We start from the raw sequence: 461,373 nt of genomic DNA, 5'->3' as shown, positions 1-461,373 counted from the left end.
GCGCGGGCTGCTCGCCCCGCTGGGCGTGGGCACGATCGACCAGGCGCTGAGTGCTGTGCTGCCTCTGCGGTACAACGCGTTGCGGCTGTTCGGTTTGTCGGACAAGGTGTTCGTGGTCGATGAGGCGCACGCGTACGGCCCGTGGATGCATCAGCTCCTCGTGCGGCTCCTGGAGTGGCTGGGTGCTGTGGGCGCCCCGGTCGTGCTGCTGTCGGCCACGCTGACGGGCCGTTCGGCCGGTTCGCTGGTGGACGCGTACCGGCGTGGTGCTGGGTTCTCGGAGCCGTCCCGTGTGGTTCCGCGGTATCCGGGCTGGCTGTTCGCGAGCGGGGTCTCGGGGGAGGTTTCGGCTGCACGGAGTACCGCGAGCAACCGTGCCCGGACGTTGAAGGTGTCGCGTCGGCCGGTGGTGTGGGACACCGCGGAGTCGGGTGGTGCTCCGGTCCGGGAAGGCGGTCGGCGTGCGGCGTTGCGGGACGTACTGGCTCCTGTCGCCGCGGAGGGCGGTACGGCACTGGTGTGCTGCACGACGGTGGCCGAGGCCCAGCAGACGTACCGGGATGTGCGGGCGGCGTTTCCCGACCTCGCGGCACGTCCCGGCGGGTTGCGGTTGCTGCACTCCCGGTTCCCCGCGGATGTGCGGGCTTCCATCACGGCCCACTGTGAGAGTGCGTACGGAAAGCCCCGGCCCTCCGTGGGAATGGTTGCCGCACGTCCGGCGTCGGTGCTCGTGGCGACGCAGGTGGTGGAGCAGTCCCTGGACTTCGATTTCGACTTGGTGGTGAGCGACCTCGCCCCGCTGGCACAGCTGTTGCAGCGTGCCGGACGTGGGCGACGGCACGAACGCGGTCTTCTCGGCCGGCCTCGGTGGGCGGCGGCGGAGGACGAGCCGGAGCTGGTGGTACTCGATCCCCTGGCCGCACCCGACGGCTCCGTCCCCCGCTCGTGGGGAACGGTCTATGACGCGGGGCTGCTCAGGCGCACCTCGCTGATCCTGGCGGAGTGCGCGCGGGACTGCATCGCGGTTCCCAGAGATGTGCAGCGGCTGGTGGACAAGGTGTACGAGGACGGCTTCGTCGACCACCTGGAAGGCGCTGCCCTTGAGGAGCTGGTCCGGCTGGACGAGGCGCGTGCGGCGGGCGAGGCGGCCGAGAGGCATCTGGCGGCCTGGACCGGCATCTGCGCACCTGCGGACGTGAAGGGCGATCTCAGCAAGCTGTCCCTGCGGGAGGCGGGGGTGACCGAGGAGTTGCTGACGACCCGTCTCGGTGCCGACACCGGCCGGGTGCTCTGCCTGTACGAACAGGCAGACGGGGCGGTGACACTCGACCCGGAAGGCAAGACCCCGGTCCCTGCCGGGGGCCGTCACGGCCTCGAAGCGGCGGAGCTGGCCGATGTCGCGCGGCGGGTGGCACCGGTGCCGGGGCGATGGCTACGGGGCGGCGGGCCCGCCGGCACTGTCCCGGAGAAGTGGGGGACACATCCTTCGCTTCGTGACCTCGTTCTGCTGCGCATGGTCCCCGTCGGGAGCGGAACCTGGAAGTGCCGGCATGGGCGCTACACGGTCTCCATATCCGAGGTCGGCCTCGAAGCCGAGTAACGTCTTCACGTTTCGGTCACACGACTCACGCATTTCCACTACTTTCCAAGTGGGGCCCTCCGTAGCCGAGTTGTCACCACCCGCCACCCTGCCCGGAAGGCTGCCCGGCGTGGAAGGCAGGGACGCCGACGACATGCACGGCAGGGGACGACGACAACATGCGCGGCGGGGGACGGCGGCCTCCGATCCAGCCCAGCACCTTCGCGATGAGGACAGGACGCATCCATGCCGACTGGCACATACAACCTGATCGACCGGCCGTGCGTCCCCGTGCGCTGGAAACCCGGCAGCGCCGCCTCTGCCGCGGGCGGGTTCCCGGACCGGGTGGGGCTGCGCGAACTCTTGCTGCGCAGCCACGACATCGAGTCCCTCACCGTGGCCGACGCGCCCGCGCACGCGGCTTTGCTCCGCATCCTCTACGCACTCACTTCCCGGGTGGCCGGCCTGACCGAGCAAGGCCCTGAAGGCGACTGGGACGAACGTCGGCTGGACGTTCTCGACGCCGGCCGGCTTCCGCCCAAAGAGGTCGACGCGTACTTCAGAGAGTTCGAGGACCGGTTCTTCCTGTTCGCCCCTGGTGGTCGCCCGTGGATGCAGGATCCCCGGCTGGCAGACCAGTGCGACGCCACGAACACCGCCGGCGTCAACAAGCTCATCGTCACCCGGCCTTCGGGCAACAACCACTCCTGGTTCCGGCACGACTCGGACACCGCAGCCGAGCCGCCCACCGCGTCCGAAGCCTTCCTCAGTCTCCTGGTGTGGCACTACTACGGCCCGTCCGGCCGCTGTTCGTCGCGCGAAGTGAACGGAGTGAAGAGCGCGAGCGCCACCGCCGGTCCGCTGCGGACCGCTTTGTCCTACCACCCCGAAGGCACGTCCCTCTTCGAGACGCTGCTCGCCGGTCTGGTGCCGCCGGAGACCGGCGTGGTCGGGGAAGAGGACCTGTGCCCGTGGGAGCAGGACGAACTGCCCGATCCGGACAGTCCGCCGCGGACATCCCGCGGGCCGCGTTCCCGGCACACCGGCCGCTCCCAGCACGCGCTGCTCCTGGTTCCGGACGAGGACGGCGCCCATGTGCGGGACGCGTTCATCACCTGGGCCTATCGGGGTGAACGGATGCCGCGGGAGGACGACTACCTGATCTGGCAGGTCAGCCAGCAGGGCAACCGCTACCCGCGCCCCGCCGACGCCGGCCGGGCGCTGTGGCGTGACCTGGACGCCCTGCTGCTGCAGCATCCGCCCGCAGGCAGCGCACACCCGCAGCAGCCTCGGGTGTTCCACAGTGCGGTGGAGGTGTCCGGGGACCTGCGGGTCCGGGCACTCGGCTTCGACCAGGAGGGGCAGGCCAAGGACACACAGTTCATCGACGCCGGCACCCCGGCCGTCCTCGGATTCGCCGAGCGCAACGACGCCCGCACTGTCCCCGCGGTGGGTCGTCTGCGGCAGTTCGGCGAACTGTACGGGCGCCGCCTGGACCGGGCGGTCAAACGCGCCTGGGCCGCCTATGTCAGGGACGCCAAGGCGGATGGCGCGGCCTGGGCCGCGGAGGCCGGCGCCCGGTACTGGCCTCGCGCCGAGGCCGAGTTCTGGGCACGGTTTCGCCTCCTGGACCGCACCGGCGACGTCGCCGACGGCGGTTTCGACCCGACAGCCACCCGTCGGGCGTTCCTGCGCCTGGCCGAGGAGGCGTACGACGCGGTGACCGAACCCGTCACCCGCACCCTGCGCGGCGCGAAAGCCGTCTCGCAAGCCCGCATCGACCTCTACGGCGGAACCCCGAAGAACCGGGCGACCGCGCCCGGCCCCCGCGCGAAGACCAAGGAGCCCACCGGATGACGACTACTCCCCCACCGTCCACCAGCGACGTCACCGGCCCACCGGATACGGCGACCGGGAAAATCCCACAGCAGAACGGCACACCGCGGGCCGGCCGCTCGCGCGCGTACACCAACTGGGTCGAGCGGGTCTGCCGCGAAGACGCCGGCGCCCGCAGTGCGTTACGCAGCGGGCTGCGGAAGGATCTCGACTCGGTAGGGCGCATGCACCGCCTGGTCGCCCCGTGGCTGCCCGAACAGCGCTCCGTGGACGTGGAGCGGGCGTACTACGCGGTCGCCGCGATGATCGCGGCCCAGCCTCGCAGCGCGCCCGCGGCACCGGATCACACGGCCGCAGGCCCCGTACAGCCCGACGAACACGAGCCCTCCCGCAGCGCAGTGCGGCGACGCACCAGTCTCGGCACGGCGTTCGCCACCGCCGTCACCGAGGGGCCGGGAAGGGAGAAGGAAATGCGGGCAGGCACCGCGGAGAGCCGTCTCAACCTCCTCACCCGCCAGAGCGTCACCGGCCTGCACCGACACCTTCCCGCCTCCGTCGGGTACCTGCGCTCGCTGGGCGTGGACGTCGACTGGGCGCAACTGCTCGACGACATCGGCAACTGGCGCCGGCGCTCCGGGCGGATCTCCCGCACCTGGCTCCAGGACTTCTACCGGCTGAGGGACAAGGACGCCGCGCAGCAGGCCGACGAAGCCGATGAGGAAGACCTTTCGGCAGATTCGACGGCGGCCTCCGTCTCCCCCTGACCGCACCCCCACCGACCACGTGATGACGCAACACACCCATCACACGCATCCGTACGAGGGAGTAGCAGCATGCCCATGGCCGCCCGTTTCATCGACATCCACATCATCCAGAGCGTCCCGTTCGCCAACCTGAACCGGGACGACACGAACTCCGTCAAAACGGTGCAGTTCGGCAATGTATTGCGCACCCGGGTCAGCAGCCAGTCCTGGAAGCGCGCTGTCCGCGGCGTGTTCGAGGACCGCATCGGCCAGGCTGCCCTGCGTACCCGCCGCATCGGCGAGCGCGTCACCCGCCTCCTCGCCGAGGATAGGGAGTGGCCGCTGGATCTCGCCGAGAAGGCGGGGGCGCATACGGCTGCGGCCAGCAGCATCAAGTTCGAACTCGCGAAGAACCCGGCAGACCCCAAACAGAGCGTCCCCAACAAGGTCCTCACCAACGCCATGGTCTACGTCCCCGAGAGCGCCGTCGCCGAACTCGCCGGTCTGGCCGAGGAGTACCGCGAGGCACTGCAGGCGGCGAAGGACATCAAGAAGCCCGCGGACAAGAGCGTCCTGCCCGCGGACCGGGTCGAGGCGGTCCTCCGCTCCCGCAACGGCGTCATCAACGTTTTCGGCCGCATGCTCGCCGAGGTCGACAGTGCCGGTGTCGACGGCGCCGTCCAGGTCGCCCATGCCCTCACCACCCACGAAACCGACGTCGAACTCGACTACTTCTCCGCCGTGGACGACGTCACCGCCCACTGGGGCGACCAGACCGGCAGCGGCCATATGGGCCACACCGAATTCAGCGCCGGCACCTTCTACCGGTACGCCACCATCGACCTCCGCGACCTCGCCGCCAACATCGGCGAGAACCCCGCCGAACTCCGCGAACTCTCTGCCGCCTTCCTCAGCGCGTTCATCCTGTCCCTGCCCCAGGCGAAGAAGAACTCCACGGCTCCCCACACCATTCCCGACCTCGCCCACATCTCCGTACGCGCCGACCGGCCCCTCTCGTACGCCGCGGCGTTCGAAAGCCCGGTCGCCGCGTCCGGGCAGGGCGGCTTCGCAGGCGCCTCCCGCACCGCCCTCTCCGAGTACGCCGAGGCCGCCAACCGCCTCCTCGGCACCGGCGGCATCCTCGAATCCGGCTGGGCCGGAGTCGACACCAAGGGCCTCGACGGGCTCGGCACCCGCCGCACCAGCTTCGACACTCTCATCGATGCCGCCCTCGACAGCGCTCTGACCGCGTACCCCGCCGGAGGCGCAGCATGAGCGCCCTCCTCCCCGACCCCGAACCGGGACTTCTCCTCCGCCTGACCGGCCCTCTCCAGTCCTGGGGCTTGCACAGCCACTTCAACGAACGCGACACCGCCGCCTTCCCCACCCGCTCCGGCATCATCGGCCTCCTCGCCTCAGCCCTCGGACGACGCCGCGACCAGCCCATCAACGACCTCACATCACTGCACATGACGGTGCGCACCGACCGACCCGGCGTGATGCTGCGCGACCTGCACACCGTCGGCGGCGGACTCCCCGCCAAAGCCACCGTGACCACGGCCGAAGGCAAGAAGCGCACCGGCGACACCGGCACCCTTCTCACCCACCGCTACTACCTCGCCGACGCCGCCTTCACCCTCGCCCTCACCACACCCCGGCCCAATGCCGAGGACCGCGCACTCCTCGGCCGCTGCGCCGACGCCCTGCGCAGCCCCCGGTGGCCCCTACACCTCGGGCGACGCTCCTGCCCACCCGAAGGCCCCGTACTACTCGGGCAGAGCGACGACGCACTGCACCACCTCATCCACCTGCCCCTCGCCGCCCGCCCGACCACCGGCCCCGGGCCGGGAGGCAGGCCGGTGGATTTCCTGGCGGACCGCCCGCTGAACCAGCTGCCCGCCCCGGCCCACACGACCAGCGACACGGACGAGGACGGTTCCCACCCCTCCGGCGAACTCAACGACCAACCCGTCAGCTACCACCCCCGCCAACGCGCCTACCGTGCCCGGCCGCTGTACCGGCGCACCCTGCTCCTCCCGCCCTCCCAGTTCGCCGGACTCGGAAGGGAGCAGCTCACCGCACTGGGCCACTACCTCGACACCCGGCTGCACACCACCGAAGGGAGCCGACGATGACCCTCTGGCTCACCCGGATCGTCCCTGACACCCGCTCCCGGGACGCCCGCCGCGACCTCAGCGGCCCCATCGGCATGCACCGCCGCATCATGGGCCTCTTCCCGTCCGACGCCGGCCCCGACCCCCGCGCCCGCTTCGGAGTCCTCTTCCGCGCCGAAGACACCCCCACCGGGTCGCATCTGCTCGTCCAGTCCACGCACGAACCTGACACCAGCCGCCTCCCCGACGGCTACGGATCCGCCCTCACCCGCCCCCTCGACGCCCTTATTGACGCCATCCGCCCCGGCCTCACCATCCGCTACCGCTGCGTCGCCAGCCCCGTCCGTAAACCCGGCGCCACCACCCGCGCCCTCTACAACCTCCCACCCGTCGTCGCACTCACCGGCACGGCAGCCGACGAATGGTGGCTCCGCCAAGCCGACCTCAGCGGCCTCAAACCCCTCACCCATCACTCCCACCCCCTGGACGCCGTACGAGGAGAGCGCCACTCCGACGGCGCCCCGCCCCAGCGCATCCGCCACGCCCGCGTCCAGTTCGACGGCACCGCGGCCATCATCGACACCGACCTGCTCCGGACGAAGATCCTCAACGGCATCGGACGTGGCAAGGCTTACGGCTGCGGCCTCCTCAGCATCGCCCCCGCGAGGCAGCCCCAGTGACCCCACGCCCGACGACCAGGCCCCTCACCACCAGCAACGCCCGGCGCAAACTCGCCGCGCCCACCGTCGCCATGCTCCCCCGCATCGCCGACTCCCTCTCCTTCCTCTACCTCGACATCGTCCGCATCCACCAGGACGACACCGGAGTCTGCGCGGAAGTCACCAGCGAACAACGAGGCACAGAGACCGTCTATCTCCCCACCGCAGCCCTCAGCTGCGTCCTCCTCGGCCCCGGTACCTCCATCACCGCGCGCGCCCTCGCCACCTTCGCCAGAAACGGCACCACCGTCGTCACGGCCGGATCAGGAGGCGTCCGCTGCTACTCCGCGGCCGTCCCCGAATCCCTCACCACCCTCTGGCTCGAACGCCAGACCCGCGCCTGGGCCAACGACTCCCACCGCCTCGCCCTCGCTCAAGCCATGTACGAACTCCGCTTCGGAGACGGCACCGCGACCGGTGGGACCAGCCTCGAAAAGCTCCGCGGCATGGAAGGCCAACGCGTCAAAGCCCACTACCAACTCCTCGCCCGCCAATACAAGATCGGCCGCTTCCGCCGGGCCTACGACCCCGCCTCCTGGGACAGCCAGGACCCCGTCAACCTCGCTCTGTCCTCGGCCAACACCTGCCTCTACGGCATCGTGCACGCCGCAATCGTCGCGCTCGGCTGCTCACCGGCCCTCGGCTTCGTCCACAGCGGCAACCAACAAGCCTTCGTGTACGACATTGCGGACCTCTACAAAGCCGAACTCACCATCCCGCTCGCCTTCTCCCTGCACGCGTCATCCAGCCCCGAAGGCGAAGCACGCCGCTCGTTCCGCCACGAACTCCGCCTCTTCCAGCTGCTCCCCCGCATCGTCACCGACATCCAGCAGCTCCTCGACCCGAACCACACCTACGAATGCCCTGACCCCGAAGAACAACTGGTCGACCTGTGGGATCCGATCGCCGGCTCCGTACCCGCCGGCATCAACCACGGGAAACCACTGTGACCCGCACACCGGAAAGCCATGGCCCATGTCCTCGATGATCGTCATCTCGGCCACCGCCGTCCCCGACCACCTACGCGGCGCCCTCACCCGCTGGCTCCTCGAAGTCACACCCGAGCTGTACGTCGGCACCGTCTCGGCCAAGGTCCGCGACGAACTCTGGTCAGCCGTCGCCGCCTGCACCGACGACGGAATGGCAGTCCTCACCCACCCAGCCGACAACGAACAAGGCTTCCAAATACGAACAGCAGGCACCCGCCGCCGCAAAGCCCTCGACTTCGACGGCCTCACCCTGATCGCCTTCCAACGAGAAAGTCAAGAAGTGGCAAACCCTCTCTAACGTGCCAGGTCAGGAAGGGTGCTCTCCGCGCGAGCGGAGGTGAGCCGTCCTCGAACGCTGCGTCCGGGCGCAGCGCCTCGGTGCTCTCCGCGCGAGCGGAGGTGAGCCGCATCAGCGCGCTGAATGATTCGCACCGCCAGGGTGCTCTCCGCGCGAGCGGAGGTGAGCCGTGCGGCAACACCGTGTGCGTGAACCCCGAACAGTGCTCTCCGCGCGAGCGGAGGTGAGCCGCCGATGCTGGCCATCATCGTGTGCACGGGTTTGTGCTCTCCGCGCGAGCGGAGGTGAGCCGGCGTCTTCGCAGCGGCCCGGCATGTTGCGACCGTGCTCTCCGCGCGAGCGGAGGTGAGCCGGTGAGCGCGGTCATGGTGAAGATCGCGCCGCCGTGCTCTCCGCGCGAGCGGAGGTGAGCCGTCGAAGCGGAGTTCCACGCAAGGTTCGCGCCAGTGCTCTCCGCGCGAGCGGAGGTGAGCCGCCGGCGTGTCCGCCTCGTGCACCTGGCACGGGGTGCTCTCCGCGCGAGCGGAGGTGAGCCGTAGACCAGTCCGTCACGGGCGGGCGCGGCGTCGTGCTCTCCGCGCGAGCGGAGGTGAGCCGCCGCTCATCGTCAGCACTGCCACCCAGGCCGAGTGCTCTCCGCGCGAGCGGAGGTGAGCCGTACGCCGGCACCCGCCTGGAAAAGCAGGAGTTGTGCTCTCCGCGCGAGCGGAGGTGAGCCGCTGGTTGCTCTCGCCAATCGTGAGGCGAGAGTGTGCTATCCGCGCGAGCGGAGGTGAGCCGCTGTCGCGCTTGTAGCCGGTGCGGTTCTCGTCGTGCTCTCCGCGCGAGCGGAGGTGAGCCGGTCGCCGAGGACTCCTGTGCCACCATCACGGCGTGCTCTCCGCGCGAGCGGAGGTGAGCCGATCAACCCGCCGGGAGCGGAGCTCCTCGCCCTGTGCTCTCCGCGCGAGCGGAGGTGAGCCGCTTGAGTCTCTGACCATTGACGAGATTGACGCGTGCTCTCCGCGCGAGCGGAGGTGAGCCGCCTGGCCCGTCCGGTCATGCGGGGCTTCGTCAGTGCTCTCCGCGCGAGCGGAGGTGAGCCGCCCCGGACCATGGGCGGCACGACGAACACAGGGTGCTCTCCGCGCGAGCGGAGGTGAGCCGTCCTATGTTCGGTGATCTCTTCGTCGCTCTCTGTGCTCTCCGCGCGAGCGGAGGTGAGCCGGCCGTTGGTCTGCTGTCGGAGGATGGTGCGTCGTGCTCTCCGCGCGAGCGGAGGTGAGCCGCCCGCACGCAAGACGTTCACGATCGGGGACGAGTGCTCTCCGCGCGAGCGGAGGTGAGCCGCCGGAACGCCGGGCCCCCTACGACGCGCTCGTGTGCTCTCCGCGCGAGCGGAGGTGAGCCGCAGGTCGTGCCGCGCCACCCGTACGGGCAGATGTGCTCTCCGCGCGAGCGGAGGTGAGCCGTCCTGCGTCTTCTTGACCGCCTGCTGAAGGCCGTGCTGTCCGCGCGAGCGGAGGTGAGCCGTTGCCCTAGTGGCTCTTGAGTTCCTGGACGTCGTGCTCTCCGCGCGAGTGGAGGGAGCCGGACGCATCCACCGATTGCTCCGTCTCACCTCCGTACTCGCGAAGTGACTCGATGGGAGCTTCCCCGTGGACGAACCGAGCCCAAATCCCTTCAGTTCGCGGGGGGAAGCATGGAGAAGGCGCCACGTGGCGGCCTGCCATACCCGAGCTACCGCGTCAGTCGTGGGATCGGGCCGTCAGGAGGCTCGGGCTGCCCGCATGCGATCCGCGCGACGTGCGACACCACATGGGCCACCGTGACCTCGACGAGCGGCGTGTCCATCCGCGAGGTGTCTCGCCGGCTCAGGCATCGCTCGATCGAGGTCATGGTGGACAAAGTACGGCCACCTCACCCGGAACGGCCGGGAACGCTGCCGTCAGGTGGTCGCGGCGGCCAGGGCGTCGCACATGCTCACAGCAAGCCGAGCGACTTCAGAACCCGGCGCTGACGCGGTGCCGGGTCAGCGGGCCAGTAGAGGTAGCAGACCCCGCCCGTACCGCTTCCACTGGAGTCCGTTCCGGTCCGTTCGGGTGCGGCGTGCTGGTTTCGTGCTGACCGGCCCACCGCACCTGGGACTTGTCCCTCCTCCCATCGGGGGGACTGCCGCCGTTCCTCACTACCATCCACCTATCCATCCATACATCCGCAAGCAGCCGAAGCAAGAGAACGCGAGTTCCCTATGCACGCGTCGATGTGGGACGTGAGGACGCCGGCCGCCTTTCTCGGCAAGCCGAATTCCTGGGTCTACGACAACCACGTAAAGGAAGGAATGCCGAGCTTCCGCGTGGGTCGGCAAATGCGCTTCTCCCCTGAAGAAGTTCAGCGATGGCTGGAAGCGCGACGCCGAGTGGCCGGATGAACGCCACCCAGCAGGTGACCGTACACGACGGCCTCAAGGCCACCATCGACGTGCAGAGCGAGCAGAAAGCGCCTTCCCCCGCGTGGGCTGCACCTTGGCTTGGTCAATCACCATGCCGGTACAGCGCGTTCTCGATACCACTCACTCGGGCAGTCGGACCGACCCATCGGAAATCTCCGGGTTCGATGCGGGCCCGGGCTACCAGCGGCGGCGTGGCGGCGCCGGGTTGAGCTTGGCGGTGAGCGCCGAGAGGAAGGTCGGGAGCTTGTCGACCATGGCTTTGGGGACCGCGGTGGTCTGGACGGTGCCTCTCCTCACGTCCTGGACGACGAGGGCGTAGGTGCCGTTCTCCTCAACGAGTTCGGCGGCAAAGAGCAGTGTCTGAGTGGAGGTTTCCATCAGAGCTCCTGGGTTCGTGTGTCGTTGAGCCAGGCGGTCCACGCCTTGGTGGCCTGCTGCTCGTCGGTGTGCTCGGCGAACAGGTGGTGGCCGAGCCAGATCGGCACGTTCCAGGTGCTGCCGTTGAAGAACCGGTACAGGGCATCCGGGCCTCGCAGGCCGACGAAGTCGGTGCTGAGCCAGTCGACGACCACCTCCACGGGGTCGTGGTCCGGGCCGGGGGCGAGGAGCGTGAACCGGTCGCCGACGGCCGCGTCGTCGGCGAGGCCGAGGCGCCGGCGCAGGGCGGCGAAGTCGGCTGGGTCGGCGGTGGGTTCGGGGTGCTGGGACCTGACGTAGACGGCGAGGCGGCCGGCGAAGTGCCGGAGGTACTCTGCGAGGGCGTGCTGGTGGAAGTCGATGTACTTCTCGGCCACGTCCGTCTTGGCGTCCCAGTTCCAGGCGTCGTCGACGATGCCCGTGTGCACCCAGTGGATTCCCATCCGCAGGTGGCTCGTGACTCCGTCGGCCGGCTCGATGCGGTAGCTGAGCGTGTTGGAGAACCCGCCGTCCTGGGTCGCCCGCACGGCGAAGTGGTGCGGCGGCTCCCACGCCACGACGGTGGCATCTCCCCGGGTGACCTTCCCGCCGACGCGCGGCTCGATCTCCATCGGATAGAGCCAGCCGAGGTTGCCGGGGCCGGTGGCGACCGCGTCCCAGACCTGGTCGGGTGGGGCGGGCAGGTACTGCTCCCGGCGGACCTCGAACTCTCGGGCCATGGTCGGTTCTCCTTCGTCGTCGTTCACGTGTCAGTAGGCGAGCGGGAGGGCGGTCAGCCGCCGCTGCAGCGGGTTGTTCCGCCAGTCCGGCACCGCCCCGTCGGCCAGCCGCAACTCGGGGAGCCTGCGCACCAGCGTGCCGACGGCCACCTCCGCCTGGAGCTTGGCCAGCGGGCCGCCGAGGCAGAAGTGCGGGCCGTGGCCGAAGCTCAGGTGCCGGTTGCCGGGGCGGGACAGGTCGAGCCGGTCGGGGCCCTCGAAGCGCTCGGGATCGCGGTTGGTCGCGCCGAGGAACAGGTACACCAGCTCGCCCTCCCCCAGCTCCCGTCCGCCGATCTCCAGGTCCTCCGCGACGACCCGGACGATCGCCTGGGTCACCGTGTCGTAGCGGGCCAGCTCCTCGACGGCGCCGCGGATCAGGCCCGGGTCCGCACGCAGCCGGGCCAGCTGGTCCGGGTGGCGCAGCAGGGCCAGCACTCCGTTGCCGATCAGGTGGGTGGTGGTCTCGTCGCCGGCGGTGATCAGGACGAAGCAGGTGGACAGCAGTTCGGAGTCGGTGAGCCGGTCGTCCTGCGTCTGGGTGGCGACCAGGGCGCTGATCAGGTCGTCGCCCGGTTCACGTCGGCGCTGCCGGATGAGCCCGGACAGGTACTCCTCGTACTGGTCGATCGCCGCCTCGGACTTGTCGATGTCCTCGCTGAGCCGGCCGAAGCGGCGAAACCAGCTCTTGACCTGCGGTCGGTCCTCGACCGGAATGCCGAAGAGCTCGCAGACGACGGACATCGGCAGCGGGGAGGCGACCGCCTCGATCAGGTCCATGGTCGGCCCGGCCGCGACCGCCTCGTCGATGAGCCGGTCGACGATCCGCTGGACGCCGTCGCGCAGGGCCTCGACGCGCCGGGCGGTGAAGGCCCTGTTGGCCAGTTTGCGCAGCCGGGCGTGGTCCGGCGGGTCGGTGTTGGTCATCACCCGGCCGAGTCGCTCGGTGAGTCGGCTGAGGGCTTTGAGGTCGCCGCCGAGCGCGCAGTAGGCGCGGGTCATCCGGTCCCGGTCGTTGGACAGCCGCAGGTCGCTCAGCGCCGCCTCGACGTCGGCGTACCGGGTGAGGTACCAGGCGCCCTGGGCGCTGCGGTGGACCGGGTCCTCGCGCCGCATGCGGGCGTAGAAGGGGTACGGATCCCGCCGGGCCTCGGGAGTGAACAGGGCCGCGGCGAGGTCGTCGGGCCGGGCGGTGCCCGCGGCGTCGCGGGCACCGTCCAGTGTTTCGGTGGAGGTCACGTCGGCCCGCTACTGCTGGGCGTCCATGGCGACCGCGAGGCTCTTGGGCCGCATGTCGGTCCAGGCCTGCTCGACGTGCTCCAGGCAGGCGGCGTGGGTGTCGGGGCCGTGGGCGACGGTCCAGCCGGCCGGGACGTCCGCGAACTGCGGCCAGAGCGAGTGCTGGTTCTCGTCGTTGACGAGGACGAGGAAGGTGCCGTCCTGATCGTCGAAGGGGTTGGTCATGGGTCAGTCCTCCTGTTGGAAAAGGGTGGTGTCACCGGTGGCCTCGGCGATCCTGGCGGCCAGGATCGGTCCGATCTGGGCCAGCGATCCCACTTGGGTCATCTGGTCGTGCCGGGTGGTGATCTCGTGGGATTCGATCCGGCCCGCGATGTACGGGTGCCAGACCTGCGGACCGGCGTCGTCGTGGCCCCGGTCGATGGTGGAGTTGAACAGCAGCAGGTCTCCGTCGTACCTGCCAGGAACGAAGTCGACCGCCAGCTTCGCGTTGTTGATCATGATCTGGACGATCACCTCGACCTGTCGCTCGTTCAGGCCGGCCAGCGCGCTGCCCCGCCGGTTCAGCACCTCGGCGACCTCGGCGTAGGTGATGTCCCGGTCGTCCAGCTCGTCCGGGTCGACGTCGAGCACTCCGACGAGCACGTCCCGCACGGTGGGGACCGGTGCCTCCTCGAACTGCACGTCCTTCACCGGGTAGGCGTCGAGGATCGCCAGCAGTGCGGTCCGCTCGCCGCGCGCCTGCAGTTCACAGGCCAGCGCGTGGGCGATCAGCCCGCCCGCGGACCAGCCGAGCAGCAGGTACGGGCCCTCCGGCTGGATCTTCTGGACGTGGTCGGCGTAGTCGGCCGCCATCTCTTCGTAGGACGTCGGCAGCGGCTCGGGCCGGCCGAGGCCGCGTGCCTGGATCGCATAGACCGGGTGCTGCGGGCCGAGGTGGTTCAGCAGCCCGCTGTACGACCAGCTGATGCCGCCGCCGGGGTGGACACAGAACAGCGGCGTGTCCGTCCCCGTCGAACGCAGTGGCAGCAGCACGTCCAGCGCGTCGTCCGGATCGTTCATGGCCAGGCGTTCGGTGAGCCCGGCCACGGTCGGCGCCTCGAACAGCAGGCGCAGTCCCAGCTCCAGGCCGAGGGTCTCACGGACCCGGGAGGCCAGCCGGGCGGCCAGCAGCGAGTGCCCGCCCAGGTCGAAGAAGCCGTCGTCGATGCTCACCTGCTCCCGGCCGAGGACCTCGGCGAACAGGCCGCACAGCAGTTGCTCCTGCGGCGTCCGGGGGCCCCGCCCGGCGTCCGACGCCCCGTAGTCGGGGGCGGGCAGGGCGGCCCGGTCGAGCTTTCCGTTGGCGGTCAGCGGCAGCGCGTCCACGGTGACGAACGCCGCCGGCACCATGTAGTCGGGCAGTTCGCGGCGCAGTCGGCCGGACAGCTCGGTTGTCTCGGGTGCGCCCTCGGGCGCGGGCACCAGGTAGGCGACCAGCCGTTTGTCTCCCGGCCGGTCCTCACGGGCGACCACGGCAGCCTGGGCGACGCCCGGGCAACCCGCCAGGACGGCCTCGACCTCTCCGGGCTCGATCCGCTGACCGCGCAGCTTGACCTGGTGGTCGACGCGTCCGGCGAACTCCAGCGTGCCGTCGGGGAGCCACCAGGCAAGGTCGCCGGTGCGGTACATCCGGCTCCCGGGCGGCCCGTACGGGTCGGCGGTGAACCGCTCCGCTGTCAGGCCGGGCCGGCCGAAGTAGCCGCGGGCCACGCCCGTCCCCGCGAGGTACAGCTCACCGACCATGCCCGTCGGCACCGGCCGCAACCGGTCGTCGAGCACGTAGGCGCGCATGTTCGCCATCGGCCCGCCGATCGGCACGGTCGCGGCGTTCTCGGGGAGGCCGTGCACCGGGTGACAGGTGGCCAGGGTCGTGGCCTCGGTGGGCCCGTAGCCGTTGACCACCTCGATGCCGGGGCAGGCCGCGAGCACCCGGGCGGCGGCGGCCGGGGAGACCACGTCGCCGCCGGTCCACACCTCGCGCACCCCGGCGAGCAGGCCCGGGCGCTCCTCGGCGACCAGCCGGAACAGTCCGGCGGTCAGCCACAGTCCGGTCACCCCGTGCGTGGTGATCGTGTGGTGCAGCAGATCGAGGTCGAGCTGCTCGGGCGGTGCGACCACGACCCGGCCACCGTTGAGCAGCGGAACCCACAACTCGTAGGTCGAGAGGTCGAAGGACGTCGGGGAGTGCATCAGCACCCGCTCGTGTCCGCCGCCACGCCATTCGGGGGTCAGCGCGAGGCCCACCACGTCCCGGTGGGTGACAGCTACACCCTTCGGCCGTCCGGTCGAGCCGGAGGTATACATGATGTAAGCCAACTGCCCTGCCTCGCACGGGACTTCCACCGAGATCGGATCGGCGTCCTCGGACTGAACCAGCGCGGTGAGCACTTCCGGGGTGAGCACCAGGGCGGCTCCGCTCTCCTGCAGGATCAGGTCGATCCGGGAGGAGGGGAAGCGCGAGTCCAGGGGTACGTAGGCGCCGCCCGCCTTGATGATCGCCAGGATCGCCACGACCAGTTCCGCCGAGCGGTCCAGCATGACCGCGACCGGTGTCTCCGGCCGTACGCCCTGGCGGATCAACGCCCTCGCCAGGCGACTGGCTCGCAGGTCGAGCTCCGCGTAGGTCAGCTCGGTGCCGCCCGCCACGACCGCGACCGCGTCCGGGGTGGCCCGCACCTGGAGGGCGAACAGCGTCGGCACCGCGGCCGACGGCAGCTCTGCGGCCGTGTCGTTGACCCCGTACAGCAGCTGGTGGCGTTCCGCATCGGACATGAGGTCGATCCGGCTGATCGGCCGGCCCGGGTCGGCGACCGCCGCGCGCAGCAGGCGGGCCCAGCGCTCGAACAGCAGCTCCACGGTGGGCGCGTCGAACAGGTCGGTGGCGTACTCCACCGCGCCGACCAGACCGTCGGCGCTGCCGTCCGGGCGGAACTGCTCGGCCAGGCTGAACGTCAGGTCGACCCGTGAGGTCCCGGTCGACGCCTCCAGGTGGCCCGTCTCCAGCCCCGGCAGTGCGAACTCGCCGAGCGGCGCGTTCTGCAGGGCCAGCATGATCTGGAACAGCGGGTGGTGGGCCAGCGACCGCGCCGGGTTGGCCACCTCGACCAGGTACTCGAACGGCACGTCCTGGTGGTCGTACGCGGTGAGCGCCTTGTGCCGCACCCGGCCGAGCAGTTCGGCGAAGCCGGGGTCGCCGCTGGTGTCGGTGCGCAACACCAGGGTGTTGACGAAGAAGCCGACGAGCTCGTCCAGCGCCTGGTCGGTACGGCCGGCGATCGGGCTGCCGATCGGAATGTCCGTACCGGCACCGAGCCGGGTGAGCAGAGCGGCGAGACCGGCCTGCAGCACCATGAACATGCTGGCGCCGCGCGCGGTGGCCAGGTCGCGCAGTGCCTGATGCAGCTCGGGGTCCAGTCGGACCCCGATCCGGTCGCCCTGCTGGGAGGCCACCGGCGGCCGGGGTCGGTCGGCAGGCAGCTGCACCTGCTGCACGATCCCCGTCAGCTCGTCCTTCCAGTAGGCCAGTTGCCGGGCGAACAGGCTGTCCGGATCGGCGGCGTCGCCGAGCAGGTCGCGCTGCCAACGGGTGTAGTCGACGTACTGCACCGGCAACGGGGACCACTGCGGTTCCTCGCCCCGGCAGCGCGCCGCGTAGGCCGTCGCGAGGTCACCGGAGAGCGGCCCCATCGACCAGCCGTCGGCGGCGATGTGGTGCACCACGATCAGCAGCACGTGCCGGTCGGGGGCGAGCGCGTACAGCTCGGCCCGGATCGGCGGCTCCGCTGCCAGGTCGAAGCCACGCCGGGCCGCGTCCGCCAGCCGCTCGGCCAGTCGGCTCTCGTCGAGCTCGACCACCGGCAGCGCCGGGTGTGCCTGCGCAGTACTCAGCACTACCTGGTACGGGACGCCGTCGGTCTCGCGGAAGACCGTCCGCAGGCTCTCGTGCCGGGCGATCACGTCCGCGAGCGCGGCGTGCAGGGCCGACCGGTCGAGGCCGCCGGTCAGGCTCAGTGCGAGCGGCATGTTGTAGGTGGCGCCCGGTCCGTCCATCCGGTGCAGGAACCACAGGCGGCGCTGGGCGAAGGACAGCTCCACCCGCTTCGGGCGGGGCCGGGCGGTCAGCGCGGGCCGCGCCGCTCCGGAACCGTCCAGACGGGCCGCCAGACCGGCCACGGTCGGGGTCTCGAACAGGGTGCGGACCTCCAGCTCCGCGCCGAGGGTGGTCCGGACCCTGGAGGCCAGGCGGGTCGCCAGCAGCGAGTGCCCGCCGAGGTCGAAGAAGCTGTCCTCGACCCCGACCTGTGCCAGCCCGAGCACCTCGGCGAACAGCTCGGCGAGGAGCTGCTCCTGCGGGGTGCGCGGCGCCCGCCCCGCCACGGCCGAGGCGAGGTCGGGGAGGGGCAGTGCGCGGCGGTCGAGCTTGCCGCTGGCCGTCAGCGGCAGCGCGTCCAGCGCCATGAACACCGACGGGACCAGGTAGTCGGGCAGCCGCCCTTGCAGCCAGTCGCGGAGTTCGCCGAGGAGGGCGCCGGTGTCGCGGCTGCCGGTCGGACGGTTGGTCAGCGACGACAGCGCCGTGTCGGTGTCCCCGGCCGGCCGGTACGACTCGACCGGGGAGCCGTGGAGCGTTCGCGGGTCGGCGAAGACGACGTCCACGGCGTCGGCCGCGGTGGCCGACCAGGTGACGGCCACCGCGCGGCCGTACTCCCGTCCGAGGGCGTGGAAGTCCTCCGGGTCGGGGAGGTCGCTCTCTTCCGGGGCGTGCAACCGTTCCAGCAGCTCCGCGAGCGGCCCGTCCCCGTCCTGCACGGCCCGGGCCAGGGCGGCCTCCCGCACCACACGGCGGTTCGGCACCCCGGTGATCCGCAGCACCTCGGCGGGCGGCTGGGCAAGCAACTCGCGCAGACCTGCCGGCCCGGCGATCTGCCGCGCCCACGCCAGTTCGACGCACCGGCTCGGGGTCTCCGGGGCGACCGGCGGCTTGTGCAGCGTCACGTCGTAGCGGTAACGGGTCAGTTCGTTGTGGTGGCGGCCGCGCTTGACCTCCACGGCCACCGCGCCGATGTCCGTGCCGTGCTTCCGCAGGACGGTGAAGAAGTCCGGGTCGACCAGGAGTTCCTTCTCCACCCTGACGGCCTGCTCCACCGCGCGGCGCACGGCCGCACGGTCGGCACCGTCGTCGGCCCGGTGCAGCTGGACGGCGGCGGCGAGCGGGTGCAGCAGCCGCAGGTTACGGACGTCGCCGATGAAGAGTGTGCCGCCGGGGGCGAGCAGCCGCATCAGCTTCCCGATCACGTCTGCCAGGTAGTCGGCGGACGGGAAGTACTGCACCACCGAGTTGATCACGACGGTGTCGAACTCCCCGGCCGGCAGCCCGTCGGTGTCGTGCGCCGGACGGGTCTGCAGTACCACGCGTCCGGTCAGCCGCTCCTCCCCCGCCACCTGAGCGGTCAGGGCGTCGATCGCGGTGGCGGAGAAGTCGGTCGCCCAGTAGGTCTCGCAGTGGGGTGCGATCTGTGAGAGCAGCAGACCGGTGCCGACGCCGACTTCCAGCACCCGGCGCGGGCGCAGGGCCAGGATGCGGGCCACGGTGGCGTCCCGCCACTCCCGCATCTGCTCGACGGGAATCGGGCCGGCATCGTAACTACTGTTCCAGCCGACGAAGTTGTGGCCGAAGGCCGCTTCGTCGGGGGCGATGGGCAGGGCGTCGTAGATGTCCTGCCACTCGCTGACGTGGTCCGATTCCAGCCCGCTGTGCCGGGCCGCGTCCTGGTACGGGACGACGTAGCCGACGAGCCGGTCGTCCCGGGCGAGGACGGCGGCCCGGGCGACCGCGGGGTGTTCGGCCAGCGCGGCCTCGACCTCGCCGGGCTCGACCCGGAAGCCGCGCACCTTCACCTGGTCGTCGGCGCGGCCGACGTACTCCAACTGGCCGTCACCCAGGCGCCGCACCAGGTCGCCGGTGCGGTACATGCGCTCACCGGTCCCGAACGGGCAGGCGACGAACCTCCCCGCCGTCAGGCCCGGCCGGTTCAGGTACCCCCGCGCGAGACCCGCGCCCGCGACGTACAGCTCCCCCGTCACGCCCGGCGGCACCGGCCGCAGCCGGTCGTCCAGCACGTACACCCGGGCGTTGGCGATCGGCCGGCCGATCGGCGGCACACCCGTCCCCGGCGACAGCGGGTCGCTCATGGTCGCGCACACCGTGGTCTCGGTCGGGCCGTACGCGTTGATCATCCGGCGCCCGGGCGCCCAACGCTCCACCAGCTCCGGCGGGCACGCCTCACCCGCCACCACCAGCGTCGACGCGGTCACCGCACCGTCCGGCACGGCGGCGAGGACGGACGGGGGCACCGTCACATGGGTGACGTCGAGGCCCGGATCGGTCAGCGCGGCAAGCGACTCGGCCGCGGGAGGCAGCACCAGGGCCGCGCCGCGCAGCAGGGCGGTGCAGATCTCCGACACCGAGGCGTCGAAGCTGGGCGAGGCGAACTGGAGCACCCGGCTGTCGGGTTCGATCGCGAAGCGCTCGATCTGTCCGGCGATCAGGCTCGCCACACCGCCGTGGCCGACCACGACGCCCTTGGGGCGGCCGGTCGAGCCCGAGGTGTAGATCACGTACGCCGGATGGCGGAGATCGAGCGCGACCTCCGGGTCGGTGTCCGGCCAGTCGCCCTCGGTCACCATGGCGGGGTCGTCGACCACCACCGCCGGACGGGCGTCCGCCAGCATGAACGCGATCCGCGTCCGCGGGTACGCCGGGTCCACCGGCAGGTACGCCGCCCCGGCCTTCAGCACGCCCAGGACCGCCACCACCGACTCCACCGACCGCGGCAGGGCCACCGCCACGACCTGCTCCGGACCGACTCCCCGGGCCGTCAACGCATGCGCGAACCGGTTCGCCCGAGCATCGAGCTGCCCGTACGTCAGCTCGGTCCCACCACAGACCAGCGCGACCGCCTCCGGCGTCGCCGCCACCTGCGCCGCAAAAGCCTGCGGCAGCGGGACGGCAGCCACGTCCCGGGCGGTCGCGTTGTCCCGTTCCAACAGCCGGTGGCGCTCGTCGGCGTCGAGGAGGTCGATCGCTCCGATCGGCTGCTCCGGGTCGGCGGTGGCGGCCTCCAGCAGGAGCGTCCAGCGCCGGACCAGGGCGGCGACCGTCGAGTGGTCGAACAGGTCGGTGGCGTACTCGACCGCGCCGACGATTCCTGCCGGGTTCCCGTCCGGATGGAACTGTTCGACCATGCTCACTCCGAGGTCGAACTTGGCGGTTCCGGTCGCGACCGCGTAGGTGGCGACGTCCAGACCCGGCAGCGAGAACCGGCCCGTCGGCGCGTTCTGCACGGCCAGGATGGTCTGGAACAGCGGGTGGTGGGACAGCGAGCGGGACGGGTTCAGCGCCTCCACCAGGTGCTCGAACGGCACATCCTGGTGCGCGTACGCCGACAACGCCGTCTCCCGCACCCGGCCCAGCAGCTCGACGAAACTCGGATCACCACTCGTGTCGGTCCGCAGCACCAACGTGTTGACGAAGAACCCGACCAGATCGTCCAGCGCCTCGTCCGTGCGCCCCGCGATCGGACTCCCGATCGCGATGTCCGTGCCCGCACCCAACCGCGTGTACAACGCCGCCAACGCCGCCTGCAGCACCATGAACAGACTCGTCCCGGTGCCCCGTGCCAACTCCACCAGAGCACCGTGCAGTTCGGCGTCGAGCTCCAGGCCGATGTGGTCCCCGTGCCGGCCGGCGACGGCCGGGCGAGACCGGTCGGCGGGCAGTTGGAGCAACTCCGGCAGGTCGGACAGCTGCCGCTTCCAGTAGTCGAGCTGCTCGGCGAACCGGCTCTGCGGGTCGGCGACGTCACCGAGCAGCTCGCGCTGCCACAGCGTGTAGTCGGCGTACTGCACCGGCAGGGCCGGTCGGCTCGCCGTCCGGCCCTCGCAACGGGCCGCGTACGCCTGGGCCAGGTCACGGGCCAGTGGGCCGGTGGACCAGCCGTCAGCGGCGATGTGGTGCATGACCAGCAGCAGCACGTGCTCGTCCGGCGCGACCACGAACAGCTCGGCCCGCAGCGGCGGCTCCGTCGCCAGATCGAAGGGCTGCCGGGCGGACTCGGCGAGCCGCTGCGGCAGTTCGACCTGTGTCACCTCGGTCGGCCGGACCCGGAGGCGGACCGCGGCCGGTTCCAGCACGCGCTGGCACGGTACGCCGTCGACCTCCGGGAACACCGTCCGCAGGCTCTCGTGCCGGGCCATCACGTCGGCCAGCGCCTGGTCCAGCGCGGGCCGGTCGAGTGTTCCGGTCAGCTGCAGCGCCAGCGGGATGTGGTACGTCGCGGCGGCGACGTCCATGCGGTGCAGGAACCAGAGCCGGCGCTGGGCGAAGGACAGCGGCACCGCCTCGGGCCGCTCGTACGCGGTCAGCGCCGGGCGGGCACGGCCGGCCTCGGCCAGTGCCTCGGCCAGACCCGCCACGGTGGGCGCTTGGAAGAGTGCGCGCAGCCCGAGCTCCACGCCGAGCACCGAGCGCACCCTGGCGACCAGTCTGGTGGCGAGCAGGGAGTGCCCGCCCAGATCGAAGAAGTCCTCGTCGACCGAGACCCGCGGCACGTCGAGCACCTCGGCGAACAGCTCGGCGAGGATCTGCTCCTGCGGCGTGCGCGGCGCCCGCCCGCTCCCCGCAGGAGCGGCTTCGGGCACGGGCAGCGCCGCCCGGTCCAGCTTCCCGTTCGGCGTCAACGGCAACGTGTCCATCACCACGAAGACCGTCGGCACCAGGTAGTCCGGCAGACGCTCGCGCAGGTGCGCCGCCAGCTCCACGGGACGGACGGCGAGGCCGGAACGGGTGGCCACGTAGCCGACGAGCCGGTCGTCCCGGGCCACGACGGCGGCCTGGGCGACAGCGGAGTGCTCGGCCAGCGCGGCCTCGACCTCGCCGGGCTCGACCCGGAAGCCGCGCACCTTCACCTGGTCGTCGGCGCGGCCGACGTACTCCAGCTCGCCGTCCGTCCGACGCCGCACCAGGTCGCCGGTGCGGTACATGCGCTCACCGGTCCCGAACGGGCAGGCCGTGAACCGTCCCGCCGTCAGGCCCGGCCGGTTCAGGTAGCCGCGTGCCAGACCCGGGCCGACGACGTACAACTCCCCTGCCACGCCCGGCGGTACGATGCGCAGCCGCTCGTCCAGTACGTACGCCCGGAAGCCCGCGACCGGTCGCCCGATCGGCGGGACGCCGGACCCCGGCGGCAGCGGCTCGCTCATGGTCGCGCACACCGTGGTCTCGGTCGGGCCGTACGCGTTGATCATCCGGCGCCCGGGCGCCCAACGCTCCACCAGCTCCGGCGGGCACGCCTCACCCGCCACCACCAGGGTGGTGGCCGTGAGTTCGGTGCCGTCCAGCGCGGCCAGGGCCGAGGGCGGCAGCGTCACGTGGGTGACGGAGAGCCCGGGGTCCGTCAGGGCTTCCAGCGGGGCCTCGGCGGGGGCCAGGACGAGGGCGGCGCCGGTGAGCAGTGCGCTGCAGAGGTCCCAGAAGGACGCGTCGAAGCTGGGCGAGGCGAACTGGAGCACCCGGCTGCCCGGCGCCATGCCGAGCCGGTCGACCTGCGCCGCCACCAGGCCCGACACGCCGGCGTGGCTCACGATGACGCCCTTGGGGCGGCCCGTCGAACCCGAGGTGTAGATCACGTACGCCGGGTGCCGGGTGTCCACCACGACCTCCGGATCGGTCTCCGGCCGGCTGGACGCCTCGGTCACCATGGCGGGGTCGTCGACCACCACCGCCGGACGGGCGTCCGCCAGCATGAACGCGATCCGCGTCCGCGGGTACGCCGGGTCCACCGGCAGGTACGCCGCCCCGGCCTTCAGCACGCCCAGGACCGCCACCACCGACTCCACCGACCGCGGCAGGGCCACCGCCACGACCTGCTCCGGACCGACTCCCCGGGCCATCAACGCATGCGCGAACCGGTTCGCCCGAGCATCGAGCTGCCCGTACGTCAGCTCGGTCCCACCACAGACCAGCGCGACCGCCTCCGGCGTCGCCGCCACCTGCGCCGCGAAAGCCTGCGGCAGGCTCGCCCCGGCCACCCCGTCCTCGACGGCGGGCAGCAGCTCGCTGCGTTCCTCGGCGGACAGCAGGTCGATGCCACCGATCGGCCGGTCGGGTGCGGCGGCGACCGCGGCCAGCAGCCTGGTCCACCTGGCGGCCAGGGCCTCGACCGTCGAACGGTCGAACAGGTCGGTGCTGTACTCGACCGCACCGCTGAGCCCGGCCGGCGCACCGTCGGGCCCGTGCTCCTCCGCGAACCCGAAGGTCAGGTCGAGCCGCGCGGTCCCGGTGAGCACGGCCATCCCGGAGACCTGGAGGCCCTGCAGTTCGAAGTCGCCACCCGGCGCGTTCTGCACGACCAGCCCGGTCTGGAACAGCGGGTGGTGGGACAGCGAGCGGGACGGGTTCAGCGCCTCCACCAGGTGCTCGAACGGCACATCCTGGTGCGCGTACGCCGACAACGCCGTCTCCCGCACCCGGCCCAGCAGCTCGACGAAACTCGGATCACCACTCGTGTCGGTCCGCAGCACCAACGTGTTGACGAAGAACCCGACCAGATCGTCCAGCGCCTCGTCCGTGCGCCCCGCGATCGGACTCCCGATCGCGATGTCCGTGCCCGCACCCAACCGCGTGTACAACGCCGCCAACGCCGCCTGCAGCACCATGAACAGGGTCGCCCCCGATCGTCGTGCCAACTCCACCAGGGCGCTGTGCAGTTCGGCGTCGATCCGGAGTTCCAGCAGGTCTCCCCCGTACGACATGGCGGCCGGGCGCGGCCGGTCAGCCGGCAGGTGCAGCTGCTCGGGCAACCCGGCCAGCGTCTGCGTCCAGTAGCCGACCTGGCGGGCGAACACGCTGTCGGCGTCGTCCTCGTCGCCCAGGATCTCGTGCTGCCACAGGGTGTAGTCGCCGTACGTCACCGGCAGCGATGGCCATGCCGGTGCCGCGCCACCCTGCCGGGTGGTGTAGGCGGCGGCCAGGTCACGGGCCAGCGGGCCCATGGACCAGCCGTCCCCGACGATGTGGTGCATCACCAGCAGCAGCACGTGCTCGTCCGGCGCGACCGCGAACAGCTCCGCCCGCAGCGGTACTTCCGAGGTCAGGTCGAAGTCGCGCACCGCCACCTCGCGCATCAGGTCGGGCACCTCCGTCTCGACGGCCGTGCGCACGGTCAGCGGGACAGCGACCTCGGCGGCGTCGAGCACCCGCTGGTACGGAATTCCGCCGGTGTGCGGGAAGACCGTGCGCAGGGTCTCGTGCCGGGCCATCACGTCCACGAGCGCGGCGCTCAGCGCGGCCCGGTCGAGGTCTCCGGACAGCCGCAGGGCCAGCGGCATGTGGTAGGTGGCACCCGGCGCCCCGAACTGCTGGAGGAACCAGAGCCTGCGCTGGGCGAACGACAGCGGCATCAGCTCGCGGCGGGGCCGGGGCACGAGAGCCTGGCGCGCGGTCCGGGCGTCGTGCAGCCCGGCCGCCAGTCCGGCGGGGGTCGGCGTCCGGAACAGGGCGCGCAGCTCCAGTTCGACCCCGAGGGTCGCCCGGACCCGCGAGACCAGCCGGGTGGCGAGCAGGGAGTGCCCGCCCAGGTCGAAGAAGTCCTCGTCGACACCGGCCCTCGCGATGCCCAGCACCTCGGCGAACAGCTCGCAGAGGATCTGCTCCTGGGGCGTGCGCGGCGCCCGGCCGCCGACGGTCGTGCCCGGCTCCGGCGCGGGCAGCGCCGCCCGGTCCAGTTTCCCGTTCGGCGTCAGCGGCAGCGCGTCGAGCAGCACGAACGCGGACGGCACCAGGTACTCCGGCACCCGGTCGCGCAGGTACGCCGCCAGCACCGCCGCAGTCGCCCCGGCCCCGTCCGAGGGGACGACGTACGCGACGATCCGGTCCTCCCCGGCGAGCACCGCGACCTGGGCGACGCCCGGGTGAGCGGTCAGCTCGGCCTCGATCTCGCCCGGCTCGATCCGGAACCCGCGCACCTTGACCTGGTGGTCGACCCGGCCGGCGAATTCCAGCTCGCCGTCGGCGTGCCAGCGCACCAGGTCGCCGGTGCGGTACATCCGCGCGCCCGCCGGACCGTACGGGTTGGCGACGAAACGCCCGGCGCTCAGCCCGGGCCGGTTCAGGTAGCCGCGGGCGATCCCCGCCCCGGCCAGGTACAGCTCGCCCAGCACGCCCGGGGCCACCGGTCGCAGTGCCGAATCCAGCACGTACACCTGGCAGTTCGCGATCGGACGGCCGATCGGCACCGGTAGCGGGCAGTCGGCGGGGTCGGCCGGAAGTGCGTAGGCGGTGATCACATGGGTTTCGGCGGGCCCGTAGTGGTTGTGCAGCGTCCGGCCCGGCCGGCGTGTCTGGAAGCGGCGCACGGCGCCGCCCAGCCGCATCGCCTCGCCGGCCTGCGCGACCAGCCGCAGGTGCGGCAGGTCCAGTCCTGCCTCCTCGGCCGCCTCCGCCAGCGCCTCGACCACCAGGTTGGGTGCGAACAGCTCCTCGACCCCGTGCCGGTCCAGCCAGTGGGCGAACAGTTCGGCGCTGCGGCGCTGCTCCTCGGTCGGCACCACCAGGGTCTTGCCGTACAGCAGCGCGGACAGCATCTCCTGCACCGAGACGTCGAAGCTGATCGCGGTGAACTGCGCGGTGCGCGTGCCGGGTTCGCCACCGACGGCCCGGTGGTGCCACGCCAGCAGGTTCAGCAGTCCGGCGGCGGGCATCACCACGGCCTTGGGTCGGCCGGTGGAACCGGAGGTGTAGATGACGTACGCGGGGTGCCGGGTGTCCACGGGGCCGGCCGGATCGTGCTCCGGCTGCCGGCCGGACGGTGTGACGGCCGCGAGGTCGTCGAGCACCACGGCCGGGCGGGCGTCCTCCAGCATGTACGCGATGCGGGCGGCCGGGTAGTCCGGGTCGATCGGCAGGTACGCCGCGCCCGTCTTGAGCACCGCGAGGACGGCGACGACCAGCTCCGCCGAACGCGGGAGCCGCAGGGCGACGACCTGCTCCGGACCCACGCCGCGCGCGATCAGTGCGTGGGCCAGGCGGTTGGCCCGGCGGTTCAGCTCACGGTAGGTGAGCACGGTGTCCTCGAACACCACCGCCGGGGCCTCCGGATCCGCCCGGACCTGCGCCTCGAAGAGCGCGGGCAGGGTGGCGTCAGGGGCCGGACACGCGGTGTCGTTGCGGGCGACCAGTAGCTCGTGCCGTTCCTCGGCGGTGAGGACGTCGATCCGGCTCAGCGGACGCTCCGGCTCGGCGACCACCGCCGCCAACAGCCGCAGCCACCGGGCGACCAGTGCCTCCACCGTGTCGGGGTCGAACAGGTCGGTGCTGTACTCGACCCGCCCGATGATGCCCTCGGCCTGCCCGCCTGTGCCGCCGCGCTCCAGCAGGTGGAAGCCGAGGTCGAACATCGCCGTCGGCGTCCGCACCAGGACGATCTCAGCGGCCAGACCGCTCAGCGCGAAGTCGGTGCGGGGTACGTTCTGCAGCGCGAGCAGTACCTGGAACAGCGGCTGGCGGGTGAGCGACCGGGACGGGTTGAGGGCCTCGACGACGTGCTCGAACGGCAGGTCCTGGTGCGCGTATGCGCCGAGCGCGCCCTCCCGGACCCGGATCAGCAGCTCGGCGAAGGACGGGTCACCACTGGTGTCCGTGCGGAGCACCAGGGTGTTGACGAAGAATCCGATGAGGTCGTCCAGCACCTGGTCGGTCCGGCCGGCGATTAGGCTGCCGACCGGGATGTCCGTGCCCGCGCCGAGCTTCTCCAGCAGCGATGCCAGGGCGGCCTGCAGCACCATGTACACGCTGGCGCCGTGCTCCCGGCCCAGCCGGACCAGCCCGGCGTGGAGTTCGGCGTCCAGTTCGATCGCCAGGTGGCCGCCGGAGCAGGAAGGGGTCGCGGGGTGGTGACGGTCGGCGGGGAGCCGGATCTGCTCCGGCAGGTCCGCGAGCGTCCGGGTCCAGTAGGCCGCCTGCTGGGCGAACAGGCTGTCCTGGTCGGCCGCGTCGCCGAGCAGCCGGTGCTGCCACAGGGTGTAGTCGGCGTATTGCACGGGCAGTGGTGCCCACTGCGGCTCCTCGCCCTGGCGGCGTGCCGCGTACGCGGTGGCCAGGTCGGCGGCCAGCGGGCCCAGAGACCAGCCGTCGCCGGCGATGTGGTGCATCACCAGGAGCAGCACGTGCTCGTTCGCCGAAACCTCGAACACCTCGGCCCGCAGCGGCGGTTCGGTAGCGAGGTCGAATCCGCGCGCTGCGGCCCCCGTCAGCAGTTCCGGCAGGGCCGGCTCGTCGGCCGGGGTGACCGACAGGCTCGGGCGCGCCTCGCCCGCGGGCAGCACCCGCTGGTAGGGCACGCCGTCCGCGGCCGGGAAGACCGTGCGCAGGGTTTCGTGCCGGTCGGCGAGGTCGCTCAGCGCCGCCTCAAGAGCCGCCAGGTCCAGCGGTCCCGAGAGCCGCCACGCGAGCGGCATGTTGTAGACCGAGTCGGCGCCCTCCAACTGGCGCAGGAACCACAGCCTCCGCTGAGCGGACGACAACGGCACCGCCTCGGGCCGCTCCGACCGCCGCAGGGCGAGGCGGGCCCGGTCGGCGCCGCCCAGCCCGGCGGCCAGCCCGGCCACGGTCGGGGTGCTGAACAGGGTGGGCAGGGCCAGCTCCACGCCCAAGGTCGCACGGACCCGGGCCACCAGCCGGGTAGCGAGCAGGGAGTGCCCGCCGAGATCGAAGAAGTTGTCGTCGACACCGACCTGAGGCAGGCCCAGCACCTCGGCGAACAGCCCGGCCAGCACGTGTTCCTGAGGAGTGTGCGGTTCCCGGCCGGCCGGGGTCACGGTGGACTCGGGCTCGGGCAGGGCGCGCCGGTCCAGCTTGCCGCTGGCGGTCAGCGGCAGAGCATCGAGGGAGACGAACGCGGCCGGCACCATGTATTCCGGCAGCCGCTCGCGCAGGTGCGCCCGCAGGCCCTCCTGCCGAATCTCCGCCCCGGTGGCGGGCTGCAGGTAGGCGACCAGACGGGGGCCCTGTGCCCGGTCCTGCCGGACGATCACGGTGGCCCGTGCGATCCCCGGGTGCTCGGCGAGGACCGCCTCGATCTCGCCGAGTTCCACCCGGAAGCCGCGGACCTTGACCTGGTCGTCGGTGCGGCCGAGGAACTCCAGGAGCCCATCCGGGTTCCACCGCACCAGGTCACCCGTGCGGTACATCCTCGACCCGCCCGGACCGAACGGGTCCGCCACGAACCGCCCCGCGGTCAGACCCGGCCGGTCCAGATAGCCCCGTGCCAGCCCCGCCCCCGCGATGTACAGCTCACCCACCACACCCGCGGGCAACGGCTGCAAAGCGGCATCGAGCACATACAGCCGGACACCGCCGAGCGGTCGGCCGATCACTTGGTGCGGACTCGACTCCAGCGGCGCGATGACCGAGTCCACCGTGCACTCGGACGGCCCGTAGTAGTTCAGGGAGAGCACCCCGTCGGCGGCCCGCAGCCGCTCCCACAGCGGCTCCGGAACGGCCTCCCCGCCCAACGCGACCACCGAAGGACGCCACCGCGGGTCGTCCAGCAGACCATGTTCGACAAGGACTTGCAGGTAGGACGGGGTGCCGCCGACAGTGTCCAGCCCGGCCCGCACGGCGTACTCAAGGTATGCCTCCGGGTCGGACCAGGTCGCCTCGTCCAGGACGTGCAGCTCATGGCCCGCGAACAGGGCGAACAGTTGGTCGCAGGAGCCGTCGAACGACACGGACGTGGTCAGCCCCACCCGCATCCGCTCCCCCGTACGGAAGACCAGCGGACACTGGTTGGCGAACAGGTTGGCCACGCCGCCGTGTGTGGCCACCACGCCCTTGGGCTTGCCGGTGGAGCCGGAGGTGTAGATGACATAGACCGGGTGGCTCGGATCGACGGCCACCATCGGGTCGACCGCCGGGCAGCTCCCCACCAGGGCGGCCGTCCCCGGGTCGTCGAGCACCAGCCGCTCGACAGCACCGTCCGGCAGCCGACCCAGAGTGCGGGTGTCGGTCACCGTCAGGACCGGCCGGGCATCGTCGAGCAGATACGCGATCCGGGCAGCCGGATACTCGGGATCGACCGGAACATACGCCGCACCGGACTTCAGCACCGCGAGAATCGCCACCACCAACTCGACCGACCTCGGCAGCGCCACCGCCACCAGCCGCTCCGGCCCCGCACCCCGCGCCATCAGCGCATGCGCCAACCGGTTCGCCCGCCCGTCCAACTCCCCATACGTCAGCGAGACATCGCCACACACCAACGCGACACGGTCCGGAGCCACCCGGACATGCTCGCGGAACAACTCCGGCAGACTCGCGGTGAAGACCTGGGCTGCCGGGCCGGTACCCAGCACCGTCAGCTCATCGCGCTCCTCCGCCGTGAGCAGATCGAGCCGACTGAGCCGCCGCCGCGGGTCGGCGACCGCGACGCGGAGCAGCCGCTTCCACCGCCCGATCATCGTCTCGACGGTGGCCGGGTCGTACAGGTCGTCGGCGTACTCGACAGACCCGTCGATCCCCTCCGGGGAGCCGTCCTCCGCGTGCCGCTCGGACATGGTGAAGATCAGGTCGAGCTTGGCAGTGGTCGATGTCAACGGCATCTCGCCCACGCGCACCCCGGGCGGCGCGAAGTCGGCCCGGGGTGCGTTCTGCAGCACCAGCATGACCTGGAACAGCGGGTGGTGTGCCAGCGACCGCGACGGGTTCAGGACCTCGACCAGGTACTCGAACGGCAGGTCCTGGTGGGCGTATCCGGCCAGCGCGGTGTCCCGGACCCGTCCCAGCAGCTCGGCGAACGTCGGATCGCCCGAGGTATCGGTGCGGAACACCAGGGAGTTGACGAAGTAGCCGACCAGGTCGTCCTGCGCCTGGTCGGTCCGGCCGGCGACCGGGCTGCCGACCGGAATGTCGTCGCCCGCGCCGAGCTTGCTCAGCAACGCCGCCAGCCCTGCCTGGAGCACCATGAACAGACTGGTCCCGTGCGCGCGGGCGAGCTCGCGAAGGCCGCGGTGCAGCTCGGCGTCCAGCCCGGCAAGCACAGAACCGCCCCGGTGCGAGGCGACCGCCGGGCGGGACCGGTCGGTGGGCAGCTGGATCCGCTCCGGCAGACCGGCCAGCTGCCGGGTCCAGTAGTCCGTCTGGCCGGCGAACAGGCTGTCCCGATCGGCGGAGTCGCCGAGCAGTTCATGCTGCCACAGGGTGTAGTCGGCGTACTGGGCGGGCAGTGGCGCCCACTGCGGCTCCTCGCCGCGACGGCGCGCGGTGTAGGCGGTGGTCAGTCCCCGCACGAGCGGGCCCAGCGACCAGCCGTCACCCGCGATGTGGTGGAGCACCACGTGGAAGACGTGCTCGTCCGGCGCCAGCTCGAACAGCTCGACCCGCAGCGGGACATCGACCGCCAAGTCGAACCGTCGGTCCTTCGCCGCTGCCATCAGAGCGGACAGCTCGGCCTCGGTGGTTGGGCTCACGAGCAGCCGCGGGCGGGCTGCCACCACGTCCAGCACCTGCTGGCGCGGCGCGCCGTCCACCGCCGGGAAGACGGTGCGCAGGCTCTCGTGCCGGGCCACCACGTCCGCCACGGCGGCCTCCAGGGCCCGCCGGTCCAGATCCCCGGACAGCCGCCAGGCCAGGGAGATGTGGTAGTTCGCGCCGGCACCCTCCAACTGGTGCAGGAACCACAGCCTCCGCTGCGCGAACGACAGCGGGATCACCTCGGGGCGCTCACGCCGTGCCAGGGCGGCCTGCGCCGGCCTGGCCGCTACCAGGGCGGCGGCCAGACCTGCCGGGGTCGGCGCCTCGAACAGGGTGCGCAGCGGCATTTCCACGCCGAGCGTCACGCGGATCCGGGCCGCCAGGCGGGTGGCCAGCAGCGAGTGCCCGCCCAAGTCGAAGAATCCGTCGTCGACGCCGGCCGACGCCACACCCAGGATCTCTGCGAACAGCTCGCAGAGGATCTGCTCCTGCGGGGTACGCGGCGCGCGGTGGGTGGCCGCCGGGGCGAGGTCGGGGGCGGGCAGGGCCCGATGGTCCAGCTTGCCGTTGACGGTCAGCGGCAGCGCGTCCAGCAGGACGAACGCCGACGGCACCATGTGATCCGGCAACCGCTCACGCAGGTGCTCCCGCAGGTCGGCGGAGCGCGGTGCGGCTCCCGCGGCCGGCACCAGGTAGGCGGCCAGTCGGGTGTCGTCAGCCCGGTCCTGCCGGGCCAGGACGGCGGCCTGGGCGATGCCGGGGTACGCGGCCAGCGCCGCCTCGATCTCGCCGAGCTCGATCCGGAAGCCGCGCACCTTCACCTGTTGGTCGGCCCGGCCGACGTAGCGCAGGCTGCCGTCCGCCGCCCGGCGCACCACGTCGCCGCTGCGGTACATCCGCGATCCCGGCGGTCCGAACGGGTCCGCCACGAACCGCCCGGCGGTCAGGCCGGGCCGGTTCAGGTAGCCGCGCGCCAGGCCCGCGCCCGCGACGTACAGCTCGCCGGGCACGCCCGGGGCCACCGGCCGCAGGCCGTCGTCGAGCACGTACGCCCGCAGGTCCGGGAGGGCCGCACCGATCTGGCCGGCCGCGGTGCCGAACCGGTCGAGCGCCGCGTACGTGACGTGCACCGTGGTCTCGGTGATGCCGTACATGTTGACCAGCCGCGGTGCGTCCTCCGGGTGCCTCTGGAACCAGCTCGCCAGCCTGGTGTGGTCCAACGCCTCGCCGCCGAACACCACCGTGCGCAGGGCGAGTCGGCGGCCGGTCTCCGGGTCCTCCTCATCCGCCTGCATCAATGGGTAGAAGGCGGACGGTGTCTGGTTGAGTACCGTCACCCGCTCGCGGGCGAGCAGTTCCAGGAACCGGCCGGGCGAGCGGCTGGTCTCGTGGTCCACGACCACCAGGCGGCCGCCGTGCAGCAGCGGGCCCCACAGCTCCCACACCGAGAAGTCGAAGGCGTAGGAGTGGAAAAGGGTCCACACGTCGTCGGCGGAGAAGCCGAACAGCTCCCGAGTGGTGCCGAACAGGCGCACCACGTTGCGGTGCGGGACCACCACGCCCTTGGGGTTGCCGGTGGAACCGGAGGTGTGGATGACATAGGCGGCGTGGCCCGGGTCGATGGCGACCCCCGGGTCCGTGTCCGGCAGCCCGTCCAGGTCGGCGGTGTCCAGCAGCAGCCGGTCCACGTGGTCCGTCCCCGGCTGCTCTCCGGTGCGGCTCGTCGTCACGAGCAGTGCGGGCCGGGCGTCCTGGAGCAGGTAGGCGATCCGGGCCGGCGGGTACTCCGGGTCCACCGGTACGTACGCGGCACCGGCCTTGAGTACCGCGAGCACCGCCACGACCAGCTCCGTCGAGCGCGGCAGGGACAGCGCCACCAACTGCTCCGGCCCCACCCCCCGGTCGATCAGGGCGTGCGCCAGCCGGTTGGCGTGGGCGTTCAACTGGCCGTACGTCAGGGTGGCTTCGCCGTCCGTGAGAGCGATCGCCGCCGGGTTCGCCCGCGCCTGGCGCTCGAACAGCGCGGGCAGGCTGCCTTCCGGCAGCTCCCCGCCCTGGTCGGTGTCGGCCGGCAGCAGTGCCCGGAGCTCGTCGGCGGACAGCACGTCCACCTGGCCGATCCGTCGGCCGGGGTCGGCGACGACGGCGCGCAGCAGCCGCAGCCACCGCCCGACGATCCCGGTGACGGTGGCCGCGTCAAACAGATCGGTGCTGTACTCCACCACGCCCGACAATCCGTCCTCGCCGGGCTGTTCGGTCAGGACGAAGGTCAGATCGCACTTGGCCGTTCCGGTGGGGACCAGGTCGGTCGCCACCCGCAGCCGCGGCAGGTCGAAGGTGTCGAGTGGCGCGTTCTGCAGGGTGAGCATGGTCTGGAACAGCGGGTGGTGCGCGAGCGTCCGGGTCGGGTTCAGCGCCTCCACGAGGTGCTCGAACGGCACCTCCTGATGCGCGTACGCGGCCAGCGCGTCGGAGCGCACCCGGCCCAGCAGTTCGGTGAACGACGGGTCGCCGGACAAATCCGTGCGCAGCACCAGGGTGTTGACGAAGAAGCCGACCAAGTCGTCCAGGGCCTCGTCGGTGCGACCCGCGATCGGCGTGCCGATCGGGACGTCGGTACCGGCGCCGAGCTTGCCCAGCAGAGCGGCCAGACCGGCCTGGAGCACGATGAAGAGGCTGGCTCCGCCATCGCGGGCGAGTGCGCGCAGGCCCCGATGCAACTCGGCGTCGATCCGCACCGGCAGGTGGGCGCCCCGGTAGGACATCGCCATCGGCCGGGGCCGGTCGAAGGGCAGCTCGACCTGCTCGGGCAGGTCCGCCAGGCGCTCCCGCCAGTAGGCGAGTTGTCCGTTGAGCAGGCTGTCCGGGTCAGCGCCGTCACCCAGCAGATCCTGCTGCCAGAGGGCGTAGTCGGCGTACTGGACCGGCAGGGGCGACCGCTCCGGCTTCGCCCCCTCCCTACGGGCCGCATAGGCAGTCGTCAGGTCCCGCAGGAGCGGCCCCGTCGACCAGCCGTCGCCGGCGATGTGGTGCACCATCAGCAGCAGCACATGCTCCTCGGCGCCGAGCCGGAACAGTTCGGCACGCAACGGCGACTCCTCGGAGAGCTCGAAGCCGTACCGCGCCGCCTGTGCCAACCGGTCCGGCAGCTCGCGCTCGCCGATCTCGGCCATCCGCAGCCGCGGCCGTGCCGCGTCGCTGTCGAGCACTCGCTGGCACGGCACGCCGTCGACCACCGGGAAGACGGTACGCAGGCTCTCGTGCCGCTCGACCACGTCCGCCAGGGCGGCTTCCAGGGCGCGCTGGTCCAGGCTTCCGGACAGCCGCAGTGCCAGCGGGATGTTGTAGGTGGCACTCGGGCCCTCCATCCTGTGCAGGAACCAGAGCCTCCGCTGCGCGAAGGACAGCGGCACCAGCTCGGGCCGCTCACGCCGCCTCAACGCCGGGCGCGCCCGGCCGGCGACGTCCACCCTGGCTGCCAGTTCCGTCACCGTCGGCGCGTCGAACAGGTCGCGCAGCCTCAGCTCCACGCCCAGCACCGACCGGGCCCGGGAGACCAGTCGGGTGGCCAGCAGGGAGTGCCCGCCGAGGTCGAAGAAGCTGTCGTCCAGCCCGGCCTCGGCGACCCCCAGTACCTCGGCGAACAGCCCGGAGAGCAGGTGCTCGACCGCGGTGCGCGGAGCGCGGCCCGGTGCGGCGGGCTGCCGCTCGGGGGCCGGGAGGGCGCGGCGGTCGAGCTTGCCGTTCGGGGTCATCGGCAGCGCGTCCAGCACCACGAGCGCCGACGGCACCATGTACTCGGGCAGCCGTTCCCGCAGCCAGGCCCGCAGCGTGTCCGTTCGGACGATCTGCCCCGTGGCAGGGACGACGTGGGCGACCAGCCGGGATTCCTCGTCGGTGCGCACGGTGACGGCGGCCCGTGCGATCCCCGGGTGCTCGGCGAGGACCGCCTCGATCTCGCCGAGTTCCACCCGGAAGCCGCGGACCTTGACCTGGTCGTCGGTGCGGCCGAGGAATTCCAGGAGCCCATCCGGGTTCCACCGCACCAGGTCACCCGTGCGGTACATCCTCGACCCGCCCGGACCGAACGGGTCCGCCACGAACCGCCCCGCGGTCAGACCCGGCCGGTCCAGATAGCCCCGTGCCAGCCCCGCCCCCGCGATGTACAGCTCACCCGCCACACCCGCGGGCAACGGCTGCAATGCGGCATCGAGCACATACAGCCGGGCGTTGGTGACGGGACGGCCGATGACCGGGCGCGGGCTCGATCCCACGGGCGCGGCAACCGAGTTGACGGTGCACTCGGAGGGCCCGTAGAGGTTGAGGCAGGAGGTCCCGTCGGCGGCCCGCAGCCGCTCCCACAGTTGCTCGGGGACGGCTTCGCCGCCGACCCCGACCAGCGCGGGACGGCCCCGCGGATCGTCCAACAACCCGTGGACAACGAGGACGTGGAGGTAGGAAGGGGTGACCTCGATGTAGTCCAGCCCGCGGCTCACGGCGTAATCGACGAAGGCCTGCGGGTCGGTCCAGGTCGCATGGTCCAGGACGTGCAGCTCATGGCCCGCGAACGGGGCCATGAGCTGGTTCCAGGAGGCGTCGAACGACACCGAGGTGGTCAGCGCCACGCGCAGCCGCTGCCGGTTCTTCAGCAGCGGCGCGAACTGCACCAGTCGGTGGTCGGTGAGCAGATCGAGCAGGCCGCCGTGTGTGGCCACCACGCCCTTGGGCTTGCCGGTGGAGCCGGAGGTGTAGATGACGTAGACCGGGTGGCTCGGATCGACGGCCACCATCGGGTCGACCGCCGGGCAGTTCCCCACCAGGGCGGCCGTCCCCGGGTCGTCGAGCACCAGCCGCTCGACAGCACCGTTCGGCAGCCGACCCAGAGTGCGGGTGTCGGTCACCGTCAGGACCGGCCGGGCATCGTCGAGCAGATACGCGATCCGGGCAGCCGGATACTCGGGATCGACCGGAACATACGCCGCACCGGACTTCAGCACCGCGAGAATCGCCACCACCAACTCGACCGACCTCGGCAGCGCCACCGCCACCAGCCGCTCCGGCCCCGCACCCCGCGCCATCAGCGCATGCGCCAACCGGTTCGCCCGCCCGTCCAACTCCCCATACGTCAGCGAGACATCGCCACACACCAACGCGACACGGTCCGGAGCCACCCGGACATGCTCGCGGAACAACTCCGGCAGACTCGCGGCCGAGGGCGTCACCGGGCCGGTACCGAGGGCCGCCACCTCGCGGTGCTCCTCGGCCGTGAGCAGATCGATCCGGCCCACCGCCTCGTCCGGGTCGCAGTCCGCGACGGCGTCGAGCAGGGCGAGCAGCCTCTGCTGGTGCGCGGCGAGGTCGTCGTCACCGTATGCCTCCGGCGCGCCGTGCAGCCTGAGGAGCGGGGGGTTACCGTCCCGGTAGTCGAACACCCAGACGGCCAGGTCGGTGGTCGACCCCGACACGAAGTGGTGCACCGAGGCGGGGTGCCCGGCGAAGCTCGGCCTGGCGTTGAAGGCCATGATGTTGACGATCAGCGGGAACGCCGTTCCGATGCTGCCGGGCGCGCCGAGGTCGCGCAGCAGGTCCTCGCTGCGGTAGCGCTCGTGCGCGACGGCCGACTCGACCTCCCGCGCCACCTGGGCGACGAGATCGCCCCACGGCATGTCCGGTCGCACGGTCAGCCGCAGGGGCACCACGTTGGACATCGTGCCGGGCACTGACATCAGGTCGCGGTCCGAGCCCCGACGGGCGGGAACGGGAAGGGCGAGCACCACGTCCTGGGCGCCGCTCAGGCGGTGGGCGTAGAGCGCCGTCGCCGCGACCACCACCCGGGACCACCTGACACCGGCCCGGCCCGCCGCCGCCCGCAATGCCTCGGGGCTCCGCAGTTCCAGCTCCCCGGCCAGGCGCAGGGCTCGGTGCGGGTCGCTCGCGGAGGCATCGGTGAGCCGTGTCGGGGCGGGCAGATCGGTGAAGCGCTCGGTCCAGTAGGAGCGGTCAGCGGTGAAGTCGGCGGACGCGCGATAGGCGGCGTCGCTGTCGACCAGATCCCGAAGCGAGCCGAACGGAGAGGGCGGAACGGCACCGCCCTCGGCCAGTGCCGAGTACACGTCGCCGACCCGCTGCCGGACCATGGAGCTGCTGATCGCGTCCAGCACCACGTGGTGGTAGTTCAGGTACCAGAGGAACTCCGTCGGCGACAGCCGGATCAGCGCATGGCCGAACAGCGGATCACGGGCGAGGTCCAACGGACGCGCCAGGTCCCGCTCCATCCATTCCATGGCCGCCGCCCGGGGATCCGGCTCCGCACCGAGGTCGAGGTGCGCGGGCGCCCAGTCCCAGGTCTCGCGGAGGATCTGGCGCGGGCCCTCACCGTCGTCGACGAAGGTCACATGCAGGGCGTCGACCTCGTCGACCACCCGGCGCAGCGCGGCTTCGAACAGCTCCGGATCGACCGGACCGTGGATCTCCAGGCACTCACCGACGCGGTAACCCGGGATCGGCGTCCGGGAGCGCTGCTCGGCGAGCCAGATCTCCCGCTGGGCCGCGGTCAGGGGAAGGACGTCGCCGTCACGACGGGACATGGGGGTACCTCCAGAAGTATGGGCGGGCATGCGCGCAGGACGTACCGGCCGCGCGGACCGCGGTGGCGTCACACGGTCGGCGGCCGGGGCGGTTTTCTGCGGTCAGGCGGCGAGTTCGCCGGCCTGGAGCTGCCAGAGGGATGCGTAGAGTCCGTGCTGGGCGAGGAGTTCGTCGTGGGTGCCCTGTTCGGCGACGATGCCGCCCTTGTCCATGACGTAGATCCGGTCGGCGTGGCGCACCGTGGAGAGGCGGTGGGCGATGACGACCATCGTCCGGTCGGCCGCGAAGCTTCGCAGCGTGCGCTGGATGGCGGCCTCGGTCTCGTTGTCCACGGCGGAGGTGGCCTCGTCGAGGATGACGACCGGCGAGTCCTTGAGGATCGCGCGCGCCAGGGCGATCCGCTGCCGCTGGCCGCCGGAGAGCGCGGCTCCGCGTTCACCGATCAGGGTGTCGTAGCCGTCCGGCAGCGTCGCGATGAAGGGGTGCGCCTCGGCCATGGCGGCGGCCTGGGCCACGGCCTCGTCCGAGGCCCCGAAGCTGCCGTAGCGGATGTTGTCGGCGATGCTGCCGTCGAAGAGGAACGGGTCCTGGGCGACGAAGCCGATGGCGTGGCGCAGGACGTGCCGCCGCAGGTCCCGGACGTCCCGTCCGTCGAGCAGCACCCTGCCGGACTCCGCGTCCTGGAAACGCATCAGCAGTTTGGCGATCGTCGTCTTGCCGGATCCGGTGGCGCCCACCAGGGCGGTCACCTGCCCGGCCGCGACGGTCAGCGAGAGGTCCTCCAGTGTCGCCGGCCGACCGGGGTAGGCGAAGGTGACCCCGTCGAGGACGATCTCACCCCGCACATCGGCGAGGTCGAGCGTTCCGTCGCCGCCGTCGGCCTCGACGGGCAGGTCGCGCAGCCGCTGGATCCGGTCGTAGGAGGCGAGGGTGCGCTGGTACTGGTCGGCGATGCCGCCGAGCCGGCTCATCCGCATCAGCAGCATCTGGGGCAGCCCGATCAGCGGGCTGAACACCTCGAAGCGCAGGGTGCCGTTGAGTACCGAACGGCCGCCGATCAGCAGGGTTCCGGCCATTGATGCGGTGGTGCAGGCCCGGATGGTCTCGGCGTGGCGGATCGTGCTCCGGTCGGTGTGCCGGCTGCTCTCCTGGACCGCCTCGCTCAGCTCGTCGATGCGTTCGGCCTCGTAGTCCTCGGTGCAGAAGCTCTTGACGGTCGCACCGGCTTCGAGCGAGTTGATCACCTGGCTGCCCAGCCCGGCCCGGCGCTCGCCGGCGACGGCGTAATCCGCCGCGGCCTTGTCCTGGTGGTGCAGCGACAGCCAGGCGATGACCGGGACCGGCAGGAACGCGATCCAGGCGATCTGCGGTGCCAGCAGGAGGAACGCCGGCACCAGGAGGGCCAGGCTGGTGCCGAGTTGCAGCACGTCGTTGGCCGGGCCGGCGAAGAAGGCCCCCAGCTGGTGGACGTCGTCGGTGAGCGCGCCGGCCACCCGGCTGGTCCGCTCACCCTCCAGGTGCCCCAGTTCGAGGTGCTGGACGTGTCGGTACGTGCGGCCCCGCCAGTCGTGTTCGATGTCCTGGCCGAGTCGGCGCCACTGGAGGTTCGAGGCGTACGAGAGGCCTGCCACCGCAGCACAGGCGGCGGCCACCAGCCCGGCCAGACCCCAGAGTTGTGCGGAGGCCGTGGTCAGGCCGAGGCTGACCAGGGGAGCTGCCTCGCCCTTGATGAGGACCAGGCCGGTCCATCCGAGGAAGGTGCCGAGCGCCATCTCCGCGGCCTGGCAGGCGACGGACAGAGCGGCGGCCCGGTAGAGGCGGTGTCGGTGCGGACCGACGATCTCCAGCAAGGGATGGCTTTCGGTACCGGGCCCGGCCACGTCCTGGGACGCGTCGACCGTTCCGTGCCATGCCTTCCGGAGGACGACCGCAGTCGCTGCGGCAACCCCGCCCGCAGCCACCAACTGCCTGCTCAGCGCCGACCCCTTGATCAGTGCGACACCGGCCGCGACCCCGCCGCCGACGGCGAGCACCGGGCGCACGACCAGGCCGCGGTCCGCCCGCGGGGCCGGCGCAGGGGCGGGCCGGGCCGGTGCCGGACATCCCACTCCGGCCGGATGCTCCGCGACCCGGGTGACAGCTCTGCGAATGATCCGGCCGACGTCCGTGGCGCGCAGCCGCGCATCATGCCGGACGAGCACCCCACCGGTGACCGAGCTGGCCTGGGCCTCGGTGATCCCGGGGATGTGGCGCAGCACAGCGGCGAGGATCTCGGCCGTCCGGGGTCGTCCGAGGACCAGCTCGACGTCCCAGCGCTGGCGGCCCGGTGTGACCGAGCGCGGGCTCGCAACCAATTCCACGGAGCGGAATCCGGCTGCGGCACCCAGTACCGATGGCATGTGTACGATCACCTGTTTGCGGAGGTCGCGGAAAACCGCCACGGACACGACGGATTACGGCGACGGATCGGGAAATCTGGACGGTGGATCTCTGCGGCCGAACGGCCTGCGAACGGCCGCCGCCCGGGCACATTCCGCCGAAATCGATCGGCATACGCGCCTGGCGGCGGCCGTGGGTCCTTACGGACCGTCAGTGCGCCTTTGCGGTGGCGCTACCGGCGGTCGCACGGATCTTCGGGGTCCTCGTGCCCCCCTTGGCGTCGTTCCCGGCGGGGTGCTGGCCGTCACTGGAGTTGCCTTCGATGTCACCGGCGGCGATCTGGGCGGCCACCACATCGGCGGCCACTTCGGCCGCGAGGTCATGGATGTTCTCCCCGGCCTCCTGAGCCGCCTTCTTCACCTCCATCGCAATGCCGACGGACGCTTTGACAACTCCACTCACCAGTGGCTTGAGCAGGCGCTTGGCCAGCGGTGCGACGATGAGGCCGACCAGGAAAGGCGGTACTACAGGCGGCATGATGCTCCATCCTCTCTACGCATACGTATGACAGGGAACCCGGGCACGGCGAACACCGAAGCAGCGCACAGCCGGGCGGATGTGAAGCATTCCACTCGAAATCCGGTACTCACCCAATGAATCGGAATTCCCGGTCACCAGAACGCGCCGTCCGATCCCGTGATCACGGTAGTCGAACCACGCCCGCCTGAGCCAAATGGCTTCCTCCAGGTTCACCCATGTGAGTGTTCGTGGCCTTTTCGCGTGACCTCTATTGCAGCGCACCCGAACACCAATTGACATGGTTACCCGATTATCTTTCTGCATACGTGTCGAGTTCCCGCACCACCCGCGGCAGCCCCGACCCCGGTCCGGCCCGCCCTTCGTTCGCCATGCGACCTTCCGGGCGACTCGTAAGGGTGAATCAGGATCTCCCGCCCCCGTCACCCCTGACGGCTCCCGGCCAAGCCGCCAGGCGGTTCGGGACGTTCAAACACGCTTGCCGCACAGGCCAGTTGGATCACCACGGCACAGTCCCGATGGCACCATGACGCCATGCTCCGACGCACCCCGCCGGTCGCCCTGGCGGCAGCCCTCACTGCCTCGGCTGTCGTGCTGGGCGGCTGCGGCGGCGTCGCCACCTCCTCGACGACCACCCCCCTGGTGGATCACGGCACCGTCCGGATCGCCGAATCCAGCGAAACGCCGAGCTTCGACCCGTACTCCGCCTTCGGTGCCTCCCAGGCCCGCTACGCCTACGACTCCCTGGTCAACCTCGCCCCCGACGGCACCCTGGTCACCGGCCTGGCCTCCTCCTGGCAGGCCACGGCCACCAAGGCCGACTTCACCCTCCGCCCGGGCATCACCTGCTCCGACGGCACTCCCCTCACCGCCTCGGCGGTGGCCCGGGCACTCACCTACGCGGGCGACCCGGCCAACCAGCTCGCCGGCGCCCGGACTGTCCTCCCGAACGTCCCGTTCACCGCGAGCGCCGACGACCGGACCGGCACGGTGTCGGCGTCCTCCGCCGCCCCCTTCCCGTTCCTCACTCGCACCATCGGCCTGCTGCCGATCGTCTGTCCCGCCGGCCTCGACCGGCCCCATGCGCTGGACCGCGCCACCCAGGGCACCGGCCCCTACGTCCTGACCCGCTACACCCCCGGCGGACCGTACGAGTTCACCGTCCGCGACGACTACTCCTGGGGACCCGCCGGGGCTACGACCAGGGAACCCGGTCACCCCGCGCACATCGTCATCTCGGTGGTGCCCCAGACCTCCACGGCGGCGAACCTGCTGCTCACCGGGGGCATCGACATCGCGCACGTGAGCGGGCCGGACCGCGCCCGGCTCACCGGCCGCGGCCTGGCCACCGCCGACGTGGCGACCGTGGTCGGGCTGACCTTCTTCAACCAGCGCCCCGGCCGGGCACTCGCCGACCGGGCACTGCGCCGTGCTCTGGTCTCCGCCCTCGACCGCCCGGGACTCGCCAACGTCGCCGTCGGCGGCACCGGCAGACCCGCCACCGACTTCGGAGCCGAGGGCGCCGTCTGCCACGCCGACCTCGCGGACGCCAACCTGCCCGTGCAGAACGCCGCCGAGGCCCTGCGGGCCGCCGGCTGGACCCGCTCCGCCGACGGCCCGCTGGCCAAGGACGGCCGGCCGCTCCGGCTCCGCCTGATCACCAGCCCCGACCTCGGCCCGACCCTGGCCTCCGTCGCCGAGCTGATGGCCCGGGAGTGGACGGCTCTCGGCGCCGAGGTCGAACTCGTCGCCGAGAGCCTGCCTGCCCTCGTCAACGCCATGTACCGGAGCGCCGACTTCGACGTGGTGGTCGGCAGTACCCCGGGCTTCGCCCTACCGGTCGGCTTCATCCCCTTCTTCTCCGGTTCCACCCCTGCGCAGGGCCTCAACTTCGCGGGGGTCACCAATCCCGAGTACGACGCTCTGGTCACCCAGGCCCTCCGGGAGACCGACACAACGGGATGCAATACGTGGAACCGGGCCGCCGCCGCGCTCTTCCGCTCGGCCGACGCGCTGCCGATCGCCGAAGGCCGGAGCAGCGTGTACGGCTACCGCACCACCTTCGCCACCACCTTCGGCGGCCAGCTCGTTCCCACCAGCATCCGCCTCCATCAGTGACCTGGGGCCCACCATGTCCGTACCGCAGCTGCTGCGGCACCCCTGGACCGTGTTCCTCGGCCGCCGCAGCCTCCGGCTCCTCCTCTCCCTCGGGGTCGTGCTCACCGCGTCGTTCGCGATGATCCGCCTCATCCCCGGCGATCCGGTCCGGGCCGCGCTCGGCGTCGACGCCGCCCCCGACCTGGTGGCCGCTCGCAGGCACGCCCTCGGGCTCGACACACCCTTCCTGTCCCAGTACCGGCACTACCTCGGCGGCCTCCTCCACGGCGACCTCGGTACCTCGCTGGTCACCGGGGCACCGGTCGCGGAGCTGATCCGTACCCGGTTGCCGGCCACCCTGGAGATCGCCGGCCTCGCCTTCCTGGTCACCCTCGTCGTCGCCCTGCCCGGCGGCCTGCTGGCCGCCGTCCGCACCCGCGACGGCCGCCGCCCGCGCACCGAGCTGGTGTTCGCCGCGGTCACCGCCGGTCTGACCGGAGTGCCGGACTTCGTCCTGGCCGCCGGACTCACCGCGTCGCTGGCCGTCGGTCTCCAACTGCTCCCGGTGGCCGGTGCGGTGGGCGTCGAGTCCTTTGTCCTGCCCGTCCTCGCGCTCTCCCTCGCCCCCACCGCCGTCCTGCTGCGCATCGTCCGGGTGGAGGCGCTGAAGGTACTGAACGAGGACTACCTGCGCACCGCCCGGAGCAAACGGCTGTCTTCCGCACGCCGCTACCTTCGGCACGCGGCACCGAACACGGCCGCCGCCGCACTCACCGTCGCCGGGAGCCTGCTGCCTGCCCTGATCGCCGGCACCGTGCTGGTCGAGAAAGTCTTCGCCTGGCCCGGCATCGGCTCCGCCATGGCCCAGTCCGTGGTCGCACAGGACTACCCGGTGGTGCAGGCCATGGTGCTGGTGCTGGGCACCACCGTGCTGCTCGCCGGCCTCCTGGTCGACGTGCTGCTCGCCGTACTCGACCCCCGTTCGGCGATCCGGGAGATGTGATCATGAGCCTTCCCTCCGGCCTCCGGCGCTCGCCCATGGCCTGGGCCACCGCGGTCATGCTGGCGTCGCTCGTCGCGCTCGCACTGGTCGGCCCGCTGGTCTGGGGTGCGGCAGCCGACCACCCGGACCCCTCGGCCGTACTCCAGGGCCCCTCTGCGGAACACCCGATCGGCACTGACAGCCTCGGCCGGGACCTGCTCGCCCGAGTCCTGACGGCCACCCGGTCCTCCCTGCTGCTCGCGCTGGCGGCAGTCCTGCTCGGTGCGACCGCGGGAGTCCCCCTCGGGGCGTGCACCGCCGTACTCGGCCGACGCGGCCGTCGGCTGACCGCCGGGCTGATCAACCTCCTGCTCGCCTTCCCGGCCCTCCTCGTCGCGATGTTCCTCGCGGTCGTGTTCGGCGCGGGCGCCGCCGGGGCGGTGCTGGCCCTCGCAGCCGCGGGCGTCCCCGGATTCGCCCGGCTCGCCCAGACCCTCGCCGCAGGCGTCGCCGGCACCGATCACCTGGCCGCGGCCAGGGTCCTCGGCCTGCGCCGCCACCGGCTGCTGTGGCGGCACGTCCTGCCCAACATCGCCGAACCGCTGCTCCTGAGCACCACCACGGCGGCAGGCACCGCCCTGGTCGCGCTCTCCGGGCTCAGCTTCCTCGGGCTGGGCGTCCAACCGCCGGGCTACGACTGGGGGCAGCTGCTCGGCCAGGGGCTCGAACGGATCTACTCCGAACCGCTGCCCGCGCTCGGCCCGGGGCTGGCCGTCCTCTACGCAGCCCTGACCTTCCAGCTGCTGGGCGAGGTCCTGGCCGGGAACATCGCCCGGCGCGGCCCGGCGCCGCGTACCCCCGCAGCGACGCCCGCCCCGAGCGGCCCCGCGGAGGACGGGCTGGTCCTCCAGGTCGAAGACCTCTCCGTCGAACTCACCACCCCGGACGGCACGATCCGGCCGGTGCGCGGTGTGTGGCTCTCGCTGCGGCCGGGCGAGATCGTCGGGCTGGTCGGCGAGTCGGGGTCGGGCAAGTCGCTCACCGCGCTCGCCATCGCCGACCTGCTCCCGTACGGCGCCCGGGTGTCCCGGCGCACTCTGCGCCTGCTCGGAGCCGACCTCGCCACCCTGACGCCGAAGGAGCGGGACCGGCACCTCGCGACGGGCCTGTCGGTGATCTTCCAGAATCCGGCCTCGGCGCTCAACCCGTCCCTGCGGATCGGCGCCCAGCTCACCGAGGCCGTCCGGGCCCACCGCGGTGCGAGCCGTGCCCAGGCCGCGGCGGAGGCTGCCGACGCCCTGCGCCGGGTCGCCCTGCCCCCGGCGCTGCTGCGCTCACGTTCTCACCAGCTCTCCGGCGGCCAGCGCCAGCGCGTGATGATCGCCTCCGGGCTGATGGTGCGGCCGGGACTGGTCATCGCCGACGAACCGACCACCGCGCTCGACGTCACCGTGCAGCGGCAGATCACCCGGCTGCTCACCGACCTCCGACGGGACACCTCCGCCGCGATCCTGTTCATCAGCCACGACGTCGCGCTCGTGGGCGAGTTCTGCGAACGGGTCCTGGTGATGTACGCGGGCACCATCGTCGAGACCCTGCCCGCCGGCCGCCTCGCCGACGGTGCCCGGCACCCCTACACCCGGGCCCTGGTCGCATCGGTACCGGACCTCACCGCCGACCGCGGCCGACCGCTGCCGACGGTCGGGGGTGCACCGCCCGATCCGCTCGCACCCTCACCGGGATGCCCGTTCGAGCCCCGCTGCTCACGCCGCCGGGACCACTGCGCCGAGCAGGCTCCACCGCTGGAAGACCTCGGTGCCGACCACCGGGTCGCCTGCTGGTATCCGGTACCGGTGGCAGCGGCCCCGAAGACGGTGACCGCGTCATGACCACCCTTCAGGTGACCGACCTCACCGTCCACCACCCCGGCCCCCGCGGCTCCCTCGCCGCCGTCGACAGTGTCTCGCTGGAGATCCCGTCCGGCACCACGCTCGGTCTCGTGGGGGAGTCCGGCTCCGGGAAATCCAGCCTGGCCCGCGCGATCGTCGGCCTCGTCCCCGTGCACGGTGGCCGGGTCCTGATCGACGGCCAGGATGTCCGCACCCGCACCATCCGCGACCGGCGTCGGCTCGGCCGTCTTGTCCAGGTCGTCCTCCAGGACCCGGACACCGCACTCGACCCCCGGATGACGGCCCGTCAGGCGCTCGTCGAGGCTGCCACGGTCTACCGCCGACTCGACCGGGCCACCCGCGCCGAGCGCGTCACCGAACTACTCGGCCTCGTCGGCCTGGACCCCCGGCTCGCCGATCGCCTGCCGCGGCAGCTGTCCGGCGGCCAGCGCCAGCGAGTCGCCCTTGCCCGCTCCCTGTCCGTCGAGCCCGGGCTGCTGATCGCCGACGAGATCACCTCGGCGCTCGACGTCTCGGTGCAGGCCTCCGTCCTCAACACCCTCCGCGAACTCCAGCGACGGCTCGGATTCTCCATGCTGTTCATCGGCCACAACCTGCCGGCGGTCTGCCATGTTTCCGACGTCGTGGCGGTCATGCGGCACGGCCGGATCGTCGAGACCGCCCCCACCGAGACGATCCTGTGCACGCCGAAGCACCCCTACACCCGGACGCTGCTCGCCTCCGTGCCGTGCCTGCGCTCATCCCCGTCCGAGGAGAGGACGTCATGACCGTCGGGCATCCGGACGCGGTGACCTGGCCGAGGCCGACCACGGCAGCGGCCCGGTCCGGTACCGCCGCGAACTCGCCGGCGACGTCGTGGACCCGGGCTCCCTCTCCCACCGACACCCGGCCCGGGCCGACTCCGCGCGGACGGTCAGGGGCTCGTCACACCCAGCTCCTGCACCAGGCCCCCGACCACGCCGACCACGAACGCGGGCACCTGGTGCGGGAAGCCGTGGCCCGTTCCCTTCGGCGTATGCACCAGCCGTGACGATGTCGACGTCGCCAGGTACCGGACCCTGCTTCGAAGATAGAAGCGGCTGATCCGCTCGGCCTCGGCGGCGTCCCTGGCGCCCGCCAGCACCGCCTCACCGCCGATGAGATCTCGGGGTATCACGAGCACCAGCGGCAGGTCCCCGAGATCCCCGTCGTACACCACGGTCTCCCAGCCGACTCTCGCCAGCCCGGATGGCGACAGCTCGGCGAAAGCCGAAGCGGCGGCGCAGCTCTGCCCGGTCCGGCTCGCCGGGCCTCGGTGGGCGCCGAACAGCTGCCGCACCGCCGTCAGCAGGAGCCCGCGACGCGTTCCCGCGAGCTGCCGTTTGAGCGGCGCGAAGGCGACGATCTCCAGGGGGGTCGGATCAAGCAGCACGAGCCCGGCCACCAGATCCGGCCGACGCCTGGCCGCGTTCGCGACCAGCAACCCTCCGAAGGAATGACCGACGAGCACGAAGGGTGCCCGCTCCCCCGCTCCCTCCAGCGCAGCCAGTAGCTCCTCCGCCTCACCCGCCGTCGTTCTCGGGAAGGGCCCGACATCACTCCAGCCCGAACCGAACCGGTCGACCAGCACCGACCGGGATCGGGCCGACAGCATCGTGTGCAGTTCCCGAAAGTCCTCACCGGGGGCGTGCCCGCCAGGCATCCAGACCACCGTCGGCCCGCCCCCGGCCTCTCCCTCTGCGAGGACGTGCATCCGGTGACCGCCCACACCGACCAGCCGCCCCGGTGGAGGGTTCTCCCGCCGCTCGCGGGCCAGCAGCACCAGGTGGCGGACGGACCCCGCCGCCAGCAGCACACCGGCAGTCATGGCGAGGCCACCGAGCGCCGTCGCCCATGCCGTCCCGACCCCGGTCAACCCTCCACCCGCCCCCGCCACCAGCACGGCGACCGGCACCCCGAGCCAGTCCCGGCTCAACAGCGCGAGCAAGGAGTCCACGACTCGTCCGTCCCGCAACATCGGCCCTCCGTAAAGGTATTCGAAAACCAATCACTGCCAGTATCCGTCCCCTGTCCACCTGCCCCCACTCGGATTGCCGTGGAACGCGCGACCGCCTCATCGGCAAGGTCCTGATCAAGCCGGGACGGTCTGTGGCGCAGTGTCATGGTCGGCGGTGGATTCGTCGCACATGCCCTCTCGGAGCACGACGAAGAATGTTCAGCACCGCAATGTCAAGCAGCCGAATATTTCATCACGCTCACGGATTACGGCGCGATCTCCCTTCCCTTTTTCCATGAGACGATGCGGCGGCTTTGGAATTCGACGGGTCCGGCGGCGCCGGCCATTCACGAACCGACAAGGAGAGGAACGGAATATGGGAGTTCTTCGAGGCGCACCGATCGCACCCGAGCGGAGCGCCGTGGCATGACCGTCGCCCTGGACCAGACCCTGTTCCACCAGACCGGCGTCGGCCTGTCCGTGCCGTTCGCCATCACCGGAACCGGGATGCACCTGCCACCGGCGGTCGTCACCAACCAGGAGCTCACCCGCACCCTGGACACCAGCGACGAATGGATCACCAGCCGCACCGGTATCCGAGAACGCCGCCGCCTGGCCCCGCACCTGGCGACCTCCGACATGTGCGTCGCCGCCGCCCACCCGGCCCTGGACGCCGCCGGTATCCAGCCCGCCCAGCTGGACGCGGTCATCGTCGCCACCTACACCTGGGACCAGCCACTCCTGTCGACCGCACTGATCGTCAAAGACGCCCTCGGCGCCCACCGCGCTCTGTCCCTGGACGTCACCCAAGCCGCCTGCGCCTCGGGCATCCAGGCCATGCTGATCGCCGCCCACCTCCTGCAGAACCCCTCCATCACCACCATCCTGCTCCTCGCGGCCGACTGCGCCTCCAGGGTCGCCGATCCCACCGACCGCACCACCGGTGTCTTCTTCGGAGACGCCGCAGCAGCCGTCGTCCTCTCCCGTACCGACACCCCAGGAGCGGGGCTGCTCTCCTACAACCTGGGCTCCCAGCTGTCCTACGACGTCCAGATCCCCGCCGGAGGCTCCCGGCTGCCTGCCAGCACCGCCACCGTCGCCGCCGGAGAGCACTACCTGCACATGGACGGTCGTGCCGTCTGGAACGCCGCGACCACACACCTGCCCGAGAGCATCACCAGCGCCGCCCACCGCGCCGGCGTGCCGATCAACCAGGTCCGGCACTTCTTCCTGCACCAGGCCAACCTGAACATCCTCACCGAGACCATGGCCGCCCTGGGCGTGCCCCGTGAGCGCGCTACCGTCACCATCGACCGACTGGGCAACACCGGATCAGCCGGCGTGTTCACCGCACTCCACACCACCGTCACCGGAGGCTCCCTGCTTCCGGGAGACACCTACGTGCTGTCCGGGATCGGCGCAGGCTTCCAATGGGGAACCCTCTGCCTCCGACACGCCTGATCGATCCGCAGGACCGAGAGGGTGCCCTGTTTCACGGGTCGTAGGTCCCGCAGCAGTGGGGCTCACCGGCGCCGAAGTCACCTCCCGGCTCCGGGAGTTCACGGACGAGTGAACTCCCAGCCGTCCCCTGGCGCACCGGCTGCCGCGAACGCCAGCATGAGCGTCATGATCACCACGCACTCCCGGGCCGAACGGGCCGCCCAGGCCCGGGCGGCCGAAGCCCAGCTCGCTGCCGACGGAATCGACGGGGTGGTGTTCGGCTGGGTCGACAACGCCGGGCTCACCCGGGTGAAGGCCGTCCCGCTCACCCAACTCGAACACGCCGCCGCGTACGGTGTGGGCGCCGTACCCTGCTTCGACGTCGCCCTGGTGGACGACTCCCTCACCACCGCGCCTTCGAGTACCGGCCCGATGGGCGACCTGCGGCTCGTCCCCGACCTCGACCGGCTCACCCGGCTCGCCGCCCAGCCCGGCTGGGCCTGGGCTCCGGCCGACCGCTACGCGCAGGACGGCACCCCGCATCCCGGCTGCCAGCGCGGCTTCGCCCGCCGGGCCACCGAGGCCGTCGAGCGGCGCGGGCTTTCGGTGCGAGCCGGGATCGAGATCGAGTGGGTGGTGGCCGACGCCGCCGGAGACCCCGCAACGGTCGGGCCCGGGTTCGGGATGACCCGCTTCATCGAGCACTCCGACTACCTTCGGGAGGTGCTGCGCGCCCTCACCGAGCAGGGGCTGGCCGTGCTGCAGATCCACCCCGAGTACGCCGCCGGGCAGTTCGAGGTCTCGGTCGCCGCCGAGGGGCCGGTCGAGGCGGCCGACACCACGATGCTGGTACGCCACACCATCCGGGCCGTCTCCGCCCGGCACGGCCTGCGGGTCTCGTACGCGCCCGTCTTCACCGAGGGCTCGCTCGGCAACGGCGGCCACCTGCACCTCAGCCTCTGGCAACAGGGTCGGAACCTCGGACACGGTGGCCCCGGCCGTCACGGGCTGCACCCCGACGCCGAGCAGTTCCTCGCGGGCGTACTGGCCGAGCTGCCCGCTCTGCTCGCCCTTGGCGCGCCCAGCATCGCCTCCTACCTGCGCCTGGTCCCCTCCCGCTTTGCCGGGGCCTACCGCTGCTGGGGCCTGGAGAACCGTGAGGCGGCGCTGCGCCTGATCACCGGCTCCACCGCCGGGCAGGCCAACGCCGAGTTCAAGTGCTTCGACGCCGCCGCCAACCCGTACCTGGCGATCGGCGGCGTTCTGGCCGCCGGACTCGCCGGTCTCGACGTCGGCCTCCCCCTCCCTCCCGAGACCCGGAGCGACCCTGCCGCCCTCGGCTCGGCCGAGCGCCTCCCGGCCGGCTTGTCGGAGGCGACCGACGCGTTCGAGAAGTCCGCACTGCTGCGGCATGCACTCGGCCCCGAGCTGTACGAGGCGGTGCTGGCCGTCCGGCGGGCGGAGGCGGAGCTGTTCGCGAGGCACACGAATGCGGAGGTCATCGAGGCCGTCCGCTGGAAGTATTGACAGGGCATCAGCACCACCTCTCCAGCTCACGGGCGATGAGCCGGTCGAGAGCCTGCTGGCCGCTGTCGAGTTTCACGGAGCTCAACGGGATGCAGTCCCGGAAGGCAAGGATCAGTTCCTCGTCCGTACCTGTGGCCGAAGCGGTGCGGGCGTAGCCTCGTCCGAGGTGAGAGAGGCGGGCCGAACGCCACGTCTGTCGGCACAGGGGGCACCCCAGCCCTCCGGTGCCGAACGCTTCGGCAAGGCGGGTGTCCTTGCCCGGCAAGGGGCCGGAGCAGACTTCGCGGGGGCTGTATGAGCCGCCGCGAAGCAGCACGCGGACGCCGGGGTCGGCAGCTCCGTGTCACCTCGGGAGCGAAGAGCCGCGATCATGCACGCGGGTCACGCAACGGTCGGAGCTCGAAGGCTCGTCAGGTGATCGCCCGCGGGAAGTCGGGGGAGCCGGGATCGGTGCCGGCGGGTTCCAGCGGCTTCGCCATGTAGACCGCCTCGGCACCGTAGCTCGCGGGCAGCCCGATCTCGGGCCGGGCGCGGTAGCCCAGCGCAGTCCACAGCACCTGCGAGCCGTGCACGGCGACCAGAGAGAGCGACTGATATCCGGCCGCACGCCCCGTCTCCTCCAGGTGCTGTTGCATCCGGTGAGCCAGGCCCCGGCCACGTGCCCGCTCGGCGATCACCAGGTCGTGGAGGTGCAGGTTGCTCCCTTGTACCGTGCCCTCCTCGGCCAGGCTCAGGTCCGGACAGCGGGAACGCGGGTACGGCAACGCGAGCAGGTAGCCGCCGAAGCCGCCCGCGCGCTCCAGCACGAAGCAGGTCGAGGGCGAGGCGCGGTGCCGGGAGCGTAGTACCTCCCGTCCCTCGGACAGGCCGCTCCCCGCATAGGCGCGTTCCTCCAGCGCGACCACCTCGTCCCAGTCCTCCTCCCGGAGCAGCCGGATCCGGGTGTCGGTCATGCGCCTCCTCCATCCAGAGCCGGGCCGCCGATGCAGGTGTACGGCAGTGGCGCGAAGCCGTTGAACCCCTGGGTGGCGTAGGCGGCTGCGTACGCACCGCAGGAGTGGACCCAGACCGGATCCCCGGAGGCAATCGTGCGCGGAACCCGTACCAAGCCGCCGTCCTGGGCGTACGCGTCGTCGCTGTCACAGGTCGGACCGGCCACCACAGCGTTGACGAACTGCCCGCCGGGGTGGGTCGGGAACTCCAGCCGGTACTGCAACTGATCCATCTCGTAGAGCCCGTTGAACTTTCCGCAGCTGAGATAGAGCCAGTCCTCACGGGAGCCGTCGAGCCGATGACGGGAGGTGAGCCGGGCGACGTGGGCACGGATCGCGCCGTGGTCGGCGACCAGGTGACGGCCGGGCTCCAGCAGGAAGGCCGGCGGGGCGGCGTTGACGGCGCGCAGCCGTTCCATGCCCTCTCGGATCACCGTGAACATCTTGTCCAGCGGCGGTTCCAGCGGTCGGCCGCACCGGTCAAGGACGCCGAGCGCGGGCAGCCCACCACCGAGGTTGATCCGGTCCGGAACGATGCCGTGCCAGTTGAGCTCCTCCAGTGAAGCGGCCAGTGTCTCGATCGCCTCGCCCCATGCTTCGGCTGTCATCTGCTGGGAGCCGACGTGCACCGACAGACCGGAGGGCACCAGCCCGGCGGCCCGGGCGGCACCGAGCACCCGCAGGGCATCCTGGGGCGAGCAGCCGAACTTGTGGCTCAGGCCCCAGAGGGCGCCATCGCCGGTGGTCGCGATCCGACAGAACACCCGTGAGCCGGGGGCGTGTTCGGCGATCGCGGCGACGTCCTCCAGGCTGTCGGTGGCAAAGTCGCGCACGCCCAGCCGGTAGGCCTCGGCGATGTTGCGGTCGGACTTGACGGTGTTGCCGTAGTGGATCAGTTCGGGCGTCACCCCGGTGCGCAGCGCCTGGGCGATCTCCTGTGGGCCGGCCGCGTCGAAGCCGGAACCGAGCCGGGCAAGGTGGTCGAGCACCTCGTCCACCGGGCAGGCCTTCATCGCGAACCGGACGGCGACACCGGGCAGTTCGGCGCACAAGGCCGCGTATTGGCGACCGATGCCGTCCAGGTCGTAGATGATGGCGTCGTCGTCAGCGGCGGCGAGCGCAGCGCACAGGGCGGGGTGGTCGGGCCGGCCGAAGAAGGGGGCGGTGGACGCGTGCACGGTGGCCGACGCGGTCAGGGTGCGGCGGCCGGTTCTGCCACGGTCGGCTGTCCGGCGCTGTTCGGTGATCTGACGCATGTCGGCGGCCTGAGGCCTCACGTGTGAACTCCCAATCCGACTGGGTGATCGATGCCCAGGACTTTCTGGCACCCATGAGAGGAAACGACGGAGTCCAAAGGTCGGTTATGACATTTGATCAAGGTTCCTTCCCCGCAGCAGCGCCCTGCCCCATCGATCCGAACCAGCTCAGAGGGCTCGCCCGCCCCTCCGCCTCAGGGACTTTTCAGGGACTTTCAGCGCTGCCTGAGCGACTTCCGAGGGACTTTTCGCTGCCTGACACAGCAAGCTCCTGAAAGATCGGAAAGGGCCTCCGACACAGGTCAGAGGCCCTTTCCAAGCAAATCCGTCAGTAGCGTCAGGACGGGCAGGAACGCTGCCGTCAGGTGGTCGAGGCGGCCGTCGCGCCGCACGTGCTCACAGCAGGCCGAGCGACTTCAGGACCCGGCGCTGGCGCGGTGTCGGGTCAGCGGGCCAGTAGAGGTAGCAGACCCCGCCCGTACCGCTTCTGACATTGCCGCTCGCGTCGTAGCGCTTGGTCCGGAGCCAGATCGTCTCCCACTCCTGGCGCTTGTAGACCCGGCGCACGGCCTCGTTGTTCGGTGAGGCGGGGTCGTTGGCGATCACGTCGCCGTCGGCCGTGAACCCGATCACTGTCATCAGGTGGCCCGAGGTCCCGTACCCGGCGCCGGTCAGTTCCTCCTTGAGGAAGGACTGCGACGTTATGGCCGGGATGCCGGCGCGGATCAGCGTCTCCAGGTCCGTCAGCGAGCTCAGCCGGGTCACCACCGCGCTCATGTCGTCGTACGTCGCGGCGTACGCGGCGTTGAACGGCCAGTTGCCGCAGCCCTCGTACTGGTAGTCGTAGGTGAACCGGGCGGCGTGGCAGACCTGCGGGTCGGGCAGACCCGGCTCGACCCAGGCGAGTTCCTCGGCGGTGGGCTTGCGCCCCCAGTACTCGATGATCATCTGTGACGAGGTGGGGCTGCACCATGCCTCGCCGCCGTTGTCGTACTCCGGGTACTGGCCCGCGTGCACGTTCTGCGAGTAGCGCGGCACCAGCAGCTCCCGGGCGAGGCCGGGGGTGCTGGCGGGCACGGTGAAGCGGTCCGGGATGTCGGAAGCCATCGCTCCCAGCCGCCGGACGGTGGGCGTGAGCCGGGTGCCCGGGGTGCGGTGGAGCGTGAGCCGCACCTGGTAGGAGACCAGCCGCAGCCCGCTCGCCGCGTCGTCCACCGAGAAGGTGTCGGTCCAGATGGAGCTCTTGCCGTCGGTCTGGTCGTCGACGGACGTCCGGCGGATGTCTCCGTCGCCCGCGGCCCAGCGGCCCATCACGTACCAGGGTGTGGAGGTGGCGTCCGAGTAGCGGCCCTGGAGCTCGATCTGGATCCAGGTGCCCGCCGGGGCGTCGGCGTTCCAGGAGGCGATCACCTCCGTCGCCGGGACGGTGGACCGGTGGACCGGGGAGGTCCAGGTCGCGTACTCCCAGGTGGTGGTCCTGCCGGTGTGCGGGTCGGTGTAGTCGGTGAGCCCCTCGGCCCGGCCGATCACCAGACCGGACCTACGGCCCGCGACGGCCCGCGTCCCGGCGGCGGACCCGCAGCGCCAGTCGGTGTACGTGTGCCAGGAATGGTTGTCCACCAGGGAAGCCGCAGCCGGATGGGCGGCAGCGGAGGAGGCGGCGCCCGGGGAAGCCGCGTCCGGCGCGGTGGAGGGCGGAGTGGCGGAGGGGACGGCGGCGGTCGCGGAGCCGGCGGACGACACCGTGCCGGCGGTGGCCGCTGCCGCGAGCGCGGCGGTCAGCACGGTTCTGCGCGAGGTCGGTCTGTTCATGGGCGAGACCTCCGGTCGTATGCGGAAGGGGGCTGCCGGTGCACGACAGTGCGCCAACTATCGCGGGTCGCGGCCTGATTCGGCCAGGGATTCGGGTCGCGCGGCTCAACCAATATTGGTCTGGTCCACTGGCGTGACCTGCGATTGCTTCGGATCTGCTCGTAGGCTGGGCGCATGAACGACCTCTCGCCCATCGCCGCGCGGCTGCGCGCCCTGGCGCCGTCCTGCGGACCGGTGCGGCTGATCGCCGTCGACGGCCACGCGGGGTCGGGGAAGAGCACCTTCGCGTCCCGTCTCGCGGCCGCGCTCGATGACGCCCCCGTGCTGCACCTGGACGACCTGGCCACCCACGACTCCTTCTTCGGCTGGGTGGACCTCCTGCGGGAGCAGGTGATCGGGCCGCTGTCGCGCGGTGAGCCCGCGCGCTACGCGCCGTACGACTGGAGTGCGAGGACGCTCGCGGCGCCGCGCGGCCTGGAGCCCGCACCGGTCGTCGTGATCGAGGGGGTCGGGGCGGGCCGGCGCGCACTGCGGCCCTATCTGGCACGGCTGTTGTGGATGGATCTCGCCGCCGCGGAGTCCTGGGAGCGGGGACGCCGCCGGGACGGCCCGACGCTTTCGGCCTTCTGGGACGGGTGGACGGAGGCCGAGGCGGAACATTTCGCGGCCGATCCGTCGCGCCCCCACGCGGATGCTCTGGTACGGCAGTTGCCTGTGGGATACGAGTGGCTGGAGGGGCCCGGCACGACAGCGGCAGCGAACCATTCCGTCACGGAACGTGATCAGATGGGCCGTCGTGATGAGTGGTGAGAAAACGGCCCGGAAGTACCTCAACTCCGCTTGACCCGAGGGCGGTACAGGTCTTACGTTCTCATTGTGCGGCTTTTCGGAGCCCCCACAGACACGAAGCCCCCGGTTGTTCCCCCGTGATCGGGGGCTTCGTTCTGTCCTCATCCCCCTCTCTCCCACAGCTGTTCGACGGACTCCGCTTACCCTCGGTCACAGCCCTCTTCGGCCTGCGGCGCTCTTAGTCGGATACTCCCTGCGCAGGTACGATGCCTCTCGGTGCGGTCAATTCCCGTCCGTGGCACAGTGATTCAGCGCGCCTCGGCGGGCAGGTCGTGCGGCGGGACATCCTGGGGGCACGGTTGTGGGGGACCAGATGGATATCGGCACGCAGGGCGCACAGGCCCCGGCCGACCTCGCCTGGCTGCGCGGTGTGGACGCCTACACCATGGGTGCCTACCCGCAGGCCGAGGAGGAGTTCCGGGCGGCGGTGCGGCTCGATCCCGGCATGGCGGACGGCTGGCTCGGCCTTCACGCGCTGAGGGTCGACACCACGACGGCGCTGCTGCGCATGCATCGCCATCGTGAGCGCTTCGGCGAACAGCGCGCCCGTCATCGGCGCCCGCTCAACTCCTGGTACTGGCTGGGCTGGTGGGTGCAACCGGTGCTGGAGAGCCCACGCGATCTCCTTCTCGCGCACGCCTCGCACTGGCTGGACGGCCGCCATGTCCCCGAGCTGGACCGCGCACTGGCCGGCCTGCCGCCGGTGGACACGGACCCGCACGTGCGCTTCCTGCACGCCTGCCGCTCCTACCTGGTCAAGGACTGGGAGCAGCTCGTACGCAACACCGACCAGCTCATCGACGATCCGATGCTCGGAATCGAGGCGGGACTGTTCGGCGGGATGGCGCGGGTCCGGATGGAGATGTACGGGCAGGCGGAGCCGCTGCTCTCCGCCGCGCTGATGCGCTGCCGCAGCGAGCAGCCGCAGCGCAAGGAGCTGCGCTACTGGCTGGCGCGCGCGCACGAGGGCACCGGCCGCAGCGCGGCCGCACTGCCCCTCTACCGCGCGGTCCACCGGATCGACCCGGCGTTCATGGACACCTCGGCACGGCTCGCCGCGATCGCGGACTACGACGGTCTCGAAGGAACCGACGAGGCCGCCGGTCTGACCGCGGTGTCCCTGGCCGGCTCCGGCACGGACGCGTTCGCGGAGACGCTGCCGGACGGGGACGCGGTGCTCGGCACCGATCTGGTGGACGGCCGGGAGCTGCGGCCGGGCGGCGAGACACCGGGGCTTCTGGGCACCGGGATGCCTCCGCCGTCCGGCGGGGCCCGGCGGAAGACCGCGGTGCCCGGCCAGCCGATGGCGTCCTTCCCGGCCGGGCCCAGCGATCCGGTGCTGCTGGCCGAGGCGCTGGCGGAGCTGGAGCGGATGGTCGGCCTGGAGCCCGTCAAACGCCAGGTCAAGGCGTTGTCCGCGCAACTGGAGATGGCGCGGCTGCGGGCCGGTCAGGGGCTTCCGGTGCAGCCCCCGAAACGCCATTTCGTCTTCTCGGGCCCCTCCGGCACGGGCAAGACCACGGTGGCCCGCATCCTCGGCCGGATCTTCTACGCGCTCGGCCTGCTCGGTGGCGACCATCTGATCGAGGCCCAACGGGCGGACATGGTCGGAGAGTTCCTCGGACAGACCGCCGTCAAGGCCAATGAGCTGATCGACTCGGCGCTCGGCGGAGTGCTCTTCGTCGACGAGGCGTACAGCCTCTCCAACACCGGCTACAGCAAGGGCGACGCGTACGGCGACGAGGCCCTCCAGGTCCTCCTCAAGCGCGCGGAGGACAACCGGGACCATCTCGTCGTCATCCTGGCGGGGTACCCGGAGGGCATGAACCGGCTGCTGGCCACCAATCCGGGGCTCTCCTCACGCTTCACCACCCGGGTGGACTTCCCGAGCTACCGGCCGTCGGAGCTGACCTCCATCGGCGAGGTGCTGGCCGCGGAGAACGGTGACGCGTGGGACGAGGAGTCCCTGGAGGAACTGCGCTCCATCAGTGGTCATGTCGTCGACCAGGGCTGGATCGACGAGCTGGGCAACGGCCGGTTCCTGCGCACCCTGTACGAGAAGAGCTGCGCCTATCGCGATCTCCGGCTCTCCGGCTACGCGACCGTGCCGGGCCGGGACGATCTGGCCACGCTGCGGCTGCCGGATCTGATGCAGGCGTACGGCGAGGTGCTTTCCGGCCGGGGACCGACGGACCGGGGGCCGCAGGAGCCGCCGGGGCTGTGAGAGCGGCCCCGGTGGTGACGCCGGAGCCGTCGGAGGGCCGGGACCGCACCCTCCGACGGCCGGTAGCCGGCAGCCGCTGACCGGAGCCGTGGCTGTGGCCACTGATCGGAGCTGTCGCTGTGGCCACCGGCCGGCAGCCGCTGACCTGAGCCGTGGCGTCTGGCCGGTAGCCGCCGGCCGGAGCCGTGGCCGTGGCCGGAAGGGTCACCAACTCACCGTTCCGGCCCCAGCGCTACCGGACCGAGGCCGTGAGTTCGCCGTAGCCGGTCGTGGTCTCCGCCGTCCGGCGCGGGACCGCGACCCGGTGGGCCGGATCGCGTACCTCACCGACCAGCATCTCCAGGACGTCCTCCATCGCGACCAGGCCGAGGACCCGGCCCGAGGCGTCGGCGACCTGGGCCAGATGCGTGGCCGCGCGGCGCATCACGGTCAAGGCGTCGTCCAGGGGCAGCTCGGCCCGTACGGTCGCCATCGGGCGCCACACGTGCTGGGGGACGGCCCGCTCGTCGTCCTCCAGATCGAGGACGTCCTTGACGTGCAGATAGCCCATGAACGGGCCGCCGCCCTCCGCGCACACGGGAAAGCGTGAGTAGCCGGTCCGTACGGTCAGCTCCTCGATCCGGCGCGGGGTGACGGAGGGGTCGACGGTCACCAGGGAGGCCCGGCTGAGCAGCACGTCGGTGACGGGTCTGCTGCCGAGCTCCAGTGCGTCCTCCAGCCGTTCCTGCGCCTCCGGCTCCAGCAGCCCGGCCTGGCCGGAGTCCTCGACGAGCCGGTTGAGCTGCTCGCTGGTGAAGACGGCCTCCACCTCGTCCTTCGGTTCGACACCGAACAGCCGCAGCACCAGTCGCGCGCAGGCGCCCAGTGCGGAGGTGACCGGGCGGCAGACGCGGGCGAAGCCGACGAGGCCGGGACTCAGCCACAGCGCGGTCTTCTCCGGTGCCGCCATCGCGAGGTTCTTCGGAACCATCTCGCCGATGACGAGGTGGAGGAAGACGACGAAGACGAGCGCCAGGACGTAGCCGAGCGGATGGATGAGACCCTCGGGCAGATGGACCGCGTGGAAGACCGGCTCCAGCAGACGGGCGACGGTCGGTTCGGCGACGGCGCCGAGGGTCAGTGAGCAGACGGTGATGCCGAACTGGGCCGCGGCCATCATCTGCGGCAGGTTCTCCAGGCCGTACAGCGTCTGACGGGCCCGGCCCGACCCGGTCGCCGCGAGGGGTTCGATCTGGCTGCGCCGCACGGAGACGAGGGCGAATTCGGCACCGACGAAGAAGCCGTTCGCGAGCACGAGGAGTGCGGCGAAAAGCAGCTGGAGCAGGCTCATCGCACGGCCTCCAGGGCTTTCCTCGTCATCGGTGCCCCGGTGACGAGGCCGGTGATCTCGGCCGTGCGTACGAAGCGGAGCTTCTCGGCGCGGTAGTGACCGACCTGGCGGACGGAGATGCGCCAACCGGGCAGTTCGGCCCGGTCGCCGGGGGCGGGGATGCGCCCCAGCAGGTCAGCGACGAGTCCGGCCACCGTCTCGTACGGTCCGTCGGGTACGTCGAGCCCTATCCGGCGCAGGGTCAGGACCCGGCAGCTGCCGTCGACGTCCCAGGCCGGGCGGCCGTCCTCGGGAGCGGCCGGGGCCAGTTCGGGCCGGTCGGCGCCCTCGGCGTCGTGCTCGTCCCTGACCTCGCCGACGAGTTCCTCGATGATGTCCTCCAGGGTGACGACTCCGGCGGTGCCGCCGTACTCGTCGACGACCACGGCGATCGGCTGCTCGTTGCGCAGCCGCTGGAGCAGTTGCTCGACCGGCAGGGTCTCGGGCACCAGCAGCGGTGGAACGGCGATCCGGCCCGCCGGGGTGCGCAGCCGGTCCGGTGCGGGCACGGCGAGCGCGTCCTTGAGGTGGATCATGCCGACGACCTCGTCGATGCGCTCCCGGTAGACGGGGAAGCGCGAGAGACCGGTGGCGCGGGTGAGGTTGAGGACGTCCTGCGCGGTCGCCGAGGACTGGAGCGCGCTGACCTTCACGCGGGGGGTCATGACGTGCTGTGCCGTGAGCCCGGCGAGCGACAGGGTCCGTACGAAGAGATCCGCGGTGTCCTGCTCCAGGGTGCCTGCCTCGGCCGAGTGCCGGGCCAGGGAGACCAGTTCGCCGGGGGTGCGTGCGGAGGCCAGCTCGTCGGTGGGTTCGACGCCCAGCAGACGTACCAGCCGGTTGGCGGCGGTGTTCAGCAGGCTGATCACCGGTCTGAAGGCGGCGGAGAACCGCTGCTGGGGACCGGCGACGAACCGGGCGACCTGAAGCGGCCGGGAGACCGCCCAGTTCTTCGGGACGAGTTCGCCGATCACCATCTGGACGGCGGCGGCCACCATCATCCCGGTCACCACGCTGATGCCGGATACGGCACCGTCGGGCAGACCGGTCGCGGTGAGCGGGCCGTCCAGCAACTGGGCGAGCGCCGGTTCGGCGAGCATGCCGACGACCAGTGAGGTGATGGTGATGCCCAGCTGGGTGCCGGAGAGCTGGAAGGAGAGTTCGCGCAGGGCTCCGACGACGGTGCGGGCCCGCCGGTCGCCCTCGGCGGCGGCGCGCTCGGCGTCCGGACGCTCCACCGTGACGAGACCGAACTCGGCCGCCACGAAGAATCCGTTGGCGAGGATGAGAAGGAACGCTGCGCTGAGAAGCAGCAGGGGGGTGGTCATGCCGCCGCCTCCGGGGAAGGGGCGGCGCAGGTACTACCGGACGATCCGTCCATTGCTGGAAGGAGTCACTCCTCGGGTCGCAGGAAAGCCCCGCCGGCCTCAGGGCCTCTCGTGCGGGGCGGGGCGCACAGGGCGCCGCCGCTCTCCAGAGTAATCAAGAAGAGGCCGTACGGGGCAGGGGGGCTCAGCCATTGTCTCTGCCGGTGCCGTGGTTCTCGGCGAGGGCGCGGAGCACATGGGCGTCGCGGATGGCCTGCTGCTTGGCGATTCCCGGCTGGATACCGAGGGCGGGCATGCTGGTTCCGTCGCTCAGGTCGAGAAACACCCAGGGGTCGCCGACGCGCAGGTTGACCCGGAGGATCTCCGCCCACGACAACCGACGCGTCCGAGTGAGATTCACCACCGTCACCCCGTCCTCGGTCGCCACGACCTTGGGGCGGCTGAGCAGCGCGAGCACGCCGAAGAACAGCAGCGCGGTGAAGACGAAGCTGGACCGCTCCCCCGCGCTCAGCTGCTCCAGGGTCAGCGCGATGACGGTGATGACGACGAACATCACCGCCCCCACGGTCAGCAGAACCACCCGGGTACGGGTCGGCCGGAACGTGACCGGAAGTGCGGGGAGTTCGGACCGGGGGGCGGGGGCGGACATGGTGTTCTTCTGTCTTTTGGTGGTCGCCCGGCCGTCAGAGGCGGCAGGCGTGGATGGCGGTGGTGAGGATGGCGCGGGCGCCGAGATCGTACAGATCGTCCATGATCCGCTGGGCCTCCCGGGCGGCGACCATGGAACGGACGGCGACCCAGCCCTCGTGGTGCAGCGGAGAGATGGTCGGCGACTCCAGGCCCGGGGTGAGGGCGACCGCGCGCTCCACGTGCTCGACGCGGCAGTCGTAGTCCATCATCACGTAGCTGCGGGCGACCAGGACGCCCTGGAGGCGGCGGAGGAACTGCTGCACCTTGGGGTCGTCGGCCGATGCGCCGGTGCGGCGGATGACCACGGCCTCGGACTTCATGATCGGCTCGCCGATGACTTCGAGTCCGGCGTTGCGCAGGCTGGTGCCGGTCTCCACGACGTCGGCGATGATCTGGGCGACACCGAGCTCGATGGCGGTCTCGACCGCGCCGTCGAGGTGGACGACGGAGGCGTTGACGCCGACGTCGGCGAGGTGCTTGGCGACGATGCCCTCGTAGGAGGTCGCGATCGTCTTGCCGTCGAAGTCCTGCGGGCCCTGGGCCGTGCCGGGCTTGGTGGCGTAGCGGAAGGTGGAGCGGGCGAAGCCGAGCTGGAGGATCTCCTCGGCGTCGGCCCCGGAGTCCAGCAGCAGGTCACGGCCGGTGATGCCGATGTCGAGACGGCCGGAGCTGACGTAGATCGCGATGTCGCGCGGCCGCAGGTAGAAGAACTCGACCTCGTTCTCGGGGTCGACGAGGACGAGTTCCTTGGACTCCTTGCGCTGCTGGTAGCCGGCCTCATGGAGCATCGCCATCGCAGGCCCGGAGAGTGAACCCTTGTTGGGGACGGCGATGCGCAGCATGAGGTCAGGTTTCCTTTGCGAGGAGGGAGTCTTGTGCGGGTGTGCGGACGGGGGCGTACGGCGTGGTGCTCGGGTCGTGCTCAGAGGTGGGCGTAGACGTCCTCCAGGGAGATCCCGCGGGCGACCATCATCACCTGGACGTGGTACAGCAGCTGGGAGATCTCCTCGGCGGCGGCGTCCTTGCTCTCGTGCTCGGCGGCCATCCAGACTTCGGCGGCCTCCTCGACGACCTTCTTGCCGATGGCATGGACCCCTTTGTCCACCAGCTCGGCGGTGCGGGAGGTGGAGGGGTCGCCGTTGGCGGCCTTGAGCTGCAGCTCGGCGAAGAGCTCTTCGAAGGTTTTGTTCGCCATGATGGTCCTTAGCGTACGGGGTCCGAGCCCCCCGCTCGGCGCCAGGGCTCGCTGACCGTACGCAGCGTGGCGGCGGTGGCGACGGCCGCGGTGACCGCTTCGTGCCCCTTGTCCTCGTTGGACCCTTCCAGTCCGGCCCGGTCGAGCGCCTGCTCCTCGGTGTCGCAGGTGAGAACGCCGAAGCCGACCGGGACGCCGGTGTCGACGGCGACCTGGGTCAGGCCGTTGGTGACGCCGTGCGAGACGTACTCGAAGTGCGGCGTGCCGCCGCGGATGATCACGCCGAGGGCGACGATCGCGTCGTAGCCGCGTCCGGCGAGCACCTTGGCGACCACGGGGAGCTCGAAGCTGCCGGGCACCCGGAGCAGGGTCGGCTCGTCGATGCCCAGCTCGTGCAGGGCGCGCAGCGCGCCGTCGACGAGTCCGTTCATGACCTTGTCGTGCCACTGGGCGGCGACGACCGCGACGCGCAGATCACCGCAGTTGCGTACGGACAGTTCGGGTGCGCCTTTGCCGCTCATGGTTCTCCTACCGCTCGTTTCCGTGATCGTTCACTGGTTGCCGCAGGTCGACGCCGTGGCGGCGTCGAGCCAGGGCAGGTCGTGCCCCATGCGGTCGCGCTTGGTGCGCAGGTAGCGCAGATTGTGTTCGCCGGCCTGGACGGGCATGGGCTCGCGGCCGGTGACGGCCAGACCGTGCCGCAGGACCGCGGCCGTCTTGTCGGGGTTGTTGGTCATCAGCCGGAGGCTGTGGACGCCGAGGTCCTTGAGGATCTGGGCGCCGGCCGCGTAGTCCCGGGCGTCGGCGGGCAGGCCGAGTTCCAGGTTGGCGTCCAGCGTGTCGACGCCGCGCTCCTGGAGCTCGTAGGCGCGCAGCTTCGACAGCAGGCCGATGCCCCGGCCCTCGTGGCCCCGCAGGTAGACGACGACTCCGCGGCCCTCCTCGGTGATCCGGTGCATGGAGGCCTGCAGCTGGGGCCCGCAGTCGCAGCGCTGCGACTGGAAGATGTCGCCGGTCAGGCACTCGGAGTGGACCCGGACCAGGACGTCGTCGCCCGTCCCGATGTCGCCGTGGACGAGCGCGACATGCTCGACGCCGTCGGTCGTGGAGCGGTAGCCGTAGGCGGTGAACGGGCCGAAGCTCGTCGGCAGCCGCACCTCGGCCTCGCGGCGGACGGTCGGCTCCGAGGTGCGGCGGTAGGCGATCAGGTCCTCGATGGAGATGATCGTGAGGCCGTGCTTGCGGGCGAACGGGACCAGTTGGGGCAGCCGGAGCATCACCCCGTCCTCGCCGGCGATCTCGACGATCGCTCCGGCGGGGCGCAGTCCGGCGAGCCGGGCGAGGTCGACGGCGGCCTCGGTGTGGCCGTTGCGGACGAGCACACCGCCGGTGCGGGCGCGGAGCGGGAAGATGTGACCGGGCCGTACGAAGTCGCCGGGACCGGCCTCGCCGCCCGCCAGCAGCCGGAGCGTGGTGGCCCGGTCCGCGGCGGAGATGCCGGTGGTCACGCCGTGCTCCGCCGACGCGTCGACGGAGACGGTGAACGCCGTGCGCATCGACTCCGTGTTGTGCTCGACCATCTGCGGCAGTTCGAGCCGTTCCAGCTCGTCGTTGTCCATGGGCGCGCAGATCAGCCCGCGGCACTCGCTCATCATGAAGGCGACGATCTCGGGGGTGGCCTTCTCGGCCGCGAGGACGAGGTCGCCCTCGTTCTCCCGGTCCTCGTCGTCGACGACCACCACGGGCCGTCCGGCGGCGATGTCGCGGATCGCCTGCTCGACGGGGTCGAGTCTCAGGTCCTCGACGGCGTCCTCGTGTTCCGGGTGCAGCCAGGTGGGCTGGGCAGTCATGCCGTGGCTCCTTCCAGAGCGGGTGTCCGCGAACGCAGCCACCAGTCGCGCATGCCCCACAGGACGAGGGCGCCGTACACGACGTAGATGAGACCGGAGAAGGCGAGACCGCTGTGGAAGTTCAGCGGTACGCCGACCAGGTCGACGAGCAGCCAGGCGAACCAGAACTCGACCATGCCGCGGGCCTGCGCGAGCATCGCGACGAGCGTTCCGGCGAATATGTACGCGTCCGCCCACGGGCTCCAGGACAGTGACGGGAACACGGTGAACAGGCAGCCGACCGCGAGGGTGCCGAGCGCGGCGCCGCCCAGCAGGAACCCGCGCTCGCGCCAGGTGGCGAAGCGCACGGCGATGGAGCCGTCCTGGGCCTGCTGCCTGCCCCGGGTCCACTGCTGCCAGCCCCAGACGGCCACGGCGATGACCACGAGCTGCTTGCCGACGCTGCCCGCCTGGTGGACGGAGACGTTGGCGGCGACCAGGACGACGCCGGAGAGGAGTTGGGCGGGCCAGGTCCAGACCGAGCGGAGCCATCCCAGGGTCAACGCGATCAGGCCGACCGTGTTGCCGATCATGTCGGACCAGATGATGTGCTGCCCGAGGACGGTGAACGCCTCCGAGTTCAGCCAGTTCAGCGCGCTCACTTCGCGGGCTCCTCGGGCTTCTGCGCGGTGTCGCCGAGCAGCCGCTCGACATACTTCGCGATGACGTCCACCTCCAGGTTGACCAGGTCGCCGGGCTTCTTGATGCCGAGCGTGGTCAGGGCGAGGGTGGTGGGGATGAGGCTGATGGTGAAGTAGTCGGGTCCGGCGTCCACGACGGTCAGGCTGACGCCGTCGACGGTGATCGAGCCCTTCTCCACCACGTAGCGGGTCAGTTCCGCGGGAAGGGAGATCTTCACGATCTCCCAGTTCTCGGAGACCGTGCGCTCGACGACGCGGCCGGTGCCGTCGACATGGCCCTGGACGATGTGGCCGCCGAGCCTGCCGCCGACCGCCATGGGGCGCTCCAGGTTGACCCGGGAGCCGGTCTCCAGGGCGCCGAGGCTGGACCGGTTCAGGGTCTCGGCCATCACATCGGCGGTGAACTCGTGCTCGCCGAGGTCGACGACGGTGAGGCAGACGCCGTTGACGGCGATGGAGTCGCCGTGCTTGGCGCCTTCGGTGACGACGGGACCGCGCAGGCGGAAGCGGGAGGCGTCGCCGAGCTGCTCGACAGCGGTGACTTCGCCCAGTTCTTCGACAATTCCGGTGAACACTCAGATTCCCTTCCGGGCAGGGCCGGGGACGGCGGTGATACGCAGATCGGGGCCGATGCGGACGGTCTCGGTGACATCGAGGCGCAACGCTTCGGCGAGGGTGGAGATTCCGGCGTCGGCAAGGGCGGCGGGGCCCGCGCCGAGGAGCACGGGGGCGAGATAGCCGACGACCTTGTCGACCTGTCCCGCCGCGACGAAGGCAGCGGCCAGGGTCGGGCCGCCTTCGAGGAGTACGGAGCGGATGCCCCGCGCGTACAGGGCGGTGAGCAGGGCGGGGATGTCCAGGCCGGGGCCGGTGCCTGCGCGGGGCAGCCGCAGGACGGCCTCTTCGGGGAGATGGCGGGTGTCCGCGTCGTCGGCGACGGCGACCAGGGTGGGCGCGGTGCCGTCGAGGACCCGGGCGCCGGGGCGCACAGCGGTGGCGCCGGTGTCGACGACCACCCGCAGGGGCTGGACGGCGCCTTCGACGCCGCGGACGCCGAGCTGCGGATCGTCGGTACGGGCGGTGCCGGAGCCGACCACGACGGCGTCGGCCTCGGCGCGCAGCCGGTGGACGTCGGCGCGGGACTCGGGAGAGGTGATCCAGCGGCTGGTGGCGTCGGCGGCGGCGATCCGGCCGTCGAGGGTCGCCGCGTACTTCCACAGGACGTACGGGCGGCCGAGGCGCACCGCGGTCAGCCAGGGTGCGTTGCCCGCCTCGGCCTCGTCCGCGAGGAGCCCCTGGCGGACCTCGACCCCGGCCGCACGCAGGGTGTCCGCACCGCCTGTGGCCTGCGGGTTCGGGTCGCCGACCGCGTAGACGACGCGGGTGACGCCGGCCGCGACGAGCGCCTGTGCGCAGGGGCCGGTGCGGCCGGTGTGATTACAGGGTTCGAGGGTGACGTAGGCGGTGCCGCCCCGGGCCCTGTCGCCCGCGGCACGCAGGGCGTGGATCTCGGCGTGGGGCCCACCGGCACGCTGGTGGAATCCTTCGCCGGCCGGCCGGCCCGCGGCGTCGAGGATGACGCAGCCGACGACCGGGTTGGGGCTGGTGGAGCCGAGACCGCGCGCTGCGAGGGTGATCGCTCGGCGCATGGCGGTCGTGTCGGCTGCGGTGTCCACCGGGTCCTCCTGCCTCTTCGGGCACGGACTCCGGGGCCTGTCGATGACGACAGATGAAGCGGAACGCAACGGGGGGACGCCGAATGTCGGACATACGGACGGATCGGTTGCCCGATGACCATCCGCCGACGGCGGCGTACCCGCGAAACGGCCCGCCGCGCACTGCCTCCCATCCGGACTTTAACCGTCGGTCCAGGAATCTCACCTGGTCAACCGGCCGCTGGATGCGGACGGGTCGCGGACTATAACCGCCGGTTCGGAATTGCACCGACCCCGGAGTGCGCTGCTGCTGGTACAGGATCAGTCTGCCACGCCCGCTCATGGGCCATGCGGGTGAGCGCCTGTGGGGTGGCTCACAGGAGAGCCGGACCGTTGCGGAACCCGCACGCACTGCCGCTCGACGACTTCGCCGCCGAGTCGTGCCGTTGCTCGCACGGAACCCCACCCCTGACGAGATCCTGGTCGAGCGGGTTCTCACGCACCGCTGGGCCGAGCGCGACGGCACCCATGACGGCCTCGTCGCGCCGCGCTCCCCGGCCCCGGCCCTGCTCCCCGGCCGCCAGGGCTGACGCCTCCCTCACCTCATGGACCGCCGTTCGCGCCGGCTGACCGCCTTCGCCCCGTGGGGAAGGCGGCCATCGAGGATCTTCTCGCCGTGCGACTCAGCCGGCCGGAGCGAACAGATCGTCCTGGGCCGCGTCCCGGGCGGCCAGCAGCGCGCCGCGGAGCACCGCGGTGCCGCCCAGCAGCCCGGCCCGGACCTCGGTGCGCAGCGGGGACATCCCGGTCAGTCGCTCCTCCACGCGTGCCGCGAGCGCGTCACCGCCCGCGTGGCCCACCTCGCCGGCGAGCAGCACACAGCCGGGGTCGAGGACCGCTGCGACGGCGGCGGCGCCGAGGGCGAGCCGTTCGGCCAGGGCGTCCAGGAACGCCTCACTCTCCCCCTCTCCCGCCAGCGCGGCCCGGACGGCGAACGCGGCTCCCGGCTCCTTGTCCCCCTCGGCCGACCCCGGGGGCACGGCGATGCCGTGGCCTGCGGCGAGTTCACAGACCGGGGCGGAGCCCACCAGCGAGTGGAACCCGCCGTCGCAGTTGACGGCCGACGGGATCCCGGCCGTGCCGGGCACCGGCAGGAAACCGACCTCGCCCGCACCGCCCGAGGCTCCGCGGCGGAGCTTCCCGTCCAGCATGACGGCGGCGCCGACGCCGTGGCCGAGCCAGAAGAGCACGAAGGTGTCGTGGTCGCGGGCCGCGCCGCTGCGGTGCTCGGCGACGGCGGCGAGATTGGTCTCGTTCTCGACCAGCACCGTCGCGGGCAGTCGCTGCTGGAGCACGCGCACCAGTCTCCGGTGCCAGGCGGGCAGGCCGCTGGTGTCGCGCAGTTCGCCGGTGATCGGGTCGATCAGACCGGGCGCGCCGATGCCGACGCTGTGCAGCGCGGCGGCGCCCGCCTCGCGCGCGGTGCGTTCCAGCAGGGCGGCGGCCTGTTCGGCGGCGGCCTCGGTGCCGGTGTCGCCGGCGATGGGCAGGGTGGCCTCGGCGAGCGTGGCGCCGAGGAGATCGGCGACGACCACGGCGACACTGCCGGTGCGTACGTCGAGCGCGGCGAGGTGGGCGCGGTCGGCGGCGATCCCGTACAGCCGGGCGTTGGGGCCGCGGCGCCGGGCGCCGGCCTCACCGACCACCCGGATCAGCCCGGCGCCCTGCAGTCGTTCGACGAGGTCGGCGACGGTGGGCCGGGAGAGGCCGGTCAGGGTCTTCAGCTGTGTGGCCGTCAGTGGGCCGTCCTGCTGGAGCAGTCGCAGGGCGAGCCGGTCGTTGATGGCCCGAGCGGTGCTCGGTGATGCGGGCATGCCGGGATCCTTCCAGATCACTGCCGCACGGGATGAACGGGTGGACTATTTATCAGGCAGGGTTCCTGATAGTTTACGGCCGCACCGTGAGGACGGGCACCGGACCCGCCGGTGCCGGAGGATTCCCAGGGGAGGGCACGGCGGTATGACAACGAATTCCACGGAGACGGTCTTCGGCATGGAGCAGGTGAGGCGGGCCCGGATCGCCGTCGCCACGGTCTTCACCGTGCACGGCGCGGTGACCGGCAGTTTCGCCACCCGCGTGCCCTGGATCCAGGACCACGCCGGGGTCAGCGCGGGACAGCTCGGCCTCGCCCTGGCCTTCCCGGCGATCGGCGCCTCGCTCGCGATGCCGCTGGCCGGCGCGGTCAGCCACCGCTTCGGCTCCAAGACCGCCCTGCGCGCACTGCTCGCCCTGTGGACCCTGGCACTGCTCCTGCCGTCACTGGCGCCCAACCTGCTGACGCTGTGCGCCGCGCTCTTCGTGTACGGGGCGTCGGCCGGCATGTCGGACGTGGCGATGAACGCCCTAGGCGTCGAGGTCGAGAACCGCCTGGACAAATCCATCATGTCCGGGCTGCACGGCATGTGGAGCGTGGGCGCCCTGATCGGTTCGGCGGCGGGCACGGTGGCCGCGCACCTGGGCTCCGACGCCCGGCTGCACCACCTGATCGCCGCCCTCACCCTCACCGTGCTCGGCCTGATCGCCTGCCACGGCGTACTGGATCTGCGCAGCGAGCCGGACGAGGAGCCGCCGCCGCGCTTCGCGCTGCCGCCGAAGTCGGCGCTCATCATCGGCGCGGTCGGCTTCTGCGCCGTGTTCGCGGAGGGCGCCAGCCTGGACTGGTCGGCCGTCTACCTCCGGGACATCATGGACTCCTCCGCCGGGCTCGCCGCGGCGTCCACGACGGCGTTCACGCTCATGATGGCGGTGGCCCGGATCGCCGGCGACAAGGTCGTCGACCGCTTCGGGGCGGTCAGGACCGTACGGACCGGCGGCGTCCTCGCCACGGTCGGCGGACTGCTCGTGGTCGCGTCACCGAACGCGGTCCTGGCGATGTGCGGCTTCGGATTCCTCGGCCTCGGTATCGCCGTGGTCGTCCCGCTCGCCTTCGCGGCGGCCGGACGCAGCGGCCCGAACCCGAGCCAGGCGATCGCGGGCGTCGCGACCATCACGTACACCTCCGGGCTCATCGCCCCGTCCGCGATCGGCTCGCTGGCCGAGGCGACCTCGCTGGTCTTCTCGTTCGGCCTGGTGACGGTGCTGGCGTTCGGCCTGGTGCTGGGGGCCGGGGTGCTGCGGGCGGGCGACCGCAAGGCCGCGTCGCCCTCGGAGGCCGTCGCTCCGAGCAAGGCAGCGGCCGAGCCGCGCCCCTGAGCCGACGGACGGCACGGCAGGGCAGGGCACGGTGGGGCACGGCGGACGGTTCGACCGCCGGAGCCGGCCACGCGTTGGCCATACAGCTGAACACAGTTCACAGGTACGACCGCACCGGCGCGGTCGTACCTGTTCGGGGTGATGACGCCTCACACCTGATTCACGCAGGGGATTCCGGGTGGTGCGCCCACGGCCCGCCACCCGGCCATCGGCGCACCACGCTGCGGCATTACGATGGCGCTGATCATTTCTGCGGCATGCGCCGGGCCGGGCGAGGCACTGGACTCCGCACCGACACACAGGGAGCGACCATGGGCCTCGGCGTGCGCTGGACCTTGCACGGCGACGGGAAGACCCCCGCACCGGGGGCCGTGGTCCGGCCGGACGAACGGCTCTCCTGGCCCCGCACGTTCGGACTCGGCGCCCAGCATGTGGTCGCGATGTTCGGCGCCTCGTTCGTCGCCCCGGTGCTCATGGGCCTGGACCCGAACCTGGCGATCATGATGTCGGGTGTCGCGACGGCCATCTTCCTGCTGGCCACGCGCGGCCGGGTGCCCAGCTACCTGGGCTGTTCGCTCTCCTTCGTCGGGGTGGCCGCGACGATCCGGGCGAGCGGCGGCAGCAGTGCCGTGGTGACCGGGGCGGTCTTCGTCGTCGGGGTGGCGCTCTTCCTCGTCGGTCTCGCGGTGCAGCGGTTCGGCGCGCGGATCATCCATGCGGCGATGCCGCCGGTGGTCACCGGCGCCGTCGTCATGCTGATCGGTTTCAACCTGGCCCCGGTGACCGCGTCGACGTACTGGCCGCAGGACCAGTGGACGGCCCTGCTGGTGATGCTGTTCACCGGACTGGCCGTCGTGTGCCTGCGCGGATTCTTCTCACGTATCGCGATCTTCCTCGGCCTCGTGTTCGGCTACGTGCTGTCCTGGGTCCTCGACCGGGTCTTCGGCAAGATCCACTCCCCGGCCGGCGGCGCCGAGGCCGTCGACCACTGGCGGCTCGACCTGTCGGGCGTCGGCAAGGCCGACTGGATCGGTCTCCCGTCCTTCCACGCGCCGAGCTTCGAGTGGTCGGCGATCCTGGTCGCCCTGCCGGTGGTCATCGCGCTCATCGCCGAGAACGCCGGACACGTGAAGGCCGTCGGCGAGATGACCGGCGCCTCGCTGGACGACAAGCTGGGCACCGCGATCGCCGCCGACGGTGCCGCGTCGATGCTGTCGACCGCGGTGGGCGGCCCGCCGAACACCACCTACTCGGAGAACATCGGCGTCATGGCCGCGACCCGCGTCTACTCCACCGCCGCGTACTGGGCCGCAGCGTGCTTCGCCCTGCTCTTCGGCCTCTGCCCCAAGTTCGGTGCGGTCGTGGCCGCCATTCCCGGCGGTGTGCTCGGCGGCATCACCGTCATCCTGTACGGCATGATCGGCCTGCTCGGCGCCCAGATCTGGCTGCACGGCAACGTCGACCTGCGCAACCCGCTGAACCTGGTCCCGGCCGCGGCGGGCATCATCATCGGCGTCGGCGGGGTCAGCCTGAAGATCAGCGACAACTTCGAGCTGAGCGGCATCGCGCTGGGCACGATCGTGGTGATCACCGGCTATCACGTCCTGCGGGCCTTCGCTCCGGCGCATCTCAAGACCCAGGAGCCCCTGCTGGACTCGGGGACATCGGCATACGACGCACCGGGACCGACGGACAAGCCGTAGCCGAGCGGCGGGCGCCACCGGCCGCCGGCACACCCGGCCCGGTGCGCGTCGCGGACGTTCGCCCGCACACCCGGCCTCGGCGCGTCGCGGACGTTCGCCCATTCCGATGAACCCCCGGCCGGTCGGCGCCGTCGAGCGCCCCCGGCTGGGACGCTGCCCCCATGGCGCAGTCCGAACAGGTGCAGAAGTCCGCGGCGGACACCGAGGAGACTTCCCGCGCGGCCCCCGACCTCACCTCCGTGATCGAGCGGATGCGCGCGCTGGGCTCCGCCTGGCCGCGGGAGGACGGGGTGGAGGTCTTCAACCGGGTCTATCTGGCGGTCACCGAGACCATCGGCGGGCGGATCGACGACGGTGCGTTCCGCGACCGGCGGGCCACGGCCACGCTGGACGTGCGGTTCGCCGAGCGCTACCTCTTCGCTGTCGACGCCGCCACGGCGGGGCACCGGACGCCCGACTGCTGGCGTCCGCTGTTCCAGTACCGGCGCCATCCCGGCGTACGGCCGCTGCAGTTCGCGCTGGCCGGCATCAACGCGCACATCGGCCACGATCTCGCCCTCGCCGTCGTGGACACCTGCCACACGCTCGGCTGCGCCCCACCCGACCTCGAAGAGGATTTCGACCGGGTGGGCGACCTCCTCGTGGCCCTGGAGGAACAGATCCGCGAAGATCTGATGCCGGGCCCCGATCTGCTGGAACTCGCGGACCCGCTCACGCATCTGCTCGGCTCGTGGAGTCTGGAACGGGCCCGCGAGGCGGCCTGGTCCGCGTCCCTGGTGCTGTGGCGGTTGCGTGACGTGCCGCTGCTCGCCGAGGAGTTCAGAAAGCGGATGGACTCGGGAGCGGGGCTGGTGGGGCGCTGTCTGCTCACTCCCTGTCGCTGACGCCGCCCCGATCCGCCCGTCAGAAGCAGTCGCCGTACCAGTGGACGGCGCCGGGCGCCGTGACCGCGGCACGGACCGCGTCCGCGGCGGCGTGCAGCGGACGCGCCATGCCCACCTGCTCCCGCACCGTCCGGTGGTCGGCCAGCAGGGCCGGAAGGGCCGCCCGGACCTCGGGGCCGTCGGGAATCCGGACCCGGGCCCGGCTCAGCCCCGCGGCCCGGCCCCGTTCGGCGACGGCGGCGAACAGCTCGCCCAGTCCGCCGGGCGCGCCCGCGTATTCGCGTACCTCCACGCACTCCCCCTCGTACTGGGCGACGATCCAGCCGACGAGCGCCCCCGACCCGGGGTCCTGTGCCACGAGCGACCGGTCGAGCGGCCCGTACCAGGCGGGAACGCGCACCGTCCAGTCCTCCGGGGCCCGCAACGAGCTGAGCGGCCTGTCCGCGTTGTACGCGTGGTGCAGGGCGGCCACCTCCGCGGCGTCCTGGGCGGTGGCCGGGCGGACCGGGAACTCCCCGGGGGCAGGGCCGGCCGCGAGCGTCCCCTCGGTGTACGTACTGCTGAATTCCTGCCATCCCGAACTCCGGTAGACGCCGGGCGTCCCGGTGAACAGCAGTGACCAGGCGCACTGTTCGGCCGTCATGGTGCGCTCCGCCTCCACCAGCAGCCGCCGCACCAGTCCCTGCCCCCGGGCCTCGGGACGGGTGGCGACGCTGCCGATGCCGCCGACCCGCCGCGCGGTGCCGTGCGCGTCGCGGATCAGCCTCGGCACGTAGACGACGACGGCGTCGATCCCGTCCCCCGGATCGTTCTGCGCGACGAACGTGTGGCGGTGGCGGTCCGGGTCGAGCGCGTGCAGCCGGGCGATGTGCGGGGCGTCGAAGCACTGCCGCCACAGTGCGGCCAGGGCCGGATCGTCCGCCGCCGTCGCGGTCCTGAGGACGGTGGTCACAGGATCAGGTTCCCGTCCGTGCGGACCGATTCGCTCTGCGCGGGCATCGCGCCGCGCTTCGTCCCGTCCTCCACACACGCGGTGTGCAGGACCGACTCCAGGGCGTCCGGGGCGAGGTGGAGCGTGCCGCCGGTGAAGCGGCTGCCGGTCGCCGCGTAGTGGTTCGTGCCGTCGGCGATGCGCACATGGGCGGTGTCCGCTCCCGAGGCGGTGCTGCTCAGCGCGGTGATGTCCCAGGTCACCGCTCCGGGCCCGGCCGCTCGCCCGAGCAGCGCCTTGGCCTTGTTGCCGCCGGTGAGGCGGGTGCCGCCGGTGACGGTGATCCGCTGGTCGCGCACGGCGCTGAGTTCGATGCCGGTGTTGTCGTAACTGCCGCCGTAGATCCGCAGATCCGCCGATCCGACCGAGAGCGGGGCCGCGTCCTCGGCGCCGGTGACGGTGCAGTCGGTGAAGTGGACGGGCCCCGCGCCGCGCAGGATCGCGCCGTCGACGCCCTTGAAGGTGCAGCGTACGAAGTGGACGGGCGCGGTGACCGGGGTCTGGACGAGGACGGCGCCGGCCGGCGGCTCGAAGGAGCAGTCGCTGATGGTGGTCGGCCGGGTGGAGCGCGCGGAACGCTGGGCGACGGCGAAGGTCTTGGCGGTGCAGCCGCGCACCTGGGCTCCGTCGGCGTTGACGGTGAGTGTGCCGGCCTGGTCGAAGGTGGGGCGCGCGATCACCGTGATGTCTTCGAGGGTCAGATCGGTGATCTTCGTGTTGGCGGTGAACCAGGAGCAGACGTGTCTGCGTACGGTGATCCGCTTGGCGGAGATCCCCCACTGCGCACCGGAGTTGGCTATGTCCATCAGCCCGGAGTTGCCGTCGAAGAGCAGATCGTGCTCGTACTGGCCGTGTGTCGTGAAGGGGTTGCCGCCGGCGTCGTCTCCGTCGCCGTGGCAGTTCACGACGGTGCAGTACGCCGAGGCGGTGAGGTCGTTGAGATGGCGGACATTGCTGGTGGTGCAGTCCGCGACCCGTCCGTACAGGCAGTAGATCTGCTGGGTGAGATAGCCCGCACCGCCGTACTCGACGGTGGGCGGGTTCTTCAACGAGCAGTCCTCGGTGCGGAACCGGGTGCACCAGCGGCGCATGATGACCGGCCAGAAGGCGCCGGTGGCGTGGATGCCGGTGACGTCGCAGCCGACGGCGTACTCGAAGCTGACGGGGTGCGAGCCGGTGTACTCGTCGGGGCCCGCGCCCTCGAAGACGAGGTTGCGGACGTGGGTGTTGCGGACGGGTTCGACGCGGGTCCAGGTGAGAGTGCGGCCCTCGGCGAGTTCCCAGCCGTTGAGGTAGCCGATCCGGATGTGCTCCGGGTCGATGATCTCGGTGATCTCGACCAGTTTCTGCAACTCGCGCTCGTCACCGCCGCCGCCCGCGACCGGGTCGACCCGCACGGCCCACCACTGGCCGACGTCGAACGCCTTGGCGTCGGGGACCGGGAAGGTGTCGGTGAGTTCGATGACCTTGCCGGAGAGCGTGTGTGTGACGGTGGTGTCGGTGACGGTGCCGCGGAAGGAGAGGACGGCGCCGAAGGGGTTGTCGTGGGTGTTCTTCTCGATGCCTTCGGTGAGCATGCGGTGGCCGCCGAAGTCGAGTTCGATGTCGGAGCGGTTCCAGAGGTGGCGCTTGGTGAGGAGGAGGTCGGTGTGGGCCTCGATGCGGTGGACGCTGTGGTCGGCGATCATCGCGTCGAGGGCGGCGTCGGCCGGTTCCTCGGCGTCGAAGTGGCCGAAGGTGCGGAAGTCGAGGGTGCCGGTGTGGAGCTGGTGCCAGCGTCCGGTGCTCGTGCCGGTGGGGGCGATGACGGTGCCGCCGTTGTGTGCGGCGTCGGACTTCTTGTTCCAGCGCACGGCCATCGCGCCGCCGTCGCCGGGGGTGTGGTAGCCGGCGATCAGGATCTGGGTGCCGTCGTCGAACGGATTGGTGTTCAGCGCGCGCAGGGCGGCGACGGTGTCGACCCGCAGCACGTCGCCGGTGTGCGAGGGTGCGGCCTGCGCCGGGCCTGCGGCCACGGCCGAACCGGCCACGACCAGACCGGCCAGCCCCGAAGCCCGCAGCAGGCTACGACGGGACGAAGCGGAAGCGGAGGGCGAAGCGGAGGACGGTGCATTGACGGACATGGCGGAGGGGCTCCTCGCGGTGTCGATGCGTGCTCGATGGAGTCAGAGGGTGTTTCTGTACGGCGGCATGAAACGCATGCGCGGCATCTGGTCGGCGAGGACGCCCCCGTCGACGACGATGCGTGCCCCGGTGAGGTAGGCCCCGGCGTCCGAGGCGAGCAGCAGCAGCGCGCCCACGCACTCGTCGGGCTGTGCGTACCTGCCGAGCGGGATCCGCTCGCGGTACGCGGATTCGAAACCCTCCCGGTCGAAGGGGAACTCGCCGTCGATGGGGGTCTCCACCATGCCGGGGGCGAGCGTGTTGGCGGTGATGCCGTGCGGGGCGAGCTCCACCGCCAGGGTCTCGGTGAGGAGCTGGGCGGCGGCCTTGGAGGCGTTGTAGTGGGCCAGGCCCGCTTCCGCCACCAGGGCGTTCTTCGACGTGATGGTGATGATCCGGCCGGCGACGGAGTCCGCCGTCATGTGTTCGGCGACGCGCTGGCTGAGGAAGAAGACGGCGTCGACGTTGACCCGCATGATGTGCGACCAGCTCGCGGGGGTGATCTCGTTGAAGCGTTCCAGTGCCGCTGTTCCCGCGTTGTTGACCAGGATGTGCAGCGGTCCCGCCTCGGCGCGCACGGCGTCGACGAAGCCGGGCAGCGCGTCGATGTCGGCGAGGTCCTGTCCGTGGACACGGGCGCGCCGGCCGAGCGCCTCGACGGCCGCCGCGGTCTCGGCGATGCCCTCGGCCCCGGGCAGGTCGACGAGGACCAGATCGGCGCCCGCCTCGGCGAGGGCGACGGCGAAGGACCGGCCGAGGCCCCGGGCGGCTCCCGTCACGATCGCGGTGCGGCCGGTCAGATCGAAGCGGTCGGCGGAGCGGGGCGGGACGGCTGCGGTCATGGCGGGGGTTCCTCCAGGCGGAGACGTACGAAAGAAGGGTGGGCCGCCGCGCAAGGGACACAGGGGGGAGCGCGGCGGCCCCACTGCCGGTACGGGGTTCGAGCACGGGGGTGGCCCGTCCGCCGTACCGGCAGATCCGTGGGGAACGGCCGGTCAGCCGTTCAGGCCCAGCAGGTCCAGCGAGGGCCGGTGGATGATCCTCTCCACCGCGTCCACGTCCAGCGGCGGCAGTCCGGGGATGCCGGGGATGCGGGCGATCTCCCGGAGCCCCTTCACCGAGTCGTCGACCGTGGTGAACGGGTAGTCGCTGCCGAACATCAGCTTGTCGAACACCCCGTAGTCCTGGACCAGCCGCAGGCTGTGCCAGAGCTGGAAGGGCCGGTAGTGCAGGGCGCTGATGTCCGCGTACACGTGCGGGTGCTTGCGGATGACCGCGATGCACTCGCCCTCGAAGGGGTGGCCGAGGTGGGCGAGCACCATTCGCAGTTCGGGGTGGCGGATGGCGACGGCGTCCAGGTGGCGGGGCATCGCCCATTCCAGCGGGGCGTTCGAGACGAACGTGGTGCCGGTGTGGACGAGGAGCGGAAGCCCGTGCCGTTCGGCGTAGCCGTACAGCTCGTCGTACTCCTCGGCGGCCGGGTCGAAGCCCGCGTACATCGGCATCAGTTTGATGCCGCGCAGGCCCAGTTCCTGGTGGCCGTAGCGGAGTTCGTCCTGCCAGCCGGGCTGGGTGGGGTCGAGGGCGAGATAGCCGATCAGCCGGTCGGGGTGCTGTCCGACGTACGAGGCGACGGCGGCGTCGTCGACCCAGAGCCCGCTGCGCCGCGCCTTGCCGCCGACGACGATCGTGCGGGTGCCTTCGGGCGCCGTCGCCGCGTACTCCTCCCACTTCACCGTGAGGTCGACCTCGCCGGCGTGGGCGCGGGCGGAGTCGGACCTGAACGGGTCGGTGAAGTCGTGGCTGTGCCGGAAGAGGTGGGAGTGGACGTCGACGATCATGTCCGGTTCCGCTTCTCCCAGCCGTCCGCGAACATGTTCCAGAAGCGGTGGCTGGGCGGGTGTTCCTCGAAGACCTCGTCGACCAGCTCGACGCCGAGTCCCGGCGCGGTCGGCAGTCCGATGTGGCCGTCGACGATCGGGAGGGTGCCCTTGAGTGCGTCGAAGACGTAGTCCTCAAGGAGTCCGTCGAAGGTTTCGAGGATCTTGAAGTTGGGGATTCCGAGCGTCGCGTGCACCGAGACGGTGGTGCAGAGCGGCGAGTTGGAGTTGTGCGGGGCCACGAGCATGCCATGGGTATCGGCGATCGCGGCGAGCTTCCTGACCTCGGTGAAGCCGCCGGCCATCGAGAGGTCGGGCTGGATGATGTCGACCGCGTTCGTGGCGAAGAGCTGCTTGTACTCGTAGCGGTTGTGGAAGTGCTCGCCGCCGGAGATCGGGAACGCGGCGCGCTGCCGCAGCTCCGCGTAGCGCTCGATGTGCGTCCAGGGCATCGGCTCCTCGAACCAGCCGATGTCGAAGGGCTCCAGTTCCCGGACGAGCCGGGCGGCGGTCGGCATGGCGAACCGGGCGTGGCCCTCGATGAACAGGTCGACGTCCGGGCCGATGGCTTCGCGGACGGCGGCCACGAGGTCGACGGAGCGGCGCAGTTCGGCGCGCTCCAGCTCGTGCAGACCGGGGCCGAACGGGTCGAACTTGAGAGCGGTGAAGCCCTTCGCAACGGTCTCCTTGGCCTTGGCCGCGAAGACCTCGGGGTCGCGCTCGCCGGTGTACCAGCCGTTGGCGTACACGCGTACCTCGTCCCGGCAGGCGCCGCCGGTCAGCCGGTACGCGGGCACGCCGAGCGCCTTGCCCATCAGGTCGTACATCGCCTGGTCGAGGCCGGACAGGGCGACGCCGCCCATGTCGCCGCCGCGCAGGAAGTCGCCCTGGTAGACGCGGAGCCAGACTTCCTCGATGTCGAAGGGGTCGGCGCCGATGAGGTGGCGCCGGGCGAGGGACTCGGTGAGTGCGCAGACCTCGCGGACCCGGTAGGGGTGGGTGATCTCCCCGATGCCGGACAGGCCCTCGTCGGTGTGGACCCGGACGTAGCCGAAGTCGCGCCAGGAGGTGCCGAGCATCAGGGTCTCGACGCGGGTGATCCGTCCGGCGGGGCCGGCGGGGCGGGTGCGGTTGACGGTGAGCATCAGCGGGTCGCTCCTCCCATGGTGGACGTGTTCTCCAGGTCGCGGGCGCCGCCGTCGGCGAGGACGGCCTTGACCGCGGCCTCGGTGCCCTCGATGAGGCGGTCCACGTCGGCGTCGGTGTGGGCGTAGCTGATGTGGCTGCGCTTGAGGTTGAGCGGCAGCTCGAACAGGCCGTGGTCGAGGAGCCTGCGGCGGTAGCCGACGAACAGCGAGGCGTCGTTGTGCAGCAGGTCGGCGTAGGTGCGGGGGGTCTCGCCCGGCATGAAGTAGCTGACGAAGACGGAGCCGTAGCCGGTGACGACGGCGGGGACGCCGAGGCGCTCGTACAGTCCGGTCAGTTCGTTGCGGACGCGGTCGCCGAGCCGGAAGACGTGCTCGTGGACCGGCTCCTCGCGCAGCTTGCGCAGGGTGGCGAGGGCGGCGGCGACGACGGAGGGGTGTCCGTTGTACGTGCCGGCGAAGAAGGCGGGGGCGCCGGGACGGGTGGAGAAGAGGTCCATCAGGTCGGCACGGCCGCCGATGGCGCCGACGGGGGCGCCGTTGGCGATGGCCTTGCCGAGGGTGGTGAGGTCGGGGGTGACGCCGGAGATCTTCTGCCAGCCGCCGATGTCGTGGCGGAAGCCGGTGATGACCTCGTCGAAGATCAGGACGCTGCCGGCCCTGGTGGTCTCCTCACGCAGCGTGGTGAGGAACTCCTGGTACGGCAGGAGCGCGCCGACGTTGTGCGGGACGGGTTCGACGATGACGGCGGCGATGTCGGAGCCGTGCTCGGCGAAGGTGCGGCGGACGGCCTCGCTGTCGTTGAACGGCAGGACGAGGGTGGCTTCGAGGACCTCGGGCAGGATGCCGGTCGAGATCGGGTCGTGGCCGCCGACCTTCTCGGGGGCGGAGATGACGTTGAGGCTGACCGCGTCGTGCCAGCCGTGGTAGCAGCCTTGGAACTTGACGACCAGGCGGCGGCCGGTGGCGGCGCGGGAGACGCGCAGCGCGTGGAACGTGGCCTCGCTGCCGGTGCTGGTGAGCAGCACCTTCTCGATCGACGGGATCAGCTCGGTGAGCTGTTCGGCGAGGAGGACCTCGCCCTCGGTGACGCCGACTCCCATGTGGCCGAGAGTGGCGCCGGCCTCGGCGGTGGCGCGGGCCACGTCCGGGTCGTTGTGACCGAGCAGCGGGGGGCCGAACGCCGAGTGGAAGTCGATGTACTCGCGTCCGTCGGCGGTACGGAACCGTGCGCCGTCGGTCCCGGTGACGACCAGGTCGGTCAGTCCGGGAACGCTGCGCTGACCGCTGTTCACGCCGCCGGGTACGACCTGGCGGGCGCGCTCGGCGAGTCGGGCTCCGGATTCCTTGCCTACCGGGCCTGAACTCATGGTGCTTGCTCCTTGCGTCGAGAGTCGTCGGTTTTCACAGGCCCTGCCCGGCCTGTGAGTCCCTGGCGCCATCCGCCCGGCAGTCGCCGCAGGAAGAGGTGATCCGTGGTGCGTGGGTGATGCGTCTCGCTTTTTCCGAACACTGTTCTGTAGAGCAGAACAGTGCTCGGATACTACGTGCGACATCAGGGCCGGTCAACCCCTTTCCGGACACCGAATGGCCCGATTCCGCAGCCTTGTTCACAGAGAAAACGCAATCCATCCGTCCCGGAGGCACTAAACTGTTCTGCTATGACGAACAGTGCTGCCCCAGAAGAACCGAAGTACTGGGTCAAGAGCGTGGCCAGGGCAGCGGACATCCTTGAGGCGCTCGCCACCCCCTCGCAGGGGAACGGCCTCAGCGTCACGGAGGTCGGCCAGGCCTGTTCCATCTCCAAGAGCGCCGCCTTCGGCATGCTCCAGACCCTGCGCGCCTACGGCCTCGTCTCCGACGACGGCGAGGGCATGAACCGCCGCTACCGGCTCGGCATGAGCCTGGCCCGGCTCGGCGACCGGGCCCGTTCCCAGGTGTCCCTGCGGGAGGTCGCCCGCCCCGTCCTGCGCGAACTCACCCGGACCACCGGCATGGCCTCCAGGCTGGCCGTTCCCGAGGACGGCCACGCGGTCGTGGTGGACCAGGTCGAGCTCGACCAGCGCGTCCGGCTCGACCTGCGGATGGGCCAGCGCGAGCTGCCGCACTGCACGGGACTGGGCAAGGCGCTGCTCTCCGCCGTGCCGCAGAGCGAGGCCGCCGCGGTCGTCGAGCGGTTCGGACTCCCCCGGCGTACGTCCCGCACGATCACGGACCCGGCGACCTTCCTGTCGCATCTGCGCGACATCGCCAGGGTCGGCTACGCACTGGACGACGAGGAGGACGCCGAGGGCATCATCTGCATCGGCGCGCCGGTCTTCGACGACCGTTCGGTGTGTGCCGGGGCCGTCTCCATCACCGGACTCAAGCTCGGCCTGCCGGCCTGGCGCTACCAGGAACTGGGCGGCCAGGTCCGGGACGCGGCCCGGCGGATCAGCGTCCTGCTGGGCTGGGTCGACGAGACGGAGGACGACACGACCGAGGCCGACCCGTCGCATTCCGGCGAATTCAAGTCTTGACCAATCGGCGCAACCCGCCGTATGTTCCCTGCCAACCCCGGTGACACTCACACGCCACCGGCGATTTACCCCTTCCGGTCCGCTTCCGGCGCCTGCCCACCGCGCCGTGAACATCTGACGGCCGGACCCTTTTCAGCCATCCGCCTCGTGGCAGTCCACCGCAGGAACGCTTCCTCATTCTCGGCACTTCTCGGAAGGCGAAGTCCGCATGAGCGTTCCGCACCAACACACCAACGCTTCGTCCCGTCGTAGCCTGCTGCGGGCTTCGGGGCTGGCCGGTCTGGTCGTGGCCGGTTCGGCCGTGGCCGCAGGCCCGGCGCAGGCCGCACCCTCGCACACCGGCGACGTGCTGCGGGTCGACACCGTCGCCGCCCTGCGCGCGCTGAACACCAATCCGTTCGACGACGGCACCCAGATCCTGATCGCCGGCTACCACGCCCCCGGCGACGGCGGCGCGATGGCCGTGCGCTGGAACAAGAAGTCCGACGCCGCACACAACGGCGGCACCGTCATCGCCCCCACCGGCACGAGCACCGGACGCTGGCACCAGCTCCACACCGGCACCCTCGACTTCCGCACCTTCGGCCACTTCGACGCCGAGGAACCGGCCGACGCCGCCCTCGACGCGATGATCGCCGACCACAGCATCCACCGCATCGAGGCCCACACCGACCTCCTCCTCACCAAGCGCCACCTCTGGAACCGCTCCGACATCGAACTCGACTTCGGCGGCCACCGCATGCTCACCGAAGGCATCGAGAAGAACACCCACGACAACCCCTTCGGCGCCGTCCTCTCCTTCCGCGGCACCGTCACCGACACCACCGTCACACACACGCTGAGCACGGCGATGCCGGACCTCTCCGATCTCTTCGAGGTCGGCGACGCGTCGACGTTCTCCGTCGGCCAGTGGTGGGCCGTGGAGATCAACGCCCTGTCGGGGCAGTACGAGAAGGAGATCCAGCGTCTCGTCCAGGTCACCGATGTCGTCGACGGGACGCACATCCGGGTCAACTACCAGATCGGCTGGGACCTGGCCGCCGGCCGCACCCTCACCTGGACCCGCATCGAGCCCGTCGAGCGCGCCCATGTCCGCAACCTCGTCTTCGAGGGCTGGGGCGAGGACGAGATGACCGGCTCGCACCCGGTGTCGTACGAGTACGCGGTGCGCTGCGACGTCTCCGGCATCGAGGCCATAGGCACCTTCTGGCCGGTCATCATGCGCCGCTGGTGCACGTACTACCGCACCGAGCAGTGCTCGCTGACCAACCCCAAGTCCGTCACGTACGGCGGCGCGGGCTATCTCACCCAGCAGATCTACTGTCTCTACGGGCACGTCGAGGACTGTCACACCTCCAACGCCCGTCACCTCAACGACTTCACGGCTTCCGCCTACTGCTACGTCACCAACTGCCACGGCGACGGTGACGACGAGGGCCCGTTCGTGACGCACGGGCAGTTCGAGCACGATCTCGTCTACACCGGCAACTCCGGGCTGATGACCTTCGCCAACTCCGGTGCGGCGTGGGGCGGCAGGGCCAAGCGGATCACGGTGCGCAGGCACGCCTGTTCCTGGTTCGTGGCCCGCGTCAAGATCACCGATCTGACGCTGGAGGACGTCCTGGTCATCGGCAAGAAGTCGCTGGCCGGTTCCGGAATGCTCTGGGTCAACGCCGACGGGGTGCAGATGCGCGGCTGCACGGCCACCGGTCCGCTGATCGTCTCCCGGGCCTCCGACCTGTCCGCCCGCCCCAATGTGATCGCCGACTCCTCGTTCGCCTTCGAGGCGGGCGCGGAGATCACCCAGGCCAATGTCACCGCCCCGCTCACCCTGCAGCGCAACACGCTGAAGGGCGTCGACGGAGCCGTCTTCAACGGCACCGGTCCGCTGGTCCTGGACAGTTGCGTCCTGACGGGTTCCGAGAACACCGCCCCCGTCTCGCTCGCGCACACCGACGTCACCGTCCTCGGCGGCGAACTCCGCAACAGCGGCCTGAAGCTGACCTCGTCGAAGGACCAGCGGCTGCGCGTCGACGGCACGCGACTGACCGGCACCAACAAGGACGGCGCCCTGCTGGCCCGTACCGGCTCCGGACGCACCGTCGACTGGCAGCTCAGCGGCCTCGACTCGACCGCACCCGAGGGCACCGCCCATGTGCTGGTCACCGAGGGCACCAACCGCTACCGGGCCACCGGCTCCACCTTCACCGGTGGCCGTCTCGAACTGCGGCCCGCGGCGTTCGGCGGCTCCAGCCATCTACTGCACACCGGCTGCGTCGAGGACGGCACCGTGCGCACCGCGCTGCCGGACGAGGGCGAGCGCGTCGCCCACACCGTGGCCACGCTGCGCTTCTGACCACTCCGCCCATCGAGCACCAGGGATTCCCGTGTCCACGCATACCCCGATCACCGGCCGGCCCGTACGGGTCGCGCTCGTCGGCGCCGGCAACCGCGGTCTGACGTACGTCGAGTGGATCAAGGCGCACCCCGAGCGCGCCGAGCTCGTCGCCGTCGCCGATCCGCGCCCCGCGGCGCGGGCCGCCGCCGGCGCACCCGTCGAGTTCGACGACTGGCGGCCGCTCGTCGACCACCGCATCGCCGACGCCGTCATCGTCGCCACCCAGGACCGTTTCCATGTGGAGCCGGTCCTGGCCCTGGCCGAGGCCGGATACGCGATCCTCGCCGAGAAGCCCCTCGCCCCGACCGAGGACGAGACCCGGCGGATCGTCGAGGGTGTGGAGCGGGCCGGGGTCCTGTTCGCGGTGTGCCATGTCATGCGGTACACCCCCTACACCGACCTGGTGAAGGAGGTCGTGGACTCCGGCGTGCTCGGGCAGCTGGTCTCCCTCGACCATCTGGAGCCGGTCGGGTGGTGGCACTACGCGCACAGTTATGTGCGCGGGCCCTGGCGCAGCGAGAAGGGCTCCTCCCCGATGCTGCTCGCCAAGTCCTGCCACGACCTGGACTGGATCACGTATGTCATGGGCGGCCGGATCGAACAGGTCACGAGCTTCGGCGGACTGAAGCACTTCCGGCCCGAGAACGCTCCGGCCGGGTCCGCCGACCGTTGTCTCGACTGTGCGGTCGAGTCCGGCTGCCCGTACAGCGCGTTGAAGCTGTACATGCCGACGCTGCGCGACAAGGGCGCGGTCTGGCCGGTCACCCACGTCACCGAGGCCACCGACGAGGCGGGTCTCGTGCGGGCTCTGCGCGAGGGGCCGTACGGCGTCTGCGCGTACCGCAGCGACAACGACGTGGTCGACCACCAGGTGCTGGCGATGCAGCTGACGGACGGGGTGACCGCGACCTTCCAGATGGTGGCGTTCACCGAGCAGACGCATCGGCAGACCCGGATCTTCGGCTCGCACGGCTGGCTGATCGGTGACGGTGAGCGGGTCACCGTGCAGGACTTCCGGACCGGGGAGTCCACCGTCCATGAACTCGGCGCGTCCGGTTCGAACGCGGCCGACGGGCACGGCGGCGGGGACGCCGCGCTCGTCGAGGCGTTCGTCACCGCCGTCGCCACCGGTGACGCCGGGGCCGTCCGCTCCGGTCCCGCCACCTCGCTCGGCAGCCATCTCGCGGCGTTCGCCGCAGAACGTGCCCGGCACACCGGCACCGTCCAGTCGGTGCCGGTCCAGTGACACCCCCTCACCCCCGCCCGACCCTCACGTCCTCGGAGGACCACCTCATGTCCCGTCTTCTCACCCGGCGTTCCAGAGTCCGTGCCCTCGCCGCCCCCGTCCTGGCCACCGCGCTGGCCGCCGGTGTGCTGGCCGGCTGCTCCAGCAGCGACAGCGACGGCAACACCGTCACCATGTGGACCTACCCGGTCATCTTCGACGAGGCCAAGAACAAGGCCTACTGGGACGGTCTGATCAAGGCGTTCGAGAAGGAGCACTCCGGCGTCAAGGTGAAGGTGGAGACCTTCCCGTGGGCCAACCGCGACACCGCGCTGGCCACCGCGATCGCCTCCGGCAAGGGCCCCGACGCGGTCTACCTGATCCCGGACCAGCTGCCGAAGTACGCCAAGAGCATCGTCCCGGCAGACGAGTACATGCCGGCCGACGCCAAGTCGGACTACACGGACTTCGCGCTGAAGTCCGTCACGGTCGACGGCAAGGCGCTCGCCACCCCGATCCTGACCAGCGCCAACCCGCTGATCTGCGACAAGCGGGTGTTCGCCGCGATCGGCGAGAAGAACTACCCGACGAGCTGGGCGGACCTGGAGGCGCTGGCCCCGAAGCTCAAGGAGAAGGGCTACTACGCCACCAGCTACAGCGGTGACACCCAGCAGACGCTGAACATGACCTTCTACCCGCTGCTGTGGCAGGCCGGCGGCGACGTCTTCTCCGAGGACGGCAAGAACGTCACCTTCAACGACGCGGCCGGCGTCAAGGCGCTCACGTACCTGAAGAAGCTCGTCGAGGGCGGCTACACCGACAAGGACCTGGTCACGACCACGCCCAAGCTGGAGCAGACCCCGATCGCCAAGGGCAAGGTGGCCTGCACCTGGCAGAACACCCCGGCGGACGTGGAGCCGTTCTGGGGCAAGGAGAACATCGTCGTCCAGCCGCCGCTGAAGGACGCCGAGTCGATCGGCTACGGCACCGTGGGCGCGCTGTCGATGCTGAAGGGCGCCGACAAGAAGAACACCGGCGACTGGTTGAACTTCGTCGCCGAGTCGAAGAACGCGGCCGGTCTGCAGAAGGCCGCCGGCTACTTCCCGGCCCGCACGTCCGGCGGCGACCTGTACCCGGACGACGCGCTCCAGACGGCCGTCGGCGCCACCCTGTCGAGCATGACCGTGGGCCCGCTCCACGACAAGGCCCGTGAGGTCCAGGGCGTGCTCGCGCCGGAGATCCAGGCGGCGCTGCTGGGCAAGAAGAGCCCGCAGGAGGCGCTTGACGCCGCGCAGAAGGCCGCGCAGGCGATGCTCGGCCGCTGATCGACCGCGGGGCCGGGGTCCGGCCGCACCCGGACCCCGGCCCCGCTCCCCCTCCCGCAATTCCCCCGTACCGCAAGGAGATCCCCGTGGCAGTCGTCGCGGAACCCACCCGCCGGGGCCGTCGCAGCGGGCCGCAGGCGCGCCGCGAGGCCCGGATCGGCCTGCTCTTCGTCCTCCCGTGCTTCCTGCTCTTCCTCGCCTTCCGCTTCGGTCCGGGCGTCGCCGGTGTGCTCATGAGCTTCACCGACTACTCCCTGACCGGTGGCGGCAGCTTCGTCGGGCTGGACAACTTCACCCGCCTGTGGAACGACCCGCTGTTCTGGCAGGCGCTGAAGGTCACGGTCCTCTACACCGTGCTCGCCGTGCCGGGCACCCTCATCGCGTCGGTGTCCCTGGCGCTGATCACCCGCCGCGCCTTCCGCGGCGCCAAGATCTTCCGTTCGGTGTTCTTCCTGCCGGTCGTCACCTCGCTGGTGCTGGCCGCCACCGTCTTCGTCTGGATCTTCTCGACCGGCGGCCCGTGGTCCACGCTGATGGGCTGGTTCGGGATGTCCGAGGGGTCCTGGCTCTCCGACGACGTGCTGGTGCTGCCCGCGCTCGCGATCGTCGGTGTCTGGTCCCGCTTCGGGTACGGGATGCTCATCCTGCTGGCCCGGATGCAGGACATCCCGCGGGAGCTGGAGGAGGCGGCGCTGACCGACGGCGCGGGCCCCTGGCAGCGGTTCCGGTACATCGTGCTGCCGCAGCTCAAGCCCGCCCTCTTCTTCCTCGCCGTGATCGAGACGACGGCCTCGTTCCAGGTCTTCGACGCCGTCTACACGATGACCGGGGGCGGTCCCGCGAACGCCAGTTACACGCTCGTCTTCCAGCTCTACGACGCGGGCTTCAAGTACTTCGACCTGGGCTACGCCTCAGCCATCGGCGTCGCGCTGTTCGCGCTGACCGTGGTGGTCGCGGTGCTCCAGCGGCTCGTGATCGGGAAGGACCAGTGACCATGACCTCAGCACCCGTCAAGACCGAGGCGCCTCCCGTGGACGAGGCGCCCGCGACCCCGGACCGGGCCGCCCGCCGCGCCGAACGCAGGCTGCGCAAGCTCTCGGAGCAGGACACCGTCCCGTACGGCATGCGGCCCACCCGGGCCGGCCGGATCGGCCGCGCCGTGCTGCTGACGGTGGCCGCGATCGCGACGATCTTCCCGTTCTACGCGATGGTCGTGCTGTCGCTGAAGCCGTCCGCGGCGGTCGATTTCCCCGGCAGTCTGCTGCCGTGGCCGCTGACCGGCGAGGCGTACGACACCGTCATGAACGCCCAGGACGTGCCGCGCTGGCTGGTCAACACCCTGGTCTACTCGGTCGTCTCGGTCGTCGGCGTGCTGCTGCTCGCCTCGCTCGCCGGGTACGCCTTCGCCAAGAAGCGCTTCCCGGGCCGGGAGCCGATGTTCTGGTCGTTCCTGTCGATGGTGATGGTCCCGTACCACGTCACGATGATCCCGACCTTCGCGATGATCGCGAAGCTGGGCGGTGTGGACACGTACTGGGGTCTCATCGTGCCGACCCTGGCCAACGCCCAGGCGGTGTTCCTGATGCGGCAGTTCATCCAGGGCCTGCCCGACGAACTCTTCGAGGCGGCCCGGCTCGACGGCTGCAACGAGTGGCAGATCTTCTACCGGATCGTGCTGCCGCTGCTGAAGCCGATCCTCGCGACGCTCGGCGTCTTCGTCTTCCTGTGGCACTGGAACGACTTCCTGTGGCCCCTGGTCATCGGCCAGTCCACCGACATGCGCACCCTCACCGTCGGCATCGCCTCGCTCCAGCAGCAGAACGTGCCGCTCAATGTGGTGCTCTCCGGCTCCGTCATCGCGTTCGTCCCCATCTTCGCCGCGTACATGGTGGGCCAGCGCTACTTCACCGAGGGCGTCACCGCGTCCGGAATCAAGGGATAGCCACACATGTTCACCGATGAGGCCGCTCTGGAAGAGCGGCTCGCCACCCCCTCCCCCGCGCTCGTCGCCGACCTCGGCCGCCTCGAAGGCGATCTGCTGGTGCTCGGCGCCGGCGGCAAGATGGGCCCCAGCCTGTGCCGGCTGGCCCGTCGGGCGCTGGACTCCGCGGGCCGTACGGATGTGACCGTGTACGCGGTCTCCCGCTGGTCCGACAGGTCCGCCGCCGACGAGCTGGAGGCGGCCGGGGTGTCCACCGTCGCCTTCGACCTGATGGACCCGGCCGCCGATCTGGCCGAACTGCCGGACGCCGGGAACGTCGTCTTCATGGTCGGCGCCAAGTTCGGCTCCGCCGGGGCACCGTCACACGCGTGGGCCGTCAACGCCGCCATGCCGGACCGGGTGGCGCGCCGCTGGTCCGGCGCGAGGATCGCCGCCTTCTCCACCGGCAACGTGTATCCGCTGGTCCCGGTCTCCTCCGGCGGCTGCACCGAGTCCGACCCGGTCGGCCCGGTCGGCGAGTACGCCATGTCGTGCCTGGGCCGTGAGCGGATCTTCGGCCACGCCGCGCTGACCCGGGGCACCAAGGTCGCCAACATCCGCCTCAACTACGCGGTCGACCTGCGCTACGGCGTCCTCGCCGATGTCGCGTACCGCGTCCAGGCCGGCGAGCCCGTCGACGTGACGACCGGTCACGCCAATGTGGTGTGGCAGGGGTACGCCAACGAGGTCGCGCTGCGTTCCCTGCTGCACGCCACCGACGGCGAGGCGTTCACTCTCAATCTCACCGGCCCGGAGACCGCTTCGGTGCGCCGCATCGCGCAGTGGTTCGGTACGGAGTTCGACCGGGAGCCGGTCTTCGCCGGTGAGGAGGCGCCGACCGCCCTGCTCTCCGACGCGAGCCGCTGCCACGCCCTCTTCGGCTACCCGGACGTCGCCCTGCGCACCCTCGTCGAGTGGCAGGCCGACTGGCTGCGCCGCGGACTGCCGCTGTCCGGCAAGCCCACCAAGTTCCAGGTCCGTGACGGAAGGTTCTGATCCACTCCATGTCCACTCCCTCCCTCCGGTCCGCCCCCGCCCTGGACGCGCTCGCCCGCGGCGCCGTGATCCCCGCCCATCCCCTCGCCCTGCACGCCGACGGCTCCTTCGACGAGCGCCGCCAGCGTGCGCTGACCCGCTACTACCTCGCCTCCGGCGCGGGCGGCGTCGCCGTCGCCGTGCACACCACCCAGTTCGAGATCCGCGAGCCGGAGGTCGGCCTGTTCCGGCCGGTCCTGGAGCTCGCCGCCGAGACGATCGACGCCGAGGCCGGCAGGCCGTTCATCAAGGTCGCGGGTGCCTGCGGATACGTGGCGCAGGCCGTCGCCGAGGCCGAGACCGCCGCCGAGCTGGGCTATGACGCGGTGCTGCTCAGCCCGGCCGTGCCCGGTGCGGACGAGAAGGGTCTGCTGGAGCGGGCACGCGCGGTCGGCGAGGTGCTGCCGGTCATCGGCTTCTACCTCCAGGAAGCCGTCGGCGGGCGCTACCTGTCGCCGGGCTTCTGGTCCGCGTTCACCGATCTGCCGAACACGGTCGCGGTGAAGATAGCCCCGTTCGACCGGTACCGCACCGCCGATGTCGTGCGCGCCGTGGCCGCCGCGGACCGCGCCGACGAGGTGGCGCTGTACACGGGCAACGACGACGACATCATCGGCGATCTGCTCACCCCGTACGAGACGGCGGCCGGCACCCGACGCTGGTTCGCGGGCGGTCTCCTCGGCCAGTGGGCCGTGTGGACCAGCTCGGCCGTGACGCTCCTCGACGACGTCCGCAAGGCGCGAGGCGGGGACCACGAGGCGATGGTCCGCTGCCTGGCCCGCCGCACCGAGCTGACCGATGCCAACAGCGCGGTCTTCGACGTACGCGGCGCGTTCCGCGGCTGCATCGCCGGGATGCACGAAGTGCTGCACCGTCAGGGCCTGCTGGCGAACATCCGGTGCCTGGACCCGGCCGAGACGCTCTCCCCCGGACAGGCCGAGGAGATCAGCCGGGTGGCCGCGGCCTACCCTTGGCTGACCGATGACGCCTTCGTTGCGGAGCATCTCGATGCCTGGCTCTCCTGATCCTGCCGACCGTTCCCGCGTGGTCGTGGCCGTACCGCCGGGCCTGCGGGCCCAGTTCTTCACCGCCGACGTCTGGCAGGAGCTGGAGCGCGCGGCGGAGCTGACGGTCCTGGACGACCACTCCGACCGGGCGGCGGTGGCCGCGGCGCTGCCCGGCGCCCGGGCCCTAATCACCTCGTGGCGGGCGCCCAGGGTCGACACCGGACTCCTCGCGTCGGCCGACCGGCTGGAGCTGGTGGCGCACACCGGTTCGGCGGTCGCCCCCTACGTCACCGAGGAGGTGTTCCGGCGGGGCATCCTGGTCACCCAGGCAGGGGACGAGATGGCCCGCCCGGTCGCCGAGGTGGCCCTCGCGTTCACCCTCGGCCTGCTCCACCGCATCCACCGCTTCGACCACGCGCTGCGCGGCGGCGCGGACTGGGCGGCGGCGAGCGAGGCCCCGCCGCGCCACGAGATCCACGGCAGCAACATCGGCGTGATCGGCGCCTCGCGCACCGGGCGTGCCTACATCGCCCTGGTACGGGCGATGGGGGCGCGGGTGAGCGTCACCGACCCGTACCTGTCCGAGGCGGACGCCGAGGCGCTCGGCGTCCGGTCCGTGCCTCTGGAGACGCTGCTGTCGCGGAGCAGGATCGTGGCCGTGCACGCGCCCGTCACCGAGGAGACGCACCGGATGATCGGCGCCGGGCAGTTGGCGCTCATGCCGGACGGAGCGGGTCTGGTGAACACCGCCAGGTCGTGGCTGGTCGACGAGGACGCGCTTCTCGCCGAGCTGTCGTCGGGCCGGCTGGACGCGGCGATCGACGTCTTCGACGCCGAGCCGCTGCCCGTCGGCCACCCCTTCCGGTCCCTGCCGAACGTACTGCTCACCCCGCACCAGGCCGCGGGCAGTGTCGAATGCCGGGAGCGGCTCGGCCGGAGTGCCGTCAACGAGGTGCTGCGGCTGCTCGCCGGGCGCCCTCCGGTGAACGCCGTCACCGCCGCCGCGCTCACCCGTCTGCATTAAGGGCTGTCCGGCGGATCAGAGCCGCCCCTTCCCCAACCCCTTTACCTGTCAGGAGATTTCACCGTCATGCGACTGATGCGCATCGGCGAGCCGGGCCACGAGCGCCCGGTCCTCGTCGGCCCCGAGGGCCGTCACTACGACCTGTCCGGCATCACCGACGACATCGACGGCGCGTTCCTCACCGCGCTCGCCGACGATCCGCGCCGGGTTCCGGCCGAGTCGGCGCTCCCGGAGATCGACATCACCGGGCAGCGGATCGGCGCCCCGGTGGCCCGTCCCTCCGCGCTTCTCTGCATCGGCCAGAACTACGCGGCCCACGCGGCGGAGTCGGGCAGCGAGCCGCCCGAGCAGCCGATCCTCTTCTACAAGTCGCCGAACACGATCGTCGGACCGTACGACGACGTGTTGATCCCGCGCGGCTCGAAGAAGACCGACTGGGAGGTGGAGCTGGCCGTCGTCATCGGCCGCCGCGCCTCCTACCTGGACTCCCCCGCCGACGCCGCCGCACACATCGCGGGCTACGCCGTCAGCAACGACGTCTCCGAGCGCGCCTTCCAGCTGGAGCAGTCGGGGGGCCAGTGGTCCAAGGGCAAGAGCTGCGCCACCTTCAACCCGCTGGGCCCGGTGCTGGTGACGGCCGACGAGGTCGGTGACCCGCAGCGGCTGCGGCTGCGCAGCTTTGTGAACGGGGAGCCGCGGCAGGACTCCGGCACCGCGGACATGATCTTCAGCGTGGCGCAGCTGGTGCACGACCTGTCGCAGTATCTGGTGCTGGAGCCCGGCGACATCGTCAACACCGGTACGCCGCAGGGGGTGGCGCTGTCCGGCCGCTTCCCGTACCTGGCTCCGGACGACGTGATGGAGGTCGAGATCTCGGGTCTGGGCGGGCAGCGCAGCGTCTGCCGGCCCGCGTAGCGCGGATCACCCGACAGGCTCTCAGTCCTCCGGGAGTTCGACCGGGGCGATGTCGTCGAAGACGTCGCCGGGGCCGGGGTTCGTCGCATCGGTCGCGCCGCCGAACTGGGTCATCACGCCCCACACGGCATTGAGCGCGGTCTGCACGGCGCCCTCGGCCCATCCGGCCGTCCAGGAGATGTCGTCGCCCGCGAGGAACAGACCCCGCCGGTCGGCGGGCAGCCGGTCCTGCATGAAATGGGTGAACAGCCGTCGCTGGTAGCGGTAGTGGCCGGGCAGATTGGCCTTGAAGGCGCCCATGAACCACGGCTCGTTCTCCCAGGAGACCGTCACCGGGTCGCCGATGATGTGCTTCCGGATGTCGACGTCCGGGTAGATCTCGCCGAGCGACTTGAGCATGACCTCCATGCGCTCGTCCGGTGTGAGCGGCAGCCACTTCAGGCTGTCGTCGCACCAGGTGTACGAGAGGCAGATGACGGCGGGTCGGTCGGGGCCGTCGTCCAGGAGGTACGTCCCGCGGGTCATCCGGTCGGTGAGCGTCATCGACATGGTGTCCCGCCCGGTCGGCACCCCCTGGCCGTCGACGGCCCCGTCCCGCCAGAACGGCCGGTCGACGGGGACGAAGAGCTTGGACGACTCCATGTAATGGGTGCGCTCCATCGCCGTCCAGTGGTCGATGGGGAAGAGCGCGTCGTCGCAGTCGATCTTCGAGAGCAGCAGCCAGGACTGCCCGGTGAAGATCGCGGCGGGGTAGGTGCGGATGTCACCGGTGGCGTCCGTGACGGTGATGCGGTTTCCGGCGGTGCGCTGCAGCCGGGTCACGGCGGGGCGCGGTGCGCCGTCGTGCAGCGAGGACAGCGACGTGCCGAGCGGCCAGTGGACGGTCTTCTGCGGTTCGTGGTCCCAGAGCCGCAGCGGGAGTTGCTGGCTGCCGCCGACGATGCCCCGGTGGTGGTCGTCCGCCTCGGTGTAGACGACGCGCAGGATCTCCAGGATGGAGTTGGGGAAGTCGGTGTCCCAGCCGCCGGTGCCGAAGCCGACCTGGCCGAAGATCTCGCGGTGCCGGAACGACCGGAAGGCGTCGGAGTCGCAGAGGAAGCCGTAGAAGGTCTGGTTGTCGAGCTTTCGGACGAGCTCCGACCAGATCTGCCGGATGCGCGGCACGTCGCGTTCGCGCATCGCGCGGTTCATGTCGGAGAAGTCCGCGCCGTCCTCCAGGCACCGGTTCCAGGCGTCCATCACCTCGCGGTAGACCTGCGGCAGGTCGGCGATGGTGCGCGCGTAGTGCGTCTCCCCCTTGAGGTCGACGACGGTCGACGGGGTGGCGGGCGAGAGGGGGTTGGGGAACGGCTTCGTCTCCAGACCGACCAGATCGATGTAGTGCTGGAGCGCGGTCGAGGACGGCGGGAAGCGCATGGCGCCCATCTCCGCGGTGAGCTGCGGGTCGCAGCCGTCGAATCCGACGGTACGCAGCCGGCCGCCGATCTCGTCCGCTTCATGGACGACGGGCTTGAACCCCATCTTCATGAGTTCGTACGCGGCGACGATGCCGGAGAGCCCGCCGCCGATGACGGCGACCTCGGTGCCGTGCCCGGTCGCGGGTATCTGCCCGAGGCCCGCGGGGTGCGCCAGGAAGTCGTCGTACGCGTACGGGAAGTCCGGCCCGAACATGGTGATCGGCTCGGCGGCGTCGGTGTGCTGTACGGCGTTGGGCACCGTGGACGTCATGGGGTACGGACTCCTTGCGCGGAAAAGCGGAAAAGGGGTGGAGCGGGCGGCGGACTCAGACGAGGGAGCCGTACAGACCGGGGCGGCGGTCGTGCAGGTAGGGGTTGGCGGCACGCGACGCGGTCAGGAGGCGGGGGTCGACGTCACCGGTGACCAGTTCCTCGCCGCGTCCGGCGCGGGCCCGGACGGCACCGTCCGGGCCGGCCAGGCAACTCAGCCCGACGAACTCGAACTCGCCTTCCGGACCGGTTCTGTTGACGTACGCCACGTACATCTGGTTCTCGAACGCGCGGACCGGTACGACGGACTCGGCGACGAACTGGAAGGGGTGCATCTGAGCGGTGGGCACCAGCAGCAGATCGGTGCCGGCGAGGGCGTGCGCGCGGACGTTCTCCGGGAACTCGACGTCGTAGCAGATCATGATCCCGATGCGTACGCCGTCCAGTTCGGCCTGGACGACGGGTTCCTCGCCCGGCGTGAACCACTCCTGCTCGAAGCAGCCGAAGAGATGGGTCTTGCGGTAGTTCGCGAGGCCGGTCCCGTCCGGACCGATGAGCTGCGCGGCGTTGAAGATCCGCCGGCCCGCGCGCTCCGGGTAGCCGTAGAGGACCGCGAGCCCGTGCCGTGCGGCGATCTCGGCGACCGCCCCGGCCGAGGGTCCGTCGGCCGGCTCGGCCAGCAGGGGCACATCGGCCCCGATCGCGTATCCGGTCAGGAACAGTTCGGGGCAGACCAGCAGCCGGGCTCCGGCATCCGCCGCGCGACCCGCGGCCCCGTCGAGCACCGTGAGGTTCTCGTCCGCACGGCCGGGCCGTCCGGAGCTCTGGAGCAGGGCGGTGCGCAACGGCGGCATGGCTGACCTCGGGCGGGACGGGCGGGGCGGGACGTATTGACGGTACGGTCCGCCGCTCGCACCGGACAAGGCGCGACCGTTGCGCGTGCACCGTCGATCCGTTGCGCGCCGACGGCCGGTGGCGGCGATTCGTTGCGCGGTGCGTCTACGCAGGTCACAGGGGTGACCCAGGTCTCAGCCGACCCTGCCCGCAGGCTCGGGCCCGCCGCCGTCCCGCCGCTGCTCCGGCGCCCCGGAGGAGTACCGCCGCAGCAGCGGCGACAGCACCAGCACGGACTTCGTCCGCTCCACGTACGGCTCGCCCGCGATCCGTTCGAGCACCTGCTCGAAGTGGCGCATGTCCGCCGCGAAGACCTGCACGAGCGCGTCGGCCTCCCCGGTCACCGTGGAGGCCGAAGTGATCTCGGGATACCGCGCGAGCCCCTGCTTGATCGCCTCCGGCGACGTGTTGCGGCTGCAGTAGATCTCGATGAACCCCTCGGTCTCCCACCCCAGCGCCGCCGGGTCCACCCGCACCGTGAATCCGGTGATCGCGCCCTCGGCGCGCAGCCGGTCCACGCGGCGCTTCACGGCGGGTGCGGACAGGCCGATGATCGCTCCGATGTCCGCGTAGGAGCGCCGGGCGTCTTCGGCGAGGGCGTGGACGATGCGTTCGTCGAGGTCGTTCAGGCGCACTTCGGGCGGTTCACTTCTCTGCGATGGCCGGTTTCGGGGGCGGCACGGGCCGCCCCCGAAGTAGACCACGGCGCCGCCCCGCAGGGCGCCTCACCGCATCCGGTGCCCGGTCAGAACGGGAACTGCGAGCGGCCGTACTGCACCGAGATCCACTTCTGCGTGGTGAAGGCCTCGACCATCGAGTCGCCGTTCAGCCGGCCGAGACCGGAGCTCTTCTCGCCGCCGAACGGCACGATGGGCTCGTCGTGGACCGTGCCGTCGTTGATGTGGATCATGCCCGTGTGGATGCGCTGCCCGATCCGTACGCCGCGCTCGATGTCGCCGGTGTGCACCGCGCCGCTCAGACCGTACGGGGTGTCGTTGGCGATGCGGACCGCCTCGTCCTCGCCGTCGAACGGCACGAGGAGCGCCACCGGTCCGAAGATCTCCTGGGAGAGCACGGGGGAATCGGCGGCAAGACCGGTCAGCACGGACGGGCTCACCAGATTGCCCTCGGCCCGGCCGTGCAGCAGCGCCGTCGCACCCGCCTCGACGGCCTGGTCGACGAGCGAGGAAATGGCCTCGGCCTGCGAGGAGTTGATCAGCGGGCCGATCACGGTACCCGGGGCGGCCGGGTCGCCGACCGGCAGCGAGGCGACCTTGGCGACGAACTTCTCGGTGAACTCCTTCTCCACCGCCCGGTCGACCAGGATCCGGTTCGCGGCCATGCAGACCTGGCCCTGGTGCACGTAGCGGCTGAAGACCGCGGCGTCCACGGCGTAGTCCAGATCGGCGTCGTCGAGAACGATGAGCGCGCTGTTGCCGCCGAGTTCCAGCACGGCACGCTTGAGGTTCGCCGCGCACACCGTGGCGACGTGCCGTCCCACCTTGTCCGAGCCGGTGAAGGAGATGACCTGCGGAATGGGGTGTTCCAGCAGCGCGTCGCCGATCTCGGCGATGTCGGTGACGACGACGTTCAGGAGGCCGGCGGGCAGCCCCGCCTCCTCGAACACCTTCGCCACCAGCGTGCCGCCGCAGACCGGGGTGTTCTGGTGCGGCTTGAGCACCACCGCGTTGCCCAGCGCGAGGGCGGGGGCGACCGACTTCAGCGACAGCAGGAACGGGAAGTTGAAGGGGCTGATGACACCGACGACACCGACGGGAACCCGGTAGACGCGGTTCTCCTTGCCCTCGACCGGTGAGGGCAGAATCTGCCCCGAGGGCCGCAGCGCGAGCTGGATCGACTCGCGCAGGAACTCCTTGGCGAGATGCAGCTCGAAGGCCGCCTTCAGCCGGGTGCCGCCCAGTTCCGCGACGATCGCGTCGCTGATCTCGCTCTCGCGCTCCTCGACGACGTGCAGCGCCCGCTCCAGCACCAGTCTGCGCGCGTACGGGTTGGTGTCGCCCCACGCCCGCTGGGCGGTCTCGGCGGACCGGTACGCCTGGTCCACCTCGTCGGCCGTGGCGACCGTGATCGAGGCGAGCTTCTCCCCGTTGTACGGATTGAAGTCGATGATGTCCCAGGATCCCTTGCCCGGCCTCCACTCTCCGTCGATGTACTGATGGGCCAGGTCGGTGAAGAAGGACATGAGATCCCTTACCGCAGAGGGGCGGGCAGCTGAATGCACTTCATATTACTTAGATTTCAATGGGGTTGAAGGGGATCATCAGCGTGTCCGGGCCGGATCCGGACACACCGTCAGGGATGACGGGACAGCCCCGGGGCCCGCGAGGTCATCAGGAAATGCCGTCGCCCCCGTGGCACGGACGACCACGGGGGCAACGGTGACGGCAGGGCTGCGGAATCAGTTCCAGCTGGCGTGCAGCGGCTTGCCCTCGGCGTAACCGGCGGCGCTCTGCACCCCGACGACGGCCTTCTCGGCGAACTCCTCCAGGGAGGCCGCGCCGGCGTAGGTGCAGGAGGAACGGACGCCCGCGATGATCGAGTCGATCAGGTCCTCGACGCCGGGCCGGACCGGGTCCAGGAACATCCGCGAGGTGGAGATGCCCTCCTCGAAGAGCGCCTTGCGGGCCCGGTCGTACGCCGACTCGTCCGACGTGCGGTTCTTCACGGCGCGCGCGGACGCCATGCCGAAGGATTCCTTGTAGAAGCGGCCGTCGGCGGACTGCTGGAGGTCACCGGGCGACTCGTGCGTACCGGCGAACCAGGAACCGATCATCACGTTGGACGCGCCCGCGGCGAGCGCCATGGCCACGTCGCGCGGGTGGCGGACACCGCCGTCGGCCCAGACGTGCTTGCCGTACTTCTTCGCCTCGGCGGCGCACTCCAGGACCGCCGAGAACTGCGGCCGGCCGACGCCGGTCATCATCCGGGTGGTGCACATGGCGCCGGGGCCGACACCGACCTTGATGATGTCCGCGCCTGCCTCGACGAGGTCGCGCACCCCCTCGGCGGCGACGATGTTGCCCGCGACGACGGGCACCCGCGGGTCGAGCGCCCGGACGGCCCGGACCGCGTTGATCATGGACTCCTGGTGGCCGTGGGCGGTGTCCACGACCAGGGCGTCGACGCCCGCGTCGAGCAGTTGCTCGGCCTTGCCCGCGACATCGCCGTTGATCCCGACGGCGGCGGCGATCCGCAGCCTGCCCGCGGCGTCGGTGGCGGGCGTGTAGAGAGTGGCGCGCAGTGCGGCCTTCCGGGTGAGGATGCCGACGAGGCGGCCTTCCGCGTCGACCGCGGGGGCGAGCTTGCGGTGGGCCCCGTCGAGCTTGTTGAACGCGTCGCGCGGGTCGATGTCCGCGTCGAGCAGCACCAGCTCCCTGGACATGACCTCGGAGAGCTGCGTGAAGCGGTCGACGCCGGTCAGGTCGTGGTCGGTGACGACGCCGACGGGCCGGCGCTCCTCGTCCACGACGACGCCGGCGCCGTGCGCGCGCTTCGGCAGCAGGGACAGGGCGTCGGCGACCGTCTGGCCCGGGGTCAGCACGATCGGCGTGTCGAGCACGAGGTGGCGCGCTTTCACCCAGGAGACGACATCGGCGACGACTTCGATCGGAATGTCCTGGGGTATGACGACGAGCCCGCCGCGACGGGCGACCGTTTCGGCCATCCGACGGCCGGCGACGGCCGTCATGTTCGCGACGACGAGCGGGATGGTGGTGCCGGTGCCGTCGGGGGAGGCGAGATCGACTCCTTGGCGGGATCCGACCGCTGAGCGGCCCGGAACCATGAAGACGTCGTCGTACGTGAGGTCGTACGGGACCGAGGGGGAGTCTGTGTAGCGACCGGTACCGGGCTCAAGAAAACGCATAACGCTCATTTTTTCATACGAAACAGCGCAGGTCGCGTCCCCGAAGGCACAGCGAACCGTCCCCGCGTTCGTGTGTTCCTCCAAAGGGGTGGAGCGGGAACCCCGGGCACGCGGAGCCTGCCGTGTACAGGGACCGTACCCGCCCGGCCTCCACATCATTCGCGATCATCTTCCCTGGACCTGGTGCGAAGCGGTCAGGTAGCTTCAAACCGCAGGTCCCGCGGGTCACGACTACGCCCTGAAGGACAGGCGGTTGGTCACAACTTCCGTCACCCGTACGACCGGAGAGGATCACGACCCGCCCGTGGAGAGCGAACTGCCGGACATCTACTGCCCGTTCCCCCAGCGAACGAATCCGCACGTCGCGAGCACCCGTGTCCACCTCGACGCTTGGATTCGCAACACCGGCCTGGTACACCGCGATTCGGCCAGGGAACGCTTCGAGCAAGCGGACTTCGGGGCCTTCGTCGGCATGGTGTACCCGACCGCGGACGCACAGAACCTCGACCTCGTCGCCGACTGGTTCGTGTGGCTGTTTCTCGTCGACGACCAGCTCGACGACGGCCATCTGGGCCGCAGCCCGGAGCGGGTGCGGGACGTGGTCGCGGTGATGCGGTCCGTGATCGAGGGCTCCGGTACGGGCGCCGGGCCGGACGAGGAGCTCCCCGCCGCCGTGGTCGCCCTGGTCGACCTGTGGGAACGGACGACGCCGACCGCGCCCGCGCACTGGCGCACCCGGTTCGGCCTGCACCTCACGACGTACCTGACGACGACCACCACCTGGGAGGCCGGGAACCGGGCCGCGGCGACGGTGCCGTCCGAGGAGACGTACATCGCCAAGCGCCGTCACACCGGTGCCATACACGTCTGCATGGACCTGATAGAGATCGTGGCCGGGATCGAGGCTCCCGAGTCGATCCACAACGATTCCCGGTTCATCACCGCGCTGGAAGCGTCGTGCAACGTCGTGTGCTGGGCCAATGACGTGTACTCGTACGAGAAGGAGCAGGTCCTCGGCGAGATCCACAATCTCGTCCACCTGGTCCGGCACCACCGCGGGTACGGCAAGCAGCAGGCGCTGGAGCACGTCTGCGCGCGGATCACCACGGAGACGGAGCGGTTCCTCACCGCCGAGGCCGCGCTGCTGTCCGAGTACCCCCAGCTGTCCTGGATGCTCACGCCGTACCTGGACGGGATGCGGAGCTGGATGCGTGGCAACCTCGACTGGTCGCGGCAGACCCCTCGCTACAACCCGGCCGACGTGAGCCAGTACGAGGAGCCGGAGGAGTACCTGGAGGCGACGGTCCTGGGCGTGGCCCAGGACTGAACCACCGGGCGGGCCGGGGAAGGAAGCGGGACGGCGCGGTCGCCGGGCGGCCCGGTGAGGTCAGCCGCCCGGCCCCGGCACCCGCTCAGATCCCGTCCGGATCCGCCCGCTCCAGCGCCGGCCGCCGAGGCGCCGCCGACGCGGTCAGCAGATAGTCGGCCGCCGCCGTGTCCGTCACCAGGCTGGTGACGAGCCCGGACCGCAGCACCGCTCCGATCGCGGCGGCCTTCCGCTGGCCGCCCGCGATCGCCACCACCTCGGGGATCCGGCGCAGCCGGTCGGCCTCGACCGTGATGCACCGCTCCCCCAGGTCCCGGCCGACCCGCCGCCCCTCCGTGTCGAAGAGATGCGCCGACATCTCGGCGGCGACGCCGAGCGACGCGTAGTGCGCCCGCTCCTCGTCCGAGAGCATGTCGTGGACGGTGGAGATGCCCGGTTCCCAGGAGCCGATGGAGACCGCGGCGACCGTCACCTTGTCGAAGTACTCGAAGGCGCGGGCGATGCCCGTCTGGTGGCGCAGCGCCGCGGCCGTCGCCGGATCGGGCAGCAGCATCGGGGCGTAGATCGGGTGGGCCTCGCCGCCGGCCACCTGGGCGGCCCGCCGGACCGCCTCGACCGAGCCGCGCTCGGCCGTGCCCGCGTCGTACACCCCGGTGAGCTGCACGACCGTGCAGGGTGGCAGCCGGTCGAGAGCCGCCGCCATGTGGATCGTCGACCGGCCCCAGGCCAGGCCGAGGACATCGCCCTCGTTCACCAGCTCCCCGAGGAGATCGGCCGCGACCTCGCCCAGGTTCTCCGGGTCGGCGGCGTCGTCCTGCTCCTCCGCCGGGGACTCGACGACGACCGCGTGACGCAGCCCGTAGCGCGCCCTGAGCGCGTCGGAACGCTCCGCGTCCAGCTCGGCGGGAACGCGGATCTCGATCCGTACGAGGTCGCGCTCAAGAGCCGTCTCCAGGACCCGGGCCACCTTGAAGCGGCTGACGCCGAACTCCTCGGCGATCTGGATCTTCGACTTTCCTTCGAGGTAGAAGCGGCGGGCCATGGCCGCCGCCTGCACCAGCTCCGCGGGCCCCATCCGCAGGGCGGACCGTCCCGCCGACATAGCAGACACCGCGATCTCCTCACTGCTGTTCACACTCTCGATACGCCGTTCATCCTGTCAGATCCGGCGATCCCTGCTCGGTCCCGTCGGACCACGTTCATCTGCCCTTGGCCGGGCCGACCGGCAAGCGCGGCCGAAGCCGGGCCCGGCGCCGGTTGCCGCGTCAGTGCCGGCACGCCCAGGCCGCCGAGGCGATGGCCCCGTCGGCCTTGGCCCGCAGGGCGCGCACCGCCTCGGCCGGGTCCTTCGCCCCGTACACCGCCGAACCCGCGACGAACACATCCGCGCCGGCGTCGGCACACCGCTCGATGGTGGACTCGGAGACGCCGCCGTCGACCTGGAGCCAGAGTTCGAGGCCGTGCTTGGAGATCAGCTCACGGGTGCGGCGGATCTTCGGCAGCATGATGTCCAGGAACGCCTGGCCGCCGAAGCCGGGCTCCACCGTCATGATCAGCAGCATGTCGAGCTCGGGAAGCAGGTCCTCGTACGGCTCGATGGGCGTCGCGGGCTTGAGCGCCATGGAGGCACGGGCGCCCTTGGCGCGGATCTCCCGGGCCAGCCGTACGGGGGCCGCCGCGGCCTCCACGTGGAAGGTGACGGAACCGGCTCCCGCCTCGACGTACTGCGGCGCCCAGCGATCCGCGTCCTCGATCATCAGATGGCAGTCCAGCGGCGTGTCCGTGGCCCGGCTGAGCGATTCCACGATCGGCACGCCGAGGGTCAGATTGGGCACGAAGTGGTTGTCCATCACGTCGACGTGGAGCCAGTCGGCGCCTTCGACCGCCTTCGCCTCCTCGGCGAGGCGGGCGAAGTCTGCGGACAGGATGCTGGGGTTGATCTGGGCCATGTGCCAAGCCTGCCATGTTCCGCGCCGCTTCCCCGCCCTGGTGCGGGCCAAAGCCTCACGGGATCATTACAGTTCGCCGAATCCGGGGCTCCCGGCCGCACGATACGGGCGTTTCAGCCCGCGTCGGGCCCTTGGGCGGCGGTACGGGCCGGGCCGGTCGCGGGACGGCCGGCGACGCGCGGCTGTGGGCGCGGCGAGCACCGGCGACGCGCGGCTGTGGGCGCGGCCGGGTGCCGGCAGCCGGAAGTGCGCGCCTCGGGTTCCGGCCGCCGCGCCGTCCGCGTGCGCGCCGGCCCGTCTCAGGCGGTGCGCCGCAGCAGCGCCAGGTACATCGCGTCCGTGCCGTGCAGATGCGGCCACAGCTGGACGTCGGGACCGTCGCCCAGGGCGGGCACGCCCGGCATCAGCGGGCGGGCGTCGACCCACTCCGCGTCGACCGGCGGACCGCCACGCCCCTTGAGCACGTCCTCGACGACGACCCGGGTCTCCGCGAGATGCGGCGAGCAGGTCGCGTATCCGACGACTCCACCCACCCGTACGGCCTTCAATGCCTCACGCAGCAGACCGCGTTGCAGCGGCGCGAAGCTCTCCAGGTCCTCCGGGCGGCGCCGCCAGCGCGCTTCGGGGCGTCGACGCAGCGCGCCGAGGCCCGTGCACGGCACGTCCATCAGGACCCGGTCGAAGGTGCCGGGCCGCCACGGCGGGCGGGTGCCGTCGGCGGTGATCACCTGGTACGGGCCGGGGTTTCCGGCCAGCGCGCGCTCGACGAGGCGGGCCCGGTGCGGCTGCCTCTCGGCGGCGAGCAGGGCGGCGCCGCGTTCGGCGGCGAGCGCGCCGAGCAGGGCGGCCTTGCCGCCGGGCCCCGCGCAGCCGTCGAGCCACCGGGTGTCGCCGCCCTCCAGCGGTGCGTGGGCGAGGGCGGCGGCCACCAGCTGGCTGCCCTCGTCCTGGACCCCGGCGCGGCCCTCCTGCACGGCGGTGAGCGCGCCGGGCTCGCCGCCCTCGGCCATGCGTACCGCATAGGGCGACCAGCGGCCGGGCAGGCCGTTCTCGTCGCCCAGGGCGGTCAGCAGCTCACCCGTGGTGGAGCGGCCGGGGCGTGCGACCAGCGTGACCTCGGGCCGTTCGTTGTCCGCTTCGAGCAGGTCCTCGATCCCGGCACGAGGGCCGCCCAGCGCGTCCCAGAGAGCGGACACGACCCACCGCGGATGCGAGTGCACCACCGCGAGATGGTCCTCGGCGTCCTCCTCGTACGACGGGGCGACCCTCCCCACCCAGCCGTCGAGGTCGTCCGCCGAGACCTTCCGCAGGACGGCGTTGACGAACTTCGCCCGGCCCTCGCCGAGCACCACCCGGGCCAGTTCCACGCTGGCGGAAACCGCCGCATGCGTCGGGATACGGGTACCGAGCAACTGGTGCACGCCCATGGTGAGCACGTCCAGGACCGGCGGATCGACCTCGCGCAGCGGGCGGTCGATGCACGCCGCGACGATCGCGTCGTACGTCCCCTGGCGGCGCAGCGTCCCGTAGACCAGCTCGGTCGCCAGCGCCGCGTCCCGCTGGTCGAAGTCGCCCTTGGCGCGGGCCTTCTTCAGGAGCGGAGGAAGGACGAGGTTGGCGTACGCATCGCGTTCGTCGACGGCCCTGAGCGCCTCGAAGGCGAGGAAACGGACGGGATCCTTCTTGGGGCGGCGATGCGGCTTGGCGGGACGGCGACGCTGCTGGTCGTTCACGTGAAAGGTGCTCCGCTGATGGTGAGAGGGCGAACCCTCCCAGCCTACGTCGCCACCCCGGCCCCGGATTCCGCCGGACGGGAGCAGTGGCCTTCCTCCGGACCGGGCCGGACCGGTGCGGGAGCCCACGCGCCGCGTCGGCGACGGGCGTGACGCGACGCGGTGCGGCCAAGGGGTACCGCGGGCCCGGCCCGGTCCCGGACGGGAGGCGCGCTACAGGCCCAGCAGCTCGCCGTGGACGATGCGTACCCCGCGGGCCCAGTCCGCCGCCCGCATCGGCTTCTTGCCCTGCGGCTGCACCCACAGAAGCTCGACGGCGTGCGATCCGGTGCCCACGTACACATGGTTCTTGGCCGCCGACAGCTCGCCCGGGGCCAGATCGGCGCGGGCCGGCACGGGTGTCGCCTGGACCAGCTTCAGCCGCTCGCCGCGGAACAGCGTCCACGCCCCGGGGGCGGGGGTGCAGCCGCGGACCACCCGGTCGACCCGCAGGGCAGGTGCGGACCACCGCACCTGGGCGTCCTCGACGGTGATCTTCGGTGCGAGGGTGACGCCCTCGGAGGGCTGCGGCACTGCGTGCAGCGTGCCGTCCTCGATGCCGTCCATGGTCGCGACGAGCAGCCCCGCACCGGCGAACGCCAGCCGGGTGAGGAGGTCGCCGCTGGTGTCGGTGGGCCGTACCTCTTCGGTGAGGACGCCGTACACCGGGCCCGAGTCGAGTCCCTCCTCGATCAGGAAGGTCGACGCACCGGTCACCTCGTCCCCGGCCATGACGGCGTGCTGCACGGGGGCGGCGCCGCGCCAGGCGGGCAGCAGCGAGAAGTGCAGGTTGACCCAGCCGCGGGCGGGCACGTCGAGCGCGGTCCTCGGCAGCAGCGCCCCGTAGGCGACGACCGGGCAGCAGTCCGGCCCGATCTCCCGCAGCCGCGCCAGGAAGTCCTCGTCGCGCGGCCGGGCGGGCTTGAGCACCTCGATCCCGGCCTCCTCGGCACGCTCGGCGACAGGACTGGCGACCAGGCGGCGCCCACGCCCGGCGGGCGCGTCGGGCCGGGTGACGACGGCGGCCACCTCATGCCGGCCCGAGGCGATCAGGGCGTCCAGGGCGGGTACGGCTACCTCGGGGGTGCCTGCGAAGACGAGCTTCATGGGTGGCTGACTGCCTCTCGGGCCGAAACGTGCGGTGACGAGCAACGCACAATTCTATGGGCCGCGCGACCAGGGGGCGTACGTACGACCGCGCGCCCCTTCGGCATACGCACGCGCCCCCGCAGCGTGACCAGATCCACGGCTGACGCGTTGGTCAAGAGAGATTGACCGAAGCGGGCCGGCACGGTGCGGCCCGATCCCTTTTCATCGCCGGTTCGAGAGGCTTCTTCATGGCCGACCACGCAACCCACGACGCCCAAGCGAGGGCCAGTCTGCATCTGTTGGTGCGGGACATCGAGCGGGTCCGGCGGCAAGTGGACGCACTGCGCACGCTCACCGCCCAACTCGGCAACGTCTACCGTCCGCGCCGCTCCGGCCCGTCCACGGGCTTCGTCGTCTACGGCAGGGCCCCGGCCCCGACCGTCAGGCTGGCCCAGGAGCTGCGGGACAGCGTCGAGACCCTGGTCACCGCCGCGGTGGACTTCGACCGCTCGTTGGGCTTCTCCTGGGACGCGGTGGGCTCCGCCCTCGGGGTCACCAAGCAGGCGGTGCACCGCCGATACGGCGCCCGCCGCAACGCCCGGCAGCCGGAAACGACCGAGGCCGGTGCGGAGACCGCGGCGTCACTCCCGCTGCCCGTGGCGCCGGGCCCGTCCAACGCGCAGGCGCTGCCCGCCGTACCCGCCGCACGGACCATGCCGCCGCAGCCGTCGGCGGACCGCCCGGCACTCCGCGAGGACCTGCGACCGGGCGTCTTCCCCGGACCGCGCAACGGCTGACCGCTCCCCTGCCCCGCCGGCTCGACGCACGGCGGGGCAGCCGCGTCTTTGCCACCGCTCCCCGCTCCGCATCCCTGCCGGTCCGGCGCGATCGAGCCCGTCCGAACCCGCGCGGAGGGCGTCGCCGGAACGGCGGGCGCGGACGGCGCGGCTCCGGGCCGGCCCCGGCCGCCGCTCGTCCGGCTCCGCCCCACCGCACCGTCAGCCGATGTCCGGTGGATCCATCCTGATCCGGACCCGCTCACCGCTCCCCCGGGACATCCGCGCCGCCTGCGCGGCCTTCAGCGCGGCCGCGAGCGCCGCCCCTCTTCCCGGAGGCACCCTGAGCAGCGCCCGCTCCCAGGACTCCCCGGGCGGGGCGTCCGACGGCCTGCGGGGCCTGCCGTGTTCCGCGCCGGGCACGGGGACCGGGCCGAGCACCTCCGCCTCCGGCGGCAGGTCAGCAGCCGCGAGAAACGCGGTGAGCGCGTCCGGCGAGCCGGTCACCGAAGCCATCCGGGACACCGGAGGGAAGCCCAGCTCGGCCCGCTCCGCCAGCTCACGGCGGGCGTGCCCGACCGGATCCCAGCGCACCAGGGCCTGCACGGGCCGCAGGGTCGGCTCGGCGACGATCACCACCGTGCCGCCCTCCGGCTGACCCCTCACCAACGAGGCCGCCGCCGTCCAGCGACGCAGCGCCTCCTCGCCGGCCCGCAGGTCGGGGCGCCCGACCATGGCCCAGCCGTCCAGCAGCAGCGCGGCCGCGTAGCCGCCTTCCGCGACGGGTTCGGCGCCGGGGGTGCTGACGACGAGCGCCGGGGCGTCCGGTACGGAGTCCAGGATGTGATCGCGGCCCGACGTCCGGACCGGCACGGCGGGGAAGGCCCGGCCGAGCTCCTCCGCGGTGCGGCGGGCGCCGACCACCTGGGCCCGCAGCCGATTGCCGCCGCAGGCGACGCAGTGCCAGGCGGTCTCGGCCCGGCCGCACCAGGCGCAGTCGAGAGCGCGCTGGTCCGGTGCCTGGAGCGGCCCGGCGCACTGCCGGCACCGCGCGGGCTCACGGCAGCGTTCGCAGGCCAGCCGCGGCGCGTAGCCACGGCGCGGCACCTGGACCAGGACGGGGCCGCTGCGCAGCCCGTCCCGTACCGTCTGCCAGGCCAGACTGGGCAGCCGGGCCGCCCTCGCGGCGCCGTCCCGCGCCAGCTCCCCGTCGCCGACCGTGCGCACCAGCGGCGCCGCGATCCGCACCTGCTCCCGGTCCGCGCGCAGCGGCAGCGCCCAGCCGCTCTCCACCAGTTGGGCGGCTTCCACCGTGCAGTTCGTACCGCCGAGGAGGAATGCGCACCGGCCGTGCGCGGCCCGGAGTTCCAGCACCTCGCGGACATGCGGGAACGGCGCGTTGTCGTCGCTGTGGCTGGAGTCGCCGTCGTCCCAGACGGCGACCAGGCCGAGATCGGCGACGGGTGCGAACATCGCGGCCCTCGTCCCGACGGCCGCCCGCACGGAGCCGCGCCGCACGGCAAGCCACTCCCGGTACCGCTTCTCCGGTCCGGACTCGGCGGTCAGCAACGCGTGGCGCCCCCGGCCGAGCAGGTCGGTCAGCGCCGCGTCCACCCGTCCCGCGGTCCGGCCGTCCGGCACGACGACGAGTGCGCCGCGCCCGGAGGCAAGGGTCGCGGCCATGGCCCGGGCGATCTCCTCGGGCCAGTGCGGCCCGGGCAACGCGGTCCATACGGCGCGGGGCGTACCGCCCTCGGACAGCGCCCGCAGGAACGCGGGCCCCTGGGTGTACCTCTCCCAGCTCCCCGCCGACGGCACGGGCGGCGGCGGCAGGGGCTCGGGCGACGGCCTGGACTCGGCCCGGCCGTTCCGCGGCGGGACGGCGAGCTGCAGCACATCCGCGAGGCTGCCCGCGTAACGGTCGGCGACGGCACGGGAGAGGGCGAGCAGTTCCGGTCCCAGCACCGGTTCGGGCGACACCACATAGGCGAGCGCGGCGAGGGCGCCGGTGTAGTCCGATGTCGCGAGCCGTTCGACGAGGAAGCCGTCGATCAGACCGCCCCCCTCGCGCCGGCCGCCGCGGACATGGCGCGCCCCGGCCCCGAATCGCACCCGCACCCGCACGCCGGGCTGTGCGTCCGCGTCGAGTTCCTCGGGCACGGCGTAGTCGAAGTACTGGTCGAGATGGAGCGCGCCCTTGTTGACGAGCACCCGGGCGACGGGCAGTTCCCCGGCGAGTACGGCGCCGCGCCAGGTCCGCGGCTTGGCCCGCGGCACCTTGGCCTTCCGTACCGTCTCCCGAATGAGCGCAAGCTGCTCCGCGGTCTCGCCCGCGGGCTCCTCGGATCGCTCGTTCTCGCTGCTCACAGCCACATTCCACATTCCTACCAGACAGCACTGACAGCGGCCCCGGCGAGACGGCGGCGGCGGTCGCACGCACCGGGGCCCGGACACCTTGTGCGGTGTCCGGGCCCCGGCGTTACGGACGGAGGGCGTGTGCCCCGGGTCGCTACAGCAGCCCGGCCGCCGTGCGCAGCGCGTCCACGCGGTCCGTGCGCTCCCACGTGAAGTCGGGAAGCTCACGGCCGAAGTGTCCGTAGGCCGAGGTCTGGGCGTAGATCGGGCGGAGCAGGTCGAGGTCACGGATGATCGCGGCCGGGCGGAGGTCGAAGACCTCGCCGATGGCGTGCTCGATCTTCTCGGTCTCGACAGCGGCGGTGCCGAACGTCTCGACGAACAGGCCGACGGGCTCGGCCTTGCCGATCGCGTAGGCGACCTGCACCTCGCAGCGAGCGGCGAGGCCCGCGGCGACGACGTTCTTGGCGACCCAGCGCATGGCGTACGCGGCCGAGCGGTCGACCTTCGACGGGTCCTTGCCCGAGAAGGCGCCGCCGCCGTGGCGGGCCATGCCGCCGTAGGTGTCGATGATGATCTTGCGACCGGTCAGGCCGGCGTCCCCCATCGGGCCGCCGATCTCGAAACGCCCGGTCGGGTTGACCAGCAGCCGGTAGCCGTCGGTGTCCAGCTTGATGCCGTCCTCGATCAGCTGCGCCAGCACGTGCTCGACGACGAACTCGCGGATGTCGGGTGCGAGCAGCGAGTCGAGGTCGATGTCGCTGGCGTGCTGCGAGGAGACGACGACCGTGTCGAGACGGACGGCCTTGTCTCCGTCGTACTCGATCGTGACCTGGGTCTTGCCGTCGGGGCGCAGGTACGGGATGGTCCCGTTCTTGCGGACCTCGGAGAGCCGGCGCGAGAGCCGGTGCGCGAGGTAGATCGGAAGCGGCATGAGCTCGGGCGTCTCGTCGCAGGCGTAGCCGAACATCAGGCCCTGGTCGCCGGCACCCTGCTTGTCGAGGTCGTCCTCCCCCTCACCTGCGTCGGAGCCCTCGACCCGCTTCTCGTACGCGGTGTCGACGCCCTGCGCGATGTCGGGCGACTGCGCGCCGATGGACACCGAGACGCCACAGGAGGCGCCGTCGAAGCCCTTCTTGGAGGAGTCGTAGCCGATCTCAAGGATCTTGTTGCGCACGAGGTTCGGAATGTCGGCGTAGGCCTTGGTCGTGACCTCACCCGCAACATGCACCAGACCGGTGGTGATCAGGGTCTCGACGGCGACGCGGGACCGGGGGTCCTCACGGAGAAGTGCGTCGAGAATGGTGTCGCTGATCTGGTCAGCGATCTTGTCGGGGTGACCCTCGGTGACGGACTCCGAGGTGAAGAGACGGCGGGACACATCGCTCCCTGGGGTTGCAGCGGCTGCTGGCTGATCATTGGGTGGACCACCGAGAGCTGCGCTCGGCACAGTCCGGGGTCAGTTTATCGGGAGCCGGGGCCCCAGGGACAACGTGTCTCGCCCTTTGGGAGTTCTGTGACCTCCGGCACGGCCCTTCACGGTACGGAAATCACGTCCGGGAAAGGCCGCACACGTCCGTGTTTCAGGGCTTTTCGCCCGGGTGGCGCGGCGTGGCACGAGAAGGTCGTCCGAGCCGCGACGACACGAGATCCCAGACCGTGTCGGCAAGCGCCTCCTTGGGGCCGAACGGCACCACGGTCTCCCCGCCGTCGGCCGCGAGGACCACCGCTTCGTTCTCCTCGGAGCCGAAGGTCCGGTGCTCCCCCACCTCGTTGACGACGAGCAGATCGCAGCCCTTGCGGCGCAGTTTCTCGCGGCCGTTGGCGAGGACGTCGTCGGTCTCGGCGGCGAATCCGACGACGATCCGGTCCGGCCGGTCGCGTTCACCGGCGACCTCGGCCAGGATGTCGGGATTGCGGACGAGCCGGATGGGCGCCGGCTCCTGGCCGTCCTTCTTCTTGATCTTCCCCGTCGCGTACTCGGCGGGCCGGAAGTCGGCGACCGCCGCCGCCATCACGACCACATCGGCGTCCGCGGCGGCCTTGAGCACGGACTCGCGCAGCTGTACGGCGGTCCCCGCGTGCACGACGTCGGCACCCGCCGGGTCGGGCAGGCCCGTGTTGGCCTCGACGAGGGTGACCCGGGCGCCGCGGGCGACCGCGGTGCGGGCCAGGGCGTATCCCTGCTTGCCGGAGGAGCGGTTGCCGAGGTAGCGGACCGGATCGAGCGGCTCCCGCGTACCTCCCGCGCTGATCACGACGTGCCGGCCGGCCAGGTCGGCCTCGACGGGCCCGCGGGCCAGCACGCGCCGGCAGACCTCGAAGATCTCCCCGGGATCGGGCAGCCGGCCCTTGCCCGTGTCGACGCCGGTCAGCCGGCCGACGGCGGGCTCGATGACGACGGTGCCGCGGCGGCGCAGCGTGGCGACGTTCTCCCGGGTGGCGGGGTGCTCCCACATCTCGGTGTGCATGGCGGGCGCGAGGACGACGGGACAGCGGGCGGTCAGGAGCGTGTTGGTGAGCAGGTCGTCGGCGAGTCCGTGCGCGGCCTTGGCGAGCAGGTCGGCGGTGGCCGGGGCGACGACGACCAGGTCGGCGCCCTGCCCGATCCTGACGTGCGGCACCTCGTGGACGTCGTTCCAGACCTCCGTGGACACCGGGTGGCCCGAGAGCGCCGACCAGGTGGCCGCCCCCACGAAGTGCAGCGCCGACTCGGTCGGGACGACGCGCACATCGTGACCGGACTCGGTCAGGCGGCGCAGCAGTTCGCAGGCCTTGTACGCGGCGATGCCTCCGCTGACCCCAAGAACGACCTTCGGCTTGTCCACTGCGTCTCCCCGCACTCGGTTACGGACACCCCCATGCTGCCTCACGGTGTCCGGTCCGACGCCGTCGCCCCGGGCACACCACAGGCCCGGCGGGCGGGGCCGCCGGGCCTGTGGTGAAGGTGCCGTTCCTGCCTACTGCGCGGGGCCCTCGATGGCCTCGGAGGTGAGCAGGCCCGCGTTGATCTCGCGGAGCGCGATCGAGAGGGGCTTCTCGTGCACGTGGGTGTCGACGAGCGGACCGACGTACTCCAGGAGACCCTCGCCGAGCTGCGAGTAGTACGCGTTGATCTGACGGGCGCGCTTGGCGGCGTAGATCACGAGGCTGTACTTCGAGTCGGTGGCCTCAAGGAGCTCATCAATCGGCGGGTTGATGATGCCCTCGGGCGTGGTGATGGAAGAGGACACTCTCTGCCTTCCGAAGGGGGTACAGATCAAAGAAGTCTTTGACCGTGCGGAATTCATGCGGGTTCTGTGCGGGCTACCTGCGAGTGACGTGCTGCCGAGGGGGTCGGCTGCTCAGTCGCTGTCGGCACCGTGGCCGGAGAACTCCAGCATCAAGGCTAGCAGCTCACGCGCCACGTCCTCGACGGAGGTGTTGACCAGCGTCGTATCGAACTCGGACTCGGCAGCCAGTTCGATCCTGGCGGCGGCGAGACGGCGCTCGATCACCTCGGCGGACTCGGTTCCGCGCCCGGTGAGCCGGCGCACCAGCTCCTCCCAGCTCGGCGGGGCCAGGAAGACGAGCTGGGCGTCCGGCATCGACTGCCGGACCAGCCGGGCACCCTGGAGATCGATCTCCAGCAGCACCGGCTCGCCCGCCTCCAGGCGTTCGAGCACGGCGCGGCGCGGCGTGCCGTACCGGTTGCCGGCGAACTCGGCCCACTCCAGCAGCTCGCCGTTGGCGATCAGCTTGTCGAACTCGTCGTTGTCCACGAAGAAGTAGTGGACACCGTTGCGCTCGCCGGGGCGCGGCCTGCGGGTCGTCGCCGACACCGAGAGCCATACCTCGGGGTGAGCCTTGCGCATATGGGCGACGACCGTGCTCTTGCCGACCCCTGAGGGGCCGGAGAGCACGGTCAGCCGCGGACGTACGTCCGGGGGTACGGGGGACGTCCCCCGGGATGTTGCAGCCATGGAGCGATTATCCAGGTTCTCAGGGGTGCCTGAGAACGTCAGGCGGGACTGCCGCCGAACTCACGCTCCAGGGATGCGATCTGATTCGAGCCGAGACCCCGGACCCGGCGGCTCTCGGAGATGCCGAGCCGCTCCATGATCTGCTTGGCGCGGACCTTGCCCACGCCCGGCAGGGACTCCAGGAGGGCGGAGACCTTCATCTTCCCGATGACGTCGTTCTCCTGGCCCTGCTTGATGACCTCGTGGAGCGAGGCGCCGGAGTGCTTGAGTCGATTCTTGACCTCGGCCCGCTCCCGGCGAGCCGCGGCGGCCTTTTCGAGCGCGGCTGCGCGCTGTTCAGGGGTAAGGGGCGGAAGAGCCACGCCTACGTCACCTCGGATGTCGATCTGTCGGATACGGACCGGTGAGGAAGCTGAGCACCCCCCACCAGGTGAGCCACGGACAACTTGTGTACGTCGGCTCTCGACGGAGACTAGCGGCCAAGGCCGCCGGAGTCAGCGAGAACCAACGAAAAGTCCTGGTCAGCCTCAACCGACCAGGACATTTCAGGCATAACGACCGAGTTTTTTGGTCAGGACTCCGTCAACACGGTGTTACGTGGCATGCTCACCTACCTGCGACGGCCCTGCGGACCTCGTCCGCGAACCGGTCGGCGGCCGCGCGCAGCCCCGCCGCGTCCGGTCCCCGGCTCAGTACGCCGCGGCTCACGCTGGGGACCACATTGCCCACCGCGTCGCCGAAGACACCGGGCAGATCCGCGGGCGTCGCGCCCTGGGCCCCGATCCCGGGGGCCAGCAGCGGGCCGTTGATCGCCAGGTCCACGCCCGCGTCCCCGAGCGTGGCGCCGACCACCGCGCCGACGGAGCCCAGCGGGGCGGCCCCCTCGTTCTCGGCGGCCATGTGGTCGAGCATGACCTGCGCCAGCGAACGGCCGTCGGCGGCGGTGGCGCGCTGCACCTCGGCGCCCTCCGGATTCGAGGTGAGGGCGAGCACGAAGACTCCCGCGCCGGAGAGGACGGCCGCGTCGAGCGCCGGGCGCAGCGAACCGAAGCCGAGGTACGGCGAGACGGTGACCGCGTCCGAGAACAGCGGCGAGTCCTTGTCCAGGTAGGTCGCCGCGTAGGCGCCCATGGTGGAGCCGATGTCGCCGCGCTTCGCGTCCATGAGGACGAGCGCACCGGCCGCCCGGGCCTCCTCGACGGCCTTTTCCAGGACGGCGAGGCCGCGCGAGCCGAACCTCTCGAAGAACGCGGACTGCGGCTTCAGGACGGCGACCCGGTCCGCCAGGGCCTCGACGACCGTGCGCGTGAAGCGCTCCAGTCCCGCGACGTCGTCGTTCAGGCCCCAGGCGGTGAGCAGCGAGGCATGCGGGTCGATACCGACGCAGAGCGGCCCGCGGGTGTCCATGGCACGGCGCAGGCGTGCGCCGAACGGTTCCGGGATCATGCGGTGGCCTTCCTGGTTTCCGCGCCGACGGCTTCGGCGAGGGTGGCGTACGGGGAGGCCGCCAGACGTGCGGCCAGTCCCTTGTGGATCGTCCGGGCGTAGAACGGGCCCTCGTAGATGAAGGCGCTGTAACCCTGGACGAGGGTGGCCCCGGCGAGAATGCGCTGCCAGGCGTCGTCGGCGTTCTCGATGCCGCCGACACCCACCAGGGTGATCCGGTCACCCACACGCGCGTAGAGGCGGCCGAGCACCTCCAGGGAGCGTGCCTTGAGCGGCGCACCGGACAGCCCGCCGGTCTCGGCGACCACGGACGGCGAGGACTTCAGACCGAGACCGTCCCGGGCGATGGTGGTGTTGGTGGCGATGATGCCGTCGAGGCCCAGTTCGACCGCGAGATCGGCGACGGCGTCGACGTCCTCGTCCGCGAGGTCCGGGGCGATCTTGACGAGCAGGGGCACCCGCCGGTCGGTGACGGTCCGGTCGGCCGCCTCGCGGACGGCGCTGAGCAGGGGCCGCAGCGCCTCGGTGGCCTGGAGGTTGCGCAGGCCGGGCGTGTTGGGCGAGGAGACGTTCACGACGAGGTAGTCGGCATGCCGGGCGAGTCGCTCGGCGGACTTCACGTAGTCGCCGACGGCTTCGGTCTCCGGCACGAGTTTGGTCTTGCCGATGTTGACGCCGACCGTGGTTCTGAAGACCGGCCTGCGGGCGGCCAGACGCTCGGCCACGGCGGCCGAGCCCTCGTTGTTGAAGCCCATGCGGTTGATCAGCGCGCGGTCCGCGACGAGGCGGAAGAGACGCTTCCTGGGGTTGCCGGGCTGCGGCTCGCCGGTGACCGTACCGATCTCGATGTGGTCGAAGCCGAGCATCGCCATGCCGTCGATCGCGACGGCGTTCTTGTCGAAGCCGGCGGCGAGGCCGAAGGGGCCGTGCATCCGCAGACCCAGGGCCTCGGTGCGCAGCTCCGTGTGGCGGGGGGCGAGCACGGCGGCGACGAAGGTACGCAGCACGGGGACGCGTGCGGCGAGGCGGATCCAGCGGAAGGCCAGGTAGTGGGCGCGTTCCGGGTCCATCCGCGTGAAGACCAGGCGGAAGAAGAATCTGTACATCGGGGTGTCCTCGGTGTCCTCACAGAGAGGGGGACACCGTTTCCGGTGTCCCCCTTCCGGGCTGCTAGTCGCGGGCCGCGGTCAGACGCTCCGCGTGTTCCTGGAGCGAGCGGACGCCGACGTCTCCGTGGGTGAGCGCGTCGATGCCCTGAACGGCGGCGGCGAGCGCCTGGACCGTCGTCAGGCACGGCACGGACCTGGCCACGGCGGCGGTACGGATCTCGTAGCCGTCGAGGCGGCCGCCCGTGCCGTACGGCGTGTTGACGATCAGGTCGACCTCTCCGTCGTGGATCAGCTGGACGATGGTCCTCTCGCCCTGCGGGCCCGTGCCCTCGGACTGCTTGCGCACGACCGTGGCGTTGATGCCGTTGCGCTTGAGGACCTCGGCGGTGCCGGAGGTGGCCAGCAGTTCGAAGCCGTGGGCGACGAGCTCGCGCGCCGGGAAGATCATCGAACGCTTGTCACGGTTGGCGACCGAGATGAACGCGCGGCCCTTGGTGGGCAGCGGGCCGTAGGCACCGGCCTGCGACTTGGCGTACGCGGTGCCGAAGACCGAGTCGATGCCCATGACCTCACCGGTGGAGCGCATCTCCGGACCGAGGACGGTGTCGACGCCGCGGCCGTGGATGTCGCGGAAGCGCGACCACGGCATGACGGCCTCCTTGACGGAGATCGGCGCGTCCAGCGGCAGCGTGCCGCCGTCGCCGTTCGCCGGGAGGAGTCCTTCCGCGCGGAGTTCGGCGACGGTCGCGCCGAGGGAGATCCGGGCGGCGGCCTTGGCGAGCGGGACCGCGGTCGCCTTCGAGGTGAAGGGGACGGTGCGCGAGGCGCGCGGGTTGGCCTCCAGGACGTACAGGATGTCGCCGGAGAGCGCGAACTGGATGTTGATGAGTCCGCGGACGCCGACGCCCTTGGCGATGGCCTCGGTGGAGGCGCGCAGCCGCTTGATGTCGTAGCCGCCGAGGGTGATCGGGGGCAGCGCGCAGGCGGAGTCACCGGAGTGAATGCCGGCCTCCTCGATGTGCTCCATCACGCCGCCGAGGTAGAGCTCGGTGCCGTCGTAGAGCGCGTCGACATCGATCTCGATCGCGTCGTCGAGGAAGCGGTCGACCAGGACCGGCCGGGTGGGGCTGATCTCGGTGGACTCGGCGATGTACGAGGCCAGCCGCGCCTCCTCGTACACGATCTCCATGCCGCGGCCGCCGAGCACGTAGCTGGGGCGCACGAGGACGGGGTAGCCGATCTCGTCGGCGATGGCCTTGGCCTCGTCGAACGTGGTGGCGGTGCCGTGCTTCGGAGCGGGCAGACCGGCCTCGGCCAGGACGCGGCCGAAGGCGCCGCGGTCCTCGGCGGCGTGGATCGCCTCCGGGGACGTACCGACGACGGGCACGCCGTTGTCCTTGAGCGCCTGCGACAGGCCCAGCGGGGTCTGGCCGCCGAGCTGGACGACGACACCGGCCACGGGGCCCGCGAGGGTCTCGGCGTGGACGATCTCCAGCACGTCCTCAAGCGTCAGCGGCTCGAAGTACAGGCGGTCGGAGGTGTCGTAGTCGGTGGAGACGGTCTCCGGGTTGCAGTTGACCATCACGGTCTCGTAGCCGGCGTCGCTCAGCGCGAAGGAGGCGTGGACGCACGAGTAGTCGAACTCGATGCCCTGGCCGATGCGGTTGGGGCCGGAGCCGAGGATGATCACCGCGGGCTTGGTGCGGGGCGCGACCTCGTTCTCCTCGTCGTAACTGGAGTAGAAGTACGGCGTCTTCGCGGCGAACTCGGCGGCGCAGGTGTCGACCGTCTTGTAGACCGGGCGGATGCCGAGCGCGTGCCGCACCTCGCGGACGACGTCCTCGCGCAGGTCGCGGATCTCGGCGATCTGGACGTCGGAGAAGCCGTGCCGCTTGGCCTCGGCGAGCAGTTCGGGGCCGAGCTTGTCGGCGGCGGCCAGCTCGTCGGCGATCTCCTTGATCAGGAAGAGCTGGTCGACGAACCAGGGGTCGATCTTCGTGGCTTCGAAGACCTCTTCCTGGGTGGCGCCGGCCCGGATCGCCTGCATGACGGTGTTGATCCGGCCGTCGGTCGGGCGGACCGCCTCGGCCAGCAGCTCGGCCTTGTCACCGGTCTCACCGACGAAGGAGAACTGCGAGCCCTTCTTCTCCAGGGAGCGCAGCGCCTTCTGGAGTGCCTCGGTGAAGTTCCGGCCGATCGCCATGGCCTCGCCCACCGACTTCATCGTGGTGGTGAGGGTGGAGTCGGCGGACGGGAACTTCTCGAAGGCGAACCGCGGGGCCTTGACGACCACGTAGTCGAGCGTCGGCTCGAAGGAGGCCGGCGTCTCCTCGGTGATGTCGTTCGGGATCTCGTCGAGCGTGTAGCCGACGGCCAGCTTGGCGGCGATCTTGGCGATCGGGAAACCGGTGGCCTTCGAGGCGAGCGCCGAGGAGCGGGAGACGCGCGGGTTCATCTCGATCACGATGACCCGGCCGTCGGCCGGGTCGATGGCGAACTGGATGTTGCAGCCACCGGTGTCGACGCCGACCTCGCGGATGATCGCGATGCCGATGTCGCGCAGCCGCTGGTACTCGCGGTCGGTGAGCGTCATCGCCGGGGCGACGGTGATCGAGTCACCGGTGTGGACGCCCATCGGGTCGAAGTTCTCGATGGAGCAGACGACCACGACGTTGTCGTTCTTGTCGCGCATCAGCTCCAGCTCGTACTCCTTCCAGCCGAGGATGGACTCCTCCAGGAGCACCTCGGTGGTCGGGGAGAGAGTGAGGCCCTGTCCGGCGATCCGGCGCAGCTCCTCCTCGTCGTGCGCGAAGCCGGAACCGGCGCCGCCCATGGTGAAGGAGGGGCGGACGACCACGGGGTAGCCGCCGAGCGTGTCGACGCCCGTCAGGACGTCGTCCATGGAGTGGCAGATGACCGAGCGGGCGGACTCGCCGTAGCCGATCTTCTCCTTGACGGCCCGGACGACGCCCTTGAAGAGGTCGCGGTCCTCGCCCTTGTTGATGGCCTCGACGTTGGCGCCGATCAGCTCGACGCCGTACTTCTCCAGGACACCGTTCTCGTGCATGGAGATCGCGGTGTTCAGCGCGGTCTGGCCGCCGAGGGTCGGGAGCAGCGCGTCGGGGCGCTCCTTGGCGATGATCTTCTCGACGAACTCGGGGGTGATCGGCTCGACGTAGGTGGCGTCGGCGATCTCCGGGTCGGTCATGATCGTCGCCGGGTTGGAGTTCACCAGGATGACCCGCAGGCCTTCGGACTTGAGGACCCGGCAGGCCTGGGTGCCGGAGTAGTCGAACTCGGCGGCCTGCCCGATGACGATCGGGCCGGAGCCGATGACCAGGACGGACTGGATATCGGAGCGCTTAGGCACGCTGGCCCTCCATCAGGGAAACGAAGCGGTCGAAGAGGTACGCGGCGTCGTGCGGGCCGGCCGCCGCCTCGGGGTGGTACTGGACGCTGAAGGCCGGCCGGTCCAGGAGCTGGAGCCCCTCGACGACCTGGTCGTTCAGGCAGACGTGGGAGACCTCGGCGCGGCCGAACTCCGTGTCGGAGACCTGGTCGAGGGGCGCGTCGACGGCGAAGCCGTGGTTGTGCGCGGTGACCTCGACCTTGCCGGTCGTGCGGTCCTGCACGGGCTGGTTGATCCCGCGGTGGCCGTACTTCAGTTTGTAGGTGCCGAAGCCGAGGGCGCGACCCAGGATCTGGTTGCCGAAGCAGATCCCGAAGAGCGGGGTCCTCCGCTCCAGGACGCCCCGCATCACGGAGACCGGGTGGTCGGCGGTGGCCGGGTCGCCGGGACCGTTGGAGAAGAAGACGCCGTCGGGCTCGACCGCGTACACCTCCTCCAGGGTGGCGGTGGCGGGCAGCACGTGCACCTCGATGCCGCGCTCGGCCATCCGGTGCGGGGTCATGCCCTTGATGCCCAGGTCGATGGCGGCGACGGTGAACTTCTTCGTGCCGATCGCGGGGACGACGTACGCCTCCTCGGTGGCGACCTCGGCGGAGAGGTCGGCGCCCACCATCTCGGGCGCCTCCTGGACCCGGGCGAGCAGTGCGGCCTCGTCGGCGACCGCGTCGCCGGAGAAGATGCCGACGCGCATGGCGCCGCGCTCGCGCAGGTGGCGGGTGAGGGCGCGGGTGTCGATGCCGCTGATGCCGACGACGCCCTGGCGCTCCAGCTCCTCGTCGAGCGAGCGGCGCGAGCGCCAGTTGGAGGGCACTCGCGCGGGGTCGCGGACGACGTAGCCGGCGACCCAGATCCGCTGCGACTCGGGGTCCTCGTCGTTCACGCCGGTGTTGCCGACGTGCGGGGCGGTCATCACGACGACCTGGCGGTGGTAGGAGGGGTCGGTCAGTGTCTCCTGGTAGCCGGTCATGCCGGTGGAGAACACCGCTTCGCCGAAGGTCTCCCCCACGGCCCCGTAGGCGCGGCCGCGGAAGGAGCGGCCGTCCTCCAGGACGAGTACGGCGGGAGACACCTTTTTCCCCTTCGAGGCATGCCCCGGATTGGAGATCGTCATCGTGCGGTGCCTTCCGTAGTGCTGGTGAGTTGGTTGATGGCCTCGACCCAGGCCGGGTGTTCGGCCGAGCGGTCGGAGCGGAAGCCGGAGTCGATCAGCCTGTCGCCGAGCGCCCAGGTGATGATCAGCAGGCCGCCCTCGGGGAGGACTTTGCCCGCGATGCCCTTGTCGAGCCGGGCCTCGCGCAGTGCGGCGGCCGGGACGAAGAAGTCGGTCGCCCCGGGCCGTACGACGTCGAGGCCCCGGGCGGTCAGGGTGAGTTCGACGCGGCTGCGGGTGCCGAGGCCGTGGGCGACGATCCGGTCGAGCCACTGCCCGGCGGTCGTCGAGGCGTGGTACCGCCCGGTGAGCGTCAGCAGCTTCTCGTCGTCCGCGAACCCTTCCGGGGCGGTGGCGAGTTCCGGCAGGTCGGACTGGAGGCTTCCCCGCCACTTCCATCCCTGGCGCATCAGCCAGTAGACGAAGGCGATGAGGACGATCAGTCCGATGACCCAGCTGACGCGAGCGGACCAGTCGGTCACTTCGGCCGACTTCTGCTCGGCGGCGAGCTGGAGGTGCAGGGGGGTGAGTGTTGTCACGCGAGCTTCCCGTCGACGACCGTGGCACGGCCCCGCAGGAAGGTGTGGGTGACTCGGCCCGGCAGCTCGCGACCCTCGTAGGGAGTGTTGCGGCTGCGGGAGGCGAAGCCCGCGGGGTCCACGGCACCACGGTATGACGGATCGACCAGCGTGAGGTTGGCGGGCTCACCGGCCGAGACGGGCCGGCCGTGGCCGTCGAGGCGGCCGATGGCCGCCGGCCGGAACGACATCCGGTCGGCGACGCCCGCCCAGTCGATGAGGCCGGTGTCGACCATCGTCTGCTGGACGACGGAGAGCGCGGTCTCCAGGCCCACCATGCCCATCGCCGCGGCGGCCCACTCGCAGTCCTTGTCCTCGTGCGGGTGCGGGGCGTGGTCGGTGGCGACGCAGTCGATGGTGCCGTCGGCGAGCGCCTCGCGCAGGGCCATGACGTCGGCCTCGGTACGCAGGGGCGGGTTCACCTTGTAGACCGGGTTGTAGGTCCGTACGAGCTCGTCGGTGAGGAGCAGGTGGTGCGGGGTGACCTCGGCGGTGACGTTCCAGCCCTTGGACTTGGCCCAGCGGACGATCTCGACGGAGCCGGCGGTCGACAGGTGGCAGATGTGCACCCGGGAGCCGACGTGGGCGGCGAGCAGGACGTCGCGGGCGATGATCGACTCCTCGGCGACGGCGGGCCAGCCGCCGAGGCCGAGTTCCGCGGAGACGACGCCCTCGTTCATCTGGGCGCCCTCGGTGAGGCGGGGCTCCTGGGCGTGCTGGGCGACGACGCCGTCGAAGGCCTTCACGTACTCCAGCGCGCGGCGCATGATCACCGCGTCGTCGACGCACTTGCCGTCGTCGGAGAAGACCTTCACTCCGGCGGCCGAATCGTGCATGGCGCCGAGCTCGGCGAGCTTCTTGCCCTCCAGGCCCACGGTCACGGCGCCGACCGGCTGCACGTCGCAGTAGCCGGACTCCTTGCCGAGCCGCCAGACCTGCTCGACGACGCCGGCGGTGTCGGCGACCGGGAAGGTGTTGGCCATGGCGTGCACGGCGGTGAAGCCGCCGACGGCCGCCGCCTTCGTGCCGGTGAGGACGGTCTCGGAGTCCTCCCGGCCGGGCTCGCGCAGGTGGGTGTGGAGGTCGACGAGGCCGGGCAGCAGGATCGAGCCCTCGGCCTCGACGACGGTGGCGTCCCCGGCGTCGAGGCCGGTTCCGACCTCCTGGATGGTCTCGCCGTCGATCAGGACGTCCTGGGGGTCGCCGCCGAGGATCTTCGCGCCGCGGATCAGGATCTTGCTCATGGTTACTTGTTCTCCTCGGAATCAAGGGTGGCGGCGGGCGAGGGGCGGGAGGCGGCCGGCGGCTGAGCCGGGGCGGCGGGCTCCGAGCCGCCCAGCAGCAGGTACAGCACGGCCATGCGGATCGAGACGCCGTTGGCGACCTGCTCGACGACCGTGCACCGGTCGGAGTCGGCGACCTCGGCGGTGATCTCCATGCCGCGGACCATCGGGCCGGGGTGCATGACGATGGCGTGCCCGGGCATCTTCGCCATGCGGTCGGCGTCCAGGCCGTACCGGCGGGAGTACTCGCGCTCGGTGGGGAAGAAGGCGGCGTTCATCCGTTCGCGCTGCACACGCAGCATCATCACCGCGTCGGACTTCGGCAGCACCTCGTCGAGGTGGTAGTTGACGTCGCACGGCCACTGCTCGACACCGACCGGGACGAGAGTCGGCGGGGCCACCAGGGTGACGTGGGCGCCCAGCGTGGTCAGCAGGTGGACGTTGGAGCGGGCCACCCGGCTGTGCAGGATGTCACCGACGATGGTGATCCGGCGGCCTTCGAGGTCCCGGCCGATACCGCTGTCGGCTCCGACGAGGCGGCGGCGCAGGGTGAAGGCGTCCAGGAGCGCCTGGGTCGGGTGCTCGTGGGTGCCGTCACCGGCGTTGACCACGGCGCCGTCGATCCAGCCGGACGTGGCGAGGCGGTACGGGGCTCCGGAGGCGCTGTGCCGGATGACGACGGCGTCGGCACCCATCGCCTCCAGGGTCAGCGCGGTGTCCTTGAGCGATTCGCCCTTGGAGACGGACGAGCCCTTCGCGGAGAAGTTGATGACATCGGCGGAGAGGCGCTTGGCGGCTGCCTCGAAGGAGATGCGGGTACGCGTCGAGTCCTCGAAGAAGAGGTTGACGACGGTACGGCCGCGCAGGGTCGGGAGCTTCTTGATCGGCCGGTCCGCGACCCGGGCCATTTCCTCGGCGGTGTCGAGGATCAGGACGGCGTCGTCGCGGGTGAGGTCGGCGGCCGAGATGAGGTGACGCTTCATCTGGGTGTTCTCCGGGGGCTGGAGGGTTCAGGCATGCGGGCGTGCGGAAGCGGCCGTACGGGTACGCGGTACTCCGTACGGGTGAAGTGCGGCTACTGCGCGCCTGCCGGGGCGGTCTGCTGGACGCCGAGCAGTACGGCGTCGCGACCGTCCTCCTCGGCGAGCTGGACCTTGACCGTCTCCCGCAGCGACGTGGGGAGGTTCTTGCCGACGTAGTCGGCACGGATCGGGAGTTCGCGGTGACCCCGGTCGACGAGGACCGCGAGCTGCACCGCGCGAGGCCGGCCGATGTCGCCCAGCGCGTCGAGCGCGGCACGGATCGTACGGCCGGAGAAGAGGACGTCGTCGACGAGGACGACCAGGCGGCCCTCGATGCCCTCGCCGGGGATGTCGGTGCGGGCCAGGGCCCGTGCCGGCCGCAGCCTCAGGTCGTCGCGGTACATGGTGATGTCGAGGGAGCCGACCGGCATCTTCCGGCCGGTGATCTCTTCGAGTTTTTCGGCGAGCCGACCGGCGAGGAAGACGCCTCGCGTCGGGATGCCGAGGAGCACCACGTCATCGGCGCCTTTGGCGCGTTCGACGATCTCGTGGGCGATTCGGGTCAGCACTCGGGCGATGTCGGGGGCCTCAAGAACGGGGCGTGCCGTATTGCCGGTGGCTTCGTGGTGTGCGTCCATAAGAAACGGACCTCCTTCTCCGCCTCACTGGACGGATCTTAAAGGACGTCGAAATTGCGTCATCCACGTTACCAGGGCTTGCGCAGGGCCCTGGTGGCACCCCCGGAGATGCCGGTCCGGACCACTCGGCTTGACGCATCCAAGTAACGCTGCGTAACCTCACAGTGAGTTACCAGCCACGCGGCGCAGCCGCAAAATGTTCCAGCGTCCGGGGAGCCTTCATGTCCAGCGAATACGCAAAACAGCTCGGGGCCAAACTCCGTGCCATCCGTACCCAGCAGGGCCTCTCCCTCCATGGTGTCGAGGAAAAGTCCCAGGGCCGCTGGAAGGCCGTCGTGGTCGGTTCGTACGAGCGCGGCGACCGTGCCGTGACCGTCCAGCGCCTCGCCGAGCTCGCCGACTTCTACGGAGTCCCGGTGCAGGAGCTCCTGCCCGGCACGACGCCCGGCGGTGCCGCCGAGCCGCCGCCGAAGCTCGTCCTGGACCTGGAGCGCCTGGCCCACGTCCCGCCGGAGAAGGCCGGACCGCTGCAGCGCTACGCCGCGACGATCCAGAGCCAGCGCGGCGACTACAACGGCAAGGTGCTCTCGATCCGCCAGGACGACCTGCGCACGCTGGCCGTGATCTACGACCAGTCGCCGTCCGTGCTCACGGACCAGCTGATCAGCTGGGGCGTGCTGGACGCCGACGCGCGCCGCGCCGTCGCCCACGAAGAGGGCTGAGGCCACCAGCAGAAACGTGCCGCCGTGTCGGCGCGGTTCACCCGTCCGGGTGGCCGCGCCGACACGGTTTTTTCGTGGCACGAAAGCCGGTCCTTTCACGCCGAAGGGCCCGCGGTCGCAGGAGACGCTGTGGACGTCTCGCGGGATCGCGGGCCCTTCGTCGGCCGAACAAACCGCAGGAGGCTACTGCTCCCGGCGGAGGTTCGGCTTGAGGTCCTTGAACCGGGCCAGCAGCCCGTTCACGAAGGACGGGGAGTCATCGGTGGAGAACTCCTTGGCGAGCTGGACCGCCTCGTCGATCACGACGGCGTCCGGGGTCTCGTCCACCCAGATCAGCTCGTAGGCCCCGAGGCGCAGGATGTTCCGGTCGACGACCGGCATCCGGTCGAGCTCCCAGTCCACGGCGTAGGTCACGATGAGCTCGTCGATCCGGCCCGCGTAGCGCGCGTACCCCTCGACGAGCTCCATCGTGTACTCGGTGACCGGCGGCTGGCGGTTGTCGGTCCGCGAGTGCCGCACCCAGTCCGCGAGGACCGTCTGCACGGACTCACCGCGCTGGTCGGCCTCGAAGAGGATCTGGAAAGCGCGCTTGCGGGCCTTGTTCCGGGCAGCCACGGTTAGCTGTTCACCCGGCCGAGGTAGTCGCCCGTGCGGGTGTCGACCTTGATCTTCTCACCTGTGGTGATGAAGAGCGGGACGCCGATCTCGTAGTCGGTCTCCAGCGTGGCGGGCTTGGTGCCGCCGGTGGAGCGGTCACCCTGGACGCCCGGGTCGGTGTGCTTGACGGTCAGCTCGACGGCGGCGGGCAGCTCGACGTAGAGCACCTCGCCCTCGTGCTGGGCGACGGAGGCGGTGAAGCCCTCGATCAGGAAGTTGGCGGCGTTGCCGACAGACTTGCGGTCGACCATGAGCTGGTCGTACGTGTCCATGTCCATGAAGACGAAGTACTCGCCGTCCATGTACGAGAACTGCATGTCGCGACGGTCGATGGTGGCCGTTTCGACCTTCACGCCGGCGTTGAACGTCTTGTCGACGACCTTGCCGGACAGCACGTTCTTGAGCTTGGTGCGCACGAAGGCCGGGCCCTTGCCGGGCTTGACGTGCTGGAACTCGACGACGGACCAGAGCTGGCCTCCGTCGAGCTTGAGCACCAGGCCGTTCTTGAGGTCGTTCGTGGAAGCCACGGTTGCGGAATCTCCTGGACTGAAGCTGGTGGAACGACCGAGGATGCGCGCTAGAGCGCGAGCAGCTCCTTGGTCGTAATGGTGAGTAGCTCGGGTCCGCCGTCCGCCTCGGGGCGCACGACGAGCGTGTCATCGATCCGGACCCCGCCCCGGCCCGGGAGGTGGACCCCCGGTTCGACGGTGACCGGCACACAAGCGTCCAGTTTACCCATGGCCGCGGGTGCCAGCTGCGGGTCCTCGTCGATTTCGAGCCCCACTCCGTGCCCGGTGCTCGGTGCGAGGCCGCTGCCGTGTCCCGCGGAGTCCAGGAGATGGCGGGCCGCACGGTCCACGTCACGGTAGGCGGCACCGGGCACAAGGGCCTCGCGCCCGGCCCGCTGAGCGGCGAAGACCAGGTCGTAGAGCTCGATCTGCCAGTCGGCCGGGCTCGTTCCGATGACGAAGGTGCGGCCGATCTCGCAGCGGTAGCCGCGATAGTTCGCGCCCAGGCAGACGGAGAGGAAATCCCCCTCCTCCACCCGCCGGTCCGAGGGGCGGTGGCGGCCCTGGCCGGAGTTCGGCCCGGTCGCCACGGAAGTGGCGAAAGCGGCACCGTCGGCGCCGTGATCCACCAGGCGTCGCTCCAGCTCCAGAGCGAGATGCCGTTCGGTGCGGCCCACCAGGATGGATTCGAGGAGTTCGCCCAGGGCCTGGTCGGTGATCTCGGCGGCGATCCGCAGGCAGGCGATCTCCTCCTCGTCCTTGACGACGCGCAGCTGCTCGACGACGGCACCGAGATCGGCGAGCCTCAGCCGCGGGAGCACCGAGCCCATGGCCCGGTGCCGGGAGACGGTCAGGTGGTGTTCCTCGACGGCCAGGGACTCCGCGCCGCGGGAGGCGGCCAGCTCCGCGGCAGCGATCACCGGATCGCCGTCGGTGGCCGGCATCAGTGACACCCGCAGCCGGTCGTCGGGGCGCCCGTGGGCGGGGTCGCCGGCCGGGGCACGGGGGCTGAGCAGAACGTCCTCGCAGGGCCCGAGCAGCAGCACGGCGCCGGAGGGCGCTCCGCCGGCGAGATAGCGGACGTTGGCGGGGCGGGAGACCAGAGCGGCCGCGGATCCGACGGCGGTGCACCGGTCGCGGAGCAGCCCGCGGCGGACGGCGTACACGTCTGACATGTCACGAGCCTACGAGCGGTGGCGCCGGCCTGCTCGGTCAGCGCATCCGACCGGGGGCGGCCACTGGCCCCTCGCCCGGCCAGGAGCACCGCCCGCCGCCGGATTCACCGGGCCCTCGCCCGGCCAGGAGCACCGTCGCCGGTCTCACCGCACCCCTCGCCGGACCGGAGCACCGCCGACCGGCCGCCGCCCGTTCACCAGGCCGGAGGGCTCGCTATGGAGCGGGCAAGTATGTCGTCCAGAACACGGGCCGTGGTCTCCACGTCGTACGTCGAGTTGTCGATGATCGGCAGTCCGGAGCCGTACCAGCCGGCCATCCGGCCGTGGATCCGGGCGACCTCCTCGTCCGAGAGGCGGCGGTTGCCGGAGCGGGCGGCATTGCGCTCCAGCACGATCTCCAGGCCCGGCAGCAGGACGACAGGCAGCAGTCCGGGGCCGACATGGCGCTTCCAGCCCCCGAGGCCGACGACCGGCCGGTCCGGGAAGACGGCGTCGTCCAGGATGCAGGAGATGCCGTTGGCGAGGAAGTTGCGCGCGGCGAAGCCGCAGGTGCGACGGGCCAGGCGGTACTGGGCCTCGGAGTGGTCGTTCCAACCGGCCTGGGGGTCGGCGAAGCCGGAGCAGACCCATTCGCGCACGTCGTCGAGGCTGACGTGGGCGGTCGGAACTCGGCGACGGCTGGCCCAGAGCTTGGCCACGGTGGTCTTCCCGGCGCCCGCCGGGCCGATCAGGAGCACGGCGAGCGTTGCGCTGCCGGTGCCGGGCTCGGCGGGTGGCGCGGGCAGCGGAACGGGTCCGCCGGGCGGCAGCTGGACGTGCCCGGTCGTCTCCCGCGAGGGAGGCGCCGGGGCGTGCTGCGGTGCGGGGCCGCTCCAGCCCTGGGGCGTGGGAGGGGTGATGGGCGGCGGCCCCGGCGGCCCCGGCGGTCCGGGGTGCTGGGCCTGGTGCGTCCAGCCGACAGGTCCGCTCCCGGGGCCTTGGGGCGGCGGCAGCGGGGCCCCCACTGCGTGCTGCATCCGGTGCCACTCCGTCTCGTACAGGCAACTCGCGCTGGTGGAACGGCAACCGTACCGTTCCCGGCCGCCGCTGGGACAACGGTCGGGAACGGCCCATGGTGCCCGTCGGCCGGACGGGCCGACCGGTGTGCCGGTCCGTCAGCCGGTCAGCTCGTCCGCGAGGGCACGCAGGGCGAGGCGGTAGGAACCGATGCCGAATCCGGCCACGGTACCCGTGGCGACCGGCGCCACCACGGAGTGGTGGCGGAATTCCTCCCGTGCGTAAGGGTTCGAGATGTGCACCTCGATCAGCGGCGCGGTGCGCTGCGCCGCCGCGTCCCTCATTCCGTACGAGTAGTGGGTGAAGGCTCCCGGGTTGAGAACGACCGGAATTGAACCGTCCGCCGCTTCGTGCAGCCAGCGGATCAGTTCGCCCTCGTCGTTGGTCTCCCGTACGTCGACGTCGAAGCCGAGCTCCTTGCCGAGGGTCTGGCAGGTCTCGACGAGTCCGGCGTAGGACGTGGCGCCGTACACATCGGGCTCGCGGGAGCCGAGCCGGCCGAGATTCGGCCCGTTGAGGACGAGAACCCGACGGGTCACGCCGACACCTCCCCGTAGGCGGCGAGCAGCACGGCCGGGTCGGGGCCCTCCAGCACGGTGGGCTTGCCGAGGCCGTCGAGGACGATGAAGCGCAGCAGGTCGCCGCGGGACTTCTTGTCGACCTTCATGTTCTCCAGCAGTTTGGGCCACTGGTCGCCGCGGTAGGTGAGCGGCAGTCCGACGGACTCCAGGACGGCCCGGTGCCGGTCGGCGGTGGCGTCGTCCAGGCGACCGGCCAGCCGGCCCAGCTCGGCCGCGAAGACCATGCCGACCGAGACGGCCGCCCCGTGCCGCCACTTGTAGCGCTCGTTCTTCTCGATGGCGTGGGCCAGGGTGTGGCCGTAGTTGAGGATCTCGCGCAGCCCGGACTCCTTGAGGTCGCTGGAGACGACCTCGGCCTTGACCCGGATGGCTCGCTCGATCAGCTCGGCGGTGTGTGCTCCGGAGGGCGTACGGGCGCCTTCCGGGTCCGCCTCGATGAGGTCCAGGATCGCCGGGTCGGCGATGAAGCCGGCCTTGATGACCTCGGCCATGCCGCTGACGTAGTCGTGGACGGGCAGCGAGTCCAGGGCGGCGAGATCGCAGAGGACCCCGGCGGGCGGATGGAAGGCGCCGACGAGGTTCTTGCCCTCCGCGGTGTTGATGCCGGTCTTGCCGCCGACAGCCGCGTCGACCATGGCGAGCACGGTCGTCGGTACGGCGATCCAGCGCACCCCGCGCAGCCAGGTCGCCGCGACGAATCCGGCGACATCGGTGGTGGCTCCGCCGCCGACACCGACGATGACGTCGGTGCGGGTGAAGCCGGTCTGCCCGAGCGCCTTCCAGCAGTAGGCCGCGACCTCGACGGTCTTGGCCTCCTCCGCGTTCGGCAGCTGGATCGCGATGGCTTCGTAGCCCTGCTCGGCGAGGTCCTGACGGATCGCCTCACCGGTCTCGGCGAGCGCCTCGGGGTGCAGCACGGCGACCCTCTTGGCGCGGTCGCCGATGAGTGACGGCAGCTCGCCGAGGAGGCGGCGGCCGACCAGCACCTCGTACGGGTCGGTGCCCGCGCTGCCGGCGATCGGGATACGGATGAGTCCCTGCTCGGTCATACGTGTGTTCTCCCGGCCGGGGGTGACGGGGTCGTCCGTGCGCTCCGGCAGTTCCAGTGCGTCGAGGACCGCCTGGGCGACCTCTTCGGGTGTGCGCTCGTCGGTGGCGACGGTCGCCCGGGCCACCTCGGTGTACAGATGGCGCCGGGCGTCCATCAGCTCGCGCCACTGCCGGCGCGGGTTGACGGCGAGCAGCGGGCGGGCGGTGTTCAGGCCGACCCGCCTGACCGCTTCGTCCACGTCCATGGAGAGGTAGACGACGGGGCGGCCGTCGAGCAGTGCGCGGGTCGTCCCGTCGAGCACGGCGCCGCCGCCGAGGGAGAGGACGCCCGGGTGCTCGGCGACGGCGGTGTGCACCGCCCGGCGCTCCAGCTCGCGGAAGTGCTCCTCGCCCTCGTCGTAGAAGATCTCCGAGATCGGCTTGCCTGCCGTGGCGACCACGTCCGCGTCGGTGTCCCGGTAGGTGGTGCCGAGCCGTTCGGCGAGGATTTCACCGACGGTGGACTTGCCGACGCCCATCGGTCCGACGAGGACGATCAGCGGGCCGCTCATCGGATCCGCAGGTGGTCGAGGTACGACTGCACGTTGCGGTGGGTCTCGGCGACGCTGTCCCCGCCGAACTTCTCGGCGACGGCGTCGGCGAGGACCAGCGCGACCATGGCCTCGGCGACGATGCCCGCAGCCGGAACGGCACAGACATCGGAGCGCTGGTGGTGGGCCTTGGCGGGTTCACCGGTGACGACGTCGACGGTGGCAAGCGCGCGGGGCACGGTCGCGATGGGCTTCATCGCGGCGCGGACCCGCAGCAGCTCTCCGGTCGTCAGGCCGCCCTCGGTGCCGCCGGAGCGGCCGGAGGCGCGCTTGATGCCGTCCTCGGTGACCAGGATCTCGTCGTGCGCCTCGGAGCCGGGCACCCGTGCCAGGTCGAAGCCGTCGCCCACCTCGACGCCCTTGATGGCCTGAATGCCCATCAGGGCCCCCGCGAGCCGGGCGTCGAGACGGCGGTCCCAGTGCACGTGCGAGCCGAGGCCGACGGGCACTCCGTACGCGAGCACCTCGACCACACCACCGAGGGTGTCGCCGTCCTTGTGGGCCTGGTCGATCTCGGCGACCATCTCCTTGCTCGCGTCGGCGTCCAGACAGCGCACCGGGTCGGCGTCGAGCCGTTCGACGTCGGCGGGCGTCGGGTAGACGCCGTAGGGTGCCTTGGCCGCGGCGAGTTCGACGACATGGCTGACGATCTCGATGCCCGCGGTCTCCTTGAGGTACGACCGTGCGACGGCACCGAGCGCGACCCTCGCCGCGGTCTCCCGGGCGCTGGCCCGCTCCAGGACCGGCCGGGCCTCGTCGAAGCCGTACTTCTGCATACCCGCGAGGTCGGCGTGGCCCGGTCGCGGGCGGGTCAGCGGAGCGTTGCGGGCCAGCTCGGCCAACACGTCGGGATCGACGGGATCGGCCGACATGACCTGCTCCCACTTGGGCCACTCGGTGTTGCCCACCATCACGGCGACCGGGGAACCCATGGTGAGACCGTGGCGCACCCCGCCGAGGAAGGTGACCTCGTCCCGCTCGAACTTCATCCGCGCACCTCGGCCGTAACCGAGCCGCCGCCGGGCGAGTGCGTCCGCCACCATCTCCGTGGTGATCGGGACGCCGGCGGGAAGACCCTCCAGCGTCGCCACGAGTGCGGGGCCGTGGGACTCCCCCGCGGTCAGCCAGCGCAACCTGCTCAACGGTGCTCCTCATGCTCGCGCCTGGAACTGCAACGGCGCGACCGGGTGCGCGGCCCTGGCCCGCCGCCTTCGATCCTCCCACGGCCGGGCCCGTGGGCCGGTCGCCGGTCCAGCAGACGGACGCGTGCCGCGGTCGGCGGCGCTGGTCAGCGGGCGGCCAGTGCCGCTTCCCCGGCCTGCCGCACGGCGGCGAGCGGCGCGGGCACACGGCCTGTCATCTGTTCGATCTGGAGGACGGCCTGGTGCACCAGGAGGTCGAGACCTCCGACGACTGCGCCGTCGCGGGCCGACCAGGCTGCGGCGAGTGCCGTCGGCCAGGGCTCGTACAGCACGTCGAAGAGTGTGCCGGGCCGGTCCGGCACGGCGCCGGTGAGCACGTCGGTGGTGCCTGCAGGGGTGGTGGCGACGACCAGCGGGGCGTGCAGTGCCTGCTCGGCCTCTGACCAGTCGGAGATCCGGACGTCGACACCGAGGCGTTCACCCCAGCCGCACATCTCCTGGCCCCGCTCCCGGCTGCGGACGTACGCCGTGACCGGACCCGTGCAGATCTCGGACAGCGCGGCGAGGGCCGAGGAAGCGGTCGCTCCGGCACCGAGTACAGCGGCCGACTCGGTCTTCTCCACCCCGCGTTCACGCAGCGCGGCGATCATGCCGGGGACATCGGTGTTGTCGCCGACCCGTCGTCCGTCCTCGGTGAGGACGACCGTGTTCACGGCCTCCACCGAGGAGGCGGTCTCGCTGATGGAGTCCAGCAGCGGGATGATCGCGCGCTTGAGCGGCATGGTCAGCGAGAGTCCGGCCCACGTGGAGTCGAGCCCCTGGACGAAGCCGGGCAGCGCGGCCTCGTCGATCTCGAAGCGGTCGTACGACCATGCGGTGAGGCCGAGCTCGCGGTACGCGGCCCGGTGCAGGACCGGGGAGAGCGAGTGGGCGATGGGCGAGCCGAGAACGGCTGCCCGGTGGCGCCCGTCAGTCGAGGCCATGCTGTTCCTTGAACTTCTGGTTGAGCTTCTCGTGCTCAGCGGCCGTCTTGGTGAATTCGGTCTTCTTGCCGTCCAGCGAGATGAAGAACATCCACCCGTCATGCGTGGGATTGAGCGTCGCTCGCAGGGCCTCGTCGCCCGGATTGCTGATCGGACCCGGCGGAAGTCCCTGGTGGTAATAGGTGTTGTAAGGGTCCGAATTGCTACGGATCTCACTCGACCCGATCTTGATCTTGCTCTGGTTCTTGAGGTAATTGAACGCGGAGTCGAATTCAAGCTTACGGTTGGTCACCGTGTTGTCCGACTTCAAGCGGTTGTAGACGACTTCGGCCATCTTGCGGAAGTCGTCGTGCGTGAGGCCCTCCGCCTGGACGAGGCTGGCGACCGTGATCACCTGCCACGGACCGTCGAGGTCGTACTTCTTGGCCGTTCCTTCGAGGTCGAGCTTGCCGTACTCCTCGTTGGCGCGGGAGACCATCTTCTTCAGGATCGTCTCCGGCTTGGTTTCCTTGGTGACCGGATAGGCGGCCGGGTAGAGGAATCCTTCCAGCGGATCCTTGATGTCCTTGTCGTCGTTCGCCCAGTCGGGCAGACCGAGGTCGGACGCGTTGGAAGCGGCGATCCCCTTGGTCGTTCCCTGTTTGAGGCCCAGCTTCTTGTCCACCATGCCGTAGATGGTGACGTTGCGGAAACCTTCGGGAATGATCAGCAGATTCTGGCTGTTGGGGTCGACCATCATCTTCACGGCCTCGGCCGCGGACATCTCCTTGTGGAGCAGATAGACGCCCGCCTGGATCGACTTGCCCTTGGGGTTGTCGTTCTGTGCGGCGACGAACGCGTCGACGCTCTTGACGACGCCCTTCTGCTTCAGGATGTTGCCGATGTCGTAGCCGAAGGCACCCTTCTGGATCTCGACCTCGACCTCTCCGGTGCCCTGTCCGCTGTAGTCGGGCGCCGCGCCGAACTTGTCCTGCCAGAACGAATAACCGAAGTAGGCCACTGTGCCGAGGCCGCCGACCAGCACCAGCGAGACGACCAGGCAGGCGCAGCCGCTGCGGCCTTTCTTCTTGCTCTTGCCACCGCGGCGCTCGCTGCCGCCGCGGCCTCCGCGGCGCGACTCACGCGGGTCGTCGTCGTTGTCGTCGCGGTCGTCGTCCCCCGTGAAGAAGGGGTGGGTCTCCTCCGGCTGGACCTCGGGATCCCAGTCGGGACTCTGCGCGGGAGCCTGCTCGGCGGCGGCCCCGCGACGGCCCGGGGGCTGCGGCGGCGGATACGCCTCCTGCGTGCCGTAGTAGTCCTGCCTCTCGCCGTAGCCGGCCTGCCGACCGCTGTACGGGTCGGCCTGCTGGGCGTCGTACGGCATCGCGGCGGACTGCTGCCCGGTGTCCCAGCCGCCGTTGTCGTACGGAGGCTGCTGGGGCTGGTTCTGCTGCGGCTGGTGCTGCGGCTGGTTCTGCTGGGGCTGGTTCTGCTGGGGCTGGTTCTGCTGCGCATACGGATCCTGCGGGACGCCGTATTGAGGCTGCTGCTGGTAGTGCTGCTGCGCGTACGGGTCCTGCTGCTGGTGCTGCTGCGCGTACGGATCCTGCGGTTGCTGCGCGTACGGGCCCTGGGGCTGCTGCTGCGCGTACGGATCATGGGGCTGGTGCTGCTGCGCGTACGGGGTCTGCGGTTGCTGCGCGTACGGATCCTGGGGCTGGTGCTGCGCGTACGGGTCCTGGGGGTAGGGCTGCTGACCGCCGTCGTACTGGTTCTGGCCGTGGGCGGGCTGCTGTCCTCCCCACCCCTGGTCCCCGTACAGGGGATCCTCGGGATGCCACGGTTCGGAGCCGGGGCCCCGGCCATACTCAGTCATCGATCCCCTAGAGCCGCGAGACGACATTCCGTCTCTTGCTGTGCGGCGTTTGTTCGAACACCGCCACATCGCGCGGAACGTTACCGTATCGCGATCAGAGAGCCACTTCGACGCCTTCGCCGGGGGCTTCGCCCGACGCCCGTTCGGACTCCAGAGCATTCTGGAGGATCACCACAGCGGCGGCCTGATCGATGACGGAACGGCCCTTCTTGGACTTCACGCCGGAGGCGCGCAGCCCGTGGGCCGCCGTCACTGTGGTCATCCTTTCGTCCACCAGTCGTACCGGAATGGGTGAGACCGAACGGGCGACCTCCTGGGCGAAGACCCGGATCTTGGCGGCGGCGGGGCCTTCGCCGCCGCCGAGGGACCGCGGCAGACCGATGATGATCTCAATCGGCTCGTACTCCTCGACGATCTGCCCGAGCCGCCGGTGGGCCGCCGGGACATCGCGTCCCGGAACGGTTTCCACCGGCGTGGCGAGGATCCCGTCGGGGTCGCACGAGGCGACCCCGATCCGGGCGTCCCCGACATCGATCGCGAGACGTCGGCCTCGGCGCATCCGCGTCACTCCCGCCGTCACGCCGTCTCGGTGACGAGGCGTTCGACCGCGGCCACGGCGGCGCCGATGGCCTCGGGGTGCTGACCGCCGCCCTGGGCGACGTCCGGCTTGCCACCGCCGCCGCCACCGAGGGTCTTCGCGGCCGTACGGACCAGGTCACCGGCCTTGAGTCCGCGCTCACGGGCGGCCTCGTTGGTGGCGATCACGGTCAGCGGGCGGCCGTTGGCGGTGGTGAACAGGGCCACGACGGCAGGGCGGCCGCCCTGGATGCGCCCGCGCACGTCGAGAACGAGCCTGCGCAGGTCGTCGGCCGAGGTGCCGTCCGGGACCTGCCCGGTGACCAGGGCGACGCCGCGCACGTCCTTGGCGGAGTCGACCAGTCCGGCGGCGGCCTGGAGGACCTTCTCCGCACGGAACTTCTCGATCTCCTTCTCGGCGTCCTTCAGCTTGCCGAGCATGCCGGCGATCTTCTCGGGAAGCTCCTCGGGGCGGCCCTTGACCAGCTCCTGGAGCTGGGCGACGACGGTGTGCTCCCTGGCGAGGAAGTTGTACGCGTCGACGCCGACGAGAGCCTCGATACGGCGCACACCGGACCCGATGGACGATTCGCCGAGCAGCTTCACCAGACCCAGCTGGGCCGTGTTGTGGACGTGCGTACCGCCGCAGAGCTCCTTCGAGAAGTCCCCGATGGTGACGACCCGGACCTGCTCGCCGTACTTCTCGCCGAACTCGGCGATGGCACCCTGCTTCTTGGCCTCGGCGATCGGCATGACCTCGGCCTGGACGTCGAGCTCGCGGGCGAGCACCTCGTTGATCTTCTGCTCGACATCGGTGAGAACCGTGCCGGGCACGGCGGCGGGCGAGCCGAAGTCGAAGCGGAAGCGGCCCGGCGAGTTCTCCGAACCGGCCTGGGCGGCCGTCGGGCCCAGCGCGTCGCGCAGCGCCTGGTGCGTGAGGTGCGTGGCGCTGTGGGCGCGGGCGATGGCGCGGCGGCGGGTCGTGTCGATGGCGGCGTAGGCGATGGCCCCGACGGTCACCTCGCCGACCTGCACCGAACCCTTGTGGACGGAGAGGCCGGGGACGGGCTGCTGGACGTCGCGGACCTTGATGACGGCGCCGCTGTCGAGCCGGATCCGTCCCTGGTCGGCGAGCTGGCCGCCGCCCTCGGCGTAGAACGGGGTGCGGTCCAGGATGACTTCGACCTCGTCGCCCTCGGTGGCGGCGGGCGAGGGCACACCGTCGACGAGCAGGCCGACGACGGTCGACTCGCCCGAGGTGGTGGTGTAGCCGGTGAACTCGGTGATGCCGGAGCTGTCGGCGACCTCACGGTAGGCGGAGAGGTCGGCGTGGCCGGTCTTCTTGGCCTTGGCGTCGGCCTTGGCCCGCTCCCGCTGCTCCTTCATCAGGCGGCGGAAGCCGTCCTCGTCCACCGAGAGGCCCTGCTCGGCGGCCATCTCCAGGGTGAGGTCGATCGGGAAGCCCCAGGTGTCGTGGAGCAGGAAGGCCTTGTCGCCGGCGAGGACCCTGCCGCCGGCGGCCTTGGTCTCGGTGACGGCGGTGTCGAGGATGTTGGTGCCGCCCCTGAGGGCCTTGAGGAAGGCGGCCTCCTCGGCCAGGGCGACGGTCTCGATGCGCGTGCGGTCGGTGATCAGCTCCGGGTACTGCTGCCCCATCGTGTTGATCACGACGTCGACCAGTTCCTTGACGACCGGGCCCGTGGCACCCATCAGACGCATGTTGCGAATGGCCCGGCGCATGATGCGGCGCAGCACGTAGCCACGGCCCTCGTTGCCGGGGGTGACACCGTCACCGATCAGCATCGCGGAGGTACGGATGTGGTCGGCGACCACACGGAGCGAGACATCGGAGCCGTGCTCGGCGCCGTAGCGGACGCCGGTCAGTTCGGTGGCCCGGTCCATGACGACGCGCAGGGTGTCGGTCTCGTACATGTTCTGTACGCCCTGCAGGATCATGGCGAGGCGTTCCAGGCCCAGACCCGTGTCGATGTTCTTCGACGGCAGGTCGCCGAGGATCGGGAAGTCCTCCTTGCCGTCACCGGCACCCCGCTCGAACTGCATGAAGACCAGGTTCCAGATCTCCACGTAGCGCTCGTCGTTGACGGCCGGGCCGCCCTCGACGCCGAACTCGGGACCGCGGTCGTAGTTGATCTCGGAGCAGGGACCGCAGGGGCCGGGGACGCCCATGGACCAGAAGTTGTCCTTCTTGCCCAGGCGCTGGATGCGCTCGGCCGGTACGCCGATCTTGTCGCGCCAGATCTGCTCGGCCTCGTCGTCGTCGAGGTAGACCGTGATCCACAGCCGCTCCGGGTCGAGTCCGAAGCCGCCGTCCGCCACCGGGTTGGTCAGCAGCTCCCAGGAAAGCGTGATGGCGCCTTCCTTGAAGTAGTCGCCGAAGGAGAAGTTGCCGCACATCTGGAAGAACGTGCCGTGCCGGGTGGTCTTGCCGACCTCCTCGATGTCCGGCGTGCGGACGCACTTCTGCACGCTGGTGACGCGCGGAGCCGGAGGCTTGACCTCACCGAGGAAGTACGGCTTGAAGGGGACCATGCCCGCGGGGACCAGCAGCAGAGTCGGGTCGTCCGCGATGAGCGACGCCGAAGGGACGACGGTGTGACCGCGCTCCTCGAAGAAGCTCAGCCAGCGGCGACGAATTTCAGCCGACTCCATCAGTGGTCCTCATTCCGGTTGTACGAGTTGTAGGGGAGCTTGCGGTGGTCGCCGGCTTCGAGCGACCGGTCCGGTCCGACGGCCTCGGCCGTCCCGACGGCGAAAGCGCGCCGCACCGGGAGATCGGGGTCGACCGGTGCCTCCAGGCCCAGTGCCTCGCCCAGTTCGGCCTCGCGTCGGGCCATGGAGTCACGGACGTCGAGAGCGAAGTCCTTGAGCCTGTGGCCCGTCTCGACCGCCTTGTCCGCGGCCTGCGCGGCAAGGCTTTCGGGGGTCAGCTGCCTGAGCTTGCGGTTGACCTTGGTGGTGGCCCAGACACCGGCGGCGGCGCCGGCGGTGAACCAGAACGTACGGCGGAACATCGCTGCGTCAGTCCTTCGGTCCGCGGGAGTTTCTGCCGTCGCGCTTCCGTCCGCGCGCGGACGGCAGGGTGCGGCCGACGATGACCGTACGACGGGCCGCCCGGCGGTCGGGCTCCGGCTCCGGACCGCTCTTGCGGCCGATGGCCTGCCGTACCCCGTAACCGAACGCGGCGACCTTCACGAGCGGGCCTCCGAAGGCCGAGGCGACCGTGGTGGACAGCGCCGAGGCGTTGGACGTGACTTCCTGGACGTCCGTCGCGATCGCATCGACCTTGTCGAGCTGGGTCTGCGCGGAGCGCACGGTGGCGGAGGCGTCGGCAAGCAGCGGGACCGCCTGCTCGGTCACGTCCGCCACGAGCTTGGTGGTCGCCCTGAGCGTCTGGGCCAGCCTCACCAGGACGACGGCGAGGAACGAAACCAGGATCGCCCAGAAGACGGCCACCAGAATCCCGGCCACCTCTCCACCGGACACAGTGCACCGCTCTCTAGCTTGTCGCTGTCTCTGAACTGTCTCTGTACTGAACTCTGTACTGAAACTCTGTACTGAACTCTGTCTCTGCTCGGTCCGGCGACGGCTGCCACAGCAGCCGATCGTCGTCTCCCGAGCCTATCGCGCCGGTGGTCGCGCCCTGTACCGCATTACCGGCAGCGAGGACAGCAGTTCCCATAAGGAGATTGTACGGAGAGCTTCTGCGCCAGTACTCTGCGTGTTTCATGCGAACCCCCCACCGCCCCATCCCCTCCCCCCACGATCCGAGCGACTCCGCCGCCCCCGGGAACCTCCCGGCGGAACTGAGCAGATTCGTGGGGCGCGAGGGCGAACTGGCCGCGCTCAGCCAGGTGCTCGACGAGTCGAGGCTCGTCACCGTGGTCGGAGTGGGCGGAGTGGGCAAGACCCGCTGCGCCACCAAGATCGCGACGCTTATGGAGAAACGGTACTGCGACGGGGTCCGGATGGTGGAGCTGTCCGCCACGCACGATCCCGCACTGCTGGAACACGCGCTGGTCGACGCCCTGGGGCTCACCGATCACACCAACAGACCGCCGCACACGACGCTCATCGAACATCTTGCCGAGCGCCAACTCCTTCTGGTGGTCGACGGCTTCGAGCATCTCGTGGACGCCTGCGCGCCACTGGTACGGGAACTGCTGCGCAAGGCTCCGCGGCTGCGGGTGCTGGCCGCCGGCCGGCTTCCCCTGGAGCTCGACGGCGAAGTCACCTTCCCGCTCCCGCCGATGACCGACGAAGACGCCATGGCGCTCTTCGCGGAGCGTGCGGCTGCCGTACTGCCGGGATTCCGGCTGACCGACGACAACCGCGCCGCCACCCGCGAGCTGTGCCGCCGGCTGGACGGGATCCCGCTCGCGCTGGAGCTGGCCGCCGGGCGGCTGCGCGCCCTCTCCACCGAACAGGTACTGCAACGCCTGGACGATCGCTTCCAGCTGCTGACCGGCTCCAGCCGCAGCGCGCCGGCACGACACCAGACGCTCCGCACGGCCATCGGCTGGAGTCACGAACTCTGCGCTCCGGAGCAGCGGCTGCTGTGGGCACGGCTGTCCGTGTTCGCCGGGCAGTTCGACCTGGAGGCCGTCGAGTACGTCTGCAGCTGCGCCGATCTGCCGACCGAGTCGGTGCTCGATGTGCTCTCCGGGCTGCTCGCGCAGTCCGTCGTCGTACGCGAGGACTCGGCCGCGGGCACCCGTTACCGGATGCTGGACACGGTGCGGGAGTACGGCGCCGAGTGGCTGGTGGCCACCGGTGACACGGACCGGCTGCGGCGCCGTCACCGCGACTGGTACCTGGGCCTCGCCACCTGGTACGAGCTGGAATGGTTCAGCCCGCGGCAGGGGGAGGTGGCGGCCCGGATCCAGAACGAGCTGCCCAATCTGCGGCAGGCGATGGAGAGTTCGCTGGAGATTCCGGGCGAGGCGCATCTCGCGCAGTACCTGGCGGGCACCCTCTGGTTCCTCTGGGTGGGCTGCGGACGCCTCTCGGAGGGCCGGCACTGGCTGGAACATGTGCTGGAGGAGGAGACGCCGTCCGATCCCTCGCGGCTGAAGGCACTGTGGGTGCTCGGACATGTGGCCGTGCTCCAGGGCGATCCCGTCGGCGCGATCTCCGCGCTCCAGGAGTGCCGGGACGAGGCCGACCGGGCCGGCGATCCCACCGCGCTCGCGTACGCGATGCACCGGATGGGATGTCTGGCGCTCGTCACCGGTGACATGGTCAGGGCGCAGGAGATGCTGGACGACGCGCTCGGTCGCTACCGCGAGCTCGGCGAGCTGAACAGCAACGTGCTGATGGCCCAGGTCGAGCTGGCGATGGCGGTCGGGTTCCACGGTGATCTGGACGGCGCGGCCGCGATCTGCGAGGACGTCAGGGAGATCTGTGCGGATCACGGGGAGCGGTGGGCCCTCTCGTACGCGCTGTACGTGCTGGCCTTCGCGGCGCTGGAGGACGGCCGGGCGGACCGGGCCCGGGAACTGCTCGGGGAGTCCCTGGCGGTCAGCCACACGTTTCATGACCTGCTGGGCTCGGTGCTCGCCCTGGAACTGCTGGCCCTGGTCACGGTGGTCGAGGGGGACGCGGCGGAGGCGGCGGTGCTCCAGGGGGCCGCCGACCGGGTCTGGCAGTCGGTGGGTCTGCCGCTGCTCGGTTCGGCGCACTACGGACAGCCGCGTGCCCGGTGCGAGGAGCTTGCGCGTCGGGAGCTGGGCGACGGCCCCTACGAGTCGGGGCTGCGGGCCGGCGGCCTACTGGATCTCGACGCGGCGGTGGCCAGGGCTCTGGCGGGCGAGTCCGGGAGCCGGTCCGGGACTCCCGAGCGGCTTTCCCGGCCGCTGCCGGACCCGGGACAGACGCTCGGGCCCGCCCCTTCCCCCGCATGGGGAAAGGGCGGGCCCGAGCGCTGATGAGAGCGGCTACGCCTGGATCAGCGGGCGTAGTACTCGACGACGAGCTGCTCGTCGCAGATCACCGGGATTTCCTTGCGGTTCGGGTCCCGGTCAAGGCGGAAGGCCAGGGCCTTCAGGTTCACCTGCAGGTAGCGCGGGGTCTCGCCGTCGAGGGCGTAGCCACCCTCGCGGGCAACCTGGAAGGGGTGCTTCTCGCGGCTGCGCTCGCGGACCGTCACGACGTTGTCGGGACGGACACGGAAGGACGGCTTGTCGACCTTGCGGCCGTCGACCTCGATGTGACCGTGCACGACCATCTGGCGGGCCTGGTAGATGGTGCGGGCGATACCCGAACGCAGAACCAGGGCGTCGAGGCGACGCTCCAGCTCGACGACGAGCGCCTCGCCCGTCTTGCCCTCGGCCTTCTTGGCGCGGTCGTAGGCACGCGCCATCTGACGCTCGCTGATGTCGTACTGGGCACGCAGACGCTGCTTCTCCAGCAGACGGACCTTGTAGTCCGAGTTCTGCTTGCGTCCACGGCCGTGCTCGCCCGGCGGGTAGGGGCGGGCCTCGAAGTACTTGACGGCCTTCGGCGTCAGTGCGATGCCGAGCGCGCGGCTCTTCTTGACCTTGGGACGCGACTGGTTAGGCACGTTCTCCAGACCTCCGTTGTAGGTTAGGTTAGGCTCACCTTACTTGAGGAGATCGCATGTCTCGCCCGGGGAACACCACTCACGTCACGGACAGCACTGACAGCGTCGACACCCCTCAGGGTGCCGATACGACGGAGGACCGATCAGATCGTGGTCAGCCGCGCCCCGGCGGGCTTGAAATCACTCGGATGCCGTCAGCAGCCGAGCGCACACGAACTCTCGTACAGGGTACCTGCTCCGCGGCACTGCTCATCCCCGGGGTGAACACACCGGGCCCGGATCTGCTGATGCCGCTGACCCGGAGCGTGGGCCCCGACGGGGATCTGTTCCTCGAACTGGCCGCCGACTCCCCGGCCGTCCGGACCGCGACGTACGCCGAGGACGACGAGCTGACCGCTGTGCTGGAGCTCACGGACGTCGCCCCGGTCTCCGTGCCGCACCGCATCCGCGGCCGCGCTCGCGTCTGGGGATGGCTCACCACCGTACCCGGCCTGTCGGGGCCCGGCCGGATGACGCTCCGGCTGGAGACGGGCTCGGCGTACGTCGACGATCTGTGGGGCGCCGAGGCGGTCGAGCCCGACGCGTTCCGGGACGCGCACCCCGATCCGCTCGGCGGACACGAGGCGGAGCTGCTCCAGCATCTGCACGCGGCGCACGGCGCAGAGCTGAGCACGCTGTGCGGACTGCTCGGCGAGCGTTCGGACCGTCGCTGCCCGGCCCACCGGCCTTCCGTCGTACCTCTCGCGCTCGACCGGTTCGGACTGCGTGTGCGTTTCCTGGAGGACGGCGGCTGCTTCGACGCGCGCTTCGAGTTCCCCGAGCCCGTGCGGGACATCCGCGAACTGCGGCACGCCATGCACACGCTCTTCGAGGCCGCGGCGCGCTGAGCGGGGAATCCCCCTGCTCCGCCCCTCCTCAGTCCGCGGACCCGCCCGAGAGCCGCTCCCGGACCCGCTCCACCACATCGGCGTAGCGCGCCTCGGCGCCGTAGCGCGTGGGCCGGTAGTAGTGCTTGTCGCGTACGGCGTCCGGGGCGTACTGCTGGGCGGCGATACCGCCGGGGACATCGTGCGGATAGACATAACCCTGGGCATGGCCCAGCTTGGCTGCGCCCTTGTAGTGGCCGTCGCGCAGATGGGCCGGGACCGGGCCGGCGAGCCCCTTCCGGACGTCCTCCTGGGCGGCGGAGATGGCCAGGGTCGCGGCGTTGGACTTGGGGGCGAGGGCCAGGGCGATCGTGGCATGGCTCAGGGTCAGCGCCGCTTCGGGGAAACCGATCATGGCGACCGCCTGGGCGGCAGCCACGGCGGTGGGCAGTGCCGTGGGGTCGGCGAGACCGATGTCCTCGCTGGCCGAGATCATCAGCCGCCGGGCGATGAACCGCGGGTCCTCCCCCGCTTCGATCATGCGCGCCAGATAGTGCAGCGCGGCGTCCACGTCGGAACCGCGGATCGACTTGATGAGCGCGCTCGCCACGTCGTAGTGCTGGTCGCCGTCCCGGTCGTACGTGACGGCGGCACGGTCGACGGTCTCCTCCAGGGTGAGGAGGCTGATCTCCTGCTCCTGCTTGGCCAGCGCCGCGCCCGCTGCGGCCTCCAGCGCCGTGAGCGCCCGGCGGGCATCACCGCCGGCGATGCGCAGCAGGTGGGCCTCGGCGTCCTCGGGCAGCGCCACGGCGCCGCGCAGTCCGCGCTCGTCGACCAGGGCGCGCCTCAGCAGGCCGCGCAGATCGTCGTCGGTGAGCGACTCCAGGGTGAGCAGGAGGGAGCGCGACAGCAGCGGCGAGATGACCGAGAAGTAGGGATTCTCGGTGGTCGCGGCGATCAGGGTCACCCAGCGGTTCTCCACGGCCGGGAGCAGCGAGTCCTGCTGGGCCTTCGAGAAGCGGTGGATCTCGTCGAGGAAGAGGACGGTCTCCTTGCCGTAGCCGCCGGTGGCACGGCGGGCACCCTCGATGACGGCGCGTACTTCCTTGACGCCCGCGGTGATCGCGGAGAGCTCGACGAAGCGCTTGTTGGTGGCCTTGCTGACGACGTACGCGAGGGTCGTCTTGCCGATGCCGGGCGGACCCCAGAGGATCACCGACGACGGGCCCGCCGGCCCGCCGTTCCCCTCGCCGACGAGGCGGCGCAGCGGTGAGCCCTGCTTGAGCAGATGCTGCTGTCCGACCACCTCGTCCAGGGTGCGGGGGCGCATCCGGACGGCCAGCGGGCTGCTGGACGGGTCCTTCTCCTGGCGGTCTTCGGCGGCTGCGGTAAAGAGGTCGGGCTCCACGTTTTGAAGCCTATGTCACCGCACCGACATCCCTGCCGGGCCGGTCGCCCGGCAGGGGCGAGGGACCGGTCAGCTCGTCCAGAAGTCCCACCAGCGGGTCAGGATCAGCATGCCGATGATGCCGATCCACAGCACCGGCGGCACCCAGTGGAACTCGGTCAGTCCGTTGCGCAGCCAGTTCGGCGCGGGCAGGATCCGGTGCCGGATGTTGTGCGTGGTGACGTAGCAGAACATGAAGATCGTGGCGACCCAGGCCAGGCAGCACCACAGGCAGAGCGAGTTGATGCTGTAGAGCGACTGGTACTGGAGCCAGGTGCAGAAGCCGACGCCGAACAGCGTGCCCGCGTTCATCCCGAGCCAGTACCAGCTGCGGAAGCGTGCGCCCGCGAGCAGCGCCAGGCCGATGCCGATGATCACGGGGTAGGTGGCCAGACCGAGCATCGGGTTCGGGAAGCCGAAGGCGGCCGCCTGCTCGCTCTTCATGATGTTGCCGCACGCGACGACCGGGTTGAGGCTGCAGCCCGGCGTGAAGTTGGGGTCCTCCAGCAACTTGAACTTGTCGATGGTGATGACCCAGGCGGCGAGGAGTCCGGCGGCACCCGTGATCACCAGGAGCAGTGCGAACGCCCGACTGCCACCGATGGTGCTCTTCCCGCCGTCCTCGTCCTGGTCGGAGGAGGGATGGTCAACCGCTGCAGTCGTCATATCGCCGTTCCATCAGTGAGTGGCCTGCTGGGCACGGTCATTGTGCCGCACCACATCACTGGCCTTCCGTTCGATGGACATAAAGGCGTACGCGAAGCGCTGCGCCCGGTGGACGGAGGACACACGGGTCGGCGAGAGACTCCGGCGCCCCGGCCGGGGCGCCGGGGAGGCGTACGGCCTGGGCAGGCGCTCCGGAGCAGGGGCCGTGCGGGCCGGCGTGGACGCGGCCTGCGCCGACCGCCGTCGGCGCCCTCCGGACGGGAACCGACCGGCAGGATGAACCTGCTCACACGAAGTTGACGTCGCGCGCGACGTCGGCACCGGGCGGGACGCGCGGTGCCCGCCCGGTGGACCGGGCGGGCACCGTTGGTTCGGCGGACGGTCAGGCCAGCTTCTGCCGGAGCTCGGCCACCAGCTCACCGAGCGCGACGGGCTGCTGCTCACCGGACTCCATGTCCTTGAGCTGGACGACGCCCTCGGCCAGGTCCCGTTCACCCGCGACGATCGTGAACCGCGCACCCGAGCGGTTCGCGCTCTTCATCGCACCCTTGAGGCCGCGGTTTCCGTACGCGAAGTCCGTCGCCACTCCCTCGCGGCGCAGCTCCGTGACGATCCCGAAGAGCACCCTCCGGGCCTCCTCGCCGAGCGGTACCGCGAAGACGCTGGTGGTCGCGGGCAGTTCGAGCTCGATGCCCTCCGCCTCCAGCGCGAGCACCGTACGGTCCACGCCGAGCGCCCAGCCGACCGACGGGAGCGCCGGGCCGCCGATCATCTCGGAAAGGCCGTCGTAGCGGCCGCCGCCGCCCACCGCGGACTGCGAGCCGAGTCCGTCGTGGATGAACTCGAAGGTGGTGCGGGTGTAGTAGTCGAGGCCGCGGACGAGCTTCTCGTCGTCCTCGTACACCACGCCTGCCGCGGAGAGCAGGTCGCGCACCTCTTCGTGGTACGCCTTGCAGGCGTCGCAGAGGTAGTCGCCCAGCACCGGGGCGCCGGTCAGCTGCTTCTGCACCTCGGGCCGCTTGTCGTCGAGCACCCGGAGCGGGTTGATCTCGATGCGGCGCCGGGTGTCCTCGTCGAGGTCGAGGTCGCGCAGGAAGCCCTGGAGCGCGTCCCGGTAGACCGGGCGGCACTCCTTGTCGCCCAGCGAGTTGAGCAGGATGCGGAAGTTCCGCAGACCCAGCGCGCGGTACGCCTGATCGGCCAGGATGATCAGCTCGGCATCCAACGCGGGGTCCTCGGCGCCGATCGCCTCGGCCCCGACCTGCGAGAAGTGCCGGTAGCGGCCCTTCTGCGGGCGCTCGTAGCGGTAGTAGGAACCGGAGTACCAGAGCTTCACCGGCAGGTTGCCGAGCTTGTGGAGGTTGGCCTCCAGAGCGGCGCGCAGCACGGACGCGGTGCCCTCGGGGCGCAGCGCCAGCTGGGAACCCCCCTTGGTGGTGAGGGTGTACATCTCCTTGGTCACGATGTCGGTGGACTCACCGACACCGCGCGAGAAGAGGGCGACGTCCTCGAAGCCGGGCGTCTCGATGTAGCCGTAGCCGGAGTTCTTCAGGGGTGCGGCGATCGCGTCACGCACCGCCAGGTACTTCGCGGAGTCGGGCGGGGTCAGGTCGTACGTGCCCTTGGGGGCCTTGAAGGTGCTCACGGTATTACTCTCGTCACATTCCTCGTCGGGGCGCGTCCGTACCGTGCAGATACGGATTCGAGGCGCGCTCGCGGCCGATGGTCGTCTGGGGGCCGTGGCCGGACAGCACCACCGTCGAGTCGTCGAGCGGCAGGCACACGCGGGCCAGCGACTCAAGCAGCTCGGCGTGGTCGCCGCCGGGCAGGTCGGTGCGTCCCACGGAGCCGGCGAAGAGCAGGTCGCCCGAGAAGAGGATCTGCGGAACATCCGCGGCCTCGGGCATCCTGAACGTCACCGACCCCTTGGTATGGCCGGGCGCATGCGCGACACCGAACTCCAGACCGGCCAGCTTCAGCAGGGCGCCGTCGGTCAGCTCCTGGACGTCGTCCGGCTCCCCCACCGTCAGCTCGCCCATGAGCGGCATCCCGATGGAGCGGCCGAGGGCCTTCTCCGGATCGCTCATCATGTAGCGGTCCTGCGGGTGGATCCAGGCGGGGACGTCGTGCGCGCCGCACACCGGGACGACGGAGGCGACATGGTCGATGTGGCCGTGGGTCAGTACGACGGCGACGGGCTTCAGCCGATGCTTCTTGAGCGCGTCCTCGACTCCTTGGGTGGCCTGATGGCCCGGGTCGATGATCACGCACTCCTCGCCTGCGGCCGGGGCGACCAGGTAACAGTTGGTCCCCCAGGCCCCGGCGGGGAACCCGGCAATGAGCACGATCGTCCTTAGGGGTCGTCCGACGATGAATGGCGACTGAGAAGGTCGCGGCAGTTCAGAGCCTACCGGCGCTCCTCATTCCACAGCCAACCCATATACGGTACGGGGCAGCCCAGACCCCAACACACGACGTACAAGGAGATCACCCGGTGGTCAGCAGCGATCAGCGGCGGCGGCAGCTCGCCAGGGAGAAGTTCGAGCGGCAGCAGCAGCGCCGGGAGGAGGCCCGCCACAGGACCAGGCGTCTGACGGTCGTCATCGCGTCCGTGGTGGCCGTGGCGGCGATCGTCGGGGTGGGGTCGTATCTCGCCCTCGACGGCGACGACAGCAAGAAGGACACGACCGACGCGGCGGCGAGCGCGTCGCCCTCGCCGTCGGCGAGCGAGAGCAGCGTGCCCGAGCCCGCGCTGACGATCGACAAGAAGGCGAAGTACACGATGTCGCTCAAGACAGGCCAGGGCGACATCGCGTTCACGATGGACGCGGCGAAGACACCGCACACCACGAACTCCTTCAAGTCACTGGCCGACAAGGGCTTCTTCAACGGGACGAAGTGCCACCGGCTCACCACACAGGGCATTTTCGTCCTGCAGTGCGGCGACCCCCAGGGCGACGGCACGGGCGGTCCCGGCTACACGATCCCGGACGAGAACCTGACCGCGCTGGGCAAGGCGGGCGAGGACGGCACGGTGACCTACCCGGCGGGCACGGTGGCCATGGCGAACACCGGTCAGGAGCACACGGGTGGCAGCCAGTTCTTCCTGGTGTACAAGGACAGCAAACTGCCGCCCAGCTACACCCCGTTCGGCACGATGGACGATGCCTCACTGAAGGCGGTCAAGGAGATCGGTGCGGCGGGTGTGGCCGACGGCGCGGCCGACGGTGCTCCGAAGAAGGCCGTCGACATCTCGAAGGTCACTGTCGACAAGTCGTGACGCGGCCGGTGCGTCACCACCGGCCGACCGGTGGTGACGAAGGGCTGCCCGGATTATTTTCAGCCGCGCTGAGTGCGGACAGCCGGGCGGCCGGTCGCCTAGATTGGCGTTGTGCAGGGCGGGCGCTGCCCGCCCCAGGAAACTGTGGACGATGCCAGGGGGGCGAACCCTCTCGCGGGCATCAGGTGGAGGAGGCGCTGTGAGCAGCGACCCGTGGGGCCGTGTCGATGAGACGGGCACCGTGTACGTGCGTACAGCCGATGGCGAGCAGGTCGTCGGATCGTGGCAGGCGGGTTCCCCCGAGGAGGCACTGGCCTACTTCGAGCGCAAGTACGAGGGCATGGTGGTCGAGATCGGCCTCCTCGAACGGCGGGTGAAGACCACCGACCTGTCGGCCAAGGACGCCACAACCGCCATCGAGCACCTGCGTGTGCAGGTGGACGAGCATCACGCCGTCGGCGACCTCGACGCGCTGCGCAAGCGACTCGACGCGTTGGTCGCGACGGTCGACTCGCGGCGCGAGGAGCGCAAGGCCCAGAAGGCGAAGCAGTCCGACGAGGCGAAGCACGCCAAGGAGGCACTCGTCACCGAGGCCGAGGAGCTGGCGCAGAGCGAGCAGTGGCGCTCCGCGGGTGAGCGGCTGCGTGCGCTCGTCGACACGTGGAAGGGCCTGCCGAGGCTCGACCGCAAGTCCGACGACGAGCTGTGGCACCGCTTCTCGCATGCGCGCTCGGCGTTCTCCAAGCGCCGCAAGGCCCACTTCGCCTCGTTGGACGCCCAGCGCGAGGAGGCCCGCAAGGCCAAGGAGAAGCTGGTCGCCGAGGCCGAGTCGCTCTCCGGCTCCACGGACTGGGGAGCGACGGCCGCCCGCTATCGCGACCTGATGACGGAGTGGAAGGCGGCGGGCCGCGCGCAGCGCGAGTCGGAGGACGATCTGTGGAACCGCTTCCGCGGGGCGCAGGACGTCTTCTTCGCCGCCCGCAGCTCGGTCTTCGCGGAGCGGGACGCGGAGCAGGGCGAGAACCTCAAGCTCAAGGAGGAGCTCGCGGTCGAGGCCGAGAAGCTGGTGCCGGTGCAGGACCTGAAGGCGGCCAGGGCCGCGTTCCGTTCCATCAACGAGCGCTGGGAGGCCGTCGGCCACGTACCGCGTGACGCCCGCCCGAAGGTCGAGGGGCGGATGCACGCGGTGGAGCGGGCGCTCCAGGAGGCCGAGGAGTCGGAGTGGCGCCGGACGAACCCGGAGGCGCGTGCGCGTGCCGCGGGTCTGACCGGTCAGCTCCAGGCGGCCGTGGACAAGCTGCGCACGCAGATCGACACGGCCCGCGCCTCGGGCAACAACGCCCGGGCCGACAAGCTGGCCAAGGAGCTCGAAGGCCGGCAGGCGCTGCTGGACCAGGCGCTCAAGGGCCTGGAGGAGTTCGGCGGCTGAGGACGGGCCGCCCGGCTGTGTGACAAGGCCCCCTGTGCACGTCCCGAGGGACGTGCACAGGGGGCCTTTCGTATGCCGTGCCGCCGGTGGTCAGGGCCTGCGGGCGGAGGTCACGCGGTAGACGTCGTACACGCCCTCCACGCCCCGTACCGCCTTCAGGACGTGTCCGAGATGCTTCGGGTCGCCCATTTCGAAGGTGAAGCGCGAGGTGGCCACCCGGTCCCGGGAGGTCTGGACGGCTGCCGACAGGATGTTGACGTGCTGGTCGGACAGAACACGGGTGACGTCGGAGAGCAGCCGGGACCGGTCCAGCGCCTCGACCTGGATGGCGACCAGGAAGACCGAGGACTGGGTGGGCGCCCACTCGACCTCCAGGATCCGCTCCGGCTGCTGCGACAACGAGTCGACGTTGACGCAGTCGGCGCGGTGCACGGAGACGCCGCTGCCGCGGGTGACGAAGCCGATGATCGGGTCGCCGGGGACGGGTGTGCAACAGCGGGCCAGTTTGACCCACACGTCCTCGACGCCCTTGACGACGACGCCCGGATCGGCGTTGGAACGGCGCTTGTGCCGACCGCGGGACGGCGGCGCGCTCTCCACGAGGTCCTCGTTGGCGGCGTCCTCGCCGCCGAGTGCCTGGACGAGCTTCTGCACGACACCGGCGGCGGCCACATGGCCCTCGCCGATCGCCGCGTAGAGCGACGAGATGTCGGGGTACCGCATCTCGTGAGCGAGGGTGACCAGGGAGTCGCCGGTCAGGATGCGCTGGATCGGCAGATTCTGCTTGCGCATGGCACGCGCGATGGCGTCCTTGCCCTGCTCGATCGCCTCGTCGCGGCGCTCCTTGGAGAACCAGGCACGGATCTTGTTGCGGGCACGGGGCGACTTGACGAAGCCCAGCCAGTCCCGGGAAGGTCCGGCGCCGGCCGCCTTGGAGGTGAATACCTCCACCAGGTCACCGTTGTCGAGGGTGGATTCGAGCGGTACGAGCCGTCCGTTGACCCGTGCCCCTATGGTCCGGTGGCCGACCTCCGTGTGGACGGCGTACGCGAAGTCGACCGGCGTCGCACCCGCGGGGAGCGCTATGACGTCGCCCTTGGGCGTGAAGACGAAGACCTCGTTGCGCGACAGGTCGAAGCGCAGCGACTCCAGGAACTCGCTGGGGTCCTCGGTCTCCTTCTGCCAGTCGAGGAGCTGGCGCAGCCACGCCATGTCGTTGACGGTGTCCTGGCGCGCGCCCTTGCCGGGGCTCTTGGGCACGTCGGTGCGCACTTTGGAGGCGCCCGCGACGGCCTCCTGCTTGTACTTCCAGTGCGCGGCGATGCCGTACTCGGCGCGGCGGTGCATGTCGAACGTGCGGATCTGCAGCTCGACGGGCTTGCCGCTGGGGCCGATCACCGTGGTGTGCAGCGACTGGTACATGTTGAACTTGGGCATCGCGATGTAGTCCTTGAACCGGCCGGGCACCGGATTCCATCGCGCGTGGACCGTGCCGAGCGCCGCGTAGCAGTCGCGGACGGTGTCGACGAGGACCCGGATGCCCACCAGGTCGTAGATCTCGGCGAAGTCCCGGCCCCGCACGATCATCTTCTGGTAGACGCTGTAGTAGTGCTTGGGTCGGCCGGTGACGGTGGCCTTGATGCGGGCGGCGCGCAGGTCGGCCTGGACCTCGTCGGTCACTATGGCGAGGTATTCGTCGCGCTTGGGCGCCCGCTCGGCGACGAGGCGGACGATCTCGTCGTACATCTTGGGGTAGAGGATCGCGAAGGCGAGGTCCTCCAGCTCCCACTTGATGGTGTTCATGCCCAGGCGGTGTGCCAGCGGGGCGTAGATCTCCAGCGTCTCGCGGGCCTTCTTCTCCTGCTTCTCCCGCTTGAGGTAGCGCATGGTGCGCATGTTGTGCAGCCGGTCGGCGAGCTTGATGACGAGGACCCTGGGGTCCTTGGCCATGGCGACGACCATCTTGCGGACGGTCTCGGCCTGTGCGGCCTCGCCGAACTTGACCTTGTCCAGCTTGGTGACGCCGTCGACGAGCAGGGCGACCTGGTCGCCGAAGTCCCGGCGCAGGGTGTCCAGGCCGTACTCGGTGTCCTCGACCGTGTCGTGCAGCAGTCCGGCCATCAGCGTGGCCGGGTCCATGCCCAGCTCGGCGAGGATCGTGGTGACGGCGAGCGGGTGCGTGATGTACGGGTCGCCGCTCTTGCGCTTCTGTCCCCGGTGCCAGCGCTCGGCGACCTGGTAGGCGCGCTCGATCTGGCGCAGCGTGGCGGTCTCGATCTTGGCGTCGTTTCCGCGGACGGTGCGCAGCAACGGTTCGAGTACCGGGTTGTACGGGCTGGAGCGCTGTACGCCGAGACGGGCGAGCCTGGCCCTCACCCGGTTGGAGGAGCCGCCGGAGCGGGTGGAGGAAGCGGGCGGGGCGACGGGCTTCGCAGCGGGCTTCGCCGGAGGCTTGGGCGCGGAGGCGGCCGGAGAGGCGGGAGCGGCCGGCTGCGCGGGCGAAGCGGGCGCGGGGCGCAGCGCCGCACCGGCCCGGTCCTGGCCGCTGACGGGCTCGGGAGCCGGGGGCTTCGGTTTCTCCGCAGCCTGCTTCTTCCCGGGCACGTCTGGGGCCGCCACCGGCTTTTCGGGCTGCGGGGCGGCGACTGGCTGGGCCTCGTCTGGCAAGAGCGCTCCTCGTGCGGATCCGGGTACCCGGAAAGGCCATCGTATCGACCCTGTGGCCTGACCTCCCCCGGGGACCGTGGAACCCCTCACAACGCACGGCGGGCACCCGGTTGTTCCCGGGTGCCCGCCGTGCGCTGCCGCATACGGTCCGTTGCTGCTCAGACCGTGATCAGAACCTCCAGCGGAGCCCCGCGCAGGCCCTGCTCCAGACGGGCACGCCCGGGCAGGAAGCCGAGCTCCATGAGGACCGCGACGCCCGCCACCTCGGCACCGGCCCGCCGGATCAGCTCCAGCGAGGCCTCGGCGGTGCCGCCGGTCGCGAGGATGTCGTCGATGACCATGATCCGGTCGTCGGCGGACAGGTCCTCCGCGTGTATTTCGATCTCCGCGGTGCCGTACTCCAGCTCGTATGCCTGGCTGAGCGTGGCTCCGGGCAGCTTCCCCGCCTTGCGGACGGGTACGAAGCCGAGCCCGGCCCTGACCGCGACCGGCGCGGCCAGGATGAAGCCGCGCGCCTCAAGGCCGACGATCTTCGTGGCGCCGTGCTGTACGCACAGCTCCGCGAGCACGTCGGTGAGGGCCGCGAACGCCGTCGGATCCGCGAGCAGCGGGGTGATGTCCTTGAACAGGACGCCCGGCTTCGGATAGTCCGGCACATCGCGGATCCGGCTGAGCAGGAGCTCCCGGGTGCGCTCGGTGGTGCTGCTGGTCATCGGCGCTTCCCCGAGGTCCGGCCGTGGCCCCTGGGGGGCTGCTGGCGCTGGCCGACGACCGCGGCCGCGGGTGCGGCGTCCTCGGGGAGTTCGTCGTCCGACGACTCGTCCTGGGCGGACTCGCCCTTGGCCGCGGCCGCCGCGCGCTTGGCGAGGATCCGCTTCTTCAGGGCCTTCATCTGCGGATCGCGTTCCTTGAGGTCGGCGACGAGCGGAGTGGCGATGAAGATCGAGGAGTACGCGCCGGCCGCGAGGCCGACGAACAGCGCCAGGGAGATGTCGTTCAGCATGCCGGCGCCGAGGACGCCGCCGCCGATGAACAGCAGACCGGCGACCGGCAGCAGTGCCACGACGGTGGTGTTGATGGAACGCACCAGCGTGCCGTTGATGGAGCGGTTGGCGATCTCGCTGTACGTCCACCGGGTCTGCTTGGTGATCCCCTTCGTGCCCTCCTTGAGGCTGTCGAAGACGACGACGGTGTCGTAGAGGGAGTAACCGAGGATGGTCAGCAGACCGATCACGGTGCCCGGCGTGACCTCGAAGCCCACCAGGGCGTAGACGCCGACCGTGATGGTGATGTCGTGGATCAGCGCGACCAGGGCCGCGATGGCCATGCGCCACTCGAAGGCGATGGCCAGGTAGATCACGACGAGGATCATGAAGATGCCGAGGCCCGTCCAGGCCTTGTTGGCGATCTGCTCACCCCAGCTGGGGCCGACCAGGTCTGCGGCGATCTTCTCGGTCGGGACGTCGAGGTCCTTGGAGAGCTGGTCCTTGATCTGGTCGGACTTCGCGGTGTCGACCTCGGTGATCTGGATACGCAGACCGCCGTTGCCGAGCTTCTGGACGATGGCCTGGTGACCGGAGGCCTCCGTCGCCACGTCCTCCGCCTGGGAGACGCTGACGCTCGTCTTCGGAGTGGTGAAGACCGCGCCGCCCTTGAACTCGATGCCCATGTTCAGGCCGCTGACCGCCAGGCCGACGATGGCCGTGATGGTGATCAGGATCGAGACCCCGTACCAGATCCTGCGCTTGCCGATGAAGTCGTAGCCGACCTCGCCGCGGTAGAGACGGGCGCCGAGATTGCCAAGTCGCGACATCTCACGCCTCCTTCGGGTCAGTGGGGGCGTTGACACGACGTGAGCGACGCAGCGGCGGCTTGGCACCGAGCCGCTTCGGGTCCAGACCGGACCACGGGTGACCGCTGGAGAAGAACTTCGTCCGGGCCATCAGCGTCATGACGGGCTTGGTGAAGAGGAACACCACGACCACGTCGAGCAGCGTGGTGAGTCCCAGCGTGAAGGCGAATCCCTGGACCTTGCCGACGGTGACGACGAAGAGGACCGCCGCGGCGAGGAACGACACGAAGTCGGAGACCAGGATGGTGCGCCGGGCGCGCGGCCAGGCGCGCTCGACGGCCGGGCGCAGCGTGCGGCCCTCGCGGATCTCGTCGCGGACTCTCTCGAAGTACACGATGAAGGAGTCCGCGGTGATACCGATGGCCACGATGGCTCCGCAGACCGCCGGGAGGTTCAGCGCGAAGCCGATGGCCGGGCCGAGGAGTGCCATGAGCGTGTAGGTCAGGATGCCGGAGACCATCAGGCTGAGGAGCGCGATGAGGGCCAGTCCGCGGTAGTAGGCCACCAGGTAGATGACCACCAGGGCCAGACCGATGGCACCGGCGATCAGACCGGCCTGGAGCTGCTCGCCACCGAGAGCGGCGGTGACGGTGGTGACGCTCGCCTCCTGGAAGGAGAGCGGGAGCGCACCGTAGGAGAGCACGTTGGCCAGGTCCTCGGCGGACTGCTGGTTGAAGCTGCCGGAGATCTCGGCGCTGCCGCTGAGGGTCTCGTTCACCTGGGGCGCGGAGACGACCTCGCCGTCCAGCGCGATGGCGAACTGGTTCTGCGGCGACTGCTGCGCGGACAGCTTCTTGGTGATCGTCTGGAACTGCTTGGAGCCCTGCTTCGTGAAGTCCATCTGGACGATCCACATGCCGCGCTGCTGGTCGAAGGCGGCCTTGGCGCTGTCGACCTCGGTGCCGGACACCTCGGAGGGACCGAGGATGTACTTGGCGTCACCCTCGGAGCTGCACGCCACGACCGTGTCGGTCGGCTTCGCGCCCTGTGCGGCCTTGGCCCGGGACGACTTGCTGGAGCAGTCGAGCGCCTCGAACTTCTTCTGCAGCTCGGTGGCGGCGGCCTCGTCCGCGGCGGAGGCGGAGGCCGACGGTGAGGCAGCGGCGGACTCGCTCGCCGTGGGGCTCGGCGTGGTGTCGGTTTTGAGGGCGCCGGTGACCGCGCGGCCCTGCGTCGTGGCGCTCGCGCTCGGGGTCGCCGACGCCTTCCCGTTGTCCGCGGAGGCGCTCGGGCTCGCGGACGGGCTGGCCGTGCCGGACGACGAGGCACTGGGCGTGGGGGTGGGGCTGCCCTGGGCGACGGTCAGCACCGGCCGGAAGTAGAGCTTGGCGGTGGTACCGACCTGCTCACGGGCCTGGGCGGAGTTCGTGCCCTTGGGGATGTTGACGATGATGTTGCGATCGCCCTGCGTCTGGACCTCGGCCTCGGAGACACCCAGACCATTGACGCGGCGTTCCATGATCTGGACCGCGGTGTCCATGTTGGTCTTGTTGATCGCCGATTCCTGGCCCGGCTCGCTCTTCGCCTCAAGCGTGATGGACGTGCCGCCCGCCAGGTCGATGCCCAGGCGCGGGGTCGGCTGATGGGCCAGGAACATCCCGCCGGTGAGCGCGACCATGGCGATCAGGATCAGAGCCAGGGAACGCCCCGGCCTGCCCTGACCGCCGGCCGGCCCTCGGCTCTTCTTCGGTGCTGCCACCTTCTCGTTTCTCCCTGTCCAACCGCCCCGCGCCGGGTACGCGCCCGAGCGGCCACGAAGTGTAGTGAGGACCCGCCCCCGCAGAAGATCGCACGGTCCGGGGAGTGCCGCATGCCGGTGGGCACGCGGCACTCCCCGGGTCGTGGCCTACTTCGCGTCAGCCTCGCCGTCGGTCTTGCCCTCGGACTTCTTGTCGGACTCGGCGTCCTCGGACTCGGCGTCCTCGGACTCGGCCTTCTTGCCCAGGTCGATCTTGGCATCGTCCGAGGTGTCCTCGTCCGCGTCCGTCCCGGTCAGCGAAGAGGCGTCGTCCGGCACGATCGAGCCGTCGATGTCGAGAGCCTCATCGCCGTCACCGTGGACGATGCGGTTGTACTCCGCGTCGTCCAGGACGGCTCCGATGGCGTTCTTGGCGTAGACGGCGTGAACGCCGGGCGCGATCTCAAGGAGAACCGTATCGTCGTGAAGCTCCTTGACAGTGGCGTACATGCCCCCGATCGTCCGGACGCCGGTGCCGGGCTGCATGTCGTTGCGCATCTGCGCGGCGGCCGCCTGCTTCTTCTTGGCGGACCGCGTCATCAGGAACATGGCCCCGATGAGCACGATGAAGGGGAGGAGAGTCACGGGATTCACGGGACGAGTTTCCTTCGCACGACCGCGCTGCACGGCGGCCTGGTCTACGGGGGTGGGTACACCGACCTGTACGGGCGGCATCGGCGGAGTCTAAGCGAGTCCGCATCGTTGGAACAACGCCCGACTCCGCTCGATGGTTCCTGTCCGGGTGAACCTGTGACGCATCACGCCCCGAACAGGCCCTGTTGTCCGTTTCCACCGTGCTGGGGAGGGACGAGGCCCAGGTGGGCCCAGGCCGCGGGCGTCGCGACCCGCCCTCGCGGCGTCCTGGCCAGCAGCCCTTCCCGCACCAGGAAGGGCTCCGCGACCTCCTCGACCGTCTCGCGCTCCTCGCCCACGGCCACGGCGAGGGTGGAAAGACCGACGGGCCCGCCGCCGAAGAGCTTCAGCAGGGCACCGAGCACGGCCCGGTCCAGCCGGTCGAGGCCGCGCGCGTCGACCTCGTACACCCCGAGGGCGACGGAGGCGATGTCGCGGTCGATCCGGCCGTCGGCCTTGACCTGGGCGTAGTCCCTCACGCGGCGCAGCAGCCGGTTGGCGATGCGGGGGGTGCCGCGGGACCGTCCGGCGATCTCGGCGGCGCCGTACGCGTCTATCGCGACGTCGAGCAGGCGGGCGGAGCGGTGGATGACGCGTTCCAGCTCGGCGGGTGCGTAGAACTCCATGTGCCCGGTGAAACCGAAGCGGTCGCGGAGCGGGGGCGGCAGCAGTCCGGCCCTGGTGGTGGCACCGACCAGGGTGAAGGGCGGCAGTTCCAGCGGGATGGCGGTGGCGCCGGGGCCCTTGCCGACGATGACGTCGACCCGGAAGTCCTCCATCGCCATGTAGAGCATCTCCTCCGCGGGACGCGACATGCGGTGGATCTCGTCGAGGAAGAGGACTTCGCCCTCCTGGAGGGAGGAGAGAATCGCGGCAAGATCACCCGCATGCTGGATGGCGGGGCCGGAGGTGATCCGGATCGGTGCGCCCATCTCGGCCGCGATGATCATGGAAAGCGTGGTCTTGCCGAGGCCGGGGGCGCCGGAGAGCAGGACATGGTCGGCGGTGGCGCCGCGGGCCCTGGCCGCCTTGAGGACCAGGTCGAGCTGTTCGCGCACCTTTTCCTGGCCGACGAATTCGTCGAGGTCCTTCGGCCGCAGCGCCGCCTCGACCGCGGTGTCCTCACCGGCCGCGTCGGCGTCGACGAGGCGCTCGTCGAGCCGCTCGCCGGTGTCGGGTCCGGTCTCGTCCCAGTTCATTCCGTCTGTCCCGCCTCGGGTGTTTCGGTGCCGCGGGGTGCGCGGCCCGGCATCGGGTCTCCCCCGGAGTGACGCGCTGCGGTCAGCGCGTCCGGTTGAGGGTCTGGAGCGCGGCGCGCAGCAGCTGCGGCACCGGGGCCTGCCCACCCTCGGCCAGGGCCGCCTCGGCCTGCGGGGCGACGGCGGCGACCGCCTCGTCGGCCTCACGGGTGGCGTAGCCGAGACCGATCAGCGCGGCCTGCAGCTGATCGCGCCAGGACGACGTGACAGGGGTACCGATGCCCTGCCGGCCGATGTGGGCACCCACGGGCTCACCGAGTCTGTCCTTCAGTTCGAGGAGGAGTTTCTGCGCGCCCTTCTTGCCGATGCCGGACACGGCGGTGAGCGCCTTCTCGTCGCCGGTGGCCACCGCGGTCCGCAGGGCGTCGGGGCGGTGGGTGGCGAGCATCGCCTGGGCGAGCCGCGGGCCGACTCCGCTGGCGGTCTGGAGCAGCTCGAACACCTGCCGCTCGTCGTCGTCGGCGAAGCCGTAAAGGGTGAGCGAGTCCTCCCGGACGACGAGGGAGGTGGCCAGCTTGGCCTCCTCGCCGATCCGGAGACCTGCGAGGGTGTCCGGCGTGCACTGCACGGCCATGCCGACGCCGCCGACCTCGATCACGGCCGTGGTCGGGGCGAGCGCGGCGACGGGGCCGCTGACGAAGGCGATCATCGGGGGACCTTCCGGACGGGGACTGCGGGTGCACGGGGAGGGCGGGCCGCGGCGGCTGCCGCCCGCACCTGCTGGAGGCGGTTGACTGCGGGGGCGCGCCAGATGTGGCAGATGGCGAGCGCGAGGGCGTCGGCCGCGTCGGCGGGTTTCGGCGGGGCATCGAGCCGCAGCAGCCGGGTGACCATGGCGCCGATCTGTGCCTTGTCGGCGCGGCCGGTGCCGGTGACGGCCGCCTTGACCTCGCTGGGGGTGTGCAGGGCGACCGGTATGCCGCGCCGGGACGCACAGAGCATGGCGACCGCACTCGCCTGGGCCGTGCCCATCACCGTACGGACGTTGTGCTGGCTGAACACCCGCTCCACGGCGACGTATTCGGGCCGGTGCTCGTCGAGCCACTGCTCGATGCCGCGCTCGATGGCGACCAGGCGGTGGCCGAGCTCCGCATCGGGCGGGGTGCGGACGACCCCGACTCCGAGCATCGTCAGGGGGCGGCCGACGACGCCCTCGACGACGCCGACACCGCACCGGGTCAGCCCCGGGTCGACGCCCAGTACCCGCATGACAGGCCCCCTCCGTACCGATCGGTCAACTGTTCCCGCAGGCTATCGGCTCGCACTGACAATGCGACGGGCCGACGGGGTGTGTCCCCGTCGGCCCGTCCGTGAGAACCGTGCCGATCCCGGCTCAGGCGTCGACCTTCTCCATGACCTCGTCCGAGACGTCGAAGTTGGCGAAGACGTTCTGCACGTCGTCGCTGTCCTCCAGCGCGTCGATCAGCTTGAAGATCTTGCGCGCGCCCTCCTCGTCCAGCTCGACCTGCATGGTGGGCAGGAAGTTGGCCTCGGCGGAGTCGTAGTCGATGCCGGCCTCCTGGAGCGCCGTACGGACCGCGACCATGTCGGTGGCCTCGCTGACGACCTCATAGCTCTCACCGAGGTCGTTGACCTCCTCGGCACCCGCGTCGAGCACGGCGCCCAGGACGTCGTCCTCGGACAGCTCGCCCTTGGGGACGATCACGACGCCCTTGCGGTTGAAGAGGTACGACACCGAACCCGGGTCGGCCATCGAACCGCCGTTGCGGGTCATCGCGACCCGCACGTCGGACGCGGCACGGTTGCGGTTGTCGGTGAGGCACTCGATGAGCACCGCGACACCGTTCGGGCCGTAACCCTCGTACATGATCGTCTGGTAGTCGACGCCGCCCGCTTCGAGACCGCCACCGCGCTTGACCGCGGAGTCGATGTTCTTGTTCGGTACGGAACTCTTCTTCGCCTTCTGGATGGCGTCCACAAGGGTCGGATTTCCATCGGGATCCACGCCACCGGTACGGGCGGCCACCTCGATGTTCTTGATCAGCTTCGCGAAGAGCTTGCCGCGCTTGGCGTCAATCACGGCCTTCTTGTGCTTCGTCGTAGCCCATTTAGAGTGGCCGGACATCTGCCTTCTCCTTCGCGTCACCCAAAACGATTCGAACCCGAGGGATCCTACCGGGATCGCGTCAGCCGACTGCGCGCACCATGTCCACGAACAAGGCGTGAACCCGGTGGTCCCCGGTCAGTTCCGGGTGGAATGACGTCGCGAGCGCGTTTCCCTGGCGTACGGCGACGATGTGACCGTCGTGCTCCGCCATCACCCGGGCCTGCGCGCCGACGGATTCCACCCAGGGAGCACGGATGAACACGCCCTCGACCGGGCCGTCGTCGACACCCGCGACCTCGACGGCCGCCTCGAAGGACTCGTTCTGCCGCCCGAAGGCGTTACGGCGCACGATCATGTCGATCCCGCCGATCGTCTCCTGGCCCGAGCGCGGGTCGAGGATCTTGTCCGCGAGCAGAATCATTCCCGCGCAGGTGCCGTAGACGGGCATTCCGTTCCGTACCCGCTCGCGCAGCGGTTCCAGCATGCCGAAGAGGGAAGCCAGCTTGGACATCGTGGTGGACTCGCCACCGGGAATGACCAGACCGTCGACCTCGGCAAGTTCCTCGGGACGCCGGACCGGCCTGGCCAGGGCATCCGCCGAGGCCAGGGCGATCAGGTGTTCCCGTACGTCGCCCTGGAGAGCCAGGACTCCGACCACAGGGGTGTCGCTCATCAGTGACTACCAGCCACGGTTGGCGTAGCGCTCGGCCTCGGGCAGGGTGTCGCAGTTGATGCCGACCATGGCCTCGCCCAGGTTCCGGGAGGCGTCCGCGATGATCTTCGGGTCGTCGTAGAAGGTGGTGGCCTTCACGATGGCGGCGGCGCGCTTGGCCGGGTCGCCGGACTTGAAGATGCCGGAGCCGACGAAGACGCCCTCGGCACCGAGCTGGCGCATCAGCGCGGCGTCGGCGGGGGTGGCGACGCCGCCGGCGGAGAACAGCACGACGGGCAGCTTGCCGAGCTCGGCGACCTCCTTGACCAGCTCGTACGGGGCGCGGAGGTCCTTGGCGGCGGCGTACAGCTCGTTGTTGTCGTAACCGCGCAGCCGGGCGATCTCGTTCTTGATCTGGCGCAGGTGGCGGACCGCTTCGACGACGTTCCCGGTGCCGGCCTCGCCCTTCGAACGGATCATGGCCGCGCCCTCGGCGATACGGCGCAGCGCCTCGCCCAGGTTGGTGGCGCCACAGACGAACGGGGTGGTGAAGGCGAACTTGTCGCTGTGGTTGACCTCGTCGGCCGGGGTGAGGACCTCGGACTCGTCGATGTAGTCGACACCGAGGGACTGGAGGACCTGGGCCTCGACGAAGTGTCCGATACGGGACTTCGCCATCACCGGGATGGAGACGGCCTCGATGATCTCCTCGATCATGTTCGGGTCCGACATCCGGGCCACGCCGCCGTCCTTGCGGATGTCGGCCGGTACCCGCTCCAGGGCCATGACGGCCACGGCTCCCGCGTCCTCGGCGATCTTCGCCTGCTCGGCGTTGACGACGTCCATGATCACGCCGCCCTTGAGCTGCTCGGCCATGCCGCGCTTGACGCGGGCGGTGCCGGTGGCCGGGGAGTCGGCGGACTGCGCGGTGGTGGGAAGCGTGGACACGGATCGACCTCACTCGGAGAAAGCGTTGCTGAAGGCACTGATGGGTGCAGGGCTGAGCAAACTCTGCGGGACCAGTCCACAGCAAGGGCCAATAAGAGGCCGGTGGATCGTTTTGAAGGCCCTGCGGGACGGCCTGTGAGCCCGTTCACGCACGGCTGGGGCGGCGCGGTCAGCTGCCGGGGCGGTCCGCCAGGGCGACCGGCGGTTCGTCGTCCATCTCGAAGGCGAGCGGGAACGGGGCGTGCCCGGCCAGCCGGAACCACCGCACCGTGCGGTGGCGGCGCAGCGCGCGTGCCGCGCGCACCGCGTCGTTGTGGAACCGCCGGGCCATCGGGACGCGGCGTACGGCCGCGGCGAGCTCGGACGCCGCTTCCTCACCGCCGGGGATCTCCCGCACGGACTCGACCTGCGCGGTCTCGCCGAACACCGCCCGCAGCGCGGTGCTCAGCTCGCTCTCCGCGACCTCGCGGTTCTCCTCCTCCGCCTGACGGGCGGCGTGCGCGGCCTCGTACAGCACGATGGAGGCGGCGGGGTCGAGCACACCGGAGGTCGCCAGCTCCTGGGTGACCGAGGCACGGCGCAGGAGCTGCGCGTCGAGGGCGGCGCGGGCGGCGTCGATGCGGGTGTGCAGCCGGTCCAGCCGGCCGGCGGTCCAGCTGAGGTACATACCGATCACGACGATCGCGACGCCGATCCAGATGAGGGTTTCGATCACGGGCGGCAAGGCTACCGTCGGGGCGCGTATGCCCTTGCCGCCCGCCCCGGCCTACGCGCCGGGCCGGGCCACGGGGCCGGTGCGGGTGACAGGGCCGGTGCGGGTGACGGGGCCAGTGCGGGATACGGCGGGATACGCGCCCTGCCCGAGCCCGGGCCCGGGCCCTGCGGCGGGGCCCTTGTCCGGATCGGGCCGGATCAGCGGCCCTGTCCGGTACCGTGCCCGCGGTCCGGGCGGGAGGCCCTACTCCCGCGCCAGTCCCAGGCGTGCGCGCAGTCCCGTGCGTTCGTCGGCCGCCACCGACGCCGCACCGTCCGTCACCGTCTCGTACACGGCGAGGATGTCCGCCCCGACGGTCGACCAGTCGAAGCGCCGCACGTGCGCGGCTCCCCGCTCGCGCAGTTCCGTACGCCGCTCCGGGTCGCCGAGCAGCCGGACGGCGGCCGACGCCAGTGCGTCCGCGTCCTCGTTGGCGAAGAGTTCGCCCGCCGCGCCCTGGTCCAGCACCTGTGCGAACGCGTCCAGATCGCTGGCGAGGACCGGCGCACCGGCCGACATCGCTTCGACCAGGATGATCCCGAAGCTTTCGCCGCCCGTATTGGGTGCGACGTACACATCGACACTGCGCAGCAGCCGCGCCTTGTCCTCGTCGCTCACCATGCCGAGGAATTCGACGCGTCCGCGCATCTCCTCGGGCAGCGAGGCCACGGCCTCCTCCTCGTCACCGCGGCCGGCCACCAGCAGCCTGGTGTCCGGCCGTGCGGCGAGGATCGCGGGCAGCGCCCTCATCAGGACGGGCAGGCCCTTGCGGGGTTCGTCGATGCGCCCGATGAAGCCGATGGTGCCGCTCTCGTGTCTCCCGCCACCGCCGTCGACCGGGCTTCGCGCCTGCTCCGACTGCCACTCGGCCTTGGGCGCGGCCCCGGCGAAGAAGCCGACGTCGACGCCGTTCGGGATGACGACCGCGTCGCCGCCCAGGTGCTCGACCAGCGTCCGGCGTGCGTACTCGCTCACCGCGATGCGGGCGCTGATCTTCTCCAGCGCGGGCTGCAGGATCGGGTACGCGGCGATCATGGCCCGGGAGCGCGGATTGGAGGTGTGGAACGTGGCGACGATCGGCCCCTGGGCCGCCCAGCAGGCGAGCAGCCCCAGCGACGGCGAGGCCGGCTCATGGATGTGGATCACGTCGAAGGTGCCGTCGTGCAGCCAGCGGCGCACCCGGGCGGCCGAGAGGAAGCCGAAGTTGAGCCGGGCCACGGAACCGTTGTACGGGACGGGGACGGCCCGGCCCGCCGAGACCACGTACGGCGGCAACGGTGTCTCGTCGTCGGCCGGCGCCAGCACCGACACCCGGTGGCCCAGGCGGATCAGGTGCTCGGCCAGGTCCCGGATGTGGAACTGCACACCGCCGGGTACGTCCCAGGAGTACGGGCAGACGATGCCGATCTTCACAGCCGGTCCTCCCGCGGTTCCAGATCGGCCGACCACAGCCGTTGCAGCATGTGCCAGTCCTCCGGATGCTCGGCGATTCCGATGGCGAAGGCATCGGCCAGCGCCTGTGTCATCACGGACGTCTTCTCCGTACGGTCGCCCGACTCCGGCACCTCGACCGGCGGATGGACACGCGCCTTCATCACGGGCGTGTCGTCGTAACCGAGCGTCACCGGGAGCAGCAGCGCACCGGTCTGCTGGGCCAGCAGCGCCGGGCCGGCGGGCATCCGCGCGGTGTCGCCGAAGAACGTCACCTCGACGCCGGAGGCCGACAGGTCCCGGTCGGCGACCAGGCAGACCAGGCCGCCGGCGCGCAGCCGGCGCGCCAGGGTACCGAAGGCGGCGCCGCCGCTGTGCGGCAGGACCTCCATGCCGAGCCCCTCGCGGTAGGCCACGAACCGGTCGTACAGCGTCTCGGGCCTCAGCCGCTCGGCGACCGTGGTGAAGGGCACCTTGAGATCGGTGGTGACCCAGGCTCCGGCCAGGTCCCAGTTCCCGAGGTGCGGCAGGGCGAGGATGACACCGCGCCCGGTGGCCAGCCCGTCGGTGAGCCGGTGCGCGTCCGTCACGTCTATGGACGCCTTGATCCGTTCCGGACTCCAGGTGGGCAGCCGGAACGACTCCATCCAGTAACGCATGTACGAGCGCATTCCCGCCCTGGAGAGCTCGGCGAGCCGGTCCGCGGACGCCCCGGGCACCACCCGTGCCAGATTCGACTCCAGCCGCAGCACCCCTTTGCCGCGCTTCTTCCACGCCAGGTCGGCGACGGTGCGGAAGAGGGCCCGGGCGACCGGCTCGGGAAGCCGCTTGACGGCGGCCCAGCCGAGCCCGTACAGCCCGTCGGTCAGCCGGTCCCGCAGGCCGGAGCGCGTGTCACCCGGTGCGCCGCTCACTGTGCGGCCCCGCTCCCCCGCTCCGCGGCGGCGGCCCTCGCCGCGTCGGCCTCCGCCGCATCGGCCTCGGCGGACTCGCGGCGCACGGTCACGACCCGCTGCACGAGCGTCACCAGGCTGCCCACGGCGACGATCCACAGCGCGATCGGCAGCAGGACCTGGATCCCGGGGACACCGAACGTGTGGAGACCGGCGAACCCGGCCGCCACCAGCGAGATGACCAGCCGTTCGGCGCGCTCCACAAGACCGTTGACCGCGACCGGCAGCCCGATCGACTCGCCGCGCGCCTTCGTGTACGAGACGACCTGGCCGCTCGCCAGGCAGAAGATCGCGACAGCGCACATCACGTTGTCGTCGCCGCGGCCCGCGTACCAGAGCGCGAACCCGCCGAAGATCGCCCCGTCGGCGACCCGGTCCAGGGTCGAGTCCAGGAACGCTCCCCAGCGACTGGAGATGCCGGCCTGTCGGGCCATGTTGCCGTCGACGAGGTCGGAGAAGACAAAGATCGTGATGACGATCGTGCCCCAGAAGAACTCCCCCATCGGGAAGAAGACCAGCGCACCTGCCATCACCCCGGCCGTTCCGATCAGAGTGACCGCGTCAGGGCTCACGCCGAGACGGAGCAACAGTGCGGCGAACGGTGTGAGAACACGCGTGAAAAATGCACGCGCGTACTTGTTCAGCATGGCCTTCCCGAGGGGTCGGTGGGCCGAGCGGCCCCTACGGCCACCGGCTGGCCCATCGTAGTCACGCCCGGCGCACTCCACCGTCCGGGCACCCGGATCGCACCGCGGTGCGCGACGTATGGACGTGGCCTGACCTGAGTGGAAAGCTCGAATTACCGCGGGCGTCGCCGTAGCCGCCGCGGCGGCTCCCCGTGCCCGTGCACCCTTCTCCCCCACCGCGTCGGATCTTTTCCCGCTCCGCGCCACTATCTGGGAGGCACGCATCATGGGCGACAAGGCACACGCACACACCGGGGCCGCCGGCAGGGCAGCGGCGGCCGACCAGCCCTCTTCCGTTCGGAACGTGGTGCTGGTCGGCCACAGCGGCTCCGGCAAGACCACCCTCGTCGAGGCCCTCGCCCTGACCGCGGGGGCGGTCAACCGGGCCGGCCGGGTCGAGGACGGGGCCACGGTCTCCGACTACGACGAGATCGAACACCGTCAGCAACGCTCCGTACAGCTCTCGCTCGTCCCCGTCGCATGGGGCGGGTACAAGATCAATCTGCTGGACACCCCCGGGTACGCCGATTTCGTCGGAGAGCTCAGGGCCGGTCTGCGGGCGGCGGACGCGGCCCTGTTCGTCGTGTCCGCGGCCCAGGAGCCCGACGCCGTGGCAGGGGCCACCCGCGCCGTGTGGGACGAGTGCGCGGCCGTCGGCATGCCGCGCGCCATCGTCGTCACGCACCTCGACACGGCGCGCACGTCTTTCGACGAGATGACGCGGATCTGCGGCGAGATCTTCGGCGGCGACGACCCCGACGCCGTGCTCCCGCTCCACCTGCCCGAGTACGGGCCCGAGGGCCCCGACGGGCACGCGCCGCTCACCGGGCTCACCGGACTCCTCACTCAGCGGATCTTCGACTACTCCTCGGGCGAGCGGGAGGAGAAGCCGCCCGCCCAGGACCGGCGGGCCACGCTCCAGGAGGCCCGTGACCGGCTCATCGAGGGGATCATCGCGGAGAGCGAGGACGAGACCCTGATGGACCGCTACCTCGGCGGAGCCGAGATCGATGTCAAGACACTCATCGACGATCTGGAGCGCGCGGTCGCCCGAGGCACCTTTCACCCCGTTCTCACCGCGGCCCCCGCCGCCGAGGGCGCCCGCCGGGGCGTCGGCACCGTCGAACTCCTGGACCTGATCACCGGCGGGTTCCCCACGCCGCTGGAACGCCCGCTTCCCGAGGTCACCCCGCTGCACGGGGCGGCTCGGCCGGTGCTGACCTGCGATCCGCGGGGTCCGCTCGTCGCCGAGGTCGTCAAGACGGCGTCCGACCCGTACGTCGGCCGGGTCTCGCTCGTGCGCGTCTTCTCCGGCACCCTGCGCCCCGACGAGACCGTCCACGTCTTCGGCCACGGCCTCACCGACCCCTGCCACGAGACACGCCCCTTCCACGAGGCGGAGGTACGCGTCGGCGCGCTCTCCTCCCCCTTCGGCAAACAGCAGCGCCCCCTCACCGCGTGCATCGCCGGGGATCTGGCCTGCGTCGCCAAACTGGGCAGCACCGAGACCGGGGACACCCTCTCCGGCTCGGACCGGCCGCTGCTGATGGATCCCTGGACCGCACCGGACCCGCTGCTGCCGCTCGCGATCGAGGCACACAGCAAGGCGGACGAGGACAAGCTCTCCCAGGGGCTCTCCCGGCTGGTCGCCGAGGATCCGACCATGCGTCTCGAACAGAACCAGGACACCCGTCAGGTGGTCCTGTGGTGCCTCGGCGAGGCCCACCAGGACGTGGCGCTCGACCGGCTGCGCAGCCGCTACGGCGTCCAGGTCGACGCCGTACCGCACAAGGTGTCGCTGCGCGAGACCTTCGCCGCCCCGTCGTCCGGGCGCGGCCGGCACGTGAAACAGTCCGGCGGCCACGGCCAGTACGCCATCTGCGAGATCGACGTGGAGCCGCTGCCACCGGGTTCGGGCATCGAGTTCGTCGACAAGGTGGTCGGCGGAGCGGTACCGCGCCAGTTCGTCCCGTCCGTCGAGAAGGGTGTGCGTGCCCAGGCCGCCAGGGGGGTGGCGGCCGGACATCCGCTCGTCGACGTGCGCGTCACCCTGCGGGACGGTAAGTCCCACTCGGTGGACTCCTCCGACGCCGCGTTCCAGACCGCGGGCGCACTGGCCCTGCGGGAAGCCGCCGCGGACACCCGTATCCAGCTCCTCGAACCCGTCGCCGAGATCCAGGTCCTGGTTCCCGACGACTACGTCGGACCGGTGATGAGCGATCTGTCCGGGCGCCGCGGCAGGGTGATCGGCACCGAGCAGTCCGGTGCCGGCCGCACCCTCGTCCGGGCCGAGGTCCCGGAGCTGGAAATCGGCCGGTACGCGATCGACCTGCGCTCCCTGTCCCATGGCGCCGGCCGCTTCGACCGGGCGTACGCCCGGCACGAAGCCATGCCCCCACAACTCGCCGAACGCATCCGCGAACAGCGGGAGAGCAACCCGAACGACGCGTGAACGACGCGTAATCGACGCTGCTGCCCGCCGTTGTCCACAGGGGCGGGCAGCGTATCGATCCGGACGATACTCTGTGGTCCCAGCTCAGAAGGTGTGCCGGGCACGGCAGTTGGGAAACAGCCGCAGGAGCGGATGCTTGGTGGCGAGTGGGGGCGACAGTGGCCGACAGCGGATTCGATTTCTCTCCTGGAGCGCAGATCCCGCTTCAGGGTGCGGGCTCACAGGCGGTGGCGACGAACGCCCTCGCCTCCGCCGCGTACCGCGACAGTCCGGTGGAGAAAATCCTTGATGCCAACAGCGAGTGGCACAAGTCCGAAGTGAAAGCGGGCCGTTCCAAATTCTTCAAGTCCGACTACTTCAAGCCCAATTTCGGTGAGGCGTTCTCCCGCGCCGTCCAGGAGCGCATGCTGGGCGGCGCCCGGAAGGCGCTCATCCAGTCCTTCGGCACAGACCCGCAGACCGTCGTCGAGCACTGCCTGTCCGCCAGCCGCCTGCGCAAGGCACGCGACACCAAGCTGACCGCGGTCACCGCCCTGTTCGGTTTCCTCTTCCTTCCCGGCATGCTCCTCTGGATCATCGCCTTCCGCCTGCGCGACTCGCTCAGCAGGACGAAGGACAAGGGTCTCGCGGTCGTGGGCAACGCCCTTCTCCCGGTCATCGGCATCGTGGCCCTGTTCTTCCTGGTCAAGCTGCCGCTCACCGGATTCCTCGCCCTCTACGTGCGGGCGATGATCGTCGCGCCCGTCATCGGCTGGTACCTCGCCAAGCGGATCGCCGAATCCTCGGCGAAGGACCTGCGCGCCCGCTGGGAAGGGCTGCTCTCCGGCGGCGGAGTCATCGCCAAGATCCCGGAGGCCGTGCCCAAGAACCCCAGTGAGACCTCCCGCGAAGCGCTGCGCCAGGGCCTGGAGAAGCTCTCCGCCGAGCAACAGTCCAATTCCGTCTTCTACGCGGGCCCCAAGGGCATCCTCGGCATGGGAACCCGCTGGGGCAGCTGGCAGCTCGCCGAGGAGCTCGTCTCCAAGGAACCCGGCAAGGAGTTCCACCGGTTCCGCAGCTGGGATCTGATACGGGCCATCCACGACCAGCTCAAGGTGCTGGAGCGCGGCCCTCTGAACACCGGAGGGTTCCCCACCCCGTCGGTCACCCACTGGATCGTCTCCCCCGTCGGCGAGAACGCCGACTCGGTCTCCCGGCCCGACGGCGAGGACGTCGCCACCTTCCAGGTCAAGCCGCACGAGATACAGCGGATCTGCAACCACCAGCAGTTCGGCGGCGGCGACCGGCACTATCTGGGCGTCCAGTTCACGCTCTGGGACGGCCAGTTGGTCATCACCATGATGATCACGGTCACGGTGCTCTACGAAACGCTGCGCATCGAGGTCACCGGGCATGCGCTCGGGCCGGTCCATTCGCTCTTCACCAGCAAGCCGGCGGCCAAGACGAAGACGGTCAACAAGACCGTCCGGTTCTGGGAGACCCGCGACATCACCCTCCCGCTGGTCGAGCCCGAGGAAGTCGTCCGACTCGCCCTGCGGGCCCCCTTCACCTGGTACCCGCCGCTCCTCGACTACCTCGGCGGGAAGATCGCCCTGCCCGAGCCCTTCGGCCTGCGCCACGCCTGGGCCGAGAAACCGTGGCGCCACCGCTTCATGGCCGACGACGCGATGCGCGCCGCCACCCCCGTCCTGCGTGCCGTGCACAGCGCCGCCCTGCGGGTCCTGGAGGAGAACGGCGTCGACACCGAACGCTTCGACAACCGCTCGATGATCCTCAGCGGGGCGGTGCAGGACCCGAGCCCGCGCAACGCCGACCTGTACGACGCGTAGAGACGCGAAATCCGCCCCGGCGAACAGCAGCCGGGGCGGAGGGCGCGGGGACATCGGCCCGGGTCGGTCCAGGGGCACCGGCCCGGGTCAGTCCACCGGCCAGGCGTCGGCCAGCATCGTGCGCGTGTCGGCGAGAAGCTGCGGCAGCACCTTGGTGTGCCCGACCACCGGCATGAAGTTGGTGTCACCGCCCCAGCGCGGCACCAGGTGCTGATGGAGATGGGCCGCGATTCCGGCGCCGGCCACCGCTCCCTGGTTCATGCCGATATTGAATCCGTGCGCGCCCGAGGCGGCGCGCAGGGCCACCATGGCCCGCTTGGTGAAATCGGCCAGCTCCATGGTCTCCGGACCGTCCAGCTCCGTGTAGTCCGCGACATGCCGGTACGGGACGACCATCAGATGCCCGCCGTTGTACGGATACAGGTTCAGCACGGCGTAGACGTGCGTGCCGCGTGCCACGACCAGCCCGTCCTCGTCCGATTTCGACGGGATGCCACAGAACGGACAGCCGTCGCCGGCCTCCGGACCGGTCGGCTTGTTCTCACCCTGGATGTACGCCATCCGGTGGGGCGTCCACAGGCGCTGGAACGCGTCGGGCGTCCCCACTCCGATCTGCTGCTCGGGCTCACTCGTCATGACGATCAGCATATTGCTTCACTCCCGGCGGGCGTGTCGCCGGGGCCGCACCCGTCGGCGCACGGCAATGCTGAGGCGATGAGCGACCAGCCCACGGACCCGACCGCGACGAGGTTCAGGCACTGGGAGGAGCGCACCGAGATCCCCCTGTTCGGTGCCTCGCTGCTCTTCCTGGCCGGCTATGCCATCCGCGTCCTCGCGCCCCACGACGCGCAGCCCTGGCGCGACCTCGCCCTCGGACTGGTCGCCGCCACCTGGTCGGTCTTCGCCGCGGACTACGCCGTGCGGCTCCGCCTCAGCGGCCTCGGCCACCGTTTCGTCCGCGTGCACTGGCTGGACACGGTGGTCCTGCTGCTTCCTCTGCTGCGCCCGCTGCGCCTGATCCGCGTCTACACCGCGGTCCAGCGGCACCGGGAGACGCCCCGGCTGAGTCTGCACGCCCGCGTGATCACGTATGCCGGCGCGACCGCCCTGCTCCTGGGCTTCTCAGCCGCTCTCGCCGTGTACGACCAGGAGCACACGGCGCAGGGTGCCTCGATCCGTACCTTCGGCGACGCGGTGTGGTGGGCGTGCGCGACGCTGACGACGGTGGGGTACGGGGACGCGGTACCGGTCACGGCGGGTGGCCGGGTCGTGGCGTCGGGTCTGATGGCCTGCGGGCTGGCGCTGCTGGGGGCGGTGACGGGCTCGTTCTCGTCGTGGCTGCTGCAGGTGTTCCGACGGGAGGACGAGAAACGGCCCCCGGAGGGCACGTAGCTCTCCGGGGGCCGCTCGGTCGGTCAGACCTGGACGCGGTCCTCGACGGCCTTCTGGATCTTGGCGATGGCGTCCGCGACGGGGACGCCGTTCTCCTGCGATCCATCGCGGTAGCGGAAGGAGACGGCGCCGTTGGCCATGTCCTCGTCGCCCGCGATGATCATGAAGGGCGTCTTCGCCTTCTGGGCGTTGCGGATCTTCTTCTGCATCCGGTCGGACGAGGCGTCGACCTCGACCCGCAGGCCCTTCTTCCGGGCCTCGGCAGCGAACTCCTGGAGGTACGGAACGTGCGCGTCGCCGATCGGGATGCCGAGTGCCTGGACCGGGGCCAGCCAGACCGGGAACGCACCCGCGTAGTGCTCCAGGAGCACCGCGAAAAAGCGCTCGATGGAGCCGAACAGGGCGCGGTGGATCATGACCGGGCGCTGCTTGGTGCCGTCGGGGCCGGTGTACTCCAGGTCGAAGCGCTCGGGCAGGTTGAAGTCGAGCTGCACGGTCGACATCTGCCAGGTACGGCCGATGGCGTCCTTGCACTGCACCGAGATCTTCGGGCCGTAGAACGCGGCGCCGCCCGGGTCCGGGACCAGCGGCAGCCCCTGCTTCTCGGCGACCTCGCGCAGCGTCTCGGTGGCCTCTTCCCACGCCTCGTCGGAGCCGACGAACTTCTCCGGGTCCTTGGTGGACAGCTCCAGGTAGAAGTCGGTCAGACCGTAGTCGCGGAGCAGGTTCAGGACGAAGGTGAGCGTCCGGTCGAGCTCCTCCGCCATCTGCTCCCTGGTGCAGTAGATGTGCGCGTCGTCCTGGGTGAAGCCCCGCGAGCGGGTGAGACCGTGCACCACGCCGGACTTCTCGTACCGGTACACCGTGCCGAACTCGAAGAGGCGCAGCGGCAGCTCACGGTACGAACGTCCGCGCGCATCGAAGATCAGGTTGTGCATCGGGCAGTTCATCGGCTTGAGGTAGTAGTCCACCCCGTCGTCGAGCTGCATGGGCGGGTACATGCCTTCGGCGTACCAGTCCAGGTGGCCGGACTTCTCGAAGAGCTTGCCCTTGGTGGCGTGCGGGGAGTAGACGAATTCGTAGCCCTCCTCCTCGTGACGCCGGCGCGAATAGTCCTCCATGGCGCGGCGGATGATGCCGCCCTTGGGGTGGAAGACGGCGAGACCGGGGCCGATCTCGTCCGGGAAGGAGAAGAGGTCGAGCTCGTTGCCGAGCTTGCGGTGATCGCGCTTGGCGGCCTCCTCCAGGAACTCCAGGTGTGCCTTGAGCTCGTCCTTGGTGGGCCACGCGGTGCCGTAGATCCGCTGGAGCATGGGGTTCTTCTCGCTGCCGCGCCAGTACGCCGCGGCGTTGCGCATCAGCTTGAACGCCGGGATGAACCGGGTGGTCGGCAGGTGCGGGCCCCGGCAGAGGTCCTTCCAGCACAGGTCGCCGGTCTTCGGGTCGAGGTTGTCGTAGATGGTCAGCTCGCCGCCGCCCACCTCGACGTCCGCGCCGTCGCCGGCGTTCTCGACGGAGTCGGAGCCCTTGATGCCGATGAGCTCCAGCTTGTACGGCTCGTCGGCCAGCTCCTCGCGGGCGGCCTCGTCCGTCACGACCCGGCGGGAGAACCTCTGTCCCCGCTTCTGGATCTCCTGCATCTTCTTCTCGATGGCCTTGAGGTCCTCGGGGGTGAACGGCTTCTCGACGTCGAAGTCGTAGTAGAAGCCGTCCTTGACCGGCGGGCCGATGCCCAGCTTGGCCTCGGGGAAGAGCTGCTGCACGGCCTGCGCCATGACGTGCGCGGTGGAGTGCCGCAGGATGTTCAGGCCGTCCGCGGAGGAGATCTCGACAGGCTCGACGACCTCGCCGTCGGCGACGACGTACGCGAGGTCCTTCAGCTCACCGGCGACCCGGGCGGCAACGACGGTGCGCTCTCCGGGGAAGAGCTCGGCTGCCGTAGTGCCCGTCGTCACCACGCGCTCTTCCCGCTCGGAATCGCGTTGGATGATCACACGGACGTCTGACACCGGTCTCTCCTGACTGAAGGGGGGTGCGTACCCACATTCCTGTTGCGTACGCAAGAGGAATCGTACCGATCCGACGGCCCCCTCCGCGAAAGGGTTCGTTCCAGCCGTCCGCCGGGCCCCGTGCAGCACCCCGACCCTGCTATTCGCCCGTGCACGCCTCCTCGAAGGAGTCGACGTTCTCCTGGAGCGACTTCATCAGCCGGTCCCGCTCCGCCTCGTCCACCTGCACGGGCACCACCTGCGAGGTCCGGGTCAGCCGCCGGAAGCCGCCACGGCTCTCCAGCCGTCCCTCGACCCGGATCGGCAGCCCCACGAGATGGGCGTGGCCGGCGATCCGGTACGCCTCCTCGTCCAGTTCCAGCCGTACGTGCGGCACCTCCGCGCCCGCGAGCACCCGCAGCCGTACGATCCCGGCACCACGCGGCGCCGAACGGCGCAGCCGGACGACGGCGCCGGTGATCCGTACCGTCACGGCGGGCTCGTCCCGGAGATAGCGGGCACCGGCCCCGCGGAGGGCGGGCAGGTCGCCTGGGGAGAATTCCACCGGCTCGGGGCGGGCCGGGCAGCCCTCGGGGATCCCGGCCGCGGGCGCCCACTCCAGCGCTATCCCGGCCCCCTGCGAGCCCCGGACCAGTGCGACGAGGGCTTCGGTGAGCTCCCTGCTGACTCCTGCCCCGACCGCGCTGTCGAAGGCTTCGAAGCCTCCGGTGGCCCGCTGGTAGTCCACTGCCTCACGGGTGGCGTGCAGGGCGTGGTGGAGCCGCACGGCGACGGCACGGCCCGGTTCGACGGGGACGAACGCCGTGAGGGCCCGGCCGCCGGGCGCGGGTCCGACGAGTATGTCTTCGAGGGCGGCGAGGGCTCTGCGGCGGTGGCGTGCGCCGTGGTACCCGGTGCGCCCCCGCACGGCGAGGGCTCCGGCGAGCAGGATCTGCCGAGCGGCGGTGTGCAGCCGCTCCGCACCCGTCCAGCCGGCGGCCCCCGCCGTCCCCGCGACCGGTTCGGGGACCTCGCGTCGCCAGCGGATCTCGTCGCTGGGTACGGCGAGGGCGACCAGGATGTCGCGGGCGGAGGGTGCGGCGCTCCGGACGAGCGCGGTCAGCGCCTCGCCGAGGAGATCCTCGCTGTCGGGGAAGGCGGTCGTGCCGGGGACGAGCAGGCTCGTCCCCGCGCCGGCCGGGCCGGGCGGGGTCCAGCGGCTGTAGCGCCCGGCCGCTCCGCCCCGCCGCCGCCAGCCGTGCCGGTCGAGCAGGGTGCCGAGGACCGCCGGGTCGACGCGGCGGGGGTCGGGTATGTCCCCGGGCAGGACGGGCCACGGCCCGGCGGGCTCGCCGGGGTGCGGGCGTGTGGCTGACGGGATCGCTTCGTTGGCGGACTCGTCCATCGGCCGGTGCATCAGGGCCTCCCTCCCGCCCCTACGCGGGTCATGATCTCGCAGAGCGCCCGGTCGTCGAATATGCGCGAGGTCGGGATCCGCACGGTGGTCCGGTGCCTGCCCGTCACCGCGTGGCCGGCCAGGTTGGTCCAGTAGCAGCAGTGCCGCAGGTCCAGCCGGTCGTGTCCGGCGCGCAGCCAGTCGTCCTGGCTGCGCGGCACGATCATCACGACCAGGATCTTGTGCACCGACACCGGCGTACGGGCGAGCTTCACGAGGTGCGCGTTGTCGAGCGTGAAGGCGAACGTCGGTCCCGGTGGGTGCGGCGGTATCTGGTAGGTGCACTTCAGCTGCACCTTTATGGTCACTTCGTCGTCCACGGCGTGACCGGGGGCACCGTGGCTGACGTGCCAGTCGATGCCGTTGTCGGGGAAGGGCTGTGACAGGGAGCACCCCGCCGCGGCCGCGACAGCGTGCAAGTGGCCCACCTGGAGCGTCTCCATGCAGGCGGTGGTGGCGAGTGTGCCGCGCAGCGGTGCGACCCGCTGGGACAGCAGCCCGCTCGGTTCGGGCTGCGCGAGCGCCATGGCTGCGTGTGCCTTCCGGGCTGTGCCGATCGGTTCTTCGGTGCGAGGGTGTCCCCGGTCCCGGGGGTGGCGGACAACTCCCCTTCCCCTCACCTCTGTTGTCACCGCACAGGACGGCCCGCAAACGGCGTACCAGTCAAAGGGTGCGGGTATCACCGAACCGGGCAGGGGAATCACACCATCTGCCGTTCGGGCACGAGGAGTTCGGGGATGAGCCATTGGTACGAAGGGCCGCTGGCGGCCTTTGACACCGAGACGACGGGAGTCGACGTCGAGGAGGACCGGATCGTTTCGGCCGCCCTCGTCGTCCAGGACACGGCGGGCGGGCGCGCGCGCGTCACCCGGTGGCTGGTGAATCCGGGGGTGCCGGTGCCCGCCGGGGCGACCGAGATCCACGGCCTGACCGACGATCACCTTCAGCACAACGGCCGTTGGCCCGCGCCGGTGATGGAGGAGATAGCCCGGGCGCTGGCCGAGCAGTGCGCGGCGGGCCGGCCGCTGGTGGTGATGAACGCGCCGTTCGATCTGACGCTGCTGGACCGGGAGCTGAAGCGTCATCGCGCGTCGTCGCTCGCCGGTTATCTCCAGAACGCGCCGCTGTGCGTGCTGGATCCGCGTGTGCTCGACAAGCATCTGGACCGTTACCGCAAGGGCCGGCGCACCCTCACCGATCTCTGCGAGCTGTACGGGGTGGTGCTGGACGGCGCACACGACGCGGCACACGACGCGGCGGCGTCACTGGAGCTCGTACGGGCGGTGGGGCGGCGGTTCTCGTCCCGTCTGGAGCGGCTGACCCCACCGGAGCTGCACACCCTGCAGGCCGTGTGGCATGCGGCGCAGGCGCGCGGCCTGCAGGCGTGGTTCGTGAAGAACGGCACGCCGGAGGCGGTGAATCCCGCGTGGCCGCTGCGCCCGGAACTTCCGGCTGCGGCGTGACCGCTCACTTCCCGGAGCCGGTTCCCGGACACGCAGAGGCCGGTCCGTCGATGCTGCTGACGGACCGGCCTCTCCCGGTGGGCGATACTGGGTTCGAACCAGTGACCTCTTCGGTGTGAACGAAGCGCTCTCCCACTGAGCTAATCGCCCGGGAACGGGTTGAACCATACAGGGCTCGGAGGGTGCGGTTCAAACTCCTCCCAGCCGGGCCGCGAGGCCCCGCCGTCCGGCACGCATCATGAGTGCGTGGTTGGCCCGGAACACGGGGCGTCCGGGCACCGCGAGGAGCCGCATCAGCCGTCTGCGCACCTTGACCTCCTGCTCGTAGGTGGCGCGGCTGCCGTCGCCGTGCGCGGTCACCGTCCACCGGGCCCAACCGACCAGGTCTCCACCGAGGGCCGCTTCGAGGACCCTGGCCCGCGGGTCGCGGCGGCGTTCGCGGACGGTCATGACGAGGTCGTACGGGAGGAAGGCACGGATGCGGGTGGTTCCGGTGGCGCCGTCGACCGAGGTGACCTCGCGGATCTGCGGCCACCATCGCGGGTAGTCGTCGGCGCGCCCGAGGATCTCGTACACGGCGTCGGGGGGCCCGGGCAGGTCCCAGATACTCACAAATCGGTAGTGACTCCAGTCCATGACCCCAGTCTGCGCGTACTCAGGCGGGGAACTGAGTATCCGAGCCCATGACCGGACCTGTGGCTCAGGCCACACTCCCGGTCATGGAACATGTGCCGCCGCCCGCCGAGGAATTGGCGCTCCTCGATCGCGAGCTGGCCCGGTTGGACGCCCGCCGGTCCCAGTTGCTGGTCCGTCGCGCCTGGTTGCTGAGCGTACTGAAGCCGCCGGTCACACACCTGGCCGCGCCTCCCGCTCCGCCGTTCGCCGCTCCGTCCGCACCGCAGGCGCACGCCCTGCCCCCGGCACCGTTCGCGGCTCCGTCGGGCTCCGCGGGCGCGCCGGTCGGGGCGCGCGGTGCGCAGAACGTGCTGCTCGGCCTGGGCGGTCTGCTGCTGACGATCGCTGCGGTCGCGTTCACCCTGATCAGCTGGGGTCACCTGGGCATCGCGGGGCGCTCGGCGGTGCTCGGTGTGGTGACGGTCGCGGCGCTCGCCGCTCCTGCCGTGCTGCTGCGTCGCGGGCTGCCCGCGACGGCCGAGTCGCTCGCCGCTCTGGCGACGGTGCTGATGGTGCTGGACGCGTACGCCCTGCACCAGGTGGCGATGCCGGGGACCGACGGCCTCGGATTCGCCGCGGTCTCCGCCGCGGTGCTCGCCGTGCTCTGGGGCGCGTACGGCCTGTTGCTCGACCGGCTGCGGCTGCCGCTTCCCCTTGCCGTGGTGAGCGCGCAGGTGCCGCTGCTGCTGTGGGCGTGGGCGGCGGGCGCGGACGACGCGGCCTTCGGCTGGGCACTGCTGGCGACATCGGCGTTCGACTGCGCGATCGCCCTGAGGGGCAAGGGCGTTGGGGTACGCGTGACGGCCTGTGTCGGTTGCTGGGTGACGGGGGTGCTCGGACTGGCGCTGGCCCTGGCGCTGTCGGTGTCCGCCGGTGGGGCGCCGGACGCGATGACACCGGCGGCGCTGCTGCTCGCGGGTGCGGCGGTCGCGGTGTCCGGGGCGCGGCGGGCACCGTCGGGTCAGGCGGTGGCCGGTGGTGTCGTGGCCGGGCTGTGCACGGTGGCCGCGGTGGGTGGCGTGCTGCGCGCCTTGACGTCCTGGGACTGGTCGGCGCCGGTCCATCTGCTGTGCGGCGCGGCGCTGTTGGCGGCGGTCCGCGCTCCCCTGCCGCCCCCGGTGAGGAGGGGGCTGGTGTGGGCTTCGTCGGCGGTGACCGTCGGCGCGGTGCTGACCGCGGCGCCGGTGATCGGTCTGTCGTTGACGGGTGCCGTCCCGCAGCTGGGCCGGGTGTGGTCGGGAACACCTGACGGTGGTGTCCGGGGCGCGCTGGGCGGGGGAGGTCTCTGGACCGGGGCGGCCGCGGCGCCGGTGGTACTGCTGGCGGTGGCCGCTCTGTCGGCGGCGGCGTACCGGTGGTGGCCCCGGCTGGTCCGGGCGGCCGGGCCGGTGCTGTCGCCCGGTGCGGCGTGGCGGGACGCGGCGGGAGCGGGTGCGGTGGCGCTCGGCTGGGCGGGGCTCACCGTGCTGCCCGCGGTGCTGGGGATGTCGTACGCGGCGGCCGTGTCGGTGCAGTCGGTGCTGGTCGCCGCGGCGTTCGCGACGGCGGTTCGGGGTCTGCGGCGCGGGACGGACGCCGTGGGGCCGGCGGCCCTGCTGTGCGGCCTGATCGGCGCGGCGAGCACGGGCGTGCTGTCGCTCGCGACGGAGGCTGCCACGTACGCGGTGTTCACGGTGCTGCTGGCGACGTTCGGCCTGTCGGCGGTGTCGCTCGCCGGCACCGCGGTCCCGGCCGGGCCGCCGCTGCCGTCCGGTCGGGCGGCGGGGCCCGTACCGATGGCGCGGATCGCCCAGGCGGTCCTGGCATGCGGCGCGGTGGTGTGCGGGACGGTGCTCGCCCGCGCGGTCGGGGCCTCGCTGGACCTGGCCACCCACCGCGCGGCACCCGTCGTGCTGGTCGTTCCCGCGGTGACGGTACTGCTCGGGGCTCGCCTGAGGGGTCTCCCGTCGGCTCTGCCCGTCGAGCTGACCGGGGCCGCGGCAGGTGTGGTGGCGGTGGGCATGGCGGTGACGGACCGGCCGTACCTGGCGACCGTGCTGGCGCTGTGCGGGGTGCTCGCGGCCGGTACGGCCCTCCGTGCCGAACGGCGGCCGGCGGCGGGGTATCTGGCGACGGCGTTGTTCGTTCTGGCGGCCTGGCTGCGGCTGTCGGCTTCCGGGGTGTCGGCGCCGGAGGCGTACACCCTGCCGGTGACGGTGCCCGCTCTGGTGGTCGGTTGGCTGCGCCGGCGCCGTGACCCGGAGGCCTCGTCGTGGACGGCGTACGGGGCGGGCCTCGCGGCGACACTGGTGCCGAGCCTCGTCGCCGCCTGGAACGATCCGCACGGGCTGCGGCCGCTGCTGCTCGGCGTGGTGGCGCTGGTGATCACCCTGTCGGGGGCACGGCTGCGGTTGCAGGCGCTGCTGCTGCTCGGTGGCACGGTGCTGGCCCTGGACGCCCTGCACGAACTCGCGCCGTACGTGGTCCAGGCCGTCGGCGCCCTGCCGCGCTGGGTGCCACTCGCACTGGCCGGGGTGCTGCTGCTGGCGGTCGGGGCGACGTACGAGCAGCGGCTGCGCGACGCCCGGCGGCTGAAGAGGGTTCTGGGCCGCATGCGGTGACGATGCGCCGGTGTGCCGGCTCGGCCGTCGTCGGGGCGGCGGCGAAGGCCCCCGAGGACGGCCGCTTGCGCGGCGGACGGACGCGCGGGGGCGCGGCGGCCCGTCCCGGGCGTCAGTCGTCCGGCTGCCTCTTCCGGAAGATGCCCGGATGCCTCTTCTCGAAGAGGCATCCGGCGTCACGCGCCGCCACGGCGGACCGAACCGTTCGCCAAGGCGGCGCAGCGCATGGGTGCCGGACACGCCAGAGGGCCCGTGAGACTCTGCGGTCTCACGGGCCCTCTGTCCGGGTGGGCGATACTGGGTTCGAACCAGTGACCTCTTCGGTGTGAACGAAGCGCTCTCCCACTGAGCTAATCGCCCCGGACGCAGGCCAAACATTACCCCATGTCAGGGGCGCCCCATGACCATCCCCGGGTCACTCGTGGATCTTCCACGGCATGGTGATGCCGAACCTCCAGACGTAGATCCCCACCAGCACCGCGATGATCACCAGACCGATCACGGTGAGGATGATGTTGCGCCGCCGGACCTTGGGATCGAGCGCCCGCTGGGCGGCCTCGGTGACCTTCCGCCGCGTCCAGCGCAGCACCAGCTGCGCCCATACGAACTCGGTCGCCCAGATCGCCATGCCGCCGAAGATCACCAGCCAGCCGGGGCCGGGCAGCGGCAACATGATGATGCCCGCCACGACCACCGCGAGGCCGACCACGAAGACGCCGACCTGCCAGCTCAGGTGCAGCGCTCTGGACGCCTTGATGAAGCCGGGGGCCCGGGAGCCGAGCTCTCGGTCCTCCTTCGCCACACCCTCCGTGACCTCTTCCGTCACACGCACATCCCCCGTGGCGGAGACCGATGGCGCCGGCACGACGCCTCCGCTCCGCTCGTCACCCTCCGCGTTCATGGGGGCCAACCTACCGGAACGGCCTTCGTCACCGGAATGGCCGCATAACCCAAAGTTACACACCGCTGTACGAGCTACCTGAAGACACACAAAAAGGGCAGAGGGGTTTACAACGCCACCGTAGGTGGCATGTCGATTTCGCCGACGTGCGAATCCCCGAGCGCACACTGAGCGAAAGGCCCTGGCGCTTATGAACACCACGGTCAGCTGCGAGCTGCACCTGCGCCTCGTTGTGTCGAGCGAGTCCTCACTGCCTGTACCTGCGGGCCTGCGGTATGACACGGCCGATCCTTATGCCGTGCACGCCACCTTCCACACCGGAGCGGAGGAGACGGTCGAGTGGGTTTTCGCCCGCGACCTCCTCGCCGAGGGGCTTCATAGGCCCACCGGCACCGGCGACGTACGTGTCTGGCCATCCCGTAGTCACGGTCAGGGCGTCGTCTGCATCGCGCTGAGCTCCCCAGAGGGCGAAGCCCTGCTCGAAGCCCCGGCGAGGGCTCTGGAGTCGTTCCTGAAAAGGACCGACGCCGCAGTTCCGCCAGGGACCGAGCATCGTCACTTCGACCTCGATACGGAGCTCTCACACATCCTGGCCGAGAGCTGAGCCAGGCCGAGAGCTGCACGGCGCCGTCCGACTCGGGGAGGCGGCGCCGCGCGGAAAACCTCATAAGGCTGACACCGACGCCGTCATCACGGAACCCACCGTGGTGACGGCGTCGGCGCGCGCTTCCGGTGACCGCGCCGACACGACCCCGCACACCGGGACACCCCCGCACCCCGGAGCGCCCGCCCACGCCCCGGGCGGCCACTCCCCGGCCAAGGCCACCCGCGGCCGGTCGGCAAGAGCTCTGCGCACCCTCCATGGGTCTTCCCGGCCCGCTCGCGGCCCTCTGCGCGCCGGTGCCGAGCCAGTAGAGTCAGCCGGCATCGGCGGGCACCCGCCCACCGGAGGCCAGGGAGCGAAGCGTGCTGATCCCCCACGACACCCGGATCGCCCTCGACACGGTGATCGACCTGCTGAACAGCGCGCCGGAGAGCGGACCCCCGGGGAGCGGGCAGCCGGAAGGCGGGGCCGAGGGTCTCGCCGACGTCGAAGCGCTGTACGACTTCGCGCGGCGCCATCGCATCAGCGGCGTCGGCGCACTCCACGAGAAGGATCTGCGCGCCGTGCAGGACGTACGCACACGCTTCGCCGCGATCTTCGCGACGGACGACGCGGAGACCGCCGCCTCGCTCGTCAACACCCTCGTCGCCGCGGCGGGCACCACACCGCAGCTGAGCAATCACGACGGCTACGACTGGCATGTGCACTATTTCGCACCGGACGCCTCGCTCGCCGACCATCTCGCGGCCGACTGCGGCATGGCCCTGGCCTTCATCGTCGTGGCGGGTGAGCAGGAGCGACTGCGACGCTGCGAGGCGCCGGACTGCCGACGCGCCTTCGTCGATCTCTCGCGCAACCGCTCCCGCCGGTACTGCTCCAGCCGGACCTGCGGCAATCGTCTGCATGTGGCCGCGTACCGGGCGCGCCGCAAGGAAGCGGCCGGCTGACCGTTCACAGCACGAAGAGATCATGCACCGCGGCCATCAGCAGCAGACTGCCGATCACCGCGAGGAAGATCATCAAAGGGGGCTGGGAAAGCGCGAAGAGGCAGCCGCGCGGCTCTTCGTCAGGGCTTGCGGGGGCATCGCCCCGGGAGGTGTCCACCATCTCGGGACGATCATGACTCAGCCCGAGCCCCGTTGGCGATCAACACGCGTTTTTGTACGGTGAGTTCACCCTTACCGGTGCCCCGTACGATTCGCTCCGGCGTCCGATCGGCCGTCACGCTTTCGGTGCGCCGACGGGCACGCCCCGCAGCGCGTGCGACACATGGTGAGCGCCGGGGTTGCCCAACACCGCTTCGGGCAGCCCGAATTCGGCATCAGGCGAGCAGGCGGCCGACAGGCCGCGGGGACATCCGCGGAGGACAACGCGCCGCCCCGGTTTCGCCGGACTCCGTTCGGCAGTGGCCGAGTTGGGGAAGCGGGAGCGTACGAGGAGGAACCGGCCCGGACAGGGGCGCGGCCTCAACGCGGCGTCGCGCTGGAGGCACGCACCACGAGCTCCGGCTGGAGCACCACGCTGCGGTGCTCGTGGGTGCCGCCCGCGTCGTCCGCCTCCTCCAGCAGCAGCTCCGCCGCCATCCTGCCCATCACAGCGGCGGGTTGGCGGACCGAGGTGAGGGGTACGGCAGCGGCGGCGGCGAATTCGATGTCGTCGTAGCCGACGATGGCGATGTCGTGCGGCACCCGCACGCCCGCGGCGAACAGCGCCTGGAGCACCCCGAGGGCGAGCAGGTCGTTGGCGCAGAATACCGCGGTCGGGCGCGGAACGAGGCCGAGCAGCCGGGCCCCGGCGTCGCGGCCCGCCGCCACGTCCAGGCGGTCGGAGGGGATCTCCACGAGCGCCTCGGGCGGCAGCCCGGCGTCGGCGAGAGCCGACAGAGCCCCTTCGCGCCGGTCCTTGATCTGGTGGAGGTCGCCGGGGCCGCTGACGTACGCCACGGTGCGGTGTCCGGCCGAGACCAGGTGACCGACGGCGAGAGCACCGCCGCGGATGTCGTCGACGGAGACCGCGCAGGCCTCCGCCCCGGATGCCACCCGGTCCACCAGCACGAAGGGAATGCGGTGGCGGGTGAACGCCTCCAGGTTGCGGCCGGTCGCGTCGGCGGGGGTGATCAGGACGCCGCAGACCCGCTGCTCGGCGAAGAGCCCGAGGTATTCGGCCTCCTCCGACGGGCTCTGGTCGCTGTTGCAGACCATGACACCGAGACCGGCCTCACGGGCGGCGCGCTCGGCTCCGCGGGCCACGTCGACGAAGAACGGGTTGCCCATGTCGAGGACGAGCAGGGCCATGATCCGGCTGCGGCCCGCCCTGAGCTGGCGGGCCGATTCACTGCGCACGTAGCCGAGTTCCTCGATGGCGGCCAGGACCCGGGCGCGGGTCTCCGGCAGCACCGCCTCGGGCCGGTTGATCACGTTGGACACGGTGCCCACGGAGACCCCGGCCTTCCGGGCCACATCCTTGATCCCTGCCACGCGCGCCACTTGCCCTGCCCCACTGATGCCCTCGGCCGCACCGGTCCGCGACGTCACTTCATCGTACGGATGCCGCGTGCGGCGGGTGCCGCGTCGCCCCGGCCGGCCTCCCGTGGATCACCCACTGCGGAATGAATTGTTTCAATGCGATCGGGACGCTAGCCCCATCACTGAAAACCGTCAAGGTCTGCACCCCCGCAGACCACCCAGCGATCAATGAATCGATTCATTCCGTAATCCCGCAGCCCTCTCGGAAGAGGGACCGGGCCCGGATCAGATGCCGTGCTTCTTCAGGATGGCCTCGATGTCGCTGAAGTCCTCGTCCGACGACGCGGACCGCTGCTTCGGCTTCGCCTCCGGACGCGCCCGCGTCTGCGTCGCCGGGAGCATGGCCCCCGTCGTGGGAGCCGAAGCGGCGGGGGCGATGGCGCCATCGCGCGCCGCCCGTGCGGCGGCCTTGCGCTCCTTGCGCGTGCCGACGCCGCGGCGCTCTATCGCCCGTGTGCCCATGAACAGCAGCCACGCCACGGCGAGGAGGCCGAAGCCGATCCAGACGCTCGGCTTGAAGGCGATTCCGACGACCCACTCCACGACCCCGGTCAGCACCAGGCCGATCGGCACCAGGGAGTAGGCGGCGATCCGGGCCGCGGAGAGGAAGCGCTTCCGGTACGCGGTGACGGCGGCGATGCCCAGGCCCGCCGCGGACGCCGCGGAACAGATGGTCTCGGCAAGCATCGGTGCCTCCAGGCGCAGGGGAAACGTCTCTTCCATCCTGCACCGGTCACCGCCCGAGCGGCCACGTTCCGGGACCACATCAGGGACATATCAGGGCCACGATCCTCCCCAGGTGCCGATCGGAGGCGATAGGTGCCGGCCGCGAGCGCTCCGGTCGCGCGGAGAGCGGAGCCGGCCGGGTACCGGGGGAAACGCTCGCGCGGGCCCTGGGACACTGGTGGTATGAGCGATTCCACCGCCGCAGCGCCCGTCGTCCTGGACGTCTGGTGCGAGCTCCAGTGCCCCGACTGCCACCAGGCCCTCACCGATGTGCACGCCCTGCGGGCCACGTACGGCGACCGTATGGAGGTGCGGCTGCGGCATTTCCCGCTGGAGAAGCACAAGCACGCCTACGCCGCCGCGCAGGCCGCCGAGGAGGCGGCCTCCCAGGGCAAGGGCTGGCCGTACATCGAGGCGGTGCTCGCCCGCACCGCCGACCTCGGCCGCACCGGCGAGCCGCTGCTGATCGAGGTGGCGCGGGAACTCGGCCTGGACGCCGAGGAGATGGACACCGCCCTGATCGACGGACGCCACATGCTGATCGTCGACGCCGACCAGGCCGAGGGCCGGGCGATCGGGGTCACCGGCACGCCGACGTACGTGATCGGCGACGAGCGGCTGGACGGCGGCAGGAGCCAGGACGGACTGCGGGAGCGGATCGAGGAGATCGCCGACCGGCTCCTCGCCGAGCAGGTCTGAGCCGGCGGGCCGACGGCCCGCTACAGCGCCTTGGCCAGGCTGTACTGAGTCGTGCGGTAACCGAGCGAGTCGTACAGCCGCATGGCCGGCGTGTTGGAGGTCAGCACGTGCAGACCGAGCCGGTCGTCGCCCGCCGCCAGCGCGATGTGTTCGGCCCGGAGCATCAGCGCCCGGCCGTACCCGCGCCCGCGGAACTCCTCGTCCACCTCGACGTCGAACACGTACCCCACCAGCATTCCCGGGTGCATTTCGTGCCGCGCCACCCAGACATGCCCCACGACCCGGCCCTCGTGGACGAGGACGTCAAAATGCACGCCCTCGCTGGCGAGGCCGTCCGGCAGGTGCAGGGCGTGCGTGGTCCTGGACTTCCGCAGGGCCTCTTCCTCGGGGACGCCGCGGGCGATCCAGGTCTGCGCGTAGCCGGTGACCGCGTCGGCCTCCCAGCGGGCGAACTCGGCCTCCGTCATCGGCCGGGCGGTGAGACCGTCGGGCAGCGCGGGCGGGGTTCCGGGAAGTTGTTTGACCATGTTTCTGCTGCGCTCGACGTAGCCCAGCGCGGCGGCCAGTCCCAGCCCCGCCGTTTCGTCCACCGGTACCGACACCGTCGTCCGGGTGCAGCCCCAGCCGCGCAGCACCTCTTCGGCCGCCAGCGCGGCAATGGTGCCGCGGCCACGCCGACGACGGGATTCATCGATGCGCAGGGAGAGGAGCACGCCGCCGCTTGCCCCTGCCCCCGGATCCGTGCCGATCTCGACGGCGCCGACGGGCCGCCCGTTGTCGCACACGTCGTACGTGCGACTCTTCGCGCCGTCGGCGCCTTGCTGGATCGGCCCGGTCGGCCGGAGGGTCGTGGTCATCGGAGTCGTTCTATCCGCTGGGCCCCGGTCCGTCACCCGGTTTTACGGTTTCGCGGTGCGGGTTCTACGGGTCGAGGTCGTTGCCCGCCCTCTCGGCGAAGATCCGCATGGCCTTGGCGGTCACCGGTCCGGGGCCGGAGGACAGCTCACGGTCGTCCACCCGGTGGACGGCCTGCACATCGCGCAGGGTGGAGGTCAGGAAGATCTCCTCGGCCCCTTCCAGGACGTCGAACGGCAGGTCGGTCTCCTCGGCCCCTGTCCACTCCACGGCGAGTGCGCGGGTGATCCCGGCGAGGCAGCCGGAGGCGACCGGCGGAGTGTGCACCCGGCCGTCGACGACGACGAAGACATTGGACCCGGTGCCTTCGCAGAGCCGGCCGACCGTGTTGGCGAACAGGGCCTCCGACGCACCGTGCTCATGGGCGCGGGCGAGCGCCACGACGTTCTCGGCGTACGAGGTGGTCTTCAGCCCGACGAGGGCACCGCGTTCGTTGCGCGTCCAGGGGACGGTGATCACGGCGGTGGAGTCGGAGCGGCGCACCGCCTCCCCCAGGGCGACGACGAGGCCGGGGCCGTCGTCGCCGCGGTCGGAGCCGAGCGGGGAGACCCCTCCTGTGAAGGTGATGCGCAGCCGGCCGAGCGCCATCGGGTTGGCGTCGACGACGGCGGCGCAGGCGCGGCGCACCTCGTCGAGGTCGGGGGCCGGGAGTCCGAGGCCACGGGCGGAGCGGGTCAGCCGGTCGAGGTGGCGGGTGAGGGCGAAGGGCCTGCCGTCGACGGTCTTGAGCGTCTCGAAGACGCCGTCCCCCACGGTGAGTCCGTGGTCGAGCACGGACACCCGGGCGTCTTCGGCGTCCCGCAGTCCGCCGTTGACCCAAATCCTCATGACGCGGTCCTTCCCGTGGCTTCGTGAGCGCCCGACGCTACAGCGAGCAGCCGGGATGCCTTGAGTTCGGTCTCGTCCCATTCACGGTCCGGATCGGATCCCCAGGTGATGCCGGCCCCGGTGCCGAACCGGAGGACGGGTGTGCCGGTCCGGTCGATCCAGAACGTCCGTATGCCGACGGCGAGCGACGCGGTGCGGCGGTCGGCGTCCACCCAGCCGATGCCGCCGCAGTAGGGTCCGCGCGGTGCGGTCTCCAGCTCGCCGATGATGTGCAGAGCGCTGGACTTGGGCGCCCCGGTGACGGAGCCGGGCGGAAAGGCGGCTTCGAGGAGTCCGGGCCAGCCGATGCCCTCGGCGAGTTCGCCGCGCACGGTCGAGACGAGGTGGACGAGACCCGGGTGCTTCTCCACCACGCACAGGTCGGGCACCGTGACCGACCCGGGGGCGCAGACCCGCCCGAGGTCGTTGCGGACCAGGTCGACGATCATCACGTTCTCGGCGTGGTCCTTCTCCAGCAGGTCGGCCTCGGTCCGTCCGGTGCCCTTGATCGGACCGGACTCGACGGTCCGGCCGTCACGCCTCAGGAAGAGTTCGGGGGACGCCGTGGCGATCTCGACGCCCTGCGCGGGCAGCCGGATCGTTCCCGCGTACGGGGCGGGGTTCCCACGCGCCAGCAGTGCCGTCAGCGCGTCCACGTCGGCGGCGGGGTCGGACAGAGCCGCCGTCATCACCCGGCAGAGGTTGGCCTGGTAGACCTCGCCCGCCGCGATGTGCTCACGGATCCGCCGCACGCCCGCGGTGTACGCGGCACGGTCCAGGGACGAGTTCCAGTCACCGACCGCGGGGCCGCGCCAGGCACCGCGTACCGGGGCGGGCACCGTCTCGGTACGTACGTCGGCGAAGCGCGCGCAGACGAGACGACCCTCGAAATCGGCGGACACGGCCCAGAAGCCGGACGATTCGAGGGCTGCGGGATCACTGGTCACATCCCGCAGAGCGGACGCGACGAGACCGCCGAAGCGGGCCATGGGGGCGAGGTGGTGCACGCCGTCGAGTCTAGGACGGTGCACCATGACCCGCGCCGGGGCGGACGCACCTCAGCACGCTGCGCAAACGCGTTTTTGTACTGGCCCGGGAATCCGCTAGAGTTCAACACGTCGCCGGGACGCGCAAGCGGGCCGGAAAAGACAAGCGGACGTAGCTCAGTTGGTAGAGCGCAACCTTGCCAAGGTTGAGGTCGCCAGTTCGAACCTGGTCGTCCGCTCGCAGAAGGTGGGGGATCTTCCCGAACCCTCACTCCTGGTGGAGTGGCCGAGAGGCGAGGCAACGGCCTGCAAAGCCGTCTACACGGGTTCAAATCCCGTCTCCACCTCCAAGGACGATTAGCTCAGCGGGAGAGCGCTTCCCTGACACGGAAGAGGTCACTGGTTCAATCCCAGTATCGTCCACTGGTCCGCAAGGATCTCCGCGCGATTAGCTCAGCGGGAGAGCGCTTCCCTGACACGGAAGAGGTCACTGGTTCAATCCCAGTATCGCGCACGCAGTACACGCAGGGTCACCCTGCGCGATTAGCTCAGCGGGAGAGCGCTTCCCTGACACGGAAGAGGTCACTGGTTCAATCCCAGTATCGCGCACCAGCACAGACCCCCGGTCGTCTCGGCGACCGGGGGTTTGTTGTTTCCGCGGTACGCGGGGGCGCATTCCGGCGGCGGAAAGCACCGCAGGTCCGGGCGGAAGACGTACGGACCTGCGGGCGGTCGCTCACCGCTGCCGGCCCGCCCGGACCGGCGTCGGCCCGCTCAGGACGAGAAGAGCATGTGCCCGAAACTCTTGTGCCGGTAGTGACCTCCGTGGTGGCCGCCGTGGTGCGGGGCGCCCCAGGCGGGCGCCGGGGCGGCCGGGTATGCCTGCGGGGCGGGCGGCGCGGGCGGGACCTGCTGCGTCCACTGCGCCTCTATGCGGGTCAGGGTCTCCAGCTCGCCGTAGTCGAGGAAGATCCCCCGGCAGCCGCTGCACTGTTCGATCTGTACGCCGTTGCGGTTGTACGTGTGCATCTGCGCGTGGCACTTGGGACACTGCATGGTTCGGCTCACTCCTCGCCCTCGGGTCGCCGTCGTCGGAAGGCATGCCCGCCGACGGTCGGTTCAGCCTACGACGGGCTTCCCGCGGCCAACTCGGGCGGGAGGGTGGCGATTCGGGCACAGGCGTCGATCATCGCCTGCTCCACCTCATCCGGAGTTCGGCCCTCCGCCGCGGACTTGGCGCAGGCCAGTGCCGCGGTCTGCACGGTCAGGGCGCGGGCCGGCACGTCCAGTTCGGGCCAGGGGTCGTCCTCGGCGCGCACGGCGGGTCCGCCGGCCCACCGGTAGGCGTCCAGGAAACGGAGCCAGACCGCGGGCGGCAGCAGTCCGGCCGCATACCAGGCGGCGGGGCGGGCGAGGTCCCACGCGGGGTCACCGAGGCCGGCGTCGTCGATGTCGATGAGCAGCCAGGGGCCGTGCGGCGCGGGGTGGCGGACGAGTTGGCCGAGGTGCAGATCGCCGTGGCACAGGAAGTGGGAGCGGTGCGCGGGCGCGGCGGCTTCGTCGCGGGCCCAGGCGGGCAGGCGGCGCCATGCCGCGAGCACGGGGGCGGTGGCCGCGTCATCGGGGCGGGCGGCCCGCATCCGGGCGACGGCGACCGCGGCCTTGGCGGGGCCGCGCATGGGCGGGAGGGCGACGGCGGGCGGAGCCGGGGTCAGGTGGAGCCTGGCCAGCAGGACGGCGGCCTCTTCCCACGGGGCGGCGTCGGGGTCGCCGGGGTCGACGGGCTCGCCGTGGGGCCACAGGGTGATCGGGCGTCCCTGGACGGCGTCCGAGGACGGGGAGGGCCCGGGCCGCAGGGGCGCGAGGAGGATGCCGTTCAGGCGGGGATCGTCCGCGAGCGCCAGGCGGGCCAGCAGGTCGGGGAGGACCGTGCCGGAGGCGTGGGCCTTGGCGACGACGGGCCCGCTGCGGACCACTGTGCCGTCCGCGCGGTCGGCGAGGACCGACGGTGGCGGGCAGCCACAGGTGTCCTCGGGGCGTGGGCGGATGGCCTCGGGGTGTGCGTGGGCGGCCCGGTGGGCGAGGGCGCCCAGCGCGCGCACGACTGTGGTGGTCACGGTCTCCCCCGGTGACGGACGACTGCGGGCGGCCCGGTCCGCACCGGGCCCGCCGATGAGCGTACGCGCGCCGTGAAAGGGCCCGGACAGCGCGATGTCCGGTCAGCTCCCCAGCTGACCGGACAAACGCTGCCGTCCGCCGCACCCCCGTCCCCACGGGGTTGTTGGCCGGATGTCCCGGTCCGGACCGCTCTTCCGGACCCGGGGCGCCGCTCAGCGCCCCAGCATCACGCCCACGGACGACGCCTGTGTGACCACCGCGTCCCAGCCGCCGAAGACGACTACGAGCAGGGTCGCCAGAGGAAGAACCATCGCGGTCGCCACCAGCGGATGGCGCGTACCGGACGACGGGTGGCTGCCGAACGCGGCCTGGACCCTGCGTCCCCGCGTGCGGACCACCGTCCGCGCTGCCGTGCCCGCCATGGTTCCTCTCCTGACTGGATGTGGGGCGGCAGGCGTGTGACCTCGGGGGATGAGTGCTGCGCCCACCGCTTGACCTCAACACTAGGGAAGCGGAAGCCGTGCGACGTCATGCCCGCGTACCGAGTTCCGGGCCTCCAGGAGGATGAGCCCCGGGCAACCGGTGTACTCCCCTGGGTGGAGATCGGGCACCGGAACCTGGGGACATCCCGGAGGGGCCCCGTCGAGTACCGTCCCGCGACCTCCGATGTATTTGGCCTCTGGCATTTGCCGGATCATCAGGTGAGAATGCGCTGACCAGGGGCTGGTGGTCGAGAAGTTGAGGATCAGGTGGCAGACGGATACGGCGGCAGATCATGACTGAGGGCATTCACCCGATTTCTGATGTCGGCGCACCGCGTTTCGTCGGTCGCGGTCCGGAGCTGAGCCGGCTGACCGCGGCGCTCGCCCGGCCGCCCGCTCTGGTGCTGGTGGAGGGCGAGGCCGGGATCGGCAAGAGCCGGCTTCTGCGGGAGGCGCTGGCGTCCCGCACCGTGCGGCATCTCACGGTGCTGGTGGCTGCCTGCCCGCCGTTTCGCGAGGCGCTGACGCTGGGACCGGTCGTGGATGCCGCCCGACGGGCCCGGCACGGGATCGCCGGACTGGAACTGAGCGCGCTGGCGGGAGCGTTGCGCCCGCTGTTTCCCGAGTGGGCCGCCGAACTGCCCCCGGTACCCGAACCGTTGGTCGACGCGGGTGCGGCCCGGCACCGGCTGATCCGGGCGCTGGCCGAACTGCTGGAGCGGATGCGGATCGATGTGCTGGTCGTGGAGGACGTGCACTGGGCCGACGACGCGACCCTGGACTTCCTGCTCTTCCTCATCTCCAGGCAGCCCCCCGGCATCAGCCTGGTCCTGACCTACCGGCCGGAGGACGTACCTGCCGGGTCGCTGCTTCTGCGGCTCTCGTCACGGCCGCCCACCGGAGTCGGCCACGCCCGCATCGGCCTCGCGCCCTTGAGCGTGCCGGACTGCGCGGACCTGGTCTCCTCCATGCTGGACGGTGACCCTGTCTCCGAAGCGTTCTCCTCGTTCCTGCACGAGCGCACCGAGGGGGTGCCGCTGGCGCTGGAGGAGTCCGTACGGCTGCTGCGCGATCGCGCCGACATCGTGCGGCGGGACGGCGAGTGGGTCCGTCACGCCCTGACGGAGATCGCGGTGCCGCCGACCATCCGGGACGCCGTGTCCGAGCGCGTCGCCCGCCTCGACGCCGACGCCAGGCTGGTGCTCCAGGCAGCCGCCGTACTGACGGAACCCGCTGCGGAGTCCGTGCTCGTGTCCGTCAGCGGACTGGCCGTGCGGCGGGCGCGCGTGGCGGTGGACGAGGCCCTCGGCAGCGGACTCCTCGGTCAGGACGAGACCGGCCGGACCGCCTTTCGGCACGTCCTGGCGGCACGCGCCGTGTACGACAGCGTGGGCGTCCGTGACCGGCGGGAGCTGCACCGGCGGGCCGGGCAGGCCCTGGAGGGCGACGCGCTGCCGCCGGCGGGCCGGCTGGCGCACCATTTCCGTGCGGCGGGCGACGACGAGAAGTGGGCCCGCTATGCGGAGGATGCCGCCGATCTCGCGATCGCCACCGGTGACCACGACACCGCCGTGGCGTTGCTGCACGAGCTGATCGACGAGGCGGGACTGCCCGCGCGGAGCGTGGTCCGCCTGACGAAGAAGATTCCGTTCCTGGCACTCGACGGCTACGCCCGCCGCAAGGACCTGCTGCACACGCTGCGGGCCATGGCGGAGGAGGACGGACTCACCGCGCGGGAGCGTGCCGGGCTGCGGGACCAGCTCGGCAGACTGCTGATCCATCTCGGTGAGTTCGCCCCCGGGGTGGTGGAGCTGGAACGCGCGATCCCCGATCTGGCCGACGATCCGGTCTCGGTCGCCCGCACCATGACCGTCCTCGGCGTGCCCGCCAGTTCACTGCGGCCGGCCTCCGAGCACCGGCGTTGGCTGGCCAGGGCCGCCGCGCTGGTCAGCCGTTCCGTTCCGGAGCGCGAGCGTCTCCCGTTCCTGGTGGACCACTGCAACGCGCTGCTGGGGCTCGGAGACGGGAAGGGCTGGGACCTGGCCGCGCGGCTTCCGGCATCGGCGCAGTCCCCGACCGACGCGCTGCATCTCACACGGGCCGCGCTGAACACCGGGAACGCCGCCATGGCCTGGGGGCTCTACGACGATGCGCGGCGACGGCTGACGCGGGCGCTCGAACTGGCCGAACGCCACACGTTCCTGGGGCTGCGCGGCCTGATCCGGGCGACGCTGGTGCACCTGGACTGGTTCTCGGGGTCCTGGACCGGGCTCGCCGAACGGGCCGCGGAGCTGGCGGAGCTGGACGCGGAGCCCCTGGTCCGTCTCGACGCGCTGCTGGTCTCGTGCCTCATCGGCAGCGCGACGGGCACACGCCCGGACCGGGAGGGCGCGATCCGTCTGGTCCACGACGAGGGGGTACGCCGGGGCATTGTGGACATGCCGCTGGAACCGGCGGCGGCACTGGCCCGGGAGCGGCTGGCCCAGGGGGCGGTCCAGGAGGCGCTGGATCTCACCGAAGGACCGATCGATGTCGTGCTGCGCAAGGGAATCTGGCTGTGGGGCACGGAGATCGCCCCGGTGCGGGTAGCGGCCCTGGTGGCGGCCGGACGTTCCGACGAGGGGCAGCGGTTGGTGGCGTCGTTCGGCCGGGGGCTGCGCGGCCGCGACGTGCCCGCGGCGACGGCCTCCCTCCTCACCTGCCGGGCCCTGCTCGCCCAGGAACGGCAGCGGCCCGGGGTGGCGGCGGACGCGTGGCAGCGGGCGGCGGCGGCCTGGCGGGTGCTCCCCCGGCCGTACGCCGCGCTGCTGGCCGACGAGCGGCGGGCCCGGTGCCTGCTGTCGGCCGACGGCGAACGCGAGGCCGCCCTGGTCCGGTTGACGCAGGTGCTGCGAGGGTTCTCGGACCTGGGCGCACGCACGGACGCCGATCGTGTCGTGCACACCTTGAACGAACACGGGGTGGCGGCCCGGTCCGTGTGGCGCGGGGGTCGTCGCGGGTACGGCAATCAGCTCTCGCCCCGGGAGACCGAGGTGGTGCGGCTCCTCCTCGGCGGACTGACCAACAAGGAGATCGCCCAGGAGCTGTCCCGCTCGCCCAAGACCGTTGCGGCACAGCTCAATTCGGCGATGCGCAAGCACGGGGTGTCCTCGCGCACCGCCCTGGCGGTGAGCGTGGCGCGCGCGGGGATCACACCGAAGGATCCGTCGGGGACGTAGCACGCGTGGCAGGGGCCGGCTGGGGCGCGGCCTTCGATGATTTCGATGATTGAGTCATCCGCCCGATCGCAACGGTATGCGGACGCACCCCATACTCCAGCTGCACCCGCACCACGCAACGCACGCGTTGCTTGCAGAAGGAGCTGCGCGATGAGCAGTTCGGTCCCTTCCCGGCCCGCCGAAGAGAACGTCGAGCCGCTACCGGCCGACAACAACTGCCCCCCTGTCGGAGCCGATCAGGACCACGGCCGCACCACCGAGGGCGCCGACGCCGATGCGGCGCCCCCGGCCGCCGCCGAACCGCTCGACGGTTACGAACCCCTCTGAATCACATGCCCACCATCAGCCCCCAGCGCTGAAAGGCTGCCTGTTGATATTCCGTAGAACGACCTCCCGTCGCAGACGCACGCCCCTGTCCCTGCTCCTCGCCGGGTGTATGGGCCTCGCCCTGCTCGGCGCCGCCCCGGTCACGGCAACCGCCGCGGGCTCCACCGATCCGTCCGACGCAGCGTCCCTCACGGACGCCCCGGACTACGCCCCTGCCGACTGCGCGGTCCCCGAGCAGGAGGACCAGGCGCGCTGCTACGCCATGGTGCGCACGGACAAGAATCGCAAGGCCGCGCTCAGGGACTCCGGTCCCGCGCCCACCGCGCTCGGTCCCGCCGACATCAAGGCCGCCTACAACCTGCCCGACGGCGGCAAGGGCCAGACCGTGGCGGTCGTCCTGGCCAACGGCAATTCGCACGCCGAGGACGACCTCGCGGTCTTCCGGTCCCACTACGGGCTGTCTCCCTGCACGACGGCCAACGGCTGTTTCCGCAAGGTGGACCAGCGCGGCGGCACGGACTACCCCGCCGACGACGAGGGCTGGGCTCTGGAGTCCGCGCTCGACGTGGACGCGGTCTCCTCCGCCTGCCCGGCGTGCAACATCCTCATGGTGGAGGCGGACTCCGCCGGTCTGAGCGACCTGGGCGCGGCCGTGGACACGGCGGTGGAGCTCGGCGCGAAGTTCGTCTCCAACTCGTACGGGCTCCCCGGCGAACATCCGTTCCAGACCTTCATGGACGAGCACTATGACCACCCGGGTGTCGCCATGACGGTTTCGTCGGGGGACATCGGGCACGTGCAGTCGTGGCCCGCGACGAACCCCAACGTGACGGCGGTCGGCGGTACGTCCCTGACCCGCGACGGCGACACGGACCGCGGGTGGCGGGAATCCGCCTGGGCGGACGGTGGTTCGGGGTGCGGGCTCTACTCGACCCGGCCCGCGTACCAGGCGGGGCTCGACACCGGTTGCGAGACCCGCTCGACAGCGGACATCTCCGCGGTGGCCGATCCGTACACCGGTCTCGCCGTGTACAGCTCCCTCGGCGCCGACGGCTGGGCGCAGGTGGGCGGTACCAGCCTGTCGTCGCCGCTCGTCGCCGGGATGTACGCACTGGCCGGCACGCCCGCCGAGGGCACCTATCCGGTGACGTACCCGTACAGCAACGGCGGCGGTCTGCATGACGTGGACACCGGGACGAACGACACCTGTGGTGACGTGACCTGCACGGCGGGACGCGGCTACGACGGGCCGACGGGCCTGGGCACCCCCGACGGGGTGAGCGCCCTGGGCATCCGTTCGTTCGGCACCCTCACCGGCAAGGTCACCGACCGGAACGGCGCTCCGGTGGCCTCGGCGGCCGTGACCTTCACGGACAAGGCGGAAGGCCGCTCCTACACGGCCACGACCGACGCGAAGGGTGCGTACACACAGCGTGCCGCGGTGGGTACGTACACGCTGACGACCTCGCACTTCAGCTACGAGGCGGTCACCCGCTCCTCCCTGCGGCTGTCCGAGGGCGACACCGTCCGGACCGACATCGCGCTGAAGAAGCTGCCCACCCGGACGCTCTCCGGCAAGGTGACCGACGGCGGTGAACACGGCTGGCCGCTCTACGCCAAGGTCGCCGTCGACGGCTACCCGTACGCCCCGGTGTACACGCGGCCCGAGACCGGCACGTACAGCGTGGAGCTTCCGAAGAGCGGCTCGTACAAGCTGCGCGTCACTCCGGTCTCCTCCGGATACGAGGCCCAGCAGATCGGCGTCGAGCCCGGCACGAGCGATCTGACGCGCGACGTACGGATGGGGGTGGACAAGGCGTCCTGCGTGGCTGCGGGGTACGGCTACGGCGTCTCGACGGGCTTCGAGCAGTGGACCGGCACGGAACCGCGCGAGGGCTGGACCGTGGACAAGCGCGGCACCGCCGGATACGGCTGGGACTTCAACCACGCGTGGTTCGCCAACGCGACCGGCGGTACGGGCGGCTACGCCGTCGTCTCTCCCCTCGCCCACGAGGGCGCGGCGATGGACACGGACCTGGTCTCTCCCCCCGTGGACCTGCGCGGCAGGTCCGGCAGAGTCCAGTTCGACACGGTCTACGCCGGGACGATGGGTGCCTCCGCCGATGCCGAGGTGAGCACCGACGGCGGGGCGACCTGGCTTTCGGTGTGGCACGTCCAGAACGGGCGCAGTCTGATCACCCATGTCGACGTCGACGTCCCCGAGATCGCCGGCAAGTCGGGAGTCACATTCAGGTTCCGCTTCTCCGGTTCTGACGCCGCCATCTGGGAGGTGGACAGCGTCCAGATCGGCTCCTGCACCCCGATCGACGGCGGCCTGGTCGCCGGGCGGGTCATCGACGGGAACACGGGCGATGGCATCGACGCCGCCCTGGTGACCGCCGGTACGGACCAGGACGGCTCCGTGGTCGCGACAGCCGCCGCCGACGACCCCGCGGCCCCCAGCGGGTTCTACGCGCTGTTCGCCGAAGGGACCGGTAGGCGCACGTTCAACGCGACCGCCAACCGCTACACGTCCGGCGCCGGCTCGGCGAAGGTGGTGGCCGACCGGCTCAACCGCCTGGACATCACCCTGCAGACGGGCCGTCTGGCGGTGCAGAAGGGGAAGCTCTCCTTCAGCGGGCGGCACGGAACCAAGGCGACACAAACCGTCAAGCTGACGAACACGGGCCGCGTCCCGCTCCACGTCGACCTGGGCGAGCAGAGCACCGGGTACACCGCACCGTCCTCGACGACCGGCACCGCGGAGACGGCGGCGTCCACGGACAGCGCCTGGCGTCCCGTCGCCGCGTACCCGGAACCGATCCGGCTGAACACCGCCGCTCTCCATGAGGGCAAGGTGTACTCCGTGGGCGGATACGACAACAACGTCGCCCCCATCAGGCGCGGGTACGTCTACGACCCGGTGGCCGACGCCTGGACACGGATCGCCGACATGCCCACGGCCCTGCAAGAGCCGGCGAGTGGCTTCGTGGGCGGCACGCTCTACGTGGTCGGAATGTCGGACGGGGTGTCGCAGCTCTACGCCTACCACCCCGGCGACGACAAGTGGACACGTCGCGCCGACCTGCCCGTCCCGGTCAGCTCCAACGGTGCGTCCGTGCTCGGCGGCCGGCTCTACGTGCTCGGCGCGGACGCGCAGATGTACAGCTACGCCCCGGCCACCGACAGCTGGACGCGTCGCGCCGACTACCCCGAGAAGATCAACCGGGGCGGCTGCGCGAGTGTCGCGGCGGAGATCATCTGTGCGGGAGGTGTCAGCAACTCCGAGGTCCTCACGTCGGTCTACCGGTTCAACCCGGCCGCCAACACCTGGACCAGGGCTGCCGACCTGCCGAGCCCGGCCTGGGGCATGAACGTCGCCGGGGCGAACGGCCGACTGCAGGTCGTCGGCGGGAACGGCGAATACCTGTCCCGTGCCGTCGCGGAGTTCGACCCGGTGACGAATGTCTGGAAGTCACTGCACGACGCCGACTTCACCGCCTACTACGCGGGCGGAAGCTGCGGGCTGTACCAGGTGGGCGGCCTCGGGCAGCCCGGCACCGTGCGGGGCGGCACCCGCGTCGCCGTCCTCCCCGGCTACGACCAGTGCAGCGGTGACGACGTGACCTGGCTGTCGGAGAACCGCGCCGCTGTCGATCTGGCCCCCGGCCGCTCGGTGACGGTCGAGGTGAGCGTCGACTCCTCGGTGCTCAGCGGTCCCGGTGACTACGCCGCGAAGCTGAACCTGGACACGGACACTCCGTACCTCGGCCAGTCGATCAAGACCACGTTGCACGTGACCGCTCCCCGAGGGAAGGGGAAGACGTCCCACTGAGCGGATCCCCGTCCCCCCGTCCGGACCGTGCGTCCGGACGGGGGGACCTGCGCGTGTCCGGACGATTCTCGGGGGCCCCGGCCGTGACTTCACTCACCCGCCCCCCTGCTCCGGCCCGCGACGGTGCCCGCGGATGTCCGCGCCGTGTCCGGTCCGGCCCCCGCGCCCTGCGGCCCGCCATCTCCGTCCCTCCGCCAATTCGGCATCTCCACAACCCGTTTGGGGCCGCGGTCCGGTCGGCGCACAAGCAGCTCGGAGCCCACTGCCCGTCATGGGCCCTGCCCCGCATCGGCAATCGATCGGCGGGCGAGGGCGCGGCCTCTGAGCGCCCCGGGCGCCGGGTACGTAAGCTGTGCCTCGTCAGGCGTACCAGGCAGCGGGGATGGGCAGACATGGCGATGATGCGGCTCCGGCGCGAGGACCCGCGTGTCGTCGGCTCGTTCAGGCTGCACCGGCGGCTCGGCGCGGGCGGCATGGGTGTCGTCTACCTCGGTTCGGACCGGCGTGGCCAGCGGGTGGCGCTGAAGGTGATCCGGCCGGATCTGGCGGAGGACCAGGAGTTCCGCTCACGCTTCGCGCGCGAGGTGTCCGCGGCCCGGAGGATCCGCGGCGGCTGCACGGCGCGCCTGGTGGCCGCCGATCTGGAGGCGGACCGCCCGTGGTTCGCCACGCAGTACGTCCCGGGGCCCTCGCTGCACGACAAGGTGGCCGAGGAGGGTCCGCTGTCGGCGGCCGAGGTGGCCTCGATCGGAGCGGCGCTCTCCGAGGGTCTGGTGGCGGTGCACGAGGCCGGTGTCGTCCACCGCGACCTGAAGCCGTCGAACATCCTCCTCTCGCCCAAGGGCCCCCGGATCATCGACTTCGGGATCGCCTGGGCGACCGGTGCGTCCACTCTCACCCATGTCGGTACGGCGGTGGGCTCGCCGGGATTCCTGGCGCCCGAGCAGGTGCGCGGAGCGGCGGTGACACCCGCGACGGACGTGTTCTCGCTCGGTGCCACGCTGGCGTACGCGGCGATGGCCGACTCGCCTTTCGGACACGGCAGTTCCGAGGTGATGCTGTACCGCGTGGTGCACGAGGAACCGCAGTTGTACGACGTGCACGACGCGCTCGCGCCGCTGGTGAGCGCCTGCCTGGCGAAGGACCCCGAGGAGCGGCCGAGCACGCTTCAACTCTCCATGCGGCTGAAGGAGATCGCGGCCCGGGAGGCACAGGGGCTGCACGAGAGCCGTCCGCCCGTACAGCGTTCGGCGCGGGAGCTGGACCGGCCGACCGGTCGTATCGACGGCCCGCACACCGAGCAGCAGACCCGGCGGACGGCGCCCCCGGCGGCGCGACAGCCGAAGCAGAAGCTGCCGCAGACCAGCCGGCAGGCCACGTCGTCACGGGCCGGGGCACCCCGTACCGCAGGTTCGCGCCCGCAGCAGCACGAGCCGCCGCGCAACACCACGCGGTCCGGCAAGCGCCCCCAGGGCACGAACGGGGCGAACGGCCGACCGGGGACGCGGCCCGGGGCCCGCAAGACGTCGACGGGGCGGCGTCCCGCCAATCCGCGGCTGCTGCGTCAGCGGCTCGTCGTCTTCGTCGTGGTGACGCTGCTGGTGGCACTGGGCATCGCGGCGGCGCAGGGCTGCCAGGGCCCGGCACGCGGGCTGGGCACGGCCCGGCTCCAGGACCAGACCCGGAGCCACGAGCCGTACGAGGCGCGGCTGCCGGGCCCGGCACCCGTCGAAGCGCCGGATCCGGGGCTCCGGTAGCCCGCCGAAGTGCGGGAGCCAGGGCTTCGGCACCCGTCGAAGCGCGGGATCCGGGACTCCGGCAGGCGGGTCAGCTCTGCGGGCGGCCCGATGCCACCGCGTAGAACGCGACCGCGGCGGCCGCTCCCACGTTCAGCGAGTCGACACCGTGCGCCATCGGAATGCGCACCCATTCGTCGGCGGCGACCAGGGCCTGGGTGGAGAGCCCGTCGCCCTCGGCTCCGAGCATCAGAGCCACCCTGTCCCTCCGGTGCGGCGCCGCCTCGTCGATGCTGCGGGCCTTTTCGTCCGGGGTCAGTGCGAGGAGTTCGAAGCCCGCTTCCCGTACGGTCTCCAGTGCCTTGGGCCAGGTTTCCAGGCGGGCGTAGGGGACGGAGAAGACCGCGCCCATCGAGACCTTGACGGAGCGCCGGTAGAGCGGGTCGGCGCAGTCCGGGGAGAGCAGCACGGCGTCCATGCCGAGGGCGGCGGCGCTGCGGAAGATGGCTCCGATGTTGGTGTGGTCGTTGACGGCCTCCATGACGGCCACCCGACGGGTCGTCGCCAGCAGTTCGTCCGCCGTCGGCAGCGGTTTGCGCTGCATCGAGGCGAGGGCGCCGCGGTGGACGTGGTAGCCGGTGACGCGCTCGGCGAGCTCGGGGGTGACCGCGTACACCGGGGCGGGGACCTCGTCGATGACGTCACGCATCAGGTCGATCCACTTCGCCGAGAGCAGCATCGACCGCATTTCGTACCCGGCGTGCCGGGCGCGTCTGATCACCTTCTCGCCCTCGGCGATGAAGAGGCCCTCGGCGGGCTCCCGTCTGCGCCGGAGTTCGACATCGGTCAGTCCGGTGTAGTCACGCAGACGGGGGTCGTCGGGGTCGTCGACGGTGATGAGATCAGCCACGGGTTCGATACTGCCTTGTCCGGTGTGTGGTGCCAACGGCTCGGAGAAAGATCTGTTACCGCTGGTTACTCGACGGTGCGGGCCGGCGTCGGCGCCGGCCGATCGGCGGGGAGCGCGGAACTCCCGGCGCCGGTTACTGGGCGGGGAGCCCAGGGGTGCTCGTGCCGACCGCGACGACGTCACCGATGACGATGACGGCCGGCGGTCGTACGTCCTCGGCGACGGCCCGTTCGGCGACGGTCGCGAGCGTCGCGTCGACGCGGCGCTGGGCCGCCGTGGTGCCCTCCTGGACCAGGGCGACCGGGGTCTCGGGGGCCTTGCCGTGGGCGATGAGGGTACGGGCGATGGCGCCGATCTTGTCGACGGCCATCAGGAGCACGAGGGTGCCGCGCAGCCTGGCAAGGGCCGGCCAGTCGACCAGCGAGCGCTCGTCGTCGGGGGCGACATGACCGCTCACGACGGTGAACTCATGGGCCACACCGCGGTGCGTGACGGGGATTCCGGCCGCGCCGGGCACGGAGATCGAGCTGGAGATGCCGGGAACGACGGTGCAGGGGATGCCTTCGGCGGCGAGCGCCTGGGCCTCTTCCATGCCACGGCCGAAGACGAACGGGTCGCCGCCCTTGAGCCGCACGACCGCCTTGCCCGCCTTGGCGTGCTCGATGAGCGTCCGGTTGATCGCCTCCTGGGCCATGAAGCGGCCGTACGGGATCTTCGCGGCGTCGATCACCTCGACGTGCGGCGGGAGTTCGTCGAGCAGGTCGCGCGGGCCGAGGCGGTCCGCGATGACGACGTCGGCCTCGGCGAGGAGGCGGCGACCGCGGACCGTGATCAGGTCCGGATCGCCGGGACCGCCGCCGACGAGGGCGACACCGGGGGTCCGGGTGCGGTGGTGCGGTGCGGCGAGGGTGCCGTCGCGCAGGCCCTCGACGATGGCGTCGCGCACGGCGGCGGAGTGGCGCGGGTCGCGCCCGTGGGTGGCGGTGGTGAGGACGGCCACGGTCACGCCCTCGCTGCGGCCGGTGGCCGGGGTCCAGGCGGTGGCGGCGTCGGCGTCGTCGCTGCGGACGCACCAGGTGCGGCCGCGCTCGGCCTCGGCCGATGCGGCATCGTTGGCCGCGGTGTCGTCGGACGCGATGAGGGCGTACCAGGCGGCGGCCAGATCCCCGTCGGCGTACGGGCGGCGCTCCCAGCGGATCTCGCCGGCGTCGGCCATCGCCTCGACGGACGGTGTCGCGGCCGGTGACACGAGGACGATGTCGGCGCCCGCCGCGATGAGCGCGGGCAGGCGACGCTGCGCAACCTGGCCGCCACCGATCACGACGACGCGGCGGCCGCCGAGACGCAGGCCGACGGGGTACGCGGGGTGATCGGCGTGAGCGTGGTGAACTGCGTGCTCGGCCATGGCGATGCGGCTCCTCGTGCGGTGCGGGGTGCGGGCCGCTGCGACGGCGGAGCGGCGGTGACGTGCGCTTTTGTGGGAGATCCACGATACGGGGTGGGCGCGGGGTGCGGCGGCGCGTACCGGAGTGCGCGGCGCGGCGCGGCGGCGCGTGCCGGGGTGCGGGCGGTGCGCGCCGTCGGGTGGGGCGGCTGCCGCCTTGGGTGGGGGCGGCGCCCGCCGTTGGGTACGGGCTGGTTGCCGCTGTTGGGTACGGGCGGTTGCGGCGGGCGGGGCGCCCTGCTCGCCGCAACCGCCCCCACCGGGGCTCCGCCCGCGGCCCCCACTCCTCGGAAGCCGAAGGGACCGGGAGTCCGAGGTCCGGGGGGGGCGGGGTCAGGGGGGGCGGGGTCCGGGGGGCGGGGTCCGGGGGGCGGGGTCCGGGGGGCGGGGTTACTTCTCCGTGACGCCCGCCGAGTCGAACGTCGCCACCTCGTGCATCGCCCGTGCCGCACTCTGCACGATCGGCAGTGCCAGCAGCGCGCCCGTGCCTTCGCCCAGGCGGAGGTCGAGATCGACCAGCGGGCGCAGGCCCAGCTTGTTGAGCGCGGCGACATGGCCGGGCTCGGCACTGCGGTGGCCCGCGATGCAGGCGGCGAGGGCCTCGGGGGCGATCGCCCGCGCGACCAGGGCCGCGGCGCCCGCACTCACGCCGTCGAGGATGACGGGTGTACGGAGCGAGGCACCACCCAGCAGGAAGCCGGCCATCGCCGCGTGTTCGAGTCCGCCGACCGATGCCAGGACACCGATCGGGTCGGCCGGGTCGGGCCGGTGGAGTTCGAGGGCCCGGCGCACCACATCGACCTTGCGGGCGTGCATCTCGTCGTTGATGCCGGTGCCGCGACCGGTCACCTCGGCCGGGTCCATGCCCGTGTACACGCAGATCAGGGCGGCGGACGCGGTGGTGTTGGCAATGCCCATCTCACCGGTGAGCAGGGCCTTGTTGCCTGCCGCGACCAGATCGCGGGCGGTCTCGATCCCGACCTCGACGGCCGCGAGGACGTCCTCGCGGGAGAGCGCCGGGCCGGTCGTGAAGTCGGCTGTTCCGGCGCGCACCTTGCGGGGAAGGAGACCGGGAGTCGCGGGCAGCTCCATGGCCACGCCGACGTCGACCACGCACACCTCGGCGCCGACCTGGGCGGCGAACGCGTTGCAGACAGCGCCGCCGCCGAGGAAGTTCGCGACCATCTGGCCGGTGACCTCCTGCGGCCAGGCGGTGACGCCCTGGGCGTGCACCCCGTGGTCGCCCGCGAAGATCGCGACGGCCGCGGGCTCCGGGATCGGCGGCGGGCACATCCGGGAGAGACCCGACAACTGCGCGGAGATGATCTCCAGCATGCCGAGCGCGCCGGCGGGCTTGGTCATCCGCTTCTGGCGTTCCCATGCCTCGCCAAGTGCCTTGGCGTCCAGCGGACGGATGCTGGAGACGGTCTCCTGGAGCAGGTCGTGCGGCTCCTCGCCGGGCAGGGCGCGGCGGCCGTACGTCTCCTCGTGGACGACCCAGGAAAGGGGGCGGCGCTTGGACCAGCCCGCCTGCATCAGCTCGGGCTCCTCCGGGAACTCGTCGACGTAGCCGACACAGAGGTAGGCGACGACTTCGAGGTGCTCGGGCAGCCCCAGGGCACGCACCATCTCGCGCTCGTCGAAGAAGCTGACCCAGCCGACGCCGAGGCCCTCGGCCCGGGCGGCGAGCCACAGGTTCTCCACGGCGAGCGCCGAGGAGTACGGGGCCATCTGCGGCTGGGTGTGCCGGCCGAGGGTGTGCCGGCCGCCGCGGGTGGGGTCGGCGGTGACGACGATATTGACCGGGGTGTCGAGGATGGCCTCGATCTTCAGTTCCTTGAAGTGCTTGGCCCGGCCCTTGGGGAGCGACTGGGCGTAGGCCTCGCGTTGGCGCTGGGCCAGTTCGTGCATGGAACGACGGGTCTCGGCCGAGCGGATGACGACGAAGTCCCAGGGCTGCGAATGGCCGACGCTGGGCGCCGTGTGCGCGGCTTCGAGGACGCGGAGCAGCACCTCGTGCGGGATCGGGTCGCTGCGGAAACCGTTGCGGATGTCGCGGCGTTCGCGCATGACCCGCAGGACGGCCTCACGCTCGGCCTCGTCGTAGCCGGGGGCGGGTGCGGAGGTCTCGGCCTCGTCGTGACCGGGGGCCGGTGCGAAGGTCTCGGCCTCGTCGTGACCGGGGGCCGGTGCGGAGGCGGATGTCCCGGCCTCGTCGGTCTCGGGTGCCCGGAGCGCTTCCGTTTCCTCGGCGTGGGGCGCGGCCGGGTCGTCCGGCTGTACGGGCGCGGGCTGCTCGGCCGGTGCGTGGTCCGTGGGGGGCGCGACATCCGGGGTCTCGATGATCTCCGGGCCTGGTTCGGCCTCCGGCCCGGTCGCCACCACGACCGCGGCCTCGGGCACGGGCACGGGAACGGGGGCCGGTTCGGGAGCTTCGGCCGGCTCGGAGGCCGCGGCGGGCCCGGCGTCCGCGGTGGTTCCGGTGGTCTCGACCGCTTCCGCGGTCTCGGCCGCCCCGGGCTCGGCGGGCTGGAGCGGCTCCATCGCGAACACTCGCGGGGGCTCCGGCTCGGCTTCCGCTGCCTGCTCCGCGGCGGGCGTCGGAGCCGGGTGAGGGGGCGTCGGCACCGGACCGTCCACGGGCACGAACTCCCCCGTCTCCCCCGTGGAAGCGGCTTCCGGGCCGTTCTCCGGCGCGACGGCCTCGGCAGCCGGGGCGGCAACGGCCACCGGTTCGGCCACGGTCCGCGCGGGGATCTCCGCAGGAGTCTCGAAGGCGGCCGGTGCCGCACCGGCCTCGGAAACGTGCTCGGGCCCGGAAATGTACTCGACCTCGGACACGTATACGGGCTCGGACGCGTTCGCGGGCTCGGACACGTTCGCGGCCTCCGGCTGTACGGCCGGGGCGACCTGCTCCGGCCGCACCGCCGGTGCGGGCTCGGCGGCCGGCTCCGGCACGGCTGCCTCCGCCACCACCGCGGGGGCGGTCGGCTGCGGCGCCTCGGCCGTCCACGGGCTCCCGCCCTGCGGCAGGATCTCAGCGAGCTGCGGGCCCGGCAGCGCGGCCTCGGCGCCCGGCCACTCGACGTCGTCGGGCGCGGTGGCCAGCGGTCCCGCGTGCCGTGCGGGGGCCTGGGTCCGGGCCTGCGGCTGTGAGACGCCCGCGGGGCCGCGGTCGGCGAGCGAGCGGACCACGCCGCCGGTCGGCGTTCCGCCGAAGGACGGTCCGCCGTCCGCCACGACGGGCCCGCGATGCAGCGGCCGGCGCACCGGGGTCTGCGGCTGCGCCGCCGGGGCGGGGGCCGGGGTGGGCGAAGGGATGCGTACGCCGCTCAGATCGACCGAACCGGAGTCGCGGCCACCGGACTCGTGCGTACCCGGGCCGGCCTCGGGCAGGGGTTCGGCCACGGCCTGCTGCACGGCGTACACGTCCGGGACCGGGACCGGCATCTCGACGGGAAGTTCCCGCACCTGAACCTGCACGGGCCCCTGGGGCTGCGCGGGAGCCTCGCCGGCCGACTGGGCGTACGCGACCTGCGCGACGGGCCGGGTCTGGTAGGCACCCTGTTCGGGCAGCGGTACCTGAACGGACCCGCCCTCGGGGTACTGGCCGGGGGCCGGTACCGTCTGCGGGTCGCTCCAGGCTCCCTGCGGACTCGGCATCAGCAGAACGTCGTCGTCCTCGGACACATGCTCGGAGGGAGCGAGGTAGGTGTAGGCATCCGGGGCGGCGATGCCCGGCTGCTCCACCATGCCTGCGTTCTCCGGCAGTCCCTCACCCGGGATCTGGCCGGTGTCACTCATGCGTACCCCTCGCCCATCGTCAGTGCTCCTTCGGCCCTTCGCCCGGGACGCCCGACCACGGCACGCCGGCGCTCGTCAACAAGAACGAGCGGGCGCGCAGCTCGGCACGAAACGGTCGCGGACATCCTGCATTCTCGCGGCCGTTCGCCACCGTGGCAGCTCATTTCGCCACGGCCCGCTGTGGACTGCGCCACGTCGCGCATCCCCCGGTTCTGCCGTACCACAACGAGGACCAAAACGGTCCCCTTTTCCGGACATTGACGAACGAAGCGACGAACGTCCAGCCGCGGTGCAACGATCGGCCAGCCTACCTCGCGCCGTACGCCGACCGGGTCAGGGGGCGAGGTCCGAACGCAGCGCCGAGAGCAGGAACACGACCGAGCGTTCGCGCTCCGACCAGGCGACCGTGTCGAGTTCGACGGACTGGAGGAGCGAACATCTGACGCCGTAGCCGTTTCCGGTGAGTGCCGCACCGAGCGCCTCGGCCTCGTCGCGCGTCGACGCATGGGTCACGATGCGCTCCGGGCGGCGCTCGGTGACGGCGGTGACGACGGGGACTCCCCCGCAACCGATCCGTACGACATCGGGCTCCGGCAGCCGCTCCAGCACATGGGGAGCCCGGCCCTCGACGACCTGGAGCTGCACTCCGTGCGTCCGGGCCGCCGCCGCGGTGCGGGCGCACGCCGCCGGGTCGCTGTCGACCGCCAGGACCGCCGCCCCGAATCGGGCGGCCTCCACGGCCAGGGCCCCGCTGCCGGAGCCGATGTCCCACAGGAGGTCTCCGGTACGGGGGCCCAGTCGGGCCAGTTGGGCGGCGCGCAGGTGCGGGGACTCGCCTTCGCCCGTTCCGTTCCCGGCGTCCGTGGCACCGCCCGGGTAGGCATGGGAGGGCAGCGCCCAGCCACGTGTGCCGCCGGGGTGGCGGCCGGCGATCCAGGCACCGGTGGCCTGCGGCTCCGGGCCGCCGCCGATGACGATCACCACGTTGGGGTCGCGCCAGACGTGGTCGGCGGCCTTCTCGGAGGTGACGACGCTGACCTGTTCGCGCGCGGTGCCCAGTTCCTCGCAGACGACGAAGGTGCGGTGGACGCCTTCGAGGAGCAGGGCGAGTTCGGCGGGGCCCGCGCCGGGCGAGGTGAGGACGGCGACCTTGTGGTGGGCCCGGCAGACGTTGACGGCGCGGCGCAGGGTGCGGGGGTGCGCGACGACGATCTCGGCGTCCTCCCACGGCATTCCGGCGCGGGCGAACGCGGTGGCGACGGAGGACACGGCGGGGACCACTTCGACTTCGAGGCCGTGCTCGGGTGCGCGGAGATTGCGCACGACTCCGAAGAAGCCCGGATCCCCGTCGGCGAGTACCACGGCGCTGCCGCGGTGACCGGCGATCCGGCGTGCGGCCAGGTCGATGGAGCCCAGGCGGATCCGTTCGGCGTTTGCCGGGACTTCGGGGAGTGCGAGGTGGTGGGCGGCTCCGGCGACGAGTGTGGCGGCCGAGAGGGCGGCCGTGGCCGCTCCGGTCAGGGGCGAGCCGTCCCAGCCGATCACGCTGACCCGATCGGCCATCTGTTGTCAGTCTCCTGGAGTTGTCGCAGGTGGGAATGGTCGTGCGGCGTGGGCAGGGTGAGAGTACCCGGTCCGTACCCGTACGCTGCCGGGGCCCCTTCGAGGGGTCAGTTCCAGTCGCTGTACGTACCGTAGCCGCCGGCGTCGGCAAGCTGCTCCGCCACGCCTTCGAGGTCCTCCGGGAGCAGACCCCAGACGATCAGGTCGGTCCTGACCTCCGTCCAGCCTCCGTCCTCGGTCTGGGTGCGCGCTATGCGGGCGTTGCGCAGGACCCCCTCGCTGATGCAGCCGAGCTTCTGGGTGACCTGCTGCGAGGCGGTGTTGCCGGCGGCGGTGCGCAGTTCGATGCGCTCGAAGCCCTGGTCGCGGAAGAGCCACTGGGCCAGCGCCAGCACGGACTCGGTGGCGTAGCCCTCACCGCGCGCCCAGGGGGCGGTGATGTACGCGGCCTCGGTGGCGAGGGTGCGCCAGTCGGTGTTGCACAGGCGGACCGAGCCGACGAGCCGTTGGGTGAGGAACTCGGTGACGGCGAAGACGATGCCGTCACCCGTGGTGCGCTGCGCGGGCGCGATCCTGCGGACCCAGCGTTCGGCGTCGACCTGGGTGTAGGGGTGAGGGGCATCCGTCCAGGCAGTGACGAGTTCATCGTTCATCATCTCGATGTACGCGGGAACGTCCGTCATGTCGAAGGGGCGCAGCACCAACCGATCCGTGCTGATGGAGATGTCCGGAAAGGTGGATGTCATGCGCAACTCCATGCCGAAGACCGTGTAAAGGCACAGCATGCAGCATCGGCCCGGCGTTGTGCATGGGCGGGTCCGTACGGCGGAGCCCCGCGCCCCCTGGCGGGGTGCGCGGGGCTCGTCGGCTCGTGCCGTACGGGTGTCAGGACGTGGCGGCGGTACCGAAGGCCGGGATGACCGAGCCCTGGTAGGTGTCCTCGATGAACTTCTTGACCTCGTCGGAGTGGAGGAGCTTCACGAGCTTCTGGACGCGGGCGTCGTTCTCGTTGCCTTTCTTCACGGCGATGATGTTGGCGTAGGGGTTGCCGTCGGCCTTCTCCAGCACCAGGGCGTCCTTGGCGGGCTTGAGGTCCGCCTCGATGGCGTAGTTGCCGTTGATGACGGCGGCGTCCACATCGTTCAGGGCGCGGGGCACGGTCGCGGCCTCCAGCTCCTTGAACTTCAGGCCCTTCTTGTCGGTGATGTCGCTCAGCTTGGCGTCGGTTCCGACACCGGACTTGAGGGTGATCAGACCGTTCTCGGCGAGCAGTTGGAGGGCGCGGCCCTCGTTCGTGGTGTCGTTGGGCACCGCGATGGTCTGGCCGGACTTGATGTCGCCGATGGCCTTGACCTTCTTGGAGTAGAGGCCGAGGGGTTCGAGGTGGACGGTGCCGACCGAGACGAGGTGGGTGTTGTTCTTCTTGTTGAAGTCGTCGAGGTACGGCTGGTGCTGGAAGAAGTTGGCGTCGACCTGGCCGTCCTCCGTGGCGGTGTTCGGCAGGACGTAGTCCGTGAACTCCTTGACCTCCAGCTTGAGGCCCTCCTTCGCCGCCAGGTTCTTCTTGACGAAGTCGAGGATGTCGGCGTGCGGTGTCGGGGACGCGGCGACGACGAGGGTCTTGGAGGTGTCGGCCGTGGCGCCGGTCTCGCTCTTGGAGGCCGGGTCGGACGACGTGCCGCAGGCGGTGAGGCCGAAGGCGACGGCGGCGGTGGCGGCGGCAGCTGCGGTGATCTTGATGTTCTTGCGCACGAAAAGTGCCTCTTTCTGGTGGTGAGGGTGGTGCGCCCGGACAAGGAGTTCGGGCTTGAGCGGAGAGGAGGTCTCAGGTGGTGGTGCGGCCCCGGCGGGCCAGCAGGCGTACGGCCGTGTCGCCGATCAGCTGGATCAGGGTCACGATGACGATCAGCAGCGCGACGGTGATGAGCATGAACCGGTTGTCGAAGCGCTGGAATCCGTAGGTCACGGCCTTGGAGCCGAGGCCCTCGCCGCCGACCGCGCCCGCCATGGCGGAGTACCCGATGAGCACGATGACGGTGGTGGTGACGCCGGAGATGAGCGAGGGCAGCGCCTGCGGCAGCAGCACCTTGCGGACGATCGTCAAAATGGATCCGCCCATCGACTGGACGGCCTCGACGAGCCCGTGGTCGACCTCGCGGACGGCCGTCTCGACGAGCCGTGCGAAGAACGGGATGGCTCCGACGGCCAGCGGCACGATCATCGCGGTCGGGCCGATGAAGGTGCCGACGACCCAGGTGGTGAAGGGGATCAGGGCGATCAGCAGGATGATGAACGGCAGCGAGCGGCCGATGTTCACGATCACCCCGATGACCTTGTTCACCGGGGTGTTCCGGAGCAGTCCGCCCTTGTCGGTGAGGACCAGCAGGACGCCGAGCGGCAGTCCCACGAGAACGGTGACGGCCGCGGACCAGAGCACCATGTACAGCGTGTCGATGGTTCCTTGGGTGAGCAGCGGCTGCATTTCGGACCAGGTCACTTCGCCACCTCCTCGGTGAGCGGGGCGGGGGTCCGAGCGAGGACGGACGCGGCGTCGTGCTCCACGACCTCGGCCTGGAGCCCCTGCTCACGCAGGAAGCCGATCGGGACGACGTTCTCCTCGAAGCGGCCGGGCAGCTCGATGCGCATCCGGCCGATCTGCTTGCCGCCGACGGTGTCCATCGCGGCACCCAGGATCGAGATGTCGATGTTGTACGTACGGGAGAGCTGCGAGATCACCGGCTGGGTCGCGGCCTCGCCGTGGAAGGTGACGTCGACGACCGTGCGGTCGGGGCCGGAGGCCGTACCGGCGACGGGGAACAGTTCGTGGGCCAGTTCGGAGCCGGGGGTGGCGAGCAGTTCGCCGACCGTGCCCGACTCGACGATGCGCCCCTTCCGCATCAGCGCGGCGGAGTCGCAGATCGTCTTCACGACGTCCATCTCGTGCGTGATGAGCAGGACGGTCAGCCCCAGCTGCCGGTTGAGGTCGCGCAGCAGCTGGAGGATGGACCGGGTGGTCTCGGGGTCGAGGGCGGAGGTCGCCTCGTCGGAGAGCAGCACCTTGGGATCGCCGGCGAGGGCGCGGGCGATGCCGACGCGTTGCTTCTGGCCGCCGGAGAGCTGGCCGGGGTAGGCCCTGGCCTTGTCGGCGAGACCCACCAGGTCGAGAAGTTCGAGGGCCTTGCGGGCCCGGTCCCTGCCGGAGACGCCGAGGATCTCCAGCGGGAGCTCGATGTTGTCCTGGACGTTGCGGGAGGCCAGCAGGTTGAAGTGCTGGAAGACCATGCCGATGCGGCTGCGCGCCTCGCGCAGGTCCTTGCCGGCCCGGCGTCCGCGTCCGGCGAGGGCGGTGAGGTCCTGGCCGGCCACGGTCACGGTGCCGGAGGTGGGGCGTTCCAGGAGGTTGACGCAGCGGATGAGGGAGGACTTTCCGGCGCCGCTCCGTCCGATGACGCCGTACACCTCGCCCTCGCGGACGTGCAGATCGACGCCGTTCAGCGCGGTGACCTCGCGGCCGCGCGACTGGTAGACCTTCGTGAGGCCCGAAGTGGTGATCACAGGGTTATCCGTCACTGTCGAGTGCGCGGCGCGGTGTCCGCCGGGCACGGGGCATTCGTCTGATGAGACTGTCGGGACGCACGGCAGGCAGCGGCGAGTGGCCGGGCGGCGGTGCTCGGGCAGGCTCGTTCCGCGGGTGCGGACGGCTCGGGCTCGGTCTCGCTTCGGGGCGCGAGGCTCAGGCGTGGGCCCTCAGATGGCGCGCATTCGACACAGACAACGAGCACCGGGCGTCGTGATCGCCTCGGTCGCAAGGATGCGGCTGCTCGTCGTGGTCATGCGCCAAGTAAAACAGACGTAACGCTCCACCCGAGCCGATTGTCCGGATAGCGGACAGCCGTGGATGGTGCGGGGAGCCGGGTCGCCCGACGGTCGAGATCTGCACTCTCAGAGCTGTGACCTGCACAGATACGGCGGGGAGCTGGTCGGTGACCGCATTCGCGTCCCGCCCGGAACGATCATGCGTTGTGGTCAAGGCCACGGTCTCGGCGGAGGCGACGACGGCCGACCGGTGCGCGGGCGGCGCATCGAGCACTTCCTTGACGCCGGGCAGGATGCAGGATGTCGACACCATGCCCTCGTCCCCCGCCCATGGCGTCCGGGTACGGGGGCGCACGCCGCGGGCCTTTTGGTCCGTAATACCCTCACCTCATGCTTGACGCCCTGACGATCGCGGTCGGTGTGACCGCGCTCGCCCTCGCCGCCTGGTGCGGATTCGCCGCATACCGGGACCAGCCGACCAAGGACTGGCACTTCATCGGGATGGCCGTGGTCTCGCTGCTGGCACTGGCCCAGCTGGTCGTCGGCGTCGTGCAGCTGTCCCGGGGCCAGCGGCCCGAGCAGGGCATGACGATCTTCATCGCGTATCTCATCGGGGCCTTCCTCGCCGTGCCGGCGGCCGGTTTCCTGTCGCTGACCGAGCGGACCCGGTGGGGTTCCGTGACGGTGGCGGCGGGCGCGGTCGTGCTGGCCGTCCTCGAAGTGCGGCTCTACGACATCTGGGGAAACTGACCGTGACCGACACCGATCGCACCCCCGCGGCGGCCTCCGGCGAGAAGCAGCCCTTCGACCTGGGCACCGGTCCCGGCCGGGTACTGGTCTGGTTCTACGGGGTCTTCACCGTCGCGGCGGCGTCCCGCGCGATCGTCCAGATGATCCTGGACTTCGGCAAGGCACCGCTCGCCTATGTGCTGTCGGCCGTCGCCGCTGTCGTGTACGGCTTCATCACCTACTCGCTGGTGCGCGGCGGCGAGAGGGCACGCCGGTCGGCGCTGGTGTGCTGCGCCGCCGAGCTCCTGGGCGTACTGGTGGTGGGGACCTGGACGGTGGTGGAGCCCTCGGCGTTCGCGGACGCCACCGTCTGGTCCGACTTCGGCACGGGGTATCTCTTCATCCCGGTGATCCTGCCGATCACCGGGATGATGTGGCTGCGCCGGGCAAGGACCGCGTAGGCACGCACGCCGACCTGGCGAGCGGCGCGCCGTCGGCGGTGTTCGCACGCCGACCGGGGCGAGCCGCGCTTCGCCTGCGGAAGCCGCACGGACCGCACACGGACACCGCGCGAGCACCGCACGAGCGGAGCGATGAGCGCGCGGTCGGTCCGGTCCTAGGCGCTGGTCACATAGGCGGGTGCGGTCGCGTCCTTCTCCAGCAGGATCATCCGGACGCCGTCCTCACCCGTCTCGTTGCCCACGGCGGCGTAACCGGCCCGCTGGTAGAGCCGCAGATTGCTCTCGCTGCGATGCCCGGTGTGCAGCCGGAAGCGGGTGGCCGACCGCTCGTCGGCGAGCCCCGACTCGGCGGCCCGCAGCAGCCGGGCGCCGAGCCCGTGCCCCTGGAGCCGCGGATGGACGCAGAGCCTGCTGATCTGCCCGGCGCCGTCCCGGTCGGTGGATCCGCGGACGGAACCTACGACTTCGTCTCCCAGCCGGGCCACGAACACCAGTTGGGTGGCGATCTCCGCGCGCACCGAGTCGAGGGTCTGGACGAGCGGGTCGATCCGGTAGTTCCCGTACAGCTCCGCCTCGCTCTGGAAGGAGAGGTACTGAAGTTTCAAGATCTGTTCGGCGTCCTGCGCTGTCGCCGCCGAGATGATCACACTCATGCCCATGTGCGCATGCCTCCGCCCACCTGATCCACCGGTTGTCTAACGCTCCTTTCCCCGCAGTTCGGGAGCTACAACCTCCGCCGCGAGCATTCTGCGCAGACATCCAAGGCATCGGGAACGGACCGGACCCAAACTCCCCTGTGACATACCCAACTTCCCTGCGATTTCCCGGTAGGTGGGGTCACCGGGCGCGAGCATCGCCGCCAGCAGCCGGGGGCACCGGCCGGGCAGCCGGTCCACTGCGGCGTGCAGTGCGCGGCGTTCGTCGGCGCCGACGGTGATCCGCTCGGGGCAGCCGGCCGGATCCGCCGCGGTCTCGTCACGGTAGGGGCGTTCGTGCCGCGCGGTGCGGCGGGCCCGGCGGGCCTCGGCCCGTACGGCACCCCGCACCCAGCGCGCCGCGTCCACGGGCGGTCCGTCCTGGGCGAGCCGCTCCAGCAGCCGCAGCCAGACGGCCTGTTCGAGATCGGCGGGCTCGACGGCCGCGCCCGTCGCCGAGCCGGCGGCCTCGGCCGTCGCCTCGGCACGCACCAGCGGATACAGGGCACGGACGACGGTCGCGGAGGCGGCGGCCCCCGCGGGGGCCTGATCGAGAAGCGTCATGCCCCCGCCGACGCGCCGTTGCCGGCGGCCGGTTGCCGCGCCGGGTGAGCACCACCCGACCGGGGCACGCCCCGGCCGGGTGCTGACGCCGGTGTCACTGCGCGGCGAAGTCCTCCGCCGCGAGAAGTGCGGTGTCCGGGTTGTCAGAGAAGATCCCGTCGATTCCTGTCGCGAAGTACGCCTGGAACGCTCCGAACGCGTCACCGTATGCGGTGGGGTCCGCGCCGCGGCGGAAGTCGGCCGGCAGGAAGGTGTTCTCGTTGCGCATGGTGTACGGGTGCAGGACCAGGCCCTGCGCGTGCGCGTCCTTGACCAGGGTGGTCGGTGCCGTGAGCCGGCCCGAGGCGTCCTTGGGAATGATCAGGTCCAGGGTGGGTCCGATGCCCTGGGCGAAGGACGCCATCCACCTCAGGCCCTCGGGCTTCACCAGATCGGCGACGGTACGCGGATCGCCGGACGTCACGAAGTCCCAGGGCCGCTCGCCCGCGCCGGAGAGCAGGACGACGCGCGGGGTGGCGACGAGTCGGGCCAGGCGCTGGATGCTTCCGGGCTCGAAGGACTGGAGGATGAGCGGCGACTGCTCGCGGTGGCGGCCGTAGCGGCGCAGCAGCTTGGCGAGCGGCTCTTCGAGTCCGAGGCCGAGGCCGCGGAAGTAGGTGGGGTGCTTGGTCTCGACGTAAAGCCAGACCGGCTTTCCGCGCCTGCGTCCCTCGCGGTCGGCCCAGCGCAGTACCTCCTCGAAGGTGGGGATCTCCCAGCGGCCGTCGTAGAGCGTGTTCTTCTGACGGGTGCCCGGGATGCGCTCCGTGGCCCGCAGGGTCTTCAGCTCGGCGAGGGTGAAGTCCTCGGTGAACCAGCCGGTGAGCGCGACCCCGTCGACCTTCTTCGTGGTCCTGCGGCCCGCGAACTCGGGGTGGGCGGAGACATCGGTGGTGGCGGTGATGTCGTTCTCGTGCCGGCAGACAAGATGGCCGTCCTTGGTCGGCACCAGGTCCTGCTCGATGATGTGCGCGCCCATGTCGAGGGCCAGCTCGTAGGAGCCGAGGGTGTGCTCGGGCCGGTAGCCGCTGGTGCCGCGGTGCCCGATGACGGTGGGCACCGGCAGGTCGAGGCGGAAGCCGCGGCCGCCGGACTGTGCGGAGGCCCGGTCGGCGGCAGTGGCCGGGTCGCCGGCCAGTCCGACGGCTGCCGTGCCCAGGACGGCGGCTCCCGCTCCCAGCAGGGTCCTGCGGCCGGGCCCCGCCTGCGCGCGCTCTGTCATGACTGCTCCTCGCGTGTGATGTCTCGCACCTGTCGGGCGCGGCCCGAGCGTAGGGAGTCGTACCGTCTGAGGAGCAGCGCCTGGACGAACATGGCGGAAACTCACGTCAACACCACGTATCCGAACGATGAACCCGATGTGCGCATCGCGGGTACCCGCGAGTATCGTCCTCACCTGCATGGACCGTCACCATCCGCGCCCCGGCCGGCCCGGCCACAACACCGGAGGAACCGTTGTCCCGACACGCACTCATCAAGGCAGTGCTCGGACCGATCTTGCGCCTGATGTTCCGCCCCCAGGTGGACGGTGTGGAGAACATTCCCGGGGACGGTCCGGTGATCCTCGCGGGCAACCATCTGACGTTCATCGACTCGATGATCATGCCGCTCTGCTGCGACCGGCCGGTGTTCTACATCGGCAAGGACGAGTACGTGACGGGCAAGGGGCTCAAGGGCCGGGCGATGGCCTGGTTCTTCACGGGCTGCGGCATGATTCCGGTGGACCGGGACGGCGGCCGCGGTGGTGTCGCGGCGCTCATGACGGGACGTCGGGTCCTGGAGGAGGGCCATGCGTTCGCGATCTACCCGGAGGGCACCCGCTCCCCCGACGGCCGTCTCTACCGGGGTCGTACGGGCATTGCGCGGCTGACCCTGATGACGGGTGCGCCGGTGGTGCCGTTCGCGATGATCGGTACGGACAAGCTGCAGCCCGGTGGCACCGGTCTGCCCCGCCCGGGCAAGGTGACGGTCCGTTTCGGGGCGCCGATGGAGTTCTCCCGCTACGAGGGCATGGACCGCGACCGCTATGTGCTGCGGGCGGTGACCGATTCCGTGATGGCCGAAGTGATGCGGTTGTCCGGTCAGGAGTACGTCGACATGTATGCGACGAAGGCCAAGGCCGCGTGAGCTGACGCGCCGCGCGGGACTCGCGGAAGGGCTCGTGCACCGGTCGGTGGTACGGGCCCTTCCGCATGAGCCGGGCCACCCGGTGCGGCCCGGGTGCGGCGGCTACTGGTGCACGACGCCTTCCTCCAGCTTCTGGCCGCGCAGCAGGAACCAGGCGGCGACGGCCGTCGCCATCAGGACGGCAGCGCCGGCCCCCGCGGCGAACCGCAGCCCTTCGACGAACGACTCCTGTGCCGCGGAGAGCAGCGCGCTCGCCTGCTGCGCCGGAAGGCCGTGGGCCGCCTCGACGGCGCCGCCCAGCGATTCGTGGGCCGCGGCGGCGTTCGCGGCCGGGACTCCCGCCGGGGTGGTGAAGTCCTGGTAGACGCCGGTGACGAGGGAGCCGAGCAGGGCGATGCCGAGGGCCGCGCCGAGTTCGTAGGCCGTCTCGGAGACCGCGCCCGCGGCGCCCGCCTGCTCCTTCGGGACGCTGGAGAGAATCACGTCGGCGGTGACGGTGAAGGCGAAGCCCGCCCCGACGCCGACGATCAGCAGCACCGCGCCGATCAGCGGATAGGCGGTCTCCTTGTGGATCAGGGCGACCACGGCGAGCGCCAGCCCGATGGCCCCGAGCCCGCCGGAGACCACCGACCTCACCGAGTGGCGCCGGGCCGCCACACCGGCGACCAGGCCCGCGGCGACCGCGCCGACGGCCGCGGGCAGTTCGGCGAGCCCGGCTTCCAGCGGCCCGCGTCCCTGTACCAGTTGCAGGAACTGGGAGAGGAAGAAGACGAGCCCGGAGAGGCCGAGGATGGTCAGCAGATCCGCGAGGACCGCGCCCGAGAAGCCCCGGTGGTGGAAGAGCCGCATGTCCAGCAGGGGCGCGGGAAGCGTGAGCTGTCTGCGGACGAACCAGCACAGCGCGGCCAGGCCACCGAGGCCCGCGACGGCGACTTCCCAGGTCGCGCCGTGCGCCGCCAGCTCCTTGACGGCATAGACGACTCCGATCATGCCGATGAAGGAGAGCACCACGCTGCTCAGGTCCCAGGGCCCCGGCGCCGGGTTCTTCGACTCCGGGATCATCCTGATGCCGACGACCACGAGTACGGCCATGACCGGCAGGTTGATCAGGAAGACCGAGCCCCACCAGAAGTGCTCCAGGAGGAATCCGCCGACGACGGGGCCGACGGCCGCACCCGCGGAGGCCATGGCTCCCCAGATGCCGATCGCGAGGCTGCGCTCGCGCGGATCCTGGAAGAGGTTGCGGATGAGGGCGAGCGTGGACGGCATCAGGGTGGCGCCCGCGACACCGAGCAGTGCCCGGGCCAGGATCATCGTCTCGGGCGTGCTCGCGTACGCGTTGAGCACGGAGACGGCGCCGAAGGCGGTCGCGCCGATCAGCAGCAGCTTCTTGCGGCCGATGCGGTCGCCGAGGCTGCCCATGGAGACGAGCAGCCCCGCGATGACGAAGGAGTAGACGTCGCCGATCCAGAGGAGCTGGGTGCCGGACGGCTTGAGGTCCTCGGTGAGGAAGGGGGTGGCGAGGCCGAGGACCGTGGCGTCCACGGCCACGAGCAGCACGGCGAGGACGAGGACGGCCAGCGCGATCCACCGCCCGGGCCTGCGCAGTTCCTGGGGGCTCGCGGTGTGCAGGTCGAGGGTGCTCATCGCTCCACGCTCCGGCGTGCGCCGCCGAGCAGCAGCTCGACGATCATGTACGGGAAGTCCTGACCGGCGACCCGGCCCACCTGGACGGCCCAGGCGCCGGTGGAGATGAGCCCGTAGAGGGCCTCGGTCAGCCAGGCGGGAGTGAGGTCGATCCGGAACTCGCCGCGTTCCTGGCCGCGGCGGAAGAAGGCGGCGACCCGGGCGTCGAGCCGGTCCCAGCCCTCGTTCACCTCGTCGCCCTCGAAGAGCTGGTTCTCGGTGACGAGGAAGGAGAGCAGTCCGGCGCTCGGTTCGACGGCCGCGACGAATCGGCGCAGCGCCTCCTCGCTGCTCCCCTCGTCGAGCGCGGCAGCGTCCAGGGCTGCTCCGAACTCCTGGATCCCCAGATTCTCCAGCGCCTTGACCAGGGCGTCGCGTCCGGCGAAGTGGCGGTGCAGGGTGGCGCGGCCGATGCCTGCGGCTTTGGCGACCTCGTCCATGGTGGCGGTCGATTTACGGGTCAGCAGGTCGGCGGCGCTGCGCAGCACCCGCTCACGATCAAGACTCATGAGACAACGATAACTCATATGAGACATGAACGTCTCATCCCGAGGCGTCGCTCCGCCGGAGCGGAGAGAGGACCATGTCCGCATGAAGCCGCTGCTGCTGATCGACATCGACGGCCCGCTGAATCCGTACGCGGCCCTGGTGCGGCTCCGGATCCCGGACGGCTACGCGCTGCATCTGATGCGGCCGGCGGGATGGGACTACGGGACTCCGCTGCCCGTCCTGCTCAACCCGGAACACGGCCGGTCGCTGCTGGCTCTCGCCGGCCGATACGAACTGGTCTGGGCGACGACGTGGAGGGACGAGGCCAACGAGTGGATCGCTCCGCGGCTCGGACTGCCTCCACTGCCGTACGTCGACTGGCCGTCGATGCACGGCGACGCGCCTGAGGGCACGTACTGGAAGACGCGGTTCATCGTGGAGTACGCAGCAGGCCGGCCGTTCGCGTGGGTCGACGACGAGATCACCGGGCAGGACCGGGAGTGGGTCCGGGACCACGGGGCGCCCGAGGCGCTGTTGCTGTGGATCGACCCGGGGACCGGACTGCTGCCGGCCGATTTCGAGCGGCTCGCCGCGTGGGCGGCCGGCCGCCGGGGCGAGGGGCGCTGAACGCCCACCCCACCCGGCGGGTCCGCCGTACGCCCGCCCCGCGCGGCTGACACCGGACCGGCCGGGCGAGCGGGGCCGTTGCGGGTTCTGAGGGCCGGGTCAGCTCCACGGCAGGGCGGCGCGGTGCCGCCAGTACGCCTCCGGCTCCTCCACGAGCGAGTCGAGCCGGTCACGCCGCTCCTCGTCGAGGTCGACGAGGGGTGCGTGCAGGTTTCCGGCAAGCTGGTCGACGGTCGCCGCACCGGACAGGACCACGCCCACCCACGGCTGGTGCAGCACGAACGCCAGGGCGACCGCGTCGCTGCCCAGACCGGACTCGGCGGCGATCTCCCGGACCACTGCGGGGGCCTCCGTCCCGGCGAGCCGGCCGTTGGCCATGGCTTCCTTGACGATCACCGTGAGTCCCGCCGCGTGGGCCTCGGCGAGCGCCGCCGCGGCCGAGGTCTCCAGGGCGTTGTAGGTGGCCTGGACCGTACGGAAGAGCGGCTTCCCGTCGACCTCGACGGTCAGGGCGGCCCGGATGGCCTCGGCCTGGTCCGGCCCGCTCGTGGAGAGGCCGACGCTGACGCCTTCCGCGGCGAGCGCGGCGAGCCGTGCGTGCAGTTCCTTGTCGGTGAGGGCCGGACTGTCCGCCGTGACCGAGTGGATCTGGTACAGGTCGAGCCGGTCGCCGAGCAGCGCGTCCGTCTCCGCCCGCTGGCGTTCGAACGTGGCGAGACCGTGGTCCTTGACCTCGTGCGTCTCGGCTTCGACGTTCCAGTCGGCGGTGTAGGTGTAGCCCCACTTGCTGCCGATGACGACGTCGCGCGCGTCCGGGCGCGCCGTGAGCCATTCGGCCAGGAACTCCTCCGAACGGCCGTAGGAGCGCGCCGCGTCGAAGTAGCGAACGCCCTGCGCGTAGGCGGCGTCCAGCAGCTCGTGGGTCCGCGCGCGCAGCGCTTCGACTCCGCGGTCGCCCGGCAGGTCGCGGTCGCGGTGGAGGTTGATGTAGCCGGGCCTGCCGACCGCTGCCAGACCGAGCCCGATGTGGGCGGTCGCGGTCGTCGCTGTGGCCAGCCGGGCGAATGGCATCGTGGGCTCCTCGTCGATCGGGTGCGCTCCCCCGTCGACGTCAACGTAACCCAGCCGAAAGGAACCGGGCGGCGGGGAGCGAACTGCCGCTCCCCGCCCCGGATCCGACTTCGGCTCCGCCGGTACCCCGTCGTCAGTTCTTCGCGGTGGCCCACTGCTGCTGGACGGCGAGGTCGGCCTTGAACTCGGTGAGCTGGACGGCCACGGCGGACGGGGCGGTCCCGCCGCGTCCGCTGCGGGACGCGAGGGCGCCGGGCACGTTGAGGACCGTGCGGACCTCGGGGGTCAGGTGCGCGGAGATCTTCGCGAACTGCTCGTCGGTCAGCTCGTCGAGTTCGATGCCCTGCTGCTCGCACTCCTTGACGCACCCGCCCGCGACCTCGTGCGCGACACGGAACGGAACGCCCTGCTTGACCAGCCACTCGGCGATGTCGGTGGCGAGCGAGAAGCCGGCCGGGGCCAGCTCCTCCATACGCGCGCGGTTGACGGTGAGCGTGGCCATCATGCCGGTGAGGGCGGGCAGCAGGACTTCGAGCTGGTCGCAGGAGTCGAAGACCGGCTCCTTGTCCTCCTGGAGGTCGCGGTTGTACGCGAGCGGGAGCGCCTTCAGCGTGGCCATCAGGCCCGTCAGGTTGCCGATCAGACGGCCGGACTTGCCGCGGGCCAGCTCGGCGATGTCGGGGTTCTTCTTCTGCGGCATGATCGAGGAGCCGGTGGAGAAGGCGTCGTGCAGGGTGACGAAGGAGAACTCCTTCGTGTTCCAGATGATGACCTCCTCCGCGATCCGGGAGAGGTTCACCCCGATCATCGCGGTGATGAACGCGAACTCGGCGACGAAGTCGCGGGAGGCCGTGCCGTCGATCGAGTTGGCGACGGAACCGTGCTCGAAGCCCAGGTCCGCGGCGACCGCCTCCGGGTCCAGCCCGAGGGACGAACCGGCGAGCGCGCCGGAGCCGTACGGCGAGACGGCGGTCCGCTCGTCCCACTGGCGCAGCCGCTCGGCGTCCCGGGAGAGGGCCTGCGCGTGGGCCAGGACGTGGTGGGCGAAGAGCACCGGCTGGGCGTGCTGCAGATGCGTACGGCCGGGCATCGCGACGTCCGGGTGCGCCTCGGCGAGGCCGACCAGGGCGTCCTGGAAGTCGGCGATCAGACCGCCGATGATGCGGGCGTGGTCGCGCAGGTACATCCGGAAGAGCGTGGCGATCTGGTCGTTGCGGGACCGGCCGGCCCGCAGCTTGCCACCGAGGTCGGGGCCGAGGCGCTCCAGCAGGCCGCGCTCCAGCGCGGTGTGGACGTCCTCGTCGGCGACGGTGCCGGTGAACGAACCGTCGGCCACATCGGCCTCCAGTTGGTCCAGGCCGGAGATCATGCGGTTCAGCTCGTCCTCGGTGAGCAGGCCCGCCTTGTTCAGCACACGCGCGTGGGCGCGGGAGCCGGCGATGTCGTACGGCGCGAGCCGCCAGTCGAAGTGGACGGACGCGGACAGCTTGGCCAGCGCCTCGGCCGGACCGTCGGCGAAGCGGGCGCCCCAGAGGCGTACGTCGCTCTTGCCGTTGCCGTTGCTCACTGCGTGCTCCTCGGAAGGACAGGGGATGGATGTGCGACCGCCTCCCCGCGCGGAAGGGTCCGGGGAGGCGGTGAGGTGACTACGGGGCTCAGGGCAGGTCGCGCTTGGCGGCGATCTTCGACGAGAGGCCGAAGATCTCGATGAAGCCCTGCGCCCTGGACTGGTCGAACGTGTCGCCCGAGTCGTAGGTGGCCAGGTTGAAGTCGTAGAGCGACTGCTCGGACCTTCGGCCGGTGACGACGGCCCGGCCCGCGTGCAGGGTCATGCGGATGTCACCGGTGACGTGCCGGTTGGCCTCGTCGATGAAGCCGTCCAGGGCGCGCTTGAGCGGCGAGAACCACAGGCCGTCGTAGACCAGTTCGCCCCAGCGCTGCTCGACCTGCCGCTTGTAGCGGGCCAGCTCGCGCTCGACGGTGACGTTCTCCAGCTCCTGGTGGGCGGTGATCAGTGCGATCGCGCCCGGGGCCTCGTACACCTCGCGGGACTTGATGCCGACCAGGCGGTCCTCGACCAGGTCGATCCGGCCGATGCCCTGGGCGCCGGCCCGCTGGTTGAGCTGCTGGATCGCCTGGAGGACGGTGACGGGCCTGCCGTCGACAGCCACCGGCACGCCTTCCTCGAACGAGATGACGACCTCATCGGCCTCGCGCGGGACGGCGGGGTTCTGGGTGTACTCGTAGATGTCCTCGATCGGGGCGTTCCAGATGTCCTCCAGGAAGCCCGTCTCGACGGCACGCCCGAAGACGTTCTGGTCGATGGAGTACGGGGACTTCTTGGTGGTCGCGATCGGGAGGTGCTTCTCCTCGCAGAAGGCGATCGCCCTGTCCCGGGTCATCGCGTAGTCGCGGACCGGAGCGATGCACTTCAGGTCGGGGCCGAGCGCGGAGATACCGGCCTCGAAGCGGACCTGGTCATTGCCCTTTCCGGTGCAGCCGTGGGCGACGACACCGGCGCCGTGCTTGCGGGCGGCGGCGACGAGGTGCTTGACGATGGCCGGCCGGGAGAGGGCCGAGACCAGTGGATAGCGGTCCATGTAGAGGGCGTTGGACTTGATCGCCGGAAGGCAGTACTCCTCGGCGAACTCGTCCCTGGCGTCCGCGACCTCGGCCTCGACGGCACCGCAGGCGAGCGCGCGCTTGCGGATGACGTCCAGGTCCTCGCCGCCCTGGCCGACGTCCACGGCCACGGCGATGACCTCAGCGCCCGTCTCCTCGGCGATCCAGCCGATGGCGACGGAGGTGTCCAGGCCGCCCGAATAGGCGAGTACGACGCGCTCGGTCATGGGTGTCTCCTCAGGTACAACCACTGATAGGTATAACTATGCAGTCCTCTGTATGTTCTGTCAAAAGTGCGGACGGGTGGCGCGTCACGACAGCCACCCTCCGACGAAGCGGGCCGGGCGCACACGCGACGGGGCCGTACGCCACCGCCACCCGGCCCGCTCGGCGGAGCCGGGGCTGCCGCTCGTGGGGTGAGATCGAGCCGTATGCGCCGGATGTGGAGGTGACACCGCGCAGCACGGTCTAACGTCCGGGGCATGCGCAGATCTCTGGTGATCGGTTCGGTACTGCTCGCGGCGGCGGGATCGGTCGCGGCCGTGCCCGCCACAGCGCAGACGCTCCCGGCCCGGATGGCGGACACCGGCGGTGGGACTCAGCTGATCACGGCGGAGGCCCCGGCCAAGGGCTCCACCACCGGCACCGTGACCTGGTGGAACCTCCGCCGGGGCGTCTGGGTGAAGGGCGGGTCCGCACCGGCCCGGTTCGGCGCGAAGGGCCTGGCCGAGGGCGCCTCGCGCAAGCAGGGCACCGACACGACACCCACCGGCCTGTACGACCTGCCGTTCGCCTTCGGGATCAAGGCGGCCCCGCCCGGCACCAGTCATCCGTACCGCCGCGTCAACAGCCGGTCGTGGTGGTGCGAGGACACCGGGGCGCGGGCCTACAACCGCTGGGTCGAGCCGCGGCCGGCGGACTGCCGGGCGAGCGAGTCGGAGCGCCTCGCCTCGTATCCGACGCAGTACGCCCGTGCGCTCGTCATCGGCTTCAACTACGAGCGGCCGGTGCGGGGACGGGGCGCAGGGATCTTCCTCCATGTCAACGGGCGTGGCGCGACAGCCGGTTGTGTGTCGGTACCGACTGCGGCGATGGACCGGATCCTCGACTGGGTGGATCCGGTCCGCGGTCCGCACATCGCGATCGGCACCCGTACCGGCCCGACCGCGATCACGCGCTACTGAACGGCTCACGCACCCGACGGGCGCGGCGTCCGTTCAGCGCCCGTTCTGGGCCAGGCGCAGCAGGTGCTCGGCGAGCGCCTGGCCGCCCGCCGGGTCACGACTGATCAGCATCAGTGTGTCGTCACCCGCGATGGTGCCGAGGATGTCGTGCAGTTCGGCCTGGTCGATGGCCGAGGCGAGGAACTGTGCCGCCCCCGGAGGCGTACGCACCACCACGAGGTTGGCCGAGGCCTCCGCCGAGATGAGCAGTTCGGCGGAGAGGCGCCGCATCCGCTCCTCCTTCACGGACTCGCCCAGCGGTGCCTGCGGGGTACGGAAGCCGCCCTCGCTCGGGACCGCGTAGATCAGCTCGCCTCCGGTGTTGCGGATCTTCACCGCGCCCAGCTCGTCCAGATCGCGGGAGAGCGTCGCCTGGGTGACGCTCAGCCCGTCGTCGGCGAGGAGCTTGGCCAGCTGGCTCTGCGAGCGCACCGGCTGCCGGTTCAGGATGTCCACGATCCGGCGGTGGCGCGCGGTGCGGGTCTGCGGCACGGACGGCCCGCCGTGCTCGGTCTCCTGCGCCTCGGTCATCGTCGTCGCCTCATTCTCCGGATCGCCCGTCCCCTTGTGCCGTGTCGAGAGCGCCGGGCAGTGCCTGGAGGAACGCGTCCACCTCGGCGTCACCGATGATCAGCGGCGGCATGAGCCGCAGCACGTCGGGGGCGGGTGCGTTCACCAGGATTCCGGCGCCCTGAGCCGCCTGTTGCACCTGGGGCGCGAGCGGCTCGGTGAGCACGATACCCAGCAGCAGCCCGGAGCCGCGGACGTGGGAGACCAGCGGGTGCCCCAGCCCCTCCACGCCTTCCCGGATCTTCTCGCCGAGCCGCTTCACGTGGTCCAGGGCGCCGTCGGCCGCCAGGGTGTCCAGGACGGCGAGACCGGCGGCGCAGGCGACCGGGTTGCCGCCGAACGTCGTGCCGTGCTGTCCCGGCTTCAGCAGCTCGGCCGCCGGGCCGAACGCGACGGTGGCACCGATCGGCAGACCACCGCCGAGCCCCTTGGCAAGGGTGACGATGTCGGGCTCGACGCCCTGGTGGGCCTGGTGCTCGAACCAGTTGCCGCAACGGCCGACACCGGTCTGCACCTCGTCGAGCACGAGCAGGGTGCCGGTGGCCCGGGTGATCTCCCGGGCCGCCTCCAGGTAGCCCCTGGGCGGCACGACCACACCGTTCTCGCCCTGGATGGGCTCGATGATCACCAGTGCGGTGTCGGTGGTCACGGCCGCCCGCAGCGCCTCGGCGTCTCCGTAAGGGACATGGGTGACATCGCCGGGCAGCGGCTCGAAAGGCTCGCGCTTCTTGGGCTGGCCGGTGAGCGCAAGTGCGCCCATGGTGCGGCCGTGGAAGCCGCCGTCGGTGGCGACCATGTGGGTCCGCCCGGTCAGCCGGCCGATCTTGAAGGCGGCCTCGTTGGCCTCGGCTCCCGAGTTGGCGAAGTAGACGCGGCCGTCGCGGCCGAAGAGCTGGAGCAGCCGTTCGGCGAGGGCGACGGGCGGTGGTGCGATGTAGAGGTTGGACACATGGCCCAGCGAGGCGACCTGGGTGGAGACGGCCTCGATGACGGCGGGGTGCGCGTGGCCCAGCGCGTTCACGGCGATACCTCCGACGAAGTCGAGGTACTCGGTGCCGTCGGCGTCCCACACATGGGCGCCCTCGCCGCGGACGAGGGACAGCCGGGGCGTGCCGTAGTTGTCCATCAGCGCGTGCTGCCAGCGCTGCGAGAGCTCCTGGTTGCTCATGACTCCCCTTGCGCGTCGGGCACGACCATCGTGCCGATTCCTTCGTCGGTGAAGATCTCCAGCAGGATCGAGTGCTGGACCCGGCCGTCGATGACACGGGCGGTCTCGACACCGTTGCGTACGGCGTGCAGGCAGCCCTGCATCTTCGGCACCATGCCGCTGGACAGCTCGGGCAGCAGCTTCTCCAGCTCGGTGGCGGTGAGGCGGCTGATCACGTCGTCGCTGTTCGGCCAGTCCTCGTACAGGCCCTCGACGTCGGTGAGGACCATCAGCGTCTCGGCGTTCAGCGCGGCGGCCAGTGCGGCAGCCGCGGTGTCGGCGTTGACGTTGTAGACGTGGGTGTCGTCGGCGGAGCGTGCGATGGAGGAGATGACGGGGATCCGGCCGTCGTCCAGCAGCGCCTGGATCGCCCCGGTGTCGATGGCGGTGATCTCGCCGACCAGGCCGATGTCGATGACCTCGCCGTCGATGGTCGGCCTGAGCTGAGTGGCGGTGATCGTGTGGGCGTCCTCGCCGGTCATACCGACGGCGAGCGGCCCGTGCTGGTTGAGCAGGCCGACCAGTTCGCGCTGGACCTGTCCGGCCAGCACCATCCGTACGACGTCCATCGCCTCGGGCGTGGTGACGCGCAGACCGGCCTTGAACTCGCTGACCAGACCCTGCTTGTCGAGCTGGGCGCTGATCTGCGGGCCGCCGCCGTGCACGACGACGGGCTTGAGGCCGGCCTGGCGCAGGAAGACGACGTCCTGGGCGAAGGCCGCCTTCAGCTCCTCGTCGATCATGGCGTTGCCGCCGAACTTGATGACGACGGTCTTGCCGTTGTGCCGGGTCAGCCAGGGCAGTGCCTCGATGAGGATCTGCGCCTTCGGGAGTGCGGTGTGCTTCCGCGCCGGAGTCATGAGCTGTACGCGCTGTTCTCGTGGACGTAGTCCGCGGTGAGGTCGTTGGCCCAGATGACGGCGGACTCGGAGCCGGCGGCCAGGTCGGCGGTGATCTTCACTTCCCGGTAGCGCATGTCGACGAGATCGCGGTCCTCGCCGACGCCGCCGTTCTTGCAGACCCAGACGCCGTTGATGGCGACGTTCAGCCGGTCCGGCTCGAAGGCGGCCTTCGTCGTACCGATCGCGGAGAGCACCCGGCCCCAGTTGGGGTCCTCGCCGTGGATGGCGCACTTGAGGAGGTTGTTCCGGGCGATGGAACGTCCGACCTCGACGGCGTCGTCCTCGGTCGCGGCGTTGACCACCTCGATCCGGATGTCCTTGGAGGCACCCTCGGCGTCACCGATGAGCTGCCGGGCGAGGTCGGCGCAGACGGTCCGCACAGCCTCGGCGAACTCGTCCTGCTCCGGGGTGATCCCGCTCGCTCCGGAAGCCAGCAGCAGCACGGTGTCGTTGGTCGACATGCAGCCGTCGGAGTCGACCCGGTCGAAGGTGGTGCGGGTGGCGGCGCGCAGCGCGGCATCGAGCGCCGGGGCCTCCACATCGGCGTCGGTGGTGAGGACGACCAGCATGGTGGCGAGGCCCGGGGCGAGCATGCCCGCCCCCTTGGCCATGCCGCCGACGGTCCAGCCCTCGCCGCCCGCGACGGCGGTCTTGTGGACGGTGTCGGTGGTCTTGATCGCGATGGCGGCCTTCTCGCCGCCGTGCTCGCTGAGGGCGGCGGCGGCCTTCTCGATGCCGGGGAGCAGCTTGTCCATCGGGAGCAGTGTGCCGATCAGCCCGGTCGACGCGACCGCGATCTCGCCCGCGCTGTGACCGGTGAGGATCTCGGCGGCCTTCTCCGCGGTGGCGTGCGTGTCCTGGAAGCCCTGCGGACCCGTGCAGGCGTTGGCGCCGCCGGAGTTGAGTACGACGGCGCTGACCTCGCCGCCCTTGAGCACCTGCTCCGACCAGAGGACGGGGGCGGCCTTGACGCGGTTGGAGGTGAAGACGCCCGCGGCGGCGCGGCGCGGGCCGTGGTTGACCACGAGGGCCAGGTCCGGGTTACCGCTCTCCTTGATCCCCGCGGCGATGCCCGCCGCCGAGAACCCTTGTGCTGCCGTGACACTCACGGTGCGACTCCGATCGTGGAAAGACCCGTGTCCTCGGGAAGTCCGAGGGCGATGTTCATGCTCTGCAGGGCGCCGCCGGCGGTGCCCTTGGCGAGGTTGTCGATGGCGCTGATGACGACGATCCGGCCCGCCGCCTCGTCGTACGCGACCTGGATCTGCACGGCGTTGGAGCCGTACACGGACGCGGTCGCGGGCCACTGTCCCTCGGGGAGCAGGTCGACGAACGGCTCGTCGGCGAACGCCTTCTCGTACGTGTCGCGGACGGATTCGGCGCTCACGCCCGGCTTCGCCTTCGCGCTGCACGTGGCGAGGATGCCGCGGGGCATCGGGGCCAGAGTCGGCGTGAAGGAGACCGTGACGGGTTCGCCGGCCGCCGCACTGAGGTTCTGGATCATCTCGGGGGTGTGGCGGTGGATCCCGCCGACGCCGTACGGCGTCATGTTGCCCATCACCTCGGAGCCGAGCAGGTGCGGCTTGGCCGCCTTGCCCGCCCCGGAGGTGCCGGACGCGGCGACGATCACGGCCTCGGGTTCGGCCAGGTGGGCGGCGTAGGCCGGGAAGAGCGCCAGTGAGACGGCGGTCGGGTAGCAGCCCGGCACCGCGATGCGCTTGGATCCCGTCAGCGCCGAGCGGCCGCCCGGCAGCTCCGGCAGCCCGTAGGGCCAGGTCCCCGCGTGCGGGGAGCCGTAGAACTTCTCCCAGTCCGCCGCGTCCCTGAGCCGGAAGTCGGCGCCCATGTCGACCACGAGCACCTCGTCGCCGAGCTGCTCGGCGACGGCGGCGGACTGGCCGTGCGGAAGGGCGAGGAAGACGACATCGTGACCGGCGAGAACCTCGGGCGTCGTCGGTTGCAGCACACGGTCGGCGAGCGGCCGCAGATGCGGCTGAAGCGCACCGAGCCGCTGCCCCGCGTTGGAGTTGGCGGTGAGGGCCCCGATCTCGACCTCGGGGTGGACCAGCAGGAGGCGGAGCAGCTCCCCGCCGGCGTATCCGCTCGCCCCTGCCACTGCTGCACGTACCACCATCGATATCCTCCTCGTCGATGGCATGACTATACGCATCAGTGCACTTTTATGCAAAGATCTCGGCTTGCGTGAGGTCGCGTCGGGGAGGCGGGTGCCCGGGCCGAGCCGAGCGCGCGTCGAAGCGCCGGCCCCGGCGAGGACCGGCCCCCGCAGCTGTTCCGGGCGGCACCGCGCGAACCCCGGCGAGGCGTACCCGCCCAGGGAGTGGCGGCAGGACCGCCGACGGCACGGGCGCCGTCGGCGGGAGGGACTGCGGGGACAGCCCTCAACCGAGCGCGCGATCGAGGTTGAAGGCCGCGCTGATCAGGGCCAGGTGGGTGAAGGCCTGCGGGAAGTTCCCGCTCTGCTCCCCGGTGTGGCCGATCTCCTCCGCGTACAGGCCGAGGTGGTTGGCGTACGTGAGCATCTTCTCGAACGCCAGCCGGGCCTCGTCCAGGCGGCCGGCCCGGGTCAGCGCCTCGACGTACCAGAAGGAGCAGATCGAGAACGTGCCCTCGTCGCCGTGCAGTCCGTCCGGGCTGGCCTGCGGGTCGTAGCGGTAGACCAGCGAGTCGGACACCAGGTCCTCGCCCAGCGCGTCCAGCGTCGCGAGCCACTTCGGGTCCGTGGGTGAGATGAACTTCGCCAGCGGCATCATCAGCAGGGACGCGTCCAGGACATGACCGTCCTCGTACTGGACGAAGGCGTGCCGTTCGGCGGACCAGCCGTGATTCATGATCCGGCGATAGATCGCGTCCCTCGCCCGGCCCCACCGCACGATGTCGACGGGCAGTCCGCGATGCGTGGCCAGCCGCATGGCGCGTTCGATGGCGACCCAGCACATCAAGCGCGAGTAGAGGTAGTTCTTGCGCCCGCTGCGCGATTCCCAGATCCCCTGGTCGGGCTGGTCCCAGTGGTCGCACACCCAGTCGACGAGCTCGCTGATGCTGTCCCAGTGCGCGCTGGAGACGGGCTGTCCCCACTTGTCGTAGAGGTAGAGGGCGTCGATGAGCGCCCCGTAGATGTCCAGCTGCAACTGGTGGACGGCGCCGTTGCCGACGCGTACGGGCGCCGAGCCGCGGTAGCCCTCAAGATGCGGCAGCATGCGTTCGGGCAGCTCACGGCGTCCGTCGATGCCGTACATGATCTGCAGCGGGCCGGTGGAACGGGCCGCCTCGGTCGCTCCCGCCACTCCCGTCCCCACGTCCGCCGCGGCCGGTCCGCCCTGTTCGAGACGGACGTGCTCGGAGAGGAAGCACATGAACGCCTCCGCCTCCTCGGTGAAGCCGAGCCTGAGGAGCGCGTAGACGCAGAAGGCCGCGTCACGGATCCATACGTAGCGGTAGTCCCAGTTGCGCTCGCCTCCGATGCGCTCGGGCAGGCTGGTGGTCGGCGCGGCGATGATGGCGCCGGTCGGGGCGTACGTGAGCAGCTTCAGGGTGAGGGCGGAGCGGTGCACCATCTCGCGCCAGCGACCGCGGTACCGCGACCGGGACAGCCACCGCCGCCAGTACCCGACGGTGGCGTTGAACTGCTGCTCCGCCTCGGACAGCGGGCAGAAGCGGGGGGCCACCTCGCCGCCGACCCGGTCGAGGGCGAAGACGGCGGACTCGCCCTCGCGCAGCTTGAACAACGACCAGACGTCCTGACCCGCGACCTCGATCGGCACACTCGATGTCAGCGCGAGGGTGAGCGAAGGAGACTCGAAGACCGCCTGGCCGTGCTCGGCGCGCACGGTGTGCGGCTGCGCCCCGTACTCGAAGCGGGGTGCCACACGGGCGCGGAACGGCAGCGATCCGCGCACGCACACCACGCGGCGGATCAGCCGGTGCCGGTCGGCCTCGCGCGAATCGTCGACCACCGGCATGAAGTCCTGGATCTCACCGACCCCGTCGTCCGCGAAGAAGCGGGTGATCAGCACATTGGTGTCGGGGAAGTAGAACTGCTTGGTGCGCGTCGGGGCGTCCGCGGCAAGCTCGAAGGACCCTCCGCGCTCGGCGTCGAGGATCGAGGCGAAGACACTGGGCGCGTCGAAGCGCGGGCAGCAGTACCAGTCGATGGTGCCGTTGCTGTCCACCAGTGCCGCGCTGCGCAGATCGCCGATCAGCCCGTGCTCGGCGATGGGCGGGTAGCGCGTCGCACCGGCATCCGGAGGTACACCGAAGCCATCGGACTCTCCTGGACCGGCATGGGCTTCCCTGGTCACATCAGACCTCCCTGAGCAGCCCCACCACACTTCAGGCTAACCAGTCATCGAGGTGCGGGACAGCGGGAGCGGGCGCCGCGGCGCCCGGAGCCCTTTCATGGCCTGCGAGGACGGCCGAGTCCGTCACCCGTCCCGGTGCGGCCGCGCCCTCCCGCCGGTCGACGCCGAGCGGGCTGATGTCAGGATGGTGTCATGACGAGCAAGGTTTTCTTCGACATCACCATCAATGACGAGCCCGCCGGGCGGATCACGTTCAAACTGTTCGACGACGTCGTTCCCAAGACCGCGGAGAACTTCCGCGCGCTGGCGACCGGCGAGCAGGGCTTCGGCTACAAGGGATCGTCCTTCCACCGGATCATCCCCGAGTTCATGCTCCAGGGCGGCGACTTCACCCGGGGCGACGGCACGGGCGGCAAGAGCATCTACGGCGCGAAGTTCGCGGACGAGAACTTCAAGCTCGCGCACACCAAGCCGGGCCTGCTCTCCATGGCCAACAGCGGCCCCAACTCCAACGGCTCCCAGTTCTTCATCACGACGATCGTGACGTCGTGGCTGGACGGCAAGCACGTGGTGTTCGGCGAGGTCGACAACCAGGAGAGCCTGGACCTCGTCAAGAAGATCGAGGCCCTGGGCTCGCAGAGCGGCCGCCCCAAGGCGAAGGTCACCATCGCGGACAGCGGCGTTCTCTGACCCGCACCCAGAACCGCTGAACGAGCGCGCTGCCCGACAGACCCCTGTCGGGCAGCGCGCTCCGTCGTACGGGGCGGGCGGAGGAAATCGAAACACCGCCCCGGACAGACGTCTTCGCCAGGAGGGCTCGGCCGGTCCGACCGCTCCCGCCTCCTCCGCAGATCCGCGTGGCAGGTGCGCCGGAAGCCCCGCACCCGCCTGTCAACTGACGGTTGACACTCGCCATGTGTCAACCTACGGTTGACACATGGCGAATCCTGTACGCATGACCAACCCCGTGCGCCTCGACGACCTGATCGAGGCCATCAAGAAGTCCCACACCGACGCACTCGACCAGCTCTCCGACGCCGTCATCGCCGCGGACCACCTGGGTGAAGTGGCCGACCATCTGATCGGTCACTTCGTGGACCAGGCACGGCGCTCGGGCGCTTCCTGGACGGACATCGGGAAGAGCATGGGCGTGACCAGGCAGGCGGCCCAGAAGCGGTTCGTCGCCAAGGCTCCCGGCGAGCCCTCCGACCTCGATCCCAGCCAGGGGTTCGGGCGCTTCACCCCGCGGGCCAAGAACGTCGTGATGGCCGCGCAGAACGAGGCCCGGGCGGCGGGCAACGACCAGGTGCGGACCGAGCACCTCGTGCTGGGGCTGCTCTCCGAGGCGGAGGGCCTCGGCGCCGCGTTCATCACGTCCCAGGGCATCACGCCGGAGGCCGTCCGCCGGGCCGCGACCGAGGCGCTGCCCGCAGCGGCCGACGAGCTGCCGGACCTCATCCCGTACGACGGCGGGGCCCGAAAGGCGCTGGAGCTGACGTACCGGGAGGCCCTGCGCCTGGGCCACGACTACATCGGTACCGAGCACATCCTGCTCGCGCTGCTGGAGCAGGAGGACGGCAGGGGCGTGCTGACGGGGCTCGGCGTCGACAAGGCCGCGGTCGAGGCCGCCGTCGTCGAGGCTCTCACGCTGCTCACCGGCGCCTCCTCCGACGAGGAGGCGTAGCCGACCGCGCGCGGCGGGAACGTCCGGCAGGCGCGACGGGCCGTGCCCTGCTCACGGATCCGCCGCGCGTCCCGCGGCCTTCTCCCGTCGCCGTGCCCCGTACGGCGCCGGGGGCGGCCGGTCAGCGGGTTGCCGCTTCGAGCCTGAGGCTCCAGCGGCCCGGCATGCCGCTGAGGGTGACTGTGGACAGCGGACGGACGTCGACGTTCCAGTACGTCGGCGGCGGGGCCTTGAGCGCGTAGACGAGGGCGGCCCGGACGACCGCCGGTTCGGCTACGGCGACGATGGCACCGTCGCACGCGGGGCGGGTGTCCAGCCAGCCCCCTATCCGCGAGATGAAGGCGAGCAGCGGTTCACCACCGTGCGGCGCGGACCGCGGGTCGGCGAGCCAGGCATCGACGGCCGCCGGTTCGCATGCCGTGACATCGGCGAGGGTATGGCCGCGCCAGCGGCCCATGTCGCAGTCGCGCAGCGCGAGCTGGACGAGCGGGGCGTACCCCAGCGCCTCGCCGGTGGCACGGCTGCGCGGGGTCGGTGAGCAGTAGCGCAGTTCGGCGGCGCCCAGGGGAGCCAGGGCGTGCGCGGCGAGCTGCACCTCGTGCCAACCGGCGTGGTCGAGCGGCCGGTCGTCGTCGAAGCGCTCGGCGAGCAGGGCGGAGCTGCGTGCCGCGGCGACGAGCGAGACTCGAACAGTCATGGCGGTGATCGTGGATGCCGACGCCACCCGGGTCAAGAGGGCATCGCACACACCGGCGGCACAGCCGGACCCGGACCGCGTCCGGCTGTGCGGTCCCCGGTGGCTCGAAGCCCGCCGCTCGGTGTCCCGGTTCATGGCCGGAGGTGATCCCCGTGGCCGGTCAGGACCTCGTCGCAGGCGGTGCGCAGGCGGCGGACCCCCTCGGCGATCTCGGTCGGCCCGGCCACCGCGACGAAGCTCAACCGGATCTGCGGGGACGGGGGTTCGGCACAGAAGTACGGGCGGCCGGGTGCGACGGCCACGCCCGCGCGCAGCGCCGCCGAGACCACCGCGGACTCGTCCGTGCCCGACTCCGCCTCCGGCAGCCGCAGCCACAGGTTGCCGCCGCCCGCGGGGATGTACGGGAGTGCGAGGGCGGGCAGTTCCCGGCGCAGGGCCGTCGTCATGGCGGTGCGCCGGTCCGTCAGCTCGGTCGACACGGAACGCAGGTGCCGGCCCCACGCCGGGGAGCCGACCAGTTCGAGCGCGGCCTCCTGGAGCGGCCGGGGCACGAAGAAGCTGTCGACGACCTGAATGGCGCGGAGCCGCTCCAGTACCGGACCGCGGGCGGCGAGCGCGCCCACCCGCAGGCTGGGCGAGGTGACCTTGGTGAGGGAGCAGACATGGACGACCACGCCGTCGGGGTCGTCGGCGGCCAGGGGTGCGGGCAGGGGCCCGGCGTCGTCGTGGACCAGGCGGCGCGCGAAGTCGTCCTCGACGACGAAGGCTCCCGCCGCCCGGGCGATCCGCACGACCTCGCCCCGCCGTTCGGGGGCGAGCACCGCGCCGGTGGGGTTCTGGAAGAGCGGCTGACAGACGAAGACGCGGGCGCCGGTGGCCCGGAAGGCGGCGGCCAGCAGCTCCGGGCGTACGCCGTCGGCGTCGACGGGTACCGGCACGGGCCGCAGTCCGGTGGCACGGGCGACGGCCAGCATGCCCGGGTAGGTGGGAGATTCGACCAGGACCGGGGCGCCGGGCGGGGCGAGGGCGCGCAGTGCGGTGGCCAGCGCGCTCTGACCACCCGCGGTGATCAGCACGTCGGCGGCGGTGAGCGCGGGGCCGATCTCCCGGGCGAACCAGGCACGCAGCTCGGTCAGCCCGTCGGTGGGCGGGCGGTCCCAGGCACCGGGGCGGCGGCCGGCCCTGGCGAGCGCGGCGGCGAGCGCCCGCTCCGGCTGGAGCGAGGAGTGGAGGTATCCGCCGTTGAGCTCGATGACGCCGGGCGGCGGTGCGGCGAGCGTGACCAGGACTCCGGAGGCGTCGACGGTGCGCGGCACCACTTCGGGACCGCCGTCGCCGCTGAGAGCGATCTCCTGCCAGGAGGTGTCGCCCGGCGCGGGCACATCGGTACGGAGGCCCGCCCGGAAGGCGCCGGAGCCGGGCCTGGTGACGACGAGTCCCTCGGCGGCGAGCCGGGCGATGGCCCGCGAGACGGTGACGGGGCTGACGCGGAAGCGCTCCACGAGGGCACGACTCGACGGCAGCTTTCCACCTGGTGAGTAGCGGTTCACTTCCGCACGGAGGGAATCGACGAGTTCAGCCACGCTGCTACGCTCTTGCATGAAAGTCAAAGATAGCGCTACTGCCGATAGCTCGATAGCGGTCGGTTCCTCGACGACCGGTGCGGCCGACCGTGGCGGCGTCGCTCTCGCCGGTCTCGGCGTCGTCGCCTTCTCGCTCACGTTCCCGTCCACGGTCTGGGGCCTGGAAAGCTTCGGCCCCTGGTCGCTGGTGGCGCTGCGCACCCTGCTCGCCGCGGCGATCGCGGCGGCTGCGCTGCTGGTGGGGCGTGTCCCGGTGCCGGAACGCCGGCACCGGCCCGGGCTCGTCGTCGTCGCCGCGGGCGTGGTGGTCGGCTTCCCGCTGCTGACCACGCTGGCGCTGCGGACGTCGACGACCTCGCACGCCGCCGTGGTCGTGGGACTGCTGCCGCTGACCACCGCGGTGTTCTCCTCGCTGCGGACCAGGACCCGGCCGCCCCGCGCCTTCTGGATCGCCTCGCTCGCCGGGGCGGCCGTGGTGATCGCGTTCACCGTGCAGCAGAGCGGCGGCGCGCTGTCCGGCGGCGATCCGTATCTCTTCGGTGCGCTGCTGGTGTGCGCGGCGGGGTACACCGAGGGCGGCAGGCTGGCCGGGTTCATGCCGGGCTGGCAGGTGGTCGGCTGGGCGCTGGTCCTCGCCCTGCCGCTCGCGGTCGCGGGGGCGGCCGTCGCCCTGCCCTCGGAGCCGGTGCGGATGACCGCGCACGGAGTGATCGGTCTGGTGTGGGTGGCTGCCGGGTCGACCTTCCTCGGCCTGTACGTCTGGTATCGCGGGATGGCGGAGATCGGGGTGCCGCGGGCCAGCCAGCTCCAGCTCGCGCAGCCGTTGCTGACCCTGGTGTGGTCGTTCCTCCTGCTCGGCGAGGAGGTCTCGACGGCGGCGCCGGTGGCGGCGGTCGCGGTGCTCGTCTGCATCGCGGTCACCCAGCGGGCGGGGCGCGCCCGGCGCCCGGGGTGAGAACCCCTGTCCTCCCGCCGGGCGAAGTCACCTTTCGGTCATAGACTTGTCGACAAGGACCGCCACCCGTGAGGAGGTCACTCCCGATGGAGGCACACGCGGGCGACCGGCTGCTGACGCACGGCAGGACCGTGGGACAGCACGACCGTGTTGCAGAGATCGTCGAAGTGCTCGGGGCCGGGGGCACTCCCCCGTTCCGCGTCCGCTTCGAGGACGGACACGAACACCTGATTTCGCCCGGACCCGACAGCGTCGTCCAGCACAGCCACGTGCGGAAGCAGGCGCCGGAGACCCGGTAGCGGCCTCCGGCGGACGGCGACCACCTCGTTCCCGGGCTTCCCCGGGCGGGCCGACAGGTCGGCGGCCCGCCCGGGCCACCGGTGCGTCCACTCCGCTTCTTCTGTCACGGCGGGGTGGACGCGTCTGCTGCTGTCACGGCGGGGTGGGGCGCTTTCTTTTGTCACAGCGGGGTGGGCGCGCTTTCTTCTGTCACGGCGGAGGACGCGTTCGGCTGTCCGCAAGGTGGGCGCACCTCGATGTCAGCGGGGTGGGCGCACCCGGGTGCGGTAGTGGTCGGCCACCACCCGCGCCATGGTTCCGATCCGGTCCGTGACCACGTCCTTGCCGGAGAAGTAGACGTGGCCGCGCACCTGGTCGTAGGAGGCCGCGAAGTCGAGGTGGCGGGAGAGTTCGGCCGGGTCCTGCCAGGCGGCGGGCTGGGCGGGGTCACCGGCCTTGTAGAGCGCCTCTCCCACGAACAGATCGACGCCCGTGCCCCGGACGGCCTCGTCCCACCAGGGCAGCAGCTTGGCGTAGTCGGCGGCCTCGAAGCCGATGTTCCAGTAGATCTGCGGGCAGATGTAGTCGATCCAGCCCTTCTGGACCCAGCCGCGGGTGTCGGCGTACAGATCGTCGTACGTCTGCACACCCGCCTTCGTGTCGGAGCCGAGCGGGTCGGTCGCGGCATTGCGCCACACACCGAACGGGCTGATCCCGAACCGGACGTGCTTCTTGGTCCTCTTGATCCGCTCGGCCGTCTCGCGCACCAGCTTGTCGGTGTTGTCGCGCCGCCAGGCGGCCTTGTCCGGGAAGCCCGCGCCGTACTTCGCGTACGTGGCGTCGTCGTCGAATACCTGCCCGGCGACCGGATACGGGTAGAAGTAGTCGTCCCAGTGCACGGCGTCGATGTCGTAGCGGCGGACCGCGTCCAGCATCGCGTCCTGGACGAAGCGGCGGACCTCGGGGATGCCGGGGTTGTAGTAGAGCTTCCCGCCGTACGGGAGGACCCAGTCGGGGTGCAGCCTGGCGGGGTGCGTGGCGACCAGCCGGGACGGATCGGTGTGGTTGGCGACCCGGTACGGGTTGAACCAGGCGTGCAGTTCCAGACCGCGGAGGTGCGCCTCCCGGACGGCGGTGCCCAGCGGATCCCAGCCGGGGTCCTTGCCCTGCACTCCGGTGAGGTACTGGGCCCACGGCTCGTAGGGCGAGGGCCACAACGCGTCGGCGGTCGGCCGGACCTGGAGGATCACGGCGTTCAGCCGCCGGTCGACGGCCTCGTCGAGGTAGGCGATCAGCTCGGCCTGCTGCGCGGCCGCGGTCAGTCCGGGTTTCGAGGGCCAGTCGAGGTTGGCGACGGTGGCGACCCACAGGCCGCGCAGTTCGCGCCGCTCCACACGGTGACCGCCCCCGCCCGGCGCCGCGTCCGTCCGCCCGGAACCGTCCCGCCGGTGCGGAGCCGCGACGGCGTCACCGGCCATGGTGAGGGTGCTCACCACCCCCGCGACCACCGCAGCCGCACTCGTCACAAAGCCTCTTCTGGCCATTTGCCGCATTTCGTTGCACCTGCCGTCTCTCTGTCCTCGTCCGTCGCTCCCGCATCAGGGCGCAACGCAGAGCATGCCCGCCCCGGCCCGCGATGACCCGCAGGTCCCGGAGTAACGTCGGGGGGTCGGGGCGGGCACCGGAATCAGACGGGATCCTGCGACACGGACAGCGAAAGGCACGAGGTGACGGACACTATGGCCGACATTGCACGCGTCGGGGTGGTGGGCTGCGGCCAGATGGGCGCGGGAATCGCGGAGGTGTGCGCCCGCAGCGGTCTTGAGGTCATGGTGGCCGAGACCACCGGTGAGGCGCTGGAGATCGGCCGCACCCGGCTGCACAACTCCCTCTCGAAAGCCGCCGAACGCGGCAAGATCACTCCGGAGGAGCGGGACGAGACGCTGGGTCGTCTGAGCTTCACCACCGACCTCGGAGAGTTCGCCGACCGCGATCTCGTCATCGAGGCCGTCGTGGAGAACGAACAGGTCAAGACCGAGATCTTCCAGGTGCTCGACCAGGTGGTGACCCGGCAGGACGCGATCCTCGCCTCGAACACCTCCTCCATCCCGCTGGTGAAACTGGCCGTGGCGACCTCGCGCCCGGACCAGGTCATCGGCATCCACTTCTTCAACCCCGCCCCGGTGCAGAAGCTCGTCGAGCTGATCCCCGCGCTGACGACCTCCGACGACACGGTGAAGCGCTCCGAGGCCCTGGTGCAGGACATCCTCGGCAAGCACCCGATCCGCGCCCAGGACCGCTCCGGCTTCGTCGTCAACGCGCTGCTGATTCCGTATCTGCTCTCCGCGATCCGGATGTTCGAGTCGGGGATCGCCAGCCGTGAGGACATCGACAACGGCATGGAGCTCGGCTGTGCGCACCCGATGGGCCCGCTCAAGCTCGCCGACCTGATCGGTCTCGACACCGTGGCCTCGGTCGCCGACTCGATGTACGAGGAGTTCAAGGAGCCGCTGTACGCCGCTCCCCCGCTGCTCCAGCGGATGGTGGACGCGGGCCGGCTCGGCCGCAAGACGGGCTCCGGCTTCTACCCGTACGCCTGATCCGTCGCTCGTGCCCCTGCGGGGCCGGCCGGGAGACCCCCGGTCGGCCCCGTTCGCGGTTCGGGGGGTTCATCCCAGACGTAAGTGATGGAGCATCATCAGCCCGGCCACCATGCCCGCGGCCGGAACGTCGCCGCGGGCGATCAGGCCGGGCACGTTCTTGAGCGGTATCCACGCGCGGCGCGAGGACTCGAAGTCGTCGCCGGGGTGGCCGGTCCAGGTGGCCTCCTCGGCCCAGTAGAAGTGGTGCCGGGCATCGGAGAGGCCGTTCGACGGCTCCATGGTCAGCAGCGGACGCAGCGGACCGGGGCGCCAGCCGGTCTCCTCCTCCATCTCCCGGGCGGCGGCGGCCTCGACGTCCTCGCCCTCCTCGACGACCCCGGCGGCGAGTTCCCAGCCCCAGCTGCCGGTGATGAACCGGTGCCGCCAGAGCAGCAGCACCTCGTTGGCCTCGTTGACGACGGTGGCCGCCGCGACGGGGCGCAGCCGGATGAGGTAGTGGTCGAGATGGCGGCCGTCGGGGATGACCACGTCCGCCAGATTGACCCGGAACCAGCGGTTCTCATACACAGTTTGTTCGTTCAGGTTCGCCCACTGCACAGTTTTGCCACCTTCCGACACGTTGGTGGCAACATCGCAGCAGGAGCGGGACCAGAGGGGAACGTACCGGAAGCGCCGGGTACGCATGCGCGGCGGATACGCGTGCGCAGCCCGCGCCCGCACAGCGGCGCACGCACAGTGCGTTCAGGCACCGCCCGTTCAGGCACCGCCCGTTCACGCACAGCGCGTTCACGTTCACCTTCGCGTTCACGCACCGCGCGTTCGCGTTCACGTTCACAGCGGTACGCGCAGCCCGCCGTCGATCAGTTCGGCGGCCCGCCCCGCGTCCGCGCAGCCGCTCGCGCGCAGGTCGTCGCGGACCGCGCGCAACCGGTCGCGCAGCCGCTGCGACTCCATGCCCCTGGCCCGCTCCGCCATCTCCACGGCCGTGGCCGCCGCCCGGTCCGCCTCGCCCTGGCGCAGCTCGATATGGGTCAGTATGGCGAGCCGGTGCACCCGGCCGCGGTCGTGCGCCGGGGCCCCCACGGCCGTCGCCGCGTGCTCCCTGGCCCCCGGCAGATCGCCGAGGCTCAGCAGGGCCTCGGCCACCTGCACGTCGACCAGGCCCGGCTGTACGTATCCCGTCTCGTCGGGTTCGTGGCCCGGCCGGATGTGTTCGGCCTCCGCCTCCGCGCGCCGGATGCATCCCAGGGCGCTTCCGGCGTCGCCGATGCGCGCGTATGCCTTGGCCTGCATCGCGTACAGATCGGCGGCCAGCGCGGGAGTGATGTGCGGGCCGGCGGCCCGCAGCGCGGCCTGCGCGAAGGCCACCGACTGCCGGTAGTCGGCGAGGAACAGTGACTGGTTGACCAGCAGGGCGATCACATAGCCGCCCAGCCCCCGGTCCCCGCTCGCCTTGGCCAGCCGCAGCGCCTGGTGGAAGTAGCGCTGGGCGAGGCCGTGCGCGTCCGCGTCGTAGGCGCAGATGCCCGCGACGGCCACCAGTCCGCCCGCCGCCCGGTGCAACTGGCGCCCCACGGCGTCGCTGTAGCCGCCGCGCAGCAGCGGTGCGGTCTCGGTGTTGAGGAAGCCGACGATGCGGGAACGGGTCGCGATTCCGCCTGCCCTGCGGTACATCAGTTCGTAGTGGGCACGGGCCGCGCGCAGCATCACTATGTCGGCCGTCCCGACCCGGTTCGTGCCGCTGCGGGAGACGTCGGCGTCCTCCGGCGGGTTCTCCCATTCCCAGACGGGCATCACCGCGGTGGTGCCCGTGACGGCGGCCGAGGCGAGTATGTGCGGGCGCTGCTGGTGGTCGGAGCGCCACAGAGCGGTGGCCCGCTCGACGAACCCGGTGAGCGTGGACGCGGGCGTGCAGGCGTCGGCGCCCGCGGTGGCCATGCCGATGTCGTCCAGCGAAAGAGGCCTGTTCAGCCGGGTGCCGAGCACGTCGCAGATCAGGTCCGGCACCTGGCCGCGCGGGCGCTGCCCCTTCAACCAGCGGGCCACCGCGGTGTGTTCGTAGCGCAGGGAGAGTCCGCGGAAGCGGCCGGCGCGGTTGACGTGCGCGGCGAGGCCCGCCCGGGAGACGCCCGCCTCCTCGATCAGGGCGGCCAGCAGAATGTTGGGCTCCGTTGCCCCCATGTGCCCCTCCGGTGGTCCGGCACGCCGAGGCGTGTCGCACCAGTGGAGCACGATTCACACGGGGTGTGAACGCAATGCCCGAACCGTCCCGTCGCGCGCTCTGTCGCGCCGGTGCGCGGATCGGTTGAATCAGTCGCCTCGCAAGAGGCGGCCGGGTCGTCTGCTCCCCCTCGTACAGTCGACGACCCGTACCCGCCCCGTCCGTTCCGCCGACCTGCCCGGCACTCCGTGGCGGCGCGGACGGCGCGGGGAGCGCCCGTGAGCGGTTCTGTGCCGCTCGGCGAGCACGGAAGGGGCGTATCCGGTCGCCCGGATACGCCCCTTCCCTTCTGCGTGGGGTGCGCGTGGCGTCACGCGCCTCGCAGCACCGCGCCCGTCCGCTCGGCGGCCAGGGCCACCGCCGCGTCGCGGGCGGCCGTGGCCTCGTCCACCGTCAGCGTGCGGTCCGCGGCGCGGAAGCGCAGCGCGTACGCCAGGGACTTGCGGCCCGTACCGATCTGGTCGCCGGTGAAGACGTCGAACAGCCGCAGCGATTCGAGGAGTTCACCCGCGCCCGCGCGCAGCGCCTGCTCCACCTCGGCGGCGGGGACGCTGTCGGCGACGATCAGCGCGACGTCCTGGGTCGCCACCGGGAAGGCGGAGATCCTGGGCGCCTGGAGCGCACCGTCGGCGGCCTGCTCCAGGAGGTCGAGCTCGACCTCCATGGCGCAGGTGCGCTCCGGCAGGTGCAGCGCCTTGATGACGCGCGGGTGCAGTTCGCCGGCATGCCCGAAGAGGGTCTCCGCGCCGTTGACCGTGACGTACAGGGCGGCGCAGCGGCCCGGGTGCCACGGCGCGTGCTGGTCGCTGCGGACGGTCAGCTCGACGCCCGCCTCGCGGGCGATCGTACGGGCGGCCTCGATGGAGTCCGCCCAGTCGGCCGGGCGGCCCTTGCCCCACCAGCCGGCCTGCTCGCGGGCGCCCGCGAGGACGACGGCGGCGTGGCGCGGCTGGCGCGGCAGCGTGGCGTCGAGCCCGGCGATCTCCTCGTCGGTGGGGCGGCGGTCGACGGGCAGGCGTACGGCCTTCGCCCCGGCGCCGGTCAGTGGGGTCTCCCCTGCTCGGACGACGCTGAGAGCCTGGGGACGGAAGACCAGGCCGGTCTCGAAGAGCGCGAGGTCGTGGCTGCCCCGGCCGTCGTTGCGCCGCAGTGCGCCGAGCAGGCCCGGCAGCAGCGTGGTGCGCAGCGAGGGCTCCTCGTCGGAGAGCGGGTTGACGAGGTCGACCGTGCGGCGGCGGGCGTCGTCGGTGTCGAGCCCGAGCTGGTCGAGCACGGCCTCGCCGATGAACGGGTAGTTCAGCGCCTCGACGTAACCGGCTCCGGCGAGCGCCCGGCCGATCCTGCGGTGCAGCCGCTGGCGGTCGGTGAGACCGCGGCCGGACGGCGGCGTCGGGAGGGTGGACGGGAGGTTCTCGTACCCCTCCAGGCGGATGACCTCTTCGGCGAGGTCGTTCGGCTCGCCGAGGTCGGGGCGCCAGGACGGCAGGGTGACGGTCAGCTCGTCCTGCCCGTAGACGTCGCAGCCGACTTCCTGGAGGCGGCGCACGACGGTCTCGCGGCCGTACGTGACACCGGCCACCCGGTCGGGGTGGTCGGCGGGCATCACGATGGTGCGGGGTGCGGACGGGGCGCTGATCCCGGTGACCCCGGCCTCGGCGGTGCCGCCCGCGAGGAGCACCAGCAGGTCGACGGTGCGCTGGGCGGCGGCAGCGGCGGCCTGCGGGTCGGAGCCGCGCTCGAAGCGCTTGGACGCCTCGGAGGACAGCTTGTGGCGGCGCGCGGTCCGGGCGATCGAGAGCGCGTCGAAGTGCGCGGCCTCGATGACGACCTCGGTGGTGCTGTGCGCACCGTCCTGGGCATCGGCGATCTCGGTGTTGGCGCCGCCCATGACGCCCGCGAGGCCGATCGGCCCGCGGTTGTCGGTGATGACCAGGTCCTCGGCGTCCAGGACGCGGACCGTGCCGTCGAGGGTGGTGAGCTTCTCGCCCTGCTGGGCGCGGCGCACCCCGATCGGCCCGTCGACGCGCGTGCGGTCGTAGGCGTGCAGGGGCTGGCCGAGCTCCAGCATCACGTAGTTGGTGATGTCGACGGCGAGCGAGATCGGGCGCATCCCGGCCTTCTGCAGCCTGCGCTGCATCCAGATCGGCGAGCGGGCCTCGGGCTGCAGACCGACGACGGTGCGCGCGGTGAAGCTGTCGCAGCCGATCGGGTCGGCGATCTTGACCGGGTATCCGAACGCGTTCGGCGCGGGCACGTCGAGGAGGGCCGGGTCGCGCAGCGGCAGCCCGTACGCGATGGCGGTCTCACGGGCGACGCCGCGCAGGGACAGGCAGTAGCCGCGGTCGGGCGTGACGGCGATGTCGAGGACCTCGTCCACGAGCTGGAGCAGCTCGATGGCGTCGGAACCGGCCTCGTGCTCCGGCGGCAGCACGATGATGCCGTGCGTGCCGTCGTCGCCCATGCCGAGCTCGTCGGTGGAGCAGATCATGCCGTGCGAGGTCTTGCCGTACGTCTTGCGCGCGGCGATCGCGAAGTCGCCGGGCAGGACGGCGCCGGGGAGGACCACGACGACCTTGTCGCCGACGGAGAAGTTGCGGGCTCCGCAGACGATCTCCTGCGGTTCGCCGGTGCCGTTGGCGCTGCCGACGTCGACCGTGCAGAAACGGATGGGCTTCTTGAAGCCCTCCAGCTCCTCGATGGTCAGTACCTGTCCGACGACCAGCGGGCCCTTGAGGCCGGCGCCGATCTGCTCGACCCTCTCGACCTCCAGACCGACGGCGACGAGCTTGGCCTGTACGTCACGGCCGGTCTCCGTCGCCGGCAGGTCGACGTACTCCCGCAGCCAGGAAAGCGGGACGCGCATCAGATCTCCATCCCGAACGGCCGGGTGAACCGGACGTCACCCTCGACCATGTCTCTCATGTCTTCGACGTTGTGGCGGAACATCAGCATCCGTTCGATGCCGAACCCGAAGGCGAATCCGCTGTACTTCTTGGGGTCGACACCGCAGGCGATGAGCACCTTGGGGTTGACCATGCCGCAGCCGCCGAGCTCGATCCAGCCCTCGCTGCCGCAGGTGCGGCAGGGGCGGTCCGGGTTGCCGACGGAGGCGCCGCGGCAGACGTAGCAGACCATGTCCATCTCGGCGGACGGTTCGGTGAACGGGAAGAAGTTCGGCCGGAGCCGGGTCTTCATGTCCGGGCCGAAGAGCGCCTGGACCATGTGGTCGAGGGTGCCCTTGAGGTCGGCCATGGTGAGGCCCTCGTCGACGGCGAGCAGCTCGATCTGGTGGAAGACCGGGGTGTGGGTCGCGTCGAGCTCGTCGGTGCGGTAGACGCGGCCGGGGCAGACGACGTAGACGGGGGGTTCGCGGTCGAGCAGGGTGCGGGCCTGGACCGGCGAGGTGTGCGTGCGCAGCACGACACCGGACTCGTCGGTGTCGGCGCCGTCGGCACCGCGGACGAAGAAGGTGTCCTGCATCTGCCGGGCCGGGTGGTCGGGCACGAAGTTCAGGGCGTCGAAGTTGAACCACTCCGCCTCGACCTCGGGGCCCTCCGCGACCTCGTAGCCCATGGCCACGAAGACGTCCGCGACGCGCTCCATGAGGGTCGTCAGCGGGTGGCGGGCACCGGCCGGGGTGCGGTCGTAGGGCAGCGTGACATCCACCGCCTCCTCGACCAGCACGCGGGCGTCCCGCTCGGCCTCCAGCTCCGCCTGGCGGGCGGCGAGGGCCTTGCTCACAGCGCCGCGGGCCTGGCCCACGCGCTTGCCCGCCTCTGCCTTGGCCTGCGGCGGAAGGGCGCCGATCTCGCGGTTGGCGAGCGACAGGGGCGAGGTACCGCCGGTGTGCGCGGTCTTCGCCTGGGCGAGCGCGTCGAGGTCACCGGCGGCGGCGAAAGCGGCGAACGCCTCGTCCCGCATGCGCTCGATCTCTTCCGGTTTCAGTGCCTCGACCTCTACTGGGTCGTACGACTTGTTCGGTGCCGACATCTCTTCCCGTGCTTCCGATTGGCTGATACTGCTCTGAACCGGGGACACCCCGGACCCCCGCGGCCCCGCCCGACGACTGGAGCACGCAAAGGTGCCAAAGGTCGAGTCTAAAGGTCACAGGATGTGGAGGAGGCCCGTGGGCCGCTCAGGCCCTCCCGTCGACCACCACCACCCTGCCCGATTGCTCCGCACACCCTCTTAGCTCAAGTAGGCCGGCGCGCTCACGGGCAGGATAAATCGGAATTCCGCGCCGCCGCCGGGTCCGCGACCGACGGTGATCGTCCCGCCGTGCGCCTCGACGATGCCCTTGACGATATAGAGGCCCAGGCCCGTGCCGCCGCGCTTGCTTCCCCGCCAGAAACGGGTGAAGACACGGCCCATCGACTCCTCGGGGATGCCGGGGCCCTCGTCGCTCACGGTGACGGCCGTTCCCTTCTCGTCGCTCTTCGCCGGTGCGGCTGCGACCTCAATGGTGACGGTTCCCTCGCCGTGGCGCACCGCGTTTTCCAGCAGGTTGCCGAGCACCTGGTCGACCTTGTCCGGGTCGGCCCACACCCGGGGCAACGGCTGGCAGGTCCGTACGAGGAAGCGGTCGGGGGTCTGGCCGTTCGCGGTGAGGGCCTGGACGTGGCGTTCGACGGCGGCGGAGAGGTCCACGGGCTGCCGTCGCAGCTCCAGCCGGCCGGAGTCGATCCGGGAGATGTCGAGCAGTTCGGCGATGAGCCGGGTGACGCGGTTCGCGTCGGCGTCGACGGTCTCCAGCATCAGGCGCTTCTGGTCGTCGGTGAACCGCTCCCATTTGGCGAGGAGGGTCGCGGTGAAGCCCTTGACCGAGGTCAGCGGGGAACGCAGCTCGTGGGCGACCGTGGCGATCAGCTCGGCGTGGCTGCGTTCGGTGCGGCGGCGGGCCTCGGTGCCGCGCAGCGAGACGACCAGGCGTCGTACGGGGCCGGTGGGGTGTTCGCGTACGTATCGTGCGGAGACCAGGACCTCGCGACCGCCCGGCAGCAGCAGATTGCGCTCCGGCTGGCCGACCCGGGTGGCGAGGCCGCCGTACGGATCGGTCAGGGCCCACCAGCGGCGGCCCTTGAGGTCCTCCAGCGGCAGTACGTGCTCCAGGGGGCGGCCGAGAGCGGCGGCCCGGGGAACGGCCGTGATCCGGGCCGCAGCGGAGTTGAAGCAGACGACCCGGCCGCTCGCGTCGGCGATGACCAGGCCGTCCGGGAGGTCATCGGGATCCACGGCCGCGTCGGCGGGCCGGAGGGCTTGGGTATCGGCGGGCCGGATGCCCTGGGCGTCGGCCGGTCCGCCCGCCGGGCCGGGGCCCTCGTCGGCGCGCACGACGGCCGCGTGCGTCCCGCGCGGCCTGCTCATGCCGACAGCCATATCCCGTACCCCACCTCTCGAACCGGTGCAGTGGGCCCCCGAGTTCGTCACCCTACTAGTCGTCGGTGACGGAGCGACACCCTGCGGGGGCGCACTGCTGCGGTCCGCCGCCCGGCGGGATACGGGACAGGGCGTCGGTCAGACGGCGACCTCCACGCGGTCCTCGGCAGGACGTGCCTGCCGATCACGCCGCGCGAGCGATCCGGAGGCGAACGATCCGGCAGCTGTGCAGGCCGCGATCAGCACCAGGAGCAGGGCCGCTCCCCACGAGGCTCCGTTGGCCGCGCCGGTCAGCGAGGTGGCGAGCAGCGGTACGAACCCGGCCACGACGCCCGCGAGGTTGTAGGACATCGCGACGGCGCTGTAGCGGAACGCCTCGGGGAACATCCCGGAGACCACGGCGCCGATGGGGGCGTACGGAATGGAGAGTGCGCCGATACCGATCCCCACGCCGAGGTAGACCAGTGCGGGCTTGCCGGTGTCGACGAGCCAGAAGGCCGGGAAGGCGACGGCCATGGAGACGAGGCCGCCGATGGCGCAGACCTTCCAGGCGCCGATCCGGTCGGCGATCCTCCCCGCGACGACGAGCACGACGATCTCGACGACCGAGCCGATGACGGTGGCGTTCAGCATCACGGACTTGTCGATGCCCAGCTCGTCGGTGCCGTACGAGATGATGAACGTGGTCATCAGGAAGAAGCCGCCGACGCCGAGCAGGGCAGCGCCGACTCCGACGATCATGCGGCCCCAGGTGCGGCGGAACGCCTCGATGAGCGGTGCGGGCTTCGGACCGTTCTTCTCCGCGTCGGCGAGCATCGCGTGGAAGACCGGCGACTCCTCGATCCGCAGCCGCATGTACAGGGCGAAGCCGAGCAGCGGGAACGCGGCGAGGAACGGCAGGCGCCAGCCCCAGGAGTAGAAGGAGTCGTCGGGCAGCATCCCGACGAGGGCGAACGCGCCGGACGAGATCAGCGTGCCCACGGGCGAGCCGAGCTGCGGGATCGAGGAGTAGCTGCCGTGCTTCTCCTTCGGGGTGTGCTCCAGCGTGAGCAGCATGGCCCCGCTCCACTCGCCGCCGACCGATATCCCCTGGAGGAAGCGCAGCAGGGCGAGGAGGACGGGGGCCCAGATGCCGATGGTGGCGTAGCTGGGCAGCAGGCCGATGCAGCCGGTGGTGACGCCCATCATCACGACCGTGATGATCAGGGCGACCTTGCGGCCGTAACGGTCGCCGATGTGGCCGAAGACGGCTGCGCCGATGGGGCGGGCGACGAAGCCCACGGCGAAGGTGACGAAGGACGCGATGGTGCCCACGGCCGGGTCCAGCTCGGGGAAGAAGAGCCGGTTGAAGACCAGGGCGGCGGCGGTGCCGTAGAGGAAGTAGTCGTACCACTCCAGAGCGGTGCCGGTGAAGGCGGCTGTCAGCAGCCGCCGGATGTCCTTGATGTCGGGCGAGCTCACACGTTCTCCTGGGGACGGAGGGCCTGGTGGCCTTGAGGGGACGGGGGAACGGGCTGTGCGGGTGTGTGGGGGGCGGCCTGGGCCGCGAGGCCGTGCGGGTCGTGGACGGGATCGCCGCCGACGACGGTCGCGAGGACCTGGAGCGAGCCGATGCGGTCCGGATCGGTACGGAGCGGATCGGCGTCGAGGATCGTGAGGTCGGCGAGCAGGCCGGGGACGAGGCGTCCCTTGCTGCCGCCGAAGCCGGTGGCGCGGGCGGAGCCCTCCGTCCAGGCGCGCAGGGCGTCGAGGACCGGGACGCGCTCGTCGGGTCCGTACACGGCGCCCGAGCCGGTGCGCCGCTGGACCATGGCCTGAATGGCGGGCAGCGGGGCGCCGGGGGCGACGGGCCGGTCGGAGCTGCCCGGTACGGGCAGGCCGAGGTCGAGCAGCGAACGCAGCCGGTAGGACCAGGCGGTGCGCCGCGGACCGAGCGACTCGGCCATGGCGTCGCCGAACGGTGGCAGGAAGTTGTGCTGCGGTACGGGGATCACGCCGAGTTCGGCGAACCGGGCGAGCTGGTCGGGGCGGACCACTCCGGCGTGCTCGATGCGATGGTGCACGCCGGGGCGCGGGAGTTCGCGCCGGGCGCGGTCGAATGCGTCGAGCGCGAGGTCGACGGCCCGGTCGCCGATGGCGTGGGCGGCGACGGTCCAGCCGGAGCGGTGGGCGGCGACGACGGTCTCGGTCATGGCGTCGGCGTCGTTCTGGAGGTACCCGGTCGGGTTCGCGGCCTCCGCCTCGTTGTGCGGGCAGCCGCAGAACGGTTCGGTGACGGCGGCGGTACGGCCGAGGAGCGAGCCGTCCAGGAAGATCTTGACGGGGCCGAGGGAGAGCCGGTCGTCACCGAATCCGGTGCGCATCCCGAGGTCGAGCCCGAGGCCGATGCCGTCGTCGGCGTGCGAGACCAGCGGGTGCAGGACGTCGGACGCGGCCATCAGCTGGGCGCGGGCGTGGAGCCGGCCGGTGTCACGGGCGAGCTGGTAGGCGGCGAGCTCGACCGGGGTGTGGCCGATCCAGCCGCCGCCGATCCCGGCCTCCGTGAAGCTGGTGATGCCTTCGGTGAGGTAGTGCCGGGTGGCGGCGTCGACGGCGTCGGCGACGGTCTCCACGGGGTAGGGGAGCACATGCCGCTGGACGAGGCGCTGCGCGGTCTCCTCCAGGAGTCCGTCGGGCCGGCCGTCCTCGTCGCGGGAGACGACGCCGCCGTCCGGGTCGGTGAAGCCGTCGGCCAGGATGCCCGCGAGCCGCAGCACCGGGGTGTTGACGACGCAGGCGTGCCCGGAGGTGTGCTTCAGCCACACCCGCCGGCCGCCCGCGGCCCGGTCCAGGGCGTCGCGGTGCGGGTAGTGCCCACCGGTCCGGTTGTGGTCGAGTCCGGCGCCGATCACCCAGGCGTCCTCGGGCAGTCCGGCGGCGTACGCGGCCACGGCGTCGTACACCTCGTCGACGGTCCGTGCGCCGGAGACGTCGAGCTGGGTGAGGGTGAGGCCGAACCACGCGGTGTGGCAGTGGGCGTCGTTGAAGCCGGGCACGACCGTGGCGCCGCCCGCGTCGACGACCCGCGCGGCGGGAAGGTGCTCGACCTCCTCGTCGAGCCCGACGATGCGGCCGTGCAGGGCGCCGAGGACGCGCGCGGTGGGCCGGGCCTCGTCGAGGGTCAGGATGTTCGCGTTGCGGACGAGCAGATCGAGTTTCACGGGCGGGCGTCTTTCGGGTTCAGTTCTCCAGGGGCCGGGTCGTACCCGGCCGGGGCTTGCACGACCCGGTCGTACCCGGCCGGGGCTTGCGCGGCCGGGTCGTACCCGGCCGGGTCGTACGCGGCCGGGTCGTACGCGGCCGGGTCGTACGCGGCCGGGTCCTGCGGGCTCACGCGAGGTGGTGCAGCTGGGCGAGTGGCACTGCGCGGGCCGCCGGGGTGCCGGTGGGGACGCCGTCGACCAGGACGGGTGCGGGTTCGCGGGGCACCACGACGTGCGGGGTCGCGGTGTTGTGGAGCATGTCGGCGCGGGTGAGGCCGCGCGAGCCGCGGATCGGTGCGTAGGTCAGTCCCTTGGGCAGCGCCGCGCGGGCGGCCCGGTCGGCCAGCGCGGCCTCGGCGACGAAGATCCGGGAGAGCCGGGCCGGGGCCTGGCCGAGGGCGCCGAAGTAGGGCCGGTACGTGCGGGGCTGGGTCAGCCGGGTCGATCCGGAGCCGGACCCCGTGTTGCCCCACGCCACGAACCCGGCCTTGATGACCAGCTCGGGCTTCGAGCCGAAGTAGGCGGGGTGCCAGAGCACCAGGTCGGCGAGGCGCCCCACCTGGGCGGTGCCGACCTCGTGGGCGAGGCCGTGGGCGACGGCCGGGTTGAGCGTGATCTTGGCGAGGTAGCGCAGCGCCCGCTCGTTGGCGCGGTGCTCGACACCGCCCTCCCCCGCCGCCAGGGCCTGGAGGTGGGCGAGCTGCCAGGTGCGGCGGACGGTCTCGGCGATGCGTCCCATGCCCATGGAGTCGGAGTTGACGATGGAGATCGCGCCGAGGTCGTGCAGGGCGTTCTCGGCGGCGATGGCGTGGGCGCGGATACGGCCGCTGGAAATCTCCACGTCGCTGGCGGAGTGGTGGTTCTGCCGGTGGACGGTCATCGTCATCGGGAAGAGTTCCCCGACGGTGTTCGGGGTGTACGGGATGGTCGGCGTGGTCGACGACGGCAGGATGTTCGGCTCGGAGAGGATCTCCAGCAGATCGGGGTGGCCTCCGCCGCCCTCCACGTGGTAAGCGTGCACGGTCCGGCCCCGGGTGGAGCCGATGGTGTCGCGCAGATAGCCGGACTCGTTCATGGAATCGGTGTGCAGGGCGACCGGCAGATCGGCGGCCTCCGCGGTGTCGAGGCAGTTGTCGATGATGCGCGGGGTGGCCCCGAAGTCCTCGTGGACCTTGAAGCCGCCGGCCCCGGCGAGCACCGATTCGTCGAGCAGGGTGCGGGAGCTGGACGAGCCACGGGCGAGGAACGCGATGTTGAGCGGGGTGCCCTGCCAGGAACTCATCAGGGTGTGCAGATTGTGGGCGGGGTTGCAGCCGATCTCCCAGACCCCGCCGAGCCCCATGCCGACGAGCGTGGTGACCCCGGCGGCGAGCGCGGCGGGCGCCACCTCGGGCGAGGAGAGGTGGACATGGCTGTCCACGATGCCGGGCGTGGCGATCAGCCCTTCGCCGGGGACGACCGAGGTGTGCGAGTCGATGGCGTACTCGACCGGCATCACGTCCGGGTTGCCGACGCCGCCGACGGAGACGATCCGGCCGTCCTTGATGCCGATGTCGGTCTTGCGGATGCCCAGGACGGGGTCCATGAGGACGACTCCGGCGACCACCATGTCCAGGGCGGAGTCACGGTCGGAGCGGGGCGAGGCGAGCAGCCCGTCGCGTACGGTCTTGCCGCAGCCGCCGAGCAGTTCGTCACCCGGGGTGCCGTCGTCGGCCTCCACCTCGACCCAGAGGGAGGTGTCGCCGAGCCGGATGCGATCACCGGTGGTGGGCCCGTACAGAGCGTTGTACGTACGGCGGTCGATGCTGGTCATGCGCTCTGCTCCTCGGACTGGGCGGGCTGCGGGAGACGGGAGAGGGGGATCAGCGAGACCTCCCGGGACTCCCCCGGTTCGAAGGCCAGCGCCGTACCGGCCGCGATGTCCAGCCGCAGTCCCCGTGCCGCTTCCCGGTCCAGCTCCAGGGCCGCGTTCACCTCGTGCAGCGGATAGTGCGAGGAGACGAACACTGTACGGTCGCCGATGTTGCGGAGGGTGAGGGTGGTCCGTGGGCGGCCCTCGTTGATCCGTACGGGATCGGGGGCGGTCCGTACGGCGCCGGGGGCGGTGTCGGGGCTGCCCGGGCCGATCGGCCGGTCCACGGCGACGAGGGCGGTTCCGCTCGGGAAGAGTGCCTCGACCTGCACGGTGGTCACGATGTCGGCCACGCCGTCCATCACGTCGGCCTCGGTGAGCACGGCACGGCCCACCTCGATCACTTCGTCCAGACCGAGCCCGTCCCAGGCGGCTTCCAGCACCTCGTCACAGATCAGGGCGATGGCCTCCGGCGTGTTCAGCCGGCGGCCGCGCGCCCTGCGGCGGCGGGCCAGTTCGGCGACGGTGAACAGTTGGAGACGCTCCTGCTCGCGAGGCGTCAGATGCACTGCCAGGACCTCCCTGAATGCGGTGGGCCCGGAGAGGATTTCCGGGTTGCCTCAGCTTCGAGGGCAACGAGCACAAATCCAACGTCGAAACATCACCCGTACAGCCCCTTACATTGGTCATATGCACACTCCGGTTTCCGATTCTCCCGCCCCGTCCCGTCGGATCGCCGAACTGGCGGGCCAGTGCCTGGACAACATCGACGGCCTGATCGGCCAGTGGATGGAGATGATCGACCCGGTCCGCAGCGCCTATGCGGACCGGGTGCCGGACGCCGATTTCCGCAGCTCCGCCTGGCAGGCGTTCGAACTGCTGCTGCGTACGGTGGCGCGGCTCCCGGTGCCCGTGCACATCGCGGGGGTGTCGCAGCGCGTGGGTGAGCAGCGGGCCCGCCAGGGTGTCCCTCTGGACTCGCTGCTGGCGGTGGCCCGGCTGGACTTCCGGGTCGTGTGGGCGGCACTGGTCCAGCGGGCGGACGAGGACGACATGGCGGAGCTGGTGACGTCGGCCTACCACGTGTGGGAGGCCGTCGAGTCCCATGTCACCGGCATCATGACGGCGTATCAGCGCACGGTTCTGGAGATGGGGCGGCGCGAGGAGGACGAGCGCCGGATGTGGTTCTCCCGGCTGCTGGAGAGCGAGGGCCACAACCCGACGGTGGTACGGAACGCGGCACTGGCCCTCGGTTTCGACAGTGCCGGGACGTTTCTGTGCGCGGCGGCCCCGACAGCCGAGGGTTCGGGGCTGCACCTGGCGGCCACGGCGCTGCGCGCGGCGGGTGCTCCGGTGCAGTACCAGGCGGTCGGCGGGGACGCGGTGCTGGTGGTGGAGCTGGGCCGGCGCATCACCTGGCAGTCGGTGCTGATCCGGCTCGCCTCCACCCCGTGCGGCGTCTCGCCGCAGACGCGTGGGCTCGCGGCGGTGCCCAGGGCGGCCGTGCTGGCCATCGCGACGGCGCAGACGCTGCCGCCGGACGCGCGTGCGCCGAGACTGCTGGAGGACAGCTGGCTGGATGTGCTGGTGCGGCGGGCCGGGGACTTCGGTACCGATCTGGCCGCCGATGTGCTCGGCGGTCTCGACGGCCCCGGAGTGTCGGCCACGGAGACGGCTCGCCTGCTGGAGACCGTCACCGAGCATCTGAACGGCAGCGGCTCCATCGCGGACACGGCGGCCGCGCTGTACTGCCATCGCAACACGGTGCAGCACCGCTTCGCCCGCTTCCACGAGCTGACCGGCCGCGACATCCGGCGGCCCGACGACGCGGCACTGGTGGCGGTGGCCCTGCGGGCCAGGAACGCGGCCGTGGGCTGAGGCCGGCCCCGTCGGCGCGGCCCGTCCCGGAGGACGGTCTCAGCGGCGGGGGCGCTGGGCCCGTGCGGAGGCGTACAGGCAGACGGCCGCCGCGGTGGCCAGATTGAGGCTCTCCGCCTTGCCGTGGATCGGCACCCGCACGACGGCGTCGGCCAGGGCACGGGTCTCCTCCGGCAGGCCCCACGCCTCGTTCCCGAAGACCCAGGCGGTCGGCCCGCCCATGGTTCCGGCGTCGAGTTCGTCGTCGAGGTCGTCATCGCCCGCTCCGTCGGCGGCGAGAATCCGTACGCCCGCGTCCCTCAGCTCTCGCACGGCCTGCTCGACCGGGACGCCGACGGCTACCGGCAGGTGGAAGAGCGAGCCGACCGAGGCCCGGACGGACTTGGGGTTGTAGAGGTCCACCGAGGCGTCGGTGAGCACGACGGCGTCGGCGCCCGCGGCGTCGGCGCAGCGCAGTACCGTGCCGGCGTTTCCCGGATCCCGTACGTGGGCGAGGACGGCGACCAGCTTCGGCTTCGCGGCGACGATGGCGTCGAACGGTGCGTCGAGGAAGCGGCAGACACCGATCAGCCCCTGCGGGGTGACGGTCTGCGACACATCGGCGAGGACGTCCCCGTCGGCGAGGTGGACCCGGGCGCCGGCCGCGCGGGCGGCGTCGACGATGTCGGCGTACCGCTCGGCCGCCTCGACGGTGGCGAACAGCTCGATCAGCGTCGCCTCCCCGTCGCTCCCGCGGTGCCCGGCGGCCTCACGCACGGCCTGCGGCCCCTCGGCGATGAACCTGCGCTCCTTGCCGCGGAAGGTGCGCTTGGCCAGCCGCCGGGCGGCGGTGACGCGCGGAGATCGCGGGGAGATCAGTTCGGGGGTGCCCATGGTCGGCGGGGAGCCTCTCTGCGTGCGGAGGTGAGGGGTACGGCCGTGGCGGACGTACGGAGCATGTCGTGCAACGCACCGGACCCGCAGACGACGAGCGCCTGCGGGTCCGGCTCAGAAGCCAAGAAGTGCGACCTGGATCAGGCGGCCTTCGGGGCGTTGACGTCGCTCGGGAGGGCCTTCTGGGCGACCTCGACGAGGGCGGCGAACGCGTTGGCGTCGTTGACCGCGAGCTCGGCCAGGATCTTGCGGTCCACCTCGACGTTGGCGGCCTTCAGACCCTGGATGAGGCGGTTGTACGTCATGCCGTTCTGGCGGGCAGCGGCGTTGATGCGCTGGATCCACAGCTGACGGAAGTCGCCCTTGCGCTTCTTGCGGTCGTTGTAGTTGTAGACGAGGGAGTGGGTGACCTGCTCCTTCGCCTTGCGGTACAGGCGGGAGCGCTGGCCCCGGTAACCGCTGGCCTGCTCGAGGATTGCCCGGCGCTTCTTGTGGGCGTTCACTGCCCGCTTGACGCGTGCCACTTTTTAACTCCTTGTAGCGGGGCCGTGGTTGGACTCACACGGCCCGGAAACGAATTGGTCCCGGTCTGGGTCGAGATCGCCGCCCGCGGGTTCACCGAGGGCCGCGGGCTCACTTGCCGAGAAGCTTCTTGACCTTCTTGGCGTCGGCCGGGGCCAGCTCGACCGTGCCGGTCAGCGAGCGGGTCTTCTTGGACGACTTGTGCTCAAGAAGGTGGCGCTTGCCGGCGCGCTCACGGAGCACCTTGCCGGAGCCGGTGATCTTGAAGCGCTTGCTGGCACCGCTGTGCGTCTTGTTCTTCGGCATCGCGCCGTTCTCTCCTCGTCAGTGGCGCCCCTCTCGGTGCGGGCACCGGGCAGCAGGGGCGTCAGATCTTGGTGGGATTCCGGGGAGACCCGGGGCCGCCTGGATGGCGGCCCCCAGAGGTCACGCCTCGGAAGGTGTATCGGCCGGAGCCTCGGACTGCGCTTCGGCAGACCCGGCGTCGGGGGTGGAACCCTGACGCTCCGCCTTGCGGGCGGCCTGGGCCTCGCGGGCCTCGGCCATGGCTTCGGTCTTCTTCTTGTGCGGGCCCAGAACCATGATCATGTTCCGGCCGTCCTGCTTCGGGTTGGACTCGATGAAGCCGAGTTCCTCCACGTCCGAAGCGAGACGCTGGAGCAGTCGGAAGCCCAGCTCGGGGCGGGACTGCTCACGACCACGGAACATGATCGTGATCTTGACCTTGTCGCCCTGCTTGAGGAACCGGACGACGTGACCCTTCTTGGTGTCATAGTCGTGCGGGTCGATCTTCGGCCGGAGCTTCATCTCCTTGATGACCGTGTGCGCCTGGTTCTTGCGCGCCTCACGGGCCTTCATGGCCGACTCGTACTTGAACTTCCCGTAGTCCATGAGCTTGCACACGGGCGGACGGGCGGTCGCCGCCACCTCGACCAGGTCGAGGTCGTACTCCTGCGCGAGTTCCAGGGCCTTGGCAAGCGGAACAATCCCGACCTGCTCGCCGCTGGGACCGACAAGTCGCACCTCGGGAACGCGAATCCGGTCGTTGATGCGGGGCTCGGCGCTGATGGATCCTCCTCGGTAGCACCACGTGACCGCCTGGCGGACAGCCACGTAACGTCTGTTGTGTGAGACCAACCGCACCAGGTCAATAAAAATGCCCCGGACGGGACACAGGCGGGGCTCCTGGAACTACCGGAACACCGCCGCGGTCAACCGCGGGGCGCATCGGGCGGCTCCATCGTCCGTACGGAACGATGGGCGCCACCTGACCGGTGACCCGCTGTCCTGAAGGACAGCCAGGTGGGAGATCGGAGCCTCCACTTGTGGGCCGGGCACATAGCTGCCCAGCCGGTCGTCACTCCAGGTTAGCAGCTCCTCGGAGTGGACGCTAACCGGTCGGCACCGACCGCTCCCTGGGACAGGGCGGCGCCCGACGGGGCCTATCGTATGGCGCATGAGTGACGCGACCCCCACCAACGACTCCCCCGGCTTCGACGACATGGCCCGCGACATCGCGGAGGTGCCCGCGGTCGAGGTGATCGTGACGGTCGCGGTCAATCTGATGAGCGCCGCCGCCGTGAAGCTCGGCCTGACCGAGGAGGGCGACGAGCACAAGGACCTCGACGAGGCCCGCAAGCTGGTGCACGCGCTGGCCGGCCTGCTGGACGCCGGGGCCACCGAGATCAGCTCCTTCCACGCTTCTCCGCTGCGTGACGGCCTGAAGTCCCTGCAACTGGCGTTCCGGGAAGCGTCGCTCGTACCGGACGAGCCCGGCCAGGGCCCCGGCGAGAAGTACACCGGCCCCGTCTTCGGCTGAGCCCGCCCCTCTTCCCTGCTTTTCCCTGCTTTTCCCTGCTTTTCCCTCTTTTCTCGATCCTCGACTGAGCCCCTGCCCGTGCCGGGCAGGGGCTCAGTCGTGCGAGCCGAGGATCGAGTGATCAGCGCGTGAACAGGGGCTCGCCGGGTGCCGCCGCACCGGCCGGGAGCAGCGCCAGGTCCAGGCCGCGCACCAGGCGGGCGCGCAGGACGTCGTCGGTCGCGAGCAGTTCCGCGACCCGGCGGGCCACGACGGCGGGGTCCGCGCCGGGTACGAGCACGAGGGCCAGGGTGCCGTCGGAGCTGCCGGGGCCGAGATGGGCCCGGAGCACCGCGGGCTCGGCGGCCACCGCGTCCCGTACCGCCGAGACGACCGCGGGGTCGTCCAGCGGGTCGGCGCTGGTGCGGCCCTCCGCGAGGGCGAGCAGCGCGGAACCGGTCAGCTCGAACGCGACCGGGCCGGCGAGGTCGAGAACGACCGTGTCCGCCTTCTCGTGCGCGGCAGCCTGGAGCGCCTGGTGCAGGGGGACGGCGACGGGGCGGGCCTGCGGATCCCAGCGGGCCAGCGAAACGGTCGAGGTGAAGGCGGGCAGGGCGCGCCGGTCTCCCGCCTGCAGGGTGGGGACGGCCATGTCGCTGGTCTTCTCGCGACGCAGCCCGTTCTCGTCCTCCTCCACCTCCCCCAGCACGGCGACGACGGGGACCAGGAGCCGGGCGCCCCTGAGGGCTTCGAGTACCGGTCCGACGGCCTCGCGGTCCGCGGCCCAGGCGGCGAGTGCCGCGCTCAGGGCCGGGTCGGCCGTGCCGTCGTCGTCGGAGTATCCGGGGTCCGGAATGTTCTTCAGCGCCACGGGGCGAGCCTAGTGCCTGGGTTTTCTCATCCTTTCGACAGGTCGGACCCAGCCGGTTCCCAGGTGCCGCTCCTAGCGTCCGGGGCATGTCCCGAAACAGAGGTCGCGGCTTCGTCCGTACCGCTTCCGTGACGGTCGTGATCCTGCTGGCGGGTTCGGCCGTGGGCGGAATCCGGCTGGCCGGCCGGTCGTCGGATCACGCTCCCGGCTCCGCGGCGTCCGTATCGTCCGTATCGGCCGCCGGGGCCACCCCCGTCCCGGCAACGACGAGTGAGGAGCCGACGGTGGATCTCGACGCGGCGCTGGCCTCGGCGGTGGATCCGCTGCTGGCCGACACGGGTGACGTGCGGGTGTCCGTCGCGGTGCTGGACACCGGGAACGGGGCACGGGCCGTCTACGGGGACGAGTCGTACGACACCGCGAGCATCGTCAAGGTCGACATACTCGCCGCGCTGCTGCTCAGGGCACAGGACGAGGAGCGCGCCCTCACCACCGGCGAGCGCGACAGCGCGACCGCCATGATCGAGCGGAGCGACAACGCGTCCGCCACCACGCTGCTGCAGGCGGTCGGCGGCGCGCAGGCCCTCGACGCGGCCAACGAACGCCTCGGTCTGACCGGGACCACGGCCGCGGACGCCTGGGGGCTGACCCGGACCACGGCGACGGATCAGCTGACCCTGCTGGAGGCGGTGTTCGGTACGGAGTCGGAGCTGAACGAGGATTCCCGTACGTACCTGCGGGGGCTGATGGGGCAGGTGGAGGCCGACCAGCAGTGGGGCGTGTCGGCGGCGGGCAGCGGTTGGGCGCTGAAGAACGGCTGGATGCCCCGGACGGCGACCGGGCTGTGGGACATCAACAGCATCGGGCAGGTGCGGGCGGACGGCCGCACGTATCTGGTGGCGGTGCTCTCGGGCGGGCAGCCGACGAAGGAGACCGGGATCGCGCTCGTCGAGTCGGTCGCGAAGGCGGCGGTGGGTGTGCTCGACGCCACCCGGTGAGCGCCGGCCGCCCGGTGAGCCGGAGGCGCCCCGAGCCGGAGGCGCCCTGGGCCGGATGAGCGGCCCGGACGGTGTTCAGCGACGCGCGGCGGACGGTCTGTTGTACCTGCCGCGCCACAGCACCACGGCGAGGGCCAGCAGGGCCGCCCCGAGGCCGCCCGCCGCGGGCGCGAGCCAGCCCGCCGGGCCGCTGTCGTGGTGCTCGACGGTCGGGCCGGGGCCGAAGTACCGCTTCCGGTAACCCGCCTCGGCGGACTCGGCGCGCACACCCGCGGGACGGAGGTCGGCCGCGGCGTCGATCGCCGCGGCAGGGTCGACGATGCCGTAGCCGCGGGCGTCGTCACGACCCGATGCCGGGGCGCTGCGGGCCGTGTCCGTGAGCAGGTGCTTGATCTGGGCGGGTGTCAGTCCCGGGTGCGCGGCGCGCACCAGCGCGACCGCGCCGGAGACGAAGGCCGCGGCGGCGGAGGTGCCCCACTCCACGTAGTACTTCCGGTCGGGTGCGGCGACGACGATGTCGACTCCCGGGGCGCTGACCGTGGCGTACCAGCGGCGCGTGGAGAACGCGGCATGCGTGCCGTACCGGTCGACGGCGGCGACCGCGATCACGCCGGGGTAGGCGGCGGGGTACGAGATGTGGTCGCCCTTCTCTCCTCCGTTGCCCGATGAGGCGACGACGACGGCCCCCTTCTTCAGTGCGTACTGGATGGCGGCGTCCTCGCCCGCTTCGGGGTGCGCGGACTCGCTGTCGTCGCCGAGCGAGAGGTTGATGACGTCGGCGCCGTGGTCGGCGGCCCAGCGGATGCCGTCGGCGAGGGCCGTGCCGCGGGACTGCCGTGCCTTGGTGCGGGCCGGGTCCGAGGCTTCGAGAATCACCCGCACGGGGAGGATCCTTGCCTCCGGAGCGATGCCCAGCACTCCCTCGCTCCGGTCGGCGCCATGGCCATGACCTGCGATGATCCCGGCCATGGCGGTACCGTGCCGCGCCCAGGAACGGTCGCCGCGGGCGGCACCGAAGCCGATCATGTCCTTGCCGGGCAGCACTTGGCCGGCCAGGTCGGGGAGGCTGTCGTCGACGCCGGTGTCGACGACGGCGACGGTGACCCCCTTGCCCTTGGTGGTCCGCCATGCCTGGTCGGTGTGGAGTGCCTGGAGGCCCCACTGCTGTTCCCGGATGGCATCGGCCCTGGCCGGTGCGGCGGGCAGGAGTGCGAACGCCATGGCGGCGCAGACCGCGCCCAGGGCGCGGCGGCGGGTGCGAGGGGTGCGGCGGATCATTCCGGCTTCTCCGTGAGGTCGGTGATCGTCCGGCGCAGGCCGCGCTCGATCCGGTCGGCGATTCCCTTGGCCTCGTGGCCGAGTCCGGCCTGGGCGGCGGCCGTGGTGGCGTTCGCGGCCATGGCCTTGGCGGCGGGCTGCGGATCGGTGACCGTACGCCCGTCGGCGAACCCGGAGACGGCGAACATGACGACGGGCACCTCGGTCAGTACGTGAACGGTCCAACTGGCGCGCTGCCGGTCGCCGAATCCGGCGGCGGCCGTGCCCTCGACCGGGTACGTGCGGGGCATCAGGTCGGTGCGCCGGTCGAGGTGCTGGTCGGCGAAGCGGGTGCTCAGCGCCTTCATGGCCGCGGTGTCGCCCTCGGTGAAGACCGCCCCGACCGTGGTGACGCTGCTGCTGGTGGCGTCGGTGTAGGTGGCCCGGAGCATGCGCACGCAGCCCACCGGGCCGAGTGTCCTGGCCAGCAGCGGGTCCAGGCCCGCCGTGCAGCCGCTGTCCGGGGCGACGGCGACCCTGGTCCAGACCCGGTCGGCCCCGCCGGGCCCCGCTCCTTCGCCCTTGAGCGTGCGCGGGAAGAGGGTGTCCACGGGGACGCTGTGCCAGACCGTGCGCCCCACCGTGTAGGCGCTGTGCGCGGCGGGGTCGGCCGAGGAGTCGCCGGTGAGCCAGGCGCCGGTGGCCGCGCCGCCGATCAGTCCGAGTCCGAGCACGACACAGACCGCTGCGGTCGCGGTCCTGATCGGACGGCGGGTCCGGACGGGGCGCAGCCGGGTGGTCGTCTCGACGGGCGTCTCGGGGAACGGAGGGCGGTACGGATACGGGTACGGATGGGGGTGCGGATGGGGGTGCGGGTACGGCCGCGACAGGTGCTGCGGGGCAGGGACCGGCCCGGCGTGCGGCGGGGCCGCGCCGGGTCGCGGCGTCAGGTCCACGGCACCGACGGGGCGCCGCCGGGTCGCGGCGGGCGGACCGGCCGGTCCGGTCTGCGCGGTGGTGGGTGGGGCCGCGGCGGGTGCGGGAGCGCGGGGCACGGCTCGCAGCCGTGCCGTGGTCTCCACGGGCGGTGCCTCGGGTGCGGGTGCCGGGGGCACGGCTCGCAGCCGTGTCGTGGTCTCCACGGGAAGCGCTTCGGGTGCGGGCGCCTGCTGAGGCGTCGCGTCCGGCTGCGGAGGGGAGGCCGGCTCCTGCCGCGGGGGTGGCGGGGGCACCGCTGCCGAGGCGGCCGGTGACTCCGGGCCGGGCACCGGCACCGCGGGCGGCGGAACGGGCTCGCTCGCGGAGGCCGCCGGGAGTGCCTGCGCGGGGTGCGCGGAGGCCGGGGGCGGGGTGGTGGGAGGGGGCGGGACAGGAGCACGCTGCGCCTCGGTACTCATCCGCCCCCCAGGTCCTGTTCCGTACCGCGCGCGGATCGACGTCACAGGCAGGCCCGTTGATGTGCCGCGTGCCCGTCACTCTACGGGGTGGAACGGTCCTGGTGGGAGCGGACCGCCCCGCCCCGGACGATCTGCGCAGATCATCCCCCTACCCAGCGGTACGGCCGTCTGGCAAGCTGCGGCCATGACTGCCCGTGCCGCTGACCGGACCCGTTACAACCGGGCCACCGCCCATCTGGACGCCCCGATCGCCGTCGTCGATCTGGAGGCGTTCGACGCCAATGCCGACGACCTCGTGCGCCGGGCCGCAGGAAAGCCGATCCGGGTCGCGAGCAAGTCGGTTCGCTGCCGGGCCCTGTTGGAGCGGGTGCTCGCGCGGCCGGGGTTCGCCGGGATCATGTCGTTCACCCTGGCCGAGTCGTTGTGGCTGGCACGGGCCGGGTTCGACGACGTGCTGCTGGCCTATCCGTCGGCCGACCGGGCCGCCTTCGCGGAGCTGGCCGCCGATCCGAAGCTGGCCGCCGCCGTGACGGTGATGGTGGACGACCACGCGCAGTTGGAGCTGATCGACGCGGCGCGGGCCGGTGGCCGCGAGGAGATCCGCGTCTGTCTGGAGCTGGACACCTCGTTGCGGTTGTTCGGCAACCGCGTGCGGATCGGCGCTCTGCGTTCTCCGCTGCGCTCTCCCGCCGAACTGGCCGAACTGGCACGTTCGGTGGCGCGCAGGCCCGGCTTCCGGCTGGTGGGTCTGATGGCGTACGAGGGGCACATCGCCGGGGTCGGGGACGCGGTCGCGGGACGGCCGCTGCGCTCCCGGGCGATCCGGCTGATGCAGGCCGCGGGCCGCAGGGAACTGGCCGGCCGACGGGCCGAGGTGGTGCGGGCGGTACGGGCCGTGGCGCCGGACCTGGAGTTCGTCAACGGCGGCGGCACCGGGAGTGTGCAGCACACGGCGGCGGAGCGTGCGGTGACCGAGATCGCGGCCGGGTCGGGGCTCTACGTACCACGGCTGTTCGACAACTACACCTCGTTCACGGCGCGTCCGGCGGCGCTGTTCGCCCAGCCGGTGGTGCGTCGGCCCGGTGTGGGGGTGGTGACGGTCCTCGGGGGCGGCTATCCGGCGTCCGGGGCCGCGGGTGCGGACCGGCTGCCCGTCCCGTACCTGCCGGAGGGGCTGCGCTACGACCCGCAGGAGGGACCGGGCGAGGTGCAGACGCCGCTGCTCGGCGCCCCGGCGGACGATCTGCTGATCGGCGACAAGGTGTGGTTCCGGCACGCGAAGGCCGGTGAACTGTGCGAACGCTTCGACGAGTTGCAGCTGATCGAGGGCGACCGGGTGACGGCCGTCGTGCCGACGTACCGCGGTGAGGGCCGGACGTTCCTCTGAGCTCAGGAAGCGTCGGGGAGCCGCTGGAAGCTGCCCATGTCACCGGCTGGGGCACGGGGGCTGTCGGGCGGATGCGCGCCGTCCGTGCCGTCCCACCACCGTTCGGTGCCCGGTGTCGCGGCGTCCGCGTACCAGCCGGGCGGTGTCGCGTTGGCCATGCCCCCACTCCACGTGCGCTCCCGTAGGGCGGGCGGGGCGCCGGGGTTCCGCCGCCGGGGATCCCGGTAGGTCCTCGGCCGGCGGGCGGTGTCCCGGAGCGGTGGAGTTCTACAGGGGGGTGACGTACGCCCCCGAGATCCCGCCGTCGACGAGGAAATCGGTGGCGTTGACGAACGAGGAGTCGTCGCTCGCGAGGAACGCGACGGCCGCCGCGATCTCCGTGGCTTCGGCGAACCGGCCGACCGGGATGTGCACCAGCCTGCGGGCCGCGCGTTCCGGGTCCTTGGCGAACAGCTCCTGGAGCAGGGGCGTGTTGACCGGCCCTGGGCACAGCGCGTTGACCCGGATGCCCTCTCGGGCGAACTGCACCCCGAGTTCGCGGGACATGGCGAGGACGCCGCCCTTGGACGCGGTGTACGAGATCTGGCTGGTGGCCGCTCCCATGATCGCGACGAAGGACGCGGTGTTGATGATCGAGCCGCGGCCCTGGCGGCGCATGTAGGGCAGGGCCGCCTTGCAGCAGAGGTAGACGGAGGTGAGGTTGACGTCCTGGACGCGCTTCCACGCCTCCAGGCCCGTGGTGAGGATGGAGTCGTCGTCGGGCGGGGAGATTCCGGCGTTGTTGAACGCGATGTCGACGGAGCCGTAGGTGTCGAACGCGGCCTTGAAGAGTGCTTCGACCTGTTCGGGGTCGGTGACGTCGACGCGCACGAAGGTGCCGCCGGTCTCCTCGGCCGCGGCCTTGCCCGCGTTCTCGTCGATGTCCCCGCAGACGACGTTCGCGCCCTCCGACGCCAGGCGGCGTGCGGTGGCGCGACCGATTCCGCTGCCGGCGCCGGTGATGACGGCGGTGCGGCCGACCAGGCGGCGGCAGATGTTCTCGCTGTCCGTGGTGGTCATGTGGCTCAGTCCTCCGTGCTGATGAAGACGTTCTTGGTTTCGGTGCATGCGGCAAGGGCGTCGGGGCCGAGTTCGCGGCCGATTCCGGACTGCTTGTAGCCGCCGAACGGGGTCCAGTAGCGGACGCTGGAATGGGAGTTGACGGAGAGGTTCCCGGCCCGGACGGCCTGCGAGACGCGCAGGGCGCGGCCCACGTCACGGGTCCAGATCGAGCCGGCGAGGCCGTACTCCGTCGCGTTGGCGAGCCGCACGGCGTCGGCCTCGTCCTCGAAGGGAAGAAGGACGGCGACCGGCCCGAAGACCTCTTCGGTGGCGACGGGCGCATCGGGGCGGGCGTCGGTGAGAACGGTCGGCGGGAACCAGAAGCCGGGCCCTTCGGGTGCTGTGCCGGTGAGGGCCCTCGCGCCCTCGGGGACGTAGCCGCGCACCCGTTCGAGCTGTGCCCGGGAGATCAGCGGGCCCATCTGGCTGTTCTCGTCGGACGGGTCGCCCACGACGACGGACGTGATCGCCGGGGCGAGGAGTTCCAGGAAGCGGTCGTACACGGATCGCTGGACCAGGATGCGGGTGCGGGCGCAGCAGTCCTGGCCGGCGTTGTCCAGGAACGCCATCGGCGCGGCAGCCGCGGCGGCCTCGATGTCGGCGTCGGCGAAGACGATGTTGGGGCTCTTGCCGCCGAGTTCCAGGGTGAGCCGCTTCACGCGGTCGGCGCACTTGGCCATGATCTGCTTGCCGACCCGGGTGGAGCCGGTGAAGACGATCTTGGCGACGCCGGGGTGCTCGACCAGGGCGTCGCCGGTGACCTCGCCCGCGCCCGGGAGCACCTGGAGGAGGTGTTCGGGCAGTCCTGCCTCCAGGGCGAGCCCGGCCAGCCGCAGGGCGGTGAGCGGGGTCGTCTCGGCGGGCTTGAGCAGTACGGCGTTGCCGGCGGCGAGTGCGGGTGCGAGGCCCCAGGCGGCGATCGGCATGGGGAAGTTCCACGGCGCGATCACGCCGATGACACCGAGGGGTTCGAGGAGGGTGATGTCGAGTCCGCCGGGGACCGGGATCTGTCGGCCTGTCAGCCGTTCCACTCCCCCGGCGGCGTAGTCGAGCACGTCGCGGACGTTGGCCGCTTCCCAGCGGGCGTTGCCCAGGGTGTGGCCGGCCTCCTGGACCTCCAGGCGGGCCAGTTGTTCGGTTTCACCGTCGACGGCGGCGGCGAAGCGGCGCAGCAGCCGGGCGCGGTCGGCGGGGGCGAGGGCGGCCCAGGTGCGCTGGGCCGCCGCGGCCCGTCCGACCGCCTCGTCCACCTCGGCGACGGTGGTGGACGGGACGGTGGCGAGGAGTTCTTCCGTCGCCGGGTTGAGTACGTGGTGTTCCACCGGGTGGTCGGGCGTGGTCACGAAGTGCCTCACAGGCGTTCGAAGGAACGGCGGAGCTCCCAGTCGGTCACTGCGGCGTCGAAGGCCTCCAGTTCGACGCGGGCCATGTTGCGGTAGTGCGCGACGACGTCGTCGCCGAAGGCCGCCCTGGCGATCTCGCTCCGCTCCCAGAGTTCGGCGGCCTCGCGCAGTGTGGTGGGGACGTGGTCGTAGTCGGCGGCGTAGGCGTTGCTCTCGCAGGGCTCGGGGAGTTCGAGGCCCTTCTCGATGCCGTGGATGCCCGCGGCGACGAGTCCGGCGACGGCGAGGTACGGATTGACGTCGCCGCCGGGCAGCCGGTTCTCGAAGCGCAGCGAGCGGCCGTGGCCGACGACGCGGAGCGCGCAGGTGCGGTTGTCGTGGCCCCAGGCGACGGCGGTCGGGGCGAAGGAGCCCGGCTGGAAGCGCTTGTAGGAGTTGATGTTCGGTGCGTACAGAAGGGAGAAATCGCGCAGGGCGGCCAGTTGCCCGGCGAGGAAGTGGCGCATCACCGGGGACATGCCGCCGTCCTCGTCCGCCATGGCACTGCGCCCGGCGTCGTCGGTGGACCGGAGCGAGAGGTGGATGTGGCAGGAGTTGCCCTCGCGCTCGTTGAACTTGGCCATGAAGGTGAGCGCCACGCCCTCCTGGGACGCGATCTCCTTGGCGCCGGTCTTGTAGACGGCGTGCTGGTCGCAGGTGACCAGGGCCTCGTCGTAGCGGAAGACGATCTCGTGCTGGCCGGGGTTGCATTCGCCTTTCGCTGACTCGACGGTGAGGCCCGCGGCGGCCATTTCGTTGCGGATCCGGCGCAGCAGCGGCTCCACGCGGCCGGTGCCGAGCACGGAGTAGTCGATGTTGTACCGGTTGGCCGGGGTCAGGTCGCGGTAGTTGCGGTCCCAGGCCTGTTCGTAGGTGTCCTTGAAGACGATGAATTCGAGTTCGGTACCGACATGGGCCGTGAAGCCGTGCTCGGCCAGCCTCTCCAGCTGGCGGCCCAGGATCCGGCGGGGTGCGGCGGCGACGGGCGAGCCGTCCTCCTGGGCGAGGTCGGCGAGGACCATGGCCGTGCCCTCGTTCCAGGGCACCCGGCGCAGAGTGGAGAGGTCCGCGTGCATGGCGAAGTCGCCGTAGCCGCGCTCCCAGGAGGACATCTCGAATCCGTCGACGGTGTTCATGTCGGTGTCGACGGCGAGCAGATAATTGCATCCCTCGGTGCCGTGCTCCACGACCTCGTCGAGGAAGAACCGGGCGGCGAACCGCTTGCCCTGCAGCCTTCCCTGCATGTCGGGGAAGGCGAGGACGACGGTGTCGATCTCACCGCTCGCGACGAGGGCGCGCAGCTCCTCGATCGCCAGCGGTGGTGTTCGGTCTGCCACGGGACGTTCCTCCTTCGGTCAGCCGGAAGGCTTAAGGTATGCGAGAGAACCATTAATTGTGAAGGGACGACGGGGCGTGGCCGAGGAAAGCGAGTTCACCGACCGCCTGATGCCCGTACTGCGGCCCGTCCGGGCGGGGAACGGCTTCGAGGAGGCGCTGGAGCAGATCCTCCAGGTGATCAGGCTCGGACTGGTGCCGGGCGGCGGGCGGCTGCCGGCCGAGCGCGAACTGGCCGAGCTGCTGGGGATCAGCCGGGTCACGCTGCGCGAGGTACTGAAGGTCCTTCAGGACCAGGGCCTGGTGGAGAGCAGGCGCGGGCGCTACGGCGGCACGTTCGTGCCGCCCCGCACCGAAAGCCCCGACAAGGGGGCGTTGCGCCGCAAGGTGGAGTCCGTCGACATCGAGGACGTACTGCGTTTCCGCGAGGTGCTGGAGGCCGGGGCAGCCGGGCTGTGCGCCGCGCAGGGGCTGACGGAGGAAGGTGCGGACCGGCTGCGTTCGGCTCTGGCGGCGACTCACGAAGCACCTCTGCCCGACTACCGCAGGCGCGACACACTGTTCCATCTGACCCTGGCGGAACTCTCCGGCTCCGCGTCGCTGACCGCGCAGTACGCGGCCGTCCGCGCCACGGTGAACGACCTGCTGGACTGCATACCGCTGCTCGTGCGGAACCTGGAGCACGCACAGCATCAGCACACGAGTCTCGTCGAGGCGGTTCTCGACGGGGACGCGGAGGCCGCACGCGCGGTGATGCGCGAGCACTGCGCGGGAACGGCGGCGCTGTTGCGCGGATTCCTGACCTGATCATTACCGGCACGGGCATGACCGGCCTGCGGCGTTACCGGCCCGGGCGCTACCGGCCCGGGCGCTACCGGCCCGGGCGCTACCGGCCCGGGCGCTACCGGCCCGGGCACTACCGGCCCGGATACAGAGCCAACGGTTCCGCTTCGGTGACGACTCCCAGGATTCCAAAGGTATCCTCTGACACCATTGATATCATGGAATCGTTCGAGCCCGCCCGCGCAGGCGGCCGATCCGGAGGGACCGCCCCGTGTCCGAACCTCTCATCGGCGTCTCCACCTATCTGGAACCCGTGACCCGCTGGGGTGTCTGGGAGCTGCCCGCCGCCCTCCTCCCGGCCGCCTACCCGCGGATGGTCCAGCGGTCCGGCGGCCTGGCCGTGCTGCTTCCGCCGGACGACCCCGCGCGCGCCGCTGCCGCCGTGTCCCGGCTGGACGGCCTCGTCATCGCGGGCGGCGCCGATGTGGAACCCGGGCTGTACGGCGCGGAGCGCGACTTCCGGACCGGTCCGCCCGCGCCGGAGCGCGATGCCTGGGAGCTCGCCCTGATCCGGGCCGCGCTGGAGTCCGGTACACCGCTGCTCGGTATCTGCCGCGGTATGCAACTGCTCAATGTGGCGCTCGGCGGCACCCTGACCCAGCACGTCGACGGGCACGCCGGCCCGCTGGGCGCGACCGGAGTCCTCGGCGCGCATCCGGTGACCCCCGTACCGGGGACGCTCTTCGCGTCGGTCATGCCCGAGGAGTCGGCCGTCCCCACCTATCACCACCAGTGCGTGCGCCGGCTCGCCCCGGGTCTCGTGGCTTCGGCGCACGCGGCGGACGGCACGGTCGAGGCGGTCGAGCTGCCGGGACCTCAGTGGGTGCTCGGGGTGCAGTGGCATCCGGAGATGGGGGACGACCTCCGGCCGGCGCAGGCCCTGGTGCGGGCGTCGACGGCCCGCCCGGTCCCTGCCCGTACACCGTCCGATGACCTCGCCCCGCCGCGGGCCAATGCGGCCTTCGAGGACTTGCGGCCCTGAACCGGCCGACCGGACGCACCGGCGTGCGGGCCGCGCCCGCACGACTCCCCGCCGGTTCCCCACCCCTGTCCCGGCGGCCCGGGCCCTCTGACGGCTCCCCGGCCGCCCCGGTCCTCCGAACGGGCCCTACACGTCCCGCCCCGTCAGCGACAGCAGATCACGCGCGGGCCCCGTCGGGCGGTGCCCCGAGGGCCACACCGCGCGCAGTTGGCGCCTCAGCCGCACACCCGCGATCGGGATCTTGATCAGGCGCCTGGAGGACAGCTCCTCGCCCAGCGCCAGTTCGCTCAGCACGCACGGTCCCGCCCCGCTCTCCGCCGCGCCCTTCACCGCTGTCGTCGAGGAGAGTTCGAGCAGTGGCTGGGCGAGACCGCCGTGCACGGCCAGGGCCGCGTCCAGGACCTGGCGGGTGCCGGAGCCGTGCTCACGCAGGATCAGCGGGGTCGCGGCCAGTTCCGCCGGGACCAGGGGCGTACGGCGGCGGGCCCACGCATGGGACGGGGCGACCACGACGACCAGGCGGTCGTGGGCGATGACCGTGCCGTCGAGCCCTTCCGGGACGGACAGGCCCTCCACGAATCCGAGGTCGGCCTCACCGGCGAGCAGCCGCCTCGCGACCGCCGCGGAGTTCCCGGCGAGCAGCGAGACCGCGGTGTCCGGCCGTTCGGCGCGCAGCGCTATCAGCCAGCCCGGCAGCAGGTACTCGGCGATGGTCATGGACGCGGCGACCCGCAGCCGGGAGTCCCGCCTGTCCCGCAGCGCCTGCGCGCCGGCGTCGAACGACTCGGCCGCCTCCACGATCCTGCGCGCCCAGTCGGTGACGAGCGCGCCGGCGGCGGTGAGCCGGGAGCCGCGGGGCGAACGGTCCAGCAGGGCCAGGCCGAGCTGCCGCTCCATCGACCGGATGCGGCTGCTGGCCGCCGGCTGGGTGACCCCGATGTCCCGTGCCGCGCGCCCCAGGCTGCCGTGCCGGGCGACGGCGAGCAGCAGTTCCAGCGCACCGAGGTCGGGAACCCGGTGGGAGAGGGGAACGTGCACTTCATCGGCCATAAATCCACCTTATGACCCCATAGACACGCGGTCCCTGGTGGGTCGGCGACCGCGCCGCAAAAATCGTGGCATGGCCATCTTTCCGTTGACGCAGCAGTCCCCAGCCCCGTTCCCGGTCCCTGTGCGGCTGCCCCGTCTGCGGCACATCGGCCCCAACTGGTACGCGACCGTCATGGGCACCGCGATCGTCGCGAGCGCGGGTGCGGCGCTGCCCGTGCACGTCCCGGGACTGCGGGGAGCCTGCGCGGCGGTGTGGGCGGTCGCGACGGTCATGCTCGCCGCGGTGCTCACGGCCCGTGCCGGGCACTGGATCGCCCATCGCGACCAGGCCCGCGCCCATCTGCTCGACCCGGCGGTCGCCCCGTTCTACGGCTGCCTCTCCATGGCTCTGCTCGCGGTCGGCGGTTCGTCGATGGCGGTCGGCCGGGACGTCGTCGGGCAGCGCGCCGCGCTCGCCCTGGACGTGGTGCTGTACACGGCGGGCACCGGGGTCGGTCTCGTCTGCGCGGTAGCGATTCCGTACCTGATGGTCGTGCGCCACCGGATCGAGCCCGGCACCGCGTCGCCGGTGTGGCTGCTGCCGGTGGTGGCCCCGATGGTCTCCGCGGCGCTGGGCCCGCAGCTGGTGCCGGAGCTGCCGGCCGGACAGGGGCGCGAAGCGCTGCTGCTGGCCTGCTACGCGATGTTCGGCCTGAGTCTGCTGGCCACGCTGGTGATGCTGCCGCTGGTCTTCGCCCGGCTCGTCCACCAGGGCCCGCTGCCGCTCGCGCTGACGCCCACGCTGTTCCTCGTCCTCGGTCCCCTGGGCCAGTCGACGACGGCGGTCAACCAGCTCGCCGATGTGGCGCCGGGCGCGATCGGGGCACCGTACGCCTCGGCCCTGGGCGTGTTCGCCGTGCTGTACGGGGTGCCGGTGATGGGTTTCGCACTGCTGTGGCTGGCACTGGCCGCCGCCCTGGTGGTGCGGGCCGTACGGAACGGCATGACCTTCGGCATGACGTGGTGGGGCTTCACCTTCCCGGTCGGTACGTGTGTCACGGGCGCCGCGGGTCTGGCCCGGCACACCGGTCTCACCGCGTACACCTGGCTCGCCGTCGCGCTGTACGCGCTGCTGGTGACGGCCTGGGCCGTGACCGGGCTCCGGACGCTGCGCGGGCTGCTCAGCGGAGTGCTGCTCGCAGCGCCGCAGGGGCCCCGGCCAGTGACGGCCCGTACCACGTGAGGAACCGCCCGTCCACGAGGGCGGCGGGCAGTGCGGGAAACGCCTCGGGCCCGTCGTCCGCGGTGAAGCGGTACGGCTCGTCGGGCAGGACGACCAGATCGGCGCCCGCCGCGTTGAGGGCGCCGAGCGGGATCCGGGGGTAGCGCTCGGCGTGGTCCGCGTAGACGTTGTCGACACCGAGCCTGGCCAGCAGATCCCCGGCGAAGGTGTCGCGGCCCAGCACCGTCCAGGGCCGGCGCCAGACGGGCACGACCGCCCGGCGCGGGGCGCGGGGCGGCGGGAGCGCGGCCCAGGCGGCCTCGGCCTCGTCCAGCCAGCGCGGCCTGGCCTCGCCGCAGGCGGTGGCCAGCACCCGTTCCAGTTCCTCGAAGGCCTGGTCGAGGGTGCGGATCTCGGTGACGAGCACCTCGATCCCGGCGGCCCGGAGCGCCGCGAGGTCGGGTGCGCGGTTCTCCTCCTCGTTGGCGACGACGAGATCGGGCCGGAGCGCGACGACCGCCGCCACGTCGGGATTCTTGGTGCCGCCGATCCGGGCGGCGGCCAGTCCGGCCGGATGCGTGCACCAGTCGGTGACGCCGACCAGCAGGCCGGGAGCGGTGACGGCCACGGCCTCGGTGAGCGAGGGGACGAGGGAGACGACTCGCACGGCGGGAACCCCTCTCAGCGACGCGGGTCGAACGTGGCGTCGATGTGCTCGGCGACCGCGACGACGAGCAGCCGCGTGCCGGGCAGCGTGGCCCGCCAGCGGTGCCGCACCCCGCCGGAGAGGAACAGCGTGTCGCCCTGCTCCAGCCGGTACGCCCGCCCCTCGGCCTCCACCTCCGCGGCGCCGAGCACCACGTACATCACCTCGTCGTTGCGGTGCTGGAACTCGCGGCCGAGGTCGAGTTCACCGGTGAACTCCAGGGCGCTGAGCTGATGGCGTCCGCGCACCACTCTGCGCGCTCCCTCGCCCTCGCCCGCGCGTACGACATCGACGCTGCGCGCCGAGTCCGCGGCGGCGCGCAGCCGTGCCGTGGTGGTCTCCAGGGCTTCGGCGACCCGGTCCAGGGAACGCGGGCTGGGCCGGGCCCGCTCGTTCTCGATCTGGCTGAGGAACGGCACGGACAGACCGCTGCGGCTGGCGACCGCGGCCAGTGTGAGCCCCAGGGATCTGCGCCGTCGGCGGACCGCGGCGCCCACGCGGAGTGCTTCCTTGTCGTCCATGTCCGGCTCCCTCCCGACACGTCATCCTTCCGGCTGCCGGCACATTACGCACACGGTTACGCAAGGTCGGCCGGCCGATGAACGTGTTCCGGACAGCCGGAAGGGGCGGGCCCGCCGACGGCGGCGCCCACCCCTTCCTCTGCGAAAGCCCTGTTCAGAGCCCTACTGTGGAGCCATCTTGTCCACGATGCCCGGGTTTGTCTCCATCCAGGCTCGCACAGCCTCTTCCTCGTGTCCCGTGCCGCGCTTCTGGATCTGGTTCTCCAGGCCGGCGAGCTGGTCCTCGCTCAGCTTGAAATCCTTGAACCACTTCGTCAGCTGCGGGTACTGCTTCGGGAAGTCCTTGCTGGCGATGGTGTGCAGCCGGTCACCGTCACCGAAGGCCTTCTCGGGATCCTGCAGCTTGGTCATGTCGAACTCGCTGTACGCCCAGTGCGGAGTCCACAGCACGACCGCGATGGGCTCCTTCTTGGCGTACGCGCGCTTCAGCTCGGCGAGCATGCCGGGCGTCGAGGAGTCGACGACCTTGTACTCCTTGTCCAGGCCGTACGTCGGCAGCACGTTCTTCTTGAGGTTCTCCATCGTGGCGGTGCCCGGCTCGATACCGACGATCCGGCCCTTGAACTGCGAGGACTTGCCCTTCAGGTCGGCGAGGGTCTTGACGTCCTTCACGTACGAGGGCACCGCGACCTCGATCGACGTCGGGCCGTACCACGAACCGATGTCGGTCAGCTGCGAACCGTACTTGTTCCAGTAGTTCTTCTGGGTGTACGGCAGCCAGCCGTCGAACTGCACATCGATCTGGCCTCGGGACATCGCGGTGTACATCGGACCGACCTCGAACTGCTTGAGGTTGATCTTGTAGCCGCGCTCCTCCAGGACCGCCTTCCACAGGTACGTGGCGGCGATGTCCTCCTCCCAGGGGAACCAGGCCATCTCGACGGTCCGGTCGCGCTCGTCCTTGCCGTTCGCGCTCTTGGACACCTGGTCCTTGGCGACGGGGGTCCACTTGTCCGCGACGCCCGGGTTGGCCTTCAGCCAGGTGCGGACGGCCTCCTGCTCCTTGCCCGAGCCGGCCTTCTGGATCTCCGCCTCAAGGCTGGTGAGCTGGTCCTCGGTCATCGAGAAGTTCTTGAGCCAGGTGCCGACCTCGGGGTTGTCGGCCGAGAAGCCCTTGCGGGCCAGGGTGTGGATGCCGTCGCCCTTGCCCCAGAGGTTCTTGGGGTCCTTGAGCTTGGTCAGTTCGAACTGGTTGTACGCCCAGTGCGGCGACCAGAGCGGGACGACGATCGGTTCCTTCTTGGCGTACGCGCGCTTCAGCTCGGCCAGCATCGACGGCGTCGAGCCGTCGACGACCTTGTACTCCTTGTCCAGGCCGTAGCCGGGCAGGATCTTGTCCTTGAGCAGGCCCATCTCACCGGCGCTCGGCTCGATACCGACGATCCGGCCCTTGAACTGCGAGGACTTGCCCTTGAGGTCGTCCAGCGACTGGACGTCCTTCACGTACGACGGGACGGCCAGCTCCAGCGAGGTGGGGCCGAACCAGGAGCCCATGTCCTCCAGGCGGTCCTGGTACTTCTTCCAGTAGCTGGCGTGGGTGACCGGCAGCCAGGAGTCGGTCTCGAAGTCGATCTGGCCGTTGGCCATGCCGGTGTAGAGCGCACCGGCCTCGTACTGCTTGACGTCGACCTGGAAGCCGCGCTGCTCCAGCATCTCCTTCCACAGGAAGGTGGAGGCGATGCCCTCGTCCCACGGGATGTAGCCCATGCTGATCTTCTTGCCGGCGCCGATGTCCGTGGCGTCGGACGCGGTGGCCTTGTCCGACGGGGAGGAGCCGAAGAGACCCATGCCGCCCGCGGCGAGCGCGAGGACGACGACGCCGACGACCGCGACGACGGGCTGCGGGCGGTGGTTCCAGATCTTCAGTCCGCCGGCCAGCGCCTGCGCCTTGGCCAGCGCGCGGCGGGCGAGCGGGGAGACCTCGCGGCCGAGCGCGCTGGTCATCCGGTCCAGGTACATCGCCACGATGACGATGGAGATGCCCGCCTCGAAGCCGAGGCCGACGTCGACGTTGCCGATGGCGCGGTAGACGGCGCCGCCGAGGCCGCCGCCACCGACCATGCCGGCGATGACCACCATGGACAGGCCCAGCATGATCACCTGGTTGATGCCCGCCATGATCGTGGGCAGCGCGAGGGGCAGTTGCACCCTGAGCAGCGTGTTGCGCCGGGTGGTGCCGAACGCCTCGGCCGCCTCGACGAGCTCGCCGTCGACCTGGCGGATGCCGAGCTCGGTCATCCGGACGCCCGGGGGCAGCGAGAAGATGATGGTGGCGATGATGCCGGGGACCACGCCGACGCCGAAGAAGATGACGCCGGGGATCAGATAGACCATGGCGGGCATGGTCTGCATGAAGTCGAGGACCGGCCGGGTCACCGCGCTGACGGTCCGGGAGCGGGACGCCCAGATGCCCAGCGGTACGGACAGCACCAGCGCGATGATGGTGGCGACGAGCACCAGGGTGACGGTGTCCATCGCTTCGTCCCACAGCTCGACGGAGTCGATGAGGGCGAAGCCGACGAAGGCGAGCAGGCCCGCGAACAGGCCGCGCAGCCACCAGGCGATGACGGCGACGATGCCCGCGAAGAGCAGGGGTGCGGGGGCGGAGAGCACGGCGGCTATGCCGTCGAACATGCCGCTGACGATCGAGCTGATCGCGTCGAACAGCCAGGACAGGTGGGTCTGGAGCCAGTCGACCGCGGAGTCGACCCAGTCGCCGAGATGAAGCCTAAACATTGGCCACCTTCTTCGGACCGGCCGCTGCGGGGCTGACGTCCTGCGGGGGCTCGACGGGCCTCATCGGCTCTCCGAGAACGGCGAGCAGCCGGGCGCGCGGTACGACACCGACGAGCTTGCCCTTGGCGTCGGTCACGGCGACCGCGACTCCGCTCTGCGAACAGGGCGTGAAGAGCTCGATGATCGGCGTGGACTCGGTGACGGTGGCCGGGGCGGCGTCGATGACGTCGTCGGCGGTCCGCAGTTCCCTGCCGTCGTCCGTCCTGGTGCCCATGACGGTGTGCGGCTCGGCCATGATGGCGCCCGCGGTCAGGACCCGGGTGCGGTCGACGTCCTGGGTGAAGGAGGCGACGTAGTCGTTGGCCGGGGTGACGAGGATGTCCTCGGCGGTGCCGAGCTGGACGATCCGCCCGTCACGCATCACGGCGATGCGGTCGCCGAGGCGCATGGCCTCGTTGAGGTCGTGGGTGATGAAGACGATGGTCTTCTTCAGGCGCTTCTGCAGTTCGAGCAGCTGGTCCTGCATGTCCCGGCGGATCAGCGGGTCGAGTGCGCTGAAGGACTCGTCCATCAGCAGCAGGTCGGCGTCGGTGGCCAGGGCGCGTGCCAGGCCGACGCGCTGCTGCATGCCGCCGGACAGCTCGTCGGGCCAGGACTTCTCCCAGCCGGCGAGTCCGGTCAGCTCCAGCGCCTCCGCGGCACGCTTCTCGCGCTCGGCGCGCGGCACACCCTGCACTTCGAGACCGTACCCGGCGTTCTCCAGCACGCTTCGGTGAGGGAAGAGCGCGAAGTGCTGGAACACCATGCTGATCTTGGAGGACCTGACGTGGCGCAGTTCCGCGGGGCTCAGGGCGGTCAGGTCCTGGTCGTCGAACAGCACGCGGCCGGCTGTGGGCTCCAGAAGTCCGTTGAGCATGCGCAACAGGGTGGACTTTCCGGACCCGGACAGACCCATCACGACGAAGATCTGGCCCGGTTCGACGGTGAACGAGGCGTCGATCACCGCTGCGGTCGTTCCGTCGGCGCGCAGTTCGTCGCGGTCGATGCCGCCTTCGAGCTTCTGCACGGCTTGATCGGGTCGTCTGCCAAACACTTTGTACAAGTGGTCAGCTTGCAGCCTTGACACATACACCTCGCGGATTGAACCGAAAAACGGTCTGCCACCCCCTCCGGCAGACCGTGGAGCAGCACGGATTCGGTCCGTATGACACGCGTCTCGGTGCAAACCGCAACGTGTTCCGCTCCGGCTGCGCGCCTGCCCGGGCTCGAACAAGCCAAACACAAGAGTGAGCCAGGTCACATTCGAACGGCCGCGGCCGGGCCGCTCGGCCGCCTCGGCGTCCCGGCGGCCGGTGTCGGCGGGGTGCGGCATCATCGGGGTGTGACGCGACGCCTGATGCTCCTCGACACTGCCTCTCTCTACTACCGCGCCTACTTCGGGGTTCCCGATTCGGTGCGCGCCCCGGACGGAACACCGGTCAACGCCGTGCGCGGGCTGCTCGACTTCATCGCGCGCCTGGTGCAGGACCACCGGCCGGACGACCTGGTCGCCTGCATGGACGCGGACTGGCGGCCGCACTGGCGGGTCGAGCTGATCCCTTCGTACAAGGCGCACCGCGTGGCCGTGGAGACCGCCGAAGGGCTGCCGGACGAGGAGGAGACCCCCGACACCCTGGCCCCGCAGGTGCCGGTCATCGAGGACGTCCTCGACGCGCTCGGCATCGCCCGGGTCGGCGTCCCGGAGTACGAGGCGGACGACGTGATCGGCACGCTCACCGCTCTGGCGACCGGCCCCGTGGACATCGTCACCGGTGACCGGGACCTCTATCAGCTGGTCGACGACGCCCGCGGGGTGCGCGTGCTCTACCCGCTGAAGGGGGTCGGCTCCCTCCAGATGACCGACGAGACCTGGCTGCGGGAGAAGTACGGGGTGGGCGGCTCCGGCTATGCCGATCTGGCCCTGCTGCGCGGCGACCCGAGCGACGGGCTCCCGGGCGTTCCCGGCATCGGCGAGAAGACGGCGGCGAAACTGCTGGACGCCTTCGGCGATCTGGCCGGAATCATGGCGGCGGTGGACGACCCGGCCGCCGGACTGACCCCCTCGCAGCGCAAACGGCTCGACGGGGCCCGCGACTACGTGGCCGTCGCGCCGGCGGTGGTCCGCGTCGCCGGTGACGTACCGCTGCCCGATTTCGACCCCGCGCTGCCCGTCGAACCGCGCGATCCGGCCGCCCTCGAAGCGCTGGCGAAGCGGTGGGGACTGGGCGGCGCCCTCCAGCGCCTGCTTTCCACACTCGGCGACTGAGGTGTTAACTTAGGTAAGCCTAAGCAATTCGAGCAGGGAGAATCTCGTGGCAGAACGGCCCGCACGGCAGGCACCCACGGCGCAGGGGGCTCACGTTCTGCGCACCGAGCGGATCACCCCGCACATGGTGCGCGTGGTGCTCGGCGGTGAGGGCCTGGCCGAGTTCGGGCTCTCGGGATTCACCGACCACTACCTCAAGCTCTGCTTCGCCCCCGAGGGCGCGGACTACCCGCACCCGTTCGACATGGCCCGCATCCGCGAGGAACTGCCGCGGGAGCTGTGGCCCACCACCCGCACCTACACGGTGCGCTCCTGGGATCCGGTCGCCCGGGAGCTGGCGATCGACTTCGTGGTGCACGGCGACGAGGGTCTTGCCGGGCCGTGGGCGCTGCGGGCGGCCCCGGGGGACCAGGTGACCTTCCTCGGTCCCGGCGGGGGCTACGGCCCGGACGCCTCGGCCGACTGGCACCTCCTGGCGGGCGACGAGAGCGCTCTGCCCGCCATCGCCGCGGCCCTGGAGCAGATGCCGGCGGGTGCGGTGGTGCATGCGTTCATCGAGGTGGCCGACGCCTCGGAGGAGCAGAAGATCGCGACGCCCGACGGCGTCGGGGTGACATGGCTGCACCGCGGGGAACGCCCGGTCGGCGAAGCACTGATCGCCGCCGTGACGGAGCTGGAGTTCCCGCCCGGTGACGTCCAGGCGTTCGTCCACGGCGAGGCGGGCTTCGTGAAGGAAATCCGCCGCCATCTGCGCCTGGATCGCGGAATCCCGCTCGCCCAGCTGTCCGTCTCCGGCTACTGGCGGCTCGGCCAGAACGACGACACCTGGCGTTCGGTCAAGCGCGAGTGGAACGCACAGGTGGAGCGCGAGCAGGAGAGCGCGACGGCGTGACACCGGCTCGTCCGCGTATGCCCCGGTCCCGGACCGGGGCATACGCGTACCCGGCGTGCGCGTCCCCCGGAGGTGCACGGCCCTCAGGTCGGACGGACTTCTGATACGAGCGGAACGTACGGGTCGACAGCCGTACCGCCGCCACCGCGAGGACCGGCAGGGCTCCCCCGCGACTGACCACCAGCCAGTGGTCCGGCTCCGGGCTCAGCGCCGAACGGCCGGCCACGATCGGCCAGTTGACGGGGTTGAAGTCGGCGACGTGCCGCATCCGGCCCGGCATCCGGCCCGGCACCATGAACGAGGAGGAGTGCTCGGATCGCCGAGCACCCGGGGCATGCCGAGCCGATCCGCGTGAAGAGCGCCGGGCTGTACCGGGTGTGCCGCACCTCGATCGCCCGGCCCGCCTTCACGGCGCGTCCGGTTCGGGGTTCGAGACCCCGGCGGTCGCTGACTCGTACGCGCCAACCACGATGTATCGCAAAAGGGGTGGAAGGATCTCACGGAATGACCAAACCGTGCTGTCGCCGGCTCCGAATCACCGTGGGAAGTCGATGCGCGACCAGGGAGGAAGCCCGCGTGAAAGAAGCCGTGTACATCGGCGGAGCGCCGTCGGCACGACCGGATCTCCAGGAGTTGCTGGGGATGGTCGCGCGGGGCGACCAGGACGCCTTCGCCCAGGTGTACGACGCGGTCAGCGGACCCGTCCTCGGACTGGTGCGGAGCGTGCTGCGCGATCCCGCACAGTCGGAGGAGGTCGCGCAGGAGGTGCTCGTCGAGGTGTGGCGGACGGCCCCGCGGTTCCGCGCCGCCCGCGGCAGCGCGATGAACTGGGTGCTGACGCTGGCCCATCGCCGAGCGGTCGACCGGGTGCGCTCGGCCGAGGCGGCGGCGGCCCGCGACCACAGAGCGGCCCTGCTCGACCGTACGCCCGCCTTCGACGAGGTCACCGAGCAGGTCGAGAGCCGGCTGGAGCGCGAACAGGTCCGCCGCTGCATGCGGACGCTCTCCGAACTGCAACGGCAGTCCGTCACCCTCGCCTACTACCAGGGGCTGACCCATCGCGAGGTGTCGGAACTGCTCTCCGTTCCGCTGGGAACGATCAAGACACGACTGCGCGACGGCCTGATCCGGCTGCGCGACTGCCTCGGGGTGGGCGCATGAGCGACGCCGAACTGCACACGCTGACGGGGGCGTACGCCCTGCACGCACTCGCGGACGCCGAGAGCGACGCGTTCGAACGGCACCTCGGCGACTGCGAGGCGTGCACCGTGGAGGTGCGCGAGCTGTCCGAGACCGCCACCCGGCTCGGGCTCGCGACGGCCGCCGTCCCGCCGCCCGGACTGCGCGAACGCGTTCTGCGGGAGATCACGGCCGTACGGCAGGAGTCGCCGTCGAAGGCTCGGCCGTCACGCGCCGCGGGCGCCGCGGGCCGGGCTGCCCGGTGGCCGAGGTTCGCCCTGGCCGCGTGCCTGGTGGCCGCCGCCGGCCTGGGCGGGATCGCCGTGTGGCAGAACCAGGAGGCCCGCACCGCCCACCAGGACGCCCGCGCGGAGCAGCGGCGGAACGAGCGGTTGGTCCAGGTCCTGGCGGCACCGGACGCCCGGTCCGCGTCCCGCGCGCTCGGGGGCGGCGCGAAGGGCACCGTGGTCGTCTCCGAGAAGGAGGACCGCGCCGTCTTCCTGGTCTCGGGCATGCGGAAGCCACCCATCGGCAAGGTGTACCAGTTGTGGTTCGACGACGACGGCACCATGCGTTCCGCGGGCCTCATGAAGGCGGCGGGCACCTCGACACCGCAGTACGCGACGCTGCTGGACGGCCGCGTGGACGGCGCCTCCGGGATAGGCATCACCGTCGAACCGGCCGGCGGATCGGCTCGTCCGACCTCCGCCCCGCTGGCTCTGCTGGCCCTCCCCACGGCCTGACCTCCACTCGATCCACCGTCCCGCGCACAGCATGAGAGGTTCTCGACCATGACCGTCTCGGTGGCACTGTTCACGTCGGATCTACGCGTGCACGACAATCCCGTGCTGCACGCCGCGGTGCACGACGCGGACCGGGTCGTCCCTCTCTTCGTACGGGACGCGGGCATCGGCCGGACCGGATTCGACGCGCCCAACCGGCGGGCGTTCCTCGCCGACTGCCTGGCCGATCTCGACGCACAGCTGCACCGCCGCGGCGGCCGGCTGATCGTCCGTGATGCGGACGCCGTGTCCGGCGTCCGCGCCCTGGTCGCGGAGACCGGCGCGCACAGCCTGCACGTCGCGGGCGGGGTGAGCGGGTACGCGACGCACCGCGAGGAGCGGTTGCGCACGGCTCTGGCAGCCGTCGGTTGCACCCTGCACGTGCATGACGCCGTGGTGACGGCGCTCCCGCCGGGCCGGGTCGTCCCGGCAGGCCGTGACCACTTCGCGGTGTTCACGCCGTACTTCCGCCGCTGGGAGGAGACGGGGGTACGGGGCACCCTGGCCGCCCCACGCCAGGTTCGGCTGCCGCACGACGTGGGATCCGGGCCGCTGCCCGACCGGGCGGAGGTGACCGGCATCTCCCCCGGACTCGCCGGGGGCGGCGAGACCACCGGACGCCGGCTGCTGTCGTCCTGGCTGCGCGGCCCTCTGGCCGACTACGCGAGCGGTCACGACGATCTGGCCGGTGACGCGACCTCCAGGCTCTCCCCGTATCTCCATTTCGGCTGCCTCTCGGCGGCCGAGGTCGTCCACCGGGCACGGCAGCGGGGAGGTCCGGGCGCCGAGGCGTTCGTACGGCAGCTGGCGTGGCGGGACTTCCATCACCAGGTGCTCGCCGCCCGGCCGGACTGCGCCTGGGAGGACTACCGCCCGCGGCAGGACCGGTGGCGGTCCGACGAGGACGAGGCCGAGGCCTGGCGCACGGGGCTGACCGGCTATCCGGTGGTCGACGCGGCGATGCGGCAGCTGGCGCACGAGGGCTGGATGCACAACCGGGGGCGCATGCTGGTGGCGAGCTTCCTCACCAAGACGCTGTACATCGACTGGCGGGTGGGTGCCCGGCACTTCCTGGATCTGCTGGTCGACGGCGACCTGGCGAACAATCAGCTCAACTGGCAGTGGGTGGCGGGTACCGGCACCGACACCCGTCCCAACCGGGTTCTGAACCCGGTGGTCCAGGGCAAGCGGTTCGATCCGCGCGGTGCCTACGTGCGCCGCTGGGTGCCGGAGCTCGGAGAACTGGCGGACCGCGAGATCCACGAACCGTGGAAGCTGACCGGGCCGCGCCGGGACGCCATCGACTACCCCCTCCCCCTGGTCGACCTGGCGGAAGCACGGGCCCGGTTCGCGCAGGCGCGCGGCCTGGACTGACAACGCCCCGCCACGCCCTGCCGTCGGAGGAACGGTCCCCGCAGCGCCACCCGGGCCGTTCGTTCCCGTGTCCGGCGGGGCGGCAGCGGGCTCACGTCCGGCGGGGCGGCAGCGGGCTCATGTCCGCCGAGGCGGCAGCGGGCTCATGTCCGCCGAGGCGGCAGCGGGACGAACCCACTGGTCCGGGCAACGTACTCGGCAAAGCCCGGCCGCTCGGCCATGTGACGTTCCAGCAGGGCCTTTCCGCTCCCGCCGATCAGCAGGAAACTCATCAGCAGCGGGGACACGACCACCGCCGCCGCCGCGGGCGGAGCGTCGCAGACGATCAGGAACAACCCCCACCAGACGCAGAAGTCCCCGAAGTAGTTCGGATGCCGCGTCCAGGCCCAGAGCCCGCGGTCCATGATCCGTCCGCGGTTCGCCGGATCGGCCTTGAACCGGGCCAGCTGCCGGTCGCCGAGCGCTTCGCAACAGAATCCGCCCGCCCACAGCGCCGTACCCGCCCAGGCCGGTCCGCCGACCGCTCCGGTCACGTAATGCGCCGCCTGAACGGGCAGCGAGACGAGCCACACGAGCGCGCCCTGGAGCAGGTAGACCTTTCGCAGCGCGTACAGGGCGGGGTTCCCGGGGGCCTTGGCGAGCATCGCCGCATAACGCGGGTCCTCACCGTGCCCCCGGCTGCGACGGGCGATGTGCCGGGCCAACCTCAGCCCCCACACGGCCGTGAGCGCGGACACCAGAAGCCGTCGTGCGCCGTCGCCCTCACCCGCCGACACGATGTACGAGACGAGTGCGACGGCGGTGAATCCGAGGCCCCACGCCACATCGACGCCACGGTGCACGCCCGTGCGCAGGCCGACGGCGAAGGCGGCGAGCATCACCGCCGCCGCGGCGATCGCACACGGGGCGAGCCCCTGCGCGAACGCGGCCCATGCGAACCCGTTCATGCCCGCTTCCCGTCCGCGGACCGGCCGCGGCGGACGTCCCGCGTCCCGGGTACCGACTGCTGTGCCGCCCCGGGCGCGGCCGGGCCGGTGCCCGCCATCACCGTGTCTCCTGACGTGTCAGCAGGAGTTGGCGCACGTTGAGGTAACCGGAGCGGAATCCCGCCTCGGAGTAGGACAGGTAGAAGGTCCACATACGGCGGAAGGCGGCGTCGAAGCCGAGGGCGTCCACGTTCGCCGCCTGTTCGGTGAACCGTTCCCGCCAGAGCCGCAGCGTCTCGGCGTAGTGGGTGCCGAAACTGTCGCAGCGGTCGATGCGCAGTGCGGAGTGTGCGGCGGTGACCTGTTCGAGCGCCTCGACGGACGGCAACTGGCCGCCGGGGAAGATGTACTTCTGGATCCAGGTGAACGTGTCGCGGCCGGCGCGCATCCGGTCGTCCGGCATGGTGATCGCCTGGAGGGCGATTCTGCCCCCGGGGGCGAGGAGCCGCTCCAGGGTGCGGAAGTAGACCGGCCAGAACGCCTCGCCGACCGCCTCGATCATCTCGACGCTGACCACGGCGTCGTACTGGCCGTCGATCTGCCGGTAGTCGCAGAGCCGCACCTCGATCCTGTCCTGAAGGCCGGCACACCGGATCCGCAGGCAGGCCAGGTCCCGCTGTTCCTCGGAGAGCGTCACGGACACCACGCGGGCGCCGCGCGCGGCGGCCCGGATCGCCAGCTCGCCCCAGCCCGTGCCGATCTCCAGGAGTTCGGTGCCGGCGCCGACGGCGGCGAGATCGAGCAGCCGGTCGATCTTGCGGTGCTGGGCGGCGGGCAACAGGTCCCATTCGGCCGGGAATCCGCGGAAGATCGCTGAGGAGTAGCTGAGGGTCCGGTCGAGAAAGAGCGCGAAGAGGTCGTTCGACAGGTCGTAGTGGTGGCTGATGTTGGCGCGCGCACCCCGGGGAGTGCCCAACTGCCGGGCCGGCCTGCGCGGTGCCCAGAGCCCGCGCAGCTGTTGCAGCGGTATGGGGATCAGGGTCGCCACGTGTTCGGCGAACACGGTCAGGACGCCGACCGGGTCCGGTGCGTCCCACTCGCCCGCCATGTACGACTCGCCGAAGCCGATCAGTCCGCTCGCCCCGATGCGGCGGAAGAAGAGGGAGGGGGCGTGGATCTCCATCACGGGGCCGCCGCGGCCGAGGTGCTCGGCCCCGGCGAGTACGACGCGCAGCGGCAGTCGCTGCAACGCGTGACGCACGACCCGTTCGGCGATCGCGGTACGGACAGGGGAGGCGAGGGGCGGCCGGACGCTGTCGGACCGGTGCGCGGGATCGACTCCGACGGCGCCCCGCACAGGCCGTCGGGAAGGGAACGGGAAGACGGTCACTGCATACCTTCCTGGGTGCGGTGGTGGGGACGCGGCTGAACGGGCAGACCGCGGAGTCGGAGCCGGATGCCGTGCATCCGGATGGCCAGCGAGACCGCGGCTGTCGGCCAGGGGTGGCGAAGCGCCAGACGGAGCAGTGCGCCCGGGGTCGCCTCGGTGCGCCGGCCTCGCACGGTCGCGGTGAACGGGCGGGTACCGGCACGTTCCAGATGCACGGTCAGTTCGAGACGCTCACCGGGTTCGGGGAGTCGCATCCGGTAGCCGCCGTCGACGGGGAAGAACGGTGAGACGTAGAAGTCCTTGCGGACGGCGGTCCGCCCGGACGCGTCCGGGCGCAGCAGGTAGCAGTGACGTTCGCCGTAGGTGTTGTGCACCTCCGCGACGGTGCACAGCCGGGTGCCGTCCGCGCGGTGACACCAGTAGACGGTCAGCGGGTTGAAGACATGGCCGAGGACCCGGGCCTGGGTGAGCATCCGCACGGTGGCATCGGCGAGATCGATCCCCTGGGCGGCCAGGAAGCGGTCGAGGCCCGCCCGGATCGTCGGGGCACTGCCGCCGAAGTGGTCGCGCGGGTCGAATCGGGCCAGGCACCGCAGGGGCGCGGGCAGGACGGGTGGCGCTTCGGGGTCGATCAGCCACAGGTAGGTGCGGTGCCGCAGCGCGTATCTGCGGGGAGCGGTCCGCACATGCGTGATCGTGCAGGGGTAGAGGGCCTTCACCAGATGACCCCCAGTGCGCGGGCCGCCACCGCTCCCGAACGACAGCCGTCCTCATGGAAGCCCCAGCCGTGGTACGCCCCCGCGTAGGCGGTGACCGGTCCGGACAGGGCGGGCAGCCGGGCCTGCGCGGCCACCGACTCCGGGGTGTGGACGGGGTGTTCGTAGACCATGCGGGCACGGATCAGGCCGGGGTCGATCCGGTCGGCGCCGTTCAGGGTGACGACGAAGGTCTCGGGGGCGTCGAGCCGCTGGAGCCGGTTCATGTCGTAGCTGACGGTCACGTGCTCGGGGGCCGCGGCGCACGACGGCATCAGGTAGTTCCAGGAGGCGCGGGCTCCGCGGGACCGGGGCAGCAGCCCGGTGTCGGAGTGCAGCAGGGTCGCGTTGCGGGAGTAGCGGAAGGCGCCGAGAGTGCTGCGTTCCTCGTCCGTGGGATCGGCGAGCAGCCGCAGCGCCTGGTCGGGATGGGTGGCGATGACGACCGCGTCGAACCGCTCGGCGGTGTCGTCCCCGGTGACGATCTCGACGCCGTCGGAATCACGGCGCACGGACCGGACCGGGGTGGCCGTGCGGACGGCTGCGAGGTGCTCGGCGATCCGCTCGACATAGGCGCCCGACCCGCCGGTGACGGTCCGCCACACCGGGGATCCGCCGATCGAGAGCATTCCGTGGTGAGCGAGGAACCGGAAGACGTAGCGGGCCGGGAAGCGCGTCGCGGTCTTCGGGTCGCAGGACCAGACGGCGGAGACCACGGGGGTCAGGAAATGTGCGGTGAAGTAGGGCGAGAAGCGGCCACGGGCCGCGAACCCACCGAGTGTCAGCGCTCCTCCGGCCCGTTCACCGCGGTCGAGAAGACGACGGGCGGCCCGGTGGAAGCGCGCTATCTCGGCGAGCATCCGCAGATACGGGCCGTTCCGTGCGGATCTCGGCTGAGCGAGGAGTCCGGTGACGCCGCGGGCACCCGCGTACTCCAGGCCGCAGCCGTCGCACCGCACGGACATGCTCATCTCCGACTCCTGGGTGCGCACCCCGAGTTCGTCGAAGAGCCGCAGCAGGTACGGGTACGTGCGTCGGTTGTGGACGATGAACCCCGAGTCGACGCGGTGTATGCGCCCGTCGGACGCGGCGAGTTCATGGGTGTGCGCGTGCCCGCCGATCCGGTCGTCCGCCTCGAACAGCGTCACGTCGTGAGCGTTGCGCAGGACGTAGGCGGCGGTCAGTCCGGCCACCCCGCTGCCCACCACGGCTGTCCGTCTTCGCTGCGCCGTCATCCGCTCCCTCTTTCGCGTGTCCCGCCTCGATGGCACCGGCGTTCCGTCCCCGCGGCCTCGCGGATGCCGGTCAGGGGTGATTCGTCACGGGTCGCCTGCCGGATTGGCCGGACGCGAGATCCACCCGATCGAGTGACAGACCCATCCGTCCGGCTCCCGGCAACGAATCCCGGTCGTGAGTGAAGATCGAGACGATTCGCAGCAGGCCGGGGCCGCGTGGTCCCGGCGCGACCGCTGGGCACGCGCCGTCCTGGCCGGGCTCGGCGGTCTGATCGCCGGATTCTGCGCCCTGGCCGTCGCCGAACTGGTCGCCGCTGTCGTACGTCCCGAGGCGGGCCCGGTCACGGCGGTGGGCGGTGCGGTCATCGACCGCACTCCCCCGGCCGTGAAGGAATTCGCCGTGCGGAGCTTCGGCACGGAGGACAAGCTGGTGCTCCGGCTCGGCATCCTGCTCCTCCTGGCGCTCTTCGCCATCGGGATCGGGGTGCTGGCGCTGCGGCACCGGAGGCTCGGATCCGCTGCCGTCCTGGTCTTCGGTCTGATCGGGGCGGTGTCGGCGGTGGGGCGTCCGGAGGGCGCACCGGCCGACGCGCTGCCTTCGGTGGTGGGTGCCCTGGTGGCCGCAGGAGTGCTGTATCTCCTGGTCGGACGTCTCACACCAAAGCTCCGTCCCTCTCCCGCGGCTGGGGAGAGGGACGGGACGTCACAGGGCTTCGACCGGCGTGGCTTCGTGGTCGCGGCGACAGCGGCGACGGCGGCCTCGGCCGGCGCGGGACTGCTCGGGCGGCGGCTCACCGCCTCCGTCCAGGCCGGGGCCGCCGCCTCACGCAAGGACCTGGTCCTCCCGGTACCGGATTCCGCCGCAGCGCCTGTCCCGGCGGGCGCCGACCTGAGGATCCGGGGGCTGAGCCCCTTCGTCACGCCGAACAAGGACTTCTACCGCGTGGACACGGCTCTCGTCGTACCCCGCGTCGACGCCGGTGCGTGGCGTCTGCGGATCCATGGCGAGGGTGTGCCGCGGACCGTCACCGTCGGCCTCGACGACCTGATGCGAAGGGAGATCATTGCACGCGACATCACGTTGACCTGCGTGTCCAACGAGGTGGGGGGACCGTACGTCGGCAACGCCAGGTGGCTCGGCGTACGACTGGCGGATCTGTTGCACGAGGCCGGAGTGCGTCCCCCGTCGAAGGGCGGGCCCGCCGACCAGATCGTGGCGCGTTCCGTCGACGGCATGACGATCGGCACACCGGTCGAGACGGTCATGGACGGGCGCGACGCGATGCTCGCCTTCGGCATGAACGGCGAACCGCTGCCCTTCGAGCACGGTTTTCCGGTCCGGATGGTCGTTCCCGGGCTGTACGGATACGTGTCGGCCTGCAAGTGGATCAAGGACATCGAACTCACCACGTTCGCCGCCTACGACGCCTACTGGGTGAGACAGGACTGGGCCCAGGAGGCGCCGGTCAAGACCGAGTCCCGCATCGACACGCCTCGCCCCTTCGCCTCCCCGAAGCCCGGCATCGTGCCCGTGGCGGGGGTCGCCTGGGCCCAGCACCGCGGCATCTCGCGGGTGGAGGTCCGGGTGGACGGCGGGGACTGGCACACGGCACGGCTGGCCGCCGCGGACACCCGCGACACCTGGCGCCAGTGGGTGTGGGAGTGGCCCGCCACGTCCGGCCATCACACCCTGGAGGTCCGCGCCACGGACGGAACCGGGGCCACCCAGACGGGCCGCCGTGCCGGCACCGTGCCCGACGGTGCGACCGGCTGGCACTCGGTGGCGGTGGACGTGCCCTGAGCCGGGCACCAGCCCATACCCGTACACCCGCTCGACGGAGCGCGGCTGACCCTTACCCCAAACAGTCACTCTCAGTAATCAATCACTCACTTATTCGATTCAGGAGACCTTCATGAGGACCCTTCACATCCGCCGTACCGCAGTGGCCCTGTCCGCTGCCGCCGTCCTGCCTCTGGCCCTGACGGCCTGCTCCGGCGACTCCGAGGACAGTGCGGCCGGCTCCACCGCAGCCGCGTCCTCCCCGTCGGCCGCGCCGGACACCTCGACGTCCATGGACGGGCCGTTCGGCCCGGCCTGCTCGTCCGTGCCCAAGGACGGTGCGGGCTCCTTCGCCGGCATGGCGCAGGACCCGGTCGCGACGGCCGCGTCGAACAACCCGGCCCTCTCCACCCTGGTCGCCGCGGTCAAGAAGGCCGACCTGCTGGACACGTTGAACAACGCGCAGGGCATCACGGTGTTCGCACCGACGAACGACGCGTTCGCCAAGATCCCGCAGGCGGACCTGGACAAGCTCCTCGCCGACAAGGCGGCGCTCACAAAGGTGCTGACGTACCACGTGGTGGGGCAGAAACTGACACCGAAGCAGTTGGGGAAGGGCTCCTTCGCCACCCTGGAGAAGGACGAACTGACCACGGCCGGTTCGGGCACGGCGTACACCGTGAACGACGCGTCGAAGGTCGTCTGTGGCAACGTCCCGACGGCCAACGCCACGGTGTACATCGTCGACACGGTCCTGATGCCTCCGAAGTAGCTCCGGCCGCGGGGCCGACGTGAGTACGTCGGCCCCGCGCCACCCGCCCGTCGCACGGGCCGCGACAGCCCAGGAGGTCGCGGTCCGTACGCTGACCGGATGAACCGGCCGAGCAGTGTGAACCAGCAGGACCGACAGGACCGTGCGGCGGGCGCCGTCGTCGGATCGGCGGTCGGCGACGCCCTGGGCGCGCCGTTCGAGTTCGGCCCCGCAGGCGCGTACACGGCCCGCTTCCCCGACGGCGCCGGCACGATGTGCGGGGGCGGCGGCTGGGATCCGGGCGAGGCCACGGACGACACGCAGATGGCCGTGCTGGTCGCGGAGTCCTTGCTGGAACGGGACGGCCTGGACCTCCCCGACATGTTCGGCCGGTTTCGGCGATGGGCGGCGGGCGACCCGAAGGACATCGGCCTCCAGACCGAGCAGGTCCTGACGAGCGACGCCCCATGGGACCTCGCGGCGGCCCTCCACTTCCAGGTCAACGGGCGGGCGGCGGGCAACGGTTCGCTGATGCGGGCCGCCGCACCGGCGGTGTACTTCGCGCGGGCGGGGCGGGAGGCGACCATGGACGCCGCCCGCCGGATCGCCGCGCTGACACATGGCGACCGGGCGGCCTGGGAGGGCACCGCCGTGTTCCACGAGCTGATCCGGGTGGCGCTGGAGGGTACCGACCCCCTCACCTCCGTTCCCGACACCCTGGACCAGGTGCACGAGAACCACCGCGCGCGCTGGGCCACCGTGCTCGCACCCGGCTGGCATCCGGACGCGGCGACGGAGTTCAACGGTGCGGTGTGGCCGTGTCTGGGCACCGCGCTCTGGGCTCTGCGCACCACACGTACCTACGAGGACGCGCTGGCCGCGGCGGTCGACGCGGGCGGGGACACGGACACGGTGGCTGCGGTGACCGGTGGCCTGGCGGGGGCGGTGTACGGCTTCGACGCGATTCCGTCGCGCTGGACCGAACCGCTGCACGTACCGCTGCCGGGACACGGAGACCGCGTCCTGCGGACGTCCGATCTGCTGGCCCTGGCCCGGCGGCTGGACAGCGACCCACGCGGTGCGATTCCCACGCACGCCGGTACGCCCTGAATCTACACATAAGGACGAGATAAGCGCACAATGACATTAACGGGCCATTGTGCGCACGGACGCGCTGCACAGGTCCGGCAGAGCAAAGGAGACGAATCCATGTCAAACGTCTCGCACACCGGCCGTGACATGACCAGTCACCCCGATGTTTCCGAAATGCGTGATCGATACGCCCGCATGCTCGGTGGGCGTGACGTGGCCCTGGTCGATGCGCCGGTGTTCCTCATCGGCCTCTACTGCGCCATCTCGCCCTGGGTGCTCCACTTCATGACGAGTCAGCCCGGACTCGTGACGAACAACCTGATCGTGGGTCTCGCGATCGCCGTGCTGGGCCTCGGCTTCACCGTCATGCCGGAACGGATGTACGGACTCAGCTGGGCCATCTGCGCCTTGGGCGCCTGGCTGATCGCGTCGACGTGGGTCGTCGGCAGCAGCCCGGACCTCGGAGTCATCCTCAACAACGTCATCGTCGGCGGACTGACTGTGCTGCTGGGCCTGGTCTGCGTAGGAGTGTCGATGAAGAGCGGCAAGCGCTCGACCTGAGACGAGGAAGCCCGGCCGGTCCGCGCGAGCGAGCGGACCGGCCGGAGCAGGTCCGGTGACGCGGAGGGGCGCCGGACCTGTCGCGCACCTGCCCGGGATCCACCGCCCGGTTGACCGGAGACGGTTGACTCATCACCAACACGCCTGTTCCACTGGGCAGATGCGCCCTCGGCTGCGGCTGGTCACCCGCGACCACATCGACTTCGGTCGCGTGTGGTCCGCCTCGTGTTGTCCCTGACGGTTCCGACGTCAGCGCTTGACCCGACCGTTTCCCGCAGCACGAGATGAGGCTTCGCCATGCCCGTCGAGTTCCTCGGCATCGCAGCAACCAATGAAGGCTCCGAAGTGACACCCCGCTCCGGGGCGTCCTTCGACAAGGCGTACACACTCCGGCTGGCCCGCGCACACGAGGACCACGGCTGGGACCGCGTGCTGTTCGCCTACGGCTCCGGCTCCCCCGATCCGTCCCCCGCCGCCGCCTACATCGCGGCCCGCACAGAAACGCTCCAGATCCTGGTCGCGCACCGTCCCAACGTCTCCTACCCGACGTTCGCGGCCAAGACCTTCGCGACCCTGGACCGGATCAGCGACGGCCGCCTCGCCGTGCACTTCATCACGGGCGGAAACGACCACGAGCAGCAGCGCGAGGGCGACTTCCTCACCAAGGACGAACGGTACGCACGCACCCGCGAGGCCATCCAGATCATCAAGAAGGCCTGGACGTCGCACGAACCCTTCGACCACGAGGGCACGCACTACCGCTTCAACGACTTCGTGAGCGACACGTTCCCCGTGCAGCAGCCCCATCCGCAGGTCTCGTTCGGGGGCTCCTCACCTGCGGCGTACGCGGCCGGCGGAGCGGAGGCCGACATCTACTGCCTGTGGGGCGAACCGCTGGCACAGACAGCCGAGCAGATCGCATCGGTGAAGGCCGCGGCGCGGGCAGCCGGCCGTACGGACGTCCCCAGGATCCAGGTCGCCTTCCGGCCGATCATCGCGCCGACCGAGGAACTGGCCTGGGAGAAGGCCCACCGGACCCTGGCCCGCATCAAGGCGCGCAGAGCCGGCGCACCGGCGCCGCGCCGCCACCCGCTGAACAACCCGGAGAACACCGGCTCCCGGCGCCTCCTCGCGGTGGCCGCCGAGGGCGAGCGGCACGACCGGGCCCTGTGGACACCGACCGCGGCCGAAACGGGCGGTGCCGGGAACTCGACGGCCCTGGTGGGAACCCCTGAGACGGTGGCGCAGGCGCTGCTGGACTACTACGACCTGGGCGTGGAGATCCTGTCCGCCCGCGGCTACGACCTCCTGGACGACGCGATCGACTTCGGAAGGCACGTCATCCCGATCGTCCGCGAGGAAGTCGCCAAGCGGGACGCGGCACGCACGACGCCGTAGGGGGCGCGACCGGAGAAGGCCCACGCACCGGCACGACGAGGTGTGCCGGAGGAACCCGCGGCCCCGAACCGCCCGCACCTCCGGCCCGCCGCCGCGGACACGCCCTGGCATGCCCGCCGCTGTGGCACCTCACCCCACGGAGCTGTAGGCCACGACCCCCCGCAACACCGCGTCCACGGCCTTGCGTGCGTTCCGCGCCACGGTGCTCCCCTCGCGGGGAGCCGCGGCGGCGACCTGCCCCAGCACGTCGATCACCTGCTTGCACCACCGCACGAAGTCCCCGGCGGGCATGTCGGCCTCGCCCAGCACCTCGTCCAGCGTCCGCCCCGACGCCCACATGTAGACCGCCCAGGCGAACCCCAGATCGGGTTCGCGCTGCCCGACCCCCTCCGCCTGGTTGATCTTGAAATCCTCCTCCAGGGCGTCGAGCCGGCCCCAGATCCGGACCATCTCGCCCATCGCGGACTTCGCGGGCCCCGACGGCAGCTTCGGCGCCACCGCGTCATCGGCCTGCCGCGCCTCGTACACCAGCGCCGAGACACAGGCCGCGAGTTCGGCGGGGTTCAGGTCCTCCCAGACGTCGGCACGCAGGCACTCGCTCGCCAGCAGATCCAGCTCGCCGTAGAGGCGCGCGAGCCGCTGTCCGTGCTCGGTGACCTCGTTGCCCCGGAGATAGTCGAGTTCCGTGAGCAGGGCGACGATCCGGTCGAAGGTGCGGGCGATGGTGTTGGTCCGCCCCTCGATCCGCCGCTCCAGCTGCTTGGTGTCACGCTGCAGCCGGTGGTACCGCTCGGCCCACCGCGCATGGTCCTCGCGCTCGTCGCACCCATGGCAGGGGTGTGCGCGCAACTGCGTCCGGTAGCGGGCGAGCTCCCGGTCGTCGGCCGCCGCGGACCGCTCCTTGCGGTGCCGCTCGGGCACTATGTGCCCCGCCTTGGTCCGCAGCGCGGAGGCGAGGTCGCGGCGCGACTGCGGCGAGCGCGGGTTGAACGACTTCGGTACCCGCATCCGCTCCACCGCCTCCACCGGGATCGGGAAGTCGATCGAGGCGAGCCTCTTGACCTGTCGCTCGGCGGTCAGCACCAACGGCCGCGGCCCGTCGTGGTATTCGAGCCCGCGGTGCCCGTGCCCGTTGGTCCGCCCGGCGGGCAGCCCGGGGTCGAGGACCAGCGCCAGTCCGGCGAACTTGCCGGTGGGGACATGGATGACGTCGCCGGGCCTGAGCTTCTCCAGGGACGCGGCAGCAGCGGCCCGCCGCTGCGACGCACCCTGTTTGGCGAGCTCGGTCTCACGGTCCTTGAGTTCACGGCGCAGGCGCGCGTACTCCTCGAAATCACCGAGGTGGCAGGTCATGCCTTCCTGGTAACCCGCCAGTCCCTCCTCGTTGCGCTGGACCTGCCGGGAGATCCCGACCACCGACCGGTCGGCCTGGAACTGTGCGAAGGAGGTCTCCAGCAGTTCGCGCGAGCGGTGCCGGCCGAACTGGTGCACCAGGTTGACGGCCATGTTGTACGAGGGGCGGAAGCTGGACCGCAGCGGATAGGTGCGGGTGCCCGCGAGTCCGGCCAGCGCCGCCGGATCCATGCCGCGCTGCCACAGCACCACCGCATGGCCTTCGACGTCGATGCCGCGCCGCCCGGCCCGGCCGGTCAGCTGGGTGTACTCGCCGGGGGTGATGTCGGCGTGCTGCTCGCCGTTCCACTTGACGAGCTTCTCCAGCACGACGGTGCGCGCGGGCATGTTGATGCCGAGGGCGAGGGTCTCCGTCGCGAAGACGGCCTTGACGAGCCCTCGTACGAACAGCTCCTCGACGACTTCCTTGAACGTGGGCAGCATGCCGGCATGGTGCGCGGCGATGCCCCGCTCCAGTCCTTCGAGCCACTCGTAGTAGCCGAGGACATGGAGGTCCTCGCCGGGGATGGCAGCGGTCCGCTCCTCGACGATCTCGCGGACCAGGCGGCGCTTGTCCTCGTCGTTGAGCCGCAGTCCGGCGTGCAGGCACTGCTGTACGGCGGCCTCGCAGCCGGCCCGGCTGAAGATGAACGTAATGGCGGGGAGCAGCCCTTCGGCGTCCAGCCGGTCGATGACCTCGGGTCTGGCCGGGGTCCAGATCCGGCTGCGCTGGCGCCGCTCGCGCTCACGGTCCGCCTCGCGGACCATCTTGCCGCGGCGGCGGTCACGCGGGTTGTACGCCCGCTGGTTCTCCATCCGGACGAGCCGGTTGAGGTCGGGGTTGACCTCGCGGCGTCCGGCACCGCGGCCGCCGTGATCGGTCTCCTCCTCGAAGAGGTCGTACATCCTGCGGCCCGCCAGCACGTGCTGCCAGAGCGGCACGGGGCGGTGCTCGGAGACGATGACCTGGGTGTCGCCGCGCACCGTGTCCAGCCAGTCACCGAACTCCTCGGCGTTGGACACGGTCGCCGACAGCGAGACGAGCGTGACGGAGTCCGGGAGGTGGATGATCACTTCCTCCCAGACCGCGCCGCGGAAGCGGTCGGAGAGGTAGTGCACCTCGTCCATCACCACGTAGCCGAGCCCGCGCAGTGCCTGTGAGCCCGCGTACAGCATGTTCCGCAGGACCTCGGTGGTCATGACGACCACCGGGGCATCGCCGTTGACGCTGTTGTCGCCGGTGAGCAGACCGACCTTCTCCGGTCCGTAGCGCTTGACCAGGTCGGCGAACTTCTGGTTGGACAGCGCCTTGATCGGGGTCGTGTAGAAACACTTGCGGCCCTGTCCGAGGGCGAGGTGCACGGCGAATTCGCCGACGATCGTCTTGCCCGATCCGGTCGGGGCGGCGACGAGCACCCCCTTGCCGGCCTCCAGTGCCTCGCACGCCTCGATCTGGTAGGGGTCCAGATCGAAGTCGTACATCTCGCGGAAGGGCGCGAGTGCGGTGGCCAGCTCGGCGGCACGGAGCCGAGAAGCCTGGTATCGCTCAGCTGGTGAGAGGTCCTCTGTCATCTTGCTCACGAGCCTACCCGCCGCCTCCGACACTGACGCGATCTTTAAACGGCCCCGGGAGAAGCCGGCGCGAGCACCCTCGCCGCACCCGGTACACAGGTCGCGGTGAGCGGCAGCGCACCGAGCTGTTCACCGTCCGCGTACGCCGTGACACCGGCCGCGGCCAGCTCGATCGAGGAGACCCGGTGGACGGTGACGACGGGATGGCCGAGGTGCGTTCCCTTGTAGACGCGGGGGAAGACCTTCAACAGGGTGGTGCGACTGCAGTCCCCGACAACGGTCACGTCGAAGAGCCCGTCGTCCATGACGGCGTCCGCGCAGATCCGCATGCCTCCGCCGTACGTCGATCCGTTGCCCACGGCGATCAGTGTGGCCTCGATCTCCTGCACCGGTCCGCCGTCCAGCCGGAGGCGGTACGGGATGGGCCTGAAGGCGGCGAGTTCGGCGAGGATCGCGAGGTCGTACTTGAACCGTCCGCCGACCCAGCGCATCCGGTTGCCGCGGTCGTTGACCCGGGAGTCGAAGCCGGAGGCGAGCACCGAGCCGAACCATCGCTCGCCCACCCGTCCGAGATCGATCTCGCGGACGGTACCGCCCTTGAGCGCGTCGGCCGCCAGCCGTCCCGCCGCGGCCGGATCCCGTATCGGCATCCCCAGCGCGCGGGCGAAGTCGTTCCCGGTGCCCACGGCGACGACCCCGAGCGGGGTCCTCGTCCCGGCGACGGCCTGGAGGGCGAGGGACATCATGCCGTCCCCGCCCACCGCTATCAGCGCACCGGTGCCCCCGGCGACGGCCTCACGGGCCCGCCGCAGGGCGTCGTCGGCGTCCACGCCGAGGACCGTCCGTACGGAGAATCCGGAGTCCCGCAACGCGGAAGCGGCCGGCTGCGCGGCGTGCGCGCCCCGGCCGCGTCCCGCGGTGGGATTGACGAAAAGAGTGATCTCGCTGGTCACGCCGGGACTTTACAGGTCAGGTGATGTCGTCGTAACCGTTGACCCGGTCATGGTCCGAACTCGCCTGCGTGGGCAACGACCGGCTGGACGACACGGGTTCGATCTCACCGATGTCCTCGGGGGTGAGGTCCAGCTCCGACGCCTCGTCGTCGTCCGGGCCCTCCGCCGCGATCCGTTCCTTGCGGCGGTCGTTGAGGAGCGAGATCGCCGTGGCCACGAAGTAGAGCACCCAGATCGGCCCGGCGAGCGCCAGCATGCTCACCGGGTCGGTGCTGGGAGTGGCCAGCGCGGCGAAGACCGTGATCCCCATGATCATGCCCCGCCACCAGCCGAGCATCCGCTTGCCGGTGATGACCCCGCCGAAGTTCAGCATGACGAGCAGCAGGGGCAGCTCGAAGGAGAGCCCGAAGACCACCACCATGCGCGTGATCAGATCCAGCAGGTCGTCCAGCGGCAGCTGGTTGTCCAGTCCGGCCGGGGAGAAGTCCAGGAGCACCCGGGCCATCGTGGGCAGGGTCTTGTACGCGAAGAAACCACCGGCGAGGAAGAGCGGGAACCCCGCTCCCACGAAGGCGAGCGAGTACTTCTTCTCGTTCTTGTGCAGCCCGGGGGCGACGAAGGCCCACAGCTGGTAGAGCCAGACCGGTGAGGAAAGGACGACGCCCGCCATCAAGGAGACCTTGAGGGCGAGGGTGAACGGGGTGAGCAGACCGTTCAGGACGATACGCGCGCACGTACCGTCCTCCTTCTTGGCGAGCTCGGCGAAGCTGTACTCGCAACCGACCGACTTCAGCACCGGGTTGGTGAAGAACTCGATGATCCCCTTGTAGAAGAACGCGGCCACGATCGTGACGACGACGATGCCGAGCAGACCTTTGGCCAGCCGGTTACGCAGCTCACGCAGGTGCTCCACCAGGGGCATGCGGCCCTCTGGATCGGTCTCCTGCTTGCGGGCAGACTTGAGCAACCCACGTCCTCATCTCGTGCAGCAGGCCGTCACCGATCACGGCGCCTGCGTCGGCCCAGTGGTCAGCGGTTGGTCGAGTCGGTCGGCTCTGCGACCGGACGCGAGCTGGTCACATCACCGGGAGCCGCCTTGATGGTACGCGGGGCGGGCTGGTCCTGGGCGGCGTCGTTCGCCGGCTCGGCCGGGGTGGCCGCCGGGCTGCCCTCGGACTTCATGGCCTTGGCCTCGCTCTTGAGGATGCGGGCCGACTTGCCGAGCGAGCGCGCCATGTCAGGAAGCTTCTTCGCGCCGAACAGAAGAACAATGACGACGAGGATGAGGATGATCTCGGGAGCGCCGAGCCTTCCGAACATATGCGTGTACCTTCTCACCGAGGCAGCAGGGGTGGGGCGGACCGAACGTCGGACGGACGCCCGATCGTCGTACTGTCAGCGATCGTATCCCGCAGGAGTAAACGCAGGGCAATACCCGTGCATCCTTGCGATGACGGCCCATGCCTCGCTCTCAGGGCCGTCTGCAGCAGCGTACCCCCCGAACCCGAGAAACTGGAGAGTGCGCCCTCTCCGATCGATATCGCTGGTCACAGCCGCGCAGGAGGGCGCGCAGCGCATCCGGGACCTTTCCCGGCAACCCTTCCGTCGCGGCACCGAGGACTGCGGGGCAGTCCTCAGCGCAGGGTTTCGCCGGTGGCGGCGAGATCCGTCGCGGCCTGTTCGAGGTCCTCCGCCGCCCGGTTGATGCGCCGGGTGGTGAGCTTCACCTGACGTCCCAGGCGCTGGGCCTCGACGAAGACCGTCACGGCCAGCACACCGAGGACGGCGATGCCGAGGAATCCCAGGGCGATGGCGAGCATGGGCCAGAACATGCGCAGAGCCTCGATGTGTCTAGAAGTCCGACGTTCTAAAGACCGGCGTGGAGGCGCAGCGTCCGCACCCCACCATCGGTCAGGAGCTCGACTATCCGTTCCCCGGCGGGCTTGCGGACGGCCGCACCGCACTCCGGGCAGGTGAAGGAGTAGAAGGTCGTCCGGCGGCTGGCCCCCACGGCGAGGCGGATGGCCCCCGCCGCCAGCTCGAACCGCTCGTCGCACTCCGGGCAGGCGGCCTTGAACCGAACGGACTCGGGCACGACGACGGTCGGAACACCGGACACCACAGACATGTCGCTCATCTCTCCCTCGGGTCCGCTCAGACCGGGTCGTCGTAGGCGGCGAGTGCCGCGCGGGCGGCCTGCTGTGCGCTCTGCGCGAGTTCCGGCGGGGCGACGATGCGTCCTTCCCCGCCCAGGCGCAGCCCGAGCCTGCGCAGCGAGGCCGGATCGGGTGTGCGCAGGGTGATCCGCAGTCCGCCGTCGGGTAGTTCCTCTGCGCTGTCGTGCGGGTAGTACTCGGCGACCCACCGGCCGCCGGGGCCCACCTCGACGACGACCTCCGGGTCCTCTGCCGCGGGCTGGACGAGTCCTTCGGACAGATCCCGCAGTTCGAGCTCGGGCGGCGCGGCCGGCTCGTCGAGCAGCCGGATCTCGGCGACCCGGTCGAGCCGGAACGTGCGCCGGTCCTCGGTGGATCGGCACCACGCCTCCATGTACGTGTGGCCCACGGCGAACAACCGGATCGGGTCGACCTCGCGCTCGGTGAGCTCGTCGCGCGCGGGCGAGTAGTAGCGCAGCCAGAGCCGGCGCCGCTCGGAGATCGCCCGGTCGACATCGGCGAAGACGCCGCCCTCGGACTCGAAGATGACCGAGAGCCGCGAGCTCGCCGCTCCCACCTCACCGGCTGCCGTCTCCAGTTTCGCGGTGGCCCGCAGCAGCGCCTGCCGGTCGCTCTCGCGCAGGCCGGGCAGCGTGGCCACGGCACGGGCGGCGACCAGGAGCGCCGTCGCCTCGTCGGCCGCGAGTCGCAGCGGTTCGGCCACATCGTCCGGGTTGTGCCACCAGATCCGGTCGCCGTCGGTGTCGATGTCCAGCAGATCCCCGCCGCGGAAGCTCGTACCGCACATGGGCAGCACGTCGAGATCCGAGATCAGCTCGTCCTCGGTGATCCCGAAGGCACGCGCGACGTCCTGGACATGGGCGCCGGGGCGCTCACGGAGATACGTCACCAGCGAAAGCATCCGGCGGGTCTGGTCGATCGCGTTCGTGGCCATGAATACGGTCCCCCTCAGTCCTTGGCCACGGCGCGCAGCCGGTCCACCACATCGGCCCGCAGATCGGCGGGCTCCTCCACGACGACGTCCGGACCGAACTCCACGAGCCAGGCGTCCAGACCGTGTCCGTACGGGATCTCCAACTCGTCCCACCCGTTCCCGAGTTCCCGCACGGATACGGCGCGCGAGCGCAGCGGGTATCCGGCACCGGTGCGCAGCCTGATCCGGGCGGTCCTGGTCGCCGTCTCCCCCGCCCAGCTCTCGACGGTCTCGCGGACGGTGACGACGTCGGGCACCTCGACCGTGAAGGCCCCGGCCCGGGAACGGACCCGGCCGCTGATCCGGGAGAGCCGGAACACCCGCTCGGCACCGCGGTCCCGGTCCCAGCCGGCCAGATACCAGTGGCCGCGCCAGCACTCCAGCGTCCAGGGCTCGACCTGGCGCTGTTCGGGCCGGGCGGCGTTGCCCTTGCGGTAGTCGAAGGTCACCGGACGTCGGTCGCGGCAGGCCAGCATCAGCGGTTCGAAGGCGGCCTCGTGGACGGGGATGCGGGGTTCGAGGGCGCTGTGCACCTCGTACGCGTCCTCGGCCTCCGGCATGCCGGCGGCGCGCAGTTTCTGCAGCGCACCGCTGGCGGCACCGGCCAGCCGTGCCTGCTGCCAGACCTTGGCGGCCAGCCCGAGCGCGGCGGCCTCCTCGGCGTCCAGCGTGATCGGGGGCAGCCGGTTGCTGTCCCGGCGGGCGAGATATCCGGTGTCGCCGTCCAGGTTCTCCACGGTCTCGATGACCAGACCGAGCTCGCGCAGATCTTCCTTGTCGCGCTCGAACATCCGGTTGAAGGCGTCGTCCGAGCCGGCTTCCAGATAGGCCTCGATGGATCCGCGCAGCTCTCGCTTGCTCAGCGGGCGCCGGGTTCCCAGCAGACACAGAGCCAGGTTCATCAGCCGCTCGGCCTTGGCGATCGCCATCGACGCCCTTTCTGTTGTGCTCTACGACCGTCGACCGTACCGCTAGGCGCTGTCCGGACAAAAGCGAGGGCCCGCGCCGTTCGGCACGGGCCCTCGCATCGCAAGGATGCGGATCAGACGGCGACCAGGTCGCAGACGAAGATCAGCGCCTCACCGGGGGCGATCCGGCCGCCACCGGCACCGCGGTCGCCGTAGGCGAGGTGCGCGGGAATGGTCAGCTGGCGACGGCCGCCGACCTTCATGCCCTGCACGCCCTTGTCCCAGCCGGAGATGACCTGCCCGATACCGAGCTGGAACTGCAGCGGGGCGCCGCGGTTCCAGGAGGCGTCGAACTCCTCGCCGGTGGAGAAGGCCACGCCCACGTAGTGGACGGACACGGTGTCGCCCGCCTTGGCCTCCTTGCCGTCGCCTTCCCAGATGTCCTTGATCTCCAGGTCGGCCGGCGGCTCGCCACCCGGGAAGTCGATCTCGGGCTTCTCGATGCTCACTGACTTGCTCCTCTTAATGATGAACTGGGCAACCGGGACAGTCTTACATCTTTGCCAGGAGGTCCACGGCGAAGACGAGCGTCGAGTTCGCGGGGATGGTCTGCTGGGCCTTGTCACCGAAACCCTGGTCCGGCGGGATGACGAGGAGCACGCGGCTGCCGATCTTCTTGCCGACCAGACCGTTCTTGAGGCCCTTCAGGGTGACCTGGGCCAGCGGGAAGGTCTGCGTCTTGCCCGTCGAGTAGGTGCTGTCGAAGGTCTTGCCGTCCTTCCACAGCAGAGCCACGTAGTTCACGACGACGCTGTCGGTGTCCTTCACGACAGCGCCCGTGGACTCCAGCACGTAGTTGGAGACCAGCTTCTTCGGCGGGTCGGTCTTGGTGGGGATGGTGACCTTGGGGGCCTTGCCGTCGGTGTTGGTGCCGACCTTCGGCAGGTCGATGTTGTCCTGGGCGACCGCGGTGCCCTTGGCGGTCGTCGGGATCTGCGTCGACTTGAGGACGTCGACGACGAAGACGAGCGTGGCGTTCGGCTTGATGTCGCCCTGGCCCTGCTCTCCGTAACCGAGATCCGGCGGGATGACCAGCTCGACCCGGCTGCCGACCTTCTGACCGACGAGGCCCTTGTCCCAGCCCTGGATGACCATGCCGGCGCCGAGGGTCAGATCGAACGGCTGCTTGCGGTCGAAGCTGTTGTCGAACGGCTTGTCGGAGTCCCAGGACTGGCCGAGATAGTTGACCTGGATCGCGTCGCCGTTCTTGAGCGTGGCACCGTCGCCCTGGCTGATGACCCTGGTCTTCAGCTCCTTGGGCGGGGTTCCCGTGCCCTTGGACAGGGTGGGCTTCTCGCCGAACTTCGCGCCGGCGGTGATCGCGGGGAACCCGTCCTCGGATGTGGCGGAAGCGGAAACGGATTCGGAGGCGGAGTTCTTTTCGTCACCGCAGGCCGCGGTCAGCAGCAACAGGGGGACGACGAGAAGGCCGGCAAGTCGGCGCACTGGTTCCTCAGATCTCAGACGGCACAGTTGGTTGAGTCCTCGACACTCTAGGGCGTACGCGGGGCCCCGTACGAGGAACGTACGGGGCCCGCGTCGCGTATGTGGCCGAGGTTGTCCTGTCGCCGCCTCACATACCCGCGATGAGCTTCTCCACTCGGTCGTCGACGGAACGGAACGGGTCCTTGCACAACACCGTGCGCTGCGCCTGGTCGTTGAGCTTGAGATGGACCCAGTCGACGGTGAAGTCCCGCCGCTGCTCCTGGGCCCTGCGGATGAAGTCGCCGCGCAGCCGCGCCCTGGTCGTCTGCGGGGGCACGGACTTGCCCTCGAAGATCCTCAGGTCGTTGCAGACACGGGCGGCCTGCCCCTTGCGCTCCAGCAGGTAGTACAGGCCGCGACGGCGGTGGATGTCGTGGTACGCGAGGTCTATCTGGGCGACCCGCGGATGCGACATGGTCATGTTGTGCTTGGCCCGGTACCGCTCGATGAGCTTGTACTTCATCACCCAGTCGATCTCGGTCTCGATCCGGTCGAGGTCCTCCGCCTCGATCGCGTCGAGCGTGCGGCCCCACAGTTCCAGGACCTGGGCGACGGTTCCGGTGCGGATGCCCCGGCGGTCGACGAAGTCGACGGCCTTCTCGTAGTACTCGCGCTGCACCTCGATGGCGGACGCCTCGCGGCCACTGGCCAGGCGCACCTTGCGCTGCCCCGTGGTGTCGTGACTGACCTCGCGGATCGCCCGGATCGGGTTCTCCAGCGTCAGGTCCCGCATCACGGTTCCCGCCTCGATCATGCGGAGCACCAGATCGGTCGCGCCGACCTTGAGCAGCATGGTCGTCTCGGACATGTTCGAGTCACCGACGATGACGTGGAGGCGGCGGTACCGCTCCGCGTCGGCGTGCGGTTCGTCACGCGTGTTGATGATCGGTCGGGAGCGCGTCGTGGCGGAACTGACGCCCTCCCAGATGTGCTCGGCACGCTGGCTGACGCAGTAGACGGCCCCGCGCGGCGTCTGCAGCACCTTGCCGGCACCGCAGATCAGTTGCCTCGTGACGAGGAAGGGAATGAGGATGTCCGCGAGCCGGGAGAATTCTCCGTGCCGCGCCACGAGATAGTTCTCGTGGCAGCCGTAGGAGTTTCCCGCCGAGTCGGTGTTGTTCTTGAAGAGATAGACGTCGCCCGCGATTCCCTCCTCGTGCAGGCGGCGTTCGGCGTCGACGAGCAGACCTTCCAGAATGCGCTCGCCTGCCTTGTCGTGGGTGACCAATTCGGTCAGGTTGTCGCATTCGGGGGTTGCATATTCCGGATGCGATCCCACGTCGAGGTAGAGGCGGGCACCGTTCCGCAGAAAGACATTGCTGCTGCGGCCCCATGACACAACACGGCGGAAGAGGTAGCGCGCCACTTCATCAGGAGACAGTCGGCGCTGTCCCCTGAACGTGCACGTGACGCCGTACTCGTTCTCCAGCCCGAAAATGCGGCGGTCCATGACTGAACATTACGCCTGATGGCCTGAGCTGAAACCGGGTTCGACAGCACCGTTTCGATCATTTTCCGATCCTTGTACAGCAACGGCCGTACGCCCGGGAACTGCGAGGACCCTTCCGGTGGCCAGCAGGACCAGCAGCGCCGCCACCCCACCGGCCCCCGCGACGGCGAAGCTCCACGCCGTGCCGCCCGCTTCGACGGCCGGGCCCGCCACGGCCGTTCCCGCCGCGGCGCCCACACCGAACGTCGTCACCAGCCAGGAGAACGCCTCGGTCACCGTGCCACGCGGAGCGTGCCGGTCGACCACGATGAACGAGCACGCGATCGCGGGCGCCAGGAAGACTCCGGCCACGGCCGCCAGAGCGGTCATGGCGACCACTCCGGGGGTCAGCGCCAGCGGCAGATAGCCCAGTGCCAGCAGTGCGACGATGACGCGCAGCCGGCGCTCCGGCGCCCCGGCCCACTGGCGCGCCCCGTACACCGCGCCGCCGACCAGCGCACCCAGCCCCAGCGCGGCCATCAGCCAGCCGTACACCGACTCCCGGCCGTGGTCGTCGGCGTACGCCACCCCGGCCACGGTGATCGACCCGAGCGCCAGCCCGACGAAGAAGAACGCTCCGAGCAGCGCCAGCAGCCCCGGCGAACGCAGCGCGCCCAGCCAGTGCGCCTCCCGGGGTGCGGAGCGCCAGGCACGGGAGGGCTCGGAGAGGACCACGCAGAGCGCCCCCAGGACGCCTATCCCGTTGATCACCAGCAGGGCGGCGGCGGGCGACCACAGCGAGACCAGCAGCGTCACCAGCAGCGGGCCCACGGTGAACATGACCTCCTGGGCGACGGCGTCCATCGCGTACGCCCGGTGCACCTGGTCCTCGCCGCCCAGGACGCTCGGCCACAGGGCGCGCAGACCGCCCTCCAGCGGCGGGGTGAAGAGGCCGGCCACCATCACCGCGCCGTAGGCCAGCGGCATCGTTCCCAGGCCCACCAGAGCGAGCAGGGCCATGCCCAGCGCCGACACGACGGCGGCCGGGAGCTGGACGCGCGGCTGGCCGTACAGGTCCACGGCGCGGCCCAGCAGCGGTTGCCCGGCGGCGTTGGACAGCCCGTACACGGCCGCGAGCACGCCGGCGAGGGTGTAGCTGCCGCCCTCGGCCCGGGTGAACAGCACGATGGCGATGTGGGCGGTGCCGCTCGGCAGCCGCCCCACGAGGGTGCCCACCAGCAGCCGCGCGGCATGCCGCGCCCGGAGGATGTCCAGATATGCCGCGGCCATGTCCCGCCCCATCTCCCTCGGGCGCTTTCCGGCACCCCGACGTTGTACGTATAACGTGGAGGCTCATACGTACCATGTGCGAGTCCGCAGGTCCACCTCACGGCGCCTGCCCCCGACCGGCCCGGAGGCCCGAGTGACCAGCGCACCACAGTCACACCCGGCCCCGGCCAGGCCCACCAGCCGCGACGTGGCGCGGGCCGCGGGTGTGTCGCAGGCCACCGTCTCCCTCGTGTTCGGCGGCAAATGGCGGGGCAGGGTCTCCGCGGCGACCGCCGAGCGGGTACGGCACGCCGCGCTCGGACTCGGCTACCAGCCCAATCTCGCCGCCCGCAGCCTCCGGCTCGGCCGCACCCGGACCGCGCTGCTGGTCGTCCCCGCACTCACCAGCGAGTTCTTCGCACGCGTCTACACCGGTGCCGCCGCGGTCGCCGCCGAGCACGGCCTCGGGGTCGTCCTCTACCCGTCCCCCGAGGGCACCGGGCCGGCCAGGGATCCCTTCGCCTCGGCCCGCGCCTCCCTCGACGGGGTGATCGCCTCCTCCATGGCCGCCGGCGCACTCGACGCGCTGCGAGAAGCCGGTCTGCCGCTGGTCATGCTGGACAGCGACCCGGCCGACACCGGTGTCGCCGCACGGGTCAACCTCGACATCGCCGACGGCATGCGGCAGGTCGCGCAGCATCTGCTCGCGCTCGGCCACCGCCGCTTCGTCCATCTCGCGTCGGCGGTCGACACCTGGACCTTCGCGGTCCGCGCCCGGGCTCTCCACGACGCGGTGGGCGCGGTGCCCGGCACCTCCGTACGGACGGTCGCCGCGGCGCTCGACGCACAGGCCGGCCGCGTGGCGGCGGAAGGGGCGCTCACCGCGACGGGTGCCCGGCCCACCGCCGTGGTCTGCGACGACGACGTCCTCGCCGCGGGCGCCTGCAAGGCCGCCCGCAGGCTGGGGCTCCGTGTCCCCGACGACGTCTCCGTCACCGGTTTCGACGATCTCGCCCTGGCCACGGCCGTCGAACCGGAGCTGACCACCGTGCGGCTGCCCGCCGAGCAGGTCGGTGAACGCGGTATGGACGCGCTCCTGGCGGTCCTGGACGGCCGCCCTGCCGAGCCCGGCAGTCTGCCCGTGCGTCTGGTGGTGCGCGGCTCCTCGGCGCCCCCGCCCGCGGACGATCCCCGCTCATGACGGCGCCCCGGCCCGCCGGGAAGGGCGGACCGGGGCACGGCGCAGCGGTGGACTACTCCACGTCGCCACCGGAGTCGGTGGAGTCGGTGGACTTGCTGACGTCCGTCGTGCTCGTGGGGGACTCGGTCCCCTCGTCGTCCTCGATGTCGGAGGGGGCGTCCGTCGGCGCGGAGCCGCCGTCCGCCTCCAGCAGCCGCGCCAGCTGCCGGCCGACGATCCGCTTGAACTTGCGCTGCTGCGGCCGCGTACGGTCCAGGACCGCGACCTCCAGCCGCTCCGCGGGGATCTCCCGCTCGCTGCCGTTGGGATCGCGGGAGAGCGCCTGCACCGCCAGCTTGAGCGCCTCGGCGAGGGTCATGCCGTCGCGGTGGCGCTGGTCCAGGAAGGTGCTGATCTGCTCGGCGTTCCCGCCGACCGCGACCGAGCCGTGCTCGTCGACGATCGATCCGTCGTGCGGCAGCCGGTAGATCTGGTCGCCCTCCGGCTCGACGCCGACCTCGGCGACCACGAGTTCCACCTCGTACGGCTTCTCGGCCGCGCTGGAGAAGATGGTGCCCAGCGTCTGCGCGTAGACGTTGGCCAGCCCACGAGCCGTCACATCGTCACGGTCGTAGGTGTATCCGCGCAGATCGGCGTAGCGCACACCGCCGATCCGGAGGTTCTCGTACTCGTTGTACTTACCGGCGGCGGCGAATCCGATCCGGTCGTAGATCTCGCTGAACTTGTGCAGCGCGCGGGACGGGTTCTCGCCGACGAACACAATGCCGTCGGCGTACTGCAGCACGACAAGGCTGCGACCACGGGCGATGCCCTTCCGGGCGTATTCCGCCCGGTCGGCCATGGCCTGCTGGGGTGAGACATAGAACGGCGTCGACACCGGTTATCCGTCCCTTTCTGTCAGTGACGAGAGCATCGAAGAAGCAGCGGAACGGGGGTCAGAGCAGCGCGGCGCGCGGGCCGTCGGGCTGTTCCAGCCGGCGTTCCAGAATCGAGCGGGCGATCTCGGAGGATTCCGCCTCGGTCAGCTTCCGGAAGCCCTCGTCGGTGATGACGGTGACGATCGGGTAGATCCGCCGGGCCACGTCGGGACCGCCGGTCGCCGAGTCGTCGTCGGCGGCGTCGTACAGCGCCTGCACGACCAGGGTGAGGGCCTGCTGCTCCGTCAGATCGTCGCGGTAGAGCTTCTTCATCGAACCGCGGGCGAAGATCGATCCGGAGCCGGTGGCCGCGTATCCGAGCTCCTCGGAACGGCCGCCGGTGACGTCGTACGAGAAGATCCGGCCCCGCTCGCGGTCCACGTCGAAGCCGGCGAAGAGCGGGACGACGGCGAGGCCCTGCATGGCCATCGCCAGATTGCTGCGGATCATCGTGGAGAGGCGGTTCGCCTTGCCCTCCAGGGAGAGCTGGGCGCCCTCGACCTTCTCGAAGTGCTCCAGCTCCAACTGGAAGAGCTTGACCATCTCCACGGCCAGCCCGGCCGTGCCGGCGATGCCCACCGCCGAGTACTCGTCGGCCGGGAACACCTTCTCGATGTCGCGCTGCGCGATCATGTTGCCCATGGTCGCCCGCCGGTCGCCGGCCAGGACCACGCCGCCGGGGAACGTGGCCGCGACGATGGTCGTCCCGTGCGGCGCCTCGATGGTCCCCTGCATCGGCGGCAGGCTCCGGTTGCCCGGGAGCATCTCGGGAGCGTGGCCGGACAGGAAATCCATGAACGAAGAGGACCCCGGCGTCAGGAAGGCAGCTGGTAGACGCCCGGTGCTACGAGTGTTGGCTTCCACGCGTTTCCCTCCAGGTATGCGACGGCCCTGAGCTGGGTGTCAGGATCGTCTCCCGACGCGCCGCCGGCCGAACTGCAGTCGATGCGTTACGCCACGGACCCTACCCGCCCCGTGGCGGTGATCCACATGAACTGCGGGGGCGGCTGCACCGCCTGCGGTGCCGCCTGTGGCCGCGCGGTACGGGCCGAGTGCCCGTACCGCGCGTACCTGCCCACTCCCCCGTTGTTCACATGTGTGAACTACTGCCCACCCTTTTGAACGAAGGAACGCACGAAGTCCTCCGCGTTCTCTTCGAGTACGTCATCGATCTCGTCCAGAACCGAGTCGACATCGTCGCTCAGCTTCTCCTGGCGCTCCTTGAGGTCCTCGGACGCCTGCGCGTCCTGCGCCTGCTCCTCGACCTCCTCCGTGGAGCGCGTCGCCTTCTGCTGTCCGCCGCCGGTGTCCTTGGTCGCCATATAGCTCACCCCGCTCGGTTCGAAGCACTTGATCAGACCCTACCCACGGGGTCCGACATTGGCCCGGTAGTTGTCTCAACGTCCGGGGGTCATCTCGATGTTTCCCCGATCACGGCCCTTTCAGCCGCCCGACAGCAGCTGGACCAGCTCTTCCGCCGTGCGGCACCGGTCCAGGAGCTCCTTGACGTGATCGCGGGTGCCGCGAAGCGGCTCCAGGGTGGGTACCCGTTGCAGCGAGTCATGACCCGGCAGGTCGAAGATGACCGAGTCCCAGGAGGCCGCGGCCACGTCGTCCGCGTACTGCTCCAGGCAGCGCCCGCGGAAATAGGCCCTGGTGTCCTCCGGAGGCCCCGTACGGGCCTTCTCGACCGCGTCCTCGTCCAGCAGGCGCTTCATCTTCCCGCGGGCCGCCAGACGGTTGTAGAGGCCCTTCTCGGCCCGCACATCGGCGTACTGGAGATCCACGAGGTGGAGCCGGGGCGCATCCCAGTCGAGGCTGTCGCGGCGGCGGTAGCCCTCCATGAGCTCCCGCTTGGCGATCCAGTCGAGCTCCCCGGACAGGCTCATCGGATCGTTCTCCAGCCGGTTGAGGGTGTCCTCCCAGCGGATCAGGACGTCCTTGGTCTGCTCGTCCGCGTCCGCCCCGTACCGCTCCTCGACGTACTTGCGGCCCAGCTCGAAGTACTCCATCTGGAGCTGTACCGCGGTGAGCGTACGACCGCTGCGCAGCGTGACCTGATACTTCAGCGTCGGATCGTGGGAGACGTGGTGCAGGGTGCGTACCGGCTGGTCGACCGCCAGATCGACGTTGATGAAGCCGTCCTCGATCATGGAGAGGACCAGAGCGGTGGTACCGAGCTTGAGATAGGTGGAGATCTCCGAAAGGTTCGCGTCACCGATGATCACATGGAGCCGACGGTACTTCTCGGCGTCGGAGTGGGGTTCGTCCCGGGTGTTGATGATGGGGCGCTTGAGAGTGGTCTCCAGCCCGACCTCGACCTCGAAGTAATCGGCGCGCTGACTGATCTGGAACCCGTGCTCGTGGCCGTCCTGGCCGATTCCCACCCGCCCCGCCCCCGTGACCACCTGGCGGGAGACGAAGAACGGCGTCAGATGGCGCACGATGTCGGAGAACGGGGTTTCCCGCTTCATCAGGTAGTTCTCGTGCGTGCCGTACGAGGCGCCCTTGTTGTCGGTGTTGTTCTTGTAGAGGTGGATCGGCTGGGCGCCGGGAAGCTGGGCCGCTCGTTCGGCCGCTTCGGCCATGATGCGCTCGCCGGCCTTGTCCCAGAGGACCGCGTCCCGCGGATTGGTGACCTCCGGGGAGCTGTACTCCGGGTGAGCGTGGTCGACGTAGAGCCGGGCCCCGTTGGTGAGGATGACATTGGCAAGACCGATGTCCTCGTCGGTGAGCTGGCTGGAGTCCGCGGTCTCGCGGGCGAGGTCGAAGCCTCGCGCGTCCCGCAGCGGGTTCTCCTCCTCGAAGTCCCAGCGGGCGCGGCGCGCCCGGTGCATCGCCGCTGCGTAGGCGTTGACGATCTGGGACGAGGTGAGCATGGCATTGGCGTTGGGGTGGCCGGGGACGGAGATCCCGTACTCCGTCTCGATGCCCATTACTCGCCGTACGGTCATGCGGCCCTCCTTGCCCGGCGGCGCTCCCTTGAGGGGGCGGCGCTCAAGTACCGCTGCTTGTCCGATGCGTGTGCGGTGCCCGTCCCCGCACTGCGCGACCGGGCGGTACGCACGAGCCTAGAGCGACTCTGCGCTGGTGGGGAGATCAAATACGTCATTGCTGCGGTGTCGCGCGAGCTGTCCGGAAAGCAACCGGCTGCGGACACCCGACCGGGCGTCCGCAGCCGGTCCGCGTTCTACAGGTACTGCCCGGTATTCGCCACCGTGTCGATGGACCGGCCGGTGTCCGCGCCCTGCTTTCCGGTGACGAGCGTACGGATGAAGACGATCCGCTCGCCCTTCTTGCCGGAGATCCTGGCCCAGTCGTCCGGGTTCGTGGTGTTCGGCAGGTCCTCGTTCTCCTTGAACTCGTCCACGCATGCCTGGAGGAGATGGGAGACGCGAAGGCCTTTCTGGCCCTGGTCGAGGAATGCCTTGATGGCCATCTTCTTGGCCCGGTCGACGATGTTCTGGATCATCGCGCCGGAGTTGAAGTCCTTGAAGTAAAGGACTTCCTTGTCGCCGTTGGCGTACGTGACCTCGAGGAAGCGGTTCTCCTCGGACTCGGTGTACATCCGCTCGACGACCGACTGGATCATGGCGTGCGCGGCGGCCTCCTTGGAGCCGGTGTGCTCCGAGAGGTCGTCCGCGTGCAGGGGCAGCGACGGCGTGAGGTACTTCGCGAAGATGTCCTTCGCGGCCTCTGCGTCGGGGCGCTCGATCTTGATCTTCACGTCGAGGCGGCCGGGGCGCAGGATCGCGGGGTCGATCATGTCCTCGCGGTTGGAGGCGCCGATGACGATGACGTTCTCCAGGCCCTCGACGCCGTCGATCTCGGCGAGCAGCTGGGGGACGATGGTGTTCTCCACGTCCGAGCTGACCCCGGATCCGCGGGTACGGAAGAGAGACTCCATCTCGTCGAAGAAGACGATGACGGGCGTGCCCTCGCTCGCCTTCTCGCGGGCACGCTGGAAGACCAGGCGGATGTGCCGCTCGGTCTCGCCGACGTACTTGTTGAGGAGTTCCGGGCCCTTGATATTGAGGAAGTAGCTCTTTCCCGCGGGCTGTCCGGTGACTTCGGCGACCTTCTTGGCAAGGGAGTTGGCCACTGCCTTGGCAATGAGTGTCTTGCCGCACCCGGGCGGGCCGTAGAGCAGGATGCCCTTCGGCGGCCGCAGTTCGTGTTCCTTGAAGAGGTCGGGGTGGAGGTAGGGGAGCTCGACCGCGTCCCGGATCAGCTCGATCTGGTCGCCCAGGCCGCCGATCTTGTCGTAGTCGATGTCCGGCACTTCCTCCAGGACGAGCTCTTCGACCTCGCTCTTGGGAACTACTTCGTAGACGTAGCCCGACCTGGGTTCGAGCAGCAGGGCGTCGCCGGGGCGGATGGTGATGTCCAGCAGCGGCTCGGCGAGCCTTACCACCCGTTCCTCGTCGGTGTGCCCGATGACCAGGGCCCGCTCGCCGTCCTCAAGGATTTCCTTGAGGGTGACAATGTCCCCGGCCCGCTCGAATTCCATGGCGTCGACCACGTTGAGCGCTTCGTTGAGCATGACTTCCTGGCCGCGCCGGAGGTCGTCGAGCTCGACACCGGGGCTGACATTCACCCGGAGCTTGCGGCCCCCGGTGAAGATGTCACAAGTGCCGTCCTCATTGCCCTGCAAGAACACGCCGAAACCGGCCGGCGGCTGTGCGAGCCGGTCGACTTCTTCCTTGAGGGCCACAATCTGGTCGCGGGCCTCGCGGAGTGTGTTGGCGAGCCGCTCATTCTGCGCGGACACGCCCGCCAGGTTGGTCTGCAACTCGACGATCCGCTCTTCGAGAATCCTCGTATGACGCGGAGAGTCGGCGAGCTTACGTCGCAGGACGGCGATTTCCTGCTCGAGATAGGCGACCTGGCCGGCTGGGTCTTCGGACCCCCGCCCGGGCCGGATGCCGCGGTTGATGTCGTCGTCGTGGGCTGCCACGGTCCTCACCTCCTCCAAGGGGAGCTGGACGCTTCCTGACCCTACCTGGGTGGGTGAAGATTGAAACCCCTAGATCACAAAGACTGCGGGGCGTGTCCGATCTTCACCCTTGCGTTCCCCCTCGTGACAGGGGAATACCCACCCTTCAACATCGGAAAGCGGCCGGTTGTATCGTCGAACCGATCAACAGCCGTCAGGGCTGGCCACTTTTGGTTCGGATACACAGGGAACGGCAGGAGAAATGACCGTGCAGCAGGACGCTCCCACCGGCGGCGACGCACAGGATCTGGAGGTCTGGATCGACCAGGACCTCTGCACGGGGGACGGTATCTGCGTGCAGTACGCGCCCGAGGTGTTCGAGCTGGACATCGACGGTCTGGCCTATGTGAAGAGCGACGACGACGAACTGCTGCAGGACAGGGGCGCGACGACGCCGGTACCGCTGCCACTGCTCCAGGATGTGGTCGATTCGGCCAAGGAGTGCCCCGGCGATTGCATTCATGTACGCCGTGTTGCGGACAGGGTCGAGGTCTACGGTCCCGAGGCCGTCTGATCCGGCGGTTCCGGACGGCGGCCATGACGCGCGGTGACCGCTCAGGCGCTGCTCGGGGCGTCCTGGGTGGTGCGGACGAACGCGCCGCCCCGCCACTGCCAGGTGACCTTCTCCTGCTGGTCCGGGCAGCAGCGCGGCACTGAGGCCGAGGAGTAGCCGAGCAGTGTGGCGGAGATGGTGCCCGAGCGCACCGTGAAATCGGCGACGCTCATCTTCTGGGCGGGGTCCACCAGGGTCGCCACGATCCTGGGTGCGGCCCCGCTTCCTTGCGTCAGCACGTAGACGCCACTGGGCGGGGTGCCGGATCCGGCGGCGCAGTGGACCACGGCGACGGTCTCGGGACGGCCGTCGCCGTCGAGGTCGCCGGGGGCCTGTTCGGCCACGGTGTTCCCGAGCCCGCCGCATTCCAGGGGGAAGGCCACCCGCTCCGGATCGGGTGCGGCGACCGGCGCGGTGCCGTGCTGTGCCGTGGTGCGGTGAGGGGGCGAGGCGGAGGCCGAGGGGTTCGACTGGAGCATTCCGGCGACTGCGACGACAGCGGCCATGGCGGTTGCCGTGCCGAGCCAGTGCATCGGCGTGGTGGCGGTGTGCGCGAGGTCCGGGAGCTCGGAGGTCTGCACGCGGGATGTCTCCTGTGGTTCCTGTGGTCCGAGGATGCCTGGGTGAGTGTCGCCGGTGGAATGTCAGCGGCTGCGCGGGGTGGCCAGCATCGTGCCACACCTCCCGGGCCGGCGGAACGGTGGGGGTGGGCAGCGCAGGCGCCACCCCCACGGCAACGAGAGGGCGCCGCCGCCGAGTTCCCGGGTCGGTCCGGGAACTCGGCGGCGGCGCCGGTACGTTGCGCGGCTCAGCCGCGGGAGGAGCCGCTCTGGCTGCCGGGACCGTCGTAGTCCTCGCCATAGGCGCCCTTGGCGGGGCGGCGGCGGCGCAGCGGGGCCTCCACACCGTCGGCCAGGCGGCGGGCCGTGACGAGGAAGCCGGTGTGGCCGATCATACGGTGGTCCGGGCGGACGGCCAGGCCCTCGACGTGCCAGTTGCGGATCATCGATTCCCAGGGCTGCGGTTCGGCGAAGCTGCCCATCTCGCGGATGGACTCGACGGTCCGCGCGAGCTGGGTGGTGGTCGCGACGTAGGCGCAGAGGATGCCACCGGGGACGAGTGCCTTGGAGACGGCCTCCAGGCACTCCCAGGGGGCGAGCATGTCGAGGACGACACGGTCGACGTCGGTGTCCGAGAGGTTGTCCTGGAGGTCGCCGACGGTGAGCTGCCAGGCGGGGTGCGGTTCACCGAAGTAGCGTTCCACGTTCTGCCGGGCGATCTCGGCGAAGTCCTCGCGGCGCTCGTAGGAGTGCAGCATGCCCTGGTCCCCGATGGCGCGCAGCAGGAAGGTGGAGAGCGAGCCGGAGCCGACGCCGGCTTCCACGACGCGGGCGCCGGGGAAGATGTCGGCGAAGGCCAGGATCTGCCCCGCGTCCTTGGGGTAGACCACGGCGGCGCCGCGGGGCATGGACAGGACGTAGTCGGGGAGCAGGGGGCGCAGCGCGAGGTAGGCGACGTTTCCCGTGGTACGGACAACACTGCCCTCGGGGGCACCGATCAGCTCGTCGTGCGGGAAAGAACCCTTGTGGGTGTGGAAGTTCTTTCCGGCTTCGAGCGTGAAGGTGTAGTGGCGTCCCTTGGGATCGGTGAGCTGGACCTGGTCCCCGACCTTGAAGGGCCCGCGTCGGCGGGCGGCACCGGTCGGTTCAGACATGTGACCAGCGTACCGGTGTTTCCCCGCGCTCCGATCGCGAGCCCGGGCGGCTGCCGGGGGGGTCAGGCGGCCGGCCTGGCCAGAGCTGCGACGAATGCCCGTTCGACATCGGTGGTGGACAGTACGCCGTAGATCTCGCCGGTCTCCTCAAGGACGAGGTATTCGGTGGCGGGGTTGGTCTTGAGCCTGTCCAGGAGTGCTTCGCCGGCCAGCTCGGCGGAGATCTTCATGCCCTCGGTGAGGTCCTGGGCGAGGCCGCTGACGGCGACCCAGGGGCGGCGGTGTTCGGGTACGGAGACGATGGCCGTCTCGCGGACGATGCCCCGGGGTTCGCCGAGTCCGTCGACGACGACGAGGGCGCGGGCGCCCGCCTCGTTGGCGCGGCGCAGGGCCTCGGAGAGCGGGGTGGCGGCCTCCACCGGGACGGCCCGCCGGGTGAGGGTGCGGGCGCGCAGTTCGGGGAGGTGTTCGCGCAGCCGGGCCATGCGCAGGCTGTTGCCCGCGCCGGTCCAGATGATGGCCGCGAGGATGGCGGCGAGCAGCGCGTCGGTGACGGTGTCCAGGCCGCTCAGGGACTGGGGGTCGTTCCCGAGGGAGCCGGTGTGGGTGAGCAGCGGGAGGCCGATGAGGGTGACGACGGCGAGTGCGCGGCCGACCCAGGCGGCGGCGACGGTGCCGCTCATCGGCCGCCCGGTGATCTTCCAGACGACGGCGCGGAGCATCCGTCCGCCGTCGAGCGGGAGGCCGGGGAGGAGGTTGAAGGCGGCCACCAGGAGGTTGGAGATCATCAGTCCGGCGAGGAGGACGCCGGGCACCGTGCCGGGCTCGACGAGCGTCATCCCCGCATAGAAGACTCCGGCGAGCACCAGGGAGAGCAGGGGGCCGACGAAGGCGAGGAGAAACTCCTGGCCGGGGGTCTCGGACTCCTTCTCGATCTCGGAGACGCCGCCGAAGAACTGGAGCTGGATGCGGCGCACCGGCAGTTTGAAGCGCAGCGCGACGACCGTGTGGGCGAGTTCGTGGACGAGTACAGAGGCATAGAAGGCGATCGCGAAGAAGAGGGAGACCAGATAGCGGGCCGCGCCGAGCTCGGGCAGGACCCGTTCGAGCTGGCCTCCGAAGACCCAGGTGATCAGTGCGGCCACGAGGAACCAGCTGGGCGCGACGTACACGGGCACGCCGAAGGGACGGCCCATGAGCAGGCCGCCACCGGGCTCGTCGGGGCGTCGCGGCTCTCCCTTGTCGGGGCCGGTGCCGGGGGCCGTTCCCCCCGCGCCTGGCTGCGGCCGCCCGCTGTCGCCGCTCTCGTCCACGGGGTCCCTTCGGTCGGTGCCGTACGGCAGGATCATGCAGTGTTCGAGGGTGTGGGGTCGATGGTATGCGCCCGCTGTCAGTGGCGGGCCGTAGGGTCTGCGACATGACCTCCCTGCAGCGGCCTCCTCAGCCGCCTTCGTCCCTGTCGCCGTCGCGGGCGAGCGATTTCATGCAGTGCCCTCTGCTGTACCGCTTCCGGGTCATCGACAAACTGCCGGAGAAGCCCAGCGAGGCGGCTACCCGGGGCACTCTGGTGCATGCCGTGCTGGAGCGGCTCTTCGACAACCCGGCGGTGGAGCGCACGGCCGGCCGGGCCACCGCGCTGATTCCCGGCCAGTGGGACCGCCTGCTGGAGTCGAAGCCGGAGCTTTCGGAGCTGTTCGCGGAGGATGCGGAGGGCGAGCGGCTGGGGCGTTGGCTCTCGGAGGCGGAGAGCCTGGTGGAGCGGTGGTTCTCGCTGGAGGATCCGACGCGTCTGGAGCCCGCCGAGCGGGAGCTGTTCGTCGAGACGGAGCTGGAGTCGGGGCTGCGGCTGCGTGGGGTGATCGACCGTATCGACGTGGCGCCGACCGGTGAGGTCCGGATCGTCGACTACAAGACGGGGAAGGCACCGCGCCCGGAGTACGCGGAGGGCGCGCTCTTCCAGATGAAGTTCTACGCCCTGGTGATCTGGCGGCTGAAGGGCGTGGTGCCGCGCCGGCTCCAGCTCGTCTACCTCGGCAGCGGCGACATCATGACGTACGACCCGGTGGTGGCGGATCTGGAACGCGTCGAGCGCAAGCTGCTGGCGCTCTGGGACGCGATCCGGCGGGCGACGGAGACGGGCGAGTGGCGGCCCCGTCCGACGAAGCTCTGCGGCTGGTGCGACCACCAGTCGGTCTGTCCCGAATTCGGGGGCACACCCCCGGTATATCCATTGCCTGTACGCCCGGCGGACGCGGAGCAGAATGCCCAGGGCAGAATGGAGCCGGTCCGCGCTGAGGCCGGCCGGCCTGTGGCCCTCGAAGGACCTTAAGGAGACCCTGTGGCTATCCGCGTCCTACTGGTCGACGACCAACCGCTGCTGCGTACCGGCTTCCGGATGATCCTTGAGGCGGAGGGGGATCTCGCGGTGGTGGGCGAGGCCGGTGACGGTCTCCAGGCTCTCGACCAGGTGCGGGCGCTGCAGCCCGATGTGGTGCTGATGGACATCCGTATGCCGCGGATGGACGGCGTCGAGGCGACGCGTCAGATCACCGGTCCCGGCCGGGACGGCCCCGCGAAGGTCCTCGTGCTGACCACGTTCGATCTCGACGAGTACGTGGTGGAGGCGCTGCGCGCCGGCGCCAGCGGCTTCCTGCTGAAGGACGCTCCGGCCCATGAGCTGGTGCAGGCCATCCGGGTGGTCGCGGCGGGCGAGGCCATGCTCGCCCCGAGCATCACCCGCAGGCTGCTCGACAAGTACGCGGACCACCTGCCGTCCGGCGAGGAGCCGGTGCCGGACATCCTGCACACGCTGACGGACCGTGAGGTCGAGGTGCTGAAGCTGGTGGCGCGCGGCCTGTCGAACGCGGAGATCGCCGCGGACCTGTTCGTCAGCGAGACGACGGTCAAGACGCATGTCGGTCATGTGCTGACCAAGCTCGGTCTGCGCGACCGGGTACAGGCTGCCGTGTACGCCTACGAGAGCGGCCTGGTGCGCCCCGGAGCCCAGCAGTGAGCGGCCCGCGGCGCCCGGTGAGCGGACCGGTGGAGCCCGGCGCCCGGTGAGCGGTTCGGCGGGAATCGGCCTCGCAGCCGGCGCCCGGTCGGGGGCACCGCCCGCTCAGGCCCTTGCCCGGCCGGGGACGCCGCCCTTGCTCACCTCTTCGCGCCGCCCAGCTCCCAGAGCCGGAGATCCGCGGAGGAGTTGACCGCCCACTCGACACCGGTCAGTTCCTCGCGGGAGGCGACGTACTGCTTGCCCTGCCAGATCGGCAGTACGGGAACGTCGGCGGCGACGGTCTCCTGGATCTGCTGGAAGGTCCTGGCCGTGGCGGTGCGGTCGGTCTCGCGGCGGGACTGCGGGATGAGCGTCTTCTGGATCAGGGCCGACGTGTAGGGCGAGTGGAGGAAGTTGTCCTTGTCGAGGAACGGCGCCGTGTAGTTGTCGGGGTCAGGGAAGTCGGGAACCCAGTTGACGCCGTGGACGGCGTAGTCGCCTCGCACCTGGGCGGCACGGTACTTCTCCCACGTGGTGCCCTTGATGGAGACATCGAACAGTCCGGTGTCGTTGAACTGCTTCCTCAGGGTCTCGAACTCGGTCGCGGTGTCGGCGCCGTAGCGGTCGGTCGTGTAGTGCAGGGTGAGTTTCACCGGTGTGCGGACGTGCGCGGCGCGCAGGATCGCCGCCGCCTTCGTGGTGCTGGGCTCGCCGTACTTGTTGTAGAACGCGTTGGTGTGCGCGGTGACACCGGGCGGGATCAGCGAGTACAGCGGCTCGACGGTGTTGCCGTACACCTCGCTCGCGATCTCGCCGCGGTCGACGACCTGGGCCAGGGCCTGGCGGACGGCCTTGTTCTTCACGGCCGGGTCGCTGGTGTCGAAAGCGAGACAGCTGATCGCCAGGCCGGGCATCTCGATGAGTTTGGTGTCTTTTTCGGGTTTTTCGAGCAGGTGCCGGGACTGCTCGGGCGACATGGCGCGGGTCATCATGCCGATCTTCCGGTCGTCGAAGGCCTTTCCCATGGCCTGCGCGTCGGGGAAGAGATCCAGCTCGACCTCGTCGTTCCGTACCTTCAGATCACCCTTGTAGCGGGGGTTCTTGGTGAAGAGGATCTTGACGATCCGCTGGTGCTCGACTTCCGGTTTCATGATGTACGGGCCCGAGCCGTCGACCTGGAATCCGGCTCGCGCGGAGTTCGCCGCGTATCTGCTCCGCGACACGATCCCGGCGGCCGGGGTGGCGAGCTTGTAGGGGAACGTGGCGTCCGGCGTACGGAGGTGGAAGATGACCTCGCGGTCTCCCAGGGTCTCGATCGTGTCGATGCCGGCGAGCAGTTCGACGGGGCCTCCGGCGGCGTCGATGCGGATGACGCGCTCGATGGAGTACTTCACGTCGTCGGCGGTGATGGCGCGGCCGTCGGCGAACGTCAGACCGCTGCGCAGCGTGCAGCGGTAGCTCTCGTTCTGCGTGTCCGTGAAGCGGCAGTTCTCCGCGGCTTCGGGGACCGGTTCGCCGCCGCCGCGCGGCACATGCACCAGGGTTTGCACGGTCTGCCGCAGCACGTTCCAGACGCCGGACTCGTAGCCGACGGCGGGGTCGAGCGGCGCGGGGTTGGCCTGGGAGGCGACGAACCGGTCCGTGGTGCCGACAACGACGGGGGTCTCGCCCCGGCCCTCGTCGTTCGTCGTGCCGCAGGCGGCGAGTACGGGTGCGAGCAGGCCGACGACGACCGGCAGCACCGGAGTCTTGCGGTTCATCCTGGGCGCTCCCCCTCATCCGTGCGTGGAGAGAGCGACATTAGTGGGCGCCGCGGCCCATGCCGGAACGGAGGGGCCCCGACGCGTAATCGAGCGGCGCGGGGGAATAGCGGTGACGCCTATTCTCCGGCCAGGAAGGTTTCGTGCAAGAAATCAGCAATCGGGACACTTCGACGCACCAAAACGGACAGCGGAATGATCTTGAGAATCCTTCGGAGGTCATTCACGTGATAAAGCTCACGCCGAACCTTTCCCTTTCCTGTCGCGTGGCCGCCCCGCACACACACGCGTACGACAGAAAACGCACGGTCCACCGCCGAGAGTTTTTCGATTCATTCACAGAAACACTCCCGGCGCGAGATCACTGCATTCCCGTGACCAGCCCCCGGAGAAATGCGAGATCGACTTCTTCGAGCGAACCGACGACCACCCGGCCGGACGCGGGGGCGATCGGCGCGACGGACGGTACGGCGACCACCCGGCAGCCCGCGGCCTCCGCCGCCGCGACGCCCGTCGCGGTGTCCTCGATGACCGCGCAGCGCTCGGGTGCCGCCCCGAAGCCCGATGCGGCGGTGAGGTAGGGCTCCGGGTGCGGCTTGGTACGGGTGACCTCGTCGCCCGCGACGGTCAGGGAGAAGTGGTGGTGCCCCACGGAGTCCAGGACCCGGTCGATGATCCGCCGGTGCGAGGCGGAGACCAGGGCGGTGGGAACCTCGTGCCTGGCCAGCTCCGTCAGCAGCCGTGCCGCGCCCGGCATCAGCGGCACACCGCGCCCGATGCGTCTCTCGAAGCGGTCGTTGAGCAGCACGGTGAGTTCCGCGAGGGTGATGTCCGCGCCGGTGACCTCCATCAGGTAGCCGGCGCTGCGGGTCATCGGCCCGCCGACCACCACGTCCCGCCAGGCCACGTCGAGCTGGTGTCCGAGCTCGGCGAAGACCTCCACCTCCGCGTCCCACCAGAAGCCCTCGGTGTCGACGAGGGTGCCGTCCATGTCGAGCAGGACGGCCTGCAGCGCGGCACCTTCGGCCGTGCGGGTCAGGGACGCGGGAACCGTGCTGGTCATCCGGCACACCTTCCATGGGGGACGAGAAGGCCGGCCGCCCTTTCCCGTGGGAAGGGCGACCGGCCTTCACTGGACCGACCAGTCTACGACGTGTCCGACGACGGTGCGCTGAACAGCGCCCCACCGCGCGTTGAACGGCGTTCTGCCGCTTCTACCGCGCGTTGAAGTACTTCGCCTCCGGGTGGTGGATGACGATCGCGTCGGTGGACTGCTCCGGGTGCAGCTGGAACTCCTCGGAGAGGTGCACGCCGATCCGCTCGGGCTGGAGCAGCTCGGCGATCTTCGCCCGGTCCTCCAGGTCGGGGCAGGCCCCGTAGCCGAGCGAGAAGCGCGCGCCGCGGTACTTCAGCGCGAACATGTCCTCGACCTCGGCGGGGTCCTCGCCGCCGAAGCCCAGCTCGGAGCGGACACGGGCGTGCCAGTACTCGGCGAGGGCCTCGGCCAGCTGTACGGACAGGCCGTGCAGCTCCAGGTAGTCGCGGTAGGCGTTGGCCTCGAAGAGCTCGGCGGTCTCGCCGCCGATCTTCGAGCCGACGGTGACGACCTGGAGGCCGATCACATCCGTCTCGCCGGACTCCTCGGGGCGGAAGAAGTCCGCGAGGCAGAGGCGGCGGCCGCGGCGCTGGCGCGGGAAGGTGAAGCGGGTGCGCTCGGAGCCGTCCTCGTGGAGCAGGATCAGGTCGTCGCCCTTGGAGACGCAGGGGAAGTAGCCGTAGACGACGGCCGCCTCCAGCAGGTTCTCGGTGTGCAGCTTGTCGAGCCAGCCGCGCAGGTGCGGGCGGCCCTCGGCCTCGACCAGTTCCTCGTACGTCGGGCCGTCACCGGCACGGGCCTGCTTGAGGCCCCACTGGCCCTTGAAGAGCGCGCCCTCGTCCAGCCAGGACGCGTACTCCTTGAGCTGGATGCCCTTGACGACCCGGGTGCCCCAGAACGGCGGGGCGGGGACCGGGTTGTCGACGGCGACGTCGGAGCGGACGCCCTCCTCGGGCTCGTCGACCTCCAGGACCGCCGTGTCCCGCTTGGGAACGCGGCGCTGCTTGAGTTCGGGGAGGGTGGCGCCGGGAACGCCGCGCTTGACCGCGATCAGGGCGTCCATCAGGCGCAGTCCCTCGAACGCGTCGCGGGCGTAGCGGACCTCGCCCTCATAGATCTCGTGGAGGTCCTGCTCGACGTAGGCGCGGGTGAGGGCCGCACCGCCGAGGATCACCGGGAAGTCGGCGGCCAGCTTGCGCTGGTTCAGCTCCTCCAGGTTCTCCTTCATGATCACGGTGGACTTCACCAGGAGGCCGGACATGCCGATGACGTCGGCGCGGTGCTCCGCGGCGGCTTCCAGAATCGCGGAGACGGGCTGCTTGATGCCGAGGTTCACGACGTTGTAGCCGTTGTTGGACAGGATGATGTCGACGAGGTTCTTGCCGATGTCATGGACGTCGCCGCGGACGGTGGCCAGGACGATGGTGCCCTTGCCCTCGGCGTCGGACTTCTCCATGTGCGGTTCCAGATGGGCGACCGCGGACTTCATGACCTCGGCGGACTGGAGCACGAACGGCAGCTGCATCTGGCCGGAGCCGAAGAGCTCGCCGACGACCTTCATGCCCTCCAGAAGGGTGTCGTTGACGATGTCGAGGGCCGGCCGGGTCCGCAGGGCCTCGTCGAGGTCGGTCGTCAGGCCGTTCTTCTCGCCGTCGATGATGCGTCGCTGGAGGCGCTCGTCGAGCGGCAGGGCGAGGAGTTCCTCGGCCTTGCCCGCCTTCATGGACTTCGTGCTGACGCCCTCGAAGAGCTCCATGAGCTTCTGGAGGGGGTCGTAGCCCTCGGACCGGCGGTCGTAGACGAGGTCGAGCGCGACCTTGACCTGTTCCTCGTCGAGGCGCGCGATCGGCAGGATCTTGGAGGCGTGCACGATCGCGGAGTCGAGACCGGCCTTGACGCACTCGTCGAGGAAGACGGAGTTGAGCACGACGCGGGCGGCCGGGTTGAGGCCGAAGGAGATGTTGGACAGGCCGAGTGTGGTCTGCACGTCCGGGTGGCGCTTCTTGAGCTCGCGGATGGCCCCGATGGTGGCGATGCCGTCGCCCCGGGACTCCTCCTGGCCGGTGCAGATGGTGAAGGTCAGGGTGTCGACGAGGATGTCCGACTCCTTGATGCCCCAGTTGCCGGTCAGGTCCTCGATGAGCCGCTCGGCGACGGCGACCTTGTGCTCGACGGTGCGGGCCTGGCCCTCCTCGTCGATGGTCAGGGCGATCAGCGCGGCGCCGTGCTCGGCGGCCAGCGCGGTGACCTTGGCGAAGCGGGACTCGGGACCGTCACCGTCCTCGTAGTTGACGGAGTTGAGGACGGCTCGGCCGCCGAGCTTCTCCAGGCCGGCCCGCAGGACGGGCAGCTCGGTGGAGTCGAGCACGATGGGGAGCGTGGAGGCGGTCGCGAAGCGCCCGGCCAGCTCCTCCATGTCCGCGACTCCGTCGCGGCCCACGTAGTCGACGCAGAGGTCGAGCATGTGGGCGCCCTCGCGGATCTGGTCGCGGGCCATCTCCACGCAGTCGTCCCAGCGGGCCTCCAGCATGGCCTCGCGGAACTTCTTCGATCCGTTGGCGTTCGTACGCTCACCGATCGCGAGGTACGAGGTGTCCTGGCGGAACGGGACGGTCTGGTACAGGGACGCGGCGCCCGGTTCGGGGTGCGGGGCGCGGGCGGTGACGGCGACGCCCCGTACCCGCTCGACGACCTGGCGCAGGTGCTCCGGGGTCGTACCGCAACAGCCGCCGACCAGGGAGAGGCCGTACTCGCGGACGAAGGTCTCCTGGGCGTCGGCCAGCTCGCCCGGGGAGAGCGGGTAGTGCGCGCCGTCCTTGCCCAGGACGGGGAGGCCGGCGTTGGGCATGCAGGCGAGCGGGATGCCGGAGTGGCGGGCGAGGTAGCGAAGGTGCTCGCTCATCTCGGCGGGGCCGGTGGCGCAGTTCAGGCCGATGAGATCGATGCCGAGAGGCTCCAGAGCGGTGAGCGCCGCGCCGATCTCGGAGCCGAGCAGCATCGTGCCGGTCGTCTCGACGGTGACGGAGCAGATCACCGGGAGATTCGCACCGCCGGTCTCCAGGGCGCGGCGGGCGCCGATGATCGCGGCCTTGGTCTGCAGGAGGTCCTGGGTGGTCTCGACCAGGAGGGCGTCGGCGCCTCCGGCGATCAGACCCTCGGCGTTCTGCTGGTAGGCGTCCCGGAGCTTGCCGTACGGGGCGTGGCCGAGGGTCGGCAGCTTCGTACCCGGGCCCATGGAGCCGAGCACCCAGCGCTGCTGTCCGGTGGAGGCGGTGAACTCGTCGGCGACCTCGCGGGCGATGCGCGCGCCGGACTCGGAGAGCTCGAAGACCCGCTCGGCGATGTCGTACTCGCCGAGGGCCGCCAGGTTGGCGCCGAAGGTGTTCGTCTCGACGCAGTCGACGCCGACGGAGAAGTACTCCTGGTGCACGGAACGCACGATGTCGGGGCGCGTGACGTTCAGGATCTCGTTGCAGCCTTCGAGGTCCTGGAAGTCGTCGAGGCTGGGATCCTGCGCCTGGAGCATGGTGCCCATGGCACCGTCGGCCACCACCACCCGCTCGGCGAGGGCCTCACGGAGGGCTTGGGCTCGGTTCCGGCTGTCGGCGGAAGGGGTCGGCGACGAGGCCATGGATGTACTCCCTGGGATGCGACGGCTGTCGGCTTTGCGCCTTCGGCGGAGGGCGCACCAGGCCAGGGTAGCCGGGCGGCACCCGGGGCCGTCACTCCGTCCCACGGAACGGACGGCATGCTGTGCCAGGGGATGTCCGGATCTGAGTGGTGCCGCAGATTTCCTCTGGGGTCGAGCAGAGGTCGGCATCGACCGATAATGTTCAGCATTGTCGAACCGAGGTGGAGGAGTACGGCGCGATGGCCAAGAACATCCAGTCGCTGGAGCGGGCGGCGGCGATGCTGCGCCTGCTGGCAGGCGGCGAGCGTCGGCTGGGACTGTCCGACATCGCCTCCTCACTGGGCCTGGCCAAGGGCACCGCGCACGGCATCCTGCGCACGCTCCAGCACGAGGGCTTCGTCGAGCAGGACGCGGCGTCCGGCCGCTACCAGCTCGGCGCCGAGCTGCTGCGCCTGGGCAACAGCTATCTGGACGTCCACGAGCTGCGGGCCCGCGCCCTCGTCTGGACGGACGACCTGGCCCGCTCCAGCGGCGAGAGCGCGCACCTGGGCGTTCTGCACCAGCAGGGTGTCCTGATCGTCCACCACGTCTTCCGGCCGGACGACAGCCGGCAGGTCCTGGAGGTCGGGGCCATGCAGCCGCTGCACTCCACGGCCCTGGGCAAGGTGCTGTCGGCGTACGACCCGGTCGCCCACACCGAGGCCATGGACGCCGAGCGGCGGCCGTTCACGCCGCGCACCGTCACCGACGCGGACGGCTTCGAGGCGGTGCTCGACCTGGTCCGGGCGCGCGGCTGGGCGGCCGACGTGGAGGAGACCTGGGAGGGGGTGGCCGCGGTGGCCGCCCCGATCCACGACCGGCGGCGGATGCCGGTCGGCGCGGTGGCCGTGACCGGCGCGGTGGAGCGGGTCTGCGCGGACGGGGAGCTGCGCCCCGAGCTGGTCGCCGCGGTGCGCGACTGCGCCCGCGCGGTCTCCAGGGACCTGGGCGCCCGGCCGTTCTGAGACCGCCCCTGCCGCCACCGCGGAGCGGCTCCGCCCGGACCGGGAGCCGCACCCCGACCTGTCGCCGCACCCCGACGCGTCGCCGCGCCGCGCGACCGCGCCCGCGCGGCCTTCGGGGATCCGGCCGCTTGCGCCCGGCCGTTCCGGGGCCGCCCCTGCCGTCACCGGCGACCCGCCGGTAACGAATCGAGTTATAGGCCACACAACCCTTGACGCCTCGTTCACCTGGGAGAAACACTGCCGTTCATCGGTCGGCATTGTCGAACGACTAACGGAAAAGCGCGTTAGGGTGTGACAGCGCCAAGGGCCGGAAAACGCCCTCACCTGAGGGCGCGGACCACCGGAGGGACCCGGGGTTCGGCTTCCCTGGACGAAGGACAAAGGAGTCGCGGGTGTCCAGCTCCGACATCTTCATCGGCGAGACCATAGGTACCGCCGTACTCATCCTGCTCGGCGGCGGTGTCTGTGCCGCCGTCACGCTCAAGGGCTCCAAGGCGCGCGACGCCGGGTGGCTCGCCATCACCTTCGGGTGGGGTTTCGCCGTGCTGACCGGCGCGTATCTGGCCGGTGGCGTGTCCGGCGCGCATCTCAATCCGGCCGTCACGATCGGCCTCGCGATCGAGGGCGGCACCAAGTGGAGCGACGTACCGCTGTACCTCGGCTCCCAGCTGCTGGGCGCGATGATCGGCGCGGTGCTGGTCTGGCTGACGTACTACGGGCAGTTCCGGGCCCATCTCACGGATCCGGAGATCGTGGGCGCCCGGTCGGGTGAAGAGGCCATGGTCGACAAGTCCGCCTCTCCGGAGGCCGGCCCGGTGCTGGGTGTCTTCTCCACCGGCCCCGAGATCCGGAACGCGGCGCAGAACCTCGTCACCGAGATCATCGCCACCGTCGTGCTCGTCCTGGCGATCCTCACCCAGGGCCTCAACAGCGACGGCAACGGTCTGGGCACGCTCGGCGCACTGGTCACCGCTCTGGTCGTCGTCAGTATCGGTCTCTCGCTCGGCGGGCCGACGGGTTACGCGATCAACCCGGTTCGCGACCTCGGTCCGCGTATCGTGCACGCGCTGCTGCCGCTGCCGAACAAGGGCGGTTCGGACTGGGGCTACGCGTGGATCCCGGTCGTCGGCCCGCTCGTCGGCGGCGCGATCGCGGGCGGGCTCTACAACGTCGCCTTCGCCTGAGAACCGCACCCCCTCACGACCACACAGACTTCCGGGAGCACTCCGTGACCGACGCACACACCACCGGCCCGTTCATCGCGGCCATCGACCAGGGCACCACCTCCAGCCGCTGCATCGTCTTCGACAAGGACGGCCGGATCGTCTCCGTCGACCAGAAGGAGCACGAACAGATCTTCCCGAAGCCGGGCTGGGTCGAGCACAACGCGACCGAGATCTGGGAGAACGTCCAGGAGGTCGTGGCCGGCGCCGTCGTCAAGGCGGGCATCACCGCCGCCGATGTGAAGGCGATCGGCATCACCAACCAGCGCGAGACCACGCTGCTCTGGGACAAGAACACGGGTGAGCCCGTCCACAACGCCCTGGTCTGGCAGGACACCCGTACCGACGCGCTCTGCAAGGAGCTCGGCCGCAACGTCGGCCAGGACCGCTTCCGCCGCGAGACGGGTCTGCCGCTCGCCTCGTACTTCGCGGGGCCCAAGGTCCGCTGGCTGCTCGACAACGTCGAGGGGCTGCGCGAGCGCGCCGAGCGCGGCGACATCCTCTTCGGCACCATGGACTCCTGGGTCATCTGGAACCTGACCGGCGGCACCGACGGCGGTGTCCACGTCACCGACGTCACCAACGCCTCGCGCACCCTCCTGATGAACCTGCACGAGATGAAGTGGGACGAGCGGATCCTCCAGTCCATGGAGATCCCCGCCGCCGTGCTGCCCGAGATCCGCTCCTCCGCCGAGGTGTACGGCACCGCCAGGGACGGCGTCCTGGCCGGTGTCCCGGTCGCGTCCGCGCTCGGCGACCAGCAGGCGGCGCTCTTCGGCCAGACCTGTTTCGCCGAGGGCGAGGCCAAGTCCACGTACGGCACCGGCACCTTCATGCTGCTGAACACCGGCGAGCAGCCCGTCAACTCGTACAACGGGCTGCTCACCACGGTCGGTTACCGGATCGGCGACCAGAAGCCGGTGTACGCCCTGGAGGGCTCCATCGCCGTCACCGGTTCGCTGGTGCAGTGGATGCGTGACCAGATGGGCCTGATCAACTCCGCAGCGGAGATCGAGACACTGGCCTCCTCGGTCGAGGACAACGGCGGCGCCTACTTCGTACCCGCGTTCTCCGGCCTGTTCGCCCCGTACTGGCGCCCCGACGCGCGCGGGGTCATCGCCGGTCTCACCCGGTACGTCACCAAGGCGCACATCGCCCGTGCCGTGCTCGAAGCCACCGCCTGGCAGACCCGTGAGATCAGCGACGCGATGACCAAGGACTCCGGGGTCGAGCTGACCGCGCTCAAGGTCGACGGCGGCATGACCTCCAACAACCTGCTGATGCAGACGCTCGCCGACTTCCTGGACGCACCCGTGGTGCGGCCGATGGTCGCCGAGACGACCTGCCTCGGCGCCGCCTACGCCGCCGGGCTCGCCGTCGGCTTCTGGCCGGACACCGACGCGCTGCGCGCCAACTGGCGCCGGGCCGCCGAGTGGACACCCCGTATGGCCGCGGACACCCGCGACCGCGAGTACAAGAACTGGCTCAAGGCCGTGGAACGGACCATGGGCTGGCTCGAAGACAGCACAGTCGAGGAGTAATCACCATGACCACCCTGCAGAGCGTCCCGTCCCTCGGGACGCACCCGGCCTCCGGCTCCCTTCCGAGCCGCGCCGAGACCCGGGAACAGCTCTCCAAGGCGACGTACGACCTCCTGGTGATCGGCGGCGGCATCCTGGGCATCTCCACCGCCTGGCATGCCGCGCAGTCCGGGCTGCGGGTGGCCCTGGTGGACGCCGGCGACTTCGCCGGCGCCACCTCCTCCGCCTCCTCCAAGCTGCTCCACGGCGGCCTGCGCTATCTCCAGACCGGCGCGGTGAAGCTGGTCGCGGAGAACCACTTCGAGCGGCGCGCGGTGTCCCGGCAGGTCGCCCCGCACCTGGCGAATCCGCTCACCTTCTACCTGCCCGTCTACAAGGGCGGCCCGCACGGAGCGGCCAAGCTCGGCGCGGGTGTGTTCGCGTATTCGGCGCTCTCCGCGTTCGGCGACGGGGTCGGACATGTGATCAGCCCGGCGAGGGCGCGGCGCGATGTGCCGGAGCTGCGTACGGACGGTCTGAAGGCCGTCGCGGTCTACGGCGACGACCAGATGAACGACGCCCGGATGGCACTGATGACGGTCCGTGCGGCCGTCGACGCGGGTGCGGTCGTCCTGAACCACGCGGCGGTGACGGGGTTGCGGTTCACCCGGGGCCGGGTGACGGGCGCCGAACTGGAGGACCGTACGGACGGCACGGAGTTCGGCGTCGACGCCCGCCTCGTCCTGAACGCCACCGGCCCGTGGGTCGATCACCTGCGCCGGATGGAGGACCCGGCCGCGGCGCCCTCGATCCGCCTGTCCAAGGGCGCGCACCTGGTGCTGAAGCGCACGCGCCCCTGGAAGGCCGCGCTGGCCACCCCGATCGACAAGTACCGCATCACGTTCGCCCTGCCGTGGGAGGACATGCTGCTGCTCGGGACGACGGACGAGGAGTACGAGGGCGATCCGGCGGACGTCTCCGTCGACGAGAAGGACATCACGCAGATCCTGGACGAGGCCGCGTTCTCCATCAGGGACCAGCAGCTGTCGCGTGATCTGATCACGTACTCCTTCGCGGGTCTGCGCGTGCTGCCCGGCGGTCCCGGAGACACCGCCAAGGCCAAGCGCGAGACGGTCGTGACGGAGGGCCGCTGCGGGATGCTGTCGGTCGCTGGCGGCAAGTGGACGACGTTCCGTCACATCGGCCGCACGGTGATGAACAAGTTGGCCGCGCTGCCCGGACACCCGCTCGCCGAGGACATGGAGCCGATCGCGCACCTGCCGAAGAAGCTCCCGCTGCCCGGCATCGCCAACCCGAACGCGGTGGCGCACCGGTTGCTGGTCGACGGCGGTGCACCCGGTGCGCGCATGGCGGCCGACACCGCGCGCCATCTCGCCACGCACTACGGTTCGCTCTCCTTCGACATCGCGCGGCTGGCGAACGAGAACCCGGCGCTGGCCGCGCGCATCCACCCGGACGCGCCGGAGATCTGGGCCCAGGTCGCCTACGCGCGTGATCACGAGTGGGCCGAGACGCCGGACGACGTGCTGCGCCGCCGCACGACGCTGACGATCCGGGGTCTGGCGACGGACGAGATCCGGGCGCGCGTCGCGTCCGTGCTCGGCGACCGGAGCTGACGGGGTCGGACGTATCCGGGCGGGGCGGCTCTGCACAGGGGGCCGCCCCGCCCGGCTGTCCGCGGGCCGCGGTCCGGCGGGCGCGCCGCACGGGCACGAGAGGACCCGTGGGACGGACGAAGCCATGACGCTGCCGTGGGTGACCGTCCGGTGGCCGCGCGCCGGACGGCCGACAGACCCGCTCATCCGCCTCTTCGGACCCGCATAATGAAGAGAGACATCGGATGTCTGATTCCAGTCCGGATCCAGGAGGACCGTCATGGCTGTCACCGACGAGGCGATCGAGAAGATCAAGGCAATGATCGTCTCGGGTGCGCTACGGCCCGGGGACCGGCTCCCCAAGGAGAGCGAGCTCGCGGCGGAGCTGGGGCTCTCCCGCAACTCCCTCCGGGAGGCGGTGCGCGCGCTGTCGCTGATCCGCATCCTCGACGTGCGACAGGGCGACGGCACATACGTGACCAGCCTCGACCCGCAACTGCTGCTGGAGGCGCTGAGCTTCGTGGTGGACTTCCACCGGGACGACACGGTGCTCGAATTCCTCGCGGTCCGCCGCATTCTGGAACCGGCCGCGACGGCCATGGCGGCGACCCGGATCACCGAGACCCAACTGGACTCCTTGAGCGCACAGTTGGACGCACTGGGCGCGCAGCCCACGGTGGAGGAGCTGGTCGCCTGCGATCTGGAGTTCCACCGCGGCATCGTGCAGTCGTCGGGGAACTCGGTGCTCTGCTCGCTGCTCGACGGGCTTTCGGGGCCGACGACCCGGGCGCGGGTCTGGCGGGGTCTGACACAGGAGGACGCGGTCAGCCGAACACTCCACGAGCACCGGGCGATCGTGTCGGCGCTGCGCGACCGGGACGCGGAGGCCGCACGGGCCTGGGCGACGGCGCATGTGGCGAGTGTGGAGCAGTGGCTGCGATCCACGCTGTAGCGCGGGGCGGGGCATGCGGGGCTGCTCCTCCCCCACGCCCGCGCTCGGGGCTCCGCATCCGGCCCGCACACGTCGGACGCCGACGGGGCTGAGGGAATCAGCCCCGTCGGCGTCCGCGCGATCGGGTTCAGTCCTGCTTCTCGCCGCTCGCGAAGCGGGAGATGACCAGGGCGACGATGATGATGGCGCCGTTGAGGAACTGGTTCCAGAGCGCCGGGACACCGCCGAGGGTCATCACATTGACCACCAGTTGGAGTGTCAGTACGCCGGTCAGCGCGCCGAACAGGGTGCCTCGGCCGCCCTTGAGGCTGATGCCGCCGATGACGGCCGCGGCGAACACCTGGAAGATCCAGCCGTTGCCCTGGGTCGCCGCGACCGATCCGTAGTGGCCGGTGTAGAGGATGCCCGCGAAGGCCGCCAGCAGACCGCCGACGGCGAGCACGACCCAGGTGACCCGGTCCACCCGGATGCCCGCGGCCCGCGCCGCTTCCGGGTTGCCGCCGATGGCGTACAGCGAGCGTCCGTGGCGCAGCCAGGCCAGCGCGGCGCCGCCGACGGCGAACAGTGCCAGGCAGATCCAGACGGCGGCCGGCGCACCGAGCCATTCGCTCTTGCCGAGGTAGCGGAACGACTCCGGGACGTCGGTGATGGACTTGCCCTCGGTGATGCCGATGTGCAGGCCGCGCAGCATGGTGAGCATGCCGAGCGTGGCGATGAAGCCGTTGACCCGCAGCTTCAGCATCAGGAAGCCGTTGACCGCGCCGATGGCCAGGCCCACCAGCAGGCAGATCGGGATCGCCGACCAGGTGGGGAGCAGGCCGAGGCCCGCGAAGCGGCCTCCCTCCGCGGGCAGGACCAGCCACATCGCGACGACCGGCGCGATGCCGATCGTCGACTCCAGTGACAGGTCCATCCGTCCGCAGATGAGGATCAGCGCCTGGCCCAGGACGAGGAGGCTCAGCTCGGAGGACTGCTGGACGACGCTGATCAGGTTCTCGGAGGTCAGGAACACCGGCGAGACGATGAATCCGATCACCATCAGCACCAGGATCACCGGTACCAGGGAGAAGTCGCTCCAGCGGATCAGCTTCAGCCGGTCCAGCGGGCGCTCGCCCGTGAGGGGGCTCGTCAGCCCGCTGTCGATGCCGTCGGCCGCCGGAGGCCGTACCGTGCCGGTCATTCCCTCTCCCCCACGCCTTCCATGGCGGCGACGAGTTCCCCGTCGGTCCACCCGCTTGCGAATGTGGCGACCACGCGCCCGTGGAACAGGGCGAGAACCCGGTCGCAGACCCGTAGATCGTCCAGCTCGTCCGAGACGATCACCGCGGCGTTGCCCTCGTCGGCGACCCGTCGCACGACTCCCAGCAGCGAGTCCTTGGACTTGACGTCGACGCCCGCGGTGGGCCGGACCGCCACCAGCACGCTCGGCCCACGGGCCAGTGCGCGGGCGACGACCACCTTCTGCTGGTTGCCTCCGGAGAGTCCGGAGACGGGCTGTTCGGGGCCTTGTGTCTTGATGTCCAGCGAGGTGATCACCGACCGTGCGAACGCCCTCGTGCGGGAAGGGAGTACGGTCCCCCACGGGCCGAGCTGGTCGGTGACCGTCAGGGTGGCGTTCTCGGCGACGCTGCGGTCCAGGACGAGGCCCTGGTCGTGCCGGTCCTCCGGGATGTATCCGATCCCGGCGTCCAGCGCGTGCGGCACACTGCCGCTGCGCACGGCCCTCCCGTGCACACGGACCGTGCCGCCGCCCGCCTTCCGCATACCGGCCAGGGCCTCGCCCACGGCCGTGTTGCCGCTGGCCGCGGAGCCTGCGAGGCCGAGCACCTCGCCGGGGCGGACCTCCAGGTCCAGCGGTTCGAACCGCCCCTCCACGGTGAGCCCTTCGGTGCGCAGGACGGGGGTGGCCGAGGCGTCCCGCACCGCCGTGTCCTCGCCGCGCGCGTGCCAGGCGGTGGCTCCGGCGGACCTCTCACCGGTCATCGCCGTCACCAGTTCCGCCTTGGCGATGTCGGCGACCGGGGCGGTCAGCACGTGGCGGGCGTCGCGGTAGACGGTGACCGCCGTGCACAGTTCGTAGACCTCCTGCAGGTGGTGGGAGATGAAGAGGAACGCCACTCCCTGGCTCTGCAGTTCCCTGAGCTTGTCGAAGAGCCGCCCGATGCCGCGGGCGTCGAGCTGCGCGGTCGGCTCGTCGAGGATGATCAGCCGGGCGCCGAAGGACAGGGCTCGGGCGATCTCGACGAACTGCCTCTGCTCGACGGCGAGATCGCGTGCCCGGGTGCTGGGGTCGACCCGCACCCCGTAGTCGGCGAGGAGTCGCTCGGCACGTCTGCGGAGCTTCCCCCAGCTGATCCAGCGGGCGTTGTCGTCGAAGCGGTTGAGGAAGAGGTTCTCGGCGACGGTCAGGTCGGGGACGACCATGGACTTCTGGTAGACACAGGCGACCTTGGACCGCCAGGCCGCGGTGTCCCCGAAGGCGGGTGCGGGCTCCCCGCCGAACGTGACCGTGCCCGCGTCCGCCTTGTGGAGTCCGGTCAGGACGCCGACCAGGGTCGACTTACCCGCGCCGTTGCGGCCGACGAGGGCGTGGGACTCACCGGGCCGCACGGTGAGCCGGACCCCGTCGAGCGCCACGGTGGGACCGAAGCGTTTGACCACACCTTCTGCCTGGACGGCGGGTGGGAGTGCCTGGTCCATGGCTAGCTCTTCTTCGCCGGCTGGTTGGCCCACAGCTTCGGGTCGTCGACGTTGTCCTTGGTCACCAGCGGCGCCGGGAGCTGGTCCTCCAGGCCGTTCGGGATCTCGATGATGTTCGAGTCGTGGTCGGTCGGGCCCGGCCGGAACGTCTTCCCGTCCAACGCGGCCTTCGCGTAGTACAGCGCGTACTTCGCGTACAGGTCGGCGGGCTGGGAGATGGTGGCGTCGATCTTCCCGGCCTTGATGGCGTCGAACTCCTCCGGGATGCCGTCGTTGGAGATGATGGTGATGTGGCCCGGCTCCCCGGCCGGTTTCAGCAGCTTCTTCTGCTCCAGGAGGGCGAGGGTGGGCTGCAGGAAGACGCCGCCGGCCTGCATGTAGATGCCGTTGATGTCGGGGTGGGCGGCCAGGGTGGCCTGGAGCTTGGCGGAGGCGACATCGCCCTTCCAGTCGGTGGCCAGCTCGAAGACCTCGATGCCGGGAAACTCCTTGTCCATGCAGGACTTGAACGCCTCGGACCGGTCGCGTCCGTTGATCGAGGCGAGGTCGCCCTGGAACTCGACGACCTTGCCCCTGCCCTTCAGCTGCTCACCGAGGTACTTGCAGGCGTTGGTCCCGTACGCCTTGTTGTCGGCCCGCACCACCATGTAGATGTCGCCCTTGTCGGGACGGGTGTCGACGCTGACGACCGGGATCTTCTTCTCGTTCAGCATGTTGAGCGACTCGGCGATCGCCCCGGTGTCCTGCGGCGCCATCACGACGGCCTTGGCGCCCTGGTCCCTGAAGGTCTGGACGTTGGCGACGAGCTTGCCGATGTCGTTCTGCGAGTTGGTCAGCGGCAGGGCCTTGACGTCGCCCGCCTTGACGCCGTCCTCCACATAGTTCTGGTACGAGTTCCAGAAGTCGCTGTCGCTGCGCGGCAGGTCGATCCCGACCTTTCCGCCACCCGCACCATCAGCGGTCGACTCGCGGTTGCAGCCCGCGAGGGCCGTGACAGCCAGCAGCACGGCGCAGGCCGCCGCACTCGTCGTACGCACTCTCATAGGTGTCCCGTCCTTTGTTGAGTACCGATTCGGAGCTCTGGGGGCGGTGCATGGTGCGTGGTGCGTGGTGCCTGGTGCGTGGTGCCTGGTGCCTGGTGCGTGGTGCCTGGTGCTTGGTGCCTGGTGCCTGGTGCGTGGAGGTGCGGCCCGTCGGAGCGGCTCGGGCCTGTCCTGCCCTGATCAACGGGACAGGCCCGTGGGCCGCGCGCCCCGGTCAGCTGTCGGCGGGGCGCAGGCGGAGGCCCTGCATTCCGCCGTCGACGGCCAGTGCCGTGCCGGTGACCGAGGCCGCGGCGGGACTGGCGAGGTAGACGATCGCGGCGGCCACCTCGTCGGCCGAGACCAGCCGTCCCAGCGGCTGGCGGGCGTTCAGCGCGGCGCGCTCGGCGGCCGGGTCGCCGGCCTGGCCCAGGAGTCGTCCGATCCACGGGGTGTCCGCCGTGCCCGGGTTGACGCAGTTGACCCGGACGCCCTCACGGACGTGGTCGGCGGCCATCGCGAGGGTGAGCGAGAGGACCGCGCCCTTGCTCGCGCTGTACAGGGCGCGCTGGGGAAGTCCGGCGGTGGCGGCGATCGAGCAGGTGTGGGTGATCGAGACGTCGCCGGGGCGGTCGGCCGCCGCCCGCCGCAGATGGGGCAGGGCGTGCCGGGCGGTGCGGACCATGCCGAGGACGTTGATGTCCAGGACCCGGGTCCATTCGTCGTCGGCGTTGTCCTCGACCGTCCCGATGGAACCGATGCCCGCGTTGGACACGACGGTGTGCAGGCCGCCCAGTTCACCGGCGGCCTGGTCGACCGCCGCGCGCACGGCCGCGTCGTCGGTGACGTCCGCCTTGAGAGCGAGCGTGCCCTCGGGAGCGCCCGCGGTCTCGCGGTCGAGGACGGCGACGCGCGCGCCGCGCGCCAGCAGCATGGTCGCCACGGCGGCCCCGATGCCCGAGGCACCCCCCGTCACCAGGGCGTTCATTCCCTCGAAGTCGCTTGTGCCGGTCATCGGTGAGCCTCCTCGGTGGTGCGGCGGGCCTGCCATACGGGGCCCTCCGGATAGCGGTGTGCGGCGATCGAATCGGGGAGCATCCGGGCGGAGAAGCCCGGGGAGCTCGGAGCGGTGTAACGGCCGGACTCGATCACGGTGGGGTCGGCGAAGTGTTCGTGGAGATGGTCGACGTACTCGATCACGCGGTCCTCCCAACTGCCGGAGACCGCCACATAGTCGAACATCGAGAGGTGCTGCACCAGCTCGCACAGTCCGACACCGCCGGCGTGCGGGCACACCGGTACGCCGTACTTGGCGGCGAGCAGCAGGATCGCCAGGTTCTCGTTGACGCCCGCGACACGGGCCGCGTCGATCTGCACGAAGTCGACGGCTCCGGCCTGCAGGAGCTGCTTGAACACGACCCGGTTGGCGACGTGTTCGCCGGTGGCGACCTTGACCGGCTGCCCGGCACGGATCGCGGCGTGGCCGAGGATGTCGTCGGGGCTGGTCGGCTCCTCGATCCAGTGCGGGTCGTACGGCGCGAGCGCGGTCATCCACTCCAGCGCGCCGGCGACGTCCCAGCGCTGGTTCGCGTCGACGGCTACCCGGATGTCGGGCCCGACGGCCTCGCGGGCCAGGGCGAGTCTGCGGACGTCGTCGTCGAGGTCGCCGCCGACCTTCAGCTTGATCTGGGTGAAGCCGTCGGCGACGGCCTCCTTCGCCAGCCTGACCAGCTTGTCGTCGCTGTATCCCAGCCAGCCGGGCGAGGTGGTGTACGCCGGGTAGCCCTCGGCGCGCAGCCGGGCGGCGCGCTCGGCCCGGCCGGGTTCGGCGGCCCGCAGGATGGCGAGGGCTTCCTCGGGGGTCAGGGCGTCGGTCAGGTAGCGGAAGTCGACGAGGGAGACGAGCTCCTCGGGCGTCATCTCGGCGAGGAACTGCCAGACGGGCTTGCCTGCCTGCTTCGCCGCCAGGTCCCAGGCGGCGTTGACGACCGCGCCGGCCGCCATGTGCATCACGCCCTTCTCGGGGCCGAGCCAGCGCAGTTGGGAGTCATGGGTGAGTTCACGGTGCAGCGCGGCAAGATCGGCCGCGGTACGGGGTGCCGGGCGCCCCACCACGTACGGGCGCAACGCCTCGATGGCGGCGGCCATCACCTCGTTGCCGCGCCCGATGGTGAAACAGAAGCCGTGCCCCTCGGCGTCGCCCTCGCCGGTTCCGCCATCGGATGCCGTACGCAGCACCACATACGCGGCCGAGTAGTCGGGGTCGGGATTCATGGCGTCCGAGCCGTCCAATTGCTCCGAGGTCGGAAACCGGATGTCGTGGACCTCGAAGTCCGTGACGGTCTGACTCATGTGCGCCCCCAGGGGAATAACATCGGACCTTTGCTCTGGTCATCCGATGTATAGCGTCCTGAATGGCCCAATGTCCAGGGATTGAACGAAAGTGACGGGACACAGCTCGGATGTATGCAGAGACTGGTTCCCTGATTCGGCCGGTGACACACCCGGTGGCCGAGGTTCACCCGGCCGTGCACAAGGCTGCGGCGGGAGTGGCCGGAAGCCGTAAGGTTGACGGGTACGCAAGGGAACTTCGGAAGGAGGCCTGGGTGATCGAGCTCGAGGGGGTTCCCGAGCTGATCGACCCGGTCATGGTGGCCGCGTTCGAGGGATGGAACGACGCAGGTGACGCCGCCTCCACGGCGGTCGCGCATCTGGACCGGGAGTGGAAGGGCGAGGTGTTCGCGGCGCTGGACGCCGAGGACTACTACGACTTCCAGGTCAACCGGCCGACGGTGTGGCTGGACGGCGGGGTGCGCAAGATCACCTGGCCGACCACCCGGCTCTCCGTGGTCCGCGTCGGCGGCGACAAGCCCCGTGATCTCGTCCTGGTCCGCGGAATCGAGCCGTCCATGCGCTGGCGCTCGTTCTGCAACGAGCTCCTGGGCTTCGCCCATGAGCTGGGCGTGGAGATGGTCGTGATCCTGGGCGCGTTGCTCGGTGACACCCCGCACAGCCGCCCGGTACCGGTCAGTGGAGTCACCTCCGACGCGGATCTGGCTCGGACCATGGACCTGGAGGAGACCAGGTACGAGGGGCCGACGGGCATTGTCGGCATCCTCCAGGAGGCCTGTACGCACGCGGGCGTGCCCGCGGTGAGCCTGTGGGCCGCGGTGCCGCACTATGTGTCGCAGCCGCCCAACCCCAAGGCGACCCTCGCGCTGCTGAACCGCCTGGAGGACCTTCTCGGTCTGCGCATTCCGCTGGGAGAACTGCCCGAGGACGCACGGGCCTGGCAGCTCGGCGTCGATCAACTGGCCGCCGAGGACAGCGAAGTGGCGGAATACGTCCAGACGCTGGAGGAGGCCCGGGACACCGCCGAACTGCCCGAGGCGAGCGGCGAGGCCATCGCCCGGGAGTTCGAGCGCTATCTGCGCCGCCGGGACATCGGCCCGGGCCAGGCGCCCGGCGGACACGCGACGGACAGCGGCGACGCCTCGTATCTGCGCGACACCTCCACCGGCCGCACCCGGCCGCCGAAGCCGGTCCGGCCGGACAACGGCGGCGGGACGGGGCCCGGTTCGCCGCCCGTCGGCGGGGCCGGCCGACAGCCGTCGGCCGACGAGGAGGACGACGACGGCGACGGCGACGGCCCTCAGGAGCGGCCGGAGGATTCATCGGAGGACTGACGGGGCCGAGGGTCGGGCGGGGCAGCGGCGACGGATGGGGCTGCCCCCTCAGGACTGCGACTGTCGTCACTGTGACTGTCGTCGCCCCGGTGCGCGTCGATGACGGCACAGAGCGCCTTCGGCGCAGGTCCGGACCCTTGGCCCAGCACGGGTCCGACCCCTTGGCCCAGCGCAGGAACGATCACTGGGCACGGCGGAGCAACGGAACCGGCCCCGGACTTCGTCGAGAAGTCCGGGGCCGGTTCATCGAAGGGTGACCAGCGGGGTGATGGCCCCGCGTGGCACTGCGGGCGGCGTTACAGGGCGACCCCCAGCAGCGCGTCGACCGTGCGCGAGACGAGACCGGGTGCGCCCTCGTCCGTACCGCCCTCGGCGTTCTGGCGTTCGACCCAGCGGTCCACGGCGGCCAGGGCCGCCGGTGCGTCCAGGTCGTCGGCGAGGGCCTCGCGGACCTCCTCCACCAGGGCCTCGGCAGGCAGCCCGTCGGGCCGCGAGACCGCGGCTCGCCACCGTGCGAGACGCTCCACCGCATCGGCGAGCACCTGATCGGTCCACTCCCAGTCGGACCGGTAGTGGTGCGCCGCCAGGGCGAGGCGGATCGCCGCCGGATCCACGCCGTCCTGGCGCAGCTTCGAGACGAAGACCAGGTTGCCCTTGGACTTGGACATCTTCTCGCCGTCCAGGGCGACCATGCCGGCGTGCACGTACGCCCGGGCGAACGGGTACTCGCCGGTCAGTACCTGGGCGTGCGAGGCACCCATCTCGTGGTGCGGGAAGGCGAGGTCGGACCCGCCTCCCTGGACGTCGAAGCCCATGCCGAGGTGGTCCAGGGCGATGGCGACGCACTCGATGTGCCAGCCGGGCCGACCGGGCCCGAGCGACGCCCCGTCCCAGCTCGGCTCACCCTCGCGGGCGGCCATCCAGAGCATCGGGTCGAGCGGGTTCTTCTTGCCGGGGCGCTCCGGGTCGCCGCCGCGCTCGGCGGAGAGCAGCCGCATCGCGTCGGCGTCGAGGTTCGAGACCCCGCCGAAGTGCGGGTCGGTCTCGACGGAGAAGTACACGTCACCGTCGAGTTCGTAGGCTGCGCCGGCGTCCCGGAGCCGTTCGACGAGCGGCACGATGCCGGGTATCGCCTCGACGGCTCCGATGTAGTGCTTCGGCGGAAGCATGCGAAGGGCAGTCATGTCCTCGCGGAACAGGGCCGTCTCGCGCTCGGCGAGCGCGGTCCAGTCCTGGCCGTCGCGCACGGCCCGCTCCAGGAGCGGGTCGTCCACGTCGGTCACGTTCTGGACGTAGTGAACCTGCCGCTTGGTGTCGAGCCACACGCGCTGAACGAGGTCGAACGCGTTGTAGGTCGCCGCGTGACCCATGTGGGTCGCGTCGTACGGCGTGATGCCGCAGACGTAGATACGGGCGACGGGACCGGGGTCGAGAGTGATCCGTCCGCCGGTCGCGGTGTCGTGGATCCGAAGGTCGCGGCCCTTGCCGGGCAGGGCGGGGACCTCAGAAGCGGGCCAGGCATGCATGACACGAGCGTAACCGGACGCAAGTTCCGGATACGAACCGGATGCCGGATCTTGGCCGAAGAGGCGGTCTTGCGCGGTCCGGACCCTTCTGCTTCCCACCGCTCCCGTCCGCGCGCTCCCGGTTCTCGACCGGCACACCGGCTTGTTCCCGTCACACCGGCGGCCAGGGGATCGACGGCCACTCCCCGCTCGGCTCCGGGTGCTTCCCGGACGCTCTCAGGGCCTCCACCCGGCCCCGCAGCGCCTCGATCTCGGCCGCGGTGATCAGCTCGGCCAGCCGGGTGACGAGGGGGCTGCCCGGCGCGAGTTGCGCGCCGAGCCGGTCGACGACCTCGACGGCATCGGCCGTCAACGGCTCCCCCGCCCACCCCCAGAGCAGCGTGCGCAGTTTGTCGTCGGCGTTGAAGGTCACACCGTGGTCGATGCCGTAGAGCCGGCCGTCGGCGGCGGGCAGCAGATGGCCGCCCTTGCGGTCACCGTTGTTGATCACGGCATCGAGGACCGCGAGCCGCCGCAGGCACGGATCGTCCGCGTGGACCAGCAGGGCCGTCCTGCCCTCGTCGACCTCCGCGAAGGCGACGGCCTTCCAGCCCTCCCCCGGTTCCTCGTCCTCGACGAGTGCAAGGAGCGGAGGCCGGCCGTCCGCGAAGGCCCCGTCGGTCCCGTCGGTCCCGCTGGTTCCGCTGGTTCCGTCGGCCTCGTCGGTCCCGTCGGTCTCCGGTGCGGCATCGATCCACAGCTGGCACATGCCCTGGCCGTAGGGCCCGTCGCGCAGCACGGTGGGCGGTATGAGCCCCCACCCGGTCGCCTCGGAGATCTCGTACGCGGCCACCTCGCGCTGGGCCAGCGTTCCGTCCGGGAAGTCCCACAGGGGCCGTTCCCCGGCCACGGGCTTGTAGACGCAGGTCACTTCCTCGCCCTCGTGGGCGACCGTGCAGTAGAGCACCGCGTTGGACGCCCCGCTGATCCGGCCGCGGACGGTCAACCGGCCCTCGGTGAGGAGGGTGACCAGTTCGGTGGCGGTCAGGCTCCGCGACGGTACCCGTTCTGGCGCGGGCATACATGTCCTTCCGGATCGAGCGGCAGGCTGCACAGCGGGCACGGCGGGCGCCCGGCGTTCACGACGTCCAGGGCGCGCTTGGCGAAGGCGCGGGCCTGCGGGCCGCTGAGGCGGACCCGGAGCATCGGCGGACCGTTCTCCTCGTCCTGGAGCAGCCGCTCCTCGGCCTCCGCGAGGTCCTCGTCGGAGTCCACGTCCAGTTCGACGAGTGCCTGTGCCTCGACGATCATGCGCTGCTCCTCGCCGTCCCAGGCGAGCGCCATCGTGCCGACGCGGAATTCCTCCTCGACGGGTACGTCGAGCGGCGCGGTGTCGGCGACGGTCATCGGCGCCACGGCGGGCACCGGCGAGTTCCCGCCGGTCCGTCGCACCACCTCGTCGAGCAGTTCGTCGATGCGCTCGGCGAGCGCGGCGACCTGAGTCTTCTCCAGGGCCACGCTGGTGACGCGTCCGCCTGAGGATGCCTGCAGGAAGAACGTACGACGTCCAGGCAACCCGACCGTACCGGCCACGAAGCGGTCCGGGGGGTCGTAGAGGAACACCTGACGGGACACGTCCTGTCTCCCTTGAAAATTGACGGCAGATGAGGGGCGGCCGGGGTCCGGGGTGGTTCCCGGAAGGGCGCCTACGGCGCGTCCACCCTACTGCGCGGAGCGATCACGGCGCCCCAGCGCCGCCCCCGACCGCCGCGTCCGCATCGGCATCCGCCGCGCGCGGGCCCCTGTCCGCGCCGTCGGTGTGCTCACGGGGTGCGAGCGCGGCGAGGTCTCCCGTGTCGCCGAGGCGCAGCAGGAAGGGCCGCAGCCTGGTGTAGCGGATCGCGGTGACCGAGCAGGGGTCGGCGTGGATCCGCTGGAAGAGGTCGAGATGCATACCGAGCGCGTCGGCGACGACGGCCTTGATGATGTCGCCGTGCGAGCACATCACGTAGGCCGCGTCGTCACCGTGCTCGGCCTCGATGCGCGCGTTCCAGTCCCGTACGGCGTCGACGGCGCGCGCCTGCATGGCGCGCATGGACTCGCCGCCGGGGAACGCCGCGGCAGAGGGGTGCTGCTGCACGACGCCCATGAGCGGTTCGTCGACCAGTTCCGCCAGTTTGCGCCCCGACCAGTCGCCGTAATCGCACTCGCTGATCCGCTCCTCCGTGTGCAGCACCAGGTCCGGCCGGGCGTCGAGCAGCGGCCGGAGGGTCTCCCGGCAACGCTGGAGGGGGCTGCTCACGGCCGCGGCGAGGGGCAGCGCGGCCAGCCGTCCGGGGAGCGCCGCGGCCTGTGCGCAGCCGCGTTCGTCGAGGGCGACACCGGGGGTGCGGCCCGCGAGTACCCCGGCCGTGTTGGCGGTGGAGCGTCCGTGGCGTACGAGGATCAGGGTGGGCATACGGGTCAGGGTAGGCCGCCGACGACGGTGAGGTGCGCCGGGGACCGGGGCAGGGAAGAATGCGCGCCGTGATTGTGGACTGTGCGATCTACCGGGACGGGCGCCGTACCGAGGGCCCGGCCGACCTCTCCGACGCGCTCGCGGAGGCACGGGCCACCGGGGACGCGTTCCTGTGGATCGGGCTGTACGAGCCGACGAAGGACGAGGTCGAACGCGTCAGCAGCGAGTTCGGGCTGCATCCGCTGGCGGTGGAGGACGCCCTGAGCGCGCACCAGCGGCCCAAGCTGGAGGTGTACGACGACTCGCTCTTCGCGGTCATCAAGCCGGTGGTGTACGAGCAGCGGAGCGACACGGTCAGCACCGACGAGCTGGTGGCGTTCGTCGGCGATTCCTTCGTCGTGACGGTGCGGCACGGGGAGGGTGCCCCGCTCGCCGCGGTACGCCGTCGCCTGGAGTCGGAGCCGGACGTGCTCAAGCACGGGCCGACCGCGGTCCTGTACGCGATCAGCGACGCCGTCGTCGACCACTACATCGAGGTGGCGGCTGAGCTTCAGGTCGACCTGGAGGAGCTGGAGACCGAGGTGTTCGCGCCGACCGGCACCGTGGACACCAAGAACACCGCGTCCCGCATCTACACCTTCAAGCGCCAGCTCCTGGAGTTCCGCCGCGCCGCGGGTCCGCTGAGCGCCCCCATGGCCCGGCTGGCGAGTGCGGAGGTGCCGTTCGTCCACGAACACTCGCAGCCGTTCTTCCGCGACGTGAGCGATCATCTGACGCGCGCCAACGAGTACGTGGAGGGTCTGGACCGGCTGCTCTCCGACATCCTCTCGGCGCACCTGGCCCAGGTGGGTGTGCGGCAGAACGACGACATGCGCAAGATCTCGGCCTGGGCGGCGATGGCCGCCGTGCCGACCATGGTGGCGGGGATCTACGGCATGAACTTCGAGCACATGCCGGAGCTGCGCTGGGTGTGGGCCTATCCCACGGTGATCGTGCTGATGGGTGGCGTGGTTTTCGGTCTGTACCGGCAGTTCAAGAGACGCGGCTGGCTCTGAGGGACGGCCGGGCGCACCGCCCGGCTCAGGCGGACTCGGACACCCGCGTCGCGGGATCGCCCGGCGCGTCGCGTCGCTCGGGCGGCGACAGGCTCACCATGCGCTGCCACCCGACGAGCCGTTCGTACACGTGGACCGCGTGGATGCCGGCGGCCGGCACAGCCGCCTCGGTCCGGCGCACACTGCCGGGCGTAACCGCGCGACCCGCCGCGCGTTGAACCCGTGACGGCCGTGGCGGGGAGTCCCCGAGCCCCCACCACGGCCGTAGTGTTCCGCCGGAGCCCCGGCGCAGGCCCCGTGAGGCCCCCGGGGCGGGGTGCTACGCGAGCCCGGAGCGCTCCAGGGCGTCCGTTCCGGCCCGCAGGGCCGTGATCCGCTCGTCGAGCGTGAAACCGGCCGGAGCGAGCGTCAGTGTCGTGACACCCGCCGCTGCGTACGCCTGCATGCGCTCGGCGATCCGCTCGACGGAACCGAGCAGCGTGGTCTGGTCGATCAGCTGGTGCGGTACGGCGGCAGCGGCGCCGTTCTTGTCACCGGCCAGGTACTTGTCCTGGATCTCGGCTGCTTCCTTCTCGTACCCCATGCGCTGTGCGAGCTGGTTGTAGAAGTTCTGCTTGCGGCTCCCCATGCCGCCCACGTACAGCGCGGTGTAGGGGCGGAACGTGTCCGCGAGACCGTTGATGTCGTCGCCGACGGCGAGCGGAAGGGTCGGGCAGACGTCGAAGCCCTCCATGGTTTCGCCGGCCTTCTCGCGCCCCGCCCGCAGATACTTCACGGCGGTTTCCTCAAGGTGCTCCGCGGACGGGAAGATCAGCAGGGCGCCGTCGGCGATCTCGCCGGTCTGCTCCAGGTTCTTCGGCCCGATCGCGGCGATGTAGAGCGGAATGTGCTCGCGCTGGGGGTGGACGGTGAGCTTGATCGGCTTGCCCGGACCGTCCGGCAGGGGAAGCGTCCAGTGCTGTCCCTCGTACGAGAGCCGCTCACGGGACATCGCCTTGCGGACGATCTCGACGTACTCCCGGGTGCGGGCCAGTGGCTTGTCGAACTTGACGCCGTACCAGCCCTCGGAGACTTGCGGTCCCGACACGCCGAGACCGAGCCGGAACCGGCCGCCGGAGAGCGAGTCGAGGGTCGCGGCGGTCATCGCGGTCATCGCGGGCTGGCGGGCCGGGATCTGCATGATCGCGGAGCCGACGTCGATCGATTCGGTCCGGGCCGCGACCCAGGCGAGCACGGTCGGCGCGTCGGAGCCGTACGCCTCCGCCGCCCAGCAGACGTCGTAACCGAGACGGTCGGCCTCCTGGGCGACGGCGAGGTTGTCGCCGTCCATCCCCGCGCCCCAGTAACCGAGATTGATGCCGAGCCGCATAGCCGCTCCCCTTACTGATCAGTAACGTCCCTGAGCTCCGGACTCTAGCGCGCGCCCGGGCGTTCCGGCAGGGGCGAGGTGACGGCCGGTTGTCCACAGGCCTCCGCCGAGTGGGGCTCTGGCCAGTAATCTCAGCGCACATGGAGCAGAGGCAACTCGGCCGCACCGGCCTTCGCGTGTCCCGGATCGGACTCGGCACCCTGACCTGGGGCCGGGACACCGGCGAACACGGCGCCGCCGAACAGCTGAAAGCCTTCTGGGAAGCGGGCGGCACCCTGGTCGACACGGCCGATGTGTACGGCGGCGGGGAGGCCGAGTATCTGCTCGGGCGGCTCGTCGAGGGCCTGGTGCCGCGGCACGATCTGGTCATCGCGACGAAGGCGGGCAGCGTGGCCGACCCGTATCGCCGGTTCAACGGCTCCCGCGGTCATCTGCTGGCCGCGCTGGACGCTTCCCTGGAACGGCTCGGCACCGACTACGTGGATCTGTGGCAGATCCACGCCTTCGATCCGGTGACGCCGCTGGAGGAGACCCTTCAGGCGGTGGACCTGGCGGTCTCCACCGGCCGCGTCCGGTACGCGGGGGTGTCGAACTTCTGCGGCTGGCAGCTGGCCAAGGCGGCGACCTGGCAGCTCGCCTCGCCCGGGGCGCGCACCCGGCTGGCCAGCACCCAGATGGAGTACTCCCTGTTGCAGCGGGGGGTGGAACGCGAGGTGCTGCCGGCCGCGCTCGATCTGGGCGTGGGGCTGCTGCCCTCCTCCCCGCTGGGGCGCGGGGTCCTGACCGGCAAGTACCGGACGGGCACTCCGGCGGACTCCCGCGGAGCCTCGGAGCTGCTGGCTCCGTTCGTCGAGCCGTATCTCGACGATCCGGCGCGCCGCATCGTGGACGCGGTGGCGACGGCGGCCGACGGCCTGGCCACGACGGCGCTCCAGGTGGCTCTCGCCTGGGTGCGGGACCGGCCCGGAGTGGTGGCCCCGATCGTCGGCGCGCGCAACGCGCAGCAGCTCACGGAGGCATTGTCAGTGGAGGCGCTTAGTCTTCCTGAGGAGATCTGCCAGGCGCTCGACGACGTGTCGGCGCCCGTGCACCGCTATCCCGACCAGGACTGGAGCACGCTGTGACTGCGCTACCCCGGGGGGAGACCCCCGGCTCCCCGGCCACCGACGACACCGAGGTCGTCGCGTCCCCCTCCGCCGTGCCCGCTCCGTCCGCGCAGCACGAGGGCCAGGGGGCGGGCGAGGGACCGGCGCGCGACAGCGCCGCCGACACGGAGGCGGCCGACGACGCGGGGACCGGCGGCGACGGCTCCGGGAACACCGGGACGGACAAGGCGACCGACGCGGTCGGCACGCCCGACGGCGCGGCGCACGACGCCGAAGCGGGCGCCCCGCCCCACGACTCGGCGCACGACGCCGAAGCGACCGGCGGGGCCGACGGCGTGTCCGAGGCGGACCGGACGGCCCCCGAAGGCGCCGCGCCCGGCGCCGACGGCGCGGCGGACGGCCCCGCGCCCCTCTCCGAGGCCGAGGCCGAGCTCGCCGCCCAGCGTGAGCTGAGGGAGCGGATCGAGAAGCGCAAGGCCGAGAAGGAAGGCCCCATCGCCGCAGGTGCGAAGCTGAACGGGAAGGCGGCCGATCTGCTGGCGGCCGTGCGGGCCGTGGAGAGCGGTGAGAAGCCCGCAGCCGCGTTCTTCGACTCTCCCGCACCTGCCGCTCCTCGCCGGACCGCTCCCGCACCCGCTCCGGTGCGCCCGCGCGCGCCCCAGCCGGCCCCGGCTCCGCAGGGCGCCTCGCCGGAGGCCGTCGCCTCGGTGGCGGCCGTGCTGGCCGAGGGCGGGGCGCCCGCAGCGCTGGCGGGCCCGACGGCCGAGGCCCTCGGTGCGCAGGCCGCCGATGTCCTGCGCCACGACCCGTGGCAGTTGCTGGGCGTACCCGGAGTCAGGCCCGAACAGGCCGATGGATTCGCGCGCGCCCTGCTGGGCGCCGAATGCGGTCCGGACGACGAACGGCGGACCGCGGCCCTGGTCGGCTGGCTGCTGGAGCGGGCCGCGCTCCGGGGCCACACGGCACTGGACGCGGCAGCGGTGCGTGCCGCGCTCGCCGAGCGCTCGGTGGTCGACCCCGAGGCCGCCGTCCGGCATGCCGTCGCCGAGGGCGTCGTCCTGGTCTTCCAGGACGGTCAGGACGACCAGGAGTCCGCACCACCGGCGGAACCCGGCGAGGACACCGAAGGAGGCTCCGAGAGCGGGGCCGAACAGGAACCGGTGCAGGTGCTGCTCGGTCTCGACCGGTACGCACTCGCCGAGGAGAGCCTCGCCGACGGCCTGGCCCGCCTGGTCAACGCCTGCGAGAAGGACGCCGACTGGGCGGAGCCGGCGGACCGATCCGGCTCCCCGTCGGCGGCCGAGCTGATCCGTGCGGTCGCGGCCCACGGCGTCGTGACGCACACCGGCGGCGAGGCGGCCAGGGCCGAACCCGCCGCGCTGATCACCGCGGCCCGCGGGCTCGGACTGCGCGCCCTGGGCGCCGTGCACAGCGTCGACGGCAGGCGCCGGCTGGCCGAGGCGACCGGCGATCCGTCGACGGCCGTCACCCTCGCCGGGCTGCTCTCCGGCGCGGAGGGACCGGGGCGGGACGACGAGGGAGCGATCGCCACCGACCTGCTCGTCGTGCTGGACGCACCGCAACTGGACGTCGAGGCCGCCGCGGCCCTCGTGGAGTCCCTCGCCGACGGCACCCGCCTGGTGCTCAGCGGCGACCCGGGCGTGCTGGGCTCGGCCGGTGCGGGACGAGTGTTCGCCGACGTGCTCGCGGCCCGCGCCTGCCCGCAGATCGTGTCCCGTACGCCGGATCCGGGGCCGATCGGCGAACTCGTCTCCGGCATCGGCATCGGTGAGCTGAACCAGGTCGCGGCGCCCGGCAAGGAAGTGGTGATCGTCCCCGTGCGCGACGCGGGCGAGGCGGTGCACCGCACGGTGCAACTGGTCGCCGACTCGGTACCGCGCGCCATCGGCGTACCGTCGGCCGACACCCAGGTGATCACCGTCGGCCACGGCGGCCCGGCAGGGACCAGGGCGCTGAACGCGGCACTGAAACAGCGGCTCAACCCCGGCCCGGGGCGGTTCGGCGGCTTCGACCCGGGCGACCGTGTCGTCCATGTCCCGGCACCCGGCAGGACCGTGCCCGGGGTCGTCGTCTCGGCCGACACCGAGGGCCTGCACCTGGACTGCGCGGGCTCGGAGGTCGTCGTGGCGCAGGAGCGGGTGGAGGCGTCCGTGCGCCACGGCTGGGCCCTCAGCGCCCACCAGGCGGCGGGGACGCGATGGCCGGCGGTGGTCGTCGTACTGCCGGGCGACGCCGCCCAGGGGCTGAGCCGCCCCTGGGTCCACACCGCCTTCGGCCGCGCTGAGCGGCACCTGTCCGTCGTGCACGGGGTGGATCAGGCGCTCCAGCGCGCGGTCGCCCAGTCCCCGGCGCTGGACCGGACGACGCGACTGCGCACCCTGCTGGAGACTCCGCCCGCTTGACCGGACAGCGCCCGGTCCTCCATCGCCGGGCGGGTTCGGTTCCGAGCCCGCCCGGCGGACGGATCAGGAGCCGTCCACCACCAGGCCGACCCGCTCCCCGTCCGATTCGTCCTCGTCGAAGACCGCGCTGACGTCGAAGCGGCAGACCACCAGCTGCGGATCCGCGTCGTCGAACGGCGCGCCGAGCCACTCCCCCGCCTCGGGCAGCTCCTCCGCGGCCGTGACCCAGAGCGTGGAGTCCCCCTCCTCCAGGCCGAACTCCGCATGCCGGGAAGCGATCTCGTCCGGTTCGTACTCGCCGAAGAGCACTCCGAGCGCCGCGTGGACGCTGGAGCCGACGACCGCGGCGCTTCCGACGCCGCGGTCGTCCGGGTCGAGATCGGCGATCCGCTGCGCCTGTGCGAGCAGCCGCGGCGGCTCCGCCACCGCGTAGTCGCGGCGGATGAGCACGCTGAGCGCGTTCGGCTCCTCGGGGCCGGTGTACGGCGGCAGGGAGTCCTCCGCACCCGGGATCTCGAAGGGAGTGACCTCGTCATAGCGGTCGTAGAGCAGTTCGTCGTAGAACTCGGCGGCGGCGGCCAGTGCGTTGAACGCGTCATAGACAGCGGGATCGTCGTCCCCCGTCCGGCGCTCGACCGCCTCGAGGTGATGGTCGAGCGCGGCTTTGATCGCTTCGGCGGCGGCGCGTACCTCGGCAGCGGTGGGCTGCACAGCATCAGACATAGTGCAGACGCTATCCGTACGCGGGCTCTGCCCGCACAATAGATGCGATGCCGGAATACGAATTTGTCGATGTGTACGTACCGCGCGGGGTGTCCCGGAAGGACACGGCCCGCCTGTTGACCGACCATGCCGAGTACGGGCACTGGGAGCTGGACCGGCTGTCGCTGCGCCATGACGGCAGTCGCAGGGTGCGGCTGCGCCGACGGATCATCCGCCAGCTCCGAGCCACCTGGTGAGACGGAGCGGGCCCCGCAACTGCGGGGCCCGCTCCCTTCACCGCGATCGCGTCGCTGTCTCGCCAAGGGTTGTCCCGTGATCCGTCGCGCACCCACCAGGGATTACGGGACAGCGCTCAGGCGGACATCCTGGCGCGGCGGTAGAGCACCGTGCCCGCGCCCGCCAGCAGCAGGCCCGCGCTCGCCGGGACCAGCACGTCGAGCCCGCCCGCTCCGGTGTGTGCGAGCTCGGCGACGTTCTGTACCTCGGGGCTGTTCGGCACGGTCCGCGGTCCGGGCACCGGGGGCTCGTTCTCGGTGACCGGGGTGACCGGGGTGCCGACCGGTGGCGTGACGACGTCCGGACCGTTTCCGCACTCGTTTCCGGAGGCGGGGTTGAGGAGTCCGCCGATGGTGACGCTGTTCCCGCAGGCGTTCACGGGGATGTCGATGGGTACCGCGATGTTGTTGCCCGAGAGGACACCGGGCGAGCCGCTCGTGACCCCCTCGGCCGTTGCTCCGCTCCCGGTGCCGCTCGTGACGGCCCGGTGCTTTCCGGTGCCCGCCCGGTGCGTCCGGTCCTGGTCGCCGGAGGCCTGGGTACCCGAGGCGTGCCGGCCCGACGAGGCGCTTTGCGAACCGTTTCCGCAGGCGTTTCCCGCCGCCGGGTCGAGCAGCCCCACGACGTTCACGGAGTTGCCGCATACGTTGACCGGTACATGGACCGGGATCTGGACCGAATTCCCTGAAAGCACCCCCGGGGAATTCGACGCGCCGCCGGCCGCTCCCGCGTCGGCGTGCGCGTAGCCACCACTCAGCGCGAGCACGCCGCCCGCAGCCGCCATGGTGATCAGGCCTTTACGCGTGACCTGTCGCATAGGTTGTTTCCTGCCTTCTGCCTTCCGGAATACCCCCCGGACTCAACCGTGCGGGGGCTGATTACCCAGCGGCCCCGGAGTGCATGGCGTGCACTCCGGGGCCGACCGGATTCAAACCCTTACGGGTTGACGCACAACGTCAGGCGTTGACGCAGGTGTTGCCGAAGGCGGGGTTCAGCAGCCCGATCACGGAGATGGTGTTGCCACACACATTCACCGGCACGTGCACGGGAACCTGGATGACGTTGCCCGAGAGCACACCGGGGCTGCCGACAGCGGCACCCTGGGCGCCGGAGTCCGCGACGGCCATGCCCGCACCGGCCAGCACCAGACCACCAGTCACAGCCGCAGCAGCGACGACCTTCTTGATCATTATTCCTCCTAGTTGGCAATGCGGTCCCAGCCGCGGACCGCATCACTTGTAACGAGGAAGAGGTAATCGAGCTACGAGCGTATGGTTCCTTTCACTCGTTCCGGTCACATACGCACACGCTGGCGATTAATGGTGTGGCGAATCAGCGGAAAACCGGCAAGGGCTCAGCAGTTGTCGATGAAACGGTCGAGCACCCGGACGCCGAACTGCAGACCATCCACCGGTACGCGCTCGTCCACACCGTGGAACATGCCCGCGAAGTCGAGCTCCGGCGGCAGCTTCAGCGGGGCGAACCCGAAGCAGCGGATACCGAGGTCGTCGAAGGACTTGGCGTCCGTACCACCGGACAGCATGTACGGGACCGCCCGCGCGATCGGGTCCTCGGCCTTCAGGGCGACCTGCATGGCGTCCACGAGCGAGCCGTCGAAACTGGTCTCCAGCGCCTTGTCCCCGTGCACGTCCTCACGCTTCACCCGCGGGCCGAGAATCCGGTCGAGATCGGCCAGGAACTCGTCCTCGAATCCGGGCAGGAAGCGACCGTCCACATGGGCGGTGGCCTGCCCGGGGATCACGTTGACCTTGTAGCCGGCACCGAGCATGGTGGGAGCGGCGGAGTTGCGGAGCGTGGCGCCGATCATCTTGGCGATGCCGCCCAGCTTGGCCAGCGTCGCCTCCATGTCCTCCGGGTCGAGCGGGGTGCCCAGCGCATCGGACAGCTCGTCGAGGAAGGACCGTACGGTCTTGGTCACCCGGACCGGCCACTTGTGCCGCCCCAGCCGCCCGACCGCCTCGCAGAGCTCGGTGATCGCGTTGTCGTTGTTGGTCATCGAGCCGTGGCCGGCGGTGCCGTCCACGGTGAGCCGCATCCAGTGCATGCCCTTCTCGGCCGTCTCGACGAGGTAGAGCCGCAGCTTCTCGTTCACCGTGAAGGAGAAGCCGCCGACCTCGCCGATCGCCTCGGTGACGCCCTCGAACAGGCCGGGGTGCTTGTCCACGAGGTACCGCGCACCGTACGTACCGCCCGCCTCCTCGTCCGCGAGGAACGCGAGCACGATGTCGCGCGGAGGCTTGCGGCCGCTGCGCATCCGGTCGCGGACGACCGCGAGAGTCATCGCGTCCATGTCCTTCATGTCGACCGCGCCGCGTCCCCACACGCAGCCGTCCGCGACCTCGCCCGAGAACGGGTGGTGCGTCCAGTCGTGCGCGTTGGCCGGAACCACGTCGGTGTGCCCGTGGATCAGCAGCGCGGGCTTGGACGGGTCCTCGCCCTCGATCCGCGCCACGGTCGAGGCCCTGCCCTTGTGCGACTCGAAGATCTGCGGCTCCAGCCCGACCTCGGCGAGCTTCTCCGCGACGTATTCGGCGGCGGCCCTCTCTCCCGGCCCCGAGTGGTCCCCGTAGTTACTGGTGTCGATCCGGATCAGCTCACGACAGAGGTCCACGACCTCGTCCTCGCCCGAGACGGTCCGGGCCGCGTTGGTCTCGCTCACACTGCTTCCTTCCACTGTCGCTCTGGTGCTCCCCCTCATCCTCCCGCGCCCGGCCCGCGCACCCAAGGCCGCCCACCCCTCGTCATGGGCCCTTCACACTCCCCCGGCGTGATCGAGCACCCCCGAATGTTTGCTATTGTTTTCCACGTCGGAACGGGCCGGGCCCGCGAGACAGACACCTTGTCCGGGTGGCGGAATGGCAGACGCGCTAGCTTGAGGTGCTAGTGCCCTTTATCGGGCGTGGGGGTTCAAGTCCCCCCTCGGACACCAGCTGAGACCCCACTTCACGTGGGGTTTTCTGCTTTTCCGGGGCAGTGGTGCGATCACCCACGTGACCGACAGACCAGCGAGCCCCAGGCCGGACCAGGCCGGAATCAATGGCGGGAGTCTTCGCTCGCTCGATGCGCGATGGCTTCGCAGGACCCGGCTCCATCAGCCTGTCCGAGCCCTCCCCGCGGTACCCGCCCGGCGGCTGCCCGTCGGGCGGCGGGCGTCACCGCATCCGGGTGGGTGGTGAACGACCGCGTAGCATCGGGGCTTTGTGTGATCTACGTACGCGGCTAGGGGGAATGTGATGGGCAGCGGTCGCAGGCGGCGGAACGTGCTCCTCGCCGGGACGGTCGCCGGGGCCGTACTCGCATCCGGCATCGGGCTGTGGGCGACGGACAGCCCGCCGTTCCGGGACAGCTACTGCTGGGGGGCATGGGAACAGAACAGCGGTCCGGCCTTCCTCGGTGACGGCGCACTCGCCAAGTCCGACTCCGAGCGGCGCGCCACCCAGTCCGCACCCCCCTCCTCCGACCGCCACCACGCCACCTGCACGGTCGTGGTGAGCTCGGCCGTACCTGACGACGACTCGGACGAGCCCCTCACGTTCAAGGAGCAGGTCACCGTCGAGTTCGGTCCGGTGCCGACCGGGGTCGGGAAGCAACGCGCTTGGCTGGCCCGGTACTTCGACGGGTCGGCTTCTCAACTGCCGGACGGGCTGTACGGACTGGTCGCCGGTGACCGGGCCATGCTGGTGCTGCCCGAGGCCTGCGATGTGGAGGGACGGCCGACCGTGGTGACGATCCGCGGCGAAAGCACCGGAGACGGCCATCTGGGCAAAGTGGCCATGCCGTTCGCGATCGGCAACCGGTCCGATGTCACCCGGATGCTGCTGGACGCCGCGAACACCGGTATGCGGAAGGCGGGTTGTGCACCGGACCGGCCTCTGCGCATGACCTCGCCCTTCGTGACGGTCGCCGAGGACGACGAGTCCGCCCGGAGCCCGCTGTGCCGGATACCCGGTGTGACCTTCGAATTCGGCCGGGATTCCCACTACCAGGAGCAGGTGGGGGTGGTCGGCGAACGGCTCCAGACCTGTTCGGTGGTGTGGCGTACGCCACGGGTGCCGGACGAGCCGGCGGCGCAGTACGTGATGGCGGGCGAGCCGCGCCTGGTCGCCCTGTTCAAGGGGCTTCCCGAGGGCCCCGGCAACGGACTCGTCCGCATCGAGTGCGACGGCCGGGAGACGGTGTTCTACGGAAACGTGCAGTCCCAGCTGAAGGGCACGGGCCGGCCCGACGACACGCGCGTGTTCACGAACTTCACCGAGTCCGTGCGCAAGCGCATCGGGTGCGGGACCGGTGAGGCCGCGTGAACGGCGAAGGCTACGAGGAGAACAGGGCAGCGGCGGTGGGCGGCGAGAACACGGGCATTCCCCGGGAACAGGGCCACGGGCAGGAGCTGGAGCAGGAGCAGAGGCAGGCGGAACAGACGCGGGAAGAGGCACAGGCGCCTCGGCCCGGCCCGTCCCCCGAGCAGGACGGGGATGGGGAACAGGCGCAGGAAGCGACACAAGTGCCTCGGCCCGGCCCGGCCCCCGAGCAGGGCCGGGACCAGGAACCCGTCCCCGCCCGTGGTTCGGCTCTTCGCCGCCTGTTCCGCAGCCGCACCGCCCGCGCCGCCACCGCCGCCGGACTGGTCGGGGTTCTCCTCGGTGCCGGTGCGGTGGCCTGGCGTACGGACACGCTTCCGCTGCTCGGTCCCGCGCCCTGCTGGGACTCGCTCAGTGACTCGACCATGTCGGGCCTCTTCGGTGACCGCAGGACCGAGGTCGAGGAGCAGTCCCTGCAGGCCGATCCGCGCGATGAGGAACTGTCCTACGGGCAGTGCCGCGTGACGAGTTACAAGGACGACCGTTCCCGCCGCCAGGTGACCGTACGGGTGCACCGGCTGGACGGTCTCAAGGGCACCGACGCGCATGAGTGGCCTCAGGAGTTCCTCTCGGCCCACATGGTGGCGCTGGGCGACGGGCTGCCCGGTCTGACCTCGTCCTCGCGCGCCTGGCTGGCGCTGCCGCAGAACTGCACCGGACGGGACGAGTTCAGCGGTCCCACCGTGGTGGACATCGGTATGGGGCGGGCCGGGAGCGATGTCCTGCCGAAGTACGACCGGGAGGACCGCACCGCCCTGACCCGCGCGGTGGTGGAGGCGGCCAACGGGGTCATCCGCGCATTCGGCTGCTCCGGCGCCTATCGGACGCCCCGCACCCTGCCGCCGCTGGTGACCGCGCAGAAGACGAAGCCCGGCGCCTTCTGCGGCGTCAAGGGCCTCGCGCTCCCCTCGGCGTACGGCAAGCAGCTGACGCAGGCGCGCGTCGGCGGCGAGGGCGGGCCCGCCCGGGTCTGCGAGGTCGGTGGCGGCTACTCCCCGGTCGTGCGGATGACGACGGTGACGGACCCGGTGCTGGGCGAGATCTTCTCGCGGGACACGCTCAAGGCCGGTCTGCCCGTCAAGGGATCCAAGGGTTCCGGCCGGCTCGACGGCTCGCGGGCCATCTACCGGGCAAGCTGCCAGACCGGTCCGGTGATCTTCATGGTGGAGCAGTTCGAGACGACGTCGAACGGGCACTTCGATCTCACCCGACGCCTGCTGCCCGGCTATGTCGCCGGCGAGGCCGAGCGCGTCGGCTGCGGTCCGGAGAAGGTGACGCTGCCCGGGGCCTGAGGGCGCGTACCACCGCTGTGGAAGGATGACGCGTCCGGGAAGGAGCCGGGGTACAGCCGCGGGACGGCCCTGGAAGAAGAGCAGACACGAGGAGCCGCACCATGCGCACCGCTGTACCGGCAGGCGCACCCCGGTGAGGGGGCGTGCGAAGCCCCCGTCGGCGCCGCTGCCGCAGCGGGACGGGATCGATCCGGTCCGGCTGCGGCTCCCCGAGGATCCGGACGGCCGGTGGGGGACGGTCCGCGATCATCTGCTGGCGCGGTTCGCCGACGCGATCGGGGCGGCGCGGGTGGACGCGATGTTCGCCGAGGGCCGGTTCGTCTCCGTGCGGGGCCCCGTGTCCGCCGACGAGCCGTACACCGTCGGCCGGTACATCTGGTTCCACCGGGATTTCGCACCGGAAGAGCCGGTTCCGTTCCCGGTCGGTGTCGTCCACCGCGACGAGCATCTCGTCATCGCCGACAAGCCGCACTTCCTGGCGACGACACCGCGTGGCCGTCATGTCACCGAGACCGCGGTGGCCCGGCTGCGCCGTGAGCTGGACCTGCCCGAGCTGCAGCCGGCGCACCGGCTGGACCGGCTGACCGCGGGGCTCGTGCTCTTCGTCGTGAGGCCCGAGGAGCGGGGCGCGTACCAGACGATGTTCCGGGACCGCCTGGTGCTCAAGGAGTACGAGGCGGTGGCGCCGTACGATCCCGCACAGGCGTTCCCGCGCACCGTGCGCAGCCGCGTCGTCAAGGAACGCGGGGTCATCGCCGCCCGCGAGGAGCCGGGTGAGCCCAACAGCGAGAGCCGGATCGAGCTGGTGGAGCACCGGGCGGGCCTCGGCCGCTACCGGCTGGTGCCCGCCACCGGGCGGACGCATCAGCTGCGGGTCCACATGAACAGCCTCGGGCTGCCGCTCGTCCACGACCCGGTCTACCCGGTGGTCCTGCCTGAGGGTGCGGCCGACGACTGGTCGCACCCGCTCCAGCTCCTCGCCCGGGTGCTGGAGTTCACCGATCCGGTCACGGGCGGGCCGCGCCGCTTCGAGAGCGGGCTGCGGCTCTCCGCGTGGCCGGACCGGTGAACCGCGTGTTCAGTGACCGCGGGCGATCCACTCGTCCAGGTGCGGGGTCTCCGCGCCGATGGTGGTGGAATCGCCGTGTCCGGTACGGACGGTGGTCTCCGGGGGCAGGGCGAGCAACCGGTCCCTGATCGACGCGACGATCGTCGGGAAGTGGGAGAACGACCGCCCGGTGGCGCCGGGCCCGCCCTGGAACAGCGTGTCGCCCGTGAAGACGGTGGACAGCCCGGGGGCGTACAGGCAGACGGCGCCCGGGGCATGTCCCGGGGTGTGCAGGACCTGGAGCGTCGTCCCCGCGATCTCCAGTTCCTGGCCGTCGGCGAGTTCGCCGTCCGGGGCACGGTCCGGGTGGGTCTGCTTCCACAGAGGCAGGTCGTCGGGGTGCAGGAGGACCGGTGCGCCGGTGGCGGCGGCGAGGGCCGGGGCCGCGTCGATGTGGTCGTTGTGCGCGTGTGTGCACACGATGGCGCGCAGCGTGCGGCCGTTGAGCGCGGCCTCGATGGCGGCGGCGTCATGGGCCGCGTCGATGACGATCGCCTCGGTGTCGTCGCCGACGATCCAGACGTTGTTGTCGACGTCCCACTCCCCGCCGTCGAGCGCGAAGGTGCCGGAGGTGACGAGGTGGTCGATGCGGGCGGCCATCAGAGGACCACCACCGAGCGCAGTACGTCACCGTCGTGCATCCGGGCGAACGCCTGCTCGATGTCGCCGAGCCCGATGGTCTCGGTGACGAACGCGCCGAGGTCGATCCGGCCCTGCTGGTGCAGGTCGATGAGCATCGGGAAATCGCGGGAGGGCAGGCAGTCGCCGTACCAGGAGGACTTGAGCGAGCCGCCGCGGCCGAACACGTCGAGCAGCGGGAGTTCGAGCTGCATCTCGGGGGTGGGGACGCCGACGAGGACGACGGTGCCGGCGAGGTCGCGGGCGTAGAAGGCCTGCTGGTACGTCTCGGGGCGGCCGACCGCGTCGATGACGACATCCGCGCCGTTGCCGCCGGTCAGCGAGCGGATCGCCTCGACCGGGTCGGCGGAGCGGGAGTTGACGGTGTGGGTGGCACCCATCGCCTTCGCCGTCTCCAGCTTGCGGTCGTCGATGTCCACGGCGATGATCTTCGCCGCGCCGGCCAGCCGCGCGCCGGCGATCGCCGCGTCGCCGACACCGCCGCAGCCGATCACGGCGACCGAGTCGCCGCGGCCGACCTGCCCGGTGTTGATGGCGGCGCCGATGCCCGCCATCACGCCGCAGCCGAGCAGTCCGGCGACGGCCGGGGAGACCTCCGGGTCGACCTTGGTGCACTGACCGGCGGCGACGAGGGTCTTCTCGGCGAACGCGCCGATGCCGAGCGCCGGCGACAGCTCCGTGCCGTCGAGCAGGGTCATCTTCTGCCGGGCGTTGTGGGTGTTGAAGCAGTACCAGGGGCGACCGCGCAGACACGCGCGGCACTGCCCGCACACGGCACGCCAGTTGAGGATGACGAAATCGCCGGGCTCGACATCCGTGACCCCCTCGCCGACGGACTCCACCACGCCCGAGGCCTCATGGCCGAGCAGGAAGGGGAATTCGTCGTTGATGCCGCCCTGCTTGTAGTGCAGATCGGTGTGGCAGACGCCGCACGCCTGGATCTTCACCACGGCCTCGCCGGGGCCCGGGTCGGGGATCACGATGGTCTCGACCCGTACCGGCTCGTTCTTCCCCGGCGCGATGACCCCTTGCACCTGCTGCGACATACCGCCGTCTCCCTGTTTTCCATCGTTTTGCGAAGATCGAACGCGACCAACCGTACGCCCCGCCAGGGTGTCACGGCGGACCGCTTCGGCGGGAACCGTACGACGGCCGCCCGGTGGGGCGAAGCCGGGTGCGGCCGTCGGGGCGTACGCGCGAGGGCACCTGGGTGCGGGCCTCAGGGCGCGAGCACGCCTCGGTGCGGACCTCAGGGCGCGAGCACGTCCAGCTCGTGCAGGGCTCCCACCGCGATCTCCCTCGTCAGCCGCTCCGCCCCGGCCGCGTCGCCCTCACGCACCGCTTCGGCGACCCGTACGTGGAGGGTGACCGCAGCCGGGTCGGGGTCCTCGAACATCACCTGGTGGTGGGTGCGGCCCGCCAGGACCTCGGCCACGACGTCGCCGAGCCGCGCGAACATCTCGTTGCCGGAGGCGTCGAGCACGATCCGGTGGAACGCGATGTCGTGCCTCAGATAGCCCTCCAGCTGATGGCCCCGCGAGGTGGCGACCATGCCGAGCGCGCACTCGGTGAGGGCCGCGCACTGCTCCGCGGTGGCGTTGCGGGCGGCGAGACCGGCCGCGACCGGTTCGATCGCCGAGCGGAGCATGGTCAGGGAGCGCAGCTGGCGCGGGCGGTCGGCGCCGGCCAGCCGCCACCGGATGACCTGCGGATCGTAGACGTTCCACGCCTCGATCGGCTGGACGGTCACGCCGACCCGGCGCCGGGACTCGACCAGGCGCATGGATTCGAGGACGCGGATCACTTCGCGTACGACCGTGCGCGAGACGTCGAAGCGCTGGGCCAGCTCGTCGGTACGCAGCACCTGCCCCGGCCGGTGCTCCCCCGCGGTGATCTCCAGACCCAGGGTGTCCAGCACATATGTATGCAACCCGGGGCCCTGTGTCGTCATGAGCACAGCCTACGGGGCGCCCCCGAGGAACAAAAAGTACGACGTTTACGTCACAACATCTTGAATAAGTCGTACGTATGGGTTTCAGTAGCGCGACGGACCGATGTCGAGGAAGACGTCGAAGAGGACAGCGAGGCACCACCAATGAGCACCCCCCATGTCGTCGTGGTGATGGGCGTCGCAGGGACCGGCAAGACCACGGTCGGCCCCCTGCTCGCCGCCGGACTCGGCGTTCCGTACGCCGAGGGCGACGATTTCCATCCCGCGGCGAACATCGCCAAGATGTCGGCCGGCACCCCGCTGGACGACTCCGACCGGTGGCCCTGGCTCGATGCGATCGGCCGGTGGGCGCACGGCAGGGCGGGTCTCGGCGGTGTGGTGAGCAGTTCGGCGCTCAAGCGGGTCTACCGCGACCGGCTGCGGACCGAGGCCCCCGATGCCGTCTTCCTCCATCTGACCGGCGACCGGGCGCTGATCGAGGAGCGCATGGCGCAGCGCAAGGGCCACTTCATGCCCACCGCGCTGCTCGACTCCCAGTTCGCCACCCTGCAGCCGCTGCAGGAGGACGAGGCCGGAGTCTCGGTCGATGTGTCCGGCACCCCTGAAGAAATCACCCAGCGAGCCGTCGCCGCGTTGCGTCGGCTCGACAACTAAGGATCACCACCGTGACCAGTCTCAGCGTCGAGATGCTGGCAGCGGATGCCGTCGAACCGATCACTTCGGCAGGCAACGCTCAGTTGGGCATCGCAGTCCTGGCGGGCATCGCCCTCATCGTTCTGCTCATCACCAAGTTCAAGATGCACGCGTTCCTTGCGCTGACCATCGGCTCGCTGGCGCTCGGTTCGTTCGCCGGCGCCGCACCGGCCAAGACGATCGCCAGCTTCACCGCCGGCCTCGGCTCGACCGTCGCGGGTGTCGGTGTCCTCATCGCGCTCGGTGCCATTCTGGGCAAGCTGCTCGCCGACTCCGGCGGCGCCGACCAGATCGTCGACACGATCCTGGCGAAGGCGAGCGGGCGGACCATGCCGTGGGCGATGGTCCTCATCGCCTCGATCATCGGTCTGCCGCTGTTCTTCGAGGTCGGGATCGTGCTGCTGATCCCGGTGGTGCTGCTCGTCGCCAAGCGCGGCAACTACTCCCTGATGCGGATCGGTATCCCGGCGCTGGCCGGTCTCTCCGTGATGCACGGGCTGATTCCGCCGCACCCCGGCCCGCTGGTGGCGATCGACGCCCTCGGCGCCAACCTCGGCGTCACGCTCGCCCTCGGGGTGCTGGTCGCGATCCCGACCGTGATCATCGCGGGACCGTTCTTCTCCCGTTACGCCGCGCGCTGGGTGGACATCCAGGCGCCGGAGAGGATGATCCCGCAGCGTCCCTCGGAGGATCTGGACCGCCGGCCCAGCTTCGGCGCCACCCTGGCGACGATCCTGCTGCCGGTCGTGCTGATGCTCGTCAAGGCCCTGGTCGACATCGTCGTGGACGACCCGGAACAGCATGTCCAGCGGATCACCGATGTGATCGGCTCACCGCTGATCGCGCTCCTCGCGGCCGTCATAGTCGGCATGTTCACGCTGGGCCGGGCGGCCGGTTTCTCGAAGGGCCGGCTCTCCACCACCGTCGAGAAGTCCCTCGCCCCGATCGCGGGCGTGCTGCTCATCGTGGGCGCGGGCGGCGGTTTCAAGCAGACCCTCATCGACGCCGGTGTGGGCCAGATGGTCCTGGACTTCTCCAAGGACTGGTCGATCCCGGCTCTGCTGCTGGGCTGGCTGATCGCCGTGGCGATCCGGCTCGCGACCGGTTCGGCGACCGTGGCCACCATCTCGGCGGCCGGTCTGGTCGCTCCGCTGGCCGCCGACATGTCGACGTCCCACGCCGCCCTGCTGGTCCTCGCCGTCGGCGCGGGCTCGCTCTTCTTCAGCCATGTCAATGACGCCGGGTTCTGGCTGGTGAAGGAGTACTTCGGCATGAACGTCGGTCAGACGGTGAAGACCTGGTCGGTGATGGAGACCATCATCTCCGTGACCTCGCTCGTCTTCATCCTGCTGCTGTCGCTTCTCTTCTAGCCCTGGGGTGCGGGGCCGGCCCGGTGCGCATGCCACAGCGTGCGCACCGGGCCGGTCGAGCATCCGGGCGCGGGGGACGGTCGAGCACCCGGGCGCGGGGTACGGTCGAGCACCCGGGCGCGGGGCCGGCGAGCGACAGGCGCAGAGGACGGCAGCCCGGACGTCCGTACCCTTTGTCAACTCTGTTCGTTCCCCGCACGGTTGACGCATGGCGACCGGCGCGCGTCCCGGTGCCGTGTCACAGGCACATGTCAGACTTGACGCCATGTCGAACCGTGAACCTCTCAAACCCTTTCTGCTCGTCTTCCCCGGACCGCTGCGCGACCAGCTGGTGGGGGCGGTGCTCGCCGGTGTGAAGGTGTCGACGACGGGTCTGCTCGCGGAGTACGAGGCGGAGAAGGAGGAACTCCCTCCGGTGGGTGAGCGGTCCGCACTGATCAACTCGGACGGCCGGGAGATCGCGGTGCTGGAGGTGACCGAGGTGCGGGTGCTGCGCCTGGGGGACGTCGATCTTCAGCATGTCGTCGACGAGGGCGAGGGCGACACGTCGGTCGCCGGGTGGCGGGCGGCACACGAGAGGTTCTGGCACAGCAAGGAGATGCGCGAGGCGCTCGGCGACCCGGAGTTCACCGTCGACGACGACACCATGGTCGTCGCCGAACGGTTCCGGGTCGTCGAACTGCTGGATCCTCTCGTGGGCGCGGCGGAACGGTAGGCGGACGGGACGGCGCAGGCGCAGGCCGCCGCGCGGTCGGGGCCGGCCGCAGTCGGCCGGCAGCGCCTGCCTCGAACGGCGACTGCCTGCGCCGGTCGACGAGGGTCGGAGCCGGCGCGGCGGCGCCGCGGTCAGCGGTCGGCGGTCGGCGGTGTGGTTCTCCAGTGCCTCTCCCGGCACTAGGACGTGGCCTGCGCCGCCGCCCGGCCCGCCGCCCGGCCGGAGAAGATGCAGCCGCCGAGGAAGGTCCCTTCCAGCGAGCGGTAGCCGTGCACCCCGCCGCCGCCGAAACCGGCCGCCTCCCCCGCCGCGTACACACCGGGCAGGGGCGTGCCGTCCGCGGTGAGCACCCGGGAGGACAGGTCCGTCTCCAGTCCGCCGAGCGACTTGCGGGTCAGGATGTTCAGCCGCACGGCGATCAGCGGGCCGGCCTTGGGGTCGAGGATGCGGTGCGGGGCCGCCGTGCGGATCAGTTTGTCGCCGAGATAGGCGCGGGCCCCGCGGATCGCGGTGATCTGGAGGTCCTTGGTGAAGGGGTTGGCGATCTCGCGGTCGCGTGCGGTGATCTCCCGGCGCAGTTCGTCCTCGTCGATCAGCGGCTCGTCGGTGAGCGCGTTCATCCCGCGGACGAGTGCCGCCAGGTCCTTCTCGACGACGAAGTCCACGCCGTTGTCCATGAACGCCTTCACCGGGGCCGGTACGTCCGCGCGGGCCCGGCCGAGCACGTCGCGGACGGACTTCCCGGTCAGGTCGGGGTTCTGTTCGGAGCCGGAGAGCGCGAACTCCTTGCCGATGATCTTCCGGTCGAGGACGAACCAGGTGTGGTCGTGGCCGGACCTCATGATGTGTTCGAGGGTGCCGAGGGTGTCGAAGCCCGGGAAGAGCGGGACGGGCAGCCGCCTGCCGCGGGCGTCCAGCCAGAGCGAGGACGGTCCCGGCAGGATCCGGATGCCGTGCCGGGCCCAGATCGGGTTCCAGTTCTCGATGCCTTCGGTGTAGTGCCACATCCGGTCGCGGTTGATGTGGTGGGCACCGGCCTCCTCGGCGATGCCGAGCATGAGTCCGTCGACATGGGCGGGGACGCCGGAGAGCATCTTCGCGGGCGGGGTGCCCAGCCGTGCTGGCCACTGCTTGCGTACGAGGTCGTGGTTGCCGCCGATGCCGCCGGAGGTGACGATCACCGCCTGGGCCCGCAGCTCGAAGGTGCCGGCCACCACCCGGCCGCTCGCGGTGCCGCGGGCCGCCGCGCTCGGCTCCAGGACCTCCCCGGTCACCATGTCGACGGCGCCCGCGGTGCGGCCGAGCCCGGTGACCCGGTGGCGGAACCTGAGCTGGACGAGGCCCTGGGCGACGCCCGCGCGGACCCGGCGCTCGAAGGGCGCGACGATGCCGGGGCCGGTGCCCCAGGTGATGTGGAAGCGGGGTACGGAGTTGCCGTGGCCCCTCGCGTCGTAGCCGCCGCGCTCCGCCCATCCGACGACGGGGAACAGGCGCAGCCCCTGGGCGTGCAGCCAGGAGCGCTTCTCACCGGCCGCGAAGTCGACGTACGCCTCGGCCCACTTCCGCGGCCAGTGGTCCTCCTCGCGGTCGAAGCCCGCCGTACCGAGCCAGTCCTGGAGGGCCAGCTCGTGGCTGTCCTTGACGCGCAGCCGGCGCTGTTCGGGCGAGTCGACGAGGAAGAGCCCGCCGAAGGACCAGTGTGCCTGGCCGCCGATCGACTGTTCGGGTTCCTGGTCGAGCAGGATCACCGAGCGGCCCGCGTCGACCAGCTCGGCGGTGGCCACCAGGCCCGCGAGACCTGCCCCGATCACGATCACATCAGCGTCGAACGCCATGGGTTCCATCCTTGTCGGGGCGATCCGGTCACGGGCATGGGTGCGGTCCGGCACGGTCGCCGGAAGTTACTCGTGCGTCAGATCCTCTGCACCGGCCGCCGCGGCGTCAACCGCCCGGTCGGCGGCACTCCGGCCGCACCCTCGGGGCACAGGCGCTATCGTCGAAACAAATCACCCACTTCTGGCCTGACTTGAGGTAGAAGCGTGTCGGTGCTGGTCCTCGTGCTCGCCGTGAGTGCCGCCTGCTGTCTGGGGTTCGGTTTCGTCCTGCAGCAGGCCGCCGCTTCGCACGCCCCGAGGAGCGACTATCTCTCGTTCAGGCTGCTGCTGGACCTGATGCGGGTGCCGAGCTGGCTGCTCGGGATCGGGCTGATGGTCTGCGGCATGGTGCTGGGCGCCCTGGCCCTGGGCAAGGGTGAGCTGTCCGTCGTCGAACCCCTCCTGGCGACCAATCTGCTCTTCGCGATGGCCCTGTCCCGGCATCGCACCGGGCAGCGGCTCGGCGGGCAGGGCTGGTCCGGGCTCTGCCTGCTGGCCTGTGGAGTCGCCGCCTTTCTGCTGGCGGGCCGGCCGCACGGCGGCGAGGCGGTGACCAATCCGCTGCGGCACTGGCTGGTGATCGGCGTGGTCGTGGGCGCGGCTCTGCTGCTGACCACCGTCGCCAAGCGCTCGCAGTCCGGGGTGGCCCCGGCGCTGCTCGCGGTCGCGGCCGGTCTGCTGTACGGACTGCAGGACGCGCTCACCCGGCTCACCGGCCAGCGGTTGTCCGCCGACGGCTGGGCGGGTCTGATGACGGCGTGGCAGCCGTACGCGGTGGTGGTGCTGGGGGTGACGGGTCTGCTCCTGGTGCAGAGCGCGTTCGAGACGGGTCCGCTGCGGGTGTCGCTGCCCCCGCTGACCGCGTCCCAGCCGTTGGCCGGGATCGCGTGCGGGGTCGGTTTCCTCGGCGACCAGCTGCGCACCGACGCCGCCGCGCTGGCCTGGCAGGCGGCCGGTCTCGCGGCGATCGTCATCGGGATCGTGCTGCTGGGGCTGCATCCGGCGATGCCGGAGGGGCCCGTGGACCGGCGCAGGGAGAAGAGCCTCCAGCCGAACTGAGCGGCGTCCGCCGCCCACCAGGACGTCCGCCCGGCGGTCTGATGCCGGATGACCGATGGCCGGATGACCGATGACCGATGGCCGGATGACCGGTGCCCGGGTGCCGGATGACCGGTGGCCTGATGCCGGATGGCCGATGGCCTGATGTTGGATGAGGGGCATGACTCCTTCTGACGAGATCCTGGACATCGTCGACGAGAACGACGTGGTGGTGGGGCAGGCCCCGCGCGGTGAGGCGACCGCGCGGGGCCTGCGTCACCGCTGTGTCTTCATCGAGGCCCGGGATGCCGCGGGCCGTCTTTTCGTACACCGCAGGACCGCCACCAAGCTGGTCTTCCCGTCCCACTACGACATGTTCGTCGGCGGGGTGGTCGGGGCGGGCGAGTCCTACGACGAGGCGGCGCTGCGGGAGGCCGAGGAGGAGCTGGGTGTCTCCGGACTGCCCCGGCCCGAGCCGCTGTTCACGTACCTCTACGAGAGCGCCGAGCACACCTGGTGGAGCCGCGTCTACCAGGTACGGTGCGAGCTGCCGGTGAACCCGCAGGTGGAGGAGGTCGCCTGGCACACCTTCCTCACCGACGCGGAGCTGGAGCGGCGCCTGGGCGACTGGGAGTGGGTGCCGGACGGCCTGGAGACCTACCACCGGCTGCGCGCCTTCCGCGCGAGCCGGGCGGCCTCCTGATCCGGCCCACGGGCGTCGACGAGCGACAGACAGGGTTTCCGCGTGAACGAATTCGTACAGAGCCTGCGGCTGTGGTTCGCGCCGCAGCGGATCCGCGAAGAGGGCGACACCCCCGACTACCGGTTCTCGCTCGCCAACGAGCGCACCTTCCTCGCCTGGATCCGGACGGCCCTCGCACTGATCGGCGGTGGCTTCGCGGTCGATCAGTTCCTCCCGGAGCTGGCGTGGGGCGTCCGCGCGGGCCTGGCACTGGCGCTGCTCGCGGCCGGTGTGCTCTGTGCGCTGCGGGCCGTCAATCACTGGGTGCGGTGCGAGCGGGCGATGCGGCGCGGGGAGGATCTGCCGGTCTCCCGTTTCCCGACGCTGCTGGGTCTCGCCGTCGCCGTCGTCGCCGTCGCGATGGTGGTGGTGGTCGTCTTCCGCTGGGAGGGCCGGTGACGGCCGGGGCACGCGACCCGGGGTTGCAGCCCGAGCGGACGAGGCTGGCGTGGCGGCGTACGACCCTGTCGTGCACGGTGGTGGCGCTGCTGGCGGTCAAGCAGGCCCTGCACGGCGGGGCGAGCCCGGCCGCGGTCGTCGCCGTGGCGCTGAGCGCGCTGGCCTGGCTGGGGTTCCTGTTCGTGGCGCACCGGCGGGTGCTCGGGATGGGGTCCGCCCGGCCGCTTCCGCTCTCCGCGCGCGGCGCGCTGACCGCGGCTGCGTGCACGGTCGCGCTCGCGGTGTTCGCCGCCGCGATGCTCTTCTGACGTCCCCGGCGCCGGGCGTGTCAACTGTCCGCACCGGGCGTGTCAACTGTCCGCACCGGGCGTGTCAGCTGTCCCCACCGGGCGTGTCAGCCTTCCGGGATGTCCTGGACATCCGGGGCGTCCCAGGGGACGGTCACGACGATCTTTCCGCGGGTGTGTGCCTGCTCGTTCAGACGGTAGGCGTCCGCCGCCCGTTCCAGCGGGAAGACCTGGTCCACGTGGACGGTGACGATGCCCCGCTCGGCCAGGTCGGCCAGGTCGGCGAGGTCCTTGGCGTCCGGGCGCACGAAGGCGTAGCGGCCCCCGTACGAGAAGACCTCGCCGTCCACGATGGAGGCCAGCCGGCCACCGGGCCTCAGCACGTCGGCGGAGACCCGGAGCGCTTCGCCGCCGACGGTGTCGAAGGCGGCGTCGACGCCGTCCGGGGCCAGCGCCCGCAGCCGCTCGGCGAGGCCGTCCCCGTAGGCCACCGGCTCCCCGCCGAGTTGCCGCACATGGTCGTGGTGGGGCTCGCTCGCGGTGCCGATGACGCGGGCGCCCGCGTGCCGGGCGAGCTGGACGGCGAGCGAGCCCACGCCGCCGGCGGCCGCGTGGACGAGGACCGTCTCGCCGTCCCTGATCCTCAAGGTGCGGTGGAGCACCTGGTACGCGGTGAGGCCGGCCAGCGGCAGCCCCGCGGCCTCCTCGAAGCTCAGGCTCAGCGGCTTGCGGGCGAGGGTGCGCACGGGCGCGGCGACGTACTCGGCGAACGTGCCCCGGCACAGGAAGTCCTCCCGCACATAGCCGATGACCTCGTCGCCGACCGCGAACTCGTCGACGGCGACACCGGGCTGCACCACGACACCGGACACGTCCCAGCCGGGGATCACCGGGAACACGGCCTCCAGAGCGGCGTCGAGGTGGCCCTCGCGGGCCTTCCGGTCGACCGGGTTGACCGCGGCGGCCCGCACCTTCACCAGGACGGTGTCGGGCCCGACCTTGGGGTCGGGCCGTTCCCCGTACTCCAGGACCTCGGCCCCGCCGTAGCGGCTGTAGCTGATCGCCTTCATGTACCGACCCTCGGCGCGGGCCGGGAACCCCGCAACTCAGGCCCCGGACGCCGCCCGCACCCGCCCCGTCACCAGCGCGGGATCGAGGGGGTCCGCCACCCGGGCTCGGCCTTGCGCATCGCGGCCGCGTCGTCGCGCTCGCGCATCGTGCCGTCGTCGTCGAGCCAGCGCCGGTGCAGTGCGGCCAGGCGCGCACGGTCGAGTTCGACGCCGAGCCCGGGTGCGTCGGAGACGGTGAGCCGGCCGTCCCGGAAGACGTGACGGGTGGTGATGACGTCCTCGGACTGCCACGGGTAGTGGCTGTCGCAGGCGTAGTCGAGGTTGGGGACGGTGGCCGCGACGTGGGTCATCGCGGCGAGGCTGATGCCGAGGTGGGTGTTGGAGTGCATGGAGAGCCCGACGCCGAAGGTGCGGCAGATCCCGGCCAGTTCACGGGTGCGGTGCAGTCCGCCCCAGTAGTGGTGGTCGGAGAGGATCACCTGGACGGCGCCGCGGGCGACGGCCTCCGGGATCTCGGCGAGGGTCGTCACGCACATGTTGGTGGCCAGTGGTACGTCGGTGGCGGCGGCGACCTCGGCCATCCGCTGCGTGCCGCTCGCCGGGTCCTCCAGGTATTCGAGTACGTCCTTCAGCTGCTCGGCGACGTACAGCGAGGTCTCGACCGACCAGGCGCCGTTCGGGTCGAGGCGCAGCGGCTGTCCGGGGAACGCCTCGGCCAGGGCGCGGATCGCGGCGATCTCCTGGTCGGGTTCGAAGACGCCGCCCTTGAGTTTGAAGGAGGAGAACCCGTGCTCGCGGGCGAAGCGCCGGGCCTGGGCGACGACCCCGGCGGGGTCGACGGCGGCGCCCCAGTCGTCCTGCTCACCGCCTTCGGGGTGGGCGGCCCAGCGGTAGAAGAGGTACGCGCTGTACTCGACGCTGTCGCGGACCTTGCCGCCGAGCAGGGCGTGCACGGGCAGGCCGAGCGACGTGCCGAGCGCGTCCAGGCAGGCCACCTCGAAGCCGGAGACGACGGAGAGGCGGAGCTTGTCGGCGGTCTGGACCCCGCGCAGTCCGCCCGCGTCGACACGCTCGTCGGCCGCCCGTGAATCGCCGCACACCTCATCGGCCAGCGCGAACAGGCCGTTCAGATCGCTGACCGGGCGTCCGGTCAGGGCGGCGGCCAGCGGCCGGGCGAGTTCGAGGTACGCGCCGTCCCCGTACGTCTCCCCGACCCCGGTCGCTCCCCCGGCCGTGACGACCTCCACGATGAGCCGCGGGGTGTACGGCTGGTGGACGCCCTGGGTGTTCAGCAGAGGCGGATCGGCTATCAGGATCGGGGTCAGCCGGACTTCGTCGATCAGCAGCTCAGGTTTCATACGTGAACCATATTCAGAGGTGCGACTGAATGCCAGAGTCCGGCCCGGTCCGGCGCCGCGACCGCACCCACCGTCCCCCCGACCCACTGGACGGCATACCGACTGGTCGGCATCATGAGCACGTCCGTCTTTCATCCCGGAGGTGCGCACGATGAGCCCAGTCCAACCACCAGGTCTCGACCTCGACCGGCTGCGCGGACATCTCGACCGCGCGCGTCCGGGTCTGGTGAACGGACCACTCGAAGCCCGCCTCATCGAGGGCGGCCGTTCGAATCTGACGTACGTCGTCACCGACGGCACCGGCCGCTGGGTGGTGCGCAGGCCGCCCCTCGGCCACGTACTGGCCACCGCACACGACATGAAGCGCGAACACCGGGTGATCAGCGCCCTGCATCCGACGGCTGTTCCGGTGCCCGAGCCGGTACTGCTCTGTGAGGACGACTCGGTGATCGGGTCGCCCTTCTACGTCATGGAGTTCGTCGAGGGCACCCCGTACCGCACGGCCGAGCAGCTCGCGCCGCTGGGCGCCGAACGCACGAACAAGGCGGTCCTCGGCCTCGTCGACACCCTCGTCGAGCTGCACGCCGTGGATCCCGAGTCCGTCGGGCTCGGCGACTTCGGACGCCCCGAGGGCTTCCTCGACCGGCAGCTGCGCCGGTGGGGCAAGCAGCTGGACGCCTCCCGCAACCGCGAACTGCCCGGCATCGACGAACTGCACGCCGCGCTCGGCCGCGACCTGCCGCTGTCCCCGGCGCCCACCGTCGTGCACGGCGACTACCGCCTGGACAACGTCCTGATCGGCTCCGACGACCGGATCAAGGCCGTGCTCGACTGGGAGATGTCGACGCTCGGCGACCCGCTGACCGACCTCGGCCTGCTGGTGATGTACAGCTCCGACCTCGGTCTGCCCGAGTCCCCGGTCTCCACCACCAGCGGCGCGGCCGGCCACCCCGCCCCCGCCGAACTGATCGCGCGCTATGCCGCCCGCTCCGGCCGGGACACCTCCGCCCTCTCCTGGTACACGGCGTTCGCCTGGTTCAAGCTCGCCGTGATCCTGGAGGGCATCCACTACCGCTACACCCTGGGACAGACCGTCGGCGCCGGCTTCGACCGCATCGGGGATCTTGTGCCCGTCTTCATCGAGCACGGCCTCACCACCCTCCAGGAAGGCTGATCACCCCATGGACTTCGCTTTCGACGCCCGCACCGAGGAACTGCGCGACAGGCTGCTCGCCTTCATGGACGAGCACGTCCTCCCGGCCGAGACGACCGCGCACGAACAGCGCGCGCTGCTGGTCTCGCCGTGGGACACCCCGCAGATCGTCGAGGACCTGAAGGCCGAGGCGCGGCGGCAGGGGCTGTGGAACCTTTTCCTTCCCGATGCCGGGTACGGTGCCGGGCTGACCAATCTCCAGTACGCCCCGCTTGCCGAAATCACCGGCCGGTCGCCGCAGTTGGCGCCGACGGCGCTCAACTGCGCGGCCCCGGACACAGGGAACATGGAGGTGCTGTTCCAGTTCGGCACGGACGGGCAGAAGAAGCAGTGGCTGGAACCGCTGCTCGCCGGTGAGATCCGCTCGGCGTTCGCGATGACGGAGCCCGAGGTGGCGTCGTCGGACGCGACCAACATCGAGACGCGTATCGTGCGCGACGGCGACGACTACGTCATCAACGGCCGCAAGTGGTACATCTCCGGGGCGATGAACCCGGACTGCCGGATCTTCATCGTGATGGGCAAGACCGACCCCGAGGGCGCCGACATCCGCCGCCAGCAGTCGATGATCCTGGTCCCCCGCGACACCCCCGGTCTCGAAGTGCGGCGCGCCATGCAGGTGTACGGCTACGAGGACCACTACCACGGCGGTCATGCCGAGGTCGTCCTGACGGACGTGCGGGTGCCCGCCGCGAACCTGATCGGCGAGGAGGGCGGCGGCTTCGCCATCGCCCAGGCGCGTCTGGGACCGGGCCGCATCCACCACTGCATGCGGCTGATCGGCATGGCGGAGCGGGCGATCGAGCTGATGTGCAGGCGGGCGGTGTCCCGTACGGCCTTCGGCAAGCCGCTCGCCCAGCAGGGCGTCGTGCAGAACTGGATCGCGGACGCCCGGGTCGCGGTGGAGCAACTGCGGCTGCTGGTCCTCAAGACGGCGTGGCTGATGGACACGGTGGGCAACCGGGGCGCGCACACGGAGATCCAGGCCATCAAGATCGCCACCCCGCGCGCGGTGGTCGACATCATCGACCGGGCGGTACAACTGCACGGCGCGGGCGGCGTCGGCCAGGACTTCCCGCTGGCGGAACTGTGGGCGGCGGCGCGGACGTTGCAGCTGGCAGACGGACCGGACGAAGTGCATCAGCGGTCGTTGGCCCGACGGGAGATGAAGCGGTACCTGTAGAACCCGGGCGGGCGGGCGGGCGGGCCGACGACCGGGCCCGGGGCGAAGGCGGGCCCCGGTCACCGGCGGGCGCCGGTCGTCGCCGGCGGGCCCGGTCGTCGGACCCGGGCACCGGGCGTCGGCGCCGGGTCCGGGCGTCGGCGCGGACTCCTGCCGGGCTGTCGGTCCTCAACCGCCGGACGGGCTTGCGTCCCCGATGCGGTCGAGCACGTCCGTGTAACGAGAACGTCTGTCGGGGCGGGCGTGGGCAGCAGATCTGCGCAGGGCGGGGATCGCCGCCGCGCCCATGGCGACGAGCCCCTCGGCCGCCGCCCGGCGCACGACGGGACGCGGGTGCCCGAGCAGGTCCGTCAGGGCGGGGATCGCGGGCTCCCAGCCGGCATGGCCGAGGGTTCGGATCGCCGTACGCAGCACATCCGGCCGCGGATCCTCCAGCAGGAGCACGGTGTGGCCCAGATACGTGCGCCGGTCCAGCACCGTCCGTGAGGTCCGGTGGGCGCGCAGGCGGACCTCGGCCCGGGGATCGGTGAGCAGCTCACCGATCAGATCGCGCACCGCGGGGTCGTCGACCGGGTCCGGGCCCGTGTGCGCCCCGGCCAGCTCCGTCAGGGCCCGGAGGGTCTGTTCCGTGGTGCCGGTCCGGGCCCGGTCCAGCAGGTCCCGCCGGGACGGACGGGGCGCAGCTGTGCCGGGTGCGGCCGGTGCGCGGTCGCGGAGTGCCGCCAGCGCCGCCGCGTCCTGTTGTGCGGCTTCCGGACCGCGCAGCGGGCCCTCCACGAGAAGAAGCCGGTCCGCGAGGTCGTCGCGCCCTTCGGCGCGCAGCCGTCGGCGCGTGTGCGTCAGGGCGGGGGTGCGCAGGAGCCGGCGGCCGAGAAGCAGGTCGAGGAAGCCCCACTGTCCTGCGTCGAGCCGGTCGCCGAGCAGGCGCGCGAGGGCGTCGGCGGGGTGGCTGCGCAGTGCGGCGCCGACGGCCGGGCCGACGGCGGGCGGGGCGTGCTCCCACCACTCCAGCAGCAGCGGCACGAGCGGTTCCAGGGCCGACGGGGTGAGCTTCGAGGCCAGGAGCGCCACTCGGTCGTGCAGGATGTCGCCGCCCCTGAGTTCCGTCGCGTCGAGGGCGCCCAGGACATCGGCCAGATCCCGGCCGGCCGGCAGGTCGATGTGTCCGCGGAGGTACGCGCGGAGCACCGGCAGCCGGGCCCCGGGCTCCGGCCAGCGCACCAGCGCCGCGGCTGCGGTCCTCCTGCGTTCCGGGACGGGCGATTCCAGCATGGACAGCAGGCGCTCCCGCTGGGCCGCCGAGCGGGGCTGGTCGAGGTCGTCGAGCCGGACGTGCCGTGGCGGGCGTGCCGGTGCGTGGGCGGTCTCGGTGAGGGTCCAAGGCGGCGCGTCGAGCGGCTGAAGAAGCGTCATCCAGTCGAGCAGGGCGGCCCGGAGCTCGGCGTTCGCGCCGGGGTGGACCTCGATCAACGCGTTCAACCGGTCCCGCGAGCCGACCGTGCCGTCGTCCTGCCGACGGAACTCCGCCAGCGGGCCCGGCGCACGCGCCGCGCCGCCCAGCGCCGCCCGCCAGGCCCGGGCCTCGGCGGAGTCGGGGGCCGCGGCGGGTTCCGGAACCGCGAACGCCTCCCGCAGCACGGCGGACCCGGCCCGCCAAGGGTCGGCGCCGAGCCGGGCCGAGGCGAGTGCCTGGTCGAGGTCGGCGCGGACCAGCACCGCGCCGAGGCGGCGCAGCAGCGTCAGCGTGGACCGGTTCGGGGCCGCGGATGCCGGACGCAACGCCCGTACCGCGGCGGCGACGGCCGGCCTGGCCGCGGCCGACAGCATCGGCGCGACCTCTTCGAGCACCGCGATCAGGTCGTGCCGGGTCTCGTCGCGGGCGTCGGCGAGCGCGGCGAGCAGGACCCCGGTGCTCCGGGCGAACGTCGTCAGCTCGGCGGCCGACCGGGGCGCGGGGCAGACGCGCAGCGCGAACCGCACCACCGTGTCCCGGTGCGCGGGCCGGGCGTCGGCCAGGCGGAGCCAGTCGGCGAGCATCGGCCGCAGCCCGGCCGCCCCGTCGGGGTGGAGCGGCTCGTCCCGCTCGGCCACGCGCAGCGCGACCGAGGGGTTCCAGCCCGCGATCAGCAGCGCGGTGACGTCGCGGTCCGCCGCTCCGTGGGCCGACGACCGGGGCACGGCAGCCGACGGGCCCGTCCCGTGCCTGGCCAGGGGCACCACCAGATCTCCCACGTCCCCGGAGGCCAGAGAGATCCGGCCCTCCGCCACCAGGGACAGCAGCGGGACCGCCACCGGTGACGCCTGGTCGTCCAGGGCCAGGAGCGAAGGCGCCGCGAGGGCGCCGTCGAGCCCCTCCAGGAGCAGCCTCCGGGTGCGGGCGTCCCGGCTGTGCTCGGCGGCTGCCAGCAGTGTCGCCGCGCAGGCGTCGCCGAGGACGGCGCGCAGGGCCGCGAGGAGCGTGCGGCGCAGGCCGGGGTTGTCGTGGTGGCCGAGCCAGAAGAGCAGCTTGGGCACGGCCGCCGGGGTGCCCGCGCGGACCAGCGCCTCGGCCGCGGTCTTCTTGATGTTCATGTTCGGACGGTCGAGACATGCGGCGATCGCGGCGCTTGCCCAGTGGGCCCGTGCGTGGCCCAGGGCGAGCAGGGCCTGCCGGACGGTCTGGATGTCCTGGGCCGCGGTCAGCGCGATCAGGGTCGCCGACAGTGCCTGTGCGTCCTCGCCCGTGGCGTCGCGGGCGAGGAGGGCGATGACCTGCTTGCGCACCTGCCGGTCGCGGTGCCGCAGCAAGCGGTGCACCCGGGCGCGGGTGCCCTTCCACGGGGCCCTGAGCAGCAGTTCGAGCAGCATCGCCTGCTCGGGTCCGGACAGCCCCGGCCGGTCCAGCAGGTCCAGTGCCGTGGTCGCGAGGAGTGCGTGGCCCGCCTCTCGCGCGTCCGCCGCGTCGAGCAGGCAGACCGGGCGGATCGCCCCTCGCTCGTACAGTCGGCGCCCCAACGCGTCTACGGCGTCGAGGACCTCCTGAGGCACCACGGGCTCACCGCTCGGCTGCCCGGGATGCCGCTCGTACGACGCCGGCCGTTCCCTCGTCCCCGAGCGCTCCCGCGTCCCCGGCCGTTCCCGCATTCCCGGCCGCTCGTACGACGCCGACTGGTCGGCCACGACGCGCAGCAGCAGGTCGGCGATGGCCGGAAGGCTGCCGGCGGCGCCGTGGGCGGCGAGCCGGCACAGGGCCGCCACCGGCTCGTCCGGGTCGAGATGCGAGCTCAGCAGCGCCAGTTCCCGCTCGTCCGGGCCGCCGAGATCCGCCGCGATGCGCGTCGGCAGGTCGATGGGGTCGAGCCGTTCGAGGAGGGTGCGCCGGTGCTCCGGATCGCGGTTCAGCAGCCACAGCAGTTCGAGCGCCTGGTTCCGTACGGCGTACGGCCAGGGCGCGGGCGTCTTCGCGGTGAGTCCGAGTCCTTCTCGCAGAGCCCGTACCGTGCGCTGTCCGCCGATGGCCTCCAGAGCCCGCAGGGCCGAGGCGGGCACCATGGGCAGCAGAGCGATCACGGCGTCCTCGGCATCGGCGTGGCGCAGTTCGCGGATCGCCTCCAGGAACGGACCGGGGGCCGGAGCGGAGGGGAGTACGCGGGTGATCGCGTCCCCGATCGGCAGCTCGGCGGCCCCCTGTCCGGCCAGAGCCACCAGCAGGGCGAGCCGCCTCGGCCAGTGCGGATCATCGGCGGTCACGTCCGTCAGTATCCGGAGCATCTCGTTCCGGCAGGTGAACAGGATCGTCGCGACCTCGCGGGCCGGAATCGAGTGATCGGCCAGGGCGAGCGCCACGACGGCCGCCACGTCCGGGGCGCCGACGAAGTGCCCACGCCGGTGGAGCCCGCGCAGGCAGGCCACCGCCGGCCCGGCGAGCAGCAGCGGATCGCGTGCGGCGACGGCCGTGAGTCCACCGATGTCGTCCCGGCCCGCCAGAGCGCCGAGCAGTTGCATGGCCCGGCGGCGAAGGCCCGGCGGAAGATCCGTGTCGTCGATGATCCGCCGCAGCTGGTCCCCGTGGCCGTGGCGGGCGGCGGTTTCGAGGGCCGCGTCGGCCACGACAGGCCGCGACCGCACCGAGCTCGCGGCGAGAAACGGTGCGAGGCGTCCCGGCGGCAGCGGCTCCATCGCCGCCCACGGCAAGGCGAGTTCGGCCAGCGCCCCGGCGACGACCGGGTCGTCGTCGGCGCCGAGCAGGCCGATCAGGTCGTCACGGACGAGAGCGGGAGCCAGCAGCCCGGCGTGCAGCCCCTGCCGCGCGAGCCGCAGCGCCTCGGCGCGCAGGACCGGGTCGCCGCTGCCCGCCAGTTCGTCGACCAGGCACGCCGGTCGGTGCGTGCCGGTGATGCGCGTCTCCCGTACGGCCTGGTAAAGGAGTTCGCCCGGGGCTTCGGTACGGATCACCGCCGGTTCGTCGAGGAGTTCGGCGCGCAGCCACGCGGTCCTCACCCGCGCGGGCAGCCCGGCCGTGCGCCATGCCGGGCGTGGACGGCCCCGGAGATGCGGGCCGAGCCGCTCGTGGAGCCGCGCCAGGAGGAGGTCCGCCTCCGGCGGCCCCGTCAGCGCTTCGGGCAGCAGCCCGGCGAGTTCGGCCCTCTCCGCGTCGTCGTACGGGCCTGTGTCCGCGAGCCGCTCGGCGAGCAGGGCCAGCCCGGTGTGGCGCAGGGCGGGGTCCTCGTGCCGGATCAGGCGACCGAGGGGCGCCGGTGAGCAGTCCCGCACATCAAGGAGGGCGGACAGCCGTCCGGCGTCGGCCCGGCGTACGGCGTCGTGGATCTGTTCCTCGTCGTGCGTCGTCACCGTCGGATGCTAGCCGGGGCGTTCGCGGCGCCACCAACGGTTTGCGCCCCGCGGTCCGCTTCAGTAACCACCGAACGGCACGTGATCCGCAAGCGCCAGCTCGCGCACGAAGGCCCTCGCACGCAGCAGGCACCGGGCGACCAGGCGGACGGCCGATGTGTGGCGTGGACCGTAGGCCGCGGCCCAGAGGGCGGGGATGTGCGAGGACGGCTGGATATGAGTCATATATCCAGCTTCGGTCCGGAGCGGCGGTCGGTCCAACAGAGCTGCTCACCGATCCCGTACGCGCCGGTATCCGCGTGGCGACCGTGCCGCGGCAGATCGGCGGGGAGGCCGGATCAGGGACGCAGGGCGCGCAGCAGCAGGTCCGCCAGATGGTCGGCGACCTCCTGCTGGCTGAGGGGGCCGTCGGGCCGGTACCAGGTGGACAGATGGTGGACCGAGCCGAAGTGGTAGTCGACGATCAGGTCCGCCGGGGTGGCCGTGGAGAACACCCCACCACGCTGCCCCTCTTCCACCAGGGCCCGGAAGCGCTCGTGGTAGCGGCGCCGCTCCACCCGTACCTGCTTGTTCTTCTCCGGGCTGAGGTGGTGCATCGACCGGAAGAAGATAGAGGCGTCGTCCAGGTTCTGGATGGTCGTGACGACCACGTCCGCGGCGGCGTCGCGCAGTCGCTGCTCGACCGGGGCGTCCGCGCCGGCGAAGGCGTCGAGTCGCTCCTGCTGGAGCCGGAGCACCCGGGCGTAGACCTCCTGGAGAAGGTCCTCCTTGGAGCCGAAGTAGTGGTACAGCGCGCCCTTGGTGACGCCCGCGGCCTCGACGATCTCCTGGACCGAGGTGCGGTCGTACCCCCGTTCGGCGAAGAGCCGGGTGGCGGCGGCCAGCAGCCGCTGGGGAACGGGCGCCGTGTCCCCGTCCGTCGCCTTGGCCATTGCCGCCACCTTCCTTCCGTACCGTGCGTGAATCCGTGCAGTGTGTGAATCCGTGCAGTGTGTGAATCCGTGGAGTGCGTGCATCCGTGGACTGCGTGCATCCGTGGACTGCGTGCATCCGTGGACTGCGTGAACGCTCTACCGGGGTGAACGCAGTTCCCGCCTGAGGATCTTCCCACTCGCCGTCTTCGGCAGTTCCGCCAGGATCTCGACCTCGCGCGGGTACTTGTACGCGGCGAGCCGTTCCTTGCAGTACGCCGCCAGTTCCCCGGGGGCGACGGAGGTGCCCGGCCGCAGGCTGACGTAGGCGCGGACGGTCTCGCCGCGGTAGGCGTCGGGGACGCCGACGACGGCCGCCTCCCGGACCGCCGGGTGGGTGTAGAGGACGTCCTCCACCTCGCGCGGCCACACCTTGAAGCCGGAGGCGTTGATCATGTCCTTCTTGCGGTCGACGACGTAGAGCCAGCCCTCGCGGTCCATGAAGCCGATGTCGCCGGTGCGCAGCTCGCCGTCCGGGAAGGCCGTGGCCGTGGCCTTTGGCAGCCGCCAGTAGCCGGAGACGACCTGCGGTCCGCGCACCGCGATCTCGCCCTGCTCGCCGAAGGGCACCTCGTCGCCGTTCTCGTCGAGGATCCTGACCACCGTGTCGGGGCCGGGGACGCCGACGGAGAGCGTCCCGGAGACGGGGTCGACGGGGGCTTCGCGCTCCGGCGGCACGGAGGCGCAGGGGGCCGTGCACTCGGTGAGGCCGTAGCCGTTGCGGATGTACGGACCGAAGCCCGTGCGGAACTTCTCGACGAGCGCGGGCGGCAGCGGTGCGCCGCCGGAGGAGATCACCTGGAAGGAGGAGAAGTGCTCGGGGGTGACTCCGGGGTGGGCGGCCAGGGCCATGAAGGCGGTCGACGGGCCCACGGTGTAGGCGGGGCGGTGTTCGGCGAAGGCTTCGAGGACGACGCCCGGGTGGAAGCGGTACGCGAGGACGAGGGTGCCCGCGTTGGTGAGGCAGGCGGCCAGCTGGCACACCATGCCGGTGATGTGGAAGAGCGGGGCGAGGGCGAAGTAGGCGGAGCCCTCGGCGATGGGGTGCCCGGCCCGCTGGCGCTCGGCGTTGACCATGATGTTGCCGTGGGAGTTCATGGCGCCCTTGGGGGTGCCGCTGGTCCCGGACGTGTAGCTGATCAACGCCACGTCGGCGGAGGAGAGTTCGCATCCCCGGGGAGCCTTCAGGCCCTGCCGGGCGACGGCGACCAGGTCGTCGGCGTCCTCGGGGACGGGCAGCCGCTCGAAGCCCAGGACGCGGGCGTCGTTCTGCGTCTGGAGGTCCAGCTCACTGGTGGTGAGCGCGATCCGTACGGTCGGGGCCTGCGCCGCGGTGTCCCGCAGATACGCCTCCCAGGCCCGGTCCGCGCAGATCAGCGCGGCGACCTCGGCGTCCTTCAGGACATGGCCGACCTCGCCCGACTTGTACATCGGGTTGAGCGGGACCACGGTCGCGCCGGCCTTCCAGGCGCCGAGCAGCGCGAGCACGAACTGCGGGCTGTTCTGCAGCATGATCGCGACGCGGTCGCCGCGCACGAGGCCCCGGGCCGCGAGGTGTCCGGCCACCGAGTCCGAGAGCGCGTCGGTCTCGTGGTAGCTCAGACGGCCGTCGAAGTAGGCGAGTGCCGGATGCCCGGGGCTGCGTCCGGCGGAGGCGCGGAAGGCGTGGACCAGGGTTTCGGCTGGGCTGACGGGTGCTCGCTGGGCCTCGCTGAGCAGGGAGATCCAGGGCTTGGCCGCGTAGATGGACTCGGTCATGCGCCGGTCGCCTCCCACTTCCGCTGAAGGTGGTTCACACTGCCGAGCCAGTGGTCGGTGTCCTTGGCGCGGGCCCGGTAGTAGCCGGCGACCTCGGGGTGCGGCAGGACGAGGAAGCGGTCCTCGGCCATGGCGTCGAAGAGCGCGTCGGCGACCGCGTCGGGCTCGATGGCACCGGGGACGAGGACGAGTTCGCCGGCCGATCCTGCGGCGGTGAGCATGTCCGTACGCACGCCCTGCGGGCAGATCGCGTGGACCTTGATTCCGCGGTGGCGGTAGGTCAGCGAGAGCCATTCGGCGAAGGCGACGGCGCCGTGCTTGGTGACGCTGTACGGGGCGGCGCCGATCATCGTCAGCAGTCCGGCGGCGGAGGCGGTCGAGACGAAGCGTCCGCTGCCGCGCTCCAGCCAGTCGGGCAGCAGCGCCCTGGCCGCCCGGACGTGGGCCATCACGTTGACGTCCCAGGCGGCGGCCCAGACCTCTTCGCCGGCGAGGACGTCACCGGGCGAGGCGAGGCCCGCGTTGGCGCAGTAGATGTCGACGGTGCCGTCCAGCGCGTCGCGGGCGGCCTCCACGATCCGCGAGGCGTCACCGGCGACGGGGACGGCGCCGATCTCCTCGGCCAGCGGCTTGATCCCGGCCTCGTCGAGGTCGTTGACCACGACCCGCGCGCCTTCCGCGGCGAACCGGCGGGCCAGGGCGGCTCCGATGCCTCCCCCGGCCCCTGTGACCACTACGCCCGCGCCCTGCACCGTACTCATAGGGTTCTGCCCCTCTCAGCCGACTTCCCCAGCAGACTAACCAGTCGGTATGTCGTAGTGGAAGAGGTTGACACCGCCCGGGCGTCACTCCGGCCACAACCGTCACCCCCAGCTCATTCCGTAGCGGCTGCACGCGCGCTAGCGTGCGTGCCCATGACAGTCGTCGCGATCATGGAGGTAGCTGAATGAGCCTGTCCAGACGTGGTTTGCTGGCCGCCGGCGGTGCGGTGGGGGCCCTCGCGGCAACGGCCGCGGGCACCGGGGTCTCGACGGCCGCTCCCGCATCCGGCCAGGGGCGGGGCAAGGGGCACGCCCGGGTCCGTACCGGCTTCGACCGGCTGGCGGCGGACGGCTACGCGCTGCTGAAGGGGCAGAAGGTCGGGGTCGTCACCAACCCCACCGGGATCACGTCCGACGTGCGCCACATCGTCGACGTGATGCACCCGGACGACCGGGTGGACCTGATCGCCGTCTTCGGGCCGGAGCACGGTTTCCGGGGCACCGCGCAGGCGGGCGGTTCGGAGGGACGGTACGACGACCCGGCGACCGGTCTCCCGGTCTACGACACGTACCTGAAGAGCGGGCAGCCGCTCGCCGACGTCTTCACCGCGTCCGGTGTGGACACGGTCGTCTTCGACATCCAGGACGCGGGCGCCCGCTTCTACACGTACATCTGGACGTTGTACGACTGCATGGAGGCGGCGGCTCTCGCGGGCAAGCGCTTCGTCGTCCTGGACCGGCCGAACCCGGTGACGGGGCGGGCGGCGCTCGGACCGGTGCTCGACCCGGCGTTCGGCACGTTCGTGGGCCGCCGTGAGATCGCGCAGGCGCACGGCATGACGGTCACCGAGCTGGCGCTGCTCTTCAACGCGGAGTTCCTGGCCGAGCGGCCGGTGGACCTGCGCATCGTGACGATGTCCGGGTGGAAGCGCGCGGACTTCTTCGACACGACCGGGCTGCCGTGGGTGCCGCCGAGCCCCAACATGCCGACGCCGGACACGGCGCTGGTCTACTCGGGGACCTGCCTGTTCGAGGGCACGAACCTCTCCGAGGGGCGCGGCACCACCCGGCCGTTCGAACTGCTCGGCGCGGAGGGCATCGACCACCGGTGGGCGGAGGCGGCGAACGCACTCGGTCTGCCGGGGGTCGCGTTCCGCGAGGCCTACTTCGCGCCGACGTTCTCCAAGTTCCAGGGGAAGACGGTCGGCGGGGTACAGCTGCACGTCCAGGACCGCGAGGTCTTCGATCCGGTACGCACGGGGATCGCGCTGCTGGTGACGGCGAAGCGGACCTGGAGCGGCTTCGAGTGGCGCTCGGACAACTGGATCGACAAGCTCACCGGCAACACGCGGGTCCGCACCCTGATCGACGCGGGTGCGGACACGGACGAGGTCGTGGGCGCGTGGGCCAAGGACCTCGCCTCGTTCCGGGCCGTCCGCAAGAGGTACCTGCAGTACCGGTGAGGCGGGCCGGCCGGGCCCGGGGATCGGGCCCGCCCGGCGCACCGGCCGGTGTCCTCCGGCGCCGGACGGGCCGAAGGACACGACACGGCCTCCTACCGGTGGGCGGGGAACTCCACCACCTGCTGGTACGTCGGGCGGTTCTGCCAGTGGATCGCCTTCTGGCTGATGCCGCCCAGCGCGCGGTGGATGATCGAGTCCGTGCACCACTGCTCGCCGGCCCCGCAGTTGTCGTCAGCGGGGTAGACCTCGGTGACCGCCGCGGACGCCGCCTGCTCCAGGGAGGCGAGCAGCGTGTCCCGGCAGTCGGCCAGATCCCCGTTCCCGCAGTACGTCCTGGCGAGCGGGCCCTTCACCTGCTGCCCCAGGACCTGGCGCAGGTCCTTGTCCACGAAGCCCCACCAGCCGTACTGGAACGCCGAACCGCTGTGCGCCCCGCTCGGTCCGTGACTGGCCGCCGGTGACTCGTCCGTGGCGAGGTTCGCGGTCAGCGCCTCGTACAGGCTGTCGCCGAGCCCCGGCGCGAACTCGGCCTCCACCAGCTTCGGCCACCACGCGTCCATGATCCGTACCGCGTCGGCATGGGTGTACGTGTGGGATCCGGGGCTGCTCTCCTTCCGCTGCGATCCTGACGCCCGCCAGGACTCCAACTGCTGGACGACACCGTTCAGTTCGGGATCGGTGACGGGGCTGGTGCGGATCACCTTCAGCAGTTCGGGCAGCAGTTGCTCACCGCGCAGATCGGTGAGGGCGGCCTCGGCCATCGCCCGGGTGAGGGAGGCGCGGGTCACACCGCCCTCCTCGACCAGCTTCGCCACCCGCTGGTCCAGGAGGTCGGCCCGGTGCACGGCACTGAGGCCGAAGCCCGCCGAGGCGTACCCCTGCGCCTGCTTGTTGTTCCAGGAGACGTAGTAGTCCTGGCCGCTGGAGTGCGGGTGCTCGGCGAACGGGGTGTACTCGGCGGTGTTGGCGGCCGGGTCGTACCCCTTCCACTCGTAGGCCGGTTCGGCCTTCACGGGCAGCGCCGGATCGACACCCGCCGCGCGCACCGGGTTCATTCCGCTGTTGTAGTACGCGGTGGTGCGGGAGTCGGCGTAGAACCAGTTGAAGGCGTAGTCGATATGGCTCGCCGCCTGTTGGAACGAGGCGGCGTCCTTGACCTGGTCCGGGTCGTTGAGCATCTGGAAGCCGATGATCGAGTCGGCCTCGTGGCGGTAGGTGGTCCGCAGCGAGGTGTACGCGACGGGCTTGCCGCCCACGGTGGCGCGGTGGGTGACGATGCCGTAGCCGGTACGCCTGACCTGCATCCGGTAGGAGCCCTTCGCCGTGGAGTCGGCGACGGTCGGCTTCCAGGAGTTGGTGCGCTCCAGGGTGTCCATGGCGGTGCACGTGCCGCGGTAGAGGTAGTACGTGGAGTCCTTGGTGGGCGCGGAGCCGTCGGGCTCGCACAGGTCGACGGCGTAGGTGTCGGTGATGTCCTGGCCGGCCGACGTGGCGCTCCAGGCGTAGTCCTGGCCGCGGCCCATCTGGACGTACATGCCGACGCCGGCGAAGGAGACCCCGCGGGCGCTGATGCCGGGGCCCTGGAGTTCCTGGAGCATCATCAGCTGTGGGGCGAAGTAGCCGGTCTGCGGGCCGAACACGGCGACCGGATTGCCGCTCGCCGTGTGCGCGCCGGAGACCAGCAGGGCGTTGGACATCCCGCGCTTCTGGGCGCCGGAGCCGGAGCCGGGCAGCGCACCCTCGGGGATGACGCCGTCGTCGTAGATGCCCTGGGCCCTCTTGAGCGCGGCCGGGGCCTTGACCGGGGTCTTCCGGTCGGTGCCCGCTGAGCCCGTGCGGTCGTAGATCAATGGTTCGGCCGTGACGGAGCCGCTGTCGGGCAGTGCGGTGCCGCGGGCCGACGCGGGCTTGCCCGCGTAGGGGAACGAGGTGCCGTCGTGGATCGTCAGCACGGCCTCGGGGTCGTTGCGCTGCCGGAACGACTCCCAGACCTGGGTGCCTTCGGCGACGCCGTACTTCTGCTGGGCGGCGAGCAGCGAGAGCGCCGCCTGCACCTCACCGCCGCCACCGCCGCCGAACTGACCGCCCACGACGGAGGCGATCGAGATCAGGTCGGTCAGCTTGAACGGATCGATCTCCCCGACGTTGGTGACGGCGTCGATCTTTCCGGTGAGCACGTACTCACCGGGGAAGTAGCGGCCCTTCTTCGATTTCTCGCGGTACGCGTTGATGCCGTCGACATACGCCTGGGCATCCGCCATCGCCTGCTCGCCGCGGGCGCCCTCGTGGGTCCTGATGTACTCGACCTGGGCTTCGAGATCGCCCTCGGTGTACGGGGCCTGCGGCCAGAACTGCTGCTCCAGGCCCTGGTTGGCGAGTGCGCCGCCCGCGAACGAGGTCAGTTCGCCGCGCCCGATGTGCCGGAAGAGATCCATCAGCCACAACCGGTCCTGGCCGGCCGCGAATCCGGCGCCGAACTCCGTGCCGTAACGGGTGGTGCCCTTGATGTGCGGGACACCGGACGCCTTGTCGCGGGTGATGGTGACGTCGTCGCGCGGCGTGGTGACGGACTCGACCTGATCCTCGGGCACGCCGAACGAGGCGTCGTTGAAGAAGTCGGTCAGCTTCTGGTCGGTGAGACCCGTGTGCCCGGCCACCAGACTGTCGTAGCGGTCGAGTTGGTCGTCGCTGTGGGCGGGGTGCGTGCCGAACGCCTTGTTGCCGAGGATCTCGACGAGGGTGGCGTTGCCGTTCTCGCCGGGTGGCAGGATGTCGTCGCACTGCCCCTGGCAGTAGTCGGCGACGGGGACGGGTTCCGCGGCCGCGGCGCGGTACTGCGGCGAGGCCGCCAGCAGGGTGGTACCGAGTGCGAGGACCGCCGCGACGGTGGCGGCTCTGAACGTGACGGTGCGTGGGGGCATGCGTGCTCCTCCGAGAGGCCGATGCGCGGGAGGTTACTGGCGGTACGACCCGTCGGTAAGATGAGCATCAGTCACCTTTCCCGAATCGTCACATGCCCTCGCACCCGGCCTGACAGCCGATCATCTCGAATTCCGGACAACATCCGTGCTGATGGATCCTCTTCGGGCCGCCGTACGTCTATTCATCGACGCCGAAGCACGAGCGACGGAGGTGGCGGCGCAGTGGCCGGATTCCGGAGTCTTGCGAGACAGGTCCGCGACCCGCGGGCCGACCTGGCACTGCGGCGGTATTCGCTGCGCAAGTGCCTGGAGAGGTTCGCCCCTTACGGGCATCGGGCAACCTGGGACCATCTGTGCGCCCGCCACGGGATCGGACCCGAGGACCGGTCCCCCGATCCGGTGCGACTGGTGCGCGCACTGGACGAACTGGAGGCGGCGCGCTCGGTCTGGCTCCGCTACGAGGCGGGGTTCGCCGAGCGGCGCAGGCGTGAGAAGCACGACGGGCTGCGCCGGCCGGGCACGTTCGACGACTGGCACCGGCGCACCTGGGGCGGCAACGGGGTCGTGCGCTGCGAGGATCCGGGGGTCCACCCCTCGGCACCGCTGGCGGAGGCCCTCAGCCGCCTGATCGCCGCCCTGGAGTCATCGCCGGGCACGGTCTGCCCGGTGTGCGAGGGAGCCGAGATCGCCTGGCGGCACGACCTGGAGTGCGAGCCGTGGTCGGGGCCGGTCTGCACGGGGTGCGGGATCGTGGTGCCGCAGCCGGTGCTCACCCCGGGGGCGCTGGCCCGGGCCCGGAACACGGAGCACCGGGACCTGGCATCCGCCGCGTGACGGACAGCGGCTGTGCGCCGCCCGCCCGGCACCGGGCAGGCGTGCGGGCATGCCGGGCAGGCGTGCGGGCATGCCGGGCAGGCGGGCAGCCGCACCACGATCTACCGGCAGTCGGCCGACGGCCGCTCCGGCATCAGACGCGAGCCGCTGATCCGCCGGCCTGAAATGTCGTCCGGGTTGGAGAGCACGCAGTTCTCCAACGACAGGCAGCCGCAGCCGATGCAGTCGGTGAGATGGTCCCGCAGCCGGCCCAACCGCTCGATGCGCTCGTCCAGTTCGGTACGCCATGCCGCGGAGAGCCGCGCCCAGTCATCACGGTTCGGGGTGCGCTCCTCGGGGAGTTCCGCGAGGGCTTCCCGGATGGTGGCGAGCGGGATACCGACCCGCTGCGCCGCACGGACGAACGCGACCCTGCGCAGAGCGTCCCTGGTGTAGCGGCGCTGGTTGCCGCTGGTGCGGCGGCTGCTGATCAGGCCCTTGGCCTCGTAGAAGTGCAGGGCCGAAACGGCGGCGCCGCTGCGTGCGGAGAGCTGGCCGACCGTGAGTTCATGGAGTGTCTGTGGGATCTGGGGCACCCCTCCGATCCTACGTGTCCACCCCCCGGCCAGTCCGTCGTTGACAGGAACGCACCCGCCAACCATGCTGAGCAAGCGCTTAGAAACTAGGCGGGACGGATGGTCGAGAGCGGGAAGGGCAGGGACCAGGGACATGGCAGAGCCGAGAATCTTCACGTCCGCACAGGAGCTGCGCGACGAGGTGGGCGAGCAGCTGGGTCACAGCGAGTGGCTGGAGATCGAGCAGAAGAGGATCGACCTCTTCGCCGAGGCCACCGGGGACCACCAGTGGATCCATGTGGACCCGGAGCGGGCCGCTGCCGGGCCGTTCGGCACGACGATCGCGCACGGCTACCTCACGCTCTCGCTGCTGCCGGCGCTCGTGCCGCAGGTCATGCGGGTCGAGGGCATGAAGATGGGCATCAACTACGGGACGAACAAGGTCCGCTTCCCCTCCACCGTGCCCGTGGGATCACGCGTGCGCGCGACGGCCGTCCTGAAGAACGTCGAGGAGGCGGGGGGCGGCGTGCAGGTGACCGCCCTCGTCACGGTCGAGCGCGAGGGCGGCGACAAGCCGGTGTGCGTGGCCGAATCGGTGTCGCGCTACTACTTCTGACGGCCGGCCCCACGCCCGCGCTACCGCGGGGCGGCGACCATGCGCAGCACGAGGTCGGCGTACAGCTCGCCGACCTCGTCCGGCGTCCGGCTGCCCCGCGCGTTGAACCAGCGCGCCACGTCGATGCAGAGGGAGAGAACCGCCAGCGTCGTGCCCGGGACGTCGGGGACGTCGAACTCCCCCGCCCGCACCCCCTCGCCGATGATCCGGCGCACCACCGCGTCGCTCCGGCGGCGCAGCTCGACGATCTCGGCCCGGTGCTCCTCGCTCAGGGCATCGAGCTCGTACTGGACCACGCGGGCCGTGGTGTGCCGTTCGGCGTGCCAGCGCACGAAGGACCGCACGGCCTCGGCCAGCCGCTCGGCGGACGTGCCCCCGCCGTCGGCGGCGGCCTCCAGGACGAACAGGGCGCGGTCGTGACCGATCCGGCTGATCCGGTGGAGCAGCTCTTCCTTCGTCTTGTAGTGGATGTAGAGCGCGGCGGGACTCATTCCCGCCCGGCCGGCGATGTCACGGGTGGTGGTGGCGTGGTACCCGCGCTCGGCGAAGGCGTCGACGGCGGCGACGAGGAGCCGCCTGGCCGCCTCGGGCGTCACCTCGGCCCACGGCTCACCGTCACCGTGGGTCTCCTCCGCCGTGCTCATCGTCACTCGCCCCTCTCGCCGGCAGGACGAACACCATACCGCGAACCTGAGCAAGCGCTTAGAGCCCGTCCGGGCGGGGCCGTCAGAGCTTCTGGAAGGGGTCGTGCTCGGCGAGGATCTTCTCCAGCCGGGCCTGGTCGACGCGACTGGCGATCCGCCCTTCCTCCTGGCGGTCGCGGATGACCTTGGCCAGGGTGAAGCAGGAAGTGACGAGGTAGAGGACGCCGATCGCGAGGAATCCGCGAACCCAGGCGTCGGCGTCCAGGAAGAAGATGCCGAGAGCCACCGCGGCCATCGCCGCCCCGAAGGACGCGACGGCCTGACCGTAGAAGGCCGCGGTGCTCTGCTGCTTGACCGATGCTGTCTCACTCATGGCGCCCAGCTTCGGCCGACGGGGCGGGCACCGCATCCGCCCGCGTACTCAGTCCGGTACCCAGACGCGCGTTCGAGCGGGGGCGCATCCGTCAGAAGGCGGAGACCCCCGTCAGCGCACGGCCGATGATGAGCTTCTGGATCTGACTGGTGCCCTCGTACAGCGTCATCACCCGTGCGTCGCGCAGCAGCTTGCCGACCGGGTACTCGTCGATGTAGCCGTAGCCGCCGAAGACCTGGAGGGCGTTGTTGGCGGCGCGGACGGCGGCCTCGGAGGCGAAGAGCTTGGCCTGGGAGGCGGCGGTGGCGAAGTCCTGGCCGCGGTCGATGAGATCAGCGACCCGCCAGGTCAGCAGCCGGGCGGCGTCGACGTCCACGGAGATGTCGCTGATGAGTTCCTGGACGAGCTGGTAGCTCGCGATGGACTTGCCGAACTGCTCGCGCTCGCCCGCGTAACCGACGGCGGCGTCCAGGGCGGCCTGCGCGATGCCGACACAGCCGGCCGCGACCGACATGCGCCCCTTGGCCAGGGCGGACATGGCGATGGAGAAGCCCTTGCCCTCCGGGCCCAGGAGCGCCGTGGCGGGCACGCGCACGTCCTCCAGGACCACCTCGGCGGTGGCCTGGCCGCGCAGGCCGAGCTTGCCGTGGATGGTGCGGCGGCTGAGGCCGGGGGTGTCGGTGGGAACCAGGAAGGCGGATATGCCGCGGTGGCCCGGTGTGTCGTTGGTGCGGGCGAAGAGCAGCACCACGTCGGCCCAGGTGCCGTTGGTGATGAACATCTTGCTGCCGTTGATGACGTAGGCCCCGCCGTCCCGGACGGCCTTCGTCGTCAGGTTCCCGGCGTCCGAGCCGGTGCCGGGCTCGGTGAGGCCGAAGCAGCCGACGGCCTCGCCCGCGGTGAGCCCCGGGAGCCAACGCCGCTTCTGCTCCTCGTCGCCCCAGGCCGCGATCGTCTTGGCGACCAGGCCGAGGGATACGGAGACGATGCCGCGGACCGAGGAGTCGCCGCGCCCCAGCTCCTCGGTGACCAGGCAGTACGCGAGGTGGTCGCCGCCCGAGCCGCCGTACTCCTCGGAGACGGTGAGCCCGAGGAAGCCGACGGAGCCCAGCTTCTTCACGATCGACTTGTCGACGTTCTCGGACCGGTCCCACTCGACGACGTGGGGGGCGATCTCACGGGCGACGAAGTCCTTGGCGAGCTGCCGGACGGCTTCCTGCTCCTCGCTCAGCTCCAGGTTCATCCTGTGACTCTCCACTTAAATTAGCACTGCTAGTTTTTGGCTTGCAGGCCCTACTATGTGCCGCATGGCCCGACCGCGCAAGCCCCTCCTCAGCAGAGACCGCATCGTCGAGACGGCGAGCGCACTCGTGGACTCCGAAGGGCTCGACGCCGTCTCCACCCGCCGGCTCGCCGCCGAACTCGGGGTCAGCGGACCCTCGCTCTACAACCACTTCCGCAACAAGGACGAGATCCTGGACGCGGTCGCGGACGCCGTGTCCGCCCAGGTCGATCTGTCGATGTTCGACGCGTCGGACACCCGCGACTGGCGCGCCGCCCTGCACGACTGGGCCGTCTCCTATCGTGCGGCGCTCGCCGAGCACCCGCACATCGTCCCCGTGCTCGCCCGGGGCCCGGGCCGGCGGCCGTCCGGCCTGCGGGTGGCCGACGCGGTCTTCGGCGGCATGGTCAGAGCCGGCTGGCCGCCTGCCCAGGCGACGTACATCGGGGCCCTGATGCGCTACTTCATCACCGGGTCGGCCCTCAGTTCGTTCGCCAGCGGCTTTGTCGACGACGAGACGGCGTACGACCCGGCGGACTACCCGCATCTCGGCCAGGCCCATCTGCTGGCCGACCGCCGCCAGAAGGTCGACGAGGGGGCGTTCGAGACCGGGCTGCGGGCGCTGGTCGACGGCCTCTCCCTCCAGTACGAGCAGTTCGTGCCCGCCGGGACCGTCCGGTCCGCGCCGAAACGTTCCTGAAGCATCCTGGTAGGCATGCCCTCTCCCGATCCGGTCGCTCCCCGGCTCGCCGCCCTGGCCACGCTCCTCGCCGACGAGACCCGCGCGTCCTTCTGTCTGGCCCTCCTCGACGGCCGCGCCTGGACCGCGGGCGAGCTGGCCCGATACGCCTCGGTGGCACCGTCCACCGCCAGCGAGCACCTCGGCAAACTCGTCGCGGGCGGACTGCTCGCCGAGGAGCGTCAGGGCCGCCACCGCTATCTGCGGCTCGCCGACGAACGGACCGCCCACCTCGTCGAGGAGCTGGCGTCCCAGGTCGTCCCCGGCTCCGCACGGAGGCGGCCACGCACCCTGAGGGCGTCGAGCGCCGACCACGCACTGGCCCGCGGCCGCACCTGTTACGACCATCTCGCGGGGCGGATCGGCATCGCGATCACCGATGCCCTGACCGCCCGCGGACTGCTCAGGCAGGACACCGGCTTCGCGCTGACCGACGACGGCCTCGGCTGGTTCGGCGGGCTGGGCATCGGTCTGGAGTCGGCCTCCGGGCGTCCGCTCGTACGCGGCTGCCTGGACTGGACGGAGCGCAGACCGCACCTGGCCGGGGTCGCCGGGGCGGCGCTGTGCCGGCACGCGCTGGACACGGGGTGGTGCGTACGGATCGGGTCCGGGCGCGCGGTGCGGGCGACCCCGGACGGGGAGCGGGCGCTGTACGAACACCTCGGCATCGCGCCGGAATCAATTCGGTAGGCACCGAACAGTCGCGGACCTACGGTCGGGTCCATGACGACGACACCCTCCCCGGCGACGGCATCCCGTCCCGACTGGCGAGCCCCTGCCGCGGCCTGCACCACCGTGCTGCTGTGGGCCTCCGCCTTTGTCTCCATCCGCAGCGCCGGGGAGGCATACTCCCCCGGTGCGCTCGCTCTCGGCCGGCTGCTCGCGGGCTCCGTGGCACTGGGCACGCTGCTGGTGCTGCGGCGCGAGGGACTTCCGTCGCGGGCTGCCTGGCCGGGGATCGCGGGGTCCGGGCTGCTCTGGTTCGGCCTCTACATGGTGGTGCTCAACTGGGGCGAGCAGAAGGTCGACGCGGGCACGGCCGCGATGGTGGTGAACATCGGTCCCCTCCTGATCGCGCTGCTCGGGGCCCGGATACTCGGCGAGGGGCTGCCCGGCAGACTGATCGCGGGCATGGCCGTGTCGTTCGCGGGCGCCGTCGTGGTCGGACTCTCGATATCGGGGCACGGCCATGCGTCGCTGCTCGGGGTGGCGCTCTGCCTGCTGGCCGCGGTGGCGTACGCGGCGGGGGTGGTCAGCCAGAAGCCCGCACTGCTGCACGGCTCCGCACTGCAGATCACCACGTTCGGCTGCCTGGTCGGCACGGTGGCCTGCCTGCCGTTCTCCGGTGCGCTGGTCTCCGAAGCGGCCGACGCGCCCCTGTCCGCCACGCTGAACATGGTCTATCTGGGCCTCTTCCCGACCGCACTGGCCTTCACCACCTGGGCCTACGCACTCGCCAGGACCACCGCGGGGCGGATGGGCGCGACCACCTACGCGGTACCGGCGCTGGTGGTGCTGATGTCCTGGCTGCTGCTGGACGAGGTGCCCGCGCCGCTCACCGTCGGCGGCGGGCTGCTCTGTCTGGCCGGGGTGGCGGTCTCCCGGATGCGTACGCACACTGGCCTGACGCGGAAGAATCCGGCACAGCCGGTGGAGGGACGCCGACATGACGCGGAGCGCCAAGGCCAAGGGACCGAGCGGTCATAGGAAGGCGAAGAAGGAGCCGGCCGGGGCCCGGGAAGCCGCGGCGGACGCCCTCGCCGCGGCGGCCCGCCACGGCGGCCCGGGGCTCGAAGGCTTCGTCGTGACCGACAGCGGTGACGACGATCCGGTCCTCGTGACGCCCGAGGGCCGGGCCCGGGACGCCTGGCGCGAGGACTACCCGTACCCCAACAAGCTCGGCCGGAGAGCGTACGAGAAGTCCAAGCGCGCCCTGCAGATCGAACTGCTCAAGCTCCAGCACTGGGTGAAGGAGCGCGACGAACGCCTCGTCATCCTCTTCGAGGGGCGTGACGCGGCGGGCAAGGGCGGCACGATCAAACGCTTCACGGAGCATCTCAACCCCCGTGGCGCGCGCGTGGTGGCGCTGGAGAAGCCCACCGAACGCGAGCGCACCCAGTGGTACTTCCAGCGGTACGCGGCCCATCTGCCGTCCGCCGGGGAGATCGTGCTCTTCGACCGGTCCTGGTACAACCGGGCGGGTGTGGAGCGCGTGATGGGATTCTGCACCACCCGTGAGTACCTGGAATTCATGCACCAGGCACCGGGCTTCGAGCGGATGCTCGCCCGGGACGGCATCCATCTGGTGAAGTTCTGGTTCTCGGTCTCGCGCAACGAGCAGCGCAACCGCTTCATGATCCGGCAGATCGATCCGGTGCGGCAGTGGAAACTGAGCCCGGTCGACCTCGCCTCCCTCGACAAGTGGGACGCGTACACGGAGGCCAAGGAGCTGATGCTCTTCCACACGGACACGGCGGACGCGCCCTGGACCGTCGTCAAGAGCAACGACAAGAAGCGGGCCCGGCTGGAGGCGATCCGACATGTGCTGCACCGCTTCGACTACCCGGACAAGAACACGGACGTGGTGGGTGAACCCGACCCGTTGATCGTCGGCCCGGCCTCACAGCTCTTCGAGCGGGGCGAGATGGACACCCGGCTGCTGACCACGGAGCGGGCCGACGCGGGACCGACGTGACGAGCCGGGGCCGGGCAGGGGCGGGGCAGGTCCGACAGCGCGGGCCCGGGCCGGGCGAGGGAGGGACCGGACGGCGTGAGGGCCGGGCGGGGGCGGGGCCGACGGCGTGAACCCGGGCAGGGGCGGGGCCGACAGTGTGTGCGCGTGGCCCCGCGCTCCGACGGGACGCCGCCGGTCCTCGACGGCGCGGGGCCACGGCTCCGTCCGCCGGTCCTCGACGGCGCGGGGCCACGGCTCCGTCCGCCGGTCCTCAGCTCGTGATGGGCTGGGTGCGGGTGCAGTTGGTGAAGTCCTTCCAGGGCCGGGTGCCGTCGGCGCCCGGAGCGCTCGCGTAGGTCGGATCGCCGGTCAGCGTCTCCCGACGGTGCTCATGGGTGATGTCGATACCGAAGAGCTTGAAACCGATACTGAACTGTCCGGCGGAGAAGCCGAATCCGATGCCGAGCGAGGCGTTCCACCAGTCGGTGTTGACCCGGTAGTCCAGTCGCTGCAGCTTCCCCTTGTCGTGCAGCAGGCGCCGTATGTCCGACGCGTCCGCGGGCAGCGGTTCGGCCATGGAGGAGGGGGACGGCATCGACTCGTCGGCCGGGTTGCTGCCGCGCCCGCGCAGCCAGTCCTCGACGGTGGTGCTGTCCTTCTCGTCGGTGAGGTTCACGTCGGCCACCTCGGTGTGGAGATCCGACTCCGTCTTGCCGCCACCGCCGCCGACATCGATGGTCACCGGGCCCGCGTTGGCCCCGCCGCCGACGGAGACACCGTCGTTCCCGCCGCTCTCCTGGCTCGTCGTGATCTTCATGTTCTTCGGATGGTGCGGTTCGCCCGCCTTCTCCTCACGGTCGTAGGCCTCCGCGTCGTAGGTGACGGCGACCTGCTGCATCCGCGATCCCTTGGCCTGGCCGCCGGGGCCGACCGAACCGTTGAGTGAGAAGGTGTAGACAAAGGTGATCTTGCCGGAGTCCGGGCCCGTCTTGTGGCGCATGACGACCACGTCGTTGCTGAGTGCGCCCGACACGCCCTCGGCGGAGACGTTGCCGACGCTCTTGGTCTCGGACACGTCCTTGATGATGCTGTTGGCCTGGGCGTCCTTGATGATCTTGTCCAGGGCCTCACCCTTCGCACTCGGGTTGTTCTTGGTCACCTCGTCGGCGATGGTCTTCCGCAGGGCCGCGACCTCTTTGTCGTTCTTGGCGTACTTGCCGCCGAAGCTGACGCTGCCCGACTTCTCGGTGGTGGTCTTGGTGATGTCGATGTCCGGAGCGCGTTCCGGATCCACGTCCGGCTTGTCCTTGTCGGCCCAGTAGCTGCAGATCATGCCCAGTTCGGAGGCTCGTGGCCCCGACTTGTTACGGCACTTCTCGGCCTCTTTGAGGTAGTCGGAGAACTGCTTGGCCTCTTCGAGGTTGGCTCTGAGGTCGGCGTTGGAGTCGTCCGACTTGTGCGCGTTGAACATCCACTGCCCGCCGCTGCCGCTGCTGTGTACGTAGCTGCCGCTGAGCGACGCGCCGCCGCCCCACTTCTTCAGACCGGGAATGCTCGCGCCGATCGACCCGGTGACCCCGCCCCCGCTGGTGCTCATCCGCTCCAGGGTGACCGACCCGTCGGACCACTGCGAGAGCTTGACCTGTTCCGAGTGGCTGATCTTGATGAACAGGATCTGGATGACGACCGTGTCCTTGGTGTCGTCCGAGGCCAGCAGGCACTTGGCCGGCTGGAACGGATCGTCCGTGTTCCGATCGCCCGTCGGACCGGGGGACGGGGCGGGTTGCGGATCGGTGACCGGCTCGTCCGGTCCGGGCTCCGGCGAGCCGGAATCCTGCGGATCCGGAGCGTCCTGCCCCTCGTTGGCAACGTTGTCGGAATCACAGGAGCCACCGCCTCCGGCGACCTGCACCAGCCGGCACAGGGCCGTTTCGAAGCCGTCGTTCAGTTTGGTCGAGATGCTCGCCGTCACGATGGCGCCGATCAGCAAGGTCACCAGGGTGAGGAGACCGAGGTATTCGACACCGGTCTGCCCCTGGTCCGTTCTCCTCGGGTTCCCGCTCTGTCTCCGCATGCCGTACGCCCCCACGTGTCACACGGGCCGATTCCTTGTCCGTCTCGGGCAGCCGGCCTCTGTCCGCCTCGGGCAGCGTAGAAGTGGAGAGAACGATCAGGGAGGGTCGACGGACCCAGGTCCGGGCCCAGGTCCGGACCTGGGCCCGGACCTATGCGGACCGGGTTCTTCCCTTCGCCCCGGGCCTGTTGGAGCCCGGGGCGAGGCCCCTGCCGTCGCCCTGTGACGACACGGCCCAGCCAGGGACTCCTCGTTCGGGCCGGCGCCTCGCCGCGGGTTCCTCCGGCCCGGCCCCGGCGCCGGGAACCCGGCCCGCATGAGTACGGGTACTCATGCGATCACCCGGCAGGAACCGGCAGCGTGTCGGACATGGACCGACTCCCCGTGTCGCCTCCGGCGTTCGACGCCACCACCGGCCCCCGGCAGCGTCGCCACGCCGACCGGGGCGCCGACATCGGTGCCGGCTGCGGCCTGGCACTGTTCGAACTCGTCGCCCTGGTGGTGATCTTCGTCGCCTGGCTGTCCACGGGCAACGCGTTCGAGCCCTCGGCCGACCCGTTCGCCCCGCCGACGGTCTATCTCGCGGCGGCCGGCGGGGTGGGGGTCCTGGCGATCGTGGCAGCGGTGATCGCCGCCCGGTCCGGCGCGATCGTGACCGTGATCAGCCAGATCGTCGTCGCCGTCCTGATCTCCGTCATGGCTCTCGGCGCGGTGGCCGGGCGGATGCACGACGAACAGCGCCGCCAGTTCACCGACAGCCCGTGCCGCTCGTCCCCCTCCGCGCCGTGCGGCAACGGTTAGGGTGGGCCCCCGGCATCATGCGGTCAGAAGATCACCAGGGCTCGTCCGCCCTTGCCCGCGAGCATGGCGTCGAACGCCGCCGGGATGCCGTCGAGCGTGATGCGCTCCGTCACCAGGGCGCTCAGGTCGAGCCGTTCGGCACGGATGTGGTCCGCCAGGACAGGCAGGTCCCGCGCGGGGTCGCAGTTGCCGTAGACGCAGCCGGAGAGGGTGCGGCCCCAGTGGAAGATCTCCAGGGCGTTGAAGGTGACCTGCTGGTCCTTGCCGCCGATGCCGACGACCGTGGTCCGGCCGCCGCGGCGGGTCGATTCCCACGCGGTACGGATGGTGACGGCGCGGCCCACGCACTCGACGGCGGCGTCCACCCCCTGCTTGTCCGTGAGGGCGCGGATCTCCCGGGCGGTGTTCTCCGAGGCGACCACGTAGTCCGTGGCGCCCGCCCGGCGGGCCAGTTCCTCCTTCTCGGGCGAGACGTCGACCGCGACGATGCGCGAGGCGCCCGCGATCCGGGCGGCCTGGAGCGCGGCCAGGCCCACTCCCCCGGCCCCGAACACGGCCACCGTCTCGCCCTCGCGCAGCCTCGCCGCATGGTGCACGGCGCCGTACCCGGTGAGGACGGCGCAGCCCAGCAGGGCGGCGTCGGTCAGCGGGACGCCGCCGGGTACGGGCAGGACGCAGCCCGCGGCGACGACCGTCTCCTCGGCGAACGCGGCGACGTTGAGGCCGGGGTGCAGTGCGCCGCCGTCGTCCGCACGCCGGGCGTGGAGGGCGCCCGCGCCGTTCAGGGCGTTGGCGCACAGCCAGACCTCGCCCCGCACGCAGGCATGGCAACGCCCGCATGACGGTGCCCAGTTGAGGACGACTCCGTCGCCGGGGGCGACATGGCCGACGCCCTCGCCGACGGAGACGACCGTGCCCGCGCCCTCGTGGCCGAGGACGGCGGGGACCGGCACCTGCATGGTGCCGTTGGTCAGGGACAGATCGGAGTGGCAGACCCCGGCGGCGGCGAGGCGCACCCTCACCTGGCCGGGGCCGGGCTCCGGCAGTTCGATGTCGGTGACCTCCAACGGGGCTCCGACGGCGGGCAGTACGGCGGCGCGGACCACGGACGGCTCCTTACTGATCGATCAGCGGCTCAGGGGATCGGCGACTCGGAGGAATCGGGTTCGGACGAGCGGCGGTTCGGACGAGCGGCGGTTCGGACGAGGGTCAGAACTGGAGGGGGGTCAGAACTGGAGGGACTTGGTCTGGAGGTACTCGCCGAGGCCGTGCGAACCGAGTTCACGGCCGACGCCGGACTGCTTGTAGCCGCCGAACGGGGCGACCGGGTTGAACCGGCCGCCGTTGATGTCGACCTGTCCGGTGTCCATCCGGCGTGCGAAGGCGACCGCTTCCGCGTCGTCGGCGGCCCAGACGGCTCCCGCGAGCCCGTACACCGTGCCGTTGGCGATCCGGAGCGCGTCGTCCTCGTCCTCGTACTTCAGGATCGAGAGGACCGGGCCGAAGATCTCCTCCTGGGCGATGGTCATCTCCGGGGTGACATCGGCGAACACGGTGGGGCTGACGTAGAACCCGGTCGGGTGCGGGGCCTCGGGGCCGCCGGCGACGAGGCGGGCACCCTCCTCGATGCCCTTCTCGATGTAACCGCGCACCCGGGCCTGCTGCTTGGCGTTGACGACGGGACCGACCCGCTCCCCCGGTACGTACTTCGCGACGGCCGCGGCGGCGAGGGCGACGGCCTCCTCGTACCGCTCGCCGTCGACCAGCATCCGGGTCCAGGCGCTGCACGTCTGGCCGGAGTTGGACATCACGTTGGCGACCCCGACGTTGACGGCCCGGGCCAGATCGGCGGAGGGCAGGATGACGTTGGCCGACTTGCCGCCCAGCTCCAGTGCGACCCGCTTGACCGCGCCGCCCGCGGCGGCGCCGATCCGCTTGCCGACAGCGGTGGAGCCGGTGAACGAGACCAGGTCGACGTCCTCGTGCGCGGCGAGGGCCTGTCCGGCGACCGGGCCGAGGCCGGTGACCAGGTTGAAGACACCTGCGGGCAGGCCGGCCTCCTCGGTGGCCTCGGCGAAGAGCTGTGCGGTCAGCGGGGTGTCCTCGGCGGGCTTGAGGACGACCGTGCAGCCCGCCGCGAGTGCGGGAGCCACCTTGGCGACGATCTGGTGCAGCGGGTAGTTCCACGGCGTGATCGCCCCGACGACACCGACGGGCTCCAGCAGGACGGTGGAGTTGCCGTGCCTCTCCTCGAAGGCGTATGACGCGGCGAGTTCCGCGTACGAACCGGCGACGAGGATCGGCACACCCGCGTGCACCGCCTGCGACAGCGGGAGCGGCGCACCCAGCTCGGCGGTGACGGTGGCGGCGATCTCGTCCTGGCGGGCGACCAGGACATCGCGCAGCGCGGCGATCCGCGCGGCTCGACCGGCGGGCGGGGTGGCGGCCCAGCCCGGGAACGCGGCGCGGGCGGCCCGTACCGCGGCGTCGACATCCTCGGCGGTGCCGGCCGGAACATGGGCGATGACCTGTTCGTCCGCAGGGTTCACGACCGCGATCGTGTCCGTGCCCGACGCGGGGCGCCACTCCCCGCCGATGTACATGCCGTCATGGGCCTTCATGCGCTTTTCCTCCCGGACATGGATACAGCCGTTGTCGTCCGCACCCCAAACTAGCGGCGTTAGTTTTCGGGCGCCAGAGACGTCCGTCACCCACGGCCGGGCCGGTGCCCCGGGCAGCCGGGGCCCGGCCGCCGCCCCCCCGGCGGCCCGGGGGGGCGCGCCGGGGGCGCGGGGCGGGGGGCGGGGGCCCGGGGGGGGGGGCCCGGGGGGGGGGGGCGGGCTCCGGGGTCAGCCGAGTTCTGCGGGTGCCGCGCCGGGGTTCTCGAACTGGGTGCGGTACAGCTCCTCGTACCGGCCGCCGACCGCGAGGAGTTCTTCGTGGGTTCCGCGCTCCACGATCTGCCCGTTCTCCACGACCAGGATGAGGTCGGCCGCCCGCACGGTGGAGAGCCGGTGCGCGATCACCACCGCGGTGCGTCCGGCGAGTGCTTCGGTGAGCGCCTCCTGGACGGCTGCCTCGGAAGTGTTGTCGAGGTGGGCGGTGGCTTCGTCGAGGATGACGACGCGCTGGCGGGCCAGGAGCAGCCGGGCGATGGTCAGCCGCTGGCGTTCACCGCCGGAGAGGCGGTAACCGCGTTCGCCGACCACCGTGTCGAGCCCGTCGGGCAGCGAGGCGACCAGTCCGTCGAGTCGTGAGCGGCGCAGGGCGTCCCAGAGGTCGTCCTCGGTGGCTTCCGGTCGGGCCAGCAGGAGGTTGGCGCGGACCGATTCGTGGAAGAGGTGGCCGTCCTGGGTGACCATGCCGAGGGTGTCGCGCAGGGTCTCGGCGGACAGGTCGCGCACGTCGATGCCGCCGATGCGTACGGAACCCTCGTCCGTGTCGTACAGGCGTGGCAGCAGTTGCGCGATGGTCGACTTGCCCGCGCCGGAGGAGCCGACGAGCGCCACGGTGCGGCCGGGTTCGGCGCGGAAGGAGACACCGCGCAGCACTTCGTCGCCGCCGCGGGTGTCGAGGGTCGCGACGTCTTCGAGCGAGGCGAGGGAGACCTTGTCGGCGGACGGGTAGCCGAAGCGCACGTTGTCGAACTCCACGGACACCGGCCCTTCCGGGACCGTCCGGGCGTCCGGCTTCTGCCCGATGAGCGGCTTGAGGTCGAGGACTTCGAAGACCCGCTCGAAGCTGACGAGGGCGCTCATCACCTCGACCCGTGCTCCGGCGAGGGCGGTGAGCGGTGCGTACAGCCGGGTCAGCAGCATGGCCAGGGCGACGACCGCGCCCGCGTCCAGTCTCCCGCGCAGCGCGTAGAACCCGCCGAGCCCGTAGACCAGGGCGAGCGCCAGCGCGGACACGAGGGTGAGCGCGGTGATGAACGCGGACTGGGCCATGGCCGTGCGCACCCCGATGTCGCGCACCCTGGCCGCTCTGGCGGCGAATTCGGCGGACTCGTCGGCGGGCCGGCCGAAGAGCTTGATCAGTGTGGCGCCGGGTGCGGAGAAGCGCTCCGTCATCCGGGTTCCCATCGCGGCGTTGTGGGCCGCGGCCTCCCGCTGGAGCCTCGCCATCCGCGTCCCCATGCGGCGCGCGGGCAGCACGAACACCGGCAGCAGCACCAGCGCGAGCGCGGTGATCTGCCAGGAGATGGAGAGCATCACGCCGAGGGTGAGGAGCAGCGTCACGACATTGCTGACGACGCCGGAGAGTGTGTTGCTGAAGGCCCGCTGGGCTCCGATGACGTCGTTGTTGAGGCGGCTGACGAGAGCGCCGGTGCGGGTGCGGGTGAAGAACGCGATCGGCATGCGCTGCACATGGTCGAAGACGGTGGTGCGCAGGTCGAGGATCAGCCCTTCACCGAGATTCGCCGAGAGCCAGCGGCTGACCAGTCCGAGCACCGCCTCCGCGACGGCGATCACGGCGATGAGCAGGGACAGGCGTGTGACGGTGCCTCCGTCCCGGCCGTTCACGATCGCGTTCACCACACGGCCGGCGAGCACGGGGGTGGCGACCGCGAGCAGCGCCGTCGCCACGCTCAGGAGAAGGAACAGGGAGACCCGGCGCCGGTGCGGACGGGCGAACGCGGCGATGCGCCGCAGGGTGGCTCGGTCGAAGGGGCGTCGCTCCGCTTGCGCGTTCATGACGTTGTGCAGCTGCGTCCACGCGGTGGCTTCCATGCTCATGGGGGGAACGTACGACCTCCACCGGACTTGAGGTCAACAGTTCCCGGCATCGAACGGGGAACCCGGGGCCCGTGGGCCCCGGACGCCGCGCGTCCGGGCGTCGCGCGTCCGGGCGTCGCACATCAGGGCATCGCGCATCAGGGCATCGCGGCCCCTGGCGCCGCACGCCCGCATGCCCGGACGCCGCGCACCCCCCGGGCGTCGCGAGCCGGTGAGCCCGTCCGGCCGCGGCACTAGACGTCGAGTCCCGGGATTTCCTTCGGCAGCGGGCTGATCCGGCGGCCCTGGTGGTCGAAGACGTACAGGTGCGCGAGGTCGACCAGGAGCGGGACCTGTCCGCCGGTGCGCAGCCGCATGTCGGGACCGGTACGGACGACGAGGTCCGCGGCCGTGATCGCCGGGCGGTCCGGACTGTGCATGGCGTTCGGGTCGCTGTCCGTGCCGCGTTCGTCGAGGGTGGCGACCGAACCGCCGAAGTGTCCGGTCGCGCGCTCCTTGAGCCGTTCCAGGACGCCGACTCCGCCGCCGATGCCCGTGCGGTGCTTGCGGGAGACGGTCCGGTCGGGGCGGGCCGATTCGAGTTCGGGCACCATGGCGGGCCGCGACCCGGTGTTGAGGTGGACCAGCGCCTCGTGGCCCTGGTACTCGACGTGTTCGACGATGCCGCTCAGCGCGACCTCGCCGGGGCGGGCCTGACTGGGCGGGGCGATCCTCACGGCCTCGGAGCGCAGTCCGACGATGAGTCGGCGGCCCTGCTGGATGCGGAGCAACTGGTGGTCGGGGCTGAGCGGTTCGGGCAGCGGCAGCCGCTGTCGGCCGAGGTCGATCGACATGCGCCCTTCCAGCGGCGCGTGGACGACGGCCTGCAGCAGGTTGATGCGCGGGGTGCCGATGAAGGCGGCGACGAACACGTTCTCCGGCAGGGCGTAGACCTCGCGCGGCGGGCTCACCTGCTGGAGCCGTCCGCCGCGCATCACCGCGACCCGGTCGCCCAGCGACATCGCCTCCGCCTGATCATGCGTCACATAGACGGTGGTGACACCCAGTTCCTTGGTGAGCTGGGCTATCTCGGCCCGGAGATGGTTGCGGAGTTTCGCGTCGAGGTTGGACAGCGGCTCGTCCATCAGGAAGGCGGAGGGCCGGCGCGAGATGGCCCGGCCCATGGCGACCCGCTGCCGTTCCCCGCCGGAGAGCTGTCCGGGAAAGCGGTCGAGGACGGTTTCGATGCCCAGCATCCTGGCGGTGTCCTCGACGCGGGCGGTGTGGTCCTCGCGCGGGTTCTCCAGCATCAGCGGGAAACCGATGTTGGACCGGTTGGTCATCGTCGGGTAGAGCGCGAAGTTCTGGAAGACCATGGCCATGCCGCGTTCGCGGGGCATCAGGTCGTTGGCCGGTTCGCCGTCGAGCAGCAGCTCGCCCTCGGTGATCTCCTCCAGGCCGGCGATCATGCGGAGCACGGTCGACTTCCCGCAGCCCGAGGGGCCGAGCAGGACGACGAATTCGCCCGGGTCGATGGAGAGTGAGAGGCGATCGACGGCGCGTGTGGCCCGTCCGTACGCTTTGCTGACGTTGTGCAAGGAGATGGCGCGAGTCATGTGGTTCCGCCCGGAAATGGAGAGGTGGTGCGGTGGGGAGCGGCTGCAGTGGGCCGAAATTAACCCACGGTCCGGGGCGGTGGGAATGACTTGTACAAAGGTTGTGTCGCACTGGGGCGGGCGTGGTGCATTTGTCAGGCGCGGTGACGGTCCGCGGGACGCCGCCGCGGCCGGGGCGCCGGGTCGGCCCCGGCGCTTCGGTCGGCCCCGCCGCGCACTCCCAGCCCCGCCGCCACCAGCAGAAGCGCGCCGAGCATGACGAACGGCGCCGCGGTTCCCGCCACTCCGGCGACGAGACCGGCGGACGCCGGGGCCGCGACCTGACCCAGGCGATTTCCGGTCAGCCGGAGGGCGAGTGCGGTGGATCGGGCCTCGGCCGGGGCGGCCTGGACGACGGTGGTCATCGACAACGGCTGGCCGACCCCGAGACAGAAGCCGAGCACGGCGAGCATGACGGCCAGCACCGCCACGGGGACGGGCAGGGCGATGCCCGCGCAGAGCAGTCCGGCCAGCAGACAGGTCGTGGTGAGCAGCGTCCTGCGGCCGAGGACGCGGAGCATCGGGGTCATCACCAGGCGGCAGGCGATGGTGGCGGCGGCGCGGAGGCTGAGCAGCAGCCCGATGGTGGCGGGGGCGATGTGGCGGTGCTCGCCGACGACGGGCAGGTACGCGGTGAGGATGTCGATGGCGGAGAGCACGGCGAGGCTGATGAAGATCCCGGCCGGAACGCCGCGGGCGCGCAGGATGCGGCCGACGGGGACCTTGGTGACCGCCTCCGCGCGGCGGGCCGCGGTCGGGCGGCGGTGCTCGATGCGCCGGAGCGAGACGAGTGAGACGGCGGCGACGCCCGCCGAGACGACCAGGGCGAGTGCACTCGTCCGGGCCATGGCTCCGTCCCGTTCGGAGATCACGTACCCGGCGGCGATCGGGCCGATGAGCTGGCCGAGGGAGGCACCGATGGTGAAGTGGCCGAAGTTGCGGTCCTGTTCGGCCGGGGCGGACTGCCGGGCGACGATCGACTGGGCCCCTATGACGAAGCAGAGATGGCCGAGCCCCATCACACCGCTCCAGGCGGCCAGCGCCGTCAACGAGTCCGCTCGGCCGCTGAGGGCGCACCCTCCCGCGATCAGGGCGACGCCGGACGGCAGCAGGGGCGCGCACCGGCCGTGGTCGGTCCTGCGCCCGAGCGGGACGGCGGCGAAGAGCGGCAGGAGCGCGTACACCGCCGTGATCACACCGATGGCGCGCTCGTCCGCGCCGAGCGAGAGAGCCCGGTAGGAGACGGCGGGCCGCGCCATCGACACCGCCCCCTGCGCGAAGGCGAAGGCGATGACGAGGCGCAGCAGCCAGCTCCGGCCGGGTTCCTGGGTACGGGGCATGGTCAGATGATGCCGAACAGGAGTCCGGCGCAGAGCACCACCAGTGAGGTGAGCGCGGCCCACTTGACGGTGAATCTGGTGTGGTCGCCGAATTCGACCTTGGCCATGCCGACGAGGACGTAGACGGCCGGGACCAACGGGGACGACATGTGCAGGGGCTGGCCGACCAGCGAGGCGCGGGCGATCTCCAGCGGGGTGACGCCGTGGGCGGCACCGGCTTCGGCGAGTACGGGAACGACGCCGAAGTAGAAGCCGTCGTTGGACATGAAGTACGTCAGCGGGATGCTCAGGATGCCGGTGACGATCGCCATGTGCGGGCCCATGCCGTCGGGGATGGCGCCGACGAGCCAGTCGGCCATGTGGTCCACCATGCCGGTACCGGTGAGGACACCGGTGAAGACGGCGGCCGCGAAGACCATGCCGGAGACGTTGAGGACGTTGTCGGCGTGGGCGGCGATGCGGGCCCGCTGGTCGGGCATGTGGGGGAAGTTGACGGTGAGCGCGAGCGCGGCACCGAGCAGGAACAGCACCGGGATCGGCATCAATTCCATGATCATCGCGGTGAGCAGGGCGACGGTGAGGCCCGCGTTGAACCAGTAGAGCTTGGGGCGCAGGGTGGCGCGGGCCGGGTCCAGACCCTGGAAGCCCTCGTCCGCGTGCGCTCCGACGTCTTCACCTCCGACGCCCTCGTCTCCGTCACCGTCCGCACCCGTGGCCGTGCCGGTTCCGCCGAAGCTCCTGCGCGGGCGGTCGCCGCGGCCGCCCGATCCGACGAGGACCGTCTCCGGCTCCATGACCGCCTCGGTGGCCGGCGCCTCGTCGAGGGTGAGCGTGCCAAGCCGCTTGCGCTCGCGGCGGCCCAGCACGACGGCCAGGAGCAGGACGGCGAGCAGTCCGACGCCGAGGGCGGGGATCATGGGGACGAAGATGTCACCCGCGTCCAGCTTGAGCGCGGTGGCGGCGCGGGCGGTGGGGCCGCCCCAGGGAAGGGTGTTCATGACGCCGTTGGCCGTGGCGGCGACACCGGTCATCACGACCAGGCTCATCTTGAGGCGCTTGTAGAGCGGGTACATCGCCGAGACGGTGATCATGAAGGTGGTGGATCCGTCGCCGTCGAGCGAGACGATCGCCGCGAGCACGGCCGTACCGACCACGATCCGCATCGGGTCGGCCTTGCAGAAGCGCAGGATGCCCCGGACGATCGGGTCGAACAGGCCGACGTCGATCATCACGCCGAAGTAGACGATCGCGAACATCAGCATGGCGGCGGTCGGGGCGAGATTGCCGACGCCCTCGATGACGTAGTCGCCGAGCTTCGCGCCCTTCCCGACGGCGACGCAGAACAGTGCGGGAATCAGGACCAGCGCCGCGATCGGCGACATCTTCTTCATCATGATCAGGACCAGGAAGGTCGCAATCATGGCAAAGCCGAGGATTGTCAGCATGTGGGATACCTATCGCTCACCCTTGAACTCCACCGGAGTCGGCGGTGCGGATGACGTCAGGGCGCGCCTCTCGGCGTTAACAAGATGTTGACATGCGAGCAATACGAGCAAAACCCCAGGTCAACGCCGCGATCACGCGCGAGCGCCCTCGGCGGGACCGGTGACGGCGGCACCTTGGGGGTCATGGCCCCGGTGTCGCGGCGGGTGTCACGTGCACCGGGATGCCGTTGAGCACGGCGGTGCCGTGCGACGGGCCCTCGCGGTCAGTCCAGGGCCTGTGCGAGGTAGGCCCGCAGCAGGACCCGGGTCTCGGCGACGATGGCCCGGTCACCCGACGGATCGGTACGGAAGGCAAGCTGGAAGAGGGCGTCGGCGGCCTCGACGCAGACCAGGATCGTACGGAGCAGATCCTCGTCGGGAGTGCCGCCGAGATGCCCGGAGAGCAGGTCGGCGAGCCGGCCGGCGACCCGCTGGTTGGCGTCACTGGCCGGGTCGTCCTCGGGGGCGGGTGTGCCGAAGTCGACGAGCGCGAAGCCGGCCACGGTTCGCTTCATCGCCAGGTATTCGTCCAGGACGGCATCGATGGCGCTGCGCCAGTCGGCCGCCGGGATGGTGGCGAGGCGGGCAGTGATGCGTTCGGCGTAGCTGTCCAGGTTGCGCCGGGCCAGCGCGTCGGTCAGCGCGCGCTTGTTGGAGAAGAACCGGTAGACGGAGCCGATGGGAACCCCGGCGCGGAGGGCGACCGCACGGGTGGACAACTGCTCGTATCCGGTCTCGTCGAGGAGTTCGGCACAGGCGTCGAGTATCCGGGTCAGACGTTCGGCGCTGCGCTGCTGCACAGGGGCGCGGCGGAGGTTCGTGTTCGCATGGGGCACAGACTCCATGATGCCGTGGGCCTCCTGTGCAGGTCGCGGGCCGGGGGACTGGGTGCGGCCGTCACGCGATGAGCAGAGACAGTCCGCCGACGGTGTAGGTGATCATCAAGGCCAGCAGCGGGAGTTGTCCAGCGACGGCGCGGCCGGGCGGGAAAAGGCGTACGGACCTGTCATGGGCGGCAATGACGCCGAGCACGTGACCGAGGACGATCGCGGCGACCTGGAGCGTGGCGACACCGCCCGGCCCCAGGGGCGGTTCGGGCGGGACGGGACTGTCAGTGCCGGATGCCACCATGACAGTGCGTGGCCCTTCGGTGACGAAGAGTGTGAAGTAGTGGGCGGTGAGATAGCCGAGGGCGATCGGTACGAGCGCGTGCGCGAAGGCGGTGAGCGGGTGGCGGAGTTGACCGGAGATCAGCCGGGTGGCGCCGGTGCAGAGGGCATGGAGAACGGCGACGAGCGCGACGGCGCCCAAGAGTCCGAGCGTGGCCGTCGTGGTGCGGCCCAGGGATGAGGTCTGGACGGTGGTGATCCAGGACGGGGCATCGGAGAAGCCGTCGTAGGCGGTGGAGCCGAGCATGACGCAGACGGTGGCGACGAGCCCGGGGGTCTGCGGGGTGCCGTCGAGTCCGTTGAACGGGGAGCGGAGCACGAGGCGGCGGTCGGCGGCGCGGCGGCCGAGCGGGGAGAGCCGCGCGAGGAGCCCCGAGTAGACCTCGAAGGCGTCCGCCCGGTCGAACCACCCGGCGCCGTGGCGGGCGGCGCCCGCGAGGTGGACGGCTGCGTGGAGGGAGAGGAAGAGGAGGAGGGCGGTGGCCGATGCCGGGTCGGGGGCGACGAGTTCGAGCCAGGTGAAGGCGAGGAGGCCGGCCGCGGCGGGCCACAGGCCGAGGCGAGCGGGCAGGGGGCGGCCCGCGGCCGGGTCGCGGCCGAGTGCGCGGCAGCCGAGGAGGTGCAGGGTGCGGAGCGGGTTGAACAGTCGCCAGACAGGCCCGAGAAGGAGGGAGGCGGGTACGAGTCCGACCCAGAAGAGTACGTAGACGGTGCCGGGCGCCGGGTTGCGGTCCGGATCGTCCGGACCGAGAAGGAGGTGGAGCGTGACGAACAGGGCGGCGGCCGACCCGAGCAGGCGGGCGGCGATACGGCTGGAGCGGGCGTCGGCGAGCCGCTGGACGGCGGCCGGGAGAGGGCGCCCCGCCCGGTCGCCGCGGAACCGGGAGGCGGGCCAGAGCAGGCCGAGCGCGAGAAAGGAGACGAAGAGCGCGGCGAAGGCTCCGGCGAAGGCGTAGAAGGGGGACAGCGGGAGGTCGTGGCGGGCGCCGATGCCGTGGGCGAGGATGCTCACCGGACGACGAGTTGGGTGAGCAGCAGACCGGACTCGTGCGTCTCGACTTCGAAGAGCCCGGTGCGGTCGGCGGTGAAGGTGAGGGTGATGGTCCTTCCCGCCGGCAGCCGCGCCTCTTTGTCGTAGCCGTGGACGTGGAGCGTGTCGGCGCGGTCGCTGCGGACCCGGAGCCCAACGGTCCGGCCCTTCTTGATCTCGGTTCGGCCGGGGGCGGGGCTGACCCTCCCGTGGGAGACGACGATGTCGAGCATCGTGCCGGACGGTGGCGTGCCGGGCTGTGAGGTATCGGTCTGTGGCGTATCGGGCTGTGCGGTATCGGGCCGGTCCTCTCCGGGGGCGGTGGAGGGTGCGGAGGCAGCGACGAGGGAGGTGGCGGCCTGGATCGGGGCGGAGTTCACGGCCCAGGCGGTGTGGTCGTCGGCGTAGAGCCGGACGGTGAGGCCGGTGCCGCCCCCGGTGGCGCGGACGAGGGAGCCGGGGAGGTGGTACCAGGCGCCATAGACCCGGGCGAGGGGGTGGCCGTCGAGGAACAGCCGGGCGTGGCCGCGCCCGGGGAGAGCGGCGCCGCCCACACTGTCCGGGGTGAACCGGAAGTTCTGTACGGAGAGGTGGACGTTCCACCCGTCCTCGGAGTCCGCCCGGACGGCGACGGTCACCTCGGGGGCTCCCTCGGCATCGACCTGACGCAGCCGGTGCCCGGAACCGTCGTCGGCGGCGAGGAGGCGGCCCACACTGCCGCCCGCCTGCTCGTGGCTGGTGCCGGGCTTGTGGTGGGTGGTGGCCCGCCCACCACAGGCGCTCGCACCGAACACGAGGGCGCCCGCGGTGAGCACGGTGGCGACTGCGGTGAGCACGGTGGCGACTGCGACGCCCGGCCGGACCGGCCGCAGCCATCGGCGGGGATGCCTCACGACGCGTCTCCTTCCGGGGCGGGGGCCGGAGCGGGAGCGGGAGCAGGAGCAGGAGCAGGAGCGGGAGCGGGAGCGGGAGCAGGAGCGGGGGCGGGGGCGGGGGCGGGAACGGGGGCGGGAACGGGGGCGGGAACGGGGGCGGGAGCGGGGGCGGGAGCGGGAGCGGGGGCGGGAGCGGGGGCGGCAGCACCGTTCGCACGCGTGCCCCGGTCCCGGCCGGGCTCCGACCCACCCCGCCCGCCCGGCACGTCCGACAGGCCCTGCTCCCCCCGCCTCTCCGACAAGCCCGGCTCCCCCTGCGCACCCCGCCCGCCCGGCCCGCCCGGCACGTCCGGCGCGTCCGGCACACCCGGCACACCCGGCACGTCCGGCACGTCCGGCAGGCCCTGCTCGCCCTGCCGGGCGGCGGCCACGACGGCCCACACCACCCAGATCACCCCGAGCAGTCCACGCACCCAGGCCGGGCTGAGCGGAATCCACGGGATCATGAACACGGCCTTGTCGACCGCGTCGAGCAGGGTGAGTGCGCCCAGTACCACCGTCGTCCAGCCCAGCCAGGGCCGTTCACCCCGCAGGACCAGGCCGGTCGCGGTCCACCACACCCCGGTCAGCAGCAGCGCCAGCGCGGGCACGTAGGAGGAGGACAGCGCCGTCGTCGATCCGGCAACGTCCAGGCCGAGGCCGATCGCGCCGAGCAGCGTCGCCGCGGTGGCGAGCCCGCTGCCGCGCAGTCTGCGCCACCACAGCGTCCCGCCGACCAGCGCGAGTACCACCGCGACCGCCAGCGCCACCTGTACCTCGATGCGCTCGATGCCCCGCGCTCCGTACCAGTCGCAGCCGGCGGGCAGCCGTCGCGCCCGCACGTCGTAGTCGGCACAGACCAGCAACTGGGCGAGTTTGACCGGTTCGCCGACGAGCCGGTCGGTGCGCCCGGACACGGCGCCGCGCTCGGACCCGCAGGTGGGCAGGGCGCGCGGGGAGGACGGCCCGGTGTCCGACTGCCAGCAGTTGCCGTCGCCCTGGCCGTCCCACCACACGTCCGTGCGGTTGGGCCGGGAGTTGCCGGCCTTGTCCGTGCCGAGGTGGTTGTCCGCGTACCGGTTGTGGTGGGACGTGTCGGTCTGCCGGGACAGCGCGTTCTCGCCCCGGATGAAGGCGGGGACGGCGCTGAGGAAGAAGGCGGCGCGTTTCTGTCCGTAGATCCAGTTGTTCTCGTACAGGTTCCAGTTGCCGCCTGCGGTGATGATGCCGGTGCCGGGCGGCATGGAGATCTGCGGGCAGACCACCCCGTCCTCGTAACCCCGGTCCACGGGCGGCTTGGCGCAGGTGCCGTCGGCGACGTACCGGTAGTAGTCGGCGTTGTTGTCGTGGATCAGGTTGCGTGCGAAGCGGGCGTGGTTCTGCGGCAGTCCGGGGTGGCCCGGGAAGGCGCTGTCCATCGAGGCGCCGCCCATGTTGTGGTCGAACTCGTTGTCGTGGACGTGGACGGAGTCGCCCGCGGTGCCCGAGTAGCCGACCATGTTGTGGTGGCTGCGGCAGCCGGTGATCTCGATCGAGTAGCGCGGCACGTCGTAGCCGTACGCGTCGTTGATGTCCGACGCGCTGCCGGGGTAGATGCCGGAGTCGCCGTTCCCGTACGACTCGCAGTTCCTGTACAGCCCGTGGTCGCTCGCGAAGGTCAGGAAGCCGTACTCGTCGTTCCACCGGGTGAGGACGGAGTCGATGACGAAGCCGTCCTGGGCCAGGACGTACAGGGAGTTGAAGGTGGTGCGCTGTGCGGTGAAGTTCTTGAAGTAGACGCCGTCGGAGCCGTCCGCGCGGATGGCGTTGAGCTTCTGGTACTTGGCGTCGATGACGACATCCGTGCGCTCCGCGCCGGTCCCTTCGATCTGGAGGTTCTTCTTGCCGAGGATCGCCACCAGGTTCTGGTTGTGCGGGCACCGCGCCTGCTGCGCGTAGGACAGGATCTGGTAGCCGAGCTGGGAGTCGGGTGCCTTCAGCCGGGCGCACTCCCCCACCGGCTCGGGCAGCGAGGGCTCCTCCTCGTACAGGCCGGGCAGGATCGCGATGGTCATGCCGGGCCTCGCGACCGCGTCGACGGCCTGCTGCAGATGGCGGTAGCCGGACTTCCGGCAGCGGTCGAACAGCTTCAGGTTCCGGGCCCGCAGCCCGTCCGGGAAGCCGGACACGCGGCGTTCGAAGTCCGCCCGGTCGCTCTTGCAGACCAGCAGATCGGGTTCGCCGGTGCGGTACACGGGCACACTGCCGGTTCCGTCGGGCAGCGTGACCGGGCGTTCCTCGTGTGCCTGAGCGGCCGGAGCCGCGAAGAGAGCGACGGCAAGTGCCGCCAGGACCACCAGAAGCCTTCGTGTCCACGACATGCGCGGAAGAGTAGAGCATTGTTCACTTTTTAGAACCCCCTCGTGCACGACGAATGCCGTTGACGCGCCCCGGTCCAATTCCTACGGTTACCCATAGGATTCCTTCGGCACCGGGAGCGCACATGGGCGGCATCGAGCAGGCGAGGAAGACGGCGGAAGGGCTCCAGCACTCCGCGGGGTTCGGCAATCAGCACAGCTCCGAGGCCGTGCCGGGGGCGTTGCCGCACGGCCGCAACTCACCCCAGCGCGCGCCCCTCGGGCTCTACGCGGAGCAGTTGAGCGGGTCGGCCTTCACCGAGCCCCGGGCGCACAACCGCCGCTCCTGGCTCTACCGGATCCGCCCGTCGGCCGCCCACCCCCCGTTCGCCCGTATCGACAACGGCGCGATCAGGTCCGCCCCGTTCACCGAATCCGTGCCCGACCCGAACCGGCTGCGCTGGGATCCTCTCCCCGGCCCCGCCCCCGGCACCGACTTCCTGGCCGGCCTGTGGACCCTCGGAGGCAACGGCGACGCCGCGCAGCGCACCGGCATGGCCGTGCACCTCTACCACGCCGACTCCTCCATGACGGACCGGGTGTTCAGCGACGCGGACGGCGAGCTGCTGATCGTCCCGGAGCAGGGCGGGCTGCTGCTCCGTACCGAACTGGGCCTGCTGCGCGCGCAGCCGGGGCACGTCGCACTGATCCCGCGCGGCGTCCGTTTCCGCGTGGAGCTGCTCGACGCCACCGCCCGCGGTTATGTCTGCGAGAACTACGGGCAGCCGTTCACCCTTCCCGACCTCGGCCCGATCGGCGCCAACGGCCTGGCGAACGCCCGGGACTTCCTCGCTCCCGTCGCCGCGTACGAGGACGACGAACGCCCGGTGGAGGTGGTCAACAAGTTCTGCGGGAACCTCTGGTCCGCGACCTACGACCACTCGCCCCTCGATGTGGTCGCCTGGCACGGCAACCACACTCCGTACGTCTACGACCTGCGCCGTTTCAACATCATCGGTTCGATCAGCTACGACCACCCCGACCCGTCGATCTTCACGGTGCTGACCTCCCCGTCCGACACCCCGGGTCTGGCCGGCGTCGACTTCGTCGTCTTCGCGCCGCGCTGGCTGGTCGGCGAGGACACCTTCCGGCCGCCGTACTTCCACCGCAACGTGATGAGCGAGTACATGGGCCTGATCGAGGGCGCGTACGACGCGAAGACGGCGGGCAAGGGCGGCTTCGTCCCGGGCGGCGGCTCGTTGCACAACATGATGTCGGCGCACGGCCCGGACCGGGAGACCTTCGACCGGGCGAGCGAGGCGGAGCTGAAGCCGCAGAAGATCGACGACGGTCTGGCCTTCATGTTCGAGACCCGCTGGCCGGTGACGGCGACCGGGCAGGCGGCGACCGCCGGTCATCTCCAGCGTGGCTACGACGACGTGTGGCAGGGTCTGAGCCGCAACTTCAGGCCGTAGGCAACGACGCCGCTTCCCGGCCCCCGCATCGTCGCGTCCGCTGTGTCGCAGTACGGAGAGACCAGGTGACCCAGGTGCCTCAGACGCCCAGGACGCCCCAGGGCCATGCCTTCGCTCCCGATTCGCTGGTCCTGAACCGCAAGCTGCCGTTGTGGTACCAGGTCTCGCAGTCGTTGCGCGCCTCGATACTCGGCCGCACCAAGGACGCGTCGGCGCGGCTGCCGACCGAGGAGCAGCTCGCCGCGCACTACGGCGTCAGCGTCCTGACCATGCGTCAGGCGCTCAAGGAGCTGGAGACGGAGGGGCTGATCAGCAGGCACCGGCGGCGCGGCACCTTCATCGAGCCGCGCGCCCGCCGGGTGTCACCGGTCCGGCTGCTGGGCTCGATCGACGCGATCGTGGCCCAGCAGTCGGGTGAGCGGACCTCTGTCCTCGACCACGGCCCTCTCGCCGTGCCGGGAGATCTCACCGAGTACTTCCCCGACTGCGCGGAGGTCGTCGGCTACCGCCGGCTGCGACGCGACGGCGACAGCGACGAACCCACCAACTGGGCACAGAACTCGGTGCGTCCCGAGGTCGCGGCCCGGCTCGATGTCGCCGATCTCGAACGCTGGCCGATGACCAAGGTGCTGCGCGACCGGGTCGGCGTCCGCATCGCGCGCATCACCGACACGGTCGAGGCGCGCCTCGCGGACCCGGCCACCGCCGAACTCCTCCACGTGCCGCTGCTGAGCCCGATCCTGTTCTACACGGGCGTGACGTACGACGAGAGCGGCCAGGTGGTGGATGTGGCGCAGATCCGCTACCGGGGCGACCGGTTCTCCTTCTCGGTCACCGTGGAAGCGCACTGACTCCGCCCGTGCGCCCGCGGCTACGATGCCGGGGAAGGCGGGCGGACGTGGCGACGGGGAGGACGACACGGTGGCAGCACGGGCGGCGGGCGGCTCCGACGGCGCCCGGGGCGAGGAGGCCACGCTCCTCGACGATCTGATGCCCTGGTCCGTACGGCCGTTGCGCACCGGGCGTCCCTGGGTGATCGCCCCCGACGCCGCTTCCCTCAGGGCGCGCTGGGAACGGCTGGTACGGGCCCCGGCCGCCGAGCGCGAGCGCCTGTTCCGGGCGACCCGTTCCCGTACCCCGCGCACCCCGGTGGCGTCGCTTCCCGGGCAGGCCACCGGCACCGGCCGGTTCGCCCGGGAGACCGGACCATGCCCCGAGCCGGTACGGATCGCGCACGGCCCGTTCGACGAACAGTGGTTGATCCCGGACCACCGGCTGATCGACGCCGCCCGTCCCGAGCTGTGGCGGGTGGCCGACGGACACCAGCTCTTCGCCGTCGAGCACGGCCCGGTGCCCCAGGACGCCGGCCCCGTCCTCTCCGTGACGGCGCTGCTGCCGGACGGCCACTCCCCCGCCGGCCGGCCGGGCCGGATCCGGCCGCTGTACCGGCGTCCCGGGGGCCTCGAACCCAATCTGGCCCCGGGGCTGCTCGCGCTGCTGCGGGCCCGCCACGGGGAAGCGGTCACGGAGCGGTCCGTGCTGGCGTGGGTGCTCGCGGCGGCCCGCCATTCCTCCGCCGGGTGCGCGGTGCCGCTGCCCGCCGACACGGCGTACTGGTCGGCGGGGGTGGAGCTGGGGCAGGAGCTGCTGCGGCTGCACCTGCGGGGCGCCCGCGGCGGGGAGCGCCCCCGGCTGCCCGGGGGGCGGCGCCCCTATGTGCGGGCCGCCGTCCCGCCCGCACCGGCCGCCCTGGAGTACGACCCGGACGACGAGGCGCTGACGCTGGGCACGGGCCGCATCTCGCCCGTGCCGGCCGGGGCGTGGGAGTTCCGGGTGGGCGGGGTCCGGATGCTGGAGCTCTGGTTCGAACGCCGTACGGCGGTGGCCGGCGGGCGGGAGCCGGACGGCCTGGAAGCGGTCGGACCCCGCGCCTGGCCCCAGGAGTGGACCTCGGAGCTGCTGGAACTGATCACCGTGCTCGCCCTGCTCGCCGAACTCCGGCCCCGGCAGGAGGGCCTGGCTGTCGGACCGCGGATCACGGCCGGCGACCTCCGCGCGGCAGGCGTGCTACCGGTCCCGGCCGCGGCCCGGCGGCCCGCGTCGGTGCTCGGTCATCAGGAGGAGGGTCCGGACGGGCAGTTCGCGCTGCTGTGACGGCCGGGGATCCCGGAACTCCCGTCCGGAGCGCGCCGGGTCCTGGCCCTCTCGTCCGGATGCGCCCATCGGGCGAAGGAGTCGGCTACCGGTCGAAGGAGTCCAGCACCCGGTACAGCGCCCGGTCGAAGACCCCGTCCAGGTCGATCGGCCCGGGGTCCTCGGCGAATCCCGCCGCCATCCGCGGATACTTCCCGGTCGCGATCTGGCTGATCAGATACTCGGTGCGTACGGCCTGCTCCTGCTCCTGCGACCAGGGCAGTGACCGGCTCCGCTCGGCCGTGGCGATCTCGTTCGCCACATAGGTGGTGACCACACCGTTGACCATGGCGATGAGTTCCATCTTCTCGCCGAACCGCGCGTCGACCCCGTCCAGGCAGCTGAGCGCGTACTCCAGGTACCGCAGCGTGTTCGGACTGAAGCCGTACACCGGTGACATGAGCCGGGGCATCCAGGTGTGACGGTGCATCATCGCGCGGGCCTGATGGGCCAGCGCGACGAGATCGGCACGCCAGTCGTCGGACGGTTCCGGGAACTCGTACCCGCCACTGACCGCGTCGAACATCAGCTCGTACAGGTCCTCCTTGCGCGGCACGTAGTTGTAGAGCGACATCGTGCCGCAGCCGAGCTCGGCCGCGACCTTCCGCATGGACAGCGCGTCGAGCCCCTCCGCATCGGCGATACGGATGGCCGCCGCCACGATGTCGGCACGGCTGAACGCGGGCTTGGGTCCACGGCCCGCGCGCTCGGGGCGCGCCCAGATCACTTCGGGTACAGCGGGTCGCCCCACCATTGATCACCACCTTTCCCACCATCGTAGTTACGTACACCGTACGCAGTGCTGTACGGTGGGCCTCATGACAACTACGTACGCTGTACTTAGTCAAGGTCTGGAGAAGCGTTACGGCGATGTCCACGCGCTGCGCGGGCTCGACCTCGCGGTCGCCGAGGGCACGGTCTGCGGAGTGCTGGGGCCGAACGGCGCGGGCAAGACCACCGCCGTCCGGGTCCTCACCACGCTGACGGCACCGGACGGCGGAAGCGCCCGGATCGCGGGTCACGACGTGGTGCGCGAGGCGGGCGCGGTGCGCGCGGCGATCGGGGTCACCGGACAGAACGCCTCGGTCGACGGCGAACTGTCCGGCCGGCAGAACCTGCGGCTCTTCGCCAAACTGCTCCGGTTCCGCGGCGAGGCCGCGCGCAGCCGCGCCGACGAGCTGCTGGAACGCTTCGAACTGACAGAGGCCGCCGACCGCCCGGCCCGCACCTACTCGGGCGGCATGCGCCGCCGTCTCGACCTCGCCGCCAGTCTGCTGACCCGTCCGCGGGTGCTCTTCCTGGACGAGCCGACCACCGGACTCGATCCGCACAGCCGCAACCAGATCTGGGCGGCGGTGCGGGACCTGGCCGACCGGGGCACCACCGTCCTCCTGACCACCCAGTATCTGGAGGAGGCCGATCGGCTGGCCGACGAGATCGTGCTGATCGACCGGGGCCGGGCCGCCCACCGCGGCACCCCCGCCGAACTGAAGTCCCGCATCGGCAGTTACGCCGAGGTGGTCGTCACCCAGGAATCGGCGCTGGCCCAGGCGGCCGGCGTCCTCGATCAGCTCACCGGCACCGAACCGGCGCTCGACCACGAGCGCCGCGCCGTGGGCGCGGTCACGACCGACCCCACCCTCACCCTCCCCCGTCTCGTCCGGGAACTCGACGCGGCGGGCGTACCGCTGATCGACGCGAGCCTGCGCCCGCCGACACTCGACGAGGTCTTCCTCCGCCTGACCGGCCGCGACGACGGTCGTCCCTCCCCGCCCCTGAAGGAGACAGCAGCATGAGCAGCACCAGCATGAGCGGCACCCTCCTGGTCCACGAGCAGCCCGTCGCCACCGGCAGGAACACCCCGGTCGCCGACACCCTGGCGGTGCTGGGCCGCCATCTCCAGCGGATCAAAGCGGCCCCGGGCATCGTGATCCTGACCCAGACCATGCCGATCACGATGCTGCTGTTCTTCGGGTACGTGTTCGGCAGCGCGCTCGCCGTCCCCGGCCGGGAGTACCGCGCGTTCCTGGTGCCGGGCCTGCTGGCGGCGACGGCGGCGGGCGGCCTCATGACCGGGATGTTCCAGTCCTCGCAGGACTGCCACCGCGGGGTGATGGACCGGTTCCGCGCGCTGCCGATGAGCCGGTCCGCCGTACCGTTCGGCCAGACCGTGGCCGACCTGGTGACCACGGCCGTCGGGTTGATTCCACTGATCCTGGTCGGGCTCGCGGTCGGCTGGCGGATCGAGGGCGGCCCGCTCGCCGCCCTGGGCGCCTTCGGGCTGCTGCTGCTCCTCCGGTTCGCGACGTCGTGGATGGGCTGCTGGCTGGGCCTGTTGATCCGCAACGAGGAGATCGCCGGTCAGCTGGGCAGCGCCACCTTCGTCCTTCCGCTGCTGTCGAGTGCGTACATCCCGACCGAGGGCCTGCCGGGCTGGCTGCGGACGGTAGCGGAGTGGAATCCGATCAGCGCCATGGCCTCGGCCAGCCGCGACCTGTTCGGCAACGCGTCCCCGGCCGCCGACGCCGCCTGGCCGGTCGCCCATCCGGTGGCCGGAACGCTCGCCTGGTCGGTACTGCTCCTCGCGGTGTTCGTGCCGCTGTCCGTACGGCGGTACGCGCGCGACGGCGAGTGAGCCGAGCCGGCTCCGGCGGACCCGGGCACCGCTCCGGCGGCCCGGCGGACGCCACGGCGATGCCGGGCGCCACCCGATGCCGCGCGAGTGTCATCCCCTGCCGCGCGGCGCCGGGGCCCGCGCCACAGGCACCACGTGATGCCGCACGGGCGCCACGTGATGCCGTACGGACCGTCACGCGAGGCCGTGCGGACCGTCACGCGAGGCCGTGCGGCGCCGGGGCCTGTCGCACACACGCCCCGGCACCCCACGTTCACTTCTGCGGTGCCAGCTCCGGGCCCAGCGAGGAGAACTTCTCCTGCGACACGATCCGCTTCGGCGGCCAGGTGATGTTCTCCGGGGGCCACTTCTGCCCGGTCTTCTTCAGGAACCAGGCCGGCGGCTCGTACATCGGCGGCTCATAACCGTCGGGCAGCGCCGTCTTCCACTCCAGCCCCTCGGTGCGTTCCGCGAACTCGTCCTTGATCGCCTTCAGCCGCTCCGGCTGCGTGAGCAGATCGACCGCGGTCGCCGCCAGGTACTTCGCCGCCGCGACCACCGCCGCCTGACCGGGCGCGGCGGCCGCGCAGGCGGCCGTGGACCAGGTGTGCATCTTGGTGCCGATCGGGGCCAGGGCCGCCCCCATCGACACGGTCGGCACATTCCAGCTGATGTCCGCGACATCCGTCGAACCGCCGCCCATGAAGACCGGGTTGGGCGGGGTGAGCGCGCCGATCGTGCCGTGCATGCCGGCGGTCGGCAGTCCGAGCGATTCCTGGAGCTCCTTCGCCAGCGCGTGCGCCTCGTCGGTGAACGCGGGCGGCCCGATCTGCGTCATGTTCTCGTGCAGCAGCTCGGCGAAGGACCGCGACGGCAACTGGTTCCAGCAGGCCGAGGTGACGCGGTGCACGACTGTGGTGCGGCTGGCCGTCGCCGCGGCTTCGGAGACCGCGATCACCTTGTCGAGCAGCGCCTGCACACGGGCCGGACTGCCTTCGCGCACGTAGTAGGAGATCTCGGCGATCTCCGGGGTGACGTTCGGGATGTCGCCACCGTTGTTGATCACCCAGTGGAGCCGTCCCGACGGGGCGAGGCTCTCCTCGCGCAGGAACTCCGACATCGTCGCCATCATCACGGCGGCGTCCAGCGCGCTCTTGTTGCCGAGCGGGGTGCCGCCGTGTCCGGAGACCCCGAGGAAGGTGAACGTCACCGCCGTCATCGCGGTGGTGGAACCCCAGCCGGTGGCGTTGGCCGTGGACGGGTGCCAGTCCAGGAAGGCGTCCAGGCCGTCGTACACGCCCTTGCTGACGGCATAGGTCTTGCCGATCAGCGCCTCCTCGGCCGTCGAGCCGAAGAACTTCACGGTGACCGGGAGCCGGTGCTTCTTCGCGGCCTGGGCGACGGCTGCCGCGGCTGCCGCCGCGGCCGTTCCCAGCGCGCTGTGCCCGCACCCGTGTCCGGGGCCGTAGCCGGGCGCGAACGGATCGTGGATGTACTCGCGCGGGTCGTGGTGGCCGACGCCCTTGTTCTGCGAGAGACCGGGCAGCGCGTCGTACTCCCCACTGAAGCCGAGGACCGGGCCACCGCTCCCGTGGCGGAATGTGGCGGTGAACGCGGTCGGGAAGCCCGCGGTGCCGAACTCGACGTCGAAGCCCGCCTTCTCCAGGAATCCGGCCTCGGCGAGTGAGGAGTTCCACTCGCGCAGGCTGAGCTCGGCATGGTCCCAGATCTCCGCGTTGAGCCCGGTGATCCGGCCGCTGTTGCCGTCGATCCAGCCGATCGCCGCCTGCTTGGCCGGGCTGTCCTGCGCGAGACCCTTCGGGGCCTCGTATCCGCCGTCCGTCGCGGCGTCGGCCGCCTCGGAGGCCGCGGCCATCGCCGGATCGGCGTCGGCCGCCATCACCGCGGTGGTCACCCCTGCCGCGCCCAGCAGCTGCATGATCCGTCTCCGGCTGAGGACCGGACCGGCCGCCATGGCTGCTTCGTGCGCGTGCTCGTGCTGGTCGTGCAGGTCACACATGTACGCCTCCGGGGGTGAGGTGCCGTGTACGTGCCAAACGATCAGCACCCTGACCCCGGAAGTTTTCAACGTCAACATCTTGGGATGACAAAGTTGTTACGCACACGGATTCACCCACGCAACCATCGCTCCGTACGGCGTACGACCAGGAGCGGCACCGGCTCCGCGGACAGACGTCGGAACGGGCGGCCCGGGCAGGGCACCAGGGGCCGGGGCGTACGCTGCCGCCGGTCACGGCGCCGGGCGGGGACGGGGCGGCCGTGAGCGGGAACGAGACGGGGGACGGACGGGTGACCGTACCGGCGCTCGACGAGCACTGACGAGCACTGCTGAAGCGCTGCTGCGGGCCGCGGGGATGACGGACGAGCAGGGGGCAGCGCCGCGCCGGTACGGTGTGATCGCCTGAGCGGCCTGCGCGGTGGGCCGGATCAGTCAGGGACGAGATCCCTCAGGGGCCGGATCGGTACTGAAGGGCCGTCAGGTCAGTGGCGGCTGCCGAAGAGCGAGCGCCGCAAGCGCCGCAGCGGCGCGAACAGCGAGACCCGCGCGCTCTTGCTCCGACGACTGTGGGCGGCATCGCGCGAGGTGAGCTCACGCATCAGCAGCGTCGCCTCCGCCGCCTCCCGCTGCGGGACGGCGGGACCGCCGAGCACCGCGAGATGGCGGTCGAGGCGCGAACTCGTCGCACTGCTCCCACATGTGATGGCAGGCACACGCGGCCTGCTGCGCATCGTTATCTGTTCCATGTCACTCCCCACCCGTACGAGGGCACCCGGCCCGGGCAGGGTAACCCTATCCCCCCGCGACGACACTCGTGTATCCCGGTCACAGGATTGGGCACACCCATACGGAGGTTGACAGGCAACCCCCGAATACACCCGATTCCAGGGCGAGTTGGACAGAACGGAAGCGGTGCGGCGGGACCGGACCGGCGGAGTGCCGGACGGAGACCCCTGCGGACGGGGTCTCCTGCCCGTCGGACGACCGAACGGGCCCGGCGTGCGTTCCGGGTGGGGGGTCAGGCGGCCGAGTTGAGGACGGGCAGGTAGCCGCCCGACTGTCCGGCCGCGGTGGGGTGGTAGGACTCACCGATGTTGAGCCAGTTGAGACTGTGCAGCCAGGCGTCTCCGGAGCAGATCTCGTGCCCGGTGAACCGGCCCGCGACATCGGCGTAGGTGAAGCCGTGGTCGGCGGCGCGCTTGGCGGTCGCCGCGTTGAGGTAGTCGGCCGCACCGTTGATCGCGGTGCGCACCTTGTCGCTCAGGCCGACGACGCAGCTGCCGCCGATCTTGTAGAAGCGGGGGTATCCGAGGACGACGACACGGGCGGACGGCGCCTTGGTGCGGATCGCCGAGTACACGGAGTCGAGGTTTCCGGGCAGGGTGGTGTCCACGTAGCTGCGGGCCGTGGCGATCCGGCTGAGGCACGTGGCCTCCGACTGGAGGACACAGGTCGTCATGACGTCGGCGAAGCCCGCGTCGTTGCCGCCGACGGAGATCGACACGAGGTCGGTCGAGGCGCTGAGGGGGCCGAGCTGGTTGGCCTTGACATCACTGGACCGGGCGCCCGAGCAAGCGGTGAAGGCGAAGGACGAGGGCGCGTTGGCGGCGGCCCAGAGCACGGGGTACGCCTTGGTGCTGCGCTTGCAGTCGCCGCTGGCGCTGTCGTAACTGCCGGAACCGACACCCGAGGAGTACGAGTCGCCGAGGGCGACGTAGTCGACGGCCTGAACAGACTGTGCGGCGTTGGCGGTGACCGCTCCGGTCAGAGCGAGTACGGCACCGAGCAGGAGCGAGGACGAGAACGCCACGAGTCTGGACATCTTCATGGAACCTCCCTTGGACGACCGGCGGGATCTCCGCCCGGTCTGCCGTGTCCGTGGTAGCAGCACCCGCACCCTCACCGGAAGTGTCCATGCCAAGTTGCTCCCAGGAGTTCTCCCGCGCGCCCCCCTGAGGTCGCGTCACGCCCTCGCCTCCAGCAGCCCCCTGAGGTCACGTCATACCCGTGGTTCGTGCGCCCCTGAGGTCGCGCCGTGCCCGTGGTCCGTGCGCCGGAAAAGAGGGAGGAAGGTAGGGAAACCCGGGTGCGTCGGGTGCCGCCGTGCCGGATCATGGGCGCCATGTCTGCCAACCCTGAGTCCGCTCTGCCGATCCGGCTCACCGTCGACGACAGCGATTCCCCGTCCGACGTCGTCGACGCGCTGTTCCTCGGCCGCTTCGCGACGGGCGAGCAGCCGTACGCGCACAGCTCGTCCCTCGACCGCGTCAAGGCCGGGGCCACCCTGCTGCCGCCGGCCTCCAAGGTGCTGCGCGCCGCCCGTGACGACGACCGCAACGCCACGCTCGCCGAGGGCGACGGCTGGACGCTGCTCGTCTCGCGGTGGAGCCGCGGCGCCGATGTCACGGTCACCGCGACCAGCCCGGAGCTGGCGCAGAAGATCCTCGGCCAGGCGACGGACGGCGCCCAGGACGAACCGGAACCACAGCCCGAGAACGTGACGATGGGCTTCTGGTACGTGTCCCCGCGCCGCGGTCCGTACCGCACCACCCGGCAGATCGCCGCCGGCACCTGGGACGAGGTCCGCAACAACTACACGGCGCCGGTGGCCGATGGCATGGACCGGCTGATGAAGATCACGCCCGACGACATCGCCGGGCGGCTGCTTCTGCTGCACGGTCCGCCCGGCACCGGGAAGACGTCCGCGCTGCGCACGCTCGCGCGCTCGTGGCGGGACTGGTGCCAGGTCGACTGCGTGCTCGATCCCGAGCGGCTCTTCAACGACGTCGGCTATCTGATGGACATCGCGATCGGCGAGGACGAGGGCACGGCGAAGGGCCGCTGGCGACTGCTGCTCCTGGAGGACTGCGACGAGCTGATCAGGGGCGAGGCCAAGCACACGGCGGGCCAGGCACTGTCCCGGCTGCTGAACCTCACCGACGGGCTGCTGGGCCAGGGCCGCAACGTCCTGGTGGGCGTCACCACCAACGAGGACCTGGAGCGGCTCCACCCGGCCGTGGTCAGGCCCGGCCGCTGCCTCGCCAGGATCGAGGTGGGTCCACTGACCCGCAACGAGGCGACGGCCTGGCTGGGTACGGAGGAAGGGGTCAACCGCGAGGGCGCCACGCTCGCCGAGTTGTACGCCCTACGGCGCGGCAGCGGTCCCGCGTCAGTGCCGAAGCAGGACTCCGGAGCGGACGCGGGCCTGTACCTCTGAGCCCGGCGGGACCGAGAGCGGCGGAACAGGGCCAGGGGGACCGAGAGCGGCGGAACACAGCCCGGCGGAACCGAGACCGCCCTGTCGGCCCCGGCCACCTCGCCGCGCACACCGCCCGGACCGCTCACCTCGCCGCGGTACGGCCGCCCTGCCCGCTCACTTCGCCGCGTACGCCGCGCGGACCGCGTCCTCGGCCAGGGACAGCGCCTCGGCCGAGGACAGGCCCAGTCTGCGGGCCTGCTGCGCGTACTCCTGCGCCGCGGCGGCCGCGTGCCGCTCCGCCGCGTCACCGGCGGCGGCGATGAACGTGCCGTTGCGCCCACGGGTCTCGATCACCCCGTCGGCCTCCAGCGCCCGGTACGCCTTGGCGACGGTGTTCGCGGCGAGGCCGAGCTCCTCGGCGAAGCCGCGCACGGTCGGAAGTCTGAAGCCGACGGGCAGTGCGCCGGAGCGCGCCAGTCCGGAGATCTGCGTGCGCAGTTGCTCGTACGGCGCGCTACCGGCGTCCGGGTCAATGACGATCTTGAGAGTCACGCCCCGATTCTCCCTCACCGCCGGAAAATCGGAGGCGCCCCGTGCGGACCCCCACGTAACGTCCCGCCCCATGACCCTCCTCGTCCGCGACTTCCGGCCGGCCGACGCCGAAGCCTGGGTACGCGTCCGTCGTGCCGCACTGCCCTACATCGTGACGACCCCCGAACAGGTCGTCTCCGAGCTGACCCCCGGCCCTCCCGGCAGGCGCCGGCGGCTGCTGGTCGCCGAGGAGGACGGGGAGGTCATCGGTACCGCTCAGGTCGGCCTCGCCCACGACAGCCCGGAACCCGGCCAGGCGTTCTGCAATCCCTACACGCATCCGGACCGCACCGGGCGCGGGGCAGGCTCGTTGCTGCTGAGCACGGCCGAGGAGTATCTGGCGAGGGAGGGCGCGCTCGCGGTCTTCACCTGGGTGCTCGACACCCCGGCGAACCGGGCGTTCGCCGAGAAGCGCGGCTACACGCCGAGCCGCCCGGCGCACTTCCTCCATCTCGATCTGGCGGCCGGGTCACTGCCGCCCCGCCAGGAGCTCCCGGCGGGCGTCGAGTTGCGTACCGGTGCGGACTTCGCGGACGATCCGCGCCCGCTCTTCGACGCGGACGCCGAGACCTCGGCCGACGAGCCGAGCGACACCCCGGCCGAACTGTCCGACTACGAGGACTGGCTCAACGAGACCTGGCGCAGTCCCGACCTCGACCACGTGCTGACCTCGGTCGTGATGGTCGACGGGGAAGTGGCGGCGTTCAGCGCGGCACGGACCGACGGTCTGACCCGCTACATGTCGGGGATGACCGGAACCCGACGGGCGCACCGCAACCGCGGCCTGGCGAGGCTCGCGAAGAACGATTCGCTGCACCGGGCGCGTGCCGCCGGGTACACGGACGCGTACACCGGCAACGACGCGGACAACGGCCCGATGCTGGCGGTCAATCGATGGTTCGGCTACGAGATCTGTGCCACGGAGGTGCGCCATGTCCGCAAACTCGGCTGAGACCACGCTGGTGGTCGCCCTGATGAAGGCCGGACGGACCAAGATCCGCTACCCGGCGGACGTGGTCCGCGACGACGGCACCCGGGTGACGGTGCGTGCCCCGTGGGCGGCGCCGGGAGTCCGCGACTTCGGCTTCGTACGGTTCGAGCCGGGCGATGTGTTCACCGAGCACTACTGGCACGACCGCTGGTTCGCCGTGAAGGAGGTCCGGACCGGTGCGGGCGACCTCAAGGGCTGGTACTGCGACATCACCCGTCCCGCCGCTCTGCGGGACGGGGAGCTGCTGGTCGAGGACCTCGACCTCGACCTGTGGGTGTCGGCGGACGGCTCGTCCGTATTCAGGCTGGACGAGGACGAGTTCGAGGAGAGCGGTCTCGCCGAACGCGATCCGGCAGCGGCCGGGGCGGCTCGCCGGGCGCTGGACGAACTGGAGCTCCTGGCCCACGCGGAAGGGCTCGCGACGCTGCTGGCCTGACCCGTCGAACCGGGCGAACGGGCCGTGCCCGACGGCCGGCTGATCTAAAGTGCTGAGGTCAAATCCCCACCAGGTGGCCTGAGAAGGAATCACGGATTATGCCGACTGAGACGTTCGAGTTTCAGGTGGAAGCGCGTCAGCTTCTGCAGATGATGATCCACTCGATCTACTCGAACAAGGACGTGTTCCTGCGCGAACTCGTCTCCAACGCCTCCGACGCACTCGACAAGTTGCGGCTCGAAGCGCTCCGCGACGACTCGCTCGGCGTGGATGTGTCCGACCTCCACATCGATATCGAGACCGACAAACAGGCCCGTACGCTGACTGTGCGGGACAACGGCATCGGGATGTCGCACGACGAAGTGGTCAAGCTCATCGGGACCATCGCGCACTCGGGCACCGCGGCGTTCCTGCGGGAGCTCAAGGAGGCCGAGAGCAGCGCGGCGGCCGAGGGGCTGATCGGCCAGTTCGGTGTCGGGTTCTACTCCAGCTTCATGGTGGCCGACGAGGTCACGCTGCTGACCCGGCGCGCGGGTGAGAGCCAGGGAACCCGCTGGGCGTCGAACGGCGAGGGCACGTACACGATCGAGACCGTCGACGACGCCCCGCAGGGCACCGCGGTCACCCTGCGGCTCAAGCCGGAGGACACCGAGGACCAGCTCCACGACTACACCTCTCCCTGGAAGATCAGGGAGATCGTCAAGCGGTACTCGGACTTCATCACCTGGCCCGTCCGGATGGCCCCGGAGAGTGCGGCCCCGGACGGCGCGGACTCCGCGGAGGGGAGCGACGACACCCCGCGCGACCCCGAGACCCTCAACTCGATGAAGGCCCTGTGGGCGCGCTCGCGCGACGACGTCACGGACGACGAGTACCACGAGCTGTACAAGCACATCAGCCACGACTGGATCGCCCCGCTCGAAACCATCCGGTTGCAGGCCGAGGGCACTTTCGAGTACCAGGCGCTGCTCTTCATCCCGTCGCACGCGCCCCAGGACCTGTTCATGCAGGGGTACCAGCGCGGCATCCAGCTCTATGTGAAGCGCGTCTTCATCATGGACGACTGCGAAGCGCTGATGCCGCCGTACCTGCGCTTCGTCAAGGGCGTCGTCGACGCGCAGGACCTGTCGCTCAACGTGTCGCGCGAGATCCTCCAGCAGGACCGCCAGATCCAGTTGATGCACCGGCGCCTGGCGAAGAAGGTCCTGTCGACGGTCAAGGACATGATGACCGCCGCCCCGGACCGCTACGCCACGTTCTGGCGGGAGTTCGGCCGCGTCGTCAAGGAAGGGCTGCTGAGCGACTTCGAGAACCGCGACGCCATCCTCGGTGTCGCCTCCTTCGCCACGACCCATGACGCGGAGGAGCCGACCACGCTGCGGAGTTACGTGGAGCGGATGAAGGACGGCCAGGAGCACATCTACTACCTCACGGGTGAGTCCCGGCAGGCCCTTGAGAACTCCCCGCACATGGAGGCGTTCCGGGCCAAGGGCGTCGAGGTGCTGCTGCTGACCGACCCCGTCGACGAGGTGTGGGTCGAGGCGGAGCCCGAGTTCGACGGCAGGAAGCTGCGGTCCGTCGCCAAGGGCGAGGTCGACCTCGGCACCGAGGAGGAGAAGAAGGAGGCGGCGACCGAGCGGGAGAACCAGCAGCAGGAGTACGCGGATCTGCTCACCTGGATGTCCACCCGGTTGAGCGAGACCGTCAAGGAGGTACGGCTCTCCGCTCGCCTCACCGTCTCGCCCGCCTGCATCGTCTCGGACACGAACGATGTGACACCGGCGCTGGAGAACATGTACCGCGCCATGGGCCAGCCCGTCCCCCAGGTCAAGCGCATCCTCGAACTCAACCCGCAGCATCCGCTGGTCAGCGGCCTCAACCGGGCGCACGCCGAACGCGGTGAGGAGGACGGCACCGGCCTGGAGGAGACGGCCGAACTCCTCCACGACCTGGCGCTGCTGGCCGAGGGCGGCGAGCTGGGCGACCCGTCGCGCTTCGTCAGGCTGATGGCCGACCGCCTTGAGCGCACCCTCTGAACGAAAGCCGTGGCAAACGTTGCCTGCCGCGGCTCAGTCCCGGCGCCGCGCCCATGTATCGGTGTGCGGCGCCGGTTCCTGCGGCGCGGGGTGGGGTGGCCGGACACCGGCGACCAGCTCCACCTCGTATCCCGCCGCGTCCTCCAGATAGGCGGCGGTGTGCCCGTCCCCGCCGGCGTGCGGATAGCGGTCCGGGAAGAGCTGCCGCCAGCCGTGCTCCGGTGCTCTTGCCACCAGTGCGTCGAGGGTGGCCCGGTCCCTGACGTGGAACGCCAGATGATTGAGGCCGGGGCGGCGACGGTCGTGCGTCGCCCCTGTCAGGTCGGGTGACTGCTCGACCACCACATAGCAGTCACCGCGCCGCCAGCTCCGCCCGTTCTCCCAGCGCTGGTACGGGACATGGCCCAGCGCGCCGAGCAGCCAGCCCCATCCCCGCTCGGCCATCGGCAGATCGGGCACCCACAGTTCGATGTGGTGCACCCCGCCGGTGCGGGCCCCGCCGGCCGGCAGCGGGACGGCTCGGCGGATCCCGTGCGGCTGGTACGCCACGGGGTCGCCGTCCTCGTGCCAGTGGATCAGGAAGTGCTCCCCCGCACGGTAGCCGTCGAGCCCCGCCCGGCAGTAGGCGACGATGTCGTCCGGCAGGGCGTCCAGCGGGAACCACGCCAGCTCGGAGCACTTGTCCGGTTCGCGGTTGTACGGCGGCCGGGCGGGGTCGTACTCCGCCTCGAAGAACCAGCCGGTCCGGGGACTGCCGCCGGGCCCCCGGTGCTGCATGACCAGGGCGACCCGCAACTCGTCCGGGTCGAGCGCGACACCGATCTCCTCGGCGGCCTCGCGGATCATCGCCTCGCGGACGTCCTCACCGTCCTCGACGTGTCCGGACGGGCCGTTGAACAGCCCGTCCGCGTATCCCGTACCGGCCCGGCGGGCGAGCAGGACGTCGGGGCCCCGGCGGAGGATCAGGTGCACATCGACGACCTCGGTGTGCCGGTCCGGTGGTTCGGCACGGACCACCAGGGCGTAGCGCTCGTCGTCGACCTGCCTGCCCCACAGGGCCGGATCGCCGGAGAGCCGCTCGTGGTGGATGCGTTCGGTGAGCCCCGTGAGGAGTCCGGTCAGCCGCTCGGCGGAGAGGCCGAAGCCGCCCCAGACGCCTTCGATCAGGATCAGCCGGCCTCCGGGCCGCAGCAGGGTGAACCAGTGGCGCAGGACCGCCGCCGGCTCGGGCAGCAGGAACACGACGTGTCTGGCCATGATCACATCGAACTGCTGCTTTCCGACCGGTGGTCGGGCCGCATCCCCGAGGAGCACCTCGGCGCCCGTCCCCGCGAGCTTGGCCCGCGCCCGCTCCGCCATGCGCGGCGACCGGTCGACGGCGGTGACCCGGTGTCCCTGCCCGGCGGCGAGCAGGGCCAGGCTTCCGGTGCCGCATCCCAGGTCGAGCACCTCGGAGCGCTCGCCGGGCAGCCAGTTCTCCAGCCGCTGCGCCCAGGCATGCCGGACCGCCGGGTCGAGCAGCCCGTGGTCGGGCTCCTCGTCGAAGGAGTCGGCTGCGGAGTCCCAGTCGATCGTCGTCATGGGTCGATCGTGCCATCCGCCACCGACAGCGGCGCTCCGCCCGCCGGATCGTGATCGGCCCGTGGCGGCGCATGCCGTGGCACGGGCCTTCCGCGCGGCGCTCCACCGGCCTGCGGGCGTACGCGCGCGCACCCCCCCGGAGCTCGTCCGGCTGCCCGCGTGCGCCCCTCGGAGCCCGTCCGGCCGGAACCGGCCGGACGGGCCCGCTCACCGCTCCGGCCCGCTCACCGTGCTAACCGATGGCCGAGGCGCAGGTGGTGGGTGTGGCGTGGGCCGGATCCAGGGCGTTCGCCACCTCGTGGAAGGCGATCCGGTCGACGGTCCCGATCGCCACATGCTCGGAGAGGTCGAACGGGCACAGGTCCTGGATCAGGACGTTGCGTACGTTCGGTCCGTCCAGGAACTGCGTGCGGTACGGGGTCACGACCTCGTCGTACGTGGACGAGATGACCGTGTAGTCCACTCCGGGCACGGTGTCGCCGCCCGCGTTGAGCGCCGTGATGAAGGGGGAGCCCGCCACCTGGTCGGCGAGGCCGGGCGTGTTGGCGTTCAGCAGGTCCTCGGCGCCCGGGAAGTACGGCAGCAGCTTCGTGAGGCCGAGGAGGGTGGTGCCGTGGTTGTCGGGGGCGAGCCCGATCATGGCGTTCACCTTGGCGGCCCCGCCGAGGAACTTCAGGTAGTAGTTCGGCATCATGCCGCCCTGGGAATGCCCGACGACGTCGACCTCGGCCGCCCCCGTGGAGGCGAGCACCCCGTCGACGAACGCGGCGAGCTGGCCGGCCGACTCGTCGACCGGGCCGAGGCCGTGGAAGACCGGTACGCCGGGCAGTTGCCCGTAGTCGAGCGAGTAGACGCAGTATCCCCGGTCGACGAGGTAGGGGGCGAGGACCAGCCAGTTGTCGATCGAGTTCCCGAAGGTTCCGTGAACCAGGACGACGGGGCGCGGATGGGCTGCTGAGGGCTTGCAGGAGTAGTCGTTCCAGCCGCGGGAGGTGGCCGCGGCGGTGGTGGGGGCGGCTGCAGCCGCAGTGGCCGTGGGGGTGGCGACTGCGGCGACGGCGAGGAGCAGTGCGGCGAGGGTCCTGCGCGCACGTGGGGTGCGCGGCGCACGGTTCCGGGGCAGCATCGTGTGGTCTCCTTGCGGCTCAAGGGAGTTGCGATGTCTGTGCGTCCTGCGGCCCGGACCACAAGTTCCGACGTGCTCACTTTTTGCGTGCTCATGCCAAATTACGGGTGAGTAGGGCGGCGTGGGAAGTTACGCGTCGGTAAAAAATGATGTCGCGTCGATCACGCGGCCCAAGGGCCCGTCAGGCCCCGAGCCGCCCCGGCATCACGGCCCGCGGGCCGTACCTGGCCCGCAACCGGTCCGCCACCGCCTCGATCCGGCGCGACCGTTCGTCCGCCGGGTCGAACGACAGCTGGTGCGCGGCCCGTTCGCCGTCCGTCAGCCCCTCCGCACGCAGCGCGATCCCCCGCACCCGGGCCCGCTGCAGAGCGAACGAGTCGTGGATCCGGTACGCGAGCTCGGTGAGCGCCGCGGAATGGGCGGTGGGCTCCCGGAGCGTACGACTGCGGGTCAGCGTCGCGTACCCGGTCCGGTCGGCATACCGCACGGAGACCGCGAGCCCCCGGCACACCAGCCCGTCCCCGCGCATCCTGGCCCCCAGCTCCTCGGTGAGCGACATGAGCGCACGGCGCTGCCGCTCCCGGTCCAACTCGTCGCGCGGGAAGGGCCGTTCGGCGGCGATCGACCGGGCGGCGGCGCCCGGCACGACCGCCGTACGGTCGATGCCGCGCGCCCGCTCCCACAGTTCGCGCCCGGTCCTCACGCCGGTGATCCGTTGCAGGGTGCCGAGCGGAGCCGCCGCGATCCGGCCGGCGGAGTCGAGTCCGTACGCGCACAGGGTGCGGGCCGTCGCCGCCCCCACACCGTCCAGCGCGGCGGCCGGCTTGACCGCGAGGAATTCCGCTCCCCCGCCCCCGGGCACCACGAAGGTCGTTCCGGGCACGGCCTGCCGTGCCGCCATCCGGGCCAGCATCGGGTTCTCCGCGGCCCCGATCGCGCAGTCCACGCCGTGCAGGGCGAGCGCGCGGACCCGGATCACCGAGGCCAGCCCCGTCACGTCCCGCCCGAAGTAGCGCAGCGCGCCGCGCACATCGGCGAGCGCCCCGTCGGGCGGGAGCGCCTCGACCGCCGGGGTGAACGCACCGAGCAGGGCGAGCAGCCCCTCGTAACCGGCGCTGTCCGGGAGGCCGCCGCCGACCTTGCGGAACCGCAGACACAGGATTCCCGGCGCATCATGTGCGGTACTCATCCCGCGCTCCCCGGACTCTGATGCCACAACTTCCTTCCGGTGGGGGTGCCTTCGCCGGGCGGCCGGAGGTCGGCCCAGGGATTCATCTCGTACCCCGTCGGCAGATGGATGCGACGACCGCCGTCACCACCCCCGGGTTCCTCCTCGGCGGCGGCGTCCCCGGCCGGCGCCTGGGCCAGCCGGGCCGCGACCGCGTCGAGTCCGCCGGTGCGCCGCAGCTCGGCCAGCTCCGCCAGATCCCAGGCGGCCGAGCCGACCACGCTCAGGCTCCGCGGTCCGCGCCGCTGCACCACTCCGCGCACCAGCAGCAGCCAGGAGTGGAAGACGGTGTGCGCGCAGGCGGCATGGCTGTCGTCGAAGAAGGCCAGGTCGACCAGGCCCGTACCGTCGTCCAGGGTGGTGAAGACGACCCGGCGGCCGGAGCGGACCGGCGGGGTCTGGGTGGCCGCCTTGGCGCCCGCGACCAGCACGGTCTCCCCGTGCCGCAGATCGCGCAGCCGCTGCGCGGAGACCGCTCCCAGCTCCTTCAGGAAAGCATGGTGATCACCCATCAGGTGACGGGAGACATCCATGCTCAGAACGCCGAGTTCGGCACTGAGGCGTTCGGCCTCGTTGAGGTCGGGCAGCCCGAGGGAGCCGGTCCGGCGTCCGCCGCCGAGCGGGAGCTGCGCACCGGCGCCGCCGGAGGCCGTGCCCCGCTGGGCGCGGTGCAGTTCGGACAGGTGCAGCAGCAGATCGCGCCGGTTGGCGCCGAACGCGTCCAACGCACCGACCTGGGCCAGCCGTTCGGCGGTCGGCCTGCCCGGCCGGGCCCGCTGCCAGAAGTCCAGCAGCGAGGCATAGGGCTGCCCGGCCTCGATCCGGGCGACCTCGGCCCCGCTGATGCCATGGACGTCCGAGAGGGCGAGCCGCACCCCCCAGACCCCCTCCCCCTTCCCTTCATCAGACACCAGTTCGATTCGATGAGCTGCCGCCGACCGGTTCACATCCAGCCCCAGCACCGGCACCCCGCGCCGCCGCGCGTCCGCGAGCAGCAGCCGCTTCGGGTACATCCCCGGATCATGGGTGAGCAGCCCGGCGTAGAAGGCCGCCGGGTGGTGCGCCTTGAGCCACGCCGACTGATACGTCGGCACGGCGAAGGCGACCGCGTGCGCCTTGCAGAAACCGTAGCTGCCGAACGCCTCGATGATCTCCCAGGTCCGGGCGATCACTTCGGCGTCGTACTTCCTCGCCGCCGCCCGCTGCGCGAACCACACCTTGATCCGGCCCTGGGACACGGGGTCGGACAGTCCGCGCCGCACCCGGTCGGCCTCGCCCCGGCCGCAGCCGGTCATGATGTCGACCATCTCGATGATCTGCTCATGGAAGACGACCACGCCGTACGTCTCGCGCAGCGGACCCTCCAGGTCGGGGTGGGGGTAGCGGACGGGCGCACGGCCGTGCCGGGCCTCGATGAACGGCCGCACCATGTCGGCGGCGACCGGCCCGGGGCGGAACAGCGAGATGTCGACCACCAGGTCGTGGAAGGTGGCGGGCTGGAGCCTGCCGACCAGATCACGCTGGCCCGGTGACTCGATCTGGAAGCAGCCCAGCGTCTCGGCGCTCCTGATCAGCCGGTACGTCTCCGGGTCGCCCTGGGGTACGGCGTCCAGGTCCACGTCCCGCCCCGAGGCCCTCTTGACCTCGGTGACCGCGTGCGCCATCGCCGACTGCATCCGCACACCCAGCACATCGAGTTTGAGCAGCCCCAGATCCTCCACGTCCTCCTTGTCGAACTGCACCATCGGGAAGCCCTCCCCGCTGGTGGGCACGACAGGCACCCGGCGCAGCAGGGAGGCATCCGAGAGGAGCACCCCGCACGGATGCATGGCGATGCCGCGCGGCAGGGCGTCCAGCGCCTCCACCAGCTCCCAGAGCCGCCCGTAGCGGTCCTTCTCCCGTGCCACCTCGCGCAGCTCGGGCAGCTCCTCCATGGCCGCGCGGGCGTCGCGGGCCCGGATGTGCGGGAATGCCTTGGCGAGCCGGTCGGTCTCGGCCGGGTCCATGGAGAGCGCGGCGCCGACGTCCCGGATGGCGTGGCGCACCCGGTAGGTCTCGGGCATGGCGACGGTCGCGACCCGTTCGGCGCCGAAGCGTCCGATGATCGCGCGGTAGACGTCGAGCCGGCGGGCGGACTCGACGTCGATGTCGATGTCGGGCAGCACGGCGCGGCGCTTGGAGAGGAAGCGCTCCATCAGCAGCCCGTGCTCGACCGGGTCGGCGTGTGCGATCCCGAGGAGGTGGTTGACCAGGGAGCCCGCACCGGACCCCCGGGCGGCCACCCTCACCTTCATCTCCCTTACATCGTCCACGACTTGAGCGACCGTCAGAAAGTAGGACGCGAAACCGTGGTAGGCGATGATGTCCAGCTCCTGGCGCATCCGCTCCCAGTACTCGCGTCTGCGGTCGTAGCCGTGCAGCACCATTCCGGCGGCGGCACGGGAGGCCAGCACCCGCTGGGCGGTGCGCCGGCCGGCGCCGACGAGACGCGGCTCGGGGAAGTGGACGGTCCCCAGACCGAGGTCGCGCTCGGGATCGACGACACAGGCCTCCGCGGTATGCCGGGTCTCCGCGAGCAGCCGCGCTCCGGCATCCTTGCCGAGCCCGGCGGCGGAGGCGATCCGCTCGGCGGTCTCCCGCATCGCGCGGGCGTCCTTCAGCCACCGCTCACCGCTGTCGAGCGGGGCACGGCGGGGGTCGACGGGAACCAGTCCGCGGGCCGCGTCGAGCACGTCGGCGACCGGGCCCTGCCCGGGGTCGGCGTACCGCACGGCGTTGGTGAGCACCGCCCGCACCCCCTGCTCGGCGGCGAAACCGACGGTACGGGCGGCCAGCCGCAGCGATCCGGGGCCGGTGCCTTCGCGTCCGTGGTGGACGGCTTCGAGACGCAGGTCGTCGCCGTAGACCTCCCGCCAGGGGGCGAGCAGTACGGCGGCCCGGTCCGGGCGTCCCGCGGCCAGCGCCCTGCCGATGTCGGAGGCGGGGCCGAGCAGCACGGTGAGCCCTTCGGCGGGCAGCTCGGCCCGGCCGACCACGGGCGGTCCGGCGTCACCGGACCCGGCGGCGTGGGCGGCGGTGACCAGGCGGCACAGCGCCGCCCAGCCCTGCGCGCCGTCCCGGGCGAGGAAGGTGGCCCGGGGTGCGGACTCGTCGACAAAGGCACCACCACGGACCGGGGTGCGCAGCCGATGCGTACGTCCGTCCTCTCCCACGTGCTCCACCGTCGCGGGGGCCACCGCGAGCTCCGCCCCGAAGAGCGGCCTCACCCCGGCGCTCTCGCATGCCTTGGCGAAGCGGACCGTGCCCGCGAGTGTGTCGCGATCGGTCAGCGCGAGAGCGTCCATCCCCCGCTCCGCAGCGCGCGCCGCCAGCCGCTCCGGGTGCGAGGCCCCGTACCGCAGGGAGAACCCTGAAGCGGTATGCAGATGCGTGAACCCTGCCACCTGCGCCTCCTGGACCGATCCGTACTCACCACCCCTCGCTCTCCACCATAGACCAAGTTTCGAACATTCGTACGATACCCGGTGTGCGGGACACTCTCGGGGACGACCGCGCCGCTTTCGGCATCGGCCCGGAGACCGGGCCGCGCCGCCCCCGCTCCTGTGGCCGTGGACGCGGAGGGCACGTCCACGCCTCGGCCTCCGGCAAGCCGTCGCCCCGGCGAGGCCCCCTGCCGGCGGCCCCGCGCCGCACACAGATGACGCCGGTGGCACCGCCGCCCCCATCCGGCGCGAAGGCCGCTTGACCTCCGGCGCGAAGGCCGCTTGACCTCCAGCGCGAAGGCGGCTTGGCCTCCAGCGCGACGGTCGCTTGACCTCCACGCGCCCCCCGAAGGCTCCCATGGTTTCCCAACAGCCCGTGTCACTAAGGGCTCTGATGAGCCATCATCGATTCGGGCGGGGAAAGTCGGGCACGCGGTGCCCGCACCACACAAAGGAGGCCAGGAGTGCGTAGTCGGATGCGCGCGGCGGACGGGCGGCAGCTGGTGGTGGAGCGTCTGGGGGATCCCCGCGGCAGACCGGTCTTCCTGCTGCACGGAATGCCCGGCAGCAGGCTCGGTCCGGCCCCGCGCGGCATGGTGCTGTACCAGCGCAAGACACAGCTGATCACCTACGACCGGCCGGGTTACGGCGACTCCGACCGGCTGCCGGGCCGCTGTGTCGCCGATGCCGTCCAGGACGTACGGGCCATCGCGGACCACCTCGGGCTGGATCAGTTCGCCGTGGTGGGCCGGTCAGGTGGTGCGCCGCACGCCCTGGCCTGCGCCGCGCTGATGCCCGAACGGGTCACCCGTACCGCCGCGCTCGTCGGGCTGGCCCCCCGGGATGCCGACGGCCTCGACTGGTTCGAGGGCATGGCCGCCTCCAATGTGCTGGCGTACTCCACCGCCACGGCCGATCCGGACGGGCTCGCGGAGTCGTTCATCTCACGGTCTGCGGTGATCAGGAAGAACCCGGTCAGACTCATCGATGATCTGCGCCGGGAGCTGACCGATTCGGACCGGGTCGTGGTCAACGACGCCGGGGTCCGCACCATGCTGCTGCGCAACTACCGTGAGGGGCTGCGCACATCGGCATGGGGCTGGATCGACGACGCGATCGCGTTCTGCAGCCCCTGGGGCTTCGACCCTGCGGACATCACGGGTTCCGTGATGCTGTGGCACGGCGAGAAGGACGTGTTCACACCGGTGGGCCACTCCCGCTGGCTGGCCGAGCGCATCCCGAACTCCACCGTCGTGGTGGAACCGGCAGCCGCGCACTTCGACGCGCTGCACGCCCTGCCCAGGATCCTCAACTGGCTGCTGGAGCCCGACGCCCGCTGAGGAACGGGACCGAGCGAGGGGGAGCGTCCGGTGGCGGCCGGACGCTCCCGCGACTCACACCTGCATCGGTTCCAGTTCGCGCTCGAACCGGCGCTCGTCCCGGGCGATCCGGGTCATCGGGTGGTCGTCACCGAGCTGCCGCGACAGCTCCTCGACCGTCTCCGCCCTCAGCCGCATCGCGTCGTCCTTGCGCCCCATCGCATCGAGCGTGACCGCCATGTTCGACATCATGGCCAGGGTCTCCGGGTGGTGCACCCCGAGAACGTGCCTGAGCTGACCTGCCACCCTCCGTTCGGTCTCCAGCACGATTTCGAGCCTGCCCCGTTCGGCCGTCGCGTTGGCCAGATTCATGACGCAGAACAGGGTGTTGGGGTGCTCGGGCCCGTACACCTCCCGCATCGACGCGACCACCCGGGTCAGCACCTGCTCCGACTCCTCCACCGCACCGGCCCCCAGCAGATAGACGCCGAGGTTGTTCAGGGCGGCCAGGGTGTACGGGTGCTTCTCCCCCGGCACCTTCATGTACTGGTCGACGACCTCCCGAGCGGTGTCCCTGGCCTCGACCGCCTCGCCCGCCGCGAACAGGTCCGCTGCCAGATTGAGGTCGCAGGCGAGCGACTCCGGGTTGGCCGAGGTGTACTTGGCCCGGTACCGGGAGCGGGTGGCCACCGTGAGCCTGCGGGCGTCCTCCAGTCTGCCCGCCCTGCGCAGTGACACGGCCAGGTTCTTCGCCGCACTCAGCGTGCCGGGGAAGGCCCGGCCGAGCGTGGCCTTGTAGCTGTCGTACGTGCGGCTGAGGATGCCGACCGCGTCCTCGTACCGCCCGACGTCGCGCAGGTCGCGGGCCAGGTTCATGGCCGAGGAGAGGCTGTACGGGTGCTCGGCGCCGAGCACCTCGACCCGCCGGTCGAAGACGTCCTGGTCGATCTCCCTGGCCCTGGCGTACTGCCCGATGGACCGCAGGGTGAACGCCAGGTTGTTGGCCGCCGCCAGGGTCCTCGGATGCGAATCGTGGAAGATCTGGTTGAAGCCGTCGGTGGCCTCCGTCGCCAACTCGATCGCCCTGGTGTACTCGCCGAGCGTGCAGAGGTCCGTCGCCAGGCTGCTGGTGCTCATGTACGTATGCGGGTGCTCCGGGCCCAGGACCTCCTGCTGCATCGCCAGCGTGACCTCGTCGAGGTCCCTGGCCTCCACATAACGCCCGCGCGAGCGGTAGATGTTGGCGAGGTGGAAGCAGAGGTAGAGGTACTGGATGTCCCGCTCCCCCAGCGTCTCCTTCCAAATGGCGCGCAGCTCCTCGCCGAGGGCGCCCGCGGTCCTGAAGTCGCCTCGTTTCCAGAGGTAGCGGACCCGGTCGATCAGCAGCCTGCGGGCCTCGGGCTCCTTGCAGTTGCGGGCGTCGGACGGGACGAGGTGCGGCCAGAGGGTGGCGAACTGGGGCCAGTTCGCGGGGTTGTCGATCGGCTCGTCCTCATCGGGCCGGGCGCCCGCCAGAATGCGGTGGACGGCATGCCGGGCGTCCTGCTGCTCCTCCTTGCTGAGCTGTGCCCGGATGACGGCCTGGACGAGACGGTGCACCTGGATGGAGTTGGAGACCTGGTCGACCTTGGCGAGGGCGAACCGGCCGATCTCCCGGATGACCCGGCCCAGCACCAGTTTCTCCTGGAGCGAGGCGTCGTACGGCTTCAGCGCCTCGATCATCTCCTTGCTGTACAGGAGGTTCCCCGAGATCGGCTCGGGGGCGAAGAAGGCGCAGAGCTGAAGCAGCCGCACCGCGGCGGGCGAGCGCTCCTTCAGCCGTTCGATGGAGATGTTCCAGGTCGCGGCGACCGGCTGCGGGTAGCCGGCCGGCTGGTTGAGCGCCAGGACCTCGGGAGCCTGCTGCGCCAGCTGTTCCAGATAGGTGTCGATCGGGGTGGCGGTCTCCGCGATCCAGGCCGCCGCCTGTTCGACGGCGAGCGGCAGGTCACCGACCGCGGTGGCCACCTGGGCGGCGTCCTCGTCGCTCAGCCCCGGGGCCCGGCGCTGGAGGTGCTCGATGGATTCCTCGCGCAGGAAGACGTCGACGGGCAGGGCGTCGCCGTGCTGGGACCAGGCCTGGTTGCGGGAGGTGACCAGGATGTGCCCGGAGCCGCCCTGCGGGAAGTAGCGCCTGAGCCGTTCGGGATCGTCGGCGTTGTCGAAGACCAGCAGCCAGCGGTCCGAGGGCACACCGCGCCGCAGCAGGTCCACGGCCTCCTGGGAGGCGGCCGCCATGTCGTCGCCGCCCTGGGCGCCGAGCCGGACGGCGAGCTCGGCGAGCCCGGCCACCACGTCGTCGGTCTGCTCGGAGGATATCCACCAGACCAGGTCGTAGTCGGCCATGAAGCGGTGCACGTACTCCAGGGCGACCTGGGTCTTGCCGACGCCGCCGAGTCCGTACAGGGTCTGCGGCTGCGGCAGCACGACGGCCATGCCGCCACCGAGCTGGTCGCGCATCCGCTCCAGGACCAGGGAGCGGCCGGTGAAGCCGGGGTTGCGCGGCGGTGCGTTCCAGATCCTGGGGACGGTACCGGGGAACCGCGGTCCGGGCGACATCCCGTCGGTGAGCTGTACGGGCCGGTCCAGGGCGCGCAGCAGCGCGGCGGTGGCATGCACCTCGTCGAGCCGGAAGAGGTCCACGGGGTTGCGGTCGATGTAGGGCGCGGACAGCCGTACGTCACCGACCCTGAACGGCAGCAGCTGACGCCGTCCACCGCCGGGGTCCTCCGCCACGGCCCGGTCCCAGAGGTTCACCGCACGTTGCGACTTGAGGTAGGCGCTGGAGAGCAGCACCACGGTACGGGCCGCGTTCTCGACGGCGACGGTCTCCGGATCCGGCGTCTCCCGCTCGGCGGACACATCGCGCGGTACGACACGGAATCCGGCCCGGGTGAGCACGGATTCGATCCAGTCGGCCCACATCCGGTTCTCCGCCACGTAGCTGAGGAAGAGATCGGCGGGCAGCGCGGGCCTGCGCCGCGTGAACGCGTCACGGATGCGCAGCCGCACCTCTTCGCCGACCGGCGGCATCGAGGTGATCTGCTGGCCGGTGATGACGGAGGTGAGCCGTTCGAAGGCGGAGAGCAGTGAGTTGGTCAGGCCCGACTCGTCGCCGAAGGTGGCGAGGGTCTCCTCGTACGCGTAGTAGGGGCGGTACGGAATCTCCACCGCGCCCCAGTAGGCGGTGAGTTCGTCACCGGAGAGATCGCGCGGCAGCCGGTCGAACTTCAGCCGGGCCAGCGCCCGTCCGGCGTCGGCCTTCTCCTTCTCGCCCTCGTCGATGCGCATCGGGACGGGAAAGATGGAGATCGGGCGGCCGGTGTAGCGCTCGGAGATCTGCCGGGCGACGGAGGCGGCACCGTCGATGGACTGGTCGCTGAGGGTGAAGCAGTCGACGAGGACGTCGGGCAGATGGACGGTGCAGATGTCGGCGATGTCGCTGAGGCCGGTCCGGCTGTCGATGAGGACGTAGTCGTAGTTGGCCTTCATGTCGTCGCGCAGGGCGTCGAAGAAGTGGCCGCCACCGAGCCGGTCGTAGAAGTTGTCCCAGTCGAAAGTGGAGACGGTCGCGGAGTATTCGCGGTTCTGCCGGCCGGCGGAGACGAAGTCGAGGGTGCCGCCGTGCGGGAACTCCCAGCCGAGCGCCTCAGGTGTGAGGGACACGGCGTGCGGCTGGATCCGGGCGTAGTCGCGGTGCCAGTCCTCGGCGCGCTGGGCGGGGCTGGTCGCAGCCCACGCGTACTCGGTGATCAGGTCGATGACGCCGGTGGTGGCGCCGAGTGTCGACGGGTCGAGGAACGGGTGGAAGAACCGGTGGAGCCCCGGTGCCTCCAGGTCCCAGTCGACGGCCAGTACCCGCTTTCCGTTGGCGGCGAGTATCCAGGCGGTGTTGGCCAGGGCCATGGTGCGCCCGGTGCCGCCCTTGTACGAGTAGAAGGTGACGATGCGCCCGTCACGACCGGCCGTCATCCGTGTCCTCCGCATCCGTCGCAGGGTCATGTGTTTCTGGGGTGTAGAACGTCTGTGCCATCGGCCCCATCAACCGTGTCCGTTCGGTGTGTCCGCCACCGGTGGCGGGTGGGTAGACCGCCGCGTGTCTCAGATACTGCTGGGCCGCCACCTCGACCACCTGCGGCAGGATCTGCCCGAAGGCATCCATGCTGGGTACACCCTTGGCCGCGGCGCGGCAGTAGGCCCGGCCCTGGCGCATCTTGGTCGGCATGGTCTGTTCGAGCTTCTCGGTCAGCTCGGCCTCGGCCGCCCTGCTCTCGTGGTCGTCGCGGTTCCACGGCACGACCATCGTCACCCAGGGGCGGTTCTCGGCGTCGAAGGCGGCAAGCCGCCGGCGCCGGTCCTCGTCCTGCAGGGCCCAGCGGTCGACGAGCAGGATCTCCGGTCTGCTGGGCGGCTGTTTGCCCTCCGGATGCCCGGACTCCTCGTCGAAGGAGGAGATGGTGGCCTGGTAGTTGAGGGAGCGCACCAGGTCCTCGGCGACATAGGCCAGGGGCCGGGCGGCGGCCGGATGGTAGGGATTCCAGTCCTGCGGATTGTCGCCGTAGTACTCGGCGTTGCGCCCCTCGGGCAGGTCGTGCCGGGTGGGCGCGGCTATCGTCACCTGCATGGGGCGGGGGCCGCCGACTCCGCTGTTCGGCGGGCCGAAGGCGCTGGGCGCCAGCCGGTAGTCGACGGGGCGGCCGGTGCCGATCCGTACGGTGTCCGCGACATTGACGATGCGCTTGGCGAGTTCGTACACCGCGCGCTCGTACTCCTCGGCGAAGAGCCGGAGTTTGATCAGTCCGTAGAGCCCGTCGCTGACGTAACGGTCCCCGAAATCACGGTGGTTGAACTGTAATCGCTCTGCGGGGCCCGGTAGTTGGCTCGGCGGTACGGGTACCCAGAGCGCCGGGACGATCGCCTCGGCCGGCTGGTTGGAACGGGCCCGGTAGTGAATGGCGCGTTGAGCGAAGGCGTACCACTCCTTGCCGCACATCTCACTGGCGAAGTAGCGCGGCGAGAACAGCGGAACGAACACCCGGCAGGTGGCGAGCACGTCACCGAGCCGTTCCGACCAGCCCTCACCGGAACGTATCTCGCGGTCCATGAACCCGGCGGGCGCGCCCGCGGGCAGATCGGTCATGGCCATCACATGGCCGCAGAGATCCTGGAAGAGCCGCTCGACCCACATGTCGGGGTCCGATCCGCCGCCGTATCCCGGTGTATGCGCATAGCTCAAGAAGAAGTACGGCCGATGGTCCGCCGCTCGCTGCTGCGTTGTTGCGTGCACACGACCCCCGTCCTGTGTGAGCACCCGCATCCGAGGAGTGAAGTGAATGCGAGCGAATTCATCATTCCGGAGCGGAGGTTGCTCCACCCCCATGGCGTTCGGTCATTCAACGCCACTTTTCAGTCATACGTTCCCAGGTTCACTCGTTCATTCTCTTGATCGAATTCGATCTACGGCCGTTCCTCCCGGTTGTCCTCTGCGTACGAGCGGCGCCGACTAAACCGGAATGCGAGCTTCAGATCTCTTTTCGCATCAGATCAAGCAGTTGTTTTCCACTGACGGTCAGTTCGGCGGCGCCCTCCAGCGTATCGAGGGCCTGCGACACGCCCTCCAGATAGCGCGGCTCGAAAACCCCCAACGCCATCCGCTCGTAGGTCTCGGCCAGCAGCCGAGAAAACGGAACCGATTCGTCCCACCAGGGCATCCGATGTTCCCAGGAGCCGTCTCCCGCGTAAAGATCCGTGACATCGCGAAGCGCCCGCAATTCGGCCCGCCGGAAGCCCCGCAGCAGCGCGAACGCCAGCTCCTGCGCGCTGCCGTCGGCGGCGATCCCCAACGCCCCGTATCCGTGCCGCCCGACGGCGGGCTCCGACGGCGCCAGGCCGGTCAGCGGTGTGAGGGTGGTGAGGCAGCCGGCCATCTCCCCGGTACGCCCGGGAGCCTTCGCCTCGATCAGTGTCCAGGCCTCACCGATCCTGGCCTCCAGGTCGGCGGCGGCCCGGTCGTCGAGGGCGCCCGCGGCGGGCACGGGGAAGCAGTCCCGGTACGGGTCCAGGTCGTCGAGCACCAGGCCGGACGCCGAGCCGGGCGTCGCGAGCCGGCGCAGCGGCCGCCAGCCGGGACCGGCCGCCTCCGGCCGTACGACCCGCAGCTCGGCCAGGTCGCCCTCTTCCCGCCGGACCAGGAATCCGTCCTCGGTGGCCCGCACCGTGGCCGTGCCGTGCGCCCGGGTGTCCGCGATCCGCAGCTCGCCGAGGCCGGGCAGGAAGATCCTGCCGTCCGAGAACGTCACCCGGACGGGCAGATCGAGGCCGGCGCGTACGGCAGCGGCGGCGAGGTACGCCGGCATCCGACGCGCCACCCGCGCCGCCCCGGGCGGCTCGTGGACCAGCTGCAGCGCATGGAGCAGCCAGCTGCGGGTGTAGGGCCGGGCCAGCACCTCGTCCAGACCGCGGGCCCCTTCCGCGGACTCCTCGATGGTTCCGGCCAGCTCCCAGGCGGCCTCCCACGGCTCGCCGCCGTGCCGTCCGATGTCGGCGTTCAGCCGGGCGAGCAGGGTACGGGTGAGGTCGAGCTGGGCGGCCAGCAGTTCGGCCGGCCCCGTCACCGCGGGGGCGACGAGGGCCGCCGCCGTACGCGCCTCGACGCCGCGCACCAGGGCTTCGAGGTCGGCGCAGTACACGGACGGGTTGTCGAACGCGCCGGACGGCCCCGTGGAGCGGTACCGGTGGGTGTAGAGGCCACCACCGCACGAACGTACGACCGGGCATTGGCGGCAGGTCTCGCTGACGCCGGCCAGTCCGAGTTGGCGGGCCTGCATCCCGGGGTGGGCCGCGACCTCGTCGAAGGTGTGGGTGAAGACGTCGAATCCGGTGGCCGCCGCGCCTTCGTAGGCACTCTTGAGCGAGTCGACCTGTTCCAACTGGCCGTCGGTCTCGACGACGACGAGGTCGGTGGGCGCGAGCCCCAGGGACTCCGTGAGGCTGGGGCCGCCGCTCAGGGTGGACAGCACCGAGGAGAAGAGCCGTACCGGCACCGGGCGCCCCTGCTCCTGCCAGCGGTCGAAGACCGCGAGGAGCCAGTCGGCGTAGGCGGTGGGTGATCCGTCCGGGCGGGGCGGAGGCTCGTCCCACGTGGCATGCGGAAGCAGGAAGTCGATGAGCGGCGGGTCGAGCTCGGTGAGCGCGTCGAGGACCGCACGCGGGTCGTTCCGGATGTCGACGGTGCACAGGAGGCCGAGGTAGAGATGGCGGTAGCGCTCCTGCCGTAACAGCTCGACGGCCTTGAGGACCAGTGGGTGGCTGCTGCGCCCGTCGGCGTAGCGGCGGTGCCGGTCGTTGGCGGCCCGGTCGCCGTCGAGGGAGATGCCGACCCTGACGCCGAACTCGTCGAAGAGATCGAGATAGCGGGGGCTGAGCTGCAGGCCGTTGGTATGGATGCGCAGGTCCAGATCGGCGATGCCGCTGAACGCCGACGTCAGCTCTTCGCAGACGCGCCGCAGCCGGGCGGGGCCGGCCAGTAGGGGCTCCCCTCCGTGCAGGATCACTGACACGGAGGGCAACGCATGCGTTGCGGCATGCTCGGCCAGGCGCTGAGCTGTCTGGAAGATGACGTCGTCAGAGATCGTTTTCGGGCGGGTACGCCAGCTCTGATCTGCATGTTCGTAGACGTAGCAATGATCGCAGGCAAGATCGCACCTGCTGTGCACTTTGAGCACAATTTCGCGGAATGGGACCAGGGGTCCTGTCATTCCCTCAGTCTAGCCAGCATGCAACGCGAATCAGAGCGCAGAACTGAAGGTCGACGCCTGGGTGTGGCGGTCGGTCGCGGCCGAGAACACTCGGCCGAGCTTCCTGGTGGCTTCTGCACCACGAGTTTCGATCTTGGAGAGCGGCACAGGGCCATTCTTCGCAACAGCGAAGGCGCGAGGGGATTCAGAGGTCTTCATGGCCGTCCTTGATGGAGAGTGTTCCGGATCTTGAGGAAAGCAGCCAGTTTCTGTACGACCACAGTGCCTGGCGGCATGACTTTACTCCCCTGAACCGGCTATGCAACTGCGGAGATCTACTCGTCACACGAGTGGCACACAGGACTTTTCCCGCCGTTCGGACGGAACCCCCACTTCCTCCCGCGAGTGACGGAGAATCACTGGTGGGGCCGGTGATCGAGGGACAGGGCCGACACCTCCGCCGCCGCCTTCCGACGGCGTCGCGCGGCATACGGCGGAGGAGTCAGCCCGCCGGGGCGGCCCGGTCCGTCCACACGCCCTTCAGGCAGTCCATGGTCCGCTCATGGGTGTCACCCACGACGTCCGTGACCCTGGCGCGCACGTAGAGCGACTGGACCCGTTCGACGAAGGTCTCGGAGAACGCGCCGACCAGCACCGTGTCATGACCGCCCGTACCGCCCACCAGGGGAAAGCCCGGGCCGAACCCGATGAGCCGGAAGTCCTCGCCGATGACCAGTCCGGCCTCGGCCAGTTCGGCCACCGCGGCCGGGACACTGCTCCACGACGCGTGGGCGGATTCCTTCGCGCCCTTCATGACCACCCGGATGTCCCATGAATCGATCACGGCCATGTGCTGGCCGCCGTTGAGTATTCCGACGCGCCAGGCAGGCACGTCCGGCGTCAGATGCCCCTTCGTCCAGGAACCCCGCCAGCCCAGGTACGGCCTCACCGTGCGGGCGTACTGCGCCCGGGCCAGCACGGCCCCCATCGAGACCGCCAGCAGGCTTCCCAGCACCTGCGCGTCGAGCAACTGCAGGCGCCACGGCCACTCGGTCCGCCCCTGGCCCGTCACGTTGGCCCGGATCGCCTCCCAGACGAGGACCACGATCAGCAGACCGAGGAGTACGAGCGGCGTGGTGAACAGCAAGGGGTTGCGCCGGATCCGCCGCTGCGTGTCGGACAGTGCGACCGTGTTCCCCTGGTCCTCTTCGCTCATCCCCGCCCCCGTCAGGTGGTCACCAAAAGAAGTACAGAAAGCAACCTGCCGCGTACTGTGGGCAGTTGGACAAGATTCTCACAGCGAACCGGATCGCACGAGGGGGTCCGCCCGGGACCGAAAAGTGCCGCTGCCGCCCAGGCTCCATTGCCTGCCCGACAGCGCACCTCTACGCTCGGGCCCCCGTTCGACTCACCCATGGGCATGCCCACAACCGCAGACGGGAGTGAACATGACGGCGATTCCCGGACCGCTGCAGAGCATGGTGTTCAGGAACGCCGACCTGCCGGCGCTCTTCCACCACACGGACGCGATCGCCATCGCGCGCCAGCGGGAGGCCGTGAACACCACCCGTTTCCAGCTGATTCTCCTGGTCGTGGGGTCGCTGCCGGCTGCCGTGCCCTGGCACGCGAGGATGGGTGACACGTTCCAACTCGCGGATTTCCTCGGCGTGTTGGCCTACCTCGGGGTTCTGGTCACGACGTACCTCACCGCCCGGCGCAAAGCAAAGTCGCAATGGCAACTCAACCGCTCGGCGGCCGAGTTCATCAAGTCGATGTGCTGGCGCTACTCGGTGCATGGCGCACCGTTCGACACCTCCGCCCAGCACCCCGAGGCGGTGTTCGCGAATCGTCTCGAAGAGGGCCTTCAGGAGCTCCGGAAGGTGGGGTGGGCCGACCCCCGCGACCTGACGGCGGATTCCGGCGGGCTGATAACGGAGTCCATGCACGAGTTGCGGAACAAGGCGTTCACCGTGCGCAAGGAGACGTATGTCCGGGACCGGCTGATAGAGCAGCGCAGTTGGTACCGCAGGCGCCAGGAGGTGTCCCGGCGGGCCACGCTCGTCTGGTCGACCACCATTGCCTTCCTGACGGCGCTCGCCCTGGTGTTCGCGTTGCTGCGGACGTTCTCCGTCACCCAGTCCTTCGCCCTGACCGGGGTGCTGTCGGCCGCGGCGGCGGCCTGCCTGGCATGGAACGAGATGCGCCGCCACCAACCGCTGATCTCGGCGCACTCGCTGGTGGAGCAGGACCTGGAGTCGATGCAGGTCGCGATGGAGACGACGCTGACGGAGCGTCAGTGGCCGCGGGCGGTCTTCGAGACCGAGCGGATCGTCTCCCCCCAGCACACCGACTGGCTGGCCCGGCACCAGACATGACGTGACGTCAGTCGGTTCCGTGACACGGTCGCACACGACGGCCGAGGGAGGCCCGGGTGCGCTCCAGGCGGTCGCGCACGACGGCCGAGGAAGGCCCGGGCGCCCTCCACGCCGTCGTCCGCGACCGCCGAGGAGATGTCAGGCGCGCTCCACGCCCTCGCGCCAGATCACGGTGACCGGGCGGCCCAGGCTACGGGCGTAGGTCACGATGTCACCCGTGCCGCCGAAGCCGCGGGCCGGTTTTCCGTCCCACACGGCGAGCAGCCGGTCGCAGTGGTCGGCGATGTAGGCGCCCGCCGCGTAGTACGCCTCGTCGGTGGAGTGCGGGTAGTCGAGCCGGACCTCCCGGACCGCCCGGTTCTTGAGGGCCCGGTAGCGGGCGAGTTCGGCCGCGTCGGCGAAGCAGGATTCGTAGTCGCCGCTGGGGATGACCACGGTCAGATCGGCGCCGTGGGCCAGGGCGAGGTCGGCGAAGAGCTGGTCCGCCCCCACCGCCAGACTGGAGAGGGCCTCCAGGGAGCCTTCCACGCCGCAGAGCGCGGCCCGCAGCCCGGCCAGCACGTGGGCACGGGCCTCCTGCGGAATGCTGCGATGGCCGGTCACTCCGATGCGATTCACGGATCTGGAACCCCCTGATGTGTCTGCCGGGGGTTCCAGGAGGGCATCCCTCCGAAAGGCACAGCGTCCGCCCCCCGTTTGTTCCTGCCTGACCGGCCTGCCCCACATCCTCTCAAAAGGTGCGGGGTGAACGGGAGCCCCCACCCAGGATTCGGGTGAGGGCTCCGTCTCGGCCGACCATGGGTCCGGGGTCCGGACCGGGGCGGCGGAGCGTCAGTAGATGCTGACCCCGTACGCGCTGAGCGCCTCGGTGACCGGCTGGAAGTACGTCGTCCCACCGGAGGTGCAGTCGCCGCTGCCGCCCGAGGTGAGGCCGATCGCCAGGGAGCCGGAGTAGAGCGGACCGCCGGAGTCGCCGGGCTCCGCGCACACGTTCGTCTTGATCATGCCGTAGACGATCTCCCCGTTGCCGTAGTTGACCGTGGCGTTGAGACCGGTGACCGACCCGCTGTGGATGCCCGTGGTGGACCCTCGGCGGGTGACGGACATGCCGACCGTGGCGTTGGCCGCTCCGGTGATGTCGACGCTGCCGACGGTGCCCGGGTGGGCGAGCGCGGTGTTGGAGTAGCGCACCAGGCCGTAGTCGTTGGTCGGGAAGCTGGACCCCACCGTCGGACCGATGCTGGTCGAGTTGGAGGAGTTGGTGTACCAGGGCGGGTTGCCGTCGGTGCAGTGACCGGCCGTCAGGAAGTAGTAGGTGCTTCCGCTCTGGACGTTGAAGCCGAGGGAGCAGCGCCAGCCGGGGGCGTAGATCGCGTCACCGCCGGCGAGCAGCTTGCTGAACGTGCCGGAGGTGCGCTCGATCCGCAGAGCGCCCGCGTTGGCTCCGACGGACTCCTTGATCTGCTTGATCTCGGCCTGCGAGACCGTGCTGTCCGCGGTGACCACGAGGGAGCCGGTCGCCGGGTCGATGTTCCAGGCGGTGCCCGCCACGTCGGCGCTGAGCACGGCGTCGCTCGCGGCGGCGAGCTGGTTGGCACTGAAAGTGGTGGTGGTGTGGGCCTGGGCGGAGGGGACGGCGAGTGCGGCGACGGCGACAAGGCCTGCGGCGATGGCGACAGCCCTGGTGCGTCTCGCGGTGCCGCTGCGGGGGGTGGTGCGCTTGATCCTCACTTGTCATTCCTCCCGAGGGGAAGTCGGGGGCCCGCCCGTGGGGTGGTCGGACCCGTGAGGCGCAGTCGTTCGCACGGCACACCCAAGGGGAATGCCGTGTTCCTGACAAGCGCTGCTCGGGAGTATTCAAGGCGTGAACTTCCGGCGCAAGAGGGCCTTCTGACCCGGACCCGGCGCACGGCAGGGGGCGGCTCCGGCGGCACGGGGCCGCCGGAGCCGTTGTCCCGGGACGTCGTGGCGGTGCGTCAGCCGTCGACGCGACTGCGCTCCCCCGCCTCGACGGCGAGGGAAAGGGTGTTGCCGGGCGGCGGGAAAGGACAGATGAAATGGTCCGCGAAGGCACAGGGCGGCAGCAGCGCACGGTTGAGGTCGACCGTCACGCCGCCGTCCCCGGCCGGGGCCGCGGGCCGCAGGAACCGGAAGCGGTAACTGCTGCTTCCGCTGGTCGCGTCCGCGAAGACCGCCCAGAGCGAGCCATCGGGCTCGACCGCGACCTGAAGCGTGTGCTCCCTGCCGTCGGCCTCGAAGGCGACCTCACCGGCGAGCCCGAGGCCGCGCTCGACCCCGTCGGCGTTCTCGACCCGGACGGTACGGGCGCTCTCGTACGGGCGGAAGATGCCCGGCAGCACCCAGCGGGCGTCGTACGGGGTGGCCTCGATCGCCCGGAAGGCGCGCCGCGCCGCGGAGTCGGGGTCGAAGTCCCGGACGGCCCAGAGTCCTTCGCGGCTCAGCACGACCAGTCGCCGCTCGCCGTGGGCGACGCGGGACTCGTCGATCGGGCCGCGGTCGGCGGTGAGGCGGACCTGGCCGGTGAAGGGCTTGCCGTCGACGGTCAGGCCGTCGTCGGCGACGGCGGTGAGCACCAGCTCCCCGCCGTCCTCCCGCCACTGCCCCGGCACCCCGGGGAGGCGGCCCTCCGGGTGGTCGGCGAGCCAGTGGGTGCCGGTGAGGGAGAGCGGTCCGTACGGGGCGGCGACCGTGGCGGTGCGCTCCTCGTGCCAGTGCTTCCAGTCCTGTGCCGCCTGTCCGGAATCGTGCGGCTGATGTGCGTCCTTGCTCATGCGGTCAACCCTTCCACACGGGCTCGGCGAGCCCGAGGTGCGACCGCAGCGTGGAACCGGTGTACGCGGAGCGGAACACACCGCGCTCCCGGAGAAGCGGAACGACCCGGTCGACGAAGTCGTCCAGACCGCCCGGAGTGAGATGCGGAACGAGGATGAATCCGTCGGCGGCGTCGGCCGCGACGAACTCCGCCATCCGCGCCGCGACCGTCCGCGGGCTGCCGATGAAGGACTGCCGCCCGGTCGTCTCGATGACGGTCTGCCGGATCGACAGCCCCTTCTCCTTCGACAGCGCACGCCAGCGGGCCGCGACCTCGAACGGGTCGCCGCGCCTGACCCGGCCCTGGGCCAGTGCGGACCCGGGGTCCGGATCGATCTCGGGAAGCGGTCCGTCGGGGTCGTACGAGGAGAGGTCACGGCCCCAGATCTGTTCCAGGGCCAGCAGCGCGTTCTGCGGGGAGACCTGGCGGCGACGGATCTCGGCCGCCCGCTCCTGGGCCTCGGCGTCGCTGTCGCCGAGCACGTAGGTGACCCCGGGCATGATCTTCAGTTCGTCGGGTTGCCGGCCGTACTTCGCCAGCCGCGCCTTGACGTCGGCGTAGAAGGTGCGGCCGGCCTCCAGGGTGCCGTGCCGGGTGAAGACGACATCGGCGGCGGACGCGGCGAACTCGCGTCCCTCCGGGGAGTCCCCTGCCTGGATGACGACCGGATGGCCCTGCGGGGAACGCGGGACGGTGAACTCCCCCTCGACGGCGAAGTGCTGCCCGTGGTGCGCGAACGGGCGCGAGGTGCCGTCCGGGGTCCAGGTGTCCCACAGTTCACGGGCGGTGGCGACGAACTCGGCCGCCCGGGCATAGGGGGTTCCCTCCGTTCCGGCGGCCCCGGAGCCCCGGGCGAGGTCGGCCCGGTCGAGATAGCCGCCACGCCGGAAGTTCTCCCCGGTGAAGGCGTCCGGGGAGGTCACCGCGTTCCAGGCGGCCCGGCCGTTGCTGAGGTGGTCGAGGGTGGCGAGGCGACGGGCCAGTTCGTACGGTTCGTTGAACGTGGTGTTGACGGTCGCGGCGAGACCCAGCCGGTCGGTCACGGCCGCCAGCGCGGCCAGCACGGTGAGGGATTCCGGGCGGCCGACCACGTCCAGGTCGTGGACCCGGCCCTTGTGCTCGCGCAGCCGCAACCCCTCGGCGAGGAAGAAGAAGTCGAACGTGCCGCGTTCCGCCGTGCGGGCGAGGTGCTCGAAGGAGGAGAAGTCGATCTGGCTCCCGGAGCGCGGATCCGCCCAGACGGTCGTGTTGTTCACACCCGGGAAGTGGGCGGCGAGGTGCATCTGCCTGGTCGGGGTGCTCATGCGCGTCCTCCTTCGAGGGCGTACCGGTTGGCGGGGCGGGCCAGCCCCAGGTGCTCGCGGAGGGTTCCCCCGGGGTAGAAGGTGCGGAACAGGCTGCGGTGCTGAAGCAGGGTCACGGTGCCGTTGACGATCCGTTCGAGGTCGCGCTCGGGGGTGATGGGCGTGAGGTGGAAACCGTCCACCGCTCCCCCGCGGTGCCACTGGGTGATCAGTTCGGCGAGGTCGACCGGACCACCCCGGTAGTAGGAGCCGCCGGCGGCGAGCGGGGGTCCGCTCTCCAGTCCGGGCTCCGGCGCGGTCTCGGCGTCGCCGAGGTCGACGGTGAGCGCGAGCAGCACCCGCAGGGTGTCGGGGTCGCGTCCGTACGCGGCGGCGCGCCGCCGCAGATCGGAGCGGATCGCGGCGGCGCGCTCGGGAGCGGTGGCCCGTACGAGGACGACATCGGCATGGCGGGCCGCGATCTCTCCGGCCGGGCCGCTCGTGCCGTCGACGACGGTGACCGGGTGTCCCTGCGGAGGCCGGGGCACGATGGCCGGGCCGCGGACCGAGAAGGAGGCGCCCTCGAAGTCGACGTAGTGCAGCTTGTCGCGGTCGATGAAGCGCCCGGTGGCGACGTCCCGGATCTCGGCGTCGTCCTCCCAGCTGTCCCAGAGCCGGGCACCCACGTCGGCGGCCTCACCGGCCTCGCGCCACAGCTCCTCGGCGGGCGCGGCCGGACGCCGGCCGAAGAGCCGGGCCTCGGCCTCGGTCGTCGACACGTCGACGTGCCAGCCCGCCCGGCCCCGGCTCACCCAGTCCAGGGTGGCCACGGCGGACGACACATGGAACGGCTCGGTGTGGGTGGTGGTGACGGTGGGCACCAGACCGATCCGGTCGGTGGCCGGCGCGACCCGGGAGAGCACGGCGAGCGCGTCGAGTCCCGGCCGGGCGAAGGAGTCGCCGAGCGTGACGAAGTCGAGGGCGCCGCGCTCGGCGAGCCTGGCGAGGCCGATGTAGTGCGCGGCGTCGTAGCGGGGTGGACCGCCGATCCCGGCGGCCAGGTGAAGCGGTGCGGTCGAAGGCATGGGGGTGACCTCTCGGAACTTCAGTTCTTGGGCTTGGGCAGGCCGGGCGGGTTGATCTCGGACTTCGCGACCGCCTCGCCGGAGAGCCCCCAGCGCTTCAGCACCTTGGCGTACGAACCGTCCTGCACGATGTGGTCGATGGCAGCCGCGTACGCCTCGACCAGGCCGCTGTCCTTCTTCGTGGTGGCGGCGATCTTGCCCTGGAGCCCGTCGCCCGCACCCGACAGCGCGCCGACGATCTCGGACTGGCCGGCCGATGCGACGTGGTAGTTGGCGGACGGGCTGGGGCCGAGGTAGGCGTCGATACGGCCGGACTGGAGGGCCAGGTAGTAGTCGGTGTCCTTCTGGAAGTACTTGATGTCCACCGGCTTGCGCCCGGCCTTGACGTTCTGCTCGCTCCAGTCGACGAGGATCTTCTCCTGGTTGGTTCCGGACGCGACGGCGATCGTCTTCCCCGCCACGTCCTTCGGCTCCTTCACCGTCCAGCCGGAGCCCTTCTTGGCCTCGAAGGCGATGTTGTCGAGCCGGTAGGTCGCGAAGTCGTACTTCTCCTTGCGCTCCTCGGTGACGGTGACGTTCGAGAGCACTCCGTCGAACTTGGAGCTGTCGAGGCCGACGAAGAGGTTCTCCCAGGAGACCTCCTCGAAGCGGGGCTTCAGGCCGAGCGTGTCGGCGATCAGGGTCGCTATGTCGATCTCCGAGCCGATCCGGGTCTTGTCGTCGGTGGCGTAGAAGCCCAGCGGTGGCGAGGCATCGGCGCTCGCGCCCAGCCGCAGCGTGCCCCGTTCACGAATGGCCTCGGGCACCTCGGCCGCGATGGCGTCGACCTTCGTACCTCTGATCCGGTGCTGGTCGGGGCCGATATTGATGCCGGTGCCCTGCTGCCCCTTGGGCTTCACCTCATTGGTGGCGGAGTCACCGGCACCGCAGGCCGTGAGCAGTCCTGCGGCGGCGAGGGTGGCGAGCGCGGCGGAAAGGGTGCGGCGGACGGACACGTGCGTACTCCTCGAAGAGAACATGGGCGGGGTCACAGAACCTTGGAGAGAAAGGCGCGGGTGCGCTCGTGCTGCGGATCGTCGAGCACGTCGCCGGGGGCGCCCTGTTCGACGATCCGTCCCTCGTCCATGAAGACGACGGTGTCGGCGACCTCGCGGGCGAAGCCGATCTCGTGCGTGACGACGATCATCGTGGTGCCCTGAAGCGCCAAGTCCTTGATGACGTCGAGGACTTCACCGACCAGCTCGGGGTCGAGTGCCGAGGTCGGCTCGTCGAAGAGCAGCAGCTTCGGTTCCAGGGCCAGCGCGCGGGCGATGGCGACGCGCTGCTGCTGCCCGCCGGAGAGCTGTCTGGGGTACGCCCCCGCCTTGTCGGCCAGCCCGACCCGTGCGAGGAGTTTCTCCCCGGTGGCGACGGCCTCCTTCTTCGGGCGGCCCAGCGCGGAGACCGGGGCCTCGATGATGTTCTCCAGCACGGTGAGGTGGGGGAAGAGATGGAAGTTCTGGAAGACGAAGCCGATCCGGGTGCGCTGCCGCAGGACCTCGCGTTCGCGCAGTTCGTACAGCTTGTTGCCGTCCCTGCGGTAGCCGACGAGGGTGCCGTCGACACTGATCCAGCCGTTGTCGACCTTCTCCAGGTGATTGATGGTGCGCAGGAGCGTGGACTTGCCGGAACCGGAGGGGCCGAGGACGACGGTCACCTCTCCGGTGCGCACGGACAGGTCGATGCCGCGCAGCACTTCGAGGCTGCCGAAGCTCTTGTGGACGGAACGGATCTCGACCATGGCGTCCGTGGATCCGGTGGTGGTGCTCATCGCGTGGCCCCCTTGGCGTAGTGACGTTCGACGTAGTGCTGGAGGACGGAGAGCACGGTGGTCAGGAGGATGTACCAGACCGTCGCGACCATCAGCAGCGGCACGACCCTGCCGTTGCGTCCGTAGACGACCTGGACCTGGTAGAAGAGTTCGCCGATCGCCATCACGGAGACGATCGAGGTGCCCTTGAAGAGCGAGATGATCTCGTTGGCGGCGTTCGGCAGGATGGAGCGCATCGCCTGGGGGAGCACGATCCGCCGCAGCCGGCGGTGCCGGGGAATCCCGAGCGAGGCGGCGGCCTCCAACTGACCGCTGTCCACGGCCAGTACGCCGCCCCGTACGATCTCCGCCGCGTAGGCGGCCTGGTGCAGGGCCAGTCCGAGTACGGCCGCGCTCATCGCACCGACCAGATGCATCGTGTCGAACGAGAAGAATCCGGGCCCGAACGGGATGCCGAACTGCAACTCCTTGTAGAGATAGGCGAGGTTGAACCAGAAGAGCAGCTGGACGATGAGCGGGATGGAGCGGAACGCCCAGATGTACGCGTAGGCGACCGCGCTGAGGAAGGGGCTGGCCGACAGCCGCATGAAGGCGAGCACGATGCCCAGCGCGAAGCCGAGGACCGTTCCGTAGAAGGTCAGTTGGAGGGTGACCCAGACGGCTTTGAGAACGGTCTCGGCGGTGAAGAACTGGGCGAAGACATCCCATTCCCAGCCGGGGTTGGTGATCAGGCCGTGCAGGAACTGGGCCAGTACGACGGCGGTGGCGGCGACGGCGACCCAGCGCCAGGGATGGCGTGCGGGGACGATGGTCAGCGTGTCATGGCCGGCTTCGGTGGGCGCGCCGGTGGGCGGGGCGGCCGGTGTGCCGAGGGGTGGATCGCTGGTGAGCGACATGCGGAGTCCTTGAGCTGCGGGGATACGACGGTGGGGTGGGGGCGTCAGGCCCTGGCGGAGCCGTCGCTACAGGCGAGGTCCCGGAGGAAGGTGAGCGCCGCGCGCGCGGTGGCGTCGTTCTGCCGGAAGGCCGGGCCGCCGGTGCGCGGACGGGTGAACGCTCCGCCGCTGCGCGCGGTGGTGAACGGGCCGAGTGCGAAACGGCGCGGGTGCGGGCGGCCGTCGCGGCCCAGGATCCGTCCGTCGTCGGGATCGACCGAGAGGAGACCGGTGTCGGTGGCCGCGGCCCCGTCCTCGTACAGCTCCTGGAGCAGCGGGCTGCGGGTGCGTTCCAGTGAGGGGTCCGGCAGCCGGGCCTCGACCAGGGCACGGGCCTCCGTCCGTGCCCCGGGCACGGTGGCGCTGCCGGCCCGGAAGACGCCCCGGCGTTCATCGGTCCCGACGGTCATTCCGGCGCCGAGGAAGCGGACGACACCGGCGCGGGAGAGCGCGAGGAGCTGGTGCAGCCGAGGTCCTGGCGGGCCGGAGGCGAGGTAGCTGAAGAAGCCGTGCCACCAGCCGCCGATGTCACCCAGCCGGATCAACTGCCCGTAGGCGGACAGCAGTCCGAGGAAGACGGCGAGGTCCGGGCTGTGCTCAGGGTCGTGGCGGCGTTCCAGATCGGCGGTGATGTAGCCGCGCAGTCCTTCCTGCAGTGCGTCGTACGACGGGTAGCGCACTCCGTCCAGGGGCCGGTCGAGCGCTTCCAGGTCGAGCCGGTCGGCAGGGTCGGGGACGGCGTCGGACACGAGGGCGCGCAGCTCGGGTCCGGCCGGGTCCGCGGCGGCGTACTTCGCCTCGAAGTCGGGCCAGTCGCCCGTGGTGCGCTCGGGATGGGCGGTGAAGAGCCGGTGGTAGTGGGCGTAGCCGAGCTCCTTGGCGACATGGGGCCACACATCGCGCCGGAAGTCGACCGGCTCGTCCGACTTCAGCAGCGCCTCGGTCCGGTCCGCGGCGAGGAAGCGTGGCAGCGGTGGCCGTTCGCCCTGCCAGGCATAGCCGATCTTGGAGTGGTACGGGACGCCCCGGCGCGATCCGACGTGGAGCACGGGTTCCCTGCCGGACGGCACGTACACGCCGTCCTCGTACCGTCCGCCGCGGCCCTCGGTGAGCAGCACCATCAGATCGACGAAGGCGAGTCCGAAGCCCCGGACTATGACGGGTTCGCCCGCGGGCAGGTCGGTCAGATCGGTGTCCGCGGTGAAGTCGGGCGGCAGGTGGACCAGTCCGTGCCGGGCCGCGAAGTCGGACAACTCGGCTTGTTCGGGCTCGGGTTCGGCGTCGAGGTGACCGATGGTGACGGCGACGAGGTCGGCGGGCAGCGGCTCGTCGCGCCCTTCCAGCCAGACGTGCTGGCGGCCTTCGCGCGGACCGGTGAGGCGCACGGCCCTGCCCCGGTGCCAGTGGACGGTGATGCCTTCCGGGAGCGCGGCCACGGCCTGCTCGTACACCCAGCGCAGATAGACGCTCTGCAGCCGCCTGCTCGGGAAGTCGCTTCCCTTCAACGTCCTTATTTCGGTGAGGAGTTCCGGGGACACTTCGCTCGCGTCCGGGAGTGTGAGGTGTCCGTCGCGGATGTCCGCGGCCCAGGTGTGGAGTGCGGGGCCCGGACGTGTCGGCCCTTCCTGCCGGACCGTGTCGTCGGTGAACATCGTGACGTCCTCGGCCATGGAGTTCATCCAGAGCAGAGGTGACTGGTCGTGCCGCCAGATCCGTCCGCCGCCCGGCGGGTACGGGTCGACGAGGTGGATGTCCAGGGGGCGGCCCCCGTACACGCCGGGGGCGTTGGCGGCGATGCGCTCGATGAGGCCGGTGCCGCGCGGTCCGGCGCCGATGACGACGAGCGCCGGTGTCCGGCTCATCGGGCGTCCGCCGTGCCGCGCGCGTAGTACCGCTCGATGCGGTGCTGGCCGAGGCTGAGCAGCGAGGTGACGAGGGCGTACCAGATGGTGGCGACCAGCAGCAGCGGGATGACCTGGTAGGTGCGGTGGTACACGAGCTGCACCGAGTACAGCAGGTCCTGTACGGCGATGATACTGACGATCGAGGTGCCCTTGAGGGTGCCGATCAGCATGTTCCCGGCGGGCGGGACGATGGAGCGCATCGCCTGCGGCAGTACGATCCGGCGCAGCCGGCGCCAGGGGCCGAGGCCGAGCGACTGGGCGGCCTCGATCTGTCCGCGTTCGACGGAGAGGATGCCGCCGCGGACGACTTCGGCGGCGTACGCGGCCTCGTGGAGGGTGAGTCCGATGACGGCGACCGTGACCGGGCCGAGGAGGTTCACCGTACGAACGCCGAGGATCTCCGGGTAGAGCGCGCCGATGTTGAACCAGAACAGCAGCTGGACCAGGATCGGGGTCGATCTGAAGAGCCAGACGTATCCCCAACTGACCGCTTGCAGAACGCGGTTGCCGGAGAGTCTGAGGACGGCGAGGAGGGTGCCGAGGGCGAATCCGAGCACCATGACCAGTGCGGTGAGCCACAGGGTGAGACCGAGGCCGCGCAGGACGGCGGTGGTGGTGAAGTACTCGGCGACGACATCCCACTGGAACGCTTCGTTGCGGATGACGGAGTTCAGTGCCAGGGCGAGGAGCACCAGGACGACAACGGCCGCCACCCACTGTCCCGTTCGGCGTACGGGCATGATGCGGAGCCGGTCGGCGCCATCGCTCTTCGTGATCGGGGCGGAGGGAGACGGGGGGCGGACATCTGTCTGCGCGGACATGCGAGGGCTCCGTGGATGCAGAGATCGAACACGGGGCGTGCCGTCAGCAGAAACACAACGTGGACCGGGCCCCTCAGCACCGGTCCGCTTCCGAGGTAAGCGCTGTTCGCCGCCCGTTGTCAAGCTTGTCCACACTGTGAGTCATACGTCTCAGTTCAGTTGACGGGTCACCGAATGCCTGTTCCACTGGGGCCATGTATTCGCAGCAGTGGCTGGTCAAGCGCTCCCACATCGACTTCGGTCGCGTGTGGTCCGCCTCCTGTTGAGCTGACCCCCTGCGGTTCCCCGTGTCTCAGCCTCGCGCCGTGTGCGGCGCCTGAGCACTGTTCCCCGCGTGTCCTCACGTACACAACACCGCTCCACCCTCCCCTCGCCCCACCGTTTCCCGCTCCGCCGATGTCCTTCGCCACGGCCATGGTGCCGCCGCGCGCTGCCCCGCGGGCGCGCCGGCGTGCCCGTGCACGGCCGACGACCCTGGAGAACCACGCCTCATGCCCCGAACCCGGCACTCCGCTGCCTTCGCGCTGATCACCGTCGCCACTCTCGCCCTCACCGCGTGCGGGTCGGGCGATCCGGCGGACGCGCCGGCCGGCGCCGCCGGGACCGCGGCCAAGGGGAAGGTCCCGACGACGGATGTGGTGTCGTCGGTGCACAAGGACGAGGCCGCGGCGAAACTGCTGCCCGCCGGTGTCCGCGCCTCCGGCACCCTGACCATCGCCTCCAGCGTCGGCAGTCCGCCCACCTCCACCTACCTCGACGACGGCAGGACGGTGGCCGGTACGGACATCGACGTCGCGGACGCGGTGGCCAGGAAACTCGGGCTGAAGCTGAAGCGCGAGGTGGCCTCCTTCGAGGCGATCCTGCCGGCCCTGGACAGCGGGAAGTACGACGTGGGCACGGGGAACTTCGGGGTGACCGAGGAGCGCCTCGGGACCATCGACTTCGTCACGTACATCAATGACGGCCAGGGCTTCGCGGTCCGCGACGACAGCAAGCTGACGAAGGTCACCGCTCTCACCCAGCTCTGCGGGCTGACCGTGGGCACCGGCGCGGGCACCACCTTCGAGGTGACGCTGGAGGAGAACCGGCATCTGTGCTCCGACGCGGGAAAGAAGCCGTACGAGGTGAAGACCTACAGCGACCAGGGCGCGACCTGGGCATCGCTCCAACAGGGTCGCAGCGATGTGCTGATGTCGACGATCAACGGGCTGCGGTACGCGGTGGACCAGCAGGAGGGCGTGCGCTTCCTCAATGAGTTCAAGCGCCTCGACGTGGGCTTCGCCTTCAAGAAGGGCACGCCGCTGGCGCCCGCGTTCCAGGCCGCGGTGAACGGCCTCAAGGCGGACGGCACCTACGACCGGATCCTGAAGAAGTGGGGGATCAGCGAGTCCTCGATCGAGACCTCGCAGATCTCGCCGCCCGAGATCAAGTGATCCGACGCGCGCCGGGGCCGCGTCCGTGCCCGCGCCGGAACATTCTGCCGGGGCCGCGACGCCCGGGGGGACGTCGCGGTTCCGGCCTGCGCGGCCCTGCCTCAGCAGCTGCAGTCGCACCCGCAGTCGCAGCAGTCGCATGAATCGCAGCAGTCCCCGCAGTTGCTGCAACAGTCACACACCTCGCAGCAGTCGCCGCAGTCGCACTGCTGGCACAGCCCCTCGCGGCTCTGATGGCTCCACGGATCGTTGAAGGTTCCGCAGCACATCTGGCAGGTGCAGGCCAGTCCCGCCCACACCAGGCAGCCCGCGATCAGCCCGCGCCGGTCGCGCGGCGGCTCGGGCGGGGGCTGCGGCGGGCCCGCGGGACCGCCGGGGGACGGGGCGTACGGATTGCCGGGCGGAGGCCCGAAGGCCCCGGTGTGACGCGCACCTGACGGAAAGCCGGCTCCGTCGGCGTCCGCGCCTCCCGCCCGGTGTGAGCACGTCGTGGTGCCGAACGCCCGGTCCACCGACTGGCGCAGTTCGTGCACCAGCAGCACATGGGTCAGCGTGCCGTCGGTGAACTCCGCGTCGCGCAGCGCCAGCCGCACGCCACGCAGCGCGTCGTCGCAGAGCCGCCGGGCCTCGGCCCGCGAGGTGCCCGTCGCGGTGAGCGGGTTCCAGGCACCCGACGCGGCGTCAGCCTCCTGGTCCTCCACGGCATCCAGCAGATGCGCCAGGCGCCCGAAGAGGCGGCCCGCCTCCGACAGCGGCTCGGCGTTCCGCGGCATGCCCGCGAGTATCGCGGTGTGGGCGAAGGCGGCCGCGGTGGCGGTCTCGGTGGGTTCGGTGACGGCGAGCAGCGGGGTGCCCGGCCCGGCGAGCAGCTCGATGCCGGTCTGCCGGTCGACGGCGTCGACGAGCAGCGCGGTGTCGAAGCCGAGCTGAGCGCCGGTGCGCGCTCCGGCGCGGTCCCAGCCGGCGGCGACCCGGCGCGCGGCGGCGGCGACCGGGCGGCGCTTCAACAGGCCGTCCCCGTCGGCGACGTGGTCCCGTACCTTCGCCGAGGCCAGCACCAGGGAGACGGCGGCGGCCAGCCTGGCCCCCTCACCGCGGGCGACCGGGGCGGTCCGCATGGCTCGCAGCGGACAGGGCCCCGCGGTGCGTCGTCGGCCGGTGGTGCGCGGCGACTGAGCCTCCGTCAGGACCGAGACGATCAGGCCGTCATAGTTCGTGACGATCCGGGCGAACTGCCCGTGGTCGGAGCGGAGTGCGAGGCAGAGTCCGCAGAGATGGGCCATCCACTCGGTCCTGAGCCCCTCGGACAGCCGATGGACGCAGGGCCTGACGATTCCGAACACGACGATCCCCCGAGAGTCGTTCATTCGCACGCCACGCTCGTGCGCGTGCTCGACGCGCATCGTATCGAGTGCCCCGTTCACCCGTACGCCCCCCGCACCACCCATACGGACCGGTGCATCATATTTTCTTTCCTTCAGGTCCCGGATGCAGGAGGAACCTTGACGAATCGCCACGTCTTCTGCACCAGTACCGTCACGAATCCCCTGCGCGCCGACTATCCACTTGGCGCACGATCCGCATCATGGACGACCATAGGGATACGAAAGAGATGCGGAACACCACGGAACCGCGGTGAGAGGAGGCGTCCATGGGATCGGTGCGCAAGGCGAGTGCCTGGCTGGGCCTCGTAGAGGACAACGACGAGCGGTACTACGACGACGACGAGTACGCCGAGGGCGCGCAGACCGGGACCGGTCAGGCCTGGGTGACGGACCCTCGCGTACAGGTGGCCTCCGAGGCGGCCGAGGAGACGGGCCGCCGGATCGCCACCGTCACCCCGGACAGCTTCCGGGACGCGCGGGCCATCGGGGAGCTCTTCCGGGACGGCGTCCCGGTGATCGTCAACCTCACGACCATGGACCCCGCCGACGCCAAGCGTGTCGTGGACTTCGCCGCGGGACTGACCTTCGGACTGCGCGGCTCGATCGAGCGCGTGGCCACCCGGGTCTTCCTGCTGACCCCGGCCGACACCCAGGTGGTCAGCGGCGAAGCCGCCGGCCGGCCGGCCGACGGCTTCTTCAACCAGAGCTGAGCAGGGCGCTCGCCGGACCGGTCTACCGGAACGCGTCAAGGCCGGTGAGCGCCTTGCCCAGCACCAGCTGGTGCATCTCCACGGTCCCTTCGTAGGTGAGCACCGACTCCAGGTTCGTCGCGTGGCGCATCACCGGGTACTCCAGCGAGATCCCGTTGGCGCCGAGGATCGTGCGCGAGGTGCGGCAGATCTCGATCGCCTCCCGCACGTTGTTGAGCTTTCCGAAACTGACCTGTTCCGGGCGGAGCCTGCCCGCGTCCATCCGCCGGCCCAGATGATGGGCGAGCAGGATGCCCTTGTGCAGTTCCACGGCCATGTCGGCGAGCTTGGCCTGGGTGAGCTGGAAGCCACCGATCGGCCTGCCGAACTGCTCCCGGGTCCTCGCGTGGTCGAGGGCCGACTCGAAGCAGGCACGCGCCGCGCCCATGGCTCCCCAGACGATGCCGTACCGGGCATGGCTGAGACAGCTGAGCGGACCGCGCAGACCGGCGGCCCCCGGGAGTACGGCATCGGCGGGCAGCCGTACCCCGTCGAGGACCAGCTCGCTGGTGACCGAGGCGCGCAGGGACCACTTGTGCTTGATCTCGGGCGCCGAGAAACCCGGGGTGTCGGTCGGTACGACGAATCCGCGGATTCCGCCGCCCTCGCCCCCGCCCTCGCCGGTCTGCGCCCAGACGACGGCGACCCCGGCGACCGAGCCGTTGGTGATCCACATCTTGCGCCCGGTGAGCACCCAGTCCTCGCCGTCCCGCCTGGCGTACGTCCGCATCCCGGCCGGGTCCGAGCCGTGGTCCGGCTCGGTGAGGCCGAAGCAGCCGATGATCTCGCCGGCCGCCATGCCCGGCAGCCACTGCCGGCGCTGCTCCTCGGACCCGAAGCGGTGGATGGCGTACATGGCGAGCGACCCCTGTACGGAGACCAGGGAACGGATGCCCGAGTCGGCCGCTTCGAGTTCCAGGCAGGCCAGCCCGTACTGGACCGCGCCGGCACCGGCGCAGCCGTATCCGTGCAGGGACATCCCGAGGGCGCCGAGCGAACCGAGTTCGCGGGCCAGCTCGCGGATGCCGGGCAGTTCGCCGTTCTCGTACCACTCGGCGATGTGCGGCAGAACGCGGTCGGCGGCCCAGTCGCGGACGGTGTCGCGGATGGCGAGGTCCTCGGCGCCGAGCAGGTCGTCGATGCCGATCGGGTCGGCGGGATCGAAGGGCGGGAGCTTCGAGGACTCAGGAGCGGACATGAGGGCGCCTCCGGCGGCTCGCACGATGCTAAAACTAGCAGTGATAGTTACAGCGTCGTGCCGACGTTACGGCTCAGTGTCCCGCCCGTCCAGAGCCGGTCGCCTCCGCGGGTCGGCGCCCCCCGGGTATCGGGCGCGACCGCTGGGCGCGACCGGCGGCGGACGCCTCGTTCGGACCGCGGACGTCGCGCACCGCGATCTCCACTCCCTGTTCGGACGCGTGGACATCCCGCACCGCGACCGCACCGTCCCGTTCGGACGCGTCGACATCCGGCGCCGCGACCGCACCGTCCCGTTCGGACACGTCGACATCCCGCACCGCGACCGCACCGCCCCGTTCGGACACGTCGACATCCCGCACCGCGACCGCACCGCCCCGTTCGGACGCGTCGACATCCGGCGCCGGGCACTCCATCGCCCGCGGCAGCCGGACTGCGGCGAGCGCTCCGAGCAGCAGCAACGCCGCGCTGACCAGCAGCGTGACATGCAGGCCGGTGATGAAGGAGTGACGGGCCGCGGAGCGCAGCACCTCGCCGAGCGATCCGCCGAGCCGGTCCGCCACCTGGTACGCCTCGCCCAGCGAGCGGGCGGCGGCCGCGCCGTCCCCGGCGGAAACCCCCTCCTGCGGAAGCTTGGCGAGTCCGGGGGTGTAGGCGGCGTTCATGACACTGCCGAGCAGGGCGATCCCCATGCCCGCGCCCAGCTGATAGGAGGTCTCGCCGATCGCGGCGGCGCCGCCGGCCCGGTCGGCGGGGGCCTCGCTGAGCATGGATTCGTACGCCCCGAAGAGCGTGGTCTGGAGACCGAAGCCGAGTGCGACGAAGGCCGCGGTCAGCAGGCCGGGCCGGTCGTGCTGCCCCATCGCGGTCAGGATCAGCACGGAGACGGCCGTGAGCACGAAGCCCCAGCCGACCATCCGGCGCGGTCCCACGCGGCGCAGGGTGTACGAGCCGGTGGCGCCCGCGGCCATGGCCGCGAAGGTGAGCGGCAGCAGCCGCAGACCGGTCTGGAGCGGGCTCAGACCGAGGACGAGCTGGAGGTACTGCACGGCTATCAGTTCCAGCCCGACCAGGGCCAGCATGGCAAGGACGATGCAGCCCACCGCGGTGGAGAAGGCGGGCCTGGTGAACATGCCGATGTCGATCAGCGGATGCGCGCGACGCCTCTGGCGGCGCACGAAGGCGATGAGCAGTACGGCCCCGGTCAGCAGCGAAGCCAGAGTGCCCGGGCTCAGCAGCCCCTCGCCGGTACCGGCCCGCTTCACCCCGAGGACCACGCCGAGCATGCCCGCCGCCGCCATCAGCGCACCGAGCACATCCCACGGGCCGTCGCTGCTGCCGCGCGACTCGGGGAGCAGCAGGCGGCCGACCGGCAGGACCAGAGCCATCAGCGGAACGTTGATCAGAAAGACCGAGCCCCACCAGAAGTGCTCGACGAGGAAGCCGCCCATGACGGGTCCGGTGGCCGCTCCGACGGCGGCGACCGCGGACCAGACGCCGATCGCCATGGCCCGTTCGCGCCGGTCGGGGAAGACCTGCCGGAGGATCGACAGCGTCGCAGGCATGATCATCGCCCCGCCGACACCGAGCAGGGCACGTGCCGCTATGAGTACGCCGGGGCTGTCGGCCATCGCGGCGAGGGCGGAGGCCACGCCGAAGAGGGCGTAGCCCAGGAGCAGGACGCGCCGTCGGCCGACCCGGTCACCGAGCGTGCCGAAGAGGATCAGCAGCGAGGCGCAGACCAGCGGGTAGGCGTCCACGATCCAGAGCAGACCGGCGGCGCTGGGCCGCAGGTCCTCGGTGACGGCGGGGACGGCCACATGGAGCACGGTCGCATCGAGCGCGACGAGCAGCAGGCTGAGGCAGAGGACGACCAGGACGACCCATCGATGGGCACCGTCGGCTGCTGGGCGCAGCCGGAATCGGACTGTGGTCGTCCCGGACATGCATGTACCTCCCAAAAGGTCCCTCGCGCTCGGCGGGCCAGCCGGGGGCACAGCGGTTCGCTGCCCCCTCGGGGCCCGGCATCGACGGGCGAGTGATCCGTCAGCGTACGCGAGTTCGGAACACCCACACGTGGTCCACCTCATACCCCGACGGGCCGCGAAGTGTGGTGTACGCCACGCCCGCCTGTCGCCCGGACCTGCACGGACGACCCCCGTACCCGGCACAGAAGGTACTCGCCGTGACCCCTGTGACACGCGCCGGGCCCGCACAGGGAGCGTTCGGTGATCGAACGAGCACCGTCCGTTTTCCTCGCCCCAGGGGCCGGATAAATTCATACCGGCACCTCCCGGGCCTTTATGTCCGCACCCAAACACCCTTCCGAAACAAGCGCGAAAACAAGGGCGTGAAAACGCGGCGATACGCTTCTCGCGGCCATGAATTAAGGCCCGGCCGAGACATAGTCCACATCACATCGTCATCACAAAGAGACCGGATCGGCCTGTTCACGCACTCACTCGCTGTAACGTCGATTGGGTGCGTACCGACATCTTTGCCCGCCTGGACCGGGAGCCGGAGCCGCCGAAGATGGAGCCGCCGCGGATGAGCCGTCACCGCATCGCTCTCTTCTGCGGGACGTTGGCGTTCTATCTCGCCATCGTCATCGCCGTGCTGATCTCTTCCTGGCTGGTGGCCCTGGACTGGAAGGTCATGCTCTTCCGGCCGTACCAGCAGTGGCCGGAGATCCACGCCTTCCTCGATTACTACGTCGTGCTCGGCCAGCGCGGCCCCACCGCCACCATGGTCGCCTGCTGGCTCGGCTGGCGCTCCTGGCGGCAGCACACCCTGCGGCCCCTGCTGACGCTCGGCGCCTCGCTGCTGCTGCTCAATGTGACGGTCGGTGCGGTCAAGATCGGCCTGGGGCGGCTCGGGCCGCACTACGCGACCCAGATCGGCTCCGCGGAGCTCTTCGCCGGCGGCGATATATTTCCTTCGGGCCACACCGCCAACGCCGTCGTGACCTGGGGAATCCTCGCCTATCTGGCCACCACCCCGCGCGCCAGGCGCTATCTGTCGGCCACGTCGGCGATCGTCTCGCTCGGTGTCGGCCTCACGACCGTCTACCTCGGCACGCACTGGCTCAGCGACGTACTGCTGGGCTGGGTCGCGGGACTGCTGATCCTGCTGGGCCTGCCCTGGGTCGAGCCGCTGATCACCCGGGCCGAGGCCTGGATCTTCGCCCAGCGCGAGAGCCTGCGGGGACGCCCCCGTCCCGTACCTTCCGTGCCCGTCGCGGCCGGAGGCCCCCGGACCGTTCCGGTCCCGCAGCCGGACGGCGACGGCGCCGTGGCTCAGAGCCCGGTCCTGGAGCCGGTCGCCTCGGGAGGACACCCGGCGGCCACGACGGGCACGGTCACGGCCGGCCGGGTACGCGCACACCCCGCCCCTCCGCCGCATCCGACACATCTGGTGCGCTCGGAGAGGACCCCGGTCACCCCGGTCGGCAGTCGCCGCCCGCCGCACGCGGACCGTACGCCACGCGGCGGCACTACGCCGGCCCGCCCGATGACGGGCGGCTGACCACTCCCCGGAACAGCGGGGCGGATACGCACAGCCCCTCCCCTGCACAGGTGAAGGCCCCGACCGAAGTCGGGGCCTTCACCTGTGCAGGGGAGGGGACGCGAGGACCTCAGCCCACCCAGCAGCGGATGACGACGGCGTCGTCGACCTCGAAGTTGATCCGCCCGCTCAGGAACTCCATGGTGATGATCGCGCCCGGTGGCAGGGATCTGACGGTGCTCCAGCCGCGCCGGCGGGCCCGCTGTTCGGCCGCGTCGGCGGCGAGGCCGACATACGCGCCGGGCGTGTCGTCGGGCTGGGCGGAAGGGCTCGGTATGGATGCCATACCTCTCACCGTAGGCGGGCGCGGACCAGGGCGGAAGCCGGGGCACCGACCGCCGCACCGCATCCTCACGTCCCCTGGCGGTCACGCTTGTGTCACAGGATCACGACACGCGCGGCGCGCGCGTCACACCACCCGAACACCTGGTCCAACGACCGGACGGACAGTAATCACACCGCCCGGGAAACGATCATTCGGGAAGCCGGAAAACAAAAGAAAACAACCCCTTCCGAACCGTCGGAATTACCGCGCCGAACAGCTCCCGCAAACGGACATGACACCGGGAATTCACGCTTCCTTATGGCAGCCTTATCCTCTGGTCACAAAATCCGTGCCCGCGCGGGACCACCGCCCCACTACCGCCCGTATAGCGGACATCCGCGAACCGGCCCCGCGCGGAGGCGTCGGTGGACGCCACTCAGAGCCTGTCGGGTGACCTTCGGCCGGAGTGCGGACGCGGCACGGTGCGGGCGGTGCCAAGGCGCTGGGGGCCCCAGCGGAGCTACTGGGCCCTCCCGGCAACGCCGGAAGCGTGCGTGCCAGGGCGTGGCCCCCGATCAGACGCCACCAGACAGGCTCTCAGCCCAGGGCCCGGGAGAGCCGGTCCCTGGCCTCCCGGATCGCGTCCTTGAGCTCCGGTGGTTCGACGACCTCGAAGTCGATGCCCAGCAGCATGACGTGGACGACCAGCACGTCGAGGGACGACGCCCCGGTGAGCAGCAGACAGCTGTCGGCGCCGTCCGCCTCCAGCACCCCGGCAAACGGCGAGAGCCGTTCGGCCGCGCGCTCGATGCCCGTCTTCAGCCGGATCACCGCGCGGGCGGCGTACACGGCGGTGGAGATCCCCTTCGAGACATAGGCGGCCAGGTCCTCGGCCGGCGCGTCACGGGGGACGAATCGAGGGCCGTGCGGCGGCGTGGGCGTGATGCGGTCGGCGCGGAACGTGCGCCAGTCCGCGCGGTCGAGGTCCCAGGCGACGAGATACCAGCGGCGCTCGGTGCACACCAGCCGGTGCGGCTCGACGCTGCGGCGCGATACGGAGCCGGAGTGGTCCCGGTAGGCGAAGCGCAGCCGCTCGCTGTCCCGGCAGGCTCCGGCCAGTTCGGTGAGGACCCCCGGATCCGCGCTGGACACAGCGGGACCGCGGAGCAACGGCACGGTGAAGGTGTTCAGGGCGTTCACCCGGCGCCGAAGCCGGTCCGGCAGCACCTGTTCGAGCTTGGCCAGGGCCCGCACGGAGGTCTCGCCGATGCCCTCGACGCCATGGCCCGCCGCGGTGCGCAGCCCGACGGTGACCGCGACGGCCTCCTCGTCGTCGAGGAGGAGCGGCGGCAGCCGCGCACCGGCGCCGAGCCGGTATCCGCCGCCGGTGCCGGGGCTGGCGTGGACCGGGTAGCCCAGCTCGCGCAGTTTGTCGACATCACGCCGGACGGTCCGCGGAGTGACGTCGAGCCGTTCGGCGAGATCGGTGCCCGACCAGTCCCGGTGGGTCTGGAGCAGGGAGAGCAGACGGAGCAGTCGTGCCGAGGTCTCCAACATGGCGTGAGTCTGCCAGGGGTTGCGGACAGCTCGCGTCCGCAACCGGGCGCCGGCTCGCCGTCCCCGCGGTGTGCCGCGCCGCCCGGCAGACTGCCGTCCCCCGGTCCACCGCCCCGCGGTCTACCGTCCCCGCGCGGGAACGGGTTCGATCCGCACGCACAGGTCGTTGTCCGCCGAGTAGCAAGGGACTGCTCGGGTGCCCGGGCCGGCGCTGTGGCCCGGGTACACGAAGCTGTTCCTGCGGTCCCAGACATCGTCGAGGATGCGCGCGATGCGCACTCCCTCGGCCGGTTCCCCGGTGCCCGTCGCGGGAACCAGCCAGAGCGTCCACAGGTGCGGCTCGGTGGCCGGTCCGGCGTGCAGCCGGTCGAACGGAACCGTGAAGGAGAACGTGTCCTGCCCCCCGGCACCCACGGCCGGCACCCGGCAGACCCGGTCGGGGGCGCCGGCCAGTCGCGCCTCGACGCGGGCGTCGTCACCGAGGCGGATCCCGTACAGCACACCTTCGACGGTCATCCGGCCCCCGTCGAAGGTGAGCGGCCCGGCCTCGGCGTGCGGTGAGCGGGTCCAGCAGCGCACGGCGAGCCGGCCGTCGGCGGTCGGGTACGGGATCCGGACCGCGACCCGTTCGGCCTCCGGTGCCCGGTCCATGAGGAGCCGCACGTCCCTGATGCCGGGCTCGACGGCCACCGCCCCTTCGACGTCGGCACCCGGGTCGCCCACATAGACGTCCCATCGGCCTTCGGCGGGCGCCACGGTGCCGGGGAGCACCGCTCGCAGCCGTCCCCCGTCCAGCGGGCCCAGGGGCAGCCGCAGGGTGTCGCCGTCGCCGCCTGTGCCCTTGGCTCCGCGCCGTCGGAGAAGGAGTTCGGGCAGCGCCGTGGCCTCGCGGCGACCGCGGCCGAGGTCTCGGTCGAGGTCGCGGTCGAGGTCGCGGTCGAGGTCTCGGTCGAGGTCCAGGTCCAGGTCGAAGGTGATCCTGCCGTCGTCACCCGCGGTGCAGTCGGCTCGTGGTGTCTGTCGCGCTGCGGAGACGGTCATGCGGGCTTCCCCTTGCGGATGATGTCGGCCGCCTTGTACCGCAGGGCGTACGCCCCGTCCAGCACGGCCCCCCGGGCGAGGTGCAGTGTGCTGCGAAGTGCGCCCTGCGCACGCCTGTGCGGGGCGCGGGAGGCGAGGTCGGTGAAGAGCCGCTCGTGGCGTTCGGCGATCCGTGCGGGATCGAACCGCCGCGACGCGGCCAGCGCGGCGCGGCCCGAGCGGTGGCGCGCTTCGTCGTCGTCGATCAGGCCGAGCAGGGCCTGGGCCACCGCCGCCCGGTCACCGACCGGGACCAGCCGCCCGTCGGTGCCGTCCTCGATGATCTCGCGGGGGCCGTGCGGGCAGTCGGTGGCGACGACCGGCAGACCGCAGCGCATCGCCTCGACGATGGTCATGCCGAAGGACTCGCGGTCCGAAGTGACCGCGGCGATCGCCGCCTTGGGCCACTCGGCCTCCAGCGGGTTGACCGATCCCATCAGGAACACATGGTTGTGCAGGCCGAGTTCGGCGATGAGCGCGAGCAGTGGCCGGCGTTCGTTCCCGGTCGCGTCGCCACCCCCGTAGATGCGCAGGCGCCAGTCCGGGCGGACGGCGACCACGTCGGCGAACGCCCGGACGAGCAGGTCGTACCGCTTGACCTTGTGCAACCGGCCTGCGGCGATCACCCACTTGCTGTCGCCGTCGGCGGGCGCGATCGTCGGCGCGGGCACGCTGTTGGGGATGGACTCGATCCGCACGCCCGGCAGCTTGAGCCCGCTCCGGTAGGCGCGGGCGTCCGCCTCGGTGACGGTGGTGATCGCGTCGAGCAGGGCGTAGCGGTGGCTCAGCTCGCGGCGCAGCCGGTAGCTGTGGCTGTCCAGGGTGAGGTGTTCCTGCCCGATCCGGACCGGACCGCGCCGGGCCTGCCTGCTGATCTGCACATTGAGTCCGGGGCGGGTTCCGACGACGACGTCCGCGTCCAGGGAACGCAGATGGTCCGCCACCCGCGCGTCGGTCAGCCTGCTGTACTGGCGGTATCTGCTGTCGCCGCGCGGGAACACGGTTGCGGGCCGGGCGTGTTCGGCCACGTCCCCGTCGTAGTCCGGGCTCTTCTTGCGCAGGTCGACGAGGTGGCTCAGGCGCACCCCTTCGGGAGCGCCCAGCGCGGGGACGTCGCGGTGCCGGAAGACCGAGACGATCTCGATGTCATGGTGTCCGGCCAGCGCCCCGGCGAGGTTGAACGTCGTGCGGATCGTGCCTCCGACTCCGTAGGCGTTGTGGAGCAGGAAAGAAATGTGCATGGAACGCCAGATCTCCCGGTTCAGCGGTTCGGCGGTGAACGCCACTTGCCATGACGACGAGGTTCCGCCGGTGGTTCACTCCGGGAATCGACCAGTTTCAGCCATCTGCACACTCACCTTCTTTCCCGATTTATCGACGTATCGGCGAACCGGCCCATGACCGAGTCGACCACATCACCGCACGGCCAATCGGGAGAAAATGGATGTAATCGGCTACCCACGTCGCGAGATTCACCCTCTGCGCCGGATGGTTCGATTACGTTCCCCTTCCCGCGTGACCCCGGCTGCGGATCGCCCGTTGTCTTCTTCATGAGCCGGGAAGCGCCCGGCGCACGCACCGAGTTCGAGGAGCCACCCGTGCCGCGCATGCTCGACGTCAGCGAGGACGTACGTGCCGAGATCGGCGACGCCGAAGCCGACCGGCTGCTCGTCGGCGACAACACCCCAGGCAGCTACGACTGCACGTCCTGCCGCACCCCCGGCGACTCCGAACAGGAACGCACCAGCACGGTGCTCTTCGTCGGCGACGAGACCGCGGTCCTCGCCTTCGCCCACGCGACCTGCATTCCCTCGCAGGTCGTCCAGGTCGCCGAGGAGCAGTTGCAGGGTGCCGTACGCAGCATCACCGGCGACGGCGAAGCGGAGCACCAGGAGCACCAGGAGCACCCCGGACAGCCGGAGGGGATCAGCCCCGAACAGGCCGTCCTCGGGATCACCAGCGGACTCGTCCTGATCGACGACGAACTCCACCCGGCCCTCGTCGTCGAGCCGACCGGCGCGATCGCGCGCCCGGGCACGGACGGCAGCCGGGGCGACGAATTCCTCCAGCTGCTGCTGGAACAGGGCTTCCATCCCGTCCACCGGATGGACCAGATGCCTTCGGTGCTGCACGGCTGGTCAATCCTGCTGGCCGTGGGCCGGCTGCATGCCGTGCTCCAGCCCGGCATCGACGGCGGCGCCCCGATGGCCTGGTGGCAGGCGCACGCTCCGCTCCAGGTCACGGAGGGCTGGCGAACCGCGGCCAACAAGTCGCAGACCGTGCTCGTGTACGCCGCCCCGGCGGGGGCGATCGGCCAGCAGCCCCGCGAGGACCTGCTGCGCGACGCGTTGGACAGGGCCTCCACCGCCGGGCTCCTGGTTGCCGCGGCGATGCCGCTGGCCGGGACCTGATCATGTCCGTCGGCCTCTCGCACCTGCGGCGAACAGCTATTTCTCCGCCGGGGCCGCATCCGACGGACGGTGGGGTCGTTGGCACATACGTGCACGCATACGACTCCTCCTCACAGCGCCCGAGCCCGATCCCTTCCATGCGGCCCTCGCAGGATCCTTCGGACGGTCAGTCCCCCACCCCGATCTACGACGCGCTGTACTCCGAGTACCGCCGGTCGTTCCGGGCGCTGCCGGGTGATCGGAGTGGCGAGGAGGATCTCGGATTCGTTGCCTTCAGCACCAGCTTCTTCGGCAGCCGACTCCCGTTCAGCGGCCGTTCGGGGCTCTCCACAGGGCTGTCCGCGCACAGCGGACCGACCGGGCACGGCAGCGGCCCGAGCACGCACACCGGCACTCTCGGCAACTGGCAGCGGGTGGGCCGGCACTCCGGCCGGGCCCAGCCCGCGGCGCTGCCCCCGGGAACGGGATCGCGAGGGGCCTGACCCCATGAGGGAGCCCCGGTCCGGTTCGCTTCCGAACCGGACCGGGG

The 461,373-nt window shown here is 71.1% G+C and carries 377 protein-coding genes, 8 tRNA genes, 3 pseudogenes, 1 CRISPR repeat array and 1 riboswitch (1 of these 390 only partly in view); of the genes and pseudogenes, 132 read left to right on the top strand and 256 right to left on the bottom strand.

Translation table 11 applies throughout. The annotated features are described in order from the left end of the window. The 8 genes from cas3 to cas2e all read left to right on the top strand — a co-directional run. On the top strand, positions 1–1,600 hold the 3' portion of the coding sequence (cas3, locus tag ACFVUT_RS05485) for a CRISPR-associated helicase Cas3' (RefSeq protein WP_389647561.1). The gene continues 1,271 nt to the left of window position 1, outside the view; only the last 1,600 of its 2,871 coding nucleotides appear in the window; its start codon lies beyond the left edge, outside the window; its stop codon occupies positions 1,598–1,600. Between the two features lie 225 nt (positions 1,601–1,825). Continuing rightward, a complete protein-coding gene (gene casA, locus ACFVUT_RS05480; RefSeq protein WP_389647558.1) occupies positions 1,826–3,436 on the top strand; it encodes a type I-E CRISPR-associated protein Cse1/CasA in 1,611 nt (536 codons plus the stop codon). Next, the gene (gene casB / locus ACFVUT_RS05475; protein WP_389647555.1) at positions 3,433–4,179 is read left to right on the top strand and encodes a type I-E CRISPR-associated protein Cse2/CasB; all 747 of its coding nucleotides are present in this window, start codon (positions 3,433–3,435) and stop codon (positions 4,177–4,179) included. The genes casA and casB overlap by 4 nt, the downstream gene beginning before the upstream one ends. 69 nt (positions 4,180–4,248) lie before the next feature. Further along, the gene (gene cas7e, locus ACFVUT_RS05470) at positions 4,249–5,433 is read left to right on the top strand and encodes a type I-E CRISPR-associated protein Cas7/Cse4/CasC (protein ID WP_389647551.1); all 1,185 of its coding nucleotides are present in this window, start codon (positions 4,249–4,251) and stop codon (positions 5,431–5,433) included. Further along, a complete protein-coding gene (cas5e, locus tag ACFVUT_RS05465) occupies positions 5,430–6,293 on the top strand; it encodes a type I-E CRISPR-associated protein Cas5/CasD (protein ID WP_389647548.1) in 864 nt (287 codons plus the stop codon). Before cas7e ends, cas5e begins: the two co-directional genes overlap by 4 nt. Then, the gene (gene cas6e, locus ACFVUT_RS05460; RefSeq protein ID WP_389647545.1) at positions 6,290–6,952 is read left to right on the top strand and encodes a type I-E CRISPR-associated protein Cas6/Cse3/CasE; all 663 of its coding nucleotides are present in this window, start codon (positions 6,290–6,292) and stop codon (positions 6,950–6,952) included. Before cas5e ends, cas6e begins: the two co-directional genes overlap by 4 nt. A gap of 71 nt (positions 6,953–7,023) precedes the next feature. Next, on the top strand, positions 7,024–7,941 hold the full coding sequence (cas1e, locus tag ACFVUT_RS05455; protein ID WP_389647730.1) for a type I-E CRISPR-associated endonuclease Cas1e: 918 nt from the start codon (positions 7,024–7,026) through the stop codon (positions 7,939–7,941). Positions 7,942–7,966: 25 nt separating this feature from the next. Continuing rightward, positions 7,967–8,278: a type I-E CRISPR-associated endoribonuclease Cas2e gene (cas2e, locus tag ACFVUT_RS05450; protein WP_389647542.1), complete on the top strand. Its 312-nt coding sequence runs from the start codon at positions 7,967–7,969 to the stop codon at positions 8,276–8,278. Between the two features lie 18 nt (positions 8,279–8,296). After that, a CRISPR array of direct repeats spans positions 8,297–9,851; the repeat unit is 29 nt; unit sequence GTGCTCTCCGCGCGAGCGGAGGTGAGCCG. 146 nt (positions 9,852–9,997) lie between these two features. On the opposite strand, the gene ACFVUT_RS05445 is transcribed toward cas2e, so the two are convergent. The 8 genes from ACFVUT_RS05445 to ACFVUT_RS05410 form a co-directional block, all read right to left on the bottom strand. Further along, a complete protein-coding gene (locus ACFVUT_RS05445; RefSeq protein ID WP_389647539.1) occupies positions 9,998–10,156 on the bottom strand; it encodes a hypothetical protein in 159 nt (52 codons plus the stop codon). Positions 10,157–10,886: 730 nt separating this feature from the next. After that, positions 10,887–11,087 (bottom strand): hypothetical protein, encoded by a 201-nt coding sequence (locus ACFVUT_RS05440; protein WP_389647536.1) that lies wholly within the window; start codon positions 11,085–11,087, stop codon positions 10,887–10,889. After that, on the bottom strand, positions 11,087–11,845 hold the full coding sequence (locus ACFVUT_RS05435; RefSeq protein ID WP_389647533.1) for an SRPBCC domain-containing protein: 759 nt from the start codon (positions 11,843–11,845) through the stop codon (positions 11,087–11,089). The genes ACFVUT_RS05440 and ACFVUT_RS05435 overlap by 1 nt, the downstream gene beginning before the upstream one ends. A gap of 30 nt (positions 11,846–11,875) precedes the next feature. Then, entirely contained in the window at positions 11,876–13,123 is a 1,248-nt protein-coding gene (locus tag ACFVUT_RS05430) for a cytochrome P450 (RefSeq protein ID WP_389647530.1), read from the bottom strand. 9 nt (positions 13,124–13,132) lie between these two features. Continuing rightward, positions 13,133–13,348, bottom strand: coding sequence for an MbtH family protein (locus ACFVUT_RS05425; protein WP_389647527.1), 216 nt, complete (start codon positions 13,346–13,348; stop codon positions 13,133–13,135). Between the two features lie 3 nt (positions 13,349–13,351). Further along, entirely contained in the window at positions 13,352–37,279 is a 23,928-nt protein-coding gene (locus tag ACFVUT_RS05420) for a non-ribosomal peptide synthase/polyketide synthase (RefSeq protein ID WP_389647524.1), read from the bottom strand. A 102-nt stretch (positions 37,280–37,381) separates the two neighbouring features. Next, complete coding sequence (locus tag ACFVUT_RS05415; RefSeq protein WP_389647521.1) at positions 37,382–39,679, bottom strand: ATP-binding cassette domain-containing protein; 2,298 nt, start codon at positions 39,677–39,679, stop codon at positions 37,382–37,384. Between the two features lie 190 nt (positions 39,680–39,869). Next, entirely contained in the window at positions 39,870–40,196 is a 327-nt protein-coding gene (locus ACFVUT_RS05410; protein ID WP_389647518.1) for a DUF5132 domain-containing protein, read from the bottom strand. A 534-nt stretch (positions 40,197–40,730) separates the two neighbouring features. On the opposite strand from ACFVUT_RS05410, the gene ACFVUT_RS05405 reads away from it, so the two are divergent. The 4 genes from ACFVUT_RS05405 to ACFVUT_RS05390 are packed head-to-tail and all read left to right on the top strand — an operon-like array spanning position 40,731 to position 45,952. Then, on the top strand, positions 40,731–42,314 hold the full coding sequence (locus ACFVUT_RS05405) for an ABC transporter substrate-binding protein (RefSeq protein WP_389647515.1): 1,584 nt from the start codon (positions 40,731–40,733) through the stop codon (positions 42,312–42,314). A 13-nt stretch (positions 42,315–42,327) separates the two neighbouring features. Beyond that, on the top strand, positions 42,328–43,296 hold the full coding sequence (locus ACFVUT_RS05400) for an ABC transporter permease (RefSeq protein WP_389647512.1): 969 nt from the start codon (positions 42,328–42,330) through the stop codon (positions 43,294–43,296). A gap of 2 nt (positions 43,297–43,298) precedes the next feature. Further along, positions 43,299–45,164: a dipeptide/oligopeptide/nickel ABC transporter permease/ATP-binding protein gene (locus tag ACFVUT_RS05395; protein ID WP_389647509.1), complete on the top strand. Its 1,866-nt coding sequence runs from the start codon at positions 43,299–43,301 to the stop codon at positions 45,162–45,164. Continuing rightward, positions 45,161–45,952, top strand: coding sequence for an ABC transporter ATP-binding protein (locus ACFVUT_RS05390; RefSeq protein WP_389647506.1), 792 nt, complete (start codon positions 45,161–45,163; stop codon positions 45,950–45,952). The genes ACFVUT_RS05395 and ACFVUT_RS05390 overlap by 4 nt, the downstream gene beginning before the upstream one ends. Positions 45,953–46,098: 146 nt before the next feature. Here ACFVUT_RS05390 and ACFVUT_RS05385 read toward each other — a convergent pair whose 3' ends face one another. Next, a complete protein-coding gene (locus ACFVUT_RS05385; protein ID WP_389647503.1) occupies positions 46,099–47,160 on the bottom strand; it encodes an alpha/beta fold hydrolase in 1,062 nt (353 codons plus the stop codon). A gap of 426 nt (positions 47,161–47,586) precedes the next feature. Here ACFVUT_RS05385 and ACFVUT_RS05380 point away from each other — a divergent pair, with 426 nt between their 5' ends. Together ACFVUT_RS05380 and ACFVUT_RS05375 are read left to right on the top strand one after the other, a co-directional pair. Further along, positions 47,587–48,621, top strand: coding sequence for a 3-oxoacyl-ACP synthase III family protein (locus ACFVUT_RS05380; RefSeq protein ID WP_389647500.1), 1,035 nt, complete (start codon positions 47,587–47,589; stop codon positions 48,619–48,621). Positions 48,622–48,786: 165 nt separating this feature from the next. Continuing rightward, the gene (locus ACFVUT_RS05375; protein ID WP_389647497.1) at positions 48,787–50,127 is read left to right on the top strand and encodes a glutamine synthetase; all 1,341 of its coding nucleotides are present in this window, start codon (positions 48,787–48,789) and stop codon (positions 50,125–50,127) included. 7 nt (positions 50,128–50,134) lie between these two features. Here ACFVUT_RS05375 and ACFVUT_RS05370 read toward each other — a convergent pair whose 3' ends face one another. From ACFVUT_RS05370 to ACFVUT_RS05355, 4 genes are all read right to left on the bottom strand, one after another. Further along, entirely contained in the window at positions 50,135–50,392 is a 258-nt protein-coding gene (locus ACFVUT_RS05370) for a hypothetical protein (protein WP_389647494.1), read from the bottom strand. 145 nt (positions 50,393–50,537) lie between these two features. Next, a complete protein-coding gene (locus tag ACFVUT_RS05365) occupies positions 50,538–51,080 on the bottom strand; it encodes a GNAT family N-acetyltransferase (protein WP_389647491.1) in 543 nt (180 codons plus the stop codon). Then, on the bottom strand, positions 51,077–52,396 hold the full coding sequence (locus ACFVUT_RS05360; protein WP_389647488.1) for a type III PLP-dependent enzyme: 1,320 nt from the start codon (positions 52,394–52,396) through the stop codon (positions 51,077–51,079). The genes ACFVUT_RS05365 and ACFVUT_RS05360 overlap by 4 nt, the downstream gene beginning before the upstream one ends. A 375-nt stretch (positions 52,397–52,771) precedes the next feature. Then, entirely contained in the window at positions 52,772–54,187 is a 1,416-nt protein-coding gene (locus ACFVUT_RS05355) for a peptidase C39 family protein (RefSeq protein ID WP_389647485.1), read from the bottom strand. Positions 54,188–54,361: 174 nt separating this feature from the next. Between ACFVUT_RS05355 and ACFVUT_RS05350 the strand changes: the two genes are divergently transcribed. Continuing rightward, on the top strand, positions 54,362–54,997 hold the full coding sequence (locus ACFVUT_RS05350; protein ID WP_389647483.1) for a uridine kinase: 636 nt from the start codon (positions 54,362–54,364) through the stop codon (positions 54,995–54,997). A gap of 352 nt (positions 54,998–55,349) precedes the next feature. Further along, entirely contained in the window at positions 55,350–57,260 is a 1,911-nt protein-coding gene (locus ACFVUT_RS05345) for an AAA family ATPase (protein ID WP_389647480.1), read from the top strand. 232 nt (positions 57,261–57,492) lie between these two features. Here ACFVUT_RS05345 and ACFVUT_RS05340 read toward each other — a convergent pair whose 3' ends face one another. The 10 genes from ACFVUT_RS05340 to ribD form a co-directional block, all read right to left on the bottom strand. Next, positions 57,493–58,590: a hemolysin family protein gene (locus ACFVUT_RS05340; protein WP_389647477.1), complete on the bottom strand. Its 1,098-nt coding sequence runs from the start codon at positions 58,588–58,590 to the stop codon at positions 57,493–57,495. Then, positions 58,587–59,957 (bottom strand): hemolysin family protein, encoded by a 1,371-nt coding sequence (locus tag ACFVUT_RS05335; protein ID WP_389647474.1) that lies wholly within the window; start codon positions 59,955–59,957, stop codon positions 58,587–58,589. The genes ACFVUT_RS05340 and ACFVUT_RS05335 overlap by 4 nt, the downstream gene beginning before the upstream one ends. A gap of 184 nt (positions 59,958–60,141) precedes the next feature. Beyond that, a complete protein-coding gene (locus tag ACFVUT_RS05330) occupies positions 60,142–60,606 on the bottom strand; it encodes a PH domain-containing protein (protein ID WP_389647472.1) in 465 nt (154 codons plus the stop codon). 34 nt (positions 60,607–60,640) lie between these two features. Then, entirely contained in the window at positions 60,641–61,489 is an 849-nt protein-coding gene (gene hisG / locus ACFVUT_RS05325; RefSeq protein ID WP_389647469.1) for an ATP phosphoribosyltransferase, read from the bottom strand. Positions 61,490–61,569: 80 nt separating this feature from the next. Further along, positions 61,570–61,842 carry a phosphoribosyl-ATP diphosphatase gene (locus ACFVUT_RS05320; protein ID WP_365236943.1) on the bottom strand — a complete coding sequence of 91 codons (273 nt, stop codon included), beginning with the start codon at positions 61,840–61,842 and terminating at the stop codon, positions 61,570–61,572. Between the two features lie 8 nt (positions 61,843–61,850). Beyond that, entirely contained in the window at positions 61,851–62,363 is a 513-nt protein-coding gene (gene ribH / locus ACFVUT_RS05315; protein ID WP_389647466.1) for a 6,7-dimethyl-8-ribityllumazine synthase, read from the bottom strand. Positions 62,364–62,393: 30 nt separating this feature from the next. Continuing rightward, positions 62,394–63,692: a bifunctional 3,4-dihydroxy-2-butanone-4-phosphate synthase/GTP cyclohydrolase II gene (locus tag ACFVUT_RS05310; RefSeq protein ID WP_389647464.1), complete on the bottom strand. Its 1,299-nt coding sequence runs from the start codon at positions 63,690–63,692 to the stop codon at positions 62,394–62,396. Beyond that, positions 63,689–64,333 carry a nicotinamide riboside transporter PnuC gene (locus ACFVUT_RS05305; protein WP_389647462.1) on the bottom strand — a complete coding sequence of 215 codons (645 nt, stop codon included), beginning with the start codon at positions 64,331–64,333 and terminating at the stop codon, positions 63,689–63,691. The genes ACFVUT_RS05310 and ACFVUT_RS05305 overlap by 4 nt, the downstream gene beginning before the upstream one ends. Next, complete coding sequence (locus ACFVUT_RS05300) at positions 64,330–64,947, bottom strand: riboflavin synthase (RefSeq protein ID WP_389647460.1); 618 nt, start codon at positions 64,945–64,947, stop codon at positions 64,330–64,332. The genes ACFVUT_RS05305 and ACFVUT_RS05300 overlap by 4 nt, the downstream gene beginning before the upstream one ends. Further along, the gene (gene ribD, locus ACFVUT_RS05295) at positions 64,948–66,048 is read right to left on the bottom strand and encodes a bifunctional diaminohydroxyphosphoribosylaminopyrimidine deaminase/5-amino-6-(5-phosphoribosylamino)uracil reductase RibD (RefSeq protein ID WP_389647457.1); all 1,101 of its coding nucleotides are present in this window, start codon (positions 66,046–66,048) and stop codon (positions 64,948–64,950) included. 155 nt (positions 66,049–66,203) lie between these two features. Next, positions 66,204–66,334, bottom strand: a riboswitch (FMN riboswitch). A 139-nt stretch (positions 66,335–66,473) separates the two neighbouring features. Between ribD and ACFVUT_RS05290 the strand changes: the two genes are divergently transcribed. Next, the gene (locus tag ACFVUT_RS05290) at positions 66,474–66,617 is read left to right on the top strand and encodes a hypothetical protein (RefSeq protein ID WP_389670917.1); all 144 of its coding nucleotides are present in this window, start codon (positions 66,474–66,476) and stop codon (positions 66,615–66,617) included. Positions 66,618–66,710: 93 nt separating this feature from the next. Here ACFVUT_RS05290 and ACFVUT_RS05285 read toward each other — a convergent pair whose 3' ends face one another. Continuing rightward, positions 66,711–67,901 (bottom strand): ROK family transcriptional regulator, encoded by a 1,191-nt coding sequence (locus ACFVUT_RS05285; protein ID WP_389647452.1) that lies wholly within the window; start codon positions 67,899–67,901, stop codon positions 66,711–66,713. A 145-nt stretch (positions 67,902–68,046) separates the two neighbouring features. On the opposite strand from ACFVUT_RS05285, the gene ACFVUT_RS05280 reads away from it, so the two are divergent. From ACFVUT_RS05280 to ACFVUT_RS05270, 3 genes are all read left to right on the top strand, one after another. Further along, positions 68,047–69,279: an MFS transporter gene (locus ACFVUT_RS05280; protein ID WP_389647450.1), complete on the top strand. Its 1,233-nt coding sequence runs from the start codon at positions 68,047–68,049 to the stop codon at positions 69,277–69,279. A gap of 311 nt (positions 69,280–69,590) precedes the next feature. Beyond that, a complete protein-coding gene (locus tag ACFVUT_RS05275; RefSeq protein ID WP_389647448.1) occupies positions 69,591–70,982 on the top strand; it encodes a uracil-xanthine permease family protein in 1,392 nt (463 codons plus the stop codon). A 161-nt stretch (positions 70,983–71,143) separates the two neighbouring features. Then, on the top strand, positions 71,144–71,866 hold the full coding sequence (locus ACFVUT_RS05270; RefSeq protein ID WP_389647445.1) for a DUF5995 family protein: 723 nt from the start codon (positions 71,144–71,146) through the stop codon (positions 71,864–71,866). 19 nt (positions 71,867–71,885) lie between these two features. Here ACFVUT_RS05270 and ACFVUT_RS05265 read toward each other — a convergent pair whose 3' ends face one another. The 6 genes from ACFVUT_RS05265 to ACFVUT_RS05240 form a co-directional block, all read right to left on the bottom strand. Next, positions 71,886–72,818 (bottom strand): GNAT family N-acetyltransferase, encoded by a 933-nt coding sequence (locus tag ACFVUT_RS05265; RefSeq protein WP_389647442.1) that lies wholly within the window; start codon positions 72,816–72,818, stop codon positions 71,886–71,888. Further along, complete coding sequence (locus ACFVUT_RS05260) at positions 72,815–74,980, bottom strand: peptidase C14 (protein ID WP_389647439.1); 2,166 nt, start codon at positions 74,978–74,980, stop codon at positions 72,815–72,817. The genes ACFVUT_RS05265 and ACFVUT_RS05260 overlap by 4 nt, the downstream gene beginning before the upstream one ends. A gap of 42 nt (positions 74,981–75,022) precedes the next feature. Then, positions 75,023–75,862, bottom strand: coding sequence for an SDR family NAD(P)-dependent oxidoreductase (locus ACFVUT_RS05255; protein ID WP_389647436.1), 840 nt, complete (start codon positions 75,860–75,862; stop codon positions 75,023–75,025). A 153-nt stretch (positions 75,863–76,015) separates the two neighbouring features. After that, positions 76,016–76,861: an amidohydrolase family protein gene (locus ACFVUT_RS05250; RefSeq protein WP_389647433.1), complete on the bottom strand. Its 846-nt coding sequence runs from the start codon at positions 76,859–76,861 to the stop codon at positions 76,016–76,018. Further along, positions 76,858–78,045 carry a mandelate racemase/muconate lactonizing enzyme family protein gene (locus ACFVUT_RS05245; protein ID WP_389647430.1) on the bottom strand — a complete coding sequence of 396 codons (1,188 nt, stop codon included), beginning with the start codon at positions 78,043–78,045 and terminating at the stop codon, positions 76,858–76,860. Before ACFVUT_RS05245 ends, ACFVUT_RS05250 begins: the two co-directional genes overlap by 4 nt. Beyond that, positions 78,045–79,415, bottom strand: coding sequence for an aspartate aminotransferase family protein (locus ACFVUT_RS05240; RefSeq protein WP_389647427.1), 1,371 nt, complete (start codon positions 79,413–79,415; stop codon positions 78,045–78,047). The genes ACFVUT_RS05245 and ACFVUT_RS05240 overlap by 1 nt, the downstream gene beginning before the upstream one ends. 291 nt (positions 79,416–79,706) lie before the next feature. On the opposite strand from ACFVUT_RS05240, the gene ACFVUT_RS05235 reads away from it, so the two are divergent. The 10 genes from ACFVUT_RS05235 to ACFVUT_RS05190 all read left to right on the top strand — a co-directional run bounded on the left by ACFVUT_RS05235 (position 79,707) and on the right by ACFVUT_RS05190 (position 91,474). Continuing rightward, positions 79,707–80,564, top strand: coding sequence for an IclR family transcriptional regulator (locus ACFVUT_RS05235; protein ID WP_389647425.1), 858 nt, complete (start codon positions 79,707–79,709; stop codon positions 80,562–80,564). Positions 80,565–80,772: 208 nt separating this feature from the next. Further along, complete coding sequence (locus tag ACFVUT_RS05230) at positions 80,773–82,920, top strand: peptidase C14 (protein ID WP_389647422.1); 2,148 nt, start codon at positions 80,773–80,775, stop codon at positions 82,918–82,920. Between the two features lie 31 nt (positions 82,921–82,951). Next, positions 82,952–84,208 (top strand): Gfo/Idh/MocA family protein, encoded by a 1,257-nt coding sequence (locus tag ACFVUT_RS05225; protein WP_389647420.1) that lies wholly within the window; start codon positions 82,952–82,954, stop codon positions 84,206–84,208. 47 nt (positions 84,209–84,255) lie between these two features. After that, positions 84,256–85,512 carry an ABC transporter substrate-binding protein gene (locus tag ACFVUT_RS05220; RefSeq protein WP_389647417.1) on the top strand — a complete coding sequence of 419 codons (1,257 nt, stop codon included), beginning with the start codon at positions 84,256–84,258 and terminating at the stop codon, positions 85,510–85,512. An 86-nt stretch (positions 85,513–85,598) separates the two neighbouring features. Beyond that, complete coding sequence (locus ACFVUT_RS05215) at positions 85,599–86,504, top strand: carbohydrate ABC transporter permease (RefSeq protein WP_389647414.1); 906 nt, start codon at positions 85,599–85,601, stop codon at positions 86,502–86,504. Between the two features lie 2 nt (positions 86,505–86,506). Further along, a complete protein-coding gene (locus ACFVUT_RS05210; protein WP_389647411.1) occupies positions 86,507–87,454 on the top strand; it encodes a carbohydrate ABC transporter permease in 948 nt (315 codons plus the stop codon). Positions 87,455–87,460: 6 nt separating this feature from the next. Continuing rightward, positions 87,461–88,489, top strand: coding sequence for an NAD-dependent epimerase/dehydratase family protein (locus ACFVUT_RS05205; RefSeq protein ID WP_389647408.1), 1,029 nt, complete (start codon positions 87,461–87,463; stop codon positions 88,487–88,489). Between the two features lie 8 nt (positions 88,490–88,497). Beyond that, the gene (locus tag ACFVUT_RS05200; RefSeq protein WP_389647405.1) at positions 88,498–89,553 is read left to right on the top strand and encodes a dihydrodipicolinate synthase family protein; all 1,056 of its coding nucleotides are present in this window, start codon (positions 88,498–88,500) and stop codon (positions 89,551–89,553) included. Beyond that, positions 89,537–90,559 carry a hydroxyacid dehydrogenase gene (locus ACFVUT_RS05195; RefSeq protein ID WP_389647402.1) on the top strand — a complete coding sequence of 341 codons (1,023 nt, stop codon included), beginning with the start codon at positions 89,537–89,539 and terminating at the stop codon, positions 90,557–90,559. Before ACFVUT_RS05200 ends, ACFVUT_RS05195 begins: the two co-directional genes overlap by 17 nt. Before the next feature lie 66 nt (positions 90,560–90,625). Continuing rightward, positions 90,626–91,474, top strand: a complete 849-nt coding sequence (locus tag ACFVUT_RS05190; RefSeq protein ID WP_389647399.1) for a fumarylacetoacetate hydrolase family protein — start codon at positions 90,626–90,628, stop codon at positions 91,472–91,474. Between the two features lie 21 nt (positions 91,475–91,495). Here the strand turns inward: ACFVUT_RS05190 and ACFVUT_RS05185 are convergent, their stop codons facing one another. The 5 genes from ACFVUT_RS05185 to ACFVUT_RS05165 form a co-directional block, all read right to left on the bottom strand. Next, complete coding sequence (locus ACFVUT_RS05185) at positions 91,496–93,202, bottom strand: flavin monoamine oxidase family protein (RefSeq protein ID WP_389647396.1); 1,707 nt, start codon at positions 93,200–93,202, stop codon at positions 91,496–91,498. Positions 93,203–93,257: 55 nt separating this feature from the next. Beyond that, positions 93,258–94,055: a carbon-nitrogen hydrolase family protein gene (locus ACFVUT_RS05180; RefSeq protein WP_389647393.1), complete on the bottom strand. Its 798-nt coding sequence runs from the start codon at positions 94,053–94,055 to the stop codon at positions 93,258–93,260. Positions 94,056–94,229: 174 nt separating this feature from the next. Beyond that, entirely contained in the window at positions 94,230–94,730 is a 501-nt protein-coding gene (locus ACFVUT_RS05175; protein WP_389647390.1) for an Lrp/AsnC family transcriptional regulator, read from the bottom strand. 110 nt (positions 94,731–94,840) lie between these two features. Further along, complete coding sequence (locus ACFVUT_RS05170; RefSeq protein ID WP_389647387.1) at positions 94,841–96,298, bottom strand: aldehyde dehydrogenase family protein; 1,458 nt, start codon at positions 96,296–96,298, stop codon at positions 94,841–94,843. 216 nt (positions 96,299–96,514) lie between these two features. Next, on the bottom strand, positions 96,515–97,981 hold the full coding sequence (locus ACFVUT_RS05165; RefSeq protein WP_389647384.1) for a GuaB1 family IMP dehydrogenase-related protein: 1,467 nt from the start codon (positions 97,979–97,981) through the stop codon (positions 96,515–96,517). Positions 97,982–98,285: 304 nt separating this feature from the next. Between ACFVUT_RS05165 and ACFVUT_RS05160 the strand changes: the two genes are divergently transcribed. Continuing rightward, the gene (locus ACFVUT_RS05160) at positions 98,286–99,308 is read left to right on the top strand and encodes a terpene cyclase (RefSeq protein ID WP_389647727.1); all 1,023 of its coding nucleotides are present in this window, start codon (positions 98,286–98,288) and stop codon (positions 99,306–99,308) included. A gap of 85 nt (positions 99,309–99,393) precedes the next feature. On the opposite strand, the gene ACFVUT_RS05155 is transcribed toward ACFVUT_RS05160, so the two are convergent. From ACFVUT_RS05155 to fmt, 4 genes are all read right to left on the bottom strand, one after another. Continuing rightward, positions 99,394–100,410, bottom strand: a complete 1,017-nt coding sequence (locus ACFVUT_RS05155; protein WP_389647724.1) for a sugar-binding transcriptional regulator — start codon at positions 100,408–100,410, stop codon at positions 99,394–99,396. 163 nt (positions 100,411–100,573) lie between these two features. Beyond that, complete coding sequence (gene rpe, locus ACFVUT_RS05150) at positions 100,574–101,257, bottom strand: ribulose-phosphate 3-epimerase (protein WP_389647382.1); 684 nt, start codon at positions 101,255–101,257, stop codon at positions 100,574–100,576. A 299-nt stretch (positions 101,258–101,556) separates the two neighbouring features. After that, on the bottom strand, positions 101,557–102,990 hold the full coding sequence (locus ACFVUT_RS05145; protein ID WP_389647379.1) for an RsmB/NOP family class I SAM-dependent RNA methyltransferase: 1,434 nt from the start codon (positions 102,988–102,990) through the stop codon (positions 101,557–101,559). Positions 102,991–103,203: 213 nt separating this feature from the next. After that, a complete protein-coding gene (gene fmt / locus ACFVUT_RS05140) occupies positions 103,204–104,136 on the bottom strand; it encodes a methionyl-tRNA formyltransferase (protein WP_389647376.1) in 933 nt (310 codons plus the stop codon). Between the two features lie 230 nt (positions 104,137–104,366). On the opposite strand from fmt, the gene ACFVUT_RS05135 reads away from it, so the two are divergent. Then, a complete protein-coding gene (locus ACFVUT_RS05135; protein WP_389647374.1) occupies positions 104,367–104,915 on the top strand; it encodes a hypothetical protein in 549 nt (182 codons plus the stop codon). 201 nt (positions 104,916–105,116) lie between these two features. On the opposite strand, the gene ACFVUT_RS05130 is transcribed toward ACFVUT_RS05135, so the two are convergent. The 14 genes from ACFVUT_RS05130 to pyrR form a co-directional block, all read right to left on the bottom strand. After that, positions 105,117–107,261 carry a primosomal protein N' gene (locus tag ACFVUT_RS05130; protein ID WP_389647371.1) on the bottom strand — a complete coding sequence of 715 codons (2,145 nt, stop codon included), beginning with the start codon at positions 107,259–107,261 and terminating at the stop codon, positions 105,117–105,119. A gap of 142 nt (positions 107,262–107,403) precedes the next feature. After that, positions 107,404–108,630 (bottom strand): methionine adenosyltransferase, encoded by a 1,227-nt coding sequence (gene metK, locus ACFVUT_RS05125; RefSeq protein WP_389647368.1) that lies wholly within the window; start codon positions 108,628–108,630, stop codon positions 107,404–107,406. 202 nt (positions 108,631–108,832) lie between these two features. Further along, a complete protein-coding gene (gene coaBC / locus ACFVUT_RS05120; protein WP_389647365.1) occupies positions 108,833–110,077 on the bottom strand; it encodes a bifunctional phosphopantothenoylcysteine decarboxylase/phosphopantothenate--cysteine ligase CoaBC in 1,245 nt (414 codons plus the stop codon). 132 nt (positions 110,078–110,209) lie between these two features. Continuing rightward, complete coding sequence (gene rpoZ, locus ACFVUT_RS05115; RefSeq protein ID WP_003970369.1) at positions 110,210–110,482, bottom strand: DNA-directed RNA polymerase subunit omega; 273 nt, start codon at positions 110,480–110,482, stop codon at positions 110,210–110,212. A 111-nt stretch (positions 110,483–110,593) separates the two neighbouring features. Next, on the bottom strand, positions 110,594–111,211 hold the full coding sequence (gene gmk, locus ACFVUT_RS05110; protein ID WP_389647362.1) for a guanylate kinase: 618 nt from the start codon (positions 111,209–111,211) through the stop codon (positions 110,594–110,596). Between the two features lie 38 nt (positions 111,212–111,249). Continuing rightward, positions 111,250–111,573 carry an integration host factor gene (locus ACFVUT_RS05105; protein ID WP_003970367.1) on the bottom strand — a complete coding sequence of 108 codons (324 nt, stop codon included), beginning with the start codon at positions 111,571–111,573 and terminating at the stop codon, positions 111,250–111,252. A gap of 244 nt (positions 111,574–111,817) precedes the next feature. Continuing rightward, positions 111,818–112,657 carry an orotidine-5'-phosphate decarboxylase gene (gene pyrF / locus ACFVUT_RS05100; RefSeq protein WP_389647359.1) on the bottom strand — a complete coding sequence of 280 codons (840 nt, stop codon included), beginning with the start codon at positions 112,655–112,657 and terminating at the stop codon, positions 111,818–111,820. Further along, complete coding sequence (locus tag ACFVUT_RS05095; protein WP_389647356.1) at positions 112,654–113,763, bottom strand: quinone-dependent dihydroorotate dehydrogenase; 1,110 nt, start codon at positions 113,761–113,763, stop codon at positions 112,654–112,656. Before ACFVUT_RS05095 ends, pyrF begins: the two co-directional genes overlap by 4 nt. A gap of 64 nt (positions 113,764–113,827) precedes the next feature. Beyond that, positions 113,828–117,136 (bottom strand): carbamoyl-phosphate synthase large subunit, encoded by a 3,309-nt coding sequence (gene carB, locus ACFVUT_RS05090; RefSeq protein WP_389647353.1) that lies wholly within the window; start codon positions 117,134–117,136, stop codon positions 113,828–113,830. Next, positions 117,129–118,286 (bottom strand): glutamine-hydrolyzing carbamoyl-phosphate synthase small subunit, encoded by a 1,158-nt coding sequence (carA, locus tag ACFVUT_RS05085; protein WP_389647349.1) that lies wholly within the window; start codon positions 118,284–118,286, stop codon positions 117,129–117,131. The genes carB and carA overlap by 8 nt, the downstream gene beginning before the upstream one ends. Continuing rightward, entirely contained in the window at positions 118,283–118,864 is a 582-nt protein-coding gene (locus ACFVUT_RS05080) for a hypothetical protein (RefSeq protein WP_389647346.1), read from the bottom strand. The genes carA and ACFVUT_RS05080 overlap by 4 nt, the downstream gene beginning before the upstream one ends. Continuing rightward, positions 118,861–120,147: a dihydroorotase gene (locus ACFVUT_RS05075; RefSeq protein ID WP_389647343.1), complete on the bottom strand. Its 1,287-nt coding sequence runs from the start codon at positions 120,145–120,147 to the stop codon at positions 118,861–118,863. Before ACFVUT_RS05075 ends, ACFVUT_RS05080 begins: the two co-directional genes overlap by 4 nt. Before the next feature lie 2 nt (positions 120,148–120,149). Beyond that, the gene (locus tag ACFVUT_RS05070) at positions 120,150–121,169 is read right to left on the bottom strand and encodes an aspartate carbamoyltransferase catalytic subunit (protein ID WP_389647340.1); all 1,020 of its coding nucleotides are present in this window, start codon (positions 121,167–121,169) and stop codon (positions 120,150–120,152) included. 92 nt (positions 121,170–121,261) lie between these two features. Continuing rightward, positions 121,262–121,846, bottom strand: coding sequence for a bifunctional pyr operon transcriptional regulator/uracil phosphoribosyltransferase PyrR (gene pyrR, locus ACFVUT_RS05065; protein ID WP_389647337.1), 585 nt, complete (start codon positions 121,844–121,846; stop codon positions 121,262–121,264). Positions 121,847–122,067: 221 nt separating this feature from the next. Here pyrR and bldD point away from each other — a divergent pair, with 221 nt between their 5' ends. Beyond that, complete coding sequence (gene bldD, locus ACFVUT_RS05060) at positions 122,068–122,568, top strand: transcriptional regulator BldD (protein WP_389647334.1); 501 nt, start codon at positions 122,068–122,070, stop codon at positions 122,566–122,568. 183 nt (positions 122,569–122,751) lie between these two features. On the opposite strand, the gene nusB is transcribed toward bldD, so the two are convergent. The 13 genes from nusB to ACFVUT_RS04995 all read right to left on the bottom strand — a co-directional run bounded on the left by nusB (position 122,752) and on the right by ACFVUT_RS04995 (position 136,231). Then, positions 122,752–123,183: a transcription antitermination factor NusB gene (gene nusB, locus ACFVUT_RS05055; protein WP_389647331.1), complete on the bottom strand. Its 432-nt coding sequence runs from the start codon at positions 123,181–123,183 to the stop codon at positions 122,752–122,754. A 2-nt stretch (positions 123,184–123,185) separates the two neighbouring features. Continuing rightward, the gene (gene efp, locus ACFVUT_RS05050) at positions 123,186–123,752 is read right to left on the bottom strand and encodes an elongation factor P (protein ID WP_389647328.1); all 567 of its coding nucleotides are present in this window, start codon (positions 123,750–123,752) and stop codon (positions 123,186–123,188) included. Positions 123,753–123,802: 50 nt separating this feature from the next. Next, the gene (locus tag ACFVUT_RS05045; RefSeq protein ID WP_389647325.1) at positions 123,803–124,909 is read right to left on the bottom strand and encodes an aminopeptidase P family protein; all 1,107 of its coding nucleotides are present in this window, start codon (positions 124,907–124,909) and stop codon (positions 123,803–123,805) included. A 194-nt stretch (positions 124,910–125,103) separates the two neighbouring features. Continuing rightward, positions 125,104–125,925 carry a Pro-rich N-terminal domain-containing protein gene (locus ACFVUT_RS05040; protein WP_389647322.1) on the bottom strand — a complete coding sequence of 274 codons (822 nt, stop codon included), beginning with the start codon at positions 125,923–125,925 and terminating at the stop codon, positions 125,104–125,106. A 138-nt stretch (positions 125,926–126,063) separates the two neighbouring features. Continuing rightward, complete coding sequence (gene aroQ / locus ACFVUT_RS05035; protein ID WP_389647319.1) at positions 126,064–126,504, bottom strand: type II 3-dehydroquinate dehydratase; 441 nt, start codon at positions 126,502–126,504, stop codon at positions 126,064–126,066. Further along, complete coding sequence (aroB, locus tag ACFVUT_RS05030) at positions 126,501–128,147, bottom strand: 3-dehydroquinate synthase (protein WP_389647316.1); 1,647 nt, start codon at positions 128,145–128,147, stop codon at positions 126,501–126,503. The genes aroQ and aroB overlap by 4 nt, the downstream gene beginning before the upstream one ends. Next, positions 128,144–129,328 (bottom strand): chorismate synthase, encoded by a 1,185-nt coding sequence (gene aroC / locus ACFVUT_RS05025; RefSeq protein WP_389647314.1) that lies wholly within the window; start codon positions 129,326–129,328, stop codon positions 128,144–128,146. Before aroC ends, aroB begins: the two co-directional genes overlap by 4 nt. A 146-nt stretch (positions 129,329–129,474) precedes the next feature. Beyond that, on the bottom strand, positions 129,475–130,311 hold the full coding sequence (locus tag ACFVUT_RS05020) for a shikimate dehydrogenase (RefSeq protein ID WP_389647311.1): 837 nt from the start codon (positions 130,309–130,311) through the stop codon (positions 129,475–129,477). Beyond that, positions 130,298–132,166, bottom strand: a complete 1,869-nt coding sequence (gene mltG / locus ACFVUT_RS05015; RefSeq protein WP_389647308.1) for an endolytic transglycosylase MltG — start codon at positions 132,164–132,166, stop codon at positions 130,298–130,300. The genes ACFVUT_RS05020 and mltG overlap by 14 nt, the downstream gene beginning before the upstream one ends. A gap of 94 nt (positions 132,167–132,260) precedes the next feature. Next, entirely contained in the window at positions 132,261–132,725 is a 465-nt protein-coding gene (gene ruvX, locus ACFVUT_RS05010; protein WP_389647305.1) for a Holliday junction resolvase RuvX, read from the bottom strand. A 17-nt stretch (positions 132,726–132,742) separates the two neighbouring features. After that, positions 132,743–135,412, bottom strand: coding sequence for an alanine--tRNA ligase (gene alaS, locus ACFVUT_RS05005; protein WP_389647302.1), 2,670 nt, complete (start codon positions 135,410–135,412; stop codon positions 132,743–132,745). Further along, positions 135,412–135,774, bottom strand: a complete 363-nt coding sequence (locus tag ACFVUT_RS05000) for a DUF6167 family protein (RefSeq protein ID WP_389647299.1) — start codon at positions 135,772–135,774, stop codon at positions 135,412–135,414. The genes alaS and ACFVUT_RS05000 overlap by 1 nt, the downstream gene beginning before the upstream one ends. A 7-nt stretch (positions 135,775–135,781) precedes the next feature. Then, on the bottom strand, positions 135,782–136,231 hold the full coding sequence (locus ACFVUT_RS04995) for a DUF948 domain-containing protein (protein ID WP_389647296.1): 450 nt from the start codon (positions 136,229–136,231) through the stop codon (positions 135,782–135,784). A 257-nt stretch (positions 136,232–136,488) separates the two neighbouring features. On the opposite strand from ACFVUT_RS04995, the gene ACFVUT_RS04990 reads away from it, so the two are divergent. Continuing rightward, positions 136,489–138,687: an ATP-binding protein gene (locus tag ACFVUT_RS04990; protein ID WP_389647293.1), complete on the top strand. Its 2,199-nt coding sequence runs from the start codon at positions 136,489–136,491 to the stop codon at positions 138,685–138,687. A 20-nt stretch (positions 138,688–138,707) separates the two neighbouring features. Here ACFVUT_RS04990 and rpsD read toward each other — a convergent pair whose 3' ends face one another. Next, positions 138,708–139,322: a 30S ribosomal protein S4 gene (gene rpsD, locus ACFVUT_RS04985; protein ID WP_389647290.1), complete on the bottom strand. Its 615-nt coding sequence runs from the start codon at positions 139,320–139,322 to the stop codon at positions 138,708–138,710. A 188-nt stretch (positions 139,323–139,510) separates the two neighbouring features. On the opposite strand from rpsD, the gene ACFVUT_RS04980 reads away from it, so the two are divergent. Then, entirely contained in the window at positions 139,511–140,209 is a 699-nt protein-coding gene (locus ACFVUT_RS04980; protein ID WP_389647287.1) for a DUF2470 domain-containing protein, read from the top strand. 28 nt (positions 140,210–140,237) lie between these two features. On the opposite strand, the gene ACFVUT_RS04975 is transcribed toward ACFVUT_RS04980, so the two are convergent. From ACFVUT_RS04975 to ACFVUT_RS04960, 4 genes are all read right to left on the bottom strand, one after another. Continuing rightward, positions 140,238–141,596 carry a replication-associated recombination protein A gene (locus ACFVUT_RS04975; protein ID WP_389647284.1) on the bottom strand — a complete coding sequence of 453 codons (1,359 nt, stop codon included), beginning with the start codon at positions 141,594–141,596 and terminating at the stop codon, positions 140,238–140,240. A gap of 69 nt (positions 141,597–141,665) precedes the next feature. Further along, the gene (locus tag ACFVUT_RS04970; protein WP_389647281.1) at positions 141,666–142,301 is read right to left on the bottom strand and encodes a vitamin K epoxide reductase family protein; all 636 of its coding nucleotides are present in this window, start codon (positions 142,299–142,301) and stop codon (positions 141,666–141,668) included. A 382-nt stretch (positions 142,302–142,683) separates the two neighbouring features. Further along, entirely contained in the window at positions 142,684–143,946 is a 1,263-nt protein-coding gene (hisS, locus tag ACFVUT_RS04965) for a histidine--tRNA ligase (protein WP_389647278.1), read from the bottom strand. 13 nt (positions 143,947–143,959) lie between these two features. Then, positions 143,960–144,646 carry an MBL fold metallo-hydrolase gene (locus ACFVUT_RS04960; RefSeq protein WP_389647275.1) on the bottom strand — a complete coding sequence of 229 codons (687 nt, stop codon included), beginning with the start codon at positions 144,644–144,646 and terminating at the stop codon, positions 143,960–143,962. A 149-nt stretch (positions 144,647–144,795) separates the two neighbouring features. On the opposite strand from ACFVUT_RS04960, the gene ACFVUT_RS04955 reads away from it, so the two are divergent. Then, entirely contained in the window at positions 144,796–145,581 is a 786-nt protein-coding gene (locus tag ACFVUT_RS04955; protein ID WP_389647272.1) for a peptidylprolyl isomerase, read from the top strand. A gap of 199 nt (positions 145,582–145,780) precedes the next feature. Next, positions 145,781–147,010 carry a DUF349 domain-containing protein gene (locus ACFVUT_RS04950; RefSeq protein WP_389647269.1) on the top strand — a complete coding sequence of 410 codons (1,230 nt, stop codon included), beginning with the start codon at positions 145,781–145,783 and terminating at the stop codon, positions 147,008–147,010. Positions 147,011–147,100: 90 nt separating this feature from the next. On the opposite strand, the gene ACFVUT_RS04945 is transcribed toward ACFVUT_RS04950, so the two are convergent. The 15 genes from ACFVUT_RS04945 to pgsA form a co-directional block, all read right to left on the bottom strand. Beyond that, on the bottom strand, positions 147,101–149,677 hold the full coding sequence (locus tag ACFVUT_RS04945) for a RelA/SpoT family protein (protein WP_389647266.1): 2,577 nt from the start codon (positions 149,675–149,677) through the stop codon (positions 147,101–147,103). Between the two features lie 158 nt (positions 149,678–149,835). Next, positions 149,836–150,390, bottom strand: coding sequence for an adenine phosphoribosyltransferase (locus ACFVUT_RS04940; RefSeq protein ID WP_389647263.1), 555 nt, complete (start codon positions 150,388–150,390; stop codon positions 149,836–149,838). Then, positions 150,387–151,490 carry a protein translocase subunit SecF gene (gene secF / locus ACFVUT_RS04935; protein WP_389647260.1) on the bottom strand — a complete coding sequence of 368 codons (1,104 nt, stop codon included), beginning with the start codon at positions 151,488–151,490 and terminating at the stop codon, positions 150,387–150,389. The genes ACFVUT_RS04940 and secF overlap by 4 nt, the downstream gene beginning before the upstream one ends. Before the next feature lies 1 nt (position 151,491). Continuing rightward, complete coding sequence (gene secD, locus ACFVUT_RS04930) at positions 151,492–153,228, bottom strand: protein translocase subunit SecD (RefSeq protein WP_389647257.1); 1,737 nt, start codon at positions 153,226–153,228, stop codon at positions 151,492–151,494. Positions 153,229–153,375: 147 nt separating this feature from the next. Continuing rightward, positions 153,376–153,861 carry a preprotein translocase subunit YajC gene (yajC, locus tag ACFVUT_RS04925; protein ID WP_389647254.1) on the bottom strand — a complete coding sequence of 162 codons (486 nt, stop codon included), beginning with the start codon at positions 153,859–153,861 and terminating at the stop codon, positions 153,376–153,378. Positions 153,862–154,025: 164 nt separating this feature from the next. Next, the gene (ruvB, locus tag ACFVUT_RS04920) at positions 154,026–155,099 is read right to left on the bottom strand and encodes a Holliday junction branch migration DNA helicase RuvB (protein WP_389647251.1); all 1,074 of its coding nucleotides are present in this window, start codon (positions 155,097–155,099) and stop codon (positions 154,026–154,028) included. Positions 155,100–155,181: 82 nt separating this feature from the next. Continuing rightward, positions 155,182–155,808: a Holliday junction branch migration protein RuvA gene (gene ruvA, locus ACFVUT_RS04915; RefSeq protein ID WP_389647248.1), complete on the bottom strand. Its 627-nt coding sequence runs from the start codon at positions 155,806–155,808 to the stop codon at positions 155,182–155,184. Further along, positions 155,805–156,368 (bottom strand): crossover junction endodeoxyribonuclease RuvC, encoded by a 564-nt coding sequence (gene ruvC, locus ACFVUT_RS04910; protein WP_389647244.1) that lies wholly within the window; start codon positions 156,366–156,368, stop codon positions 155,805–155,807. Before ruvC ends, ruvA begins: the two co-directional genes overlap by 4 nt. Before the next feature lie 124 nt (positions 156,369–156,492). Further along, positions 156,493–157,245 (bottom strand): YebC/PmpR family DNA-binding transcriptional regulator, encoded by a 753-nt coding sequence (locus ACFVUT_RS04905; RefSeq protein ID WP_389647241.1) that lies wholly within the window; start codon positions 157,243–157,245, stop codon positions 156,493–156,495. A gap of 61 nt (positions 157,246–157,306) precedes the next feature. Then, complete coding sequence (gene pdxT / locus ACFVUT_RS04900; protein WP_389647238.1) at positions 157,307–157,900, bottom strand: pyridoxal 5'-phosphate synthase glutaminase subunit PdxT; 594 nt, start codon at positions 157,898–157,900, stop codon at positions 157,307–157,309. 6 nt (positions 157,901–157,906) lie between these two features. Next, positions 157,907–158,827 (bottom strand): pyridoxal 5'-phosphate synthase lyase subunit PdxS, encoded by a 921-nt coding sequence (gene pdxS / locus ACFVUT_RS04895; protein ID WP_389647235.1) that lies wholly within the window; start codon positions 158,825–158,827, stop codon positions 157,907–157,909. 169 nt (positions 158,828–158,996) lie between these two features. Continuing rightward, on the bottom strand, positions 158,997–159,494 hold the full coding sequence (locus ACFVUT_RS04890; RefSeq protein ID WP_389647721.1) for a hypothetical protein: 498 nt from the start codon (positions 159,492–159,494) through the stop codon (positions 158,997–158,999). A 291-nt stretch (positions 159,495–159,785) separates the two neighbouring features. Next, positions 159,786–160,994 carry a glycosyltransferase family 4 protein gene (locus ACFVUT_RS04885; RefSeq protein WP_389647232.1) on the bottom strand — a complete coding sequence of 403 codons (1,209 nt, stop codon included), beginning with the start codon at positions 160,992–160,994 and terminating at the stop codon, positions 159,786–159,788. Beyond that, on the bottom strand, positions 160,991–161,926 hold the full coding sequence (locus tag ACFVUT_RS04880; protein ID WP_389647229.1) for a phosphatidylinositol mannoside acyltransferase: 936 nt from the start codon (positions 161,924–161,926) through the stop codon (positions 160,991–160,993). The genes ACFVUT_RS04885 and ACFVUT_RS04880 overlap by 4 nt, the downstream gene beginning before the upstream one ends. Next, positions 161,923–162,612: a phosphatidylinositol phosphate synthase gene (gene pgsA, locus ACFVUT_RS04875; RefSeq protein WP_389647226.1), complete on the bottom strand. Its 690-nt coding sequence runs from the start codon at positions 162,610–162,612 to the stop codon at positions 161,923–161,925. Before pgsA ends, ACFVUT_RS04880 begins: the two co-directional genes overlap by 4 nt. A gap of 265 nt (positions 162,613–162,877) precedes the next feature. On the opposite strand from pgsA, the gene ACFVUT_RS04870 reads away from it, so the two are divergent. Then, positions 162,878–165,103 carry an elongation factor G-like protein EF-G2 gene (locus ACFVUT_RS04870; RefSeq protein WP_389647223.1) on the top strand — a complete coding sequence of 742 codons (2,226 nt, stop codon included), beginning with the start codon at positions 162,878–162,880 and terminating at the stop codon, positions 165,101–165,103. Between the two features lie 158 nt (positions 165,104–165,261). Then, the gene (locus ACFVUT_RS04865; RefSeq protein WP_389647718.1) at positions 165,262–166,932 is read left to right on the top strand and encodes a hypothetical protein; all 1,671 of its coding nucleotides are present in this window, start codon (positions 165,262–165,264) and stop codon (positions 166,930–166,932) included. 87 nt (positions 166,933–167,019) lie between these two features. Here ACFVUT_RS04865 and ACFVUT_RS04860 read toward each other — a convergent pair whose 3' ends face one another. After that, a complete protein-coding gene (locus tag ACFVUT_RS04860) occupies positions 167,020–167,580 on the bottom strand; it encodes an HIT family protein (RefSeq protein WP_389647220.1) in 561 nt (186 codons plus the stop codon). Positions 167,581–167,646: 66 nt separating this feature from the next. Here ACFVUT_RS04860 and ACFVUT_RS04855 point away from each other — a divergent pair, with 66 nt between their 5' ends. Continuing rightward, the gene (locus tag ACFVUT_RS04855) at positions 167,647–168,324 is read left to right on the top strand and encodes a potassium channel family protein (RefSeq protein ID WP_389647217.1); all 678 of its coding nucleotides are present in this window, start codon (positions 167,647–167,649) and stop codon (positions 168,322–168,324) included. Between the two features lie 23 nt (positions 168,325–168,347). Here ACFVUT_RS04855 and thrS read toward each other — a convergent pair whose 3' ends face one another. From thrS to ACFVUT_RS04840, 3 genes are all read right to left on the bottom strand, one after another. After that, positions 168,348–170,333: a threonine--tRNA ligase gene (gene thrS / locus ACFVUT_RS04850; protein WP_389647214.1), complete on the bottom strand. Its 1,986-nt coding sequence runs from the start codon at positions 170,331–170,333 to the stop codon at positions 168,348–168,350. Positions 170,334–170,472: 139 nt separating this feature from the next. After that, positions 170,473–171,729 carry a hypothetical protein gene (locus ACFVUT_RS04845; RefSeq protein WP_389647211.1) on the bottom strand — a complete coding sequence of 419 codons (1,257 nt, stop codon included), beginning with the start codon at positions 171,727–171,729 and terminating at the stop codon, positions 170,473–170,475. Then, a complete protein-coding gene (locus ACFVUT_RS04840; RefSeq protein ID WP_389647208.1) occupies positions 171,729–172,295 on the bottom strand; it encodes a DUF4365 domain-containing protein in 567 nt (188 codons plus the stop codon). The genes ACFVUT_RS04845 and ACFVUT_RS04840 overlap by 1 nt, the downstream gene beginning before the upstream one ends. Positions 172,296–172,505: 210 nt before the next feature. On the opposite strand from ACFVUT_RS04840, the gene ACFVUT_RS04835 reads away from it, so the two are divergent. Beyond that, positions 172,506–173,231, top strand: a complete 726-nt coding sequence (locus tag ACFVUT_RS04835) for a 3'-5' exonuclease (RefSeq protein WP_389647205.1) — start codon at positions 172,506–172,508, stop codon at positions 173,229–173,231. Positions 173,232–173,309: 78 nt separating this feature from the next. On the opposite strand, the gene ACFVUT_RS04830 is transcribed toward ACFVUT_RS04835, so the two are convergent. Then, positions 173,310–173,381, bottom strand: a tRNA-Val gene (locus tag ACFVUT_RS04830). 39 nt (positions 173,382–173,420) lie between these two features. Beyond that, positions 173,421–173,867 carry an SRPBCC family protein gene (locus tag ACFVUT_RS04825; RefSeq protein ID WP_389647202.1) on the bottom strand — a complete coding sequence of 149 codons (447 nt, stop codon included), beginning with the start codon at positions 173,865–173,867 and terminating at the stop codon, positions 173,421–173,423. Positions 173,868–173,950: 83 nt separating this feature from the next. On the opposite strand from ACFVUT_RS04825, the gene ACFVUT_RS04820 reads away from it, so the two are divergent. Beyond that, complete coding sequence (locus ACFVUT_RS04820; protein WP_389647199.1) at positions 173,951–176,506, top strand: SCO7613 C-terminal domain-containing membrane protein; 2,556 nt, start codon at positions 173,951–173,953, stop codon at positions 176,504–176,506. A 288-nt stretch (positions 176,507–176,794) separates the two neighbouring features. On the opposite strand, the gene ACFVUT_RS04815 is transcribed toward ACFVUT_RS04820, so the two are convergent. Both ACFVUT_RS04815 and ACFVUT_RS04810 read right to left on the bottom strand, forming a co-directional pair. Beyond that, positions 176,795–176,866: transfer RNA gene (locus tag ACFVUT_RS04815), tRNA-Val, on the bottom strand. A 55-nt stretch (positions 176,867–176,921) separates the two neighbouring features. Then, positions 176,922–177,407 (bottom strand): TIGR02611 family protein, encoded by a 486-nt coding sequence (locus tag ACFVUT_RS04810; RefSeq protein WP_389647196.1) that lies wholly within the window; start codon positions 177,405–177,407, stop codon positions 176,922–176,924. Between the two features lie 190 nt (positions 177,408–177,597). Between ACFVUT_RS04810 and ACFVUT_RS04805 the strand changes: the two genes are divergently transcribed. Both ACFVUT_RS04805 and ACFVUT_RS04800 read left to right on the top strand, forming a co-directional pair. Beyond that, positions 177,598–178,011, top strand: coding sequence for an SsgA family sporulation/cell division regulator (locus tag ACFVUT_RS04805; protein ID WP_003959770.1), 414 nt, complete (start codon positions 177,598–177,600; stop codon positions 178,009–178,011). A 362-nt stretch (positions 178,012–178,373) separates the two neighbouring features. Continuing rightward, positions 178,374–178,958, top strand: coding sequence for a CGNR zinc finger domain-containing protein (locus ACFVUT_RS04800; protein WP_389647193.1), 585 nt, complete (start codon positions 178,374–178,376; stop codon positions 178,956–178,958). A gap of 4 nt (positions 178,959–178,962) precedes the next feature. On the opposite strand, the gene ACFVUT_RS04795 is transcribed toward ACFVUT_RS04800, so the two are convergent. From ACFVUT_RS04795 to ACFVUT_RS04785, 3 genes are all read right to left on the bottom strand, one after another. Beyond that, a complete protein-coding gene (locus ACFVUT_RS04795) occupies positions 178,963–179,118 on the bottom strand; it encodes a hypothetical protein (protein ID WP_389647190.1) in 156 nt (51 codons plus the stop codon). Between the two features lie 359 nt (positions 179,119–179,477). Next, positions 179,478–180,497 (bottom strand): LacI family DNA-binding transcriptional regulator, encoded by a 1,020-nt coding sequence (locus ACFVUT_RS04790; RefSeq protein ID WP_389647187.1) that lies wholly within the window; start codon positions 180,495–180,497, stop codon positions 179,478–179,480. Between the two features lie 264 nt (positions 180,498–180,761). After that, complete coding sequence (locus ACFVUT_RS04785; protein WP_389647184.1) at positions 180,762–181,223, bottom strand: hypothetical protein; 462 nt, start codon at positions 181,221–181,223, stop codon at positions 180,762–180,764. A 222-nt stretch (positions 181,224–181,445) separates the two neighbouring features. Between ACFVUT_RS04785 and ACFVUT_RS04780 the strand changes: the two genes are divergently transcribed. Then, the gene (locus ACFVUT_RS04780) at positions 181,446–181,961 is read left to right on the top strand and encodes a DsbA family protein (RefSeq protein WP_389647180.1); all 516 of its coding nucleotides are present in this window, start codon (positions 181,446–181,448) and stop codon (positions 181,959–181,961) included. A 20-nt stretch (positions 181,962–181,981) separates the two neighbouring features. On the opposite strand, the gene ACFVUT_RS04775 is transcribed toward ACFVUT_RS04780, so the two are convergent. The 3 genes from ACFVUT_RS04775 to ACFVUT_RS04765 all read right to left on the bottom strand — a co-directional run bounded on the left by ACFVUT_RS04775 (position 181,982) and on the right by ACFVUT_RS04765 (position 184,732). After that, complete coding sequence (locus ACFVUT_RS04775) at positions 181,982–182,818, bottom strand: GNAT family N-acetyltransferase (RefSeq protein ID WP_389647177.1); 837 nt, start codon at positions 182,816–182,818, stop codon at positions 181,982–181,984. Positions 182,819–182,882: 64 nt separating this feature from the next. Further along, a complete protein-coding gene (locus tag ACFVUT_RS04770) occupies positions 182,883–183,704 on the bottom strand; it encodes an aminotransferase class IV (protein ID WP_389647173.1) in 822 nt (273 codons plus the stop codon). Further along, entirely contained in the window at positions 183,701–184,732 is a 1,032-nt protein-coding gene (locus ACFVUT_RS04765; protein ID WP_389647715.1) for a chorismate-binding protein, read from the bottom strand. Before ACFVUT_RS04765 ends, ACFVUT_RS04770 begins: the two co-directional genes overlap by 4 nt. Before the next feature lie 163 nt (positions 184,733–184,895). On the opposite strand from ACFVUT_RS04765, the gene ACFVUT_RS04760 reads away from it, so the two are divergent. The 5 genes from ACFVUT_RS04760 to ACFVUT_RS04740 all read left to right on the top strand — a co-directional run bounded on the left by ACFVUT_RS04760 (position 184,896) and on the right by ACFVUT_RS04740 (position 185,341). After that, a tRNA-Gly gene (locus ACFVUT_RS04760) sits at positions 184,896–184,968 on the top strand. A gap of 37 nt (positions 184,969–185,005) precedes the next feature. After that, positions 185,006–185,079 (top strand) — tRNA-Cys (locus ACFVUT_RS04755). 1 nt (position 185,080) lies between these two features. Next, positions 185,081–185,152, top strand: a tRNA-Val gene (locus ACFVUT_RS04750). 19 nt (positions 185,153–185,171) lie between these two features. Then, positions 185,172–185,243, top strand: a tRNA-Val gene (locus ACFVUT_RS04745). A gap of 23 nt (positions 185,244–185,266) precedes the next feature. After that, positions 185,267–185,341: transfer RNA gene (locus ACFVUT_RS04740), tRNA-Val, on the top strand. A gap of 162 nt (positions 185,342–185,503) precedes the next feature. Here the strand turns inward: ACFVUT_RS04740 and ACFVUT_RS04735 are convergent. The 3 genes from ACFVUT_RS04735 to ACFVUT_RS04725 form a co-directional block, all read right to left on the bottom strand. After that, positions 185,504–185,785, bottom strand: a complete 282-nt coding sequence (locus tag ACFVUT_RS04735) for a zf-TFIIB domain-containing protein (protein ID WP_389647170.1) — start codon at positions 185,783–185,785, stop codon at positions 185,504–185,506. A gap of 68 nt (positions 185,786–185,853) precedes the next feature. Beyond that, positions 185,854–186,846, bottom strand: a complete 993-nt coding sequence (locus ACFVUT_RS04730) for an aminoglycoside phosphotransferase family protein (protein ID WP_389647167.1) — start codon at positions 186,844–186,846, stop codon at positions 185,854–185,856. Between the two features lie 213 nt (positions 186,847–187,059). Next, on the bottom strand, positions 187,060–187,269 hold the full coding sequence (locus tag ACFVUT_RS04725; RefSeq protein WP_389647164.1) for a hypothetical protein: 210 nt from the start codon (positions 187,267–187,269) through the stop codon (positions 187,060–187,062). 353 nt (positions 187,270–187,622) lie between these two features. Between ACFVUT_RS04725 and ACFVUT_RS04720 the strand changes: the two genes are divergently transcribed. The 4 genes from ACFVUT_RS04720 (at position 187,623) to ACFVUT_RS04705 (ending at position 196,466) form a co-directional block, all read left to right on the top strand. Continuing rightward, the gene (locus ACFVUT_RS04720) at positions 187,623–190,547 is read left to right on the top strand and encodes an ATP-binding protein (RefSeq protein ID WP_389647161.1); all 2,925 of its coding nucleotides are present in this window, start codon (positions 187,623–187,625) and stop codon (positions 190,545–190,547) included. 150 nt (positions 190,548–190,697) lie between these two features. After that, a complete protein-coding gene (locus ACFVUT_RS04715; protein WP_389647158.1) occupies positions 190,698–190,874 on the top strand; it encodes a hypothetical protein in 177 nt (58 codons plus the stop codon). A gap of 43 nt (positions 190,875–190,917) precedes the next feature. Next, on the top strand, positions 190,918–194,709 hold the full coding sequence (locus ACFVUT_RS04710; protein ID WP_389647155.1) for a carboxypeptidase regulatory-like domain-containing protein: 3,792 nt from the start codon (positions 190,918–190,920) through the stop codon (positions 194,707–194,709). 392 nt (positions 194,710–195,101) lie between these two features. Continuing rightward, positions 195,102–196,466, top strand: a complete 1,365-nt coding sequence (locus tag ACFVUT_RS04705) for a protein kinase (RefSeq protein ID WP_389647153.1) — start codon at positions 195,102–195,104, stop codon at positions 196,464–196,466. Between the two features lie 70 nt (positions 196,467–196,536). On the opposite strand, the gene ACFVUT_RS04700 is transcribed toward ACFVUT_RS04705, so the two are convergent. The 8 genes from ACFVUT_RS04700 to ACFVUT_RS04665 all read right to left on the bottom strand — a co-directional run bounded on the left by ACFVUT_RS04700 (position 196,537) and on the right by ACFVUT_RS04665 (position 207,721). Next, on the bottom strand, positions 196,537–197,355 hold the full coding sequence (locus tag ACFVUT_RS04700; protein WP_389647151.1) for a TrmH family RNA methyltransferase: 819 nt from the start codon (positions 197,353–197,355) through the stop codon (positions 196,537–196,539). Positions 197,356–197,488: 133 nt separating this feature from the next. Further along, a complete protein-coding gene (gene cobA / locus ACFVUT_RS04695; RefSeq protein ID WP_389647149.1) occupies positions 197,489–198,760 on the bottom strand; it encodes a uroporphyrinogen-III C-methyltransferase in 1,272 nt (423 codons plus the stop codon). A gap of 429 nt (positions 198,761–199,189) precedes the next feature. Then, positions 199,190–202,603, bottom strand: a complete 3,414-nt coding sequence (gene cobT / locus ACFVUT_RS04690) for a nicotinate-nucleotide--dimethylbenzimidazole phosphoribosyltransferase (protein ID WP_389647148.1) — start codon at positions 202,601–202,603, stop codon at positions 199,190–199,192. A gap of 333 nt (positions 202,604–202,936) precedes the next feature. Further along, the gene (cbiE, locus tag ACFVUT_RS04685; protein ID WP_389647146.1) at positions 202,937–204,166 is read right to left on the bottom strand and encodes a precorrin-6y C5,15-methyltransferase (decarboxylating) subunit CbiE; all 1,230 of its coding nucleotides are present in this window, start codon (positions 204,164–204,166) and stop codon (positions 202,937–202,939) included. 107 nt (positions 204,167–204,273) lie between these two features. Further along, entirely contained in the window at positions 204,274–204,951 is a 678-nt protein-coding gene (locus ACFVUT_RS04680; protein WP_389647143.1) for a GNAT family N-acetyltransferase, read from the bottom strand. Between the two features lie 100 nt (positions 204,952–205,051). Further along, positions 205,052–205,918 (bottom strand): MetQ/NlpA family ABC transporter substrate-binding protein, encoded by an 867-nt coding sequence (locus tag ACFVUT_RS04675; protein WP_389647140.1) that lies wholly within the window; start codon positions 205,916–205,918, stop codon positions 205,052–205,054. A gap of 73 nt (positions 205,919–205,991) precedes the next feature. Further along, complete coding sequence (locus ACFVUT_RS04670; RefSeq protein WP_389647137.1) at positions 205,992–206,663, bottom strand: methionine ABC transporter permease; 672 nt, start codon at positions 206,661–206,663, stop codon at positions 205,992–205,994. Then, positions 206,660–207,721, bottom strand: coding sequence for a methionine ABC transporter ATP-binding protein (locus tag ACFVUT_RS04665; protein WP_389647133.1), 1,062 nt, complete (start codon positions 207,719–207,721; stop codon positions 206,660–206,662). Before ACFVUT_RS04665 ends, ACFVUT_RS04670 begins: the two co-directional genes overlap by 4 nt. Before the next feature lie 651 nt (positions 207,722–208,372). Here ACFVUT_RS04665 and ACFVUT_RS04660 point away from each other — a divergent pair. Both ACFVUT_RS04660 and ACFVUT_RS04655 read left to right on the top strand, forming a co-directional pair. Continuing rightward, positions 208,373–208,732 (top strand): hypothetical protein, encoded by a 360-nt coding sequence (locus ACFVUT_RS04660; RefSeq protein WP_389647130.1) that lies wholly within the window; start codon positions 208,373–208,375, stop codon positions 208,730–208,732. Positions 208,733–208,734: 2 nt separating this feature from the next. Further along, a complete protein-coding gene (locus ACFVUT_RS04655) occupies positions 208,735–209,172 on the top strand; it encodes a hypothetical protein (RefSeq protein WP_389647127.1) in 438 nt (145 codons plus the stop codon). Between the two features lie 155 nt (positions 209,173–209,327). Here the strand turns inward: ACFVUT_RS04655 and ACFVUT_RS04650 are convergent, their stop codons facing one another. The 3 genes from ACFVUT_RS04650 to ACFVUT_RS04640 all read right to left on the bottom strand — a co-directional run bounded on the left by ACFVUT_RS04650 (position 209,328) and on the right by ACFVUT_RS04640 (position 211,692). After that, positions 209,328–209,831, bottom strand: coding sequence for a GNAT family N-acetyltransferase (locus tag ACFVUT_RS04650; protein ID WP_389647124.1), 504 nt, complete (start codon positions 209,829–209,831; stop codon positions 209,328–209,330). 36 nt (positions 209,832–209,867) lie between these two features. Then, on the bottom strand, positions 209,868–210,431 hold the full coding sequence (locus tag ACFVUT_RS04645; protein WP_389647121.1) for a sigma-70 family RNA polymerase sigma factor: 564 nt from the start codon (positions 210,429–210,431) through the stop codon (positions 209,868–209,870). A 94-nt stretch (positions 210,432–210,525) separates the two neighbouring features. Further along, entirely contained in the window at positions 210,526–211,692 is a 1,167-nt protein-coding gene (locus ACFVUT_RS04640; RefSeq protein ID WP_389647118.1) for a glycerophosphodiester phosphodiesterase, read from the bottom strand. Between the two features lie 233 nt (positions 211,693–211,925). Between ACFVUT_RS04640 and ACFVUT_RS04635 the strand changes: the two genes are divergently transcribed. Beyond that, positions 211,926–212,597: a lysophospholipid acyltransferase family protein gene (locus tag ACFVUT_RS04635; protein WP_389647115.1), complete on the top strand. Its 672-nt coding sequence runs from the start codon at positions 211,926–211,928 to the stop codon at positions 212,595–212,597. Between the two features lie 102 nt (positions 212,598–212,699). On the opposite strand, the gene ACFVUT_RS04630 is transcribed toward ACFVUT_RS04635, so the two are convergent. Both ACFVUT_RS04630 and ACFVUT_RS04625 read right to left on the bottom strand, forming a co-directional pair. Beyond that, on the bottom strand, positions 212,700–214,244 hold the full coding sequence (locus ACFVUT_RS04630) for an MFS transporter (protein ID WP_389647113.1): 1,545 nt from the start codon (positions 214,242–214,244) through the stop codon (positions 212,700–212,702). Continuing rightward, positions 214,241–214,792, bottom strand: coding sequence for a TetR/AcrR family transcriptional regulator (locus ACFVUT_RS04625; RefSeq protein WP_389647110.1), 552 nt, complete (start codon positions 214,790–214,792; stop codon positions 214,241–214,243). Before ACFVUT_RS04625 ends, ACFVUT_RS04630 begins: the two co-directional genes overlap by 4 nt. Before the next feature lie 82 nt (positions 214,793–214,874). Here ACFVUT_RS04625 and ACFVUT_RS04620 point away from each other — a divergent pair, with 82 nt between their 5' ends. Then, positions 214,875–215,399, top strand: coding sequence for a hypothetical protein (locus ACFVUT_RS04620; protein WP_389647107.1), 525 nt, complete (start codon positions 214,875–214,877; stop codon positions 215,397–215,399). Positions 215,400–215,498: 99 nt separating this feature from the next. On the opposite strand, the gene ACFVUT_RS04615 is transcribed toward ACFVUT_RS04620, so the two are convergent. The 3 genes from ACFVUT_RS04615 to ACFVUT_RS04605 all read right to left on the bottom strand — a co-directional run bounded on the left by ACFVUT_RS04615 (position 215,499) and on the right by ACFVUT_RS04605 (position 219,319). Beyond that, the gene (locus ACFVUT_RS04615) at positions 215,499–216,470 is read right to left on the bottom strand and encodes an aldo/keto reductase (RefSeq protein WP_389647104.1); all 972 of its coding nucleotides are present in this window, start codon (positions 216,468–216,470) and stop codon (positions 215,499–215,501) included. A 133-nt stretch (positions 216,471–216,603) separates the two neighbouring features. After that, the gene (gene argH / locus ACFVUT_RS04610; protein WP_389647101.1) at positions 216,604–218,037 is read right to left on the bottom strand and encodes an argininosuccinate lyase; all 1,434 of its coding nucleotides are present in this window, start codon (positions 218,035–218,037) and stop codon (positions 216,604–216,606) included. A gap of 88 nt (positions 218,038–218,125) precedes the next feature. After that, positions 218,126–219,319: an argininosuccinate synthase gene (locus ACFVUT_RS04605; RefSeq protein WP_389647098.1), complete on the bottom strand. Its 1,194-nt coding sequence runs from the start codon at positions 219,317–219,319 to the stop codon at positions 218,126–218,128. A gap of 255 nt (positions 219,320–219,574) precedes the next feature. On the opposite strand from ACFVUT_RS04605, the gene ACFVUT_RS04600 reads away from it, so the two are divergent. Then, on the top strand, positions 219,575–220,276 hold the full coding sequence (locus ACFVUT_RS04600; protein WP_389647095.1) for a L,D-transpeptidase: 702 nt from the start codon (positions 219,575–219,577) through the stop codon (positions 220,274–220,276). A 33-nt stretch (positions 220,277–220,309) separates the two neighbouring features. Here the strand turns inward: ACFVUT_RS04600 and ACFVUT_RS04595 are convergent, their stop codons facing one another. The 6 genes from ACFVUT_RS04595 to ACFVUT_RS04570 form a co-directional block, all read right to left on the bottom strand. Continuing rightward, positions 220,310–220,846: an arginine repressor gene (locus ACFVUT_RS04595; protein ID WP_389647092.1), complete on the bottom strand. Its 537-nt coding sequence runs from the start codon at positions 220,844–220,846 to the stop codon at positions 220,310–220,312. A gap of 10 nt (positions 220,847–220,856) precedes the next feature. Continuing rightward, complete coding sequence (locus ACFVUT_RS04590; protein ID WP_389647089.1) at positions 220,857–222,053, bottom strand: acetylornithine transaminase; 1,197 nt, start codon at positions 222,051–222,053, stop codon at positions 220,857–220,859. Then, positions 222,050–222,952 (bottom strand): acetylglutamate kinase, encoded by a 903-nt coding sequence (gene argB, locus ACFVUT_RS04585; RefSeq protein ID WP_389647086.1) that lies wholly within the window; start codon positions 222,950–222,952, stop codon positions 222,050–222,052. Before argB ends, ACFVUT_RS04590 begins: the two co-directional genes overlap by 4 nt. Continuing rightward, positions 222,949–224,103, bottom strand: a complete 1,155-nt coding sequence (gene argJ / locus ACFVUT_RS04580; RefSeq protein WP_389647083.1) for a bifunctional glutamate N-acetyltransferase/amino-acid acetyltransferase ArgJ — start codon at positions 224,101–224,103, stop codon at positions 222,949–222,951. Before argJ ends, argB begins: the two co-directional genes overlap by 4 nt. Next, on the bottom strand, positions 224,100–225,128 hold the full coding sequence (gene argC, locus ACFVUT_RS04575; RefSeq protein ID WP_389647080.1) for an N-acetyl-gamma-glutamyl-phosphate reductase: 1,029 nt from the start codon (positions 225,126–225,128) through the stop codon (positions 224,100–224,102). Before argC ends, argJ begins: the two co-directional genes overlap by 4 nt. A 265-nt stretch (positions 225,129–225,393) precedes the next feature. Beyond that, positions 225,394–227,313: a glycoside hydrolase family 15 protein gene (locus ACFVUT_RS04570; protein WP_389647077.1), complete on the bottom strand. Its 1,920-nt coding sequence runs from the start codon at positions 227,311–227,313 to the stop codon at positions 225,394–225,396. Positions 227,314–227,505: 192 nt separating this feature from the next. Between ACFVUT_RS04570 and ACFVUT_RS04565 the strand changes: the two genes are divergently transcribed. Continuing rightward, a complete protein-coding gene (locus ACFVUT_RS04565; RefSeq protein WP_389647074.1) occupies positions 227,506–228,003 on the top strand; it encodes a peptidylprolyl isomerase in 498 nt (165 codons plus the stop codon). Between the two features lie 247 nt (positions 228,004–228,250). Further along, the gene (locus ACFVUT_RS04560) at positions 228,251–228,997 is read left to right on the top strand and encodes a Clp protease N-terminal domain-containing protein (protein WP_389647072.1); all 747 of its coding nucleotides are present in this window, start codon (positions 228,251–228,253) and stop codon (positions 228,995–228,997) included. A 121-nt stretch (positions 228,998–229,118) separates the two neighbouring features. On the opposite strand, the gene ACFVUT_RS04555 is transcribed toward ACFVUT_RS04560, so the two are convergent. Continuing rightward, a complete protein-coding gene (locus tag ACFVUT_RS04555; protein WP_389647069.1) occupies positions 229,119–229,694 on the bottom strand; it encodes a histidine phosphatase family protein in 576 nt (191 codons plus the stop codon). Positions 229,695–229,825: 131 nt separating this feature from the next. Further along, the gene (locus ACFVUT_RS04550) at positions 229,826–231,295 is read right to left on the bottom strand and encodes a PLP-dependent aminotransferase family protein (protein WP_389647067.1); all 1,470 of its coding nucleotides are present in this window, start codon (positions 231,293–231,295) and stop codon (positions 229,826–229,828) included. Between ACFVUT_RS04550 and ACFVUT_RS04545 the strand changes: the two genes are divergently transcribed. Together ACFVUT_RS04545 and ACFVUT_RS04540 are read left to right on the top strand one after the other, a co-directional pair. Then, the gene (locus tag ACFVUT_RS04545) at positions 231,294–232,232 is read left to right on the top strand and encodes a DMT family transporter (protein ID WP_389647064.1); all 939 of its coding nucleotides are present in this window, start codon (positions 231,294–231,296) and stop codon (positions 232,230–232,232) included. The two genes, ACFVUT_RS04550 and ACFVUT_RS04545, sit on opposite strands and share 2 nt — an antisense overlap. A gap of 86 nt (positions 232,233–232,318) precedes the next feature. Continuing rightward, complete coding sequence (locus ACFVUT_RS04540) at positions 232,319–232,531, top strand: DUF1918 domain-containing protein (protein WP_389647062.1); 213 nt, start codon at positions 232,319–232,321, stop codon at positions 232,529–232,531. 240 nt (positions 232,532–232,771) lie between these two features. Here the strand turns inward: ACFVUT_RS04540 and ACFVUT_RS04535 are convergent, their stop codons facing one another. After that, positions 232,772–234,037, bottom strand: coding sequence for a glycoside hydrolase family 10 protein (locus tag ACFVUT_RS04535; RefSeq protein ID WP_389647059.1), 1,266 nt, complete (start codon positions 234,035–234,037; stop codon positions 232,772–232,774). Between the two features lie 213 nt (positions 234,038–234,250). Here ACFVUT_RS04535 and ACFVUT_RS04530 point away from each other — a divergent pair, with 213 nt between their 5' ends. Next, positions 234,251–235,111: a 3-hydroxybutyryl-CoA dehydrogenase gene (locus ACFVUT_RS04530; protein WP_389647056.1), complete on the top strand. Its 861-nt coding sequence runs from the start codon at positions 234,251–234,253 to the stop codon at positions 235,109–235,111. A gap of 69 nt (positions 235,112–235,180) precedes the next feature. On the opposite strand, the gene ACFVUT_RS04525 is transcribed toward ACFVUT_RS04530, so the two are convergent. The 10 genes from ACFVUT_RS04525 to ureA all read right to left on the bottom strand — a co-directional run bounded on the left by ACFVUT_RS04525 (position 235,181) and on the right by ureA (position 248,374). Beyond that, positions 235,181–235,711, bottom strand: coding sequence for an NUDIX domain-containing protein (locus tag ACFVUT_RS04525; protein WP_389647053.1), 531 nt, complete (start codon positions 235,709–235,711; stop codon positions 235,181–235,183). 234 nt (positions 235,712–235,945) lie between these two features. Beyond that, the gene (locus tag ACFVUT_RS04520; protein ID WP_389647050.1) at positions 235,946–237,295 is read right to left on the bottom strand and encodes a transcriptional regulator; all 1,350 of its coding nucleotides are present in this window, start codon (positions 237,293–237,295) and stop codon (positions 235,946–235,948) included. A gap of 350 nt (positions 237,296–237,645) precedes the next feature. Then, the gene (pheT, locus tag ACFVUT_RS04515) at positions 237,646–240,198 is read right to left on the bottom strand and encodes a phenylalanine--tRNA ligase subunit beta (protein ID WP_389647046.1); all 2,553 of its coding nucleotides are present in this window, start codon (positions 240,196–240,198) and stop codon (positions 237,646–237,648) included. After that, the gene (gene pheS, locus ACFVUT_RS04510) at positions 240,198–241,325 is read right to left on the bottom strand and encodes a phenylalanine--tRNA ligase subunit alpha (RefSeq protein ID WP_389647044.1); all 1,128 of its coding nucleotides are present in this window, start codon (positions 241,323–241,325) and stop codon (positions 240,198–240,200) included. Before pheS ends, pheT begins: the two co-directional genes overlap by 1 nt. A gap of 198 nt (positions 241,326–241,523) precedes the next feature. Further along, a complete protein-coding gene (locus ACFVUT_RS04505; RefSeq protein WP_389647041.1) occupies positions 241,524–242,711 on the bottom strand; it encodes an ATP-binding protein in 1,188 nt (395 codons plus the stop codon). A 138-nt stretch (positions 242,712–242,849) separates the two neighbouring features. Beyond that, positions 242,850–244,172 carry an MFS transporter gene (locus ACFVUT_RS04500; protein WP_389647039.1) on the bottom strand — a complete coding sequence of 441 codons (1,323 nt, stop codon included), beginning with the start codon at positions 244,170–244,172 and terminating at the stop codon, positions 242,850–242,852. After that, positions 244,169–245,911 carry an amidohydrolase gene (locus tag ACFVUT_RS04495; RefSeq protein ID WP_389647036.1) on the bottom strand — a complete coding sequence of 581 codons (1,743 nt, stop codon included), beginning with the start codon at positions 245,909–245,911 and terminating at the stop codon, positions 244,169–244,171. Before ACFVUT_RS04495 ends, ACFVUT_RS04500 begins: the two co-directional genes overlap by 4 nt. Then, positions 245,908–246,084, bottom strand: a complete 177-nt coding sequence (locus tag ACFVUT_RS04490) for a hypothetical protein (protein ID WP_389647033.1) — start codon at positions 246,082–246,084, stop codon at positions 245,908–245,910. The genes ACFVUT_RS04495 and ACFVUT_RS04490 overlap by 4 nt, the downstream gene beginning before the upstream one ends. Beyond that, entirely contained in the window at positions 246,081–247,766 is a 1,686-nt protein-coding gene (locus ACFVUT_RS04485; protein ID WP_389647030.1) for an urease subunit alpha, read from the bottom strand. Before ACFVUT_RS04485 ends, ACFVUT_RS04490 begins: the two co-directional genes overlap by 4 nt. Further along, positions 247,763–248,374 carry an urease subunit gamma gene (ureA, locus tag ACFVUT_RS04480; protein WP_389647027.1) on the bottom strand — a complete coding sequence of 204 codons (612 nt, stop codon included), beginning with the start codon at positions 248,372–248,374 and terminating at the stop codon, positions 247,763–247,765. Before ureA ends, ACFVUT_RS04485 begins: the two co-directional genes overlap by 4 nt. Before the next feature lie 121 nt (positions 248,375–248,495). Here ureA and ACFVUT_RS04475 point away from each other — a divergent pair, with 121 nt between their 5' ends. Further along, positions 248,496–249,683, top strand: coding sequence for a PucR family transcriptional regulator (locus ACFVUT_RS04475; RefSeq protein ID WP_389647024.1), 1,188 nt, complete (start codon positions 248,496–248,498; stop codon positions 249,681–249,683). 39 nt (positions 249,684–249,722) lie between these two features. Here the strand turns inward: ACFVUT_RS04475 and ACFVUT_RS04470 are convergent, their stop codons facing one another. The 4 genes from ACFVUT_RS04470 to infC form a co-directional block, all read right to left on the bottom strand. Next, positions 249,723–250,556: a TrmH family RNA methyltransferase gene (locus ACFVUT_RS04470; protein ID WP_389647022.1), complete on the bottom strand. Its 834-nt coding sequence runs from the start codon at positions 250,554–250,556 to the stop codon at positions 249,723–249,725. 140 nt (positions 250,557–250,696) lie between these two features. Then, positions 250,697–251,080, bottom strand: a complete 384-nt coding sequence (gene rplT, locus ACFVUT_RS04465) for a 50S ribosomal protein L20 (protein ID WP_143625552.1) — start codon at positions 251,078–251,080, stop codon at positions 250,697–250,699. Positions 251,081–251,189: 109 nt separating this feature from the next. Further along, complete coding sequence (gene rpmI, locus ACFVUT_RS04460) at positions 251,190–251,384, bottom strand: 50S ribosomal protein L35 (protein ID WP_114243588.1); 195 nt, start codon at positions 251,382–251,384, stop codon at positions 251,190–251,192. Positions 251,385–251,504: 120 nt separating this feature from the next. Further along, positions 251,505–252,191: a translation initiation factor IF-3 gene (gene infC / locus ACFVUT_RS04455; RefSeq protein WP_389647018.1), complete on the bottom strand. Its 687-nt coding sequence runs from the start codon at positions 252,189–252,191 to the stop codon at positions 251,505–251,507. A gap of 343 nt (positions 252,192–252,534) precedes the next feature. Between infC and ACFVUT_RS04450 the strand changes: the two genes are divergently transcribed. After that, entirely contained in the window at positions 252,535–252,897 is a 363-nt protein-coding gene (locus ACFVUT_RS04450) for a DUF1844 domain-containing protein (RefSeq protein WP_389647015.1), read from the top strand. Between the two features lie 121 nt (positions 252,898–253,018). On the opposite strand, the gene ACFVUT_RS04445 is transcribed toward ACFVUT_RS04450, so the two are convergent. Continuing rightward, positions 253,019–253,747, bottom strand: a complete 729-nt coding sequence (locus ACFVUT_RS04445; protein WP_389647012.1) for an SseB family protein — start codon at positions 253,745–253,747, stop codon at positions 253,019–253,021. A gap of 86 nt (positions 253,748–253,833) precedes the next feature. Between ACFVUT_RS04445 and ACFVUT_RS04440 the strand changes: the two genes are divergently transcribed. Beyond that, positions 253,834–254,745, top strand: coding sequence for a serine hydrolase (locus tag ACFVUT_RS04440; protein WP_389647009.1), 912 nt, complete (start codon positions 253,834–253,836; stop codon positions 254,743–254,745). A gap of 75 nt (positions 254,746–254,820) precedes the next feature. Here the strand turns inward: ACFVUT_RS04440 and mycP are convergent, their stop codons facing one another. Together mycP and ACFVUT_RS04430 are read right to left on the bottom strand one after the other, a co-directional pair. After that, entirely contained in the window at positions 254,821–256,023 is a 1,203-nt protein-coding gene (gene mycP / locus ACFVUT_RS04435; RefSeq protein ID WP_389647007.1) for a type VII secretion-associated serine protease mycosin, read from the bottom strand. Next, positions 256,020–256,958 (bottom strand): hypothetical protein, encoded by a 939-nt coding sequence (locus ACFVUT_RS04430; protein WP_389647712.1) that lies wholly within the window; start codon positions 256,956–256,958, stop codon positions 256,020–256,022. Before ACFVUT_RS04430 ends, mycP begins: the two co-directional genes overlap by 4 nt. Positions 256,959–257,583: 625 nt before the next feature. Between ACFVUT_RS04430 and ACFVUT_RS04425 the strand changes: the two genes are divergently transcribed. Then, positions 257,584–258,786 carry an amino acid deaminase/aldolase gene (locus tag ACFVUT_RS04425; RefSeq protein ID WP_389647004.1) on the top strand — a complete coding sequence of 401 codons (1,203 nt, stop codon included), beginning with the start codon at positions 257,584–257,586 and terminating at the stop codon, positions 258,784–258,786. A gap of 2 nt (positions 258,787–258,788) precedes the next feature. Here ACFVUT_RS04425 and ACFVUT_RS04420 read toward each other — a convergent pair whose 3' ends face one another. From ACFVUT_RS04420 to ACFVUT_RS04405, 4 genes are all read right to left on the bottom strand, one after another. Next, positions 258,789–258,944, bottom strand: coding sequence for a DUF2510 domain-containing protein (locus tag ACFVUT_RS04420; protein WP_389647001.1), 156 nt, complete (start codon positions 258,942–258,944; stop codon positions 258,789–258,791). A gap of 109 nt (positions 258,945–259,053) precedes the next feature. After that, positions 259,054–259,845, bottom strand: coding sequence for a 3-oxoacyl-ACP reductase (locus ACFVUT_RS04415; protein WP_389646999.1), 792 nt, complete (start codon positions 259,843–259,845; stop codon positions 259,054–259,056). Between the two features lie 5 nt (positions 259,846–259,850). Further along, on the bottom strand, positions 259,851–261,230 hold the full coding sequence (locus ACFVUT_RS04410) for an aldehyde dehydrogenase family protein (RefSeq protein ID WP_389646996.1): 1,380 nt from the start codon (positions 261,228–261,230) through the stop codon (positions 259,851–259,853). 8 nt (positions 261,231–261,238) lie between these two features. Then, positions 261,239–262,606, bottom strand: a complete 1,368-nt coding sequence (locus ACFVUT_RS04405) for a glutamine synthetase family protein (protein ID WP_389646993.1) — start codon at positions 262,604–262,606, stop codon at positions 261,239–261,241. Between the two features lie 109 nt (positions 262,607–262,715). On the opposite strand from ACFVUT_RS04405, the gene ACFVUT_RS04400 reads away from it, so the two are divergent. Beyond that, positions 262,716–263,411, top strand: a complete 696-nt coding sequence (locus tag ACFVUT_RS04400) for a FadR/GntR family transcriptional regulator (protein ID WP_389647709.1) — start codon at positions 262,716–262,718, stop codon at positions 263,409–263,411. Between the two features lie 247 nt (positions 263,412–263,658). After that, positions 263,659–264,429, top strand: coding sequence for a gamma-glutamyl-gamma-aminobutyrate hydrolase family protein (locus ACFVUT_RS04395; protein ID WP_389646991.1), 771 nt, complete (start codon positions 263,659–263,661; stop codon positions 264,427–264,429). A gap of 126 nt (positions 264,430–264,555) precedes the next feature. Here ACFVUT_RS04395 and ACFVUT_RS04390 read toward each other — a convergent pair whose 3' ends face one another. Beyond that, positions 264,556–265,479: a LysR family transcriptional regulator gene (locus tag ACFVUT_RS04390; RefSeq protein WP_389646988.1), complete on the bottom strand. Its 924-nt coding sequence runs from the start codon at positions 265,477–265,479 to the stop codon at positions 264,556–264,558. Between the two features lie 70 nt (positions 265,480–265,549). On the opposite strand from ACFVUT_RS04390, the gene ACFVUT_RS04385 reads away from it, so the two are divergent. Next, complete coding sequence (locus tag ACFVUT_RS04385; RefSeq protein WP_389646985.1) at positions 265,550–266,701, top strand: TDT family transporter; 1,152 nt, start codon at positions 265,550–265,552, stop codon at positions 266,699–266,701. Here ACFVUT_RS04385 and ACFVUT_RS04380 read toward each other — a convergent pair. From ACFVUT_RS04380 to ACFVUT_RS04365, 4 genes are all read right to left on the bottom strand, one after another. After that, positions 266,640–267,347 (bottom strand): helical backbone metal receptor, encoded by a 708-nt coding sequence (locus ACFVUT_RS04380; protein WP_389646982.1) that lies wholly within the window; start codon positions 267,345–267,347, stop codon positions 266,640–266,642. The two genes, ACFVUT_RS04385 and ACFVUT_RS04380, sit on opposite strands and share 62 nt — an antisense overlap. A gap of 14 nt (positions 267,348–267,361) precedes the next feature. After that, a complete protein-coding gene (locus tag ACFVUT_RS04375; RefSeq protein WP_389646979.1) occupies positions 267,362–267,907 on the bottom strand; it encodes a helix-turn-helix domain-containing protein in 546 nt (181 codons plus the stop codon). Between the two features lie 162 nt (positions 267,908–268,069). Then, positions 268,070–270,703, bottom strand: coding sequence for an ABC transporter permease/substrate binding protein (locus ACFVUT_RS04370; RefSeq protein WP_389646976.1), 2,634 nt, complete (start codon positions 270,701–270,703; stop codon positions 268,070–268,072). Continuing rightward, positions 270,696–271,769 carry a glycine betaine/L-proline ABC transporter ATP-binding protein gene (locus ACFVUT_RS04365; RefSeq protein ID WP_389646972.1) on the bottom strand — a complete coding sequence of 358 codons (1,074 nt, stop codon included), beginning with the start codon at positions 271,767–271,769 and terminating at the stop codon, positions 270,696–270,698. Before ACFVUT_RS04365 ends, ACFVUT_RS04370 begins: the two co-directional genes overlap by 8 nt. 330 nt (positions 271,770–272,099) lie before the next feature. Here ACFVUT_RS04365 and ACFVUT_RS04360 point away from each other — a divergent pair, with 330 nt between their 5' ends. Continuing rightward, positions 272,100–273,008, top strand: coding sequence for a 5'-3' exonuclease H3TH domain-containing protein (locus ACFVUT_RS04360; RefSeq protein ID WP_389647706.1), 909 nt, complete (start codon positions 272,100–272,102; stop codon positions 273,006–273,008). Positions 273,009–273,054: 46 nt separating this feature from the next. Further along, complete coding sequence (locus ACFVUT_RS04355; RefSeq protein WP_389646969.1) at positions 273,055–273,900, top strand: siderophore-interacting protein; 846 nt, start codon at positions 273,055–273,057, stop codon at positions 273,898–273,900. A gap of 91 nt (positions 273,901–273,991) precedes the next feature. On the opposite strand, the pseudogene ACFVUT_RS04350 reads toward ACFVUT_RS04355, so the two are convergent. Beyond that, positions 273,992–274,207 (bottom strand): annotated as a pseudogene (locus ACFVUT_RS04350) (ABC transporter permease); the annotation flags it as partial. A gap of 269 nt (positions 274,208–274,476) precedes the next feature. Between ACFVUT_RS04350 and ACFVUT_RS04345 the strand changes: the two are divergent. Genes ACFVUT_RS04345 through ACFVUT_RS04335 form a run of 3 tightly spaced genes read left to right on the top strand, consistent with a single transcriptional unit; the run spans position 274,477 to position 277,235 of the window. Continuing rightward, positions 274,477–275,061 (top strand): sigma-70 family RNA polymerase sigma factor, encoded by a 585-nt coding sequence (locus ACFVUT_RS04345; RefSeq protein WP_389646967.1) that lies wholly within the window; start codon positions 274,477–274,479, stop codon positions 275,059–275,061. After that, entirely contained in the window at positions 275,058–275,822 is a 765-nt protein-coding gene (locus tag ACFVUT_RS04340; protein ID WP_389646964.1) for an anti-sigma factor domain-containing protein, read from the top strand. The genes ACFVUT_RS04345 and ACFVUT_RS04340 overlap by 4 nt, the downstream gene beginning before the upstream one ends. A gap of 48 nt (positions 275,823–275,870) precedes the next feature. Continuing rightward, on the top strand, positions 275,871–277,235 hold the full coding sequence (locus tag ACFVUT_RS04335; RefSeq protein ID WP_389646961.1) for a cryptochrome/photolyase family protein: 1,365 nt from the start codon (positions 275,871–275,873) through the stop codon (positions 277,233–277,235). A 143-nt stretch (positions 277,236–277,378) separates the two neighbouring features. Here ACFVUT_RS04335 and ACFVUT_RS04330 read toward each other — a convergent pair whose 3' ends face one another. From ACFVUT_RS04330 to ACFVUT_RS04315, 4 genes are all read right to left on the bottom strand, one after another. Then, positions 277,379–278,182, bottom strand: a complete 804-nt coding sequence (locus ACFVUT_RS04330) for a DUF1295 domain-containing protein (protein ID WP_389646959.1) — start codon at positions 278,180–278,182, stop codon at positions 277,379–277,381. Between the two features lie 97 nt (positions 278,183–278,279). Then, entirely contained in the window at positions 278,280–279,518 is a 1,239-nt protein-coding gene (locus ACFVUT_RS04325) for a class I SAM-dependent methyltransferase (RefSeq protein WP_389647703.1), read from the bottom strand. A 29-nt stretch (positions 279,519–279,547) separates the two neighbouring features. Next, a complete protein-coding gene (locus ACFVUT_RS04320) occupies positions 279,548–280,270 on the bottom strand; it encodes a DUF1365 domain-containing protein (protein ID WP_389646956.1) in 723 nt (240 codons plus the stop codon). Beyond that, entirely contained in the window at positions 280,267–281,541 is a 1,275-nt protein-coding gene (locus ACFVUT_RS04315) for an NAD(P)/FAD-dependent oxidoreductase (protein ID WP_389646953.1), read from the bottom strand. Before ACFVUT_RS04315 ends, ACFVUT_RS04320 begins: the two co-directional genes overlap by 4 nt. A gap of 175 nt (positions 281,542–281,716) precedes the next feature. Between ACFVUT_RS04315 and ACFVUT_RS04310 the strand changes: the two genes are divergently transcribed. The 5 genes from ACFVUT_RS04310 (at position 281,717) to ACFVUT_RS04290 (ending at position 287,123) form a co-directional block, all read left to right on the top strand. After that, positions 281,717–283,342 carry a molybdopterin-dependent oxidoreductase gene (locus ACFVUT_RS04310; protein WP_389646951.1) on the top strand — a complete coding sequence of 542 codons (1,626 nt, stop codon included), beginning with the start codon at positions 281,717–281,719 and terminating at the stop codon, positions 283,340–283,342. A gap of 112 nt (positions 283,343–283,454) precedes the next feature. Further along, positions 283,455–284,093, top strand: coding sequence for a fasciclin domain-containing protein (locus ACFVUT_RS04305; RefSeq protein ID WP_389646948.1), 639 nt, complete (start codon positions 283,455–283,457; stop codon positions 284,091–284,093). Between the two features lie 99 nt (positions 284,094–284,192). Then, positions 284,193–285,182, top strand: a complete 990-nt coding sequence (locus tag ACFVUT_RS04300; protein WP_389646945.1) for an ADP-ribosylglycohydrolase family protein — start codon at positions 284,193–284,195, stop codon at positions 285,180–285,182. Positions 285,183–285,281: 99 nt separating this feature from the next. After that, complete coding sequence (locus ACFVUT_RS04295) at positions 285,282–285,725, top strand: SPW repeat protein (protein ID WP_389646942.1); 444 nt, start codon at positions 285,282–285,284, stop codon at positions 285,723–285,725. A gap of 297 nt (positions 285,726–286,022) precedes the next feature. Continuing rightward, entirely contained in the window at positions 286,023–287,123 is a 1,101-nt protein-coding gene (locus ACFVUT_RS04290; RefSeq protein WP_389646939.1) for an LLM class flavin-dependent oxidoreductase, read from the top strand. Positions 287,124–287,252: 129 nt separating this feature from the next. Here the strand turns inward: ACFVUT_RS04290 and ACFVUT_RS04285 are convergent, their stop codons facing one another. The 12 genes from ACFVUT_RS04285 to ACFVUT_RS04230 all read right to left on the bottom strand — a co-directional run bounded on the left by ACFVUT_RS04285 (position 287,253) and on the right by ACFVUT_RS04230 (position 299,362). Further along, a complete protein-coding gene (locus ACFVUT_RS04285; RefSeq protein ID WP_389647700.1) occupies positions 287,253–290,087 on the bottom strand; it encodes a DEAD/DEAH box helicase in 2,835 nt (944 codons plus the stop codon). Positions 290,088–290,131: 44 nt separating this feature from the next. Next, on the bottom strand, positions 290,132–291,040 hold the full coding sequence (locus ACFVUT_RS04280; RefSeq protein WP_389646935.1) for a diacylglycerol kinase: 909 nt from the start codon (positions 291,038–291,040) through the stop codon (positions 290,132–290,134). Between the two features lie 16 nt (positions 291,041–291,056). Further along, a complete protein-coding gene (gene tatC / locus ACFVUT_RS04275) occupies positions 291,057–292,007 on the bottom strand; it encodes a twin-arginine translocase subunit TatC (RefSeq protein ID WP_389646932.1) in 951 nt (316 codons plus the stop codon). Between the two features lie 62 nt (positions 292,008–292,069). Continuing rightward, the gene (gene tatA, locus ACFVUT_RS04270) at positions 292,070–292,360 is read right to left on the bottom strand and encodes a Sec-independent protein translocase subunit TatA (protein WP_389646929.1); all 291 of its coding nucleotides are present in this window, start codon (positions 292,358–292,360) and stop codon (positions 292,070–292,072) included. Between the two features lie 314 nt (positions 292,361–292,674). Further along, entirely contained in the window at positions 292,675–292,872 is a 198-nt protein-coding gene (locus ACFVUT_RS04265; protein ID WP_389646926.1) for a hypothetical protein, read from the bottom strand. Positions 292,873–292,907: 35 nt separating this feature from the next. Next, positions 292,908–293,177 carry a hypothetical protein gene (locus ACFVUT_RS04260; protein ID WP_389646923.1) on the bottom strand — a complete coding sequence of 90 codons (270 nt, stop codon included), beginning with the start codon at positions 293,175–293,177 and terminating at the stop codon, positions 292,908–292,910. A 17-nt stretch (positions 293,178–293,194) separates the two neighbouring features. After that, complete coding sequence (locus ACFVUT_RS04255) at positions 293,195–294,151, bottom strand: helix-turn-helix transcriptional regulator (RefSeq protein WP_389646920.1); 957 nt, start codon at positions 294,149–294,151, stop codon at positions 293,195–293,197. A 14-nt stretch (positions 294,152–294,165) separates the two neighbouring features. Beyond that, positions 294,166–295,119 carry a helix-turn-helix transcriptional regulator gene (locus ACFVUT_RS04250; RefSeq protein ID WP_389646918.1) on the bottom strand — a complete coding sequence of 318 codons (954 nt, stop codon included), beginning with the start codon at positions 295,117–295,119 and terminating at the stop codon, positions 294,166–294,168. 113 nt (positions 295,120–295,232) lie between these two features. Beyond that, positions 295,233–295,607 carry an FKBP-type peptidyl-prolyl cis-trans isomerase gene (locus ACFVUT_RS04245; RefSeq protein WP_389646915.1) on the bottom strand — a complete coding sequence of 125 codons (375 nt, stop codon included), beginning with the start codon at positions 295,605–295,607 and terminating at the stop codon, positions 295,233–295,235. A gap of 43 nt (positions 295,608–295,650) precedes the next feature. Continuing rightward, entirely contained in the window at positions 295,651–296,604 is a 954-nt protein-coding gene (locus ACFVUT_RS04240; protein ID WP_389646912.1) for an FKBP-type peptidyl-prolyl cis-trans isomerase, read from the bottom strand. 127 nt (positions 296,605–296,731) lie between these two features. Beyond that, positions 296,732–298,093 (bottom strand): Pup--protein ligase, encoded by a 1,362-nt coding sequence (pafA, locus tag ACFVUT_RS04235; RefSeq protein ID WP_389646910.1) that lies wholly within the window; start codon positions 298,091–298,093, stop codon positions 296,732–296,734. 9 nt (positions 298,094–298,102) lie between these two features. Beyond that, positions 298,103–299,362, bottom strand: a complete 1,260-nt coding sequence (locus ACFVUT_RS04230) for an MFS transporter (protein ID WP_389646906.1) — start codon at positions 299,360–299,362, stop codon at positions 298,103–298,105. 133 nt (positions 299,363–299,495) lie between these two features. On the opposite strand from ACFVUT_RS04230, the gene ACFVUT_RS04225 reads away from it, so the two are divergent. Then, complete coding sequence (locus tag ACFVUT_RS04225; protein ID WP_389646903.1) at positions 299,496–300,542, top strand: LacI family DNA-binding transcriptional regulator; 1,047 nt, start codon at positions 299,496–299,498, stop codon at positions 300,540–300,542. A gap of 52 nt (positions 300,543–300,594) precedes the next feature. Here the strand turns inward: ACFVUT_RS04225 and prcA are convergent, their stop codons facing one another. From prcA to arc, 6 genes and pseudogenes are all read right to left on the bottom strand, one after another. Beyond that, positions 300,595–301,419, bottom strand: a complete 825-nt coding sequence (gene prcA, locus ACFVUT_RS04220) for a proteasome subunit alpha (protein WP_389646901.1) — start codon at positions 301,417–301,419, stop codon at positions 300,595–300,597. Between the two features lie 58 nt (positions 301,420–301,477). After that, positions 301,478–302,323 (bottom strand): proteasome subunit beta, encoded by an 846-nt coding sequence (gene prcB, locus ACFVUT_RS04215; protein ID WP_389646898.1) that lies wholly within the window; start codon positions 302,321–302,323, stop codon positions 301,478–301,480. Then, positions 302,275–302,464 (bottom strand): annotated as a pseudogene (locus ACFVUT_RS04210) (endonuclease domain-containing protein); the annotation flags it as partial. The pseudogene ACFVUT_RS04210 and the gene prcB, both read right to left, overlap by 49 nt. Positions 302,465–302,562: 98 nt before the next feature. Continuing rightward, a complete protein-coding gene (locus ACFVUT_RS04205) occupies positions 302,563–302,781 on the bottom strand; it encodes a ubiquitin-like protein Pup (RefSeq protein WP_016325855.1) in 219 nt (72 codons plus the stop codon). Positions 302,782–302,901: 120 nt separating this feature from the next. Next, the gene (dop, locus tag ACFVUT_RS04200) at positions 302,902–304,413 is read right to left on the bottom strand and encodes a depupylase/deamidase Dop (RefSeq protein WP_389646895.1); all 1,512 of its coding nucleotides are present in this window, start codon (positions 304,411–304,413) and stop codon (positions 302,902–302,904) included. 236 nt (positions 304,414–304,649) lie between these two features. Beyond that, positions 304,650–306,416 (bottom strand): proteasome ATPase, encoded by a 1,767-nt coding sequence (arc, locus tag ACFVUT_RS04195; protein ID WP_389646892.1) that lies wholly within the window; start codon positions 306,414–306,416, stop codon positions 304,650–304,652. 241 nt (positions 306,417–306,657) lie between these two features. On the opposite strand from arc, the gene ACFVUT_RS04190 reads away from it, so the two are divergent. Further along, positions 306,658–306,969 (top strand): ferredoxin, encoded by a 312-nt coding sequence (locus tag ACFVUT_RS04190; RefSeq protein ID WP_389646889.1) that lies wholly within the window; start codon positions 306,658–306,660, stop codon positions 306,967–306,969. Between the two features lie 41 nt (positions 306,970–307,010). Here ACFVUT_RS04190 and ACFVUT_RS04185 read toward each other — a convergent pair whose 3' ends face one another. The 3 genes from ACFVUT_RS04185 to ACFVUT_RS04175 form a co-directional block, all read right to left on the bottom strand. Further along, a complete protein-coding gene (locus tag ACFVUT_RS04185) occupies positions 307,011–307,589 on the bottom strand; it encodes a hypothetical protein (protein WP_389646886.1) in 579 nt (192 codons plus the stop codon). A 227-nt stretch (positions 307,590–307,816) separates the two neighbouring features. After that, positions 307,817–308,722 carry a tRNA (adenine-N1)-methyltransferase gene (locus tag ACFVUT_RS04180; protein ID WP_389655179.1) on the bottom strand — a complete coding sequence of 302 codons (906 nt, stop codon included), beginning with the start codon at positions 308,720–308,722 and terminating at the stop codon, positions 307,817–307,819. Between the two features lie 62 nt (positions 308,723–308,784). Beyond that, complete coding sequence (locus ACFVUT_RS04175) at positions 308,785–310,035, bottom strand: site-2 protease family protein (protein WP_389655187.1); 1,251 nt, start codon at positions 310,033–310,035, stop codon at positions 308,785–308,787. 170 nt (positions 310,036–310,205) lie between these two features. On the opposite strand from ACFVUT_RS04175, the gene ACFVUT_RS04170 reads away from it, so the two are divergent. Together ACFVUT_RS04170 and ACFVUT_RS04165 are read left to right on the top strand one after the other, a co-directional pair. Further along, positions 310,206–311,051, top strand: coding sequence for a RecB family exonuclease (locus ACFVUT_RS04170; RefSeq protein ID WP_389655185.1), 846 nt, complete (start codon positions 310,206–310,208; stop codon positions 311,049–311,051). Between the two features lie 9 nt (positions 311,052–311,060). Further along, positions 311,061–311,735 (top strand): response regulator, encoded by a 675-nt coding sequence (locus tag ACFVUT_RS04165; protein ID WP_389655177.1) that lies wholly within the window; start codon positions 311,061–311,063, stop codon positions 311,733–311,735. Between the two features lie 140 nt (positions 311,736–311,875). Here the strand turns inward: ACFVUT_RS04165 and ACFVUT_RS04160 are convergent, their stop codons facing one another. From ACFVUT_RS04160 to metH, 3 genes are all read right to left on the bottom strand, one after another. Beyond that, the gene (locus ACFVUT_RS04160) at positions 311,876–313,477 is read right to left on the bottom strand and encodes an ABC transporter substrate-binding protein (RefSeq protein WP_389655175.1); all 1,602 of its coding nucleotides are present in this window, start codon (positions 313,475–313,477) and stop codon (positions 311,876–311,878) included. A gap of 361 nt (positions 313,478–313,838) precedes the next feature. Further along, complete coding sequence (locus ACFVUT_RS04155; RefSeq protein ID WP_389655173.1) at positions 313,839–314,540, bottom strand: HAD family hydrolase; 702 nt, start codon at positions 314,538–314,540, stop codon at positions 313,839–313,841. A gap of 151 nt (positions 314,541–314,691) precedes the next feature. Beyond that, positions 314,692–318,204 carry a methionine synthase gene (gene metH, locus ACFVUT_RS04150; protein ID WP_389655171.1) on the bottom strand — a complete coding sequence of 1,171 codons (3,513 nt, stop codon included), beginning with the start codon at positions 318,202–318,204 and terminating at the stop codon, positions 314,692–314,694. Between the two features lie 239 nt (positions 318,205–318,443). Between metH and ACFVUT_RS04145 the strand changes: the two genes are divergently transcribed. From ACFVUT_RS04145 to ACFVUT_RS04125, 5 genes are all read left to right on the top strand, one after another. Then, complete coding sequence (locus tag ACFVUT_RS04145) at positions 318,444–319,208, top strand: IclR family transcriptional regulator (protein WP_389655169.1); 765 nt, start codon at positions 318,444–318,446, stop codon at positions 319,206–319,208. A gap of 392 nt (positions 319,209–319,600) precedes the next feature. After that, positions 319,601–320,392, top strand: a complete 792-nt coding sequence (locus ACFVUT_RS04140; RefSeq protein WP_389655167.1) for an MIP/aquaporin family protein — start codon at positions 319,601–319,603, stop codon at positions 320,390–320,392. Positions 320,393–320,436: 44 nt separating this feature from the next. Then, positions 320,437–321,972, top strand: coding sequence for a glycerol kinase GlpK (gene glpK, locus ACFVUT_RS04135; protein ID WP_389655165.1), 1,536 nt, complete (start codon positions 320,437–320,439; stop codon positions 321,970–321,972). A 5-nt stretch (positions 321,973–321,977) separates the two neighbouring features. Beyond that, positions 321,978–323,588, top strand: a complete 1,611-nt coding sequence (locus ACFVUT_RS04130; RefSeq protein ID WP_389655163.1) for an FAD-dependent oxidoreductase — start codon at positions 321,978–321,980, stop codon at positions 323,586–323,588. Between the two features lie 259 nt (positions 323,589–323,847). Continuing rightward, positions 323,848–324,519, top strand: a complete 672-nt coding sequence (locus ACFVUT_RS04125; protein WP_389655161.1) for a FadR/GntR family transcriptional regulator — start codon at positions 323,848–323,850, stop codon at positions 324,517–324,519. Positions 324,520–324,646: 127 nt separating this feature from the next. On the opposite strand, the gene ACFVUT_RS04120 is transcribed toward ACFVUT_RS04125, so the two are convergent. The 5 genes from ACFVUT_RS04120 to ACFVUT_RS04100 form a co-directional block, all read right to left on the bottom strand. Continuing rightward, positions 324,647–325,699, bottom strand: a complete 1,053-nt coding sequence (locus ACFVUT_RS04120) for an ABC transporter permease (RefSeq protein ID WP_389655159.1) — start codon at positions 325,697–325,699, stop codon at positions 324,647–324,649. Then, the gene (locus ACFVUT_RS04115; RefSeq protein ID WP_389655157.1) at positions 325,696–327,219 is read right to left on the bottom strand and encodes a sugar ABC transporter ATP-binding protein; all 1,524 of its coding nucleotides are present in this window, start codon (positions 327,217–327,219) and stop codon (positions 325,696–325,698) included. Before ACFVUT_RS04115 ends, ACFVUT_RS04120 begins: the two co-directional genes overlap by 4 nt. A 2-nt stretch (positions 327,220–327,221) precedes the next feature. Further along, a complete protein-coding gene (locus tag ACFVUT_RS04110; protein ID WP_389655155.1) occupies positions 327,222–328,262 on the bottom strand; it encodes a sugar ABC transporter substrate-binding protein in 1,041 nt (346 codons plus the stop codon). A gap of 214 nt (positions 328,263–328,476) precedes the next feature. Continuing rightward, on the bottom strand, positions 328,477–329,256 hold the full coding sequence (locus tag ACFVUT_RS04105) for an SDR family NAD(P)-dependent oxidoreductase (RefSeq protein WP_389655153.1): 780 nt from the start codon (positions 329,254–329,256) through the stop codon (positions 328,477–328,479). Continuing rightward, the gene (locus ACFVUT_RS04100; RefSeq protein WP_389655151.1) at positions 329,253–330,593 is read right to left on the bottom strand and encodes an enolase C-terminal domain-like protein; all 1,341 of its coding nucleotides are present in this window, start codon (positions 330,591–330,593) and stop codon (positions 329,253–329,255) included. Before ACFVUT_RS04100 ends, ACFVUT_RS04105 begins: the two co-directional genes overlap by 4 nt. Positions 330,594–330,847: 254 nt before the next feature. Between ACFVUT_RS04100 and ACFVUT_RS04095 the strand changes: the two genes are divergently transcribed. Next, positions 330,848–331,927, top strand: a complete 1,080-nt coding sequence (locus ACFVUT_RS04095) for a PAC2 family protein (RefSeq protein WP_389655149.1) — start codon at positions 330,848–330,850, stop codon at positions 331,925–331,927. A gap of 296 nt (positions 331,928–332,223) precedes the next feature. On the opposite strand, the gene mshC is transcribed toward ACFVUT_RS04095, so the two are convergent. The 4 genes from mshC to ACFVUT_RS04075 form a co-directional block, all read right to left on the bottom strand. Next, on the bottom strand, positions 332,224–333,453 hold the full coding sequence (mshC, locus tag ACFVUT_RS04090) for a cysteine--1-D-myo-inosityl 2-amino-2-deoxy-alpha-D-glucopyranoside ligase (RefSeq protein WP_389655147.1): 1,230 nt from the start codon (positions 333,451–333,453) through the stop codon (positions 332,224–332,226). Positions 333,454–333,604: 151 nt separating this feature from the next. Then, the gene (locus tag ACFVUT_RS04085) at positions 333,605–334,513 is read right to left on the bottom strand and encodes an SCO1664 family protein (RefSeq protein WP_389655145.1); all 909 of its coding nucleotides are present in this window, start codon (positions 334,511–334,513) and stop codon (positions 333,605–333,607) included. After that, positions 334,477–335,067 (bottom strand): DUF3090 domain-containing protein, encoded by a 591-nt coding sequence (locus ACFVUT_RS04080; protein ID WP_389655143.1) that lies wholly within the window; start codon positions 335,065–335,067, stop codon positions 334,477–334,479. The genes ACFVUT_RS04085 and ACFVUT_RS04080 overlap by 37 nt, the downstream gene beginning before the upstream one ends. 103 nt (positions 335,068–335,170) lie before the next feature. Continuing rightward, the gene (locus tag ACFVUT_RS04075) at positions 335,171–335,890 is read right to left on the bottom strand and encodes a histidine phosphatase family protein (protein WP_389655141.1); all 720 of its coding nucleotides are present in this window, start codon (positions 335,888–335,890) and stop codon (positions 335,171–335,173) included. A 59-nt stretch (positions 335,891–335,949) separates the two neighbouring features. On the opposite strand from ACFVUT_RS04075, the gene corA reads away from it, so the two are divergent. After that, entirely contained in the window at positions 335,950–336,945 is a 996-nt protein-coding gene (corA, locus tag ACFVUT_RS04070; RefSeq protein ID WP_389655139.1) for a magnesium/cobalt transporter CorA, read from the top strand. Positions 336,946–336,970: 25 nt separating this feature from the next. Here corA and ACFVUT_RS04065 read toward each other — a convergent pair. Together ACFVUT_RS04065 and ACFVUT_RS04060 are read right to left on the bottom strand one after the other, a co-directional pair. Continuing rightward, positions 336,971–337,120, bottom strand: a pseudogene (locus ACFVUT_RS04065) (ferritin-like domain-containing protein); the annotation flags it as partial. A 144-nt stretch (positions 337,121–337,264) separates the two neighbouring features. Further along, positions 337,265–338,314, bottom strand: a complete 1,050-nt coding sequence (locus ACFVUT_RS04060) for an LLM class F420-dependent oxidoreductase (protein ID WP_389655137.1) — start codon at positions 338,312–338,314, stop codon at positions 337,265–337,267. A 140-nt stretch (positions 338,315–338,454) separates the two neighbouring features. On the opposite strand from ACFVUT_RS04060, the gene ACFVUT_RS04055 reads away from it, so the two are divergent. Further along, on the top strand, positions 338,455–339,438 hold the full coding sequence (locus tag ACFVUT_RS04055) for an aldo/keto reductase (protein ID WP_389655135.1): 984 nt from the start codon (positions 338,455–338,457) through the stop codon (positions 339,436–339,438). Next, positions 339,435–341,843: a helix-hairpin-helix domain-containing protein gene (locus ACFVUT_RS04050; RefSeq protein ID WP_389655133.1), complete on the top strand. Its 2,409-nt coding sequence runs from the start codon at positions 339,435–339,437 to the stop codon at positions 341,841–341,843. Before ACFVUT_RS04055 ends, ACFVUT_RS04050 begins: the two co-directional genes overlap by 4 nt. A gap of 63 nt (positions 341,844–341,906) precedes the next feature. Here ACFVUT_RS04050 and ACFVUT_RS04045 read toward each other — a convergent pair whose 3' ends face one another. Next, positions 341,907–342,566 (bottom strand): hypothetical protein, encoded by a 660-nt coding sequence (locus ACFVUT_RS04045; protein WP_389655131.1) that lies wholly within the window; start codon positions 342,564–342,566, stop codon positions 341,907–341,909. A 47-nt stretch (positions 342,567–342,613) separates the two neighbouring features. Here ACFVUT_RS04045 and ACFVUT_RS04040 point away from each other — a divergent pair, with 47 nt between their 5' ends. Continuing rightward, a complete protein-coding gene (locus ACFVUT_RS04040) occupies positions 342,614–342,802 on the top strand; it encodes a DUF5703 family protein (protein WP_389655129.1) in 189 nt (62 codons plus the stop codon). Positions 342,803–342,918: 116 nt separating this feature from the next. Here ACFVUT_RS04040 and ACFVUT_RS04035 read toward each other — a convergent pair whose 3' ends face one another. The 3 genes from ACFVUT_RS04035 to ACFVUT_RS04025 form a co-directional block, all read right to left on the bottom strand. Continuing rightward, positions 342,919–343,659, bottom strand: coding sequence for a chaplin (locus ACFVUT_RS04035; protein WP_389655127.1), 741 nt, complete (start codon positions 343,657–343,659; stop codon positions 342,919–342,921). A gap of 139 nt (positions 343,660–343,798) precedes the next feature. Continuing rightward, positions 343,799–344,032 (bottom strand): chaplin ChpH, encoded by a 234-nt coding sequence (gene chpH, locus ACFVUT_RS04030; RefSeq protein WP_389655125.1) that lies wholly within the window; start codon positions 344,030–344,032, stop codon positions 343,799–343,801. Positions 344,033–344,196: 164 nt separating this feature from the next. Then, positions 344,197–345,522 (bottom strand): M20/M25/M40 family metallo-hydrolase, encoded by a 1,326-nt coding sequence (locus ACFVUT_RS04025; RefSeq protein WP_389655123.1) that lies wholly within the window; start codon positions 345,520–345,522, stop codon positions 344,197–344,199. Positions 345,523–345,704: 182 nt separating this feature from the next. Here ACFVUT_RS04025 and ACFVUT_RS04020 point away from each other — a divergent pair. The 4 genes from ACFVUT_RS04020 to ACFVUT_RS04005 all read left to right on the top strand — a co-directional run bounded on the left by ACFVUT_RS04020 (position 345,705) and on the right by ACFVUT_RS04005 (position 349,582). Continuing rightward, positions 345,705–345,792, top strand: a tRNA-Leu gene (locus tag ACFVUT_RS04020). A 304-nt stretch (positions 345,793–346,096) separates the two neighbouring features. After that, positions 346,097–347,164 (top strand): hypothetical protein, encoded by a 1,068-nt coding sequence (locus tag ACFVUT_RS04015; RefSeq protein ID WP_389655121.1) that lies wholly within the window; start codon positions 346,097–346,099, stop codon positions 347,162–347,164. Then, positions 347,161–348,513, top strand: a complete 1,353-nt coding sequence (locus tag ACFVUT_RS04010) for a hypothetical protein (RefSeq protein WP_389655119.1) — start codon at positions 347,161–347,163, stop codon at positions 348,511–348,513. Before ACFVUT_RS04015 ends, ACFVUT_RS04010 begins: the two co-directional genes overlap by 4 nt. Before the next feature lie 133 nt (positions 348,514–348,646). Continuing rightward, the gene (locus ACFVUT_RS04005) at positions 348,647–349,582 is read left to right on the top strand and encodes a pseudouridine synthase (protein WP_389655117.1); all 936 of its coding nucleotides are present in this window, start codon (positions 348,647–348,649) and stop codon (positions 349,580–349,582) included. A 9-nt stretch (positions 349,583–349,591) separates the two neighbouring features. On the opposite strand, the gene ACFVUT_RS04000 is transcribed toward ACFVUT_RS04005, so the two are convergent. The 3 genes from ACFVUT_RS04000 to ACFVUT_RS03990 all read right to left on the bottom strand — a co-directional run bounded on the left by ACFVUT_RS04000 (position 349,592) and on the right by ACFVUT_RS03990 (position 352,211). After that, entirely contained in the window at positions 349,592–350,221 is a 630-nt protein-coding gene (locus ACFVUT_RS04000; protein WP_389655115.1) for an MBL fold metallo-hydrolase, read from the bottom strand. Further along, entirely contained in the window at positions 350,221–351,306 is a 1,086-nt protein-coding gene (locus tag ACFVUT_RS03995; RefSeq protein ID WP_389655113.1) for an S-(hydroxymethyl)mycothiol dehydrogenase, read from the bottom strand. Before ACFVUT_RS03995 ends, ACFVUT_RS04000 begins: the two co-directional genes overlap by 1 nt. 203 nt (positions 351,307–351,509) lie before the next feature. Next, a complete protein-coding gene (locus ACFVUT_RS03990) occupies positions 351,510–352,211 on the bottom strand; it encodes a FadR/GntR family transcriptional regulator (protein WP_389655111.1) in 702 nt (233 codons plus the stop codon). A gap of 144 nt (positions 352,212–352,355) precedes the next feature. Between ACFVUT_RS03990 and ACFVUT_RS03985 the strand changes: the two genes are divergently transcribed. The 3 genes from ACFVUT_RS03985 (at position 352,356) to ACFVUT_RS03975 (ending at position 354,989) form a co-directional block, all read left to right on the top strand. Continuing rightward, positions 352,356–352,865 carry a gluconokinase gene (locus ACFVUT_RS03985; protein ID WP_389655109.1) on the top strand — a complete coding sequence of 170 codons (510 nt, stop codon included), beginning with the start codon at positions 352,356–352,358 and terminating at the stop codon, positions 352,863–352,865. Positions 352,866–352,876: 11 nt separating this feature from the next. Further along, positions 352,877–354,274: a GntP family permease gene (locus tag ACFVUT_RS03980; RefSeq protein ID WP_389655107.1), complete on the top strand. Its 1,398-nt coding sequence runs from the start codon at positions 352,877–352,879 to the stop codon at positions 354,272–354,274. A gap of 265 nt (positions 354,275–354,539) precedes the next feature. After that, the gene (locus ACFVUT_RS03975) at positions 354,540–354,989 is read left to right on the top strand and encodes an ASCH domain-containing protein (protein WP_389655105.1); all 450 of its coding nucleotides are present in this window, start codon (positions 354,540–354,542) and stop codon (positions 354,987–354,989) included. Between the two features lie 179 nt (positions 354,990–355,168). On the opposite strand, the gene ACFVUT_RS03970 is transcribed toward ACFVUT_RS03975, so the two are convergent. Then, positions 355,169–356,824: an FAD-binding dehydrogenase gene (locus ACFVUT_RS03970; protein ID WP_389655103.1), complete on the bottom strand. Its 1,656-nt coding sequence runs from the start codon at positions 356,822–356,824 to the stop codon at positions 355,169–355,171. 204 nt (positions 356,825–357,028) lie between these two features. On the opposite strand from ACFVUT_RS03970, the gene ACFVUT_RS03965 reads away from it, so the two are divergent. The 4 genes from ACFVUT_RS03965 to ACFVUT_RS03950 all read left to right on the top strand — a co-directional run bounded on the left by ACFVUT_RS03965 (position 357,029) and on the right by ACFVUT_RS03950 (position 359,350). Beyond that, positions 357,029–357,922 (top strand): DMT family transporter, encoded by an 894-nt coding sequence (locus tag ACFVUT_RS03965; protein WP_389655101.1) that lies wholly within the window; start codon positions 357,029–357,031, stop codon positions 357,920–357,922. A 160-nt stretch (positions 357,923–358,082) separates the two neighbouring features. Further along, positions 358,083–358,604 carry an NUDIX domain-containing protein gene (locus tag ACFVUT_RS03960; RefSeq protein ID WP_389655099.1) on the top strand — a complete coding sequence of 174 codons (522 nt, stop codon included), beginning with the start codon at positions 358,083–358,085 and terminating at the stop codon, positions 358,602–358,604. Positions 358,605–358,646: 42 nt separating this feature from the next. Then, on the top strand, positions 358,647–359,042 hold the full coding sequence (locus ACFVUT_RS03955; protein ID WP_389655097.1) for a YidH family protein: 396 nt from the start codon (positions 358,647–358,649) through the stop codon (positions 359,040–359,042). Further along, a complete protein-coding gene (locus ACFVUT_RS03950) occupies positions 359,039–359,350 on the top strand; it encodes a DUF202 domain-containing protein (RefSeq protein ID WP_389655095.1) in 312 nt (103 codons plus the stop codon). Before ACFVUT_RS03955 ends, ACFVUT_RS03950 begins: the two co-directional genes overlap by 4 nt. An 86-nt stretch (positions 359,351–359,436) precedes the next feature. Here ACFVUT_RS03950 and ACFVUT_RS03945 read toward each other — a convergent pair whose 3' ends face one another. Together ACFVUT_RS03945 and ACFVUT_RS03940 are read right to left on the bottom strand one after the other, a co-directional pair. Continuing rightward, the gene (locus ACFVUT_RS03945) at positions 359,437–360,399 is read right to left on the bottom strand and encodes an NADP-dependent oxidoreductase (protein WP_389655093.1); all 963 of its coding nucleotides are present in this window, start codon (positions 360,397–360,399) and stop codon (positions 359,437–359,439) included. A 68-nt stretch (positions 360,400–360,467) separates the two neighbouring features. Continuing rightward, complete coding sequence (locus ACFVUT_RS03940; protein WP_389655091.1) at positions 360,468–361,757, bottom strand: glucarate dehydratase family protein; 1,290 nt, start codon at positions 361,755–361,757, stop codon at positions 360,468–360,470. 151 nt (positions 361,758–361,908) lie between these two features. On the opposite strand from ACFVUT_RS03940, the gene ACFVUT_RS03935 reads away from it, so the two are divergent. Continuing rightward, the gene (locus ACFVUT_RS03935; RefSeq protein ID WP_389655089.1) at positions 361,909–362,931 is read left to right on the top strand and encodes a phosphotransferase family protein; all 1,023 of its coding nucleotides are present in this window, start codon (positions 361,909–361,911) and stop codon (positions 362,929–362,931) included. Positions 362,932–362,938: 7 nt separating this feature from the next. Then, positions 362,939–364,153, top strand: coding sequence for an acyl-CoA dehydrogenase family protein (locus ACFVUT_RS03930; RefSeq protein ID WP_389655087.1), 1,215 nt, complete (start codon positions 362,939–362,941; stop codon positions 364,151–364,153). Positions 364,154–364,321: 168 nt separating this feature from the next. On the opposite strand, the gene ACFVUT_RS03925 is transcribed toward ACFVUT_RS03930, so the two are convergent. The 5 genes from ACFVUT_RS03925 to ACFVUT_RS03905 all read right to left on the bottom strand — a co-directional run bounded on the left by ACFVUT_RS03925 (position 364,322) and on the right by ACFVUT_RS03905 (position 372,473). Next, the gene (locus ACFVUT_RS03925) at positions 364,322–368,983 is read right to left on the bottom strand and encodes a HEAT repeat domain-containing protein (protein WP_389655085.1); all 4,662 of its coding nucleotides are present in this window, start codon (positions 368,981–368,983) and stop codon (positions 364,322–364,324) included. 60 nt (positions 368,984–369,043) lie between these two features. Next, complete coding sequence (locus tag ACFVUT_RS03920) at positions 369,044–369,208, bottom strand: hypothetical protein (RefSeq protein ID WP_389655083.1); 165 nt, start codon at positions 369,206–369,208, stop codon at positions 369,044–369,046. A gap of 113 nt (positions 369,209–369,321) precedes the next feature. Next, positions 369,322–369,915: a TetR/AcrR family transcriptional regulator gene (locus ACFVUT_RS03915; RefSeq protein ID WP_389655081.1), complete on the bottom strand. Its 594-nt coding sequence runs from the start codon at positions 369,913–369,915 to the stop codon at positions 369,322–369,324. 138 nt (positions 369,916–370,053) lie between these two features. Continuing rightward, entirely contained in the window at positions 370,054–371,712 is a 1,659-nt protein-coding gene (locus ACFVUT_RS03910; protein ID WP_389655079.1) for a class I adenylate-forming enzyme family protein, read from the bottom strand. Continuing rightward, the gene (locus ACFVUT_RS03905; protein WP_389655077.1) at positions 371,709–372,473 is read right to left on the bottom strand and encodes an SDR family oxidoreductase; all 765 of its coding nucleotides are present in this window, start codon (positions 372,471–372,473) and stop codon (positions 371,709–371,711) included. The genes ACFVUT_RS03910 and ACFVUT_RS03905 overlap by 4 nt, the downstream gene beginning before the upstream one ends. A gap of 185 nt (positions 372,474–372,658) precedes the next feature. Between ACFVUT_RS03905 and ACFVUT_RS03900 the strand changes: the two genes are divergently transcribed. Further along, complete coding sequence (locus ACFVUT_RS03900) at positions 372,659–373,936, top strand: exo-beta-N-acetylmuramidase NamZ domain-containing protein (protein WP_389655075.1); 1,278 nt, start codon at positions 372,659–372,661, stop codon at positions 373,934–373,936. A gap of 92 nt (positions 373,937–374,028) precedes the next feature. Here the strand turns inward: ACFVUT_RS03900 and ACFVUT_RS03895 are convergent, their stop codons facing one another. After that, entirely contained in the window at positions 374,029–376,857 is a 2,829-nt protein-coding gene (locus ACFVUT_RS03895) for a penicillin acylase family protein (RefSeq protein WP_389655073.1), read from the bottom strand. A gap of 222 nt (positions 376,858–377,079) precedes the next feature. Here ACFVUT_RS03895 and ACFVUT_RS03890 point away from each other — a divergent pair, with 222 nt between their 5' ends. After that, positions 377,080–377,691: a hypothetical protein gene (locus tag ACFVUT_RS03890; protein WP_389655071.1), complete on the top strand. Its 612-nt coding sequence runs from the start codon at positions 377,080–377,082 to the stop codon at positions 377,689–377,691. Positions 377,692–377,792: 101 nt separating this feature from the next. On the opposite strand, the gene soxR is transcribed toward ACFVUT_RS03890, so the two are convergent. Further along, complete coding sequence (soxR, locus tag ACFVUT_RS03885; protein ID WP_389655069.1) at positions 377,793–378,266, bottom strand: redox-sensitive transcriptional activator SoxR; 474 nt, start codon at positions 378,264–378,266, stop codon at positions 377,793–377,795. Positions 378,267–378,399: 133 nt separating this feature from the next. Between soxR and ACFVUT_RS03880 the strand changes: the two genes are divergently transcribed. Beyond that, positions 378,400–378,861, top strand: coding sequence for a MaoC family dehydratase (locus ACFVUT_RS03880; protein ID WP_389655067.1), 462 nt, complete (start codon positions 378,400–378,402; stop codon positions 378,859–378,861). A 20-nt stretch (positions 378,862–378,881) separates the two neighbouring features. Here the strand turns inward: ACFVUT_RS03880 and ACFVUT_RS03875 are convergent, their stop codons facing one another. The 3 genes from ACFVUT_RS03875 to ACFVUT_RS03865 form a co-directional block, all read right to left on the bottom strand. Further along, entirely contained in the window at positions 378,882–379,505 is a 624-nt protein-coding gene (locus ACFVUT_RS03875; RefSeq protein WP_389655065.1) for a TetR/AcrR family transcriptional regulator, read from the bottom strand. Between the two features lie 82 nt (positions 379,506–379,587). Continuing rightward, the gene (locus tag ACFVUT_RS03870; RefSeq protein WP_389655063.1) at positions 379,588–379,878 is read right to left on the bottom strand and encodes a YiaA/YiaB family inner membrane protein; all 291 of its coding nucleotides are present in this window, start codon (positions 379,876–379,878) and stop codon (positions 379,588–379,590) included. Positions 379,879–379,969: 91 nt separating this feature from the next. Next, positions 379,970–381,121: an acyl-CoA dehydrogenase family protein gene (locus ACFVUT_RS03865; RefSeq protein ID WP_389655061.1), complete on the bottom strand. Its 1,152-nt coding sequence runs from the start codon at positions 381,119–381,121 to the stop codon at positions 379,970–379,972. 64 nt (positions 381,122–381,185) lie between these two features. Between ACFVUT_RS03865 and ACFVUT_RS03860 the strand changes: the two genes are divergently transcribed. Genes ACFVUT_RS03860 through ppk2 form a run of 4 tightly spaced genes read left to right on the top strand, consistent with a single transcriptional unit; the run spans position 381,186 to position 384,594 of the window. Continuing rightward, positions 381,186–381,860 (top strand): TetR/AcrR family transcriptional regulator, encoded by a 675-nt coding sequence (locus ACFVUT_RS03860; protein ID WP_389655059.1) that lies wholly within the window; start codon positions 381,186–381,188, stop codon positions 381,858–381,860. Positions 381,861–381,875: 15 nt separating this feature from the next. Then, entirely contained in the window at positions 381,876–382,589 is a 714-nt protein-coding gene (locus ACFVUT_RS03855; RefSeq protein ID WP_389655057.1) for an ArsR/SmtB family transcription factor, read from the top strand. Between the two features lie 33 nt (positions 382,590–382,622). Continuing rightward, the gene (locus tag ACFVUT_RS03850) at positions 382,623–383,606 is read left to right on the top strand and encodes a DMT family transporter (protein WP_389655055.1); all 984 of its coding nucleotides are present in this window, start codon (positions 382,623–382,625) and stop codon (positions 383,604–383,606) included. After that, the gene (ppk2, locus tag ACFVUT_RS03845; RefSeq protein WP_389655053.1) at positions 383,566–384,594 is read left to right on the top strand and encodes a polyphosphate kinase 2; all 1,029 of its coding nucleotides are present in this window, start codon (positions 383,566–383,568) and stop codon (positions 384,592–384,594) included. Before ACFVUT_RS03850 ends, ppk2 begins: the two co-directional genes overlap by 41 nt. Before the next feature lie 250 nt (positions 384,595–384,844). Here the strand turns inward: ppk2 and ACFVUT_RS03840 are convergent, their stop codons facing one another. Next, the gene (locus ACFVUT_RS03840) at positions 384,845–386,647 is read right to left on the bottom strand and encodes a hypothetical protein (RefSeq protein ID WP_389655051.1); all 1,803 of its coding nucleotides are present in this window, start codon (positions 386,645–386,647) and stop codon (positions 384,845–384,847) included. A 369-nt stretch (positions 386,648–387,016) separates the two neighbouring features. Here ACFVUT_RS03840 and ACFVUT_RS03835 point away from each other — a divergent pair, with 369 nt between their 5' ends. After that, a complete protein-coding gene (locus ACFVUT_RS03835; RefSeq protein ID WP_389655049.1) occupies positions 387,017–387,448 on the top strand; it encodes a DUF6234 family protein in 432 nt (143 codons plus the stop codon). A gap of 23 nt (positions 387,449–387,471) precedes the next feature. On the opposite strand, the gene ACFVUT_RS03830 is transcribed toward ACFVUT_RS03835, so the two are convergent. The 10 genes from ACFVUT_RS03830 to ACFVUT_RS03785 form a co-directional block, all read right to left on the bottom strand. Beyond that, on the bottom strand, positions 387,472–388,554 hold the full coding sequence (locus ACFVUT_RS03830) for a Zn-dependent alcohol dehydrogenase (RefSeq protein WP_389655047.1): 1,083 nt from the start codon (positions 388,552–388,554) through the stop codon (positions 387,472–387,474). A 120-nt stretch (positions 388,555–388,674) separates the two neighbouring features. Further along, positions 388,675–390,069, bottom strand: a complete 1,395-nt coding sequence (locus ACFVUT_RS03825; protein ID WP_389655045.1) for an aldehyde dehydrogenase family protein — start codon at positions 390,067–390,069, stop codon at positions 388,675–388,677. 228 nt (positions 390,070–390,297) lie between these two features. Further along, a complete protein-coding gene (locus ACFVUT_RS03820) occupies positions 390,298–392,184 on the bottom strand; it encodes an ABC transporter ATP-binding protein (RefSeq protein ID WP_389655043.1) in 1,887 nt (628 codons plus the stop codon). Between the two features lie 233 nt (positions 392,185–392,417). After that, entirely contained in the window at positions 392,418–393,779 is a 1,362-nt protein-coding gene (locus ACFVUT_RS03815; RefSeq protein WP_389655041.1) for an ABC transporter ATP-binding protein, read from the bottom strand. Positions 393,780–393,913: 134 nt separating this feature from the next. Continuing rightward, positions 393,914–395,158 (bottom strand): MFS transporter, encoded by a 1,245-nt coding sequence (locus ACFVUT_RS03810; protein ID WP_389655039.1) that lies wholly within the window; start codon positions 395,156–395,158, stop codon positions 393,914–393,916. A gap of 2 nt (positions 395,159–395,160) precedes the next feature. Continuing rightward, positions 395,161–396,603 (bottom strand): CitMHS family transporter, encoded by a 1,443-nt coding sequence (locus ACFVUT_RS03805; RefSeq protein ID WP_389655037.1) that lies wholly within the window; start codon positions 396,601–396,603, stop codon positions 395,161–395,163. Between the two features lie 263 nt (positions 396,604–396,866). Further along, positions 396,867–397,487, bottom strand: a complete 621-nt coding sequence (locus ACFVUT_RS03800; RefSeq protein ID WP_389655035.1) for a TetR/AcrR family transcriptional regulator — start codon at positions 397,485–397,487, stop codon at positions 396,867–396,869. Between the two features lie 52 nt (positions 397,488–397,539). Next, entirely contained in the window at positions 397,540–398,823 is a 1,284-nt protein-coding gene (locus tag ACFVUT_RS03795) for a hypothetical protein (protein WP_389655033.1), read from the bottom strand. Further along, positions 398,820–399,677 (bottom strand): hypothetical protein, encoded by an 858-nt coding sequence (locus ACFVUT_RS03790; protein ID WP_389655183.1) that lies wholly within the window; start codon positions 399,675–399,677, stop codon positions 398,820–398,822. Before ACFVUT_RS03790 ends, ACFVUT_RS03795 begins: the two co-directional genes overlap by 4 nt. A gap of 53 nt (positions 399,678–399,730) precedes the next feature. Continuing rightward, a complete protein-coding gene (locus tag ACFVUT_RS03785; protein WP_389655031.1) occupies positions 399,731–402,115 on the bottom strand; it encodes a right-handed parallel beta-helix repeat-containing protein in 2,385 nt (794 codons plus the stop codon). A gap of 122 nt (positions 402,116–402,237) precedes the next feature. Between ACFVUT_RS03785 and hmgA the strand changes: the two genes are divergently transcribed. The 3 genes from hmgA (at position 402,238) to ACFVUT_RS03770 (ending at position 405,720) form a co-directional block, all read left to right on the top strand. Then, a complete protein-coding gene (gene hmgA / locus ACFVUT_RS03780; RefSeq protein ID WP_389655029.1) occupies positions 402,238–403,566 on the top strand; it encodes a homogentisate 1,2-dioxygenase in 1,329 nt (442 codons plus the stop codon). A 65-nt stretch (positions 403,567–403,631) separates the two neighbouring features. Next, positions 403,632–404,417, top strand: a complete 786-nt coding sequence (locus ACFVUT_RS03775; protein WP_389655026.1) for a GntR family transcriptional regulator — start codon at positions 403,632–403,634, stop codon at positions 404,415–404,417. 25 nt (positions 404,418–404,442) lie between these two features. Then, positions 404,443–405,720, top strand: coding sequence for a type ISP restriction/modification enzyme (locus tag ACFVUT_RS03770; protein ID WP_389655024.1), 1,278 nt, complete (start codon positions 404,443–404,445; stop codon positions 405,718–405,720). An 85-nt stretch (positions 405,721–405,805) separates the two neighbouring features. Here ACFVUT_RS03770 and ACFVUT_RS03765 read toward each other — a convergent pair whose 3' ends face one another. Beyond that, entirely contained in the window at positions 405,806–406,513 is a 708-nt protein-coding gene (locus tag ACFVUT_RS03765; RefSeq protein ID WP_389655022.1) for a TetR/AcrR family transcriptional regulator, read from the bottom strand. Positions 406,514–406,577: 64 nt separating this feature from the next. Between ACFVUT_RS03765 and ACFVUT_RS03760 the strand changes: the two genes are divergently transcribed. After that, on the top strand, positions 406,578–407,555 hold the full coding sequence (locus tag ACFVUT_RS03760; protein ID WP_389655020.1) for an ATP-binding cassette domain-containing protein: 978 nt from the start codon (positions 406,578–406,580) through the stop codon (positions 407,553–407,555). Beyond that, positions 407,552–408,394, top strand: coding sequence for an ABC transporter permease (locus tag ACFVUT_RS03755; RefSeq protein WP_389655018.1), 843 nt, complete (start codon positions 407,552–407,554; stop codon positions 408,392–408,394). Before ACFVUT_RS03760 ends, ACFVUT_RS03755 begins: the two co-directional genes overlap by 4 nt. 253 nt (positions 408,395–408,647) lie before the next feature. Here ACFVUT_RS03755 and ACFVUT_RS03750 read toward each other — a convergent pair whose 3' ends face one another. The 3 genes from ACFVUT_RS03750 to ACFVUT_RS03740 all read right to left on the bottom strand — a co-directional run bounded on the left by ACFVUT_RS03750 (position 408,648) and on the right by ACFVUT_RS03740 (position 412,221). Then, entirely contained in the window at positions 408,648–410,393 is a 1,746-nt protein-coding gene (locus ACFVUT_RS03750) for an amidohydrolase (RefSeq protein ID WP_389655016.1), read from the bottom strand. A gap of 482 nt (positions 410,394–410,875) precedes the next feature. Beyond that, entirely contained in the window at positions 410,876–411,139 is a 264-nt protein-coding gene (locus ACFVUT_RS03745) for a hypothetical protein (protein WP_327276057.1), read from the bottom strand. 272 nt (positions 411,140–411,411) lie between these two features. Next, complete coding sequence (locus tag ACFVUT_RS03740) at positions 411,412–412,221, bottom strand: SGNH/GDSL hydrolase family protein (protein WP_389655013.1); 810 nt, start codon at positions 412,219–412,221, stop codon at positions 411,412–411,414. A gap of 294 nt (positions 412,222–412,515) precedes the next feature. Between ACFVUT_RS03740 and ACFVUT_RS03735 the strand changes: the two genes are divergently transcribed. Continuing rightward, positions 412,516–413,610 carry a DUF5925 domain-containing protein gene (locus ACFVUT_RS03735; RefSeq protein WP_389655011.1) on the top strand — a complete coding sequence of 365 codons (1,095 nt, stop codon included), beginning with the start codon at positions 412,516–412,518 and terminating at the stop codon, positions 413,608–413,610. A gap of 156 nt (positions 413,611–413,766) precedes the next feature. Here the strand turns inward: ACFVUT_RS03735 and ACFVUT_RS03730 are convergent, their stop codons facing one another. Beyond that, positions 413,767–414,144, bottom strand: coding sequence for a GntR family transcriptional regulator (locus ACFVUT_RS03730; protein WP_389655009.1), 378 nt, complete (start codon positions 414,142–414,144; stop codon positions 413,767–413,769). 70 nt (positions 414,145–414,214) lie between these two features. Between ACFVUT_RS03730 and ACFVUT_RS03725 the strand changes: the two genes are divergently transcribed. The 3 genes from ACFVUT_RS03725 to htpG all read left to right on the top strand — a co-directional run bounded on the left by ACFVUT_RS03725 (position 414,215) and on the right by htpG (position 417,646). Continuing rightward, positions 414,215–415,135 (top strand): GNAT family N-acetyltransferase, encoded by a 921-nt coding sequence (locus ACFVUT_RS03725; protein ID WP_389655007.1) that lies wholly within the window; start codon positions 414,215–414,217, stop codon positions 415,133–415,135. Then, positions 415,116–415,610 (top strand): DUF402 domain-containing protein, encoded by a 495-nt coding sequence (locus ACFVUT_RS03720; protein ID WP_389655005.1) that lies wholly within the window; start codon positions 415,116–415,118, stop codon positions 415,608–415,610. The genes ACFVUT_RS03725 and ACFVUT_RS03720 overlap by 20 nt, the downstream gene beginning before the upstream one ends. 98 nt (positions 415,611–415,708) lie before the next feature. Further along, on the top strand, positions 415,709–417,646 hold the full coding sequence (gene htpG, locus ACFVUT_RS03715; protein WP_389655003.1) for a molecular chaperone HtpG: 1,938 nt from the start codon (positions 415,709–415,711) through the stop codon (positions 417,644–417,646). Positions 417,647–417,679: 33 nt separating this feature from the next. Here htpG and ACFVUT_RS03710 read toward each other — a convergent pair whose 3' ends face one another. From ACFVUT_RS03710 to ACFVUT_RS03695, 4 genes are all read right to left on the bottom strand, one after another. Further along, entirely contained in the window at positions 417,680–419,227 is a 1,548-nt protein-coding gene (locus ACFVUT_RS03710) for a trifunctional class I SAM-dependent methyltransferase/NUDIX hydrolase/VOC family protein (RefSeq protein WP_389655001.1), read from the bottom strand. A gap of 232 nt (positions 419,228–419,459) precedes the next feature. Next, positions 419,460–420,353, bottom strand: coding sequence for an esterase/lipase family protein (locus tag ACFVUT_RS03705; protein ID WP_389654999.1), 894 nt, complete (start codon positions 420,351–420,353; stop codon positions 419,460–419,462). Between the two features lie 181 nt (positions 420,354–420,534). Next, on the bottom strand, positions 420,535–421,542 hold the full coding sequence (locus ACFVUT_RS03700) for a hypothetical protein (protein ID WP_389654997.1): 1,008 nt from the start codon (positions 421,540–421,542) through the stop codon (positions 420,535–420,537). Next, positions 421,539–425,024 carry a DNA polymerase III subunit alpha gene (locus tag ACFVUT_RS03695; RefSeq protein WP_389654995.1) on the bottom strand — a complete coding sequence of 1,162 codons (3,486 nt, stop codon included), beginning with the start codon at positions 425,022–425,024 and terminating at the stop codon, positions 421,539–421,541. The genes ACFVUT_RS03700 and ACFVUT_RS03695 overlap by 4 nt, the downstream gene beginning before the upstream one ends. 503 nt (positions 425,025–425,527) lie before the next feature. Here ACFVUT_RS03695 and ACFVUT_RS03690 point away from each other — a divergent pair. Then, positions 425,528–426,403, top strand: a complete 876-nt coding sequence (locus ACFVUT_RS03690) for an alpha/beta fold hydrolase (protein WP_389654993.1) — start codon at positions 425,528–425,530, stop codon at positions 426,401–426,403. A 54-nt stretch (positions 426,404–426,457) separates the two neighbouring features. Here ACFVUT_RS03690 and fxsT read toward each other — a convergent pair whose 3' ends face one another. The 5 genes from fxsT to ACFVUT_RS03665 form a co-directional block, all read right to left on the bottom strand. Beyond that, positions 426,458–430,393, bottom strand: a complete 3,936-nt coding sequence (fxsT, locus tag ACFVUT_RS03685; RefSeq protein ID WP_389654991.1) for an FxSxx-COOH system tetratricopeptide repeat protein — start codon at positions 430,391–430,393, stop codon at positions 426,458–426,460. Further along, positions 430,377–431,738 carry an FxsC protein gene (gene fsxC, locus ACFVUT_RS03680; RefSeq protein ID WP_389654989.1) on the bottom strand — a complete coding sequence of 454 codons (1,362 nt, stop codon included), beginning with the start codon at positions 431,736–431,738 and terminating at the stop codon, positions 430,377–430,379. The genes fxsT and fsxC overlap by 17 nt, the downstream gene beginning before the upstream one ends. Positions 431,739–431,943: 205 nt before the next feature. Then, positions 431,944–434,178: a radical SAM/SPASM protein FxsBH, inactivated beta-hydroxylase extension form gene (gene fxsBH / locus ACFVUT_RS03675; RefSeq protein ID WP_389654987.1), complete on the bottom strand. Its 2,235-nt coding sequence runs from the start codon at positions 434,176–434,178 to the stop codon at positions 431,944–431,946. Between the two features lie 30 nt (positions 434,179–434,208). Further along, positions 434,209–434,376, bottom strand: a complete 168-nt coding sequence (fxsA, locus tag ACFVUT_RS03670) for an FxSxx-COOH cyclophane-containing RiPP peptide (protein WP_389654985.1) — start codon at positions 434,374–434,376, stop codon at positions 434,209–434,211. Positions 434,377–434,659: 283 nt separating this feature from the next. After that, a complete protein-coding gene (locus tag ACFVUT_RS03665) occupies positions 434,660–435,373 on the bottom strand; it encodes a hypothetical protein (RefSeq protein ID WP_389654983.1) in 714 nt (237 codons plus the stop codon). A 232-nt stretch (positions 435,374–435,605) separates the two neighbouring features. On the opposite strand from ACFVUT_RS03665, the gene ACFVUT_RS03660 reads away from it, so the two are divergent. Next, the gene (locus tag ACFVUT_RS03660) at positions 435,606–436,532 is read left to right on the top strand and encodes a DUF4231 domain-containing protein (RefSeq protein ID WP_389654981.1); all 927 of its coding nucleotides are present in this window, start codon (positions 435,606–435,608) and stop codon (positions 436,530–436,532) included. Between the two features lie 138 nt (positions 436,533–436,670). Here the strand turns inward: ACFVUT_RS03660 and ACFVUT_RS03655 are convergent, their stop codons facing one another. The 10 genes from ACFVUT_RS03655 to ACFVUT_RS03610 all read right to left on the bottom strand — a co-directional run bounded on the left by ACFVUT_RS03655 (position 436,671) and on the right by ACFVUT_RS03610 (position 447,203). Further along, the gene (locus ACFVUT_RS03655; protein WP_389654979.1) at positions 436,671–437,150 is read right to left on the bottom strand and encodes a hypothetical protein; all 480 of its coding nucleotides are present in this window, start codon (positions 437,148–437,150) and stop codon (positions 436,671–436,673) included. A gap of 213 nt (positions 437,151–437,363) precedes the next feature. After that, positions 437,364–438,263: a S1 family peptidase gene (locus ACFVUT_RS03650; RefSeq protein WP_389654977.1), complete on the bottom strand. Its 900-nt coding sequence runs from the start codon at positions 438,261–438,263 to the stop codon at positions 437,364–437,366. Between the two features lie 245 nt (positions 438,264–438,508). Beyond that, complete coding sequence (locus ACFVUT_RS03645) at positions 438,509–439,324, bottom strand: DUF1684 domain-containing protein (protein WP_389654975.1); 816 nt, start codon at positions 439,322–439,324, stop codon at positions 438,509–438,511. Positions 439,325–439,328: 4 nt separating this feature from the next. Then, entirely contained in the window at positions 439,329–440,669 is a 1,341-nt protein-coding gene (locus ACFVUT_RS03640; RefSeq protein ID WP_389654973.1) for an NtaA/DmoA family FMN-dependent monooxygenase, read from the bottom strand. Beyond that, positions 440,666–441,733 (bottom strand): LLM class flavin-dependent oxidoreductase, encoded by a 1,068-nt coding sequence (locus ACFVUT_RS03635; RefSeq protein ID WP_389654971.1) that lies wholly within the window; start codon positions 441,731–441,733, stop codon positions 440,666–440,668. The genes ACFVUT_RS03640 and ACFVUT_RS03635 overlap by 4 nt, the downstream gene beginning before the upstream one ends. Before the next feature lie 20 nt (positions 441,734–441,753). Then, positions 441,754–442,728 carry an ABC transporter substrate-binding protein gene (locus tag ACFVUT_RS03630; RefSeq protein ID WP_389654969.1) on the bottom strand — a complete coding sequence of 325 codons (975 nt, stop codon included), beginning with the start codon at positions 442,726–442,728 and terminating at the stop codon, positions 441,754–441,756. Positions 442,729–442,760: 32 nt separating this feature from the next. Beyond that, on the bottom strand, positions 442,761–443,513 hold the full coding sequence (locus tag ACFVUT_RS03625) for an amino acid ABC transporter ATP-binding protein (protein ID WP_389655181.1): 753 nt from the start codon (positions 443,511–443,513) through the stop codon (positions 442,761–442,763). A 26-nt stretch (positions 443,514–443,539) separates the two neighbouring features. Continuing rightward, positions 443,540–444,439: an amino acid ABC transporter permease gene (locus ACFVUT_RS03620; RefSeq protein ID WP_389654967.1), complete on the bottom strand. Its 900-nt coding sequence runs from the start codon at positions 444,437–444,439 to the stop codon at positions 443,540–443,542. Positions 444,440–444,483: 44 nt separating this feature from the next. Further along, entirely contained in the window at positions 444,484–446,340 is a 1,857-nt protein-coding gene (locus ACFVUT_RS03615; protein ID WP_389654966.1) for an FAD/NAD(P)-binding protein, read from the bottom strand. Continuing rightward, positions 446,337–447,203: an amino acid ABC transporter permease gene (locus tag ACFVUT_RS03610; protein ID WP_389654964.1), complete on the bottom strand. Its 867-nt coding sequence runs from the start codon at positions 447,201–447,203 to the stop codon at positions 446,337–446,339. Before ACFVUT_RS03610 ends, ACFVUT_RS03615 begins: the two co-directional genes overlap by 4 nt. 491 nt (positions 447,204–447,694) lie before the next feature. Here ACFVUT_RS03610 and ACFVUT_RS03605 point away from each other — a divergent pair, with 491 nt between their 5' ends. Then, positions 447,695–448,636, top strand: a complete 942-nt coding sequence (locus ACFVUT_RS03605) for an ABC transporter substrate-binding protein (RefSeq protein WP_389654962.1) — start codon at positions 447,695–447,697, stop codon at positions 448,634–448,636. 101 nt (positions 448,637–448,737) lie between these two features. On the opposite strand, the gene ACFVUT_RS03600 is transcribed toward ACFVUT_RS03605, so the two are convergent. After that, the gene (locus tag ACFVUT_RS03600) at positions 448,738–450,003 is read right to left on the bottom strand and encodes a DUF5685 family protein (RefSeq protein WP_389654960.1); all 1,266 of its coding nucleotides are present in this window, start codon (positions 450,001–450,003) and stop codon (positions 448,738–448,740) included. Positions 450,004–450,287: 284 nt separating this feature from the next. Here ACFVUT_RS03600 and ACFVUT_RS03595 point away from each other — a divergent pair, with 284 nt between their 5' ends. Next, on the top strand, positions 450,288–450,731 hold the full coding sequence (locus ACFVUT_RS03595) for a cell division protein SepF (protein WP_389654958.1): 444 nt from the start codon (positions 450,288–450,290) through the stop codon (positions 450,729–450,731). Between the two features lie 22 nt (positions 450,732–450,753). On the opposite strand, the gene ACFVUT_RS03590 is transcribed toward ACFVUT_RS03595, so the two are convergent. Both ACFVUT_RS03590 and ACFVUT_RS03585 read right to left on the bottom strand, forming a co-directional pair. Then, positions 450,754–451,968: an acyl-CoA dehydrogenase family protein gene (locus tag ACFVUT_RS03590; protein ID WP_389654956.1), complete on the bottom strand. Its 1,215-nt coding sequence runs from the start codon at positions 451,966–451,968 to the stop codon at positions 450,754–450,756. Between the two features lie 73 nt (positions 451,969–452,041). After that, complete coding sequence (locus ACFVUT_RS03585) at positions 452,042–453,913, bottom strand: MFS transporter (protein WP_389654954.1); 1,872 nt, start codon at positions 453,911–453,913, stop codon at positions 452,042–452,044. A gap of 535 nt (positions 453,914–454,448) precedes the next feature. Here ACFVUT_RS03585 and ACFVUT_RS03580 point away from each other — a divergent pair. After that, the gene (locus tag ACFVUT_RS03580) at positions 454,449–455,492 is read left to right on the top strand and encodes a phosphatase PAP2 family protein (protein WP_389654952.1); all 1,044 of its coding nucleotides are present in this window, start codon (positions 454,449–454,451) and stop codon (positions 455,490–455,492) included. A 109-nt stretch (positions 455,493–455,601) separates the two neighbouring features. On the opposite strand, the gene ACFVUT_RS03575 is transcribed toward ACFVUT_RS03580, so the two are convergent. The 4 genes from ACFVUT_RS03575 to ACFVUT_RS03560 all read right to left on the bottom strand — a co-directional run bounded on the left by ACFVUT_RS03575 (position 455,602) and on the right by ACFVUT_RS03560 (position 459,674). Then, complete coding sequence (locus tag ACFVUT_RS03575; protein WP_389654950.1) at positions 455,602–455,817, bottom strand: I78 family peptidase inhibitor; 216 nt, start codon at positions 455,815–455,817, stop codon at positions 455,602–455,604. 576 nt (positions 455,818–456,393) lie between these two features. Continuing rightward, entirely contained in the window at positions 456,394–457,353 is a 960-nt protein-coding gene (locus tag ACFVUT_RS03570; RefSeq protein WP_389654949.1) for a helix-turn-helix transcriptional regulator, read from the bottom strand. Between the two features lie 120 nt (positions 457,354–457,473). Continuing rightward, positions 457,474–458,394 (bottom strand): transferase, encoded by a 921-nt coding sequence (locus tag ACFVUT_RS03565; RefSeq protein WP_389654947.1) that lies wholly within the window; start codon positions 458,392–458,394, stop codon positions 457,474–457,476. Next, complete coding sequence (locus ACFVUT_RS03560; RefSeq protein WP_389654945.1) at positions 458,391–459,674, bottom strand: glycosyltransferase family 4 protein; 1,284 nt, start codon at positions 459,672–459,674, stop codon at positions 458,391–458,393. The genes ACFVUT_RS03565 and ACFVUT_RS03560 overlap by 4 nt, the downstream gene beginning before the upstream one ends. A gap of 357 nt (positions 459,675–460,031) precedes the next feature. On the opposite strand from ACFVUT_RS03560, the gene ACFVUT_RS03555 reads away from it, so the two are divergent. After that, the gene (locus ACFVUT_RS03555) at positions 460,032–460,844 is read left to right on the top strand and encodes a hypothetical protein (RefSeq protein ID WP_389654943.1); all 813 of its coding nucleotides are present in this window, start codon (positions 460,032–460,034) and stop codon (positions 460,842–460,844) included. A 137-nt stretch (positions 460,845–460,981) separates the two neighbouring features. After that, complete coding sequence (locus ACFVUT_RS03550) at positions 460,982–461,326, top strand: hypothetical protein (RefSeq protein WP_389654941.1); 345 nt, start codon at positions 460,982–460,984, stop codon at positions 461,324–461,326. Positions 461,327–461,373 lie beyond the last annotated feature (47 nt).

The organism is Streptomyces sp. NPDC058051 (assembly GCF_042885475.1).
In the GTDB taxonomy this organism is placed as follows: Bacteria; Actinomycetota; Actinomycetes; order Streptomycetales; family Streptomycetaceae; genus Streptomyces.
The sequence above is the reverse complement of the archived record's forward strand: the minus strand, read 5'-3'. Positions and strand labels throughout refer to the sequence as shown.

What these genes read in the sequence shown, in the direction of transcription:
- casA (WP_389647558.1), top strand. Translation starts at nt 1,826, where the DNA reads ATGCCGACTGGCACATACAACCTGATCGACCGGCCGTGCGTCCCCGTG.
- casB (WP_389647555.1), top strand. Translation starts at nt 3,433, where the DNA reads ATGACGACTACTCCCCCACCGTCCACCAGCGACGTCACCGGCCCACCG.
- cas7e (WP_389647551.1), top strand. Translation starts at nt 4,249, where the DNA reads ATGCCCATGGCCGCCCGTTTCATCGACATCCACATCATCCAGAGCGTC.
- cas5e (WP_389647548.1), top strand. Translation starts at nt 5,430, where the DNA reads ATGAGCGCCCTCCTCCCCGACCCCGAACCGGGACTTCTCCTCCGCCTG.
- cas6e (WP_389647545.1), top strand. Translation starts at nt 6,290, where the DNA reads ATGACCCTCTGGCTCACCCGGATCGTCCCTGACACCCGCTCCCGGGAC.
- cas1e (WP_389647730.1), top strand. Translation starts at nt 7,024, where the DNA reads ATGCTCCCCCGCATCGCCGACTCCCTCTCCTTCCTCTACCTCGACATC.
- cas2e (WP_389647542.1), top strand. Translation starts at nt 7,967, where the DNA reads ATGTCCTCGATGATCGTCATCTCGGCCACCGCCGTCCCCGACCACCTA.
- ACFVUT_RS05445 (WP_389647539.1), bottom strand. Translation starts at nt 10,156, where the DNA reads ATGACCTCGATCGAGCGATGCCTGAGCCGGCGAGACACCTCGCGGATG.
- ACFVUT_RS05440 (WP_389647536.1), bottom strand. Translation starts at nt 11,087, where the DNA reads ATGGAAACCTCCACTCAGACACTGCTCTTTGCCGCCGAACTCGTTGAG.
- ACFVUT_RS05435 (WP_389647533.1), bottom strand. Translation starts at nt 11,845, where the DNA reads ATGGCCCGAGAGTTCGAGGTCCGCCGGGAGCAGTACCTGCCCGCCCCA.
- ACFVUT_RS05425 (WP_389647527.1), bottom strand. Translation starts at nt 13,348, where the DNA reads ATGACCAACCCCTTCGACGATCAGGACGGCACCTTCCTCGTCCTCGTC.
- ACFVUT_RS05420 (WP_389647524.1), bottom strand. Translation starts at nt 37,279, where the DNA reads ATGTCCCGTCGTGACGGCGACGTCCTTCCCCTGACCGCGGCCCAGCGG.
- ACFVUT_RS05415 (WP_389647521.1), bottom strand. Translation starts at nt 39,679, where the DNA reads ATGCCATCGGTACTGGGTGCCGCAGCCGGATTCCGCTCCGTGGAATTG.
- ACFVUT_RS05410 (WP_389647518.1), bottom strand. Translation starts at nt 40,196, where the DNA reads ATGCCGCCTGTAGTACCGCCTTTCCTGGTCGGCCTCATCGTCGCACCG.
- ACFVUT_RS05405 (WP_389647515.1), top strand. Translation starts at nt 40,731, where the DNA reads ATGCTCCGACGCACCCCGCCGGTCGCCCTGGCGGCAGCCCTCACTGCC.
- ACFVUT_RS05400 (WP_389647512.1), top strand. Translation starts at nt 42,328, where the DNA reads ATGTCCGTACCGCAGCTGCTGCGGCACCCCTGGACCGTGTTCCTCGGC.
- ACFVUT_RS05395 (WP_389647509.1), top strand. Translation starts at nt 43,299, where the DNA reads ATGAGCCTTCCCTCCGGCCTCCGGCGCTCGCCCATGGCCTGGGCCACC.
- ACFVUT_RS05390 (WP_389647506.1), top strand. Translation starts at nt 45,161, where the DNA reads ATGACCACCCTTCAGGTGACCGACCTCACCGTCCACCACCCCGGCCCC.
- ACFVUT_RS05380 (WP_389647500.1), top strand. Translation starts at nt 47,587, where the DNA reads ATGACCGTCGCCCTGGACCAGACCCTGTTCCACCAGACCGGCGTCGGC.
- ACFVUT_RS05375 (WP_389647497.1), top strand. Translation starts at nt 48,787, where the DNA reads ATGATCACCACGCACTCCCGGGCCGAACGGGCCGCCCAGGCCCGGGCG.
- ACFVUT_RS05365 (WP_389647491.1), bottom strand. Translation starts at nt 51,080, where the DNA reads ATGACCGACACCCGGATCCGGCTGCTCCGGGAGGAGGACTGGGACGAG.
- ACFVUT_RS05355 (WP_389647485.1), bottom strand. Translation starts at nt 54,187, where the DNA reads ATGAACAGACCGACCTCGCGCAGAACCGTGCTGACCGCCGCGCTCGCG.
- ACFVUT_RS05350 (WP_389647483.1), top strand. Translation starts at nt 54,362, where the DNA reads ATGAACGACCTCTCGCCCATCGCCGCGCGGCTGCGCGCCCTGGCGCCG.
- ACFVUT_RS05345 (WP_389647480.1), top strand. Translation starts at nt 55,350, where the DNA reads ATGGATATCGGCACGCAGGGCGCACAGGCCCCGGCCGACCTCGCCTGG.
- ACFVUT_RS05340 (WP_389647477.1), bottom strand. Translation starts at nt 58,590, where the DNA reads ATGAGCCTGCTCCAGCTGCTTTTCGCCGCACTCCTCGTGCTCGCGAAC.
- ACFVUT_RS05335 (WP_389647474.1), bottom strand. Translation starts at nt 59,957, where the DNA reads ATGACCACCCCCCTGCTGCTTCTCAGCGCAGCGTTCCTTCTCATCCTC.
- ACFVUT_RS05330 (WP_389647472.1), bottom strand. Translation starts at nt 60,606, where the DNA reads ATGTCCGCCCCCGCCCCCCGGTCCGAACTCCCCGCACTTCCGGTCACG.
- hisG (WP_389647469.1), bottom strand. Translation starts at nt 61,489, where the DNA reads ATGCTGCGCATCGCCGTCCCCAACAAGGGTTCACTCTCCGGGCCTGCG.
- ACFVUT_RS05320 (WP_365236943.1), bottom strand. Translation starts at nt 61,842, where the DNA reads ATGGCGAACAAAACCTTCGAAGAGCTCTTCGCCGAGCTGCAGCTCAAG.
- ribH (WP_389647466.1), bottom strand. Translation starts at nt 62,363, where the DNA reads ATGAGCGGCAAAGGCGCACCCGAACTGTCCGTACGCAACTGCGGTGAT.
- ACFVUT_RS05310 (WP_389647464.1), bottom strand. Translation starts at nt 63,692, where the DNA reads ATGACTGCCCAGCCCACCTGGCTGCACCCGGAACACGAGGACGCCGTC.
- ACFVUT_RS05285 (WP_389647452.1), bottom strand. Translation starts at nt 67,901, where the DNA reads ATGCCCGCATCACCGAGCACCGCTCGGGCCATCAACGACCGGCTCGCC.
- ACFVUT_RS05280 (WP_389647450.1), top strand. Translation starts at nt 68,047, where the DNA reads ATGACAACGAATTCCACGGAGACGGTCTTCGGCATGGAGCAGGTGAGG.
- ACFVUT_RS05275 (WP_389647448.1), top strand. Translation starts at nt 69,591, where the DNA reads ATGGGCCTCGGCGTGCGCTGGACCTTGCACGGCGACGGGAAGACCCCC.
- ACFVUT_RS05270 (WP_389647445.1), top strand. Translation starts at nt 71,144, where the DNA reads ATGGCGCAGTCCGAACAGGTGCAGAAGTCCGCGGCGGACACCGAGGAG.
- ACFVUT_RS05260 (WP_389647439.1), bottom strand. Translation starts at nt 74,980, where the DNA reads ATGTCCGTCAATGCACCGTCCTCCGCTTCGCCCTCCGCTTCCGCTTCG.
- ACFVUT_RS05255 (WP_389647436.1), bottom strand. Translation starts at nt 75,862, where the DNA reads ATGACCGCAGCCGTCCCGCCCCGCTCCGCCGACCGCTTCGATCTGACC.
- ACFVUT_RS05250 (WP_389647433.1), bottom strand. Translation starts at nt 76,861, where the DNA reads ATGATCGTCGACGTCCACTCCCACCTCTTCCGGCACAGCCACGACTTC.
- ACFVUT_RS05245 (WP_389647430.1), bottom strand. Translation starts at nt 78,045, where the DNA reads ATGCTCACCGTCAACCGCACCCGCCCCGCCGGCCCCGCCGGACGGATC.
- ACFVUT_RS05240 (WP_389647427.1), bottom strand. Translation starts at nt 79,415, where the DNA reads ATGAGTTCAGGCCCGGTAGGCAAGGAATCCGGAGCCCGACTCGCCGAG.
- ACFVUT_RS05235 (WP_389647425.1), top strand. Translation starts at nt 79,707, where the DNA reads ATGACGAACAGTGCTGCCCCAGAAGAACCGAAGTACTGGGTCAAGAGC.
- ACFVUT_RS05230 (WP_389647422.1), top strand. Translation starts at nt 80,773, where the DNA reads ATGAGCGTTCCGCACCAACACACCAACGCTTCGTCCCGTCGTAGCCTG.
- ACFVUT_RS05220 (WP_389647417.1), top strand. Translation starts at nt 84,256, where the DNA reads ATGTCCCGTCTTCTCACCCGGCGTTCCAGAGTCCGTGCCCTCGCCGCC.
- ACFVUT_RS05210 (WP_389647411.1), top strand. Translation starts at nt 86,507, where the DNA reads ATGACCTCAGCACCCGTCAAGACCGAGGCGCCTCCCGTGGACGAGGCG.
- ACFVUT_RS05205 (WP_389647408.1), top strand. Translation starts at nt 87,461, where the DNA reads ATGTTCACCGATGAGGCCGCTCTGGAAGAGCGGCTCGCCACCCCCTCC.
- ACFVUT_RS05200 (WP_389647405.1), top strand. Translation starts at nt 88,498, where the DNA reads ATGTCCACTCCCTCCCTCCGGTCCGCCCCCGCCCTGGACGCGCTCGCC.
- ACFVUT_RS05195 (WP_389647402.1), top strand. Translation starts at nt 89,537, where the DNA reads ATGCCTGGCTCTCCTGATCCTGCCGACCGTTCCCGCGTGGTCGTGGCC.
- ACFVUT_RS05190 (WP_389647399.1), top strand. Translation starts at nt 90,626, where the DNA reads ATGCGACTGATGCGCATCGGCGAGCCGGGCCACGAGCGCCCGGTCCTC.
- ACFVUT_RS05185 (WP_389647396.1), bottom strand. Translation starts at nt 93,202, where the DNA reads ATGACGTCCACGGTGCCCAACGCCGTACAGCACACCGACGCCGCCGAG.
- ACFVUT_RS05180 (WP_389647393.1), bottom strand. Translation starts at nt 94,055, where the DNA reads ATGCCGCCGTTGCGCACCGCCCTGCTCCAGAGCTCCGGACGGCCCGGC.
- ACFVUT_RS05170 (WP_389647387.1), bottom strand. Translation starts at nt 96,298, where the DNA reads ATGTCCTTCTTCACCGACCTGGCCCATCAGTACATCGACGGAGAGTGG.
- ACFVUT_RS05165 (WP_389647384.1), bottom strand. Translation starts at nt 97,981, where the DNA reads ATGCGTTTTCTTGAGCCCGGTACCGGTCGCTACACAGACTCCCCCTCG.
- ACFVUT_RS05155 (WP_389647724.1), bottom strand. Translation starts at nt 100,410, where the DNA reads ATGTCGGCGGGACGGTCCGCCCTGCGGATGGGGCCCGCGGAGCTGGTG.
- rpe (WP_389647382.1), bottom strand. Translation starts at nt 101,257, where the DNA reads ATGGCCCAGATCAACCCCAGCATCCTGTCCGCAGACTTCGCCCGCCTC.
- fmt (WP_389647376.1), bottom strand. Translation starts at nt 104,136, where the DNA reads ATGAAGCTCGTCTTCGCAGGCACCCCCGAGGTAGCCGTACCCGCCCTG.
- ACFVUT_RS05135 (WP_389647374.1), top strand. Translation starts at nt 104,367, where the DNA reads ATGGCCGACCACGCAACCCACGACGCCCAAGCGAGGGCCAGTCTGCAT.
- gmk (WP_389647362.1), bottom strand. Translation starts at nt 111,211, where the DNA reads ATGGCTGCAACATCCCGGGGGACGTCCCCCGTACCCCCGGACGTACGT.
- pyrF (WP_389647359.1), bottom strand. Translation starts at nt 112,657, where the DNA reads ATGATCCCGGAACCGTTCGGCGCACGCCTGCGCCGTGCCATGGACACC.
- ACFVUT_RS05095 (WP_389647356.1), bottom strand. Translation starts at nt 113,763, where the DNA reads ATGTACAGATTCTTCTTCCGCCTGGTCTTCACGCGGATGGACCCGGAA.
- carA (WP_389647349.1), bottom strand. Translation starts at nt 118,286, where the DNA reads ATGACGATCTCCAATCCGGGGCATGCCTCGAAGGGGAAAAAGGTGTCT.
- ACFVUT_RS05075 (WP_389647343.1), bottom strand. Translation starts at nt 120,147, where the DNA reads ATGAGCAAGATCCTGATCCGCGGCGCGAAGATCCTCGGCGGCGACCCC.
- ACFVUT_RS05070 (WP_389647340.1), bottom strand. Translation starts at nt 121,169, where the DNA reads ATGAAGCGTCACCTCATCTCGGCCGCCGACCTCACCCGCGACGACGCC.
- pyrR (WP_389647337.1), bottom strand. Translation starts at nt 121,846, where the DNA reads ATGGACGCACACCACGAAGCCACCGGCAATACGGCACGCCCCGTTCTT.
- bldD (WP_389647334.1), top strand. Translation starts at nt 122,068, where the DNA reads ATGTCCAGCGAATACGCAAAACAGCTCGGGGCCAAACTCCGTGCCATC.
- ACFVUT_RS05045 (WP_389647325.1), bottom strand. Translation starts at nt 124,909, where the DNA reads ATGTCAGACGTGTACGCCGTCCGCCGCGGGCTGCTCCGCGACCGGTGC.
- ACFVUT_RS05040 (WP_389647322.1), bottom strand. Translation starts at nt 125,925, where the DNA reads ATGCAGCACGCAGTGGGGGCCCCGCTGCCGCCGCCCCAAGGCCCCGGG.
- aroB (WP_389647316.1), bottom strand. Translation starts at nt 128,147, where the DNA reads ATGAGCGGCCCGCTGATCGTCCTCGTCGGACCGATGGGCGTCGGCAAG.
- ACFVUT_RS05020 (WP_389647311.1), bottom strand. Translation starts at nt 130,311, where the DNA reads ATGGCCTCGACTGACGGGCGCCACCGGGCAGCCGTTCTCGGCTCGCCC.
- mltG (WP_389647308.1), bottom strand. Translation starts at nt 132,166, where the DNA reads ATGACTGAGTATGGCCGGGGCCCCGGCTCCGAACCGTGGCATCCCGAG.
- ruvX (WP_389647305.1), bottom strand. Translation starts at nt 132,725, where the DNA reads ATGCGCCGAGGCCGACGTCTCGCGATCGATGTCGGGGACGCCCGGATC.
- alaS (WP_389647302.1), bottom strand. Translation starts at nt 135,412, where the DNA reads ATGGAGTCGGCTGAAATTCGTCGCCGCTGGCTGAGCTTCTTCGAGGAG.
- ACFVUT_RS05000 (WP_389647299.1), bottom strand. Translation starts at nt 135,774, where the DNA reads ATGTTCCGCCGTACGTTCTGGTTCACCGCCGGCGCCGCCGCCGGTGTC.
- ACFVUT_RS04990 (WP_389647293.1), top strand. Translation starts at nt 136,489, where the DNA reads ATGCGAACCCCCCACCGCCCCATCCCCTCCCCCCACGATCCGAGCGAC.
- ACFVUT_RS04980 (WP_389647287.1), top strand. Translation starts at nt 139,511, where the DNA reads ATGCCGTCAGCAGCCGAGCGCACACGAACTCTCGTACAGGGTACCTGC.
- ACFVUT_RS04970 (WP_389647281.1), bottom strand. Translation starts at nt 142,301, where the DNA reads ATGACGACTGCAGCGGTTGACCATCCCTCCTCCGACCAGGACGAGGAC.
- ACFVUT_RS04940 (WP_389647263.1), bottom strand. Translation starts at nt 150,390, where the DNA reads ATGACCAGCAGCACCACCGAGCGCACCCGGGAGCTCCTGCTCAGCCGG.
- secF (WP_389647260.1), bottom strand. Translation starts at nt 151,490, where the DNA reads ATGTCGCGACTTGGCAATCTCGGCGCCCGTCTCTACCGCGGCGAGGTC.
- ruvB (WP_389647251.1), bottom strand. Translation starts at nt 155,099, where the DNA reads ATGAACTGGGACGAGACCGGACCCGACACCGGCGAGCGGCTCGACGAG.
- ruvA (WP_389647248.1), bottom strand. Translation starts at nt 155,808, where the DNA reads ATGATCGCCTTCGTCAGCGGCCCCGTCGCCGCGCTCGCCCCGACCACG.
- ruvC (WP_389647244.1), bottom strand. Translation starts at nt 156,368, where the DNA reads ATGCGGGTACTGGGCGTCGACCCGGGGCTGACCCGGTGCGGTGTCGGC.
- ACFVUT_RS04905 (WP_389647241.1), bottom strand. Translation starts at nt 157,245, where the DNA reads ATGTCCGGCCACTCTAAATGGGCTACGACGAAGCACAAGAAGGCCGTG.
- pdxT (WP_389647238.1), bottom strand. Translation starts at nt 157,900, where the DNA reads ATGAGCGACACCCCTGTGGTCGGAGTCCTGGCTCTCCAGGGCGACGTA.
- ACFVUT_RS04890 (WP_389647721.1), bottom strand. Translation starts at nt 159,494, where the DNA reads ATGTACCTCAGCTGGACCGCCGGCCGGCTGGACCGGCTGCACACCCGC.
- pgsA (WP_389647226.1), bottom strand. Translation starts at nt 162,612, where the DNA reads ATGCTGAACAAGTACGCGCGTGCATTTTTCACGCGTGTTCTCACACCG.
- ACFVUT_RS04870 (WP_389647223.1), top strand. Translation starts at nt 162,878, where the DNA reads ATGGGCGACAAGGCACACGCACACACCGGGGCCGCCGGCAGGGCAGCG.
- ACFVUT_RS04860 (WP_389647220.1), bottom strand. Translation starts at nt 167,580, where the DNA reads ATGCTGATCGTCATGACGAGTGAGCCCGAGCAGCAGATCGGAGTGGGG.
- ACFVUT_RS04855 (WP_389647217.1), top strand. Translation starts at nt 167,647, where the DNA reads ATGAGCGACCAGCCCACGGACCCGACCGCGACGAGGTTCAGGCACTGG.
- ACFVUT_RS04845 (WP_389647211.1), bottom strand. Translation starts at nt 171,729, where the DNA reads ATGCACCGGCCGATGGACGAGTCCGCCAACGAAGCGATCCCGTCAGCC.
- ACFVUT_RS04840 (WP_389647208.1), bottom strand. Translation starts at nt 172,295, where the DNA reads ATGGCGCTCGCGCAGCCCGAACCGAGCGGGCTGCTGTCCCAGCGGGTC.
- ACFVUT_RS04835 (WP_389647205.1), top strand. Translation starts at nt 172,506, where the DNA reads ATGAGCCATTGGTACGAAGGGCCGCTGGCGGCCTTTGACACCGAGACG.
- ACFVUT_RS04825 (WP_389647202.1), bottom strand. Translation starts at nt 173,867, where the DNA reads ATGGACTGGAGTCACTACCGATTTGTGAGTATCTGGGACCTGCCCGGG.
- ACFVUT_RS04820 (WP_389647199.1), top strand. Translation starts at nt 173,951, where the DNA reads ATGGAACATGTGCCGCCGCCCGCCGAGGAATTGGCGCTCCTCGATCGC.
- ACFVUT_RS04810 (WP_389647196.1), bottom strand. Translation starts at nt 177,407, where the DNA reads ATGAACGCGGAGGGTGACGAGCGGAGCGGAGGCGTCGTGCCGGCGCCA.
- ACFVUT_RS04805 (WP_003959770.1), top strand. Translation starts at nt 177,598, where the DNA reads ATGAACACCACGGTCAGCTGCGAGCTGCACCTGCGCCTCGTTGTGTCG.
- ACFVUT_RS04795 (WP_389647190.1), bottom strand. Translation starts at nt 179,118, where the DNA reads ATGGTGGACACCTCCCGGGGCGATGCCCCCGCAAGCCCTGACGAAGAG.
- ACFVUT_RS04785 (WP_389647184.1), bottom strand. Translation starts at nt 181,223, where the DNA reads ATGCTTGCCGAGACCATCTGTTCCGCGGCGTCCGCGGCGGGCCTGGGC.
- ACFVUT_RS04780 (WP_389647180.1), top strand. Translation starts at nt 181,446, where the DNA reads ATGAGCGATTCCACCGCCGCAGCGCCCGTCGTCCTGGACGTCTGGTGC.
- ACFVUT_RS04775 (WP_389647177.1), bottom strand. Translation starts at nt 182,818, where the DNA reads ATGACCACGACCCTCCGGCCGACCGGGCCGATCCAGCAAGGCGCCGAC.
- ACFVUT_RS04770 (WP_389647173.1), bottom strand. Translation starts at nt 183,704, where the DNA reads ATGAGGATTTGGGTCAACGGCGGACTGCGGGACGCCGAAGACGCCCGG.
- ACFVUT_RS04765 (WP_389647715.1), bottom strand. Translation starts at nt 184,732, where the DNA reads ATGGCCCGCTTCGGCGGTCTCGTCGCGTCCGCTCTGCGGGATGTGACC.
- ACFVUT_RS04735 (WP_389647170.1), bottom strand. Translation starts at nt 185,785, where the DNA reads ATGCAGTGTCCCAAGTGCCACGCGCAGATGCACACGTACAACCGCAAC.
- ACFVUT_RS04725 (WP_389647164.1), bottom strand. Translation starts at nt 187,269, where the DNA reads ATGGCGGGCACGGCAGCGCGGACGGTGGTCCGCACGCGGGGACGCAGG.
- ACFVUT_RS04720 (WP_389647161.1), top strand. Translation starts at nt 187,623, where the DNA reads ATGACTGAGGGCATTCACCCGATTTCTGATGTCGGCGCACCGCGTTTC.
- ACFVUT_RS04715 (WP_389647158.1), top strand. Translation starts at nt 190,698, where the DNA reads ATGAGCAGTTCGGTCCCTTCCCGGCCCGCCGAAGAGAACGTCGAGCCG.
- ACFVUT_RS04705 (WP_389647153.1), top strand. Translation starts at nt 195,102, where the DNA reads ATGGCGATGATGCGGCTCCGGCGCGAGGACCCGCGTGTCGTCGGCTCG.
- cobA (WP_389647149.1), bottom strand. Translation starts at nt 198,760, where the DNA reads ATGGCCGAGCACGCAGTTCACCACGCTCACGCCGATCACCCCGCGTAC.
- cobT (WP_389647148.1), bottom strand. Translation starts at nt 202,603, where the DNA reads ATGAGTGACACCGGCCAGATCCCGGGTGAGGGACTGCCGGAGAACGCA.
- cbiE (WP_389647146.1), bottom strand. Translation starts at nt 204,166, where the DNA reads ATGGCCGATCGGGTCAGCGTGATCGGCTGGGACGGCTCGCCCCTGACC.
- ACFVUT_RS04680 (WP_389647143.1), bottom strand. Translation starts at nt 204,951, where the DNA reads ATGCTGTGCCTTTACACGGTCTTCGGCATGGAGTTGCGCATGACATCC.
- ACFVUT_RS04660 (WP_389647130.1), top strand. Translation starts at nt 208,373, where the DNA reads ATGCTTGACGCCCTGACGATCGCGGTCGGTGTGACCGCGCTCGCCCTC.
- ACFVUT_RS04650 (WP_389647124.1), bottom strand. Translation starts at nt 209,831, where the DNA reads ATGGGCATGAGTGTGATCATCTCGGCGGCGACAGCGCAGGACGCCGAA.
- ACFVUT_RS04645 (WP_389647121.1), bottom strand. Translation starts at nt 210,431, where the DNA reads ATGACGCTTCTCGATCAGGCCCCCGCGGGGGCCGCCGCCTCCGCGACC.
- ACFVUT_RS04640 (WP_389647118.1), bottom strand. Translation starts at nt 211,692, where the DNA reads ATGACAGAGCGCGCGCAGGCGGGGCCCGGCCGCAGGACCCTGCTGGGA.
- ACFVUT_RS04630 (WP_389647113.1), bottom strand. Translation starts at nt 214,244, where the DNA reads ATGAGCACCCTCGACCTGCACACCGCGAGCCCCCAGGAACTGCGCAGG.
- ACFVUT_RS04625 (WP_389647110.1), bottom strand. Translation starts at nt 214,792, where the DNA reads ATGAGTCTTGATCGTGAGCGGGTGCTGCGCAGCGCCGCCGACCTGCTG.
- ACFVUT_RS04620 (WP_389647107.1), top strand. Translation starts at nt 214,875, where the DNA reads ATGAAGCCGCTGCTGCTGATCGACATCGACGGCCCGCTGAATCCGTAC.
- ACFVUT_RS04615 (WP_389647104.1), bottom strand. Translation starts at nt 216,470, where the DNA reads ATGCCATTCGCCCGGCTGGCCACAGCGACGACCGCGACCGCCCACATC.
- ACFVUT_RS04605 (WP_389647098.1), bottom strand. Translation starts at nt 219,319, where the DNA reads ATGACCGAGCGCGTCGTACTCGCCTATTCGGGCGGCCTGGACACCTCC.
- ACFVUT_RS04600 (WP_389647095.1), top strand. Translation starts at nt 219,575, where the DNA reads ATGCGCAGATCTCTGGTGATCGGTTCGGTACTGCTCGCGGCGGCGGGA.
- ACFVUT_RS04595 (WP_389647092.1), bottom strand. Translation starts at nt 220,846, where the DNA reads ATGACCGAGGCGCAGGAGACCGAGCACGGCGGGCCGTCCGTGCCGCAG.
- ACFVUT_RS04590 (WP_389647089.1), bottom strand. Translation starts at nt 222,053, where the DNA reads ATGAGCAACCAGGAGCTCTCGCAGCGCTGGCAGCACGCGCTGATGGAC.
- argB (WP_389647086.1), bottom strand. Translation starts at nt 222,952, where the DNA reads ATGACTCCGGCGCGGAAGCACACCGCACTCCCGAAGGCGCAGATCCTC.
- argC (WP_389647080.1), bottom strand. Translation starts at nt 225,128, where the DNA reads ATGGTGGTACGTGCAGCAGTGGCAGGGGCGAGCGGATACGCCGGCGGG.
- ACFVUT_RS04565 (WP_389647074.1), top strand. Translation starts at nt 227,506, where the DNA reads ATGACGAGCAAGGTTTTCTTCGACATCACCATCAATGACGAGCCCGCC.
- ACFVUT_RS04560 (WP_389647072.1), top strand. Translation starts at nt 228,251, where the DNA reads ATGGCGAATCCTGTACGCATGACCAACCCCGTGCGCCTCGACGACCTG.
- ACFVUT_RS04555 (WP_389647069.1), bottom strand. Translation starts at nt 229,694, where the DNA reads ATGACTGTTCGAGTCTCGCTCGTCGCCGCGGCACGCAGCTCCGCCCTG.
- ACFVUT_RS04545 (WP_389647064.1), top strand. Translation starts at nt 231,294, where the DNA reads ATGAAAGTCAAAGATAGCGCTACTGCCGATAGCTCGATAGCGGTCGGT.
- ACFVUT_RS04550 (WP_389647067.1), bottom strand. Translation starts at nt 231,295, where the DNA reads ATGCAAGAGCGTAGCAGCGTGGCTGAACTCGTCGATTCCCTCCGTGCG.
- ACFVUT_RS04540 (WP_389647062.1), top strand. Translation starts at nt 232,319, where the DNA reads ATGGAGGCACACGCGGGCGACCGGCTGCTGACGCACGGCAGGACCGTG.
- ACFVUT_RS04530 (WP_389647056.1), top strand. Translation starts at nt 234,251, where the DNA reads ATGGCCGACATTGCACGCGTCGGGGTGGTGGGCTGCGGCCAGATGGGC.
- ACFVUT_RS04520 (WP_389647050.1), bottom strand. Translation starts at nt 237,295, where the DNA reads ATGGGGGCAACGGAGCCCAACATTCTGCTGGCCGCCCTGATCGAGGAG.
- pheT (WP_389647046.1), bottom strand. Translation starts at nt 240,198, where the DNA reads ATGCGCGTCCCGCTTTCCTGGCTGCGGGAGTACGTCGACCTGCCGGCG.
- pheS (WP_389647044.1), bottom strand. Translation starts at nt 241,325, where the DNA reads ATGTCGGCACCGAACAAGTCGTACGACCCAGTAGAGGTCGAGGCACTG.
- ACFVUT_RS04505 (WP_389647041.1), bottom strand. Translation starts at nt 242,711, where the DNA reads ATGGCTGTCGGCATGAGCAGGCCGCGCGGGACGCACGCGGCCGTCGTG.
- ACFVUT_RS04485 (WP_389647030.1), bottom strand. Translation starts at nt 247,766, where the DNA reads ATGACCAGCATCGACCGCCGTACGTACAACGCTCTGTACGGGCCCACC.
- ACFVUT_RS04475 (WP_389647024.1), top strand. Translation starts at nt 248,496, where the DNA reads ATGCACACTCCGGTTTCCGATTCTCCCGCCCCGTCCCGTCGGATCGCC.
- ACFVUT_RS04470 (WP_389647022.1), bottom strand. Translation starts at nt 250,556, where the DNA reads ATGGGCACCCCCGAACTGATCTCCCCGCGATCTCCGCGCGTCACCGCC.
- rpmI (WP_114243588.1), bottom strand. Translation starts at nt 251,384, where the DNA reads ATGCCGAAGAACAAGACGCACAGCGGTGCCAGCAAGCGCTTCAAGATC.
- ACFVUT_RS04450 (WP_389647015.1), top strand. Translation starts at nt 252,535, where the DNA reads ATGAGTGACGCGACCCCCACCAACGACTCCCCCGGCTTCGACGACATG.
- ACFVUT_RS04440 (WP_389647009.1), top strand. Translation starts at nt 253,834, where the DNA reads ATGTCCCGAAACAGAGGTCGCGGCTTCGTCCGTACCGCTTCCGTGACG.
- mycP (WP_389647007.1), bottom strand. Translation starts at nt 256,023, where the DNA reads ATGATCCGCCGCACCCCTCGCACCCGCCGCCGCGCCCTGGGCGCGGTC.
- ACFVUT_RS04425 (WP_389647004.1), top strand. Translation starts at nt 257,584, where the DNA reads ATGACTGCCCGTGCCGCTGACCGGACCCGTTACAACCGGGCCACCGCC.
- ACFVUT_RS04420 (WP_389647001.1), bottom strand. Translation starts at nt 258,944, where the DNA reads ATGGCCAACGCGACACCGCCCGGCTGGTACGCGGACGCCGCGACACCG.
- ACFVUT_RS04415 (WP_389646999.1), bottom strand. Translation starts at nt 259,845, where the DNA reads ATGACCACCACGGACAGCGAGAACATCTGCCGCCGCCTGGTCGGCCGC.
- ACFVUT_RS04400 (WP_389647709.1), top strand. Translation starts at nt 262,716, where the DNA reads ATGCCCGTACTGCGGCCCGTCCGGGCGGGGAACGGCTTCGAGGAGGCG.
- ACFVUT_RS04390 (WP_389646988.1), bottom strand. Translation starts at nt 265,479, where the DNA reads ATGGCCGATGAAGTGCACGTTCCCCTCTCCCACCGGGTTCCCGACCTC.
- ACFVUT_RS04385 (WP_389646985.1), top strand. Translation starts at nt 265,550, where the DNA reads ATGGCCATCTTTCCGTTGACGCAGCAGTCCCCAGCCCCGTTCCCGGTC.
- ACFVUT_RS04375 (WP_389646979.1), bottom strand. Translation starts at nt 267,907, where the DNA reads ATGGACGACAAGGAAGCACTCCGCGTGGGCGCCGCGGTCCGCCGACGG.
- ACFVUT_RS04370 (WP_389646976.1), bottom strand. Translation starts at nt 270,703, where the DNA reads ATGTTTAGGCTTCATCTCGGCGACTGGGTCGACTCCGCGGTCGACTGG.
- ACFVUT_RS04360 (WP_389647706.1), top strand. Translation starts at nt 272,100, where the DNA reads ATGCTCCTCGACACTGCCTCTCTCTACTACCGCGCCTACTTCGGGGTT.
- ACFVUT_RS04340 (WP_389646964.1), top strand. Translation starts at nt 275,058, where the DNA reads ATGAGCGACGCCGAACTGCACACGCTGACGGGGGCGTACGCCCTGCAC.
- ACFVUT_RS04335 (WP_389646961.1), top strand. Translation starts at nt 275,871, where the DNA reads ATGACCGTCTCGGTGGCACTGTTCACGTCGGATCTACGCGTGCACGAC.
- ACFVUT_RS04330 (WP_389646959.1), bottom strand. Translation starts at nt 278,182, where the DNA reads ATGAACGGGTTCGCATGGGCCGCGTTCGCGCAGGGGCTCGCCCCGTGT.
- ACFVUT_RS04315 (WP_389646953.1), bottom strand. Translation starts at nt 281,541, where the DNA reads ATGACGGCGCAGCGAAGACGGACAGCCGTGGTGGGCAGCGGGGTGGCC.
- ACFVUT_RS04305 (WP_389646948.1), top strand. Translation starts at nt 283,455, where the DNA reads ATGAGGACCCTTCACATCCGCCGTACCGCAGTGGCCCTGTCCGCTGCC.
- ACFVUT_RS04300 (WP_389646945.1), top strand. Translation starts at nt 284,193, where the DNA reads ATGAACCGGCCGAGCAGTGTGAACCAGCAGGACCGACAGGACCGTGCG.
- ACFVUT_RS04295 (WP_389646942.1), top strand. Translation starts at nt 285,282, where the DNA reads ATGTCAAACGTCTCGCACACCGGCCGTGACATGACCAGTCACCCCGAT.
- ACFVUT_RS04290 (WP_389646939.1), top strand. Translation starts at nt 286,023, where the DNA reads ATGCCCGTCGAGTTCCTCGGCATCGCAGCAACCAATGAAGGCTCCGAA.
- ACFVUT_RS04285 (WP_389647700.1), bottom strand. Translation starts at nt 290,087, where the DNA reads ATGACAGAGGACCTCTCACCAGCTGAGCGATACCAGGCTTCTCGGCTC.
- tatA (WP_389646929.1), bottom strand. Translation starts at nt 292,360, where the DNA reads ATGTTCGGAAGGCTCGGCGCTCCCGAGATCATCCTCATCCTCGTCGTC.
- ACFVUT_RS04265 (WP_389646926.1), bottom strand. Translation starts at nt 292,872, where the DNA reads ATGTTCTGGCCCATGCTCGCCATCGCCCTGGGATTCCTCGGCATCGCC.
- ACFVUT_RS04260 (WP_389646923.1), bottom strand. Translation starts at nt 293,177, where the DNA reads ATGAGCGACATGTCTGTGGTGTCCGGTGTTCCGACCGTCGTCGTGCCC.
- ACFVUT_RS04255 (WP_389646920.1), bottom strand. Translation starts at nt 294,151, where the DNA reads ATGGCCACGAACGCGATCGACCAGACCCGCCGGATGCTTTCGCTGGTG.
- ACFVUT_RS04250 (WP_389646918.1), bottom strand. Translation starts at nt 295,119, where the DNA reads ATGGCGATCGCCAAGGCCGAGCGGCTGATGAACCTGGCTCTGTGTCTG.
- pafA (WP_389646910.1), bottom strand. Translation starts at nt 298,093, where the DNA reads ATGGACCGCCGCATTTTCGGGCTGGAGAACGAGTACGGCGTCACGTGC.
- ACFVUT_RS04230 (WP_389646906.1), bottom strand. Translation starts at nt 299,362, where the DNA reads ATGGCCGCGGCATATCTGGACATCCTCCGGGCGCGGCATGCCGCGCGG.
- ACFVUT_RS04205 (WP_016325855.1), bottom strand. Translation starts at nt 302,781, where the DNA reads ATGGCGACCAAGGACACCGGCGGCGGACAGCAGAAGGCGACGCGCTCC.
- dop (WP_389646895.1), bottom strand. Translation starts at nt 304,413, where the DNA reads ATGACCGTACGGCGAGTAATGGGCATCGAGACGGAGTACGGGATCTCC.
- ACFVUT_RS04190 (WP_389646889.1), top strand. Translation starts at nt 306,658, where the DNA reads ATGACCGTGCAGCAGGACGCTCCCACCGGCGGCGACGCACAGGATCTG.
- ACFVUT_RS04180 (WP_389655179.1), bottom strand. Translation starts at nt 308,722, where the DNA reads ATGTCTGAACCGACCGGTGCCGCCCGCCGACGCGGGCCCTTCAAGGTC.
- ACFVUT_RS04170 (WP_389655185.1), top strand. Translation starts at nt 310,206, where the DNA reads ATGCAGTGCCCTCTGCTGTACCGCTTCCGGGTCATCGACAAACTGCCG.
- ACFVUT_RS04160 (WP_389655175.1), bottom strand. Translation starts at nt 313,477, where the DNA reads ATGAACCGCAAGACTCCGGTGCTGCCGGTCGTCGTCGGCCTGCTCGCA.
- ACFVUT_RS04155 (WP_389655173.1), bottom strand. Translation starts at nt 314,540, where the DNA reads ATGACCAGCACGGTTCCCGCGTCCCTGACCCGCACGGCCGAAGGTGCC.
- metH (WP_389655171.1), bottom strand. Translation starts at nt 318,204, where the DNA reads ATGGCCTCGTCGCCGACCCCTTCCGCCGACAGCCGGAACCGAGCCCAA.
- ACFVUT_RS04145 (WP_389655169.1), top strand. Translation starts at nt 318,444, where the DNA reads ATGGCCAAGAACATCCAGTCGCTGGAGCGGGCGGCGGCGATGCTGCGC.
- ACFVUT_RS04130 (WP_389655163.1), top strand. Translation starts at nt 321,978, where the DNA reads ATGACCACCCTGCAGAGCGTCCCGTCCCTCGGGACGCACCCGGCCTCC.
- ACFVUT_RS04125 (WP_389655161.1), top strand. Translation starts at nt 323,848, where the DNA reads ATGGCTGTCACCGACGAGGCGATCGAGAAGATCAAGGCAATGATCGTC.
- ACFVUT_RS04120 (WP_389655159.1), bottom strand. Translation starts at nt 325,699, where the DNA reads ATGACCGGCACGGTACGGCCTCCGGCGGCCGACGGCATCGACAGCGGG.
- ACFVUT_RS04115 (WP_389655157.1), bottom strand. Translation starts at nt 327,219, where the DNA reads ATGGACCAGGCACTCCCACCCGCCGTCCAGGCAGAAGGTGTGGTCAAA.
- ACFVUT_RS04110 (WP_389655155.1), bottom strand. Translation starts at nt 328,262, where the DNA reads ATGAGAGTGCGTACGACGAGTGCGGCGGCCTGCGCCGTGCTGCTGGCT.
- ACFVUT_RS04105 (WP_389655153.1), bottom strand. Translation starts at nt 329,256, where the DNA reads ATGACCGGCACAAGCGACTTCGAGGGAATGAACGCCCTGGTGACGGGG.
- ACFVUT_RS04100 (WP_389655151.1), bottom strand. Translation starts at nt 330,593, where the DNA reads ATGAGTCAGACCGTCACGGACTTCGAGGTCCACGACATCCGGTTTCCG.
- mshC (WP_389655147.1), bottom strand. Translation starts at nt 333,453, where the DNA reads ATGCATGCCTGGCCCGCTTCTGAGGTCCCCGCCCTGCCCGGCAAGGGC.
- ACFVUT_RS04085 (WP_389655145.1), bottom strand. Translation starts at nt 334,513, where the DNA reads ATGCCCGCGCCAGAACGGGTACCGTCGCGGAGCCTGACCGCCACCGAA.
- ACFVUT_RS04075 (WP_389655141.1), bottom strand. Translation starts at nt 335,890, where the DNA reads ATGCCCACCCTGATCCTCGTACGCCACGGACGCTCCACCGCCAACACG.
- corA (WP_389655139.1), top strand. Translation starts at nt 335,950, where the DNA reads ATGCGCGCCGTGATTGTGGACTGTGCGATCTACCGGGACGGGCGCCGT.
- ACFVUT_RS04060 (WP_389655137.1), bottom strand. Translation starts at nt 338,314, where the DNA reads ATGCGGCTCGGCATCAATCTCGGTTACTGGGGCGCGGGGATGGACGGC.
- ACFVUT_RS04055 (WP_389655135.1), top strand. Translation starts at nt 338,455, where the DNA reads ATGGAGCAGAGGCAACTCGGCCGCACCGGCCTTCGCGTGTCCCGGATC.
- ACFVUT_RS04045 (WP_389655131.1), bottom strand. Translation starts at nt 342,566, where the DNA reads ATGTCTGATGCTGTGCAGCCCACCGCTGCCGAGGTACGCGCCGCCGCC.
- ACFVUT_RS04040 (WP_389655129.1), top strand. Translation starts at nt 342,614, where the DNA reads ATGCCGGAATACGAATTTGTCGATGTGTACGTACCGCGCGGGGTGTCC.
- ACFVUT_RS04035 (WP_389655127.1), bottom strand. Translation starts at nt 343,659, where the DNA reads ATGCGACAGGTCACGCGTAAAGGCCTGATCACCATGGCGGCTGCGGGC.
- chpH (WP_389655125.1), bottom strand. Translation starts at nt 344,032, where the DNA reads ATGATCAAGAAGGTCGTCGCTGCTGCGGCTGTGACTGGTGGTCTGGTG.
- ACFVUT_RS04015 (WP_389655121.1), top strand. Translation starts at nt 346,097, where the DNA reads ATGGGCAGCGGTCGCAGGCGGCGGAACGTGCTCCTCGCCGGGACGGTC.
- ACFVUT_RS04000 (WP_389655115.1), bottom strand. Translation starts at nt 350,221, where the DNA reads ATGGCCGCCCGCATCGACCACCTCGTCACCTCCGGCACCTTCGCGCTC.
- ACFVUT_RS03995 (WP_389655113.1), bottom strand. Translation starts at nt 351,306, where the DNA reads ATGTCGCAGCAGGTGCAAGGGGTCATCGCGCCGGGGAAGAACGAGCCG.
- ACFVUT_RS03990 (WP_389655111.1), bottom strand. Translation starts at nt 352,211, where the DNA reads ATGACGACACAGGGCCCCGGGTTGCATACATATGTGCTGGACACCCTG.
- ACFVUT_RS03985 (WP_389655109.1), top strand. Translation starts at nt 352,356, where the DNA reads ATGAGCACCCCCCATGTCGTCGTGGTGATGGGCGTCGCAGGGACCGGC.
- ACFVUT_RS03975 (WP_389655105.1), top strand. Translation starts at nt 354,540, where the DNA reads ATGTCGAACCGTGAACCTCTCAAACCCTTTCTGCTCGTCTTCCCCGGA.
- ACFVUT_RS03970 (WP_389655103.1), bottom strand. Translation starts at nt 356,824, where the DNA reads ATGGCGTTCGACGCTGATGTGATCGTGATCGGGGCAGGTCTCGCGGGC.
- ACFVUT_RS03960 (WP_389655099.1), top strand. Translation starts at nt 358,083, where the DNA reads ATGACTCCTTCTGACGAGATCCTGGACATCGTCGACGAGAACGACGTG.
- ACFVUT_RS03945 (WP_389655093.1), bottom strand. Translation starts at nt 360,399, where the DNA reads ATGAAGGCGATCAGCTACAGCCGCTACGGCGGGGCCGAGGTCCTGGAG.
- ACFVUT_RS03940 (WP_389655091.1), bottom strand. Translation starts at nt 361,757, where the DNA reads ATGAAACCTGAGCTGCTGATCGACGAAGTCCGGCTGACCCCGATCCTG.
- ACFVUT_RS03935 (WP_389655089.1), top strand. Translation starts at nt 361,909, where the DNA reads ATGAGCCCAGTCCAACCACCAGGTCTCGACCTCGACCGGCTGCGCGGA.
- ACFVUT_RS03930 (WP_389655087.1), top strand. Translation starts at nt 362,939, where the DNA reads ATGGACTTCGCTTTCGACGCCCGCACCGAGGAACTGCGCGACAGGCTG.
- ACFVUT_RS03920 (WP_389655083.1), bottom strand. Translation starts at nt 369,208, where the DNA reads ATGACTCATATCCAGCCGTCCTCGCACATCCCCGCCCTCTGGGCCGCG.
- ACFVUT_RS03915 (WP_389655081.1), bottom strand. Translation starts at nt 369,915, where the DNA reads ATGGCCAAGGCGACGGACGGGGACACGGCGCCCGTTCCCCAGCGGCTG.
- ACFVUT_RS03910 (WP_389655079.1), bottom strand. Translation starts at nt 371,712, where the DNA reads ATGACCGAGTCCATCTACGCGGCCAAGCCCTGGATCTCCCTGCTCAGC.
- ACFVUT_RS03905 (WP_389655077.1), bottom strand. Translation starts at nt 372,473, where the DNA reads ATGAGTACGGTGCAGGGCGCGGGCGTAGTGGTCACAGGGGCCGGGGGA.
- ACFVUT_RS03900 (WP_389655075.1), top strand. Translation starts at nt 372,659, where the DNA reads ATGAGCCTGTCCAGACGTGGTTTGCTGGCCGCCGGCGGTGCGGTGGGG.
- ACFVUT_RS03895 (WP_389655073.1), bottom strand. Translation starts at nt 376,857, where the DNA reads ATGCCCCCACGCACCGTCACGTTCAGAGCCGCCACCGTCGCGGCGGTC.
- ACFVUT_RS03880 (WP_389655067.1), top strand. Translation starts at nt 378,400, where the DNA reads ATGGCAGAGCCGAGAATCTTCACGTCCGCACAGGAGCTGCGCGACGAG.
- ACFVUT_RS03875 (WP_389655065.1), bottom strand. Translation starts at nt 379,505, where the DNA reads ATGAGCACGGCGGAGGAGACCCACGGTGACGGTGAGCCGTGGGCCGAG.
- ACFVUT_RS03870 (WP_389655063.1), bottom strand. Translation starts at nt 379,878, where the DNA reads ATGAGTGAGACAGCATCGGTCAAGCAGCAGAGCACCGCGGCCTTCTAC.
- ACFVUT_RS03865 (WP_389655061.1), bottom strand. Translation starts at nt 381,121, where the DNA reads ATGAACCTGGAGCTGAGCGAGGAGCAGGAAGCCGTCCGGCAGCTCGCC.
- ACFVUT_RS03860 (WP_389655059.1), top strand. Translation starts at nt 381,186, where the DNA reads ATGGCCCGACCGCGCAAGCCCCTCCTCAGCAGAGACCGCATCGTCGAG.
- ACFVUT_RS03855 (WP_389655057.1), top strand. Translation starts at nt 381,876, where the DNA reads ATGCCCTCTCCCGATCCGGTCGCTCCCCGGCTCGCCGCCCTGGCCACG.
- ACFVUT_RS03850 (WP_389655055.1), top strand. Translation starts at nt 382,623, where the DNA reads ATGACGACGACACCCTCCCCGGCGACGGCATCCCGTCCCGACTGGCGA.
- ppk2 (WP_389655053.1), top strand. Translation starts at nt 383,566, where the DNA reads ATGACGCGGAGCGCCAAGGCCAAGGGACCGAGCGGTCATAGGAAGGCG.
- ACFVUT_RS03840 (WP_389655051.1), bottom strand. Translation starts at nt 386,647, where the DNA reads ATGCGGAGACAGAGCGGGAACCCGAGGAGAACGGACCAGGGGCAGACC.
- ACFVUT_RS03835 (WP_389655049.1), top strand. Translation starts at nt 387,017, where the DNA reads ATGGACCGACTCCCCGTGTCGCCTCCGGCGTTCGACGCCACCACCGGC.
- ACFVUT_RS03825 (WP_389655045.1), bottom strand. Translation starts at nt 390,069, where the DNA reads ATGAAGGCCCATGACGGCATGTACATCGGCGGGGAGTGGCGCCCCGCG.
- ACFVUT_RS03820 (WP_389655043.1), bottom strand. Translation starts at nt 392,184, where the DNA reads ATGAGCATGGAAGCCACCGCGTGGACGCAGCTGCACAACGTCATGAAC.
- ACFVUT_RS03815 (WP_389655041.1), bottom strand. Translation starts at nt 393,779, where the DNA reads ATGACTCGCGCCATCTCCTTGCACAACGTCAGCAAAGCGTACGGACGG.
- ACFVUT_RS03810 (WP_389655039.1), bottom strand. Translation starts at nt 395,158, where the DNA reads ATGCCCCGTACCCAGGAACCCGGCCGGAGCTGGCTGCTGCGCCTCGTC.
- ACFVUT_RS03805 (WP_389655037.1), bottom strand. Translation starts at nt 396,603, where the DNA reads ATGCTGACAATCCTCGGCTTTGCCATGATTGCGACCTTCCTGGTCCTG.
- ACFVUT_RS03800 (WP_389655035.1), bottom strand. Translation starts at nt 397,487, where the DNA reads ATGGAGTCTGTGCCCCATGCGAACACGAACCTCCGCCGCGCCCCTGTG.
- ACFVUT_RS03785 (WP_389655031.1), bottom strand. Translation starts at nt 402,115, where the DNA reads ATGTCGTGGACACGAAGGCTTCTGGTGGTCCTGGCGGCACTTGCCGTC.
- hmgA (WP_389655029.1), top strand. Translation starts at nt 402,238, where the DNA reads ATGGGCGGCATCGAGCAGGCGAGGAAGACGGCGGAAGGGCTCCAGCAC.
- ACFVUT_RS03770 (WP_389655024.1), top strand. Translation starts at nt 404,443, where the DNA reads ATGCCGGGGAAGGCGGGCGGACGTGGCGACGGGGAGGACGACACGGTG.
- ACFVUT_RS03765 (WP_389655022.1), bottom strand. Translation starts at nt 406,513, where the DNA reads ATGGTGGGGCGACCCGCTGTACCCGAAGTGATCTGGGCGCGCCCCGAG.
- ACFVUT_RS03760 (WP_389655020.1), top strand. Translation starts at nt 406,578, where the DNA reads ATGACAACTACGTACGCTGTACTTAGTCAAGGTCTGGAGAAGCGTTAC.
- ACFVUT_RS03755 (WP_389655018.1), top strand. Translation starts at nt 407,552, where the DNA reads ATGAGCAGCACCAGCATGAGCGGCACCCTCCTGGTCCACGAGCAGCCC.
- ACFVUT_RS03750 (WP_389655016.1), bottom strand. Translation starts at nt 410,393, where the DNA reads ATGTGTGACCTGCACGACCAGCACGAGCACGCGCACGAAGCAGCCATG.
- ACFVUT_RS03745 (WP_327276057.1), bottom strand. Translation starts at nt 411,139, where the DNA reads ATGGAACAGATAACGATGCGCAGCAGGCCGCGTGTGCCTGCCATCACA.
- ACFVUT_RS03740 (WP_389655013.1), bottom strand. Translation starts at nt 412,221, where the DNA reads ATGAAGATGTCCAGACTCGTGGCGTTCTCGTCCTCGCTCCTGCTCGGT.
- ACFVUT_RS03735 (WP_389655011.1), top strand. Translation starts at nt 412,516, where the DNA reads ATGTCTGCCAACCCTGAGTCCGCTCTGCCGATCCGGCTCACCGTCGAC.
- ACFVUT_RS03725 (WP_389655007.1), top strand. Translation starts at nt 414,215, where the DNA reads ATGACCCTCCTCGTCCGCGACTTCCGGCCGGCCGACGCCGAAGCCTGG.
- ACFVUT_RS03720 (WP_389655005.1), top strand. Translation starts at nt 415,116, where the DNA reads ATGTCCGCAAACTCGGCTGAGACCACGCTGGTGGTCGCCCTGATGAAG.
- htpG (WP_389655003.1), top strand. Translation starts at nt 415,709, where the DNA reads ATGCCGACTGAGACGTTCGAGTTTCAGGTGGAAGCGCGTCAGCTTCTG.
- ACFVUT_RS03710 (WP_389655001.1), bottom strand. Translation starts at nt 419,227, where the DNA reads ATGACGACGATCGACTGGGACTCCGCAGCCGACTCCTTCGACGAGGAG.
- ACFVUT_RS03705 (WP_389654999.1), bottom strand. Translation starts at nt 420,353, where the DNA reads ATGCTGCCCCGGAACCGTGCGCCGCGCACCCCACGTGCGCGCAGGACC.
- ACFVUT_RS03700 (WP_389654997.1), bottom strand. Translation starts at nt 421,542, where the DNA reads ATGAGTACCGCACATGATGCGCCGGGAATCCTGTGTCTGCGGTTCCGC.
- fxsT (WP_389654991.1), bottom strand. Translation starts at nt 430,393, where the DNA reads ATGACGGCCGGTCGTGACGGGCGCATCGTCACCTTCTACTCGTACAAG.
- fsxC (WP_389654989.1), bottom strand. Translation starts at nt 431,738, where the DNA reads ATGCGGGTGCTCACACAGGACGGGGGTCGTGTGCACGCAACAACGCAG.
- fxsBH (WP_389654987.1), bottom strand. Translation starts at nt 434,178, where the DNA reads ATGACAGGACCCCTGGTCCCATTCCGCGAAATTGTGCTCAAAGTGCAC.
- fxsA (WP_389654985.1), bottom strand. Translation starts at nt 434,376, where the DNA reads ATGAAGACCTCTGAATCCCCTCGCGCCTTCGCTGTTGCGAAGAATGGC.
- ACFVUT_RS03665 (WP_389654983.1), bottom strand. Translation starts at nt 435,373, where the DNA reads ATGAGCGAAGAGGACCAGGGGAACACGGTCGCACTGTCCGACACGCAG.
- ACFVUT_RS03660 (WP_389654981.1), top strand. Translation starts at nt 435,606, where the DNA reads ATGACGGCGATTCCCGGACCGCTGCAGAGCATGGTGTTCAGGAACGCC.
- ACFVUT_RS03645 (WP_389654975.1), bottom strand. Translation starts at nt 439,324, where the DNA reads ATGAGCAAGGACGCACATCAGCCGCACGATTCCGGACAGGCGGCACAG.
- ACFVUT_RS03640 (WP_389654973.1), bottom strand. Translation starts at nt 440,669, where the DNA reads ATGAGCACCCCGACCAGGCAGATGCACCTCGCCGCCCACTTCCCGGGT.
- ACFVUT_RS03635 (WP_389654971.1), bottom strand. Translation starts at nt 441,733, where the DNA reads ATGCCTTCGACCGCACCGCTTCACCTGGCCGCCGGGATCGGCGGTCCA.
- ACFVUT_RS03625 (WP_389655181.1), bottom strand. Translation starts at nt 443,513, where the DNA reads ATGGTCGAGATCCGTTCCGTCCACAAGAGCTTCGGCAGCCTCGAAGTG.
- ACFVUT_RS03620 (WP_389654967.1), bottom strand. Translation starts at nt 444,439, where the DNA reads ATGTCGCTCACCAGCGATCCACCCCTCGGCACACCGGCCGCCCCGCCC.
- ACFVUT_RS03615 (WP_389654966.1), bottom strand. Translation starts at nt 446,340, where the DNA reads ATGAGCCGGACACCGGCGCTCGTCGTCATCGGCGCCGGACCGCGCGGC.
- ACFVUT_RS03610 (WP_389654964.1), bottom strand. Translation starts at nt 447,203, where the DNA reads ATGTCCGCGCAGACAGATGTCCGCCCCCCGTCTCCCTCCGCCCCGATC.
- ACFVUT_RS03605 (WP_389654962.1), top strand. Translation starts at nt 447,695, where the DNA reads ATGCCCCGAACCCGGCACTCCGCTGCCTTCGCGCTGATCACCGTCGCC.
- ACFVUT_RS03600 (WP_389654960.1), bottom strand. Translation starts at nt 450,003, where the DNA reads ATGAACGACTCTCGGGGGATCGTCGTGTTCGGAATCGTCAGGCCCTGC.
- ACFVUT_RS03595 (WP_389654958.1), top strand. Translation starts at nt 450,288, where the DNA reads ATGGGATCGGTGCGCAAGGCGAGTGCCTGGCTGGGCCTCGTAGAGGAC.
- ACFVUT_RS03590 (WP_389654956.1), bottom strand. Translation starts at nt 451,968, where the DNA reads ATGTCCGCTCCTGAGTCCTCGAAGCTCCCGCCCTTCGATCCCGCCGAC.
- ACFVUT_RS03585 (WP_389654954.1), bottom strand. Translation starts at nt 453,913, where the DNA reads ATGTCCGGGACGACCACAGTCCGATTCCGGCTGCGCCCAGCAGCCGAC.
- ACFVUT_RS03575 (WP_389654950.1), bottom strand. Translation starts at nt 455,817, where the DNA reads ATGGCATCCATACCGAGCCCTTCCGCCCAGCCCGACGACACGCCCGGC.
- ACFVUT_RS03570 (WP_389654949.1), bottom strand. Translation starts at nt 457,353, where the DNA reads ATGTTGGAGACCTCGGCACGACTGCTCCGTCTGCTCTCCCTGCTCCAG.
- ACFVUT_RS03565 (WP_389654947.1), bottom strand. Translation starts at nt 458,394, where the DNA reads ATGACCGTCTCCGCAGCGCGACAGACACCACGAGCCGACTGCACCGCG.
- ACFVUT_RS03560 (WP_389654945.1), bottom strand. Translation starts at nt 459,674, where the DNA reads ATGCACATTTCTTTCCTGCTCCACAACGCCTACGGAGTCGGAGGCACG.
- ACFVUT_RS03550 (WP_389654941.1), top strand. Translation starts at nt 460,982, where the DNA reads ATGCGGCCCTCGCAGGATCCTTCGGACGGTCAGTCCCCCACCCCGATC.